The sequence below is a fragment of the Vreelandella sp. DA03-1M genome (genome assembly GCF_055725665.1).
On record NZ_CM146798.1, the window covers coordinates 2,458,346 to 2,919,718 of the forward strand.

The following is a 461,373-nucleotide window of genomic DNA, read 5'->3' on the forward strand; positions in this document are numbered from 1 at the left end:
CGCCCTACTTCCGCCCGCACGAAGTCACGTCTGGGGCTGGTGGCATCAGCGCCGAAAACCCGGTGCCCAGCGCTAGCTACCCATACCCCATTGTGGTAGCCAACCAAGACCTGGATGACAATGTCGCTTATGGCCTAATCAAAGCCATGCAGGAAAATTTCGACGACTACAAAGATAACGCCCCAGGGGCGCTTGGCTACGCCTTGGAACAGCAAGATCTTCAATGGGTAGTGCCGTTCCACGATGCGGTCGTGGAGTACTACAAAGAGATCGACGTATGGACTGATGAAATGCAGGCCCATCAGGATGAGCTGGTTGAACGTCAGGATGTACTGCTAAGCGCCTGGGAAAGCTTTATGCAAGACGCCCCCAGTGATGACGAGGCGTTTACTGCCGACTGGATGGAAGCCCGAGCCACCGCGCTTAGCGATGCCGGTTTCGAACCGATCTTCGAGTAATACGCCACGGGGCGGCACTTGCCGCCCCCTGCTGATTGACGGATGCCCTCATGACCACAGATACCTCACCTGCCAATAATCAGCAGGTTAAAGAAAAAATCAGCCAAATTCGTCAGCTTCCCCCTGCGCTGCGCTGGATCCCCGCCACGGTCACCGTCATCTTGATGGCGATGACGCTGGATTATCTTTTCAACGTTGGCTTACTGACGTTCGTAACCGGCTTGGAAACGCAGTTCTACTATGCCGTTGTGGCACTACTGCTACCGCTGGTTTTCTTGCTTTGGCCCATGCGCAGTCGCCAACAAGAACAGCCTATCCCTTGGTACGACTACCTATTGAGCGCTATAACGCTAATCGTTGGCGGCTATTTTGTTTATAACGCAGTCCCTATTTTAGAGCGCGGCTGGGCGTTTTCTGCGCCTGAGATCGCTATTTATGCCAGCTATGCCTACTGGCTGCTCATTATCGAAGCGGCCCGCCGGGCAGGCGGTTTACCGATTGCTATCATTGCGGGGGTCTTCTCTCTTTACCCGCTGGTGGCGGATATCGTCCCCGGCCCTATCCAGGCGTTTCCTTCGACGCTTGAACAGACCGCTATGTACCACACCATGAGTACCGAAAGCATCATGGGGGTGCCGCTGCAGGCGTTCGCGGGCCTGGTGATCGGCTTTTTGGTCTTTGGTGTCGTGCTGCAAAAAAGCGGCGGCGGTAAGTTTTTTATCAACCTGGCATTTGCGCTGCTGGGCCATGTGCGCGGCGGCCCCGCGAAGGTGTCGATTTTCTCCAGCGGCCTGATGGGCTCGATGAGCGGCAGCGTTATTAGTAACGTACTGACCACCGGTGTTTTGTCAATTCCCGCCATGCGTCGTATCGGTATGAGCCGCTCCTTTGCTGGCGGTGTGGAAGCCTGCGCCTCAACCGGCGGTGTATTGATGCCACCGGTGATGGGCGCAACCGCTTTCGTCATGGCCATGTTTCTCGACATTCCCTATTCCGCGGTAGCGCTGGCTGCCGTCATTCCTTCAATTCTGTATTTCTTGGGTCTGTTTATTCAGATTGATGCCTACGCGGCCCGCCACGACATTAAAGGCTTGCCCGCCGTTGAACTGCCTTCGCTATGGCAAACCCTCAAAGAGGGTTGGTACTTTATTTTTGTCTTTGCTTTATTAGTTTGGATGCTGCTGATTATGCAGCGCGAAGCCGTGGCACCTTTCTACGCCACCGCGCTGCTGTTGGTGCTCAACCAGCTTTCCAAACATAACCGCTGGGGCTGGAAGGATGTAGCCGATACGCTGTCGTCTGCGGCCAAGCTGTTTGCCGAGTTAATCGCTATTTTGGCTGGCGTGGGCATGCTGGTGGGCGCACTTTCGATGACCGGCCTTTCCGGCACCATCGCTAACGACTTTATCAATATTGCCGGTGGCAGCGTGCCGCTGCTGCTGATTATGGGCGCAGTTACCAGTTTTGTGCTGGGTATTGGCATGACCGTGACGGCTGCCTATATCTTCCTCGCCGTTGCTCTAGCCCCTGCACTGATTCAAGGCGGCGGACTGGATCCCATGGCCGTACATATGTTCATTCTCTATTGGGGCATGCTGAGCTTTATTACCCCGCCAGTGGCACTGGGTGCCTTTGCCGCGGCTACCGTGGCCGGAGCCCGGCCCATGGAAACGGGCCTGCAGGCGATGCGTCTGGGTAGCGTGATCTACTTTATTCCCTTCCTATTCGTACTCAACCCCGCGCTGATTATGCAGGGCGCGCCGCTGATGATCGTGGCTGTCTTTATCCAGGCGGTCATCGGCATCATCCTGTTTGCTTCTGCCATGCAGGGTTACCTGATGGGGGTTGGTCGACTGGGCTATGGCGCACTGCAAGAGATCGTGATTCGTGCCTTGATACTGATCGCTGGCCTACTACTGGCGCTACCGGGTGGTGGGATGGTGCCGCTTAGCCAGTGGGAATTGATCGGTCTGGCCACAGCCGCGCTGGTACCCGGTGTTTTGATGGCACGCTTAAGCCAGCGCCACCATCGGCGTTCGCAAAGCGCCTCTGTTGCGTAACAGATGGGGCACCAAGCGTACTCTTTTCAATTCACTATCATGCGAAATACGAGAGCCTAACTATGTCCGTTCATTATCAGCGTCACGGCGATGTAGGCGTTATTCAAATAGCCAATCCGCCGGTCAATGCCTTAAGTCACGCGGTACGCGGTGGCTTAGTCGATGCGCTTAAAGAGGGTGTTGCTGACACAGATGCTAAAGCGCTGGTCGTGCTCGCCGATGGCCGCACCTTTATTGCCGGGGCAGATATTCGTGAGTTTGGTCAGCCGCCTCAAGCCCCTCTGCTGCCCGATGTGATTAACCAACTGGAAGCCTGCCCAAAACCGCTGATTGCCGCCCTGCACGGCACAGCCCTGGGCGGTGGATTGGAAGTGGCTTTGGGCTGCCACTATCGAGTGGCACTGGCGGGAACCCGGGTGGGTCTTCCGGAGGTTAAGCTGGGTCTACTGCCCGGCGCTGGTGGCACCCAGCGTTTGCCGCGTTTAGTAGGCGTTGAGCGCGCCTTAGAGATGATCACCAGCGGGCGTTTTGTGGAAGCAGAAGAAGCACTTGAGGCAGGCATTATCGACGCCATTAGCAGTGCTGAAACACCGCTTGAAGCGGGTTTAGCTGCGGCCCAAGCAGTGCTTGCAGACAACCCAATGGCACGTGTTACGGGCCAACTGCCAGCGCCAACGGCTAATCCCCAGGCAATCTCCGCTATGTTGGAACGGCTGCATCAAGACGCTGCCGAGCTCTTCTCACCGTTTCGCATTGTGGAAGCTGTGGAGGCCTCTGTGACGGCTGAATCACTCCAAGACGGCCTGCGTCGTGAGCGGGAGCTGTTTTTGGCCTGTATGGACTCCCCTCAACGCGCCGGACTTATTCATCTCTTTTTCGCTGCGCGTAGCCCCCATATGGTGCCTGAGGTTGAGAAAGCCGACGCGTTTAAACACGTTGCGCTAATCGGCGAAGATCCACTGTTTGAGCGCCTGCAAAAAGCCGCACAAAAGGCGGGCATTACCCTAACCAGTGCACCAGACAACGCTACTGAACTTTGTCTGTTGGCGCCAAATGCAGCGAGGGAATCAGGCACAGCGCTCCCTACCATCGCACTAGAAAACATTGGCATCAGCCGCGGCAGCGATAGCGCGCTAAGCCTTATCGTTGCTGAAAACGGCAGCATGGTAGAGCTGGTCAACTTAAGCGCAGAGCCACTTACCCAACAGCGAGCGGCACTCACTCTTAAGGCATTGCGGTTAAACGTTGTGGTCAGCCGACAGCAAAGCCTTCTGAATACGCTGCAACTTGCTAGCCAGCAGGCTACAGCGAGCAACAGACAAACTGCCCTTGAACAGGCGAGCGTCGGCATCGCAAAGAACGGCTTCTGCTACCGCGAGAGCGATATCGATTTGTTGGCGGTGGAAGTACTGGGATACCCGCGTCACTTAGGTGGGCCTCACCGTCAATCAACCCTTAAGGACACCCCCCGATGAACCTCACCTTTAGCCCCGAAGAGCAGGCCTTTCGCGCAGAGGTTCGCCATTTTCTAGCCGATGCGCTGCCCAGCGACATTAGTGAACGCGTGCGCCTAGGGCGCCACCTGCGTGCCGATGATCACCTGCGCTGGCAGAACCTCCTCAGCGAACAGGGCTGGCTAGCCTCTAACTGGCCTAAACAGCATGGCGGCACAGGCTGGGGGCCCGTGCAGCGGCATATATTTGATGAAGAGTGCGCCGCGGCCCACGCGCCGACAGTCGTTCCCTTTGGCGTTAATATGGTGGCGCCGGTGATTATGAAATTCGGTAGCGCTGAGCAAAAGGAGCATTACCTGCCGCGTATTTTGAGCAACCAGGATTGGTGGTGCCAAGGCTACTCTGAGCCCGGCGCAGGGTCTGATTTGGCGGGACTGAATACACGCGCGGTGCGCGATGGCGACCACTATATCGTGAATGGCCAGAAGACGTGGACGACCCTAGGCCAGCACGCCAACATGCTGTTTTGCTTAGTACGTACCGACCCAGAGGCGAAAAAGCAGGCAGGCATTAGTTTTCTGCTGATTGATATGCAAACCCCTGGCATTACCGTGCGGCCCATTATTACCCTGGATGGCGCCCATGAGGTTAATGAAGTCTTTTTAGATAACGTTCGAGTGCCGGTTGAAAACCGTGTCGGTGAAGAGGGCCAGGGCTGGACCTGCGCCAAATTCCTGCTCACCCACGAACGCACCGGCATTGCAGGGCTTGGCCACGCCAAGCAGGCGCTGCGTCACTTAAAGTCACTGGCCAGCCGAATCGAGCATCGCGGCAAGCCGCTGCTGGAGCTGCCCAGCTTTCGCCACCGTGTCGTCAAAGCCGAGCTTGAATTGATGGCGCTGGAAGTCACCAACCTACGCGTGATTGCCGCGGCCCGGGATGGCGGCGTACCCGGTGCAGAAAGCTCGCTACTCAAAGTACGTGGCTCAGAGCTTCGCCAGGAGCTAAGCGAACTCACCCGCCGTGCCCTTGGCCCCGCCGCACTGCCATTCTTCCCCGACTTCCTGCATGGCGAAGGCAGCCTGGATGACGAGCGCGCCCAAAGCGCGGCCGCCAGCGCCCAGTACTTCAACCGTCGCAAGCTGTCGATTTATGGCGGTGCCAACGAGATACAGAAAAGTATCGTCGCCAAAACCATTTTAAACATGTGAGGTCACCATGGATTTTGCTTTAACCGACGAGCAGCGCATGCTCGAAGAGACGCTCACCCGTTTGGTGGCCGACCAGGTTTCGCCCGAACAGCGCCGTACTATGCTTGCCGCTACTCCCAATGGTGCTTCTGCGCTATGGCGCACTTTTGCCGAGCTGGGCCTGCTGCATATGCCCTTTAGTGAAGACGTCGGCGGATTAGGCGGCGACGGCACCGACCTGATGATTATCATGCAGGCGCTGGGACGCGGCTTGGTGCCAGAAGCCTATCTGGCCGGTCTGGTGCTGCCAGGTCAACTGCTGGCGTTAACTGCCAATAGCGATCAGCAAACCCAGTGGCTAACCCCGCTGCTTGAAGGCGAACACCAGCTAGCCTTTGCATGGCAAGAGCACAACGCCCGTTACGACGCCTTGGCGATCGCTACCCAAGCGACCCAGCAAGATGGGCAATGGCAGTTAAGCGGCAGAAAAGACGTCGTCCTGAACCTTGAAGCAGCAGCGGCTAGTCTGGTTACCGCTCGATTGGATAACGGCAAGCTAGGTCTATTTATCGTCCCTGCGAATGCACCGGGCACATCGTCGCACTTTTACCGCACTATCGACGATCAGCCCGCCGGTGATTTGACCCTGGACAGCGTCACGCTGCCGCCAGCCAACTGCCTGAATGACGATGTCGGCGATACGCTGGCAGAGGTTCTCGCCCTTGGTCGTGCCGCACTGTGTGCCCAAGCTATCGGTGCAATGGAAGAGGCCTGCGATCAGACCCTGGCCTACCTAAAAGAGCGCAAGCAGTTTGGCCTGCCGCTATCTACCTTCCAGGCGCTTCAGCACCGCATGGTGGATATGCATCTGCACCTGGAACAGTCGCGCTCAATGGCGATTTTAGCTGCCACTAGCCTGACTCTGCCAGCCAGTGAGCGGGATTATAAAATTGCCGCGGCCAAGGCGTACTGCGGCGAATCGGCGCGCTTTATTGCCGAACAGGCGATCCAACTCCACGGCGGTATGGGGATGTCCGAAGAGTGTTATGTCGCCAGCTACGCCAAGCATCTGGTAATGTTCGATCACCATTTAGGCGACAGCGACTACCATTTTGAAACGGTCAGCGAGCTATTAAAGGTTGCCTAACGATATTGCCTAACATGTTGCCTTGAAAAGTTAAAGTGGAGCGCTATATGCCAGACCCTCTCAGCGAGTTAGTCACTGTTAGCGCTATTGATGATGGCATCGTCGAAGTAGCGATTGCGCGCCCAGAGGTACGTAATGCCCTCAATGAAGCCACCGCCTTGGCACTCAATGAGGCGCTAGCGGCAGTGGCAATTGATGAACAGGTTCGCTGCGTGATTCTGCGTGGGGAAGGCAGCGCGTTTTGCGCTGGCGCTGATCTGGCGGAGTTTGAGAAAGCCACGGCTGAGCCCGCCAGCGAGCGGCTGGAAACGCTCTTTCTACCCGCCCTGCGCAGTTTAATGACGATGGATAAGCCGGTGATAGCGGCCGTTAACGGAGCTGCTGCAGGTATAGGCGTTTCTTATGTGCTCGCCAGCGATATGGTGGTGATGGGCAGCTCTGCTTATCTCAAGCTTGCCTTTATCAATATTGGTTTGATTCCCGACGGGGGCGCCTGCTGGCATCTGGTACGCAAGCTTGGCCATGCTCAGGCGTTTGAAATGGCCGCCTTGGTAACCCCCATTGCGGGTGAGCGCTGCGTCGCACTCGGCTTGGCTAACCGCGTCGTCGAAGATAACCAGGTGCTAGCGGAGGCGCGTTCGCTGGCCCAAGCGCTGGTCGCGCAGTCATCCCAGGCATTAAGCGCTACCAAACGCGCCCTGCGTGAAGCCGCACAACGCTCGCTGAATGACACGATGACGTTGGAGGGCAAGTTACAGGATCAGTGCAAAGCCTCTGAGGATTTTCAGATGCGCGTGATGGCATTTCGTCAAAGCCGGCGTAAGTGATCCAGCGCTTGCTGGTAGTCCTGTCGCAACGTGGCTATCTCGTCGGCCACGCTATTAAGTGTGGAAATACTGCCTACGCCCTGCCCCGCCCCCCAGATATCCCGCCACGCTTTGGCTTTGCTGCTACCCCCCGAGCCGTAGCGCATAGCACTTTTATCGCCTTCAGGTAGCGCATCCGGGTCCAATCCTGCCTGTTCAATACTCTGACGTAGATAGTTACCGTGCACCCCAGTAAACAGGTTGGTATAGACAATGTCCCCCGCGGCGGCGTCTAACACCATCTGCTTATAGGCGGCTTGAGCGTTTGCCTCTTGGGTGGCAATAAAGCGCGTGCCCATATACACCAAGTCAACGCCTAGCGCTTGAGCGGCAACGATCTGTTCGCCTTGGGTAATCGCCCCCGCCAGCACCAGCGGCCCGTCGTAGAAGCGACGCACCTCGGCCACAAACGCAAAAGGGTTTAAGCGTCCGGCATGGCCGCCCGCACCGTGGCACACCAATATTAAGCCATCGACACCAACATCAACGGCCTTCTTGGCATGGCGCAGCGTGGTGACATCATGAAAGACCAGCCCACCATAGGCATGCACTTGTTCCACCACTTGATTAGGCGCGTGCAGGCTGGTGATCACCAACGGCACCTTAAACTCGGCGCACAGTGCGACATCGTGCGCTAAACGGTCATTGGTAGGATGAACGATTTGATTAACCGCAAAGGGCGCCGAAGGCTGTTCTGGGTGATGCTGATCATACTCCGCCAGGGTTTGCGTGACCTGCTGCAGCCACTCGCGCAGGGCTTCCGCTGGGCGGGCATTGAGCGCTGGAAAAGCGCCAATAATGCCTGCCTGGCACTGGGCAATCACCAACTCAGGCCCTGAGACGATAAACATCGGAGAGCCGATCACCGGCAGAGTTAACGAAGCGGTTAGGCGCGTTAGCATAGGGCAACTCACTATTGTTATTGTAAGGTCGTTAAAAAGTCCCTTACGGGGCTTTTACGAGACTCTCTTAAGGGCGTTTACAGCTTGCTCTCAAGCTCCGGCAGTATCTCGAATAGATCGCCCACCAGCCCGTAGTCAGCAATCTGGAAGATCGGCGCTTCGTCGTCTTTGTTGATCGCGACGATGACCTTGGAGTCTTTCATACCCGCCAGGTGCTGGATGGCGCCGGAGATACCCACGGCAATATACAGATCCGGGGCAACGATCTTACCGGTCTGACCCACCTGCATATCGTTGGGCACAAAACCTGCGTCTACCGCGGCGCGAGAAGCGCCAATGGCCGCGCCTAGTTTGTCGGCAATGCCATCAAGCAGCTTGAAGTTTTCGCCGTTGCCCATGCCGCGACCACCGGAGATCACCACCTTGGCACCGCCCAGCTCAGGCCGATCAGATTTCGCCAGCTCCTCTTTGACAAAGCTGGACTGGGTGTTTTCCACCACGGTGTCGACCGCTTCAATCGGTGCACTGCCGCTAGCGCCTACCGCGTCAAAGCCGGTGGTGCGGATGGTGATGACCTTCAGCGCGTCATCGCTTTTAACCGTGGCGATGGCGTTACCGGCATAGATCGGGCGCAAGAAAGTGTCGGCACTCTCCACACCAAGCACATCCGACAGCTGGCTAACATCTTTCAGGGCCGCCAGGCGTGGCAGCACGTTTTTGCCGGTGGTGGAGGCGCTGGCCAGCACGTGGGTGTAATCACCAGCCAGCTCAACCAGTAGCGCACCCATGGGCTCGGCCAGTTGGTGGGCGTAAACGGCGTTATCGGCGACGCGCACTTTGCTCACGGCGTCAAGCTTGGCGGCAGACTCGGCCGCGGCTTGCACCTCTTCACCGGCAACGAGAACGTCGATATCGCCGCCGATGGCTTGGGCGGCCGCCACAACGTGTGCGGTGGTGCCAGCCAGTTGGCCTTCGTGTAGATCAGCAAGTACCAGAATGCTCATGGAATCAGCTCCTCTTTAAAGCACCTTGTTCAAAGTACTTTGGCTTCGTTTTTGAGTTTATCGATCAGTTCGTCTACCGAGGCGACTTTAACGCCACCCTTGCGCTCCGCTGGCGATTCGACTTTTAGCAGGCTCACCTTGGAGGCAACCTCGACACCGTAGTCGGCGGGGGTTTTGACATCCAGCGGCTTTTTCTTGGCCTTCATGATATCGGGGAGCTTGGCGTAGCGCGGCTCGTTGAGGCGCAGGTCGGTGGTCACAATCGCCGGCAGCGTCAGGGCAATGGTTTGCAGACCGCCGTCGATTTCACGGGTCACATGCACCTTGTCACCGTCCACCGCCACTTCTGACGCAAAGGTACCCTGGGGCAGCCCCGTCAACGCAGCAAGCATTTGGCCGGTCTGGTTGTTGTCGGTGTCGATGGCCTGTTTGCCGAGAATCACTAAGCCCGGCTGCTCTTCCTCGACCACTTTAGCCAGTAGCTTGGCCACGGCCAGGGATTCGGCGCGCTCATCGGTTTCGATATGAATAGCACGATCCGCACCCAGCGCCAGTGCCGTACGCAGCTGCTCTTGGGCGGTTTTGGGGCCAACGGTGACGGCAACCACTTCTGTGGCCACACCCTTCTCTTTCAGGCGTACCGCTTCTTCCACGGCAATTTCGCAGAACGGGTTCATGGCCATTTTGACGTTAGTGAGATCCACGTCCTAGTGATCCGCTTTAACGCGAATTTTGACGTTGTAGTCGATAACGCGTTTAACCGCGACGAGAATTTTCATAAGGCGTGCTCCAGGCGATTAATAAATACTTCATGCGATTAACAAATATACAGTTTCGCATAGCAGAATATTGTTTCACTTTATAACAAGAACAATAAAAAAACGCCGGACAAAGGTCAAGCGCTTCTCTATTGTGGCGCCCCTTAAAAAGGTGACCAGACAAACCACCCCGCTAACAGTGGAATCGAGGTTACCAGAAATCGGCCGTTCCAACGGTAGCCAATGCGCGTGGCGGGCACCCCGGTAAACCGCGATAAAATCAGCATGGATGCCGTCATCGGCGACGACATTAGCGCCAGCGCCCAACCTACCATGAGTGACGCGCCAATTAGCGGCGGCGTCAGGCCCTCAATAGCTAATTGTGGCAGTAAGCCCACCAATAGCGTCACCGTTACGATCGGATTAACGCCTATTTGGGCAAGCCCCACCACCATTAGCATAGCCAGCACGGCATTAAAGGCGCCCCACTGATTTAACACGGTTAATAGCGGTGCCAACTGTTGTGTATCCACTAGTCCAACGCATAAGTGGCCTAAATAGCCCGCTGCTCCCAACACCACGATTTCATTGGTACTGGGCGACAGCAACCAAGGTAGCTGACGATGCACCACCGTCATTGCCGCAGGTAGCCCGCCATAGCCGAGCCTGCGTCGCTGCCAGGCAAGCCATAGAAATGCACCGGTAGGTGCGCCCAACAGCGCGGCAATAGGCAGCCGTAAATCAAGCAGCCAGGCAATAGAGAACACCAGCGCGACAATACCGACAAGCAACACGCTAAACTGCGCCAGCGGGCGTAAAGAAGGGGAAGTTGCCTGTGCTTTATTGGCAGGTGGATGCGGACCGGTTAAGTAATCCACTGCCCAACCCGCTAAAAAAATCAGTATTGCGGCGCCCAAAATATACGGCGCAAGCTCAAGCCAGGTGACTTGAGGAAGGCTCGACAGTACGACGGCGACGCCGATACCCATGGGCGAAATAAGTGGCGCCAGGGAGAACCCACGCAGCAGCGCCAGCATCATGCGCCGCTGGCGAGCTTCGCGAACCCAGGCGCGCCCTTGGGCGGCGCCTAGCGTGTTGCTTTTTTCGATCATGGCGGCGAACAGATTAAGCACGCCAATATTAAGAATAATTCCAAACAGTGCCGAACCTAACGACAAAATGGGGTAGCGGCGGCTGGGGGGTTGATGCAACATACTCTGACCGCATCGGCGCACCAAACGGGAACGATAGGCAGGTAAGCGCAGCATACTCAGCGCCACCACAAAGGTGGCAAAAAAAGCAAAACGCCCGCTGGCCTCAAACAGCAGTTGAGCGGGGTTTGGCGATCGCCACAACGCGACTAGCGTCAACACGCCCGCCACCAGCAGCAACCCTTTGGCCATACGGGTAAGCTGACCCACCAGCGTTGCTAAATAGAGCAGCAATGCGCCAATGCCAACCGCCTGCCAAAATAGGTTGCCGACCACCAGATGGTATAGCGTTGCCAGAGTGACTAGCAGCAGTAGCGAGACCCGCAGACGGGCTGGGCTCACTCAGCAGGCTCCCCGGGGTTGTTATCCGCAAAGCCCTCAGGCGATTCGCTACCTCTGCGACGGCGAAATGAACCTTCACCCATGGCCACTAAAGTGCCCTGTTCATCGACGATCTTGCCGCTGCTCATATAAGTCTTCTGACCGCCACCGCGCACACTGCCTGTTGCCCTTAGCACGCCTTGCCGAGCGGGTCCAACAAAGGTGGTAGTCAGTGATAGCGTCATTCCCCGGCGAATATTACCGGGTACGTCACAGTGCAGACCTGCCAAGCTCAGCGCACTATCCAGCATCGAGGCCAATACGCCACCGTGCACATTACCACTACGGTTTAGATGTTTGGGCTCGATAGTGAGTTCTACCACGGCGCGGTCTGGCTGCCACTCAACCACCTGCATGCCCAGCAGTTCGTGATAGCCCATCAGCGCTTGTTGAGACGTATCTGACGTATGTATTTGCGAAGGGCTCATAACCCGCTCTCCTGCTGTGCTAAATCCCGCAACCGCCCTTTAAGAATTTTGCCGCTGGCGGTGGAAGGTAGCGTATCCATCAATACAATTTGAGTAGGCCGTTTGTAAGGCGCCAACCGCTCGGCGATAAACGCCTTGAGCTCCGCCATATCAACGTCAACGCCCGGCTCACACTGCACAAAGGCCACGACTTCTTCGTTACCGGCGATCTGGCGCCCTACCACGGCAGTTAGTGTTACTGCCGGGTGCTCGTTGATCACCGCTTCCACGTCCGGTGGGTAGATATTGAAGCCCGAGCGGATAATCAGCTCTTTGCTACGCCCCACGATATACAGCTGGTCATCATGATCGAGCTTGGCAATGTCGCCGGTGTTGAGCCAACCCTCTTCGGTCAGAGTAGCGCGGGTGGCTTCCGGTTGGCGAAAGTAGCCTTTCATAATATTGGGGCCGCGCACCCACAGTTCACCCACTTCATCACCGGGCTGCTCGGAAGTGCCGCTATCGCTTAGCGGTTCCAGACGATACTCCAACAGGGGCAATACACGACCAACAGTGCTGTTGGTATGGCGATCATCAATACGGGTTTGACTGATGGTGGGGCTGGCCTCGGTTAATCCGTAGCCATTATGTAGCGTTAGGCCAAAGGCTGCCTCCACCCGCACTTTGGTGTCGCTATCCAACGGCGAACCACCCGCAGACATGTAAATCAGCTCAGGCGCTTCAAGAGTGCGTTGCTCGCGTTTTAAAAACTCTAACGCCCGGGCATACATAGCGGGCACGCCCTGGAGCACGGTGATTCGCTCCTGCTTTAGTGTGTCCAGCATATGCGCTGCATCAAAACGCGGCACGGTATAGAGGCAGGCGCCGTTATACAGCGACCCCATACAGACCGATGAGAGACCGAACACGTGAGACATAGGCAGCACGCCATACACCCGTTGGCCTTCGCTTAAGTGACGCATGCCGCCTGAGATTGAGGCGATATAGAGAATGCCACGATGAGTCAGCATGACGCCTTTAGGGGTGCCGGTCGTGCCCGAGGTGTAGATCATGGCGGCCACCTGTTCGGCACCGCTCGCGCAGACCGGCTCGGGGTCGCTCTCGTATAGAGAAGAAATCGCCAGCCCACCCAACTGAGGGTGCTGATAGCGGTCGGCGGCGTGGCGCTCGGCGTGCTGGCACGCCTCTGGCGACGCATCGCAGGTATAGAACACGCGCCGGGGCAAGCAGTTGCCCTGGATCAGGTCAACTTCCTGAGCTGAGAGGCGCGAATTCACAATCGCTACCCACACATCCATCTCGCTGGCGGCCAGCAATAGCACGACCAGGGCGCGGCAGTTTTCGCTCACCGTCATAATCCGGTCGCCTGGGCGAATATCCAACGCGCTTAACCAGTCGCAGGCGGCGTGTATTTCTTCACCCAGCTCTGCATAACTCCAACACACACTGCCATCCACAATGGCGGGCTGATCACCCATACGTTTGGCATTTTCAAGCACGCGGGTGCTGAGCCGCTCGGGAAGCTCAGCCACTAGTTCGCTAGCGAGACGTCCAAAAATACTTTCATCCGGCGCTTGGTAAGGTACCGACAAAGCCATTAGGACGCCTCCCGCACCATATTCCGAGCAATCACGATCTGCTGAATTTGCGTAGTACCTTCGTAAATACGGAATAGCCGTACATCACGGTAGAAGCGCTCAACGGCGTACTCGGACATATAGCCCGCGCCGCCGTGCACCTGCACGGCGCGGTCGGCCACACGGCCTACCATTTCGGCGCAGAACAGTTTGCAGCAGGAGGCCAGCGTCGAAACATTTTCGCCGTCATCTTTGCGCCGCGCGGCATCCATTACCATGGTTTTGCCTGCGTAGGCTTCGGTTTTGCTATCTGCCAGCATGGCTTGAATCAACTGGTGCTCGGCAAGGACAGCACCAAACTGCTTACGCTCCATGGTGTAGCGTAAAGACTCTTCCACTAAGCGTTCAGCCACACCGACACAGACTGCAGAAATGTGCAGCCGTCCGCGGTCCAGCACCTTCATGGCCGTTTTAAAACCTTGCCCCTCTTTACCGCCAATAATGTTTTCGGCGGGGACCCGGCAGTTATCAAAAATAATATCGCAGGTGTGAGCCCCCTTTTGGCCCATCTTGCTATCCGCCGCGCCGCGCACTAAGCCAGGGGTGTCGCCTTCAACAATAAACGCAGAAATACCGCCCGCGCCTTTATTCTCCGGGTTGGTGCGTGCCATCACAGTGAACAGGTCAGCTTCGGGGCCATTGGTGATATAGCGCTTGGTGCCGTTCAAGATGTAGTGGTCGCCGTCGCGCACCGCGGTCGTCCGCAGGCTGGCCGCGTCGGAGCCTGAATCCGGCTCGGTCAAACAGAACGAGCTAAGAATCTCCCCCGTTGCCAAACGCGGCACATACTTGGCTTTCTGCTCGTCGGTGCCATCAATCAAAATGCCCTGGGCACCAATGCCGTTGTTAGTACCAAACACCGAGCGGAAGGCGGGCGACGTTTTACCTATCTCCATCGCCACCAACGCTTCTTCTTCCATGGTCAGCCCCAGGCCGCCGTACTCTTCTGGAATCGAAAGCCCAAACAGCCCCATCTCTTTCATTTCAGCAAGGATTTCCGGCGGTACCGCGTCCTCCTCTGCCAGTCTCGCCTCATTGGGAATTAGGCGTTCACGGACAAAACGGGCGATGGTATCGACAAGCTGGTTAATCAGTTCGGGATCGCGAATCATGACGGCTCCTGGTGGCAACGGGTTTTATAGTTAGCGTTATCATTAGAAGTAGCGCTGAGCATGGACAATGCGCATATTTTGCATAGCAAAACTATTGTTCACTATTCTTGTCAGGCACTTTTGCATAGCCTAGGATGGCAGTCAATAATTGAAACACAGTTCTGCAATGCAGAATCAAAATCTATAAAGCACTCACTTGCAGCGAGGATTTGGCGTATGGCTAGCGAATCAACACCTTCCCCCTTCACCACGCTTGGCATTGTCGGCACTGGCGCCATGGGCCGTGGCATCGCTCAACTGGCGGCCCAAGCAGGCCTAAAGGTCATACTGTTCGATGTTAAGGAGGGTGCTGTAAAAGAAGCCAAAACGTTTATTAACGGCCTATGGGAGAGAAGTGCTGATAAGCAGCGCATCACTAAAGAGCAGGCGCAGCATTATAGTGAGCAGTTAACAGAGGCAAGCGAACTCGCCGCGCTGGCCCCCTGCGATATCGTCGTAGAAGCCATTGTCGAGAAGCTTGAGGCCAAGCAGGGTCTGTTCAGTGATTTAGAAACGATTGTCAGCCAGCAGGCCGTGCTAGCGACCAATACCTCTTCACTATCCGTCACCGCCATTGCCGCTACCTGCCAACACCCTGAGCGAGTGATTGGTTTCCACTTCTTTAATCCCGTCCCACTGATGAAGATTGCCGAGGTCATTCCTGGTTTACGCACCGCCGATGAGGTCACCCAGCGGGTGAATGCTCTGGGCAAAGCCATGGGCCACTTTACTGCCCAGGCTACCGATACGCCTGGATTTCTAGTCAACCACGCCGGGCGCGCCTTCGGCACCGAAGCGCTGCGTATTCTAGGCGAAAGCGTTACCGACCCAGCCACCATTGATCGCATTATGGTTGATCAGGGTGGTTTTCGAATGGGGCCGTTTACGTTGCTGGACCTTACCGGACTGGATGTCTCCCACGCGGTGATGGAATCGGTGTATCACCAGTATTATGAGGAAGCGCGCTTCCGCCCTTCACCGCTAACGCGGCAGCGCTTGGCTGCAGGCTTGCTGGGGCGTAAAACCGGCGAAGGCTTTTACCGCTATGTGGAAGGCAAGCAACAAATGGCGGATGAGCCCGCTATCGCTGAGGTGTCTCCTTGCCCGGTGTGGATCAGTCAAGACGACCCCGAATCCGCCGCAGCGCTCGCTGAATTGGTCAACACGGCGGGCTGGCCATTAGAGACCGGCCCACAGCCCACTGAGCAAGCGCTCTGCCTGCTGACGCCTTTTGGTGAAGACGCTACTAGCTGTGCGCTGCGCCAAGGGCTGGACGCCAAACAGTGCGTGGCGGTGGATATGCTCGCGGGGCTAGATAAACGCCGCAGCATGATGACCACACCGATAACTCAGCACACCTTCATTCAAGCAGCGCAAAGCCTACTCAACCACGACGGCACCCCGGTGAGCACGCTTCAAGACAGTAACGGCTTTGTTCTTCAACGCGTTGTTGCCTGCATCGTTAACGTTGGTGCCGAGATTGCCCAGCAAAGCGTCGCGGAACCCGCCACTATCGACCGCGCAGTTGAGCTGGGTTTGGGCTACCCCTTCGGCCCGCTACTTATGGGTGACCATTACGGCGCCACGCGTATTATGACGATACTCAATAACCTGCTCGAGGCCACCGGTGACCCACGCTATCGCCCTAGCCCATGGCTGCGCCGTCGTGCCGCTCTGCAAATGTCGCTAACGACTGCTTAACAACAACTTAACAACAGGAAAACCATCATGCAAGACGCCTATATTTACGACGGTTTACGCACCCCTTTTGGCCGCCACGGTGGCAGCTTGGCGGCTATTCGCCCCGATGAACTGCTGGGGCTGACGCTGAAAGCGCTGGTCGCCCGCAACCCCTTTGCGCCGGAAAGCTATGAAGAGGTGTTGGCAGGCTGCACCAACCAGGCAGGTGAAGACTCCCGTAACGTGGCCCGCCACGGTGCATTGTTGGCAGGCCTGCCTATTGAAGTGGCGGGCCAAACCGTCAACCGGCTTTGTGGTAGTGGCTTGGCGGCGATGATGGATGCTGCCCGGGCAGCTCGACTGGGTGAAGGCGAGCTGTTTTTGGCCGGTGGCGTTGAGTCCATGTCCCGCGCACCTTATGTATTGGGTAAAGCAGACTCCCCTTTTGCCCGCAACCAGCCGATGTTCGACACGGTGATAGGTTCACGCTTCCCCAACCCCTGGATTGCCAAAGAGTACGGCAGCCACAGCATGCCGGAAACCGCCGATAACATTGCCCATGATCTCAACATTGGCCGCGATGCCAGCGATGCGTTTGCCGCCCGCTCCCAGGCGCGCTACGCCCAGTCACTGGCAGCCGGCTTCTACGACGGCGAAATGTTGGGTGTTGAGGTTCCTCAAGGGCGCAAACAGCCGCCCCTGCTGGTAGATAAAGACGAGCATCCACGTCCGCAAAGCACGGAAGATAAATTGGCCAAGTTAGCCGCACTGTTTGAGGGCGGCGTGGTGACCGCAGGCAACGCCTCAGGCCTTAACGACGGTGCCGCCGCCCTGATTGTGGGCACCCAGGCTGCCGGTGAGCGTGTAGGCTTAACCCCACGCGCGCGCATTGTCGCCAGCGCCGTTGCCGGTGTTGCACCGCGGGTTATGGGGTTGGGGCCAGTACCCGCTTCGCAAAAGGCGTTGGCGCGTGCCGGGCTTACCCTTGAGCAGATGGATGTAATTGAAATCAACGAGGCGTTTGCCGTTCAGGTGCTTGGCTGCGTGCAGCAGTTAGGGCTCTCCGTTGATGATCCACGCTTGAACGCCAACGGCGGCGCCATCGCCATTGGTCATCCTCTGGGGGCTTCAGGAGCACGCTTGGCGCTTACGGCTCTCCGACAGCTTGAGGCGACCGGTGGGCGCTACGCGTTGGTCACCATGTGCATCGGCGTCGGTCAGGGCATTGCCACAATTATCGAGCGTCTGGACGGCTGATTTAGTGTCAAACAGCCGCTATTTCGTTGATAGGCATGAACGCTGCGTCTAAGTAGATATGCGATACTGGGCGCCATAAGCCACCGAATGTTGGGATATTGAATGCACCCCACCGACACTGATGCTGACGACCCGCAGTTGCCCGGAAAAGATCGAAACTTTGTGACTGCGCTCGCGCGCGGTTTAGAGTTGCTGCGCGCCTTTGGCGCAGGTGAAGAGTATTTAGGCAATGCTGAGCTGTCCAACCGTACGAGTATCCCTCGACCGACGGTGTCACGGTTAACCTATACCCTGACCCAGTTGGGCTATCTCCAGCACAATACCCACCTGGAAAAGTACCGCCTTGGGCCAGGTGTCTTAGCCTTGGGGTATCGCTTTCTCGCTAATATGGGCATTCGCGAGATTGCTCGCCCGCATCTGCAGAAATTTGCTGATGCCACCGACTGTAATGTTAGCCTGGGCGGGGCCGACCGCAGTGATATGGTTTATTTGGAAACCTGCCACGGCCATGGCCCGCTAATCATTCGCCTGGACACGGGCTCCCGCCTGCCCATTGCTACTTCTGCGATTGGTCGTGCATGGCTATGCGGCTTGTCTGACGAACGACGCCAGCAGGTACTGCAAGAGTTGGCCAGCGAGTATGGCAGCGACTGGCCGCGTTATGAAGCGGGCATACAACAGAGCTTCAAAGACTATGCGCAGTACGGCTTTTGCCTCTCTGAGCAGGAGTGGCAGCGCGATATTAGCGCGGTGGCGATGCCGCTGATTTTGGAAGATGGCGCCGAGGTCATGGCGATTAACTGCGGCGGCTCCAGCCTGCGCTTGGATCACGATCGCTTGGTTAATAACTTAGGCCCCCGTCTCAAAGAAGTCGCTAATCAGATTAAGCAGGAACTAGCGCCAAGAAACCGCTCGGCAAGGTAAATTCAAGCTAGGGAGACTTTAACTAACGCTCGTTTGAATGCATCATAGACTTCTAAACAAGCGCATCGATACCAAGAGCGCCAAGGAGTGGGGATGCCAAGCGAGTGGATAGCGCGTGATGATCAAACAGTCACCCTTAAAGGCGAGTGGACGCTTGCCAATTATCGCCTTATCAAAGCGGCGCTTCAGCACAGTGAAACTCACACTGAGCTTGGCAAGCCAACAGATGCGACGGTTTCACTTGACGCAATAACTCGCCTTGATACCGCCGGTGCCATACTCATTGTGGAGCTGATTGGCGTTGAGAAAGCGCAATCGGTAGCAGATTGGGCAGCAGAACTGCCGAAAGAGCAGCAGGCGTTGCTGGTGCGTATTGCCGAAGCCATGGAAGCGCCACTGGACGTTGATCCTCCTTCCTATTCGCGCATTAGCCAAGCGCTTGCCAGCGTGGGTCAGCACATGGTGGGGCTATGGTCTCAGCAGCGCCAGCTGTTGGCCTTTATTGGTCTCGTCGTGGCCACCCTCTTCCAACTGATATTGCGGCCACGCCACTGGCGCTTAACGGCCACCGTGGCCCATATCCAGCAGAGCGGCCTTAATGCCGTCCCCATCGTCGCGCTACTCACCTTTATGGTGGGCGCCGTCGTGGCTTTCCTTGGCGCTACCGTTTTGCAGGATTTTGGCGCCACAATTTATACCATTGATCTTGTGGCGTTCTCATTCTTGCGAGAGTTCGGCGTTTTGCTTGCTGCGATCCTACTCGCGGGACGAACCGCCAGTGCCTTTACCGCCCAAATTGGCGCCATGAAATCCAATGAAGAGATAGATGCCCTGCAGGCCCAGGGGCTTGATCCTATCGAGCTTTTGGTGCTCCCACGGGTAATGGCAATGTTAATTAGCCTGCCCATGCTCGCCTTTGTAGGTATGCTCAGCGGCTTAGCGGGCGGCGCCATGGTCACCTCTCTGTCACTGGATATTTCACTTACCCAGTTTATGGCCACGCTGCAAAAAGACGTATCGGTGACACACTTTTTGGTAGGACTAAGCAAAGCCCCGGTGTTTGCCTTCGTGATCGCCGTAATCGGCTGCCTGGAAGGCTTTAAGGTCAGCGGTAGCGCGCAGTCGGTGGGAGAACACACCACTTCAAGTGTCGTTCAATCGATTTTTATGGTGATTCTAATTGATGCCGTCGCCGCGCTATTCTTTATGGAGATGGGCTGGTGATCAATTCAGATAAACCGACAGAGCAAAATGACTTACCGGTTATTAAGGTTCGAGGCTTGGTGAACCGCTTTGGCACTCATGTGGTTCACGAAAATTTAGATCTGACCCTTGAACGCGGGGAAATCCTCGGCGTTGTAGGCGGTTCTGGTACCGGCAAATCAGTGCTGTTACGCAGCATCGTCGGTTTGAAACGACCCAATGACGGCACGGTTGAAGTCCTAGGCACAACGCTTAACGAGCTTAACGAGGCACAGCGCAGTCAAATAGAGCGACGCTTTGGCGTGCTGTTTCAGCGCGGTGCACTGTTCAGCTCGTTGAACCTGCAAGAGAATATTGCCCTACCGCTCATTGAGCATGCCAGGCTACCCCGTGAAGACGCCGAGCATCTTGCCAGGGTCAAGCTATCGTTGGTCGGGCTTCCGCCACAGGCCGCGCTGCAGTTTCCTGAGTCGCTGTCTGGCGGCATGGTCAAGCGCGCCGCCCTCGCCCGTGCCTTAGCGCTTGATCCTGACATCCTGTTTCTTGATGAGCCCACGGCGGGGCTTGACCCTATCGGCGCGGCGGCCTTCGATCAGTTGCTAGTCACCCTTCGCAATGCGCTGGGATTCAGCGTATTTCTGGTTACCCATGACTTGGATACGCTATACGCCGCCTGCGACCGGGTAGCGGTACTCTCGCAAAAACGCGTATTAGTCGTAGATACCATTGATAAAGTGGCGGATACCGACGACGAGTGGGTTCAAGACTACTTTCACGGGCCGCGTGGTCGAGCCGCTCAGCGTGCTCATGCCGCCTTTTCAACGAATGCTTACACTCAGGAGTGAGGGTCGATGGAAACCCGCGCACATCACGTTTTGATAGGTCTGTTCACACTGGGAACCGCCGTCGCGGCGCTGCTGTTTGCACTATGGATGAGCTACGCAGCCGGTGAACGTAGCTACCAGCCTTACCGCATTCTATTTGAGCGCAGCGTTAGCGGCTTATCGGTCGGCAGCCGAGTGCAATATAACGGTATTGAGGTGGGGGACGTCACCGAGCTTAACCTTAATCCTGATGACCCTCGGCAGGTGATTGCCCATATCCGCGTTTACGATGACGCACCGATCAAGACGGACACGCGGGCAAAACTTGCCTTTGCCAGCATCACCGGCAGCATGTCTGTGCAACTCCACGGCGGCACCCCTGAAGCCCCGCTGCTGATTGACCAAACCGATATCGAAGCGCCGTTTATAAGCGCAGACCCTTCGCCCATCGCCACGCTGTTCGATGAAGGCGAAGATATGATCGAGAACATCAACTCAATCCTGAAAAACGTTAACGAGCTGTTTGACGATAATAACCGTGATCAGGCAGGCAATATTTTAACCAACATTGCTCAGATTACCGAGATGATTGCCGCCCAGCAGAACGCCTTGGATCAAAATATGGCGCTTTTCGGCGAAGCCACTCGCCAAGCAACTAACACGCTTAGCAGCATCGACGCACTTAGCCAGGAAGCGACACAGCTGCTGCGTCAAGAGGGCCGGCTGGTAATGCAGAGCGCCGCTGATGCGAGTAGCGATGTCGCCCGGGCGGCTCAACGCATTGAGCAGTTAGTGGAAACTAACGCTGGTGCCATCGAGGGCAGCCTGCAGGGCGCGCAAGATATTGCCCCAGCGCTCTCTTCGCTGCGCTCCACGCTCGATACATTGGATCGTATTACCCGCCAGCTAGAGGAGAGCCCAACAGACTTTTTTCTGGGCCGTGATCAGGTAGAGGAGTTCCGCCCATGAAGTTACGCCCCGCTGTTTTCGTTTCTGTTGTCTGCGTTACTGCCGTACTGCTGATGAGTAGTGGCTGTTCAATATTGCCCGAAATTGAGCCAGCGACGCTGTATCGTTTGCCCAGTAGCGATATACAGCCCGTCACATCAGATTCTATGACCACCCGCCAACGCCTTGCTGTGGCTGCTCCGCAGGCGGGGCATTTACTGAGTAGCAACCGTATTGTGGTTTACCCAGAGGGTAATATCGTTAATGTGTATGAAGGTGCCCGCTGGCAGGAGAATGCCCCTGCTTTACTCCAATCGCGCTTGATCACTGGGTTACAGCAGAGCCGCCTATTCGCCAGCGTGGGTAGCGATAGCCTGCCTTCCGAGCAACTGCTGCTCAGCGAACTACGTCACTTTCAGAGCGACTACGCTACCCGTCCGCCCACGGTGAGAGTTCAGCTCGATGTTCAGCTCGTCAGCACTCAAAACCGCGCTTCAATCGCGTCTCAAAGCTTCACCACCAGCGCGCAATCAATAAGCACCGATATACCTGATGTGGTTAATGCGTTTGGTATCGCTAGCGACGAGCTTGCTGAGGAACTGGTCAACTGGCTGGCCAATCAGGAGGAAGCTAATCCCCTTGATTAAGCTAGCAGTGACTAAGCCAGCGTGATTAGGACGTTGTTGCCCTTCGGACATACTCCCGCGGGTCGCGGGGGTAGTAGCGTTCGGGTTGGCTTTCAAGATGAGTAAAATAACGGGTGTCTTTGTAGGGCATCTTCATGTAGCCCGAGACGCCTAGACCCTCTATTTGGTCTACCGAGGCGAGAATGCGCGCCAGCAGCGTGCGGAACTCTCCCTCTCGAACCGGATCCAGCAGGCGGTAGTAGCTATGTATTTTGAGGTGCTGTGGCAGCGCTTCAAAAATGATCATGCCAGTATGGTGAATATCATTGAGCTGCTGCAGCACATGCATAATCGCCTCGGGCAGTACCAACAGCTCTTCTGGGTCGGGGCCATCCTCAAAGTAGCTGTGCTGACGGGTGCGATCCTCGAGCTCCGGTACTGCGCTCAACTCATAGCCTATCGCCATGCTGGGTTCGCTAACGAAAGCTTCATCCACGGAAGCTCGTTCTAAGTGCAGTGTTTGCCGCGCGTTAAACAAGCAGCTTTTAAACACGCCCTGGCGGTGAATTGCCCGCGCCAAGTGCACCATATTATTGACCGCTTCGATAAACGCAGGTTTCAGCGTCGGGTCGTGTAAATTTAACGACGAGTCGATATATACCCCTTCCCGCTCCCAGCGTACCGCCAAGCCCCCCACCACCGGATATTTGCCCAAGCGGCTCACCGACGCCAAAAAGGCCTTTTCGGTTTCACCCATACCCTGCATAAACTGTTTGTAATAGCGGTCGAGTTGTACGTCGTTGACATCATTCAGGGTTTGTTGAGCATGCTCTTCCTGTGAAAAGGCTTCGCGCAGGAAGGATTTGCGCGAGCTATAGACCACGGTATCGATCTCCTGATGCGCGGGGCGCGCCCATACCGGCACCAGCGGTACATTGTGCGATGCGGGCAGATCGATCATTACGACTCTGGCCATACGCGACATGTGGTTTAGAAAGTAGTCGCCTGCTTTGCGCCGCACCTGAGGGTCAGGGTCGAGCATTCCATCCAGGGTGCGGGCAAACTCCATCGGTAACCCCAGCGAACTGGCGGGAATGGCACGATGGCCAAATCGACACGACTGCGCCGACGCCAGCGCATACAGGGTTCCCGCTGCTCCCTGCTCATCGAACCGCGGCGATGACAGTGCGCCGTTTAACTGCTCTTCGCCAATAAAGTAAACATCGCCCAATCGGGCATTGGTCTGCTGCATATTATCCGACATCAGCTCCATGACGTTCGCGCCCACAAACTGCAGTTGAGCATCCAATTGGGCAAATACCGATGAGCCCCAGTCGATTAGCGCAATAGACTCCTGCTCGGCGTCATACACCAAGTTAGAAGGCTTGATATCGCCATGTACCACCGGCCGTGCCTGGGGGCCTGACTCCCGGCGCAGGGTAAGCAGGATGTCGGCCAACTGCGCCGCCATGCGAACAATCAAGCGGGGTGACAGGCGCCCCTGTTTAAGCGATACCTGCTCTAGATTCCAGCCGGGGGCACGCTCCATCACCAGAATGGACTGCCCCCGGGAACGCTGGTAGGCAATGAGACCTGGAATGCGAGGATGGGACACCTGCTCGAGCATAAACGCCTCCTCTTCGAGGCGTTCCTGCAAGTGCGTGGGTAGGGTAATGCGCGAGAATTTAAAGACATAGTGCGCTACAGCACCTTGGTGGACGGTGCTGCCAGCAAATACAAAACCGTAGGCGCCCTTGCCAATGAGCTCGATGCCCTGATAGCCCAACTGGGAGAGCTGCGCCTGGCACAGCGCCACCCAGTCTTTCAGCTTGCGGGCATCGTGATGACTCAGCAGATAAACCGACTGCTCTTCGGGTATGTAAAACTGCTGAAGCGGTGCCTGGGACATAAGTCGCCCTGCTAGCCCAAGTGAAGCAGCATGGTCTCTGGGGCTTCCAGAAAGCCCTTCCAGGCATTACAGAAACGCGCAATGGTACCACCGTCGATAAAGCGGTGATCGCCCGCCCAGGTGATGGTCATAATCGCGCGGCGCTGCACCTCACCCTGCTCATCAAAGCGCGGTAACCATTGGGTTTTACCAATCGCCACAATGGCGGCTTCTGGGGCGTTAATAATCGGCGCGGCGTAGGTGCCTCCCAGCGCTCCGATATTGGAAATACTAATAGTGCCGCCTTTTAGATCGGCTTGATCCACCCGCCCTTCTCGTGCCGCCGTGGTTAACCGGCCGACTTCCCGCGCAATCTCCAGCAGGGTTAGGCGCTCAACGTTTTTAACATTGGGCACCATAAGGCCCGCTTTGCTATCGACAGCCATACCGATATTACACTGGGGATAATAATGCAGTTCATCCCCCGCTGCGTTTAACTGGGCATTAACGATGGGTTCTTCGGCGACCGCCAGTGCCATGGCTTTCATAAAAAACGGCATTAGCGTCAGCCGTTCGCCCTGTGCCTCGGCTAGCGGCTTTAAGCGCTCCCGCAGCGCCAGCAGTGCGGTCACGTCAATCTCTTCGCCGTAGTGAAAATGGGGAATGGTGCTCGCCGCTTCCACCATACGCTTGGCCATCACCGCGCGCACGCCGCGCAGTGGCTCTACCCTGGGCGCGCTGCTTTCGGCTTGGGTTTTAACCGCTGCTTGGCTGGATGGGGTAGCGGCTTGCGATGCTTGGTCAAGATGCGTTAGCACATCCTCTTTTAGCACTCGGCCATCTTTACCGCTACCCGCGATCTCCGTGAGCTGTAAGGCGTGTTCACGCACTAGACGTCTAACGGCGGGGCTGGCTGGCACCTTGTTAGATAAGCGGCCAGCAGCCGGCGTAGCTGTAACGGTGGAGGGTTCTGCCGCCCGTTCGCTCGGCTTTTCACTGGCGGCCGATTGGGCCATTTCTGTCTCGGCCTCACTCTTATTGTTGCTAGTCAGGTCGCTGGTTTGATTCTCCCCCTCCACCTGATAAGCAAATAGCGGCGCATGCACTTTAGCAATTTGGCCCTGGGCCACATACAGTTTGGTCACGACGCCGGCTTCGGGGGCGGTAATCTCCACCAGGGCCTTGTCGGTCATGACCTCAACGATAGGCTGGTCTTCTTCAATTTGATCGCCTTCAGCGACGCGCCATTCGACGACTTCGCACTCGACAATACCTTCGCCAATATCCGGCAGTAAAAAATCGCTCATTGTTGTTCTCCCCATGCGTACTTAGGCATTAATAGCCACTAAAAGTTGACGCTTTCGCGAATCGCTTCAAAAATCTTCAGGTGATCAGGCAGATACTCTTTTTCCAGCACCAGCGGAAAAGGCGTATCCAGACCCGTCACCCGGGCAATGGGCGATTCCAGGTAGAGAAAACAACGCTCTTGAATAGTGGCAGCAATTTCACCGGCAAAGCCGCCGGTTAATGGAGCCTCGTGGCTGACGACCAGGCGACCAGTTTTTAACACCGATTCAGCTACCGTATCCGCATCCCAGGGTAGCAGTGAGCGTAGGTCGATCACTTCACAGGCGATGCCCTGCTCTTCGGCTAACTCGACCGCTTTGCCGATCACCTCCATCTGCGCGCCCCAGCCCACCACGGTAATATCCGTGCCCTCTTTGGTGATTTCGGCTTCGCCAATGGGAAGCTGGTAATCCTCTTCGGGCACGTCGCCTACCGAAGCGCGATAAAGACGCTTCGGCTCCAGAAAAAGCACCGGATCCGGATCGCGAATAGCGGCGAGCAGTAGCCCTTTGGCCTGATAAGGGTTGCGCGGCACCACCACTTTCAGGCCGGGCGTATGGGTGAAATAAGCTTCGGGTGATTGAGAGTGATAAAGGCCACCGGCGATACCGCCCCCGTACGGGGTACGAATGGTCAATCCGCCAACGTTGAATAGATCGCCGGAGCGGTAGCGGAACTTGGCGGTTTCGTTAACGATCTGGTCAAACGCCGGAAAGATATAGTCGGCAAACTGTATTTCTGCCACAGGCACCGAGCCTTGGGCTGCCAAGCCGTTGGCAAAGCCGATAATGCCCTGCTCGACAAGTGGCGTATTGAAACAGCGCGCTTTGCCGTACTTCTCCTGCAGGTGGCTGGTAGCTCGAAAGACACCGCCAAAGATACCCACGTCTTCACCAAAGCAGATGACTTTTTCATCCTCTGCCATGGCGATATCCAGTGCATTATTAATTGCCTGGAGCATGTTCATGGTAGCCATGTTACGCCTCTCCCTGAGTATCAGTCTCGGTGCCCACGTCTAAATCCAACGACTGCGCCCCGCGGGGATAAGCCTCGGGGTAGCGACGGATATGGCGTTTTAACTGATCGAATTGGCGCTGCAGCGCTGGGGTGATATCGGCATACACATCGCTGATCAGACTCTCTAGCGGCGGCGACGAGCGCTTCTCAGCCCGCTTCATGGTTTCCAGCACTTCACGGCGCAGGGTTTCCTGCTGAGAGGCCTCCTCCTCTTCACTCCACCACTGCTTTTTCAAGAGCCATTTTTGTAAACGCAGTACGGGATCCTTGGCGCGCCACACCTCCTCCTCATCTTTCGAGCGGTAGCCAGAAGGGTCATCGGAAGAGGAGTGCGCGGCAAGGCGATAGCTCATGGCCTCAATCAATACCGGCTGATTTTGCTCAACGGCGATCTTGCGTGCCTGCCGAGTTGCCTCATAAACAGCCAGCACGTCGTTCCCATCTACCCGGATCACATGCATATGGTAGCCAAAGGCACGCGGGGCGATACCGTCGGCGGCAAACTGCTCGACGGCAGGCGTGGAAATGGCATAGCCATTGTTACGGCAGAAGAAAATCACCGGCACCTGATGCACTGAGGCCATATTCAGCGCGGCGTGGAAATCACCCTCGGAGGCAGCGCCTTCCCCAAAAAAAGTTAACGTGCAGTGACCGTTACCAGCCAATTTTTGGCCGTAGGCATAGCCCGTGGCCTGAGGAATCTGAGTCGCTAAGGGAGACGAGATGGTCATGTAGTGCAGCTTGCGCGACCCATAGTGAATCGGCATTTGACGGCCTTTGCCGTAGTCCAGCTCGTTGCCGAACAGCTGATTCATAAATTCGTCGATCGAGAAGCCGCGATACATTAAAGCGCCCTGCTCGCGGTACTGCGCCATAATCATATCGGCGTCATTGAGCGCAGCGGTGGCGCCCACTACAGCGGCCTCTTCCCCGGTACACTGCATGTAGAAGCTCAACCGCCCCTGGCGCTGAGCCGCCATCATGCGTTCATCGAGAATACGCGTGGCCAGCATTGCCTGGTAAATGCGCCGGGCATGATCACGTTCAAGCGCCGGTTCAATGGCGCCGTCATGTAACTCGCCTTCCGGACAGAGCAGGCTAAAGGTGGGAATCGAAAATTCGTCGCCGGTCATGAAGTCCGGCTGGTGCACGTACTCAGTCATCATTATTGTCCTTGTTTTACCCCTTTTGAGGGCAGTGTTGTTGGTATTGGCCATTTTTGCCAGTGGATTTATCTGCCATGGGCCAATACAACTACTGCGACAGTAACGCAGCACAAGCACTTTAGGGATACAACTTAAGCCGCAGAGAGCCGAGAACGCAGTGGTTGTTGCAGCACTTCAAACAGGCTGTCGACCGTCAATGCCAATAACGCAATGGTCAACGCCCCCTGAACTACATAGGCCATATTGCCGTTAACGATGCCGGAGATAATCGGGTCGCCAAGGTTACTGGCTCCAACAGTCGCCCCCAGAGCAGCCGTGGCGATATTGATAGTGACAGAGGTGCGAATGCCCGCCAGGATGACCGGGGCCGCCAGCGGCAGCTCGACATAACGCAATGTCTGTGTCGGTGTCATGCCCATGGCGTGTGCGGCGGTCTTTATGTCGATATCAACCTCCTGCAGTCCGGCAAGCGTATTACGCACGATGGGCAACATGCCATACAGCATCAAGGCGACAATGATGGGCAAGGTACCAAATCCGAGTACAGGTACCGCCAGCGCCAGCACGGCCACCGGCGGAAAGGTTTGTCCCAGCGAAGCCAACTGCCCTACCAACGGTAAAAAATCACTGCCGCGATCGCGAGTCACCACAATGCCAGCTGAGACGCCTACGACAACGGTCACAATCGCCGCTATGCCCACCACAAGGAGGTGGCGGCCCAGCAGCACATAGAAATCAGCGCGGTCATAAATCACCTGCCTGGCATCGGGTTCTATCCAGCGAAACAGTGGCTCGGCAGCAGACATGGCCACAACGCTGAGCAACAGCAGTGCTCCCCAGACCAGTGGCCAAAGCCACAGCGGGGCTCTTTTGCGTGGCTGCGCGACACTCAGCGAATTACTCACGCGCACTTCCTTTATCCAGTTGTGCTTCCTTGATGATCCTGCGCAGCGATAGCTCGCCAATGGGGACATCGTGCTGATCGACAACTGTAAGCCTATCGCTGTGGTCGCGCAGCATCATGGAAAGCGCCTGACGCAGCGAAAAATCGGCCGGGATTCGTGATTGAGCGGGCAGAGTCGGCCCCATGGAGGTCATGTGATCTTTAACGCGGGTTAAAGCAGCCTGTTTGAGCCCCCGTTCAAGCCCTCCCAACAATGACTCGACAAACGAGTCGGCTGGCTGTTGCAACAGCGCGAGCGGAGAACCCTGCTGCACGATTCGCCCTTCGCGCATCACCACCAAATGATCCGCTAGCTTGAGGGCTTCATCCATGTCATGGGTAACGAAGACCACCGTTTTGTGCAGCCGCGCCTGTAGTTTGGCCAGCTCATCCTGAAGCTTTTCACGGGTAATCGGATCAAGGGCGCCGAAAGGTTCATCCATCAGCAAAATATCGGGGTCCGCGGCCAATGCCCTTGCCACACCGACTCGTTGCGCCTGCCCACCTGAAAGCTGGTGAGGATATTTATGCGCAAACTCCCCGACAGGCAAGCCTAGCAAGTCCATCAACTCTTCGACCCGCCCCTGGACATCGGCGGCTGACCACTTCAATAAACGCGGTACCAAACCAATATTGCGCGCCACGTTCCAGTGAGGGAACAAACCGGTGTGCTGAATGACATAACCAATCCGGCGGCGTAGTTTTACCGGGTCATACACCTCAATGGCCTGGCCATCCAGAATAATGTCACCCTCGCTATGCTCGATTAAGCGATTGATCATGCGCAGCGTGGTCGATTTACCACAGCCGGAGGTACCTACCAGCGCACAAAATTTGCCCTTAGGCACACGCAGCGAAATATCATCCACCGCGGTTTCTTCACCAAATCGCTTTGAGACATGGGAAAGCTCAATCATCGTGTTCCTCCGGGGCGCAGTGCTTCTGCCAGGGCGCCCAAGCCCGCATCCACGACCAGAGCCAGCATTAAAATGGGCAGTGCGCCGAGCAGAACCATGTCCATGGCTGCTTGACCCAAACCCTGAAAAATAAAGGTGCCGAGCCCACCCGCCCCGATCAAAGCGGCAACGGCGGTAAGACCAATGGCCTGAACCGTGGTAATACGCACCCCCTCAAGTAGCACCGGCAGCGCCAGCGGTAGCCGCACCTGCCAAAAACGCTGGCCAGCACGCATTCCCATCCCCTTGGCGGCTTCCAGGGTATCGGGGCTTACTTCTTCAAGAGCGATATAGGTGTTACGCACCATGGGGAGCAGGCTATAGGCAATCAGTGCGATCAAGGCAGGCGTCGTACCGATCCCGCTGACGCCAAGCCGGCCTAGCAATGGCACGTTGGCAGCAAGCCAAGCAAGCGGCGCCAGTAGCAGGCCAAACAAGGCAAGACTGGGAATGGTTTGTAGAAAATTGAGTACTGCGAAAGCGCTTTTCTGCAGCCGTGCATAGCGGCGCATCAGCATCGCTAGCACTAAGCCAACCACCACGCTAATACTGACGGCAGCCCCAACCAGCGTCACGTGCTGACCAATAGCTCTCAGAAACTGCCGATCACGCGCCTTAAACTCCTGCACCAGGGCAAGGCTATCCAGCCACAAAGTTGCACACAGCCACCACACCAATGCCACGCCACATAACAGCAGCGTGGGCCAGAGACGAGTGAGCTTTAAGCGTAAGCGTATTTCAATTAAGCACAGTAGTAATACAAACAGCACTACCCAATACGCTGCCCCCAGGCCTAAACGCGCCTGGGGCAGTTCAGGGTCAATCAGTAAGTAGCTGCTGGCAATTAACCCCACGGGCATGAGTGCCATCAAGGTCATTACTGCCGCTAACAGAGCGCGATAGTGCCGGTGACTCGGTTGCCACGCTAATATGCCAATGAAACTGAGCAGTAATGTGGCTAACAGCGCGCCGGGCCAGCCTAAGGCCTCAAGCGCGCCGTAGCTCGTTCCCTGAACAATCCGATTGGGAGCCATGCTAACCACGTCCCAACCCCAGAATGCGGCCAGCATGATAAGACTGAGGCTAACAAGCACAGTGTTAGGGTGCCGCCCATCCCAGCGAAGCCGAAGGGTGGGCAATGCATCCAGCAACGACATTAATTAGTTATCCCAGGCATAAACACATTAATCAGCTAGCGTATCCAGATAGTCGCTGGCCACTTGGGTCGGTGACAGCCCGTTAACGGCAACATCTGCATTTAGCGTTTGCAGAGTGACCAGATCAAGGGTGGCAAAGACCTCGTTGAGCAGCGCTTCCATTTCGGGATACGTTTCCAGCACGCTTTCACGCACCACAGGGGCAGGCTGGTATACGGGCTGCACGCCTTTAGTATCTTCCAGTACGACCAGACCCAGTGCACTTAAGCCACCGTCGGTGCCATAAGTCATGGCGGCGTTAACGCCACTGGTTTGCTGGGCGGCGGCACGCATGGTGGCAGCAGTATTGCCACCCGACAGCACCAGCAGTTGCTCATCGCTCAATTCAAAACCGTAGGCTTCCTGAAACGCAGGTAACGCCTGTGCGGATTCCACAAATTCAGCGCTGGCGGCGAATTTGAACTCCCCCCCTTCCGCCAGATAGGCCGCGAGGTCTTCTAAACTGACCAATTCATTTTCAGTGGCTACGTCTTCGCGGACGCTCATTGCCCAGGTGTTGTTAGCACTAGCTGGCTGCAGCCAGACCAAGCCTTGTTCCGCGCCACGCTCTTTAACGGTTTCGAACGCTTGATCCGCATCGTTCCACACTGGACTGTCGGCCATATCAAAAAAGAAGGCACCATTGCCCGTGTACTCAGGGTACACATCAATTTCGCCAGCTTCTAATGCCGACCGCACAACGCTAGTACCACCAAGCTGTAAGCGGTTTTCGGTAGCAATATCGTTGCGTTCCAAAGTCTGAATGATCAGCTCACCCAACACCGACCCTTCCGTGTCGATCTTGGAGGACACCACTACCGACTCATCAGCGCTGGCCTGGGAAAGGGAAATAACGGATACGGCGCAAGCAACGATTAGGGGCTTAGCAATGATAGGATTAGCTGAAAAGCGCATCTTGGAATTCCTTTTGAAGTGGGCTTTTTTTACTGAGGCTCTTATGAAGTATAAGAGCCATCAGCGTTTAAGTCAGAGCCTAAGATAAAGCCATCGGCGTTTAAGGTGCTTCTAACACCCAAGAAGTACCTTCGCGTGAGTCTTTAAGAATAATCCCTAGGGCTGAGAGCTCATCGCGAATCGCATCCGCCTGAGCGAAGTCCTTATTCGCTTTCGCCTCAATACGTTGAGCAATTTTCGCTTCAATCTCGCTTTCGCTAAGCGGCATACCCTGTTGCTGCGTGCCTTTCAGGAAAATTTGCGGCGCCTGCTGAAGCAGCCCCAAAATAGCCCCTAGCTGCTTGAGCTCGCCCCCAAGCCTAGCGGCCTCGTCGGGCTGCTCCTGCTTGGCGCGATTGACCTCACGCGCCAGCTCAAACATGACCGCCAGCGCTTCAGGCGTGTTGAAGTCATCGTCCATGACCTGAGTAAAACGCTCTCGGTAAGGGGATGCCTTACTGCTGGCAATAGCGTCAGTGTCGACGCCTTCTAGCGCTGTGTATAAACGTGTCAGCGATTTGCGTGCTTCGGTCAGTGAATCCACCGAATAGTTGATCGGGCTACGATAGTGACTGGCCACCAGCAGAAAGCGCACCACTTCAGGGTCGTGTTCGGCCAGTACATCGCGAATGGTGAAGAAGTTGCCCAGAGATTTGGACATCTTCTCCTTGTTCACCCGCACTGCCCCAGCGTGCATCCAGGTGTTGACGTAGGTCTTGCCAGTGGCCGCTTCGCTTTGCGCAATCTCATTTTCATGATGCGGAAAGGTTAGATCCGGCCCGCCACCGTGAATATCGAAGGTATCACCCAAGCAGCAGGTCGACATCGCCGAGCACTCGATGTGCCAGCCGGGACGCCCATTCCCCCACGGCGACGACCAGTGGGCCTCACCCGGTTTGGCAGCCTTCCAAAGTACAAAGTCGAGTGGGTCTTCTTTATGAACATCAACATCCACCCGAGCACCAGAGCGCATATCGTCTAGTTGGCGATTATTGAGCTTGCCGTAATTGGCAAATTTGCGTACACGGTAGTAAACATCGCCGTTATCGGCCGCATAGGCAAAGCCTTTTTCAATCAGCGTTTCAATCATTGCCACGATATCGTCGATATGACCGGTGGCGCGGGGCTCATGAGTCGGTGGCAAAACAAACAGACGCGCTTCATCTTCGTGCATGGCGGCAATCATGCGCTCGGTTAGCGCGGTGATGCTTTCACCATTTTCGTCAGCACGCTTCAGTATCTTGTCATCAATATCGGTAATGTTGCGCACATAGTTAACATCGTAGCCACGCTCACGCAGGTAGCGGGTGATGACGTCAAAGGCGACCATGACGCGGGCATGACCAAGATGGCAATAGTCATACACCGTCATGCCGCAGACATACATGCTGACTTTTCCCGCTACAAGCGGGGTGAAAGGTTCTTTGCGACGCGTCAGCGTATTGTAAATATGCATATGGCTATCCATGTTTTTCCTGGCCTTTAGCCCTTCTGCTTGATTTTTGCCCAGCTATCTTTTAATCCAACGGTGCGGTTAAACACTAAATGCTCTGGCGTGGAATCATGACGATCTGCACAGAAGTAACCGACGCGCTCGAACTGGAAGCGTGATTCGGGCGTGGCCTCCGCAAGGCTTGGCTCGCCAATTGCCTGACAAACGACCAGCGATTCCGGATTTAAGTGCTCTAGGAAGTCGACATCTTTGTCACGATCTGGTTGCTCAACGGTGAACAGGTTGTCATACAGGCGCACTTCCACTGGCAAACCGTGGTCAGCACTTACCCAATGAATAACCCCTTTCACCTTGCGGCCTTCCGGGTTTTTGCCCAGCGTATCGAAATCCACTGAACAATGCAGCTCGCTGATGTCACCGGCCGCGTCCTTAATTACCTCGTCACAGCGAATCACATAGCTATTGCGCAGACGCACTTCTTTACCTGGCGCGAGGCGGAAGAACTTCTTAGGCGCATCTTCCATAAAGTCGTCTTGATCGATGTAAAGCTCCCGAGTAAAGGGCACCTTGCGCATCGTCATATCTTCACGTGCAGGATGCCCTGGCACTTCATACATCTCTTTGTGATCTTCCGGCACATTGGTGAGCACGACTTTCAGCGGCTTTAACACACACATGGCGCGCGGGGCATTGTCTTCAAGATCCGAGCGAATGGCGTGGGTTAACATGGCGATATCCACCAGGCCACCGTCGGCACGGGTAACGCCAATCATCTCGCAGAATTTGCGGATAGAGGTCGGTGTATAACCGCGGCGACGCATGCCGGAGATCGTCGGCATCCGTGGGTCATCCCAGCCATCGACAATCTGTTCGTCCACCAACAGCTTCAACTTGCGCTTGGAGGTTAACGTGTAATCAAGATTGAGACGGGCAAATTCGATTTGGCGCGGCTTGGCGGGCACAGGAAGGTTATTTAAAAACCACTCATACAGCGGGCGGTGATCTTCAAACTCCAGAGTACAGATCGAGTGCGTAACACCTTCAATGGCATCCGACTGACCATGGGTGAAATCATAAGAAGGGTAGATTTTCCACTTATCGCCCGTTTGGTGATGGCTGGCGTGGCGGATGCGGTAAAGGATAGGGTCGCGCAAGTTGATATTAGGCGACGCCATGTCAATTTTAGCGCGCACGACCTTTTCACTTTCACCAAATTCGCCTTCGCGCATTCGCGCCAGCAGATCAAGGTTCTCTTCGGCGCTACGCTCACGGTAAGGGCTGGGGGTGCCCGGTGCCGTCAGCGTGCCGCGGTACTCGCGAATTTCATCCGGCGAAAGATCGTCCACGTAGGCTTTTCCTTCACGCATCAAGTGCTGCGCCCAGGTATAGAGCTGGTCGAAGTAGTCAGAAGCAAAACGCACAGGGCCTGCCCATTCAAAGCCTAGCCAGGTGACATCCTCTTTGATCGCATCGATGTACGCCTGTTCTTCTTTCGCCGGGTTGGTATCATCAAAACGCAGATGACATTCGCCACCCATTTGCTCCGCCAGCCCAAAATTGAGACAGATCGACTTTGCATGGCCGATGTGCAAAAAACCGTTGGGCTCGGGGGGGAAGCGTGTCACGATTTTAGTGACCTGGCCGCCCTCGATTTCGTCGCGTACTTGGTTGCGAATGAAGTTCGGCGCTGGGGTGGTCTCGTTGGTCATGGTGGTGTTGATAACCTCGTGGTGGATGGCGTACTGAGCCGTGAGAACATAGGATACTCCTATGGCCCTTCGCGGTGCAGGGCAAAACCGCTATTATAACGTGACGCCGATGCACAGCGCCAAGGCGAACGCCTTTATTGAACAGGAATTTATCCATGATCGTATTACAGACGAACCACGGTGACATCACCATCGCGCTTAACCATGAAAAAGCGCCGATTAGCGCGGCGAACTTTGAGCAGTACGTTCGCGACGGGTTTTATGACGGCACCCTGTTTCACCGGGTGATTGACGGATTCATGGTCCAAGGCGGCGGTTTTGATAAAGACTTCGAGCAGAAGCCGACCGGTGACCCGATCGAGAACGAAGCCGACAACGGCTTAAAAAACACTATCGGTACGCTAGCCATGGCTCGCACCCAGGACCCGCATTCTGCCACTGCGCAGTTTTTTATTAATGTAGGCGACAATAGCTTTCTTGATCACAGCGGTAAAAGTCTTCAAGGCTGGGGCTATGCGGTATTTGGCGAAGTCGTTGACGGTATGGAAGTGGTCAACGAGATTAAAAACGTGGCCACTACACGCCGCGGCATGCACGCCGATGTACCCGCTGAAGACGTGATCATCGAACGCGCTTACATGAAGGAAGCGGAATGACACTGGGAGCTTTATGCGCACATTGCTTGTTGCCGACCTGCATCTAAGTAGCGACACCCCTGAGATTAATCAGGGGTTTTACCGCTACTTAGAACATACTGCCCCAGGAGCCGATGCTCTTTATATTCTGGGCGACCTTTTTGATGCCTGGATGGGTGATGACCTTCTTGATGCCACTGACCATCCGCTCAGCATTGTGGCTCAAGAGGTTATTAAGCGGTTGCACAGGCTTAGCAGTGACGGCACCACTGTTTATTTGATGCATGGCAACCGTGATTTTTTACTCGGCGAGCGCTTTGTTAACGCTTGTCAGGCGATGCTGCTACCTGACATTGAGGAAGTCGAGATTCAGGGGGTACCCGTGGTACTCCTTCATGGCGATAGCTTATGCACCCAAGATGAAGCCTACATGGCTTTCCGTCAGCAGTCGCGCAACCCAGAGTGGCAAACTCAGATATTGGCTCTACCGCTGGAACAACGTCTAGAGCTGGCCAAAAGCCTACGCATGCAGTCGGGCGAGGCTAACGCCAATAAAGCTGAGGCAATCATGGATGTGACACAGCAGGAAGTAATTTTGCTGATGGAGCGGTTTGGTGTTGCCACTATGATTCATGGTCACACTCACCGCCCTCACGTACATGACCTGACGGTTGAAGAAGTACCCGCCAAACGTTATGTGTTAGGCGATTGGGATAGCCAACGTGGCTGGGATATCGTGGTTGAGCGCTCAGATCAAACGGCACCAAAGTTGCGTCAGTTCTCTTTCACCGAATTACCTGACGCCTGACCTGAGACCGCTATTTACGGATACAAAAAAGCCGATCGCGAGATCGGCTTTTTTGAACCTGCTTAAGCGATTCTATTGCTCTATGTCTGCATCGCTGCGCAAGTCATCAACCAAACCTTGGAGAACCGATTGAGCACGCAGTTGTTCCGCCATTTGTGAGACAAACGTTTCCATCTGCTCATCAATTTCACCGTCACTCACGCTATCCAATGCTACAACGGCAACGCCTTGGGGAAGTTCAACGGCACGATAAACGCTCTCACCCTCATCAGGCCGTGGCATGCGGAAAGCTTCCTGAACAATCGTTTGAGGTACGGTGGTATCTGCTTGGCGACTAACGTTATTAGCTTCGAGCCAATCGACATCCAACTCCTCACCTGCTTGCAGTTCTGAAATCAATGATTGCGCCTCTTCACGCAATGCTTGCTGCTGCTGCTCAGCGGCTACGGATATTTCGACCTCCTCGCGGACCTCATCCAGAGGCAGTAACGTTGCATCGCGCTGTTCAGCAATACGCAGCACCATCCGACGATCTTGGTCTAACTCGATAACTTCACTGTTATAACCCTCTTCCAGCACGTCGTTGCTGAACGCCGCTGACATCACACCAGGCTCGGATAAAACGCCTTCCGCTTCGTCATCACGGGCAAGCCAATCGCTCTCATTAAGGGTAAGACCAATGCTTTCAGCAACGCTTTGCAGATCATCCGCAGCGAAGCTTTCATCAATTAGCTGCTGAACTCGCTGATTAAATTCATCATCAACATCGCTCAGCGCCACTTCCCGCGCCAGCTCATCGCGCTGCTCTTCAAATGTTGGGCCTTGAATATCCGTCACCTGAATAATGTGAAAAGCATTATCCAATTCAACCGGCTGGGATACATCACCCTCTTCTAAAGAAAAAGCTGCTTCATCAAAGCTATCCCCAAAGAAGCCACGGCTGATTACCCCAAGATCCCCACCCTCTTCGGCACTGGCCGTATCATCAGAGTAGCGCAGAGCGGTATCGGCAAACGATTCACCGCTATCCAATGCTTGCCTGGCTGTTTCAGCCATTTCCTGAGCTTCGTCACGAGTACGTTCATCACCAAAGGTAATCATGATATGGGAGACTTGGCGGTCAGCGTCACGATTCTGCTCGCGCCATGCATCCCGTAGCGCCTCTTCATCAACATCGCGGCCTTCTGCCATTGCCTGACGATCAACTATCACATACTCAAGACGCACCTGTTCGGGACGTTCATAGCGCTCTTGGTGGGCATCATAATAGGCTTGCAGGTCGTCTTCACTGACATTGATATCAGCCTCGACGTCATCACCATCTAGCACCACATAGCGTAAGCTCCGCTCCTGGCGCTGCAACTCTGCCAGACGCTCTTGTTCATTGGGTAAGCTAAAATCGCTGAAAGCTAGACCCTGCTGTAAATGCTGTCGCTGGATATCGACGCGCAATTCTTGACGGAAAGATAATGGCGTATAGCCCGCGCCCGCTAAGCGGTTACGAAAAACTTCAGCAGAAAAACGACCATCCTGATCATGGAACTCAGGCAGACTGACAATCAGTTGATCAAGTTGCTCTTCTGAAACAGCAAAGCCACCCTCTTCGGCGTACTGGGATAACAGTTCCTGGGTGATGAGCTGGTCAAGCATGTCGCTGCGTAGGGCTCGCTCTTGCTCAGGCGGCACCTGCCCTGAGCGTAAAGCGCGCTGCACCCCGAGCTCAACCTGCTGACGCATGATGGGCTGCCCGTTGACACTCGCTACTTCGTCTGGATCGCTGCCAAAAAGCCCAAACAGTGATTCAATCCCGAAAAGCGCCATGGCCGCGACCATAACACCGATAATAATTTTGGCACCCCAGCTCCTGGAGCCATCTCGAATACTTTGCAGCATGCTAGCCTCAGATAGTCACAGCCAAACACATCGACCCGCTAAATCCTAACAAATAGGGGGCCAGAAAATAACATGGGCGCATCGCCAATGCGATGCGCCCATTAGGTTACAGCAAACGCGGTCAAATTAGTTGACGGCGTCTTTCAGCGCTTTACCTGCTTTGAAGCTGGGTACTTTGGCAGCACTGATCTGGATTGGCTGTCCCGTTTGCGGGTTGCGGCCAGTTCGTGCAGCACGTTCTTTGATCGCGAAGGTACCAAAGCCTACTAGTGATACGCTGTCGCCCTTCTTAAGGCTATCGGTGACAGACTCCACCATGGCATCCAATGCGCGGGTTGCCGCTGCTTTCGGGATATCTGCAGACGCGGCAATGGCTTCAATCAGCTCGGACTTATTCACTCTTCACCCCTTGACTGTTTCAAAAAATGGCTCTGAACGGCATGGTCACCGATAGGTACAACGATCAAAGCATAGCTGCGTTTTATAGCAACGCCTTGAAACACCTGTCAAGCAACCATGTCGTGAGATACCCGCCACACAAAGTAGCGGGCACAAATATTAAGTAAAATTAAAGACCAAAGAGGACTTTAACAGTTTAATGGGTACTAGCAACTACGGTATTACTATACGATGCGTCGGTGCTTTTCAACGGTGCACCCTCTTCTACCTTATCAGCTAGCGCTACGGCTAAGACATCATCTATCCAACGTACCGGACGAATATCAAGTGCGCCTTTGATATTGTCAGGTACTTCCTTGAGATCACGACGGTTTTCTTCAGGAATTAGCACTGTCTTTATACCACCGCGACGGGCTGCCAGCAATTTCTCCTTCAGACCGCCGATGGGCAACACTTCACCGCGCAGATTGACCTCACCGGTCATTGCCACATCACAACGTACCGCCCGCTGCGTGTAAGCAGAAACGATCGCGGTCACCATGGCAATACCCGCGCTTGGGCCATCCTTAGGCGTAGCTCCTTCGGGCACGTGGATATGCAGATCCTCTTTTTCGAACCGCTCAGGATCAATTCCATATGCTTGTGCTCTAGCTCTAACCACGGTATGTGCCGCGCTTACCGACTCTTTCATGACATCACCGAGTGAGCCAGTTTTGTTAATTCGCCCCTTACCCGGCGTAACCACTGACTCAATATTAAGCAATTCGCCACCGACCGATGTCCAGGCAAGCCCAGTGACTCGGCCAATTTGATCTTCTTGCTCAGCCAGACCGTAACTATAGCGACGCACCCCTGCATAGTGTTCAATCTGTTCGGCCGTTAAGCTCTGACCATCTTGATCAGAGGCAGGGTCACGCTCATTTTCAAGGCGTTCACGTAGCACTTTACGCGACACTTTGGCGATCTGACGCTCAAGCTCACGCACACCTGCTTCACGAGTGTAATAGCGAATAAGCTCTAAAAGCGCGCTATCTTCCAGCGTTAACTCCTCACCCTTCAAACCGTTTGCTGCTAACTGCTTAGGCAATAAGTAGCGCTTAGCGATGGCCAGTTTTTCATCTTCGGTGTAACCCGGCAGACGAATAATCTCCATACGATCTAGAAGCGCACTAGGAATATTCATCGAATTAGCCGTACAGATGAATAGTGTTTCTGAAAGATCGTAATCGAGCTCCAGATAGTGATCGCTAAAGCTGTTATTTTGCTCAGGATCAAGCACTTCAAGCAATGCAGAGGCTGGATCGCCGCGATGATCCATGCCAAGCTTGTCGACCTCATCCAGCAAGAACAGGGGATTTTTAACCCCAGCACGGCTCATCCGCTGCATCAATTTACCCGGCAGCGACCCGATATAGGTGCGGCGATGGCCGCGAATTTCTGACTCATCGCGAACGCCACCCAGCGCCAAACGCACATACTTACGATTGGTGGCACGGGCGATAGATTGGCCGAGAGAGGTTTTACCCACTCCAGGCGGGCCCACCAAACACAATACAGGTCCTTTCATCTTGCGCACCCGCTTCTGCACGGCAAGATACTCTAGGATGCGCGCTTTTACCTCTTCGAGGCCGTAATGGTCTTCATCCAACACTTGCTGAGCTTTGACGAGATCGTGCTTCACACGTGTGCGCTTCTTCCAAGGCACCGCGACTAGCCAATCCAGATAAGAGCGCACAACGGTCGCTTCAGCGGAATTTGAAGCCATCATTTTGAGCTTGTTAAGCTCTTGCGTCGCTTTCTCAGATGCCTCCTTGGGCATACCGGACTCTTTAATCGCGAGCTCGTACTTTTCAGCCTCATTGGGCACATTATCCAGCTCACCCATCTCTTTCTGGATGGCTTTCATCTGCTCATTGAGATAGTACTCGCGCTGCGTCTTCTCCATCTGCTCTTTAACCCGCGAGCGGATGCGCTTCTCCACTTGCAGCAGATCGATTTCAGACTCAATCAGCGCCATCAGGTGTTCAATACGATCGCGCACGCGATCCATCTCAAGCAATTCCTGCTTATCACCAATCTTCAGCGACAGATGAGCACAAATGGTGTCCACCAAGCGGCTTGGGTCTTCAATCCCTGATAACGAGTTAAGTACCTCGTTAGGGACTTTCTTAGACAGCTTGACGTACTGCTCAAACTGATTGAGTAATACGCGCACAAGCGCTTCTTGCTCACGACTAGTAAGCGGCTCACTCTCTCGTGGTGTTAAGTGCGCCTGCGTGTAGCCGGCTTCATTCTCTTCAACGCTTAGTACATCCGCTCGAAAATTACCCTCAATGAGTACTTTAACCGTGCCATCAGGAAGCTTGAGCAGCTGCATAATGTCAGCCACGGTACCCATAGCATAAAGATCAGCGTTATCCGGCTCATCCTGAGACGCTTCACGTTGAGCCACCAGCAATACACGCTTATCAGCCTCCATCGCTGCTTCAAGCGCCTGGATAGACTTTTCACGACCAACAAAAAGGGGTATTACCATTTGCGGATAAACGACCACATCGCGCAACGGTAAAAGGGGTAGACATTGTGTCTGTTCGGCGTTCTGCTGCATCGCAGACGTTCCTCGGCAAATCGGATGAGTACTTAAAAAAGAGTACTTGGAAAAGTACTGCGCAGTCGTCAGTAAGCGATGTTCAACCACATTAGCATTGAGCGGACTAGGCAGTAATACTTCACGACAAAGCTTTTCAACGGCAAGGCTCTTCAGCGACAGGGCTCTTCAACAACAAGGGGTCGCCTAAGCGACCCCTTGATTTTAGCGCAAGCGGTTAAAGCTGGGCCGACTGGTCAACTAGCCACTAACCATCAGTGCCGTCGACTAGCGCTTCTTCTTGCTGGGAATAGATCAAAAGAGGCTCGCTCTCACCGGCAATCACTGAACCGTCAATAACGACTTTACTGACACCTTCAAGTGATGGAATTTCGTACATGGTGTCAAGCAGCACTGACTCTAGAATAGAGCGCAGGCCACGCGCGCCAGTTTTACGCTCCATCGCTTTCTCAGCCACAGCACGTAACGCTTCATCTCTGAACTCAAGCGTCACATCTTCCATTTCAAACAGCTTAGCGTACTGCTTAACCAGCGAATTCTTGGGCTCGGTCAGAATCTGCACCAATGCATCTTCGGTGAGCTCCGTTAGTGTGGCGATGATCGGCAAACGCCCTACAAACTCAGGAATCAAGCCAAATTTCACTAGATCATCAGGCTCTACGTCAGCCAGCAGTTCACCCACCCCACGGGAGGACTCCTTGCTTTTCACCGCTGCATTGAAGCCGATACCGCCCTTCTCAGCACGGTCACGAATAACTTTCTCCAGCCCCGCAAACGCACCGCCTACGATAAACAGAATATTGCCCGTATTAACTTGGACAAATTCCTGCTGGGGATGTTTGCGTCCACCTTGAGGTGGCACAGAAGCCGTTGTACCTTCAATAAGCTTCAGCAATGCTTGCTGGACGCCTTCACCCGAGACATCACGCGTAATTGAAGGGTTATCCGATTTGCGTGAAATCTTGTCGATTTCATCAATATAAACAATCCCGCGCTCGGCTTTCTCAACGTCGTAATCGCACTTCTGCAACAACTTCTGGATGATGTTTTCGACATCTTCACCGACATAGCCGGCTTCCGTCAGCGTGGTTGCATCCGCAATGGTAAAAGGTACATTCAGTAACCGTGCCATCGTCTCCGCTAACAGCGTTTTACCGCTACCAGTGGGACCAATCAGCAGAATGTTTGATTTACCTAATTCTACATCGCCGTCGCGCACATCTGTTTTCAGACGCTTGTAGTGGTTATACACCGCTACGGAAAGCACCATTTTGGCGCGATCTTGTCCGATGACGTAGTCATCAAGCGTATGACGTATTTCGCGAGGCGTAGGTAAACGCTCCTCATCGCTCTCGGCATCGGCTTCGAGAACTTCCTCGCGAATAATGTCATTACATAAGTCGACACACTCATCGCAGATATAAACGGACGGGCCCGCAATCAGCTTACGTACTTCGTTTTGATTCTTTCCACAAAACGAGCAGTAGAGCAGTTTGCCACCTTCGTCCTTGCCTTTGCCGTCGGCCATTCGCATACCTCTATCACTGCGGCGGCTTACGCCGCCGGAAAAGCTCGTTAGAAAAGCAGAATCCTATTACGCTATCAGGATGTAGGCCGCTTATCCAGCACTGCGTCAATCAAGCCATACTCTGTGGCTTTACTGGCGCTCATGAAATTATCCCGATCTGTATCACGCGAGACAGTTTCGATATCTTGGCCCGTATGGTGGGCAAGGATTTGATTCAGCTTTTCGCGAATACCCAGAATTTCACGGGTATGAATTTCTATGTCAGAAGCCTGGCCTTGGTAACCACCCAGCGGCTGATGAATCATCACCCGTGAATTGGGCAAGCAGTAACGTTTACCAGCAGCACCTGCTGTCAATAACAGCGCACCCATGCTGGCCGCTTGGCCAATACATACCGTAGACACGTCCGGCTTCACAAACTGCATAGTGTCGTAAATCGACATCCCCGCGGTGACCGAACCACCAGGCGAGTTAATATACAGGTGGATATCTTTATCTGGATTTTCTGACTCCAGAAACAGTAACTGAGCGACGACCAGATTAGCCATGTAGTCTTCTACAGGGCCTACCAAAAAGATCACACGCTCTTTCAAAAGGCGTGAGTAGATGTCGTAGGCTCTTTCCCCTTTGGCGCTCTGCTCAACCACCATGGGCACTAAACCGCCAGCGTTTTGAATATCAAACTCACTCATTCAGGTGATTCCTTGCGTCCGGGAAGGGAAAGGCGCACCGACATAAAGGTGCGCCACGTTCCAGGGTGTTAGGCGCTAGCTTGCTCGCCTTCTTCAGCACCCTCATCTTGCTCAGCCTGCTGTTGCGCAGCGGCAAGGGCTTGCTGATAAGACATTTCAACGTCTTTAATGTTCGTTTGCTCAAGTAACTTAGCCACCGCCTTCTCTTCGAGAATGGCAGATTTCACCTGGGTTTTCAGCTGCTCGTTACCCATGTAGTAGCTAACCACTTCATCAGGATCTTGATACTGCTCAGCCAGCTCGGCTACTTTTGCCTTGATAGCATCATCGTCGGCATCAAGTTCGTTTGCCTTGATGACTTCTGCCAGCAACAAACCAACCTGAACTCGGCCTTTAGCCTGCTCTTCGAAAAGTTCATTGGGCAGCTGGCTAACATCAAAATCTTCGCCTAAACCAAACTGTTGAGCCGCCTGACGCTTCATGCCATCTGTTTCTTGCTGAACCAGTGCGCTCGGCACAGGAATTTCATTCACCTTTTTAAGTGCATCAAGTACTTGCTGCTTAACCCGGTTATCAACGGCTTGTGATGCTTCACGGGTCATGTTCTTCTTGATTTCGGCGCGGAATTTTTCCTGATCGCCGCCTTCAACGCCAAAACGCTCGATAAACTCAGCGTCAACTTCGGGCAGTTTCTGGCTGCTGACTTTGTGAATCGTTACCTTAAAAGTGGCTTCTTTGCCAGCCAAGTGCTCAGCCTGGTAATCATCAGGGAACGTGACGTTAAGGGTCTTCTCTTCGCCCGCTTTAGCACCAATTAACTGCTCTTCAAAACCTGGAATAAAGCTATTGGAGCCAATGACCAGTGTGTGACCTTCGGCACTACCGCCTTCGAACGGTTCATCACCAATATAGCCTTGGAAGTCGATAGTGACTTGATCACCGTCGGCGGCAGCAGCATCAACTTCTTCCCATGCGGCATTTTGCTTACGCAGTGTATCGATCATCTCCTCGACATCTGCATCGCTAACGGACACCACCGGGCGCTCTATATCAGTACCTTCAATTGAAGCCAGCTCTACCTGCGGGTAGATTTCCATTACTGCCACGAATTCAAGGTCTTTGCCTGATTCATTAACGGAAGGTTCAATTTGCGGGAAGCCCGCCGGGTTGAGGCCTTCATCAGTAATAGCGCGCACGTAACGCTCACGCATTACTTCGCTAACTACCTCGTTACGTACGTCTTGGCCGTAGCGCTGCTGGACTACTGCCATTGGCACCCGGCCCTGGCGAAAACCATTCAAGCGAACATTCTTCGCGGTGTCTTTCAAGCGAGCACTCACGGCCTCGTCAATTTCGGCAGCCGGCACTTGAATAGTAATGCGGCGTTCGATCTGGGAGGTCGTCTCGACAGAAACTTGCATGAATTGTCCTCTAACGGCTGGGCGTTGTGTTGATTGCATGTAATAAGTTCAAGGGGGTAATTTTAAGAACCCCAACGCATAGTGGCAAGCGCCATGCTCGCAACATGGGGGCAGTGATGTTAAAAACAAGGGAATAAGCGAGCAATTAACCGCTTTAAGGCGTGTTTAGCTTCATTATTAGCCCCATGCTGCGTAATTTACACCATTCTACTGCTTTGTACGTCTTGCAGCGACTTTTTCAATCGCCGTACCAAAAACACTAGCGAGCCTGGCCCTCGCCAGCCCACCATAGGCCTACTGCGTGCATCAGTACGCCAAGCGTTGCACCATGGGAAATGAACACCTGCCAACTAATCCACTCCGTAAACAGCGCGTGCCAGCCACCCATTACGACCATTCCTAGCAGTAACATAACGGCTAACCGTTTGCATAGCTGCGGCAAGCGGCGACGCGCCGCCACAGCCAATAAGCGCCACTGAATAATAGCCGCAAAAGCCACCAGTGCTAAGGCGAAGAAAATCAGCGTCTGGCGGGTTTCATGCCCGCCCGCCATGTAGCGAGGCAGGGTTGCCAGCATAACGACACATAAGCCCAGCGCAACACTGATGCGCTCAGGCGAGGTGGGCGTTCGCTGCATCGCTCAAGCCACCTTTAACTGCTGGTCAACGATCCACTCTTCCACCCAGGGCACAGCCGCATCGTCGGCCATAAAGGTCTCCATGGCGTCGATTTCTAGGCGCTCCCCTAAGCGAGTCGCGCCATAATCCGCCAGCAACTCATCTAGCGCGCGGCCTGCACCGCAAAAAGTATCGCCATAGGAGCTATCACCGAGGGCAATGAGCCCGTAGCGAAGCGTGGTAAGCGCGGGACTTTGTTCACGCAGCTGCCGGACAAAGGGCACAAAACTGCCGGGAAAATCTCCACTGCCAGTGGTCGAGACACAAAACAGCGCCAAATCGGCGCCACCACTGACAATATCATCGACAGATGGCTGCTCAACAATCTCCACAGCGTAACCGGCCTGTTCAAATAGGGGTTTCACTTGCTCTGCCACATCAAGGGCACCGCCGTACATGGTACCCACCAAAATATTTAGCTTCGGCATCGTCATTCCCCTGTCAAAGTGTCACAGTGCCAACCCGCAAGTCGACAAATACCCGATGAATTTGCTCAAATATTAACATGGCTGGTTAGAATGAAACACATTACCCGTAATGCTTGGCCCATATACAACCCCTAGGAGTAACTATGCAGCAAACCTTTGAGACGTGGATCACTCCGATAATGATCGGGGGATTAATTATATTTATGTGTTTTATTATCTGGGATTTGGCTAAAAAGTCCAACGCTGGCAAATTTGGCACCATCATGCTGTTTGTCGTGTTGGGAGCAGGTATGCTGGGTTACGTTATCAAGGTGGTGATTACGTGGTTAATAGAAGGTGGCGGCATGTAGTCGCAAGAAAACCCTCATGACTTGAGACTCGGCGCTATAACAAGAAAAGGAGCGCCCATAGGCACTCCTTGTAAAGAACATGAGATTATCTAGTGTTATGAACCTTAAGCTTATAAAACAGATGCTCATACGCCTATAGTTCAAAATGCTACTCACCGACCCCGTAATGCTCTACCTGCTGCTTAAGCTTTTGCCCTGGACGAAAAGTTACCACCCGCCGGGCAGAAATCGGAATTTCTTCACCGGTTTTAGGGTTTCGTCCCGGTCGCTCGCGCTTATCACGCAGGTCAAAGTTACCAAACCCCGATAACTTCACCTGTTCGTTCTCACGAAGACAGGCTCGAATCTCTTCAAAAAAAGCTTCGACCATGGCCTTCGCTTCTCGTTTGGACAGGGCTAGCTCAGCATGCAAATGCTCAGCCAGTTCTGCTTTGGTCAACGCACCCATAAGGTTTCTCCTTATCCTTGAAGCAGATACAGCGTCAAAGCACCGTATCAACCGTACAGTAGCAAACGCATTGCCAAGAACGTGATAAGCATCGTGGCGTAGCCTAAGCAATAACTTAAGTTACTTACTAGCCGCGCAGCTCCGCATCCAGCTTGACACGCACTTGTGTCACAATTGAATCGACCAACTGATTGATTTCTTCGTCGTTTAGCGTGCGCGATGGATGCTGCCAGGTCAAGCCCAACGCAATACTCTTATGCCCTTCGGCTACGCCTTTACCTGAATAGACATCGAATAGCTTGATATCCTGCAGATACTCCCCCGCTTGCTGCTTGGCGCAATCGAGTAATGCCTGCACAGGTGTCGACTCATTGAGTATAAATGCCAAATCACGCCGCACCTCTGGAAAGCGAGATAGCGGCTCAAAGGCTGGCACACTGCCTTGGCTTAGCATATCCAAGCGCACTTCAAACAACACAGCATCCATTTTCAGGCCTAGCGTTGCTCGCACTTGCGGGTGCAGCGTACCTATCCAGCCTGCTGGCTCACCGTTATGCAACAGCTGCGCACTTTGCCCAGGATGAAGCGCGGGGTGCTCTGCGGGCTCAAACCGCCAAGTATCGGCTTCGCCACCTAAAGCGATGACGCTTTCTAAATCACCTTTCAGATCATAAAAGTCGACACGGTCTTTTGCGCCACTCCACCCTTCTGCTTCACGCGGGCCACACACCAATGCACCCAGCATCGGCACCTGTGACAAAGCATCCAACTCGCCGTTAAATACTAGCCCGGTTTCAAATAAACGCACGCGAGCTTGCTGACGATTGAGGTTGTACTCCATGGCACGAACCAAGCCAGGAAACAAGCTGGCCCGCATCACCGACAAATCAGCCGAGATAGGGTTAGCAAGCACGGGGGATACGGCGTCTGGTAGCAGTGTCGCTTGCAGCTCGGGCGCCACAAAACTGTAGGTAATCGCCTCTTGAAAGCCACGTGCGACCATCTGACGACGCAGCCGCGCCTGCGTGAGCGTCGCTTCGTCTGCAGAACGAAGCGCCAAGCGTGCTGCAGGGCGACGTACCGGCAAATTATTATAGCCATGGATACGTGCCACCTCTTCGATAAGGTCTTCCTCAATGGCCAAATCAAAGCGCCAAGTAGGCGCGGTGACTGCCCAATCAGCACCCTGCATACTGACATCAAGCCCCAGACGCTGAAGAATATCGGTCACATCATCGCTATCGAGAGTCTTGGACAGCGCCTGCTCTAAACGGGCACTGCGCAATAAGATTGAGCGCTCTTCGGGCATATGCTTAACGCTTAGCGCTTCAACAACAGGCCCAGCTTGGCCACCGCAAATTTCAATGAGTAACTGTGTGGCCCGCTCGACCGCAATGGGCGTTAACTGTGGATCAACTCCACGTTCAAAACGATGAGATGCATCAGTATGCAGACCGTAAGAGCGCGCTTGGCCAGCAATAGCAAGCGGCGTAAAGAACGCAGATTCAAGGAAAATAGTCTGAGTGTTTTCGTTAACGCCTGAGTTTTCACCACCCATTACGCCTGCCATCGCTAGCGGGCCGGAATGATCGGCAATGACCAGCGTTCCAGGGCGTAGCGACACCTCATGACCATCAAGCAGCGTTAAACGCTCACCCGGCGTGGCCATGCGAATAACCATGCCACCTTGAAGATTATCGCGGTCAAAAGCATGTAGCGGCTGGCCCAACTCAAACATCACGTAGTTAGTGACATCTACGACAGGATCAATAGAGCGTACGCCGCTACGACGCAGCCGCTCAACCATCCACAGGGGCGTCTCAGCCTTAATATTGACACCTTTAATAATGCGGCCCATATAGCGAGGGCATTGCTCTGGCGCCTCGACACTAATCGCAAAACTATCGTCAATCTCAGTGGACACCGACGCTATTGCAGGACCACTCACCGCCAGCCTATTAAGCACTCCTACTTCACGCGACAATCCTTTAATGCTTAAGCAATCACCACGATTGGGCGTCAGGTCGACCTCAATGGTCATGTCATTCAGGTGCATGAATTCTCTAAAATCAGCACCCACTGGAGCGGTTGCTGACAATACCAGAATGCCTGGTGACGTCTCTTCTTCAAGCCCCAATTCAGATGCTGAACAAATCATACCCCGTGATTCAACGCCACGCAGTTTGGCTTTTTTTATTTTAAAATCGCCCGGCAAGACACCGCCCACCTGGGCAAAGGGCACTTTCTGCCCAACATCGACATTAGGCGCCCCGCAGACAACCTGGACAGGCTCACCACTGCCGTCATCAACGGTACACACATTGAGCTTATCTGCGTCAGGATGCTTCTCTTTACTCAGCACCTCTGCCACCACGACTTTACTGAATTCGGCTGCAACTGCTTCAACAGCGTCAACTTCCAAGCCCGCCATGGTGATTTGATCGGCCATTGCCTGCGTTTCAAGCTGCGGCGATACCCACTCACGCAGCCACTGTTCTGAAAATTTCATCGTTGATCCTGTATTCGGCGGCGGTCTTAAGCGAATTGACGTAAAAAACGCAGATCGTTTTCAAAGAACAGGCGTAAATCATTTACGCCGTAGCGCAGCATTGCCAAACGCTCAGCCCCCATTCCGAAGGCAAACCCCGTATAGCGTTCAGTATCGATACCTGAATGCCGGAATACTTCAGGATGAACCATGCCGCAACCCATTACCTCCAGCCAACCGCTATGGGAACAGACTCGACAGCCTGCCCCACTACACATCACGCACTGAATATCCACTTCCGCGGAAGGTTCAGTGAATGGAAAGTAGGAAGGACGGAAACGCACCGAAAGATCGTCGCGCTCGAAAAATGCCTGCAGAAAGTCTTCGATCGTACCTTTGAGATCAGCAAAGCTAACGCCCTCATCGACCAGCAGCCCCTCGACTTGATGGAACATGGGCGTGTGGGTCAGATCTGAGTCGCTGCGATACACGCGCCCCGGGCAAACAATACGGATGGGCGGTTCGCTGCTCTTCATCGTACGCACTTGCACCGGCGAGGTGTGAGTACGGAGAAGGCGCGTGGCATCAAAATAGAAGGTATCAGCCATGCCACGAGCGGGGTGGTGGGCTGGAATGTTAAGGGCTTCGAAATTGTGATAGTCATCCTCAATCTCAGGCCCTACCGCCACATCATAACCAATGCGAGTAAACAGTCCCTCTATACGCTCAAGCGTACGCGTCACCGGGTGCAGGCCGCCTTCGGCTTGGCCACGCCCTGGCAACGTGACATCGATACTCTCAGCAGCCAAACGGGCATTTAGCGCGGCACTTTCAAGCTGCTGACGCTTGGCATCGATTTCGTCGGCCAGCGTTTGTTTGGCCTGATTGATTCGCTCACCCGCTTCCGGGCGCTCATCGGCTGACAGTTTCCCCAGGCCTTTCAGCAAGGCAGTTACCTCACCTTTCTTACCTAAGTAGCGTACTCGTAACTCGTCTAGTGCGGCGACACTCTGCGCGGCCTGAATGGCGTCGCGAGCCTCAGATACCAGAGTAGGAAGGTGATCCATCCGTTTCACTCCGAATTAAGCGGTGTCCATCCCTAAAGATGGCGTGGCACGTTGTAGGTGACAAAAAAACAGGGGAAGAGCGGCTGCTCTTCCCCTGTATGGGTCACTCTTAAATGACCTCAGGCACGTTGTACGGACAAAAGCCCAGTACAAACTACCTTATTGGGCAGCCTTGGCTTTTTCCACGATGGCAGCAAATGCAGCCTTCTCGTGTACTGCCAAATCGGCCAATACTTTACGGTCGATTTCGATACCGGCTTTCTTAAGACCGCCTACAAAGCGGCTGTAAGACATACCGTTGATACGTGCACCGGCGTTGATACGCTGGATCCATAGCGCACGGAACTGGCGCTTACGGTTGCGACGGTCACGATAGGCATACTGACCAGCTTTAATAACGGCTTGCTTAGCAACGCGGAAAACGCGTGAACGGGCACCGTAGTAACCTTTAGCAAGCTTCAATACTTTTTTATGGCGACGACGCGCTACTACGCCACGTTTAACTCGAGTCATAACACACTCCTGACTTTAAGGCTGGGGCAAAAAATTATGCACCCAGAAAAACGAAAACCCGACTTATAGATTCGGCAGCATACGCTGGATAAGTGCTTTGTCAGACGCGTGGATTTGCTTCATTCCACGCAGTTGACGCTTACGCTTGGTCGTTTTCTTGGTCAAGATGTGGCTACGATGCGACTGCTTGTGCTTAAAGCCATTAGCAGTCTTCTTGAAGCGCTTGGCAGCGCCACTGTTGCTTTTAATTTTCGGCATGAGGACAACTCCGCTCGATATTTTTTAGAAAACCCAGGGCCGACCACCTGTTTAACGGTGGCCCGTTGACAAAGCCGTTGGATCACTTCTTTTTCGGGGCAATAATCATGATCATTTGGCGGCCTTCCATTTTAGGAAATGCCTCTACCGCTCCGATCTCTTCCAGGTCTGCCGCAATCCTTTCCATCAGCTTACGACCGATGTCCTGGTGCGCCATTTCACGACCACGGAAGCGCAGTGTGACTTTGCCCTTGTCACCACCTTCCAAAAAGCGCGTCAGGTTTTTAAGCTTGACCTGATAATCGCCTTCATCGGTGCCAGGACGGAATTTAACTTCCTTAACCTGGATTTGCTTCTGCTTCTTCTTTTGAGCCGCTTTCTGCTTCTTGGTCTCAAAAACGAACTTGCCGTAATCCATAATCTTGCAGACGATGGGATCGGCATTCGAAATTTGCACGAGGTCTAAGCTTTCGGATTCAGCACGCTCTAGCGCTTCGGTGGTGGGCACGACACCCAACTGCTCACCGTCGCTTCCAATAAGACGTACTTCTTCTTCGACAATTCGCTCGTTCATTGGTGGGCGTTTGTCTGCTGGACGCCCGCGCTGGTTGCTTCTCTTGATCGTTCCGTCTCCTTAGGCAATTGACGATGTCGCCAGGGCTGCTCTCTCGGCAGTATGGCGTTCAATAAATTCATCGACCGTCATTGTACCGAGGTTTTCGCCGCTGCGTGTTCGCACGGCCACTGAGTCAGCTTCGACTTCCTTATCTCCTACCACAAGGAGATAGGGAACTTTCTGTAACGTATGCTCACGGATTTTAAAGCCGATCTTCTCGTTCCTCAAGTCCGCTTTAACACGTAAGTCACTTTTTTGCAGACGGCTCTCCAAATCAAGCGCATATTCACGCTGTGAATCGGTGATAGTCATGACGACTGCCTGCTGTGGCGCAAGCCATAATGGCATAGCGCCTGCATAATGTTCAATCAAGATGCCAATGAAACGCTCCATAGAGCCAACGATAGCACGATGCAACATCACTGGCGGCTTCCGATGCCCCTCTTCAGTCACATATTGGGCACCAAGTCGCTCTGGCATCATAAAGTCGACCTGCATAGTACCCACTTGCCACTCGCGTCCCAGGCAATCTTTCATATGGTATTCAATCTTGGGGCCATAGAACGCGCCTTCGCCAGGAAGTTCCTGCCATTCGACATCACAAGTTTTTAACGCACTACGCAGCGCATCTTCTGCCCGGTCCCAAACCTCATCACTACCAATGCGTTTTTCGGGGCGAAGAGCAATTTTAATAGCAATATCTTCAAAGCCGAAGTCGCTATACACCTTCAACGCTTGACGATGAAAGTCAGTTACTTCTGGCTCAACTTGAGCTTCGGTACAAAAAACATGACCATCGTCTTGAGTAAATGCACGAACGCGCATGATACCGTGTAAAGCGCCTGAAGGCTCGTTCCGGTGGCAACCGCCAAACTCACCAAAACGAACGGGGAGCTCGCGATAGCTACGTAAGCCAGAATTAAATACCTGAACATGACCAGGGCAATTCATAGGCTTGAGGGCATACTCACGCTTTTCTGACTCGGTAAAAAACATTCCGTCTGCGTAGTTATCCCAGTGTCCTGACTTTTTCCAAAGCGATACATCCATTATCTGAGGGCAGCGAATTTCTTGGTAGCCACCCTCTTTATAAACGCCTCGCATATATTGTTCGATCTGCTGCCATAGCGCCCAGCCGTTAGGGTGCCAAAATATCATTCCCGGCGCCTCTTCCTGCATGTGGAAGAGATCCAGCCGACGCGCCAATTTACGGTGATCGCGCTTCTCCGCCTCTTCAAGACGTTTGACGTAAGCCTTAAGCTGTTTCTTGTCGCCCCATGCGGTGCCGTAGATACGCGTCAGCATGGTATTGGCAGCATCGCCACGCCAATAGGCCCCTGCCAGCTTAGTGAGCTTGAAGGCTTTTAAGTGGCGAGTATTAGGCACGTGCGGCCCGCGGCACATGTCGGTGTACTCTTCATGATGATAAAGCCGGATCGTCGCATCATCAGGGATATCGCGAACAATTTCCTGTTTGTAGGGCTCATCACGATGCAAAAAGGTCAGCATTGCCTGGTCACGATCAACATACTCGCGCACCACATCGTACTCACGCTCGATCAGTGACTGCATACGCGCTTCGATAGCTTCCAGGTCTTCCGGTGTAACGGATTGACCAAACTCAATATCGTAGTAGAAACCATCTTCAATAACAGGCCCAATGGCCATTTTGGCCTCGGGGTACATCTGCTTAACCGCATGACCAATGAGGTGAGCGCAGGAGTGGCGAATAATTTCCAGCCCTTCAGCGTCACGGGCAGTAATTATCGCCACCGCTGCGTCCCGCTCAATCAGGTCAGCGGCATCTACCAGCACACCATCGATCTTTCCAGCGATGCAGGCCTTAGCCAAACCAGGGCCAATGGATTCTGCAAGCTGCATAATGGTCAGCGGTGCTTCAAACGTTTTTTGGCTGCCGTCGGGCAGAGTAACAATAGGCATTCATGTTCCTTGAGCGCAGTGGTGATCCATACCAAGGATCACATTTCGCTATCAATGGTCTTGGAGGGTGCAAAAGTCCCACTAAAAACAGCGACAAGATTAGCAGAGTTACCTACCGCTTAAAATAAAAACGGGAGGCATATGCCTCCCGTTTCTGTACCTGTGGATTGCAGTTAACCATTTACAAGTCGTCTACAAACCTCAGAAGATAAGTGAACTTAGTTCCACTCATCCAATTCAACGCGACGGTTCTGGAAGCGACCTTCTTCAGTCTCGTTAGACGCGATCGGCTGCTCTTCACCGTAACCTACTGCACGCATACGGTTAGCTTCTACGCCACGGCTTACCAAGTAGTTAGCAACTGATTGAGCACGCTCTTGTGACAAGTTTTTGTTGTACTCGTCAGAACCGCGTGAATCAGTGTGGCCTTCGATGCTTACGCGAACATCAGGGTTACTGACCAAGCGCTCAGCAACACCGTTCAATACATTCTGAGCATTAGAGGTTAACTGAGCAGAATCAAACTCGAAGTTAACATCTTGCAGAACGACGCTATCCGGGCAACCCAATGCGTTAACTTCTACGCCAGCAGGGGTGTTCGGGCACTGATCACGGTAATCTGGAACACCGTCATTATCGGAATCAAGCGGGCAACCATTAGCGTTAACTTCCACGCCGGCAGGAGTGCCTGGGCACTGATCACGGTAGTCCGGCACGCCGTCACCGTCGGAGTCTAGCGGGCAACCTTCAGCGTCAACAGCAACGCCTGCAGGTACTTCACCATAGCTCGGGCACTGAGGAGCAACCGGTTCAGGAGTACGATCAGCACATAGCAGACCGCCGATAGCAGCACCGGCAACAGCACCGGTAGCAGCACCGCTTTCTTCATCAGAACTACTGCTGGTGGCGTAGCCAATGCTGCCACCGATAACACTGCCAGCTAGACCACAAACAAACGGATGCTGGTACCAGCTGCCGTCGCTGCTAGCGCTTGATTGGCTGGAGGACTGTGAGGCCGAGCTGGCACAGCCAGATAGACCTACTACCAGTGCGGAACCGATTAGCAAGCCAGTCGTTGATTTTTTCATGCAAGACTCCTTCTTGATCCAATGCTGAAATGGCCATAAGTGACCAAATCTATCCAATGCTTCTTATTGCGAGAGCATCCATTTTTCGCCTGTTCCAGATCGCTACGGTTGGTATCAAGCTACCAGTACGATTAGTGACGTACCAATCACTCAACACCCAAACGATACAGAACGGTGTGCCTATCATTAACGCTTAAGCGCAAGAAGGCAACAATGCCAAGATATCAACTTCTTGCCAATACCGACATCACTCAGCATAGCAAAATTGCCGCAATCGGCACTGAAAATTAGCTTGCTATGCAATTTTGGCGGTTAAAACCGCTCAAAATTAATAGTTAATGCAACGCACTTTTGCCTTTCGCACGCCATTTTAATACTGCTTGGGCAGCTTCCAATACGGATTCGCGTAAATCATTTTCTGCCATCACCCGTTCTTTGTCTTCCTGCATACGCTCTCGAGCAGTCAACTGTTGCCGGGCGGAATGCGTATTTAGATGTTGAGTGCGGCTATAGTGTTCAGCAAAAGCCTTAAATTCAGTTCGTTCCGTTAAGCTAGGATCAATGATTTCAAGTAGAACCTTACACCGCCAAGCCCCTTCAGTGATATCGACCTGCTCCTGAACCAAAGCACTCGCGACATAATCAAGATTTTCTAGACTGTTTTGTTGGGCGCGAGCGTCCTCATCGCGCCGATAAGCTTCTCGACGACTTACCTCTTTGCGCAACGACCATGCGTAGAAACACAGCCCTACAATGACTGCAATCGCTACGGCGAGTAATACCAGCGCTACCGTTGAGCTCATGAAACTCCTCATTAAGCGGATAAATTGCTTGACGAAAATTGTACACCTTTATACCACTATTTTACCAATAGCACCTAGGCTTGCTTCTCCTCTTACTGCATACCTGTCCAACTTGTCTTCGGATCACCAAGCAAGCGCCGCAGCGTAATGATCAAGTAATAGCGCACTGAAAACGCCTAATAAGTAGCGAATTGAGAACCAGAAAGCGCCGATAGGTGCAGTAGCATCGTGACCGCGCCAAACCCGCCAGTTCCAAAACATAAAGCGCGCATTCAGGCTTATCACAATGACTAAATAAAGCACCCCACTCATCCCGATCATTACCGGAAGTAGAGTGGTCAATACCGTTAACCAGCCATACAACCAAATTTGTAGCCGTGTAAACGGAAGACCATGGGTAACAGGCAACATTGGGATGCCTGCTCGTGCATAATCATCACATTTATGAATCGCCAGTGCCCAAAAGTGCGGCGGCGTCCAGGCAAAAATAATCAGCATTAGCAACAGCGGCTCAGAAGATACTTGACCAGTAATGGCAACCCAACCTAGCAATGGTGGTGCCGCGCCAGCCACACCTCCAATAACAATATTTTGGGGCGTAGCCCGCTTTAAAAAAGCAGTATAAATCAATGCATAACCAATCAAAGAAGCAGAGGTTAGCGCAGCTGTTAAAACATTAACCTGCCAAGCTAATAGCGTAACACCTGCAACAGAAAGCAAGCACGCCCAAGACAACGCGATTGTCACGGGTAGCCGTTTACTCGCCACTGGACGACAAGAAGTTCGTGTCATTACCGCATCCAAATGGCGGTCAATAACATGATTTAAAGCAGCTGCACCACAAGAGGCTAAACCGATACCGGCCAAACTAATAATTACTTTCGTCAGTGGTGGTAGGCCTTGGGTTGCCAATGCCATCCCCACGGCAGCACACACTAACATGACAACCACTACTTTAATTTTACAGAGCCCAAGCAATTCTCTCCACCCCCACACCATTGAAGGCAGAGCTGAAGGTAGTGTCATTGTTATATTTCGCATGCGCTCCCCTTCTTTAGTCAGCAATAACGTTGCGATAAAACAGATTAGAGCTCTTTGAAAAAGCGCCAGCTTCATTGTAACGCCAGCACCACCAAGCCCATACCAGACCAACAGAGAGTGCAATGGCCCCTGCCGTATGTAGCAACGCAAGCCATAAAGGCAGCCATAACAATACGTTAGCGACACCTAAAATAGCTTGCAGCATGTATAGAGAAACCACAATCGCTAGAGGTCTAGCGACATTCTGCCAATGCCGATATCGTAACCAAAGCGCAACCAACCCGGCTCCTAACATGAGTGCGCCTAAGCGATGAACAACGTGGATAGCAGTGCGTGCATCAGCATGTAGCTGCCCATGTAAATAATTAGGGCCAACAGTTTGGGTAACATGAAAACCCTCGCTTACATCTAATTCAGGCCACCACTGACCATTACAGGTAGGGAATCCTTGGCAAGCGATGCCTGCATAGTTGCTAGTCACCCACCCACCCAACGCTAACTGCACCACCAGCAAGCATGCCGCAATACCCCAACAGGCATTGGTTCGGCGCGGTTCAGTTATGGATTTTTTACGAGCACGACGTAAGTGTAGGTGTAACCAAAAGAACAGTAGTAATACACTCAGCCCACCCAAAAGGTGGAGAGTGACGACTTGCGGCCAGAGTTGTAGCGTAACCGTGAAAGCACCGAAGGCACCCTGCAATATAATAACAACTAAGAGCGTCAAACTTAGCCGCCATGGGTAACCTGACCGTTGACGCAATGGCCAACCCAGCGCGACAACACTTATTACCGCCAGCCCTAGCAAACTAGCGATGTAGCGATGGGCCATTTCCACCCACGCTTTAAACGGTTCTAACGGCACATCGGGATGGCGCAGGGTGGCATGATCGCTATCGGGGACCAGCAGCTTTCCATAGCAACCTGGCCAATCAGGACAGCCTAAACCAGCATCGACTAACCGTGTCCATGCACCAACCAGCATTACCACTGCGGTAAACAGGGTACCTATTAACGTTAATCGCACTAACCAGCGTAAGCGGCGCTCATAGGAATCGGGCATGATGCTTCCTTAACAACAAAGATTAGTGCGCTTCATAGAGGGTTTACTTTAAAAAGATGCTGTATATCGTCAAGCACGTATTTGCTCGCGACGTTTTCATCAAATGCTAACGCCGGTCGTCCTGTAGGATCGAGCAACCACACTGAGTTTTCTTTTCGCCATGAAGGAAAACGCTGCCACTCACTAGTCACTTCGCCCGGCAATGGTTCAAGCCCCCCGCCGATGCGCAAACGCGTTAATCTTGGCGCCTCGCGTCCTAAAGCACGATGTAGCCGCCACAATTCATCCTGGCGAGTTTCACACTGCAGGGTGCAGTCAAATGCCAGAATCCATTTGTCTTCTTCACTCACGGCAGACGTTGTTAATGGCCATTCATGAAGAGCGGGTAATGCCAGGTCTACATCACCATGTGCCGTATGGTGATCGGGGATGCCAATACGGAACTCGACCATTCCCCAGGCAGCAACCACGGGAGCCGCGAATATCGCAAAGATCAGCATTAATTTGAGCCGCTGGCGCCGGATATATTTAGCTTCCTGCATATTTATTCACCCTGCTTATTTTTACTCAGTAACGACTCTTCTTGAGTTGCATCGCAACGCAATTTTCGCCCCCCAAAAAACATTACCACCAGGGCCGCCAGGGCCAGCCCCCACCACTGAAACGCATACCCTATATGCCGGCTGGGCGGCATAACACTGGCTTCCCACCAAGGAATCAGAACGCCATCGCCCTCACTAGCATGCACCCAGCCCGCATAGCTAAACGACCCTAACGAAGCACGCCAAGGTTCAAGACTTAACTGCTGCAACCTGACACCTTCTCTATTTTCTCCATATAGTGGCCCGCCCTCTTGTACTTCCTGCCACTCACCGGTCAACTCAACACTGCCACTTGGAGTAGTGGCTTGGGGTGGGTCACGATGAGGCCCCGTTGCTAAAAAGCCTCGCTGCACCAACCAAAGCTGACCGAAGCTATCACGCAGTGGCGTTAGTACTGCTACCCCTAACCTTCCCTCTACAGTCCGATTATCTAAATAGAGGGTATGCTCTGCCAAGTACTCACCCCGTAGGGTTACCTCTGCTCCTTGGGCTGGCTGCACGGTAGGTTGTACCAATGCAGGTGCCGTTTCGCGAACGGCCAATGCTAATCGCTTGTCATCTGCCCGCTCCCACTGCCATAGTCCTAAATAGGCGCCTAATGCCACCACCAAACTCCAGAAAAAACACCAGCTATAAAAACGCCATTGTCGAGAGGTTTTCATCATGTGGTTACAACTACTCATTGCCGCTGTATTCGTAGCGATGGTTATCAGCCTCGCCATGGGAGCTGGCTTTTTGCTGCGTGATCACTCTTCGTCTCGCCGCTTGCTTGTGTCTCTTAAATGGCGTATCGGACTTGCTTGTTTATTAATGATTCTCATCATATTTGGCTTTTGGTCCGGCCAGCTAGGCTAGGCAATTTATAAAACGTAAACGAAAATAAAGAGTCCAACCCATACCACATCAACGAAATGCCAATACCAACATGAGGCTTCAAAACCAAAATGATTTTCATCGGCAAAATGGCCTTTCACTATTCGTACTAACATGGTGGCAAGAATGATTGTGCCGATAATCACATGCAACCCATGAAAGCCGGTCAATATAAAGAACGTTGCGCCAAAAATACCGGCTTCCAATGTAATACCGTAATGCGCGTAAGCCTCATAATATTCAATGCCTTGAATCATTATAAAGCAGCACCCTAATAGCACGGTACCGGTTAGCCAGTTACGACATGTCCGCCGGTAACCGACTTTTAAAGCCTCATGGGCAACTGTTAGCGTGATACTTGAAGTGATCAAAATTAGCGTATTAACGAGAGGAAGTTGCCAGGGGCTAAAAACTTGTTGAGGGCCAGCAATTGAAGCATCGGGTGGGTTCAGCAGGGGCCATGTAGCAACAAAATCTGGCCACAGTAACGCTGAAACCCCTTTAGCGCCCTCACCACCCAGCCAAGGAAGGGTGAACATCCTTACGTAAAACAACGCCCCAAAAAAAGCGGCGAAAAACATGACTTCTGAAAAAATAAACCAACCCATGCCCCAGCGAAACGAACGATCCATTTGAGCATCGTAAAGCCCACCACGAGACTCACTGATCACATCCCGAAACCATAGCCCCATCACAGCCACTATGCCCAACACGCCTATTAAAACCAGCGGCAGCCCAGTATCGTACACGAGCTTAATGCCGATTCCGGCCATCATTGCACCGAGTGCCACCGAACCGAGAACAGGCCACCGACTACTCGCTGGAACGTAATAGCTACCACTGCTCATATCGTTTCTCCCGCCGCGTTATTGTTCTTTGCTTCGTTTTTGGGATCGTTCTTAACACCGTGATTGATTATATTATTCAGTGAGGCGGTCTGTATCGCACGTTCAATGGGATACAGGGTATACACCAGCGTGATGGTATTAATATCTGCTGGAAGATCTCGCGCCAACTGAAACACTAACGGGATCGTCAAGCGCTCATTACCCTGCAACTGTTGCTCTTCAAAACAGAAACAGCTTACTTTGCGTAAATGGCGCGTTGCATTTGAAGGGGAAACGCTAGGTACTGCCTGCCCCCAACTTTCTTTATGACTATTATTAGTAAACGTAAAGTCGACTTCTGCCGTTTGCCCCGGATGCACGCTCATTTGATGCATTTCAACGCTCATCTGCCACGGTAAGCCTGGGCTGCCCCGCGTTATAAATTGCACATTAATGTAACGGGACTCATCTACCTCTTCGTGCACGATACTTTGTGCCGTAGCATCAACCTTGCCATTGATGCCGGTAATTTGACAAAACACGTCATACAACGGAACTAGCGCAAACGCAAAGGCGAACATACCCACTAGCACAGCCATTGTTCTAATAACTGTTCGACGCACGCCTACTTGGTTTTGCTCTCGACTTTCCATAACACCTCTGGGCCTACTGGCCTGTGTGGTTTATGTCATTTTTAATGGGAAGTACGATGAAAAACCGGCGGTGTTTCAAAGGTGTGCAAGGGTGCGGGACAAGGGACTGTCCACTCTAAATCTTCCGCGCCCTCCCAAGCTTTTGCTGGCGCTTTTTTACCTCCCCGAACGCACAGGATGATGCCTAAAACAAATAGCAACTGTGAGGCGCCAAAGAAGAAAGCACCAATACTGGAAAGTAAGTTAAAGTCGGCAAACTGAAGAGCATAATCGGGAATACGGCGCGGCATACCGGCTAACCCAGCGAAATGCATGGGGAAGAAGGTTAGGTTGACACCGATAATCGAAAACCAGAAATGCCACTGGGCAAGCCGTTCGTTAGGGTAATGCCCTGTCCATTTCGGCAACCAATAATAAACACCTGCCATGATGGCAAAGATGGCCCCAGGGACTAACACATAGTGAAAGTGGGCAACGACGAAGTAAGTATCATGATATTGAAAATCCGCAGGCGCGATCGCCAACATTAGCCCTGAAAAGCCACCAATAGTGAACAGCACGACAAAGGCAAGGGCAAATAGCATCGGCGATTCAAAACTGATTGAGCCACGAAACAGCGTAGTGACCCAATTAAACACTTTCACCCCAGTAGGTACGGCAATCAGCATCGTTGTATACATAAAAAACAGCTCTGCTACTAAAGGCATCCCTACCACAAACATATGATGAGCCCAGACCAAAAACGATAGAAACGCAATCGCCGCTGTGGCATAAACCATTGATGCATAACCAAACAACGGTTTTCGTGCAAAAGTTGGTATGATCGCAGAGACAATACCAAAGGCGGGCAGGATCATGATGTACACTTCAGGATGGCCAAACGTCCAGAAGAGATGCTGAAATAGAACTGGGTCGCCCCCACCCGCCGCGTTAAAGAAACTTGTGCCAAAATTAATATCCATAAGCATCATGGTGATAACTGCCGCTAAAACCGGCATTACCGCGATCAGCAGAAAGGCCGTAATTAACCAGGTCCAGACAAAAAGCGGCATATCCATTAAACGCATGCCCGGTGCACGCATGTTTAAAATAGTTGCGATGATATTAATTGCCCCTAATATCGAACTGATGCCCGCAAGGTGTAATGAAAGTATAAAAAAGGTCGTAGAGGGAGGCGCATAGTTGGTCGATAGCGGCGCATAAAAAGTCCAGCCGAAATTTGGACCGCCACCTGGCATCAAAAGAGTTGAAAGCAGTAGCGTAAAGGCAACCGGAAGCAGCCAGAAACTGAAGTTGTTCAATCGAGGTAGCGCCATGTCTGGCGCGCCGATCTGCAGCGGAATCATCCAGTTAGCTAACCCAGTGAATGCCGGCATTACGGCGGCAAACACCATGATCAAACCATGCATCGTGGTCATCTGGTTAAAAAATTCAGGCTGGACTAACTGGAGACCCGGTTGGAAAAGCTCGGCCCTCACCACCAAGGCAAAGATACCGCCAACAAAAAACATTGTTAGTGAGAAAATCAGGTAAAGAGAGCCAATCTCTTTATGATTTGTGGTCAATAACCAGCGTAATATACCTTTCGGCGGCGCAGGATGGGCATGGCTTTGCCCATCGGCGACGGCGGTAGTGCTATGTTGCACATGTGGCTGAGGGGGCAGTTTGGGCGACATGATACTCTCCGAAATATTGTAGTTGTCTAAATAAGTGGCGCATCAGCATTATTGGGCAATTAACTCAGCTACTTCTGAAGGCTGCACCACATCTCCCGTATCGTTACCCCAAGCATTTCGCGTATAAGTTACTACAGCAGCAATTTCCACTGGATTTAAGGTGCTACGAAAAGCTGGCATTGCAGCACCCGAAACACCGTTGATTACTTTATCGAGATGCCAATCTACATCTTCTATAAGCTGTTGGTTATTTGCCAGCGCCGGGAAAGCGGGGGGCGAACCCTGCCCTTCAGCTTGGTGACAAGAAGAACAGATTGCTTGGTAAACTGATTCACCACGTTCCGCTAGCTCTTCCATACCCCACTCACGATCGACTCCCATTGCCTCTTCTGCAGCCGCTTCTTTGCGCTTGGCAAGCCAACCCTCAAACTCCTCTTCTTCCATTGCATGGACCACAACGGGCATAAACCCATGATTGACACCACAAAGCTCCGTGCACTGCCCACGGTATATACCAGGCTCATTGATTTTTACCCAATTTTCATTGATAAAGCCTGGAATTGTGTCTTGTTTAACCGCCAAGTCAGGCACCCACCATGAGTGAATAACGTCATCTGATGTCATCAAAAAACGCACTTTACGATTGATAGGTAGCACGAGCGGCTCATCCACTTCTAATAAATAGTGCTCTCCTCGCGTCTCAGCGCCACTGATTTGAGTCCGAGGGGTACTCATATTCGAATTAAAAGCGACATCCTCCCCCAGATATTCATAACGCCAACGCCACTGCTGTCCCGTGATCATGACATCTAGCTCTGCATCTGAAGAGTCGTACATATTTTTTAGCGTTGCGGTAGCAGGGACAGCCATGCCAACCAGAATCAAGACAGGAATAGCCGTCCAAAGCACTTCTACACTGGTGTGCTCATGAAAGTTGGCGGCTTTGGCGCCTTTGGAGTGGCGGTAGCGAAACAGGGAGTAAAACATAGCACCAAACACTACGAGGCCGATGACAACACATATCCAAAAAATCGTCATGTGAAGGCCAAAGATATCGGCGCTAACATCGGTTACACCAACAGGCATATTCCAATCATTGGCATTAGCCTGCGACCCGCTCGCAGAAAGGGTAATGACTAACAGCCACCGCCACGCTGATCGCATAGAAACCTCCTGACTTATTGTTGTTATCTCCTGCCTTTAGATGAGGGCAGAACTAAATGAGATATTAGCAGTATAGAAAATATGTGCCATTCGTCACGCTTTGCTTACTTAACGCTATCAACGCTTTTCAGCGGGCAGCAAACGTTGCCAAAACGATAAGCACCAAAACGAACAGCAATGTAATGACTACCCCAGTAACAATGTACGCTGCAGGCTTGCCACTACTAAAGTCTTCCTGTCGCTTTTGGTTACTCTGGACCCCAAGCAAGGCCGCTAATACTGACTTCACCACTGACCACATAAAACCTCCGATTAGGGCTGGTGTAACAACGCACATTGAGGATTCATGGTTAACATTCATTATCATAGACAGACAAAGGTATTACGTTTGGATAAACGGAAAAAATCTAAGCATTTACAGGCAGGTAAATGGCAATCTATAGTTCTGATTATGCGATACTAATTTCCCCCAGGATCAAGCGCCACCCAATGGAGTGACTCATGTTCAAGCACCTTCCCAGCCTATCAGCTAAAAGCCTATTGGCTATTTTCCCATTACTGCTGCTAACAGGTTGTACGACGTATACCTGGCCCGACGGCTCACAGGAAACCGTAATCGGTGTGGTGCCAGAAGAAGAAAATAAACGCTACGAAGAAGAACAGGTAGAAAGGGTACGCTATCGTATTCCGAACGAGATCCCAGAAAAGCGCAGCGAATAAGCATGACGGCAAAACGGTCAGGCTATTTGTCCATCTTCCGTTTTGTATGCGCAGTCGCCGTTGCGGTCAAAGGATCTTCTGGCCAGGGATGCCGAGGATAGCGACCGCGCATTTCTTTGCGTACCTCTGGGTAGCCATTTTGCCAGAAACTCATTAAATCTTGGGTGACCTGTAGCGGCCTACGCGCGGGTGAAAGCAGATGAATCATTACGGCAACGCCGCCATTAACGACGGTAGGGGTTACCCGCCAACCAAAGGCCTCTTGCAGCTTCATAGCTAAAACTGGCGGGCATTGGCAAAGGCAAGGCACATAATCTAACATAATCACTTTCCCACTGGGCACTTCAAGCGTTTGAGGTGCCAATTGATCAAACTCACTTTTCTGTTCCCAGGAGAGTGAATCAAGCAAGTAACGCTCTACAGGCAATGCTTCAATTTCGCTCAGTCGATTTATACCAATCAAGTAGGGAGCTAACCAACTCTCTAATGTGGCTAACAGTACCTGCTCCGACCAATCGGGCCATTGCTCCCCCAGGTTGGCGCGTAACAGCGCCATACGCCCGAGCAACTGTTGATGCTTCTTGCCAAACAACCGCCTGGGCTGCTGACGTAAAGCATCCAATAGCGCCTCTTTTACGGTTTCTTCCGGCAAATTCGCCAATGGTCGTTTGGCAATAATAAGGTTAGCGTGCGCCTGCACCTCTTCACCGATTAAACGGCCCTGCTCTTGCGACCATGTTACGCGTGGCTGCCAGAGGCTAATCCCAGGATATAGAGAAAGCAGTGAGGCAAGGGGTAGTTGCTCGCCAGCAATAATGCGCACTTGGTCCCCTGCTGCGCTGTTTAACACGGCGGCCACTAAAAAAGATTGATGTGCCAATGGCTCATTTAACGGCAGCGTAGCGGTTTTGCCATTTGCTAGTCGAAACTTACCTGGCTCTATTAACTGGCCGATGCGCTCAGGGTATGCCAGTGCCAAGAGCGGCCCAAGCGGTTGCATTATGGCTTCATCAAGCACGGCCCCTGCTTTCCTAGCAAGCCTAAGGGCTTCGCGCTGCCATTGCGGGAAACGTTTAGGCTGACTGAGCCGGATTGCTAACGCATCATGCAGCGAGCGCTCTGAGCTGTCACTCTCCTCCAGTAGGGCTGCTAGCCCACAAGCCAGGGGAACAGCATTAAACTCTGCAGCACGCCCCAGCATCACGGCTATTCGTGGTTCGACTGGCCAGTGGGCACAGCGACTGCCCAAGGGGGTTAGCCTGTGTTGCTTGTCTAATATACCAAGCTGCACTAAAAGCGCTTGCCCACTGCGCCAGGCACTTTCTGGCGGCAGCGTCACCCAACTCAGCTCTTTGGGCGATGCAACCCCCCAACACGCCAGTTCAAGCACCAGCGATGAGAGTTCCGCTTGCTGAATTTCTGGCTCACCGTAAGCGGTTAACGGCTGCTCTTGAGCCCAGAGCCGAAAACAGACGCCCTCCCGTTGCCGACCTGCGCGACCCCGCCGCTGGTCGGCGCTAGCACGGTTGATTCGTCGTGTGGTTAACCACGTTAGGCCCGTGCGCGACTGAAAAAGCGGCACTCGCTCTAAGCCACCGTCAATCACTACATTGACGCCATCCACCGTAATGCTAGATTCGGTAATCGCAGTGGAGACAATAATACGCTGTTGTGAAGTGTTTGCTGCTAATGCCGCTTGTTGCTGCGCGATACTCATCCTACCGTGCAGCGGTCGTATCGCGAGGTCTGGTAGCGCCCTTTCCAACGCTTGTACTAGCCGATTTATCTCGGCCACGCCCGGCAAGATCACTAATACATCCTGCGTATCAGGCATTAAAAGCGCTTCATTGACTACGCGCAGAGCATGGCTAACACTCTCTTCGCTATTTAAAGAAGGACGATAAAGCGTTGTCACCGGATACTGACGACCATGACACTCGATGGTGGGCACCTTCTCCCCTAACACTCGCCTGAGCGCCTTGATATCCAGCGTTGCCGACATTACCAGCAGGCGTAAATCGTCACGAATACTGCTTTGCACATCCAGCGTAAGCGCCAACCCTACATCGGCGTCTAAACTTCGCTCATGGAATTCATCAAAGATGATCCCGGCCACGCCTTCCAGCAGCGGGTCATCCTGCAGCATGCGAGTAAGCACCCCTTGAGTAACGACCTCTAAGCGAGTTTGCGCGCTAACACAGCTATCGCCGCGCATGCGATAGCCCACTGTCTGACCGACCTTTTCGCCTAACTGCTGAGCCATATAGTTAGCCGCCAATCGCGCGGCGACTCGCCGTGGCTCTAGCAAAAGCAGCTTCTGCCCTTCTACCCAATCGGCCGTAAGCAGAGCAAGCGGGACACGGGTAGTTTTGCCAGCACCTGGCTGGGCAATCAGCATCAGACGATTGTTGGTAACCAGGACTTTTTTAACGTGATCAAGATGCTGATCAATCGGCAAATCGCTCATTTAACACTCACTTTTCCACCAAGTGAGCTTTAGTACTCGCCTGAGTGATTCCGCACCCTTTTAGGATAACGTGCTCAAGAAAGGCTGAAATTGATTCAACATCCTCTTCAGTTAATGCATCTCGGCCTAAAATACCGCTTACCTGAGCGCTATATTCAGTGTAGTGCTGGGTAGCAGACCAAATTAAGAAGATTAGCCACTTGGGGTCGACGGCGTCCATTTTACCTTGCGCAGACCACTGCCGAATGATCGCGGCACGAGAAGCCACCCACTCACGCAGTTCACCGGCCAGATAGTCACTCAAGAAGGGAGCGCCGGCTAAAATTTCCGCTGCAAACAGTTTTGAGCCTTCGGGGTAGCGCTGACCAAGCACCATTTTGGCGCGGATAAAATCACTCAGCACAGTTGCTGGATCACTCTCCGGGGTAATATCTTCAAGCACCTTGTTCCAGCGATGCATCATACGGTTAAGCAGTCGCACATAAAGCGCCTGCTTACTTCCCATGTAGTACAAAATATTAGCCTTAGGGAGACCAGCCCGATCAGCGATCACTTGCAAGCTCGCTCCACGGTAACCGTACTGAGAAAACACTTCTTCAGCGGCCATCAGAATATTTGTCTCAACTTTTTCACGGCTGGGGCTTTCATGAGTGACGGATACAGCGGTCATTTACAATGTCCCTTAATAAGCGTCGGCGGGTAGGCTTGTTGCCCCAAATAGAGGCATTTCGCATAAGCTTGCCCCACTCCCGTGCAGCGATCAAATACTTGCAAGGCAGATCATTTTGTCTCAAGCTCAACTTATATTGACCGATCGGTCAGCACAATCCCGGTCTATACAACAACAGTGGAGTTTGGCATGGCAACGATTGCGTTCCTGCTCAATGGTGCCCCCCACCAGTGTGAGGTTTCACCGAACACGAGCATTTTAACCTTATTACGCGAGCATTTGGCGTTAACAGGCACCAAAGAGGGCTGCGCATCGGGTGACTGCGGTGCTTGTACCGTAGCAATTGGCGAGCAAAACGCTGACACCCACACGTTTACCAGTGCCAACGCCTGTATCACACCAGCCCATCAACTTCAGGGTAGGCATTTAGTCACCGTTGAAGGGCTAGCTAAAGAGGGACGTCTGCACCCAGCCCAAGAAGCGATGATCGAATGCCATGGTAGCCAGTGTGGTTTTTGCACGCCGGGTATTGTTATGTCACTTTTCACACTGCATAACGACCTTACCCAGCGGCCTGCTCCGCTAACCCCAGAACGCCTTGAAGCAGCCCTGGGTGGCAACTTGTGCCGTTGCACGGGCTATCGCCCTATTCGGGATGCTGCGCTGCGCATGAATGATATGTCCTATGAGCGCCCCCAATGGCAAGACGCGGCGCTGCCAACGTCAGAAAATGATGCTGAAATAACAGACACTACAGCGAAAACGCTTTTTTTTGCCCAGCCTCTCTCCTTGACAGCCCTAACACGGCTGCGCCAAGAAGCCCCTCAGGCACGCTTGGTGGCAGGAGGCACGGACCTTTGGTTGGAAAGCACGCAGCGCTTGGCTTCGCTTGATCAGTTGATTGATGTTTCTCGCGTTGCCGAGCTGTTAACAGTAGAAGCGACAACGTTTGAAGGACAACCTGGCTGGTGGATTGGCGCCGGGGTCACCTATACTCAGCTTGAACCACTGTTTGAAGAGCACTTCCCCGCCTTTGCTCATCTGCTGCACCGATTAGGCTCTCAGCAGATCCGTAACCGGGGAACGCTGGGTGGCAATATCGCCAATGCCTCTCCTATTGGTGATACGCCACCCGTGCTACTTGCCTTGGGTGCTCAGGTAGAAATTGCCAGCACCAACGGCAAGCGGTGCTTAGCGCTGGAGGATTTCTTTCTCGATTACAAAAAGACCGCTTTGGCGGCTGATGAAGTCGTTTCGCGGATTTTCATTCCGCAGCCGGTTGAGGACAGTCACCTACGCGTCTGGAAGTTATCCAAGCGCCGTGAAGATGATATCTCTGCGCTACTCGGTGCCTTTAGCTACCGCATTGAACAAGGTACCTTGCACGATGTACGCATCGCTTTTGGGGGAATGGCCGCTACTCCCAAGCGCGCGAAAGCTGCTGAAGCAGCGCTCGAAGGGAGCACCTTAACTGCGGAAGCTTTTCGCGCCGCTCAGCAGGCACTCGATGACGACTTCCAGCCCATGAGTGATGTGCGGGGCAGTCAGCATTATCGCCAGCAAGCCGCCAAGAACCTGTTTGAACGTCTCTATCTTTCTCTCTCAGCGCCCGACCATGAGGTGATGCTCCATGCGTACGCTCACTAAACTGGACGGCGATAGCAGCCGTGCCCGCCGTGAACTACACGACCACATTCAAGGCTCTGGCCCCTTAGCGCGCCATACGGTAGACAGTAGTGGCCAGCGACAGGCGGGAAGCGCAAGTTTTCACGAGAGTGCTGAAAAGCACGTTACCGGCAAGGCCGCTTATATTGACGACTTGGTACTGCCCGCCGACGCCCTGCATGTGGCGCTTGGTCTATCTCCCGTCGCCCACGGCACCTTAACGCAGCTTGATCTCAGCAAGGTGAAAGAGGCACCGGGGGTAGTCGATGTGATTACCTTTCATGAAGTGCCAGGGCATACCGATATCGGGCCGGTTTTTCCGGGCGATCCCATTTTTGTCGATCAAGCGATCAGCTACGCAGGCCAATGCCTGTTCGCCGTTGCCGCAACGTCGTTGCAGGCGGCTCGCCGTGCCGTCAAGTTAGCCGCCATTAGCATCGATGAGCAGCCTGCCAGTTTAGACCCGGTGGCCGCGACGGAGCGTGAAGAGTTTGTGCGCCCTACCCATGTGCAGACCCGTGGCGATTGGCAGCAGGCGCTTGATCAAGCGGAACAGCTGATTGAGGGCGAGCTATTCGTCGGTGGTCAAGAACACTTCTATTTGGAAGGCCAGGCCTGCGTGGTTCATCCCACCGAGGATGAAGGCGTTGTCGTCCATACCTCCAACCAGCACCCCAGCGAAACCCAGAAGCTGGTGGCGGAGGTGCTCAATATTCCCTTTCATGCCGTAACCGTTGAAGTGCGTCGTATGGGCGGTGGCTTTGGAGGCAAAGAGACGCAGGCTTCTCCCTGGGCATGCATCGCTGCCATTATTGCCCGCCGCACGGGTAAAACGGTTCGACTCCGTTTACCTCGCAGCGAAGATATGCGCGCAACAGGCAAACGTCATCCTTTTCATAACCGCTATCGGTTAGCGATTGACTCTCAGGGTGTGCTTCAAGGTGGCGAGATCACCGTGATCGGTGATTGTGGGTACTCGCCTGACCTTTCCGACGCCATCGTTGATCGCGCTATGTTTCATGCCGACAATGCCTACTCGTTAGGTGAAGCACAGGTCACGGGTCATCGTGCAAAAACGCATACCGCGTCCAATACAGCTTTTCGGGGCTTCGGTGGCCCTCAGGGAATGATGATTATCGAAGCGGCCATGGACGATATTGCCCGCCAGATTGGTGAAGACCCGCTGACTATTCGTAAGCGCAATTTCTACCGCGATGGTCGCGAGGTTACCCACTATGGCCAGCAGGTCGACCAGCGGCAACTCCTCCATACACTCGTTGAAACCCTCGAAAGCGACAGCGATTACTGGACACGGCGCAAAGCGGTCAGTGACTTCAACGCCACCAGCCCTGTGATTAAAAAAGGACTGGCACTTACCCCGGTTAAATTTGGCATTTCGTTTACCGCCCAGCATCTTAATCAGGCGAGTGCTCTTCTGCATGTTTACACCGACGGCAGCGTGATGATCAATCACGGCGGTACCGAGATGGGCCAAGGTCTACATACTAAAATTTGTCAGGTGGTGGCTCGCGAGCTGGGCCTGGATCTGGAGAAGGTACGCATTACCGCTACGCGAACCGATAAAGTCCCCAATACCTCCCCTACCGCTGCCTCCAGCGGTGCTGACTTGAACGGTATGGCTGCACGGGATGCCTCCAGCAAGCTGCGAGAACGCCTGTTTGATTTTGCCGCCGCGCACTATTCAGAGGGCTTGGATCGCGAAGGAATGCGCCTGGAAGATGGCATGCTAGTGGCCGGGTTCGGCGAGAGCGAGCGCCGCATACCCTGGGGTGAGTTGGTGCAAACAGCCTACCTCAATCGCATATCGCTATCTGAAAAAGGTTTCTACGCCACACCGCTTATTCACTATGATCGTTCAGTGGGTCAAGGCCGACCCTTCTACTACTACGCGTTTGGGGCGGCAGTGGCAGAGGTGAGCGTGGATACCTTGAGCGGGGAGTATCAGGTAGACCGTGTCGATATTTTGCATGACGTGGGAGATTCACTAAATCCCGCCATTGATATTGGCCAGGTGGAGGGCGGCTTTATTCAAGGAATGGGCTGGTTGACCAGTGAAGAGCTTAAGTGGAACGACAAAGGCGTGCTGGTCAGCGATGGTCCAGCGACCTATAAAATCCCTACCTTTGGCGATTTACCGCCTATCTTCAATGTCGCGCTACTGGAGGGGCACCCTAACTCCATGGCCAGTCTCTACCGCTCAAAAGCCGTGGGTGAGCCCCCTTTTATGCTGGGTATTTGCGTCTGGTCGGCACTGCGTGATGCGCTATCGAGCCTGACTGATTACGCCATCTCTCCCCACTTAGATACACCGGCCACGCCGGAGCGGGTCATTCTGGCAGCCAACGCGATCAGGAAGAAAGTGCTGTGAGTTCTAGTCAACACCCAGAAAGCTGGCATGCGGCGCTACACCGCTTACAGCGCGATGGCATACCCCATGTACTAGCCACTCAAGTGACCAGCGCAGGCTCAACACCCCGCGAGCCTGGCGCACGCATGGTGATCACCGACGATGATATCTTCGATACGCTGGGTGGCGGTACCTTTGAGTGGCAAACCATTAGCGCTGCACGTGCGTGTTTGACAGAACAGCGCTACGGCATCAGCTTGGAAGCCTTTTCTCTGGGCGGACGAAGCGGTCAGTGCTGTGGTGGGTTCGTTAATATCCTTTTGGAAGCCTTTCCAGGCACTACAACGCACATTGCGATCTTTGGTGCAGGCCACGTAGGGCAGCAAATTGTAAAGCTAAGTGCGCCGCTGCCCTGGCAGTTGCACTGGTACGATAGCCGTAGCGATGCGTTTGCCGAACAGCAGCAGCCACGACTTAGCTGTTATTCACTCCAGGATGCGCAGCAAAGTGTCGCCGCCTTGCCTGCAGACACCCATTCGCTGGTATTGACGCATAACCATGACGAAGACTATGCGTTGATCAAAGCGCTGATCGCGCGCGATGATATCGCATCGATTGGGCTGATTGGTTCGGACAGCAAATGGGCAAGCTTTGAAGGACGCCTGAAGCGCGATGGTTACTCCGCCGATCAAATTGCGCGGGTGCGATGCCCCATCGGGCGCATCCACGCCACTAAGCTGAGTAATAAAACGCCCTATGCGATTGCTTTAACGGTGGTGGCTGAACTGCTTTGGCTAACGGACACGCCCTCCTCGCAAGAAAACCGCGGCCTTGACTCCCAGGCAGTGCGAACGCTAATGACCGACTCCCCGACGACCCCGAGTTAATATGAATTCTTCTACTGATACGTTTATTCGTGCCGAATTGATTAGCTTTGCCCGTGACCCTGGCGATGGCAATACACCTGAACCGGGCAGCTTAGAGCATTACGGCGACGGGCTGCTCTGGTTGAAAGGCCAGCATATTCATGCCGTTGGCCATTTCACCGAACTCTCACCTTTGCTACCCAAAGGGGCCGACGTTCTCGATTATCGTAACAAACTGATTATGCCGGGGTTTATCGATACCCACGTGCACTATGTGCAGCTGGATATCATGGCTTCTTATGGCCGTCAACTACTTGACTGGCTAAACGACTATACCTTTCCGGAAGAGTGTCGCTTTGCTAATCATGCCCATGCAGAAGCCCTGTCTAATGCTTTTTTGGATGAGATGCTACGTGCGGGCACTACCACTGCCCAGGTGTTTGGCTCTAGCCACCCTGGCTCCGTGGACGCCTTTTTCACTGCCTGTCAAAAGCGTGAGTTGCGTATGCTGGTGGGCAAGGTATTGATGGATCGTAATGCGCCAGAGGCGCTGATGGACGGTGCATCTGGCATTGCTGACAGCGAACGACTTATTGAAGATTGGCACGGCAATGGCCGACTGGGCTATAGCGTCACACCGCGCTTTGCGCCTACATCGACCAAAACGCAGATGGATGCTGCCGGTGCCCTCTTACGTAATGACCCAACCCTTTGGTTACAGACACACTTGGCTGAAAACAGCGGTGAGCTAGACTGGGTAGCCGAACTGTTTCCAGGCAGTCGCGACTATTTGGCCGTTTATGAAGAGGCAGGCTTAGTCGGCCCCCGTAGCACATTCGCCCATGGCATTCATCTTGATAACGGCATGCGCACGCGCTTGGCGGATCGCGGCGCCAATATTGCCTTTTGTCCCAGCTCCAATCTTTTCCTGGGTAGCGGGTTATTCGACCGGGAAGCAGCCAAACAGACGGGCATGGCATATACGTTTGCCAGCGACATCGGTGCAGGCACTGATTTATCGGGATTTGGAACGCTTAAAGCAGCCTATCAAGTGGGTCAACTTGGAGGGCAGCCTCTTACTGCATGGCAAGGTTTTTATGGGTTAACCATGGGGAATGCAAAAGCACTCTCGCTGGATAGCCACATCGGTCAGTTAGCTCCCTCACTTGAGGCTGACTTTGTGGTGATTGACACCCAGGCAACATCGCTACTCTCTCGACGTATCAGTCATTGCACCACGCTCGGCGAGCGGTTATTCGCGTTAATGATGCTGGCGGATGATCGCGCTATTTATGAAACATGGGCTGGTGGGCAGTGCCAGCATCGTAGAGATACCATCTAATCACAGTGCAACGGTGGCAGCTTCAGCTCGCGATGACCGTTGCCACCGAAAGTCGAAATGGCCACGTCGCTGCGCTCCTCGCCATGACAGAGGAAGGTGACACGGTAGTGCTTTTCTTCCAGGCAACAAAAAACCCAGCCGGATGGCTGGGTTTTCTGCGGTATAGGTGCCTGACGATGACCTACTCTCGCATGGGGAGACCCCACACTACCATCGGCGCTAAGCGGTTTCACTGCTGAGTTCGGCAAGGGATCAGGTGGTTCACGCGTGCTATGGTCGTCAGGCGTAACTGGCGGTATATCATGCTGACTCGTTAATAACGAGATCGTTATTCACTCATTTGTGAGCGTCTTACTGCCTGCCGCCCTGGCAGTCTATTGCCTGGGCCACACGCTGCGTATCCGGCTTTCTGTTGATCTCTCAACCTTAACGTCATCATCACGACCAGACCCCTTGGGTGTTATAGGGTCAAGCCTCACGGGCCATTAGTACACGTTAGCTCAACGCCTTGCAGCGCTTCCACACCGTGCCTATCAACCAGCTGGTCTCGCTGGGCCCTTCAGGAGGCTCGAGGCCTCGGGGATGTCTCATCTTGAAGGGGGCTTCCCGCTTAGATGCTTTCAGCGGTTATCCCGTCCGCACATAGCTACCCGGCAATGCCACTGGCGTGACAACCGGAACACCAGAGGTGCGTCCACTCCGGTCCTCTCGTACTAGGAGCAGCCCTTCTCAAACATCCAACGCCCACGGCAGATAGGGACCGAACTGTCTCACGACGTTCTAAACCCAGCTCGCGTACCACTTTAAATGGCGAACAGCCATACCCTTGGGACCGACTTCAGCCCCAGGATGTGATGAGCCGACATCGAGGTGCCAAACACCGCCGTCGATGTGAACTCTTGGGCGGTATCAGCCTGTTATCCCCGGAGTACCTTTTATCCGTTGAGCGATGGCCCTTCCATACAGAACCACCGGATCACTAGAACCTGCTTTCGCACCTGCTCGACGTGTCTGTCTCGCAGTCAAGCACCCTTATGCTCTTGCACTCATTGCACGATGTCCGACCGTGCTGAGGGTACCTTCGTGCTCCTCCGTTACGCTTTGGGAGGAGACCGCCCCAGTCAAACTACCCACCACACACTGTCCTCGATCCCGATCAGGGACCCAAGTGAGAACGCCAATGATGCCAGGCTGGTATTTCAAGGTCGGCTCCCTTTGAACTGGCGTCCAAAGTTCCAAGCCTCCCAGCTATCCTACACAGGCAACAACAGCGTCCAGTGTGAAGCTATAGTAAAGGTTCACGGGGTCTTTCCGTCTAGCCGCGGGTACACCGCATCTTCACGGCGATTTCAATTTCACTGAGTCTCGGGTGGAGACAGCGTGGCCATCATTACGCCATTCGTGCAGGTCGGAACTTACCCGACAAGGAATTTCGCTACCTTAGGACCGTTATAGTTACGGCCGCCGTTTACCGGGGCTTCGATCAAGAGCTTCGGACGAATCCTAACACCATCACTTAACCTTCCGGCACCGGGCAGGCGTCACACCCTATACGTCCGCTTGCGCGTTAGCAGAGTGCTGTGTTTTTACTAAACAGTTGCAGCCACCTGGTATCTTCGACCGGTTCTCGCTGAAGCCGCGAGGGCTCTCACGATACGCCGGCGTGCCTTCTCCCGAAGTTACGGCACCATTTTGCCTAGTTCCTTCACCCGAGTTCTCTCAAGCGCCTTGGGATTCTCACCCTGACCACCTGTGTCGGTTTGGGGTACGGTCGCACATGATCTGGTGCTTAGAGGCTTTTCCTGGAAGCGTGGCATCAGTGACTTCCAGCCCGTGGGCTGTTCGTCTCGTGTCTCGGCCTTGAGGAACCGGATTTGCCTGATTCCTCAGCCTACTCACTTTCACCAGGACTACCAACGCCTGGCTCACCTAGCCTTCTCCGTCCCCCCATCGCAATCATGTCCGGTACGGGAATATTGACCCGTTTCCCATCGACTACGCCTTTCGGCCTCGCCTTAGGGGCCGACTCACTCTGCTCTGATTAGCATCGAACAGAAACCCTTGGTCTTCCGGCGAGGGAGTTTTTCACTCCCTTTATCGTTACTCATGTCAGCATTCGCACTCGTGATACCTCCAGCAGACCTCTCGATCCACCTTCATCGGCTTACACGACGCTCCTCTACCGCTCATTCCTAAGAATGAACCCGTAGCTTCGGTACCTGGTTTAGCCCCGTTACATCTTCCGCGCAGGCCGACTCGACTAGTGAGCTATTACGCTTTCTTTAAAGGATGGCTGCTTCTAAGCCAACCTCCTAGCTGTCTGAGCCTTCCCACATCGTTTCCCACTTAACCAGGATTTGGGGACCTTAGCTGACGGTCTGGGTTGTTTCCCTTTTCACAACGGACGTTAGCACCCGCTGTGTGTCTCCCACGCTGGCACTCACCGGTATTCGGAGTTTGCCTCGGGTTGGTAAGTCGGGATGACCCCCTAGCCGAAACAGTGCTCTACCCCCGGTGGTGATACGTGAGGCGCTACCTAAATAGCTTTCGAGGAGAACCAGCTATCTCCGGGCTTGATTAGCCTTTCACTCCGATCCACAAGTCATCCAAATCTTTTTCAACAGATCCTGGTTCGGGCCTCCAATTGATGTTACTCAATCTTCACCCTGCTCATGGATAGATCGCCCGGTTTCGGGTCTATTTCCAGCGACTGGTGCGCCCAGTTAAGACTCGGTTTCCCTACGGCTCCCCTATACGGTTAACCTCGCCACTGAAAATAAGTCGCTGACCCATTATACAAAAGGTACGCGGTCACAGAACGAGTCTGCTCCCACTGCTTGTACGCACACGGTTTCAGGATCTATTTCACTCCCCTCTCCGGGGTTCTTTTCGCCTTTCCCTCACGGTACTGGTTCACTATCGGTCAGCCAGGAGTATTTAGCCTTGGAGGATGGTCCCCCCGTCTTCAGTCAAGGTTTCTCGTGCCCCGACCTACTCGATTTCACGTGATCAGATTTTCGACTACGGGGCTATCACCCGCTACGGCCGAGCTTCCCAGCTCGTTCGCCTAATCGGTCACACGCTTAAGGGCTGCTCCCCGGTCGCTCGCCGCTACTGGGGGAATCTCGGTTGATTTCTTTTCCTCAGGGTACTTAGATGTTTCAGTTCCCCTGGTTCGCCTCTCACGCCTATATATTCAGCGCAAGATACTCAGCTTGTGCTGAGTGGGTTTCCCCATTCAGAAATGCCCGGGTCACAGGTTGTTTGCCACCTCGCCGAGCCTTATCGCAGGCTTCCACGTCTTTCATCGCCTCTGGCTGCCTAGGCATCCACCGTGTGCGCTTCATTGCTTGACCCTATAACCCGAAGGAGTCTGGAATCTCGCAATGACAACGATTGCCGGATACGCTTGAGACGTATCACAAAACAATTACGTCGGAACGTGTCACCACGTTCCTGTCAGCATGATATACATTGTTAAAGAGCGACTGTTCAATGAACAGTGATAAGACGACGCCTGGCGTGCGGCTTATCAATGGTCACGAAACAATAACAAACGGTATCTAAGGTAAAGACAATAGTACGTAATGGTGGAGCCAAGCGGGATCGAACCGCTGACCTCCTGCGTGCAAGGCAGGCGCTCTCCCAGCTGAGCTATGGCCCCATCTAGTCACTCTTAGTCACACTCACCTCTGGCCAATTTTATTTATCGCAAGGCGTTTTATGGCGACGCATAGCCTGCTATGCGAGTCATAAAATAACGCAGCGATAGATAAAATTTGGTGGGTCTGGGCAGACTTGAACTGCCGACCTCACCCTTATCAGGGGTGCGCTCTAACCAACTGAGCTACAGACCCAAGAGGGGATCTTGCGTAAACCGTTTGCTCTATCACTTGATCAGGTAATTCATTGTGAGCGCTTGCCGCGAGGCGGATGCATCGATTAAGGAGGTGATCCAGCCGCAGGTTCCCCTACGGCTACCTTGTTACGACTTCACCCCAGTCATGAACCACACCGTGGTGATCGCCCTCCAAAGTTAGGCTAACCACTTCTGGTGCAGTCCACTCCCATGGTGTGACGGGCGGTGTGTACAAGGCCCGGGAACGTATTCACCGTGCCATTCTGATGCACGATTACTAGCGATTCCGACTTCACGGAGTCGAGTTGCAGACTCCGATCCGGACTGAGACCGGCTTTAAGGGATTCGCTGACTCTCGCGAGCTCGCCGCCCTTTGTACCGGCCATTGTAGCACGTGTGTAGCCCTACCCGTAAGGGCCATGATGACTTGACGTCGTCCCCACCTTCCTCCGGTTTGTCACCGGCAGTCTCCTTAGAGTTCCCGCCATTACGCGCTGGCAAATAAGGACAAGGGTTGCGCTCGTTACGGGACTTAACCCAACATTTCACAACACGAGCTGACGACAGCCATGCAGCACCTGTCTCTGCGTTCCCGAAGGCACCCCGGAATCTCTTCCGGGTTCGCAGGATGTCAAGGGTAGGTAAGGTTCTTCGCGTTGCATCGAATTAAACCACATGCTCCACCGCTTGTGCGGGCCCCCGTCAATTCATTTGAGTTTTAACCTTGCGGCCGTACTCCCCAGGCGGTCGACTTATCGCGTTAACTTCGCCACAAAGTGCTCAAGGCACCCAACGGCTGGTCGACATCGTTTACGGCGTGGACTACCAGGGTATCTAATCCTGTTTGCTACCCACGCTTTCGCACCTCAGCGTCAGTGTCAGTCCAGAAGGCCGCCTTCGCCACTGGTATTCCTCCCGATCTCTACGCATTTCACCGCTACACCGGGAATTCTACCTTCCTCTCCTGCACTCTAGCGTGACAGTTCCGGATGCCGTTCCCAGGTTGAGCCCGGGGCTTTCACAACCGGCTTATCACGCCGCCTACGCGCGCTTTACGCCCAGTAATTCCGATTAACGCTCGCACCCTCCGTATTACCGCGGCTGCTGGCACGGAGTTAGCCGGTGCTTCTTCTGCGAGTGATGTCTTTCCTACCGGGTATTAACCGATAGGCGTTCTTCCTCGCTGAAAGTGCTTTACAACCCGAGGGCCTTCTTCACACACGCGGCATGGCTGGATCAGGGTTGCCCCCATTGTCCAATATTCCCCACTGCTGCCTCCCGTAGGAGTTCGGGCCGTGTCTCAGTCCCGATGTGGCTGATCATCCTCTCAGACCAGCTACGGATCGTCGCCTTGGTGAGCCGTTACCTCACCAACCAGCTAATCCGGCATAGGCTCATCCGATAGCGGGAGCCGAAGCCCCCTTTCTCCCGTAGGACGTATGCGGTATTAGCCTGGATTTCCCCAGGTTATCCCCCACTACCGGGCAGATTCCTATGCATTACTCACCCGTCCGCCGCTCGTCAGCATCCAGCAAGCTGGATCTGTTACCGCTCGACTTGCATGTGTTAGGCCTGCCGCCAGCGTTCAATCTGAGCCATGATCAAACTCTTCAGTTTAAGATCTATGCGGTTCTTGCCTGTCACCGAAGCAACAGAAGCGAACCAAACTTGGCTCAAGGTTCAAACGAATTCATTCAAAACAGATCCCAAAGGACGAATCCTTTAAAACCTTATTGCTTGAGTCGCTTGCCTTGATATTCGGTGATTTGTCACCAACGTCAGCAAGCGCCCACATGAATTACCTGATCAAATTGTTAAAGAGCCAGTCGATGAGGCCGTGCCCCGTTGACGTGTGCGTATACTACCCGATTCACCGCTAGGGTCAACAGCGATTTGAACATTTATTACTAAAAGTCGTTAAAGATTAGGGCTCACAATGCACGCGCCATAAAGCAACGCAAGATATGATCTGGGTCAAAACGGCTACCCCCTTCTCCCATAAGCTTACAGACAGTGGACGTTGGGCTCTTCGCACGAAGCCCAAAATGCCGATTATAAAAGCGAGGGAGATTAAACATGACCGTAAAAGCCACCTTACTACCCGCACTGGCGGCCAGCAGCTTTCTTGCTGCAAGCGTAGCCATGGCTGACGATGGCTTGGAAAATTACCGCCAACGCTTCGAGGCACTGCCTTACCTGCCGCCAATCCCTGCGGACAACTCATTAACAGAAGAGAAGGTAGAACTCGGCAACATGCTGTTCTTTGAACCACGCATCTCGTCGAGTGGCGTTATCAGCTGTGCCACCTGCCACAATCCAGCGCTTGGTTGGGCTGACCGAATTCCTCGCGCTGTTGGTCACGATGGGCAGGTCGGTGAACGTAACACCCCCACCGTGTTGAACAGTGGCTTTTTAGGGGCACAGTTTTGGGATGGCCGTGAGCCTGATTTAGAAGGCCAAGCACTAGGCCCTATTGAAGCACCTGTAGAAATGGCGATGGATCTGGAAATGGCCCTGGAGCGGCTGGTGGGATTCGAGCTCTATCAGGAAAAATTCAACGCCGCCTATCCTGATCAAGAAGAACCTATCACCGATGATAATCTGGCCCACGCGTTGGCCGCTTTCCAGCGTACGCTCAATACACCCAACTCACCTTTTGATCGTTACCTACACGGTGATTTAGAGGCAATTAACCAGCAAGCCAAAGACGGCATGGTGGCTTTTGTTGATAATGGCTGTATCGCTTGCCATCGCGGCCCTGCCTTAACCGATAGCCAATTTCATGCGATTCAGGTTCCAGGCTCAACCGATTTAGGTCGTTACGTAGTCACCGAAGAAGAGAGCGATAAGTACCGTTTCAGGACGCCTACGCTGCGCAATGTGGCGGTGACCTATCCGTATATGAATAACGGTGCGACTGAAACACTGGAAGAAGCGGTCGCTATAATGGGCAAAGAAATGCTCGGGCGGGAATTTGATGATGACACCATTAGTGATATTACCGCGTTCCTTCATACACTAACCGGTGAAATGCCTGATTTTGACGTACCCGCTCTACCCTGAACTACTGTTCTAAACCGACACGCAAACTATCGCCCTAGCAAGAGCAACCGCCTGGTCATTCCACCAGGCGGTGAAACATTACACTACGGCTAAGCGAGCCAGCAGCTCTTCGCGACGCTTTGGAGTAGCAAAAGCTTCTTCGATAGCATTGCGGGTTAGCTGACGAAAAACCGCCTCATCCCAACCAAACGCCTCGGCGCAAGCAATGTGATTGGTCAGCATACCACCACCAAAATAGGCGGGGTCATCCGAGCTAATGGTCACTTTCAGCCCTTTTGCCAAAAGCCTGGGCAGGGGATGATCACGCAAATCCTCGACTACCTTTAAGCTGACGTTTGAGAGCGGGCAAACCGTTAGAACAACCTGCTGGCTGCGCAAACGCTCAACTACTTCATCACTTTCTAAACAGCGCACTCCATGATCAATGCGCTGCACATCAAGCACATCCAAAGCTTCTTTAATATACTCTGCGGGGCCTTCCTCCCCCGCATGAGCCACGCGCACAAGCCCAAGCTGCTTGGCACGCTTAAACACCTCAGCAAATTTTACCGGGGGATTATTCTGTTCAGCACTATCCAGACCGATAGCATCCAGCATTTTCCAATAGGGAGCGGCTTGTTCAAGTACATGCAATGCCTCATCTGCAGGACGATCGCGCAGAAAAGCCATAATCATGCCGATAGAGAGATCAAGTGTCTCCTCGGCTTCCTGCTTGGCTTTTAATAATCCCTCCATGACCACCTCAAGGGGAACTCCACGTTGCAGATGCGCCTGGGGGTCAAAATGCATGTCGATATGAACAACACCTTCCCCCCGCGCACGCTTAAAATAGTCCATCGCCAGGTCGTAAAAGTCTTCCTCGTTACGCAGCACGCTCATGCCCTGAAAATAGAGATTCAGGAACCCCTGCAGATCGTTGAAGTGATAAGCATCTTTGGCTTCTTGAACTGTCGTATAGGGCAACTCAATTCCATTGCGCTGCGCTAGCGCAAACATTAATTCTGGTTCCAATGAGCCTTCGATGTGCAAATGGAGCTCTACTTTGGGAAGGTCGCGTAAAAATTCGTGCATAGAGGGCTCCTAGCTGCCTTATCAATTACTTAATGTCATTCATTATCGATTATTTCAGCGGGCATTGGCTAAGTTTACCGGCATCTAGATGCCAATGGTATTTGATCCCCGGCAATAGATTTAGCGAACTCACTTGATGAACAAAGAAGATAGCCGTTCGGTTAATCAGCCATTTATCCAGAGAGGCCGCAATGTGCTTAGCTGTCGCTGAATCAACACCAGCAAACGGCTCGTCTAGAATAACGACTTGAGGGTTACCTAGCATCAGGCGCGCTAGAGCTAAACGCCTGCCTTGACCACCTGAGAGCTGATGACCTTTCTCCCCCACCGCTGTCGCCAAACCTTTTGGCAACTGCTCAACCCAACTGTCCATCGCTACCGCCCTCAAAACCTCCCAAAGCATGACATCGCTAGCGGTAGGGTTAGCAATGCGCAAATTTTCAACTATAGAAGCATCAAAAAGGTCTACTTGCTGGGTGAGCATGGCAAAGTGATGAGCGCGGCTTTCGGTCGAAAGTTGCAGCGATGGCACCTGGCCAACCATCACCTCTCCCTGAGTCGCTTTTAAGCGCCCCATCAACAGGCTGGCTAAAGACGATTTACCAGCTCCAGAGTTGCCGGTAATCACCGCTCGCTTTCCGGCGGGCAGGTGAAACTCAACCTTACTTAACGCGGGCTCTAATGTCTGGGCATAGCGCAGGGTGAGCTGATTCGCCTGAATATCTAGGCCGCGCCCTTCTGGCAGAGTAGCAGAGGTCTTACTTGCCGTTGGAACATCGGCTAATTCATTTAAACGCTGAACCGCAGCATAACTCGCGCCCAGCTTTTGAAAGCTGGCAGGTAACGTCATAAACGCCTCATTCGCCCCAAGAGCTATTAATGCAACCATCACCAAAATAGGTCCCGCCACCAATTGCTGGCTGAACACAAGGCTAGCAAACCACACGACTGCGACTACCAAGACGCCACTACCCACACTTACTAAGCAATTTAATAGCGCTGTCTTGCGCCCTAACTGGCGCAAGTTGCTAAACGCCCGCTGCTCTTGACTGGCGATAATTGTACGGTGCCAATCGGCCGTTTGGTAGCTCGTCAACTCAGCCGAGGCCTGCACTTGGTCAACCACTAAACGGCGTAGCGACTGCTGATCAACCACCTGCTGATAGCTTTGCGAAAATCCCCAAACAGCAGCCAAAAGTGTTGCCACTAGCCAAAGCACACCTAGTGTCAGCGCCATCAGAACAGCAACACCGGGCAACCAGATAGCCACAAAAAGCGAAACGGCCACCACACCCAAAAGCGCAACTGACGGTGGCACCAAGAGCCGGAGATAAAAGTTATCCAGTGTGTCGATATCCGCCGTTAACCGGCTTAGCCAGTCACTGGCACGCTCACCGTGCAAGCGGGCATCGTCGAAGTAGGTTAAATAGCCAAATACCCGATACCGCAAGTCAGCCAGTAGCGTTAACACCGTATTATGGTTGTACAGCCGCTCAACATAACGGGCGATGGTACGCGCCAAGGCGAAAAAACGAATGCCACCGCCGGGAACATAAACATCCAGTCGCGCTGGAAGGCCTAAGGATAGCGCGATCCCTGTCAACGCGCTGGCAGTAATAAACCAACCCGACAGACCCAGCAGCGCCAGTCCTGCCATCAGGGTGATCCATACTAGCAAAGCGCCTAACAAGAAGCGCTTTCGCCTCCGAACTAGAAGCAGCAACCAAGGGCGGAATTCACGGTAAATCCCCATCATGAGACCACCTCTACCAGCTCGCCCTGCTCAAAAGCAAAGTGACGATGGGCAACGGCGATGACGGAAGAGTGGTGAGTAGCGATCACCAGCGTGCGCCCCTCTTGCGTAAGCTCAAGTAAAGCAGCCATAACGAACTGCTCTGTCTCTTGATCTAAACTCGCCGTGGGTTCATCTAACAGCACTAGCGGAGCATTACTGAGATAAACGCGGGCAAGTGCCAAACGCTGAGCCTGACCACCCGACAGTCCAACTCCACGCTCACCAATTAATGTATCTAGGCCTTCGGGCAGTTGGATTAAAAGAGCCCCAAAACCTGCGCGCTGAAGCGCTGCAACCATTTCTTCACGAGAAGCATCAGGAGCCGCTAAGCGGAGATTATCAATCAAGCTTCCGTGCAGGAGACAAGGCTGCTGATCCAGCCAGGCATAATGGCTATTCACCTGTCGCCTGTACTCTCCCGCACTGGGGTCGATAAAGTCCGCCAGCAGCGCCAACAGTGTCGACTTTCCGCTACCGGAGATACCGCTAATCGCCACCACCTCACCCTTTTGTATAGTGAGATTGATCGGGCCTATTACTTGCCCTCGGCTGGGATAAGCAACGCAGGCAGCCGTTAATTCGATGGCTGATCTTTCCGACAGCGGAGGCAAATGACGATGACCGCTCACCAAGCTTGGCTGATTAAGTATATTCACGACACTTTCGGCAGCACCGAGTGCCGCCGCGCGATCATGGTAGTGCTGAGAAAGCGTACGAAGAGGCTGGAAAAACTCGGGAGCGAGCAGTAGCACCGCTAAGCCAGAAAAAAGCGTCAGTGACGGAGATGGCCCGTACTCGATATAGCCCAACAGGCCAAAACCGACATACATGGCCACCACTGCAATCGCGACTGAAGAAAAGAACTCGAGGACGGCAGAAGAGAGAAAAGCCAAACGCAAAGTACGCATACTCAGACGCCGATATTCGTCGGTGGCATACCAAACATCCTGATGCGCGGCGGAGGTACGTCCAAATAACTGCAACGTCGTCATACCACGCACCCGATCAATAAAATGCGCAGACAATCGCGATACCGCAACGAATTGATCACGGTTAAGGCGTTCCGCCCCCATCCCGACCAACGCCATAAAAAGCGGAATAAGCGGTGCAGAAAGTAGCAGGAAAAACGCCACCAAGTAATCGAGCCAGCCTGCCACCGCCAAGATCAACAGTGGCAAACAGAACGTGATACGCAGCTGAGGGTAAAAGCGCGCGAAATAGCCCTCTAGCGTATCGATGTGTTCAACCACTTGACTGGCTAATGAACCACTATGCTGACTGGTAAGCCAAACGGGACCTAATGCAGATAATTTATCGAGCAACTGGGCTCTGGCACGCTGACGTATTCGTAGGCTCGCTTCCAAGCTCAGTGTTTCATGCCCCCACTGAAAGGCCGCACGCAAAAGCACACAGCCCACCAGCAGGGAAAATATCGGCAGTAAAGACGTTGGCGACTGGTCGTGAATTACCAACTGATCAATAAGCCAGGCAAGACCCACTACTACCACAACCGTTTGACTACCGGCCAGCACACCGCAAAGAGCAGAGCCCAGCAGGCGTTTGCGCTCTCCCCTAGCCAGCGTTTTCAGCCAGCTACGCGGCGTAAGAGAGAACGCCTCATCAGTTGTTACCATGCGCTTAGTGGTATCCCTCGCCTACACGCACCTTGCCGCGGAACACCCAATATGTCCAAGAGGTGTACGCGAGGATGATGGGGATGACGAAGAGCATGCCAATCAATAAAAAAAGTTGCGATTCTGGGGCTGAAGCTGCATCCCACAATGTATAGTTCGGGGGCACAATGACCGGCCACTTACTGACAATCAAGCCTAAATAGGTAAACAAATAAATACCAATGGTAGCGATAAAAGGAATACCTTCATCCCGACGCTTAACCGAACGATAAACCATAAACGCCGATAGCAATGCCAGCGCAGGGAATATCCAGATCAATTGCAGATTGCCAAACCAGCGGTCCCACACCATCGGATTTACGAACGGCGTCCAAATACTGATAATCGCGAAAACCCCTAACACAAGCGCCAATAGCATAGGGGTAATTTTATAGGCCCAGTCTTGAATATGGCCTTCTGATTTAAGTATCAGCCAAGTAGCTCCAAGTAGCGCGTAGCCTGCCATTAAGCCAAGGCCGGTTAATACAGAAAAAGGTGTCAGCCAATCAAATGCCCCGCCCACATAGGCGAAATTCTCAACTGGGAAACCTTGAATATAAGCACCTACCACTGCACCTTGCGCAAAGGCAGCGATCGCCGACCCCCAGCAAAATGCGCGATTCCACCAGTGCCGATTACGCCGGGACTTAAAGCGAAGCTCGAAAGCAACACCTCGGAAGATCAACCCAGCCAACATCAAGAAAACACCAATGTATAAAGCTGGCAAAAACACCGAGTAAACCAGCGGAAATGCGCCTAACAACCCTGCACCACTGAGCACCAGCCACGTTTCATTACCGTCCCATATCGGCGCCACCGTATTCATCATTACATCCCGAGCATCTTCATCCGGTGCAAAGGGATAAAGAATCCCTAGACCCAAATCAAACCCATCCATGAGCACGTACATCATAATGCCGAAGCCGATGATAAAGGCCCAGATCAACGTCAAATCAAACATTTCCATGTTTAGCTCCTCACCGGTTCAACGTCGTCATCATAAGGGGTATGGGCAGCCGACATAGGCCGCATCGGACGCTTAAAATGATTATCAGTCGTAGCGTCCTGCTCCTCAGGTAACATGCCGTTGCGCACGACCCGAGTGAGGTAATACACCCCTGTATAAAACACTACGCCGTAGACTAAGACATAACCAATCAAAGTGAATAACGCCATTGGACCCGTCAATGAAGGTGTCAGCCCTTCTTCATGGGTCATCATGCCGTAAACCAACCACGGAGACCGACCTGATTCAGTGACAATCCAACCCGCCAATACAGCGACAAAAGGCATCGCAATCATGCCGGTGAGTGTCTTTAAAAACAGTGGCTGTTCATAAATACGCCCCTTGCGGCGCAGGATCAGTCCTGCGAACGCTACCGCTATCATCAACAGACCAATCCCCACCATTACACGGAATGCCCAAAACACAATAATGACAGGCGGCTGCTCTTCCGGTGGCGCTTCACTGATGCCAGGAATCTCACCGTCGGGTGAGTGAGTAAGAATAAGGCTTGCTAGATTAGGAATACCAAACGCAAAGTGATTGGTCTGGGCCTCCTGATCAGGAATGGCAAAAAGAAGCAATGGCACATTGGTAGCTGTCTCCCAATGGCCTTCCATCGCTGCAACCTTCGTGGGCTGGTGCTCCAAGGTATTCAAACCGTGAAAATCGCCAATAACCGCTTGTGTGGGGGCTAAAAAAAGCAACAACCAAAGGCACATCGAAAGTGCTCGGCGGTTTGCCTCTGGATCGCGATCACGTAACAAGAACCATGCGCTAACCCCCGCCACCACAAAGCCGCCGGTTAAGAAAGAGGCAACGGCCATATGCAAGAAACGGTAAGGGAATGACGGGTTAAAGATCGCCTCGCGCCAAGAAGTAACATGGAAGCGAAAGTCGATCAGCTCAACGCCTGCTGGTGTATGCAACCAACTGTTGGCAGATAAAATCCAAAAAGCGGAAATGAACGTCCCAATCGCCACCATAATAGAGGCAAAAAGATGCACCCCTTGAGGCACCTTACCTCGACCAAACAAGAGCACGCCTAAGAAAGCGGCTTCCAAGAAGAAAGCTGTCACCACCTCATAGCTCAACATGGGACCGAGGAAGTTAGAAGAAGCTAGGGAAAAATTGCTCCAGTTAGTCCCAAACTGAAACGACATCACTATACCTGAGACGACTCCCATCCCAAAGACAACGGCAAACACCTTTGTCCAGAAAAGCGAGAGCCGATCCCAAGCTGGATTGTTGGTCTTGAAGAATAGGCCATGAAGCAGCGCAATGTAGGAGGCCAGACCAATAGTAAACACCGGGAAGATCGCGTGAAACGACACAACGAATGCAAATTGCAATCGCGATAATACGAGCGGATCAAGTTCCATTTCACTCTCCTAAGGCCTGAATCGATATTCCATCAACGAGTTAACACAAGCTTAGTTGCGCCTTAATGACAGCGCACTTTTAGTTATAAGCACTAAGCTTATTTCTTAACTATGTTAATTTTTTAAACATATTATATATTAAGTCACCATCATACATTGACAACCTAACACCCAAGATGGGTCGCATTGACGCACCAAGCACCATAGCGCTGCGCTATTAGGAACATACGTCTAACGAGACATAATAACGACGCTTACCATATAGCCGGTGTACGCGACAAAAAGCGCCAGCAATATCCCACCTTCCAAACGATTAATGCGCCGTGGGCGACCACGCCAAGAAAACGCAAATAGAATCATCAGCAGTGTCATACCCGTCATCACGCTCCAGTCGCGCACCAATACTTCCCGACCTGCTTCAATGGGCGCGATAACCCCCGCTAGGCCAACGACCGCCAAGCTATTAAACAGGTTAGAACCGACCACGTTGCCCAATACCATGTCGTGTTCTTTCCGGCGCAGAGCGCTAATAGAAGAAGCGAGTTCCGGCAGCGAGGTACCAATAGCGACGACGGTTAGCCCAATAATCAAATCACTTACACCGAAGCGAACTGCAATTTCAACCGCCCCCCACACCAATAGACGTGAACTAGCGATCAAAAACAGCAGCCCTACCAGGGTCCACATAATGGATTTACCCCGGGACATCGGTTTGCTATCCAGGGTCTCAGCTACTTCAGATACGATTGCGTCGTCAGGCTGACTACGTGAGCGAATAATACTAACAACGATAAAAGCCACTAATGCCAGTAAAAGACAGACAGCTTCCCAGCGTGCTACAAAACCGTCCAGCAGCATCAAGCCAGTCACCAGCATGACTAGCATAAGTATTGGCATTTCTTTACGGATAACGCTGGAATGAACGGCTAATGGCGAAATAAGCGCTATTAGCCCCAGTATTAAGCCAATATTAGCAATATTAGAGCCGTATGCATTACCTACCGCCAGCCCTGGGTTACCATCTATTGCCGCCAGCACCGATACCATCATTTCTGGGGCCGAGGTACCAAAACCGATGACAAGCATCCCAATCAACAGCGGCGAAAGCCCAAGCCAACGCGATGTGGCTGCAGCGCCATCAATAAACTTTTCAGCACTCCAAACCAATAATATCAAACCAAACACAACCGCTAATGTGGGAAGCAGCATTTCATTTCCTTCATGGCATAATGAACGGCACTAATTTCAACGTTTTGTAGCTTAGCGCCCCCTCATAGCGAGGGCGCCAAGATGATTTTACTAGCAACGCTAACCATCACGTTGCGACCTCTTGCTGAGGAGCTATCCTGGCAGAGAAGCAACCGGCAGTGCTGTTCATCCGCCGCCACTCGCCATTGCGCCGCAGCATCGTTGTCTAAACTGATGCCATGGTCAAGCGGCTTGGCTATGTTTTTGAACATTATTTCAGTGACATAAACTTGCTAAAATGTGTAATTAACAGCTTAATTCGCCACATCCTAGTAGTTTAGCTAGGTATTCGCACTGAGAGTTTTGGTTTTTGCCTCCACAACGATTGATAAAGCGCCGCGCACTACCGGTTAACACCCCCCTTGTTGACCTCATGCCGCCTGAGACTCGAACTCAGCGAAGGCGTTTGCGCGCCTGTCATGAATGTGACTGGGTATCCGCACTACCACCACTCAGCTCTGGTGAAAGAGCAAGCTGCCCAAGGTGCTCGCATGTATTAGTCAAACGCCATCGCTACCCTGCTCAGCGCAGCATGGCGCTCGCCATCGCATCTCTCATTGCACTAATGGTGGCCGTCTCATTTCCTTTTATTAGTTTTACCGTTAGCGGGGTTAGCAACCGCATTGAGTTAACCCAAACCGCCACTGCCCTGATTGGCTTTCATCAACCGCTCGTCGCAATCGCCATCATCATGACCATAGTGGTATTGCCAGCGGTATACCTGCTTGGCGTGCTTTGGCTCCAGTTTGGCCTCTTGCGGGATCACCCTCTGCCTTTTAGCCGCGATATAGCCCGCTCATTAGCGCATTTAACGCCATGGATGATGGCCGACGTATTTATTATTGGCGCCCTGGTAAGCCTGATCAAAATAGCGGGCCTAGCCGATGTTGAGCTAGGTATATCCTTTTGGGGTTTTTGCGTGTTTGCACTGCTACTACTGATGACCACTCAATCTATCGACGCAGATTGGATGTGGTTCTCGCTAGAGGGAGAACCCCTGGCCCCCGACGGCACTCAAACTGGAATCCCTGCCGCTGGCCAAGGGCTAACTGGCTGCCCCACCTGCGGGCTTATTAATCGTCTATCGCCACAGGGCCGAGGACATTGTATTCGCTGCCATGAAAAGCTTCACCAGCGGTTACCGCATAGCTTACAGCGCACATGGGCACTGCTGGGCGCCTCCGCGATTATGTACATTCCTGCTAATGTTTACCCTATTATGACCACCACAAGCTTGGGCAACTCTTCACCATCAACCATCATAGGCGGTGTCGTTCAACTGATACAGATGGGCTCCTGGCCAATTGCAGCCGTCATTTTCATAGCCAGCGTTATCGTACCAGTCGGCAAATTAGTTGCCTTAACCTGGCTTTGCCTAGTCGTTAGACGCAGCAGCGTCTTGAATGCCCAAAGCCGTACTCGGCTTTATCGCTTAACGGAATTTATCGGCCGCTGGTCGATGGTCGATGTTTTTGTGGTCGCTATTTTGGTGGCGCTGATCCGCGCAGGATCATTAATGTCAATTACACCAGGTCCAGCTGCACTCGCCTTCGGCTCTGTGGTTGTGTTAACCATGTTGGCGGCGATGACATTTGATCCACGCTTAATATGGGATACATCACCTCCCCATAGAAACTCTCTTCGCCACTTTCTTCTTCGCCGTAAAGCGGCCACCAAGGAACCTGTTGATGGCTAATGAAACAACTCCGCCTACTTCCAACCAGGCTAATGCTGACTCCGCCAGCGAACAGGATTTAAATAAGGCCAAGACATCGCGTCAAACGCGCCTTTCTCCTATTTGGGTAGTGCCTATCGTCGCCATTGCGATTGGCTTATGGCTGGTATATGACAACTACTCCAGTCGGGGCACCCAAGTCACGCTTACCATGGATAATGCAGAGGGCATCGAAGCGGGCAATACACTGATCCGCAGTCGCAATGTTGAAATTGGTCGTGTACAGAGTGTGCGTCTATCCGATGATCTCTCTCATGCAGTATTAACCGCACGCATCCAGCCGGAAGTCGAGGATATGCTGCGCGAAGATAGTCGCTTCTGGGTGGTTAAACCGCGCATTGGGCGTGAAGGGATTAGTGGCTTGGGTACCGTACTATCCGGCGCTTACATTCAGCTTGAGCCCGGCACTGAAGAAGCACCTAGACGCGAGTTTCCTGTCAGCGATATCCCTCCCGTCGCCCCGGCCGGGCAGGCAGGCCTGCGACTAAGCCTAACCAGCCAACTGGGAAACTCCCTTCGCGTCGGCGACCCGGTTTCCTATCAGGGCTACACCGTGGGGCGCATTGAAGAAAATAGCTTTGAACCTGATTCACGCACTATGCAGCATCAGGTATTTATTGAAGAGCCGTATACCGACTTAGTGACCGACAGCACACGTTTTTGGACCTCTAGTGGTATTGATTTTCGTTTAGGTGCTGATGGTGTACGCGTTAACGTCGAATCCATTGAAGCCTTACTCGGCGGCGGCGTTACGTTTGGCGTACCTGAAGACCTACCTATGGGGCAGCCAGTCGAAGCCAATACGCGCTTCACCCTTTATGCTGATGAAGATGCGGCACGAGAAGGCACCTTTAATCGTTACTTAGAGTATGTACTGCTGGTAGATGAAACGGTTCGCGGTCTTTCAAAAGGAGCCCCTGTAGAGTTTCGCGGGGTGCGAATGGGCACTGTTGCCGCCGTGCCCTGGAACTTTACCGCTCCTCAGCCTGACTCGCGCGCGCGCTTTGCAATTCCTGTCTTGATACGGATTGAGCCGCAGCGCCTGGGTATTGAAAATAGCGATATTAATCTAGAAGAGTGGCAAGCTCGTTTCGAGCGCATGTTTGGTCTGGGGCTTCGCGCGTCACTCAAAAGTGGCAATCTGCTGACAGGCGCACTGTTTGTCGACTTAAACTTCCAACGAGACCCTGCCGACGAGTATGTCGCTGAACGATTCTCTGAGCGCGACGTATTCCCTACGGTGGCGGGCGGGTTTGCGCAGATTCAAGCACAAGTGACCGATTTGCTTGAGAAACTGAACAGCCTTGAGGTTGAGCCGTTACTTGCTGGCTTGGATCGTAATTTGCAGGCCTCTGAGGGTGTTCTTAATGAAGTACGTGAAGTAAGCGCTTCTCTCAATCAGCTGCTGAATGATCCGGAGACCCAGGCGATTGGTGGCAACCTAAACGGGACTCTTGAGGAACTACGTAGCACGCTGGAAGGGCTGTCTCCGTCATCGTCCGCTTACCAAGAGCTCACCACTGCCATCGAACGACTGGATCGCTTAATGCGTGACTTGCAGCCACTTACCCGCACGCTTAACGACAATCCCAGGGCTCTGCTGTTTGATAACCTGGATGCCCAAGACCCCATTCCGCGCGCGCCACGTGATTAAGGAGCCCTCCATGCTTATAGGGACGAGTATGACGAACTGGATCAAGTGTTTACTGCTACTAATGATCTGCGCACTGGTAACCGCTTGCGCCAGCAGTGTTACTCCCCCTGCGCGCTATATGCTACCGAGCGACACTGTGAGCAGTACCACTAACCAGCCAGAGGGTACACTCGTACTGAGTAGCCCTCGACTTGCGCATTATCTTGACGTTGACGGCATAGTGATGCAGTTAGACGATATTACGCTGAACGCGGCACGTGAGCATCAGTGGGCGGAAGGGTTGGATAGGCAGTTAGAACGCCGCATGCGCGCCAATTTATCGCAAGCGATGCCCACGCTCAGGGTGATGCGCGCAGAGGGCGAACCCGCTAACGCATTGACCCTGCGCCTTACTGTTGATCAATTCCAAGGCCGTTTTGATGGTGTCGCCGTCGCGAGTGGCCAATGGCAATTAGTCAACAGTGCTGGCGAACTGTTGGTAATGGAGAATTTCTACTCGGAGACACCGCTTGAAACAGATGGCTACCCAGCGCTCGTGCGCGCTCTGAGCGAAAGCTGGGATCAAGCCGCCGAGCTTATCGCCAATGAAATACGCCAAGGCAATTATTTTAATTAATTCAAGGCTTACTAACCACGGTTTGCTGAACTACGCTAAATATCAGCCTTCTCAGGAATGTTCTCATGATAGTTGAAACGAACAACACTGCTGAATTGCCCGCTGAACAACTGCGCGAGGCGGTCAATGCGTTAATGCAGACAGTGACCTCCCTGCTGGAGGGAGAGGCGACACTCGCAACCCTTGAAACAGCATTGCATAGTCACGACGCTCTACTCGATCAGTTAGCCATTCACTCGCTCGACGCGTCAACGCTAGCCGCTAGCCGCGCTTGAGCGTATTGAGCAATTTATTACGCTGCACGCGGGAAATTACTATCAAACCACCTGCGCCGAGCTCGATAACAAACAAAAAAATCGTTTTATTTCTCTTTTTGCACGACGACTACTCGCCCTTGATGGGTTGGGACCGGCGACGGCACAACAACTATTTCAGCTAGGCGTATTCACACCCGAGCAATTTTTTGGGTTAACACCTGGCGAGCTTGCCCAGCTGCAATTACCGCCCGCGACATTAGCTCGGTTGATCCCTCTTCATGCCCAGCATTCACCACTGACACAAGAGAGCTAAACAGGCTGGCATTGTATATTCGTGTTACACTGCTCGGCTAATTACTGATACGTAAGTTTTCTGATGTGCCCGTGCACATCAGTCTCAGCATTTCTTAGCGCTGTAATCTTCACGTCTCCTTTCACGGTCATCCACGGCTAACTAACGACCATCGCGGCATGTTGAGATATCTGGCACACTTCGCTGCCGCGAAGGTCAATCAACCTCGCTTTTTGAACATTACATCTAGTGACAATAACCACTTACCGGTATTAACTCACTAGGTGATTGCGGAGAACGCATGAGCTTTTCTGAACTTGGCCTGCACGCCGATTTATTACGCGCTGTCACAGCGCAAGGTTACACTGAGCCTACCCCGATACAACGACAGGCTATTCCCGTTGTACTTGAAGGCCGCGACATGCTGGCCAGCGCCCAAACCGGCACTGGTAAAACCGCTGGTTTTACGCTGCCAATGCTGCAACGCTTAAACACCGGCAAACGACCTGGGAAACGTCAGGTACGTGCACTGGTGCTAACCCCTACCCGTGAGCTTGCCGCTCAGGTAGGCGAAAGCGTGTCGACCTATGGCCAGCATCTGGCACTACGCTCCCACATTATTTTTGGTGGCGTCGGCCAACAGCCTCAAATCGATGCACTAAAAGCCGGTTTGGATGTACTGGTTGCCACCCCAGGCCGCTTGCTGGATCTTCACCAGCAAGGGCATGTGGATCTCTCCTGTGTAGAGATTTTAGTGCTTGATGAAGCCGACCGCATGCTGGATATGGGCTTCATTCATGACATTAAGCGCTTGCTGCGTCTGGTCCCCAAAAAGCGCCAAAATCTGCTGTTCTCGGCGACGTTCTCTAATGAGATCCAGACCCTGGCACAACAGCTGCTGGATAATCCGGCGATGATTGAAGTAGCGCCGCGTAATGCTACTGCCGATAAAATTGAGCAGGCGATTTACCGTGTTGATCGCGAGAAGAAACGTGAGTTGCTGGCCCACTTGATTCAGCAAAACGGCTGGTTCCAGGTGCTGGTATTTACGCGCACCAAACATGGCGCTAACCGCCTTGCAGAGCAGCTCTCCAAGCAGGACATCCCTTCCATGGCGATCCATGGCAATAAAAGCCAGGGAGCTCGCACTCGCGCGCTAACGGCATTTAAGAGCGGTGACCTGCAGGTACTCGTGGCCACCGATATCGCTGCTCGTGGACTGGATATCAATGAGTTGCCCCACGTCGTCAATTTTGACCTACCCAACGTGGCGGAAGATTATGTCCACCGCATTGGCCGCACCGGTCGTGCTGGCAGCAATGGCGAAGCCGTTTCATTGGTGTGTGTCGATGAAGATGCCTTGCTAGGCAATATTGAGCGGCTAATCAAGCAGAAGCTAACAAAGCACATTGAACCTGGCTTTGAGCCCGACCCCAGTATCAAACCTGAGCCCATCGAAAATGGCCGACGCAATCAACGTCAGCCTCGCGCTAAACGCAAACCCGAAGGCCAGAGTGCCAATACCGGTGGCGAGCGTAAACGTCGCGCGCGGCGCTAGCTCAGAGTGCAGGAATATGCGAAGGTGTCGTTTTTGCATATTCCAAGCCGCTGTTTCCAGCAGCTATTTTAGCCAATACTTTTCACGGAGTGATTATGGCGTCTTCTCAACTGATGGCCGAGTACCGCCAATGGCTGACGTTTCAACGTCAAGAGCAGCTCAGCCGCGAACATCAAGGGATCGTACAGCGCTTAGAGGACGCCCGGGCGTCGGCTAATCAGGTGGTACAGGCCTATCGCAGCATGGCTGAAAAAGCGTCGGTTGAAGGCGCCTGCTACCGCACGATTTTCTTACGCCAACGGGATGACAACCACGCACTTCCCTGCGAAGGCTGGCTATTTGTGCGCCGTGTGCTTAGCGAAGGCAATAGCACTCGTGTACGCGTTACCTTGCTTGAAACCTTTACCCTTGAAGATGGCATCTTGGCGCCAGGCGATAAACCTGCTCGCAAGCTTACTTTAGAAATATTTGACCAGTTGAATATGGATAAAGGCATGCGCACAAACGTCAGGGTCGACTGTCTGGACACTCCCCAGGACTACCACTTCATTACGCTACTCGATGCCGTTCGCGGAGACTTGCGTCCCCACCTTAAGTAAATACTCGTATGGCAACGCGTCGCTCGATTACGTTTATTTTGCTGATGGTTGTGGTGGGGCTTAATTTACGCCCCGCCATGTCTTCGGTTGCCCCATTGCTTACTCGCCTGCAAGAAAGCGCGGGGCTTTCCGCTACTGCTGCGGGGCTACTCACCACGCTCCCAGTACTGTTTTTAGGCCTCTCCGCCCCACTTGCCCCTGCCCTGGCTAAACGCATAGGCAGCGAACGGGCGCTGAGTGCGGCACTGACACTGCTGGCTGCTGGGTTGATTTTGCGTGGTTTACCCCTCCCCGGTGGGCTCTTTATCGGCTCAGCAATGGCAGGCTGTGCGATCGGCATTGGCGGCACCCTGCTACCGGCCCTGGTTAAGCGTGAACTCCCCGACAGCGCAGACCTGCTCACCGGCTTATACACCATGGCGCTCTGCTTAGGTGGCGCGTTAGGAGCCGGGTTTAGCGTCCCATTAACGCAACTGCTCGGCAGTTGGCAGGCGAGCTTGATGAGCTGGTCATTGCTGGCGCTATTCGCGCTGGTGCTGTGGCACTTCCAAATGCCCCGCACCACAATGACAAGCACGCCTACAGCGCGCAAAAGCGGTATTTTACGGCTTCTTAAACAACCGCTCACCTGGCACGTTATGCTGTTCATGGGCATTCAATCATCCATGGCGTACATCGTATTTGGCTGGCTGCCTACACTGCTGGTTGATCGCGGTTATAACGAGGCCGATGCGGGCTGGACCATGGCGATTTCTATTATGTGCCAGCTTGCCTCGGCACTGAGCGCCCCCTGGCTTGCACGTATGGGACGTGATCAGCGCCCCGCGCTATTGATTGTGCTGCTTAGCACCGCCCTTGGTCTGTGGATGCTGCTGATCGCGCCACTAATATGGAAATGGCCAGGCGCTGCACTACTGGGTATCGGCCAGGGCGGCAGCTTTAGCCTGGCGCTAAGCCTGTTAGTCTTACGCACAGCCAACTCGCGCCTTGCCGGTCAGCTTTCTGGGCTCGTTCAGGGCGGGGGTTATACATTGGCAGCACTAGGGCCTTTTGGTGTGGGGATTATGCTGCAATCGGGCGCCAACACATCACAGATAGCTTGGCTGTTAATCGCACTGATCACGGTTTGCTGTGGCTTCGCGCTACTGGCGGGCCGCAATCAGCGATTGGATGACCAGAGCGGCGAACTTTTGATACAGCGTGTAACGCCCACTTTCTGATTAACAGTTTTCGCATAAAGCCCCAGGAGATGGCGATGCCCCCCTACTCCCCTCTAGCCGACAGTGTTCCCACCCAAGAGCGCATTTTAGTTATTTACACGGGCGGCACCATCGGTATGCAACAGCATGCAGAAGGACTTGCGCCTGGCGGCGACTTTACAACTCGCATGGCGACGGCTCTTAACCAGTTACCACTTGCCCAACAGCAATTACTTCCACCTTACCAGGTCATCAGCTACGCCACGCTGATTGACTCAAGTGCGGCTACTCCGCTCACTTGGCAACAGCTCGCCCGTGATATTAACGACCAGTTAACGGCCTACGCCGGTTTCGTGATTATTCACGGCACCGATACACTCAGCTGGACCGCCGCTAGCCTTGCCTATCAACTTCAGGGCTTAGATCGACCAGTGGTCGTCACGGGCTCAATGTCGCCCTTGGAATCGCCCGGCAGCGATGCCTTGGACAATTTGCACGGCGCGCTGCAGTTTGCTGCTAAGCCTGAACTCCAAGAGGTGGCTATTTACTTTGCAGGGCAATTACTGCGGGGCGTCCGCGCCATCAAGCAGCATAGCGAAGCAGCCAACGCCTTTGCCAGCCCCAACTACCCACTGCTCGGCGAGCGCGTAGGCGACGATTTTGTTTATTACCCCAGCCGCGGGCTTGGCCTGCAACAGCGTGGCGCACCGCGTTTCGAGCTCCCCGACTACCGACTGGTCAATCAGGGAGAGATCGTTCGCATCGCTCTTTGGCCGGGCATATCAGCTTGGCAGTTGGACGCCTGGTTGAGCGATTCGCGGGTTAAAGGGGCGTTACTTCAGCTTTGGGGCGCTGGCAACCTCCCTGGCGACCCCAGTGTGCTGGACGTTCTCGCCAGGGTCAGGGGGGAAGGCAAGCTGCTCGCCGCCATTAGCCAGTGCCCACAGGGCAGTGTCCACCTGGGTGCTTACGCAGCTGGGCATGGGCTGAGCAATGCAGGTGTACTCGCAGGCGATGATATGACGCCAGAGGCGGCTTTCACCAAGCTGGCTCACTTACTGGCCCAGCCACTCGCGTTAGAAGACCGGCAACAGCTCTTTTTGACGTCGCTAGTCGGTGAACGCTAGCAAATCAAAGCGGTTGAATAGTGGCGTAGGCTGAGAATCCAGCTATGTTATAAGAAGACTTTTAACCGCTTGAAGGAGCAACAAATTATGGAAAAACCGGTACACCATTTCAGCGAGCTATTCGAGCAATTGGGACTGGCATCTGACGCAGATTCAATCGAGCGCTTTATCCAACGCAACGCCCCGCTCCCAGAAACGATGCCGTTGGCTGAAGCCCCCTGCTGGAACGAGGGTCAGGCAGAATTTCTAAAAGAAGCGGTAGAGGAAGATGCGGATTGGGCAGAGGTCGTCGACCACCTTGATGCCTCGATGCATAAAACTCAATAACTCATCGGTTTGATCAACACCACGCCGCCTAGTGCGGCGCTATCGATTTAACCGTGCCTCAACGCGTTCGAGAATCTGACGGCTGACTTTACTGACTAGCGGCTTGGCCGCTTTGTTAACGGCTTTCTCCATTAAGCGGTTGCGAATTTCATAGCTTAGCGTCAACGCCACTTCGGTACCTTCTGGCACTTCGCGAAGGCGATAGCGGCCCTGATTCTTGACGCCATTCAGCGACTCCCAGGCAAGCACATTGGGTGGCTGAATCTCAGTAACCATGACATCAAACGCCCAGTCCATACCCACAGCGCGTACGTGCCAGCGATAACGATTTTCGCCCAAGGTCTCTATTGACCGAATCAGATCCGAGTAATCGGCAAAATCCTCGACGCGGCGCAATAGATCAAAGACGCGTTCCGGCGGAGCGTTAATGATTTCACTATGTTCAATCGTTGCCATTGGTTCGCCTCTAACAACATGGATGGTTAGCGTAGCATGTTGATATTAATGCTGCCCACCTACGCATTTTTTACCTCAATCAGTTACATCGATAGACGCTAGAACTGGTCAGATTAACGGCTATTGCGTAAACTGCCGCCCTTCCGGACCGGACCCCGGAACGCCGCGCCAGCAAATTGCTGCTCGCGATCAATAAATTCTCCGACAACGAGTGTTTTCTCATGTCATCAATACCCCCTGTGGCCGCTGATAGCGCCACGACAGTCGTTATCTACTCCGGTGGAATGGACTCTTTTACCGTACTTCACCGCGCGCTGCGCGAAGGGCTTACCGTCCACGCCCTCTCGTTTGACTATGGCCAGCGGCATGCTCGTGAACTCGACACTGCTCGTCAGGTATGCACCACGCTTGGCGTGCCCCACCAGGTGGTCGATATTCGCGCTATCCACGGGCTGATTAACAATTCAGCGTTGACCAACCCAGACCAAGCGATGCCCCACGGCGACTACGCCGCGGACACTTTACGCGCTACGGTGGTGCCTAATCGCAATATGATTTTACTCTCTTTGGCGATTGCCAAAGCGGTCAATATTGGCGCAGAGCGAGTCGATTACGGTGCCCATGGCGGCGATCACATATTGTACCCAGACTGCCGTCCCGAGTTCGTTGAGGCAATGAACCATGTCGCAGGCATTGCCAACTTCGAGCCCGTCACGCTCCACGCGCCATACCTCTCCTCAAGCAAGGCCGAGATTTTGCGTGAGGGCTTGGCCATGGGCTTGAACTACCGCCACACCTGGACATGCTACGAAGGCCGTGAATTAGCCTGCGGCGTTTGCGGTAGCTGCCGCGAACGACTAGCCGCCTTTGCCGCTAACGGGGTGACAGACCCACTGCCATATACCTCAGACACCGCAGGACAACGCTGATGTATCAAGTTAAAGAAGCGTTTTATACCCTGCAGGGGGAAGGCGCCCAGGCTGGTAGAGCAAGTGTTTTTTGTCGTTTTAGCGGTTGCAACCTGTGGTCGGGCCGCGAAGTGGATCGTGCAACGGCTAAATGCACGTTTTGCGATACCGATTTTATTGGCACGAACGGTATCAACGGTGGCAAGTTTGCCACCGCCGAAGCCCTTGCCGAACACATCGCAGCCCTTTGGCCTACCCAAAGCGGTGGTGACAAGCCCAAAGCAACTCCCTATGTCGTGTTTACCGGTGGTGAGCCTTTGCTGCAGCTTGACGCGGCGTTGATTGCCACGCTACACCGCCATGGGTTTGAGGTGGCCGTCGAAACCAACGGCACGCTGGCGCCACCCCCTGGCATTGATTGGCTGTGCGTTAGCCCCAAGGGCAACAATCCCTTGGTCGTTACCCATGGCGACGAATTAAAGCTCGTTTACCCCCAGGCTGATGCGCCCCCGGAGCAGTTTTCAAGCTTGGATTTTCACCACTTTTTTTTACAGCCGATGGATCTTGCTCCCCTACACCAGGACAAGACGACCGTTGCTGAGACGACCGCTTACTGTATGGCTAATCCACAGTGGCGTCTTTCGCTGCAAATGCATAAATTAGCAGGTTTTGATTAATGGCTTTATTCGTTCAACAACTGACCCATATCGATGTCTCGCTTTGGTGCGCCAAGCGCGGCTTGGTCGGCTGTAGCTGGCAGGTAGACGCGGTGCTGGAAGGCGAGCTGGGTGAAGACGGCATGCTTTTCGATTTTGGTGAAGTGAAGCCGTGGATCAAACGCACTCTGGACAGCGGGCTAGACCATACCCTGCTGGTCCCCACCGAGGCACCAGGCATCAGTGTCTCCGAATGCCCTGAAGGATTATGCGTTCGCACCACGACGCCCTACCCGATGGAAGTACGCGGGCCGAAAGAGGCATTCACCCTGCTTCCCTGGCAAGCCATTACGCTTGAAATGGTCGCCGAGCATTTAAGTCACCAACTGACCGAGCAGCGTCCTGAAAATGTTGACCGGGTTTCCCTGACACTGAGCGATGAACCCAACGACGGTGCCGCATACGGCTACAGCCACGGCCTGAAACGACACGCAGGAAATTGCCAGCGCATTGCCCACGGCCACCGTTCACGACTGTATATCTGGCAGCAGGCGGCGCGCCAAACCCTGCTTGAGCAACAGTGGGCGGCACGGCTGGATAATCGTTACCTTCTTGAGGAGGCAGATATCGCGGCTCGCAATAGTGAAACGCTTACCTGCCGCTACCGAGCCGCCCAGGGAGATTTTTCCATTACCCTGCCACAGTCGCTGTGTACCGTGCTGCCCGGTCCGACCACGGTAGAAAATATTGCGGCCTGGCTGGCACAGGAAGTCGCCACACAGAGCGGTCAAGCCACACGCATTCAGGCATTCGAGGGTATCAACAAGGGCGCGATTGCTATGTTTTCACCAAGTGCTGCGCAATGAGCGAGGAATGTCGTGCGGGGTGTGGTGCCTGCTGCATTGCGCCTTCGATTAGCTCTGCTATTCCCGGCATGCCAGAAGGCAAGCCGGCAGGGGTACGTTGTGTTCAGCTAGATGAGCACAACCTGTGTCGTCTATTTGGTGACCCGAGCCGCCCAAAGGTTTGCGAACGTTTTAACTTTGATGCCAGCGTGTGTGGCGAGCACCGAGAAGAGGCGCTCGCCACGCTGACCTGGCTAGAAGAAGACACACGTTAGAAAGTGCAATTTCTGCCCCTCTGCCAAAGACAACTCCCTTAGGGCTAGCTTTCAATGCTCACGGGGAGCGGCAAACGGCGGTCCAGCAAGCTGATCCAGCGTGTCAACACCGGGGCATCACTGTGGCTGACTTCGCTCAACAAGCGCCTGAAACTCTCTTTGGCCTGCTGGTCATTAGGCTCAATGCGCGTCAACCATAGCTCAAGGGCCGCCAGCTCCTGGTGACGGTTGCCATGCTCGCGAGCTTGGTTAATCGCCATCTCAGCTAATGCTTTCACCTCATTGGCGGGATGCCCAAGCAGATCACGCACCTTGGCAAGCTGGGTGGCTAATTCCGGCAGGAATAGCGTTGTCCTTTCACGGGCGATCACTAAGCACTGATCCAGGTAATCCTCTGCAGCGTTTAGCTCGCCCAGCTCAATACACGCATCCGAATACCAGAGCACTGGCCGCTGGTAGCGGTTACGCCCTTTCAGCTCGGCCATCTGATCTAGACAGTCACGCAGTTGGGTAAGCCCCGCCGTATCCCCTGCCAACGCCCGCTGCCAGCCGAGAATAATTTGTGCGGAAATTTGCCATAGCTGCAAATCTGGTGTGCCGGTCATAGCGGCCGCTCGCTCGGCGTGCCGGGCAGCCAGATGAACGTGTCCCAATTGACGATAAAGCGCCGCGGCAAATAATAGCGCCATCGCCAAAGTCCCAGGGTGTGCAATCTTCTCCGCTAGGCGAATCGCCGACGAGACTTGACGTTCAGCGCGCTGATAATCGCCACGCAAACAGAGCGCCCAGCCTTGAAAGCAGGCAGCAGAAACCTGCGGGTGATCAGAGAATGGCAGCCACTCAATCATCATCTGCGCATTCAGCGGATCAATTTCATCCAAGTGATCGTGCGCCTGCTGAATGCGCCCAGCCCAATACTCGCAATTAGCCCGGGCATAATCGGCTAAACGGCGATAACGCGGGTCTTCGAGACGAGACGCGATATCGGCCAGAGTTGAAGCCAAAGCAAACGCATCCGCATGGGCATAGCGCTGACTACGACCGACCCAGAGCCCCCATTTCACCAGGAATATCTGTTCAAGATCTTCCGGGTCTTCAAGGCTATCGCTGCCCGATTCACGCAGCAGCTCTCGTGCACGCACAAAGCTTTCGTGGGCGGTCGGTGAACCATGCCCCTCTAACGAAAAGGCCGCCTGACCGCGAACGGTGAGCAGACTCACTTCACGCTCGATCTCGTGCTCAACATGGCGAAGGCTCGCTAAGCCGAAATCCGCCATACGCAGTGCGGTTCGGTTAGCACTGACCTTGAGCGCTTCCCGAGCGGCCAGCTCAAAGTAACGGGCGCCACGGGCATAGTGCCCACTACGACGTAGGTGGGTCGCGAAATCACCGGGGTGACGACTGATCCATACCGGAAAACGCTCTTCTATTAAAGTCACCACCTGCTGGTGCAGCTTGACCCGCACATCTCTCGGGCAAGAGAGATAAGCGGCTTCCTGCAGCAACTGGTGACTAAACTGGAATTCATGGTCACCACTCTCTTTATCAACCGGCTCAACAATTTCCAGTACCCGCATATGCTCAAGCGCTTGGTTAAGCCGACCTTTTTCCCAGCCACTGCACTCAAGTAGAAAATCCAACCGAAAGCGCTTACCCAGTACCGCTGCTACGTGGGCAATTTCACGGTCGCCCTCAAGTTGATCAATACGGCTTGCTAAAAGCCCTAATAACCCTTTGGGCAGTTCTTCAAACTGAACACTGCGCCCTTCTCGGCGATCCATATCCAAACGACGGCAAATCTCCTGCATATACAGAGGCACACCATCGCAGCGCTCAATAATTTGATTACGCAACCGCGGACTCAGGTGGATACGGTAACGGCGGGAAAGCTGCGACAATAGCCGTGAAGACTGCAGCGCATCCAGGTTGCCTAAGCTAATTTGCTGATCCCAGTGCAATTTCACCGGCAACGCTTCACGCCCATGATGACTAGCGACCAACATAAAAGCAGTATTGATGGGTAGTCTTGCCTGCAACCCTGCCAATACTTTAAAGGAGGGTTCATCCAGCCACTGTAAATCATCAATCATGAACACCAGCGTGTGGGTCGTTGCTTGCCGCTCAATTAAACGGTGCAAAAGCATCACGACCAGCTCAACGGCTTCGCCACTTTGGGCAAGCTGGGTGATCTCCTGTACTTCATGCACTCCAAGCGCTTGCTCCAACAGATGCTGCCGGTCAGCCGTCAGCTGATCAAACCCTAGCGTTGCCTGTAGTTCGTGAATGGCTTCAACGGTAAGCGCCTGCTTGAGATACCAGCCAACCAGCGTGCGGGCCACCCCATAAGGGTCTAGCACCGAAAGACGCGTGGTGGGCTGCCAGCATATCGCCGCGTCACGGCTAAGTTCTAATTGGCGAAAACCGACCATTAACGCCGATTTTCCCATACCCGAGGCACCACGCACCAATACACTTTGGCGCAAGCCAATACCCGCCCGCGCCAGCGCATCGCGCAGGGTACGCAGCGACGTCTCACGGCCCACCAAGCTGGGGGGAAGTGCATCGCGGCCGCCTTCGTTCTGGCCCAGCACCAGAGCACGCAGGCGCACACGACCATCGCTGGCGATCAAACGTGACACCAGGCGTGGCTGAAGATCAAGCGCGGGCGGCATATGCTGACTGGCTTCTTGGGAAATAACCAGTTCACTACCTTCTGCTGCGCTCATCAGCTCCAAAGACATTTGCGTGACTTGCCCTAACGGATCCGCTAACTGACGCTCGGGTAGGTACACCACACGACCGCTGTGCAAGCCAGCGGCCAACTCAAAGTGCGGTATATCACCCTCACCAGTCCAGTGGCGCCCGCTCTCTTGGGGAAGGGCCTGACGACAATGCTCATAAAGCGCTACTAGTTCCGCCAGCTGATGCGCGGGGCCATGAGTACCGAAACAGGCCAAGCCTAAGCCGCCCGTAGCGCCTGGTAGCCAAAAGCCGCCTAAGTGATGGCACTGCTGCTCTAACCAGCGTAGTAATTCCAACTGCAGCGTAAGGCAGTGGCGTGTCGCCGCGCGATCTTGCCACTCCCCTTTTAGATGCAAGCGTATAGCCATCACGGAGAGCTGACGCAGTTCGATTTCATCTTCACGGAGCGGCTTACTATCTGCTGCCAGCGCGCGCGAAAAGGCGCCTTGAGGGCTCATCATTCGCGGGTCGTGGTGGCCATCTGACCAGTAGCTGGCTAACTGCAGAAAGCTTGGCTCAGGCTGCTGACCCGACAGCGCTAACAGCTGTAAATAGCTGTTGTACTGCTCATGGGCAGCAGCCATTTGGTTTTGTTCGGCGAGTTGACGAACCAAACGCTCATGAAAGGGACCGTAGCCTGAAAAGCGGCTGACCAACGCTTCCAAAATTGAATCAGGTACATCGGCGTGAGCTTCGAGCACCTGCTCAGCAAAACGAATGACACGCTGACGCCACTCATTACGAACTTGGACTAACCAGCGCTGAAATTCGCTACAGTTGGTCAGTTGCAGCTCTTCAATCAAGTCGCCTTGGTAACAAGACATCAGCGCTTCAAGGGTATTTAAATCGCGGGGTCCTTCTAAGAGCTGCTGCAGCGTATGGAGGTCAACCTGCCAGTTATTAGGAAGTTGAAAAGCAATCGTTTGCCGGGAGACACTTAATACTTGGTCGGCGCTCTCACCTAACGATTGGCGCAAACAGTGCAGCGCATGGCGCAGGTTGGTTCTGCCTGATGACAACCCTTGGTCGGGCCACAACAGCTCTGCCAGAGCAGCCCGATTGACCGGCTGGCGGTGCAGCAAAAGATAAACAAGCAGCGCTTTCACTTTGTCGTAACTAAAGTGGGTCAATACATCTTCGCCCTGGGTAAGCGAAAAGTGGCCGAATAAGGTTAACTGGTCTGTCTCACGAGCATCGCGCATGATAAACATCCTGCCGGGCTAAGCGGCTTAAGCTGGCACACCACTATGAAAACGAAAAGCCGTATCGGGCGAAGTAATCAGCTCCGCTTCACGCGCTACAAAAAAAGCGATCCGCTCGTCAATAGAGCTTGCTGTTTGCTGGCGAGCCAGCAACAAATAGTCTTCAAAATGACGGCCTTCTGACTTCACAAGAGTGCGATAAAACTTGGCAAGCTCTTCGTCTAAATAAGGAATCAAACAAGCAAACCGTTCACAGCTACGTGCTTCAATAAGCGCACCGATGATTAACACATCAATTAGCCGTTCGGGATCATTACTACGCAAGTGTCGCCTAAGCCCTTCAGCGTAACGTGATGCCGTTAAATGTTGGTAGGCAACGCCGCGTGCTTCCATAAGCGCGACTACCTGCTCGAAATGGAGCAGCTCTTCACGGGCTAATTGCGACATTTTGCTGAGCAACAGCGGCTGATCAACATAGCGATAGAGCAGACTCATTGCCGTAGAAGCGGCTTTTTTTTCACATTGCGCGTGGTCAATTAATAGCGTTTCAGGATTTTCGAGCGCCCACTGCAGCCATGCGTCAGGGGTTGCACAGGCCAGAAACTGGCGCAGGCTTTCAGGCAACAGATCATCCGCTTTTAACGCATGGTCAGCCCTTTGCAAGGCATTCGTTTGTAATTTATCAGTTTGGAAAGTACTGATTTGTAAAGTACTGGGTTGTATCGACATAACACCATTACCAATCTTGTGTTTCACTATTGTACAACATATAAGCGCTCAAAACGCTCAGTCCCTGTTAGGTACAAATCTTTATACCTTGCATCGCCTATTACTAATGTAGTCATTCGCTCAAAAATGCTCCACACACTTTATACGGACACTATTAGTAGGATGCCTCTAAGGTTATAAATTGAGGTCTATGGTAACCCGCTGTAACCTCAATCACACCCGCACAAGCCTATGTTAAATTAGAAAATGGTAAAAACTTTCCTGAATTTGAGCCAAACGACTAATAAAAAGGTGCTTTTTGATTCATTTAGATCGTGACATCAACATAAAGTACAACAGAGGTCACGCCATGCCAGCTTAACATTGTCGACAGTTTGCCGTAGAATCTCGGCCATCCAACCATATGCTGTTTGTCAAGCGTATGTCCTATGTGATTGGTCCACTTTCCAACACTGCGCAGCCAATACGGTGCTACGTGTAGGCCGTCACCATAAAGTAAATCAGAACGTAGATGAGAGGGCCCCAACGTGCTTGAAGCTTACCGCCAACATGTCGAGGAACGTGCTGCTGAGGGCATCCCGCCCAAACCCTTAACCGCCGAACAAGTAGCGTCAGTAGTTGAGCTGCTTAAAACGCCACCGGCCGGTGAAGAGGAGTTTATTCTCGATTTAATCACCAATCGCGTACCGCCCGGTGTTGATGAAGCCGCGTATGTAAAAGCGGGTTTTCTAACTGCAGTCGCGAAAGGTGAAGCAAGCTCGCCGCTGATCGACAAGGTGCATGCTGTTAAACTGCTTGGCACCATGCAGGGCGGCTACAACATTGTTTCAATGGTTGAACTTCTCGATAACGAGGAGCTTGCCCGTGAAGCTGGTGAGCAGCTCAAGCACACACTGTTGATGTTCGATGCTTTCCATGATGTCGAAACACGCGCCAAGAACGGCAATAGCGTTGCTAAAGAAGTCATTCAATCTTGGGCAGATGCTGAGTGGTTCCTCTCTAAACCGGCCCTGGCTGAAAAAATTACACTCAGCGTGTTTAAAGTACCTGGCGAAACCAACACGGATGACTTGTCTCCGGCGCCAGATGCTTGGTCACGCCCTGATATACCGCTGCACGCCAATGCGATGCTTAAAAACGAGCGTGATGGCATTGAGCCTGTGGTGCAAGGCACCACAGGCCCGCTCAAGCAGATTGAAGACGTTAAAGCAAAAGGCTTTCCGGTTGTTTACGTTGGTGACGTTGTGGGCACTGGTTCATCACGTAAATCAGCGACTAACTCCGTACTCTGGTTCTTTGGCGACGACATTCCTTACGCCCCGAACAAGCGCGCTGGCGGTTTCTGCTTTGGTAGCAAAATCGCGCCTATCTTCTTCAACACCATGGAAGACTCAGGCGCCCTGCCGGTAGAGATGGACGTCACCAACCTGAACATGGGCGACATCATCGACGTTTATCCTTATGAAGGCAAAGTCTGCAAGCATGGCAGCGATGACGTCATCACTACGTTTGAACTTAAAACGCAGCTGATCCTGGATGAAGTTCGTGCTGGCGGCCGTATCCCTCTTATCATTGGTCGCGGACTAACCGGCAAGGCGCGTGAGTCGTTGGGAATACCGGCCTCTGACGTTTTCCGCTTACCCGATCAGCCCAAAGATACTGGCAAAGGCTTTACCTTAGCCCAGAAGATGGTTGGCAAAGCGTGTGGTTTGGACGGCGTTCGCCCAGGCATGTACTGCGAGCCTAAAATGACCACCGTTGGGTCTCAAGACACCACCGGCCCGATGACACGCGATGAGCTGAAAGACCTTGCTTGCCTAGGCTTCCAGGCCGATCTGGTCATGCAGTCTTTCTGCCATACCGCCGCTTATCCTAAGCCGGTCGACGTGGATACCCACCACACTCTGCCGGACTTCATCATGAACCGCGGCGGTGTTTCACTACGCCCCGGCGACGGTATCATTCACAGCTGGCTGAACCGCATGCTGCTGCCTGACACAGTAGGCACCGGCGGCGACTCGCACACCCGCTTCCCGCTGGGCATCTCGTTCCCAGCCGGTTCAGGCCTGGTAGCATTTGCTGCTGCTACCGGTGTAATGCCGCTGGATATGCCGGAATCGGTACTGGTTCGCTTTAAGGGCCAACGTCAGCCGGGCGTTACGCTGCGCGATCTGGTTCACGCCATTCCACTTTACGCCATCAAGCAGGGCTTGTTGACGGTCGATAAATCCAACAAGAAAAACGCCTTCTCAGGCCGCGTGTTGGAAATTGAAGGTTTGGAAGACCTAACCGTCGAGCAAGCCTTTGAGCTTTCCGATGCCTCTGCCGAGCGTTCTGCTGCTGGCTGTACGATTACGCTGTCAGAAGAGAGCGTGACCGAATACTTGAAGTCCAACATCACCCTATTGAAGTGGATGATGGGCAACGGTTACGGTGACGAACGTACCATTAGCCGCCGTATTGAAGGTATGGAAGCATGGTTGGCTAACCCGAGCTTGATGCGTGCCGACCAAGATGCCGAGTACACTGAAGTTATCGAAATTGACCTGGCTGAAATTAAAGAGCCGGTTCTGTGTGCCCCGAACGACCCCGACGATGCTCGCCTGCTATCAGAAGTAGCTGGCCAGAAAATCGACGAAGTCTTTATCGGTTCATGCATGACTAACATCGGCCACTTCCGGGCTGCGGGTAAGTTGCTTGAAAAGCAGCCTGCCGGTAGTTTAAAAACCCGGCTGTGGCTGGCACCACCGACGAAAATGGATCAGCACCAGCTGACCCAAGAAGGCTACTACGGTATTTACGGTCGTGCCGGTGCCCGCATGGAAATGCCGGGTTGTTCACTGTGTATGGGTAACCAGGCGCGCGTTGCTGCCAAGAGCACCGTCGTGTCTACGTCTACACGAAACTTCCCGAACCGCCTGGGCGATGGTGCCAACGTGTACCTTGCCTCTGCGGAACTGGCGGCTGTTGCCGCGGTAGAAGGACGCCTACCCAGCGTTGAAGAGTATCAACGTTACATGGGTGAGTTTGACGCCATGGCTGGCGAGATTTATCGTTATATGAATTTTCACGAAATCGAGGAGTATCAAAAGATCGCCTCTAACGTGATTCCGATCGCTCAAGAAGCTTAGTTTAACGCTTGAGTCTGATCACCCCATCGCCGATGCTCGCACCATCGCAGAGAATGTGACAGATTGCATTTTCTGAGTCGATGACCGAACGCCCCGCCACTGTTCTTCAGGGCGGGGCGTTTTTTTGCACTGCCTTTGGACACCGGTTTAATATCAACAGCCTCTACCATTAGGAGCGTGTGATGACGAATTCAACGCAAATTGTGACACCCGATCTTTGTGATGCGCACCCAGAAGTCGCCGTGCTAGACCCACTGTTTGTTAACTTTGGCGGTCTTGAAGCCTTTTATGGTCCTATTCGCACCATTAAATGTTTTGAAGATAACTCCATGGTTAAGCAGGCGGTCGCCGAGCCAGGTAATGGCGCGGTGCTGGTGGTCGACGCAGGCGGTTCGCATCGCTGCGCCATGCTGGGTGATATGCTGGCAGAGCAGGCCGTCGCCAACGGCTGGGCAGCTGTTGTTATGTACGGCTGCGTGCGCGATGTGGATATACTCGCCGCCCTGCCGATTGGCGTTCAGGCATTGGGAAGCCATCCGCGCAAGAGTGAAAAGCGCGGTGAAGGTCAGCGTGATATTGACGTCACCTTTGCAGGCGTCACCCTTCAGCCCGGCCAATGGTTATATGCAGATAACAACGGCATTATTGTTGCTGCGCATAAGCTACCCCTCCCCTGACTATTTCTTGACCACCCATAAGGATTGGTAACAGTCCACTTGCCAGGCGTGGTGCTTACTGCCACCCTGGTAATTCATTCTTACCGTTTAGTGACGATGCAGCCTTTGACCTACCTTGGCTCTGCCTTACTGCGCACGCTGCGCGATCATCTTCGCCCTCTGATCGCCTATCACCTGTTTTTCACGCTGCTTGCCTCAGCCTTACTGCTACCCGCCATTACCTGGGTGATACGCGGATTACTTGCCCAACTCAACCGGACCGTCGTTACCAACGATGAGCTGATCGCTCTGCTGTTTAGTCCACTCGGGTTAGTGGGTATGTTAGTAGGGCTTGGATTCACGTTTTTAATTATTTATTGGCAACAGGCGGGCATGCTGCAAGTTGCGATTAGACCCCGCGACAATCACTACCGCCTAGCGCTTGAAGCACTTTGGCTAAGCACTCAACGTTTGCCAGCACTCGCTGGGTTGGTGATTCTTCAGGTAGGCACACACTTACTGCTATTGGCCCCTTTTATGCTCGGGCTGGCTTGGTTATATAGCTTCTGGCTCAGCGGTATAGACCCTTACTATTTACAGAGAGTGCGCCCCCCCGCGCTGTGGTACTTCATTGGCTGCGCCCTCCCCCTGATCATTGCCTGGATATGGGCGGCCTCATGGCTCTATCTGCGCTGGCTGCTCGCACTACCCTTAGTGGCCCTGGAAAGGTGCAACCCCTGGCGAGCGCTGAAGCGTAGCGTTAGCTTAACGCGCGGCTGGCGACGCTCAATTGGTGCAGCGGTTCTGCTCTTGCTACTGATTATTATCAGCCTGCCGTTACTGGCCACTTTGCTATTCGACCGGCTATTTACGCCCTTGCTGTGGTGGCTGCCTGAGCATAACGCCGTACTCATACCGGCGATGTTGGCGTACCTGTTGGGCTATGTGCTGATTACGCTGACCATTACCTTTTTGGGTATTGCCACTAACGCCCTTCTTTCTGCCTGCTTGTACATGCAGCTGGCGCATCAAGAACCACGCCCGGCGGCCCCACCGGAAGATACGAACGCAGGGCGCCTTGCCTGGGCGGTTGAGCTCAGCGTGCTTGTTTTTGCCGGCCTTCAAGCATGGTGGATTCTGAATAGCTTCGAAATTCGTGACAACGTCGCAGTGATAGCCCACCGCGGAAGCTCCATGGTGGCTCCTGAAAACACCCTCTCTGCATTAGAGCAGTCACTGATTGATGGTGCTGATTATATCGAAATTGACGTACGCTTGAGCAGTGACCAGCAGGTAATGCTCTACCACGACCGCAGCATGGCACGGCTAACTGGTGACAGCCGTGAGTTTGGTGAGCTAACCAGAGACCAACTTAGCCAATTCGATGTGGGCAGTTGGTTTGGGGATGCGTTTCAAGGCGAGAACATTCCTGGCCTGGACGAAGCGCTCGAAAGAGTTCGTGGAAAAGCGGGGTTAATGATTGATATCAAGCCCCTGCCGGGTCAAGAGCAAGCGTTAGCCGATGCCGTTATTGATACCTTAAATGCCGAGAGCGACATTCGCTACCGCTGCTGGGCAACCCAACAAAACGCCTTTGATGGTTATACCGCCTGCGGTTTCCCCAATGCGCTGTTGGATATGCGGATGGCGACCATGTCGCCGTCACTACTTGAGTATATTAATGTCCGGGCGCCAGAACTGCGCGTTACTTTGTTGGCGCAGCTCATTCTGCCCGGCACACTCAATCGTCGTGGTTTTGACGCATTAGGCCTGCGCCATAACCGCATCACGGAAGGAGAAGTTCGCCTGGCACGGCTGTACGGCTACGAAATACACGCCTGGACGGTTAACGACCGCGCTAGAATGTCGACGCTGATTGACCTGGGCGTCGATGCCATTATCACTGACTACCCAGATCGTTTAACAGAGCTTATTCAGATTCGCCGTGAGTTAAGCGACGGGGCGCTAATGCTGGTGAAACTGCGCAACTGGCTTCGTCAGTAGCACTCCTAATCGCCCATCACCACACCCTCACGGCGTGGGTCAGCGCCGCCAAACAGTGTGCCATCGTTAAGCCGCCTGATGGCCTGTAGCCCGCTGGTCAACTCCCGTTCGCTGACCGTGTGGCCTCGCTCGCGTAGTGACGCAATAGTTTCCTCAGGAAAACGCCCCTCTTCGACGTAAACATCGCCACCCAACGTAATGGCATGGGGAAGATTGAGCGCTTCCTGGGCACTCAGCCCCCAGTCACGCAGCGCGACTAGAGTGCGGGCCGTATAGTGAATGATCGCCGCACCACCCGGCGAACCCAAGCTGGCCACTAGCTCACCGCTTTCTTGATCGAATACCAACGTAGGGCTCATGCTGGAACGCGGGCGCTTGCCTGGCTCGACTCGGTTCGCCACAGGGTCGCCATCCACTTCAGGGGAAAATGAAAAATCGGTGAGCTCATTATTGAGCAGGAAACCACCCGCTAGGCCCGTTCCGCCATCCGAGAGAATGCGCGAACCGAACGCCTGCTCAATGGTGGTCGTCATGGCCACCGCATTGCCCTCCTCATCCACAATACTGATATGGCTAGTGCCATACTCAGGCTGATCGGGCTGGCTGGCCCAACTAACGGCAAGCTCGCCGGGATTACCCGGTTCAGCGCTGTCGCCCATGCTCATCTCTTCAATGAGCTCACTGCGTTGCTCCAGGTAGTCAGGGGCCAGCATCAATGACCAATCCCCCCCCGGTGCTTCGACAAAGTCCGGGTCGGCGATATAACGACCGCGGTCGGCAAAAGCGAGCCGCGAGGCTTCCAGAAACTGGTGCAACCACCCGCTGCTTGGAGCGCCGTTATCGAACGGGGCTTCAAGCAACGGCTGTTGTTCGAGCATGCCCAAAATCTGCATCACGGTCAGATGACCCGACGAAGGGGGCGGGAAGCCGCACACTTCCCACTGCTGCCAAGGCGTACACAGCGGCTCGCGGTCAAGCGCCTCATAGCCACTCATGTCCTCCATCGACAAGCTGCCTGGGCGCTCAGGGTGGTTCTGAACGCGCTCAACGATGTCTTCGGCTACGGCCCCTTCATGCAGGGCGGCGCTGCCTTGCTCAGCGACTTGGCGTAAAACCGCAGCCAAGGCAGGGTTTTTGAGCGTTTCACCGACGGCAATGGGCTCGCCTTCAGCATCGTAATAAAATTGGCTCGCCAGAGGGTCTTGGCGCAGGAACTCATCGCTTTCAAGGCTGGTGTGCAGCCGGTTGCTAACGGCAAACCCCTCTTCCGCTAAGGTAATCGCCGGTTTAAACAGTTCCGCCCATGCCAGCTCACCATGCTCAGCGTGAGCCTTCTCAAGCATACGCAGCGTGCCCGGCACGCCTACTGATAGACCGCTAACCACCGCGTCATTAAACGCCATCGGCTCACCATCCTGTAAAAACAGCTCGCCATTAACGCCCTGGGGGGCCGTTTCACGCCCATCGTAGGCACGCACTTCGTCGCCATCGTAGAGCATCAAAAAAGCTCCGCCGCCGATACCGCTGGATTGCGGCTCCACCAAATTCAGCACCATTTGCACCGCAATGGTCGCATCAATGGCGTTACCACCGGCTTTAAGGACTTGATAACCAGCATCGGTGGCTAGCGGATTGGCCGCGGCCACCGCAAACGACTCCGCCGCCCAGCCCGGCTTCTCTTCGTAACCAGACTCGCTTTCGGGTGAAATTGAAGGAGTCTCATAGCTAAACCCCCAGCTATATAATGGCGCCACCAGCAAAACAGGTAGCGCGAACTTAATTGACTTTGGGGACATCTCAGCGCTCTCCGCGACAAATTTAAAAACCACTCCAGAAGAGTAGCCTATAAAAACAACGACGCCCGGCACAATGGCCGGGCGTAAATTAGTCAAAATAAATATAACTATTCGATTTTTTGCCCTGCGAGCATAAACCAGGTTTCCAATACCGCGTCGGGATTAAGTGATACAGAGTCAATACCCTGCTCCATCAACCATTTAGCCAGGTCAGGATGATCTGACGGCCCCTGGCCACAAATGCCGACGTATTTCCCCTTCGCTTTGCACGCCTGAATCGCCATCGCAAGCAGCTTTTTAACCGCCCCATTACGCTCATCGAACAGATGTGCAACGATGCCCGAATCACGATCTAACCCCAATGTTAACTGCGTTAAATCGTTAGAGCCGATAGAGAACCCATCAAAGTACTCAAGGAACTCATCGGCTAGCAGGGCGTTAGCTGGCAGTTCGCACATCATAATCACTTTCAAGCCTGTCGGACCGCCTCGCTCCAAACCATTGGCGGCCAACAGCTCTACCACCTCTCGCGCTTCGTCGGTGGTACGCACGAAGGGCACCATGATCTCCACATTCTCGAACCCCATCTCTTCACGCACCCGCTTCAGGGCACGGCATTCAAGTTCAAAGCAGGGCCGGAACGCTTCAGAAATGTAGCGCGACGCACCCCGAAAACCGAGCATCGGGTTCTCTTCCCCCGGCTCATAGAGCTTACCGCCAATCAGGTTTTCGTATTCGTTAGACTTGAAGTCTGACAGCCGCACGATCACACGCTGCGGATGGAACGCGGCTGCCAGCGTCGAGATCCCCTCAACCAGTTTATCGACGTAAAAACTGACGGGGTCGGCATAACCGGCCGTCCGTAAATCGATCACCTGCTGTAGATCCACTGGCAGCGTGTCGTACTCCAACAGCGCTTTAGGGTGAACGCCGATCATGCGGTTAATAATAAATTCGAGACGCGCCAAGCCTACACCCGCGTTTGGGAGGCTGGCGAAGCCGAAGGCGCGATCGGGATTGCCCACATTCATCATGATTTTGAAGGGGATTTCCGGCATGGCGTCAACACTGGAGACTTTGCAGTCAAACTCCAGCAGCCCTTCGTAGACATTGCCGGTGTCGCCTTCCGCACACGAAACCGTAACGTCGATGCCCTCTTTGAGCTGGGTCGTCGCGTCGCCGCACCCCACTACCGCTGGAATGCCCAATTCACGGGCAATAATGGCAGCATGGCAAGTGCGCCCGCCGCGATTGGTGACGATGGCGGAAGCGCGTTTCATAATTGGCTCCCAATCCGGGTCAGTCATATCGGTGACCAGAATATCGCCGTCATGGATCTTGTCCATATCGTCAGGGCTGAGCACCACTTTGACGGTACCGCGGCCAATGCGCTGTCCAATCGCTCGTCCGGTGATTAATGTGCGGCCTTTTTCGCGCAGCTGGAAACGCTCAAGCTTGCCGCCTTCCTGCTGGGAAACGACCGTTTCAGGACGCGCCTGAACGATATACAGCTCACCATCATCACCATCTAGTGCCCACTCAATATCCATGGGGCGTTGGTAGTGCTGCTCGATCGTCATGGCCTGACGAGCCAGCTCCATCACCTGTTGATCATTAATACAGAAGCGACTGCGATCCTGATGAGGCACATCCACGGTTTCAACGGATTTACCGGCGCTGGCATCCTGGCCGTAAATCATCTTGATCAGCTTGGAGCCCAAGTTACGGCGCAGCACTGCCGGGCGGCCCGCCGCTAGGGTCGGTTTATGCACGTAGAATTCATCGGGATTGACTGCGCCCTGCACCACGGTTTCGCCTAAGCCCCAGGAGCCAGTAACGAAAACCGCATCGCGGAAGCCAGACTCGGTATCCAAGGTAAACATAACGCCCGACGCACCGATCTCAGAGCGCACCATCTTTTGCACACCGGCCGACAAAGCAACATTTTCGTGGGCGTAGCCCCGATGGACGCGGTAGGAGATAGCGCGGTCGTTAAACAGCGAGGCAAATACTTCGTGCACGGCACGTTTAATATTGTCGAAACCTTCAATATTGAGAAAAGTTTCCTGCTGACCCGCGAAGGAAGCATCGGGTAAATCTTCAGCGGTAGCAGAGCTGCGCACGGCCACTTTCAGTTGCGGGTGCTGTTGCTGCAGTTGGCCATAGGCATCACGCAGGGCCGCTTCAAAAGTAGCAGGCAGCGGAGTATCGATGATCCATTGGCGTATATTACGACCCGCTTCGGCCAGCGCCTTAACATCGTCGACATCCAGGCGCGCCAGGGTGGCATTAATGCGATCGTTTAACCCTTCGTGGGAGAGAAATTCACGATAAGCGTGGGCGGTGGTGGCAAAACCGCCAGGAACCGTTACGCCAGCACCGGACAGGTTAGAAATCATTTCACCCAGCGAGGCGTTTTTACCACCTACGCGTTCGACATCCGCCATACCCAGCTGATCGAACCACAGAATGTACTCTTCCACGTAACCCCCTCGCTCTAGATATCGGCATGGTTTTGAAGACCATGGATAATTGACCAAGACACCCTAGCACCGCGTCAATATATTCGCCATTGGTCTAATAGCGAAGAGAGTGGAGGATTTTTACAACAGCAGAGCTTTTTGGGCTATTTATGTAGTCGGGCGCATTTTCCCCCAGGACAACCGATGATGGCCCGTTGTGCTGGCAAACGGCACGGCTCACAATAGCCGGATCACTCACCAGTGGATTTCGTTATGAAACGTACGGCTTTTTTTATTTCAGATGGCACCGGCATCACAGCTGAGAGCTTAGGGCGTAGCTTGCTGGCCCAGTTCAGCGATGTTGAAATCGATATGCAGACCAAGCCCTATATCGATACGTTGGAAAAAGCGCAGGCGTTAGCAGCGATTATTGAGTCGACGGCCAACCGCGACGGCCATCGCCCGATCATTATCGACACCATTGTGGATCAACAAATTCGTGACGTTATTCGTCAGGCATCGGGATTTAAGGTCGATATTTTTTCAACCTTTCTGGAGCCCTTGGAGCAGGAGCTTGAGACCCACTCCTCCTACAGCGTTGGGCGCACGCACTCGATTGGCAGCGATGACGTCTATATGGATCGCATTCACTCCGTCCATTTCGCGCTGGATAATGATGACGGTGCTCGAACCCACCAATACGATAAAGCGGATATCATTCTGGTCGGCGTTTCGCGCTGCGGCAAAACCCCTACTTCGCTCTACCTGGCTTTACAGTTCGGCATTCGAGCGGCCAACTATCCGCTGACGGAGGATGATTTAGACGAAGATGGCATGTTAAAACTGCCCAAGGCGCTCGCGCCCCATCGTCAAAAACTGTTTGGGTTAACCATTGATGCGCGGCGTTTATCAGCGATCCGTAATGAACGGCGGCCGAATAGCCGTTACAGCTCTATTGACCAGTGTCTTCAAGAAGTAGAGCAAGCGGAGTCGCTTTATCGCACCATGCACATTCCCTTTATTGATGCGACGCGCTTCTCGGTAGAAGAGATATCAACGCGGATGATTGCGGAAACGGGCTTAGCGAGGCGCTTTTCGCCCCGCTAACGATTCATACTGCGGCTAACTTACATTCCTTTTGGGGCAAAAATTCCCGGCGCGTTTCGCCAGTAGCCTTTGTAATCCATCCCAAAACCAAACACATAACGGTCGGCGACTTCCAAGCTGCAGTAGTCGGCCTTTAAACCGGGTACCGCTTTGCGGTTGTGCTGTTTATCCACCAATACAGCCGTCGTGACACTGGCTGCCTGAGCTTCTTCGCAGTAAGCCAAAATGGCGGCTAGCGTGGCGCCTTCGTCCAAGATATCGTCAACGATCACCACATGGCGCCCCGCCATCGGCACCTCAGGAGACACACGCCAAAACAGCTCACCGCCGCGCAGCTCATTGCGGTATCGAGTGGCATGTAAGTAATCCACTTCAAGCGGAAAGCCCAGCCGGGTTAGCAAATGCCCTGTAGTGATTAAGCCGCCATTCATAACGCAGTAAAAGACCGGCAGCTTGTCGCCTAAATCTCGCGTGATCGCTTCCGCCATACGATCAAGTGCCCGCTCTACCTCTTGCTGAGAAATAAGGCAGTCGGCGTTATCCATCAATTCACGCATTGAGTCCAATGACTCTAAGGCTTCTTTATCCAACTTTGACATCTAAACTCCAGGCGGGTTAAAAGCTTCAATTACATGAGTCGTGTGAATTTACACAGCATTGGGTTTCGGTTTATCAGCCAATGCTTCCAACTTAGCGTGGGTACGACGCCATCGGCCCAACGCACTTAGGGCATCAATATCAGGCCGTGCACGGCTGTAGCGCAGTTTGGCGGGACGCTTGGTTTCAATACCCCGGCAGTTTTCAATCACCTCAAGTGCCGCGGTGCGATCATTGCACACCAGCAACATATCGCAACCCGCCGCTAGCGCTGCCTGGGCTCGCTGTTTGGGCCCACCCGCCTCGTGGGCGCCCGCCATACTTAAATCATCAGAAAAGATGCAGCCTTTGAAGCCCAACGATTCACGCAGCATGCCCAACCAATGAGGGGAGAACCCGGCAGGACGCGGATCGAAAGCACTGTAAATCACATGCGCTGGCATCACGCCGTCTAACGGCGCGGCTAAATGGGCAAAGGGCACCAGGTCGCGTTGTTTAATCACCTCTAGCGGACGGTCATCCACCGGCAGCGCAACGTGAGAGTCTGCCGCGACGCCGCCGTGACCGGGGAAGTGTTTCCCGACAGCGGCCATACCAGCATCATGGAGCCCTTGAATAAAGGCGCTGCCAAGCTGAGCCACATGCTGCGGATCGCGGCTAAAACTTCGGTCACCAATAACACTTGAGACGCCGCTTTCGACATCCAGTACCGGAGCAAAGCTAAGATCCAAACCGCAGGCAGCCATTTCCATGCCCAATAGCCAGCCAGCATCTTTTGCGAGCGCAAGACCGTCATCGGGATTAGCGCTATAACACTCCCCAATGCGAGCCATGGCGGGAAGGCGCGTCATCCCCTCTTTAATGCGCTGAACGCGGCCACCCTCTTGATCAACAGCAAGCAATAAGTCCGCACGCACACGTCGAATATCGCTGCATAGTTGGCGTACTTGATAGCCGTTCTCGACATTGCGGGCAAACAGAATAACCCCCCCTACCGACGGTTCTAGCAGCAAGCGCTTTTCTGCGGCCGTTAATTTCGGGCCTTCAAGGTCGAGCATGACCGGGCCTAACGGTTGAGTCATCGTGATAGGTCCATTAAAAAAGAGGCGGTGATTCTAGACGATCGTCTAGCGGTGTCAAAACGGATTAGTCAAATGACTGACGACCGCCGTGCAACCAAACGGGGGTACCTGGTAACGCTAACGAAAAGATATAGAGCAAATCACTATTGCGTAAACGAATACAGCCGTGGGAGGCAGCAACGCCCATGGGCTGATCAGGTGGCGTACCATGAAGATAAATATAGCGACGCTGTGAATCGACCTGTCCACCACGGTTCACGCCTTTTTCTAATCCGCATAGCCACAGGATGCGGGTCAAAATCCAATCCCGCTTCGGATATGCTTCAGCTAGCGCAGGAGAAAATGCCTCTCCCGTCCAGCGACGACCACGAAATACCGCATTATCAGGCATCCCGCTGCCAATAGCGGCTCTTATATAGTGCCAACCCTGGGGTGTTTTGCCACTGCCATTGTACTCACCGACGCCCGCGAGGCCAGACGATACTTCACACTCATGCAGCACCTTCGGCCCTCGCCAACAGCGTAGCTGCTGCTGTGTGGTATCGATTTCCAACCAGATGTTCTCTACAGGGGGAAGCTCAGCGAGCTTGGGCGTTCGCATATTTTCCTTCTTCAAGTGCTGGGGGCAACGGTGCATTCATGGCAGCCACCACTACCGGGCGCAACCGCCTAACCAAATCCCGCACGGTGACCTGCTCGTGATAATCCTTTTCAGCGATGTCGCGCAGTGCATCAAGGCCTGAAAGCGTAAAAATCACCGTACCAAGCATAAAGTGTAGCCGCCAAAAGCGTTCCGCGTCAGGCAAGTCGGGCGTTGCTTGACGCACTAGCTCAGTGAAGCGGGTAAACACATCACCATACTCTTGCTGAATATGACGCCGAAGGTGCCCCTGCGCTTGGCTATAGGCAAGGCCCAGCAAGCGCATAAACACCTTTAAACTGTTGCGCTCGGCAGGCACTGCCAGCACGCTGGTCGCCATTGTTTCGAGTAGCGTTTCCAACGGAATAACGCGCCCTGCATGCTGGGCTTCAAGTTCATCAAGCGCGGTATGAAAACGCTGAGTGAACGGGTCCAGATAGCGTGAAAACACGGCCTGAATTAAGGCTTTTTTGGAACCAAAATGGTAATTCACCGCCGCTAAATTGACGCGCGCTTTGCTAGTGATGTTGCGCAGCGATGTTTCAGCAAAACCTCGCTCAGCAAACAGCACTTCCGCGGTGTCGAGTATTCGAGTTACCGTATCAGATTGAGCCATGCCGCTCTCCGGGGAAACGAGTGTTTAAAACATAGCAAAATTCTATGCCATTACGTTGGAGGGCTCAACGCTTGATTTTCTGATGGAATATGGCTGTCTATATCAGTAGAAGCTTAGTTTAAAACGATTAGGGAAGCTCTGAAAAAGTCACTGCCATCAGCGATAATACGGCTATCGTCAACTGCATAGGATTCAGTGCTGCCATGGATCAAATCACCTTCTCAGAAGCCGAGTACCAGAACAAGAAGCGAAAGACCCGCCGCGAACTCTTTCTGGAGCGGATGGACAAGCTGATCCCCTGGACGCAGTTGGAGAAGAAGGTAGCCCGTTATTACCCCAAGGGCGAGAGCGGGCGGCCTCCGTATCAACTGTCTGCCATGCTCCGCGTCCATTGCATGCAATTGTTTTACAACCTGAGCGATCCGGCCATGGAAGACGCCCTCTACGAGATCGAGTCCATGCGCCAATTCGCCGGTTTGAAACTGGACCGATTGCCGGACGAAACCACGATTCTCAAGTTTCGCCATTTTCTGGAACGCCACGGCCTTGGCAAGGTGCTGTTCCAGGAAGTGAACAACCACCTGGAGAAAAATGGCCTGATGCTGCGCGAAGGGAGCATTGTCGATGCCACTATCATTTCTGCGCCTAGTTCCACCAAAAACAAAAAAGGCGAGCGCGATCCGCAAATGCACCAAACTAAAAAAGGTAGCTCTTGGCACTTTGGCATGAAAATGCACATAGGTGTCGACGATAAGCTTGGGTTGATTCACAGCATTGAGACCACGGCTGCCAATGTCCATGACATTGTGCCTGCCGATAAGCTCCTTCACGGTGAAGAGCAACGCGTCTTCGGTGATGCCGGTTACCTTGGTATTCAAAAACGAGACGAGCACAAGCACCGCAACGATGTCTCTTGGTATATTGCCAAACGGCCTGGCACCCGCAAGCAGCTAGATGCCAGGCGACAGAAAGTCGAAAAAATCAAAGCCAGTATCCGTGCCAAGGTGGAGCACCCCTTTCGGTACATCAAACAAGTTTTTGGTTATGGCAAGGCTCGCTATCGTGGACTGGCCAAAAACACTCAGCGCCTGCACTTGCTGGCGGCGTTCAGCAACCTGCTGATCAGTGAGAAATACCTATGGGAATAGGGCGATTGCGCCCGTTTTCCGCTCAATGAGCGGGAAACGGGCAAAAATACACAAAGAACGGGAGAAGAATGTCTGAATTTTCGATTTTTTCTCGGCTCAAGTGAGCGGTGATGAATATCGGCAGTTATTCAGACCTTCCCTAGGAAAAATTCGGGGGCCTTTCTCGATAGGGGTTGACAAGACATATACTGGACAGAGGAACATACTGTATACTTAACCACTTATCGATTAAATCGACATTTAATTTGTTACTGTCTATTCACTATTATTGGAGTCTGGTATGTCGCGTCCGCTAACCGCTCGCCAACAGCACGTATTTGATTTTATTGTTAAGACCATGGGCGAATTTGGCTACCCTCCGACCCGTGCTGAAATTGCGAAAGCGCTGGGTTTCCGTTCACCTAACGCAGCGGAAGAGCACCTGCGCGCGCTAGAGCGTAAAGGCGCTATTCGCATTATTCGCAATACGTCACGCGGTATTCGCCTACCTAATCAAGAGCCCCAAGAGGTAGTAGACAGCACCTTAAGCGCGTTGCCCGCTGCCAATATTGAAGCCTCGCCTGCTGGCCTACCGGTGATTGGCGAAGTAGCCGCCGGGAGCCCTATCCTAGCTGCTGAGCATATTGACCGTTACTGCCCTCTGCCAGCCGAGTACTTCACTCCTAAAGCCGATTATTTGCTGCGTGTGCGAGGCCTTTCGATGAAGGATATTGGTATTTTAGAAGGTGATTTATTGGCAGTTCACCGTACCGAGCGGGTGCGCGATGGCCAGATTGTAGTGGCACGCCTAGAGGATGAGGTAACGGTTAAACGCTTCAAACGCCAGGGCCACCAAGTAACGCTATTTGCGGAAAATGCAGACTTTGCGCCCATTGAAATCGACCTGCGTTCACAGTCACTCGATATCGAAGGTGTCGGCGTTGGCGTTATTCGTGGCGGTAATGGCCAGGCATTGGGCTAACCACCGTCGCTACTGCATGTCGATATAGCGGTGGTCATTAAAGGTGGCCACCCAATTAGGATGATAGACCAGCAGAATACTCAGCAGCATCCCGGTAATAAACGCCTCTGAAGGCATTAGTAGAGGTAAGAAGCGAGCATACTCCTGGGCAAGATAGATAGCGTTAGGGTCTGTGCCTGCCACGATGATCAGCAGCACGGCAGCCAGCCCTGCCCCTAATGTTGCCAACGCCGCCCCAAAAAATCCGCAGGCAAATAGAAACACCATCAGGTTATCCGGCAGGCGGCGATCTACCAGCCGCCACACTGTGCCAATAATGGCAGCCGGAACAATGCCCGTTACCAGTACATTCGCCCCCAGCAACGTCCACTCATTGCGGCCGATAACTACCATTGCCACATGGATGAGTACATTGCTGAGCAGCGCTAGTGGCGCTTTAAACACGAGTGTCATCAATACCGTAAAAACGAGATGCAGCGTTAGCCAGTCGACCGCCTGAGCGCGCAGCTGCCACATCAGCACCACAGCTAGCGTTGCGCCTAACCAACGGTGCTGAAGGGCAGTGTCTTCCAGTAACGCTTTCCAGGGCCGCCGCCAAAGAGCCCACACCACTACGCCTAACGAGAGTAGCGAGGTGAATATCAGCGCCCAGGGCGCCAGTACACTTTGTGCGAACGACATAGCGGCTTCTCACTTTATCGAGCGTTAGCTAAATACCACGGTCTTGTTGCCATGCACTAAAACACGATCCTCAAGATGCCAGCGTAAACCGCGTGCGAGAACGGCTTTTTCAACATCACGCCCAAAGCGGACTAAATCGGTTGGGGTATGGCAGTGGCTAACGCGATGAATATCCTGTTCGATAATCGGGCCCGCGTCGAGTTCCTCGGTGACGTAGTGGCAGGTGGCGCCAATCAGCTTCACACCGCGCTGATATGCCTGGTGGTAGGGCTTCGCCCCAGCGAAAGAGGGTAAAAAACTGTGATGTATATTAATCACCCGCCCTGCATAGCGTGCGCACAGGTCAGGCGGCAGAATTTGCATATAACGCGCCAGCACGACGCAATCAGCGCGCGCACTATCGATTTCTGCTTGCACCTTGGCAAACGACACTTGCTTGTTATCGGGGTCGACTGGCACATAGTGATAAGGAATGCCATACCACTCGGTCAATGAACGCATATCATCATGGTTGGAAATGACGCCGACAATATCGCAATCCAACTCACCGGCCTGCCAGCGATAAAGTAAATCTACCAAGCAGTGTGACTCTCGAGAGACCATCAATACCACCCGACGGCGCTGCTGTGTATCCACCAATGACCACTGCATATCAAATTCGATCGCCACCGGCTCGAATGCTGCACGTAGCGCCTCCACCGACATCCCCACTGAATCCGCCAAGATTTCGTAACGCATAAAAAAACAGCCGGTTTCTAAATCGGAGTGCTGGCTGGCTTCGGTAATGGAGCCGCCCTGCTGGGCAATAAAGCTCGATACCCGTGCAACAATCCCCACCCGGTCAGGACAGGAAACCACTAAACGATAATAATGAGACATGTGAGCTACTCTTGACCTATTGCTAAGTTAATTATGACAAACCAGCGGCTTAGGTCGCATAGTGTATCGGAAGGGCATGGAAGATTGTTAGCCGCCCCTGCCTTCCCGTATAGTTAAGTCACTACTTTTTAGGTTTTTCATAACAGATGCATTCACCACGCGTTCAAATTCGTCCCCGTCGTCGTCCACCGCTGCGCATGTTGCCGCTGGGGGGATGCGGTGAGATTGGAATGAATCTAACGCTATACGGCTACGACGATCACTGGATAGCCGTCGATTGCGGCATGATGATCCGTCAGGATCTTCCCAACTCGCCACTGCAGGTACCCAATCTCGATACACCGAAAGCACTGGGGATCGTGCCCAAAGCGCTCTTTATCACCCACGGCCATGAAGACCACATTGGTGCAGCTGCCTGGCTTTGGCCGATGTGGAACTGCCCTATTTATGCCACACCGCTGGCGGCTGGGCTGTTGCGACTGAAGTTTGCCGAGCATCAGCTTAGCAGCGCGGCTATCCATGTTATTGAGCCTGGCGAGGCGCTGGAAAACGGGCCGTTCACGCTGCGCTATTTGCTGTTAACGCACTCTATACCCGAAAGCTGTGCGTTGATCATGAGCGTCGGTGGCTACCGCGTCTTACATACCGGCGACTGGAAACTCGACCCTGAACCGATCATCGGCACGCCGATAAGCGCGGCCCAATTCAAGGCGCTTGCCCCAGTGGATTTAGTGGTGGGCGACTCCACCAACGCTCCCATGCCCGGCCACTCAGGCAGCGAGGGTGATGTTGCCCGTGCGCTGGCAAAAACCCTCAGCAACTGCCAGGGCCGCGTGGTGATCTCCTGCTTTGCGAGCAATCTTGCCCGGGTGTTAGCGATAGGACGCGCAGCCCATCAATGTGGCCGTCGTATCAGCTTAATGGGGCGTTCCATGGAGCGCATGGTCAGCGTCGCGCGGGGGCTCGGCTATATGGATGATTTACCGCCGCTGGTGCCCAATCACGACCTTGGCTACCTGCCCCCGGATGAAGTAGTGATTATTGCCACCGGCAGTCAGGGAGAGCCCCGCGCCGCGTTACAGCGTCTAGCCCAGGGCCGTCATCCCTATGTGGATCTTCAGCCCGGCGATAATGTCATCTTCTCGGCTAAAGCCATTCCCGGCAATGAGCGACCCATTGAGCAGCTTAAAAAGCGTTTGGCGCACCTAGGTGTCAGCATCTATGACGAGTTCAATCACCCTGAACTGCACGCCACAGGGCATCCTGCTCAGGATGAGCTGATCAAGCTCTATCAGTGGGTCAGACCCAAGCATCTTATGCCGGTGCATGGCGAAGCACGCCATCAGCAGGCTCACCAGGCCATTGCCAAGCAGCTAGGTATTAGCGCCCCATTAACGCCGGTAAACGGCGATCTGATCAGTTTTGATAGCCACGGATTGCACTGTGAAGCACGCTATCCGCAGCCGCCCTGCATTGTCAGTCAAAACAGCGTCGTGCCCCACCCTGGCTTGGAGGTGAACGATGCCAATAAAGCCCGTCGCGGCAGCTTGTACCTAGCGCTACCAGTGACCGCGACTGACACTGGCTGGGCGCGCATTGGCCGCTTGATGCTGGATACCTCAGGGGCCAGCCCGCTGGATGAAGATAGCTTTAGCGATTGGCTGGACGATCAGCTTGAGGAGATTGCCGCCGACACACTGGCCGACCTTCGCCAGGCATTGCAGCCTCGCTTGATTCACTGGCTGGCGGAGCATATGCAGCACCTGCCCGATGTGCATCTTCAGATTATGGCTGCTGAAATGCCAGAAGCCCTTACCCTAGACAATGCTGCCAATCGTTAGTGGTGCATCATTGAGGAATAGCAAAACGTGGCAAACTCACTCCCAGCGTGCCGCGTCTTGTTGGTCAGAGTGGCGTTCTTTGACCCAATATTCTCCCTGAGTGGAGTGCTCTTTCTTCCAAAAAGGCGCCTGGGTTTTTAAAAAATCCATAATAAAATCGCAAGCTTCAAACGCCTCCCGGCGGTGGGCGCTAGCTACTAGCACCCGCACGATGGGGTCGCCAGGGCCCAGATAGCCAACGCGATGAATTATCCGTACCGCTTGTAGCGACCAACGCTGCCAAGCCTGCTCGCCAATCTCCGTTAGCGTGCGCTCGGTCATACCGGGGTAATGTTCCAGTGTTAACCCCGTAACATCGGGCGCTTCATTGAAATCACGCACCAGTCCGGTAAAGCTCACCACCGCGCCAATATCGCTACGCCCCGCCAAGGCATCGTCATAGCCGTAGGCCATCGAGAACGGGGCGGCTTGAATCGCCACCTTAATATCCACTTTAGCCCCCCGTGACCGGTGGGAAAAACGCCACTTCGTCATCATCGGTCACTAACGCATCGTCATTGGCCATGACTTGATTGATGGCACATAGCGTACGCTGGTCGGTGAGTTGCTTAAAGCGACTATCGCGCTCGGCCAGCGCTGCTTTCAATCCGCCAATATCACGGCTGGCCAATTGCTCGAGACTCACTACTGCCTCGCTCTCACCTACCCGCTCGCGCAGTTCGGCTAAAAACTTAACCCGCACGCAGGGCGATGGGCAGCGTTCACCCAGGCTGACCTCTCCGGCCATGCCATCGCCTGTCACTATCGGCGCCTGCGCGTTTATGCGCTGGTAATCACCGCGCTGGCCACCCTGCTTACTATCAAGCTGAATGGCCTCGATGCGCATATTTTTATCTACCGCTTTGCACATATCGTAAAGTGTTAAACAAGCCACCGAGACGGCGGTAAGCGCCTCCATTTCAACCCCGGTGCGGCCATTCAAGCGACACAGCGACGTCACGTGAACGCAGGATTCGGCTACATCAATATCAAACTCAACCGACACTTTTGATAGCGCCAGGGAGTGGCAGAGTGGAATCAGCTCATGGGTGCGTTTGGCCGCCTGAATACCGGCGATTCGCGCGGTAGCCAGCACATCGCCCTTGGGCAGTTCACCGTCGCTAAGTAATTTCAGCGTTTCCGGCTGCATCACAATACGCCCCGAGGCGACGGCTTCGCGGCGCGTTTCTTGTTTATCGCCGACATCCACCATATTGGCTTCGCCCCGGGTGTTGAGGTGGGTTAGATGCATGTTGGTCACCTTTCCTTTTTTGAAGCCACGGTTTGCTTTTTTGCGTTTATCCAGGTCACTATCCAGCGCGCGATTGCGTCGCTGTCATCAAGATTTAACTGCGCTACGCAAGAAGTTAAATCAATAGGCGATGGCGCGCTTAATGCAACCGCCTCGACCCATGGGTCAGTTAAAATGGCCGAGTCACCCACGCCATCGCGATAAATCACCAGCTTAGGGATCGGCCAGGCTTTAAAGCCTTCGACAATCACTAGGTCGGGATGGTGCGGCACCATCATGGTTATTAACTCGGCTAAATCGGGTTCTTCCTGGTCGGGCGTTTCCTGCATCAATGCAAATCGTTGCCGTGAAGCGACTAGTACAGGCGCCGCGCCCGCACTGCGCAGTTTATAGCTATCCTTTCCAGGCTGGTCTACTTCAAACGAGTGGTGAGCATGTTTAATCACGGCTACTTTCAAACCGTGCGCAGCTAATAGAGGCAGCAGCTTCTCTAACAGTGTCGTTTTGCCGGTACCGCTCCAGGCAGCAATCCCTAGAATGGGGAAGGATGCGGTTAGTTCGTTACTCATACAGCCTACCCTCCTACTTGCCACTCATACGATGCTCACAGCGTTAAAGAGGATGACTTTACTCGCCCTCTTGCGCCTTGGGTAATAGCCAGTTCAACGCAATACCTACCAGTGCAGCCAAGCTCACACCTTGCAGGGTAAATTGACCGCCCCCAAACTGCATACCACCTATTCCGAATACCAGGATGAGCGAGACCACCACTAAGTTGCGAGGTGCCGTCAGCGACTGCCCTGCTCGCACTAGCGTGTTCATACCAACGACCGCAATAGAACCAAACAGCAACGTCATAATCCCCCCCATGACCGGACCGGGTATGGTCTGCAGCAGCGCACCAAGCTTGGACACAAACGCCAGCACAATGGCAAAAATCGCAGCAACAATCATGTACTTGGGGTTAAACGCCCGCGTCAGCGTTACAGCCCCCGTGACTTCCGAGTAGGTTGTATTCGGGGGCCCGCCGAATAGCGCTGCCACACTGGTCGCCAACCCATCGCCTAACAGGGTGCGATGCAGGCCGGGTTTTTCCAAATAGTTTTTACGGGTCACCGAGCCAATAGCGACCATGTCACCAATGTGCTCAACCGCCGGGGCGATAGCGACCGGGATCATAAACAGAATAGCGGCCCAGTGAAAACTGGGGGCGGTAAAGCTGGGCACCGAGAGCCACGCCGCTTCGCGTACCGGGGTAAAATCTACCAACCCCATTAATAACGCCAAACAATAGCCCGTGACGATCCCCCCCATAATCGGCACTAGGCGGAGCAGACCGCGGCCAAAAACGGCCAGCAACAATGTCACCAATAAGCTGGTCATTGAGAGAAAAATGGCCGGACCATAGCCGATGTTGTCACTGGTTTCGCCGGTTGCCATGCTGACTGCCACAGGCGCCAGCGCCAAGCCAATGACCATGATTACCGGCCCGACCACCACGGCAGGGAGTAAACGGTGCAGCCAAACGGTACCTTTTAATCGTACCGCTTGGGAGATCGCGACATATACCAGCCCTGAGGCCATCAGACCGCCCATCGTGGCCGGCACACCGAAGCTTGCTACCGACCCTTGAATAGGCGCGATAAAAGCAAACGAAGAGGCCAAAAAAACGGGCACACTTTGTTTCGTCACTGCATGAAATATCAACGTGCCAGCCCCGGCAGTAAACAACGCGACACTCGGGTCAAGTCCGGTTAAAAGCGGTACTAATACCAAGGCACCAAAAGCCACAAATAGCATTTGTGCACCGGTTAAGACTACTTTTGGCCACGACTCTGCTTGGCTGGTAGCTTCACGCATTAGAGAATTCCTAGTGATTATTAGAGAGTAGATATGCAAAAAAATGCCCCTAACGCGAAGCGTGAGGGGCTAGTTTAAAAAAGGCGCTTAGCGCGTCCCGAAAATCTTATCGCCTGCGTCACCTAATCCAGGGACGATATAGCCATTTTCATCGAGCCGGTCATCGACCGAAGCAGTGTAAATTTCGATGTCGGGATACGCTTCCTGCACCCTTTTAATGCCTTCAGGGGCAGCGACGAGCACAATCACCTTCATATGCACACAGCCACGCTCACGCAGCATGTCCAACGTAGCCACCATTGAACCACCGGTGGCCAGCATGGGGTCAATCACTATCGCCATACGCTCTTCGATATCGTTAGCGAATTTGGCGAAATACGGAACCGGCTCAAGCGTCTCTTCATCGCGGTAAAGACCGACAACACTGACTCGCGCACTGGGGATTAAGTCCGTTACACCTTCTAACATACCCAAGCCTGCGCGCAGAATCGGTACCACGGTAACTTTTTTACCCTTAAGCCGGCGTGTTGCAATCGGCTCGCCGTTCCATCCTTGGATTTCGTGATCTTCCAGCTCAAGACCTTTGGTTGCTTCATAGGTCAATAGCTTAGCGACTTCACCTGCCAGCTCACGAAAGCTCTTAGTGCTCAGATCAACTTCGCGCATCAGTCCCAGCTTATGTTGAACAAGCGGATGGTTAATGGCGTAAACACTCATGGGACTTCCTCACAGCTGGGGATTCAAAATGACAATCTGGGTATGTCACTAGACGCAAAATTGCGCACATTCTACCCGCAACCTAATAGGAGGTTAAGGGGTTTCCGGCAATTGCCATTCGATAGGCGTGCGCCCCTGCGCTTGCAGGAAATGATTTGCTTGCGAAAAGTGCCGGGTGCCAAAAAATCCTCGGTGCGCGGAGAGCGGCGAAGGGTGCGGGGCTTCAAGTACCAAATGGCGACGCTGGTCAATTAACGCTTTCTTCTGGCGCGCATGACTTCCCCATAACAAAAACACACATGGCGACGCATGCTGGCTAACGGTTTCAATGGCGCGGTCAGTGAATACCTCCCATCCCTTCCCGCGATGAGAGGCCGCATTGCCCTGCTCTACGGTCAGCGATGTGTTGAGCAATAACACGCCCTGTTTAGCCCATGCTTCGAGATGTCCATGGCGAACAGGCGTAAACCCTACATCGCTAGCCAGCTCTTTATAGATATTGACCAGCGATGGCGGCACGGGAACACCCGCCTGCACGGAAAAGCAGAGACCATGAGCTTGGTTGGGGCCGTGGTAAGGATCTTGCCCTAAGATAACGACTTTCACTTCATGCAGAGGGGTTAACTCAAAGGCGCGAAACCATTGCGTTGAGTGGGGGTAAATGGTTTTTTTAGCCGCCTTCTGCTGCGCCAAAAACTCCTTTAGCGCGAGCATATAGTCATCCTTAAACTCATCACCCAGCCACTGACTCCAATCGTCAGGAAGTGGATTGGCCATCATTACCTCTTCATTTGATCGACGAGTGGCTCAACATAAGCAACACCCATATCCCAAGGAAACTGGATCCAGCACTGCTGCGCTACTTCCGTTAGGTATTGGTCCACCAATGGACGACCGTCCGGCTTGGCATAAATGGTCACAAAGTGTGCCTTAGGCAACATTTTGCGTACTGCGCGTGCGGTTTTGCCAGTATCCACTAAATCATCGACTAGCAGCCAGCCGTCACCGTCATGGTCGACACCCTTCATAATATCCAGGCCACCCTGATCCATATGGTCGTAGCTCTTAATACACACCGTATCGATCAGACGGATATTAAGCTCACGGGCGATTAGTGCGGCCGGAATTAAGCCCCCGCGGGTAATCGCCACAATGCCCTTAAAATCACGCTCGATCATCTGATGACAAAGCGTACGCACATCACGATGAAGCTGATCCCAGGAGACAGTGAAGTGTTGGTGATAACGATCGCTGCTCATGGGGGTTACTCGTCTTCGTTGAATGAACAAACTGCGAATACGCTGTAACCCGCATCGCGAATTTTCTGTGACCCACCCAGCTCGGGAAGATCAATAATCGTAGCCGTTTCCACTACGTGACCACCGCTGCGCTGGATAAGGTTAGCCGCTGCCAGCATAGTGCCCCCGGTGGCGATCAAATCATCCATCAACAGAATACGGTCATCTTGCTGGAAAGCATCGGAGTGCAGCTCAACTTCCGAATGACCGTACTCCAGCGTATAAGTCTCGCTGATGGTCTTAAACGGTAGCTTGCCCTTCTTACGCACCGGCACAAAGCTACACCCCAACTCATAAGCAAGCGGCGCGCCAATAATGAAACCGCGCGCATCAATTGCCGCGATAGCATCCAGGTTCATTTCCTGATAGCGATGTACGAAGCTGTCAATCAGCTTGCGAAAGGCCGCGCTATTTTGCAGCAAAGGAGTGATGTCGCGAAAATTCACCCCTTTCTCAGGCCAATCCGGAACCGTGCGAATAACGGACTTAATGTAGTCGCCGTAGATGCTCATCGCGTCTCTCATTGAGTAGTAAAATTAAGTAGTTAAAAAAGCGGAAAAGGGGGATCAAACCAAGAAGAGGTACCTTACCGCAAACAGCAGCGCCAAAATAATAACGGCTGGATTCAAGTCGCTAAATCGGCCTGATAGCGTTTTGATCGCTACATAGCTGATGAAACCGAGTGCAATCCCTTCGGCAATCGAGAACGTCAGCGGCATTGCCAAAGCAGCAATCAGTACCGGCGCGGCATCGGTTGGATCTTCCCAATTAGCATGCGCCAAGCTGCCCGCCATTAATACCGCCACATACAGCAGCGCGCCAGCGGTAGCGTAGGCCGGAATAGAGCCCGCCAACGGTGCGAAGAACAGGCTGATCAGGAATAGGCCACCCACGACCACCGCCGTCAAACCAGTCCGGCCACCGGATGCGATGCCCGCTGTTGATTCAATATAGCTAGTGGTAGTGGAAGTACCCAATGCGGCACCCGCCATAGACGCTGTACTGTCAGCCATCATGGCACGGCCAATGCGTGGTAACTTGCCATCCTTGTCCAGCAGCTTGCCGCGGTGAGCAACGCCAACCAGCGTGCCTGATGTGTCAAATAGATCAACAAACAGAAAGGCAAAGATCACGCTAAGCATTGCTACATCCAGCGCGCCTACCAAATCCATCGCCATAAAGGTAGGTGCAATAGAGGGTGGCATCGACATCAGACCACCGTATTCATTATGGCCAAGCACCATCGCCGCCACGGTCACCCCTAAGATGCCAATCATCACTGCGCCGGTAACTTTAAGGTACGCCAGCGCAGTGATCACAAAAAAGCCCAGCAGCGCGTAAATTGCCGGGGGCTGGGAAAGATCCCCCAGGGAAACGAAAGTAGCGGGGTTGGCAACCACAATACCGGCATTCTTAAGTGCAATCATCGCCAAAAACAAGCCAATACCGGCGGCGATACCCAGCCGTAACGTCATGGGAATGGAGTTAATGATCCACTCACGAATTTTAAAAATACTCAGTAAGAAGAAGGTTAAACCGGAGAAGAACACCGCCCCCAGCGCGGCCTCCCAGGTATAGCCCATCCCCAACACCACGCCGTAGGTGAAAAAGGCGTTCAAGCCCATACCGGGTGCCTGAGCAATCGGGTAATTGGCCCACAGCCCCATGACAAAACAGCCAATCGCTGCTGCCAGGCAAGTCGCCACGAACACCGCACCGTAATCCATCCCCGCTTCAGACAGGATGCTCGGGTTAACAAAAATGATATAGGCCATCGTCAGGAAGGTGGTGATCCCGGCGATAACTTCTGTCTTCACATTGGTTTTGTGCTCGGAGAGCTTGAAATAGTTATCCAGAAGTTTCATGAATTTTCTTATCCTTAGCGATAACGCAGCACGCGCACGCGTTGTTCTAGTGCTGAGAAAAGCCGCACATACTACCGAAACGCTCACCGTGATGCGAGCGCTTCAGCATGGCGACCAATGTAAGCGGGAGCAGCCCCGCCGCTGTATACCAAGCAATCTTCAGGCCACAACCTAACCGATCGGTCAATTCAATGACGGATTAAGTTACAGAGTGTTGCTGCGCCCGCTTTTTTGAGAGAGCACGCGCTCTACCGTTTCAACGATCACCTGGGTTTGCGGATCAATTTCAATATTGACTTGGTCCCCTGGTGCTCGATCCTGAAGCATAGTGCGCGACAAGGTTTCAGGGATTAAATTGACGCTAAACTCTACGCTTCCGCTATCGCTTTGACGTACATCACCGATAGTCAAACTGATACCATCCACCCCGATATAGCCTTTCTCGAACACAAATCGGCCAAGCCTTTCCGGCAGGGAAAACCATAATCGACGGTTATTGGGCGCTTCTTCAATGGCCACTACCTCTGCCATGGAAATGATGTGCCCCGACATAGAATGCCCACCAATCTCATCGCCAAAACGCGCTGCACGCTCTATATTGACGCATTGCCCTGGCACGATTGCACCAAGGTTAGTCAATCTCAGCGTTTCACGCATCAAATCAAAACTAATGCTATCGCCATCGATGGCCGTCACCGTTAAACAAACGCCGTTATGAGCAACAGATGCACCAATCTCAAGCCCCTCGCGCATGGCTGGCGGCATTTCCACCACATGTACGCGAAAATCATCCAGCTCACGCACCGCTACTACCTTGGCGACCCCTTGCACAATGCCCGTAAACATATGGCTCATTCTCCTAATGGGTAAAACTAAGTATTGTAAAAACTAAGTATTGTAAAAACTAAGTATTAAAAGCGGGGAGGTAAAAATAACTAAAATCATGGGCGCAAGCTTACTACTGGCGCCCCCTATGTGTGCACTCTTATGGTAATTTCCATAAGGGCATACACCTTGAGGCTCTCTATTCTACGTCACTCGTTTTTATATGGTCGCGCATCAGTGTGTTTTTCACTCGTCGAACACGCCCCAATAAGCCTGTCGACAGATCCAAAAACCTAAAATCCCCTTTCTAATAGAAAAAAAGACTATTTTAAGCCCCTAAAACATAAAATCAGACGGCTATAATTGACAAAACACCTACCTATCTCTAAGCTTTTGCCGCAAATGTAATGACGCCGATTTGTACCCAGATTGCGGGCGTCCACCAAGTTTCTAACTCGGTGAAGTGCAGCTAAAAGGGTGTGTCCAGCGTTGATGGCCGCCCATTAGGGTGGCCTTTTTTGTTTTTCATTCGCTGCTGGCCCGCCCTATACTGCCCCGCCCAATGCTTGCATCCCGCACTCCGTCTTCGGCCTACCGTTAAGGCAGACGCTATGATTGAACTTAGCAACGTCAGTAAAACCTATTTCAGCAACAACAAAGGCAACGGTTCCAATGCCATCCATGCGCTTAAAGAAGCCAACCTCATCGTTCCCAAAGGCACCATTCACGGCGTCATTGGCCTGTCTGGCGCGGGGAAATCGACGCTAATTCGCTGCGTTAATCTGCTAGAGCGCCCCACTAGTGGCACCGTGACAGTGGATGGCCAGGAAATGACAAGCCTGAGTAACGCAGCCCTTAACCGGGCGCGTCACCGCATCGGTATGATTTTTCAGCACTTCAATCTGCTAACCACGCGCTCGGTCTTCGATAACGTTGCCCTACCGCTTGAGCTGATGGGACAAAAACGCCATACCGTTCGCGAACGCGTTATTCCACTGCTGGAAATGGTTGGCCTGGCAGATAAAGCGGATCAGTACCCCGCCCAACTTTCGGGCGGCCAGAAACAGCGCGTCGCGATTGCTCGGGCACTGGCCAGCAAACCGCAGGTATTGTTGTGTGATGAAGCTACCTCAGCACTGGATCCACAGACCACCAGCTCTATATTAGAACTGCTGCGTGACATTAATCATCAATTGGGGATCACCATTCTACTGATCACCCACGAGATGGAAGTGGTGAAATCGATCTGCCACCGCGTCAGCCTGATCTCAGATGGCGAATTGGTGGAGGATTCTGAAGTCGGCGACTTCTTTACTGCCCCCCGCACCCAGCTTGGCCGTGAGTTTCTCAACGACTTTCTTCAGCTAACGCCACCTAAAGAACTGATAGAAAGGCTCGTTGATACCCCTGGCGACAATACACACCCGGTGGTACGCCTAACGTTTTCTGGCGACGCAGTTTCAACACCGCTGATCTCGCGCCTGGCTCGCGAGTGCGGGGTCGACGTTAGCATTTTGCAAGCCAAGGTAGAGTCGATCCAGGAACGCACTTTGGGCCTGATGATCGCTGAGCTACTGGGCACGCCGACGCAAACTCAGCAAGCCATGACCTATCTTGAATCTCATCAACTACAGGTAGAGGTACTCGGCCATGTCCAGCGCAATGATTGATCTTATTTTACAGGCCACGCTGGATACCCTTTATATGGTGGCCGTTTCAGGGCTTATTTCCACCTTAGTGGGCCTACCGCTTGGGGTGATGCTGTATGTCACCCGCCCACGCCAAATATTGGCGAAGCCGGTGCTCAATCAATTGCTGAGCATTATTACCAACATTGGCCGTTCTATTCCGTTCATTATTTTGATGGTGGCCATTATTCCTTTTACGCGCATGTTGGTGGGCACCTCAATTGGTATTAACGCCGCGTCAGTGCCGCTTACTATTGCTGCCATTCCGTTTGTTGCTCGACTGGTAGAAGCAGCGCTGAATGAAATTTCGCCAGGATTAATTGAAGCCGCCCAAGCCATGGGGGCAACGCCGTGGCAGATCATTTGCAAAGTGCTGATCCCAGAAGCCCGTGGCGGGATCATGACTGGCTTAACGATTACCGCCGTCACGCTGGTCAGTTACTCCGCCATGGCGGGTGCCGTCGGCGGCGGCGGCCTAGGTGACTTGGGGATTCGCTACGGCTATAACCGCTTCAACCCCACCATCATGCTGATTACGGTAGTGATTCTGGTTGTTATGGTGCAGGGCTTCCAAAGCCTGGGTGACTACTTGGTACGCAAGAGTGATCGTAAATAAAAGCGCCACAACGAAATAATTCAATATAACCAAAACGCATTAGACAACCGTTTCTTATTGCCGCATCATTACGTACAACGTTATTGGAGAGACCTCATGCAAAAACTCATTATTGGTAGTTTTACCGCCTTAGCCCTTGCGGTTAACGTCGCTAACGCTGAAACGCGCAGCATCAAGATGGGTACCGTTGCCGGCCCTGAAACCGAAGTAATGGAAGTGGCAGCGCGCATTGCCAAAGAAGAGTATGACTTGGATGTCGAAATCATTGAGTTCACTGATTACGTTACGCCCAATGCAGCCCTGGCCGACGGCAGCCTGGATGCCAACGCCTACCAACACGAGCCCTACTTGCAGTCGATGGTAGAAGATCGCGGCTATGACCTGGCAATTGCGGGTTATACCTTTGTTTACCCAATCGGCGCTTACTCAGAAAAATACGACAGCATCGACGATCTACCTGACGGTGCGCAAATCGCGCTGCCCAACGATCCTTCCAATGAAGGCCGCGCGTTGATCCTGATGCACAACGAAGGGCTGATCACCCTTAACGACCCAGAGTTTCTGGAATCAACACCTATTGATATCGCTGAAAACCCCCGCGACTTCCGTTTCCGCGAAATTGAGGCTGCCCAGCTTCCTCGCGTACTGCCTGATGTCGATATGGCGTTCATCAATAATACCTTCGCGCAGCCTGCAGGCTTGAGCCTGGACGACGCCTTGATTAAAGAAGGCCCTGATTCCCCGTACGTTAACTTGATCGCCGTACGTGGCGGTGACGAAGAGCGCGAAGAGATTCGCCAACTGGTCGACGCCTATCAGCGTGATGAAGTGATTGAAAAAGCGGAAGAGCTATTTAAAGGTGCTGCGGTACCTGGCTGGACCGAGTAAAACCGCAAATTAGCCATCAGGCCGGCACGCATAGGCACTTCTATGCAAAAGTGTCGGCCTGTTGCGTTAGTAGCAAGAGAGGCCTCATGCAAAACAGCGTTGACTACTCACTCCTTAATCGCCAGCTCGAAGCGCTGCTTGACACGCGTGACTGGCTCACCAACAGCGCCCAAACGTGTGCTTTTATTCAGCAGCAGCTCAGCGACCTTAACTGGGTCGGCTTTTATCTCCAGCGCCAGCCTGACGTCTTGGGCCTGGGCCCGTTCCAAGGGCAGCCTGCCTGCCACCCGATCCCATTCAGCAAAGGCGTATGCGGTGCCGCTGCACGCCAGCAAATCACCCAGCGAGTCGACGATGTGCATGCGGTGGCTGACCATATTGCCTGCGACGCCAACTCACTCTCCGAGCTGGTAGTACCCATCGTGGTCAACGGCACTCTTTGGGGGGTTCTTGATCTGGATAGCCCGCTCCATGCGCGCTTTACCTCACAAGACCAAGCAGGCATTGAAGCCCTAGTCGCCACCTTTATACGTCAGACAGAGCTGCCCGACTTAATTGAACGCTAGAGGCTTAATAAAACGCTAACAACGCCCATACGAAAACACCCCGAGCAATAAATGCCGGGGTGTTTTGATAACAGCTGGTAGGACCAGGCGGATTTGAACCGCCGACCTCCACGATGTCAACGTGGCGCTCTAACCAACTGAGCTATGGTCCTAGAAATTGGGGCTGGCTAGCAAATGGTAGGACCAGGCGGATTTGAACCGCCGACCTCCACGATGTCAACGTGGCGCTCTAACCAACTGAGCTATGGTCCTATTGCGCGCTGAAACAGATGGCGTTAGCTAAGCAACGGATGCGTATTTTACGCCTTCATCACTGAATTGCAAGCTATTTTACATCACGAACGAATGCGCCCTGAGCCGCGCAACGGCATACAGATCGTCATTTATAGCGCATTTCTATCTTTATAGCGCTAGGCTGGGTATTTTAATATTCTTGATATTCATTAAGGGTGATAGACCATGCTGGGTATTTTGCTAGGAAGCATAGCCATCGTGTTATTAATAGCGACACTGATTGCGCGCATAGAATTACACTGGTGGTGGATCCGCAGCTTTGAATTTCCACGCTTGCAGATTGCTTGTCTGGCGCTAATCACCTGGCTTTTAGCTGCTGTACTGCTGGAAGGGGGCTCATGGCAGTGGGTAACACTACTTGCGTCAGGCATCACTTTTCTGATTCAAGGCTATTACATTATGCCTTTTACTCGCCTATGGCCTATACAGGTTAAAACAGCAAAGAGTAACGACGGCGATAAAACCATTACCCTGCTGATTGCTAACGTGCTGACGCCTAATCGGCAAGCTCAACCGTTAATCGATATGATCAAACAGCACCAGCCTGACATCATATTAACGCTAGAGTCTGACCAGTGGTGGCAAAACCAATTGGATCCCGCGTTAGCTGAGCAATGGCCCAATAGCGTTAAAATCCCGCTAGACAACCTTTACGGCATGCACCTCTATTCTCATCTTGAGCTTACCGACACCTCCGTTGAATGGTTGATTCAAGATGACATCCCGTCTATTCATACCAGAGTAACACTGGCTAACGGCGACTCTATTCGCCTATTTGCCCTGCACCCTCGCCCGCCAGCACCCAGTGAGAGTGAAAAATCCCTTTGGCGCGATGCAGAACTGTTGTTGGTAGGCAAACGTATTCATGAAGACCCCCAACCGACGCTAGTCGCTGGCGACCTCAACGATGTGGCATGGTCACGCACAACACGCCTGTTTTGCCGTGTTGGCGGCATGCTCGACCCACGCCGAGGACGCGGGTTGTTCAGCACCTTCCACGCCAAACACCCGATATTGCGCTGGCCACTGGACCATATTTTTGTGACCGAACACTTCACGCTGGTGGGTATGCAGCGGCTGAAATACTTTGGTTCTGATCATTTTCCTATGCTGGCAACGTTTTGCTATCGCCCTTCGCGCAAAAATGAAGCAGAAACCCCAGAGGCCAGTACGGAAGAGCGAAGTGAGGCCAGCGAAACAATCCAAGAAGGTAAAATTGAAAAACAGGAGACCTAATCGCTGGCTACCTGCATTGCTTACTCAGGGATGCCTCCCTGGGTAAGCACGGTCGGGTCTAGCAACCGCTCTAACGTTTCGCGATCCAGGTCGGTCCTCTCCTCAGCGACATCAATAATCGCCCGCCCGGCTTGATAAGCCTCTTTAGCAATCGCCGCGGCAGCGTTATAACCAATCACGCCATTTAATGCCGTTACCAAAATAGGGTTCTTTGCTAACGGGCCTTTTACATTCTCTTCACGCACTTTAAAGGTCGCAATTGCTCTATCCGCTAGCAGCCGGGCAGTATTACTCATGAGGCTAATGGAGGTAAGTAAATTGGAAGCAACCAGCGGCAGCATCACATTCAATTGAAAGTTCCCGCTTTGTCCAGCAACCGTAATCGCGGTGTCTAAACCAATCACTTGCGCGGCAGCTTGAGCGGCTGATTCTGGAATCACCGGGTTAACTTTACCTGGCATAATGGAGCTACCGGGCTGCAGTGCCTCAAGTTCAATTTCCCCCAGCCCTGCCAGTGGGCCAGAGTTCATCCAGCGTAAATCATTGGCAATTTTCATGATTACACAGGCGAGCCCTTTCAGTTGCCCAGACAGCTCTACCGCCGCATCTTGTGACGAGAGGCTGGCAAAAAAGCTGTCATTGGGTGTGAACATTAACCCAGTCTGTTCACTAAGCTCTTGAGCAACCTGCTCAGCAAAACCGGCTGGCGCGTTAACACCGGTACCTACAGCGGTCCCGCCTTGCGCTAATCTGCAGAGCCTCTTCATCGCGCTGTCAAAACGCTCTATGGCCTGATTAATCTGGCTCGACCAGGCGCCTAGCTCTTGATCCATGCGCAGCGGCATAGCGTCCATAAGATGCGTACGGCCGGTTTTTACCACATGGCTTAGTTCGCTCGCGCGCTGATCAATAGTATCGCGCAGATGAACAAGGGCTGGGCGCAGCGATTCGTGAACGGCAATGGCCGCCGAAAGATGGATCGCCGTTGGGATTACATCATTACTCGACTGCCCCATATTAACGTGATCGTTCGGGGTTACCTCAACACCCTCACGGCTCGCTAAGGTCGCCAACACCTCGTTGACGTTCATATTGGTGGAAGTGCCTGAACCGGTTTGAAAAACATCGATGGGGAAATGCTGGTCATGCTTGCCGGTTAATACGTCACGAGCCGCTTTTTGGATAGCTTCGCCACGTGCGCTATCTAACCCTCCCAGGGTTTGGTTTGCGCGTGCTGCGGCTAGTTTGATGCGGGTGACCGCATGAATAAAAGCGGTCGGCATAGGCGTATGGGAAACAGGAAAGTTATTGATTGCCCGCTGTGTCTGCGCGCCGTAGAGGGCATCGAAAGGCACTTCCAGTTCGCCCATGCTGTCGCGTTCCATCCGTGTTGCCATTGCTCTTACTCCCATCAGTGAGATTAATAGTGCTGCTTATCTGAGCGCATACTCTCTCTTTCGTTCGCTAGCATAAAACTGCATCGGTCTTCTTTAAATTAGCTGGTTAGGCCATGGGGGTAAACATGACCTTACCCACATACGCTTACTTGCCCACCTATTCTAAAATGCCTAAAGCTAAATGTTGCACTGCACAAAAACAGTTGCTATGCTGCATCGCAAGATAGCTTAAAAGGCTACTCAATCAACAAGCAGCGCCAACCTCTGGATAGCTGCTTTTGGCAAGACTAGACCCTGGAGGGTATGACGATGCGTACTTTAAACACTAACGAAATGACTCAGCAATTTGACAACATGTTTATGGCGCCAGTACGCGCTTATATGGCGTTGAGCATCGATTACAGCGAAAAAATGGTCAATGCTCAAATGGATGCCAGCAAAGCCTATTTCGACACAGGCGTTGCGCAGATGCGCCAGATGATGGATGTCAAGGATGCAGAAGGTCTGCGTAGTTACATGGAAGGCCAGCAGAAAGTTGCTAAAGACTTAGCCGAGCGCGCTAAAGGCGACGCAGATAAAGTTGTATCGCTACAGCAGGACTTTATCCAGAAAAGCCAGAAAATCACTGAAGATAACGTCAAGCAGGCGCAAACTGCCGCTAGCAAAATGACGAAAACTGCCTAAACCAACAAGGTTTAAGTAATCCGTAACGCCACTGCTGGCCCTGCCAGCGGTGGCGTTTTAGTCTCTGCGCCATCAATTTTCATCTATGTTTGACCAACTACCTACGTTTCACTAACCATCTCATTTCACCAACCATATCACTTCACCAACTATCTCAGTTCACCAACTAAGTGCAGATTTCACAAACGGTATGGTTAGTTTACGCTTGGCCGATAAAGACGCTTTATCCAGTGTTTCCACCGCACGGCAAAGCTCGCCTAACTCGCGCGGTCCACGATGCAAAATATAGCGCCCGACGTCATCGGGTAGCTGCATTCCTCTTACGCTGGCACGCAGTTTTAAAGCTGCCAAACGCTCTTCATCGTTCTCTAAAGGGTGTACGTGGAAGGTTACTCCCCAAGTCAAACGTGAGGCCAAATCGGGCAGTACCACATTTAACTGGCGCGGGGAGGCGCTTGCCGTAATCACCAGCTTTTTACCGGCGTCACGCAGCCGATTAAAGGCGTGAAATAGCGCTTCTTCCCAACGTTTACGACCAATCACACACTCCAGGTCATCAATAGCGACAAGATCCAAGCGCTCAATATCTTCCAACATTAATGGCGGAAAGTGGCCTAAATCACTCAGCGGCAAATAAAGCGTGCGCTTGTCAGCGTCCGATGCAGCGTGGCAAGCGGCTTGAAGCAAATGACTACGGCCAACACCAGGTGCGCCCCAGAGATAAAGAAACTGTTCCCCCGTGGGGGTTAACTGCTGGGTAATATGCTCAACCAGCGGTGCGTTTGCCCGCGACGCATAATAGTTATCGAAAGTAGCGTCATCCCGCAGCCCGATCCCCAGTGGAAGCTGTGCCGGTATTCGGCTCATGGTGATTCCCCAAAATCTTTACGACCCTGCTTATCACGACCCAACTCATCATGATATGAAGAACTGGATTCAATTATCGTTGACTGGTTGTCGATGTTTTTATCGTCGTACAACTCACTATGTTGGTAACGAACCTTAACTTCTTTAAGTAGCACTAGGATGACCGCCGCGACGGGCAGTGCTAACAGCACCCCTGTCAGTCCAAATAGATTGCCCCCCGCCAGCACGGCAAATATGACGGCGACCGGATGCAGACCGATTTTATCACCTAGTAACTTAGGCTGTAGGATCACACTCTCAGCCATTTGGCCGACACTGAACACCAAAATGACGCCGACCACGGCCCACCAAGTAGCGTACTGGAAAAGCGCGACAACAAGAGCGATGACTAACCCAACGATAAAGCCCAAAAACGGTACGATGCTGACTAGTCCTGATACAAAGCCGATTAGTAGGCCAAAATTCAGGCCCATCAGCGTCAAACCTACCGAATAAATAATTCCTAAACACAGCATAACGAGCAACTGCCCGCGCAAAAATGAGGAAAGCACTTCATCGCAGCGGCGCGCTAAGCGAAAGGTATCATCTGCCCACTGACGCGGAATCAAATTGGCAACATTATCGAGCAGACGGTTCCAATCCAAAAGCAAATAGAAAGTCACGACGGGTATCAAGGCCACATAGGTAATCCAAGAAACGAATGCCATCCCCGAACGGCCAATTTGGCCTAAGGCCTGGGCTAAATAGCCACCGGCATCCTGCCAGTTTTCAGCAAGGGTTTCGCGGACATTAGTTAATTCCGCCGTCACATCGTAGCCAGTCCACTCCTGCACCTGTGGGGCAAGGATATTTTCCACCCAGTTGAAGATGCTCGGGATGGCTTCTCCCAATTGTTTAAGCTGCTGGACAATCAGCGGAATCAATATGAGCAAACTCACCACAAGAATAAGGAGTAACACCAAAAACACACTACTTACCGCTAATGGGCGGTTCATCCCCCAACGCTGGAACTGGTTTGCTAACGGATCGGCTAGATAAGCGAGAATCATCCCAGCAATAAAAGGCATCAGTACTGCATCTAACAAATAAATCAAACCGCCGATCACCACTAAAAACAGGACACCCCACCAAGAATTCCGCATAGTTCCCTCTCAAACGTGGCTTTAAACCAACATTTTCATTAAGCGCTACTATTTTTACTTACCACTACTATGCCGCATATGAACAAAAGCTGCTCGTATGCTTTTCATCATGTGTCACAGCGGTGCGACCTGAGCCGCTGAGTGTTACAATCCGCTCAAGTTAAGCCCAGCACTGGCTTTGTCGCCAGCACTACCAGCACCGCTAATTGCTTCACAGGATCTGTCATGACCGAGACCTCCTCTTCTTCGGCTACTCCTTCCCTCAGCTATAAGGACGCAGGCGTCGATATTGATGCCGGTAATGCCCTGGTTGACCGCATCAAACACGTTGCCAAACGCACCACACGCCCAGAAGTCATGGGCGGGCTGGGTGGTTTTGGCGCGCTATGTGAAATTCCGGCGGGCTATCGGCAACCCGTGCTTGTCTCGGGTACCGATGGCGTCGGCACCAAACTGCGCCTCGCGATGGATCTTGGCAAACACGACACGATTGGGATTGATTTAGTCGCGATGTGTGTCAACGATTTGATCGTGGCTGGCGCCGAGCCGCTACTATTTCTTGACTACTATGCCACGGGTAAGCTCGATGTGGATATTGCTGCTGACGTTGTCACCGGCATTGGTGCTGGCTGCGAGCTGGCCGGCTGTGCACTGGTCGGTGGTGAAACTGCCGAAATGCCGGGCATGTACGAAGGCAGCGATTACGATTTAGCTGGTTTTTGTGTCGGCGTAGTTGAGAAAGCAGACATTCTGGATGGCAGCAAAGTGGCCGAAGGTGATGTCATCCTGGGGCTTGCCTCCTCAGGACCACACTCCAACGGTTACTCGCTGATTCGCAAAATACTCGACGTCAGTAACGCTTCGTTGACCACCGACATCGACGGCAAGTCTTTGGGTGATGCATTGATGGCGCCCACCCGCATTTATGTGAAATCACTGCTCTCGTTAATGCGCGGTAGTGACATTCCTGTGCACGCACTGTCACACATTACCGGTGGCGGTCTGCTTGAAAATATTCCCCGCGTTCTACCGGATGATCTCGCTGCTCATATTGATATTAATAGCTGGCAGCGCCCTGCCGTATTTGACTGGCTGCAGGCACAGGGCAACGTCAACGAAACCGAAATGCACCGTGTGCTTAATTGCGGTATCGGCATGGTCGTTGTGGTGCCACAACAGCAAGCAGAGCGTGCAACGGCACATCTAGAAGCTGAAGGCGAAACTGTTTACCGCCTAGGTCAGATCACCAAACGTCAAGGGGAAGCCGTTATTCTGGAGAACCTCTCGGCATGACCAATACGGACTATCAAAGCGACACTATCAAAGACGTGACGCCAGACCCCCTCGGGGCCCGCCGTATCGTGGTGTTGGTTTCAGGTAACGGCAGCAATCTGCAGGCCTTGATTGATGCCCAGTCCCATGACCGTTTAGGCGGCGGAGAGATTGTCGCGGTTATTTCCAACGTCGCTGATGCCTACGGATTGAAGCGTGCCCACGAAGCGGGCATTGAAGCAGTCGCCCTGCCCCATCGCGAATACGATAGCCGTGAAGCTTATGACGGCGCGTTGATCAAAGTCATTGAACGCCATGAACCGGATCTTATCGTCCTGGCAGGCTTCATGCGTATTTTGACGCCTCGCTTTGTTCAGCGTTTCTTAGGTCGCATGCTGAATATTCATCCTTCACTGCTCCCCGAGTACCAAGGTCTTAATACTCACGCCCGTGCCCTGGCAGCCGGTGTTACCAGCCATGGGTGCAGCGTGCACTTTGTCACCGAAGAGCTGGATGGTGGGCCCGTCGTGCTGCAAGCTGAGCTCCAGATCAGCCCTGACGACACGGTGGAAACACTGCAGGAAAAAGTGCGTTCCCGTGAGCATCTACTCTATCCGATTGCGGTGCAGTGGTTTTTGGAAGGTCGACTGCAGTTCAGCGCCGAAGGCGCCAAAATGGACGGTCACCTGTTACCTGAGCATGGAATGCGGCTTTCTCACGCCGACGCGGCTGAAGAGCTGGATGAGGAGTTGGACGCAGAGCTGGATGATGAACAGCAGGACTAATTAATGCTTTCTCGCCGGAAATGACTGTTCACTCAGCATGAATCAGAAACGCCTGACGGCTTTATCACCGTCAGGCGTTTTTGTCAGCAAAGCAGTAAGGCTAGGTGCGCGGCAAAGTAACACCGCGCTGGCCCATGTACTTTCCTCCGCGGTCTTTATACGAGGTTTCGCACACCTCATCGGACTCTAAGAACAACATCTGCGCAACACCCTCATGGGCATAGATTTTCGCTGGCAGATTGGTGGTGTTAGAAAACTCTAGTGTCACGTGGCCTTCCCACTCGGGCTCCAGCGGGGTCACATTGACAATAATGCCACAGCGCGCGTAGGTGGATTTTCCCAAGCAAATAGTCAGCACATTACGTGGAATCCGGAAGTACTCGACCGTACGGGCCAGTGCAAAAGAGTTGGGCGGAATAACGCAAACATCGCCTTTAATATCGACGAAGCTTTTCGCATCAAACGCTTTAGGATCAACTATCGCTGAGTGAATATTAGTAAAGACTTTAAATTCATCTGAGCAGCGTACGTCATAGCCATAGCTTGACGTGCCGTAAGAAATCACGCGTTGGTCGTTCACATAACGCACTTGCTCGGCTTCAAACGGCTCAATCATCGCGTCGCTTTTGGCCATGCGGCGAATCCAATTATCAGATTTGATACTCATGTGTTACTTCTTCACTCGCTAAAGGAAATAGTGGGTCCATCGCCTTGATTGGCATTAACCGCTTCGGCTACTTTTTGGGCGATAGCAGCAAAGGTCTGGCTCACCGTCCCCTCAGGTTCAGATATGACACTCGGGCGTCCTGAATCCGTCAGTTCCCGGATGGAGAGCGTGAGTGGTAGCCGTCCAAGCACTTGAGTATCGTACTCTTGAGCGATGCTATCTCCGCCACCAGTACCAAAAATAGCCGCTTCATGGCCACAGTTTTCACAGTGGTAAAGGCTCATATTTTCCACTACGCCCAGTACCGGCACGTTAACCTTGCGGAACATCTCGATCCCTTTGCGGGCATCTAAAAGCGCAATATCCTGCGGGGTAGTGACAATCACCGCGCCTGCCACAGGTACTTTCTGGGCCAGGGTAAGCTGGATATCACCAGTGCCTGGGGGCATATCAATCAATAGGAAATCAAGATTATCCCATTGGGTTTGTGTCAGCATTTGCTGGAACGCGCCGACAACCATTGGCCCACGCCATACCATCGGCTCGCGGGTATTGACCATAAATGCCATCGACATCGCTTGAAGGCCATGCGCTTCAAGCGGAAGAAATTTATTATTGGCCCCCGCCTGTGGACGTACGCCCTCTTTTACACCCAACATCTGCGCCTGACTCGGGCCGTAAATATCTGCATCAAGTACACCCACGCGGTGACCCTGCGCCGCCAAGGCTAACGCCAAGTTGACGGTGACGGTGGATTTTCCCACGCCCCCTTTGCCTGATGCCACTGCAATAATATGCTTTACCCCATCCATCAATGGCACTCCTCGTTTAGGCTAGTAATTAACGTTGCAGGAATGATACTCCTCGGGGCTGCATTCATAAACCAACAAACAAAAAGCGGATGCCAGTCACCCGACATCCGCTCTTGTGTTGCTACTCTACAACGTTACCGATTTTCTCTATTAGCCAGCAGCGTTTTGCTGTGCTTCTTCACTGCCACCATCGCTATCGTTGGCGCTCTCATCGCCATTGCTAGACGCTTCTTCTGACGAATTCTCTTGTGCAGAACTGTCATTTGAAGAGCTGTTATTTGAAGAACCACCATTTGAAGAGCCGCCTTCTGACGAGTCACTTTCTGAACCACTGCCCTGGGAAGAGGAAGTGGCTTCACCAGCTGACTCCTCCGCATCGGCCAAACGGCCGTCGAGTGTGGAAAGCTCATCGCGCCATTCACCAAGCTGGCTCTCTAAACGCTCTAGTTGGCTTTCACGCTCTTCAATATCACTCTCAACGCTCGACACTTCCTCACGGCCCATCTCCAAAGCGACCATGACGTCATCGAGCTCGGTGCGCACGTCGCTCAAGCTCTGCTCTTCCTCTTCGCGAAGCGCCGTTAGCGAATCAACTTCGTTTTGCAGCTCATCGCGTTCGCTAGTGATGGAGTCACGCTCGCTTTTTAGGTCATCAAGCTCGCTTTGGGCGGTTGAGATTTCCTCTTCTAAACCACTTAGCTGTTCATTTGACTGGCTAATCTGCTCTTCCAGCCCGGACAGTTCCTCTTCCGTGTTGCCCAGCTCTTCAACCGCTTGTTGGCGCTGTTCCTCGGCTTCTTGACGGGCGGCTTCTGCTTTCTGACGAGCTTCTTCAGTACTAGAGCGCGCTTCTTCAACTTGCTGGAGAGTACTTTCCGCTTCATCGCGAGTGCTGATGATCTCGTCGCGTTCTTCACGCAGTCCGCTCATCTCACTTTCAGCGCTCTCTATCTGCTCATTAAGAGAGGCGATTTCTTCTTCCAGCGCATTTCGCTCGGATTCAAGTTCTTCTAACCGCGACTGCACATCGCTGACGTTGGTTTGAGCACTCTCAAGCGACGAGTTGGCCTCTTCCTGCTGAGCCTCAAGAGAAGCCATCTCCTCTTGCAGTGCAGCTAAATTGGTTTCAGCTTCCTCTATTTCGCTAATGCGCTGGCTCATTTGGCTATTTTCTTGCTCAACGCTAGCGAGCTGCTCTTCTAAGCTATCAACACGATCCTGGCGAGAACCTGCGTTAGACTGCGCCATGATCGCCCAGATAACCGCAATAGCAGCGATCCCTGCAATCGCTTTTACTCGGTTATCTTGAAAGAGAGTTTTCATATCCGTCTTTTTGGCCGGCTCTGTCTTTTTTGCTGGCTCCGGCTTGTTGGCCGGTGACGGGTGATCCGTATTATTTGTTTCCGACATTATGCGTTCCTCTTTGGTCTAAGCTAACGTTGGCTCAGCTAACGGTAATCAATTGCACTTGTAATGCACTAGCCGTGGATGATTCTCCCTTTCAGCATACACAGCTCACTGTATCTAGCCAGTTTGTTAGTAACAATCGTATATAAATGTTGCTCTAACGTTACCACTACCCTCTATGATGAACCACGTTAATTTGAAGGGGGGTGTTTCCCCTCATGGAAGCCTGATGCTTGGCCATTGTGCACATCAAACCAACTGAGCGTCGTATGCAGCGACACCACACTTCCCACTATTAGCAGCGTAGGCGGTTTAATGAGACCCGCCAAGAAAGTAGCTGGCAACGCTGACAAACATCCAATATGGGTTAGCTGTTGGCGCGTTGTCCCTTGCTCAATCAAGGCAAGCGGTGTTTCTGGCGCTAAGCCATGCTTTATCAACGCCTGACTAATGACGTTCACGCTACCCAATCCCATATAAAACACCAGCGTCTGCCCTGGCCGCGCAAGCGCATCCCAATCAAGATCACACTCACCTTGCTGTAAATGACCTGTCACGAAACGCACCGACTGAGCATGATCGCGATGGGTCAGCGGTATTCCCGCATACGCCGCACAGCCCGAAGCCGCGGTTACTCCCGGTATAACTTCCACACTAATGTGCGCCGCCACCAGAGCCTCAAGCTCTTCACCACCGCGCCCAAAAATAAACGGATCGCCACCTTTGAGGCGAACAACGCGCTTACCTTGCTGTGCCCATTTTACTAGCGCCTGATTAATGCCATTTTGAGGAACGCTATGCTGCGAGCGCGCTTTACCGACATAAAAGCGCTGCGCTTGCGGGGGTATAAACGCAACAACCTCATCGCTGACTAGGCGGTCATACAGCACGACTTCAGCGGTCTGCAGTCGCTTGTAAGCTTTCAGCGTTAATAACTCTGGATCGCCGGGCCCTGCCCCCACTAAACTGACAAAGCCATACGAGCGAGACATTTGCTCTCGTGCTACTTCCAAGAAACCACCTCAGGAATAAAAAAGTTTTTTAATATGCAAAAAAGTAATTAATTTTATCACTAAATGCCAATAACACATCGACTATTGCTTATAATTCAACCTTTCATATGTTATATGATAATATATATATTCTTAAAAAATATAAATTTTAACCATACTGTCTGCAATTACTTACATATTGATTACGTAAATAGCGCTAATCTTCACTTCCAAAATTAAATTGGCATATGCTTGGAGATTCACGCATGCCCGTGAATGATATAGACGCACCCCAGCGAATCAGTGCAGACCATTTGATACCCCTCATTCCTGGCGTCATCTTTCAATTACACCTCGCTCGTAACGGTCATATGCGCTTTCCCTATATAGAGGGTGGCGGTGAGGCTCTCAAACATATTGACCGAGATCTGCTCTCACAAAATGCTGGAGAGTTGGTTGAGCAATTAACCGGCAATGATCACCCCAAAATTATGTCAGCGATCGAACGTTCAGCACGCTGGATGCTGCCGCTGACGACCCGCTTTTTACTACCGTTCCCGAAAGAAAAACCTCACTGGATTGCGGTGAGCGCACGACCAAAGACGGTCGCGGACGGAGTGCAGTGGAACGGCATAATGATGGACATTAGCGACCAGGTCTCCGAGGAGCAGCGTCTTCGTAAACTATCCGATACAGACCCGCTCACAGAGTTACCCAATCGGCGCAAATTGATGGTGCACTTAACTAATATAGCCTCACTCAGCACCCGCCATGGCACACCGCTCTCCATCATGATGATCGATATCGATCATTTTAAACGCCTTAACGACCGCTGGGGCCATTTGCACGGTGATGACGTGCTCAAACAGTTGGCGACACAAGCGCAGTCACTACTGCGCTGTGAAGACATGATCGCCCGCCTGGGTGGAGAAGAGTTTATGGTCGTGCTGCCGCTCACATCGCTGCAGCATTGCCATACACTTGCCGACCGAATACGCCATGCCATCAGTGTGTACGACTTCGGCATGGGCGCTGGCCAGGTAACGCTAAGCATCGGGATTGCCGAATTTCGTTGTGGCGAGCCTCTTACGAGTTTGATCGAACGGGCCGACCAGGCGCTGTATACCGCCAAGGATATTGGTCGCGACTGCGTTTGCCTTCTACGCTAGTAAGAAATACCCCGCTAGAGGAGCAAAAAGATGGCAACGCTCGCTGAATCTACCTGCGAACCCTGCGGTAAAAATGCTCAGCCGCTAAGCTTAGGAGAAGCCCAAGAGCGGCTAAAAAGCCTCAGCCAGTGGCAGATTGTCGAGCACGATGGCATCATGAAGCTGTCACGGAGTTTTACATTTCGCGACTTCGCCAGCGCATTGGCATTCACCCAACGCGTTGGTGATATTGCAGAGCAGGCTGGCCACCACCCCGTTATTACCACAAAGTGGGGCAAAGCCACCGTCACGTGGTGGTCTCATGCTATTAAAGGCCTGCATCTAAATGACTTCATTCTTGCCGCCAGAACCGACGAGGTAGCCGAATAAATGTTTGAGCATATTGAGCGAGTCCCAGGAGACGCCATTCTCGGGCTGATCGAAGCTTTCAAAAAAGATACCAACCCGCAAAAAGTGGATTTAGGTGTCGGTGTTTACCGTGATACCCAAGGCAATACGCCGGTAATGCGCGCTGTTAAGGAAGCAGAAGCTCGCCTGCTCAAAAACGAAACGACAAAAACCTATATCGGTTCTCACGGCGCGCCTAGCTATGGCGAAGTCGTGCTGCCCATGGTTTTTGGCGCTGATTCATCCGTCTTAAAAGCCAATCGTGCCAGCGCCACCCAATCACCAGGCGGTACCGGCGCGCTGCGCTTGGCTGCAGATTTTATTGCCACACAGCTGCCGGGTAAGGGTATCTGGGTAAGTGACCCGACATGGCCGAACCACCACGGCATTTTTACGGCAGCTGGTATTGAGCTGCACAAGTACCCTTACGTTGACCCCGACAACCGTCTCGACTTTGACGGCATGCGGTCAGCGCTGAAAAGCATTCCTGAAGGTGATGTGGTGGTGCTACACGCCTGCTGCCATAACCCTACCGGTTTTGATCTTTCCCATGACCAGTGGCAGGAAGTGCTGGAAATCGTGCGTGAACGCAAGCTGCTTCCGCTGATCGATTTCGCCTATCAAGGCTTTGGCGAAGGTCTGGATGAAGATGCTTATGGCGTGCGCCTGCTGGCAGAGAACCTTGATGAAGCGATCATCACCAGCTCATGCTCTAAAAACTTTGGTATTTACTGCGAGCGTACCGGTTGCTTGATCATGGTGGCCAAAAATAACGAGCAGATGGACAACATCCGCTCTCAAGTCGCCATCGTTGCCCGTGAGAACTACTCGAACCCGCCCGCTCACGGCGGCTCTATCGTCAGCGAAATTCTCCACGACGCCGAACTGACCGAGATGTGGCGTGAAGAACTCACCGAAATGCGTGATCGCATCAATACCCTGCGCCGCGACTTTGTGGAAGCACTGAAGCCCTACGGACTGGACGAGAAGTACGCCTGCGTTGCTGAGCAGCGTGGCATGTTCTCCTACACCGGCTTAACGCCGGAACAGGTCGATCGCCTGCGTGACGAGTTTGGTATCTACATGGTGCGCTCGGGTCGCGCCAACGTAGCGGGCTTCTCACATGAGAACCTCCCCTACCTTGCCAAAGCGATTGCCGCTGTTAACGACTAATCGCCAAGCAGCAACGCAGTAACAAACGCCCAGGCAACGCCTGGGCGTTTTCATGTATTAGGCACTTGACCGATTAGTCAACACTTCGGCACACTCAGTATAGCCTTGTATACAACACACCATAATCAAGAGGCCTAACATGGCGGCTGCCAGCACTCACTATCCGTGGTACAAAAAAGAAGACACTGACGCATTCTTCGCGCTATTCCAAAACAACATCGCCAACTTTGTCATTATCGCCATCACTATGCTGGGCATGGGGTTTCCTGCCTCCATTGTCTACGGGCAAGTGCTGCCCGGTGCAGCGGTAGCGGTGATGGTTGGCAACTTCTACTATGCATGGAGCGCGGCAAGGCTGGCACGCAAAGAGAACCGGGCGGATGTGACAGCGCTCTCTTACGGTATCTCGACGCCGGTGATGTTCGTATTCCTGTTCGGCGTATTGCTACCCGCCAAACAGCTCACCGGCGATGCGGAAATGGCTTGGAAAGTGGCTGTTGCCGCCTGCTTTATAAGCGGTGCCATTGAAGCCGCGATCAGCGTGATTGGCCGCTGGGTGCAATACCACCTACCAAGAGCCGCCATGCTTGGCGCGGTGGCTGGCGTTGCACTGACGTTTATCGCCGGAGAAATGCTGTTTAAAACACTCGAAATGCCGATTATTGGCCTGCTGGTGTTAGCGATTATCATTGTTGGCTTAGTGGCCCGCGTCAGCATGCCCTTTAAGCTTCCAACCTCGCTATTTGCTATTATCGTCGGTACCGCTATGGCCTACTTGATTGGCGACGCTGGCACCGAACGGTTTAGCGATGCCTTTACCCACCTAGGCTTTTATCCGCTGCTTCCCAATCTGGCTTGGTTTGAAGGGCTGGGGCTACTGCTGACCAGCATGCTCGCAGTGCTGACCGTGGTGCTGCCCATTACGCTGTATAACGCTATTGAAACCATGAACAATGTGGAAGCAATGGAAGCGGCAGGCGATAAGTACGATGTGCGCGAATGCCAGGCAGTAGATGGCGCAGGCACTATGATTGGTGCGCTATTTGGCGGCGTCTTTCCCACTACGGTTTATATCGCCACGGTAGGCGCTAAATGGATGGGCGCGGGCCGGGGATACAGCCTGCTGAATGGCGCCGTATATGCCTTAGCCACCATGTTCGGTCTCATTGCTGCGCTGGCAGCAATTATTCCCGTTTCTGTAGTGGCGCCTATTCTAGTCTTTGTTGGCATGTCGATGATTGCGACCGCCTTTCAAGCCAACGACACGCGCTACTACCCGGCCGTGGCGCTGGCCATGCTGCCCTACTTTGCTAACTACGTGATGACGCGCTTTAATCGCGGGGCTGGCGAGGTGGTGACCGATATCTCAAGTGCCATCGTAGTAATGGGCCAAGGGGCCATGTTTATGGCGATCCTGCTGGGCGCTATGACGGTATCGGTGATTGATCATCAGTTTAGGCGTGCAGCCGCCTTCGCAGCGATTGCGGCGGGTTTTTCGTTTTTCGGACTAATGCACGCCCCTAAACTCGCTTTCAATGCAGCGCCTGAGTTTGTCATGGGCTACTTGGGTATGGCACTACTGTTTATGTATTTTTCCTATCAGGAAGCAGCACGCAAGCGTTAATTGATGAATCCCGCCTGACGATGCGGGCGGGATAAAATACGCCGCATAACGAGCCATGCCATAACGCCTGCCAGCAGATTCCCCACGGCCGCACCCGCCGCCAGTCCCCACCAACCGAAGAACTGCGAGCCTAACCATAGGCAAGGCAAATAACAAATAAACAGCCGCGCACTGGATAACAGCATGGCTCGTAATGGCCAACCTAACGCATTACCTGCCGAGACGACTAGCATGCAAATACCCAGTGCCGCATAGCTAGGCAGCAGAAAACGAATCAGCAGTGTCAGCTCGCTTTGCACATCCGGGTTGCCTGCCAATGCCATCGCTAGCCAGGGCGCTCCCAGTGCCAATACTATACCGAGACCCAGTTGCCAAAATAGCGCGACTTTTATAGCCAACGTCATAAGCTGCTGAATCTGCCCCCAATCACCGGCACCGTAGCAACGCCCTAACCACGGCGGTAGCGACATGGTCATGGCCAGAATGACCATCAGTGAGAGTGTTTCCAAACGGCTTGCCAAGCCCCAGGCGGCCACTTCGCTTTCACCCAGGCCCGCCACAACAGAGATTGCCAGCATCGCAGCCAAGGGCGGCATCAGCTGGCTGACCATGGCCGGTGCGGCAATACCCGTAAATGGCCGCCACGACTGTTTGGCCTCTTGCCACAGTCCCTGCTGAGCGGCCCACTGGCGTTTAAGTAATTTACGCGTGGTCACCAATAGACCTACTGAAAAAGCAATCGCGGTTGCCCAGGCTGCGCCAGGTAGCCCCCCGCCTTCCCAATCACCTATGCCAAAAATCAGCAGTGGATCGAGAACAAGGTTCACAAGGCTACTCAGCACCATCATTTTGCCTGGTAGGCGGGTGTCACCATGGGCACGAAAAACGCTGTAGCTGAAATAAAGCAGTGCCCCCAACCATGCGGATAGCAGCTGAGGTGCCCAATAAATGCGGATATAGGAAAGCGTCGTTTCATCCGCGCCCAGCAGTTGAAAGATAGGTACATAAAATATCCATAATGCGATCGCCAAGAGGCCGATGACGCCGCCACCCGCCATAAGCACCAAACTGCTTAAGCGTCTCGCCCGGGCTTCTTCACCCGCCCCCAATGCCCGCGAAATAAGCGCGGCAATCGCAATCCCCATCCCTACCTGAATGCCGATAATCAGAAACGACAAAGGAAAGGTAAATGATTGCGCGGCCAACGGCGCAGTACCCAAACGAGCAATAAATGCGCTATCAACAAGTTGAAAACCCAATAGCGCCAACACCCCAATGGCCATAGGCCACGTTTGACGCCATAGGGTTATCGCCAACTCTTTTTGTTGCATGACAGCAGCCAAGCACTCTCTCCTTAGGTGATGGTTAATTATTTATCGGTTGTAACGTAAAACGCCACCGCCCTTAAAGGACAGTGGCGTACTTAGCGCAGTAAGTTATTACTGACGAATACCTTCAAACGTCACATATAGCTCAAGTTCATGCATAGATTCAGGGAAGTCACTCATATTAATACCGTAATCGCCCAAGGTCAGCGTAGTGCTGCCTTCAAAACCAGCGCGGTAGTTGCCCCACGGGTCATCGCCTTTACCCATCAGGGTAACCGGCATTTCAATCTCTTGAGTTTCGCCGTGCAGGGTCAAATCACCGGTCAACACGCCTTCATTATCACCCGTTGACTCAAAGCCTGTGGAGGTAAAGGTAGCTGTCGGGAATTCACTGGCATTCAGGAAGTCGCCGCTCAGGATATGACGGTCACGCTCAGCATGGTTGCTGGTCAGGCTGTCAACTTGGACTTCGATTTCTGCCGAAGATGCATCAAGATTTTCAGGATCGTAAGCGAACTGGCCCTCAAACTTTTCAAAGCTACCTAGAATGTAAGAGAAGCCCAAGTGAGAAATTTTGAATTGAACAAAGGCGTGCTGGCCTTCGGTATCGATTTGGTAATCAGCTGCCTGTGCTTGGCTCAAAGGTACCAGTGCTACAGCGGCGATCGCGGATGCAAATGCTGTTTTCTTGAACATATTGAATTACTCCTTACTTTACTTAATAGGCACCGCGGGAAGTCAATTATCTTACGCGCGATGTTTAGAAAAAGTGTAAACGGCTAACGTGATGACTTTGTTGCACTATGATCGCCTGCTCGGCTATGCGCGGGGTTTAGCATACGTACCAATGTTGAATGCCGGTCTAGCCAGTGATGCTTAAACGCGGCAAGCGCGTGACCTGCCGATAAAATCATCAATGCCAGAGCGCTATACCAATGTACGTTACCCGCCAAACTTGCCTGGTTGGGGAAGTCATATACCAGTGCAGGCACCTCAAACCAACCAAATACACTGATCCCGCTCCCGTCAGCGGTAGAAATTAAGTAGCCGCTCGCCATGACCAGTAACACAAGCACATAAAGAGCGATATGCCCCACGTGGGCAGCAATAATCTCTAGGCGGCCGCCTTCTGCCTTAGGCGTTGGCTGAGCAAAACGCCATACTAATCGCGCCAGGGTGGCAAATAGTAGCAACATACCAATCGAGCGATGTACCCATGGGCCCTGATTGTACCAGGGGTCATAATAGCCAAGGTCCGTCATCCACCAGCCCAGCGCAAACAGACCGATAATAGCCAGCGCGCTTAGCCAGTGAAACAGAATACTGATCAACCCCCACCCGCTGCGACTATTTCGCCACATTAATCTCATCCTTATTAATCGCTAACCACTAGCGAACACGTCAATAGCAAAAGCATATCGTGTAACTACGCGAGGAACCGCTGAAAAAAGCAGAACACACCATTCGTAAAAACCACTGCTTACAGTCATCTATAAAAAAACCGGCCAACTGCGGGGCCGGTTTTAGTCAGCAGATGCTAGTTTAACGCGCCGCTAATGCATCCAGTCCGCGGGCTAAATCTCGCTGAATATCTTCCTGACTCTCTAACCCCACCGCGACTCGAATCAACCCAGGCGCGATGCCAGCAGCACTCTTTTGGGCATCAGAAAGTCGCCCATGAGTAGTGGTAGCGGGATGAGTGATAGTGGTTTTAACATCACCAAGATTGCCCGTGATAGAGAGCATACGGGTCGCATCAATTACCTGCCAGGCCCCCTCTTGACCACCTTTCACTTCAAAACCTAACACCGCACCAAACCCTTTTTGCTGCCGTTTGGCCAATTCATGCTGGGGATGATCTTCCAGGCCGCTATAGAACACGCGGTTCACCGCCGGATGTGCATCTAACCAGCGGGCAAGGATCAAGGCATTTTCACAATGCGCTTTCATACGCAGTGATAGTGTTTCCAACCCCTTAGTGAATATCCAGGCATTGAAAGGGCTCAAGCACGGGCCGCAGGTACGCACCACACCGAACACTTCTTCAAGCAGCGCATGGCTCCCCACTACTGCCCCCCCAATGGCACGGCCCTGTCCATCCAAATACTTAGTCGCCGAATGGATGACTAGGTCAGCACCTAACGCCAACGGCTGCTGAAGTGCCGGTGTGAGGAAGCAGTTATCAATTGCCAACAGCGCGTCGTGGCGTTTGGCCAGCGCGGCCAAGGCCGGAATATCGGCAATTTCAGACAGCGGGTTCGAGGGCGTTTCGGCAAACAATAGACGCGTTTTGGGCGTGATCGCCGCTTCCCATGCAGCGGCATTGGAAAGCTCGACATAACGCGTGGTAATACCAAACTTGCCTAAATACTTATCGAACAGACTAACCGTTGAGCCAAATAGCGACCGGGAGGCCACAATTTCATCCCCTGCGGAAAGCAATGCCAACGCGGTCGACAGAATGGCCGACATGCCCGAGCTGGTGGCAACACAGCGCTCGCCACCTTCAAGCGCCGCTAGGCGACGCTCAAAGGTATGCACTGTCGGGTTGGTAAAGCGCGAATAAACGTTACCCGGCTCTTGGCCACCGAACTTACGTGCCGCTTCTGCAGCGCTTTCATAGACAAAGCTCGAGGTCGGAAAAATAGGCTCCGAGTGCTCCTGCTCAAAGGTGCGCTGATGGCCTGCCCGGATCGCCAGTGTCTCTAATGACCATTCATCCTGGTGACCGTCTTCCTGATGATTGTCATCCTGCATAAGGCTTCACTCCTAATCGTCCAGGTCATCGTCTTGATTGTGCATATCGACAAGCGCGTGATCGCCAGCGCTCTGATCCTTGGCAGAATCATTACGGCTAGCCTCAAGCGCAGCCAAATAAGCGTCATCGATATCACCGGTGACGTAGTTGCCGTCAAACACCGAGCAATCGAACTCTTCCATTTCAGGATTCACTTCACGACACGCCGCTTTTAGATCTTCCAGGTTTTGATAGAAGATGCGGTCAGCCCCAATTAAATCACCGACCTCTTCTTCACTACGGCCATGGGCAATCAGCTCAGACGCAGCGGGCATATCGATGCCATATACATTGGGGAAGCGAACCGGCGGCGCCGCCGAGGCAAAATAGACCTTGCGGGCACCGGCATCACGAGCCATCTGGATGATCTGCTTACAGGTCGTGCCGCGCACGATGGAGTCATCCACCAGCAGCACGTTCTTGCCTTTAAACTCAACGTCGATGGCATTGAGCTTTTGACGTACCGATTTCTTCCGCTGGGTCTGCCCCGGCATAATAAAGGTACGGCCAATGTAGCGGTTCTTCATAAACCCTTCGCGATAGGTCACCCCAAGGTGCTGTGCCATTTCGAGGGCAGACGTGCGCGACGTGTCGGGAATAGGAATGACCACATCAATATCATGATCCGGCCATTCATTGAGGATTCGGTCACCCAGCTTACGGCCCATCTGCATCCGGGTACCGTAAACATAGGCACCGTCCAGCAACGAGTCTGGGCGCGCTAAATAAACATGTTCAAAAATGCACGAGCGAAGCAGCGGACGATCAGCACAGACTTGGGTATGAATATTGCCTTCGATATCGACAAAAATAGCTTCGCCAGGCGACAGATCGCGTTCAAGTTCAAAGCCGCCGACGTCCAACGCAACGGATTCAGAGGCGATCATGACCGCTTGACCGTTTTCCTCTTCGCGGGTACCGAAAACCACCGGGCGAATACCGAAGGGGTCGCGGAAGGCCACCATGCCAAAGCCATTAATAATCGCCACGGCGGCATAGCCACCTTTACAGCGACGGTGAACGCGACGCACGGCGTCAAAGATGTCTTCCGCTTCCAGATGTAAGCCTTGCTTGCCCAGCTCGTGAGCAAATACATTGAGCAGCACTTCAGAATCGGAGCTGGTATTGATGTGGCGTAAATCGGTCGAGAACAGCTCCTGCTTCAACTGCTCAGAGTTGGTCAGGTTGCCGTTATGCGCCAGCGCAATACCGTAAGGAGAGTTAACATAGAACGGCTGTGACTCGGCTTCACTTGAAGAGCCTGCCGTCGGGTAACGCACGTGACCAATGCCTAAGTTGCCTTTTAGGCGGGCCATATGGCGGGTATGAAAGACATCACGTACCAAGCCGTTACTCTTGCGCAGTAGGAAGCGTCCCTCGCTCCATGTCATCATGCCGGCAGCGTCCTGGCCACGATGCTGAAGTACGGTCAGGGCATCGTAGATTCCCTGATTTACCGCCTGCTTGCCCAGAAGGCCCACTATACCGCACATTCACGTTACCTCGCTTAATGCCATGGCTTGCCTAAGTCACTTACCTAAGTCACCTAACTACGCAAGCCCGAACGTTCATAGAATCGACTTCAGTAACAGGTCAATCACCTGTCGGGATAACCTCACGCTCCGTCGCACTAGGCAGACGCAGTTCAGGTAGAGAGATGTCACGCAGCGACGATGGCGCCTCAGGCAGCTCGCGATCCCACTGATCTAACTGGCTCACCGCCCAATCGCGTAGCTGAATAAAGGTCGGGCGCAGCTCGGCTTGTTGCCACGCCTGCAGTTCCGCCAGTGGTGTGAGGGTAATCAGCACAGTCGCAATAAGCAAAATAACCGCCCCGCGGGCAACGCCGAAAGCGGCCCCCGCCACGCGGTTCAAAAGACCCATGCCCACCCACTCAATCGCTGCATGCACCAAGCGAATCACTATGCCGCAAAGCAAAATAACGGCAAAGATCACCAGTATAAAAGCGAGCACTAGGCGGGCATCAAAGCTATCGATAAACCCGCTCATCAGTTCGGCCACCGGCTCGGCGAGTACTCGGGCTACCATTAAGGCAACGACCCAGGCGGCCAAACCCAATGCTTCACGAACAAATCCCCTGACGAATCCGGCTAGCATTGATAACGCCAGCACGGCCAAGAACACCGCATCAATCCATGTTAACGCCATGGCTTAGTCTCTTACTCGAACAAGAAGGCCCTGAACATTGGCGCGTTCTTTAATCGAGGACATGGCAGATTCACCGTCTTCGGAGGTGGCATATGGGCCAACAAATACAGTGGTCATATTGTTATCACGCTCACGTTGATAAACGCTAAACCCTTCTTCTGACAGTTGTGCACTGAGTCGCTGGGCATTCGCTGGCTCACCGAAACTGCCCACTTGCACCGCCCACTCACCTTGAGCGGTGGAAGAAGGACTAGAAACGCTTTGTGACGAACGTTGTGACTCGCTTCCAGCGCTGCTTTGACCGCTGCCACTATTGGTGGCAATTAAATCAGCGATGGGGTCGCTATCAGGAGTAGACGGCGCCTCGTCGGGCTCACTGGAGCCTGCCGCTTCTGCCCTAGAAGGTGACTGGTTTGAAGCAGCGATTTGATCGGTTTGCGGCGCTCGCGGATTGGCATCAATAGGGATAAAGCCGTCGTCACTGGGTGCTGAAGATAATGCGGGTTCATCAATGGTTGAGGGCCTTTCTGGCGCGGGTACATTACGACGCTCCACCTCAACCGGCTGCTCAATGACAAAGCTCGGCTGGGGGCGCTCTTCTCTGGGTGCCGGGTCACTCATTAGCCACGGCACAAAGATTGCCAGCAGCGCGAGCAAAATTACAATACCGCTAATGCGTTCAGTTTTACCGTATTTCATTTCCGTCTCCATCAAGCGACGCGGCGCCTGTTGGCAGTGGCCGAGCTAGCAGTGCCGCTACAGTAAAGAACGACCCGGTGGCCAAGACACGATCATTGGGCGTTAACACCTTAGCGAGCCAATCGGCGCCAGCGTGCGGCGACTCTGCGCAAAAGTGTACCCGCCCTCCCTGAGCTATAATACGTTGCGACAACTCACTTGCCAGACAACCTCGTTCGCCTGTCAGCGACACGCACACCCAGTCGCTGATGCGGGCAGATAATGCCTGTATGACACCGTCAATATCCTTATCATTCAACATGCCGATAAGGCCCCACTGCTGGCCCCCTTCGGGCGGTGACGGTAAGTGGCGAGCGACGTACTCGGCGGCATGAGGATTATGCCCAACATCCAGGCACCATGGCCCAATCCATTGTAGCCGCCCAGCCAGTTGCACCGTCGCGAGCCCAACTTTTACATCAGCGGGAACCAACGCCATTCCGGCAAGTACGAGCGCTTGTAATGCAGTAGCCGCATTATCGATAGGTAGCCCAGGGTCAGGAAGCGCGTCGACGACGATGCTTATGCCATCCGCTTGCTGCCCCTGCCAGCGCCAGTTGGAATACTCTTTACTCATGGTTTGATGGGTAAACTGCTGCCCTAATGCAAACTTAGGCGCTGCTAACGACTGCGCGCATTCGGAAACGCTTACAGGTAGCGCTTGGCTGCCTAAGACGGCTGGCTTGCCAGCACGGAAGATACCGGCTTTTTCGCGCCCAATCTGAGCCAGATCGGTGCCTAAAAAGTTAGCATGATCCTGAGCAATCGTGGTGACGATGGCCACATCTGCATCAATGATATTGACCGCATCCAGCCGACCGCCAAGACCTACTTCAAGTACCGCAAGATCAAGCTCTGCGTTGGCCAAGCACCATAGCCCGCACAGTGTGCCCGCCTCAAAATAGGTCAGGCTGATGTGATCATCCTGCAAGCGCGCTCTCTCAACGTGCTCAAAACCTTCTACGAGCAGTTTATCCTCAGCTTCCTGACCGTCGATTTTGACGCGTTCGTTGTAGCGCAATAAGTGGGGTGACGTATAGGTACCCACCTGCCAACCGTGGGCACGGGCAATGCTCTCGATCATGGCAAGGGTTGAGCCCTTGCCATTCGTTCCCGCCACGGTAATAACGCGGGGAGCAATCGGGCTTGAAAGCAGCCCCATACGCCTTGCCACTTTGGAAACCCGCTCCAGGCCCATATCAATTCCGACCGGATGCAACGTTTCCAAATGTTGAAGCCATTGGTTTAAAGACAAGGGCGACAAGGAGTCTGGCTGCAAAGAATCAGGCATTGCGTGTATGGTCGTCACTCTTAGCGGTAGAGGAAGTGTCCTTCTTAGCCGGCTCAATGCTTTCAAAAGTGACGTCAGCAGTGTCCGCTAACGTTGCCTCTTCGACGATAGGTTCTGAAACGTCCGCATCATCAGTCGACAACGAACTAACTGGCGTAACATCGTGATGAGTCAATTTACGCAGCACACTGCCCACGCGGGCACGCATTTCATGACGATGAACGATCATATCGACAGTGCCATGCTCAAGCAGAAACTCACTGCGCTGGAACCCTTCGGGTAGAGTTTCACGCACCGTTTGTTCGATGACCCGTGGGCCAGCAAAGCCAATCAACGCATTGGGTTCGGCAATGTTTAAATCACCGAGCATAGCCAACGAGGCTGAAACGCCACCAAAGACAGGATCAGTAAGCACTGAAATATACGGCACTCCCGCCTGTTTGAGCTTCTCAAGCGCCGCGGATGTTTTGGCCATCTGCATCAGCGAGAAGAGCGCTTCCTGCATGCGAGCACCACCCGAGGCCGCAAAGCATACCAGCGGGATATTCTCGTCCAGGGCCAGGGTAGCAGCGCGCACAAATTTCTCACCGACCACCGCCCCCATAGAGCCACCCATAAAGGTGAACTCAAAGGCAACGGCAATGACCGGCAAACCATCCAACTCACCGCGCATAGCGACCAGTGCATCTTTCTCACCGGTGTCTTTTTGCGCTGCAGTCAGGCGGTCTTTATATTTTTTAGAGTCGCGAAACTTCAATCGATCATTGGGTTCGATTTCCGCCGCGATCTCTTCGCGTTTTGCTTTATCCAAGAACCAGTCCAAGCGTTTACGCGCCGTCAAGCGCAGGTGGTGATCGCACTTGGGGCAGACGCTATTGTGTTTCTCTAACTCAGGAAGATAGAGAACCGCTTCGCACTTGGGACATTTACGCCAGAGGCCGTCGGGAACGCTAGCGCGACGGTCTTTACGCTGGATACGACCCATGGAGGGTACGATCTTGTCTAACCAGCTCATATCAAAAAGGCTTCCGTTATACGTCAACGCCTGGCCAAACCAGGCTTGATGAGTGTCGTCAAACTGTTAAGCATAGGCGATAAAGCATTTAGCTTTAGGCATCCATCGCCGTACGCATTTCTGCTAATACACTTTTCAACTGACCCGCAATGGTTTCCGGCGCATCTAAGCTTTCGGCGATACGGTTAACCAAGGCACTACCTACAATGACACCATCGGCGACTTTAGCCACTTCCGCGGCCGTTACGCCATCACGAATGCCAAAACCAACGCAAAGCGGCAAATCGGTCATCCCCCGCAGTGGTGCCAAGTGCTCGGCTACGTCTTCGGCATTCAGGGTGGCGGCACCTGTCACGCCTTTCAGCGAAACATAGTATAAGTAGCCCTCGCCATGGGCGCATATTGTAGCGGCACGCTCGTTAGAAGTGGTAGGCGCAACGAGAAAAATCGCCGCTAAATCACGAGATTTCAGCAATGGGCCAATTTCATCGGCTTCTTCCGGCGGCATATCGACAATCAATACGCCATCGACGCCGACACTGGCAGCTTGGTCGGCAAAGTTCTCATAACCAATACGCTCAATAGGATTTAAATATCCCATTAACACGACCGGCGTCGTGGTATCGGTTTGGCGAAACTCTTTGACCATTTGCATCAGGTCAACCAGCCGGGTGCCCTGCTTTAACGCACGTTCACAGGCTTTTTGAATCACTGGGCCATCGGCCATTGGGTCGGAAAAAGGCACGCCAAGTTCAATGACATCGGCACCGGCGTCTACCAGTGTGTGCATAAAGCCCACCGTATACTGCGGTGCTGGGTCCCCTGCGGTGATGTAAGGGATCAGAGCCTTGCGGCCCTGCTGTTTAAGTTCACTGAAACGCTGATCAATACGGTTCATGCTCGCCCTTAAAAAAGCTGACCTTAAAATTCGATGCCATCAATCTTAGCAACGGTCATGATGTCTTTGTCGCCACGCCCAGAAAGGTTGACCACGATATGTTGATCAGGTCGCATGGTCGGCGCCAATACCTTGGCATGGGCCAGCGCATGAGCCGACTCAAGAGCGGGCATAATGCCTTCCATATGCGTCAACTCACGAAACGCTTCCAGCACTTCGTTGTCGTTAGCCACCACATATTTAACACGGCCAACATCCTTCCACAGGGCGTGCTCCGGGCCTACGCCCGGGTAATCCAGGCCGGCTGAAATGGAGTGCGTATCCGACACCTGGCCAGCTTCATCGGACATTAAATAGGTGCGGTTACCGTGCAGCACACCGCGCGGGGCGTTGGACGCCAGCGGTGCCGCGTGGCGGCCCGTTTCAACCCCATCACCACCGGCTTCTACGCCGTACATAGCAACGTCATCATCTTCAACGAACGGATAGAACAGCCCCAGGGCATTCGAGCCGCCCCCAACACAGGCAATCAGCGCATCTGGCAAACGGCCGATCTGCTCCAACGACTGGCGACGCGCTTCACGGCCCACGACCGCGTTAAAATCACGTACGAGCAGCGGATAAGGGTGTGGGCCAGCCACGGTACCGATGATATAGAAAGTGTTATCAACGTTGGTGACCCAGTCACGCAGCGCTTCGTTCATGGCATCTTTAAGCGTACGCGTACCGGACTCTACCGGAATAACCCGTGCACCCAGTAAGCGCATACGATAGACGTTTAGTTTCTGGCGTTGGACGTCTTCCGCCCCCATATAAATATCGCACTCAAGCCCAAGGCGAGCAGCGACAGTGGCTGAGGCAACGCCATGCTGACCCGCCCCCGTTTCAGCAATAATGCGTGGCTTACCGGTTTTTTTTGCCAGTAGCGCTTGGCCGATGGTGTTATTGACCTTATGAGCGCCGGTGTGATTCAGGTCTTCCCGCTTCAACCAAATCTGTGCGCCACCAAGGCTTTCCGACCAGCGTTTAGCATGATAAAGCGGCGACGGGCGCCCCACATAGTGGGCAAGATCATAGTCAAACTCAGCTTGGAAGTCGGGGTCATCACGTAAGCTGAAATATGTTTTTTCCAGCTCTTCCAAAGCAAAGCTGAGGGTTTCTGACACAAACCGACCGCCGTAGGGGCCAAAATGACCACGGGCATCCGGCATTCGGGTCAGGTCACTGAACTTTGTTTTCAGTACAGTGTTAGAAACGGTTTCAGAAGCGGTCACAAAGACACCTCACAAGATCACCAGAACTGGCAACCAATAAATGAATCAACTTAACAACGTAGCTCGATAAAATACCCATAGGCAACATACATGAACTGCGTCTATCTAAACGTGTGCAAAGAGCGCTAACGGGCGTCGGCTAACGCCACATGACGAACGAAAGAGGCCATCTTCTCGGCATCTTTACAGCCGTGGGAGGCTTCAATACCGCCGGATACATCCACCGCATAAGGCGCTACCTGGCGCACAGCGTCAGCGATATTATCAGCACTCAACCCACCGGCGAGGATAACAGGTTTTGCTAGATTTGCGGGGATTCTCGACCAATCAAAGGTCTCCCCTGTGCCCCCCGGCACTCCCGGCCGGTAAGCATCTAACAACAGCGCCTGAGCTCCATGATAGCGTTCAGCTTCATGGGCTAAATCTATTTCATCGCGCATGCGTAGCGCTTTCATCCAGGGCAGCGAATAGCGCTGGCAGGCATCAGGTGTTTCGCTGCCATGAAACTGGATCATATCTAAATAGGGCAGACAGCGCTCAATCAGCTCATCATCCTGATCTACAAATAGCCCTACGCGGGTCACAAATGCTGGCACGCGCGCTGAAAGCGCCGCCAGTTGTTCGACACCCACACTACGGGCACTGTTCGGCCACATCACAAAGCCTAAGGCATCCACCCCTAGCGCCACGGCACGATCAATATCCTCGCCGCGGGTGAAACCACAGAACTTAATGCGCGTACGGAGTAACGGCAACGTACTCATAAAGACGCCTCCTGTTCAGGGTTAATTGCCGTATTGCTTAGTGAACGGCTGCGACGATAGGCGACCCGGGGCGTATCAGGGAGCTCGCGCTCGCCTGTCCACTCGCCGGTAAACGCGAGTAATTGCGGCCCTAACGGCTCTTTAGGCAAATCAAAGCGCTCATCGTAAACCGAATCGACAAAATGCAGCCCGCAGGCGGGCGCCGTTACATCCCCTTTACGACGGTTTTTCAGCGCTAAAAGTTCACCAATATAAGTTTCATCCTGCGCACCACGTCCGACGCTTACTAGCGCCCCGGCAATGTTGCGAATCATATGGTGTAAGAACGCGTTACCCTGAATATCGATCATCACCAGTTGGCCGTAGCGCTTTACGTCGACAAAGTGCATATGCCGCCAGGGGGTTTTTGATTGACAGCCAGCGGCACGGAAGCTCGAAAAATCGTGCTCCCCTACCAGCGCCTGAGCGGCTCGATGCATGGCATCGGCGTCTAACGGATCACGACACCAGGTGACATTAGCGCGCTCCAATACGGGGCGACTAATCTGGTTCAGCAGCACGTAGCGGTAGCGGCGCCCCAGGGCGCACAGGCGTGAATGAAAGTCGTCGCCCACTGGTTTCACCCAGCGCACGGCCACGTCGCGGGGCAAATGGGTATTGGCACCAAATATCCAGGCTTTTTCGGAGCGCCCTACTGGCGGATCAAAATGGACAATTTGCCGAGTGGCGTGCACCCCGGAATCGGTTCGCCCGCTGGCGTGCACCCTAATGGGTTCATTGGCCACCTTGGCCAGCGCAGCCTCTAGCGAAGCCTGAACAGATGCGGCGTGCTTAAGGCGCTGAAAGCCACAGTAATGGGTACCGTCGTACTCGATACCCATCGCCAAACGACCCGTAAGCGGAATTTTCTCATCGAAGTGATAGAACAGCGTCATCAAGCCACATCATTTTGAAGATTTTGAAGGTTCGCTATTATCCAGGCCTCGAGGCTTGAATGCTACCTCTTCAATTTCCCACTCCTCTTCAATCGGCCGACGCGGTTGTTTCGCAGGAGAAACAGGTTCGGCGGCAGGCTGATTGGCGAACTCTACTGTAGGCTGCATTGGGGTTTCTCTGCGCAGGCCTTCTTGGCTACCTAGCGTGTTCATTAAAGTGGGCGGGTGGTAATCGATAAAGCGATGCTCGGCATCCTCAGACCGTTTGGGGGCACGTTCGGTTGACTGTACATGATCAGCAGGTGCTGCTGGCTCAGCCGATTTTAAGTCAGCATTGAGAGAAGCCAGCAACAAACGCATGGGCACTGGGCTTAGTGGCGGCGCTAATGACAAGTGATCAGCACCGTTATCGGGGGCAACATGCAGACCTAAGCGACGCTGACGTCCCTGCTCAGCCAACCCAGATGCCTGGCTTTTTTCATAACTATTCTCATAGCTATTTTCATAGCTATTTTCATAGCGAAGCGTGTCATCTTGCTCGGGCGTTTGCGCTTGCTCATCAATTAACCACTGATCGGCGTTCGCCGTTGACGCTGAGCTGGCGTAAGAAATCTCGGGTTCGTCTTCGGTTGCTACCTGTGGCTCGCTTTGCTGATGTGGCTCTTCCACGTCATTATTATTCGCCTGGATTGGGTACGCAACAGGAACAGCGTCAGGTATCGACGCTGTCATCGGCGCTATCTTAGAGGTCGCTTCAGGCGTTGCCTTAGAGGCTGCTTTAGGTGCAGTACCAGGCGTAACTATTGGCTTTGTTACTGGCTCAGGCTCAGTAAGCGGGACATTTTCCCAGGCCTCTTCAAGTCGCTTACGCAGCCACACCAACACTCCCAGAAGCAGAGCGATGGCAGCTAACGCGAGCGGCCACTGATAACGCTCAACTAAGGCAGCCACTCCCGGGCTGCCCATCTCATCCATGCTGGCAATGTATGCTTCTGGTGACTGCTCTTGAGCAGCCAACGCATCGCTCAACGCCTGAGTTAGCGAGGCCACTTCGCTACGCAGCGCATTAAGCTCGGCGCGCATTAACACGCGCTCTTCCATTACCTGCTGAAGCGTCGCTTGGCTTAGGCGCAGCTGCTCGGTTAATTCTGCCCGGGTTAGCGCCTCGGGCTCGTTGGCAGCCTCTTCCAGCGCAGCTGGGCCGTTTACTGAGGGCTCGTTTGCTTCTTGCTCACCTGGTTCAGCGCCACCCGCAGCAAGCGCGCTGTCTGGCTCAGCTGCACCAGTAGCTTCAAGGATTTGGGCAGCGGCTATAGCGTTGTTTGAAACGGTATCGGCTTCAACGTCAGGTAACGACACTGCCTCCAATGAGCCGTTGCGGCGAGCGCGCCAGGCTTCATTCATCGCTTTCATAGCGGCATCAGCATCAAGATGGGAGCGCGCCAAAATGCGCTCAATATCAGGGACACTCAGCGTTTGGCCTGCACGCATATCATTTATATTGCCGCTAGGAAAGACGTCTGGATTGGCCTCCAGCAGCGCCACCATCATCTGCTGAACGCTGGCTTGCGAAGGCTTAAGCCGCTCTGCGACGCCCCATAACGTATCGCCACTGCCCACATACGCGCTGCTGCCATTGCCACGCTCGCTTACCACGGGCGACGCCGCTGATCTGGCTTCAACCACCGGAGGAGTGGCTGCGTTACTCGTTGTTGGCACAGCGTTGGGAGTAGCGCTTTGGGCCTGCTGGGAATAACCCTGGGGATCAAACAGCAAGATGATGTCACGAAATTGTTGACCGCCCGGAAACTCAACCGCCAGCAGCAGGTCAAGCCAAGGCTCTTGCATCGTTTGAACAGAGCTTAAGCGTACTTGTCGTAGCCCTTGCTGCTCTACAATCTGGGCACGAACACTTGCGGCTAGAGGCGTCCACTCAAGGCCCGCCGCGGCAAAATCTGCCGGTTCGGCAACGCTGACTTGGATATCGTCAAGGGCGTAGTCACTACTTTCCAGCAATGGTATTGAGGCATTTAGAGGCGCATTCAGATACGAGCCGACACTCGCCTGCCCCAGCCCGACGGCTAGCGCAAAGGGACTCACTGCACTCAACGAGAGCCATGTAATCCATGTCAGTGTTTTTTTCATGAATGTTCCCTGATCGCTTACTTACTTTTTAACTATTGATGCAAGCTTATTGTATTACGTCTTTTTTATCATAACTTAACGAAATAAAGCCGTATTTCCCACTACCGTGATTATTAGCAGCGTAAAAAAAAACGGGAAGCTGCAAACAGCTTCCCGTTTTCGACTAGCGTATAACAGCGAATAATTACTGTTCGCGCAGGATCTTCAGCATCCGCTTAAGGGGCTCCGCGGCACCCCACAGCAGTTGGTCACCGACGCTGAATGCGGAGAGGTATTCACCACCCATTTGCAGCTTACGCAGGCGGCCAACTGGCACCTGTAGCGTACCAGTGGCAACGGCAGGTGTTAGGCCAGCAATGGTCGCATCCTTATCGTTCGGGATCAGCTTGACCCATTCGTTGTGCTTGGCAATGCGATCTTCGATCTCATCCAGCGGCACATCGTGCTTCAGCTTGATGGTGAATGCCTGGCTGTGCGAGCGCATAGCACCGATTCGTACACACAGGCCATCAATGGGGATCGGATTGTTGTCGAGGCCCAGAATTTTATTGGTCTCAACACTGGCCTTCCACTCTTCACGACTCTGACCGTTTTCCAGCTTGCTATCGATCCACGGTAGCAGGCTACCTGCCAATGGTGCGGCGAAGTTATCGATCGGGAAATCGCCACCGCGCATTGCAGCGGTTACCTTGCGATCGATATCCAGAATCGCACTGGAGGTGTCCTTCAGCTCTTCACCAACACTGTCGTGTAACTGCCCCATTTGGTTGAGCAGCTCGCGCATGTGCTTAGCGCCTGAGCCAGAAGCCGCCTGATAGGTCATGGAGGTCATCCATTCAACCATATCGGCTTCAAACAAACCGCCCAAGCCCATCAACATCAGGCTTACAGTACAGTTCCCGCCAACAAATGTTTTGGCGCCCTTGGATAGCTGGTCATCGATAACCTTGCGGTTAACCGGATCCAGCACGATTGTCGCTTCATCTTCCATGCGCAGGGTGCTGGCGGCATCAACCCAGTAGCCTTTCCAGCCTGCGTTACGTAGATCTTTATAGACCGGCTTGGTGTAGTCACCGCCCTGGCAGGTCACGATGACATCCAACGCTTTGAGCGCTTCGATATCAAAGGCATCTTTCAGCGGAGGTACGTCGACACCGATGTCGGGGCCGGGCTGGCCAACCTGAGAAGTAGTGAAGAAGACCGGCTCAATGCCGTTAAAATCACCATCTTCCAGCATTCGCTGCATGAGTACAGAGCCCACCATGCCGCGCCATCCCACGAAACCGACTTTCAACATATGAAGTCCTCCTGCAAAGAATGAGTACTCACATTATACACACTTCTTTACGGTGATTTTAAAACTGCAGATCAGCTGTTTCTATTGCTTTGCAAACGCAGCAAGAACGGCATCGCCCATAGCATCGGTGCCGATGGTTTGCATACCTATAGATGCGATGTCAGCGGTACGCAGCCCATCATCCAGCACGCTGCCAACGGCGGCTTCAATACGCTCCGCCAGAGCATTTTCATTCAGCGAATAGCGCAGCATCATGGCCACAGACAGCATCATGGCCAGCGGGTTAGCCACGTTTTGACCAGCGATATCCGGCGCACTGCCGTGGCAAGGCTCGTACATACCCTGCCCGCTTTCGTTTAGCGACGCGGAAGGCAACATGCCGATGGAGCCAGTCAGCATGGCGGCAGCATCGGAAAGAATGTCGCCGAACATATTGCCCGTCACCACTACGTCAAACTGCTTGGGCGCGCGCACCAATTGCATGGCGGCGTTATCGACGTACATGTGGGAAAGCTCGACGTCTGGGTACTCTGGCGCCAAACGCTCCATCACTTCCCGCCACAAGATGGTGACTTCCAGCACGTTGGCTTTATCTACTGAGCAAAGTTTTTTGCCGCGCTTTTGGGCCATTTCAAACGCCACGCGGCCAATACGCTCAATCTCGCTTTCAGAATAGATATAGGTATTAAAGCCCACTCGCTCACCGTTGCGCACTTCAATGCCACGGGGCTGGCCGAAGTAGATCCCGCCGGTAAGCTCGCGGACGATCATGATATCCAGGCCGGCCACTAGCTCAGGCTTCAGGCTGGAAGCGCTGGCCAACTGCGGGTAGAGCATGGCCGGGCGAAGGTTGCCGAACAGCCCTAGGTTTTTGCGTAGACCCAGCAGGCCCTTTTCAGGACGTTTGGAGAGATCTTCAATTTTGTCCCACTTGGGACCACCCACCGCGCCCAGCAGAATAGCGCTGGCGGCTTTGGCTTTTTCAAGGGTCTCCGCGGGCAGCGGCTCGCCGTGCACATCATAGGCAGAGCCGCCCACCAGGCCTTCTTCAACTTCAATGTCCAAGCCTGCTTGCTGGCACGCCTTCAATAAACGTGCCGCCTGAGCAGCAATCTCGGGGCCGATACCATCACCCGGCAGCAATAAAACCTTATGCGTCATGCTGAATCCTTAACGTGTTATCGAGCGACTTTGGCCGCTTTGCGCGTTGCAATGGGATTGCAAAGCGCTATCAAACTTACTGTGAAAACTGGAAAGCGTTTAGGCAGACTGCCGGAACAACCAGGGACGCGCGGCTTTGTGCTTCTGCTCAAAAGCCCGAATGGCGTCTTCGTCTTTTAGCGTCAGGCCAATATCGTCCAATCCTTCCAGCAGGCAGTGCTTGCGGAACGCATCCACTGCAAACTCTAAAATTTCACCGCTGGGAGTAATGACCCGCTGGTTCTCCAAGTCCACGTCCAACTGGTAGCCTTCATTGGCTTCTACCTCAGCAAACAGGCGGTCGACCACATCTTCTGGGAAGGTAATCAGCAAAATGCCATTCTTGAACGAGTTGTTGTAGAAGATATCGGCAAAGCTAGGCGCAATCACTACCTTGAAACCGAAATCTTCCAGCGCCCAAGGTGCGTGTTCGCGGGAGCTACCGCAACCAAAGTTACGCCGCGCCAGCAGCACTTCAGAACCTTTGAAGCGCGGCTGGTTCAAGACGAAATCAGGATTGAGCGGGCGCTGCGAGCAATCCTGCCCCGGCTGGCCTTCATCCAAATAACGCAATTCATCAAACAGATTAACGCCAAAGCCGGTGCGCTTGATTGATTTCAAAAACTGCTTCGGGATAATCAGATCGGTATCGACGTTGGCGCGATCAAGGGGCGCAACCACACCTTCAAAACGTTCAAATTTTTTCATGGCTTAAGCCTCCTGAGCGTGAGTGGCGTCGTTAGCGGGCAAGCTGCGGACATCGACAAAGTGACCGGCGATTGCCGCTGCCGCTGCCATAGCGGGGCTGACCAAGTGGGTGCGGCCACCGTAGCCCTGCCGCCCTTCAAAGTTACGGTTAGAGGTCGAAGCGCAGTGTTCACCGGCACCCAACTTATCCGCGTTCATGGCCAAACACATGGAGCAGCCTGGCTCACGCCACTCAAAACCCGCTTCAATAAAGATTTTATCCAACCCTTCCGCTTCTGCCTGGCGCTTCACCAAGCCAGAGCCCGGCACCACCATAGCCAGTTTGATAGAGTCAGCGACTTTTTTGCCCTTGGCCACCTTGGCGGCTTCACGCAAGTCTTCAATACGCGAGTTGGTGCAGGAGCCGATAAAAATCTTATCCAGCTTAATGTCGGTAATTTTCTGGTTGGGCTGAAGGCCCATATACTCAAGCGCTCGCGTATGGCTGCGCTGTACGGTTTCATCCAGCGCGGCTAACGGGTCGGGCACTTGGCCAGAAATGCCGGTGACCATTTCCGGGCTGGTACCCCAGCTGACCTGTGGCTCGATCTCTTCAGCTTGCAAAGTAACCACTTTATCGAACTGCGCATCGTCATCAGAGACCAGATTGCGCCAGTCGGCTACTGCGGCTTCCCACTGTTCAGCGGTCGGCGCAAAGGGGCGCTTACCAAGATAATCGATGGTGGTGTCGTCTACGGCGATCAGACCGACCCGTGCGCCCGCTTCAATGGCCATATTGCACACAGTCATGCGGCCTTCCATAGAGAGCGAGGCAATGGCACTTCCGGCAAACTCAATAGCGTAGCCAGTGCCGCCTGCGGTGCCAATTTTGCCGATAATCGCCAGCACTACGTCTTTGGCAGTCACGCCCAGGCCTAATTCGCCCTCCACGCGCACCTGCATATTCTTCATTTTTTGCGCCAGCAGGCACTGGGTCGCCATCACGTGCTCGACTTCAGAAGTACCGATACCGTGGGCCAAGGCACCAAAAGCGCCGTGGGTGGCGGTGTGAGAGTCGCCACAAACCACGGTCATGCCCGGCAGGGTTGCGCCCTGCTCGGGGCCAACCACGTGCACGATCCCCTGGCGCGGGTCGTTGATTTTAAACTCTTCGATGCCGTACTCAAGGCAGTTGTCGTCCAGGGTTTGCACCTGAATCAGTGACACCGGGTCTTTAATCCCGCTGTTGCCCTCGGCCCGCTCTTTAATGGTCGTTGGCACGTTATGGTCAGGCGTGGCTAAATTGGCATCCAAACGCCACGGCTTGCGGTTGGCTAAACGCAGCCCTTCAAACGCCTGGGGCGAGGTCACTTCATGAAGCAACTGGCGGTCGATGTAGATCAACGCAGTGCCGTCATCGCGCTGCTTCACCAAGTGTTGATTCCAAAGCTTGTCGTAAAGGGTTTGGCCTGACATGTGACTCTCCTGGGCAGTGCCCTGCTAGTTCGGTATAGCCGCCTCTATGGGCTGCTTAAATTGCTTGTGGAGTCAGTGTCACGCGACTCGCGCATAAAAGCAATTCATGTTATTTATAGTTTAGATTCCAAACTGGAATAGCTAATTAGGGAGCAGCCCGTGGATACCCAAAGCTTACAAGCCTTTTTGGCCGTGGCAGATACGCAAAGTTTCTCACGGGCGGCTGAACAGCTGCACCTAACCCAGCCTGCGGTAAGCAAACGCATTGCCACGCTAGAGTCTCAGGTGGGTACACGGCTGTTTGATCGTATTGGTCGGCGTATTGCGTTAACCGAAGCCGGTAGCGTGCTGCTACCCCAAGCGCGGCGGATACTGTTTAGTGTAGAAGATAGCCGCCGCGCGTTGGCCAACCTTTCTGGCCAAGTAGGCGGCAAGCTGACCCTGGCCACCAGTCACCATATTGGTCTGCACCGCCTACCACCGCTATTAAAGCAGTACACCCAGCGCCACCCGGAGGTTACGCTAGACCTGCACTTTCTGGATTCCGAACAGGCTTACCAGGGAGTGCTGGACGGCACCCTGGAAATGGCCGTGGTAACGCTAGCGCCCCATCCTCATGAGCAACTGCAGGTGGTAGAGCTGTGGCGCGACCGGCTCTGTTTTGCCTGCGCTATCGATCACCCTCTTACCCACCAGGTCTCTCAACGCGTTCTGTCACTGACCGATCTATGCGAATACAACTGCGTGATGCCGGGGGCAAAGACCTTTACAGGATCCCTTATCGCGCAGCGTTTTAGCCAAGCGGGCCTGGAACTGCCAGTGAGCATGGCAACCAACTATTTAGAAACGCTAAAGATGATGTGCAGCGTGGGGTTAGGTTGGAGCCTGCTACCGGAAAAGATGATCGACAGCGAACTGGTAGAGCTAAAAGTAGACACCCCACCTATTTACCGCCCGCTGGGGTACTTGGTGCATACCAACCGAACGCTCTCGAATGCGGCACGAATGATGATTGAGGAGCTGGAAAATACGCGGGGTGAGAGTCCTATAAAATAAGCCTTATGTGTAGCGCTCGTAGATCTCGCTTTCTCATTGCCACACGCGACAGTTTGTGCACGAAGCTGGATAGAAGGGTTTTCGTAGCGCGTGGTAAGCGAAGCGCCCCGCGGGAGCAGCGCGAAGCGGCGCCGGGGGTTAGTTGAGGTGCCACCGGGCGTCGTTCCGCCGGCTCCTAAACTGCCTTCCTATTCACCAAACTGGGCGAACACTTCTTCGCCGGTCAACTGCTTGGTTTTTTCTGCTAGTGAATAGTAACGCGGCTTTTGATCGATAAATATTTGCTCGGTTATTTTCCAATCATCCGCGCCATCAAGAAGCCCAACGGGAAGCGCGTAATGCCCATCCTGCTTTAAGCGATAGAAAAGGTGGGTGCCACATTTCTGGCAGAAACCACGCTCAGCCCACTCAGAGGAACTGAAGGTGGATATATGCTCGGAGCCTTTAAAGTCCACATCACCAACAAACTCAACCGCAAACAACGGGCCACCACCCCACTTTCTACACATCGAGCAGTGACAAACGCCGACATGGTTGCTTTTGGTGGCAACAGTAACGCTGACAATCCCGCAAAGACAGGCCCCATGAAGCTGAGTGGTGAACCCCATGCTTGTCTCCTCCCGCTGCATCCCAGTTAGATAGTGCTTAGCCGTCAAAAGCCAAAATAGCCAAGAGATTTCTCAACAACATTCACCAAGATAGCTCAATATTGATCCTCCGTATTAAAGAATGGGCGTGGCAGCTAGCCTACTGCGTCGATGGTTAAGCGTTGAGCCAGGGCTTGATAAAGGGTGTGCCGCGCCACTTCGTTGAACAGCACAAAACGGACCAGGCGTACTTTGTACAGGGTGGGCAGTATTGCTTCGAGGATAGACGCGCACACCTGTGCGGCTTCTCCAGCGTATCGAAGACGTACTCCTTCTCCATCTTGACCCATGGCAACTCACGCCTTTCACGGACGACCAGGTCGCGCATACGCGTGAGCGCCTTCTCGTTCTTTAGATGGGCTTTGCGTGCCCGAAACCACTCCTTTTGGGATACAACTCTCGGTGATTCAATCTGGCTCATGACGGACTTCCTCGCGTAAATTCAGCCTTGCTCCGGCGTGCAGCACCGGAATAATGCGTTTTGCATGGAGTAGTCGCTCGCCACTGATCAAAATCGACAACACCGCCGCAATTAATGACGAGGGGCATCGGGGCTAACATATACATCCCCGGGAGAATGGGCGTCCATTCAACTACCGAGTATGCTCAACACAACCATGAAGATTATAATCACGGACTAAGCCATACCCTCTCGACAATTGAACGCCAAGCCTCGGGCCTATTACTGTGAACAACCGCCATGGAAGTGAAAAAAGCCCAGCCAAGCCTGTTCGTAAAGGCCTGCACCCGAAGAATCTACACAACCCAGGCTATGACTTCCCAGTGCTCGTAAAGAGCCACCCACCACTAGCCCCCTATGTGAAGCCGAACGCTTATGGCGAACTTTCCATCGATTTCGCAGACCCACTGGCAGTAAAAACGCTCAACGCCGCGTTATTAAACCGATACTACAACATCGTCGATTGGGATATTCCAGAGGGCGCGCTTTGCCCCCCCATCCCAGGCAGAGCCGACTATATCCATCACATGGCGGATTTATTGGAGTTTGAGCTTGGACATGAACAGCCCAGCATCAAGCTGCTCGATATAGGGACGGGAGCCAATGGCATCTACCCACTACTGGCCTGCCAAATTTACGGCTGGCAGTGCGTGGGTAGTGACATTAACCCTCAATCGCTTGAGAACGTCGCCACGATTATCGCCAATAACCCCACGCTCAAAGATCGCTTCACGCTACGCACGCAGCACGATAAAAACCATATTTTTGAAGGGATCATTCAAGCGGGGGAGTTTTTTGACGTCAGCGTATGCAACCCACCCTTCCATGCCTCGCTCGATGAAGCACTTAAAGGTAGCCAGCGTAAACGCAATAACCTTGCGCGTAGTCGCGGTGACCAAAAAGCAACAACCAAAACCCCCACGCTGAACTTTGGCGGGCTTGGTGCAGAGCTTTGGTGCAAGGGCGGCGAACAGCTGTTTCTTAAAAAGCTAATAAGAGAAAGCCAGGAGTATGCAACTCAATGCCGCTGGTTTAGCAGCCTGGTTTCAAAAGCTGACAATGTTAAACCTGCCAAGAAGTTAATTCGTAAGCTCGGTGCCGTTGATGTACGGGAAATAGAGATGAAGCAGGGAAATAAGATCACGAGGATATTGGCCTGGACATTCATGTGAGCCGTTTCCGAGATGGCGCATGATTATGCGAAGTCTACCGTGACATTATTCCGCTGTAAGCACATCGCTCAGGATGGAGAACTGTCAGTGCTCGATCAGATAGTGCGCTACGTGAAAGGTACCTGGCTAAAGCGGATCTCGATTGTTAATCATCACTATGGCGTCTTGATCGTGGTTATAGGGTGTGAAGCCGCCACGAAAGGCGCTGACCGCCCTATGCAAGGACGGTTTTGCTGACCAGCACGACACCGAAGGCAATCAGCATCAGCAACACCACTCTGCGGAAAGTGTCGGCATCCATCCGCTGACGCACGATACCGCCGATCTTGGTGCCGACATAGACGGGTATCAGCCCCAGCAGCGAGATCCAAATCGATTCGACCGTCATGAGCCCCAGCTTCGCCAGGCCCACGGCCATAATCAGGCTCGAAAGGGTAAAGGAGATATTGATCGCCTGGATAAACCGCTTGGGATCGAGTTGAAGCGCCAGCAGGAACGGCAAGACCGGCATGACTTGCGATCCGGTCATGCCATTCACCAGACCGGTGAGAAAGCCAGAAACCGGCGCAAGTTTGCGGCCCAGGCTCTCCGACATCGGTTGGCCAGGGCGAAACAGCGTGAAAGCGCCGTAGCCGATAAGCACCAGGCCCAGTATCGCGCCGGCGACTAGGCTATCGATCAGATCCAGTACGGCGAGGCCGATCAGCAGGCCGGGAATGGTGGCGAGAAACATCGGCCAGAAGCGCCGCACCGTCTCCCCAAAGTGCCCTGCCTGCATCATTACGATGGCGTTGCTCACCAGCGAGGGAATGATGACCAGCGGCATAGCGAATTTGAGGCCCAGCCCAAGCGCGAGAATGGGTAGCGCGGATGTTGAGAACCCCAGACCGGTCGCCCCTTTGACGAAGGCAGCCACAAGATAGGCACAGGCGATGATCAGAATCGTCTCGAAGTTCACGGTGCATCCATACGGTAACTCTCACAGATTGGTCTTAGGCCGGCTTCGCTTCCTACCGGCTGGTTTTACGGCGGCCCATCGCCGCGGCAATGTCCTCTTCGTGCTCTTCGCCCCAGCCGCAAAGCGGCTCCATGGCCTGCACCAGACTTGCCCCGAAGGGCGTCAGCGAGTAGTCGACGCGCAGCGGGATCTCGCCATAGTCGGTGCGCTGGACAATGCCGTCGGACTCCAGCTCCTTTAGCTGCTGGATCAACATTTTGTCGCTCACGCCTCGGACGCTTCGCTTGAGCTCGCCGTAACGCCTCGGGCCCTTGTTTAAAAAGAACAGAATCAACGGCTTCCACTTACCAGAGATCACGTGCAGCGTCGCATGCAGGCCACAAATGAAACGTGGGTTTTCTGAGTTTTCTTTCGCCATAAAGGGTACTTACCAAAAGGTGCATACTTGAATATTTGTAAGTGGTTTATATATTGTGAAAGCGCATCGAGTCAACACACACGGAGACCCAACCATGAGTCGGCTAAACGGTAAAATCGCACTAATCACAGGCGGAGCCAGCGGCATCGGCCTGGCCTCGGCCCAACGCCTCATCGACGAAGGCGCCTTCGTCTTCATTGTCGGACGGCGCCAGGACGTCCTCGACAACGCGGCTGAGGCACTGGGGTCCAACGCCCGGGGTCTCCAGGCGGATGTGACGAAGCCGGAGGATCTCGACCGCGTATTCGAGACAGTGCAGAAAGAGAAAGGCCGCCTGGACGTACTGGTGGCCAACGCGGGCGTAGGCGAATTCGCCAGCCTAGGACAGATCACCGAGGAACACTACGACTATATCTTTGACATCAACGTCAAAGGCACCCTCTTCACCGTCCAGAAGGCGCTCCCCCTGATGACGAACGGCGGCTCCATCATCCTCACCGGTTCCACGGTCGGCAGCATGGGCACCCCCGCGATGAGCATCTACAGCGCCTCCAAGGCGGCCGTCCGAAATCTGGTGCGCAGTTGGGCCTATGATCTCAGGGGCACCGGCATCCGCGTAAACGTCATGTCTCCTGGCCCAACCAAAACAGACAAGTTGATCGAATTGCTCCCATCCGACGCCCTGAGTGAGATGAAACGGAGCGTACCCCTTGAGCGTCTGGGCGATCCCCAAGAAACCGCAGGCGCGGTGGCATTCCTGGCGTCCGACGATAGCAGCTTTATGACAGGAAGCGAGGTATTCGTTGATGGGGGCTACGCGCAGGTTTAAGGGCTAGGCGGAGAACGGGAGGCAATGAACCAAAAGGGGTCAGATAGATTTTAGATCAGTCAGCTTGGTTAAAAACAAATCAACCTGCCTCATTTACATTGATCACAATAAAATCGACTTGACCCCTTTAATTTTGGCTTCCTTTACACATAACGAGGCTGTAGAAAAACCTAATTCCGAGCCGTCTCTACCGTCTAGCGCCCTAATTACTTACTCAGCCAGTCATCTAGCTGAGTAATCTTAATATCGGCATTCAGCTATTTGAGCGCCCATCTAAAGCTAATTGAAGACGGCTTTTTGCTCTTAAAAAGCAACTTATCCTGCTCTAAGCCCTTCATGACGCGGCCAAGTGACCATAATTCGCTAACTTCTCAATATTGTGTACCAGCAGTAGAGCTGCCACTGACCTTGCACCTTTTGCTTACCACAAAGGCTGAAGCGATTCAGTCTTTTCATCGTGCCAACGTTGCCAAAGGTAGCCGCTCTACGCAGCACTGAGAAAGTCTAGTACCTGTCAATGGCAAAGAGTTCGTTGCCCAGTAAGCCTTGTTCGTGGCACACCAGCAGCACTTGTTCGAACAGCGCTTCAATCTCATCGGTAGGGCGACTGACGAAGCTTACCAGTGTGGTGAAGTGGGGTACGGTATCGCAGGAAAGGGCTTTGCGGCGGCCCGACAGGGGCGTCCGGCGGCCAATGGCCGCGCACTGGTGCGTATGGTTACGTTTTGAGTTTGGCATGAAGCTCCTCAGCTGAGTAGGTAAGGGCTTCATGGCCATATTTGGGTGACGCTAGAACATCAGTAATTTGAGAGGCTGGCGAACCCAGCCAGGCTGTACCTAGAAAATTGCTGAGGGGGACAAACACCGGCGACCAGTTATTCTGGTGATTCAATTTTCGCGCGAAACCTTCAGCCTCATCTGATGATGCCCAAACAGGCAGAGCTCTGCCACATTCTGCCGGTAACGCATAAATCTCTTTTCCGGCTAGCAAGACCCACACCCCATCTTGATCTCGGATGGTATGAATAAACTTGCGATCACCAATCAATTCGACAGTCATTCAGCTACTCGATACCTTGGAACGATGAAACGTAACGCTTAGCAGACGGGCGACAAAAACGCGCCTGCGGGTTTGGCGTCCCAGCGACCGTAGGAAGCGAGTGATGCGTATTGTTAGCCATCGTTGCTGCCACGAGCATTACCACCAGAACTAACCCCGAACAAATAACCTGCAATAGCGCCAAGAATACCAAATGCAGAGCTGACTCCATTTGCTGTGATAAGCGCAAGTATTGTTGTGAAACAAGCTATTAAAACAATTCCAAAAACTCGAATATTATTTGGGCCAAAACCGCCTTTCATAACTCGTGCCACCACGAATACAGCAGCCAAGGTTACAATTAGAACACCAGCTATAGCGATCGTTTGATTATTGATTTCCACAACACCCTCCTGTTTTTACTGTCTACTGATCATGGGTAACTCGGACTGCTAACGTTCAAGGATCAGGCGCGAACCCGCCGCGCCACAACCCGCAGAGTGCCGAAAATATGGGCGCGGGTACGTCGCCTGCAACCGCTTGTCCGGGTGCGGAACTCTCGCTTATCGTCGAGGAACAGCGTGTACTCGCACTGCCGGATCACTGAGCCGGGAGACGTGGGAGGCGATACTCTATGGTTAAGCTCGCACCGTTGCCTTTCGGTGGCTGCTGAATGAACCGATCACCGGGTACCATAAGGGACCGCATAGCGGAGCAGCAAACCGGCATCCGATGATGGGGTCCTGGGTAACCGCCAACGAGCCGGTGCAATTGGCCTGCTTGAACTTGAACGGAGGGCGCACCACTCCTTTCCGCATCTGTGAGTAGCGCAGAAAGCGCATTTCGAAACTGCTCCGCCGCTCCCGGCCGCCGAGCTGACGCGGAACCTCGAGCGACGCGAGGCCGGTCGCGTTGCTCGGATGGGTGACGCGTCGAGACACCACGTCCATTCCACGGGGGCAGCAGCTCGCCTATCAAGCGCGACTCTGTGACCAACCGATCATCGGCCGGATGAAACCAAACGCGTGCTGCACTACCCCGCTTTGCTGCTTCCAGGACCCGGAAATTCAGCTTGCAATTTGTGCTCTGCCCATCGTGGTGACAGTTGCGTGGATGAATCTTCCCGTACCCCGATGGCCCAAACCGCTGCGCAAGATCGACCGCTTCGCCGATGTATTGAAGCTCATACCCAATGGTGATTGCGTACACACCGGCTGCATTCGGGGCACCGGGTAGTCCGAACCGGCAGAAGGGTCCGGCGGAGTACCGGTTAGAACGAACACCTTCCGGGAGCGTATGTGAGTACTCGGCCAAGGAGCCATCGGCGTTACGCTGAATCTCCAGACTTCCAACGCTCCAGAATTCGAATCCTGCGAAGTGTCGCGTTTCGATTTGCATGAATAAACTCTTCTAGGAAATAGCCGCCGAACGCCTTGAATAAGCAGCCAATTTGTAGCGAATCATTTACACCCTCTAGGTGTTAGGCATCATTTACAGAATATCCCATCCCAAGGCGGTATTTATCGCCCCGCGGAATACATCCGCGATAGCATTCCATATTCTTTCCGACAGCTGTAGTGTCATTATGGCAACGGAACGGAGGCGAATCCTCGCCAGCATTTTTTGATCGTCCATAAAAACCCTGGCATCGTCTTCATTAAATTCTCCTGACAGCTTCTTTTTGGCTAGAAAGGAAACGTCGTTCTCTATTCCTTTTCCAAGGTTCTCTACAATCTCTTTAACCTCCTCCCAATTTTCGCTTACTATGGCTTTCGCTGCCTCAATCGCATTATCAAGCACGTTGTCAAAGTCTACACCATTGATTGTAGCCATTATTCCGCCTCCTCAAACTCGGTTTCTTGTCTCTTAAATCCCTCTGTCTTTTGAATTGCCAGCACCACGTTAAAGACAAGCATCTTCCGCCCTTCCCAGTTTGCCTTCTTGAGTATTTTTGTGTTGTCGGTTAACTGCATATCTGCGTGCTGGTCCTTCCACTCTAAAATGATGCATTTTAGATCCACATAATTTTTTGTAGTTAAGCTTGCGTTAGCAAACTGGTTCGATAGCTCCTTGCAGTTTGACGGGATGGTAGTATTTATTAGTTCCGAAATTTCTGCTTGCAGATCCTGACCAGCCGAGTCAATCTTGTTGTCGCTGGCCATTGATCTAAGTATCAAGGCTTCGGCATCTATTATTAGGGAGTTATATTTGCCTTCAAATTGCGAAAAATGCCCGCCATGCATAGACGGATTCTCTATATTTTCTCTCTCTTGGTCATTCAATGGGCTTGCTATTCTTCCTTCTTCGATCACTTCTGCTGCCTTCTTGTAGAAGGCCTCTGTATCCGACACTAGTTTCTCGTCATAAGGTGACACTAGAATTGTCGTGCAGCCCGATATAAACACAAAGAACATAGTGATTATCGGAATACGGAGGATGCTATTAATATTTGTTCTAGCTCTCATTGCCTTCTCCTCTTCTGGCGGTTCATATAACTCTACAACTGCCTAACGCCCGCATTTGCGGCTGGTTTGGAGCGCAGCAGAAACCAGTCCGACAACATGCGCTTGTTATGGCTGGGCTTCTGCAAACTTTTCATAAGCTACGTGCTTCTCTTCTGGAAACGAGTGATTGTAGTAGTCAATAAGCCAAATTTGTTTGCTTCTAATAGACGAAGATTTGCTTAACTCAGAAGGAATTACGGTAGAAATTGCTTCCCAAGTTTCAGCGGAATCTCTCGCAGATAAATAATGAATAAACCACAAACCATCCTGCTCAAACAAAAGTGGAACACTTGTTTCTTGAGCTTCTAGATTCGGCTTAACCAATTCAAAAAGGTCACTACTGATAACCACTCTTGGTGACAAAGCAACTTGGGACTCTAATCTATAGGCTTCAATCATACCATTGCTGAACAAAAAGTCTTCAGTAAAGAAATGCTTTCCGTATGAGACACCACCGCGGCACAGTATGCCCTTTCTAAGCAGATTATATTGATAATCAGAAATTACCGATACAATGCTAATGTAGTTATCTATTGAATAAGGAAGCGCAAAAACAACTGAATCTGAGAATTGAATTAATTGTAATTCAGGGTGATCAACCTTAAGACCTCTTGTTTCCATATGGCAGTCATACAACGATTCAATATATTTTTGTTCGCCGTTAGGTGTCTCGCAATCATGTGCTACCATGGATGAAAATCCAAGTAGGTCAATAAATGCCACCAGATATTGTTTTAATTCAATTGCCATTACAAAAGCTGCTCCAAATTATCTGCCATATTAGCTATACAGCCTTTGTAATTCTCCATTCTTTCTTGCGCCTGCGTCCAAGCCACACCAGACCATGCCGTTCCTTTAGTATTCGTTGCTCTGGTGTCATCTATTGTGATGTCAAACATCGCCTTACCACATTCCTGCATAATTGGCGCAAGACCTTCAAAATCGCGTATTTGAGAAACAACGATGGCGTCACGATTTAGTCCAGAAGTTAAATCTCTATCGTCAGTATTGAATTCACTAATAGAAGGAAATAATGAAGTTTGTACTTTCAAAGGAATCCGATCCATCCACATTTGATATGTCGGCTTCGGTTTGCCGCCACGAATTTTAAAGTTTTGAAGGATAACTCCTAGAAATTTGGGCTTGCCATCCTTAATTGGCATACCTAGATCTTTGAACTCATCAAATACTTGGCTGTGCTCACGAATCCACTTTTTAATGATCGTAGATAGCGTACCAATTGCTTGAACATTAAATCTATCAGGAGCTGTGGGCACAAAGTAGCCATCACAAGCTAAGAAGCAAGCCCGCGTTAGAGCACCAGAACTTGGCCCAACGTCAATCAGTACATAATCGATTTGTTGGAGTTCGGCATACCTAGTTAAAATATCACCGATTGCTACATAAGTTCTTTTTTCGTGGGTTTTGTTGGAGAAGCGCTGAATGTGAGCCTCTGCTAATGAATCTTCGATAGAACTAAGATTTACATCACCACGCAATAACTCTAAATTATCAGATACTTGAATAGTCCTGACGCTAGTGACATCGATTTCTGAAATATCGCCGTCTATTCTTGGTTTTAACAGCTCCAAAAGGCTTGTCCCTTCTAACTCGTATTTTTCGCCGGTCTGCTGTTCTCTGCCATCCAGCTCAGCTATCAGTGGTGCCAGCATTAATTCAGTGAGATTTGCTTGAGGGTCAGCATCAACTGTTAGAACCTTTTTACCTGATTGCGATAAATAGTGAGCTAAATTAAAGGTGGTTGTAGTTTTAGATACACCACCTTTATGGTTATAGAGCGTGATAATTTTTGTCATAAAATTTCCTTCTTAAATCTTGGTAAGCTGCCGAATGAGCCATAATGCTTGCAGCAGGGGCGCGACGTCAGGAGCGTCCCTTGCCTGCATTTGTTAACCGTCTGGTCAAGGCAGGCAGCATTTCTTGAATTTCTTCCCACTGCCGCAAGGGCAAGGCTCGTTCCGGCCAACTTTAGATTGTTGTTTCTTCGGCTTCTCGGGACGTGTCGCAGCTTGACCTTCTGGAGCTTGTTGGTAAATATTGTTAATAACCGTATTCACCTCAACTTTCGACGGCTCCCCTGACTCACTCTGACTGATCATCAAACTCAGTGCCGAAAGCAACAACGCTATAAAGGCGTATAGCTCTGACCGGTTTTTTGGAAGCCAATCCTTTATCGATGATAGTTCGGGGATACTCTCATCAATCTCCTTCGCCACTGCCTGCGAAGTGGCATTGCTCGTTTTTGCGCGTTCCAACAACGCGGCCAACCGCTCTAGCTCAGCAATGCTTCTACTAGGACCGCTGAGAAACTCAATGGTGTTACCAAGGAAATTGTAGACACCATCGGGTATATGGCCCATGCCACCGCACACAGGACAGGGCCCGGCACCACAGCCACTAAAGGAGATATTGGTGGAGTTGCTCACCTCGAAACCGGAAGGAAAGATGGTTCGACAGTTATCGCAAACGGCTGGGACTCGCACGTAACTCTCCTAATTCCTGGGACGGCTAATGCCTTGCTCATTTGCGCGGCGGTTGTAGCGGATTTTGTGCAACAATGAGCGAAGCGAATACACAAAAAGTAGCGTAGACCGCTGCGTCAAATGAGCAATTTGTTAGCTGCATTTTGCTTTCGAATCATAGCTTTTTCACACCAGATGAAATTAAATGATTCATTGGAGATCCCTTCGAAAAGTAATCTAAAACGTAATTTCTTTCTCCTGCCGGCAGTGACCTAGAACCCATCGCTGCCGACCACGACAACCAGTCAGACTGCCCTGTTTTAAGAAGGTCATCTCGAATCTCTTTCAATCCAAACCCTTGCTCAGGAATCTCAAGTATTTTGGACCGGGCAATTTTGAATTCGCTGGTCAACTCATAGACTTTAATCAGTGATGCCCCATATAATTCTACTCCAGCTAAGTGATCCTCTAGTATTGCTCCAATCCAAAACAGTTGGTATTCGAGCAGCTTTGCCCCCGAACTTATAAAATGATTTATTACTTTGGAAAGGCTATTTTTATCTGTTATATCCCCGCATATCGAATATATATGCTTAATCATATTTGGAAACTTCTCAAGAAGCGTAGGTAACAATTCAAGAAGACTATCGCTATGTGACCTTAGAAAACTCAAGATCAAATCAGCATCAGATTCATCAAGATCATCTTCTTTTAACAAAGACATCAATCCATCCACCTGCTCCTGGCTGAGACTTTTTTCTACTTCTACCTCAGTCTCAACAACCTCCATTCCTGAAGCTGTAGGAAGCTCTTCATAGTCGATTACGATCTCTTGAAGAGATTGTTTGATATTCGATAAAGTTTCGGATATGTCGCCCACTTTGTTGTCGTAATAGGTTTTCGAGGGGTTTATATTTAATGCAAACTTTCCAAGTAGCTGTTGTATGTATATGAAATCTTGTTTAAGAATATTCGGGTCATTGTCAAAGAGAGTGAAGTCGTCCATAAATCGGACAATGTTTGATGACTTTAAAAGCCCTGAAAGATCTACAAATTTCAGGAATTCGTTACCGATCATCTTACAAGGGTAAATTCCATGTGGAAGGAAATCGATACTTCTTCCAGAATTAGTTTCTCGGAAAAACTTACTAAAGGCATTGCCGTCTATGCCCGATACGCCATCCTTACTCGCAAACCAATGGGATAAGTCATGGTGGTATAGACTATTGAAATATGAAGCAATATCAAATTGTATGTTGTGCTTGAATCTACCTGAACATTCGCTAAGGTGGGTTTTGTAACTGGCATATGCCTTATGGACTGATATATGGCTTCCCTCTTGAAATCTATAGCCAAAACAACGCCTTGTATCACTTACCTGAGGTCTGAATATTGCCCTATTTCTATAAATTAGATCATAAATAAAATATTCAGCGACAGGATCTAACTTTACAGTCCTTCGTAGGTGTCCTCTTGGCTTTGTTGCATAAACCTTGTGTTGTGAAAGGAAGTTATCCCCTTCGTGTAAGTCGCTCAGTATCCTTTCAGTAATGTACTTTGCGATTTCATCCCCATTAACTTCCGCCAAAATAAAATTCGCCTTCAGGGGGTACAAAGTTGAGCTAAAGTCTTTTTTAATGAAATCTATTGTACTTGTCATATATTTCGCCTATTCCGATGTAAGGCAGCTAACGAGGCTGTAGAAAAACCCGATTTCGAGCCATCTCCACCGCCTGTTGTCCTTATTCATTTACCCAGCAGGTCATCTGGCTGAGTAAGCTTAATATCGGCATTTAGCCACTTGAGCGCCCAGCTAAAGCTTGTTGAAGACGGCCTTTTGCTCTTAAAAAGCAACTTATCCCACTCTAAGCCCTTCATGACGCGGCTAAGTTACCGTAATTCGCTAACTTCTCAATATTGTGCACTAAGCAATAGAGCTGCCACTGACCTTGCACCTTTTTCTTACCCCGAAGGCTGAAGCGGTTCAGTCTTTTCGTCGTGCCAATATTGCCGAACACCGGCTCTACGATTGACATGCGATGGCTGTAAATTTCTTTGCCCTTCGGGCTATCAACTCGGTGCTTCATCCAGTCCGTGTAATTGGGTAAGCGTTTGTTCTCGATAATAAAAGATACTTGTCGCCCTGCGCCGTTGCGATGGTCGGCAGAGCTCGGGTTCTGCATGCATCGGTATTTCTTTGGGCAGTGCCGGCATTGCAGCAAACGCCCTTCAAAGTGTACCCGAATCTTGCCAGTGTCCGTTTCTCGTTGCCCGCGATAGGACAGCTTTTCGCCGGTGGGGCAGATACACGTTAGCGCTACTGGATCAAACTGGAACGCGCTGGCGGGCGTCGTCTCTCGCCAGCCTTTGTCCGGCAGGTTCTGATGGCGCTTGCCGTATTTGTCTTTCTGGTTAGCGAACTTCGGATCTCGGCTGCGGAACTGGTTATCGGGGATGTAGCCGTTGATCTGCTGTTCGTGCAGGTACTTCATATTGGGTTTACTCGTCTCATCCATGAGACTCGCCCTTCGGGCCAGCCTGCGGCTGGTCAACTTTATTCCCGATAAATTTGTCATTAGCAAAGCCAGTATCGGCGGTCACGACGGTGCCTTTCTGGTAGATGTTTTCCGCAATGCCCAGCTTCTTAAAACGGGTTTCGACCATTTCCAGTACGGGCTGAAAGGTGTGATGTTCCTGCCCTTCGCCGAAGGCCTGATCGTCAATGACGATCTGGTGCTTTTTATCCACCGTGGCTACGCCGTTATAGCCCTGGATCGTGCCCTTGCTTGTCGTCATTTTGGCACTTTCGTTATCGGTCAGATTGCTCTTCACTTCCTTGATTCGCTTCCCCCGGCCCATCCTTGGGCTGTGCGTCTTTAGGAAACGATCCACTTTACTCATGGCGGCATCTAGCGAGAGAATCGTCTTGGCCCGTCGGATATCCCTATCCAGATCGGCTTCCGTCTCCGCCTCATCACGCGCATAGTGCTCCAGTAGGTGATGCCGAATCAGGCCTCTCAGTTTCTCACGTTTCTCGTCCAATTCTTTGAACGTGCCAGACCACTCTTTGGAGGCATCGGAGGACATCTTGCAGCCGTCAATGGCAAAGAGTTCGTTGCCCAGTAAGCCTTGTTCGTGACATACCAGCAGCACTTGTTCGAATAGCGCTTCGATCTCATCAGCATGGCGACTAACGAAGCTTGCCAGTGTGGTGAAATGAGGCACGGTATCGCAGGAAAGGGCTTTGAAAATGATGTTGGTCTCGCAACACCATTGCATCTCTCGACTGGAGGTGATGCCTTTTGAGTAAGCAAACAGGATAATCTTAAGCAGGATAGCCGGATCATAGGCCAGCCGACCGGTCGCATCGTTGCGGTACTTGGGATGGAAAACGGATAAGTCGAGCTTGTGCTCGATCAGGTAGTGCACCGCGTGTTCAAAGGTGCCTGGCTGGAGCTGATCCTGGTAGTTGATCACCACCATGGCGTTCTGATCGTAGTTATAAGCCTTGAAGCGCGGCATGCTGACCACTCCTCGTCTGTTTCCTCGATCCTACCAAAACTTAGCCGTCAGCGGAGTTTTTCTACAGGCTCAACGCCTGCCGCAGCGGCGACGAAACCGCGCAGCGGTTTTGGCGTCCGGCCCCAAAAGGGGCGAACTGCCGGCACTTGTTATTCGTCCTGCACGATCTAGTAATAGCTCGATTATTCAACTACCAGCCCGCAGCAGAAAGAAGCCCGAACCCTAAACCTACAAGCAAAAGTCCAACCACAGCGACCTTATTATCCTTGTCGCCATCGCTGTGAAGCTTCCATCCATAGCCGTAAGTGACACCTCCGACTATGAGCAATAGAACCCCGAACGTTTGCATCTCTCATTGCTCCCTAGAAGAATATTGTTAAAGCTCTAAGGCTTTACTTTGAGTCAAATGCAGACTCGCGCTTGCCCCATAACGCGTAAAGCTGCGCCGGTGAAGCCGCGCAATAGTTTTGACGTCCGCGTGGATTGATTTGTATGCGGCCTACTAATCATCTGCTCTTGTAAACCGGATTGGAGGACTTTTGGGAAACTCAGGCGGGCATTCACCAGAGAGAATTTCAATTCGCCATTGCTTCGAATCAGCCCAAGCTAATAGAGCATTTCTATCAATGCGCTTGTAATCAAAGGAGTCCGGGTGAGCATCTTGAGAGGCAAACACCGCTGCTACCTGTGCGTATGGGACGAGAATATCTCTGCCTCCATGCTCCTTGATTGCGTCCTCGAACTCTTCAATTTTAATTTATGATCCCTCCAAATAGGTCCATGCGTCTATGGACGCATAACGTTTTTATTCAGCGGCGCTCTGACAAGGGCGTCCGGTGGAGGCCGAAGGCCGGAACGAACTGGAATGACTTGTTATGCTTTTCCACAGCTAGAGCTCAATTCAGGAAAATAGGTCGGCTAACAGAGTCCATCGATCCTCACTATCCGGTCTATTTTCCAGAAGTACTTTGAGAGGAATATTATCAACCCCTTTTCCCTTCTCCGTTTTGTTGCCTTTATTAACTATCAGTTGCAATTCGCCGACCTCTTCATGGGTCAGCAAGAAAAATCTATCACCATCTGACACCCCGCCTTTGTTGGGTAAATACAACACCCAAAGATCAGGCTCTGAATCACCCGGCTCAGAGTATTTTGGGAAGTAACCGGTCACGAAGTTACGGTTATTTTTGCTCGTTTTAACCTCAATACGGATGAATCGATTTCCGCTGTCAAAAACGATTATGTCCGTCGCCTTGGCGTTTCCGAAAGTGATATTTGCAAAATAACCTCGCCGCAGAATTTCAGATGCAACCCTGAACTCTCCAGCTAACCCGATCTGACCTTTATCTACTTTCATTCAAGGCTCCATGTACGTTGAGAGCATAACGAGCTGTAGAAAAACCCGATTTCGAGCCATCTCCACCGCCTGTTGTCCTTATTCATTTACCCAGCAGGTCATCTGGCTGAGTAAGCTTAATATCGGCATTTAGCCACTTGAGCGCCCAGCTAAAGCTTGTTGAAGACGGCCTTTTGCTCTTAAAAAGCAACTTACCCCGCTCTAAGCCCTTCATGACGCGGCTAAGTTACCGTAATTCGCTAACTTCTCAATATTGTGCACTAAGCAATAGAGCTGCCACTAACCTTGCACCTTTTTCTTACCCCGAAGGCTGAAGCGGTTCAGTCTTTTCGTCGTGCCAATATTGCCGAACACCGGCTCTACGACTGACATGCGATGGCTGTAAATTTCTTTGCCCTTGGGGCTATCGACTCGGTGCTTCATCCAGTCGGTATAATTGGGTAAACGTTTGTTCTCGATGATAAAAGATACTTGCCGCCCTGCGCCGTTGCGATGGTCGGCAGAGCTCGGGTTCTGCATGCATCGGTATTTCTTTGGGCAGTGCCGACATTGCAGCAAACGTCCTTCAAAGTGCACCCGGGTTTTGCCATTATCAGTTTCTCGTTGCCAGCGATAGGTCAGTTTTTCGCCGGTTGGGCAGATACACGTTAGCGCTACTGGATCAAACTGAAACGCGCTGGCTGGCGCCGTCTCTCGCCAGCCTTTGTCCGGCAGCTTCTGATGGCGCTTGCCGTATTTGTCTTTCTGGTTAGCGAACTTCGGATCTCGACTGCGGAACTGATTATCGGGGATGTAGCCGTTGATCTGCTTTTCGTACAGGTACTTCATATTGGGTTTACTCGTCTCATCCATGAGACTCGCCCTTCGGGCCAGTCTGCGGCTGGTCAACTTTATTCCCGATAAATTTGTCATTAGCAAAGCCAGTATCGGCGGTCACGACGGTGCCTTTCTGGTAGATGTTTTCCGCAATGCCCAGCTTCTTAAAACGGGTTTCGACCATTTCCAGTACGGGCTGAAAGGTGTGATGTTCCTGCCCTTCGCCGAAGGCCTGATCGTCAATGACGATCTGGTGCTTTTTATCCACCGTGGCTACGCCGTTATAGCCCTGGATCGTGCCCTTGCTTGTCGTCATTTTGGCACTTTCGTTATCGGTCAGATTGCTCTTCACTTCCTTGATTCGCTTCCCCCGGCCCATCCTTGGGCTGTGCGTCTTTAGGAAACGATCCACTTTACTCATGGCGGCATCTAGCGAGAGAATCGTCTTGGCCCGTCGGATATCCCTATCCAGATCGGCTTCCGTCTCCGCCTCATCACGCGCATAGTGCTCCAGTAGGTGATGCCGAATCAGGCCTCTCAGTTTCTCACGTTTCTCGTCCAATTCTTTGAACGTGCCAGACCACTCTTTGGAGGCATCGGAGGAGATCTTGCAGCCGTCAATGGCAAAGAGTTCGTTGCCCAGTAAGCCTTGTTCGTGACACACCAGCAGCACTTGTTCGAATAGCGCTTCAATCTCATCAGCATGGCGACTAACGAAGTTTGCCAGGGTGGTGAAGTGGGGCACGGTATCGCAGGAAAGGGCTTTGAAAATGATGTTGGTCTCACAGCACCACTGCATCTCGCGGCTGGAGGTGATGCCTTTGGAGTAGGCAAACAGGGTGATCTTCAGCAGGATAGCCGGATCGTAGGCCAGCCAACCTGTCGCGTCGTTGCGATACTTGGGATGGAAAACTGACAAGTCGAGTTTATGCTCAATCAGGTAATGCACTGCGTGCTCAAAGGTGCCGGGTTGGAGTTGATCTTGGTAGTTGATCACCACCATGGCATTTTGATCGTGGTTATAAGGCTTGAAGCGCGGCATGCTGACCACTCCTCGTCTGTTTCCTCGATCCTACCAAAACTTAGCCGTCAGCGGGGTTTTTCTACAGGCTCAACGCCTGTAGCACGCGCGCCCTTGGCATGGAGCCGAAGGCGCAATTGGAAAGGGCGTCGCCGTGCCTGCATTTGTTAGGCTCTGTATTCAGTCGATTCACCACTTTCTTTATTCTGGCTCTGCTCTGTCTTAAGCCATATTCGGAATGCCTGATCACCAGCTTCATTCCAATGGAGTCTTATGCTTCTAATGTCGTCGGTAGACCGTAGTGGATTGAGGCCACACGACATACCCGGGTAGTACTCTTTAAAACCCCGAGAAAAACAAACTTCAAGTATCCACTCGCCCTGCCCACCGCATTGATGGCTCAAGATGAAACGGCGCTGACCGCCACCAACGACCTTTGCGCCACAGATCTCATGTGTATGCTCGTCCAGAGATCGATTTGTATCCAACTCAATATCGTTCCACTTCTTTACATACCGACGATAAAGTCTGTAGACGGCTTCTATTTCTTCTTTCCCTTCCAGTATGGTCGCAGAGGTCATACCTGCCCAACGTTTGCTATCTGATGGACGCTTGCCGATCCAATATGGTGACTTTCTGGGCATGTTACCTCCTCTTAATGGTCGGCTGCCTAACGCCCGCAGCATGCGCGGTTTTGGAATGGAGGCGTAGCCGCAATGAAAAAGCCATCGCGGTGCCTGCGCTTGTTAGGCTTACATCTCATGAAGTTCCAGTCCTCGCGATGCACCAATAATATACCAAATGTTTTGCCACAGTACCCGAGCCAAATCTGTACCTGCAAAAGCAGTTTCCTCATTGCCCTTTCTTAATAGCTTACCATTGGCCAAATATTCGCTTTCAAATGACCCAAAACTTCTAGGCGCAAACTCTTTTGGTAGTACGGCTCTCATAGGCTCACGATACACAGGATCATCTGCCACCAGGAAGAACTCATCAAACAAGTGAGAAAAAGCAACCATATGATTACCAAGTTCGAGGCTGTACCACTCTTCCGAAATAGTATTTATACGAACCTCACCATTATCGTATTCTTTAACATATCCATCCAAATGAGCGATCTCATGACCATCATCCTCAGGATGAAAGACAAAAACAGCAATGAAAGATTTCTCATGGAGCCACTGAATTGCATGAGAAATAAAATCTTCTAACGCCACATCAGCAAAAATTCTATCAGGATGAAGTTTTTTGAAAAAACCAATTGCCCTTGCGGTCTCCTTGCAGATGAAGGGGTAGTCTATATACATAACTCGATATTTTGCTGGCGATCGCTGGATTCTTTCTTTATAGATTTGCCGAACTTCAGACACGCACTCTGCGGGGTTTCGATTGATCTCCCTTCCGGTAAATCTAATCACAGTATATCCCGCCCGGGACAAGTATCGCTGGCGAATAGCGTCCTTCTCCAGCTGCTCTCTTGTTGAATGGTAGGCGTGACCATCTAACTCGATAATCAAACGCGCATCTTTTAGAAGAAAATCAACCCGATACCTACTGTGTTTTTCGGGGTCACCAAACCAATGTTCATTTTCAATAGCATCTGCTAAGTCACCGAGCTCCTTACTGAACTCTTTCTCGATGTAAGATTGGCCTCGATCTCTGTACCAACTTGGAGGTGACTCAGGTTTTCCTGGATATTTCATCTTTTCCCCGAAGGCCTAACCCTCCCATCACGCGCTTGTCGCGTGCATGGGCTGGTTATGTGTATCAGACAATTTCATACCACGGGAAACCGGAGCTTCCTTCTGGGTGGCTTGAGTTGCAATAAATCCTATTTCCTTTTATCTGATAGTGCGGAAAGCCAGAGGAACCATCAGGATGACTCATTGCAGGATAGATCTTGTCCCCTTTGATTTGGTACCAAGGAAAACCACTCGAACCATTTGGATGAGACATCGTTGGATAAATCTTATCGTCCCGTATCTCAAACCATGGAAACCCAGACGATCCATCTGGATGGCTCATTATTTTTCGAATCTTTGCCATCTAACCACTCCTCAATTTGGAATTAATCTCGCCACATAACGCCTGAGCTAAGGGGCGGCCAGCAAAGCTGGGCGTCCCTGGCTTGAGCGAATTGTTATATGGCTAAAGTACACGTACATGCTTCGCTAGATTTACACCCTTACGGATTTCCGTGCCATACGACTCAGGAATGCCGGCAGCTTTAGCAATGGATTTTGATGACTCACCACAGGCCTTAATTTCTTCAGCGTACTTAATGCCGAATAGGTGAATCATTGCGGCCGTCTCTTTGTCTTTTGCACCGAAATACATTTTGTTTAGGGCTTGAGCTAGTTGGTTTAGATTCATATTTATTACCTATGGGATATAGCCATATAACGCCTCAAACACCGGCTTGGTGAAGCTGGCAGCTTTTTTTGGAACAAAAAAGGTGACAGCTTTGCCAAGTCCGAGTGCTTTGACTTGTTACACGCGCAGACACCATTACAATGGCTAATCTTATACTTTAGCCCAATCAATTTCGCCTGTTTGTGAGACGATACTGGCAGATTTATCCTTGGTTACATATTTGAAGAACTCATACCCATAACATTCTTCAACCACCACATCACAAGCAAATTGATGCTCTATTTTTGAATCAACTGCTGCGGAAGTTAAAGCGACTACTGGTTCCCGACTAGCTTGAACCGATGAGTAAAGCACCCCGTCACTTTTGCCATCCAAAAAGACAGGACTAAGAGCGGAAGTGACTTGATATAAACTCTCAGACCCTTTTCTAGCTAAAATATCGGCAAAAAAACGGTCTGTTAATTCGTAAGCTGAAAGCAATTTAGGTGTAAACATTTTGACCATATATGCTCTCACCTGTTTATAATATTCAAAGACCTCTTTGGCAATGTAATAAGGACGTTCATCGCGTTTCACATAGTCCCAAATGCCAATAATCCTCAAATATAAGTCTTTTCCAGATTTCTGGCGAGATCGGAGCACATTGAGATGATCGAGTTTTTTCGCATTAGCTTCGGATAGAACTACTCGCAATGCTGTATCATCTTTTTTCACAGCAATAGAGGCATAGAAAAGTGCATGCCCTGTTTGATTCAATCTACCAACCTCAGGAAATGTATCAGTGGTACGTTTGATGTATGATAAATCACTAACGTTAGTAAATTTTTTATCTTCACAAACTCTAACTCTTAATAGCTCTAAATCCTGCATGGGCATATCAAGGGTAATCGTTAAACAACCAGCCAGATAGTCAATTTTAGTTTCTATTTCTTTCTTTGAAAGCGTACTGATTTCATTTATATGGTCATTTAGTTGACGAATGTAAGTTGATGAATACAGTAATGCCAAGTCTTCGCACTCAGCTTTCGACTTAAGATCTATGAGTTCTTTTAATTTGGGATCAAAATTAACCCAACTTCCTTGACTAATTTCATTCATTTGCAATCAATAGACCTTTAGCCAGCCTAGCGGGCAAATCATGCCTTGAAAAGTCTTTATCTCGAAATTTAAAAACTCTCCCATTCTCTTGCATTGAACAGTATTATTTTGCTGGTAAGTAGAACTGCTTGAGTTCTCCTGAGCTGCAGCATTAGCTGCACGCTGGTTTGCCTGCATGTTTTTCACTTTTAAAGCAAATTCTGCGTCCTGAGAGTAACCACTAACGTTTGGTCTTGGCACCGTATTAATAACGCCATTAGGGAACTGTGAAAGGCTAAACTGCCTACCAGCCTCTGCGCTCGCACCACTAACCCATTTAACGCTACATGGTACAGTGTTCAAGTACCCTCGTTGTTTTGTGTCTTCATCAAGCGTGTAGTACAGAGTTACAGGTGTATATCCTTTCGCAACACCACCACAATATAACTGAGCTCCTTCAGGATCGGAATTATAAGTTACTGAATATTGATTGCTGGCACAGCCAGATATTGTCAAAAATGAAATTGCAATAAAAATAAAGGACAATCTATTCATATTTTTTCTCCGTGATAGCTAGTTGCTTCAGATGGCGTGTAACAGGTATTAGACGGCGCGTCCTATGATTGGATGAACCCGCCAGCATGTTTACTTAGTAAATGTAGTCTACCTTTTCGTGCATAACCACATGATTTTAAATTAAATTAATATTAATTAGGCTCTATTTGCAGAATTCGCATTCTTGCGCATTTGCAAATCCCAATAATACTGTATACATATCCACCATCAGGAGATAGAAACCAAATGGATATGCAAAGCAGGCCTCCTAAACTAATGGATCGTGTGAAAGCTGTTATGCGGGTAAAGCGCTATAGCCCACGTACTGAAACAACATACTGTTACTGGATACGTTACTTCATTCGTTATCATGGGGTGCGTCACCCTGCCAGTATGGGCCCTTCTGAAGTGCAGGCTTTTCTGGAGCACCTTGCCGTAGAGCGATATGTGGCTGCAGCTACACAAAACCAAGCGCTTAATGCTTTAGTATTTCTGTATCGCCATATCCTTGATATGCCATTAGGTGATATTGGTACCTTTTCACGAGCTAAACGCCCGCGTCGATTACCTGTCGTGCTTTCTCACGAAGAGGTTATGCGCGTGTTAAATCGAGTGTGTGGGACTATGAATTTGATAGCCATCCCCTGACCTGAGGAAGGAATTTGCCGGTGTGCGCAGCCCTTTAGGCTAGTCAAAAGAAAAACACGCTACCGCCCCGGTGCATCTGGGCTGCGTTAAAACGCTCCGTTTGTGACCGTGTTTGGCTAATTAATCATACTTTATTCACAAACCCACCTCAGGTCACGTGTCGAGGCGAGAAAGTGCGTTGTATTTAAGTTGAAAAAATTACTTGGTTTTTGTTCGGCTTCGTTTCGCGATGCTCCCGCGGGTGCCTCATTTGCTCGTTCCTCGCATATTCGTTACCACGCGCGACAAGGTTGCTTTCTTACATTTCAGCATCACCGCCAGCATTGCGGCTTAATCTTCGCGCGCTGAAGCTCCCTCCCACAATGTTGAGGGCTGAGACGCTGTTGCTGCTGGCCTTCCTCCGCAAATCCGATTAGCCTGCTAATTCACTATTAAGGGTTTGGCATGCAAGAGACGATTCCTCGGCAGCGCTTGGCGGGCGTGCTGATTCTGCTTGGTTTGATCGCGCAAATTATTGGGTTTACTGGCGGGTTGAGCACTGCGCATGCGGTGAGCTATTTGCTGTGGGCGGCGGTTGTGCTGCTTTGGCGGGATATTCCAAAGCGCTCGCGCATTCAGGCGGGCGTATTGATTGCGCTGGGCGCGGGCATGCTGCTGGTGGCGCGGTTTGCGTATAGTGCCGAAGTGGATTGGCCCGCCATGCTGCAGGGCAATTCGTTTGTAGCGGCGATGCTGGTGGGCGTTAGCTTTATCTCGCTGATTGGTAAGCAAGGCAACAAGGGCGCGACGGGAAGTCGAGTGACCGGGGCGGGTGGCGTGCTGCGTACCTGGCTGGGGGTGCACTTCCTGGGTACGATTTTAAATCTGTCTACCGTGTTTATGGTGGGCGATAAGCTGGCCCGGCGGGGGCCGTTGACGACACCGCAGCTGTTGGCGCTTAACCGGGGGCTCTCCAGCGCCGCACTCTGGTCACCGTTTTTTGCTTCGATGGGTGTGGTGATCGCGCTAGTGCCCGAGGTTGAGTATGCACAAATCGCTATAGTGGGCTTTCCTATAGCGATGCTCTCGGGGCTGTTAACCACGCTGGAGTTGCGGCGTCGGTTTGATCTTAGCGAGGTGGATGGCTACTCACTGGCGCCCCGTAGCTTGTTGATGCCGGTGGGCATGGCGGCGTTGGTGATGCTATTTCACTTTGTGCTCACCCCTGCCCTGACTATTGTCAGCATTATCACCTTTCTACTGCCTAGCGTTGCCGTACTGAGCAACTTGCACCACGGGCCACGCTTTACCCTACGGCGAATTCGTCAACACACCACCACGCGCTTACCCGCCATGCGTGGAGAAATTTCGCTGTTTTTAGCGGCGGGTCTTTTGACGATTGGCCTTTCAACGCTGGTCACGGCTGCCGCGGGCAGCGACTGGACGCTGTTCACTCGCTTTGGCACAACCCAGGCGATGATCAGTTTTGCGGCCATTACGCTAAGCGCGTTGGCGGGCCTACACCCGATTATTGGCGTGTCGGTGTTGGCGTCGATACTTAATCTGCAAAACGGGGAGCAGACGCTGTTTGCGTTTGTGGCATTAAGCTCGTGGGCGGTAGGCACCAGCGTGGGGCCGCTTTCCGGCATCAATCTTTCCCTGCAGGGGCGTTACGGGGTAAGCGGTTATCGCATGATGAAAAATAACCTGCTGTATGCGGCGGTGATGAGCCTGCTTTCGCTGGGGGCGATCGCAGGCGTCAGTTTACTGGTGGCCTAGGGAATCAGGTTTCAATGATTTTATTGGGGAACCGGTAGAAGTAACGATGGCCACACTGATGGCAAGGTTCCAGGCGTGCAACGGTGGGTAGCATTACCTGTGCATCGCAGTGGGTGCAGGCCATTAAACCCGGCGCGGCCATTTCGCCTTCGCAGTAGTCGGCGCGGGCGGCTTCCAGGTCTTCCTCAAAGCGTTCGCGGTCGACCACGCTGCGGTCGGCAATCGAAAGCAGCGACTCCGCCACGCGGCGGGAAAGCCCGTCAATATCGATGCCCAGCCAACTGGCTACCTGCTTGCCGGTATCCGCCATAAAGTAGCGCATATCTTTAAGATCGCGCTCTACCCAGGCGCGCAGCAGCGCTAGCTCGTCTTTGGTGTACTCTTCAAGCTCCGATTCAAACTCGACCGCGTCGTCCAGATCCTTCTGTAAGTTTTCCCAGGTTAGCTCGTTAGCGCCCCCCTGCATCCGCTCTAGCAAGCGTTCGTAGCCTTCGCGTAGGCGATTATCATTCTGTTGTTCACTCATGGTGCCTCTCCTTTTGTCGACACATGCGGTTTCCTATCATCGGCTTACCGTTCAAGGATACACCCGCATAGGATACAATCGACCTCACTTATCTGACAGATGTCATCTCACATTCACTTTGCGCCCCTTTTGGGCGAATACGCCAAGGCATTAATAAACCGATGGACGCACACTACAGCCCTCGTGATATCGAACGCGACGCCCAGCAGTACTGGGACAAACATCAGTGCTTTAAAGCCGTAGAGGACGCGAACCGCGAGAAGTACTACTGCCTCTCCATGTTCCCCTATCCCAGCGGCAAGCTGCATATGGGCCATGTGCGTAACTATACTATCGGCGACGTGGTGTCGCGTTACCAGCGTATGCAGGGCAAAAATGTCATGCAGCCCATGGGCTGGGATGCGTTTGGCATGCCCGCGGAAAACGCCGCCATTCAGAATCAGGTGCCGCCTGCCAAGTGGACTTACCAAAACATCGATTACATGCGCAATCAGTTGAAGGCACTGGGCTTTGCTTACGACTGGAGCCGTGAATTCGCCACCTGCGATACCAGCTACTACCGCTGGGAGCAGTGGTTCTTCACCAAGCTGGTCGAAAAAGGCTTGGTGTATAAGAAGATGTCGACGGTCAATTGGGACCCGGTGGATCAAACCGTCCTCGCTAATGAGCAGGTGATCGACGGCCGCGGCTGGCGCTCCGGCGCGCTGGTTGAGCGCAAAGAGATCCCGCTGTGGTTCTTGAAGATTACCGATTACGCCGATGAACTGCTGGCGGACCTGGATAAGGTGGAGTGGCCCGAGCAGGTCAAAACCATGCAGCGCAACTGGATTGGCAAATCCCGTGGCGTTGAGCTCACTTTTGATATCAAATCGAAAGACGGCAGTGACTGCGATCCGCTGGCGGTGTACACCACGCGCCCGGATACGCTGTTAGGCGCGACCTATGTCGCGGTTGCCGCAGGCCACCCGCTGGCCAAGCAGGCGGCTGAGCAGAACAGCGAGCTGGCAGCCTTCTGCGATGAGTGTGCCAAAGGCGGCACCTCTGAAGCCGAAATGGCCACCAAAGAGAAAAAAGGCATGCTCACTGGCCATAGGGCGGTTCACCCGCTGACCGGCGATGAAGTGCCGGTTTATGTGGCTAATTTCGTGTTGATGGAATTTGGCACCGGCGCGGTCATGGCGGTGCCCGGCCACGACCAGCGCGACTGGGAGTTTGCCACCAAGTACGGCATCGCCATCAAACCGGTTATCGCCGACGAAAGCGGCCAACCCGCCGATGTTTCGGAAGCAGCTTATGCCGAATACGGCACGGTAGTAAATTCGGGTGAGTTTGATGGGCTGGGCTTTGAACAGGCCTTTGATGCCATCGCCGCTAAATTGGCCGAACTTGGCCGTGGTGAAGTCAAAACCAACTACCGCCTGCGCGATTGGGGCGTTGCCCGTCAGCGCTACTGGGGCGCGCCGATTCCGGTTAAATACGGTCCGGAAGGTCAAACCGTACCACTGACCGATGACGAACTACCGGTCTCACTGCCGATGGAAGTCACCGTTGATGCCTCTGGCTCTCCGCTGAAGAAAATGCCTGCGTTCTCTGATCTGGGCGATGGCTGGACGCGCGAAACCGACACCTTCGACACTTTTATGGAGTCGTCCTGGTACTACGCGCGCTTCTGCTGTGCCGATAACACTGAAGCCATGCTGGACGAGCGCGCCAATTACTGGCTGCCGGTCGATCTCTATATCGGTGGTATTGAGCACGCTATTCTGCACCTGCTGTATGCCCGCTTCTTCCACAAACTGATGCGCGATTTCGGCTTGGTCGATTCCGATGAGCCGTTCCAGCAGCTGCTGACCCAAGGCATGGTGATCGCGGAAACCTTCTATCGCCCTACCGATAACGGCGGCAAGCAGTGGTTTAACCCCGCCGATGTGGAAGTGAAGCGCGACGAGAAAGGCCGCCCGCTCAGCGCTATTTTGATGAGCGACGGCGAGCCGGTAGAAATGGGCGGCATCGAGAAGATGTCCAAATCGAAAAACAACGGCGTTGATCCGCAGTCGATGATCGACAAGTTCGGTGCCGATACCGTGCGCCTGTTTATGATGTTTGCGGCACCGCCCGAGCAGTCGTTGGAGTGGTCAGATTCAGGCGTAGAGGGCGCCCACCGTTTCTTGAAGCGCTTGTGGCGTCAAGTCAATGAGCACTTGGCGGCTGGTGCGCCAGGGCCGCTCAACATTGACACGCTCAACGATGACCAGAAGGCCCTGCGGCGTAAAACCCACGAGACCATCAAGAAGGCCAGCGACGACATTGGTCGCCGCACTACCTTCAATACGGCGATCGCAGCGGTCATGGAGCTTTCCAACGCGATCGGCAAGTTCGACGACACCTCTGAACTTGGTTTAGCGGTTAGCCGTGAAGCGCTGGAAGCCGGTGTATTGCTGCTTTCGCCGATTACCCCGCACATGTGCCACAGCCTGTGGGAAGCACTCGGCCATACAGGCCCGGCCATTGAAGCGACTTGGCCTGCCGTGGATGAAACGGCCCTAACCCGCGATAGCATTGAGCTGGTGGTGCAAGTCAACGGTAAACTGCGCGCACGCCTTGACGTGCCCGCAAGCGCCGATAAGGCATCTATCGAAAAACTCGCCATGGAACACGAAAACGTGCAGCGCTATCTTGAAGGTAACACCGTGCGTAAAGTGATCGTGGTACCCGGCAAATTGGTCAACATCGTGGTGAGCGGATGAAGAGACGTACATTTCTAACCGCCAGCATCGCCGCCTCGGCGGCGGTGTTGCTCAGCGGCTGTGGGTTTCATCTACGTGGCCAAGCATCGCTGCCTACCCTGCCAACCCTGGCCTTAGAGGGCGACACCAATAGTGCCGTCGCTCAGCAGGTCGCCTCACGCCTTCAACAGCTAGGCACCCAGGTTGCCTCTGATGCACCCTGGCGGGTTACCCTTGGCACGCCTGCATTAACCGAACGTCGCTTGGGTGGCGATGGCCGGGCAAGCCGCGAACACGAGCTAACGCTCAGCATTCGCCTCTCGGTACAGGAGCGAGCGTCTAATGCCTATCACATCAACAATGAAACGCTATCGACGGATACCCGCATTCGAGTCAGCGATGACGACCTGCTCAACCGCGAAACGCTAATGATGGAAGCTGAACAAACGCTTGCGCGCCAGCTGTCTCAACGGATCATCGAGCGCCTTACTTACGTTGAGGGCATGCAGTGAAGGTATTTGCTGATCAGCTCCCCGCTGCGTTGGCAAAAAAGCTTCCCCGCGTGGTGATCGTAGCCGGTGATGAACCCTTACAGCATCGCGACGCCTGCGATGCGGTAAGAGCCGCAGCTCGCCAGGCGGGTGTTGAAGAGCGCGAAGTACTCGATGTAGAACCCAACTTTGCGTGGGGTCGATTGATGGAAATGTCCAGCAACCTCTCATTGTTTGCGACCAGCAAGCTAATGGAACTGCGCTTGGGCAACCACAAACTAGGACAAGAAGGTAGCAAAGCGCTAGCGCAGTACGCTGAAACACTGGATAACAGCGATGATATCTTGCTTATCAGTATGGGCAAATTAGACGCCAAGCAGCAGAAAAGTGCCTGGTTCAAAACGCTGGATAAGCAAGGTTTATTCGTGCCGGTCTGGCCTGTCGATGTTTCCCGGTTGGGTTACTGGCTGCGGGATCGCGCGTCACTCCACGGCTTACAAATTGACCTGGATGCAGCTCGCCTGCTGGGTGAGCGCACCGAGGGTAACCTGCTGGCCGCTGACCAGGAGCTACAGAAACTCGCGCTGATTCACCCGCAGGGCACGCGCTTGAACGTCGAGAGCATTGCCCAAGGCGTTGAAGACAGCACACGCTTTGATGTTTTCAATTTGGCCGATGCCTGCCTAAAAGGCGAACCTAGCCGCGCATCGCGTATCGTCAATGGATTGCGTAGTGAAGGGGTCGAGGCCCCCATCGTGCTTTGGGCACTTACCCGGGAGCTGCGCATTCTCCTCTCGCTACACCAGCATCTGGATCAAGGCCAAAGCTTTGAACATGCCTGTAAAAGCCAGAAGCCGATGATTTTTGATAAGCGTCGTCCGGCCTACCAAAAAGCGATTGGCCGCTTGCCAATGAAGCGCCTGCATAAATTACTGTTAATGGCCCAGCGGCTCGATTTAGCCGTTAAAGGTGCTGCAACAGTACCGCTGTGGCCAGGCCTACATGATCTGGCAATGACTATAGCCGGTGGTCGTGGGCTACTTTCTGAATCCGCCTGGACCTATCGCATTAGTGCAAATAATTAGCACTTTGCATATTAAGCTTAAAAATCAAACCATTTGTTTCTATACTCATTCCACACCCCCCGACTAGTCTATAAGGAAGAAGACGATGAAAACATTGCGTGCATACCTCTCCACCCTGCTAATTGCGGCGCTTGTTATTACCAGCCTGCCCGTTGCAGCGGCTCCTACTGAACCTCAATCCATTGATTTAGTCTCTACCCAATCTGTTTTGTCAGCTGATCATGCTGGCGCTGACCGTGAGCGCATTAACGAGATCCTGGCCCGCGCCGATGTGCAGGATCAACTGCTAAAACAGGGTGTTGACCTGGACGAAGTAGATGCCCGCGTTGCTGCCTTAAGCGATTCTGAAGTAAAGCAAATGGCTGACCAGCTCGAGATGATGCCTGCCGGTGCCGGTGGTGGCGTTATCGGTGCCCTCTTTGCCGTCTTTATCATTCTGTTGATTACCGATATCCTCGGCCTGACCGACGTTTATCCGTTTACGCGTTGATAGGCAGCTCATGACCACTAAGTTTTTGAATAGCATGTCTTTGAATGACACGTTTTTGAATAGCATGCTTTCTAACGCCCGCTTCGCGGGCGTTTTTATTATGCTGCTACTGCTGAGCGGCTGCGCACGAAACCCGGTACTGCTACAGAGTACCTACCAAGCGCTACCTCCCCATGCAGAAATCACCAGCGTACCGTTTTACGCCCAAACGGAGTTTCAGTGCGGCCCTGCCACCCTGGCGATGGTGCTCAACCATCAGGATGTCGAAACAGACGTTGAGCAGCTAATCCCCCAGGTGTTCTTGCCCGAACGCGATGGCAGCGTACAACCAGAAATGCTGGCGACTGTGCGACGTTATGATCAACTCGCTTATCCCATTCGAGGCACCCTGGATGCGCTGTTAGGCCATTTGGCAGCAGGCGACCCGGTGGTGGTGATGCAAAATTTATCGCTCCCTATCTACCCGATGTGGCACTACGCGGTGGCCATTGGCTACGACCTGCCTAGTGAAACGCTTATTCTGCGCAGTGGCGAAATTGAACGCCATACGATGTCGTTTAGCCGTTTCGACGCCACCTGGGCGCGCACTGAACGCTGGGGATTTGTCGTTGCCGAGCCCGGCACGCTACCTGCGGGTATAACCGCCCGTAACGCACTTGAAGCCATTAGTGCCTACGAAGAAACGAACGGCCCCCAGGCTGCATTATCAAGCTGGCAAACGTTTAACGAGCACCACCCTACCAATGCTATCGGACAATTTGCGCTAGGCAACGCGCTGTACGCTGACCAACAACCAGAGAAAGCTCGAAACGCCTTTGAACGAGCAACGAAGCTTGATGAAAAAATGGGTGCTGCCTGGCTAAATCTAGGCCTTTTACTGCTTCAGCAAGAAGAACCCGTCGCTGCTCGAAAAGCGTTGGAACAGGCCGCCTCGCTGAATGGTAGCTGGCAGGAAAAAGCCCGCTTAGCCATAGAAAGCATGAATACACAATAAATATCAAAGACCCTATAAAATTTACTAATAATAACGAGCACAAGTATGATCCTGCGATTAGTAAAGTTGTTGGATAGCATACCTTGCGAATGAGTGCTTAAGTTACATAAGGATAAGCCTTCAAGTTGTTCATTGGACTACCTAACCATTGACGGGAGAGGTGCCATGCAGAACTGTCCTTTGCAACGTAAGTGCTCTGTTAATGGTTGTGCATATGTGCCGTACGAGCTGGCTCATTTGCGGCATTTTGCAAAGAGGGACGTCATCACTAACAGCTCGTTGATTGCGTCATGACGATTCTTCATCATTTGCGCCAGCCTCGCGGATGTTTGGCATTCCTTTTCGCCGTCCTCCTCTTCACCTTGTCGGCAATCATGGGTAGCTATGTATACAGCGCTTGTCAAAAAGCCAGTGCCAACTACACCAAACTGGTGAGTGATATTATGCTGGCCCAGCAAGCGACACCTCAATTACGAGAAGCGTTGGAAGAGAGAAGTAGTCGTCAGCCTAACAACAAACATATTGAATACATTGATCACTTTATTTCAACTTCCAAGCAGCATTTAAATAGTATACAGACCAATATTGAGCGTGATCGCTTTCTCGCTTCTAACGTTAACTACCTTATTAATCATTTTAGCGAGCTTGATAACCGTCTTTCTGACCTGAACCAGAAGGCCCGTGAAGTCCATCAGCATCCAGAGCTTATTGAACCGTTGCAGCGTGGTGCAATGAAAGTCGGCGGCTCCCTGGCATGGCTTTATGACAAACTCTTGGAAGAAGTCTACACAATGTCCTCGCAACAAAGCCTGGTGATGCAGCGGCTCTCAATTGCTATCAATGTACTACTGGTAGTCATAATCGGCGCGGCAATTACGCTTTGCATGGCGGTTATCCATCTACACCGACAACGCAACGTAATGCATCAGTTAATGCTCACCGATGAATTAACTGGGCTGTATAACCGGCGCCATTTGGTCAATGTAGCCTTCGCAGTGCTGACTCAAGCGCAGCGTGATAAAACGCCGCTTAGCCTGCTGTTGTTAGATCTGGATCACTTCAAGCAAATAAACGACACCTATGGACATCCTACTGGCGATGAGGTGCTACGCCAGGTCAGCAAAAAACTGCGTCAACTAAGTCGCCCCTCCGATACATTAGCGAGAATTGGTGGCGAAGAATTTTGTTTGTTAATGCCCAACACATCCACCCATGATGCACTACAGGTGGCTGATCGGCTGCGCCGAGAAATTGAAGTTAGCGAGCTAGGTGACCTAAATTTACATGCCCACCCGACCATTAGCATTGGCGTAACGACGGGTTATGAAGGCTCACTTACGTTTGAGCAGCTGTATTCATTTGCTGATAAAGCGCTCTACCAAGCCAAGTCGCTGGGTCGCAACCGTGTTGAAAGCTTGTTACCACCCATCGTCAAGGCTTCAGAAAACGCTGAAAAAGCAAAAAACTATATCCATTCTCTCATCAGCTAACAGCGTATGACTAAACTAGAGGAATGAAAGCGGAGGTTAAAAAACACGATTCAAGCCATTTTGAGCGGCCACCCGATACGCTTCTGCCATGGTGGGATAATTGAAAGTAGTATTAACGAAATACTTTAGCGTATTGGCGTCGCCCTTCTGTTGCATAATCGCTTGGCCGATATGCAGAATCTCAGATGCCTGATCACCAAAACAGTGAATCCCGAGTATTTCCAGGGTGTCCTGGTGGAAAAGTATTTTAAGCATCCCCACGGTATCACCGGTGATCTGTGCTCGGGCAGTATCTTTGAAAAAAGCTTTGCCTACTTCGTAGGGTATTTTTGCTTCGGTTAACTCACGCTCATTCGGGCCAAACGAGCTAATTTCAGGGATGGTATAAATCCCGGTGGGTACATCACTGACAAAGCGATACTCTTTATCGAGCAGCTCGTTGCATGAATTAAGGCCTTGATCGTAGGCGGCACTCGCCAAACTTGGCCAACCGATAACATCGCCTGCTGCATAAATATGGGGCACCTCGGTACGGTAGTGCTCATCAACACTGAGCTGGCCCCGGCCATTGGCATTCAAGCCAATGTTCTCAAGCCCAAGGCTATCGGTATTACCCGTACGTCCGTTGGCCCATAAAAAAGCATCCGCGCGGATTTTCTTGCCTGACTTGAGGCGCACTATGACGCCCGATTCATCGCCCTCAACACTCTCATACTCTTCATTATGGCGGACCAATACACCGTGCTTACGCAGGTGATAGGAGAGCGCATCGCTGATTTCATCATCCAAAAACGATAGCAGGCTGTCTCGGTTATTGATGAGATCAACCTTGACGCCTAATCCCGAAAAAATCGACGCGTATTCACAGCCAATGACCCCTGCCCCGAAAATCACTAGTGTGCGTGGCGTATGCGAAAGGCTTAAAATGGTGTCGGAGCAGTAAATACGCGGATGGCGGAAATTAATATTCGCCGGGCGATAGGGACGCGAACCGGTGGCAATGACAATTTTCTTGGCCACCAACTCTTCCATGCCTTCCTGGCGGTCACGAACCACCAGCGTGTGCTCATCCTTAAAACGAGCGACGCCATGAAACAGGTCGATACGATTACGCGCATAAAACGTAGTGCGCATCTCGACCTGCTTGTCGATGGTGCCTCTTGAGCGCTCCATCACTTTCGGGAAAGAAAACCAGCGCGGCTCACCGATATCGCGGAACATACGGTTAGTGTTGAACGCCATGATCTGTTTGACCTGATGGCGCAACGCTTTGGAGGGAATAGTACCCCAGTGAGTACAGTTACCACCTACCTGCGCCTGCTTCTCAATAATCGCCACTCGCTTGCCATGCTTTGCAGCGTTGATGGCAGCACTTTCACCCGCAGGGCCCGTACCGATCACCACGACATCGTAATTATGAACCGCCATGCTCTCTGCGTCTCCTTGCTATATTTGATCAATCATCGTCCCGTTGCATACAGCGCAGTTTTGCTAGCGACGTGTAGCGTCATAGCCCAAATCGGCACCACGACTCTCGTCGCTCCGGCGGCGCGCGCCACCGCGCTTGCGGTTCTCTTCTTCACACACCTCATCTTTGCCGCCGCAGATATCGCAGCCATCCTTCATACCGATTTGATTCAAACCACCGCATGAACCAGCGATCGGTTTGCGGCCCATAATGACGCCAACGGCCATCGCACCCATAATCAGCGCCATAAAACCGAATACCAGTAGCCAAATCGTCATATCAACCTCCCAGCATTACATTGCCTTGCTTTTAAATTATTAGCCTTACCTGACGACAACAGTCGTCGTGATAAGTGCCTCACGGTCATCCATCGTTAAAGTGATTATACCTTAGCAAAGCCTCTCTTATCAGCGCGGTGATAAGTCATTCCTTTCACAAGGGTTTATAAACAAACGGGGCCAGCCAAAAGGCCAGCCCCGCTTACAGCAACTATCAGCTCTAGGCAGACAGTTTAGCCACCGAAATCATCCAACAGGATATTTTCCGGCTCAACGCCCATATCAAGCAGCAGCTTGATAACTGAGGCGTTCATCATCGGCGGTCCACACATGTAGTACTCGCAATCTTCAGGCGCTGGGTGATCCTTCAAATAGTTTTCGTACAGCACGTTATGGATAAAGCCTGTCGGCCCTTCCCAGTTATCTTCCGGCTGTGGATCAGAAAGCGCCAAGTGCCACTCAAAGTTCGGGAACTCTTCGGCTAACTGATCGTACTCTTCGTTGTAGAAGGTTTCACGCCAGGAGCGCGCACCGTACCAGAAGGTGATCTTGCGTTCAGACTTCAAGCGCTTCAGCTGATCAAAGATATGACTACGCATTGGCGCCATACCCGCACCACCACCGATAAAGATCATTTCGGCGTCAGTATCGCGAGCAAAGAACTCACCGAACGGCCCCATCACTGTCACCTTGTCGCCTTCTTTAAGATTGAAGACATAGGTCGACATCAGGCCGGGCGGATGATTAGTGCCGGGAGGCGGTGTGGCGATACGGATGTTGAACTTGAGGATACCCTTCTCATCCGGGTAGTTCGCCATGGAGTAGGCGCGAATCACTTCCTCGTTGTTCTTGTGGGAAATTTTGAACATGTCAAATTTTTCCCAGTCACCCCGGTACTCCTCTTCAATATCAAAATCAGAGAATTTGACATCATAAGGGGGAGCAACGAGCTGGACGTAGCCACCGGCGCGGAAGGCAACTTCTTCGCCTTCAGGCAGTTTCAGATTCAGCTCTTTGATAAAGGTAGCAACGTTGGGATTGGCAATAACTTCACATTCCCACTTCTTCACCCCAAACACTTCTTCAGGCACTTCGACTTTCATGTCCTGCTTCACAGGTACCTGACAAGAGAGGCGCCAGCCCTCTTTCTTCTCACGCATAGTGAAGTGCGACTCTTCAGTCGGCAGAATAGAGCCACCGCCCTCTTCTACACGGCACTTACACTGGGCACAAGAACCACCGCCACCACAGGCGGAAGAGAGGAAAATACCGTTAGCAGCAAGTGTATTAAGCAGCTTGCCACCGGCCTGGGTTTTCAAAGTGTGTTCGGGGTCGCCGTTGACCTCAATGGTCACGTCCCCGCTACTCACAAGCTTGCTGCGCGCTGCCAGAATGATCGCCGTCAAGCTAATAACGATGACCGTGAACATGACAACACCGAGCAAGATGACTGTTGTATCAACCATGTCGGTTTCCTATTGCTGGAGGTTTCTATTACCCAGCGGTGTTTGCCACCGCTGGGAAAAACCGGCTCCGATTAAAGCTGAATGCCCGAGAAGGACATAAAGCCCAACGACATTAGCCCCACGGTGATGAAAGTAATGCCCAGCCCTTGAAGGCCACTCGGCACATCGCTGTACTTCAGCCTTTCACGGATACCCGCCAGGGCGGCAATGGCCAACGCCCAGCCGGTGCCTGCACCGAAGCCATAGACCACGGCCTCACCAAAGTTATAGCTACGCTCTACCATGAACAGTACGCCACCCAGGATGGCGCAGTTAACGGTAATCAGCGGCAGGAATACCCCCAGCGCGTTGTAGAGCGACGGCACGTACTTATCAAGGAACATTTCCATGATTTGTACCAACGCCGCAATGACACCGATGTAGGAGAGCAACCCAAGGAAGGAGAGATCAATGTTTTCAGCACCACTGATACCAGTCCACGTTAGCGCACCTTCTTGTAGCAAGTAGGTGAATACTAAGTTGTTAACCGGCACCGTTACGGTTAATACAACGATTACCGCGATACCCAGGCCAATCGCTGAGGAGACTTTTTTGGACACTGCCAAGAAAGTACACATCCCCAGGAAGAACGCCAGTGCCATGTTTTCAACAAACACCGAAGCAACAAAAAGACTCAGATAATGTTCCATGTTACACGGCCTCCTTGGGCTTGGTGTTTTCCTTCATTTTGAACTCATTATCTTCTACCTGTTCCGGGTTAACGGAACGCATCACCCAGATTAGTAGACCAATAATAAAGAACGCTGAAGGCGGCAATAACAGCAAGCCATTAGGAACGTACCAACCACCGTTTTGAACGGTCTGAAGGATAGTGATCCCAAAAATGCTGCCTGAACCGAGTAGCTCACGGAAGAAGCCAACCACCATAAGTACGAAACCATACCCAAGGCCGTTGCCAATACCGTCTAAAAATGACATGCCCGGCGTGTTGGACATCGCAAATCCTTCTGCACGTCCCATGACGATACAGTTAGTAATGATCAAGCCAACGAATACGGAAAGCTGCTTAGACATCTCATAGGCATACGCTTTCAAAATCTGATCTACCACGATTACCAGCGAGGCAATAATGGTCATCTGCACGATGATACGAATCGAGGAAGGAATATGATTCCTAATCAACGATACGAACAGGTTAGAAAACGACGTTACAAAAATAACCGCCAATGCCATCACCAGCGACACACTCATGCTGGTCGTTACCGCTAGTGCCGAACAAATCCCCAGGATCTGCAGCGCAATAGGGTTGTTATGGAAAATCGGCGCTGTTAAAACACCTTTTGCATTTACGTCTGCCATGATCAGGCCCCCTCAACGTCTTCGAAGTCGGTATCGGTCTCTTCGGTGTCTTCCGGCTCAGTACCGCTGCGGAATTTAGCCAAATAGGGACCGAAAGCTTCTTCGCTTAACCAGAACTGCAGCATGTTAGTCACGCCGTTACTGGTTAGCGTAGCACCAGATAGTGCGTCTACTTCGTATTCGTCGCTAGCACCGCCCTTGGTCAGGTGAATTTCCGGTGAGAGGTCGCCCTCTTCATCGTAAATTTTCTTACCTTCCCACTGAGCCTGCCAGCGAGGATTGTTTACTTCAGCACCCAGGCCTGGCGTTTCACTGTGCTCATAGTAGGTGATACTGACAATCGTATTGCCATCACCCTCTACCGCCAGGAAGCCGCGCATTAAGCCCCACAGGCCTTGACCACGAATGGGGAGTACGATCTGTTCCGGATCATCTTCGCCACCAATCAAGTATACGGTGGCGTAGTTTTCGACCCGCGATAGACCTGCGATGTCCTGGTCACCGGATAGCGTGCGACCCGACGCAGGATCACGGGCAGCTTCAAAGCTATCGTAGGTATCAGGATCAAACTCATCAGAATACTCACCGGTATCCAGGTCAACGACCCGAGCGGTGATCTCTTCGCTAAACACCTCTTCAACGTCCATACCTGGCTCGTAAAGCTTGGCAACGTTTAAGATATTGGTTTTACGGTCGAGTTCCTGATTAAGCTGCTGCATGGGACGCAACGCGACCGCCGCTGTCGAGACAATGACGGAGCACACGATACAGAGTGCAAACGCCACAATCAGGACTTTTTTGATGGAGTTGTTACCTTGTGCCATTAGGCAGTCTCCTCGGCCGGTACGCCGGTTCGCTTAACGCGACGCTTGATGTTGGCCTGGACGAAGAAATGGTCAATCAGCGGTGCAAACAGGTTAGCAAATAAGATAGCCAACATGATGCCTTCCGGGAAAGCCGGGTTCACAACGCGAATCAATACGGTCATCACACCAATCAGCGCACCAAATATCAAACGGCCTTGGTTGGTCATCGATGCTGACACCGGGTCAGTAGCCATGAACACCATACCGAAAGCAAAACCACCGATTACCAGGTGCCAGTACCACGGCATGGCAAACATCGCATTGGAGTCGGAGCCGATGAAATTAAAGAGCGTGCTGGTCGCCACCATGCCCAAAAATACGCCAAGCATGATTCGCCACGAGGCAATCCGCGTCCACAGCAGCACTGCAGCACCAATAAAGATCGCCAGCGTCGATACCTCACCCACAGAACCGGGGATGAAGCCAATGAAGGCGTCCCACCAGCTGAAAGTATCCGTTAACGCGGTCATACCCTCTTGGAACGCCAGTGATAGCGCAGTAGCACCGGTGTAACCGTCAGCGGCAACCCATACAGCGTCACCGGAAATCTGCGCGGGGTAGGCAAAATAAAGAAATGCACGGCCAGTCAGCGCGGGGTTCAAGAAGTTCTTACCCGTACCACCGAAGATCTCTTTACCGATTACCACACCAAAGGTGATACCCAGCGCAACTTGCCACAACGGAATGGTCGCGGGCAGTATCAATGCGAATAGCACTGAGGTAACGAAGAACCCTTCGTTAACTTCGTGACCACGCTTGATGGCAAACAACACTTCCCAGAAACCACCCACCACAAAGGTGACTAAGTAGATTGGCAAGAAGTAAGTCGCGCCGAGGACAAAGTTAGCCCATAAGCTGCTGGCATCATGACCTGACGCCAATGTCATCATAATCGCTTCGCGCCAGCCACCCATTGATGCGTAGCCTGCATCGATAGCCGTGTTTGCTTGCCAGCCTGCGTTCCACATACCAAAGAACATTGCTGGGAAGGTACACAGCCACACGGTGATCATGATGCGCTTCAGGTCGATACCGTCACGCACGTGGGCGGTGGTTTTAGCAACGCTTGGCGGTGAGTAAAAAATGGTATCTACCGCTTCAAAGAGCGGATAGAACTTTTCGTACTTTCCGCCTTTGTGGAAATGCGGCTCGATATTTTGGAGTGTTTGTTGAATACCCATCATCAGGCCTCTTTCTCGATCATGGTGAGATTGTCACGCAGGATGGGGCCATATTCGTATTTGCCGGGGCAAACGTACGTACACAGCGCCAGATCCTCTTCGTCCAGCTCCAAACACCCAAGCTGCATGGCAACCTCAATGTCGCCCACGATCAGCGAACGCAGTAACTGAGTTGGCATAATATCCAGCGGCATCACCGTTTCATATGAGCCAACGGGCACCATCGCGCGCTCTGAACCATTGGTTGATGTGGTGGGTGCGTAGTTACGCAAGCCTTTAATTCTGGAAAGATAGATCCCCAGGACAGAATGTCGATCTACGCCCAGTGATAGCCACCCAAGTAAGATGCGCTTATTACCTTCTTCAATCAGACTAATTTGATTGCTAAAGCGTCCCAGATAGGTAAGTTTGCCTTCCGCGGTAAAGCCAGAAAATACAGAACCAGAAATAACACGGGTGTCATCAGGTTTGATGACTTCTTCTGTCAGGAGTTCATCCGTGCTAGCGCCGATGCGGGTACGTACCAAACGAGGGTTTTCAGCACGCGGGCCACCAATGGCAACCACGCGGCTCATATCCAACTTCCCTTCGACAAAGAACTTACCGAACGCGATAACGTCCTGATAGCCGATGTGCCACACCTGTTTATGCAGGGCGACGGGAGAAAGGTAATGAATATGAGTGCCCACTAGTCCGGCTGGGTGCGGCCCGGTAAAGCTTTCGGTTTTGACACCTTCCACCTCACCGCCAGGAATTGAGGCATTTTCCCCTGTACAAAGAAAGACGTTGCCCTCGGTCAGGCGCGCTAACACCTTGAGGCCATCTTCAAATGCTTGCGGCTGCTCATTAATGATCAGTGCAGGGTCAGGGCTTAAAGGATGGGTATCTACGGCTGTTACAAAAATATCGGCCGGGGTGCTATCGATTGCCGGTGTGCGCGAGAAAGGACGCGTGCGTAGCGCCGTCCAGAGTCCCGACTCCACCAGTTGGTCAACAACGACCTGGCGTTCAAGCTGCGTTAAGGCATTACGGTCATGAGCAGCGAATTCAACCGCTTCCTCAGTCTCGTCGACTTTGATCACAACAGATAGTAAACGACGTTTTTCGCCACGGTTTATTGCAAGCACTTCACCGGCAGCGGGCGCTGTATAGCGCACACCATCAATTTTCTTGTCGGTGAAGAGCAATTGGCCTAGTTTGACCTTATCCCCTTCCTGGACTTCCATCGTCGGCTTCATGCCAACGTAGTCGGTACCCAGGATTGCCACGTGGCGCACAGGCCGCGCATCTTCAATACGCTGCTCGGGCGCTCCCGCGATGGGGAGATCCAGGCCTTTTTTGACTTCGATCATAGTCTCGCCCAGTTGTTGGATCGGATATACGAAGGTATGGGGTTCGAATGCTTATTTTCTGCTCAGCGAATTGTTGTTTTCTGCTCAGATTGTTACCAGTCCGGCCCAAGCAGCACTTGAACCACCCCGAAAAATCCATCGTATTATAAAGATAAGCGCGTCCAATGACCACATCCCTGATGATCTCCAAAAGTGCTATATACATTGGCTGAAAGAAGACATAGCGACAAAAAAACGCCACCCGAAGGTGGCGCTGCATCATTATTTCGCCTGATAGCCCCGCGGAGAGGCTAATTTAGCAATATTATTGTTTAGCTATTTAGCGCGGCAGCTTTAAGAACCGCACATTAGACATCTGTTGTAGAATACGCACGACTTGACAGCTATAGCCAAATTCGTTGTCGTACCACAGATAGACAACCGCATGATGACCGTTGGCGATAGTCGCTTTGGCATCAACAATGCCAGCATGGCGATTGCCTACAAAGTCCGACGAGACCACTTCTGCTGAGTCAACGAAGTCAATTTGCTTTTGGTAAGCAGAATCAATCGACATGCGACGCAAGTAGTCGTTTAGCGCAGCCGCATCAGTCGTTTTGTCCAGTGTCAGGTTAAGAATGGCCATAGAGACATTGGGGATCGGCACGCGAATCGCGTTACCGGTTAGCTTACCCTCAAGCTCGGGCAATGCTTTGGAGACAGCTTTAGCCGCGCCCGTCTCGGTTAACACCATGTTCAACGCCGCGCTGCGGCCACGACGGTCGCCTTTGTGGTAGTTATCAATCAGGTTTTGATCATTCGTGTAAGCATGCACGGTCTCAACATGACCGTTTACCACACCATACTCATCGTTAAGCACCTTCAACACCGGCACGATCGCATTAGTGGTACACGACGCGGCAGAGACAATAAGATCATTGTCGCCAATCGACTCGTGATTAATACCGTAAACGATATTTTTGATATCGCCTTTACCCGGCGCGGTCAGCAGCGCTTTGGCAGCACCTTTGCATTTCAAGTGCTGGCCCAGGCCCTCTTCATCGCGCCAAATACCGGTATTATCAACAATCACGGCGTTGTTGATGTCGTAGGTGGTGTAGTCAATCTCACTCGGTGAATCGGCATAGATAACCTGAATGACATTGCCATTTACGGTTAGCGTGCGCGCCTCAGCATCGACCATGATGGTGCCGTCAAAAGGTCCATGAACGGAATCGCGGCGTAGCAAACTGGCGCGTTTTTCAAGGTCTTTAGCCACATCGCCACGGCCACGAACCACAATAGCGCGCAACCGCAGCAAGTTGCCGCCACCGGCTTTCTCAACCATCACCCGGGCTAGTAACCGACCAATACGACCAAAACCATAAAGCACTACATCTTGCGGCTCACCGGTGCTGGCGCCAGGCTGATAACCATCAATAATTTCATGCAGCTCTTTGCGCAGAAAGGCTTCAACATCGCCCCCGCCCTGGCGCTTAAACATTACCCCCAACTTGCCCACATCGACATGCGCAGGGCCAAGATTTAACTCAACCATGCTTTTAAGAATCGGATAGGTATTTTCAACAGAGAGTTCGGTCCCCTCCAGTTTGCGTACAAAGCGGTGGTCTTTGAGAATACGGATGACCGACCGTTTGATGAGCGAGCGCCCGAACATGGTGGCAACAACATTATTCTGACGATAGAGCTGCCCTACCAATGGGATCATCTGCTCCGCCAAGGCTTCGTTGCCTTGCCATTCTTGAAAAACGTTTTCGAGCGCTTGCTGACTCACGTGCGGCCTCATCAGGTAGTGGAAACAGAAAGTGGAAACGGGGTCGTAAACCAATAATTTAGTTTATTATCCGGGGCAAGCGCAGTCGTCGCAATGAAAGGATAGTCGCACAACATGTAGGGGTATTACAGAAACGCCAATCTCACTACAAAACTACTTTCATAACATATTAACCCACTACCTTAAGCCGCGGCACTCTAACTGAAACGGGTGATCGTGTATGATCTGTTTTCCGTTTCAGCGCAAAACGATATCTTGCTTATGACGACTTTCTCTCTGCTCACCCCCCCCCAGCCTCAAGGGACTCGCGATACGCTCTACTGGTCATCGCCACCGGGCAGCGCGACTGCCCTGGCTCTTTCACGCGTGGCCCAGCACGCCCCGCTATTGGTGATCACCCCCAATACGGCCAGTGCGCAGCGTCTGGAGCAAGACCTCTACTTTTATAGCGACGTTCCGGTACTTCCTTTCCCCGATTGGGAAACGCTGCCCTACGATAGCTTTTCACCCCATCAGGACATCGTCTCGGCGCGGCTACGCACTCTGCGCCAGCTTCAGGATGGGGTACGCGGCATTGTATTGGTGCCAATCAATACGCTGATGCAACGCTTACCACCGGTCGAATATATTGCCGGGCGGGTAATGACACTCAAAACTGGCGAGCGATTAAATCGCGAAGCGTTCCGAGAATCACTTTCGCGAGCGGGTTATCGCGCCGTGGAGACGGTGTATGAACCCGGCGAATACGCCATGCGTGGGGCATTGATCGACCTATTTGCAATGGGCATGGATGAACCGATTCGCATCGATCTGTTTGACGACGAGATTGACACGCTGCGTCACTTCGACCCCGGCAGCCAGCGCTCAACCGATAAACTTGAGTCGCTAGAGTTGCTGCCCGCCCACGAGTACTCATTGAGCCGAAGTGCCATCGCCTGCTTTCGTGAGCAGTTTGAAACCCTCTTTGATGTCGATCCGCGCCAGTGCCCCCTCTATAACGATGCATTAAAGGGCATTCCTTCACCGGGTCTGGAGCACTATCTACCGCTGTTTTTCGAGCAGACCGCTTCGCTGTTTGAACACCTGACCGACGATACCCGGGTAGCCCTACTGCCTGGCGTTTTTGATGCCGCCGAGCAGCACTGGCAATCCATTGACGCCCGCTACGTTAACCTGGGCGTCGACCCGACCAGACCACTGCTGCCTCCTCACCGAGCATTTTTCCCGGTCAGTGATGTTTTTGCGGCTATAAAAGCACGCCCGCGCATTGAGCTCACTGAGGATAGCGAACAGCGCCATGCGTATCTGCCAGAAGCAGCACCGCTGCCTACACTCTCTATCAATGCCCGCGCTAAGCAGTCGCTGGGCGAACTGACTACATTTTTGAAGTCGCATGCTAAAACCCGAGTGCTGTTTGTCGCGGAATCACGAGGCCGCCGCGAAGCGCTGGAAGAGATATTGGCGCCGCTTAAGCTCTCGCTCCCGCATACCGATAGCTTTCACGACTTTCTCGCCAGTGATCACACCTATGCCATTACCGAAGGCTTGGTGGACAGCGGCCTGTGGCTGAACAACCCAAGCGTTGCGGTGATCAGTGAAACAGAGCTGTTTGGCGATGTGGTACGTCAAAGCCGTCGGCGCGAAAAAGCCACCGATGATAACGAGCTAGCGGTTCGTCACTTGTCAGAGCTGCGCGAAGGCGCGCCGGTGGTTCACCAAGCCCATGGCGTTGGGCGCTATTTAGGTCTGGAAACGCTGGAGGCCGGCGGTCAGGCCAATGAGTTTTTAGCACTCTCCTACGCCGATGGCGCTAAACTTTATGTGCCCGTCGACAGCCTGCACATGATTTCACGCTACAGCGGTGCCGGTGACGAACTGGCGCCGCTGCATAAATTGGGTTCCGATCAGTGGGAAAAAGCCCGCCGCAAAGCCGCTGAGAAGATTCGTGACACTGCCGCCGAACTTTTGGATGTTTACGCTCGCAGGGAAGCTCAACAGGGCGTGGTCTACGAAGCGCCAGGCGAGGAGTATGTGCGTTTTGCGAGCAACTTCCCATTCGAAGAAACGCCCGACCAGCATGCGGCCATTGAAGCGGTAATCAGCGACATGACGTCGCCGCAGCCCATGGATCGCGTGGTATGTGGTGACGTAGGCTTCGGCAAAACTGAAGTGGCCATGCGCGCGGCATTTATCGCCGTGCAATCAGGTCGCCAAGTAGTGGTCCTGGTGCCTACCACGCTGCTGGCGCGCCAGCATTTCGAGAATTTCCGCGACCGTTTTGCCGACACCGCCGTCAATATTGGCTTGATCTCTCGCTTCACCAGCGGCAAAGAGGTTACCCAAACATTAGAGAGTGTTAAAAACGGCCAAACCGATATCGTGATTGGCACCCATAAACTGCTCTCTAAAAGCGTTGAGCTACCCAAAATGGGACTCCTTATCATTGATGAGGAGCACCGCTTTGGGGTAGCGCAAAAAGAGAAACTCAAAACGCTGCGCGCTGAAGTCGATATTTTGACCCTGACCGCGACGCCTATTCCGCGCACGCTAAATATGGCCATGAGCGGTATCCGCGATTTGTCGATTATCGCTACGCCGCCCGCACGGCGCCTGTCGGTCAAAACGTTTGTTCAGCAACATGATGCCAGTATCATTAAAGAAGCCCTACTGCGCGAGATACTGCGTGGCGGGCAGGTGTATGTGCTGCATAACGAAGTCAAAACCATCGAAAACAGTGCCGAAAAAATTCGTGAGCTGATTCCTGAAGCGCGGGTGGCAGTTGCCCACGGCCAGCTCCCCGAGCGTAGCCTGGAACGTATAATGTCGGACTTCTACCACCGGCGCTTTAACGTGCTGGTGTGTTCGACCATTATTGAAACCGGCATTGATGTGCCCAGCGCCAACACCATTATTATCGAACGTGCCGATAAATTTGGCTTGGCGCAGCTGCACCAACTGCGGGGTCGGGTCGGGCGCAGCCACCATCAGGCGTACGCTTACCTATTAACGCCACCGCCTAAAGCGATGACCCGTGATGCCATCAAGCGCCTGGAAGCGATTAGCGCTTCGGATGATCTAGGTGCAGGCTTTACCCTGGCCAGCCACGATATGGAAATCCGTGGCGCGGGTGAACTGCTGGGGGATGAACAGAGCGGACAGATGGAAACCATCGGCTACACGCTCTATATGGAAATGCTGGATCGAGCGGTCAAAGCCATTCGTGCAGGCAAAACACCCAATATCGACGCGCCCTTCAATACCGGCGTGGAAATCAACCTCAACCTGCCCGCGCTGATTCCAAGTGATTATATTCATGATGTTCAGCAGCGCTTGGTGATGTACAAGCGGATTGCCAACACCCAGAGCGATAGCGAACTTACAGAATTACAGGTTGAGCTAATTGACCGCTTTGGCTTGCTGCCCAATCCATTGAAAAACCTGATTCGCCAGACCAAGCTGCGCCACCGTGCCGAGCAATTAGGCATCAGCAAAATCGAGGCTGGCGAGAGCCGCGGTAGAGTACTGTTTGATAGCAGCACCCAGGTGGATCCCTTAACCCTGGTGACCCTCATTCAGACGTCACCAAAGCACTTCCGTTTAGATGGCTCTGACACCTTACGATTTGAATTATCAATGGAAAACGTCGACCAACGCTTTCAACAGCTTGAAAACCTACTTAGTACGCTTAATCAAAAAGTAGCGGCAGCGTGACGCTTGGGGCAAACTTGCCAGTAGCCATGCCCTAGTTAACCCACCTTGTGGATTAACATCAGTGACCCAACGACGCGCATCAGCAGTAAATTAACATATTAGGAATGACCATGAACATTCGCGACACCTTTACCCTCTGGGGCCCCACCAGCTTGGCAGTACTACTAGCCGCGAGCTTGGCGAGCCCTGCTTTTGCGCAATCGGCTGACGAGCAAACAGAAAACCCAGTACAAGAACAGTCAGAAGAGCCGACCCAAAAGCAAGCACAGGAAATCAGCATCGATGCTGTGGACAGCGCCGCTCAGGTTGCTGACCAGGACGAGCTGCCCCGTGGCCACTTCCGCCTACCTGAAAAAGGCGATGTCATCGGGGAGCGCTACACCGTCGTTGTCGAAGACCCCAAGCAGACGCTGATCGATATCGCCCGACGCCACAACATTGGCTATGAAGAGATGCGTATGGCCAACCCGGATGTCAGTCTCTGGGTACCCGGCGCAGGTACCGAGGTGGTGATCCCCGCTCAGTACATTCTGCCACCCGCGCCGCGGGAAGGCGTTGTCATTAACCTGTCAGAGCTTCGCCTCTACTACTACCCTGCAGACAAGCCCGGCATTGTCGAAACTTACCCGGTCAGCGTAGGGCGTGAAGAGTTCGCCACTCCCGTGGGCATTACTCGCACCACGGTTAAGGTTAAAGACCCCGCTTGGGCACCGCCATCGTCCATGCGTCGCGAAGCAGCTGAACGAGGTGAGCCGGCACCGTCGGTAGTTCCACCCGGCCCACAGAACCCGCTTGGCGAGCATGCGATTCTACTCGCCATGCCGAGCTACCTGATTCATGGCACCAACCGCCCTGATGGCGTCGGTATGCGCGTCAGCCGGGGCTGTATTCGCATGTACCCGGAAGATATCAAATCGCTCTATGAGCGCTTACCCAGCGGCACTCAGGTCAACCTAATGGATGCACCGTTTAAAGCGGGCTTTGCAGCCGATGGCACCTTGTTTGTCCAGTCTTTCCCGCAGCTGGAAGAGAACGTAGAAGGCTTTGAGCCACTGCTTAATGCCCTTGAACGCGTAACAGCGCTAACTACTGATAGGGACGTTGAAATAGACGCGGATCAGATTCAGCGCGCCGTAGAAGCTCCTGACGGCCAATTTATCGCCCTATATGGCCCTCAGGCTCCCGAGCCAGAACCGGAGCCTGTTGAGCTGATTGACGAGCTTAAGCTCAGCGCCGCCACTGACCCCGATAAAGACGCGTGACCAACCACCTGGCAACAAAAAACCCCGCCAAGGCGGGGTTTTTTGCGTAGCTAGTATCAAAAACTGCTGTTCTGACGCCTCTGCTTACGGCGCCTTGCTTACTACAGAATATTAATTAACTAACTACAGCTTTCATCCAGCAGCTGCTGAGAGAGCCTAGTGACACCCTCGGCAGCCCAAGCAGAATTACTTCTGCATGGAACGCTGGAACATGCGGTTCATTTCTTCACGGTTCTGCTCAGACATCTGCAGAGCAGCCTGCGCATCGCGCTGGGCTTGGTTTGCAGTGTTCATAGCCTGTGAAGCCATGCTGCGTGCTTCTGCAGCGTCAGCTTGTGCAGATTCTGCAGTCATGCGAACTTCTTCCAGCGCGCTGGTAGAAGCACAACCTGCAAGAATTGCCAGAGAAGCGGCAGCAGCAGTCATCTTCAGAGTAGTTTTCAAAGTCATAATGTTCTCCTTGAGTCGTCCTTGGGTACTACATTAAGGGTATGACAAAAATAAGGCTACGCATTTTACTAACGTACTTAGCTTAAATTTGTCTACCTGCGGTGCAGGTTCTTTACAGTGACTTGTTTTGCGATGCTCGCAAGTCAAACGCTGTTTTATAATAGACTACAGCGGTTGTCTATAGCCACTTGTTTAAAACCTCGAACTTCCTTCAACGGCATTAGCTTAACGGATCACTACACGGGTGCCAACACCCACTAGCGATGCCAAGCGATCAATTTGCTCGTTGGTAACGGCGACACACCCTTGAGTCCAATGATAGCGACCATGAATATCGGGGTCCGCGCTACCCAAGCCATGAATCCCAATCGCCCCACCCAGGGCAGTATTTTGCGGTGGATGACCGTTACGTCGGTAGTAGTCGAAGTAATCTTCATAATCGGTTTGGGAATAAATCCCTTTTTCAAGCGCCATGCGTGCATGGGCTGGCGTTGGGAAATCAATCCCCATAAAGGTACGCCACTGGCTTTCGTAATTAAAACGATTGATACGAAACTCACCCTTAGGAGTCACGTTATCGCCACGAACACGCTGAGTCTTCGCCCCTGCACGCCCTAGGGATATGGGTGCATAGCGCTCTACAAGCGCATTACCACGGAACACACTGAGTGTAGCCTCTTGATCATCAATCAGTACCCACAGCTCATTGCTATGGCGCGGCATATGGGCGCGCGTTAGCACTGTTTCGATAAGGTCAGAGGGAGCAGCCTGGCTAGGTGCAGTGACAGCAGCGCTAGCAACCGCTGGCAAGCTCAGCGCCATAGCTAAAAACCGACGGCGATTGATTAAAAACATGGCAGCTCTCGAAACATAGTAGCCTGTGGTTGACCAACTAAACGCATAGATTGGCTGTTATACCTTATTCCCGCATCCGCCGTTAGTAATTTCGTCATAGTACCGCTTTGGGTCGTCCCGACGCGATGATGCATTCGGCAGTGGCACATACTCATTAAACGCCCTGTAACTCTTCCATACTCGCCATCATGTGGCGTATTTCAGAATTATGCCCTTCCGCTAGCGAATCAAAGAACTCTGCTTCGGGTTCAATTCTCGAACGTGCGGCACGATGCTTATACAACGCCTGCAAACGCTCATGGGCAGTTGTGGCTGTTTTCATGGCATCTTCTATAGAGCCTGTAACGGTTTGCTCCGCAATTCGGTCCAGTTCTGGTGGCTCAGGGAATTCGCTCGACTCGTCGAACCACGTCTCCAGCACCTCAGAATGATCCATACCGTCATGGAACAAGTCTTCAAGACCCGTTTTCATCTTCAATTCACGGCTGGCGAGATAATCTAATCCCATTTTTAAGCGTTCATTGTCGGCTTTATCGGCGGCCTCGCTGTATTGACGCGCCATTCGCGCGTGAAAGCCTGCCGCCCATTCGACTAAATCTTTAACTTGGTTATAGCGCATCATGATCTCCTTTTCGTGGTGCTTACTTGACCAACGGGTAAAATCGAGCCTTTTACCACTCCAGGCTGGTTTCACGCAGAGCAGCTATTTCGCGCTTCGCCGCCTGAAGGTTATCCAGCAATTGCTGAGGCAAACTCGCTTGACTATCCACCTTAATCATAGCGGGATTATGACTAGTACGCCGCGCAACACCTTCATCGCTATGTAGGCGTTCAAGCTGGCCCGTCAGCCAATTCAACCAACTTTCCGGCTGAGCGTTTAAGTCGCGCAGGCGCTGTAGCTCTGCCAAAGCTGGGCCTTGCTGAGATAACAATACACGCCAGCGATGCTCTGGCAAGCGAGCGTGCTCAGTGACTTCACGTAAAAGCGACTCTAACGCCAGCTCAAAGAGCGCCAACGCACTCTCCTCCAGTGCCATCTGCCGCGAAGGGGCATGCTCATCCTCCCCTGCGGGTATAATGGCTAACAGCTCCGCTTGGTAGAGCAACTGATTGGTTCGCGAGCGTGCATTCACTTGCGCTTATCCTCCACGTGCCATTTACCAGCCTCAAACATGGCCTTCCAGCCAGTGGCTTTGCCCTCTTCGTCAGTCATCACAAACTGCTCTTTCGTCTTACGCGAATAACGGATTTGAGCGGGGCGACCATCGGGGTCTTCGCTAGGCGCTTTGAGAATAAAATGGTACTTCTCAGGCAGCTCTTCGGCATGCGCTTTCAGCTCTTTCACCAGCGGCGGCCGCGTTTCGCGATTTTTAGGAAATTTGCTCGCCGCCAAAAATAGGCCACTCGCGCCATCGCGCAGCACGTAATGGTCGTCCACTTTTTGACACGCCAGCTCCGGCATCGGGATTGGATCCATTTTTGGCGGTGCCACTTCGCCGCTCTTCAATAATTTGCGAGTGTTTTTACACTCGCTATTGGTGCAGCCAAAATACTTACCGAAGCGACCTGATTTCAACTGCATCTCAGCGCCACACTTATCGCACTCAATCACAGGCCCTTCATAGCCCTTAATCTTGAATTTTCCGCTCTCCACCTCATACCCATCACAATCAGGGCTGTTGCCACAAATGTGCAATTTACGCGTTTCATCAATCAGGTAGTTGTCCATCGCCGTGCCACACTTGGTGCAGCGACGCTTAGCACGCAGCGCATTAGTTTCAGCCTCTTCGCCCGCGTCTTCCGCTACCGCTTCTTCACCTGGGATCAGATCAATGGTGGTCTTGCAGCGCTCTTTTGGCGGCAAATTGTAGCCGCTACAGCCCAGGAACACGCCTGTTGAAGCGGTGCGAATTTGCATATGGCGGCCACATTTCGGGCAGTCAATATTGGTGGGCACCGGCTGATTGGGCCGCATACCATCTTCGCTCTCCGCCTTGGCTAGCTCTTCACGAAACTCGCCGTAGAAATCATCTAGCAAAGCCTGCCAGTTACGCTCGCCTTCGGCGACTTCATCAAGACTATCTTCCATGCGTGCAGTGAACGAGAAATCCATCAAATCAGGGAAGGACTCTTTCAGCCGCTCGGTCACGATATCGCCAAGCTTCTCGGCATAAAAGCGGCGGTTTTCAAGCTTCACATAGCCGCGATCCTGGATCGTAGAGATAATCGATGCATAGGTAGAAGGACGACCAATCCCCTGCTTCTCAAGCTCTTTCACCAGGCTTGCTTCGGTGTAACGCGGTGCAGGCTTGGTAAAGTGCTGCTGAGGATCGAGTGCCTCCAACCCCATCGGCGTGCCTTTAGGCAAGTCAGGCAGGCTCTGATCTTCATTTTTACCGCTGGGCTTCATCACCCGTGTATAACCATCAAATTTAAGCACGCGTCCTTTAGCACGCAGCTCATACCCATCAACCTCGACGCTAAGCGTGCTGGACAGGTACTCAGCAGGCGTCATTTGGCAAGCCACAAACTGGCGCCAGATCAGCTCGTAAAGGCGCTCTGCATCACGCTCCATGCCGGACAGGTCTGATGCTTTGCGTTCAACGCTGGAGGGACGAATCGCTTCGTGGGCTTCTTGAGCACTCTCTTTACTGCTGTAACGATTAGGCGCTTCAGGCAGATAGCGTTCGCCAAACTCTTCGCCGATATAACTGCGCACGCCTTCCACTGCATCTTTTGAAAGATTGGTGGAGTCAGTACGCATATAGGTAATATAGCCCGCTTCATACAGACGCTGGGCCATGGTCATGGTCTTCTTAACAGAAAATCCTAACCGGCCACTCGCGGCCTGCTGTAGCGTAGAGGTAATAAAGGGCGCTGTCGGCTTGGAACTGGTGGGCTTGTCTTCCCGCGAAGTAATCGCAAGTTTGGCTTTTCTAAGCTGCTCAATACGCGCCAGGGTGTCTCTTTCAGAGGTAGGCTTAAAGGCTTTGCCATCCTGACGAACCAGGGCAAAACGCACCAGCTCACCTTCGGGAGAAGCCAAATCCGCGTGCACATCCCAAAACTCTTCAGGAATAAAGGCACGAATTTCGCGCTCGCGCTCAACAATTAGACGCACCGCGACGGACTGTACACGGCCAGCCGAAAGCCCACGCGCCACTTTAGCCCACAGCAAAGGTGAAAGCATAAAGCCCACCACGCGATCCAGGAAACGCCTAGCTTGCTGTGCTTCCACCCGAGGGATATTTAGCGCGCCCGGCGCTTTGAACGCGTCCTGAATGGCATTTTTGGTGATTTCATTAAACACCACGCGCTTATAGCGGCTGTCGTCTCCACCGATAGTCTCACGCAGGTGCCAGGCAATGGCTTCCCCTTCGCGATCCAAATCCGTTGCGAGATAGACAGCGTCAGCTTTCTCAGCCAGCTTCTTTAGCTCGGCAACGACTTTCTCTTTTCCGGGCAGCACCTCATAGCGGGCTTCCCAGCCGTTGTTAGGGTCAATCCCCATCCGCCGAATTAGCTGATCTTGGCTCTTACGCTTCTTATATTCCACCTTCTCTTCCGCCGACATCTTGCGTGTCGCTGCGGCCTGGCGTGCGCGCTCCTTAGGGTCGGAGGCTGCCTTACCTGAGCCGCTGGTCGGCAGGTCACGAATGTGACCCACGCTCGACTTCACGATGAAATCGTTGCCGAGATATTTGTTAATCGTCTTCGCTTTAGCTGGCGACTCGACGATGACCAGTGACTTGCCCATAGTGCTCCACTTTCCTAATGCACGGGCTGTCTAGCACGTGCTCTAAATTCGGTGCCGTATCGCCGGGATGAAACAGCCCATTAACAAAGATACGGATGAAAAAATGCGCCTACCCTACCCCAGCCCTTGGCTAAGCGCCAGTAGCAACCAAGCCGTAGGAAGAATCCGTAGATTTCAGACAAAGAGTAGCTAGACACTAGACTGCCACTGGCATTACGGCAACCCAAAAGGCACACAGACAAACAAAGCGCCCCCACCATATAGGCGGGGGCGCTGTGAGCTAACATACTGTTTTAGCGTTTGTCAGATGGCTTATTACCTTCGTTAACGCTGTCAGATTTCACTGTTGACTTGGTGCTTTCCTCATCGGCTGCAGAGGGTTTAGTGGCTTTTCCCTCTGCTTTGTCAGGCGCAGCCGAGGGCTCAACAGAAGTTAGCTTAGCTGCTTTTGGCTTAGCTTCTTCTGCATTAGCTTTTGCCTGACTAGCTCCTTCCGATTTAACAGCTTTACCAACCACGCCAGTCGTAGCCGTTTGTGACTTTGTAGATGTTTTCGCCTTTGCCTTGGCAGCGTTAGGAGTAGCAGGTGCTTCCTTTTTGCTAGGCCGCGCCTGATCAAAAAGCGCCTTTATCTGAACAAAGCGATTTGCAGCATGCTCCGAAAGCTCGCCACTGGCGGCAAACACGTGCTCAAGATGGCTAATATAACCATCGATATCGTCGTTGCTATTACCCTTGAGCAAAATAGGCAGTGCATTCAGCGCTTGCTCACGATCCAGCTTCAAGATAAAGAACTGCTCGCGCACTAGGCGTTTAAATTCACTCAGCTCTATGCCTGGCTCAAGCTCGGCACGGGAGGCGCGTAACCGCTTAAAGTTACGCTCATCCGTGGCTGGAGCACCGCCGAGCACGTAGATCAGCGAGCGCATCACCGCTTCGTGCGCACCGCCGTGGGTAATCTTCTCGCGCAGCGCTTCCTGACGCTGCTCCATGAAGCGGTGGTGCTCGGGCTCAGCCCCAGGGCGGCGGCGATGCACATGGGCATCGCCATAAAGGCCTACGGCGGCCTGCAACAGCGGCTGGCCATAAATATCCATAAACATTTTTTCGGTGCTACTATCGCGTAAGTCGCGCACCGCATTGAGGCTTGCAACCAACTGGTCAGAGCCCATGGTTTCAAGTGCTTTAAACAGATTATCTTGAGACACAGGGTGACGATTTTTACGCACCGCTTCTGCCATTACCGGTAACGGCACGGAAAGCGGGTTACGGTCGGAAAGCAGTTTGTAGCCCAGCCGGATCGGGTGCATACGACGAATAAAGCGGGCAGCTTCCGGCGTCATAATAGCTTTTAGCCAGGGCTGCATAAAAATCCGATACAGCCCCAAATTAATTTCTGATATACGCGCCACGGTGGCAAAGCGACGATCATCCTCAGGCTTGTGCATCACTGCCTGATCTAACTCTTCAAAGTTACGCGGCATAAATTCGAGCAGATAATCACGCTCGAACAGCTCGGCATCTTCGCCCTTTTCCGCCGGGGATATGGAGGTTTCGTACAGCCCAGGCGGGAGTACGTCGATGTAATCCATATTGGCAGTGAATTCGGTATGCTCTTTGCGCGACACGCTACCCGAAACAAATATACCTAGGTGGCCGGTAGTATCATGCTGGCAATAGACGATAGTTTGCTCGTTGGCGATGATGTCATCTGTGTTTTCATATAAATCACGAATCCAGCCCAACGCTTGCGGCGGCGGGGTAATATCGTCCCCACGAGAACAGAACACCACGATCGGTGAGCGCACATTCCGTAGGTCGATTCGGCGCCCATCACGAGTCACCAACTGCGCGGTAGAAAGTCGATTGCCCACAAACAGATTATCGACAATATATTGAATTTCTTCACCGCCCAACAGGACGTGACCGCCCCACCAGCGTTCAAAGTCGAGGTATCGGCCCGCTTCTGTATCGATGTTATCGTAAAGGTGATACTGTTTTTTCCAGTACGTATTAGCCGGGTTGAGGCGCTCAAAATTCTGCACCAACCACGCCCCGTCAAACAGGCCATTGCCAATGTCGCTAGTGAGTGCCGTAATCCAACTACCCCCGGTCATACCGCCCGTATAACGCATTGGGGCTTTACCATGCTCGCCCGCCCAATAAGAAAGCGGCGCACCGGCAATAAGGATCGGCCCAAACACATCTGGCTCTAGTGCGGCCGCCATCATGATTTGCCAGCCTGCTTGGCAATTGCCCACCACCATTGGCTTTTCGGTGGTTTCGGGGTGAAGCTCAATTACATGGCGTAGAAATGCAATTTCTGAATCAACTACGTCCTCGACGGTTTGACCCGGCTCAGGAAATGGTAAAAAACCAATAAAGTAGCAGGGATGCCCCGCTTTTAGCGCCACCCCCAACTCGCTGTCTGGCTTAAAGCCACCTATCCCTGGCCCATGCCCCGCTCGCGGGTCGATCACTACAAAAGGACGTTTTTGTAGGTCAGTTTCAGTCCCTTCATGGGGCAGTACGCGCAACAGTTCATAGTTAGTTGGCCGCGGTAGCGTCCGCCCATCCAGCAGCACTTCGGTATCAAACCCCAACACACTGGGCTTGGTTTGCTCCATATGTTCAAGGTACTGATTACCACGCTCGCGCATAACGTCCAGGTACAAAACGCCACGCTCCATGCTATCGCGCCAGTAACCGAAGGCCGCCCGTCCAAACCCAAATGGGTCGAATAAGGAAGCGATCGGTTCACTACTTGGCAACGCTGTGGAACCATTTTGTTGCTTTAGCCAGGCGTCAGTAAAAGCGCTGGTGGTTAGCAAAGGATTGGCGAGAAAGTTCATAGGTTCTCCCATGGGGTTGATGCGCCGGCATCAAACCGGGCAGCAATGAGGATGCTGCAATGCAATATAGTTTAGGCCACTACATGCGCGACGTCGATCTTTACCCCTAATATTTACGACCAAGGGGCGACATAACGCTCTTTCAGCAGCGCCAAAGATTCAGTGTTAGCATGCGTTGCGCTGGCGATAAAGCCTGTATTGGGCATTAGTCCTAGCGACATTAAAGAGTGTTCACTACGAGGTTGCTATGTCATCCCCTACTCTGCTCAATCGCCTTACATTTCGGCAACTACAGGTCTTCCAGGCGGTGCACCGGCAACGCTCTTATTCTCGCGCAGCTGAGCAGCTAGGGCTTACCCAGCCCGCGGTGAGCGCACAAATACGCCAGCTTGAGCTGGCGTTGGGGCAGCCACTTTTTAACTACGCGGGCAAAACGCTCCACACGCTTCCCGCCGCAGATACGCTCGCCCATTCGACACGAGAAATTTTTGGTCAGCTTTCACGCCTGGAAATGAACCTATCGGACATTAACGGCAAAATAAGCGGTGAACTTAATATTGCGGCAGTCTCCTCGGCGCAATATGTCGTGCCTTACTTACTCGCTCGTTTCCGTGCTCATTACCCAGAGGTGCACGTTCGCTTGAAGGTATGCAACCGCAGCCAAGCCTTAGAGCGGTTGACTGAGCAGCAGGATGATCTCGTTATTATGGCGATGGTGCCTGAGGATGATCGCTTAGTAGTGATGCCGATTCTTGATAATGAATTAATCGCGGTGGTTTGGCCGGAACACCCCCTGCTCTCCATGCCGGAGCCCTCCCTGGCAGATTTTGCACGCCACTACGTGTTGATGCGCGAACCAGGCTCTGGCGTGCGCAACGCCTTTGAACAAATGGCCGCCAATCAGCAGGTTGCCCTTCCCCACTGTATTGAGCTGGGCACCAATGAAGCTATTAAAGGCGGTGTAATGGCCCACTTGGGTGTCGCCGTGCTGCCGCGTTTGGCGGTACAGCTTGAGCTTGAACAAGGGTTACTGTTTGAGCTGGGGCTGCCCGATTTTCCGATCCACCGCTCCTGGTGCACGGTGTATGCGCGGGAACGCTTTCCCACACCGGTGGCAGAGCTTTTCTTAAGCTTTATCCGTGAGCACTTACCCGATTACCGCCGCCACTTTCAAGCACCTTCAAGCCCGTTACCGAGCCACGGCGTCGCTTGCCTGCCAATGCTTGCGCCCTAGGGCCATGCGGTGTCCTGTTGACAGTGAGGTATGTTACATTAGTAGCTATTAGCACGATGAAATATCGGATGCACTTCGTATTAATTAATCAGGTATCAATTGGCAGGTCTTGTAAGGGCTTAACGCCTGCTAACGTACTCGGCCTACCGCACAAAAGAGAGGCTCTGTCCCTATGAGCAATATCCCTCCGCAACGCGTGTCTAGCGGTGAAAAATTCCGTAATGAACATGGCATGACGGTGATCAAGGATGGCATGAAGCAGCGCAAAGCGCAGGCAGAAGCCCCTTCTCTTGAACGCAAGCCCAAGTGGCTGCGCGCACAGATCCCTGGGGGGGAGCGTTTTGAAGCGGTCAAAAAGAACGTTGCTACCCATCGACTAAGCACCGTTTGTGCTGAATCTCATTGCCCCAATATGGGCGAGTGCTGGAGCAACGGCACGGCGACTATCATGCTTATGGGGTCAGTATGCACCCGCGCTTGTCGATTCTGCGCGGTAGATACCGGCAACCCACAAGGCTGGCTCGATCACGAAGAACCTGAAAACACCGCGAAGTCAGTGGAGTTAATGGGCCTTCGTTACATCGTGCTCACCTCGGTAGACCGTGACGATCTCAACGATGGCGGTGCATCGCACTATGCCAACTGTATTAGTGCCATTAAAGCGCGCACACCTGAAGTAGTCGTGGAAGCCTTAACGCCTGACTTCGATGGCGAGCTGAGTGCTATTGAGCGCGTTGTTGATTCTGGGTTACAAGTATTTGCCCAAAACGTGGAAACCGTTGAACGATTAACAGGCCGTGTACGTGATCGGCGAGCGGGTTATCGTAAAACGCTTGATGTGCTTGCCCATGCCAAGCGCTACCGTCCTGACATCATCACCAAAACCAGCTTAATGCTGGGATTGGGCGAAACTGACGAAGAGATCTTGCAGACTTTTGATGATCTGCGTGAAATCGGTGTCGATATCGTCACGCTTGGTCAATATTTGCGCCCAACCAAAAATCACTTGGCGGTTGAGCGCTGGGTAACGCCAGAAGAGTTTGACCGCTACCGTGTGATCGGTTTGGAGAAGGGCTTTATGGAAGTGCCTTCTGGCCCGCTGGTGCGTTCCAGCTATCGCGCCGATCGCGTGTTTGAAAAGAATAACCTTGGGCTCGCCTCACCCGCTGCAATTCCTGGTCAGGAACAAGAAGCGAATCCCAATATTATTCCAGCACTAAACGTAGGATAAGACTAACTCCAGCGCTATACAAAGCTTGTTGAAACAGGGAGCCAGAGGCTCCCTTTTTACAGTGGCGAGCTATCTACACGGACCAGCTCGCGATTTAGCCGTTTGGCTAGCGCTTTCGCCAACTGCTCCCCGACCTGATGGTCGCTTGGCAGCGATGCAACGTCGGCCAACCTCACCATAGGCATGCCTGCATAGCCGCAGGGGTTAATCCGCAAAAAAGGCGTTAAGTCACCATCGACATTTAGCGCTACGCCATGAAAGCTTGCCCCACGCCGGATACGCAAGCCCAACGAAGCAATTTTAGCTTCACCTGCGTCGGTCATTACATACACACCGGGCGCATCAGGCCGCGCACGCGCGCTTACCCCGTAACTGCTTAACACATCAATCACCGCATTCTCCAATGCAGTGACTAAATCGCGTACGCCAATTTTTCCACGCCGCACATCCAATAACGGATATAGCACCACCTGACCAGGCCCGTGATAGGTAACCTGTCCTCCCCTATCCGTATGCACTACCGGAATATCGCCGGGCAAAAGCAAATGCTCTGGCTTACCTGCCTGTCCTTGAGTAAACACAGGATCGTGCTCGACCAACCAGAACTGATCAGGGGTATTAGCATCGCGGGTATCAGTCAGTGAGCGCATCGCCTCCCAAACAGGAAAATAGGGTTGGCGCCCTAAGTGATGCAGCTTAATTGGCTCGGCGTCGCTCACGCTTACACCACCATATGGACACGGCCGGTGGCTTTGAGCGCTTCAAACAGCTCTTTAATGTGCTGCTCTCCGGTCGCTCTAATCACCACACGAACCGATTGGAAACGACCATTACGGCTATCAACTACCTGCATGGTCGTGGCGTCGAAATCAGGCGCATGGCGCACAATGACCTGGCACACACAGGCAGGAAAGTCTTCGGCGGCATCGCCGACGACTTTTAACGAGTAATCACAGGGAAAAGCGATTTTAGGCGGCTCTTGAACCGCCGGTTGGCGCAAATCACGCAGCCCGTGTGGCGTACCTTTTTTCATAGCAACCCCATCATTGCAAAAAACAAAACCAACGGCTCAAGCCTAATCAATATTTAGTCGGTAAAGTTGCTGATTAGGCCACTAAAGAAGCGCTGCACCTGATCAAACAAACGCTTGAAAAGACCGCCCTCTTCAATGTTTTCCAGGGCCACCAAGCGACGCTCACCGACCACCTCGTCGCCCAGATGAACTTCAAGGGTGCCGACCTCATCACCAATAGCAATCGGGGCCTGAAGATCCGGATTCAGATTAAGGCGCGCACGCAGCTCTTCATTACGGTTACGCGGCAAGGTCATAAAGACCTCTTCATCGACACCCACGCGTAATTCGTTAATATCACCGCCCCACACACGCGGCGTTGCCAGCACGGCACCACGTTCGTAAAGCTTCATGGTCTCAAAAAAGCGGAAACCATAGCTGAGCAGCTTTTGCGTTTCCTGAGCACGAGCTTCATCAGAGGTGGTGCCCATCACAACCGAAATCAAGCGCATATCGTCACGCTTAGCCGATGAAACTAGGCAGAAACCCGCCTCAGTGGTCCAACCGGTTTTTAAGCCGTCGACAGAAGGATCACGCCACAGCAAGCGGTTACGGTTGGGCTGGTCGATGCCGCCATAAGAGAAGGTACGCTGGGAGTAAATTTCATAATGATCGGGATAATCATTAATAATGTGCTGCGATAAGCGTGCCATATCATGGGCAGTTGAGTAGTGTTGCTCACCCGGCAAGCCCGTGGCATTTTGGAAGTTTGTATTATTCATTCCCAGCCGAGTGGCATGTTGGTTCATCAGATCCGCGAAGGGCGTTTCTCCACCCGCTAAATGCTCAGCCATGGCGACACTGGCATCGTTACCCGACACAATAATGATTCCATGAAGAAGGTCATCTACCGAAACTTGATCACCCACCTCGATAAACATTTTTGAGCCGCCGGTACGCCACGCATTCTCACTAATATTAATCATGTCAGTCAGATTAATAGTGCCGCGATCAAGCTCACGCTCAACTAAATAGGCCGTCATCAGCTTGGTCAAACTCGCTGGTGGGAGACGCTCATCAGAATTATGCTCCGCCAAGATGCGGCCACTGTTGGCATCCATGAGTATCCACGAACTTGCCGCTAATTGGGGAGCCGCAGGAATAATGGTTTGCGGCTGCGGTATTACCGGCTGAGGAACTTGCTGTGCACTGGCAGGCACAGCAACCGTCGCCATTGCAGCAAAAAGGCACAGGCGTGCAGAGCGACCAATGGATGTAAACACGTTCATACGTCAGTCTCACTTACTTGAAAGCTTACTTGTAAAGCTTTTTTTAAAAACAAGGCGGCGCGTAAAGCGCGCCACAAGAAATAAATAGGATGCTAATTATCGCACAACAAAGACCTGGGGGAACCCCGCTTGGCGCAGTGTTTCGCGCGCCTGTGTCTCTTGCCCCGGACTAATCGGACCTACTTGCACACGGTAGACGTCAGCATCACTCATAATACGCACGTTGTGAGGCTGCTCCCCCTGTAAACGCTGCTGTAACTGATGAGCACCTTCCGGGTTACCAAGTGCAGCAATCTGAAGGTAAACGGCGTCATCTGTCCCGCCTTGGCTTGGCGATTGCTGAGATACCGATTCTCGTGAGGGCGCAGCAGGTGCTGAAGCAGTAGGCACTGAGGAATTAGATACTGAAACATTAGACGCCATTTGCCGGGCAACAACCGACGGAACGTTTGAAGCAACTTGTCCCGGCTCCTGAGCGCTTGCTTGTTGGGAAGAACCACTCCCCCCTCGACCACGCTCGGCTAGCCACTGTTCGGGGTTGATCGCTTCAACCTTAACGGAGCCGGTGCCATGGTCGAGAAAACCCAATCGTGCCGCTGCCGCATACGAGAGATCTATTTCACGGTCACTATGAAACGGGCCGCGGTCATTTACCCTGACAATCACTGATTGCCCATTATCCAAGTTGGTTACCCGGGCAAACGTGGGTAAGGGCAGCGAGCGATGCGCTGCCGACATTTTATACATGTCGTAAATTTCGCCATTTGAGGTCGCATAGCCGTGGAATTTTTCACCATACCAAGAGGCCGTACCACGTTTTTCGTAACCTGTGGCATCGGACAGCACATGGTAGGTTTTTCCCCACACCTCATAGGTTGAGCGGTTGCCACCTTGAGAGGGCTGCTCAATGCGCGGCTCTGCATCGGGCACTTTGGTAACATCCGGCGGCTCAAGTGGGTAGGCATCTCCACTCATGGCGTAACGTCCGTCACTCGTAGCGGCCGACGAACCGGGGGCTGCTGCTTGATTGGCCGAGCTAGGCACATCAATACGCTGGGTATCATTGCTAGCACAGCCACTGACCAGCGCCAGCAAGGCGATTACCCCACCAGCACGCCTGGTTATCGTCAGTTTGCTATTCATGCCTCGTCCTCATGCAGCTTATCGTGCAATGCGGCGATCTCTTCTGCCAACTCGGCTACAGCCATGGCATACAGGTGACTATGGTTATAGCGAGTAATCACATAAAAATTATACTCGCCAAACCGATAGTGAATCTCGCCATCAGCGAACTCAAGTGCCAATGGCACGACCAACAATTCACTATCAAGAGACTCATTAGGCGTCAGCCCATGCGCAGCAAGTTGGGCAACACTCACTGCAGGCGTCGATGTTTGGTTAAACGAGAGCTCCTGTAATAGCTCCCTAGGCAATTCGTCTGGCCCAGTGGCCTGGTGATAAATATCAGCCCCTGGTTTCCAGTTATGCTCGGCAAAGTAATTAGCGACACTACCAATCGCATCGACTGGGTTTTCCCACAGATCGCGGCGGCCATCGTCATCAAAATCTACTGCATAGGCTTGGTAACTGGTGGGGATAAACTGCGGATAGCCCATGGCACCTGCATAAGAGCCACGTAGCCTAGCTGGGTCAACCTGCTGCTCGTACGCTATACGTAAAAATGCTGCCAGCTCACCGCGAAAAAAAGCGCCTCTCACTGGGTGATGAAACGCCAGCGTCGCCAGCGAATCCAATACACGGTGCTGGCCTTTATGACGGCCGTAGTATGTTTCAACGCCAATAATAGCGGTAATTATTTCAGCGGGAACACCATAGGTACTTTCGGCTCGCGCCAAGGCGTCAGCATGCTCATCAATAAATTCAACGCCCTCCTCAATGCGCTGCTGGGTCATGAAAATAGCGCGATACTCATGCCACTTTAAACGTCGCTCGGCGGCCCCTTTCATAGCGTCCAGTACACTTTGAGTATAATTAGCCTGTCCGAGCGCCTCTTCTAGCCACGCTTGCGGCACCCCTTGCTCAACTAACTCTTCCATCAGCGCTTGGCTGTCAGCATTTTGCCGAGGTGCAAAGTGCTGTGGTACAGCTTGCTGTTCCCCCTCAGAAGGCTCATCCGCAATTGTTATGGGCGTTACCCAGCACATCATGGCTGCCAAAAAATAGCGGCTCGTCTTCCCTTGAACCTTGTTCATTAACTCTCCACTCCTGAGCTCTTTATCCCAGAACGATTAATTCCAGAACCATCTATTCCTGAGTTCTCCATTGCCGAGTAACACAGGCGTCTGAACTATATGTTTGGGCTGGGCAACTTTGCTAGCGCGACAGCAGCCGACGATGAGCATGTATGGACATGAGAATACCGAAACCCGCCAACAAGGTCACGCTTGAGGTGCCGCCAAAGCTAACCAACGGTAGCGGCACACCAACGACAGGCAGAATGCCACTCACCATGCCCATATTGACAAATACATAGATAAAAAAGGTGAGGATGATACTGCCGGCGACTAAGCGGCCAAAGGTATCCTGAGCAGCGCTAGCCATCCATACACCACGACTCACGATTAATAGATACAGGCACAAAAGCACTAGCATACCCACTAAACCAAACTCTTCGCCTAAAACGGCAATAATAAAATCCGTATGTCGTTCGGGTAAAAACTCTAACTGGGACTGGGTACCCTGCAGCCACCCTTTCCCCCACAATCCACCGCTACCTATGGCGGTGGTTGACTGAATGATGTTCCAACCAGAGCCCAGCGGGTCGCTTTCAGGGTTCAAAAAAGTCAACACGCGCTGACGCTGGTAGTTATGCATATTCATCCATAACACCGGCACCCCGGCAGCCCCCAACGCCGTAATAAATCCGATCAAGCGCCACGACAAACCTGCCAGCAGAACCACGATAAGAGCAGCACTGGCTACCAGCAATGAGGTTCCCAAGTCAGGCTGAATAGCCGTCAGCACGACGGGTACGCCAATGATAACCCCACACACCAGTATATCGCGCAGACGCGGCGGCAATTCACAGCGATTAAGATAGGCCGCCACCATTAACGGGGCCGCCAGTTTCATCATTTCCGAGGGTTGAAAGCGTATGACGCCAGGAATGACCAACCAGCGTTTAGCGCCCATACCCACATCACCGAATACATCAACGGCAACCAGCATGGCAACCCCGATGCCATAGGCTAGCGGAGCGAAGCGCAAAAAAGTTGAAGGTGAAAACTGGGCAATGATCACCATTACCACCAGAGCGATGCAAAACCGTACGCTCTGAGCAATCACGGCATCAATGGATTGCCCAGAAGCGCTATAAAGAACGATTAAACCACTGCCCATCAATACCAGTAGCAAGCCAAGCAGCCAGGGATCTAGATGGATTCGCTCCCAAATACTTTTACGCCGGGCGATGCCGCTTTCGGGCGGGCGAACAGGGTAACCACGCATAGAGCGCGCTAGATAATGCCAAGGCATGGGTTAGTTACCCTCCACATTGGCGTTATCTTCCTCTAACACTTCGCGTACTTCTTCTACGTCCGGCGCTTCATCCTCAAGTAACCAGGCATCCGTCATAGCACGCGCCAAATGAGCCGCGTGTGTACTGCCACCGCCTGCATTTTCAACAATAACGGAGACCGCAATCTTGGGGTTTTCAATTGGCGCAAAAGCGATAAACAGCGCGTGATCACGCAGCCGCTCCGCTAATTCATCAGCGTTATAGCGTTGGTCCTGGCCCAGCGAAAACACCTGTGCCGTGCCTGACTTACCGCCCATGCGATACTCAAGGCCCACTCCAGTTCGACGCGCTGTCCCTTCGGTGCCACTAATCACCTTTTCCATACCGCTGAATACTCGATTCCACCAGTTATCATTGGCTAACTGAATGTCATCCAAGGTATCGGGCAGGTCGAGGGGGACGGGGGTATCGCCAATCCGACGTGCCAAACGCGGCTTCACCCAGTGGCCGCGATTGGCCAGTGTTGCAGTGGCACTGGCTAACTGCAAAGGCGTCACCTGCCAGTAGCCTTGCCCAATCCCCACGGAAAGGGTCTCACCGGGATACCAGGGCTGATTAAAGCGGCCTCGTTTCCAGTCACGCGAAGGCATTAAGGCGCCGCTTTCTCCTTGCACGTCATGGGCGACACGCTGACCAAAGCCAAAATTACTCATCTGCTTATGAAGATTATCGATACCCAAATCATGGGCTAGGGTGTAGTAGTAAGTATTATTGGAAACCGCCAGTGAGCGTTCCATATCCACTCGCCCATGTCCCCAGCGCAACCAGTTACGGTAACGACGAGAATCATTGGGTAACTGGTAATAGCCGGGGTCATTAATGGTGCTATCGGGGGTAATAACCCCCTCTACCAGACCGGCCAGTGCCAGAAAAGGCTTGATGGTCGAGCCGGGGGGATAGTGACCACGGGTAGCGCGATTAAAGAGCGGTAAATCGAGATCCTCCTGCAAACCGCGATAAGAAGCCACATCAATGCCAGTGACAAACTGATTACTGTCGAACCCCGGTGTCGACACCATAGCAAGAATCTCACCTGTGGCTGGCGCGATAGCCACGATAGAGCCGCGACGACCATCTAACAATTCATAAGCTAGCATCTGGAGTGACTTATCCAGCGTTAATGTTAAATTCTCGCCGGGTACCGGGTCAGTGCGCCCTAGCTCTCGTAATACTCTTCCGCGGGCGTTCGTTTCCACTTTGCGTAAACCCGCCTCACCATGAAGCTCTTCTTCGTAAAAACGTTCAATACCGGTTTTACCGATAAAGTGAGTACCCGCGTAACGTCCTGCATCCAGCGTTTCCATCTCTTCAACATTAATACGGCCAACGTAACCTAACGCATGGGCCATTATTTCGGCATCAGGATAAAACCGCAGCGGCTGTGCCTCTATCTCCACCCCTGGCAGTCGGTGGCGGTTAACTGCCAAACGGGCAATTTGGTCTTCGCTTAGATCACTGGTAAGCAACGCTGGCTGGAAAGGTCTTTGACGCTGGCGTGAACGCACGTTAAACGCCTCAATCTCTTCTTCAGGTAGCTCAAGAAGCTCTACCAGCAGCGCCAGCGTTTCATCCAGATTATCGACGCGCTCGCGGACGAGGGTCAGGTTATAGGTGGGACGGTTTTCGGCTAACAGTACGCCATTACGATCATAGATTAACCCCCGATTAGGCGGCAGCGGTTCGACGCGAACCCGGTTATTTTCAGAGCGCGTGCTATACATATCGTGCTGGACGATCTGTAAATAAATTAGCCGCCCCGTTAGCAAGCAGGCAAGGGTCAACACCACCAACACGGCGAGCAGCGCTCTAACACGAAAAATACGCAGTTCTTGCTCGGAGTTTTTTAGCGTGTTGGGGCGCTTGAGCATGGCAACGAAGACTCTCAAATCAAACAAAGGGCGCAACAGGACACAAACAGTAATGGCTTACCATTCAGCCGTTAACGGTGATAAGGGTGACCCACTAATAGTGTCCAGGCACGGTAGAGTTGCTCGGCCAACATAATTCGTACCAGTGGATGTGGCAGCGTCAGTGGAGAGATTGACCAGGTTTTGTCGGCCGCGGCTGAGAGCGAAGGCTCAAGCCCGTCTGGCCCACCTACAAGTAAAGCAATATCCCGCCCAGCCATGCGCCAAGCGTCAGCTTCTTGTGCCAGCTGCTCGGTGGTCCATGGTTTACCTTTCACTTCCAGTGCTACCACGTATTCGTCGCCACGCAACTTATCGCGAATACGCTGCGCCTCCTGGGCGCGCGCTTTTGCGATATCGGCGTTTTTGCCACGTTGGCCGAGGGTAATTTCTTCGATCTCGAGATTGAAATCTCTCGGCAGCCGCTTACGGTAAGTCTCCACGCCCTCTTCTACCCACCCAGGCATTTTGCTTCCCACCGCCAACAGCCGGATCTTCATGACATGCTGGCTCGCTCTTGGAAGCGCTCAAGCGATTCACCAATTGCACCTGAATCACTCGGTAGATCTGCCCACAGTCGCTCTAAGTCATAGAGAGTACGCGCTTCAGGCATCATGACGTGAACCACTACGTCGCCCAGATCAACCAGTACCCAATCAGCGTTATCGCCACCTTCGACGCCCAACGGCCCAAGCCCTGCAGCCTTGGCTTTTTCCACTACATTTTGTGCCAAAGCGGCGACATGACGGGTCGACGTACCGCTGGCTATCAACATGAGGTCGGTGACCTCGGTTAATTTGGCGACATCCAACTGCGTTATGTCGCGTGCTTTCAGTTCTTCTAACGCGTCAACCGCTAGATTTTTCAATGTATCGATGTGCATGACTCCTAAAGACAACCTCATGGGGTAATCGGTCAATAAAGCCGGCCATTGTAACGGCTTATTTGATGACTGCCAGCGCTATTCACACTGTTGGTAAAGTCCATGGTGTGCAATAGCCTGTTCAACGGCAGGTGGCACTAAATAGCGCACGCTTTTACCCGCTTCAAGGCGTTGGCGAATATAGGTCGCCGAAATGGCCATCAGCGACGGCAGCTCTAGGGATAAGTAGCCTCCACACGGCTGCTGCATCAGTGTATCTACGCTATCGACTGCGCGATGCTCTACCAGTTCCATTAATGACGGTGGCAACGAATCGCTATACCCAGGACGAGCAATGACGACGAGATGAGCAAAATCAAATATACGCGCCGGTTGATACCATTGGGCCAGTCGCAAAAAAGCATCGAAACCGATAGCCATTATCAACCGCGCCTGCTCGCCATACTCTGCGCGCAGTTCAGCAAGCGTATCAGCGCTATAGGAAGGCCCTGCGCGCTGAAGTTCGCGATCATCCGCTACCAAGCCTAGCGTATCGCCAATGCCCGCTTTTAATAGCGCCAACCGCTGGTGTGCGGGCACTTGAGGCTGACCACGTAATGGCGGCTGTTGAGCCGGGATCATGTGTAGTCGATCAAGTGAAAGCGCTTCATGCAGCTCAACGGCACTACGCAAATGGCCCAAATGAACGGGGTCAAAAGTGCCGCCTAACATACCGATACGTTGCACACACTGACTCATACCACCACCTTACTCACGCACCTGGCCATCACCGAATACCACATATTTCTGGGTCGTTAACCCCTCCAAACCGACCGGCCCTCGAGCGTGCAGTTTGTCAGTCGAAATCCCAATTTCAGCGCCCAGGCCATATTCAAAACCGTCGGCAAAGCGAGTAGAAGCGTTAACGATCACCGAGCTGGAATCGACTTCCGCCATAAAACGTCGGGCAAGTGAATAATCTTGGGTCACAATCGCATCGGTATGGTGGGAGCCGTACTGCTCAATATGCGCCATTGCTTTATCAATACCATCAACGACCTTAATGGCCAGCACCGGCGCCAAATACTCGGCATACCAATCCGCTTCCTCTGCCGCCACGGCCTGTGGCAGCAGCGCCCGGGTACGTTGGCAGCCACGCAGTTCGACCTGATGTTCGGCATAGGCACGGGCTAGCTCAGGCAATAGCAGGTCAGCAATCGGCGCATCGACCAGTAAGGTTTCCATCGTATTACAGGTACCGTAGCGGTGTGTTTTCGCATTGACGGCGATAGCTAACGCTTTGGCAGGGTCAGCGGTGGTATCGATATAAACATGACAAACACCGTCAAGATGCTTGATGACCGGTACGCGCGACTCACGGGTAATACGTTCAATCAACGACTTTCCACCGCGCGGGATAATGACATCAACATATTCTGGCATGCTAATCATAGTGCCCACGGCCGCACGATCCGTGGTCGCTACCACCTGAACGCTACCGGCTGGCAGACCTACATCAGCAAGCCCTGCTTGAATACAGGCACTGATAGCAGCATTAGACTCACTGGCTTCAGAACCGCCACGTAAAATACAGGCATTCCCCGACTTAAGACATAAGCTGGCAGCTTCCAGCGTCACATTAGGGCGCGACTCATAAATAATGCCGATAACGCCCAATGGCACGCGCATTTTTCCAACTTGTATACCACTGGGCCGATAGCGCATATCACTCATTTCGCCCACAGGATCCGGCAAGCTCGCCACTTGGTTTAACCCCTCGATCATGGCATCAACACGTGAATCGCTGAGGGCTAAGCGGTCCAACAGCGCGCTATCCAATCCGTTCTGACGGCCACGTTGTAAATCCTCAGCATTGGCTTCTAGAATACGACCACGCGCTTCTGCCATACGCTGCGCCATTGCCATCAGAGCACGATTTTTCAATCCCGTATCTGCCCGGCGAAGCTCGCCTGCTGCGCGGCGTGCTGCCTGACCTAAGGCTTTGACATAGGCGGGCACATCTCCGGCAGACAAGTGCTGATGGGCCTCTTCTTGGAACGGTGTTGAAACGCTCATACTGTCTCCCGCGTGCTAAGGTGAATAGTGCCCCAAACAGTACCAGGGTAACGTGTGCAATGGCTAAGAAACCAATCTACTCATACATTGGCTGACGTAAGCGCTCAGCCGCTTTCATGTTTGTGCTTATGTTACGCCATTTCGACGTTATACTGAGGATGATTAAGGCGCTAATATGTGTCGCGTACGCTGTTCATAAATACGCTCACCCACTTGCTCAGATATTTCTGGTTATTCAGGACGAATAATAAGTCACCATGCAAAGCAAGTACAAAATACGCCTACTACGTGCCAATCTTTTAGCGGCAGCCATTGTTTTGGCACTATGGACGCCCGCTACGCCGCCCGCTGCAGCACTCGTACTGTGGCTTTCAGTCGGCTGGCTATGTATTACCGCTTTAATGCTCGACTTCAGTCACCGACGTTCGCGAGGATTGCCGTGGCAGCTTGTACCGGGCGCGCTGCTGGTCGCGTTAATTGCGGCGGCTCCTGAACGGCACAGCATTTTGATTTGGGCCTGTGCCGCCATGCTGATGCTGCCACAAAATAATTGGGTGGCGGCATTTAATCTCAGCGCCGCATTGGTTAGCTCTGTCATGGTGGCTCCCCAGCTGGAAAAGCCTGAATTTATCCTGTTGCTCAGTTGCTTGCTGGTGCTTGGCTTGCTGGCCCTCTCCAGAGCACAGCAGCTTATTGATATGAACGGCTCTATTCGCCAACGCTTACGCTTGATTCCAGGGCTCAATTTATGGGCGGGTGAACAACTACTGCGCGACATTACCCGCGAACAAACGCGCTGTGAGCGTGAAGGGATTCATGCAGAAGTATTTATACTGCACGTCAAACGTCATCAACTTTGGCCAGCAGCACAAAAACTTTGTGAATTAACGCATGATTTCGAGAACGTATACCGTTTAAGCAGCACGGCGCTGGTCACTTTGATTTTGGCGCGCTCACCAAAAGAGGCCGCCCAACGACGCAGCTTGCTACTTGCAGACCTCCCCGACAACATCACCAGTGAATACCTTAAGTTAATTGATATCGAACCGAGCACGCTATCGGTGTTTGAGATGAGTAAGTTACCGGATGAGCGGGTGCGGGAGACGATATGATTGAACACCAAATTCCCAAGCGATTAATGACGCTTGCCTACGCCGCTAGTGTTGCGCTGATGGTCGGCTATGCCCTTTGGCTATATGCCATGGGCGACTACCGCGACCTGCTTATTCCTACCTTTATGATCCTGCTGCTCATGTCAGCGCTACTCATGCATATCGGGCAAGGACTGAAAAGCTATCTGCCACGCATCATATTGCTTTGTTGCACTTACTCGGTGGTACTTAGCGCTTTTTACTACCACCCTGGGGCATCGCCCATTTGGCTTGGCCTGCCCGTTACCGCCACTTTTTTATTGTTACCGTTGTGGGCTGCGTTACTGATCAATATCGCTATTGGCCCCTTATGGTGGCTGCTTCCCTCCGTCGCCGCTGCGCCACCCGCGATTATTGTCGGCTATGCCGCCTTAACGTTACTCCTTGCGCTACCTCGTTGGGAACACGCCCGTCGCCGTGCTTTGCTTCGGGCTACCGACCCAAACGATAGCGACTGCAACGCCTATCACATTGATACACTGAAAGAGCGCTTAAATAGCGAATTTCAGCGTGCGGCCATGCTCAATCAACAGCTAGCGGTGCTAGTAGTGCACTTGCCACAGCTGGATATGGCCGCAGAGCAATTTGGCCATCGCGCCCGGACGGCTCTATTAGGCGCACTATGTAGCGAAGTGAATAGCCACTGCCGTGACCATGATGTCCTGGGCCGCGCCGATAACGCTACGTTTTGGCTGGTTCTGCCAGACACCAGTGAAAGCGGCGCACTATTGGTTCGCGAGCGCTTACAGCGAGCTCTTTCTGAGCGCGTGCTGGTGGAAACTGGCCAGCTTGAAGCGCGTATTGCGGCCTGCTTACCCAGTCGGGCAGAAAGCTTCGAGCGCTATTTAAAGCGCCTGGAAGCACGCGGCACGTCACTCGCCAACGTTTAATTTATTGTTAGCCCCCTCATTTATCGCCGGAGAAGTATGTGCCGCTAGCCGATATGCTCCTCTCATTAACGCCATCGCCCCTACTACTACTTTGCTTGGTGCTGGTCATTTCATTAGTGGAATCGCTTGCGCTGGTGGGCTTGCTCGTACCGGGCGTGGTGTTAATTACCTCAGCGGCTTCTATGGCGGGACATCAGGATATTACCTTGGCATGGCTGATCGTTGCCGCCTTTATAGGAGCTGTTATAGGTGACGGCATCAGCTTTTTGCTCGGCTACAGGCATCGCGAGCAAGTTACCCAGCGTTGGCCACTGTCTCAGCATCCCGAGTGGCTGGGAAGAGGGTCACGCTTCTTTGAGCGCTACGGTATATGGTCGGTTTTTATCGGCCGCTTTGTAGGCCCGGTGAGACCCATTATTCCCCTGGTGGCAGGCATGATGCAGATGCCGCCGCGCACGTTTATTTGGGCCAACCTAACCTCGGCGGCGCTGTGGGCACCTGCTTATATTCTGCCCGGCTACTTACTTGGCCGCACTTGGCAGCACCATTTGAATCTACCCCCAGGCCTTGAAGCCGCGTTACTGGTGCTGGCCGTTATTATTGTCGCTCTCGCGGTTATTTTTTCATGGGGCCGCCATCAAGCCACACGGAATGGGCGACTTTACCGGATGATTGCCGGTACTGCTCGCCGGCTGCCACTGCTACGGCGTCCCTGGCTAGCAATGAGCCAATCTGGAGATGTCCCATTAGCCTCCCTGCTGCTGTTAGTCATAGCACTTGGTAGCCTCTCGGGCTGGACGCTAATGGTTATCGGTGAAAACGGCCCACTGGATATGGATATTTTTATTCATCGGCTGTTTACAGGGCTGCACGGCGATATTGCTTACAGCGTAGGGAATATTTTTGCGAAAATTGGCGACACCTTTGGCATTATCGCGTTCGCCCTGCCGTGGGCGGCGTGGTTACTGTTAGGCAAACGCTGGGACGCCCTACGGCACTGGGGCGGTGCCTTTGCAGGGGTCGCATTGCTTAACATTATTGGCAAAGGGTTGTTTGGACGCGCCCGCCCTGACACACCGGACTACCTGATGGGCTCTTTTTCCTACCCAAGCGCGCATACATCCACCGCTGTGGTGCTATTTGGTCTGACAGCAGCGTTTATAGCAGCCGAAATGCCTCGCCATAAGCGCTTTTTAGCCTATTGGTGTGCACTTGCGCTTGCACTGCCTATGGCATTATCGAGACTGGTGGTGGGTGTGCACTGGTTTAGCGACTTGGTGGGGGGCGCACTGTTAGGCTTAGTTGTCTGCGCACTGACCCTGCTGCATTGGCAGCAGCAGCCTCGGCCAAGCCTGCAGCCATGCCCCTGGCCTCTACTCAGCGTGGCATCGCTGGTACTTCTCAGCGCCCGCGTCGGTTTTTTGCCGCCGGTTTAAAGCACTAACACCGTTTTGATCAGCCAAGAGCAAGCCAGAGCCCAACCCCTATCATCAACGTGCCAGCGATACGGTTCAGTAAGCGCACATTGCCGCTCTTGCCGAGCACATTACGTAGCGTTTTACCCCCAGTGGCGTAGACCAGCATGCTAGCGAACTCGATGGTTAAAATAACCGCAATCAGCAAGCTGAGCTGGCCTGGCAATGGGCGGTTACTGTCTAAAAAAGGCGGCAGCAGCACCATAAAAAACGCCCACCCCTTGGGGTTTGCTACCGCGGTCACAAAGCCTTGCGTCGCTAGCTGTAGCCGACTGGCTGGTGGGCCAGCATCCAACTCGCTAGGTATTGCCATTCGTCCGCGGGAACGCCACATCATAATGCCCAAATAGCCTAAATAGGCGCCGCCCACCCATTTGAACAGCACAAACAGCTCTGGCTGGCGTAACATTAGCGCCGCCACCCCAGCACCCGCCGCTGCCGCTACCAAGCCGACGCCGAGCAGCTCGCCAATCATCATCCACAGCGTACGCTTAACGCCTTGGGTCATGCCCAGCACCATGGCGAGCGTCATACACATGCCGGGGGTAAGCGAGACAAACAAAAACGTTGGTACAAAAACCGAGAGCGTCGCCCACGACATCATAGATTAGTTATCCTTAGTTAATGAGGGGTTAGCAGTGCTTTCCACCTCACCCCAGCGAGGCACCAGCGAATGCTCGATTCCCAACTGGTTTAGGATACGCGCCACAATAAAATCGATTAGATCCTCAATACTTTGTGGGCGATGATAAAACCCTGGCGCCGCTGGCAAGATAACCACGCCCAAGCGGCTTAATGCCAACATGTGCTCAAGATGAATAGGGGAAAACGGGCTTTCACGAGGCACTAACACCAGCGTACGGCGCTCCTTAATCGCGACATCGGCCGCCCGCTCGATCAGATTATTGCTTGCTCCCGTCGCAACGGCCGAAAGTGTCCCCGTTGAGCACGGGCACACCACCATTGCCGATGGCGCACCGGAGCCTGAAGCCACTGGCGCCATCCAGTCTTCGCGGCCGAAGCAACGAATCTGCCCCGGCTGGGCACCACTGCGCTCACTTAACGCCTGAGCTAACCGCTGAGGCTGCGCGGGCAGTTCGATATCCGTTTCGGTGGCAATCACCATGTGTGCAGCTTTGGAAATCATCACCCACACTTCATGCCCCGCTGCGACCAGCACATCAATCAGACGTAATCCGTACTGCGCCCCAGAGGCACCGGTAAGTGCGACGGTAATGGGCTTTTTAAATAGCGATTCAGTTTGATTGGTCACACATGCCCCTCGCTGGCGGCGGCTTTTTGGGCAGTCGTCAAAGCGGCCAGCAAGCGCTCATGCACGCCCTCAAAACCACCATTAGACATCACTACAATACGGTCCAATGGTGACGCTTGCGTGACCACCGCTGTCACCAATTTATCAATGTCATTATGCAGTTGCGCACGCGCCCCCTGACTGGCTACCAGCTCCTCCATTGACCAATCCAGCCCAACGGGCTGAAACCAAAACACGCTATCAGCGTCAGCCACGCTCTCGATCAAACGTTCGCGCAGTGCGCCCAAGCGCATCGTGTTGGAGCGCGGCTCAATGACCGCCAGCAGTCGCCCCTTGGTGGTCGCCGCGCGTAACCCTTTAAGCGTGGCGGCAATCGCCGTGGGGTGGTGGGCAAAATCATCAATGACCTGAATACCATTGATTTCACCGCGCACTTCCTGCCGCCTTCTAGGGGTTTCAAAACGCGCCAGCGCCGCACAACCACGGACTAAATCAACCCCACACACGTTGGCTGCCGCCAACGCTGCCAACGCATTGCGGGCATTATGCTCACCGGTAAGCGCCCATTCAACGACACCATCTTCGTCTTGGCCGTTTTGATCCTGGCCAGGCTCGCCACCACAATGAAGCACCTGGAAACGGCTAGCATCGTCACGCTCAAGGGTAAGCTGCCACTCACTCGTGGCTTGGTCACCAAAATGGGCGACCGGGGTCCAAGCGCCCTGGGCAAGCACACGTTCAAGAGCAGGCTGCTCATCAGCCACTAAGAGTAGGCCTTGGCTGGGCACGGTACGCACTAAATGATGGAACTGGCGCTCAATCGCGGCCAGATCAGGGAATATATCCGCATGATCAAACTCAAGGTTATTGAGTATCGCGATATGCGGGCGGTAATGAACGAACTTGGACCGCTTATCGAAGAAGGCCGTGTCGTACTCGTCAGCTTCGACTACAAACGGTGCCCGCGGATCGCCTAAACGCGCCGAGACACCAAAATTACGCGGTACACCGCCGATCAAAAACCCTGGGGTTAATCCGCCGCTTTCCAATAACCACGCCAATATACTCGCAGTGGTCGTCTTTCCATGGGTGCCTGCTACCGCAATCACTCGTCGACCAGGCAATACGTGCTCTGCCAACCACTGCGCGCCGGAGGTATATGGCAGGCCACTATTAAGCAGTGCTTCCACCTCTTCATTACCGCGTGACATCGCGTTACCGACTATCACAAGGTCGGGCGCAATGCCCGGTGCTAGCGAGAGGTGATCCGCGTGGTAACCCTCTTTCAAAACAATACCCGCTTCAGCAAGTTGGGTACTCATGGGCGGGTATACATGCTGGTCAGAGCCACTTACCTGATGACCCAACTCACGCGCCAGCAGCGCCAGGCTTCCCATAAAGGTGCCGCAGATACCAATAATATGCAGATGCATGGCATTCGCCCCGTTATTCGCCAATAAACTATTCGCAAAGACGTTTAATTAAAAAGCCAAAATATGGCGTAAAAATAGCCAAATAGCCTAGCATGCTGACTCAATTTGCTCATCTACTCATCGCTATAAACTGTGATTAACGGGTTCAAAACACCCTTCAAGTGACAAATCCTTTCAGTTGTTGCAGGATGCGGCCACTGTTTATCAATGTTAACGATCACTCTCTTACCACTCGGCACGCTGATATAAGCCTAACCATCAGCAAAAGGAGCCATTAGATGCGCATTTTAATTCGCTATTTTTTTCGTGGCGTTCGCTTAGTGCTTGCCCCGTTTATGCTGATTTCTGAAAAGCTCTCTACGCCTAAGTCAGTTGAACGCTCGCCTGAAGAGCAAGCCACTATTGATCAGACATGCCAGCGGCTGGCCCTGTATCAATTCCGCACCTGCCCGTTTTGCATCAAGGTACGCAAAGAGATAGCGCGGCTGGGATTGAACATTGAACTGCGCGATGTCCAGCTTGACCCTGACCATAAGCAGGCGCTCTTGGAGGGCGGGGGGAAAGTTAAAGTGCCCTGCCTCAGAATTATCCATGACGATGGCCGGGAAGAGTGGATGTACGAATCTGACACAATCAATGCTTGGTTACATAAGCAGTTTGACTAACTAAAGACGCTATACCGTCATGTATTACCCGAAACAGGCAGATGTAGGTTTCGGGTATCAAAACTCGATTTTTTGCGCCTCCACATCAAACGCCACATCAATCTCAATGGTTTCTTCCTGACTCGGAGGCTCATCTAGCTGTATTTGTAGCGCCAGCACGCCCTGTATCTTGCCAGCCACGTGAACTCGTTGACTCGCCCACTCATAGTGCGTCAGCGTTACCTCTACATCGCCCCCTTCAGAAGTGTAGAGCGGCGGTGAGGTTGAGTCCCCCAGCGGGTGTAATACCACGGCACTGACCAGCTGCCCTTCGCCGCTTATCGTCAGGCTAATAGACAGCGCTTCTTGAGTCTCCCAGGCCTCATCATCAACAAACCCTGTGATATCGATAGTGATATGCTCACCTGACTCAATAAATGACGCATTTGAGTCATTGCCATGGCTCAAAATAAACCATTCGCGTAACTCACCATCTAACGAGCCTTTAATCTGAGCCGCCGTTTCCGAGCTGTGTGGTAAATCATGCTCAGAGCCCTGCTCTGCATTGGAGTCAGGCGTTGATTCAACGGCGACAGCGAAGGTGGGAAGGTACCAAGCCATGGCTGCCACGACGATTTTTTTCCACATACGGCTTCTCCGCCTATTCGGGCTTAACTTTTCTCTTACTACTTTCGTCTAATCACAGACACGCAATGTGCCGCTCCTAGCCACGTCATGTAGCAGATGAATGATGCCTGTCATTATTTCGATTGTATGACGCAACAGGCAGTCTCTATGTTGTTAGCCTATGTTCTTAAGATAGCTTACAAGCTGACCGTGTCTGTTTTACGGGTATTTCCGCTCTTTAGCGAGGGAAAGCATCTGTAAAACGAACAATAAACAATGACCCAAGGGAACAATTATGACGTTCAAGAAAACCCTACTGGCTTCTGTTATTGGTGCAGTGGTTGCAGGTACGACATTGCTGCCGATGACGGCAAGTGCTGAAACCCTTCGTATTGGTTACTCTGCCGACCCTGAAACGCTCGATTTACATGAACAACTCTCTGGCGGCGTGCTGCGTTTCTCTCACCTCGCGTTCGATCCGCTCGTACGCTGGACCAAAGACTTCCAGTTTGAGCCGCGCTTAGCCACCGAGTGGGAACAAGTAGACGAAACCACTATGCGCATGACACTGCGCGAAGGCGTTACCTTCCACTCTGGTAACGAATTCACCGCTAAAGATGTGGTATGGACTATTGAACGTCTGAAAGAGAGCCCTGATTACCGCGCTATTTTTGAACCGGTTGCCAGTGCCGAAGCGGTTGACGACTACACCGTTGAGATCGTTACCACTGAACCCTACCCACTGTTGCTCAACCTTGCTACGTACATCTTCCCGTTGGATAGCGAGTTCTATACGGGTGAAACCGACGACGGTAGCGACAAAGCTGAAATCGTCAAAGCGGGCAACTCCTTCGCTTCACGCAACGTTTCAGGCACTGGCCCGTTCATTGTGACTGACCGTCGCCAAGGCGTTCGGGTTGATTTCGAACGTTTCGAAGATTACTGGGACACTGAGAGCGAAGGCAACGTATCCAACATCGTCATGACGCCTATCGCTGAAAACGCCTCTCGCGTTGCGGCACTGCTTTCTGGCGGCGTTGACTTTATTGATGCCGTTCCGCCCAACGATTTAGACCGTGTTCGTGAAGCAGATGGCGTCAATCTGATTGAGATCGACGGTACCCGCATCATTGGCTTCCAAATGAACGAAGAGCGCGTAAAAGCCTTCCAAGACGCCCGCGTTCGCCAAGCGGTTGATCTGGCTATTAATCAGGAAGGCATTGCTGACCGTTTGATGCGTGGGTTTGCTAACCCAGCTGGGCAGTTCTCGCCAGAGGGTTACTCAGGCCACAACCCTGATTTAACGCCACGCTACGATATCGAACGCGCCAAAGAGCTAATGGCAGAAGCGGGATATGAAGAGGGCTTCAGCGTTGAAATGATCGCCCCCAACAACCGCTACGTGAACGATGCCCAGATCGCCCAGGCAGTGGCCAACATGCTGGCGCAAATCAACATTAAAGTTGATCTACGCACCATGCCGCTTGCCCAGTACTGGCCTGAGTACGATACCCGTGAATCCGATATGGCAATGATCGGCTGGCACGCCGATACGGAAGACAGCGCTAACTTCTTCCAGTACCTCACCTTCTGTATCGATGAAGAAACCGGCGCGGGTCAGTACAACTACGGCAGTTACTGCAACGAAGAGATTGATGCACTAGTAACCGAAGCGGATAGCGAAACGGATCTGGAAAAACGCAACGAAATGCTGCGTGAAGCCGAAGCCATGCTTTACGAAGACGTCGGTTTCATCATGCTGCACTGGCAGAACCTTGCCTACGCCGCGGCGGATGGTGTTGAGGTTGAGCCGGTGGTGAACGCTATCGACTTCCCTTACCTGGGTGACTTGGTCGTTAAAAGCAGCGACGACTAATCTTTTCCATCGCTTATTAATTGCATAGCGCCAAAAGAGTCACTGCAATATTAACTGCCTGTATGCTTCGCTCCCTAAGTGTTTTAGAGAGCGAAGCCTTTTGTTTGGCGGCTCGAACCTGCAAGCACTTTGAATAACCATGCCCCTACTTTCTTTGATGAACCCTTCACATAGGTGGCGTACGCCATGATTGCCTTTTTAATCAAGCGGCTGATGCACGCGATTTTGGTGATGTTTGTCATCAGCGTGCTGGCCTTCGCCATTCAGGACAACCTGGGTGACCCCGTACAGCAGATGGTCGGCCAGTCAGTGCCAGAAAGCGAACGCGAAGAAATTCGTGAGCGTTTAGGCCTGAATGACCCCTTCCTGGTGCAATACGCGCGCTTTGCTAAAAATGCCGTTCAAGGTGATTTTGGCTACTCGTATTTTTACCGCGAACCGGCGTTAGAAGTTATTGCCCGCCACTTACCCGCCACCCTGGAGCTGGTATTTGCGGCGACACTGATAATTGTATTGTTTTCAGTACCTATCGGGGTCTACAGCGCGATCAAACCGCGATCACCGATTTCGCGACTATTCATGGGTGTATCGATCATCGGTATTTCAATCCCCGTGTTTCTTACCGCGATCGTGCTTATTCAAATTTTCGCGATTGGCGTTACCGTGACGCTATTCCCAGAAAGCACCGGCTGGGGCGCTTGGTTAAACGCCTTCTTCTCCACCGAAGGCAATATGCCGTCCTTTGGTCGTGGTTATGATCTGGTGAATGTGGTGGGTAACTGGGATACCAATTTAGCCACCTGGAACGGCTTACAGCATCTAGTATTGCCGGCCGTCTCATTGGCCTCTATCATGCTGCCGCTGTTTATTCGCCTTATCCGCGCCGAAATGATGGAAGTCCTGCAGTCGGAGTACGTTAAATACGCCCGCGCCAAGGGTATCTCTATGCGCCGCGTGTATTTTGTTCACGCGCTTAAAAACACCATGCTCCCGGTGATTACCGTGGGCGGTGTGCAGATTGGCACCATGGTGGCGTACACCATTTTAACCGAGACCGTTTTTCAATGGCCGGGCATGGGCCTGATGTTTTTGGATGCGATCAACCGCGCTGATATTCCGCTAATCGTGACCTACCTGATGATTGTCGGCGTTATTTTTGTCGTCACCAATACGATTGTGGATCTGATCTACGGTCTGGTGAACCCCACCGTTAAACTGACTGGGAAGCCCGCATGAGCACCACAAGTAATTCTTCACAAGCGAGCGCTTCACCCGGCCGCTGGGAGCGCGTGCGCGACTCCTATATGTGGTACAGCTTCAAGCGTGACCGCACCGCACAGCTCTGTCTGGCCGTGTTTATTTGTATGGTTATCGCCGCCTTTGCCTCACCGCTAATAGCGCCAACCAATCCTTACGACCTTGCTCAGATTGACATCATGTCATCTGAACTGCCGCCCTTCTGGATTGACGGCGCCGATGATCGCTATGCCTTGGGCACCGATGCCCAAGGCCGTGATTTATGGTCAATTGTGCTGTACGGCACACGCGTCTCGCTACTGATCGGCTTTGGCGCGGTCATTTTGCAAGCGCTGCTAGGGGTCACTTTCGGCCTGATGGCGGGCTATCTTGGCGGGCGTGTCGACACCATTTTGATGCGGCTGGCGGATATTCAGCTCTCCTTCTCGACGCTAATGGTCGCTATCGTAGTAGGCGCTTTGGTCAAAGCGACCATGGGCAGCGCCTTCTATAGCCAATACGCAGTGATGATGCTGATCCTGATTATCGGACTGGCCGAATGGCCGCAGTATGCCCGCACTGTACGCGCCTCGGTGCTGGCAGAGAAAAACAAAGAGTACGTGGACGCCGCCCGTGTAATGGGCCTGCGCAGCAAGCGCATTATGTTCCGCCACGTGCTGCCCAACACCATGTCGCCGATCTTCGTTATCTCGACCGTACAGATTGCCAACGCGATTATTTCAGAAGCGGCACTGTCGTTTCTGGGCCTGGGGATGCCGGAAACACACCCCTCATTAGGCTCGTTGATTAAATCAGGCTTTGACTATATTCAGTCCGGCTCCTGGTGGATCACCTTAATTCCTGGTGCGGTACTTGTCGTGCTGGTGCTGTCGATCAATCTACTCGGTGACTGGCTGCGCGATGTCATGAACCCACGACTTTACAAAGGCTGAGGACACCATGGCACTACTTGAAGTCAATAATCTTGATGTCCGCTTTGCGCTGCGCCAGGGTGAAGTCCACGCCTTGCGGGACATTAGTTTCAGCCTTGAGCGCGGTGAGCGTTTGGGCATTGTCGGTGAATCTGGCGCAGGTAAATCTGTCGCGGCTTTTTCGTTGCTTAACTTAATTTCCAAGCCAGGCTTTATTGCGGGCGGCACCGTCAACTTTGACGGCCAAGTGCTCAACCATATGTCTGAGCGCGGCCTGCGCAAAGTGCGCGGCAATCGTGTTTCGATGATCTTCCAAGATCCGATGATGACGCTCAACCCAGTGCTCTCCATTGGCGAGCAAATGGTTGAGTGTTTGAAAGCGCATCGGCGTATTTCCTCCAAAGAAGCCCGCGCAATTGCCTTGGATAAGTTGCAACAGGTGCAAATTCCCTCACCGGAAACGCGTTTGGATCAGTATCCTCACGAGCTATCCGGCGGTATGCGCCAACGGATTATTATCGCCATTGCGCTGCTGCTTGACCCCGATATCATTATCGCCGACGAGCCCACTACGGCGCTTGATGTAACGATACAGGCCGAGATCATGGCCCTGCTGCTGGATCTTTGTGAGCAGCACAACGTAGGGCTTATTCTGATTACCCACGACCTGGGCGTGGTCAGCCAGGTCACCCAACGCATGCTGGTGATGTACGCGGGCCGGGTGATTGAGCAAGGGCCGACACGGGAAATCATTAATGATCCGCAACATCCCTATACCCAAGGGCTAATCAACGCCTTGCCGCAGATGGCAACGCCGGGTGAAAAGCTCAATCAGATTCGTGGCAGTATGCCATCGCTTTCTAACCTGCCAAGCGGCTGCGCGTTTCACCCGCGCTGCGATTTTATCAATCGCGCCGATGGCCAGCCCCGCCCCGCCTGCACCCAGCAAGTGCCCGAATTTGTCGAGTCCGGCAATTGCCGCGTGGCGTGCCATATGGTGGCTGAAATGCTTGAAGATCGCCGTTTGAAGGAGGAAACCTCATGAGTGCGCACGCTGAGGCCATGACGGAAAACCCTATGCCTACTCCTCGTCAGAACGAAGAGAGTGCTGATTCGTTGCTGCAGATCCGCGATTTGAAAAAGCGCTTCTCTCTCTCGGGTGATTTCCTTGATCAGTTGCGCTTTAAAGGCGGCAAGCTGGTGCGGCATCAAGAGTATGTCCATGCTATTAACGGTGTAAATCTGGACATCAAACGCGGAGAAGCACTGTGTGTGGTGGGCGAATCCGGCTGCGGTAAGTCCACCGTAGCGCGTACGGTGATGGGGCTTTTGACACCCTCTGAAGGCGAGATTCGCTACGATGGCCAACGTATCGATAATTTAAGCTCGCGTCAGTTACTGCCGTATCGCAAGCGGATGCAGATGATTTTCCAGAACCCTTATGCGTCGCTCAACCCACGCATGACCATTCAGCAAACCCTGGAAGAACCGCTGCGCCTGCACCACCCTGACTGGAAGCGGCCAAAAATCCTCGAAAAGGTTGAAGAAGTAATGCACTCAGTGGGTATCGATCCCGACTGGGGCAAGCGTTTTGGCCACGAGTTCTCGGGTGGTCAACGTCAGCGTATCGCGATTGCCCGTGCCCTGGCCGTGGACCCTGAATTCATCGTCGCCGATGAGCCTATTTCTGCCCTCGACGTCTCGATTCAAGCCCAGGTACTCAACCTGCTAATGGAAGCTCAGCAAGAGCGCAACCTGACCTATCTGTTCATCACTCACGATTTAGCCGTAGTCGAGCATTTTGGCACCCGTGTGGCGGTGATGTACTTGGGTACAGTGTGTGAAATTGCCACGACGGCCACGCTGTTTGAAAAGCCGCGCCATCCTTACACTCAGGCGCTGCTCTCGGCGATCCCACGCTTAAAGGATGACCGCCCTCAGCATATTCGCCTATCCGGTGAAGTGCCGACCCCGGTTAATTTGCCCAGCGGCTGCGTATTTCATGGCCGCTGCCCGCATGCCAATTCACGCTGTAAGCAAGAGATTCCCCTTTTGCAAACACAGGATGACGGAACCCGTGTCGCATGCCACGCTGTTGAAGAGGGACGCCTATGAGTAGGCTCCCCGTTAAAATACAGCGAGCCAAGGCGCTGAGAGGTAGAGCATGGAAATTCGCTGGCTAGAAGATTTTATTGCCCTGGCCAGAACGCGGCACTTCTCCCGCGCAGCAGATGATCAACACGTTACCCAGCCCACCTTCTCCCGGCGGATTAAGTTGCTTGAAGAGGAGATGGGCGTAACGCTGATTAATCGTCAAACACTACCCCTCTCGCTCACACCCGCTGGTGAGGAATTTTTAACCCTGTGTGAACAGGTGACCGAGCGAGTGCGGCTTACGCGAGACCGGGTGCGTGAAATCAATGCTGGCCAGCAGCGGCGTATTATGGTGGCGGCGCCGCAAAGCCTATTACCGCATTTTTTGCCTGAATGGCTTGCCTCTACAGGCTGGCAAGACCGCGTACAGCCCTATTTGCGGGCTACCGGCTGGGTAGCTAACGACTATTTTCAAGCGTTAGCGCGGGCCGAGTGCGACCTTGCCATCTGCTACTGGCCGATTGGGCGCTGCGATCTGGATATTGATACCAGTGCCTGCACCTACCGGGTAATCGGTCATGAAAGGCTGATTCCGGTGACTGGGTTAAATGCAGAGGGAGAACCCTGTGCGTTGCTACCAGGGTCTCGCCATCAACCTGCACCTTGGCTTGCTTACCCAAAGCGCGGCTTGCTTGGCTCAGCGGTTAAAGCCCATTTGGCTAGGTTGCCACAGAGCACTTACTTAACTGCGCAGAGTGAAAATCTCTACGCGGCGGGCATTAAAGAGCTGGTGCTGCTTGGCTACGGCATGAGCTGGTTGCCTGAGCGCAACGTGGCCGCAGAGCTTGCTCAAGGTACGCTGGTAAGAGCAGGCGATAGCCGTTGGGATGTGCCGATGGAACTACGGCTCTATCGCCATCAAAGCCACCACCACGCTGAACTCGACGGTTTCTGGAGTGAACTCGTCACTCCACGCACTTGAAGCCGTCTTTGAGAAAGCTTACTTGAGAAAGGACACGGTTTGCATGTCGAGCACTCTTTTTAACTTGCAACTCGATCACATAGCCCACCTTCAGCGCGCCTATGCGTCGATGTTGAGCGAACATGGATTTGATAGCCTAGTGATTTACAGTGGTCATGCCAGCGTGCATTTTGCTGATGATCATACGCCCCCCTTTCAGACTTACGGCCATTTCATGCACTGGGTGGGCTTAGCCGATGTACAGCATAGCTGGCTGATTATTCAGCCAGAAAAGCGCCCACAGCTCTACTTGTATGCGCCCGCCGATTTTTGGCATTTACCCACTCATCTTCCCGAAGAGCCTTGGGTGGCCGCCTTCGATGTTCACTTTTGCAGCGACAAAATCACGCCACCCTTGATCGGTAATGCTGCCATTATCGGTGATACTGACCAACTCGCAGCCAGTCATCAGCAGACGATGCAAGCCGAACGTCAGCCTGAGCAGCTGGTGAATTCACTGAATGAATTACGGCTATTTAAAACGCCCTATGAGATCGCCTGTATCCGTGAAGCCAACCGCCTAGCGATAGCGGGCCATCAAGCAGCGCAAGCAGCGTTTATTGGCGCCTCCGGTGAATTGGATATTCAATTGGCTTACTTAGGTGCCAGTCGTCAGCGCGAATCGAACGTACCTTACCAAAACATCATCGGCTTAAATGAGCACGCGGGTGTATTGCATTACCAGCATTACGACCTGAACGCGCCTAAACGGCGTTACAGCCTGCTAGTAGATGCTGGTCGTCGGTTTCGGGGTTACTGTGCTGATATTACTCGCGCCTACGCTGGCCCCGATGCACCCGTTGCGTTTGGCGAACTGGTCACAGCTATGCATGATTTAAAAGATGAGCTTGTGAAAGGCGTTGCACCAGGCGTTAACTTTATTGCCCTACATGAGCAAATGCATCAACAGCTAGCTGAGATATTGGTGGCCCACGGTCTATTCAAAGGCACCGCAGATCAAGCGGTTGCCGAGGGCGTTACGCGGCTATTCTGCCCTCATGGACTGGGCCACTCGCTGGGCCTTCAAGTGCATGATGTTGCCGGGTTACGTCACGCGGATGGGACACCCGCCCCTGCGCCAGAGCAGCACCCAGCGCTACGGCTTACGCGCACTCTGCGCCCTGGCATGGTCGTTACCATTGAACCCGGGCTCTATTTTATCGCCATGCTGCTCGACCCGCTGCGCAACACCTCACTGCCCATGAACTGGCGGCTGGTCGACCAACTCTCATCCTGTGGCGGTATTCGTATCGAAGATAACGTAGCAGTGACAGAGAGCGGTTTTGCTAACTTAACGCCATAAGCCCTCTATAACTTTTTTTGCATCGTCTTGCTAATCGCCTCTCTACAACGCACTACGCCCGGCTCAAAGCCGGGCGTAGTGCTATTTCAGAAGGCTTAGCAAAGCTAAAATCTATGCAAAGCTAAAATCTAGTAAAGCTAATGTCTAGTAAAACTTAGAAGCGGTAAGTAACACCACCGCCAATGGTGACGGGTTCAATGTCGACTTCACCGCCCACATTGATATCAGCGTTTACGTCAGCATAGCTGGCGTAGCCATTGAGCATGATATTGTCAGTCACGGCCAGATCAACGCCCACTTGGCCGATGGCGCCGTAGCTCTCATCAACGTTTACACCGCTAGGCTCGCCAGAGAAGCGTGTGTAGTTAAGGCCAGCACCCACGTAAGGCTGAACTTTGGAATCCAGACCCCCCATTGGATAATAGTTAACTAATAGGTTAACAGGCAGACGATCTACGCTACCCACATCGCCCAAAGCAGATGTATTCAGATCGTGCTCGAACTTCTCAGAGCTGTTGAGCTCAACGCCCACCTTATCGGTGAACAGGTAACCAGCACCAAAGGTGAAGCCGCGAGCACTCTGCACGTTCAGTGAATCACCATTCAGATTGCCATTACCTGACCCCGTATCCGTTTGGGCAACGCCGCCACGAACGAATACATCGCCAGCGTTATAAGCGAGAGCCGCCTGGCTTGCCAGTGCGAAACCGGCAGCGATTACAGCAGCAGAAATCAGTTTCATATTACTCATCAGGGTCATCCTCTTTGCAGCGCGCAGTTCCTTGCGCTTGCGGATTGCGGTAGTTGCTATCCAACTTTCCTATACAGAGTGTAGTATACGAACACTGTTTCCAAATGTCTTGTGAAATATTGTTATAAGAAAGTGCGCTCTGATAGTTTTTCTATTTATAAAACTCGGTCATAAAGCTCAAACATCAAACTAAGACATAAAATACAGGCATAAAAAAAGTCCCCCGAAGGGGACCCAGGTGGAGCACGCCAGCTCACTCGGTGTGTTGCTACCAGGTGGTAACAACGTGGATGAAGAAGGCAGAGAAGCTAGATAGTGAATGGTGCCTCTCTATTCAATCACCCTTTGCCATATATATTGCGATCTGCGTGCCAATTTTTGAAAAATAAATATAAAACAACAACTTAACATAATACCACTTGATTCGCATTGATCTTTCTCGTACTGCAACAAATAAAGTGCACCACCATTGCGCAATTTTCAGCCTTTGTGCATCACAAAGAATCATGTGAGTTCGTTAGCGCTTAAAAATCCTCAAGATAGTGGCTAGGGTGTCACGATAATTTTCACTTGGGCTTTGTCGTTTAGCAGCGCCTCAAAGCCCTCCTCCACGATATCCGCCAGTGGAATGCGCTGGGTCACCATGTCCTCGGCGCGGAAGTAACCCCGCTGCATCAGTGCCATTACCGCGGGGTAAACATGGCGATAGGCAATAATGCCCTTCATGGTGCGCTCTTGGATGACTAGGTCGTTAGGCTGAAAGCTGGCCTCTCCTTCCCAAATACTCACCACCACCACTTCACCCCCTTCGTGGGTGCTATGCAGCGCCTGATTCAGCACGGCAGGAATGCCGGTGACTTCAAACGCCACGTCTACCCCGCCACCACTCAAGACTTGTAGCTTCGCAACCGCATCCTCCTGTTGCGGGTCAACCACAATAGCCCCTAACGCTTCGGCTTTGGCTTTCCGTGAAGGCGCGACCTCAACGGCATATATTTGAGCAGCGCCTGCGGCCTTGAGAGCCTCAATCGTCATCAAGCCAATCGGCCCAGCGCCAAATACTACCGCGCTATCCCCCGCTTTCAGGCAGCTTTGGCGCACCGCATGCAGCGCTACCGCCGCGGGCTCTACCAGCGCGCCTTGCTCGTAGCTAAGATCATCCGGCAGCTTATGCACCATGTGTTCACCCATGACGGTGAACTCCGAAAAGCCACCGCCCCCGCCAGAGAGGCCATGAAAGCCCAATAGCGGTGTCAAGTTATAGCGCTCCATTGAGTAGGCGCCATCCTTATTGGGTGAGAGAATCGGCTCAATGGCCACGCGGTCGCCTACCTTCACCCGCGTGACTTTCTCGCCGACCTCAACCACTTCCCCAGCGAACTCATGGCCCATGATGATCGGCGCCTGCTCACCGCTAATGGGGTGCGGCTTGCCCACCGGGATAAAAATCGGCCCGGCGGCATACTCGTGTAAGTCACTGCCGCAAATACCACAGGCAGCCACTTTCACCTTCACTTCATGGGGGTCGCTGATAGTGGGCACCGGAACTTGCTCAACGCGTAAATCTTTTGCTGCGTACCAAACCGCTGCCTGCATAGCTTGCTGATTATTCGACTGACTCATGGCTTTGCCTTCCTGTTAAGACCTATCCTGTTAAGACGTATGATGAACCGGCTGCAGACCGTAGACAGGCGTTTCCATCCCCTCCATGCGTGCCTTTAACTGCAGCGCCAAATAGTGTGAGTAGTGCCGCGACTGGTGCAGGTTGCCACCATGGAACCATAGCGCCTCCTGCTGGGTGGGTTTCCACATATTGCGCAGCTCGCCCTCCCAAGGACCGGGATCTTTGGTAGTGTCAGAGCCCAGACCCCAGCACTTGCCGACCTTATCTGCCACCTCTTGGGAGATAAGCCGCGCCGCCCAGCCGTTCATGGAGCCATAGCCAGTGGCATAAACGATCAAATCTGCTTCTAGCTCGCTGCCATCGGTAAGTGTGATGGAGTTTGGGTTGATACGCTCGATCCCTACGCCGCTGCGCAGTTTGATATCGCCACTGGCGACCAGATCACAGGCGCCCACATCGATGTAATAACCTGAGCCCCGGCGTAGATACTTCAAAAACAGCCCCGAGTCATCGTCACCGAAATCGAGCAGAAAGCCCGCGTCTTCCAGCTTCTGATAAAACTCGGCGTCGCGCTGTTTGATTGCCTCGAACGCCGGGCGCTGAAAATCTGGCAGCACCTTGTAGGGAATCGAGGCAAAAATCAGATCAGCCTTGTCGTGGGTTAAGCCATTGGCCACCGCTTCTTCGGAGTAGAGCGGCCCCAGCACCTCTTCCATCAAAGAGTCCGACTTCACGATATGGGTGGATGAACGCTGCAGCATGGTCACATCGGCGTCGTGCTCCCAGAGTGCCGCGGCAATATCGTGGGCGGAATTATTGGAGCCCACGATCACGCACTTTTTGCCTTTATAGGCATCTGGCCCCGGGTGCTGGCTGGAGTGCTGCTGCTCACCTGCAAAGCTCTCTGCGCCGGGAAATGTCGGCACATTGGGCATACCCGACATCCCGGTGGCCATTACCAGCTGTTTCGGGCGTAGCGTGATCTCTTCGCCGTTGCGCTTAACGTTAACCACCCACTCGCCTGCGGCGTCGTCATAGCGTGCATTCTGACACTCAGTGGAGCTCCAATAATTGAGCTCCATCACCTTTGTGTACATTTCCAGCCAATCGCCCACCTTGTCTTTCGGTGCAAACACCGGCCAGTTCTCCGGGAAGGGAATATAGGGTAGGTGGTCGTACCACACCGGGTCGTGCAGGCAGAGAGATTTATAGCGCTTGCGCCAGGAGTCACCGGCTCGCTCGTTGCGCTCGATAATAATGGTCGGCACGCCCATCTGCTTCAGCCGCGCGCCCAAACCAATACCGCCCTGGCCTCCGCCAATAACAACGCAATACGGCTGCTGCGTGTAGCCAAGCTCTGCCTCTTCGCGCTCCCGTGACTCTAACCAGGTTTCACGCTGCTTATTGGCCCCGTGCTCGGCCCCTTTTGGGCGGTTGTGGTTACGCGGCTCGGGAAAGTCGTGCAGTGACTGCATGGTGGTTAACAGCGTCCAACATTTGCCGTCTTTAAGGCGCAAGTAGCCTTTGCCGCTGGCGACCGCTGTCTCAAAGGTAAACCACGCCTCACTGGTGTCGCCGTTCTGGGCAGCTTCGCCTTCTAGCTGCCAGTTCGAAGGACGCACGTTCTCCAGGGTGGCATTGAGCATGGCCTGAATAGCGTCTTTTCCCTCACAGGTTTTTAAATTCCAGGTAAAGGTTACAAAGTCGCGCCAGTAACACTCCTCATTAAATAGCGACAAAACACGCTGAATATCCTGGCCTTGCAGCGCGTTATCAAAATCACTCAGCCACCCTTGGACAATAGCCGTGGCGGTTTGCTGGGTTTGTGCCGGTATCTCGGACATAGCGAGTACTCCATCGTTTGTTATTGTTGAATTGCTGGTGAGACACTCAACTCTAAGCACCCGCCGTGCCAATCATTTCAGATAAACCACAAGCATATGAAAAATATGAATAAATTTAAAAAAACAGTTGTCGATTAGGCGTTGCCTAAGGCGTACACCTGTCACATCTAGTTGTAAACAACGTTACAGGTGTAACGCACGACTAACGGCGTAATAGCGCTGCGTTGACACCCACGCCAGAGCGCATAGGCTGGAAGGACAATAACAAGCCCCACGGTGAACCACGCCATGCCTACTCCATCGCCCCGGCCTGCACGGCTGCCATCCGTCCAGCGCCAACATATCGAGCATATTTTCCAGCTCGGCGAAGGCCTGGAAGTTCCGCAGCTACCGGCCCAGCAAACCATTCGACGCTCCTGGCTGCGCTGCCTAAACGAGTACCAGCTCGATCCCACCCAGCCACGCCCAGCCCGGGTGGTGCCTCAACAAATCCTGATCGAGCACCGGGAATCCGTGGATGAACTACTGCACGTGGCAAGAGCCGGGGTTGACCAGCTTTATCAGCAAATTGCGCAACTAGGCTACGTGCTACTGCTCACCGACCACCGCGGGATAACCGTCGAGTTTCGTGGCGACCCCAACCAAGACCAGCAATTGCGCAAAGCGGGCCTTTATCTCGGTGCCGACTGGGACGAACGCTTCGCGGGTACCTGTGCCGTGGGCACCTGCCTGCACGACCGCCAAGCGATTATTTGCCACCGCCAGGAGCACTTCGACGCCTCGCATATTTCGCTTACCTGTACTGCCGCGCCCATCGCCGACCCCCAGGGCAACGTCATGGCCGTGCTGGATATCTCCGCGCTGCAATCGCCTACCCAGCATGAGAGCCAAAATTTTAGCCTTTCGCTGGTGACGCTCTACGCACGAATGATCGAGGACGCCTATTTTCTCCAGCGCTACCGTGACTGCCTAATGGTGCGCCTGGATACCTCGCGAGAGTTTGTGCATGTAAATGGACGCGGACTCATCGCTATTGAAGAGAACGGGCAAGTGATTGCTGCCAACGCAGTGGGTCGTGATCTGATAAGTGAACACCAGCGCCGTTGGCCACCCTGGTCAGCCCATCACACCCCAATGCTGGGGGAGCTATTCGAGTGCGAGATCGCCGATGTGCTCAGCATTAATAGCGCCACCGACGATCAACTGCGTGCTTTTCGCGCCAGGGTCGACAACACGATTTACTTTATTAGCCTGCTGGAGCCGCGCCGTCCTCGACTTGCTCAGCAAGCGCAATCGCTCCCCTCCAGCCTGCCGGAAGCACTGGTACGCCTCGGTGCCGACGACCCAGCCATGCGCAAAGTGCAGAAGCTGGCTGAGCGGCTGCGCAACGAAGCCAGCGTCAATGTACTGATTAGCGGTGAAACCGGCACCGGCAAAGAGGTCGTTGCCCGTGCCCTGCATGACAGCGGCAACCGATCTAAAGGCCCCTTTATCGCGGTAAACTGTGCCGCCATTCCCGAAGCGCTGATCGAAAGCGAGCTGTTTGGTTACGAGCCCGGCGCCTTTACCGGCGGGCGCGCCAAAGGTATGCGCGGGCTGATCCCCCAGGCCCACGGCGGCACACTGTTTTTAGATGAAATCGGCGATATGCCGCTGGCCCTGCAAACCCGCTTGCTGCGCGTGCTGGCAGAACGGGAAGTCATGCCACTGGGTGCCAATACGCCCGAGAAGGTCGATATTCGGGTGATTACCGCCACTCATCGCAATATCGATGCGATGATCCAGCAAGGTGAGTTCCGCGAAGATCTCTATTACCGCCTTAACGGGGCCCAACTGCGCCTGCCCGCGCTACGCGACCGCGCCGATAAGCTCTACGTTATCCGCCGTGTATTTGACGACATCATCCAAGAGCGAGCCTCCAACCAATCACCGCGCCTGCGGGCCGATGCCATCAGCGCCCTGCTCGCCTATGCCTGGCCCGGTAATATCCGCCAGCTAAAGAATGCGCTGGCCTTTGCACTGGCCACCTCAGAAAGCGACGAAATCACCGTACATGACCTACCCGAGCAGTGCCTAAGCCAGCGCATCACGCAGCAGGCAACTTTCCAGCCTGCAGACGCTGGTCGCGACACTGATCACACATTGCTGGAAATGCTCAAGGAGCAGCACTGGAACATTAGCGCGGTAGCCCGCGCTCTCGGGGTTTCGCGGCCTACCGTGTACCGGCAAATGCAGCGCCAAGGCATAGTGCCGCCAAATTGGCAGGGCTAAGCGCAAATGTGTTAATCCGCTAGTTGGCCTTGGGGTTTACCCTCACGTACACTTGTTTGAACTCGTTTATCCATTTATAAACCCGCTTTCGACAAGCCGAGGCTCTCCCATGGCGTTTGACTCCACTTCTTCCTATATCGCAACCGATGCGCTTAAGCAGGCGGTGAATGCTGCCGTGGTGCTCGAACGACCGCTATTGATCAAAGGCGAGCCGGGCACCGGCAAAACCCTGCTGGCCGAAGAACTGGCCGAGTCTCTTGATACCCAGTTGATTACCTGGCATATCAAATCCAGCACCAAGGCGGCCCAGGGTTTATACGAGTACGATGCCGTCAGCCGCCTGCGTGACTCTCAGCTAGGCGTTGAAGGTGTAGAGAATGTCGCTAACTACATCAAGCCCGGCAAGCTGTGGGAAGCCTTTACCGCCAACGAGCGCGTGGTGTTATTGATCGACGAGATCGACAAGGCCGATATCGAATTTCCCAACGACCTGCTCCAAGAGCTGGATCGTATGGAGTTTCACGTTTACGAAACTGGCGAAACCATCCGCGCCGAGCAGCGCCCGATTATCATCATCACCTCGAATAATGAAAAAGAGCTGCCGGATGCGTTCCTGCGCCGCTGTTTTTTCCACTACATCGAGTTCCCCGACCGCGAGACCATGCAGGCGATTGTCGATGTGCACTTCCCGGATATCGCCTCCCGGCTTGTCAGCGAAGCCCTAGAGGTATTTTTCGAGCTGCGTAAAGCGCCAGGCCTTAAGAAAAAGCCGTCAACGTCTGAACTGGTCGATTGGCTCAAGCTACTGATGGCTGACGATATTGCTCAAGAAGCGCTCTACAACCGCGACCCGGCCAAAGCGCTGCCGCCGATGGCCGGCGCCCTGGTCAAAAACGAGCAGGACACCCAGTTGCTCGAGCGCTTGGCGTTTATGATCCGTCGTCAGAAAGGCACAGGCCGCTAAGCCATGTTTATCGGCCTGTTTGAGACGTTAAAGCGCGCGGGCGTTCCGGTATCGCTGCGCGAGCTGCTGGATCTTCACGCCGTGGTGGAACGCGGCGTGGTGTTCGCCGACATGGAGGCCTTCTATCAGGTGGCCCGCACGGTGATGGTCAAAGACGAGCGCCACTTTGACCGCTTTGATCGTGCCTTCGCCGCCTGGTTTAAAGGCCTCGAGGACATGGACGCCGCCATTGAGGCGCTAATCCCCGATGACTGGCTGCGACGGGAGTTTGAGAAGCAGCTGACCGACGAAGAGAAAGCCAAGATTGAATCTCTGGGTGGCCTTGAAGAACTCATCGAAACGTTTAAAAAACGCCTGGAGGAGCAAAAAGAGCGCCACGCGGGGGGCAATAAATGGATCGGCACCGGTGGCACTAGCCCTTTCGGGGCCTACGGCTACAACCCAGAGGGCATTCGTATTGGTCAGGATGGCTCGCGCCACCGCCGCGCCACCAAGGTCTGGGACGAGCGACGCTTTCGGGATTACGATGATTCGCTGGAGCTAGGCACCCGCAATATCAAGATGGCGCTGCGGCGGCTGCGCAAGTTTGCCCGCCAGGGCGCGCAGGACGAGTTCGATGTGGATAGTACCATCCGCGAAACCGCCAAAGATGCCGGGCTACTCAACGTGCAGATGCGCCCAGAGCGCCATAACGCGGTGAAGGTGCTGCTGTTTTTGGATGTGGGCGGCTCGATGGATGACCATATTCGCGTCTGCGAAGAACTGTTCTCTGCCGCCCGCTCAGAGTTCAAGCATCTGGAGCACTACTACTTCCATAACTGCCTTTACGAAGGGGTTTGGCGAAACAATATGCGTCGGGGTAACGAGCGGATCCCGACCATGGATGTATTGCACACCTACGGTGCGGATTACCAGGTAGTGATTGTCGGCGATGCGGCCATGTCGCCCTATGAGGTCACCCACCCAGGCGGCAGCGTAGAGCACTTTAACGACGAAGCGGGCGGCGTGTGGCTTAAGCGTTTATGCGAAACGTTTCCTCGCCTGGCGTGGCTTAACCCGATGCCGCCCCGGGCCTGGGAGTACACCTACTCGACTGCGCTCATTCGTGAGATTATCGAAGACCGTATGTACCCCATGACCATGGAGGGCCTGGAAACCGCCATGCGCGAGCTAGCAAAGAAGTAGTCTAATTATCCGGCCATGCGCGTTAGCACGTCGTGGTGAGTCAGCTTGCGATGCAAAATGGCCATCACGATGTGCCCTACGATCAGCGCCAGCAGTGTCCAGCCCAGCTCACCGTGGAGCAAACCGCCGAGATCCGTCATCCAGGTGATCTCCTCGCCCTCAAAACCTGACATCAGCGTAATGCCAAACACCTCAAGCGAACGGCCCGAACCGTACTGGCGAATAAGTGCAATCGTCGGAATCGCGATCATCAAGCCGTAGAGTGCAAGATGGCCAGCTTTGCCATAACGCTCACCGATGGCGGGCGACGCGACGCATTGGCTAACGCCCATATCGTTCTCAGTACGACTAAGGTCAGTAGCAATACACCCACTGGGTAATGGGTTCCCCAGAAGAACGCTTCAAAGGGTGTGTCCGGAAAAAGCCAGTGCGCCGTGGCACTCGTAAACTGCCAAGCAAACAGTAGCGCCATCCCCCAATGCAACAAGCGGCTAATCGCACCGTAACGTTGACTGTTATCCATTATCGGTGATGCCATGCAGCTTCTCCCTTCTTTTAATAAGCTAGTCGTGATGCTTATTTTATCGGGGCAACACGTAAATAACATGGCAACAACGTGCAACTTGGTTGCACAAACTGGAACGCAGCGTTCCCAAGGGCTGTTAAAGCGACTGCGGAAAATCGTTTAAACCCTTCAAAAAGGCCTGCTTGGCAGCCTCAAACGTCTTAGGGTCATGCTTAAAGCGACGCAGAATAAGCGCTTCATCCAACACCAGGGTAGGCGCCAATTCGCGAATACTCTTGGCAGGATGGCGAGCGCCCAAGCCAATACGCTTTCCATCCACCCCGCCGAACCAGCGCTTAATGCCACTTTTTTTATAGAACGCTTCTTGTTCGGCGTTATCCACTTCGACACGTAGCGGGGCTTTCAAAGTAAGTTCGCTGATCAAACGCTGCTTGGAATCTGCTTGGTCAAGCGCGCAGGCGTGAGTCACCGTCATGCCCTCGCCCTCCTCGTCCAGCACTAGCAGCGCCAGCGCTTGGGGTTTACCCTGGCCGTCAACGGCAGCAAACAGCCGCGCTGCTTCTTGCGGAAAAAACACACTGCAGGTGCCGGTGAACACGACCAGCGGCGTAAGACCCGCCTCTTGTCCGTAAACCTCAGCGCATAATCGCGCCAGACAGGCGTTGCGCTGGGCCTCTGCGTTAACGTGTACGACCTTCATTTGAATCATCCTCACCGACTAAAAACCCGCAAGCCTAGAGCAAACATCACCGTTTTGACAGCGCGACGTGCCTCACCACAACGTCCATTCATTTTTACTGATACTGAACACTACTGTTAACAATCTGTCGAAGAGAATTGTAAGCGTGAACATCACTTAGAAGGAGCTAGTATGCCCACCTTTATGAATGACCCTACCATGCCCACACCAAGCTTTCCCGGTAGCCACATGGTAGTCGATGATCACTATGTGTTTATTTCAGGACTGACCGTTGACGATTTCTCTAACGGCCACGCAGTCAAAGGCGACGTTAAAGAAGAGACCCGCCTTGTGATGCGCGCGCTATCGCGCATGCTTGAAATGGAAGGCGGCAGCTTAGCGGACATAGTGCGGGTGGATATCCACCTCACGGATCTACACGCTATCCAAGACATGGACAGTGTTTACGCGGAGTACTTTGAACCTGGACGCTACCCTGCCCGCACCTGCACCGAATCCCCTAACCTCTACGGTGGAAGCAGTATTGAAATCACTGTGATGGCGAAGCGCCAGCCTCAATCAGCGCAATAACCGCTTCAATATCGACGTGGGCTTCCAGCATATCGGCCAAGCGATCAAGCTCACGCTCTCGGTGAGCTTGATAGTCGCTCTGTTCACCGTTAACCAAACCTAACTGTTTCAGCAGTGCCTGGCAGCCATCGGGATGGTCAAACAAGCCATGCAGGTAGGTGCCCAGTATCTGGCCGTCATCGCTAATGGCACCTTCCGGGCGGCCATCCACAGTAAATAAGGGGGAATTCAAGGCAGCCCCTTCGCTCACACCATTATGGATTTCATAGCCGGTGACTGTCGCGCCTTCAGTAAACGTTACGCCGCTCACGTTTCGCAGCTGTTTGCCCGCCACCATACGCGTTTTGAGCGGCAGCAACCCCAATCCTGTCACCTTTCCCGGCTGGCCCTCCAGCCCATCAGGGTCATCCACCCACTCGCCCAGCATTTGAAAGCCACCGCAAATACCTAACACCTTACCGCCGTAGCGCAGGTGGCGCTGAATGGCTTTATCCCAGCCCTGGCCCCGTAACCAGGTAAGATCGCTGGCAGTGCTTTTACTACCAGGCAGAATAATCACATCAGCAGCAGGAATCGGCTGCTCGGGCCCCACAAAGGTTAGCGCCACCTGAGGGTGCAAGCGCAGCGGGTCGAAGTCGGTGTGGTTACTGATACGTGGCAGCGCTGGCACGACGATATTAAGCACTTTGCTCTGCTTCTCGGCCTGGATCACCCCAATGCTATCTTCAGAGTCGAGTACCAGCCCTTGCAGATAGGGCAGCGTGCCCAGTACCGGTTTACCAGTCCGCGCTTCCAACCACTCAAGTCCCGGTTCCAGCAGCGCAATATCACCTCGAAAGCGGTTGATAATAAAGCCTTTGGTACGCGCCTGTTCGCTCTCACTCAGTAGCGCCAGCGTACCCACCAATTGGGCGAATACCCCACCGCGATCAATATCACCGACGAGTAATACTGGGCAGTCAGCCGCTTCGGCAAAGCCCATATTGGCGATATCGCCCTCGCGTAGATTGATTTCAGCGGGGCTGCCAGCGCCTTCAGCAATAATCACGTCAAAACGACTTTCTAAAGCTTGCCACGCGGCCATTACGCTCTCTTGAGCGGTACGTTTGAAAGCGTGGTAATCCAGCGCGTCCATATGGCCATTTACCTTGCCACGTAAAATCACCTGGGCGCCGCGATCGGTTTCCGGCTTTAGCAGTACCGGATTCATATCGCTGTGGGGTGCTAAATAGCAGGCTTGTGCTTGTAAGGCCGTAGAGCGTCCAATCTCGCCGCCGTCCTCAGTCACGGCGCTATTCAGCGCCATATTCTGGGGTTTAAAGGGCGCCACTGATATCCCACGCCTTGCCAGCGCGCGGCAAAGGGCTGCCACAAAGGTGCTTTTACCCGCATCCGAGGTGGTGCCTTGAATCATCAGTGTGGCCATAAAGAGTCTCGCCCAGGTGAACAAGGTCGAGACTGTAGCGGGAGGTGATAAACGGCGCAATGTGTCTATCCGTTTCCAGACATATCGATCATCGTACGACCACTATCTAGCTCTACCCATGCCCTTTTCCGTTTTACGACACTAATCGGTTAATTGATTAAGACACGCGTTATAAACCGCCAAATCATCAGCCGAAAAACAGCAGAATGTCACCGACTCAACGCTTGGGTACTTCTTCAACACCGTTTTAACCGTTGAGACGGCTATCGCCGCGGCCTGCTGGATGGGAAAACGGTACACGCCGGTGCTGATACTTGGGAAAGCCACTGTGTCAGCATTCACGGTAGCCGCCAACGCTAAAGACTGCCGATAGCAGGAGGCAAGCAGTGCCTCCTCGCCTTGTTCTCCGCCCTTCCACACCGGGCCAACCGTATGGATGACATAGCGGGCCGGTAACTCAAAACCATCCGTCAGCTTGGCTTCTCCTGTCGCGCAGCCGCCTAGCTCCTTGCAGGCTGTCAGCAGTTCAGGCCCCGCAGCGCGATGGATAGCGCCGTCAACACCGCCACCCCCAAGTAGTGAGGTATTCGCGGCGTTCACAACTGCATCGACCTTCAGGCGTGTTATATCCGCTTGAATGGCGTTGATGTTCATAAAAATCTCCTTCTTTACTTCATCTTTACTTCGCGACTGCGTTAGAGAGACAGTTCTACTTCAGGGGTTGAAGCACTCAATTGCGCCAGCTCCCAGGCTTGCACCATCCGCTTTTTCTCAACACCCCACCGGTAGCCACCAAGCGCACCGCTTTGCTGAATCACCCGGTGGCAGGGAATCCACAGCGCGATCGGGTTAGCGCCTACGGCATTACCTACTGCACGGGAGGATTTTGGCGTGCCTAATGCCCTAGCGATATGCGAGTAACTGGCCAGCTGGCCTTCGGGAATAGTGAGTAGTGCCCGCCACACGGCAATTTGAAAATTGGTGCCCGTCACGTGCAATGACAAAGCAGCCGGCGCCTCTTCTGACTTGGCAAAAATCGCCTCCACCGCATAGCGCGTGGCAATTCGGTTAGGGTGGAAGGTGCTGCGCGGCCACTCCATGGCTAGCTTTGTCAGCAGTTCTTCTTCACTGGTGGTATCGATAAAGCCCATGCGACAAATACCACGGGGCGTCATTGCCACAAACATGCTGCCAAGAGGCGTGTCATGAACCCCATAAGTAATCTCAACGCCCTCACCCTGGCGCTTATACTCCCCAGGCGTAACGGCCTCTAGCTGAACAAAGTGATCATAAAGCCGTGATCCGCCGCTAAGCCCCAGGGTATGAGCAATATCCAGCAACGAAGTAGAGGAGTGCATCAACTGTTTACCCCGCTCCAGCGTTAGCGCCTGTAAAAATCGTTTAGGGCTAATCCCCACATAACGACAAAACAGCCGCTGGAAATGGAAGGCACTAATATGAACGTGAGCGGCCACTGTTTCCAAATCAGGCTGCTCAGTGGCATTGGCAACCATGTAGGTCATGGCCTTTTCGATACGCGCATAATCGTTCATGTTTATCTCTCTAGCCGTTTCGTTTCAGGCTAATTATGGGCTTATCATGGCAGCCTAAGCGCTCAAGGCCCCGTTGCCGACCCGTATCTTGCTCAATGCATAGTGGGCAAACACCTATTGTTTTAGCGTTATTATTTAGGTGATGCAAAAAAGACAATCTACTTGTTTTCCGCTAGGGTGAGGCCCCGCCTCCATTGACAGTGCACACTAAGCCCATGCAAGACTTAATTGATGACATTGCCGCAGCCATGGCGAAAGCAGAGGAACGTGGCAAGGTCGCAGACTATATTCCCGAACTTGGCCATGTTGACCCACAACAATTTGCCATTTCGCTCGCCACCGTCGATGGCCAAGTATATTCGGCGGGCTGCGCGACCACCCCCTTCTCAATCCAAAGCATTTCCAAAGTTTTTACGCTGACGATCGCGCTAGGCCAGATGGGCGACTCACTTTGGACAAAAGTGGGCCGTGAACCCTCGGGCGACCCCTTCAACTCTATCGTGCAGCTTGAACACGAAAGCGGCAAACCGCGTAACCCGTTTATCAATGCCGGTGCCATTGCGGTGGTTGATGCGATCATGATGGGCCATGAACCCAAAGAGACGCTGGGTGAAATTCTCAGCTTTGTGCGCTATATCGCCGATGACGACAGCATTTGCTTTGACCATGCGGTAGCCGCCTCAGAAATGGCACACCGCGACCGTAATGCTTCATTAGCGCATTTCATGAAAGCCTTTGGTCACCTTCGCCACGATGTCGATAAAGTACTGGGCACCTACTTTCATCAGTGTGCTATTGCGATGAGCTGTGAGCAGCTCGCTCATGCCGGCCTGTTCCTGGCTTCGGATGGCGTCAATAAACCCAGCAACATTCGGGTCGTCGCCCCTCAGCGGGCACGGCGTATCAATTCACTGATGATGATGTGTGGGCACTACGACGCCTCAGGGGAGTTCGCCTTTCGGGTGGGCCTGCCCGGCAAAAGTGGCGTGGGCGGCGGTATACTAGCCATCGCCCCAGGCCATGGCGCAATCGCCGTTTGGTCACCGGGGTTAGATGCCTACGGCAACAGCCTGTTAGGCACCCAAGCGCTCGAAATGTTTGTGCAGCGCACAGGCTGGTCGGTGTTTGGGCATTAAAGTACGCACCTCCGCCCCTTTTCCTACGCTAGACAATAGTAAGTCACTCCCACAGTATAGGCAGGCGGCCAAATACGGACATATCGCAACGCCATATCAAGTCAGGAGGACACCATGGCTAATAGTATGAAAAACCCCGATCACCGTGATGCGATTACGCTTTTCGCCCGCATGGGCTACGCCTCCCGCGGCATCGTGTATGTTTTAGTGGGTGGCCTTGCCGCGCTGGCAGCCTTTGGTCAAGGTGGCCAAACAGAAGGTAGCCGCGGTGCATTGGAAAGAGTCCTCATCGCCCCTTTTGGAAAAATACTATTAGGTGTCATCGCAGTGGGTTTGGTTGGCTACGCCATGTGGCGCACCATTCAAGCGGTCAAAGACGCCGACCATCACGGCAACGGTGCTAAAGGCTTAGCTATTCGTGCGGGCTTATTAGCGAGTGCGAGTACCCATACGTTATTGGCCTTTTTTGCCGCCACGCTCATCTTCCAGTTTACGGGCTCTTCCGGGGGTTCAGGCGGAGGTTCACAGGGCGTGACAGGCTGGTTGATGCAGCAGCCTTTTGGCCGCTGGCTGGTAGGGGCTGTTGGCTTGGTTATGATTGGCGTAGGCATCGCCCATGCGTTTAAAGGCTACAAGGCTAAGTTTCACAAACACTTCGCGATGCCACCTCAAACCCAAAAATGGGCTTATCCCATCTGCCGTTTTGGCTTAATCATTCGCGGGATTGTATTTGTCATCGTGGGTTGTTTCTTTCTGATTGCCGCTTATCAGTTTAACCCCGACCAGGCAGGCGGTACGGCTGAAGTATTTAGTACGCTGCGCAGCCAAGCATACGGTCAATGGTTGCTGGCCGTTGTCGCTATAGGACTCTTCGCGTTTGGCCTATACAGCCTATTAGCGGCTATTTATCGCCGCATTAATCCAGAGATGTAGCGACCCCTAATGGCCAATACAACAAAGCGAACCAAGCAGTGGTTTGAGCGTATTAACGGCTCGAAGAACATGCTGTGGTTACTCGGCACCCTCTCCTTTTTGGAAACCATTATCCTGCCCATTCCGCTTGAGCTGGTGCTGATCCCGCTGATGGCAGCTAATAAACACCGTATCTGGCTTTTAGCGACGGTCACTACTGCGGGTTGCTTAATTGCGTCGCTGGTCGGCTATGGCGTTGGCATGCTGCTTTTTCAGTCGATAGGTACTTGGTTTATTGAATTTATGGGCATGGAACAAAGCTATCAGTCGTTCCAAACCTTCTTCGACCAGTATGGTTTTGCCGCGATTTTAGCCATTGGCATTCTGCCCATTCCCTTTCAGGTCGCGATGATTACCGCAGGCCTTTCCGGCTACCCGGTTCTTCTCTTCGCGCTAGCGGCGTTAATTGCCCGAGGCCTGCGTTACTTCGGCCTCGCCTGGCTCGTCCACCGCTTTGGCAGCCGAGTACTGATGTTATGGAAGCAACAAGCCCTAGTAACCAGCTTGGTGGCGGGTGTAGTGGTGCTGGTGGTGGCGCTGGGAATGCAGGCTTTGGCGGGGCTGATTAGTTAACCGGCGCTGTTGAAACATCCAGCCCCACCTTGGCAATGCGCGTTTTGCATTGCCTTACGCATCATCCTGCGTCTTACCAGGCGTTGCTGCCGTATGCTTGGCTTTCATATCTTTAAAGGCCTCCATGATGTCCATGGGTAGCGGGAACACAATCGTCGAAGCGTTTTTGTTGCTCATGTCGCTCATGGTTTGCAGGTAGCGAAGCTGAAGCGCGGTCGAGTTTTCCTGCATCACGTTGGCGGCCTCCACCAGCTTTTTGGATGCTTGGAGCTCCCCTTCGGCGTGGATCACCTTGGCGCGACGCTCACGCTCCGCTTCGGCTTGGCGGGCAATGGCGCGAATCATGCTCTCATCCAGATCCACATGTTTGATTTCAACATTGGCCACTTTGATACCCCAGGCTTCGGTTTGGGTATCAATGATTTCCTGGATATCGTCGTTGAGTTTATCGCGCTCGGAGAGCATCTCATCCAGGTCATGCTTGCCCAGCACAGAACGCAGCGTGGTCTGCGCCAACTGACTGGTCGCCTGGGTGAAATTTTCGACTTGAATGATCGCCTTTTCAGGGTCGACAACGCGGAAGTAAAGCACCGCGTTGACCTTGACGGTGACGTTATCCCGGGAAATGACATCCTGCTCGGGTACGTCCATGGTGATCACACGTAAATCCACCACCTCCATCTTCTGAATGGCAGGAATCACAATGACCAACCCTGGCCCTTTCACTTTCTGGTAACGGCCCAGAAAGAACACCACGCCGCGCTTGTACTCCGGCAATATGCGAATGGAGGCAGCGATCAACATCACCACCAGCACCATAGGGACTAAATACGAAATAATCATTGGACACCTCGTTTTGCAGATGGCTCGTTTTGCAGATGGTTCGTTATGGGGGAAAGCACGTCACAATAGCGAGCATCACCGGGGCGTCACATAAACCGTCAAGCCTTCAAGACGCACCACTTCAAGCTCATCACCCTGTTTTACGGGCGCATCGCTCACCGCGTTCCAGCGCTCGCCATGCAGGCGCACATGGCCGTTGGTTTCAAAATCCTCCAGCGCCACTGCCGTTGCACCAATTAGTTGCTCCGCACCGCTGTGCACCGGACGCCGCCGCAGCGTTGCAAAGCGCGTTAACGTCCATAGCATCAAGGCGCCAAAAATCAGGGCCACCCCGCCAATCAGCGGTAACGAGATAGCCAAATGTTCGGCATCCATCAGCATCACCGACCCCAGCACAAAAGCGATAATGCCGCCCGCCCCCAACACGCCGAAACTGGGCATGAACGCCTCGCCTACCATCAGCGCCATTCCCACCACCATCAGTGCCAGGCCCGCATAGTTAATAGGCAGAACCTGAAAAGCGAACAGCGCTAGCAGCAGGGAGATAACCCCAATGGTGCCGGGAAAAAGGCTGCCGGGGCTGGAAAGCTCGAAAATCAGCCCGTAAAAGCCGATAATCATCAGTAAATAGGCAACGTTAGGATTGGTGATCAGCGAGAGTAGTCGAGTACGCCAGTCCGGGTCGTAACGTTCAATAACAAGATTCGCCGTCGCCAATAACTCCTCGCCGCGCTCCATCACCACGGTCATACCGTCAAGCTGAGCGAGCAGGTCATTAATGTCCCGCGCCACCACATCAATGACATTTTGCTTCAAGGCCTCACTTTCGGTGAGGTTGACTGCATCGCGCACCGCCTCTTCCGCCCAGTCGGCATTGCGGCCATGGCGCTCTGCTAAGCTGCGGATAAAACTTACCGCGTCTTCAACCACCTTGCGCTCCATGGCGCTGCCTTCTTGCTTGCCTTCAGACTCCTCGCCCGCCTCATCATCACCAGTCAGTCCGCCGCCGCCCATTTGCACGGGTGTCGCAGAGCCCAAGTGGGTAGAAGGCGCCATGGCCGCTACGTGGCTGCCGTAAAGCAGATAGGTGCCTGCGCTGGCTGCGCGCGCGCCACTGGGGGAAACGTACATCACTACCGGCAGGTCTGAATTGAGCATTTCCCGAATCATATCGCGGGTGGTATCAACCAATCCGCCGGGGGTATCAAGCTCAACAATCACTACTTCGCTGCCCTGCTCTCGGGCTTTACGAAGACCGCGCTCAAAATAATCCTTGGTCGCAGGGCCGATAGCGCCTTCAATATTGAGGATTAAAGCGCTGGGCGAGATTTGTGCCCTGGCCTGCCACGTGAGCGATAGCGCCGCCATCAGCAATCCCGCCACCAACAGCCACAGCCACAGCCAGTGCGATTTGTGAGAAAGGGAGTGCATATCCGCTCCAGCAGCTATCAATACGCTCAAGGGTATCTACTCAACGTAGCACCCGCAGTGAGCTTAGTCATGAACAATGTGATAGCGGGCGGTTAAGCGTGATAACGCCTAACCGCAGGAAGTTATTCTAAGCAATAGCGATGGCTGGAAGGACGTTCGAGGGAGTTGGTTGGGAGTTGGTTAGTTGACGTAATAGCCGCTTACCTTCCAATCGCCGCCTTCTAGGTGAGGCGTGATAGTTTCGGTAATCTGAGGCTTATTTTCAAAACGGGTCTGGAACGTAAACACTGCATAATCACCAACAGGCGCGCCAGGCATGGACGTTTCACGGATAACACGTATTCGCCGCCTGGACTCAACCGCCCCAAAATCACGCCGGGCAGCGTTGATGGTACGGGCCAGCATATTGGAAGAGAGTGGCACCTGCAGTAACGTTGAGGATGCCTCCCACGCTTGTTCATACTCACCGCTATCGATGGCTTCAAGCCACGCCAGCGCTGCCGCTTCAGCCGCATCGGTATGTGAATACGCGTTCGTGGTTAGCACGAGAAGCACGGTAGCAATGATAAAAGTCACTGTTTTGGACATAGCAAACTCTTGTGGCAGCCAGGGTTAATCGTGCGTCTTAAGTCATTATCGGAAGCTGGGAGGATTTCTTTAACGTTAATCCCGCCTAACGGCGACTAATGATAGAAAGGGATTCACCTGTCGTGGTCGGCGCTTCTCAAACCCCACCTGCTCGTTTACTATGCGCCACCCAACCTATCCAGCCCTCACCTTTAGGCGACCATGTCCGTCAACGCACTCTATACCGACCTTTCCGGCTACTACGATTTGATGTGCGTAGATATCGACTACCAAGCGCAAAGCAACGCCATTCGACGGCTGCATCAGCTTTTTGGTAACGAAGGTACCGCCCATCTGGATTTAGCCTGCGGCACCGGCCCCCACGTGCGCCATTTTATTGATTTTGGCTACGCCAGCGGCGGGCTGGATATCAATCAGCCGATGCTGGACATCGCCGCCAAGCGCTGCCCAGAAGCACACTTTTCGTTGCAGGATATGAGTCGCTTTGACGTCAGCGAGCCGCTGGATTTAATCACCTGTTTTTTATACTCGATTCATTATAACGATGGTATTGAGAAGCTAACCGCCTGCATCGCCAGCGCCCACCGCGCTTTAAAAGCGGGCGGTGTGTTCTACTTTAATGGGGTGGATAAACAGCGCATCAATAACGATCTATTCGTTAAGCACACCGCGAAACAGGGCGAGGATTCGTTCACCTTCCGCTCAGGGTGGCACTACAGCGGGCACGGTGAAAGGCAGTCGTTAAGGCTCAGCATTGAAAAAACCAGCGCCGGCAACACCCAAGTATGGAACGATGAACACCCCATGGTGGCGGTGAGCTTTATAGAACTAACCGCCCTACTAACGCCTTATTTTGAGGTGCATGTGTTTGAGCATAACTACGAGACCATCACCCCGTGGGATACTGTTTCGGGCAATGCGATTTTTGTGTGCGTGAAGAAATAGCGCCCACACAAGCTTATGGCGGGAAAAGTTCCTAAATGCTGCTTGGTTGAATCACCAGGCGTCTATAGTGAAGAGACCTATCACGGGCTGACGCCATGACCGACCTTATTTTGCCAAGCAACGCACACTTTCTAAATTTTCGGCATCGACCGCCTGACAAGCGCTTGGCCCCCTGGGTACAGTGCCTCTGGTCAATGGGTGGACCTGGGCAACTTAAGACCTCCCGAACCGAGAAGCTCTACCCAGATGCCGGTGCCAGCCTAAGCATCAAGCTCACCATCCCGCGCCCCATCATCACGCTCTGCTTAAACAGGCGCACGCTGGTCGAAACCTTCGACACGTCCACCCCAAGCCTAGGCATTCGCTTCAAGGCTGCCGGCGCCCACGGCCTGCTGGGCCTGCCACTCGAAGCTTTCACGGATGGCTTTCACCATCTAGAAGATGAACTTGAGCCACTAGGGCTGCAGGAACTGATGCCGATAGTAGAACGCCTTTACCAGCTCGACGAAAAGCAGGGTTTGCGACTTCTGGAAACATGGTTATTGCATCGACTGAGACGCATGCCGATTCTCAACAGCCGGATCGTCATGGTCATTCAGGCCATCAGAGAATTACAGCTTCCACCCCAACAGCTAGGCGCCACTATCGGTTTTACTAGGCGTACTCTGGAACGCAAATTAAAACGTGAAGTGGGCGTTACCCCTGGCCAATTAGTAGCTTATGCCCGTCTTAACCTTGCCCGCCATGAGTTGTTTGAGAGCAATCGTTCCCTAGCGGAAATAGCGTTGCAATGCGGCTACTATGATCAGGCTCACTTCACGCACGCTTTCCAAGCACTCGCCTATGAAACGCCCGCCGCCTACCGCAAACGCAAATTGTCGCAAATCTACAAGGCGTGACGAGCTTACGGTTTTAAGCTGAGGCCTCCACTAACCATCTAGGTCATCCTCATGTCTCAGCGTATCTCTCAGCAAGCCGTTTACCGCCTATGCCCTCGCTTGGCTGAACACTTGGTTCCCCTGGGCGCGGTCGCATCCGGCAGTACAGTCACCCCGACCATCACTCATTTGGTTAAATTGCGTGTTTCGCAAATCAATCACTGTGGCTTTTGTCAGCACATGCACTCGCAAGAGGCCAGAGATGATGGCGAACATCAGGTTCGCCTGGATGTGCTTCCCGCCTGGCGTGAAGTTGCCTGTTTCAGTGAGCAGGAACGCGCCGCTCTGGCATGGGCAGAAGCCCTTACGCTGCTAAGCCAACATCCAATCAGCGACGAAACCTACCAGAATGCCTTAGCCGCCTTTGGAGAGCAGGATTTACTGGAATTGACCACGGTGATTCTGGCCATCAACAGTTGGAATCGGGTCGCAGTCAGCATGCAGTTTATGCCTGCTATCAAACTATAAATCTCCAACTACAGGGTTGAGAAAGGCGGTTTCCTTCCAGGCTACCGCCTTTTATTCAGACCTCTTTGAGACCAAATGCACCATCAATATCTGATACTGATGAAAGGTCAGGCTTCTGAACCACTAGGGGAAGGACGCAGTTGCATCTGAACGCCGAGTAAAAAGTTACGCAGCACCTGATCTTTACACTCGCGATAATTCTTGTGGCTTGGCTTACGGAAAAAAGCGCTTAATTCATGATTGCTGATGCGGAAGCCTGCCAGCTCAAAAATAGCCAGAATATCGTCAGCCTTTAGATTTAAGGCAATGCGCAGCTTCTGGAACACCATGTTGTTGTTTAACTGCGTTTCTGGCGCTGGCTGCGGGCCTTCGCGCTTACCACGCTTGAAGCTGATAAAGCCGTTCAGAAACGCTGCCAGCTCTCTATTTTTCATCGTCACAAAGGCATCGTCTTCATCCTTTTTCAGCCAAGCAGTGACCTGTTCCTGAGTCACGCTGACTTCTGCCAAGGCGAAAATATCCACGATGGTGCTGTCTTTTAAATCAAAGGCATACCGTATGCGGCGGAAAATATCGTTATTAGTCAAAATCGTATCCCTAGTCTTAGGCAAACCCAGCACAATCAGGCGTTATGTGCATCTACGTTTATCGTGAATATCACTAACATCAGCAGCTTAACAACTAACCTGTTGTCAGCTTTCCAAGCAGCTCATCAATTTCGTCTTTAAGCTCGCCATCTTCAATCTTGTTGGCGGTGATTTGGGCCTTTTTAAGATTGTTGATCGCTGCGTCAGTCTGACCCAACTCCACCTGCAGCTTCGCCATGGAGAACGCGATGGATGACATATGGTCTTTCGAATTCACTGCAACGGCTTTCTCAAAGGCTTTTTCGTAGACAGACAACGCCTCATCCAGCTCTTCCGTGAAGTCAGCCAATGTTTCCCACTGCTCTGGATGGTCCTTGTCGGTATTTTCGTTCTCGGTGCAGATCGCTTCCAACTGTGCATAAAGCGCATCAAACGCCTCTCTATCCTCTTTATCAGCAGCCTTCATGAGTTTTTCAGCGAGTTCGTAAACCGCTTTGTATATTTTGGTGTTAATCATGAACGACTACCTTTTCTCTATTAAAAACAGTAACAAGTAAAAAATCTGCTAAAAACAACGTTGTGGAACCGCCAACTCACCTTGGCCGGTGACATTATACCCTTTGAGGATAGCGCTACGGGTGTTCATTTTTCGGTTTTTGGGGCAAGACCAGACCACTGACCGCTATTAACAGTAAAGCTCCATGATGAACTCAGGTTCACCCGTTTGTTCATCAATCTGTTCACCTAATGAAATGAAGCCATGCTGCTTATAAAAATTGATGCTGGGGGCATTCTGGCTGTAAACACTGAGCTGCAAACACGACCTTCTGCTCTTGGCATCATCAATTAATGCTGACCCTATCCCCTGGCCCTGAAGGCTGGGTGACACAAAAACCGCTGCCAACGTACTTCCATAGAGGCAGTAAAACCCTGCTATTTGCTCATCCGCTTCATAGACAAAGGTCTCCGATGCAGGGATGTATACATCACGCATTTCGCTAACTTTGGACTGCCAATATTCTGACCCAGCGAAGGAGTGAGCTTTAATCGATGCTGAAAGCCAGATATCCAAAATGTGCTCAATATCCGCCTCTCGGTATTCACGAATCATCTAGATGTTCCTAATGAGGGTCATCGGCGCCAAAGGCGTTACTGAAAAGCTGCCTAGCTCTGGATAGGTTTTGCACCGGCACCAGGGCTAGGCAGCTTCATAAAATAAGGCGGAAATGCGTTGCCTTCCGTAAGGTAAATCTGATTCTTCCAGAAGATGAAGTCGCTTCCTTCACTTCCTACCGAAAGCGAAAAGGGATTTTACCAGATTATTCAAATAATATTTTTAGGTGCGGAAAATCTAAATTGTTCATCGATCAGCACCCTCGGAGGGTGCTGACCTGCTTATTAATGGGTATCTCGATTTAAATTCAGCTCAGCCGGGATGCCGCTCAGATACTCGACAAACTCCACTTCAAACACCGACGATTCGAGCAACGAACGGCTGCTTTTACGTTATGATGTATCACTTTTTATTTTCGACAAACCTTACGACAATCTGTCAGAGCGCCTTATGCCCTTTTCAAAGCTAGGATTATCCAGTCCTCTCGTTCAAGCGATTACCGAACTAGGTTACCAAACGCCAACGCCCATCCAGGAACAAGCGATTCCTGCCATTCTTTCGGGTAATGACTTAATCGCCACCGCACAAACAGGCACAGGCAAAACCGCTGCCTTTGTTCTGCCTCTGCTAGAACGGTTCAGTAACGCGGGGACGTTACGCGGGAAACGCATACGTGCGCTAATTCTCGTGCCGACCCGTGAGTTAGCGGTTCAGGTCGAAGCCAGTGTGGCTCAATACGCTAAACACACGCACTTAACCTCTATGGCCGTGTATGGCGGTGTGGATACGGAAGCTCAAAAAGCGCGCCTAATCGAAGGCGTCGATATTCTGGTCGCCACGCCGGGCAGATTGCTTGATTTGGCGCATCAGCGTGCGCTGCATTTTGATGAACTTAAAGCTCTGGTATTGGACGAAGCGGACAGAATGGTCGACATGGGTTTTGCCGATGATATCCATAAAATCATAGAGCGCCTACCTGAAAACCGTCAGAACCTACTGTTTTCGGCCACCATCACAGACGATGTTCGCGCCCTCGCCTACGATTTTTCAGATAGCAAGATGACCGATCTCGCGGCTGAAATATCGATTACTCCCAACGTCCGCGCCGCCGCTAATGTCAAACAATGGCTAATCACCGTCGACAAAGACACTAAGTCCGCCTTGTTGAGCCACTTGATCAACGAGCAACAGTGGGATCAGGCGCTTATTTTTACCGAGAAAAAACACAATGCGGCCAAGCTTGTTGCTCAGCTGGAAAAACGCGGCATCACAGCGGATTCCATCCATGGCGATAGAAGCCAAGCAATGCGCGAAAAGATTTTGGCTCAGTTCAAATCTGGAGAACTAAAGTACTTAGTTGCTACGGGGGTTGCCGCGCGCGGTTTGGATATTGATGAACTGAGTCGTGTGGTGAATTACGATTTACCTTTTCAGCCAGAAGAGTACATCCACCGCATTGGTCGAACTGGCCGAGCGGGTGCCTCAGGCGAAGCCATCTCTTTAGTCGACATGAGTGACTTTAAAAATCTTTGCGCTATTGAAAGACGCTTAAAAAGCATTATTGAGCGCAAAGAGATTGCAGGTTTTCCAGTTCGTAAAGCAGTACCTGAATCAAACTTGAATTACAGCAAACAAAGCAATCGTTAACACTTACCCAAGAAGCTCACCTTTTAAAAAGGTGGGCTACTTTATTATTGATATTTCACGAATCCGGCAAAAACGCATCCAATAGCTCGGCATTCGTGGGATATTTATTCAACAACGCAAGCAACTTCTGCGCGCCTTCTACTGGCTTAAGCGTGGTCAAACCTCTACGCAGTGTCCTTACTTTTTCGATATCTTTTGCATCAATCAAAAGCTCTTCTCGACGGGTACTGCTTTTGGCAATATCTATCGCCGGAAAAATCCGTTGATTGGCCACATCCCGGGATAACACCAGTTCCATATTGCCCGTGCCCTTGAACTCCTCGAAAATCACCTGATCCATACGGCTTCCCGTATCCACCAGCACGGTGGCCAGAATGGTGAGCGAGCCGCCGTTTTCGATCTTTCTCGCAGCACCAAACAGTTTTCGGGGTATTTCCATTGCTCGGCTATCCAGCCCACCCGACATAGTGCGACCATTGCCGCGCTGCTCGGCATTATGAACGCGCGAGAGTCTAGTAAGCGAATCAATCACAATCATCACATTATGACCTTCGCCTGCTTGCTTACGCGCCGCCTCAAGCAGCTTATCGGCCATTTTTACATGGTGTGTGTAGCTTTCATCTGAAGAGGATGCATGGACTTCTGCCGACACACTGCGCTTAAAATCAGTCACTTCTTCCGGGCGCTCATCAATCAACAAGGCATACAGCTTAATGTCAGGATGCGCTTCAGCCACGGCCTGACAGATATGTTTTAACATCGTCGTTTTGCCAGAGCCTGGCGGCGCAACAATCAACCCACGTTGCCCCATACCAATGGGCGTAACCAAATCCATCGCCCGCACAGTACGCTGTTGAGAACCAGGCTCTAAAACAATGCGTGGGGAAGGATGAATAGCGACGCCATTTAAAAAACGTTTTTCGGGATCATTAGGAAATTGATCTTCAGCTTCGTCGGCGGGCTTGGCATCTGTCTCTCTCTTCGCCTTCAAGCCTAGTGTTTTTCTTGCCATAATATCGATGTACCCTTTTAAAAACTTGAATTTATAGAATAGCTTTATCGTAGGCCAGACGACCGATCGCACTGTTGCGGCATTCGGAATGGAAAAAGGATAAGTCTGCTTGTGCTTAAAGATATTGGATTGGAGCTGTTCTTAGTAGCTAGTCACCACCATGTCGTTTTGATCGTGATTGTAGAGCTTGAAGCGCGGTATGCTGGCCGCTTCTCGTCTGTTTTCTCGATCTTACCAAAGCTTAGGCGTCAGCGTTGTTATTCTAAAACCTCAACGCCGCGCTCTACGGCAACTTTGGAGGCATAACCAGAAAAATTGTCGGACAGCAGCACCTTGTTAGCATTTATCTTGTTCTCTGCCCTATAAAAAATAGGTTCTTTGTTCTCTTCGGAAACTCATTTTTTTTGTATAGTTTCATGATGTCTTTTGCTACAGCCTTATCGAGAGATGAAAAATGACGATACAAAGTCGCGCCATATGTTAGCACCTCAACTTTCTTTGAATACTTAAATCCTTCAACCGTTCTTATATTTGGATTGGTGGGTAGCTTGCATCTTAAAATAGACTCACTTCCATGAGGTATAACATCTGCATATACACGATTATCAGCTGGTGTGTAATGAACAAAACAATCTCTATAATCCTTGAATCGATTTACCCATCGTTCTTTTGCTTTTCGTAGCGTATCAACTGGGCCTTGAAGCTGCTTCTTTGCACAAAGCTTGTTGAATGACACTGGAGTTTGATCAGGGAACGATATGCCAACCACTCGAGCCATTAAATCAAGAGCCGAGCTAAGGGCCATGAGGTATGCTTCAAAATCCCAATAAATTTGGTGCGTTATTGGATTTGAAATACTCATACCTAAGCTGGGATGTCCATTTGCTCCAGCGCTTTTTGAAATCTCGTCCCGAATAATGGAATACTTTTCATGAATGCTCTTCAGTCTAAACTCAGCATGATCAATGTGATACCTATAGAAACGAGGGTACTCTCTTGCTAACCAGTAAAACTCGAACAACTCACCTTCGTTGTCACTCTCATCAATTTCATACCGTATTTTGTCCAGAGTCTTTACCAATGCCGGAGAAAACTTTGAGAACTCAGGTAAGTTGGGTATCGAGATTTCTATGACATACTCCTTATTATGCTAACGCCCACATTTGTGGCTAGTTTGGAGCGCAGCGGATAAACAGTCCAACAAAATGCGTTTGTTATATTTCATTGAGAAAATCTGGGACATTTGATGGTTCAATGTCAAAAATGTATTTGATAATGCCTGCTTTTAAGTTCTCCTCAATTCCACTCCTGAAATCTAATATACTTGAGATTGCAGAATCATGTTGCAAATGGCGTCTCCAATGAACCTCGTCTTCTCGACCGTGAAAAGAAAGCAATCTAGTTAAAGCCATATGCGCAAACATTCCCGATTCTTCATCAATTGTATTATGCATCACCACGTGCGAATCAGAGTGGGATTCTGTTGTGGTAAGGTCCCAAGAATGGAATAGCTGCTGAGCAATCGGCGACAGATCTCTTAACTGCTCACTCTCCCCGTTAGTGAAATACACGTCATCTATGACCATGTGCCAATTTTCTTGAAGCCCTTCATCTGTTTCGATAGTTTCAATGAGCTTTTCTTTTTTGAAACTAACATGAACACCAGAATTAACTTGCGGAGTGTATGAGAAGTCGCCAAGAAATTTACTCATTAAACTATTTCGCATTGCGTCATTGAAGTTGAGATTAAAGTTTTTATTGGCTTTTGAAAAAACGTCTAAATCTACCAGACTCCAGATCCCATACTTTCGCCAAGCAATTAGAACGGGAAGCCCTAACAATTGCCCATAAGCCCTTAATTTAGATACGTAGTCAGGCCTGAGAGACAAAACATTTTTCTTACAAGACTTAACTTCAATTAGAACAGAAATATTACCTGCGTCACGCACGTTAAAGTTTGCTAGTAAATCCGGAACCTGAAAAGCATCCTTAGAAGTAGTTGGATACTGCTGCTGATCTAACTTATGGACTAAATCACATTGGCCGAGCCAGCCGCAGATAATCGAAAATTCATCTTCTAATGGAAGACCTATATTAAGTCTATGAACTCTTTCAGCGATGCTTTTAGCATCAACTGACCAGCCTAGCTGCTCAAGAGATTCATGAATCAGTCTCTCTAAATCTGACGGTTTATCTTTCAAGCTGGCTCCCTATGCACAAGAAATATAACGTTTTGCTCACCGGTAAATTAGGAGCGCAGCGAGTACTTTTGCGCGTGCAGAAACTTGTTATACGAAACCTCAATACAAGACATCGAAGTCAGTTTCATACCTGTCGTCGATCTGATCTGTCACGAACTTGTTCTTCCAAATAATTCTTGTGCAGATATCATCTTCATGGCGCCATATCAATCCACGCACGACAAAGCCAATGCCGTGAATAAGGGTGCCCCGGACAGCGTAGCCGGTAAGCTGACTGTCTATATCCCGATCAACCTGGTTGTTGTCAATCTCGTCATCGAGTTGATAACCTTCGAACAGCCCATGCAGCGTCGTATCTTGGACAGCCGAATTAATGACTTCAAAGTCGTCACTACCACAGACGGTACAGAACTGCACCACATCTCCCCACAGTTCATATGTCATTGGCTGCGGCATAGATGAAAAGACCATAATATTGACTACCTTACCACTGCATTTGGGATGCCGGCACCGTTGTATGGCTTGTAACGAGCGGATTGCAGCCTGATCCAACGCTGATACTTTGTTGAATTCTGACAAGAATTGGGTAACTACTTGTGGTTCATCTTCAATTACCAGGAGATTCTCGAAGCTTCGAGAGGCGTTCTTTGACCAGTTGAACGAACCATTCAGCACTATCGATTGATCAATGATGCAAAACTTGTGATGCATGAAGTTTGAGGTGCGTGGCATCGTACAAAGCCGGATATCAACACCGCAATGCCTTAGCGCGTTGGTCGTCGCACTCTGCGAGCGATTTTGATGGGTATCAGAGCAAAGAATCTTTACTTTGACCCCTTTTGAGACCAAGTTACGAAAAATCGACTCGTACTGGTCGAATGATATCCAGGCTACGGCTATCCGCACTTCCCGGCTGGCGCGATTCAGATGCAGTTGGATCTGAGATTGCAGATCATCCATGTATACCGTGACGCTCACAGTGCCCCTTTCGTATAACAGTGATTATGTAACACTGATAAACGCGCTTGCGCGTTTGTTGGCGCTTCCTGGCGCACTAAAAAGCCATATCTAATTGATTTACATAAAATTATCTTGGCTACTTGGCAATATATCCAAAATTCGCGTGCCCGCTCGTTGTGCTCTTTTCAATCATACTCTATTCATAAATTTGGCTTAGGTCACGTGACTTTGCAGAAAAATTGAGCTGGAGCAAGCTTTGGGCAGCTGGCGCTGCCTTCGCGGGTGTCTTTTGGCTCGTTCCTCGCCAAGCGTTACTCCGCGCTACGAGATAGCGAGATTGATTATGTGGCTGAGTTTTCGCGAGCTAAATCTCCCTCCCCAGTGGCGGGGCTGTGAGAAGCGCTGTGGCTTAGGCTTTGAGAACGTAACAGAGGATTTCAACAACCTGATCGGTAGTGGTGCACCGTTTATTGCCACTCAAGCTTGAGGTCTTTATGTGACTGGGCGCAGTCGCGCAGATAGAGATTAATCAAGCTCTGATAGGGAAGGTCTTTTTCTTCCGCCAGATTCTTGAAATACGCAATGGTATCTTCATCCAGCCGGATCGTGACCTGCTTTTTAAGCTTCTTAGCGTATGGATTTTTGACTGATTCTGAAAAATCGTAATGGTCACGCATGTCTATACCCTTCGTAAGTTTTTCGCTCTCGTTTATCCGCCTTGCGCGCTGAGATAATTCGGATTGTTTCGCCGTCTCTCACGCAGTGGCACACCACCAATAAACGGGAATGAATGCTCGTTCCAAGGAGTATGAACCGATCCTCCTCTTCAGAATGATCGGGATCCGATATGAGGCGGCCGAACTCGTCCGTGAAGGCCGTTTTTGCCTCTTTAAAAGAAACGCCATGCTTCTTGCGATTAGCGGCGTCCTTATTGGAATCCCAATCAAAGGTAATATGGTTCATGAGTTACATTGTAGTTATATTGCACATACTATCAAGGTACAGGTGGTTTAGTGATTTTCGCGAAACCATCGCGCGCTGAAGCGCCCTCCCACAAAGGGCATCCTTACATCACCTTTCCACACCTCACTATTCATCCCCTCACCCCTTAAAGCTCAATCCCCTTCTGGGCCTTAATACCTTGGTCTTTAAAAGCATGCTTGACCACTTTCATTTCAGTGACGGTGTCGGCTAGGTCGATGAGTTGTTGTGGGGCGTAGCGGCCGGTGACGACGGCGTGTTGCATTGCTGGGCGGGCTTGTAGGTCGTCGAGTACTTGGTCTAGGTCCAGGTACTCGTAGCGCAGGGCGATGTTGAGTTCGTCGAGCAGTACCAGGTGGTAGCTTTCGTCTTGTAGCATGCGTTTGGCTTCTGCCCAGGCGGCGTTGGCAGCTTCAACATCGCGTTCGCGGTCTTGGGTGTCCCAGGTGTAGCCTTGCCCCATTACGTGGTAATCGACGTTGGGCAGGTTGCGGAAGAACGCCTCTTCGCCGGTGCTAAAGGCGCCTTTAATAAACTGCACCACACCGACTTTCATACCGTGCCCCAACGCACGGGCGAGCATGCCAAACCCGGAGCTGCTTTTGCCCTTGCCGGGGCCGGTAAGCACTAGCAGCACGCCCTGCTCTTTATCGGCGCGGGCGATGCGCTCGTTCATGATTTTCTGCTTGGCCGCCATGCGCTGGGCATGGCGTTCGGGGGTTTTGGCATTCTCGCGCATGGGGCGTCCTCTTTATTAAAGCGCTTTATTAAGCTCTCTATTCAGCTTTCTATTAAGCTCTTTATTTAAATTCAGGCTTTTAGTACGTAGCGCAACGTATCCACCACCTGATCGGTCGTGGTGCACCAGGCTTGGGCTTGCGCGTCGACTTCTTTAAGCGGGTGAACAATGTCTTCGCTGTGCAGCGTGATGTAGGGCTTGGCCAAGGCAGCGCAGTAGCCTGCATCGAAAGCAGCGTTCCACTGCTTGTACTGCTCGCCAAAACGAACGACAACGAGGTCGGCCTGCTCGATCATGGTGCGGGTGCGAATGGCGTTGACCTTGGATGACTGGTGATCACGCCAGAAGCCATTTTCCGGTTTGCCCAGGTGGTCACCGGCGGCATCAGAGGCTGCGTGGTCCGTTACCGGGGCGGTGAACACGATATCCAGACCCGCTGCGTCAGCGCCGCGCTGAATCTCTTCGCGCCAGTCAGTGTGAATCTCGCCGGAAAGGTAGACGTAAAAGCTCATGGTGTTCTCCTGCTGAGTTGAATATAGGTATGAAAGGCACACAGCATAGCGCAGATCAATTTTATGGAAAAATCTTCCACATATTTCGTTAACCGTTATTGATGCTAATCGGCTGCCCGGTAAAAATATCCGCGACCAGCTTGGGCGCAGAGGGAAAGTAGCCGTGGAAGTAGCTCGCGACCAACCCGCCTTCGCGGTAGATCGGCTCGGCTTCGCTACCGGCTAGTTTGCGAGTGCGCGCCAGTGGCGTCATCGCGGTTTCAAGCAGAGAGTGATGATAGGTATGGCCACGTAGCTCGCCTGCACCGGCATGTAGGCTTTGCAGCCCTAGCGCGGTGAGTTTACCAGCCATTTTCGCGGTGCCGTTGAGAAGGCCCAGCATGGCGTGGCTTTCACCCTCGCCGTCTACCAGTTGCTCAACGCAGGCCATCAAGCCGCCGCACTCTGCGAGTATCGGTTTGCCCGCGCGGTGATGGGCGCTAATCGCCTCGAACATGCTGTGGTTGGCGCTCAATCGAGCCGCGTTAAGCTCGGGATAACCGCCCGGTAACCAGAGCGCATCTCATTCGGGTAACTGACGATCATTAAGCGGTGAAAAGAAGCTGACTTCTGCGCCCATAGCGCGCAGCACGTCTACATTGGCGCGGTAGATAAACGCAAAGGCGTCGTCTCGGGCAATCGCAATGCGCACGCCATTAAGGTAATCCGGCACCGGCGTTGGCGATTCCGCGCTTAGCGTGACCAGCTTGGGCAAGCGGTCTAAACCCGCTTCTCTCAATACCTCGGCGGCAGCATCAAGCTGCGCATCCAGGCCGCTTAATTCACTGGCTTGGACTAGGCCTAGATGGCGGTCGGGGATTTTCATTGCCTCATTGCGTATAGGGACTCCTCCCCGGTTGCAAGCTCCGATGATGAACAACATAAGCCGATGCGTGCGTATAGTCGGTCTCTTAATGGGGACGCTATCCCCTGACCCTGATGAACGTCGCGCACCTTCTCTCCTCAACGAGGCGTAGGCTTTTTCAGCCATCGCAATGAGCAGGTTTTGAGAAGGTCGGTCTGACCTGTTTTTCATCGATCGTTGCCCGGCAACAAGGTAGCCGCCTGTCGGCGCTTAGCCGCTGATGATGTTACCGCTTAGCTCACCATCAGCGCGGAACCGTCGTTAAACTCTCTACAATAGGACTGTCCGCTGTGCAGAACCGCCCAGGCGGTTCGCACTGTCTTGTTCGCTAACGCGACAGCCGCTTTGTTCTTGCCAACGCGAGCGACCAGGGATCGTAGCCAACGACTTTTAGCATCCTGTTTGTCACCCACGGTGTTGATGACCGAGTGTGCGCCACGTATCAGGGCGGCTTTCAGCGAGATTTGCCCCGTTCGGCCAATGCCCTTGATCTTCGCGATGCCACCACTGCTGTGTTGTGTCGGCGTTAACCCCAGATAGGCTGACGCTTGGCGACCTTTCTTGAACGCGTCGCCGTTACCGAGGGCGCTATAGAGCTGGGTGGCGACCACCGGCCCCACTCCCTCAATCGCCAACAGTTGGCGACAAGGCATCACCGCACGGCTCATCTGCTCCACGCGCTTATCCAGTGACTGAATGCGCTCGTTGAGTCGATCCAGCTCCGCCATTTGCTCGGCAATCAAGTCACGCATCAGCATCGAAAGCTCGTTATCGGCATCTTCCAGGGCGAGCCAGACACGTTGCTTTAACGCTTTCTGTCCCCGACCGCTGATCACTCCATATTCCTGCAATAACCCATGAACCTGATTGATCAACTGGGTGCGTTGATGAATATACCTTTCCCGAATGCGGTGCAGGCTCTGAATATCCTGTTGCTCGACGCTTTTGAGCGGTACAAAGCGCATATCAGGGCGCAACCCGGCCTCTACAATGGCGAGCGCGTCATTGGCATCTGTCTTATGCCCCTTGCGAAAGGGCGTTACAAACTGGGGCGATATGAGGGCAACGGTATGGCCGAGGGCCTGCAGCTGTCGCGCCCAATAATGCGATCCACCGCACGCCTCCATGAACACCCGACAGGCCGGTTGGCGGCGCATAAAATCCAAGACCTGATGCCGTTTAAGCTCTTTGTTGACCTGAACACGCGGGCGGCGAGTGTCGACAACACACACTTGGAAAACACGCTTTGCCAGATCAATACCTATTGTCTTATGCTTGTTCATGGCTCTTCCCCTCCGCATTGATGTGGTTCAACTATCAATGTAGCTCGCTGAAGCTTCGAGAGGGGAGGAGTCCCTTTCATTGGGGAATGGCCCCAAGCAGCGCGATGCCTTCCGGCATGCTGTCGGCGAGCAGTTTGCCGTGGCCGGGGCTGCCGACGCGGTTGGCAATCACTTCATGAATGGCAAGATCGGGATGATAATTGGCCAAACCTTGCGCCACCGCGCCAAAGGTTTGCGCCATGCCCCAGGCATCAATCACCGGCAGCGCGGGGATGCCTGCCAAGATTGCCAAATCAGCGCTGGAAGGCGAGCCATCAAATAGCCCCATGGAGCCTTCGACCAGAATCACATCTGCTTCCTGGGCGGCTTCAGCTAAGCGCCAGCGGCACTCCTCTTCGCCGGTCATCCAGGGGTGAAGCTGATACACGGGCTGACCGGAGGCCACTTCCTGAATCATGGGATCAAGGTAATCGGGACCGTGCTTGAACACCCGCACGGTAAGCCCTGCATTGCGATGAAGCCGTGCCAGCGCCGCGGTGACCATTGATTTCCCCTGGCCTGAGCCAGGCGCACTGATCAATGCTGCGTGTGCTTTGCCTTGAAACATAACGATCCTTTTAACGGTTAATGGTTAGCCCATTTCCATGCGTTAACGGCTAAGTGTCGGCGGGTCGAACCTTTCTTTGCTAAGGTGAAGGTCTTCGTTTGATTCTATGTTCCGCTTCGTTTCACCAACCGGGGTTACCGCATGCGTATTCTGTTTACTGGCGGCAGTGGCAAGGCTGGCCGCCATGCCACTGCTTATCTTCGCGATCAAGGTCACCGCGTTACCAACCTGGATTGGGTGACGTCTGACGTGCCCGGCATCACCACCCTGAAAACCGACCTGACCGATGCTGGCCAGGTATTCAACGCCTGCCACGCCTACGCCGGGTTCGATGAGCTTGAGCCTGGCACCGGCGTGCCGCGTTACGATGCCATTGTTCATTTCGCCGCTATTCCTGCCATCCTGCACCGGCCAGATAATGAGACCTACCGCATCAATACGCTGAGCACCTACAACGTGCTGGATGCCGCCACCAAACTGGGCATTCCTAAGGTTATCTTCGCTTCCAGCGAGACCACCTACGGCGTCTGTTTCGCCGATGGCGAGAAGAAACCGGACTACCTTCCCATCGATGAAGAACACCCCACCGTGCCGGAAGATAGCTACGCGATGAGCAAAGTGGTCAACGAGGTGACCGCCCGCTCCTTCCAGGCGCGTTCAGGCATCGACATCTACGGCCTGCGCATCAACAACGTTATCGAGCCCCACGAGTACCGCCAGGATTTTCCGGCCTACCTGGAAGACCCCGCTCTGCGTCGCCGCAATATTTTCGCCTACATCGATGCCCGCGACCTGGGCCAGATGGTCGATTGCTGCCTGAAAACGGACGGCCTGGGCTACCAAGTGTTCAACGTCGCCAATGACGACCTATCGGTTAGCCTAACCAACGCTGAAGTGATCGAGCGCTTCTATGCTGGCGTCCCCATCAAGCGCGACATGGGCGAATTCGAGACGTTCTACAGCAACGAAAAGGCCCGCCGACTGGTCGGCTTCGCCCCCCGCCACGCCTGGCGGGATGAGCTCTCGCAGTAAGCATTAGCCCTTTATCGGCACAAACACCGGCGCGCCATCTACCTCTACCACCGCTAGCTTTTGGCGGTAGAGGCTTTCTAACGCACTGGGCACCAGCATGCTATCTCGCGGTCCCCAGCACACCTCGCCATTGGGATACATCAACAGCACGTGGTCGCACCAGCGGGCAGCCAGGTTCAGGTCGTGCAAGCACATCATAACGGCGTGCCCTTCAGCGGCCTGCTCCGCCATTAGTGCCATCACGGCACTCTGATGATGAAGATCCAAGTGGTTAGTCGGTTCATCCGCCAGCCACACATTGGGTGCCTGGGTGAGAACAGTGGCAATCGCCACCCGCTGGCGCTCGCCGCCGGAAAGTGTGCTTACCAAGCGGTCACGCAGGTGCGCTACATCCAGACGCTCCAGGGCGGCTTCCGCGCGGGCGTAGTCATCAGCACCCTCCATCTGCCACGGGGAGAGATAGGGATGACGACCGATCAGTGCGGTTTCCAGCACGGTCGCGGGAAAGCCATCCTGGCGGTCTTGAAACACTAACCCCAATCGCTGAGCAACATGACGGCGGCGCAGTTGATCAAGCGCCGAGTCATTGAGTTCTACGCTGCCTGAACGCGGCGCCTGAAGCCCAGCCAGTGTGTGTAATAGCGTCGTTTTACCCGCACCGTTAGGCCCTAATACGCCCCATACCTGCCCTGGCTCGATGGTTATATTTAGCGGCGTACCGCCTTCGCGGCCGGGCACATCGATGATGAGATCGCGGGTAGCTAGTACGCTCATCAGCGGCTCCGGTAGAGCAGAAACAGGAAGGTGGGCACGCCCAATAGCGCAGTAATGACCCCAACGGGCAACTGTTCCGGGGCGATCAGGGTACGCGCCAGGGTATCGGCCAGCACTAACAAAGTGCCACCTGCCAATGCACAGGCGGGCAGTATCAGCCGCTGGTCGTTGCCTAGCAGCAGGCGCAACATATGCGGCACCACTAAACCCACAAAACCAATGCTGCCAGCCGTAGTGACTGCAGCGGCGGTCAGTAAGCTAGCGGCAACGTAGATACACCACTCCAGCGGCCGAACCGCCACGCCCAGCGCGGCGGCTTGCTGTGGGCCACGGGCCAGCACATTCAAGCTACGCCCAAGCGGAATCACCACCACGCAGGTGGCCAGTAAAAGCAGTAGCGGCGGCCAAGGCGTGCGCGAATAGGAGAGATCGCCCATCAGCCAGTAGAGCATGCCCGGCAGGCGCTCGGCGGGGCTTAACGCCAGCATCAACGTAATCACTGCGCCCCACCCCGCGGCCACTACAACGCCGGTGAGTAGCAGCCGCGAAGGTGTCCACCCGCCGCTGCCGTGGGCCAAACCGAAGACTAAAAACGTCGAAAATAGCGCGCCGCCAAACGCCGAACTTGAAATCGCCAGCCCGCCTAACCCACCGAGCATGGCAGCTAGGGCGCCAATCGAGGCACCGCCGGAAAGTCCGAGTACATAAGGGTCCGCAAGAGGATTGCGCAATAGCACCTGCATCAAAGCACCCGCTACTGCCAACAAGCCGCCAACGGCAAACGCCGAGAGCGCCCTGGGCAAGCGCAGCTCCATCACCATGGTTCGCGCCAATGCATCGCCTTCGCCTTGCAACAAGTCCCAAATTTGCGCAGGAGAAATCTTAGCGCTGCCGACGCCAAGCGCTAAGAGTAGCGCTGCCAGCGCCGCTAGTAATAGCAGGCTAAGCGGGAGACCCAGGCGCGCTAGCATTAGTTGCGCTCACGTTTTTGGCGGGCGATATCGAGCTTTTCACAGAGGAGCTGTGTGCCCTCCATCAGGCGCGGCGTGGGCCGCTGAATCAGTGAAGGCGGCACAAAGAAAAGATTATCTTCCGCAACCGCCTTCAAGTTGGAATACTGCTCCCAATGGGTCAGCCAGTGGCGGTTCTCTTCACCCATGCCACCGGCAATAATCGCTTCAGGATTTGCCGCCAGTACCGCTTCATCATCGATACGCGGCACAAGGCGTGTTTGCTCACCAAACACATTTTGACCGCCACAAATCTCAACCACCTGACCGATAAGGTGCTGGTCGTTAACACTCATTAGCGGCTCGTCCCAGACTTGGTAGAACGTGGCGACCGGCTCGCGGTCTCGATAGCGCTCTTCCAGGTCATTCATGGTCGTACGAAAATTATCGGCCACCGCCTGCCCGGCCGTTTCCGTTCCTGCCAGCCTCGCCAAGCGTTCGATGGCGCTAGCCACGCCGTCCATATCGCGAGGCTCAATATAGAACACCGGCATGCCTAAGGCTTCGAGGGTTTCAAGCTGTTCAGCGGGGTTGCCGGTTACCCAGCCAATCACTAAATCCGGCGCTAGGCCCACCAGCTTTTCCAAATCAATCCGGGTATGGCTACCCACCGAGGCTACTTGTTTGGCTTCCGGGGGATAGTCGCTATACGAAACGACGGCGACTACCTGATTCCCCGCGCCGGCCGCATAGGTCAGCTCGGTGGCGCCAGGCGAGAGCGTGGCAATTCGCTGAGCAGCATTGTGAAGACAGACCTCGCGATCACGGTCATCCACTGCGCAGCGCGACTGATCGTTTGCCGGTGCAACCGTTGCCATCAATAGCAGCGCGAGGCCCAAAGCCCCGCGCGCTAAGCCACTCTTTTTATTGGCCAAAGTGAACACTCAAGAACCCTGCTCGGCCGGCGTTAATGTAGTCACTCGTCGTTTCATACTCTTTATCAAAGGCATTTTCTACCGTAACACGCGCCGTCCAGAGCGGCGCAAACTGCCAACCTGCACGCAGGTTAACCAGCCCATAGCCATTCAAACGCTCGGTATTAGCGGCATTATCGTAGCGGTGATTCTGCGCGACTAATGAACCACCCAGCGACCAATCACCAAGCTCGCGGTCGGCATCCAAACGTACACTTTGGGTGGCGCGGCGGGCTAACCGATTGCCGGTATCCTGGTCTTCTGGGTCCAGGTAGGTAAACGCAGCTTGCAGAGTCCAATCGCTGATTTCGACACCACTGGAAAGCTCAGCACCGCGAATACGCGCATGATTGACGTTTTGCGGCGCCCATAATCCGCTGGGCGTCGGTGCCCAGGCAATCAGATCATCGTAGTCGTTTTGGAAGGCGGCCAAGTCCCAGAACCACTGGCTGTATTGGCCGCGAACGCCTACCTCAACGGTTTCAGACGTTTCAGGATTGAGATCAGGATTGCCTGAATTCGGCCAATAAAGGTCATTAAAACTTGGCGCTTTAAAGGCGGTGCCTACGCTAGCGCGCAGCGTATGATAATTATCCAGGTCGTAACCCAACGCCAAACTGCCGGTGACTTCATCGCCATAAGCTTCGTTGTCGTCGTAACGCAGGCTTGCTTGAATGGCGAACGGCGAAAAGTCGAGTAGCCCTTGCGTAAACACAGCGGTGTTATCGCGACTGGTAACATCAAAATCGTTGGTGCTTGAAACACGGTCTTCGCTGATTTCAGCGCCAGCGATCAATTCATGAGCGCCAAACTGAAAATTGTTCTGCCAGCGGGCAGTTTGGGTGCGGGTGTCAATCACTGAGCCACCGAAATTATCGATGGTGTCCAGCTCATCACGAGCTTCGCTAAGCGTTAGGCGACTTTGCCAGGTATCGGTAACTGGCAGCTCGCCATAAATACCCGCTACCTGCTGGACGAAGTCATTCTCTCCGCCATCATATTCATTGTTACCGCGAGCGCGCAGCGCCAGCACACCAACCTCAGCGCCACTTTCAAAGGTATGCGCAACACGGGCCAGCGCAGAGGTGTTGTCGTAGCCTTTGTCTTCACCACCCCGACGAATAGGCTGACCGTCGGTATTGAAATGACTACCGGCAAAGCTGTAGCGCGTGCCCCCCTCGCGTCCCGAAATACCTGCGCTTAACCGCTGGGTATTAAATGAGCCACCGCCAACTGAAATTCGAGGTTTCGGGCCTTCCTCGTCACCATCAGGTGTAAAGAGCTGAATGACACCGCCGACCGCATCTGCGCCGTAAAGGCTTCCGCGCGGGCCGCGCACGATTTCAGCGCGGTCAAACATACGTGGGTCTAAATACTGAAACGCGGCACCGCCTGCCGTGGCAGAGCGCAGGCGAATGCCATCAATCATTAGCACGGAGGCATCGCTAGGCGCCCCACGCAGGTAAACGCTGCTGCTTTTGCCAAAGCTACCGTTGCTAGTGACATCAACGCCCGGCTGGCCGCGCAGAAGATCCGTCAGGCTGGTGGGGTCTTGATTTCGGAAAGTAGCTTCGTCCAGCACGCTAACAGATGAAAGGCTTTCGTTAGCCGTACGGGGCGCTAACGCAGCAGTCACAACGACAGGATCTAGCGCGGCTAATTCGGTCGTCGCTTCGGCATATTGGGCCTGGGCAGAAAAGGAGATGGCTAGCGGTAACGCAGCCATACAAAACGCCGCCCGTTTGGCGGTGGTGTGAAAACGGTGGTTCATGTGAGATCCCTTGCTCGTCGTGCTCACCCGCACAACGCAGTTTTTTTGACCGAGCGCGGGGCAAAAACAAGGGAGTAACGATAGCGTTGCGCTACCGTTCACTGCCCTAAGAACGCCCTCCGCGTCTCGGCATGGTGTGGTTCAGTTAGAACCATTACTCTCGGGCCGGTCTCCGGGCTGACGAGCGAAAGGTGTCTCTAGCAAACAGAGCCACTCTTTTCCGAACGACCACCTTCCCGTGCGTGAGCACAGTGGCGTATTGGCCGTTCTTATCTCGATCACCGTTGCGGGGGCAGCGTTGGAATCACGCGAGGCGTTCACCAACTTCCCGTTTCACTAGCGGCTTTATCCACCGCCAGCACCTAAGAGTGGGCGTAAGCTAGCAACTTGCCCAAGAGAGGTCAATTGAAAGGGCGGTCAATTTTGCTATTGCAGAAACTGTAATCTATAAACTACATTAAATGGATGGCTGACATAAAGCAGACAGACACTTTCCGGAAGTGGGAAAGCAAACTCAAAGATTCACGTGCTAAAGCTACTATCGCTGCGCGTATCTTTCGCCTAGCCAATGGCCTAGCTGGTGATGTACAGCCAGTCGGCCAAGGCGTAAGTGAGCTACGCATTCATTATGGGCCTGGCTATCGGGTCTACTTCTTTAAGCGCGGCGATGAATTTATTTTATTACTGTGTGGCGGTAACAAAAGCACGCAACAGAAAGATATAGACACAGCTCATCGCCTTGCGAAGGCATGGAGGTAAACATGAGCGAACAACTTTACGATTACGATCCCGCGGCAGCGCTGGATAACGAAGAAGCCATTGCGATATTTTTATCAGATGCTTTTGAAACCGGTGATGCCAGCTACATTGCAAAAGCTGTTGGTGTAGCCGCCAGAGCGAAAGGCATGTCTCAACTGGCAATTGAAACTGGCTTGTCACGCGAACAGCTTTACCGCTCTTTTGGCGAATCGGGTAACCCCACACTCAAGACAATGTTAGCGGTAACCCGTGCTCTAGGGGTGGATCTCACCACCCGACCCCACAAACCAGCGGCTTAGCCTGCTAGTCCCTAAATGCTATTTTCAGCGACTGACTCGTCAGCTACTTGAGCGCCATCACCAACCCATGGCGCACATACCATACCTCTTCAGCTTGGGCGGTGGCGTCTTGGGTGAACCAGCCATTGAGATCACGCAGGCGCCGCTGCTCTGGTTCCATGGGCACAACCCCACGGCCAACGTCGGTGGCGATAATGATTAACGCCGCGTTTAACTCGTCGGCGCGCTGGCAAAGCTGGATCATATCGCGCTGCCACTGCTGGCGCAGGGCATCGTTATCATCACGTTCAAGAGCAGCACCTAGCCACTCAAGCACGCCGGTGATAATCAGCGGCGTATTGGCTACTAGCGCTTGCTGGCTATCGATGAAAGGCTGCGCGGCATCAAGCCGCCACCACTGCGCTTCGGGAAAGCGAGCAATTACGGCGTCGCGTTTGCCAGCGCAGGCACCGCCGATGAAGAGCTGCATTGCCATTCCCCTTTGCCATGTTCGTCTTTTTGATAAATAAGCTGCCAACGCCTGCCTTGCGCTTGAAGCACGGTACCCTCCCAGAAGTGGATCGTCTCAAAACGGCGACGCAGCTCACGGATTACGCCGCCGTGGGTGACGGCCAGTATCTTTTTGTGACCATCGGCACGAGCATTGGTCGCCAAATCATAAAGCCAGGCATCAAGACGCGCGCGCAGTTGAGCCGCCGATTCGCCCCCAGGAATTTGCAGCTCGCCCACGCTATCAATCCAGGCACGGTAGTGAGGTAAGTCTTTTAGTTCGTTGTAAACCTTGCCTTCGTACTCGCCAAAATCAAGCTCGCGCAGGCGTGGCTCGAGGGTGAGCGGCACGCCGCCCTTGGTAACTTCTGCCCACGCCAGGGTTTGCTGGCAGCGGTTAAGGTCGCTGGAGTAGATGGCATCAAACCGCTCATCCACCAACGCGTCGCGCAGTGCTAGAAGCCCAGCTTCAGCCTCGGGAAACAGCAACGGAATATCGCGCTGTCCTTGATAACGACGTTCTAAATTCCAAGCGGTGATACCGTGGCGAACTGCCACCAGCTCCACAGTAAGATCAGTAGCCAAAGCTCTCCCCCTTCGATGGTGGCGCCTACCATATCGCCGTTAATTCCGTTAAACAGTCGCAGCATTAGCCAGCGGATTAGTAACACAAAAACAGTGACCAATAGCACCATCAACACTATCGCGGGCGCTAGTAGGGCGATCAACGCCAGCGGCACCAGCGCAAGCGCTACGTCTTGGCCGCTAAGCGACTGCTGCCAGCTCCAGGCCAAGCCCTTCTGTTGTGTGCAGGGAGTCAGCACCAGTAACGCCACACCTGCCCAGCGCCCTAGCGCGGGGACTGCTAATAGCCACCACCAGGGTGCATGATAAGCCAGCAGCGCCCACAGCAGCACGCCCTTCCAGGCAAGCAGAAACACCAGCGCCAACATACCAAAGCTGCCGATTTGCGGGTCTTTCATGATTTCCCAGCGGCGCGCCAGGGGCTGATTGCTGCCTAGCGCATCGGCGATATCCATTACGCCGTCTAAATGCAGCCCGCCCGAAATAGCCACCCAAATGCTTAGCAATGTCAGCGCGGTGATCGGCGCGGGAACGTTGTGCATCCCCAACGCTACCACTGCTAGCACGGTGCCAATCAACAGCCCCACTAACGGATAGGCGCGTACTGCCCAGCGTCGGGTATCAGGTATCCAGGGTACGGTTATTGGAATAGGGACGCGGGTAAGGAACTGCAGCGCAAGCAGAAGACCGAACAGGGCATTTCTCAAATCGACAGCTCCTCCATTAACAAAATGCCTTTGCGGACTTCCAATCAATGACGCACCCCGCCACCACTTCTATTACCGAGTCCGCCTCTGCTGCCAGCCGACAGTGAAGGTGTTGAAGAAACGCCAGATAACGCCAGGTTTCAGCATCCGAGGGAGGCAGCGCTTCGTTGATATCATTGGAGACAATCACGAGATAAAGGCTTCGCGCTCGGGCATCCACAAGTGCGCTTGCCAGCAGTGCCAAGCCCTCCTCTTCGCTTAGCTCACTGGCATACAGCACTTGGCCGGCCCAAAGCGTTAAGCAATCCAGCAGCACGGCGCTACCATTGGGCACTTTGGCGATTGCTTGATCAATGGCAAGTGGCTCTTCCAGTGTTTTCCACTGAGCGCCCTGCCATTCCTCTTGTCTGGATTGGCGATGACGGGCCACGCGCGCGGCCATTTCGGCGTCGTATACGTCTGCGGTGGCTAAGTAGTAACAGGGCGAACGGCCCGCAGCATTTACAACCTGCTGCTCGGCGACATCGCTTTTACCTGAACGCGCACCACCGCTAACGAAAACAATCATTCAGCACCTTTATCAAGCGTCGATTGGCGGGCTCGTCGCGTAGCGCCACTCGCAGCCATTCACCATTAAGCCTGGCAAAGTTATGCGTATGGCGCACCAGTACGCCTCGGCGCAACAGGCGCTCAAGCAGTATGTCACTAGTGATGCCGCTTGCACGCTGTTCGGCCCCAGGGCGGAGCAGGAAAAAGCACGCTTGGCTGGGCAACACTTCCAGCCCCAATTGAGCAAGCGCTTGTGCCATGCGTGGGTGCTCACTGGCCCACCACCGCTGAGTGCGTCGGGTAAACGCATCATCCGCCAGTAGTGGCGCTACCAGTTCCGCCGCTAAGTGATTGACACTCCACGGCGGTTGGTGGGCCCGTGCCGCTTGAACCGTGGCCGCATCCGCCAGCAGGTAGCCCAACCGGAGACCCGGCAGGGTATAAAACTTGGTCATGGAGTGCAGCAACACTAGATTTGGATAGCGTGCCAATAACGTTGTCAGTGATGCCTCGTCTTGGATGTTACCCACCATATCGATAAAGGCTTCATCGACCACCACCCGACAATTAAGAGCAGCGGTGTGCTCCAGCAAGACCACCATGGTCGAGAAGTCTATTAGCGTCGCGGTAGGATTATTGGGGCGGCATAGAAACAGCACATCGGTGTCGCTTAATGCTGCCAGCAGTGCATCAATATCCAGACTAAAATCCTGTGGGGACAGCGGAATCTCGTTGATTGAAAGCCGATGGGCGCGAGAGGCGCGGGCATATTCGCCAAAGCTCGGGGTAATAATCGCCGCCCGTTGGCCGGCATGCAGTGCAGCGGCTAGAAAAATTGCTTCAGCGCCGCCATTCGTCAGTAACACCTGTTCGGGCTGAAGCTGGTGATGGGTGGCGATGGCCTGACGCGCAGCTGAATAATCGGGCGCTGGATAGTGTCCAAGGCCCGATAGCTGTCGCGTTAGCCAATCGCGCACCCATGCGGGCGGCCCCAGCGGGTTGAGGTTGGCGCTAAAATCTTCCAGGCGATGATCGGCAGGCAGCTCAAAATGGGCAAGCAGTGCCTCGGCTTGGCCGCCATGGCTGGGCCATACGGGTGTGCTCATAAACGCCCCTGAAGAGTCAATATTAGCCCAGCGATCACGCCCACTGACAGCAAAAGAAATAGCACCCAAGCGCCGTGCATCAATCGAATTGTGGCACTGATATGCATAACCTCAAGTACTTCAAGCGGCTCGCCCAGAGTGGCACGATGGGAAGCCACGCTCTGATAGAAATTGGTGCCGCCCAGTTGCACACCTAGCAACCGGGCGACCATGGCCTCCGGCCAACCGGCGTTAGGGCTCGGGTGACGCGGCGCATCCTGGCAGGTACCGCGCAGTGCGCCTCGCCAGCGCAGTTTCAATACGCCTGACGCACTGAGTAACAAGCCTGCGAGCCATAAACACAGCGCCGTTAAGCGTGCCGGAATCCAGTTGGCTACATCGTCCAGCTTCGCGGAAGCAAAACCAAAGTCAGTGAAGCGCTCGTTTTTGTAGCCTACCATCGAATCCAGGGTATTCACCGCCTTATACGCCAGCGCTAGTGGCGCCCCGCCGATAAGCGCAAAAAAAAGCGGCGCGGTAATGCCGTCAACGGTATTCTCCGCCACGGTTTCCACCGTGCCCCGTGCAATCTCCGCTTCATCTAAGTTTTGCGTATCCCGGCCGACAATCATCCCTAGCGCCTGGCGTGCGGAAGGCAAATCACCTTTGGTCAGCGGCGCAACCACGGAACGGGCTGCATCGCCCAGTCCTTTAATAGCAAGCGTGGTGGAGAGCAGCCAAAGCTCAACGATCAGTGCCAAACCGGGATGCAACTGCGTTAGCACCAAGAGCAGCAGCCAGCTAACTCCCCATACGCCGCCAACGACAATAATGGTTAGCAGGAAGCCACTGAATCTGCGCTGTTGGGCCGTACCGCGATTCCAAAGCCGCTCAAAACTGCTGATAAACCGCCCGATGAGCACCACTGGATGCGGTATTGAGCGCGGATCGCCAACCACTAAATCAATCGCTATCGCAAGCATCACCATGACGATACTTGATAGCGCGAAAGGTATGTTCATAGGGGCATCTCGTTAGCACTGGCTAGCGAGTTCAGCGTTGCCTGATACACCGCCCTTCCAATTGCTCGACCCAGAACCGTTCCTGAACCTGCATAGGGAGACAATTCTCCGCGCTGGGTAGCTGCCATACAGACACAATCCGTCGACGTGCCGGTAGCCGCTGTACCGCTATGTGTATCGATAACGCCAGCCATATAGAGCGCCTGAACCTTGGCCTCCGTAATCGACAAGCACGCATTCACCAGCGCACCGTCGGTCAGGTGGGCATCGACAAATACAAAAACGTTGATAGTGCCTGCTACTAAGCGGGGATCCTGTGAGTGAAGTGCGGTGATATCCACCGCATTGCCCGCTCCCGCTGTCACCAGCGCCATAACGCCATGGTCTAGCTGCGCTAATGGCATGCTGACAATGGAGGCGTTGCTTAAACGCACTGCGGTCATCATCGCGACCGATGAAGCGGGCATACCCATGCCACCCAGCCAGGCGCTAAGATCCGCCTTGGGAGCGCGCCCATCGTAACGGTAATCAACATGAAAATTGGCGAAGTGCCGCCTGCTGCCAAAACCATCACCTATCAGGGCGCTGCTCAGCGTGCGCAAGGGTAACTGAGAGGTTATCGCCAAGCACTGCTCGCTTTGCGAGAGCGTTAATGGCTGATTAAAGGGAAGTCTCTCCAGCATGCTCATAGGGTGGCTTTATCACTTACACCGGCATCTGTGAAAGTAGCCATTTCTGCCATCATCGCTGCCGCTGCTTGCAGCAATGGATACGCCAGCGCCGCGCCGCTGCCTTCGCCAAGCCGCATGCCCATATCGAGCAGGGGCTTGGCCTCCAGCGCTTTTAACGCTACATCGTGGCCTGGCTCCTGGGAGCGATGGCCAAACATCAGGTAGCCACGCACTGCGGGGCAGAGTCGGCAGGCGGTGAGCGCGGCGACAGTGGCAATAAAGCCATCCACAATGGCGGGTAAGCGTTGGGCAGCTGCTGCCAAATAAGCGCCGGTCATAGCGGCAATTTCCAGGCCGCCTAGCTTTGCCAGCACCTCTAGAGGGGCTTGGGGATCAGCGTTACGCGCAGCGATAGCGCGTTCAATCACTGCCACTTTGTGCGCCTGCTGCTGGGGGGCAATTCCAGTCCCCGCGCCGACCACGCTTGCCACCGTCTCCCCCGTTAGTACCGCTAATATCGCGCTGCTAGCAGTCGTATTGGCAATGCCCATTTCACCCACAATAATGCATTTGGCACCCGCCCTTTTTGCTCGTTCCACGGCCGCCACACCCACATTAATAGCCTCAATGGCTTCAGCCGGATGCATCGCGTCTTCGTCCACCATATTGGCGGTGCCGTGGCGCACCTTGGCAGAGGTCACACCAGGCAGTGTTAACGTCGAAGCCACGCCAACATCGACTATCTCAACAAATGCATTGATCTGCCGCGCAAAGACATTAATCGCCGCCCCGCCATTGGCAAAATTGGCAACCATCTGCGCGGTCACTTCTTGCGGAAACGCGGAGACACCCTCAGCAGCCACCCCATGATCCGCAGCAAATACGATGACCGCAGGCGGCGTCACGTTGGGCTTGAGCTCGCCGGCGATGGCGCTGAGTTGGATGGCTAACTCTTCTAAACCACCCAAACTACCTGGCGGCTTGGTCAGCGTATCCAAGTAGCGACACGTCTCTTCACCGGCATTGAGATCAACTGACTGAATGTGGTCAACAATGGCGTGCATGCAAGCTCCGAGTCGGTAGGGGTAATCAAACGTTCAAAGGCAAAGCACAAAATGGTAGCAAAAGCCGGAGTGCTATACTTGCTATTTCATTGACCGATCTTCCACCCTTTCAGGGTCTTCTAGATATATCTATGCTTCTTGGTGTGCTGGTACCTGCACACCAAATTCGGGTAATAAAACTACAATTGCTGTTTTTATTGCCGTAAAGTCTCTTATATCGACGCCAAAAAATGTAAAATAACTACAAGCTTCACTCACCGTCTCTATCACGCAGAGGTCCCTATGCCGAGCTCAACACCTGCCACTTTAAACCCTACCGTTGCTGAGGTTACCCAGCGCATTCGTGAGCGCTCTGCTGAGCGGCGCGCCCTCTATGAGCGGCGCATGGCTGACCAGCACAAACGTGGTGTGCACCGTGCCGAACTAAGCTGTGGCAACCTGGCCCACGGTTTCGCGGCCTGTAACCCGCGTGATAAGAACGAACTCAAGCTGATGAACAGCGCCAACTTAGGGATTATATCGTCTTACAACGATATGCTCTCGGCGCACCAGCCGTTTGAGACGTTTCCTGAAACGATTAAAGCAGCCGCCAGTGCCATGGGCTCAACCGCTCAGTTTGCCGGTGGCGTGCCCGCCATGTGCGACGGTGTGACTCAAGGCCAGCCGGGGATGGAACTTTCCCTGTTTTCTCGCGATGTGATTGCCATGTCCGCTGCCGTTGGCCTCTCGCACAATATGTTTGATGCTGCCCTTTATCTGGGTGTATGCGACAAGATAATTCCAGGCCTTTTCATCGCTGCCGCACGCTTTGGGCATCTGCCCGCCATGTTTGTCCCCGCGGGCCCAATGCCCAGCGGCCTGCCTAACAAAGAGAAGGCGCGCGTCCGCCAACTCTACGCAGAAGGTAAAGTGGGCCGCGCCGAGCTGCTTGAAGCCGAGTCGGAGTCCTACCACAGCCCCGGCACCTGCACCTTCTACGGCACCGCCAACTCCAACCAGCTAATGATGGAGGTGATGGGCCTACACCTGCCCGGCACTTCTTTTGTAAACCCTGGCACCGAGATGCGCGAAGCACTGACCCGCTACGCCACAGAGCAGGCTATTCGTAACACCGAACCCGGCGGCGACTATCGCCCGTTCTTTAAACAGATTGATGAGCGCGCGATTGTTAACGCCGTGGTGGGTTTGCTGGCTTCCGGTGGTTCAACCAACCATACGATGCACCTGATCGCCATGGCCGCCGCTGCGGGCATTACCCTGAACTGGGATGACTTCACCGACCTTTCGGCAGTTACGCCCAGCCTGATGCAGGTTTACCCTAACGGCCAGGCGGATATTAACCACTTCCAGGCGGCGGGCGGCATGAGCTACCTGTTCCGCGAGCTGCTGGGCGCTGGCTTGTTACACGGCGATATCCCCACTGTTTTCGGCACCGACCTCACCGCTTACACCCAGGAACCGTTCCTGGAAGATGGCAAAGTCGTCTGGCATGAAGGCCCCGAAAAAAGCCTTGATGAAGACGTTCTGCGCCCTGTCGCTACGCCCTTCGCGGCAACGGGTGGTTTAACGGTGATGAAAGGCAACCTGGGACGCGGTGTGATTAAAATCTCCGCAGTCGCCGAAGAGCATCGCATTGTTGAAGCGCCGGTAAAAATCTTCGAAGATCAAAATGAAATGAAAGCGGCTTTTGAGTCTGGCGATTTAGACCGCGATGTCATCGTGGTTGTACGCTTCCAGGGGCCCAAAGCTAACGGCATGCCCGAGCTACACAAACTAACGCCGTTCCTGGGCGTGCTGCAGGACCGTGGCTATAAAGTGGCGCTGGTCACCGATGGCCGCATGTCGGGCGCATCGGGCAAGGTACCGGCTTCTATCCACATGAGTCCGGAAGCCCTGGATGGTGGCCCGCTGGCCAAACTGCGCGATGGCGATATTGTGCGCCTGGATGCCAATGCGGGCACGCTGGAAGCCAAAGTTGACCCCGCCAGCTGGGCTGATCGGCAACTGGCCATCGGTAACCTGGATCACTACCACGTGGGCTTGGGTCGCGAGCTGTTTGGCGGCTTCCGTCACCTTGCCATGCGCGGTGAAGAAGGCGCTGGTGTATTCGGTGGCTTTGAAGCCGATGATCTCGCCCGCCAGCAGGGGCAAATCTCACAAGAGGATGCCTGATGCGACCGGCGCTGATCGGCGATATCGGGGGAACCAACGCACGTTTGGCGTTGGTCTCTCCCGGTGAAATAACCCCACACGATATTTTGAACTTACCCTGCGCCGACTACCCTGGTGTTGTAGAAGCGGTTCAAGACTACTTGAACCGTGTGGGCGCCACCGGTGAAAACGCGCCTCAAGAGGCGTGCTTAGCCTTCGCCTGCCCCGTTCACTCTGAGCGGGTCAAGATGACCAATAACCACTGGGAATTTTTAAAAAGCGAGGTTCAGCAAGCGCTTAACCTCGCTGTTTTTAAAGTCATTAACGACTTCACCGCCCAGGCGCTGGGTGTGCCTCATGTCGCTGCCAGTGAATTGGTCGAAGTCCAGCCGGGCAAGTCTCAGGCGCACGCCACACGCCTTGTCATCGGGCCTGGCACGGGGCTAGGCGTTGCCGGGGTATTCCCCGGCCAGCGCGCCTGGATTCCACTGCCTACCGAAGGCGGCCATGTCACCTTCGCGCCGACGGATGATACCGAGCGAGCGATTGTGGATGTGTTTAAACAGCGTCGTACGCGAATCAGTGTAGAGCGAGTCTTATGCGGCCAGGGTTTGTTAGAACTTTATCAAGCCTACTGCACGTTTGAAGGTGTTGAGCCATGCTTAGCTAGCCCGGCGGATGTCACCAAAGCCGCCAATGAAGGCGATAGCCTCGCCACTGCTGCCCTACTTCGCTTTCTCAAAATTCTGGGTGATGTGTGCGGTGATACCACCTTGACCATGGGCGCAAGGGGCGGTGTTTATCTGTGTGGCGGTATTCTTCCGCGCTTGCTTGACTGGTTGCCCAAGAGCGACTTGCGCACGGCCTTTATCAATAAAGGCCGCATGGGTACCTATAATGCTGATATTCCAATATGGGTGGTTACCGCCCCTTGGACCGGCTTATTAGGTGCCGCCGAGGCGCTGCATAACGAAGAAGTTTTCTAATAATATTAATAAGGAGTCACTGATGACACCAGTCATCGCGTTTGGGGAAGCGCTGGTCGATATGCTCTCCAGCCGTTTAGGGGCAGCCACGGGCACCCAGGAAACCTTTACCCCCTATGCTGGCGGTGCACCCGCAAACGTGGCGGTCGCCTGCGCCCGCTTGGGCGTTCCTAGCCAATTTTTAGGCATGGTGGGCGACGATACGTTTGGGCACTTCATTGTGCGCGAACTCAACAGCCATGGCGTAGACACCAGCGGCGTTGAATTCACTAAACAGTCGCGCACGGCGCTGGCGTTTGTTTCCCGTGATGACGTGGGCGAACGGACTTTTGATTTCTATCGCCCGCCCGCTGCTGACCTGCTTTATCGCCTTGAGCATTTACCCCATAGCGTCTTCGAGAACCCCGCCATTCTGCACTTATGCAGTAACAGCCTAACCGACCCAGAGATCGCCGACGTTACCCTGGCGATGGCCACCATGGCCAAGCGCGCAGGTTGCCTGATCAGCGTCGATGCCAACCTGCGCCACAACCTGTGGCCCGGCGGCGAAGCCGATGCCAGCCTAGTTACGCAACTGCTAGACGGTGCTGAGCTGCTCAAGCTGTCACAGGAAGAGCTCGACTACTTGCGCGCCGATCATCCTGCAGAATCGTGGCTATCAGAGCGGCTGGCGGCAGGTGTGAAAGTCATCTTGATTACCGACGGTCCTAATGAGGTCATTCTCAAAGGCGTCGGCGTCGACCAGCGCATCGCGCCACCCAACGTTGAAGCGGTCGATACCACCGCTGGCGGCGATGCCTTTATTGGCGGGCTGTTAGCGGAGCTTTCGGCCCATGGCATCAATGAAAACTGGCACAATGATAGCGACTTCCTGCATCGGGCAGTGGATACTGCCTGCCGCTGCGGTGCGCACGCCGTCACTCGACCGGGCGCCTACGCCGCACTGCCGACCCGAGCCGATATTGATTAGTCAGTAAAAACACATAAGCATTAATTAAATGGCGCGCCTGCTTCAGACGCGCCATTTTTTTATGTCCGCACGTAGGGTTACTAGACAGCCTTTTAGCTCGTACTTATGTCTAAAGGAGCTTGCTTGTAGAAATGTCAGACATTTAATAGACTGAGGGCAATACGGCCATTGACGAGATCCGCCATGACGTTGGACGCCTTGCCTCCCCATCAGGGTGGTGCTGAACAGTTAGCGCGTTTACTCGCTCAGGCACTGCTGGCAGGTCACTGGCAACCGGGTGACATCTTTCCACGTGAGCTGGATATCGGCCAACACTTTGCGGTCAGCCGTAATCAGGTACGTAACGCGCTAACCAGCCTGACCGCAGCCGGGCTACTAGAGCGCACCGCGGGCCGTGGCACGCTAGTAAGAGAGCTGGGTGAGTGGCACTTGCTTGACCCACTGATGAGCGAATGGATGACCGGCCTGGTCAACCTTGACCCACAGCTGGTCAGGGCCATTTACGCCTTTCGTTATTCAGCCGAACCGGTGGTGGCAGGGCTCGCTGCCCAGGCAGCCAATACCGAGGATCTTGAACGTCTGGAGAGTGCCTTTGCGGGCATGGAGCGCACGGCAGGCAGTGTTGAAGCGCGTGCTGAGCATGCCGAATACGATGTTGCCTTTCACGATGCTACCTACCGGGCCAGCCATAATTTGGTCTGGCGGCAAATGGGCCATTTACTGCGCCCTTCTATCATGGCGCTGATACACCGCTCGCAGGATCGAACCGACACCTTAGATGACAGCCTAGCCCGCCACCGCCAGGTACTTGATGCCATCCGTCATCGCGACATCAGTAGCGCGGAAACTGCCGCCAGAGAAGTGCTGCGCCGCACGGCCATCGACCTTGGCATCGTCAGCTGACAATTACGCAATGAAGACTTCCTATTCAGAAGGATGACCGAACATGAAAATTACCAAACTCAAGACCTGGCAAGTTCCTCCGCGCTGGCTGTTCCTTAAAATTGAGACTGACGAAGGCTGCTACGGCTGGGGTGAACCGGTGATTGAAGGCCGCGCGGCAACCGTTGAAGCCGCTGTGCATGAGCTTTCTGACTACTTGATCGGCCAAGACCCGCACCGCATTGAGCATCTTTGGAACATCATGTATCGCGCCGGTTTTTATCGTGGTGGTCCTATTCTGATGAGCGCGATTGCCGGTATTGACCAGGCGCTATGGGATCTTAAAGGCCGCGATCTGGGTGTACCCGTTCACCAGCTGCTAGGCGGTGCCGTGCGCGACAAAATGCGCATGTACGCCTGGACCGGTGGCGACCGCCCGAGCGATGTGGGCGCTGGTGCTAAGGCCCTGGTCGAAAAAGGCTTTACCGCTTTCAAGATGAACGGGACGCCCGAACTGCAAATTGTCGATTCCCATCGCAAGATTGATGAAGCAGTAGCACGAGTCGCGGAAGCGCGAAACGCCGTGGGCCCGGATATCGGCATTGGGATCGACTTTCATGGCCGCGTACATCGGCCAATGGCCAAAGCACTGCTGCGCGAGCTGGAGCCTTTTCACCCGATGTTCGTGGAAGAGCCGGTCGCCCCGGAGCACTTGCCTTGCCTGAAGGATATTGCCGGTGGTCTGGGCTACCCGCTGGCCACCGGGGAACGGCTGCACACCCGCTTCCAGTTCCGCGACCTGCTGGCCGACGGCATGATCGACATTATTCAGCCCGACATTTCCCACTGCGGCGGGATCAGCGAGGGGCTAAAGATTAACGCCCTGGCCTCGGCCTACGATGTCGCCCTGGCGCCCCATTGCCCGCTCGGTCCGTTAACGCTGGCCGCATCGCTACAGCTGGATGCGGTCAGCCACAACGCCTTTATTCAAGAGCAGAGCATGGGTATTCACTACAACCAGGGCAACGATGTCCTCGACTACTTGGTCGATAAATCTGCCCTCGCCATTGAAGACGGTTTCTGCGCCATTCCCCAAGGCCCAGGGCTTGGCGTTGAGATCAACGAAGAGTTTGTTGAGGAGCGCGCTAAGGTCGGTCACCGCTGGCGTAACCCGGTTTGGACGCATGAAGACGGTTCAATTGCGGAGTGGTAAGCCATGGAATCAAGCGCGATGCGTGAAACGACTGAAATAGCATATCAGTTGGCCTGGATTGCTGTGGACTGGGGCTCTAGCAACCTACGCGCCTGGGGGCTGGATCAACACGACCAAGTGGTTGCCCAAGCCAACAGCGACAAGGGCATGCTGTCGCTAAAGGCCGACGAGTACGAAACCGAGCTGTTAAGGCTGGTGGGTGATTGGTTGCCCGCTTCCGGCCAGACGGATGTGATGGTTTGTGGGATGGCGGGCGCTCGTCAGGGTTGGCTGGAAGCCGCCTATTTGCCGGTACCCACGCGGCTTGACCAGCTTAGCCAAGGCGCTGTGACGCCAACGCTTAGGGGTGACCAGCTAGGTGTTTACCTGCTGCCTGGCTTAAGCCAAACACGAGGTACCGCAACTCACTTTGATGTGATGCGCGGTGAAGAGACCCAGTTAGCAGGGCTCGTCGCCAACACCCCCGATTTTTCTGGCCTTGCCTGTTTGCCCGGCACCCACGCTAAGTGGGCTACCCTTGAAGCGGGTTCCGTTACTCAGTTCACGACCTATCTAACCGGTGAGCTGTATCAGCTATTGGCCAACCAGTCGGTGCTAAAGCATTCCGTTTCAACACCTTCTGCGGCCAGGAACAACCTTAACGATCCGACTTGCCGTGAGGCCTTTACTTCAGCAGTCAGAGAAATAAACGAAGCACCCGAACTGTTTAGTAGCCGCCTGTTCGGCCTGCGCGCACAAGATTTACTTGATGGTCGGTTACCTGCAGGGGACACGCGTGGTGCGGTATTGGCGGCCAGGCTCTCTGGACTCGCCATCGGTCTTGAGCTCACTGGCGCCTGCCGAAAGTGCCCCACCGATAAGCCCATCATGCTGATTGGCAATCAAGCGCTTAGCCAGCGCTATACGCTGGCGCTCAATACGATCGGCTATCAAACGCAGCATATGGATGGCGACACTGCCGTGTTAGCTGGCCTTCGACTCGCCCATCACGCGTTAAAATAATTTAAGCATGGAGAAATTGCCTATGTCGCTGCCCCTGATTGGTATTTTACGCGGTATAACGCCTGATGAGGCCGTGGATATCGCGGAAGCAGTGCTCGCCGCAGGTATCACCCAGATCGAGGTGCCACTTAATTCACCCAACCCGCTGGAGAGCATTCGCCGTTTGGTAGACGCATTTGGCGAGCGCGCAGTGATTGGTGCAGGCACGGTGCTCACCCCTGCCCAGGTGCGCGATGTTCATGCTGCTGGGGGGCGCTTAATCGTCTCCCCTAACTGTCGGCCAGCGGTGATCGAAGAAACGTATAAGCTCGGCATGGCTAGCTGGCCGGGTATTGTGACACCTTCAGAAGCCTTCGATGCGCTGGATGCAGGCGCCACCGGGCTTAAACTTTTCCCCGCGGTGCAGGTAGGCTTAGAAGGTATGAAAGCGGTTCGTTCGGTGCTACCCGAAGGCACACTTTTATATGCCGTCGGCGGCGCGGGTGTCGATAACTTTGCCGAGTGGCGCGCCGCTGGCGTCGACGGCGCAGGCTTAGGCAGCGCGCTATACAAACCCGGCCAAAGCGCTGCTCAGGTACGTCAACAAGCGCAAGCCCTTGTTGATGCCTGGTTATTAGCGGGAGAATAATAAGGAGAGCCAACAACAATGAATACAGACATTAGCGTTTCAACGTGGCAGGCCGAGTTAGCGGTCGATTGCCGCTGCACCTTGGGTGAAGGCCCCCAGTGGGACGCCAAACATCGGCGCCTTTATTGGTGCGATATTCTTGAAAAGCAGCTGCACTGGCTATCCCCCGCCACCGGGGAAAGCGGATACTATCAGCTTGATCATAGGGTATCGCTAGCCACGCCACTTGAAGAAGACGGGCTGCTGCTAGTCGGTGAGGATCGCTTAAGCCGCTTCGACCCAACCAGCGGCAGTGTAGAAAAGTTTTGCGATTTCGAAGCTGACAATCCAATGACTCGCAGCAATGATGCTCGCGTGGATCGTTACGGCAGCCTATGGCTTTCCAGTATGGGGAAATTCGCCGAGCAAGGCGCTGGCAGCCTCTACCGCTTACACCGCGGCAAGCTTACCCAACTGCGCTCAGGCCTGACGATTCCTAATGCTATCTGCTTCTCTGCGGATGGCCAGTTTGCCTGGTTTACCGACACCGTAACCGGCGTGGTAATGCGCTGGGCACTGGATGACGACGGCTGGCCCACTGGTGAACCCCAGCCCTGGGCTGACTTCTCCTCTACCCTGGGTAATCCCGATGGCGCTGTAGTCGATAGCGAAGGCTGTCTTTGGCTAGCACTGTGGGGTGCGGGACAAGTTGTGCGTCTGAATAAGGACGGAAAAGTGATAGGCCGTGTTGAGCTGCCGGTCAGCCAACCCACTTGCTCAGCATTTTCAGGTTCTGGCATAAAAACGCTGTATATCACTACGGCGCAAGAGGGATTTAGCGCTGAGCAGCTAGCTCAAGAGCCAACGGCAGGTTCGCTTTATGTGGTCGAACTCGATATCGCTGGGCTAGCTGAGCCGCCACTGCGCCTAAAATAGGTTCGATGTCGTTGCCACCACCGCATACCCCCTGTCATTGCGAGCGAAGCGAAGCAATCTTGGGGTATGTGCCACCGAAAGTTGAGATTGCCGCGTCACTGCGCTCCTCGCAACGACACGGCCTCGTTCCGACAATCCCAGTTTAGCCAGCGAAGCTTATATACATAACGATAACCAGTACTACCAGCACGATACCGGCAGGCACGGCGCCTTTCCAAGGCGTTAGATCCACATCGCCGCTGTGCTGCTGAATCCAATCCGTTTCACGCGGGCGAAGCTTGCCGATAATCAGCATCACGACGACCAGCAACACAAAGACCAACGCCACGAAGTGGAACTCGTGCATGATCTGCGGCAGCAGCGTAAAGGGCGGCACAAAGTAACCGGCAGCAATCAATAAACAGCCACCCACCAGGGCAATTTTAGCCGCCATAGGTGGAACGCGTTTGGTCAATAGGCCAACCAGCACCACAGCCAGAATCGGAATGAAATAGATCGCGTTCATCTTCTGCAGGTAGCCAAACAGACTCTCCTGACCAGCCAGCAGCGGCGCGATAATCATCGTGATGATGGCCATAATCCAGCCAAACACCTTACCCGATTTGACCACCTGTGCTTCGGTAGCCTCTTTGTTGAGCACTCCTTTATAGATGCCCAGGCTGAAAATCGTGGTGGTGCTGTTAAGTGCCGAGTTAAACGACGATAGGATCGCGCCTACCATCACCGCGGCGAAAAACCCGGTTAGATAGGGCGGCAAAACGTTAAACACCAAATGGCCGTAGGCTTCATCGGCACGCACACCCTGATCGGCATAAAGGTGATAAGCAATAATACCGGGCAACACCAGATATAACGGTCCCAGCAGTTTAAAAAGACCGGTCAGTAGAACGCCCTTCTGGCCTTCGGCAAGGTTTTTGGCTGCAAAAGTACGCTGAATAATTTGCTGATTGGTGCTCCAGTAGAAAAGATTAATCAGGAATACGCCGGTAAACAGCGTAAAGAACGGCACCTGCTGCTCGGAGCCACCAATCGAATTAAGCTTATCCGGGTCGCTCTCTTTAAGGATATTCCAGCCTTCCATAATGCCCGTGCCACCACTGACGGCCTGCAGGCCGAAGTAGACAATCACAAAGCCACCGATCAGCAGCCCGATGCCGTTAAGCGTATCGGAAACCGCTACCGTACGTAGCCCGCCAAACAGCGCATACACCGAGCCGATAATGCCGACGATCCACACCGTTAACCAGAGCAGCGCCGTGGACGACTCAATGCCGGTTAATCCAGGAAGATCAAGCATTCCCTGCAACCCTATGGCGCCCGAATAGAGAATAATCGGCAGCAGAATCACCGCGTAGGCAATCAAGAAAATGATATTGGTGATTAGCTGAGTCGTTTTATCGAAACGTATTTCGAGTAACTGCGGCAATGTGGCTATGCCACTTTTCAAAAATCGTGGCAGGAAAAATAGTGCCAGCGCTACCAGCGCAATAACAGCCACCACTTCCCAGGCCATTACACTTAAACCATCAGCAAAGGCAGCCCCGTTCAACCCTACCATTTGCTCGGTAGAGAGGTTGGTCATCAGCAGTGAGCCAGCAATCAACGGGAAGGTTAGCGTGCGGCCAGCCAGAAAGTAGCCGCTAGTGCTTGAGTGGTCATCGCGGCGCGTAATGCGCCAAGTAATGAAGGCGACTAGCCCTGTAAAAAACAGGAAGGACGCCAGGGTCAACGCGTGCATATTGACTCACCTCATCATCATTATATGTGGCACGCACGTTACGGTATGCGCGGATTAAAATGTCAGACATATTAGTCAGTCATTTTAGATGAGCTGAATATAGCCCTGTTATACACCTTTAGTCTTAGGAGCTCCTTCAAGAGCCAAGAGGGTACAGTAAGCGCATAAAAAAGCCCCGGTTCTGTTCTTAAACATGACGTTTAAAAACATAAACCAGGGCGGTTGGCAGCACTGCTATCGATGAGCAGCGGCGGCTTACTTAATGATGAAAACGCTCGGCTGATTGGCGTGCGAGTTCACGGATACCATCCCAATCTTCCGCTTCCACCATTGCTTTAGGCGTTAGCCAGGAACCGCCGACACACATCACATTGGGCAACGATAAATAGTCATCGGCGTTATCAACAGTGATACCGCCGGTGGGACAGAAGCGTGCTTCAGGAATCGGCGCACCAAACGCTTTGATCGCTTTAGCGCCACCGCTGGATTCTGCAGGGAAGAACTTAAACCGACGATAGCCATACTGCCAGCCAGTCATCAACTCAGAAACGGTTGAGACGCCTGGCAGCATCGGTACCGAGCTTTCAACGCCATAGCGATAGAGGGCGTCGGTGGCACCTGGGGTTACCACAAAATCAGCGCCAACCTGCTCGGCCTGGCGGTACTGGGCTGGGGTTAATACCGTGCCCACGCCAATGCTGGCACCGGGCAGCGCTTCACGCATGCGTTTTACCGCTTCCAGGGCACAGTCGGTTCGCAGGGTGATTTCCAGTACGGTTAGCCCACCTTCCACCAGTGCGCGGCCCAACGGGACAGCGTCTTCCAAACGCTCAATAGTGATGACCGGAATTACTTCGGCTTTCGAGCAGATGCTATCCAGCTCGGCGGTACGGGTGGACGGTAACTGTTTATCGATAGTCATTAGTGAGTCTCCAAGCAAATTATTATTGACTAAGGCGGTTAACTCTCAAGGGCAGGCCTAAGGATTGGCCTTAGGGCGCCCAGTAAATCGCCAGTGGGCAGGTTAAAAAGACACGTATCGGCAGTTGACGTACGTCGTCGCCGTTCAATGCCTTGGCCAATACGGCGCGTTTATCATCACCGGTAATGTGTAGAAAGTGACGGCGCGCTTGATGCAAGCGATCCGCTGAAAAGGTAATGCGTGGCTGCGGCTGGCTAGGGGTGCGCACTGCCACCAGCAACTCATCCGTGGCGAGTGCCAGGTCAAGCTCCCGGCTGTCGGGGAACAGCGAAGCGGTGTGCCCATCGCCGCCCATGCCCAGAATGACCACACTGGCGGGCCATGCCAATGAATCCATTCGCTTAGTAATTTCCTCGACACCTTCTTCAGGTGTAGCGGTATCGCAAGTTAACGGTATAAATTGGGCAGCCTTCGCTTCACCCTGCAACAGGTGTTCGCGCACCAGCTTGGCGTTGCTATCGCTACTTTCCTCTTTGACCCAGCGCTCGTCGGCAAGGGTGATGTCAATACGATTCCACGGCAGTCGCTTGGCCGCCAGCGCCTTAAAAAAAGGTACCGGTGTCGAGCCACCTGAGACGACTAACAGAGCACGCTCTTGATGGTTTAAATCTTCTTGAAGGGCTTGAAATACCGCTTCGGCAAGCTGCTCAGCGAGCTGTTGGCGTACTTGGCTCATATTAATAATCCTCGTACCAGCTGCGGCCATCCTGGGTAATCATAGCGATGGAAGCGACCGGGCCCCAAGAGCCCGCCGGATAACGACGCGGCGGCGTGTCACGTTTTTTCCAACCATCAATGAGTTGGTCGCACCAGCGCCATGCGTGTTCGATTTCATCGCGGCGAACGAACAGATACTGCTGCCCTTTCATGACTTCCAACAACAGCCGTTCGTAGGCATCGGGAATGCGCGACTTTGGGAAGGCGCTGTTAAAGTCCAGATGTAGCGGGCCGGGGCGCAAGCGCATGCCCTTATCCAGGCCACTATCTTTGGTCAATACTTGCAGGGCAATGCCCTCTTCCGGCTGCAGGCGAATAATCAGCTTATTCGAAGCAATGCCGCGCTGATCGGGATCAAAGATGTAGTGCGGCTGCTGGCGGAAGTGGATCACAATCTGGGAAAGCTTTTCCGGCATACGCTTACCGGTGCGCAGATAGAACGGCACCCCTGCCCAGCGCCAGTTAGCCACTTCGGTTTTCATCGCCACGAAGGTTTCGGTCTGGCTTTGGATATTGGCATCCTCTTCTTCTAGATAGCCGGGTACCGCCTGACCATCGCTGTTGCCCGCGATGTACTGGCCGCGCACTACGTCTCGACCCAGTGCTTCGCCCACAAAGGGTTTGAGTGCTTTAAGCACCTTCACCTTCTCGTCACGGATGGCATCGGCATCCAGGTTCGAGGGGGGGTCCATAGCAATCAGGCAGAGAAGCTGCAGTAGATGGTTTTGCACCATGTCGCGCAACTGACCCGCCTCATCAAAGTAGCCCCAGCGCCCCTCAATGCCCACTTTTTCTGCGACGGTGATTTCCACATGGGAAATGTTGTTCTGATTCCATTGTGTACCGAATAGTGGGTTGGCAAAACGTAGTGCGATCAGGTTCTGGACGGTCTCTTTGCCCAAATAATGGTCGATACGGTAAATCCGCGACTCGGGAAACACCTCGCCAATGGCGTCGTTAATTTCAATTGAGGAGTGCAGGTCGGAACCAATCGGTTTTTCAACCACCACGCGAGACTCATTGTCCAGGCTTTTGCTGGCCTGAAGATGGTGGCAGATATCACCGTAAATGCGTGCACCAACGGAAAGATACACCACCATCGGCCGAGGAGAACCCTTTCGCCACTGGCGGATAGCGTCGTACCCGTCGACACTCGAAAAATCGAGTTTTAAGTAATCCAGGCGGGCGAGAAAGCGCTCAAGGCTCTGCTGATCCTGCTCGTTGCTTTTCAGTCGTTTTTGCAGCACTTCATTTACCATTTTGCGAAATGACGCCGCATCATGCTCTTGGCGAGCCAGTCCCATAATGCGCGTGCTCTCAGGCATCAAGCCTTCACGATCAAGATGGTATAGGGCAGGAAACAGCTTGCGCATGGCAAGATCACCCAGCGCCCCAAACAGTGCTAAATCGATAGCATGGTTGGGATCGCCCAGCGGTGCACTTTGGGAAGCATTGGACTGGCTCATCTTTGCTCCTATTTATAATTAGGCATCTAATGTAGTTAGATTACCTAAAATTTACCGTATTGAGGGCATTATACGCAACAATTCGTGTAATTTTACTACAAAATATGCGGCAAGTGACTATCATCCGCCTGAGATACCCACTCTACCCCTCTAAAGCATGAATTTAGCTAGTGGTAGCCATGTCTCCACACGAATAATTCTTTAAATGCCTGGCTTTTTACAGACTTTTTATGGAAGGGCATGTTCACTTAGCGCATGCTTAAGAATACTAAATGGCGAGCTAGGTATATGACACCTTTTACACCATGGTTTCATCGCAGCAGGGATGTGTATCGGCACTGGGCACCTGTTTTTAAAATCATTTCTGTCCTCTGGGTCGTGCTAGCGCTGTTCATGCTGGTACCGCTAATGGTACTGCTCATTGAGAATGACCCAGACGCGCCTGCTTTTGGCGTTTCTGTGCTGATTGTGCTTAGTGCTGCCGCCATAACATGGCTACTAACCTATCAAGCATCGCTGGAACTGAAACCGTGGCAGATGTTTATTCTTACCGCTGCCAGCTGGGTCACCATCAGCGGTTTTGCCAGCCTACCGCTCGTACTTGGCGCACCCCAGTTGACATTTACCAATGCCGTCTTTGAATCGGTTTCGGCGATTACCACCACGGGTTCGACCATCTTGGTGGGCATTGAGCACTTTTCCGACGGTTTAAAACTATGGCGGGGATTGATGCAGTGGATGGGCGGCATCGGCATTATCGTCATGGGTATTGCGATCCTGCCGTTCCTTAAAGTCGGCGGAATGCGGCTGTTTCATACGGAGTCTTCTGACTGGTCGGATAAAGTGATGCCCCGCACTGGTGGTATCGCAAAAGCAACGCTAACGATTTATGTCAGCCTAACCCTTGTTGCAATTGGTAGTTATTGGTTTGGCGGCATGACCCTGCTGGATGCCACGGTCCATGGCATGACCTCGCTCTCTACCGGCGGCTTTGCCAATTCCGATGCCTCCTTTGGCGCCTATAGCGAACAACCATGGTTACTTTGGATGGCCAGTTTTTTTATGCTGAGCGGCGCGCTGCCGTTTGTGCTTTATATCCGGTTTCTACGCACATCACGTGATGTGCTATGGAAAGACCAGCAGGTACGTGGGCTTTTAAAACTGCTGCTGGCTGCAATTTTGGTACTCAGCGCTTGGCGAGTCATTCAAGGGGATCACTGGCTTGAGTCGCTTACCCACGTCACTTTTAACGTCATTTCAGTGGTGACGACCACCGGCTACGCTTCTGATGATTACACTCAGTGGGGAGCACTGCCGGTAGTTGCCTTTTTCTATCTAACCTTTGTAGGCGGCTGCAGCGGTTCGACCAGCGGCGGAATGAAAATTTTCCGGTTTCAGATTGCGACCTTAATGCTGCTCAACCAGCTTCGCTATCTGATCCATGCCAATGGCGTATTCACCACTCGCTATAATGGACAGCCCGTCACTAGTGATATCTCACGCAGCGTAGTGGCGTTCTCATTCTTCTTCTTTATCACCATCGCCGCACTGGCACTGGGCCTTTCCGCGTTGGGACTTGATTTGGTAACCGCCCTTTCCGGTGCCGCCACGGCGGTTACCAATGTAGGTCCCGGTCTGGGTGACATCATCGGCCCTGCGGGCAACTTTGCCTCCCTGCCGGATGCTGCCAAGTGGCTACTATGTATCGGCATGCTGATGGGCCGTTTAGAAATACTCACCGTGGTGGTGCTGCTGACCCCGATGTTCTGGCGGCGCTAATGAAAGACCATGCAGGACAACATCATGCTGCTTAGTAAATCCATCACCAGAAATGCGACGCAATTTTTTCGTCAGTTACGCGCGCCCACGCGGTTTGAACTCATGCTCGCCCTGGTGAGCACCGGTGCTGCGCTGCTGATCGCCTGGGGTCTGTACGCCTGGCTGGCACTCGCCAATCTTTCGTTGATCTTTCTTACCGCGGTACTCACCAGCGCTGTTTTGGCTGGGAGCTATGCGGCTTTGCTCAGCGCCCTGCTGGGGTTTCTGACCTTCAACTTCTGCTTTACCGTCCCGCATTTTTCGCTTGAGGTCGAAGAGCAGGAGCAGCTACTGACGTTGCTATTCTTCCTACTGGTGGCACTCGTAGTGGGTAAGCTCGCCGGCGATAGCCGACAACGGCTGCTGGAGCTGAGCGAGGCGCGCCTTGCAGAAGAGCAGGAAAGGCTACGGTCCGCGCTACTCTCATCGGTATCCCACGACTTGCGTACCCCGCTGGCATCCATCATTGGCGCCGCCAGTTCGCTGCGCACCCTGGATGCTCAGCTGACCCAGCAGGATCGCTTCGAGCTGCTGGATGGCGTGTTGAGCGAAAGCGAACGGCTAAATCGCTATATACAGAACCTGCTGGACATGACCCGCCTAGGCCATGGCGATATGAAAATCGAGCGTGACTGGGTCGCGTTTGGCGACTTGGTCTCATCGTCTCGTAAGCGGCTGGGCAGTATCCTCGATGGCCTGCAGATAAAGCAGCACTGGTCTGACGACCTGCCGCTGCTCTACGTGCATCCGGCACTGATCGAACAGGCCCTGGTCAATGTGCTGGAGAATGCGGCTCGTTTCTCGCCCCCAAATGGCTGCATCACTATCGAAGCCTGCTGCTCCGGAAGTTACAGAGCTGAGAAAAGTGGCTCTGCTAAGCCCAATACTGATGCTACGCCTACCCTGCTATTTTCAGTCACCGACGAGGGCCCCGGCATTCCTCCAGCACTACGCGAACGGGTATTCGATATGTTCGTTACTGGCCATGAAGGTGATCGCAGCCGACACGGCAGTGGCCTGGGGCTGGCGATTTGCCGCGGGATGCTGGGCGCCCACGCAGGGCAGATCCACGCTAGTCAAGGGCCCGCAGGGATCGGCACTACAATTACCATGTCACTGCCGCTCCTCTCCACCCGCGAGGAGGCAGGCAATGAGCAGTGATCAAGCGCGGGTGTTGGTCATCGATGACGAACCGCATATTCGCCACTTCTTGCGCATCAGCCTTGCCTCCCAGGGGTTCCAGGTGATTGAGGCCGCCACTGGTCGTGAAGGGCTGGAAAAACTCAGCGCCGGTGCCTCTGCCCCCAACGCGGACATCGTTCTGTTGGATCTTGGCCTACCCGATATGGATGGTCAGCAGGTACTTGATGCCATCCGCCAGCATTATGAAGTGCCTGTTATCATCGTTTCGGTTCGCGGGCACGAGGCAGAAAAAGTTCGTGCACTGGATAACGGTGCAAGCGACTACGTTACCAAGCCATTTGGTATCCAAGAATTGCTGGCCCGTATTCGCGCTTTATTAAGACGGCGCGCCAGCAGAAGTGCTCAGCGATTCAAGCATGGCGGACTGGTGGTCGATATCGCCGCCCACCAAGTCAGTTTGAATAACATTGCGGTTCATTTAACGCCTAAAGAGTTTGCCGTTCTGGCCCATCTTATCGCTTGTGCTGGACGCGTCGTGACTCAGACCCAGCTACTTCGTCAGATCTGGGGCCCCACCCACCAGGACGACAGCCACTATTTGCGTATTGTGGTGAGCAAACTGCGCTACAAACTCGGCGACGATCCCCAGTCGCCTACCCTGTTGCAAACAGAACCCGGCATTGGTTACCGGCTCTCCCTTGAGCCTGACCGTGAGGACAATAGCCCATGAAGATCATTATTCTCGGCGCCGGCCAGGTCGGCGGCACCTTGGCAGAACACCTCGCTCGCGAGGAAAACGACATCACTGTCGTTGATACCGACGCCAAAAAACTGCGCGATCTGCACACCAAACTCGATATCCGCACCGTCACTGGGGCAGGCTCTTACCCCATTGTGCTGCGCCAGGCAGGCTGTGAAGACGCCGATATGTTGATCGCCGTCACCAACAGCGACGAGATCAATATGATCGCCTGCCAGGTCGCCCATACGCTGTTTCGCACCCCGACCAAAATTGCCCGGGTACGCGCCACGGCGTATTTAACCCGCAAGGGACTGTTTGCCCACGAAGCGATCCCCATCGATGTATTGATCAGCCCCGAGCAGGTGGTCACCGACCACGTACGCCGCTTGATCGAGCATCCTGGTGCCCTGCAGGTACTGGAGTTTGCCGGTGGCTTGGTACAACTGGTGGCGGTGAAAGCGTTTTACGGCGGCCCGCTGGTAGGTCAGGATTTGGCCTTTTTGCGCCGCCATATGCCCAATGTGGATACCCGCGTGGCGGCGATTTACCGTCGTAACCGACCGATTATCCCCCGTGGCGATACGGTCATCGAAGCCGATGACGAGGTGTTCTTCCTCGCCGCACGCCGGGATATTCGCGCAGTGATGAGTGAGCTGCGCCGGGTCGAGCGGGGTTTCCGCCGCGTGGTGATCGCCGGGGGTGGCAATATCGGCGAGCGGCTGGCGGAGCATTTGGAGCACAGCCACCAGGTCAAGATCATCGAGCACAACCTGGAGCGCTGCACCACCCTCTCTGAACGCCTGGATCGCACCGTGGTGCTCCATGGCAGCGCCACCAGCAAGCGCTTGCTGGAAGAGGAGAATATCGAAGAGTGCGATATCTTCTGCGCGCTGACCAACGACGACGAGGTCAATATCATGTCGTCGCTGCTCGCCAAGCGTTTAGGCGCCAAGAAGGTGCTGACGCTGATTAACAACGCCGCTTATGTGGATTTAGTGCAGGGTGGCGAGATCGATATCGCTATTTCCCCCCAGCAGGCGACCATTGGCAGCCTGCTCACACACGTGCGCCGGGGCGATATCGTCAACGTCCACTCGCTGCGCCGGGGCGCCGCCGAAGCCATTGAAGCCATCGCCCACGGTGATAAGCAGTCGTCTAAGGTGGTGGGCCGCACGATCCGTGAGATCGACCTACCGGAAGGCACCACCATCGGTGCGATTGTGCGCGGCAAGGAAGTTATCATCGCCCACGGCGATGTAATGGTAGAGAGCGGCGACCACGTGATCCTATTTGTGATCGACAAGCGCCGCATTCGCGATGTGGAGCGCCTGTTCCAAGTTGGCTTAACGTTCTTTTAAGGACTCTTCTAACAGGCGTTTTTGAGAGGCTAAATCTCGACCGCACGACCTATAAACTCAATTGGCCCGGTGGGCAGGCCGGTGGCCGAACCGGTTTCGTCTTCCAGCGTTAGCTCAAATAGCTGGTTATCTTCAAGCGGCGGCAACTGGTCTAAGCGCATCCGAATGGGCTGGCCAGGTTCGACTAAACCCAGCGATACTGGAGCCTGCCACTCATCCGCCTTGGTCCAGAACTCTAGCGCTTTACCTTCGGGTACTTCGAAGGTGCCCAGCGGGATCAGCTCGATTTCCTGGCGTGATGAGGCCTGTACGACCCAGCCTGCTGATTGGGTTTGCGGGGCAAGCAGAACCACCATGTACTCGGGGGTCGTTGAAATAGTCGGTTCATTTATTTCATTGGTCAGCATTACGCCCATTACTAACGCCGCCGCTAAGCCAAACCCGGCAGCGCCGCGCCAAAGTGGCAGGCTGTGCAGCATACGCCGAGGCCTTTGCGGCACAGTAGTGGCAGGTCGAGCACGCTTAGCAAGCGCTTCCCGTGACGTTAGGCTGCGCTCAATACGCGGCCATAAATAGTCAGAAGGCGTTACCGGATCGGTAATATCGGTATAGGGCAAGAAGCGCTCTTCCCAAGCCATCACGGCTTTTTGCAGTTCAGGCTCATTGGGTAACCGAGCTTCCAGCGCTTTGCGCTGCTCTAACGACAATGTACCCAGCACGTATTCACCCGCCAAGGCATGGTCATCTTCATGTTCGTGATCATTTGGGCGGGTCATGCCATACACTCCCGTAGGCGCAGCAAGCTGCGTTTGATCCAGGCTTTAACGGTTCCCAACGGCGCGCCAGTATGGACAGCGATTTCCGCGTGGCTAAGCCCATCGACATAGGCGTGGAGTACGCAATTACGCCGCTCGGGCTCAAGCGCTTCTAAGCAGCTATCCATCCGCTGGCCGGTCTGCCAATCGAAGGCTTCGTCGACAACGGAGGCGTGCTGAAATTGTTCGTCATGATCTAATTCGGTGGGGGCACTACTGTCAAACGTGATCTCGCGATCACGGTAACGAATGGCGTTTAAAGCCAAATGGCGCGCGATACTGAATATCCAAGCTCGGGCAGAGCCTTTATCGGGGTCAAAACTATCGGCCCGCTGCCAAATATTGAGGCACGCATCGTGGACAATATCTTCGGCCATACCACGATCTTTGACGATTCTTATGACCACGCCTAATAATCGAGCACTCTCATGGACATAGAGTTGGTGCAAGGCGTCATGTTCACCACGGGCACAGTTGGCTATTGCCGCGGCATGATCAAATTCTGAAGACACGTCAGTCAAACTTCAGCTCCCTGTTGACGGCACCGACGCCAGTCGTCGTTCTCGCAGACAGCATAGCCGCTGGGAACTCGCCAAACGAGTCCCCAGCACTAATTTAAGTTATTCAGCAGTCCAGAAGATATAGTCCGCCTGGTAAGTAACTACCGCGGTGGCACCGTCGTGATCCATATCACAGGCCACATCGGGCGCAACACCGCCGTGGGTGTTCAAGCGCTGAATGTAGCTAACGCCCATCATGGCGCCTTCGCCTTCAGCAGGGTTGGCTTCAACAAGCTGGAGCGGAATATTGCCATCGCCATTGGCGGCTGTGGCTAGCTGGGTGCCGGTGATTTTTGAACCGTCCAACGCTTCCCAGGTGGCTGGCGGGCCGTAGTAGCTACCAACCTGGCTGCCATCGCTAGCATTAAGCGCAGCGTGGGGGCCTTTAAATACCCAACCCATGTTGCCGTCGTCTTTGGTTTCGCACATGTAAGTAATCGCGCCAACGCCAACCGTTTCGAGGGCGATGGTGTTGCCGTCCGGTACTTGGACATCCGCAGGCGTTTCGGCCAGAGCGGCATGACTGAAGGATGCAATCAGTGTAGTGGCTAAGGTAGCGCGCGTTAGATGGTGAAGTGTCATTTTCAGTCTCCTAAAAGGGTTTTTATCAGCCGCTTTAAATAGCGCCTGTATAGGGATTACCCGCGAGGAGACGTATTGGATGCACTATTTTTAAAAAATAAAAAACCCTGAGCAAGGGCTCAGGGTAACGAGTAGGAATAGTTAGCAGTGTTCGCTATAGCTTAAGCGGTCTTCTGCATCGCAATGGCGGTGTCCAGCATGCGGTTGGAGAAGCCCCACTCGTTGTCGTACCACGCCATAATCTTAACCAAACGACCATTTACACGGGTGTGATTGGTATCGAAGGTGGATGAGTTGGCATCGTGGTTGAAATCGATGGAGACCAGCGGCTCGGCATTAACCGCCAGCACCGGCGAATTCGCTGCAGCCTTCTCGACGATGGCATTGATTTCTTCTTTGGTGGTATCGCGGCTGGCGGTGAAAGTGAGATCCACCAGCGACACGTTGATCACCGGCACGCGAACTGCCAAGCCATCGAACTTGCCAGCCAGTTCCGGCAATACTAAACCTACCGCCGCTGCTGCCCCGGTCTTAGTCGGGATCATGGAGTGGGTCGCACTACGAGCGCGGTAAGGGTCGGAGTGGTAAACATCCGACAAATTCTGGTCGTTGGTGTAAGCGTGCACCGTGGTCATCAGACCATTCTCGATACCTACCGCATCGTTCAGCGCTTTTGCTACCGGCGCCAGGCAGTTCGTAGTGCAGGAGGCGTTGGAAACCACCGTATGCTCGGCGGTTAGAATATCGTCATTCACGCCGTATACAATGGTGGCATCGGCGTCGGGGCTGGGTGCAGAAATAAGCACCCGCTTGGCGCCAGCAGTAATGTGCTTGGCAGCCGCCTCGCGCTTGGTAAACAGCCCTGTGCACTCCATCACCAGGTCGATATTCATCGACGACCACGGCAACTGTGCTGGGTCACGCTCGGAGGAGATCGCGATACGATCACCATCCACCGTGATGCTCTCGTTGTCATGCTCTACCTTGAAAGGGAAGTGGCCATGCACAGTGTCGTGACGCAACAGGTGGGAGTTCAGCGAAGGATCGCCCAAATCGTTGATAGCGACAACCTGTAAACGGTCGCGGTAGCTGTTCTCGTAAAGGGCGCGCAGTACGTTGCGGCCGATACGGCCAAACCCGTTAATCGCAACTCTTATTGTCATGATATAGCTCCTCATTAACCAATGGTAGCAAGTGTCGCATTTAGTAAAAAAATTACTAAAAATACGTATTTAAGCGTCATGAGGCTGAAAATTCGTATAACAACGGCCCCAAAAGGCTTATAAATATCCAATATGTAGTAAAATTACTATATAAACGCTACCGTAGTCCAACATTAAAAGCTGGTCTTAGAAAGCCAATACAAGTAAAGGATTCCGCCATGAGTGATGCACAACCGCCCCGCCAAGCTATCCGCACTCTACAAGCACGCAAACGCATTGCACTGATTGCCCACGACGGCAAGAAGGTCGAAATGCTGGAGTGGGCAACCCGCTGGCAAAACGTGCTCAGCCAGCATGAGCTGATCGGTACCGGCACCACCGCCGGGCGCTTGAAAACCGCGCTGGGACTCGACGTTGAAGGGTTGATGAGCGGGCCGTTGGGCGGCGACCAACAAATTGGCGCACGCATCGCCGAACAGCGCCTCGATGTACTGATTTTCTTTTGGGATCCCTTCTCGCCGCAGCCTCACGACCCCGACGTCAAGGCGCTGCTGCGCTTAGCCGCCCTGTGGAATGTGCCCGTTGCCTGCAATGCGGCCACCGCAGACTTCCTGCTTTCATCGCCCTATCTGGGTGAAAGCTACGATATGTTGATTCCGGATGCCAACGCTTGGGCCCAGGCCAGAACGGTCTAAGCAGCAAGCATTAAAACGCTGTACTCAGCGGGTGTGCAGGTGGCGGGCAACTACCTGCAGCCCACACTCGTAGTGGCCGTCCAAGGCGGCCAACGCGCAGTTCAGCGTCAACGCAGCAATCCGGTCATAATCCTGCAACACTGAATTGACCGGCTGGGGGAGAAAATCCAGTAGCCGGTGATCGCCAAAGGTGGCCAAACGGATATTTTCTGGCAAGCCACCACGCTCCAAGAACACATCAAACACCCCTTCCAGCAGCGTATAAGACGCCGTTACCAGCGCATCGGCGCCGCCTTCCTCATCCAACAGCCTGGCTGCAAGGCGCGCCCCTTCGCTACGCTCATAGCTCACTCCACTCAAGATCAGCGGCACAATCTCCGTGCCGCTCAATGCCGCCTGGAAACCGGCCCGCCGTTCGCGACTGATCGATAAATTCGGCATTGCCTCCAGCCACGCCACACGTTTGGTTGCCCCGCCGATTACCGAGCGTGTCAATGCCTCGGCCGCTTCGCAGTCATTGCTCACCACACTGGAAAACAGCTCGGGATTCAGGCCACGGTCCATGCCCACCACACACCAGCCCTCGTCTACCAGATCGGCGTAGAAGGTGTCGTCGCTGGGCAGACAACTGGCGGTGATCAACACCTCACAGCGCTGGGCACGCAGCGCCAGGGCGAGTGCTCGCTCGCTCTCTGCACAGTCATCCGAGCTGACGATCAGCAACTGATAGCCCTGCTCCCGCGCACCACGCTCCAGGCGTTTCGCCAGCCGGGCATAACTGATGTTCTCCAGATCCGGCACGATAAGGCCCAGCAGACGGCTCGCCCCACGGCGCAGTGCGGCCGCTTGCGGGTCTATGTGGTAACGGTGCTGACGTACTACTGCCATCACTTTCTCAATCGTTGCCACGCTAATACGACGCTGCTCGGCCTGGCCATTAATCACGTAGCTAGCGGTCGTGCGCGAGACGCCGGCTAGCCGGGCAATATCGGCGAGTGTCATTCGGGTTCCCCTTGGTGTGACCGGGCAGTTTATCAGCAAGTAAGCGCCTACCAGACCAAAGTCTAAAAGCACAAACCTTGTGTCATGCAGTGAATCGATTCAGCATAGCACTAACACTAGATTCATTGGCAAGGATGAATCACCGCTGAAGGGTCGATTCATCCCACTGGCATTAATGCCATTACCATGATCATTTAACGACGATCACTTATGTACACGCCCTGCACTCGGCCCACAGTACTCACCGAAAGTACTTTGCAGCAACAGAGCGCGTTTACAGGAGAATACTATGTTGACACTCGGCCCCGATGACATCCTGCTAGGCCGCCACGCGGATAGCTGGCAAACCGCTCTGGACAGTGCTGCTGAAGCGCTGGTAGACGCTGGATTAGTTGAGGCCGAGTACCGCGACGGCCTGCACGACCGCGAAGCCCAGTCATCGACGTTCCTGGGCAATGCCATTGCCATCCCCCATGGCACGCCAGAAAGCCGTCGGCACGTGAAGCAGACTGGCGTCCGCGTGCTGCAGTTTCCCCAAGGAATCGAGTGGCACGACGGTCAACAGGTGCATGTGCTGGTGACCATCGCGGCCCAGAACGATGAGCACTTGGATATTTTGCGCCAGCTCACTCACGTGCTGGATCGTGACGGCGTTGCCGAACAGTTAGCCAGCGCCAGTTCCGCTGCCGATGTGGCGCGCCTGCTGTCCAAACCAACGCTTGAGCCACGCTTGGATGCTGATACGCTCTGTGTCAACTTTCCCGCTCGCGACCCCCAAGAGCTCGCCTTGGCCTCCGCCGCCCGCCTGCGTCAAAGCGGCTGCGTCGATAACGCCTTCATTGCCGCTGTCGCCGCCGCTCAACCCACCTGGTTAGGCAAGGGGTTGTGGCTGGCCAGCAGCTCGCAAGGGGTTAATCAGCCCGCGCTTGGGGTCGCCACGCCAGCGTCGCATACCTTGGAAAGCGCTGGCCACCCGGTCCATGCGCTGTTCTGCTTAGCTGCCCACGGTGATGCCCACCGTCCGCTGTTAGAGCAATTAATGGCCTTGCTGGATAGCGGCGCCAGCGACACGCTGCTCACATGCAACAGTGCTCAACTGCTTTCCCTGCTGGCGGGCGAGACCGCCAGCACCCCCACCCGTCGCGTTCGAGTGCTTAATCCCCATGGCCTGCACGCCCGCCCCGCCAAGCAGTTGGTGCAAGTCGCCCGCGCCCAGGCCATGGCGATCAATGTGCGGTTGGAAGAAGGCAGCGCCACGCTGGTCTCGGCGGCCAGCTTGACCAAGGTGATCGGCCTGGGCGCTCGCCGCGGCCAATGGCTGGTGCTGTCCGCCGAAGGTGATAACGCACGTCAAGCGCTCGAGAGCGTGGCGGAAACGATTGAGGCTGGCTTGGGCGAGAAAATAACGCCCCTTGACGGCGGCTTTGACACCGCTCCCGAAGCCAGCACGACTCAACCGGCCGTCGAGCCACTGGCTGCCGACACGCCCCATACCGGCGTGGCCGCTTCGCCGGGCTTGGCCATTGCCCCGGTGTTTGTTATCCGCCCCATGCAGTTCGACTACCCCGAGCACGCCGATGACGCGGAGCAACAGCTCATCCGCCTGAATCACGCCATCAAGGAGGGCGCGGCTCAACTGGAGGCGCTGGTTCGCAATGCCCAGGGCGGCGAAGTCGCCGATATTCTCTCGATGCACGAAGAGATGCTCGTCGACCCGGAACTTCACCACGCGGCCTCGGATGCCATTCGCGAAGGACGCTCGGCGGAAGCGGGCTGGTGGGAAGCGATTGAAACCGCTGCCCACGCCCAGGAAATGCTGGCCGACCGCCTACTGGCCGAACGCGCCGCTGACCTGCGCGACGTAGGCCGCCGTGTGCTTGGCGTGCTCTGCGATGTGACGCTTCCAGAACCGCCTGACCACCCCTATATTCTGGTCATGGACGACATCGGCCCTTCCGATGTGGCGCGCCTGGATACCTCCCGTGTGCGTGGCCTGCTCACTGTACGCGGTGGTGCGACAGCCCACAGTGCCATTCTGGCCCGCGCACTGGGCATTCCTGCCGTCGTTGGCGCGGGGCAAGCGGTGATGGCGCTCAATAACGCCAGCATGATGATTTTGGATGGTGATCGTGGCCGGGTAACATCGCAACCTTCCGAAGAGCGGTTACAGCGTGCCGAGCAGCAGTTGCTCGACCACCAGCAGCGCGAAGCCGCTGCCTGGGAAACCCGCTTTGAGGTTGCTCAAACTCGCGATGGCCACCGTGTCGAAGTCGCCGCCAACCTGGGCAATACCGCCCACGCTGTCGATGCAGTAGAGCGCGGCGCCGAGGGTGTTGGCCTGCTACGTACTGAATTTCTGTTTATGGCCCACGCCAGCGCCCCGGATTTGACCACCCAGATCGGCGAGTACCGCCAAGCGGTGGAAGCGTTGGGCGGCCGCCCGCTGGTGGCACGGACCCTGGATGTGGGCGGTGACAAGCCGCTGCCTTACTGGCCGGTCCCCCAGGAAGATAACCCCTTCCTGGGACTGCGCGGCATTCGCCTGGCGCTGACCCAGCCCGATGTGCTCGAGACCCAACTGCGCGCGCTGCTGATGGCCAGCAAGGATCACCCTTTGCGCATCATGCTGCCGATGATCAAGGACATTGCCGAGTTTCGGGCGGTCAAGGTGATCTATGATCGCCTGCTGCAAGAGATCCCCGCCTCACAGCGCGCTACCGATGTGCAGCTCGGGGTGATGATTGAAGTACCTTCCAGCGCACTGCTGGCACCCAGCCTTGCCGCCGAGGTGGACTTCTTCTCGGTGGGCACCAATGATTTGACCCAGTACACCCTGGCGATTGACCGCGGCCATCCGGAGCTTTCTGCCCAGGCTGACGGTCTGCACCCGGCGGTGCTGCGTCTAATCCAGATGACCGTGGCCGCAGCGCATAGCCAAGGCAAGTGGGTCGGTGTGTGCGGTGAGCTGGCCTCGGATGCCGTGGCTATTCCCGTATTAGTTGGCCTGGGCGTGGATGAACTCTCGGTCAGCGCGCGGCAGATTCCTTTGGTGAAAGCTCGTCTGCGCGAGTTTGATTTTGCAGACGCCCAGGCCATCGCTCAGCTAGCGCTTTCACAAGCGACCAGTGATGAAGTGCGTGATGCACTGGAGGCGCGCTAATGGCCCGCGTGCTTTGTATTACGCTCAACCCAGCGCTGGATTTAGCGTTTAACCTTGACGCTTTGGTGCTGGGCAGCGTCAACCGCCCTAACAGCGCGCAGCTAGAAGCCGCTGGTAAAGGCGTTAATGTTGCCCGTGTATTGGCAGAGCTTGGTCATAGCGTCACGGTCAGCGGCTTTTTAGGCAGCGAGAACGACGCGCCCTTCGCCCTGGCTTTCAAACAGCTGGGCTTGGTCGATGCCTTCGTGCGGGTACCCGGCAGCACGCGTATCAATGCCAAACTGGCTGAACAGGGTGGCCGCGTTACCGATATCAACGGTCCCGGCATGCCGATTGACGCCACAAATTTACAAACGCTAATCGACACGCTGGACGCCGAACTGAGCAGTGCGACGCCCCCCCAGGCAGTGGTTGTCGCTGGCAGCCTGCCCCCAGGCCTGTCACTGGTGGGTTTCCGTCGGCTGCTGGAGCACTTGAACGCGAGCGGTGTGCCGCTATGGGTGGATACCAGCGGCCCGGCTCTTAACGCCGCCATCGACGCCCACCCAGCGGGCATCAAACCCAATGAAAATGAACTCGCCGACTGGGCAGGTGACACTCTCGACACGGCACCAGCACGCTTGGCGGCCGCCAAGCGGCTACATCAAAGCGGCATCGCCCAAGCGCTTGTGTCAGCGGGTGCCGAAGGCGTGCTGTGGGTGAACGCCCAAGGTGCCTGGCACGCCACGCCTCCCAAGGTGACGGCAACCAACACGGTGTGCGCTGGCGATACCTTTGTCGCGGGCATGCTCCACGGCTTACTTAATCAACACGACCCGGAACGAACGCTGCGCTTTGCTACCGCACTCTCTGCTGAAGCCGTACGCCATGTCGGTGTCGGCAACGCCAACGCTGCGGATTTCGACTCACTCCAACAACACACCCGGATACGGCGTCTTGATGACTCCATCACCGAGGGAGCTACGCTATGAACATAATTCTGATTACCGCCTGCCCCAGCGGCATGGCTACTACCTTCCTCGCTGCCAAACGCCTCGAGCAGGCTGCCCAACGCCAGGGCTGGTCGGTACACGTTGAAATGCATGGCGAAATCGCGCCGCTGCAGGCTGCTACTGCTGATCAGATTGCTAACGCCGATTTGATTGTGGTCGCCGCCGATCACGTGCCCGCGCCGGAACGCTTCGAAGGCAAGCGCCTCTTTCAGGCACCGATTGCCAGCGCGCTCCCCGACCCTAACGGTTTTCTGGCCCAGGCCAAGCGTGAAGCGCCGATTTACAGCTCGCCTGCCGCGCCTGCAGCCTCCGTTTCTACCGCTGCAAGCAGCGCGGGTGGCAAGAAAATTGTTGCGGTCACCGCCTGCCCTACCGGCGTCGCCCACACCTTTATGGCCGCCGAAGCGCTCTCGGAAGCAGGCAAAGCCATGGGCCACGCCATTCGCGTGGAAACCCAAGGCTCGGTGGGCGCACAAGATAAATTAACGGAAGAAGAGATCGCTCAGGCCGATGTAGTGCTACTAGCCTGCGATATCGACGTTGATCCGTCGCGGTTTGCAGGCAAGCGCATCTACCGCACGTCTACCGGCAACGCGCTGAAAAAGCCGCGCCCCACCATTGAAGCCGCGCTGGAAAACGCGGCACTGGAAAGTAGCGGTTCGGCCAATACCGCTAGTGACAATAAGAGCGTCAAAGAGAAAGGGGTTTATAAGCACCTGCTCACCGGCGTTTCCTTTATGTTGCCAATGGTCGTGGCGGGCGGTCTGCTGATTGCACTCTCGTTTGTATTTGGCATTGAAGCGTTTGAGCAGGAAGGCACCCTGGCCGCTGCGCTGATGCAAATCGGTGGTGGCACCGCCTTTGCGCTGATGATTCCGGTGCTGGCAGGTTATATCGCCTACTCCATCGCCGACCGCCCCGGCATCGCACCGGGTATGATTGGTGGCATGCTGGCGGCTAATATCGGCTCCGGCTTTATCGGCGGTATTTTGGCAGGTTTCCTGGCAGGCTACGTGGCGCTGGCGGTTACGCGCTACGTCAAACTGCCCTCCAGCGTTGAATCACTAAAGCCGATTCTGATCATTCCTCTGGTTGCCAGCCTAGTCACCGGCCTAACCATGATCTATGTGATTGGCGAACCGGTCGCGGCGCTGCTTAATGCGCTGACCAGTTTCCTGGAATCCATGGGCTCCACTAACGCGGTGCTGTTGGGTATTCTGCTCGGCGCAATGATGTGCTTCGATCTGGGTGGCCCGGTCAACAAAGCCGCTTACACCTTTGGTGTGGGCCTGCTCGCCTCAGAAACCTACGGCCCCATGGCGGCGATCATGGCGGCGGGAATGGTGCCTGCCATTGGTATGGGCATTGCCAGCTTTGTCGCGCGCAATAAGTTCTCGGCACCGGAGCGCGAAGCGGGCAAAGCCTCTTTTGTATTGGGTCTGTGCTTTATCAGTGAAGGCGCGATCCCCTTCGCGGCTAAAGACCCGCTGCGGGTCATTCCGGCCTGCATCGCGGGCGGGGCACTGACCGGTGCGCTCTCGATGCTGGTGGGTGCGAAGCTAATGGCTCCCCATGGCGGTATTTTCGTACTGCTGATCCCCAACGCCATTACCCCGGCGCTGCTCTACCTGGGTGCTATCATAGCGGGCTCACTGGTTACCGGGTTAGGCTATGCGTTTATCAAACGCGGGGCAGCTCAAGTGGCGGTGGCTACTTAACGGCTGACCCTACCCTGTGTGGGCAGGCAATCGTGCCTGCCCACACAAATACGTAGCTTTACGCAGTTAATGCAAGTCTAAGCCTAAATGCCCTCTACTCCTCGCCGTTTTTTATGTAGTATTTTTACATAACGCCACGTTTAGTTTGCCATTCGGTTCTGGTTACTACATTCACTTAATAACAAACGGATCACCCTATGTTTCAGCTCACTCGTAGTGTCACCTGGCAGGCGCTCGACCGCCTACGCGACAAAACCGCTAACGACCGCATTCGTGACTACTTCACCAATGATCCTCAGCGCTTTGAGAAAATGAGCCTTCGGGTGGGCGGTCTGTTTCTTGACTACTCCAAGCACCATGTCTCCGATGAAGTGCTCGCCAAGCTGATCGAACTGGCCGACCACTCCGCGCTGGTACAGCGTCGGGCGCAGATGTTCTCCGGCGACATCATCAACGTCACCGAAAACCGCCCAGTACTGCACACCGCCCTGCGTCACTTAGGCGATGAGCCGGTGTATGTGGACGGCGAAGACGTCATGCCCGAGATCACCCGTACCCGCGAGCAGATCAAGCTATTCTCGGAAGCGGTACGCAATGGCGAGTGGAAAGGCTATAGCGGCAAACGTATTAAAGATGTGGTCAATATCGGCATTGGCGGCTCGGATCTTGGCCCTAACATGGCGGTGCGCGCGCTGCTCAAATACCGCCACCCGGAGCTCCACTTCCACTTCGTCTCCAACGTGGACGGCACCCATATCCAGAAGGTGCTTTCGCGCCTCGACCCGGCCACCACGCTGTTTATTGTCTCCACCAAAACCTTTTCTACCCAGGAGACACTGCTAAACGCCAAAACCGCGCGTCGCTGGTTCCTGGAAAACGCTGGCGAAGACGCCGACGTGGGTGCGCACTTTATCGCTGCCTCCACCAACCGCAAAGCGGCCATGGAGTTCGGCATTCGCGAAGAGAACGTGTTCGAATTCTGGGCCTGGGTGGGTGGCCGTTACTCCATGTGGTCGTCCATTGGGCTGCCGATTGCGCTTTCGATCGGTTTCGAAGGCTTTATCGAGCTACTGGAAGGCGCTCATGAGATGGATAACCATTTCATCAACGCGCCCTTCTCGCAAAATATGCCGGTGCTGATGGCGCTGATTGGTATTTGGTACATCAATTTTATTGGCGCAGAAACCCAAGCCATCGTGCCCTACGACCAGGCGCTGAACCAACTGCCTTCTTTCCTGCAGCAGTTGGACATGGAGTCTAACGGCAAGTCGGTAGATATTTTCGGCCACCCGGTGAACTACAAAACCGGCCCCATTGTGTGGGGCCAAACCGGCTCCAACGGCCAGCATGCCTTCTTCCAGCTACTGCATCAGGGCACCCGCTACGTACCGATTGATTTTATTGCCTCGCTCAAGCCCGAGCCCGGCGTGGAAGACCACCACTTCGCCTTACTGACCAATATGCTCGCTCAGGCCAACGCCTTTATGGAGGGCAGCCAGGGGGACAGCAAAGAACTCAGCCAACACGACCCCTACAGTTGCCCCGGCAACCGCCCTTCCAGCACGCTACTGCTGGACGAGCTAACGCCGAAAAACCTAGGCGCACTGATTGCGCTCTACGAGCACAAGGTGTTTGTGCAAGGGGTGATCTGGAACATCAACTCGTTTGACCAGTGGGGCGTACAGCTTGGCAAACGCATCGCGGGTGAAATCAGCGAACGCATCGATGCCCACGCCGCCGACTTCGATGCCTCCACACAAGGCCTGCTGGAGTTGGTGCGGGCGCACTTCCCTAATGGCGGCAGTGACGAAAAGGAAAGCGCACCGGCCAGTGCCGACAAGAAGCCAACACGGAAAAAACATTGAACGAATAGGCTTATAAATCGATAGAAAACAACGCCTTGGTTTGAAAGAACCAAGGCGTTTTAATTTTTGCTGAGCCTTACTTTTAGCCGATTGGCAGGTCGAGCTTAAAGTTCTTAATGATTTTCTTGTCTAAACAGCTTCTTAGAAACGTATTCATCGGTGCCATATTGTTAGATGTATAAAAATCCAACATCAGGGTATTGAACTCTTGCTGTCGTTTGGCTGGAACATTAATAATCGGGAATCCATGCATCAGCAAAATGCCATTCATCATAAAGCGACCAGTACGCTTGTTAACATCCCAGAAAAATTGAGCCCTAGCCATCTGCAGAAACGCAGTGATGGCTTGGTCGTAACTGTCCTCTTCGCTCGCTACTAGCCGCTGGACTTCTTGCCATTTAGCTTCAAGCTCGTCAGGCATAGGCGGCTCATAGTCAGAACCTGCAACCGTTACATAACCCGAGCGAAACTTGCCCCACTCCAGCGCCTCTTCTTTACCGGCAATGGCATGGATGTCTAGAGCGGTTTGCTTATCAAAGCGGAACTGCCCCTTATCGACTAAATAAAATATATATTCCCAAGCTTTCGCCTGGTTAATCGCCATATTCTGATCGCTGATTTTATGGCCGCCCACGGTGATCCCATCCAAAATGGTCTGCACCTCGGGCAGCGTCATAGCGACCCCCTCAAGATTCACGGCATCGTATACCAAAGCAGGCACATCCCGTATCGCCAGTTGCCTAGCCAAGGGGGCGTTAGGCTTCATATTCCAAAGTTTATCTTGTGCTGGCTCCATGGGAGTGGGACTCGTGTTCGGCAAATGGGATAAGTATATCGCTACGGGATAGAGTATATGCGGTGAGGAAGCTATCTGTTACTAAACAGAGCTAATAGGCTCTGATGCTTCGCTCTTTTTAACGCCTCTATGCTCGCACATCTCTGCCAGTTTCGACTCCGATAAAAACGTGGCGGCGATGGTGGATTCTAACCAGATAGCCAGAACGGACTCACTATCGCTTAGCGTAAATAACCGATCATTCAATGTCCCTATACATAATATGTTGAGGCCCCGCAGCCCCGCCCAGGTAACGCTCACCAGTCTCATAAAAGCCCGCCTTTCGATAACAGTTGTATGCCGCTAGGTTCTTACAGTTCACCGTCAGGGAGTTAAGAGAGCAAATTAATTAACTATGACCAGCATGCTGGTCAATATTATTGGCTACCGGCCTCATCCGGTATCAGCGCCAGCAAGTCGGTGACCTCAATATCTAGACCGGCTTGCGAGAGCAGCGTTGTTATCTGCCCGCGGTGGTGGGTTTGGTGATTGAAGAAGTGCAAGATCAGGCTGGAGAAACTGCGGATGGCTGGAACTCCTTTCATATTTTGGTAACTCAAGATTGTCTCTAGATCCTCATCTGTCAGCGCTGCGATCCAATTGATAATCACGCTATCCAACCATTGACGATGTGCCTTGAGGCCATCCAAGTCATCAAACATCACTTGATCAAGCCGCGCAGGCGTTGGCAGCGCCACCATGACCGCAAGTGTTGTGGTAGAAGAGGGATGGCTTGCAAACCGCTTAAGCCAAAGCGTGTCGGCTACAACGATATGATTTAAAGTGCCAAAAATAGAGCCAAAGTAAGCGCCTCGCTCCTCTGCAAGTTCAGTTGTACTCAGCTTGCTAGCCGTGTCGTATACCTTGGCATTCATCCACTGATTGTAGGATGCCATTAATGCAAAATGTGGTTGAAGTTCCATAGGTCAAATCGCCTCTTTCCATGCTGGCAACAACGGGGTCTTTAAGCGTATGAAATAAAGACGCGTTTGTATCCCCGAATTTGCTATTTAAGCCGCTAAGCCTTTTCTTGCGCCTTTGCCCAAACGCCATATACTGTATAAATAGCCATATAGTTAGTTATACAGGTCAGAGGTGGCAAATGACGACTCCCGATCAAACATCGAGTGTTTCAGCTGTGCGCAAAGGCCGCGGAGCAACGTACGACCCGCACAATCGTTTTTCACCTACCCGTAGCGTGGTGGAAGACGATGGTTGGTGGCGGGAAGAAACATCTACAACCATCGCCACCGAAGTGCGAGAAGAGGTGAGCAAGAGCGCGCTATCGTGGAATAAATCGCCGGATTTGCCGTTTGATCGCTCGCTGAATCCTTACCGTGGCTGTGAACATGGCTGCGTTTACTGCTACGCACGCCCCTCACATGCTTACTGGGATCTATCGCCAGGGCTGGATTTTGAAACTAAACTCATTGCCCGCAGCGGTTTGGTGGAACGGTTAACGGAGGAGCTTTGCCATCCCAACTACATCTGCCGCCCCATCAATCTTTCTGGCAATACCGACTGCTACCAGCCGTTAGAGGCTACTTATAAAACCACACGTCGCTTGCTGGAGTTGCTGTTGGAGTGTCGCCATCCGGTAACGTTAGTGACTAAAAGCACGCTGGTGCTACGCGATCTAGAACTATTGGCAGAGATGGCAGAGCATCGGCTGGTGCGTGTGTTTGTTAGCTTGACCAGCCTGGACGCCAATTTAAAGCGCACGCTAGAACCACGGGCGGCCTCGCCTCAGGCGCGCTTGCGGGCCATTAGTGAACTCAATACGGCGGGAGTCCCAGTCGGCACATTGATTTCACCGCTTATCCCAGGGCTGACTGATCATGAAATTGAAAAGCTACTGGAAGCCGCCAGCCGAGCAGGCGCACGAACGGCGGCTTGGATGCTGCTGCGCTTACCTTACGAAGTAGCGCCGCTGTTTGAGGCGTGGCTGGAAGCTCACTACCCAGAACGCGCCGCCAAAGTGATGAGCCTTATGCGCCAGTGCAGAGGCGGTAAGGCCTATGATGCCAAGTTTGGTAAGCGCTTTCGTGGAGAAGGGGTATTCGCTGATTTAATTGCTCAGCGCTTTGCTCGCGCCAGCCGCCAGTGGAACATGCAGGATCGCACCGAGCAGGGCTTGAATACGCGGGATTTCCGCCCACCACGGGCGCAGGGCGACTTATTCCTTTAAGCTAAGTAGCGCGTTAATCAATTTGCTGTTAAGGAAGCCTAATGTCCGCGCTTAGCAAAACGAAATCGAGTTTTTACCGACGTTTATACGTAGCCCATCTTATCGAACATGGCGCTGCCAGCGTGCCTGCACTAATTGAAGCCACCGGCATGCCACGGCGTACCGCTCAGGATACGATCGCCTCCCTTGCCGAATTAGATATCGAGTGCGTATTTACAAGAGATGAAGGCGAGCGCCACAACATTGGCCGCTACCAAATACGCGATTGGGGGGCGATTGACCCACGTTGGGTGGCAACGAATGCCGAGCGGCTTAAACAGGCACTTGGCTATTCCGGAGCCCTCTGATCGTTTTCCTCCGGCTCGGCCCACGCTAACCGGGCGGCATTGAGCGTGACACTCAGCGAACTTGCCGCCATAGCGAATACCGCAACCAGAGGTGGAATGGCCATCACAGCTACCAGCCCTAGGGCCAGCGTATTATACAGTGCCGAAAAGAACAGATTCTGCACCATGATGCGCCGGGTGTATTTAGCAATGCTAAGCAGTTTTACTACCCCCCCCACTCCCGGCGTCATAAGCTGTGCGGAAGCCCCTTCACGGGCGGCCTCGCTGGCACTTAGCGGGGCAATACCCACATCAGCCGCGGCTAAGCTCAACGTATCATTCAAGCCATCACCCACATAGAGCGTTGGCGCTAGTAGCGCCTGCAACAACCGCGCTTTGGCTTCGGGCGAACGCTGGGCATAGCAAGCTTCTCGGGCAAGCCCTATCTGCTCACCCAGCCAGCTAACAGCCCCCTGCCGGTCGCCGCTAATCATCGCCACCACATAGCCTGATGCGAGCAGGCGCTTCACGCTTGGAGCGGCATCCTCCACCGGTTGATCGGCCAGATAGAACGTGGCCAGCCAGCCCGCTTCATCAGCCAACATCACTTGAGAAGCAAACACCAGCGCGGGGTCTTCAGCTTGAAATGGCAACGCAATCTGCTGACGAGTTAGCCAATTAGCGCTACCTAGCGTTAGCCACTCGCCGCTATTTAGCTGCACACGGCGCCCTTCCCCAGGCGATTCATTTACTTCTATATTCTGATCAGGGTTCTGCTCACGTTGATCATTCGACCAGTGCGCTAACGCGTGCGCTAGCGGATGTTCGCTTCCAGCGACGGCGGCGCTTAGTTTGCGCTGCACCGTGTGTTTATCAACGCCCTCCCGTGCCTGCCAATGCAGCACGGAATGATTGCCGGTCGTTAAGGTGCCGGTTTTATCCAGTGCTACCGAGCGAGTGCGCGCCAAAGTTTCAAGCGCGGCCGGGTCGCGTAGTGCAATACCTTGCTGCATGGCCTGACTGCTACCAGCAAGGCTTGCCAACGGCACGGCAAGCCCAACGGCACAGGGGCATGCCACCACCAGTACGGAAAGCGCCCGCACAAAGGCCTCTTCCCAGCCCGTTCCAAATAACAGCGCAGTAGGCAACGTCAGCAGCGCCAGTACAAGTGCTAAGGGGCTTATCCAAGCTGCAAAGCGATCAGCTAGCTTCTGCAGCTCGCCTTTTTTGGCCTGATAGCGGCGCATTTCGTCACACAGCCGATCTAGTCGCCGCTTGCCTACCCCGGCGCTTACCTGCATTACCAGCGGCGTTGCACCCAGGTAGCGGCAGCCTGCGTAGACCTTCTGACCTGTATGAAAGAGGCGCGGCAGGCTTTCACCGGTCAGCGAGGCGGTATCGACCCAACCAGGTGCTTCCAGGGTGCCATCAAGCGCTACCCGCTCACCTGGCGCTAACTCGACGCGCATTCCTGCAGCCACTTCATCGGCAGGAACCATTACCCAATGTTCATGTTGGTAAACGCTTATGTTCGCGTTCGGTAGTGTCAATGCGTCCAGCGCTTTTAACCCACGTTGACGGCACAGCGTTTCCACTAACCGCCCGACCAGCAACAGCACAATCAGCATCACCGCCGTATCGAAATACACTTCCGATGAACCGCGCCATAAAAGCCCGATCGAGACGAGCACAGCGCCAAATACACCAAGGCTAACGAGCACATCCATTCCAGGGCGTTTGGCGAGCAATGTACGCCATCCCGCACGGTAAAACGGCACGCCCGCAAACAGCACCACGGGAAGTGAAAAAGCACCCGACACCCATGCCACTACCTGCTCGACCTGTTCATTGGGCAAGGCGGATGCGTAGATCAAAATTGAGGCAAGCATGGTCCACATGCCAAATAGCGAACCCACCATCAGTCTAAGTGTGAGGTAGCGGCTCTCCTCTTCCAATCGTGCATGGGCATCGCCCACCGGCTCAAGTTCCGTCAGCCGGTAGCCTAGTCGCTTAACCTTTAAGGCAAGCACTGAGAGCTGAGTCGCGGCTGGCGTGCCGCTTATACAGAGCGTGGCGCTGGGATAATGCACGCTAACGTCGTGCACGCCATCACTCTGTTTGAGGGAGCCTTCCACGGCCAACGCGCAACTGGTGCACCACATGCCGTGAAGGGTATAGAGCTTGTCTGCGTTAGTGTCAGTCATACCACTCACAGGCAAGGCGGAATACCGATGATGGGCATCGCTGCAAACAATACGCCGAAGGTAGAAAAGAGATAGAGCCCGGCAGAAACCCGTGCATTAAAGCGCAGCCGCCCGGTATGATGTTTGCTCATGCGGTAACACCCCACCGTTAACGCAGCTAACAGCGCAACGGCAGCAAGACTGACCATAAGCAACAACGCATTAACGAGGGTAAATACACCCTGTTCTGGGTCAGGGGGCATGACTTCACAGGCCACAGCATGCCCACCGTAAACTGTTACAAACCAAGCACTCCAAAGCGTTAAGCCAATAACAAAGTGTAATGGGTGAGTGAGATGTAAGCGCTGCATCACGATGGTCATCCGCCTAACTCCCTATGACACGGGGCAGCACGGCAAGCGCGCCCACGATGATCCAGAACGTCGCCACGTTATAACGCCACAATTGAGCAACGACAGCGGGCTCAAAAGGTGCATGGGCGCCCACATAGCCATAACCCACCCGCAGGCCCTGAAGCAGTGTTAGCACAGCACCCAAACCTCCATGAAACAGTGCATACGCTAGTCCCACCATAATGATTGCATCATGAGAGTTCTCGGTAACCGCAAGGTCTGCGCTCAGCAGTACCCAAAGCGTGATGCTCACCTGCACAAACCCAAGCGCGCTAATACTGAACATGCCTAGTGACAGCCCAGCATCACGCTGCTGACGCAACCCACTTATCAGTTTTTCGAGGATGCCTGCACCTACCGTGAGTGCCCCACCAGCCAACAGCAGCCCCACCAGGGAGAGCGGTGATACCTCAGGCATTCGCCATTCAGGCGAGACCGTCCAAAGGTAGAACCAGCCAAACAAATAGGAAAGAAAGAAGGAGCCATTAGCGAGCATGGTTATCGACATTGCCCATAGCCCGGGGCCATCCATGGTACGCGAGTGCAGCGGAGGATCGCCGGGTGCCACCCGTGCATCAGGCGCAGCTTTAGGATGTGCACCGTTTTCCCATGACCAGCGCAATAGAAACAATCCAGCGACCACCACGGCGATAACGGCCAACGGGTAAAGGCGAGTCAGCAGACTTATACACACCACTGCCAACGCCATCGCAGCGAAAAGCGGCCACCACGAGTTACCCGGCAGGTGAATAATTTCGCGCACTTTGCCGGTTAACGGGTCGCTTCCCCACATTTCACGTCGCCCATGAGTCGCTACCGCCAAACTATGCTGGCCTTCCGCCATAGTGCGCGGCAAATCAGGGTCATCCCAAAGCGGGTGGCGTGTCTCGATTTTTGGCAAACTGACAAAATTATAGGCGCTTGGCGGCATGCTATTGGCCCACTCAAGGCCATCAGCATTCCATGGGTTAGGCTTAGCGGGCTTGCCAAAACGGAAGTGTAGGGCAAAATCCAGCAGCACCATGGCAATCCCCGCCGACATAATGAAGCCGCCTACTGAAGAAATTAGATTAAAAATATCCCAACCCATGCCCGCGTCATAAGAGTAAACACGGCGCGGCATACCCAGCAGCCCGGTCCAGTGCATAATCAGGAAGGTGGTATTAAAACCGATGAATGTCAGCCAGAAGCCCCATTTACCCAGCGTTTCAGAAGGCATACGGCCTGAAAAGAGGGGCAGCCAGTAGTAAAGCCCGGCGATCAGCGGGAAGAACATTCCGCCGACTAAAACGTAGTGCATATGTGCCACCACGAAGTGGGTATCGTGCACTTGCCAGTTAAACGGCACCAGCGCCAGCATTACCCCCGTTAAGCCGCCGCACACAAAAATGATCAAGAAGCCTAATATCCATAGCATCGGCAGCTTCATCTTCGGCTTACCCAGCCATAACGTCGCCAGCCAAACAAATACCTGAATCGCCGTGGGCACCGCGACCAGCATACTGGCGGCTGAAAAGAAGGCTTGAGCCAGCTGGGGAATCCCCACGGTAAACATATGGTGGACCCATAACCCAAAGCTGATAAAGCCGGTAGTGACAATGGCAAAAACCACCCACCCGTAACCCACAATCGGACGGCCAGCGAACACCGGTATCAGCGTAGACACAATCCCCGCCGCCGGTAAAAAAATGATGTAAACCTCAGGGTGACCGAACAGCCAGAAGAGATGCTGCCACAGGATGGGATCACCGCCCCCGGCCACATCAAAAAAGGGCATCCCCGCGGCACGCTCGAGCTCAAGCAAAATACTGCCCAGAATCAGCGGCGGAAAACCGACCACAATCATTAAAGCCATCGCGAGAATGTACCAGGCAAACAACGGCATTTTATGCAGCGCCATTCCTTGAGTACGCGTGCGCAGTATTGAAACCACCAGTTCTACACCCGCAGAGAGCGCGGAGATTTCAACAAAGGTGATCCCTAGTAGCCAAAAGTCCGAACCTAAACCCGGTGAATACTCGCTACTACTGAGCGGGGTATACATGAACCAGCCACTGTTCGGTGCCATCTCTAACACCAAACTAAACGTTAAAATAATGCCGCCGAACAGATAGCACCAGTAGCCAAGTGATGTTAGCCGTGGGCAGACCAGATCGCGGGCACCGATCATCTTGGGAATCATATAAATCGCCAGCCCTTCAAGCATCGGGATAGCGAACAGGAACATCATCACCGTGCCGTGCATGGTGGTGACTTGGTTATAGATATCCGGCGTCATGAAATCTTGATCAGAAAGCGCCAGCTGGGTGCGTACCAGCATGGCCAACAGACCGCCGATCAAGAAAAACACCATCCCCGTGACCATGAATCTCAGGCCAAGGGTGGTGTGGTTTACAATGGTCAGTGCTTTTAAGCCGCGCGGGTTTCCCCAGATCTCATGCAGATCGTTGTGCAACCGCTGAGGATTTTCGGGTAAATCGCCCGGTGGCGTCACTTCACGATTAATGGTCGTCATGGTGTCAAGCTCTCCAGCCAAGCACCCAGTGACGCCAAGGTAGCGGTGTCAATATCATCGTGGGGCGGCATTTTATTGCCTGGTTTTAAACGTTGATGGTGTTGCAGCCAGTGGGTCACCGCGCCCTCTTCCATGGCCATAATGCCCGCTCCTAAGCTGGTACGGCTGCCTAAATCAGAAAGGTCAGGCCCTTCTCCAGCCGTTGAGAGCCCGGCTATCCGGTGGCAGCTCGCGCAATGAGTCATAAATGCCTCCCTGGCAGGTTCATGCTGTTGGTCGTTTGTCGCTAGCGACGACAATTCATCCGTTTGACGGTCAGCCAACCAAGCGTCGTACTCGTCGCGCTCGACAGCTTCTACATAAAGCTGCATCTGGGCATGCTGGGCGCCGCAGAACTCGGCGCATTGAGCGCCAAATACCGCTGGCTCATCCGCTTCCAAGCGTATTTTATTGATGCGCCCTGGAACCATATCAATCTTGCCACCTAACCGCGGCACCCAAAAGGCATGGATCACATCGGCACCGGTAACATGAAAATCAATGGGCTCACCCGCCGGCATGATGAGTTGATTAGCAGTCACCACTTCGCCGCCTTCCGCTCCTGGGTAGCGCACTTCCCACCACCACTGATGGCCGATGACTTCAATCACTTCCGGTGGATCGCTTAAAGGCAGCGTTAACATACGTTGACCCGTCGGCACACCAAAAGTTAACAGCGCGATAATACTGGCGACTGGCAGTATTATCCCGCCGCCGACAATCCAACGCCGTGCCACCCGGCGCTCTTCTACCGGCGTGCGCGCCACCTCTTTACGCTTAAAGGTAGACAGCCAAAAAACAGTGACCATGACCAATACCACGGTGCCAAACCCTAGCATCACCCACCAAATCATCACCACATCTCGCGCAGCTTGGCCTGCCGGGTCTAGAATAGACTTATCGCCCGCGCAGCCGGTTAGCAGTAATCCAGCTAACAGTGCGAGCAGAATGCCCAGCCGGTTGACCCTCTGCTGGGTTAAGCGTTGAATACTTGTTAAGCGCTGGATACGTGTTAAACATTGAAGTCTAAGCCTCATCCCTGAATTCCTTTTTCTGCCCACAGGAAGTGACCATGGCAAAAACTCGCCAACTCTCGATCGTAAGCCGCGCCTCTATCGCCGGCCACCCACTGCATCCAGTGATGATTCATTTTCCGGTCGCCGCGCTGTTGGCGCTGGTGGCCAGCGATATCGGCTTCTTGCTGAGTGGTGATGAATTCTGGCTGCGCGCCAGCCTGTGGCTGGCTGGCGTCGGTGCGTTTGGGGGCTGGATTGCCAGTACGGCGGGGATTATCGACTTGGTCACCGTGCCGCGTATTCGCCGCCTGGTTACCGGCTGGAGTCATGCCATCGTAGCGGTCGTAATGCTCTCGCTGGCGTCGCTGAACTGGCTGCTGCGCTTTAACGACGCCAGTGCGATTTTGCCCTGGGGATTGGCCGTATCGCTGATCACCGCTGGTTTGATCGCCGTGGCGGGTCTGCTGGGCGGCCAGTTGGTGTATGAACATGCAGTAGGAGTCGACGTTGAGGACTAGAGCCACAGTGTTAGCTCCAATCCAGCGGTTTTGCTAATACAAAGCCTAGCACGCTGAGAATGGCCACTAACGCAACGCATAGCGCTGTCCAGTTGGCTGGCTTCACCCAACGGTAGTGGCCCTGCTCAAGGCGCAGTATTAACCAGCCAAAACAGCCATGAGCGGCCACCATCGCCACCACGGCCCCAAGCTTTAAGATTAACCAGCCGCCCAATATGCCATGAGTGAGAAACAGCAACGTACCCGACGCTATCGCCACCAGGGCGGCTGGAGTAGCAACAGAATTATAAAAAAAACGCGGCATCGGTGGCGTGCCCTGAGCAAAGCCCGAGTCTTTACGTAGCTGCAGCGTTTGGCTGAGCAAAGCGGGCAAATACAACAGCGAGCCGCACCAGATCACTAGCGCGGCAATGTGAAGCAGTTTAAGCCAGGGCATCGGGGCTTCCTTGCATTGCTTAAGGCGAGATAATGCGACCCCCTAACCTTAGCCAACTCACCGCACTCTGGCTAGCCGATTAACTCACCTGGATCTCGTAACCTGTGAATTTGCGGAGATTAATAACGCCGCTATCAAGTAGCAAATACTGGCCTTTGACGCCTTGCAGCACGCCTTCCACCACCGGTTGCTTATCAAAATTATGCGACACCACTTTTTTTGGGAAGACGCTGACCGGGTAGTGAAATTCTTGTGCGGGCTGCTCCAGGGTGCGAATGGCATCTGCCCCATGAGTCTCGCGGAGTTGATTCAGCCCGCCAGCTAAAAGGCTCAGCAGCCGGTCACGCTCAGCGGCTAAATCCATTGCTGTAACATCACCTTTAAGCATGGCCCGCCAGTTGGTGCGATCGGCCACCTGCTCTTTGAACAGCATTTCGACAAACCCGGACTGCTGCCGGGTATCGACTTCCAGAATCGGCAGCGCCTGTATCGCACCTTGATCCAACCAACGGGTCGGCATTTGGGTTTTACGCGTAATACCTACTTTCAAGCCAGAAGAGTTAGCCAAGTAAACGATGTGAGGCTGAAAACAGTGCTTCTCACCCCACTCCGGCTCACGGCAGGTGCCTTGGAAAAAGTGGCAGGTTTCCGGTTTCATAATGCAGGTATCGCATTGTGCTAACCGCTTAAAGCAAGGATAACAATGGCCTTGGGCAAAGCTCTTCTTGGTCGCCCGCCCACAGTGGGTACAGGCAATCGCGCCTGTCCAACGCAAACTAAGCGGCTCACCGATACGCTCATTAAGCGCGACACGGTGCTCCCCTGCACGCAAATGGTAGGCTACCTGCTCATGCTGACGATCAGGCAGCGCTGCCGCCATTTTGCTTAAACAACCTTGCACTACCGCTTCAATCACGCGCGGCATCCCGTGCCAAGCCGGCCATTTCTGGTGTTACACCAGCGCCGTTGGCAGTTGCCCCACAGGTACGCTGCTCTAAATAGCCTACGCGGCTCTCTTCCGGCACATTATTCTCAGCTTCATAACGCATCACGGCTTCCAAACAGAGCTCGGTCTGCTCGGGCGTTAAGCGACGACCATCAGGCCATTTGCGCAGCGATACTGCCTGTTTCAGGCTCTCATAGATCGCTGGGGTCATCTGGTTAATCATTTTCTCGAACGTCATTTCGCTCATTGCGGCCTCTTAATGTTTTTTCAAACGGCGGGATGAATAATACCAGCCTGTGATGAGCCCCACGAGTAGGCCACCCAAATGCGCTTCATTAGCGACATTGCCAAAACCAACGCTGCCCGCCATATCGGTCATGGTGAACACCATCCACCCCAGCATGAAGACCACCAGCATTTGCGGCACAAAGAAACCGCTTCGGGGCACACGCCTCGACATCAACCAAACGTGGGCCAGCAGTGCATAAACCACTCCGGACATACCGCCAAACAATACGGTACCGGTCAGGTACTGAGCGATGTTGGCCCCTATGCCCGCCACAACAAGCAGCAGTAGCATAGTGCGGCTGCCCTGCAGCGCTTCAATCTGACGGCCGAAGTACCACACCCACATTAGGTTAAATATCAAATGCATCCAGCCAAAGTGCAGAAATGCAGGCGATAGCAAGCGCCACACCTGCCCTGACGAGAGCGTTTGCGACAGCTGACCGAACACAAGCTCACCCCCTGAAATACCGATGGGCACGATGGTCAACGTCACGATCAGTTGGTCACCGAACACCCCTATCAGAGCAAACACCACCACGCTTATCGCAATCATCAAGGCCGTCACCGGCACTTGTTTGAGAGAAGTCAGGGAAGAAGTCATGTTGCGTGAACGCTTGGCTGAGTGCTGAAGCTCCAGGGGTTCCCCCTGTTTCCAGCGCTCTACCAGTGATTTTAATTCATCGTGCTGACGAGGGTCAGCAATCCATAGCAGCTGGCCGTCGGCCTCGTCGGTAATGCGGTGACCAATGCGGTGGCGCCAAAGTGCCTTGCGCAGTTCGCTTGTATCCGCGTGATCGGGCAAAAGCATCACTGGATGCATAACATCCCTCTAATCAATGCGCTAACGGCACGCTGACCGCAGCGAGTAGGTATTGGGCGAGCTATCGGCTGCCAACAGACAGGCAAAAAAAACCGGCGGTGGGGACCGCCGGAGAATAAAAGCAAGGGATCATTCAAGGGAACACTTACTCTGATAGCCGACAGCAGCGTTAGTTCAGCCGTTTTGCAAAAATTATGTAAAAAAACGTAACCAAAGAAATAATCACCTAATCAAAATCAATTTCCCAGGGTTTCGGCAATGCCCGCTCCTCTTTCGGCACCTTAATCCATACAAAGTGGTCGGCATTTAGCGTCGTCTCCCCGCTCCAGCGATAAGCGACTAACCGGCCATATTTGACCGCGCTGTAGTCTAAACAGGCGATATTGCGAGCGGGAAGCGACGGTATCCCTTCGCACCAGTAGTGACCAATAAATAACGGTGGCTCTTCTGGCCCATAATAACTCAATTGCTGCCGCTCTTCGGCCGTGAGTTCGCGGGTTTCAAGATCGCCGGGCAAGTTATCCGGCTGAAAGACTACATCACCCCACTGTTGTGGGTCTTGAGCCCAAAAGTGGGCGCGGAAACTTTTCCGCGTAAAGCCATCACCAGAGTGTATCGCAATCCCTTCTGGCAGCGAGACATGCGGGCCTCGAGTGAGGCGATCTAGTATTTGATACGCTTGGGTAGTGGGGTCGGTGGATTCAACCAAAAACTCAGTGTCCATGCATTGATCAGGACGTCGCTGTTTTAGCTCGTCAATCAGCTTCTGATCCCAGCAGGCATGTACCACCCGAATCCCGTCTATCTCAAGGCAGAGCGGGATAGTTTTAAACCACGCCAACGTATCTTCCCACTCATTGGTGTAGTCGCGATACTGCTCTAGAGTGTCTTGAATAATGCGATTATGCCGAGGAGTATGCTCACGCAGCCAGCGTTTGTGGCTACCTGCAGGCCCTGGATGAGTATACGCCAGGGCGTTGTACTCATGGTTACCCATCACAATGTAGGCCTCGCCCTGCTCTACCATTCGCCGGGCGATGGTCACTGCCAAGCGAATACGCGGCCCGCGATCAATCAGGTCGCCAAGGAAAATCACCTTGCGGCGTGGGTGGCGGTATACACCGCTGCGCTGATGATAACCCAGCTTTTCGAGTAATGTGGCTAACGTAGCGCCACAGCCGTGGACATCACCAATCAGGTCATATCCTTCCAGCTGAGGCCTGCCTTGCGTTTTACGCTGCATGCTTAATCCCCCAACCGATGGCTCCAGCCTAATTTGCTGCGCAGCACTTCGTAGAAATTATGTCCGATGGGGTGCACCAGTTGAACGCGTTCAGGCTTACGGGTAATCACCAACACATCGTTGGGCTTCGCTACCGCCCGCGTTTGCCCATCGCAGCTTATATGCGGATAGGTTTGGTTAGTTTCGCCAATATGAATACGGATTTCGCTGGCGGCATCAATCACGATTGGCCGACTCGACAGCGTATGGGGAAACATCGGCACCAGCGTTACTACATCAAGTTTGGGGTGCATGATCGGCCCACCACCCGAGAGTGCATAAGCCGTAGAGCCGGTAGGCGTGGCGACAATCAAGCCATCGCTGCGCTGGCTATAAACAAACTGACCATCAATAAACAGTTCAAACTCAATCATGCGCACCGCTTTGCCGGGGTGCAGAACGACTTCATTCAAGGCATCGCCGTTGCCCACCGCAACACCGTTACGGTAGAGCACGGCGTCTAACAGGAAACGCTGTTCAATCTCAAATTCGCCCGCGAGCACTTCACTAACACGGGTTTCCAGCTCATCTGGCGAAATGTCCGTGAGAAACCCTAAGCGGCCACGATTGACCCCTAAAATAAGCGTTCCGCTTCGGCAGAGCGTACGCGCCGCGCCAAGCAAACTGCCATCGCCACCCACCACGATCACCAGATCGCACAGCTCCCCCAACATGCGGCGGCTTGCTTCCGGTTGACCATGGTGCGGCAAGGCAGTAGCCGTGCGGTCTTCCACCAGCACCGAATACTCATGGGCGACGAGATAGGTCACCAGACGCTGCAGAGAATCGATTACTTTATCGCTACCCAACCGACCAATCAGCCCGATGGTTTTAAAGGGCCTGCCTGATTGATCGCTGGAGGGCGACCTAGTCTCTGAAGACATAGCCTCTGAAGATTTGGCATCTGGCGGTAAGGTGTTGCTCATGGGCCGACTCTCGCTAACAGAAGCCGCCATTATGGAGACACCTGAGGTATCGGGCAAATAGGCTTAGCTAACGGCCACTTGACGACGCTGGCACCACCAATGGTTGAGCCACAGCGAGGCCGCAATGATAAGCGCGCCCAGCAGCAAGCGCGGGATATCCGCATCGCGGTTCCAAATTACCAGGTTAACGATAAGCCCTGCTGGCACCAGCGCATTATTCATAATCGCTAGCGTGCCAGCATCCACTTTAGTGGCGCCCTGATTCCAGGCAAAGTAGCCAACGCCAGACGCCACTAACCCCAGCCAGGCCAGTACACCCCACTGCAGCGATGTGGTCGGTAATGCAGCGCTGTTGCCGAAGAGTAAATAAGCGGGTAGTGCCACTAACATTGCGCCAACGAAGAACCAGCCAAACACATTGTGCCACGCCAGCGTAGGAGGCAAATCAGCCGCTAATCGACGATAACCTACCTGACCAATAGCAAAGCAAAGGTTTGCCCCTTGCACCACTAAAAAGCCCATCCAGAAGCCGCTATCGACACCGTCATAGCGGATAACGCCTGCCCCGAGAACTGCAAGCAGTGCCGTCACGAGATAGATGGGGGTAAAGCGGCCAAACAGGAGGTCATCCAGCAGTGCGATATAGATAGGCGTAAAGATCGTGAACAGCAGTACTTCTGGCACCGACAACAGCAAAAAGGATTGGTAGAAGAAGGTGTACATCACTCCCAATTGGATGGCACCTAATCCCATGAGGGCGAGCCGCTGCTTACCGCGCAGCAGGCTGGGGCGTAAAAACGGCAGGAACACCAGCATGGCAAGCGTTACTCGTAGCAGCACCGCAAAGTAGCTGTCGACCTGCCCAGCCAGATAAACCCCTATCAACGAAAAGGAAAATGCCCACAGGGCGGTGACGCCCATTAGATAACCCATAGTAAACCCCGGCTTATAAATTAGTTTACGAGGATTATACGCACATGGATGAAGCTGCCAAGTCGTAAACGTAATAACAACCGTTGGTTAACGCCGCTGCAACCACCAAACCGTATACACCACACCCGGCAACCAACCCGCCAGTGTCAACACCAACGCGAGAATCACACGCTTTTGGCCGCCCTGTGTTAAGCCGACTGCGAGGGGTGGCAGACATATCGCCAGGGCATAATAGGCGAACTTCAACGCGGCGGGCTCGGGTGTCACTGGTTCTGCCTGGCTCACTGATGCCGTTTTGGATGATGCAGCCGGAGTCGCGTCTAGCGCCGCCTCGGGCGGTGGAGTGAAGTGTTCTACGGCGTCAGGAGCTGACTCTTTAGCGGCCTGAGCTGCCCGCTCCTGGGTAGGATGATGGGCTTCTTTATCGATTTTTTGCTCAAGGGTTTCAGCCCCTTCAGCCAAGTCATCGTGATGGCGCTCCCAGTCTTCCCAATCATGGGGTGTGCCCGATTTAGGCCGTTGATGACCAGAGCCCCTCGCCCGTTCCCAGGCTTTCTCTTCTAATGTATTGGGTCGATCCGGGTCACGTTCACTCCCCACGCCTTTGCGGTTTAAATATTCACGTGCATCCATGGAAGGCTCCTTGATGCCTTAATTAACGGTCAGGTGATGCCATTAGAAAATTAACAACACAGAAAATTCAGTACTTATAGCGTTGAATAAAGATAGCTTGCAGGACGCACGCCATGAACAAATCACCTACAGTGAAAGAGTTGATATTACCTTAGTGCCTACAACAACGAACAATCAGAACGCACTGCCTGCGACAGCTTTATTATTGTCACAGCGCTGAATACGATGATCGAGGAGTGTCCATGATGAGTAGAGCTGCACCCAACATCGTTCGCGACATCATGTCCCGCGATTGCTACCGTGTTTCACCCGACGCATCAATCACCACATTAGCCAAGGGCCTGGCACTGCACCGCTTGCCAGGCGCACCAGTGGTTGATGCCGCCGACCGCTTAATCGGCTTTATTTCGGAGCAGGATGTATTGGGCCGTGTGCTTGATAGTATCTATCACGATGATGAGGCGCCGCTCGTTAAAGAGTTGATGCGCCACGAAGTACTCAGCGTATCACCGAATAAGAGCATTACCGACTTGGCACAGGAAATGCGGTCAGCGAAACCCAAGGTATACCCGGTCGTGGAGCAACAGCGGTTGATAGGCATCGTGACACGACGTGATATCCTAATTGCGCTGCTAATGATTCGCCGCCATTAGCCGTTATGCTGGCTACGCTTTCTTTAAGCGGCGATATAACAGGCAAGCATCAGGCAAAAAAAAACCGCTACTCAAGGAGTAGCGGAAGCAAGGGATCAAAACAAAGAGCCAGAACAACAACTTTAGCGACTGCTATCGCGCTGTTGTCTGTACATACTCAGACACGCCGCGCTGGAAAAGTTCGCAAAATAGTAAAATTTTCGACCTTGGCGGCGTCAAGCGTATAATTAAATGACAATTTGTGAACTGATGACGCCTAGGAGCCCAGCGAATGGCGCTGTATTTATTGGTATTTGGAGTGTGCTTGCTGGTGATTGGCGCGGTAATGCTGGTGTTGATGACCTCAAGCACGCCGCGCTACCGCACTGAACCTAAGGATTTACTGGCGCTGTTTGATAAAGCGCTCAACAGCCAGGTAAGCGAAACCGAGTGGAACGCTATTATCGGCTACCCTATTCGGCATAATGAGTATTTGGATGGCATTCGTCGCCGTGCCGCGCATTTAATGGAGCAGCATGGCCGACGCTGGATGGTAGCCCAGGGTAAACCATTGCTCAATCAAGAGGGCCAGGCTGAACTTAAGGCCCTTCGCGATCATTTGTCCGCCCATACAGCCCTCCGCCAGCAGTAGCGGTTCAGCAGACCTATTGCGATTAAGGAGACCTGCATGCCCAGTACCATTCGACAAATTCCGCTAGCCAGCGCAACGCATCATCATACCCATGACTTTCATCAGATTGTGATTACGCTGTGTGGCTCATCAGAATTTGAAATTGAAGGCTTAGGTGGCAGAGTTAATGCCTTTTCGGGCTGTATCGTGCCCGCTAATCACGAGCACTACTACTCGGGTTACGGCCACAATCGGCAATTAATTTTTGACCTCCCCGAAGACGCCCCCGCGCTCACCGGTGAAAACCGCGAACTGGTAGCGCTGTTTGATGCACCGCGTTTTTTTGGCCTAGATAACGCGCTGCAACACTATTTAGCATTTATGCAAAGCGAACTTGCTCAAGGGTTTGACACCTCGACTAACTCCTTTCAGCAAGACCGCTTGGCTGCCACGCTGCTGGGCTCACTGAAAGCGCGATTAGGCACCACCGCCAACAGCAACCAGCAGCGCCTGGACTTGACGCGCATTAACCGCTTTATTCGTCAGCACCTCGCCGAAGACCTGCGCGTCGCCGATTTAGCCCGGCTAGCCTGTTTAAGCGAAGCGCATTTCTCCGACTGCTTCCGCGCCCAAACCGGGCTGTCGCCCTGGCAGTACGTTAAGCGCCAGCGTCTGCATGCGGCCCGCCAACTGGTCCTACAAAGCCGTCTTCCCCTCACCGATATTGCCATTCAAACCGGCTTTGCCAATCAAAGCGCGCTCTCCCATGCATTTCGCCGTAGCTACGGATTGTCGCCGCGCAAACTGCGCCAAGCGGATGTACCACCGATTGCCATGAGCCCGTCAAATGCTGCTTTAGGGCCGCTAGCAGGCCAGCAGAAACTCTACTAAAGTCGTATAATTGCTGCTCTTGCCGCGAAATTGACACGTTTTGCCGCGGAACCAACATACACTCGAGGTGGCGGCACTCTACATTCAGTTATTGGTTTGGGCGAAACGCCTTGTTACTCATTTGTTCTTTATCTGCAACGCTTTATGACTGAAAAAACGATTACTAATAACACCGCTGCGTTAGGCGGGAACGCGTCGCTGTTGGCGCTAGGCGATGAGTGAGTAGCTCATCAACGACAAACCAAAACTCCTGAACAGGGAACTACCTCATGGTCGAAAATAATAGTGGGATCATTGCTGATAAACGTGCCATCAACTTTTCTGACACTATCTCTAGTAGGCGCTCGTTAGGCCTCGTAACGTAATAGCAAACGAAGTTAAAAAAAATAATGCGGGCCACTACCGGATTCTACACGGTAACGGCGCTAACCGGTCGGAGCTAATTCCGTCCTGACGAACCGGAGATATTACATGGCTATTGGTGTTTGGATCAGTCTCATAGCGTATTTTGCGCTCATGGTCGCCATCGGTATTTATGCGATGCGCAAATCCACCTCTTCCTCCGAAGATTACATGCTGGGTGGTCGTACCCTCAGCCCAAAAGTAGCGGCCCTGTCGGCCGGTGCGTCGGATATGAGCGGCTGGTTGCTGCTGGGCTTGCCTGGGGCAATGTTCGTCTCTGGCTTGGGTTCCGCCTGGATCGGTATTGGTTTGCTCGTGGGGGCGTTATTCAACTGGATTCTGGTCGCCCCTCGTCTTCGTGAACAGACCGTTCACTACGGCAACGCGATCACCATCCCTGCTTTTCTGGCAAACCGCTTCCCCACCCGTTCCATGTCACTGCGCACAGTGTCTGCCATCGTTATCGTGATCTTTTTCGCAGTCTATACCGCCTCAGGCCTGGTGGCAGGCGGCAAGCTGTTTGAAAGCGCGTTTACTGGCATTTACAACTTCGGCGACATGAGCAACTACGCCATGGGTGTCATGATCACTCTGGGCGTGGTGCTTATTTATACGGTTGTCGGCGGCTTCCTGGCCGTGAGCATGACGGACTTCGTGCAAGGCTGCATCATGATGCTGGCACTGGTGATCATGCCAGCGGTGGTGCTGTTTGGCGAAGGTGGCGGCGGTTTATCGCAGGCCACGCAGACCCTGAATGAAGTCGATCCCACCCTGCTTTCCTGGACGTCGGGGCTGACCTTCATCGGGTGGCTGTCGGCTGTGACCTGGGGCCTGGGTTATTTCGGCCAGCCGCACATCATTGTGCGCTTCATGGCGATCCGTACACTCAAGGATGTGCCCATTGCCCGTAATATTGGCATGGGCTGGATGCTTATCTCGCTGATTGGTGCCGTTTCTTTGGGCATCTTCGGCCGGGCCTATGCGATCCGCAACGGTATTGATGTCCAAGATCCGGAAACGATCTTTATCATCCTGGCAGACCTACTGTTCCATCCGTTGATTACCGGCTTCCTCTATGCGGCGCTGCTCGCAGCGGTTATGAGCACCGTTTCAAGCCAGCTTCTGGTGGCGTCTTCGTCACTGACCGAAGACTTCTATCGCCTGTTCCTGCACAAGAATGCAACTGAAGCGCAGTGTGTCGCCGTAGGCCGCGTCTGTGTAGTACTTGTGGGCATTGTGGCAGCGATTATTGCCTCTGACGAAAACTCCCAGGTTCTGGGGCTGGTCAGTAACGCTTGGGCAGGCTTCGGCGCCGCGTTTGGTCCGTTGATTATCTTGTCGTTGATGTGGTCACGCACCAATGGCAATGGCGCCATCGCAGGCATGGTCGTGGGTGCTCTCACCGTCATGATCTGGATCTCACTGGGCTGGAACGGTGAATTCCTGGGTGGCCCTGGCGTGTACGAGATTATTCCTGGCTTCATCGCGTCCTTTATCGCCATCATCGTAGTCAGCAATGCGACTGACGATGCCGGTGAATATCAGCATATCGAACGCAAGTAAGCGCTCAACCACATTGAGCGTATCAAGAGGGCTCCCGCGGGAGCCCTCTTTAGGTTAGTTATTTTGTGTTAACTGCAAAAAGTATGACTACACCCTAACCGACGCGGGAATGCCTAAGTGTCGGCTAGCAAGGAGAGACCCTGTATGAACGACCATCTGCATAGCGACGTGAGTGATCTACGCTCACGCATTCGCACCAACTACGACGCCAACGAGGCAGATGTGCTGCACGGGCTGGTCGAGCGTATCAAGCTGTCGGAGGATGACCGCAAGAAGGTCGCCGCCGTTGGCGCCAACTACGTAGCGCGTGTGCGTAAGGAAAGATCGCCTTCAATGATGGAGGCATTCCTAGCCGAGTACGGGCTCTCGACCACCGAAGGCGTTGGCTTGATGTGTCTGGCAGAAGCGCTGCTCCGCGTGCCCGATGCGGAAACCATCGACGACCTGATCCACGACAAGATTGAGCCCTCCGACTGGGGCGCCCACCTGGGCAAGTCTTCGTCTTCAATGGTCAATGCCTCGACCTGGGCGCTGCTGCTGACCGGTAAGGTGCTGGAAGAAGACCCCAAGGGCCCCACGCGGGCGCTGCGCGGCCTGGTTCGCCGCATGGGCGAGCCGGTGGTACGCAAGGCGGTTGGCCAGTCGATGAAGATTCTCGGCCGCCAGTTCGTGCTTGGACAGACCATCGAAGAAGGCATGAAGAATGCCCGCGAACTTGAGAAACAGGGTTATACCTACTCCTACGATATGCTGGGTGAAGCGGCACGCACCGACGAAGATGCCGTCCGCTATCACCAAGCTTATTCAGAGGCGATCACCGCGATTGCCGAGCAGGCCAAGGGCGACGTGCGCGGAAGCCCCGGCATCTCAGTAAAGCTCTCGGCGCTGCACCCGCGCTATGAATACACCCACCGCGACACGGTGATGGCAGAACTGGTACCGCGCGCCAAGGAACTAGTGCAGCAGGCAGCCAAGGCCAATATCGGTTTCAATATCGATGCCGAAGAGCAGGATCGGTTGGATCTCTCCCTCGACGTGATTGAGGCCCTGATGGCCGACCCCAGCCTGGACGGATGGGATGGCTTTGGGGTCGTCGTGCAAGCCTACGGGCGCCGCGCCGCGCCGATGATAGAGACACTCTACGAGCTGGCCGAGCGGTTTAATCGCAAGATTATGGTGCGGCTGGTTAAGGGCGCCTACTGGGATACTGAGATCAAGCTCTCCCAGGAAATGGGGGTCAAGACCTTCCCGGTCTTCACTCGCAAGGTCAACACCGATGTCAGCTACATGGCCTGCGCGCAGATGCTGCTCGACCGGCGCGACCGCATCTACCCGCAGTTCGCGACCCACAACGCCCACACCTGCGCCGCCGTTGTAGAAATGGCGGGCAGCGACAAGGACAGTTACGAGTTCCAGCGCCTGCACGGTATGGGCGAATCGCTGCACCACATCGTTAAAGAGTCGGAAGGCACCCACTGCCGCATTTACGCCCCGGTCGGCGCGCATCGTGACCTGCTGGCCTATCTGGTACGCCGCCTGCTGGAGAACGGGGCCAACTCCTCGTTCGTCAACCAGGTAGTGGATAGCTCGATTCCGCCAAGCGACGTTTCAAAGGACCCCATTGAAGCGTTTAAGCAACTCGGCAACGACGTCTCAAGCCCGCTGATCCGCCAGCCCGGCGAGCTGTTTGAGCCTGAGCGTAAGAATTCCAAGGGCTACCGCATCAACGAACCCGCTTCGATTTTGCCGCTGCTCAATGCCCGCGAAGCATTTGCCGACGCCACCTGGACCGCAGGCCCCATGCTGGTGGGCAGCCCCGCTCCCCGGGGCCCAGCGCGCGATGCCGTCTCCCCCGCCGACGGCTCACGGGTGATCGGCAAGGTGCATGAGGCCACCCCGGAAGAGGTCGCCACTGCCCTCGACGCCGCCGAGCAAGGCTTCAAAGAGTGGTCGGCGCGCCCGGCCGCCGAACGCGCCGCGGTACTACGCCGCACCGCCGACCTCTACGAGGAACACATCGCCGAGCTGACCGTGATCGCCACCCGCGAAGCGGGCAAGATGATGTTCGATGGTATTGCCGAAGTTCGCGAAGCGGTGGATTTCCTGCGCTACTACGCCAACGAAGGCGAGCGGTTGGAAGCGGAAGAGCCCGGCAGCGCCCGCGGCATCTTCGTCTGCATCAGCCCGTGGAACTTCCCCCTGGCCATCACCACCGGCCAGATCGCTGCCGCCTTGGTTGCTGGCAATGCGGTACTCGCCAAGCCCGCTGAGCAGACACCTCTGATCGCCGCCCGCGCCGTCGAACTCATGCGCGAAGCCGGTTTGCCGGAAGCGGCCCTACAGCTGTTGCCTGGCGACGGTCCAACGGTAGGCGGCCCGCTGACCAGCGACCCACGCATCGCCGGTGTCTGTTTCACCGGTTCAACTCCGGTGGCCCAGATTATCCACAAAGCGCTGGCCGAGAACGCCGGGCCTGATGCCGTGCTGATCGCCGAGACCGGTGGTCTCAACTCCATGATCGTGGACTCCACGGCACTGACCGAGCAGGCAGTGCGCGATATTCTGATTTCCTCCTTCCAGTCGGCTGGCCAGCGCTGTTCCGCGCTGCGCATGCTGTATGTCCAGGAAGAGGCGCGGGATCGGTTGCTCAACATGCTCTACGGCGCCATGGAAGCGCTCACCATTGGCGACCCCTGGAACACCGATACCGACGTATCGCCGGTGATTGATGCCGATGCCCAGACCGAGATCAACGACTACGTGGCGGCACACGAGAAGAACGGCAAGGTACTGAAGAAATTGGCGGCGCCGGACACAGGCACTTTCGTTACCCCTGCGGTAGTCGACGTCAGCGGCATCGAGGATCTCGAACGGGAAATCTTTGGCCCGGTTCTCCACGTCGCCACCTTCAAGGCACGGGACATCGACAAGGTCGTCGATGACATCAATGGCAAGGGCTACGGGCTGACCTTCGGCCTGCATACCCGCATCGATGACCGCGTGCAGCAGATCGTTGAGCGCATCCATGTTGGCAACGTCTACGTCAACCGTAACCAGATCGGCGCTATCGTTGGCTCTCAGCCATTCGGCGGCGAGGGCCTCTCGGGCACCGGGCCCAAGGCCGGTGGCCCGCTCTACGTAACGCGTTTCCGCCGCACCGCGGAGGCTGAGCACGTTGAAGCGCCAGAAGGCAAAGCCGTATCACTTAGCGATCTCCAGTCGGCCCTTGATGGGCTGGACGCCCGTAACTGGGCGGTACGACCCAGTCGCATCGAGGTACTGCGCAAGGCACTCTCAGGCAAAAACGGCGTGATCCGCAAGGCGCTCGCCGAAACAGCAGCCTTGGATATGACGTCGCAGACGCTGCCAGGGCCAACGGGCGAAAGCAACCGCCTGGCAATGTATCCCAAGGGCGTGGTGCTGTGCCTTGGGCCAACCCTGGATATCGCCATTGCCCAGGCTGCGCAAGCCCTCGGCGCAGGCTGCGGGGCCGTCGTAGTCGCCCCAGGTGCCGAGCAGGCTGTGAAACCGCTGCTCGATGCCGGTGCGCCGATAGCCGGCCTTGATGGCAGCGTTTCAGCCGAGTCGTTGAGCGAGGTCAAAGGCATTGCAGCGGTTGCCGCCGCGGGTGACAGCGACTGGACACGTGAACTGCGCATTGCGCTGGCCAAGCGCGACGGCGCGATAATACCGCTCGAGACCCAGACAATCTCGCCGGATCGTTACGTGGTGGAACGCCATCTGTGCATCGACACCACCGCAGCGGGCGGCAACGCCAGCCTGCTGGCAACCGCCGAGTAGATCGGCGCTAAGTGTTGGCTTAGGAGGTGAGCGGGCGGATTAATGCCTCTCGCCCTCCTCCTGGGCTAAGCAAACGCTGATCAATGTCTCAGCGATCATTATTTAGCCGCTACTCGTTAGCGGCTTTTTTATTAGGCAGCCGGGTTCTCTGGCTGCCTTTTATTTTGCTAATCGCGTCGCGCCCGTCACTCTCTTGAACTAAGTTCCCTCGCGCATGAATAGGTTTAGAAAGACGCTAGCAGCGCCTTGTTAGGCACCTTGCCGACAGCCCAACCCTATACCATAATCAGGTATATTCTGGTATCACTGGAGACCTAGGACATGGCTAAAAATACAAGCATCACTCTTGGCGACCACTTTGAAAGCTTTGTTACCACTCAAGTACAAAGTGGCCGATACGGCTCTGCGAGCGAAGTTATTCGTTCAGCCCTACGACTACTCGAAAACCAGGAAGCCAAACTACATACACTTAGACAACTGCTTATCGAGGGTGAGCAAAGCGGTGACGCTGACTATGACCTCAGCAGCTTTATCAATGAGCTTGATAGTGAAAAAAGTAACTAATGTCGCTATTCACACTTACGCTAGCTGCCAAAATGGATTTAAGAGACATTGCTTTGTTTACTCAGCGCCGTTGGGGTAAGGAGCAGCGGGACGTCTACTTAAACCAGTTTGATGACTCATTCTGGTTACTGGCAGAAACCCCTGATATCGGAAAATCGTGTGACGAAATTCGCCAGCATTACCGCAAGTTTCCGCAGGGCAGCCATGTTATTTTTTACCAACAAACCGGAAGCCATAAAATAAGAATAATTCGCATATTACACAAGAGCATGGATGTGAACGCCGCCTTTGGTGCATAGCGCCTAAAGTACGCGCGGGATTGGATATTGAGCTTCCGCCTAGCGCCGCATCATACGCGTGTATTATGCAGGCAGTTAAGTGGTGCCCCAAATAAGGCCTCATAGACCTCATCAATGGAACTGATATTTTTGAACCAACCCTTTGGCAAAACCCTTATGTTAGGGCGCTCGGCTTTGAATCCGCCCTGGTCACCCTTGGTATGTTTTGCAACCTTAAGCTCGTCAAGGCTAGGCAATTTCTCGCCGGGAAGAGAGCCAAAAAAGAGAAATGGCCCCAGCTCCAAGGTATCTTCGTTGAAATAAATCCAAATAACACACCCAGAAGGCTTTCCAAAAAGCCTCGTATGAACTTTCTGGCTGGCTGTTTTGCCGCCAACGTATGAAGCTTTAAGCTGTATATGCCTCACGACCCCATTATCTTCCGCTATTAGATCGTAGCCAGCGTTATCAACTTCTGGACTCGCCACTTCTAGCGTGCAGTCGAATTCCTTCCAGGAAAGCTTTAGTAGTTCGCCAATGAAAAGATGCTCAACGAGCTTTTCTCGAAAAGACGAGTATTCACTATGGTTCAATGCCTTCTCTCTATGTAATGCAGAGCGCACCTGCGACCTTGACGCAGCGGAGACAAGGGCGTCCGAGTGCCGCGTTTGGTTAACTGGTTTGTTCGATATTGGCGCGGCGCTTCCGCTCCTGCTCAGTCATTTGCTCCTGGCGCTCCTCGATGGAGTTCAGCCCAAGACGCGCACGGCGTTCATTAACCGTAGCAGAATCCTCAATAGGAAAAGGTGCTGGCCAACCGTTTTCATCAACATCAAACTGGGTGCCATAGTATTGAGGCTTGCCAGAGAGCGTACGCACTCGATCTTGCAGGAATGCCAACTGCCAGCCCGCCACATCCTCTCTCGCAACGGCATCTTCTAGTAGGGAGACACACCCAGCCATGAACTCGGGATCTGAAACAGAATGCTGAACGACCAGCCATGCAGCTTTGGCACCCTCTACCCCAACTAACGAAATGCTGGGCCAACCGTATGCACCAATAATCTCTTTCAGGCGAGAAGCATTCTGCTCATGCAGGGCTTTCATCCGGGGATGATAAGACTCAGATGGAAGTTCTCCGGAATAGAAGAGTTGCTGCAATAACAGCTGGTCTTCTTTCATCATCGTGACCAGCTCATCCGCAAAATTCTGATTCATGGGCTCCTTTCCAGTTAACGCTCCGCTAATGTGTGCCGCCTGTGGCATCACCATTGAGCGGCTTGTTAGCAGATTCTGCCTGAAGACGCTCCACCAGCCACACCTTGATGATCGATTGGCGAGTAACGCCTATGCGCGCAGCCTCACGATCCAACGACTCGACAACCCAAGCCGGGAAATCGACGTTGATTCGCTTTTGTTCCTGATTAACGCGGCGAGCAGAGGACAGATCGAGGTCATCGACGATATCTTCCTGCCCTTCTTCAAATTTCTTGTCGAAGTCTTTAGCTTTCATAGAGCTCAACCTCCTTCTTACGGGAACGTCTGACTGAAATCAGACGAATACCAGCATCACTGTATGTGACGACAGCCGACCAGGGCTTTTCACCAATCTTGCCTATCAGCAAAAACCTCTGCTCATCCTCTGATTTAGCGCGGATCTCCAGCAGGTATGGATCTTTCCACAGCCCTTGGGCAGCAACGAAATCTATACCGTGCTTGTCCAGATTGGACTTACTTTTGGCTTCGTCGAATTCAAATTCATCCATGAGTACAAATTATTCCTTTTTTACTCAATGCGCAAGATTTGGCAGGAAGCTGTAGCTGCTAACGCGGAGCTTTGCGGCAATTTTGTAGCTGTGTAGCGGTGAAGAAATCGTCCGACAAAAGCGAATGGTTATACGGTTTAGCCATCAGTCAGCTTCCGTCACTTGATAGTGCCTTTCGACATTCGACGCGACTCTACCCCAGTCGGACAACCTTACGCGGCGCTGATGGGCTTCAAATGCGGCCTGGTCAATAAATACTTCAGAGACAAAAAAGACGTTTCCGGTGCCCGGGCTTTGGGTAACGTCGAAGCGCAAACACCCCTCTTCCTGGCGAGTCAGCTGGATATGGATGGGTAGCTCTGCCTTAACCGCTGGCAGGTCAGCGTCGGAGACCATGATATGGCCTTCCAGAATGATCTTAGACATAGCAGACACTCAATCCGTATAACAGTTTATTCATGCGCATGCGCGTTTTCCCAGGGAACCCCACATCACCAAAAGCAGCAATGCATTAATAGTAATGAAAAATCATCACCCTTAACTCACAAGCACGCTAGAAAAATGCGCATGCCCATTATCATTTCTGACTATCTTTTCGCAGTGCCTATAAACATGAACAGATTCTTCACAACTCACTGTTTTAAATTGCTTTTTATAATAAATTCCGGAAATTTTGAGCATGCCTATTGTTGAGCGTACCAGAAAAACACGCATCACAAACTAAAAATACTTAGTGAGACCGTGTGCACATCGACCCCAAGGGGTAGCCCAAATAGCCAGTAGCCCGCTCCTGAATTATGCCTCATCGGTCGGTTCTCCCAATAACATTTGTCTAATAACCTTTGCCCTGGATCAATAATCCACTCCCTGGGTCTCGTTACACTGGCTTCATCGTTAAGCAGCTATCAAAAGCCGTCTAATCTTACTATCTGCTTTAATCTCAGGAGTGATCCCATGCGTAAAGCCGCCCTGCCTACCCTACTTGTATCCACTGTTGCCGCTGCGGCGATGATGACCAGCAGCCAGGCATTTGCCTACGGCGCTGGTGATTTTTTTACCCGCGTGGGTGTTGCCAAAGTCGCCCCTAAAAGCGACAACGGCTCACTGGCCAACGGTGCGTTGTCCGTGGATGTACAGGATAAAACCGATTTCGCGTTCACCTTGGGCTATCGCTTCCACGACAAAGTCGGCGTAGAACTGCTGGCGGCGCTACCGTTTGAACACGACATTCATTTGAATGGCGATAACATCGCCTCAACCAAGCACCTGCCGCCGACCTTAACGCTGCAGTACTACCCGCTGGGTGGCACTCAGTCCCGCGTACAGCCCTATGTCGGTGCGGGCATTAACTACACCCACTTCTCCGATGAAGAGCTGACGATTGGTGATTTAGACCTGGATGATTCCTGGGGAGCGGCGGGCCAGGTAGGTGTTGATCTGCTTATTGATGATCACTGGGCGCTGAACGCCGCAGCTTGGTACATCGATATTGATACCGATGCCAGCGTTAACGGTGCGGGAGTAGGTACCGTTGAGATCGATCCTCTCGTGGTGATGGCAGGCCTCAGTTACCGTTTCTAAGCCGCCTGCAAAACCGTTAGCGGATGTTATATACAAAGCCTGCCTCACGGTGGGCTTTGTGCGTTTAGCCGCATTCCACTTTAAGTGCTTTCAGTGACGATCTGGTCGACCTTCTCTACCGCACGCACAATCAGCAGCTGGTGGTGAGCGGGTGTTTTTTCCTGCTGCAAGTAGGCTGCCACGGCGGGAGCTACCTCGCACTTTGCGGGCATGGCTGCACGCGCATCCATCAGGGCATTCAAGCGGGCAATAAACACAAAGCGTATCCATTGCGGCAGCGACATGGTGTCGATGCAAAACGGCTGCTGGCTGGCGAATGCTTCTGCATCGGGTGTTGGCATGCGCCATAAATCGGCGGCTTTCATCGACGCCTCAAGCTCTAGAAGCGCTGTCTGCAGCGGTTGATAAGTACTCATAAAGTCGCTTGTCACTACCTTGGAAAATGAATAAGTGTATCGTCTCCCCATTATCCCCACTCAGTGGGCGCCTTGCCACCTATCAACGCTTGCGGGAAGTTATCCATAGACTCACAGAAAACCTGCACGAGCCTGTGGATAAACTATGGAAAGGTGTCGCAGCGCTCGCTCTCATGGGCCTTTCACCCAGTTGTTTACTTTTTAACCACACTGTCATGTAAGGCATCCCCATTGGCCGGTATTTATCCGCCTTTGCGGCTGACAGTGACCCATCATCAAGGTAGAGTGCAGGCTTGCAACGCGGAAGGATGTCATGCAACCGATTCAAACCCTTGATGAGTTTTTTACCCGTAGCGGCGCAGAGGTTTCCCTTTACCATATGGGGCGCCATGTGGTCGCCTGCCCACGGGAGTCCCTCGCCGCCTTTGAGTGTGGCGAACTGGCGTGGCCAGAACCTTGGCAAGGCCAAGCACGTCTAGCCATTCTATTCCGTTTGGGTGATATGCCCGAACCCGCCATTTGGTTTTTAGCCCTGCCACTAGATGAACAGGGGATGCTTGCCCCAGCTCAGCGGGATGCGTTTTTAAATCGTTTGCTGGAAACATTAGGTCGGGCTGTTTCTCAAGTGGGGCGTCAAGAAACAGCGGACGTAGACCACTTAATGAAGGATAATCCCCTCGCCTTTACGCCCAGCGTTACCTTTCAAGCAATGTTCAATGCCCGTGCAACTTATGACGCAGGGCTACCTGCCAGCCAGCATTTTGAGCCGGTTGAGGATTACTTGAGCGGCCAGCAGGCGATTGATTGGCAGGCATTAGGGTTACAGGGAATTGCCGATTACGTCGTTCGTATGGAGTCGCCTGACGCTGACACGTTAGCGCTGAGACTGCCTGACCTACCTACCGCCGTTATTAACTCCGTGTGCTACTGTTTAGAGCACCAGCCATTGCCACAGGCATTAGTCGCCGCGCTGCAACGTCGTGGCGAAGCCGCCGCACAAGCGGGCGACATTGAAACCTTATGTGCTTGTCTGCGCGCTGTGGGTAATACGGATACAACAGCGGTGGGCAATTGGTACTCCACCTTACTTAAAGACACCACCTTTTGTGGGCCGGATGTGCTGGCTGCCATTGCCGGGCGTGGCTGGGTGTATCTTGAAGACGCTGAGCGCTTACCTCTTTTTCTACAGCGTTTGGCGGAAGATGAGCGTACTGATTTTGCCGCGGTAGTTCGTGATCTTGCACTCATCCCACGGCTACGCTTACCGGTCATGATGGCCATGCGTGATGCGCCCGAAGGCTCTTATATTCAACACCGTTTGAGCATGATGATGTCGCAGAGAAAGGCTTGATTTGGTGTTGTCATTTTTAATTGCAAGGAGTGAGCCGTGAAGGAATTACCCTATCAGGCCAAGGCGGTCATTGGACGCCGTGAAATGGTGACGTTACCTGAGCTAGGGCTTCACCTATGCTGTAAAGCGGACACTGGTGCGCGTACTTCTGCCCTGCATGCAGAAGAGATAGAGACACATGAAGATGAACATGGTCAACTATGGGTAAGTTTTATTACCCACAGCGCTGGGCCAACAACACCCGCCCACCGCTACAATCTACATTTGCATGATCGACGCCGAGTCACCAGCTCAAACGGGCATAGCGAGTGGCGCTATGTAATACGTACCCCAATGCAAATGGGTGATTTGAATTTTCCGGTTGAACTGACCCTGACTGACCGCAGCAATATGCGCCACCCAATGCTACTAGGACGCCGCGCCATGCGCCGCCTGCTAATTGCACCTGGTGCGGCATTTTTGCACGGTGAGCCTTAACCCCTTTTATTAACCGCCTTTATTTAGACTCGGAGTCCCCCTACATGCATATCGCTCTGCTATCGCGCAACCGTAATTTGTACTCTACACGCCGCCTGGTTGAAGCTGCAGAGCAGCGTGGGCATACCGCTCGTGTGGTGGACACGCTGCGCTGCTATATGAGCATTACCTCGCACCACCCTTCGATCCACTATAAAGGCCAAGAGATTGAGCCTTTCGATGCGGTTATCCCACGCATTGGTGCATCAGTCACCTTTTATGGCTGCGCGCTGTTACGTCAGTTTGAGATGATGGGCACCTACGTTATCAACGATAACGTCTCTATCACCCGCTCCAGGGACAAATTGCGTTCGCTGCAGTTACTATCACGCAAAGGGCTGGGACTGCCGATCACCGGCTTTGCCCACTCGCCGGACGACATTCCCGACCTGATCACCATGGTCAAAGGTGCTCCGCTCGTTATTAAGCTGTTGGAAGGTACCCAGGGGATTGGCGTGGTATTGGCGGAAACTAACCAAGCGGCAGAGTCTGTGATTCAGGCTTTCATGGGTATGAAAGCCAATATCATGGTGCAGGAGTATATAAAAGAAGCACGTGGCGCCGATATCCGCTGCTTTGTAATCGGCGATAAAGTAGTCGCCTCGATGAAGCGTCAGGCGGCGGATGGTGAGTTTCGCTCGAACCTACACCGCGGAGGCTCTGCCAGCGTGATCCGAATCACTCCTGAAGAGCGTTCAACGGCGATCCGTGCAGCCAAGGCCATGGGCCTGCGCGTTGCTGGTGTGGACTTGCTACGCTCGAATCACGGCCCGGTGATTATGGAGGTTAACTCTTCGCCTGGTTTGCAGGGCATTGAGAACGCCACTGGCAAAGATATTGCAGGAATGATCATTGAACACATTGAAAGAAACGCCACACCAGCCCGTAAAGCGCCGCCCAAGCCTAAAGGCTAAGGCAAAATATTAAAATAATCCGCTTCGGGGGTGGCAAATAGTCGCTGTCACCCCCACAATCTGCGTCACCGAAGGAGGTAGACGCTCATGTTTCTCGATAATCGCCAAGTGGCGATGGACAGCGTATTGGAAGCGCTGGCCGATAGCATTGATTATTTCCAAGACAATATCGAACGCCTGCGGCCCTCGCTGCGTGACGCTTTAAAGCCGCATTACACTGCGCGGCTCAAGCAGATGCGCAAGTTGCAGGAGCTTGCCCGTGCGCATTTGAAAATGCTGCCCCGGGATGCAGACGTTGAGCGCGATGATTTCTTATGGCTTTGGAGCCGTCTAAAAAGCTTCGTCGGCAACGATAGCCAAGTACTCATCAATGAGCTATTGGAGCAAGAGCGTGTATTAATGCAGGCGCTCTCCTCGCTGTATACCCACCCGCTACCCGACCCGATCGAACCGGTAGTAGAGGAGTGCATGCAAGGGTGCCGTAAACTAATCCGCGAGCTGTATGCGCTGCAAAAGCGCAAAACCCACCGCTAGGGATGGGTAAAACGATCGTTCAATGACGGCAGGATAAGGTCGATAGGGGCACGTCTCGGTATCTCTATGGGCTCGGGCGTACCCAGGAAGTAGGGCTCTCTCTTCCACACGTATAGATCGCCCAGGGTGGCCACCCGCGCTGCCCATTCGCGCAACTTTAAACGCCAACCCACTGCTACGGTAGGATCATCCGCCACACAGCCAGTAACGTCGATACCTAGCTCGCGCCCAATATATACCGCGCGGGGAAGATGCCAGCTCTGGGTGATCAGCAGGGCTTTATCAAGCTGAAAAACGTCCCGGGCACGCGCTAGTGTGTCGTAGGTGCTAAAGCCTGCGAAATCCATGGTCAACTGCTCAGGCGCGACGCCACGACGATACAGCTCGCGCCACATTGCGCGCGGCTCGTTATACGCCTGGGTACGATTATCCCCGGAGAGCAAAAGATGCTCGACCTGGGACTGTTCAATTAAAGTAGCAGCGGTTCGCATGCGTGCATGGAAGTGCGGGTTTCGCACCCCACTACGCGTCCAGTGAGACGTACCGAAGACAATCCCCACCTCTGCTGGACGACACTGCTGCGGCTGACGCTCAATGTAAGCGGCGGTCGTCGCGAGCACCCAAAAATTGCCGCCTATAAACAGCAATGTCGCCAGCAGCGACAGTGCTCCTAGCGACATTAATAAACGCTTCAGCCATTTCAACAAAAGGTTATGCATCCAGCTCCCCAGCCGGAGTTAGAACATGCCGAGTTCAAGCTTGGCCTCGTCACTCATCATGCCACGGCTCCAGGGCGGGCTGAAAACAATTTCCGTGTGAACCTTGCTGATCTGCGGCGCGCCGAGAATCTTATTGCGCGCATCTGCAGCGATCACATCACCCATCCCACAGCCGGGAGCGGTCAACGTCATACGGATAGTAGCGATGCGCTCACCACTGATAAGACGCTCAATTCGGCAACCGTAAACCAAACCCAGGTCAACGATATTGACCGGAATCTCCGGATCAAAGCAGGTACGTAGCTGGTCCCACACGAACTGCTCTATCTCCTCTTCGGTAGCCGTTTCAGGCAGCGTAGGACGCGGTAGCGGCTCAAGCCCCAAAGCATCTAAGTTACGCCCCTCTATCAAGTAGAGGCGCCCTTCAAAACCAACGCTTACCGTACTGCCTTTCGCCTGCATAACACTAACAACGCTATCTTCGGCCAATGTTTCCGTACTACCAAACGGAATGGCAATAGCCTCCACATCGCGCTGGAGCGGCAACTGTTGACCCCGTTCGAGACTGGCTACTTGCTCAAGATCCATATCTGTCCTTAAAAACGTTCTTCAAAGAGCTGGCCTTAAAGAACCGACCTTAACGCACCATACCAATGACACGGTTGAGTGCTTCAATAAAGCTATCCACTTCTTCAAGCGTATTATACGCAGCAAATGAAGCACGGCACGTCGCATCGACTCCGAAATGATGCAGCAAGGGCTGCGCGCAGTGGTGGCCGGTACGAATAGCCACGCCGAGTTGATCTATCAATAAGCCGATGTCTTGCGAATGCGCCCCTTCCACCACAAACGACAGCACGCCTGCTTTTTGCGGTGCGGTGCCTAAAATACGCAGCCCATCGATTCGTCCAGCTGCTTTCGTCGCGCGGTCAAGCAATTGCCCTTCCCACTCGCCGATGGCATCAACACCAACGCTTTCTACCCACTCAAGTGCACGCCCCAGAGCAATGACTTCCGCAATGGCGGGCGTTCCGGCTTCAAACTTGTGCGGAATATCGGCGAAGGTGGTGCCTGCACCGAAAGAGACAGTTTTAATCATCTCACCGCCGCCCTGCCAAGGCGGCATCGCTTCCAGCAAAGCCTGCTTGCCATACAGCACGCCTACGCCGGTTGGCCCATACACTTTGTGGCCAGAGAAGGCGTAAAAGTCAGCATCAATCGCCTGCACATCGACTACCTGATGAGGGGCAGCTTGGGCACCATCAATCAGAATCAAGGCACCGTGCTGGTGGGCAAGTGCCGCCATTTCCCGCACAGGGTTAATAGTCCCTAACGCATTAGAGACATGATTGACCGCTACCAGCTTTGTACGCTCACTCAGCAGTGCGCGATAAGCAGCCATATCCAATGCGCCATTGGCTTCAACGGGAATCACCTTAATGGTAAACCCGATCTCGGCGGCCAACAGTTGCCAGGGCACAATATTGGAGTGGTGCTCCAACATTGAGATCAGCACTTCATCGCCAGGTGCGAGGGTTTTACGCCCCCAGCTCTGCACGACTAGATTGATGGCTTCCGTGGTGCCACGGGTAAAAATGATCTGACGCGCATCTGCCGCGTTGAGAAACGCCCGAACCTTGTGACGCGTGCCTTCAAACGCCGCCGTTGCCTCATCGGCAAGGGTATGCAGACCACGGTGAATATTGGCGTTATAGCGTGAGTAGTAATCGCTGAAGACGTCAATCACCTGTTGAGGTGTCTGGCTAGTCGCCGCATTGTCTAAATAGATTAGCGGTTTGCCGTGCACTTCGCGGGCAAGCACCGGAAAATCCTGACGCAGACGAGCGACATCAAAGGGTGCTTGCACTTGCGCGGGCGCCTGCTCAATAACGGTATTTGGCATCAATCACTCCTCGTTGAGCCCTTGAAGCTGGTCTTTAAAAGCGGGTCTTAAAGAGCTAGTCGTTAATTGCGGCTGCCGCTTCAACAAGCCCAGCAAGATTAAAGCGCTCCGGCAACTTGCCCGCAACCGCGAGTTCAACGCGCTCGGCAATCGCATCCAGGCTAACTTTATCCAACACCTCTCCCGCAAAGGCGAGGGTTAGCAGGCCTCGTGCGGTCGCTTCATCAATACCGCGCGTGCGCAGGGCATAGATCGCCTCTTCGTCCAGCTGGCCGGTAGTGGTGCCGTGTGAACACTTAACATCATCGGCGTAGATTTCAAGCTCAGGCTTGGCATCGATGTGGGCACGATCCGACAGCAGTAGGTTTTGGTTGCTCTGAAACCCTTCAATTTTCTGGCTGTCGCGCTTGACGTAGACCTTGCCGTTAAACACGCCGTGAGCGCGGTCATCCAGAATGCCCTTGTAGTTCTCATTGGAGAACGTCAGCGGTGCATTGTGGTTGACCTTGGTGTGGTTATCGACGTGCTGACGACCCTGACCAAAGAACAGGCCCAGGAAGTTGGTTTCAGCGCCCTGCCCGTTCAAATCGCTGATCAAGTCGTTGCGCACCAGCGCGCCGCCCAGGCTCAGGTTGTAGGAGGTATAGCGCGTGTCGCGGCCCTGCTCCACGTGAATGCTCGCCACGTGCATATCACCCAACGGTGCTTCCTGCAGCTTGTAGTGAGCAAGAATCGCCCCACGGTCGAGCATCAGTTCGCCAACCACGTTAGTGAAGTTAGTCGCTTCGCTTTCACCGGTGTAGTGCTCAATCAGCGTGGCTTCGCTGCGGCTACCTGCTTCCACCAGTATGCGCGGGTGGCACATCACTGGCTGGCCAGCGCGGGACAGAAACTGCAGCAGGATAGGTTTTTCAACGACCGTGCCCGGTGCAATGCGAACCACGGCGCCCTCTTCCATAAATGCCGTATTCAGCGCCGCAAACGGTGAGAAATCCACCCCGGTTAAGCGACCCAGCGGGCCGCCAACCGCTTCGTGGTTCTCCGCCAGTGCCTTGGAAAGCGGTAACACCTGAACGCTTGGCGGCAGCGAGTCCACATCCGAGAGCGCTGGCGAGAAAACACCATCCACGAAGGTCAGGCGGTAAGCATCAATGGGCAGCGTCAGCGCCGCGGCACTGGCCTGAGAGAACTCGGCGTTGTCGGCGAGCGCAAAGTTGCCCTGAGCGATCGAGCGCACATCGGTGTACTTCCACTCTTCATCACGGCGAGTGGGAAAACCCAGCGCTTCAAAACGCGCGGCACCCGCTTGGCGCCGAGCGGCAATCCAGGTGGGCTCTGCCGTGTAGCTCGAGCTGCGCGCCTTCAGCGTGTCTAAAAAGGTTTGCGTATCGCTCATGCCACAGACTCCTCGATACCTTCGTACCCATTGGCTTCCAGTTGCTTGGCTAGTTCCGCGTCGCCGGTTTTCACGATACGGCCATCAACCAATACATGGACTTTGTCCGGAATAATGTAGTCGAGCAGACGCTGGTAGTGAGTCACCAGCAGGATGGCGCGGTCTTCAGCGCGCAGGCTGTTGACACCATCGGCGACCACTTTCATGGCGTCGATATCCAGGCCGGAGTCGATCTCATCGAGCATGGCAAGCTTCGGCTGGAGCACTAGCATTTGCAGGATCTCGTTACGCTTTTTCTCACCGCCAGAGAAGCCTTCGTTAACGGCGCGCTGTAGGAAACTGGCGTCCATTTTCATGTAACCAAGCTTCTCTTTCACCAACTTCATAAACTCCGGCGCTGGCATTTCGCCCTCGCCACGCGCTACGCGCTGGGCATTAAGCGCCGACTTCAGTAGGTAGATGTTTTTAACCCCAGGGATCTCAACCGGGTACTGGAAACCCAGCAGCAAACCAGCCTGGGCGCGCTCTTCAATTTCCATTTCGAGCACGTCTTTGCCTTCAAAGGTAATGGTGCCCTGAGTAACTTCATAGCCATCTTTACCAGCGATGACCGCCGATAGCGTCGATTTACCCGCGCCATTCGGCCCCATGATGGCGTGCACTTCACCCGCGTTAATAGTCAGGGTGAGGCCTTTCAGAATTTCATTGCCTTCGACGGTGACGTGTAAATCATTCACTTTCAACATATTGATTACCTTATAATTCTGGCGAGTCGCTACGGCGACACTAATAAAATGAGTGACTGAACGGCTAGGGATTAACCTACCGCACCTTCCAGGGTAACGTTGAGCAGCGCTTCCGCTTCTACGGCAAACTCCATCGGCAGCTCTTGGAAGACGTCTTTACAGAAGCCGTTCACAATCATGCTGACCGCGTCTTCTTCCGAGATACCGCGGCTCTGGCAGTAGAACAGCTGGTCTTCACCGATTTTAGAAGTGGTCGCTTCGTGCTCAATGGTCGCCGTACTGTTGCCAATTTCTTGATAAGGGAAGGTGTGCGCACCGCACTTATCGCCAATCAGCAAAGAGTCACACTGGGTAAAGTTACGTGCCCCTTTGGCGCGCGGGCCGATTTTCACCAAGCCGCGATACGACTGATTGCTGCGACCGGCAGAGATACCTTTAGCAACGATATACGAACGGGTACCTTCGCCAATGTGAATCATCTTGGTGCCGGTATCGGCCTGTTGGCGGCCATTCGTGACCGCAACAGAGTAGAACTCGCCGATACTGTCTTTACCCCGTAAAACGCAGGAAGGGTATTTCCAGGTAATGGCGGAGCCGGTCTCTACCTGCGTCCAACTGATGCGCGAGCGGTCGCCACGGCAGTCGCCACGCTTAGTAACGAAGTTGTAGATACCGCCCTTGCCATTCTCATCACCGGGATACCAGTTCTGTACCGTGGAGTATTTGATATAGGCATCGTCTAGGGCGACAAGCTCTACCACCGCGGCGTGCAGCTGGTTTTCATCGCGCATTGGCGCGGTACAGCCCTCCAGGTAGGAAACCTGGGCGCGGCTTTCGCAAATAATCAGCGTGCGCTCAAACTGGCCAGTGTTGGCCGCGTTAATGCGGAAGTATGTTGATAGTTCCATCGGGCAAGTTACGCCTTCTGGCACAAATACAAAGGAGCCGTCGGTGAACACCGCTGAGTTCAGCGCCGCAAAGTAGTTGTCTGCCACAGGCACTACGGTGCCCAGATACTGTTTAATCAGCTCTGGGTAGTCGCGGATAGCCTCGGAGATGGAGCAGAAAATCACGCCTGCCTCACCCAGCTGTTTTTTGAAAGTGGTCGCAACCGACACCGAGTCGAATACTGCGTCTACTGCCACGCCTGCCAGCGCCGCACGTTCGTGCAGCGGAATGCCCAACTTCTCATAGGTTTCCAGCAGTTTGGGGTCGACTTCATCCAGGCTCTGCGGGCCGTCTTCCGGGCGCTTCGGCGCACTGAAATAGGAAATCGATTGGTAATCGATCGGCGGATAGTCAAGATGCGCCCAAGATGGTGCCTCCATCTTCAACCACTGACGATAGGCATCCAGACGCCACTCCAGCATCCACTCGGGTTCGCCCTTCTTCTTGGAAATAAAGGCGATGGTGTTTTCATCCAGGCCAGGTGGCAGGGTGTCGCTCTCAATATCGGTTACGAAGCCGTCTTTGTATTCGCGACGAACCAACTGTTCCATTTCTTCGCTTGCCATGGTGATACCCTCCGGGCAGTTGGGTGGCGAGGTCATCGCCTTTAATAATAAAGTAGGCCTGCTGTACTTGCGCCGCTATTAGGCCGACACCGCCGACAGGCTGATCGTTTGAATTGGCAATTGCACCGGCAATTTAATCGGCGCTGTATCGGCTAAATGCGCTAAGGTCACGCTTTCAAGCAGCGTTCGCATCGCCAATGAAACCCGCTGCCAGTTGTCAGCTACACCGCAGGTAGCCACAAGCTCGCAATCGCCTTCCGCTTGGCTACACTCGGTCATGGCAACAGGGCCTTCAATCGCCGCAATAATGTCGGCTGCCGTAATCTGTGATGCTGGCCGCGCCAAGCGATAACCGCCTTGAGCACCACGTTGGGAAACCAGCAGCCCCGCACGTGCCAACATTTTAAGTGTTTTACTTACCGTGGGGTGTGGCAGCTGCACAGCCTCAGCCAAGTCGGCCGCTGCATGTGATGTTTGGGAGTGACGGGCAATTTGTGCCATCACTACAGCGGCATAGTCTGTCAGCCGAGAAAGCTTGAGCATGTCGACTCCCCTTTTATGTGCTTGGTACGCAGTCAATCAATTGGTTGGCTGCATCAATTGAGTACCATTTTAGTCCTGTATAAATTTGATGTGAAGCCCTTGAGCTAAATGGTTGGCAATTTGAGCAAAATAACAGCACGATCGACGCTAATCGCATCAAAAACAACAATCATTATCATTTAAAAAAGCTATTACGCGCATTTACCTATTACCTATCGCTTTAGACAGATTAGCGGCCTCTGGTAATTTCGACTGGTGTTGAGTGCCATCACTGCGGATGGCGGCTTGCTATTCGAGGATTAAAAGATGGATTCAGCAGTCAATAATATGGTCAGCGCATCAATGGCACTTCAACAAGCGCAAGTAGCCCAGCAGTCTCAACTGAGCGTTTTTAAAGAGGTGTTAGACAGGCAAGCAGCGCATATTACTGCGCTAATGGACAGCGTTGCGCAGGCGCCACAACTGGCCACAAGTGGAAGCGTCGGTACGCAAACCAATACCACTGCGTAAAAATAGACGACTGATAAATCAATAGCACCATGATATCAGAGGGCTATTTTTTTGGAGTGTCTGCTTTAACGCTAGGCTTTCTTAACAAATTCAGATTTAAGCTTCATCGGGCCGATGCCGTCTATTTTACAGTCGATATCGTGATCGCCCTCTACCAAGCGGATGCTTTTCACTTTGGTGCCCACTTTAACCACCAGTGAACTGCCTTTAACCTTTAAATCCTTGATCACCGTTACGCTATCGCCGTCGACCAACATGTTGCCGTTAGCATCGCGCACGCCTGAAGCTTCTTCAGCGCTCTCCTCGGCTACCTTTGACCACTCGTGGCCACACTCTGGGCAGACGTATTGAAGCCCATCATCGTAGCTAAATTCGGAAGCGCAGGCAGGACAGGTAGGCAGATCACTCATGGGGTGGCTCCATCGCTTGGCTAATAGAAAAGGCTGATTCAAGGCCTAAGAAAGCGATGGAGCCTACACGGATTATTCCGCTTGTCTACTTTTGCAGATGCGATCAATCACGCTGATACGTGCCTACCAAACGATTCATGCCTAGCAGATTAGGCTCTATTTCTTTGAGTAGCTCGGCAAGCGTCAGTCCTTCAGGCAGCGAGGTTTGATGGTCCAGCGCCAACACCCAGAAATAGTAAAGATGCTTACCATGCCCTTCAGGGGGCATAGGGCCAAAGTAACCCACTTCGCCTTTATCATTGGCGCCAGCAGTGCCCACAACACTCTTTTCAGTTAACTCATGGGTATCAGCAGGCAAGTTATAGAGCACCCAATGTACAAAGCCGTAGCTGCCATCCTTGACCAAAGGAGCATCTGGATCGTGACAGATGACAGCGAAACCTTGGGTTCCCTCGGGGGCATCTTTCCAAGCTAGGGCAGGCGAAACATTTTCCCCCTCCCCTGTGTGCTTGGAAGGAATGGCTTGATGATCAGCAAACGCTGGACTGATAACCTGCATGGATGAAAGTGCAAATGCCATGTTTCTCTCCTTGGTTTATCTGATGGACCTTGGTTTATCTAATGAGCCGTTGCTGAGCATGAAGACCATTCATCATCGGGCCACCTGCTCAGCGTGTTGTTGCCACCACTGCTGAGCAGACGCCACATTGTCAGCATTATACGCAGGGTCAAGCACTACGCCTAACTGAACGTAATCGCCACCTGTTCGAACCATTAGCTGAGGATCTTGAGTGGCTAGCTGTAGCGCGTAGAGCACCAACATTTGTTCATACGCATTGCTGGTGTTCAACCGAGCAAACAGCAGTGGAACAGCAGGAAGCCCTATTTCGCCTAATCGTTCAGCGGCAATGTACCAGGGACGACGGTTGTCACGATCACCGTAGCTGGTCACAAAACGACGATCGGCCAAACGGCTAACATAATAGGACGCCTCCTCTTCGGGACTGATAAACAGCGGCGGCACCCAGTCACTCGCCATAGCGGTCTCCGGCGCTGTCGTGGCGGCAGGGCCGAATTGCGGGCTGGGTAACGGTGCTTCAGCCGCTGCCTGGCTAGGGGTTGGCGAAGGACGCTGCCCACCGCCGGCACAGCCCGCTAGCAATAGGCTTACGCCTACTACTCCCCCTAGATATAGCGCACTTCGCTGCATTGTCAGGCTTCCTTTGCTAGACGTTAAAGAGGCCATCGGCCCTGTTTCTTTAGGCGACGCTTTACCCACACATCATAAAGGGTTCGCAGTGCTGGTTTAATCCCAGGCAAGCCAATCAGCCAAGCGACCGGGACCAATAACGGAATACGCTTCATCAACAAACGGTAGGCGTCGATACCTTCTATTAATTGACCTTGCTCGGTTTCGACATGCAGAGAGCGTAGCGCTACTGCAGGGTCAACACCCTTTGCACGTAGGGCTTGCTCATTTTCACTTACGTCAAGCCAACCGATATCTTTTGCATGGCGCCCCGACCAGCGCTCATAGCGCCGACGCTCTTGCCGACAAAGTGGGCACTGGGCATCGTAATAGACATTGATCAATGTCTTACTAGACATATTGCTTCTCAACTTTAAGACTCTTAAGCAGTGTGGCATTTTCATTATGTGGCGCAACCCCTTGCTGTCCCACGTTTCAATTAGGTCTTTGCTATGAATGCTGAGCTTAGTAATGAATTTAGTAAACAACTGTTAGTGATTGCTCATGCCTCGTCAGCGAATACCCGTCTTCTGCGCGAAGCGGCCGCGCGGGGCGCTAGCCATCCCGATCTTGAGCAGGTGCAGTGTGTGGTGAAAGCGCCTTTAGAGGCAGGCCCAGAGGATGTACTAGCCTGCGATGCCATCCTGCTCGGTACCACGGAGAATCTGGGCTATACGAGTGGCGCACTAAAAGCTTCTCGGAATATTACCGACAACATCTTTTGTCTCTTATATAGCTCTGCTTCTGCAAGGTTTTTGGGTCAAAAAGTGTACCTTTTGACCCGCTTCTATTATCTTTGAATTTTAATGGATCATAAGTGTCGTTTTTGTTATTGCCTAGGTTCAAAAGAAACACCCACCTTATGATCCAAAATTGAGGATATAGCTCAATGGCAAGAGCTATGGTGATTTCTGGTGTATGGAAGCAGGGTGAAGGGGTGGCGTATCCTGTTGGTTGATCACCGCCAAGATCACAACCAACAGAGGAATGATACGCCATGGCCAAGTCTAACCTGCACGCTCTTTCACAACCAGAGGTAGCCACCAATGACCCATTGCACGAGCTGATCCGTCAGGGGGCCCGTGACCTGATTGCCAAGGCGGTCGAGTCGGAGCTTCAGGGCTTGCTGAACCAGTATGCCGATGTTTCAACACCCGATGGGCGCCAGGCGGTGGTGCGCAACGGACACCTACCCAAGCGCACGATCCAGACAGGCGTTGGGGATGTTGACGTTCAGGTGCCCAAGGTCAGGGATCGCAGCGGCTCCGGCATTCGCTTCAACAGCCAGCTCCTGCCACCGTACTTGAAGCGGGCTCAGAGCCTGGATGAGCTCATTCCCTGGCTCTACCTGCGCGGTGTTTCCTCTGGCGACTTTCAGGAGGCTCTGGGCGCCTTGGTCGGTGAGCAGGCCAAGGGGTTGTCCGCTAACACGGTGACCCGGCTCAAGGCCCAGTGGCTGGAAGGACACCGGGACTGGCAACGGCGAGACCTGAGCCAGAAGCGTTACGTTTACTGGTGGGCTGACGGTGTCTACAGTAATGTCCGCCTGGATGACCGGCTCTGCCTGCTGGTGATGATCGGGGTCACCGAGCACGGCCACAAGGAGCTGGTGGCTGTCGAAGACGGCCACCGGGAGTCTGAAGCCAGCTGGCGGGAGCTGCTCACCGGTTTGCGGGAACATAGCCTGGATTATGCGCCCAAGCTGGCCGTCGGCGACGGGGCTCTGGGCTTCTGGAAAGCGCTGAGCAAGGTGTTTCCGGAAACCCGGCACCAGCGGTGCTGGGTGCACAAAACCGCTAACGTACTGGACAAGCTGCCCAAGTCAGTACAGCCGAAGGTGAAGTCAGCCTTGCACGAGGTCTATCTGGCGGAGACCCGTGACAGCGCTCACAAGGCATTCGACAGCACCTTGAAGCGGTTCCGAGACAAGTACCCGAAGGCCATGGAAAACCTTGAGAAGGATCGGGACGAGCTGCTGGCCTTCTACGATTTCCCGGCCATTCACTGGATTCACTTGCGAACCACCAATCCGATTGAATCCACCTTCGCCACCGTGCGGTTGAGAACCAAGCAGAGCCGCTCCTGCGGCTCTCGCGACACCACCTTATCGATGGTGTTCAAATTGCTCCAATCCGCCCAAAAACGCTGGAAGCGGATTAAGGGGTTCGACCAACTGAAGCTGGTCGTGGACAACGTTCAGTTTCGGGATGGAGAACAGGTGGATGATCAAACTGGCAGAGACGCCGCCTGACGGTCATGCACCAGATTTGACAATAACTCCAATGGCAACGATCGGCTATCTCGAGTCAGCTCTAGTGATCAAAGCACTCACTCTCAACGCAGAGAGAGTGCAAATCGTCATAATGTCGAACATTGGTGGAGTGACGAGGCAACTTCTGGGGTGTTACCTGCTCTGCAGCGTGCGGGCTTCTCGGCCTTGGCAGAATATGTACGTGACGGCGACGTGCTAGTGGTCTACGCCATTGATCTCCTGGGGCGAGATACTGTTGATGTACTTAACACAGTTCAATTTATGCAAAGCAAAGGAGTGTCGATTATCAGTTTGCGTGAAGGGTTTGATCTCAACACACCTACCGGAAAGGCAATGCTTACGATGCTAGCCGCAATGGCTGAGATTGAGTGCTCAAACATCCGCGAGAGGCAAATGGCTGGTATACGTCGTGCAAAAGCAGAAGGTCGACAACTAGGCCGCCCCAAGAAAGCAGATGCTGATGACATAAAGCGTTGGCGAGCAGAGAATGAAGCGAGTATCAGTAAAACTGCACTGCGATTCGGGATATCAGAATCGACGGTAAAGCGAGCATCAAGATGTAATGCGTCTTAACTGTAACTGTAAGGCGTCGGTATTTTTTCGTTAAATTCAGAAGCGCAATATCACGTAATTTATGTCATATCAGTTCGGAGGTCATCATGGATAAAAAAAAGAAACTACTCATCATTGCCCACGCGCCTTCCGACAACACACAAAAAATGTTTCAGGCGGTAATCAGTGGAGCTTCTAACCAAGAAATTGAAAATGTAGATGTTCAGGCACTTATTCCGCTCGGAACACAGCCCGAAGACATTAACTCAGCTGATGCCATCATTCTGGGTACGACTGAAAACTTGGGATACATGGCAGGTTTAGTTAAGGATTTATTTGATAGATGTTATTACAATTGTATCGATAAAACCGAAGGACTCCCATTTGCTTTTTACATTCGTGCTGGACACGATGGTACAGGTACCTGTCGAGCGATTAAGAGCATTAGCAAGGGTTTGAGTTGGAAGCTTGTACAAGACCCTCTAATCTGTAGAGGAAAATTTCAGGAAGAATTTATTGATCAATGTGAGGAGCTAGGGTTGGCGATGGCAGCTAGCCTTGAATCAGGCATTATCTAAAATAACCGAGACGCCACTTAACCACTATATTGTTTTAACAATTAAGTGCTTATACAAAAGTAATCCGGTATTCGTTGCCGTAGCCTGACAACACCTTATGGACATAGTCTTTCAAGGACGAGAAGCTTTCATAAGCCGTCAACGGCAGCCACTCATACTTGACCTTGCGCCAAAGAATCTCGATGAGATTTAGCTCCGGCGAATAAGCAGATAGATAGACGAGGTACACACGGTGCGACATCCATTCCAACTCCTTATGTCGGAAAGCCTTTGAGCGATGGACACTGGCATTATCCAGCACCACGATGGCAAAAGCGTCCGGCGACTTCTGGGCAATCAGGCGGTCAAAAGCCTCAATGACCACCTCGGTGGTGATGGTCGTCATGGTCGAGTGGTAAATCAGCGAGCCCTGACGACTCAAGAAGCCCAGTACGTTCAGGCGCTGACTATGCGAGTAGCCCGGCATTTCCTGAGGATGGCCGATAGGGCTCCAGGCGTAAGGCAAGACGGAGGACAGGGCAAAGCCTGACTCATCGAAATAGTACAGTTCCGTCTCGCCCCGATCCTCCCAACGCTGAAGCTCAGCCAGCAGGCCTTGTGTATGGCGGAAGTCAGTCTCGTTACGCTGGCTTTTCAGGGATCGCCGGGTGCGCTTAAAGCTATACCCCAGATTTTTTTAATGCTCGCTTGAGCGTCATGGTACAGGCACCTTTTCCGGTTTCCTGCTGGAGTCGTGCCTGGACGGCCTTCAGCTGATGAGGTTGCTCTTGTACGAGTTCAAGTAACCGCTCCCGCTCCGCATCACTATAGATGGCGGGTCGCCCGGCGCGAGGCTTGTCCCGGAGCCCATCGAGGCCCTGTGCCTCCCAAGCATCGAACCAGAGCGAAACCGTTTCGCGGGTAACGGACAGAATCTTGCAGATCTGATCGATGGTATGACCTTGGTGACTCAGCACGATGGCATGAGCCCGACGACGCAAGGCGGGTTTCACGCCATAGGTATAGGTTGCCATCAATGTCTGAAGGTCTGTGTCGGATAGGGAAGGCACAAAGCGGAATGTCATGCGCATCGTCCTGGATCAACGGGTCAGGTTTATAAGCATAGCGGAAAATATGTGTTTTGGTACTTACTCATAATGGCTTTTTTTGAAAAAGCCTGACAGTGATATTCATTATATTTTAGGACGTACTGAACGCTTCTCTGGGCAACATACTTTTGGCCTGGTTTGGCGAGGTTTTGGGCTTGGGGAGATGCGTCGTGATACCGGCCTCGTGACACAGAAGAATCTCCTCCTCATTAAAGTAAACGCGATCAGCCACGATGTGGATATCACTGACCCTATAACAAACATCAAAAAATTTAAAAGAAGTGGGCCAACCTAGGGGTGTTGGCCCACTTATAATTTTGGCTAAGTAATAGGCACCGTTCAGACAGGCTCTACCATGAAGCGAGCGAAGAACTGATTGAGCTCTTCGAAGCTATCCAGCGGCAGCACCAGAGAGACGTATTGGTCCGGGCGCACCACCACCAGGGCGCCTGCACCACGGTCGATCCCGCGCAGGTCGAAGATGTCGCAGTCTGAGTCCAGAACCGGCGCGTGAGACTTCTGGTAGTCCTGGAGCCCGTAGAGGCCCTTGTTCGGTTTGAGCAGCGAGTGCATGTCGGCCCAGTCCACCTCGAGATGAGACTGCTGGATGATACCGTGAACGTCGAAGATCGCGTCCAGATCGGCCCCTTTCGGCGTGAAGCGGCGGATCACCGAGGCATCGCTGGCCAGGTAGTCCATCAGCGTGTTGAACCGGGAGCCTGGGCTGCGCGGGTCAACCATGTCGGCGAAGGCGTAAAGGCGCCAGCGACCGTCAGCACGATGCACGTGGCCCAGGTGGACCTGCTTGGCATCGCCGAGCCGGATCACCTCGGCCGAGTGGAAGCGTCGTCCCGGTGGGAATCCGGTGGCCAAGTGCAGGTGGCTATCGCCACCAGTGAGCAGCCCCGGCGTGTAGTGAGTGGCAAAACCCGCGGTGAACTCGCTGTTAGTGACGAACTGGCGCTGTACCTCGGCCAGCCCCTTCATCGCAGCCTCGGGATCGTCAGAGTCCTGAGCGGCACCAATCGCACACGACCAGCGGGTATCCATCTCGATCAGGTTCTCGGCGATGACGTGGCGCTCGTCGTTGTAGGTGTGCAGTAGGCTCGCCGGGCTGCGCTCCTTGAGGACCGAAATCAGCTTCCAGCCGAGATTGAAGGTATCCTGCATCGACACGTTCATGCCTTGGCCGGCCTTGGCGCTGTGGGTGTGGCAAGCGTCACCGGCTATGAAAACCCGCGGTGTGCGGCTCCCCTTTTGATCGTCGTCGACATCGTCAAACTTATCGGTGACCCGGTGGCCTACGCGGTAGACGGAGAACCAGGCGGTCTCCTTCACCTCGAAGGTATAGGGCGACAGCACAGCTTGAGCTTTATCCAGCACCTCCTCCTCGGTCAACCAGACGTCCGGGGCAATGTTCCCCATGTCAACATAGAGCCGAACCATATAGCCGCCCTCTCGGGGGATCAGCAGGATGTTGCCCGACTCGGCGGACTGAATGGTGCACTTGAAGCGAATGTCCGGAAAGTCGGTTACCGCCAGGACGTCCATCACGCCCCAAGCTTTGTCCACACCGTGCCCCTGTGGAAAGCGTCCGATAGATTCACGCACCACGCTGTGAGCACCATCGCAGCCGACCACGTACTGGGCACGAACAGTCTTTGCACCCTTGGGGGTGCTTAGGGTCACCATGACTCGCTCATGGGGGTCCATAGGCACCTCCACGTTAAGCGTCTCATGGCTATAGTCGACCCGAAGGCGACTTGAGGAATTGTGCATGTACTCTAGAAGAAAATCGAGCAGGCGGGCCTGGTTGACGATTACATGGGGGAATTCGGAGAGACCATCGCGTACGTCTTGCACACGCCCAAGGCGGGTGATACGAGATTTGTTACCGAGAGCGGGACCCCAGAAGTGGGTCTCGTTGATCCAGTAGGCCTCGGTGGTCAGCTTCTCGGCCAGGCCGAAGGCCTCAAACATCTCCACGGTACGACAGGCAATGCCGTCGGCGCGCCCCACCTCCAGGGCCCCATCGGACTTCTCCACCACGCGGGTGACGATATCAGGAAAAGCCGAGAGCTGCGACGCCAGCAGAAGCCCCGCCGGACCGGTGCCGACGATGAGCACGTCCACCTCCTCCGGCAGCGGACCCTGCGGGTCACTTCGCCCTTCAGCCGCGGGCTGGATCCGCGGGTCGCCACTGCGGTAACCATCGAGGAAGTACTGCATCTATTAGCTCCATCCCGTTTGCCACGGGTTGTTGTGAGAGTTTATCGGTGGGTTAGAGAGCCGGTGCGGTATTTCACAACGGCAAGACTAGTAGGCAATATTGAAATTACTCAAAAATTGAGTCCATCACGACTCCGATACAAAGCAACATCTCCATAGACTAAGTAAAAATCATTTAGCCGAAAGCACCTAACACCTTAAAGATGAAAAAGCTTAAAATTAATAGCACACCACTCACTAACATTATTCAAAGTCTTTAGGATCAAACAAAAGAGGGGAGCGAGAATACTCGTTATTCAAATTAACAAGCTTTTTCAAAAGAGACATAAAAACATCTCTCTCCTGCTCAGTTAGCGGTGCCAATATTCTTTCTTGCACACGCATGATTGACGGAGCAGAATCCTCTAAAAGCTCATTCCCTTTTGGTGTTAGATTTATAAACTTTGACCGTCTGTCATGCGGGCTTGGCGACCTAGAAATAAGACCACGTGAAACCAGTCTTTCCAAAACAGCACCAAGCGTTGACTTATCATAAGCAACTAGACTAGAGAGCTTTGTGGCATCAATGTTCGGTACAGACCGTATAACAATTAAAACTGCATACTGAACAGATGTTAAATCAAACTGTCTGCATTCCTCATAGAGTAATGCATCGGTAATTTGCTGAGCTCTCCTAACAAGGTGCCCCGGAAGAGAATAAAGTCTCAGCATCTGTTCTAAGTCAACGTTATTTGCATTACTGCTCGAAGGGTCATCCATATGCCACTCTCATTGAAAATATAAATACATGTCAAGGCTGGCTCACTCTAGCAGGCCAGTCACAAAACGTCAGTTATGGGAAACAACAAATTTCCCAGCACGCCTGCCTGAAGTCATAGCCCATCCGATGTGATGGCCATGGCCAGCAAGTATCAATCCTCCTTGGCCAGATGAGCCGGCAGCATATAGCCCTTTGATCGGACATCCGCCCTTTTGAACCACCTGATGTTCAGAATTAACCTTTAGCCCACCTTCGGCGATCACGACCCAACTCATTACAGGCCCAAGAGCATAAAATGGAGGTTCTTTTATTTCAGGCAAACCATTTGTACCATCACGCCTTTCTTCATTAACTTTATCAACAGCCCCCTTAAGCGATCGATAGTTAACTCCTATTCTTTTAGATAGAACCTCCAAGTTATTACCTTCATGGAAAATATCAGATCTAGTCTTCTTGTAGTCAGACATATAAGCATAGGCTACGCCTGGCGCGGTAGAAACGAAGTTCGGCCACTCCTCAAACTTCTCCTTAAGGTTTTTATCCATAACAATAAATGCAAGTTTTCCTTTTTGCCTAGCAACTTCCGGCTCTGGCTTATTTCGTTCGTCGGAGAATCTATCTCCCTCCTCATTCACCAAAATTGCCCCGCGCTCGAAAAGAGAAGGTTCAGGTGATAACGATGACGTCATAAACTGCAAAATAAAGGGCCTGAAGAACTTCATAGGAAGTTTTTCCAGACCAAACTGCATTAATGCAGTTAGCCATGGATGAGGAGGTAGCCGCTTTATCAATGAGGGCTTTGGAGCTTCTTTGAAGCGTAAGCTAGGTCCCCAGATGAGATCTCCGTTAACAACTTCACTCCCAATTTCAATAGCCATTTTCTGGCCATCACCAGTGCTTGATGAATTATACCCATCAACATGGGCAACATCTGGCCTAAACTCAGCTTTGAGAGACTCACTATTGCTGAAATCACCCGAGGAAATCACGACACCATATTTAGAGTAGATATTAGACGCGCGGCCATCGACACAAGCCTGTACACCTACAACGCGATCTCCATTATAAAGCAACTCTGTAACTTTTGTGTTTAGCTTAACATCTACACCTTTACGGATACACTCTCTGCTCAAATAGTAACCATACGCTTTTGAGTTAGGAATAACATTATGCATCCTTTTTTTAGAATGTGGTGGTTCAGGAAATGGACCATGAAATCTAACACCAATTTTCTGTAGCCATTCAAACGTCTCTTTTACATTATCAACTAGTACTTTCCTCAGTTCATAATTCTCTTTATCTCTCATACTTTCGGGTATAAATAGAGACATGTCATTAAAATGCTCTTGCGGGCTATCCTTAATTCCAGCACGAGCTTGAAACTGAGTATCTGAAACTGTAATAGATCCAACAGATAAAATTGTTGTACCACCAAGATGGGAATTTTTTTCAAGTAGAACAGTGTTCGCTCCATTTTCTACAGAAGCTATTGCAGCCGACATCCCTGCACCACCTCCCCCAACTACAATTACATCAACATTAATATCCATAAAGACACCTAAAATTTTTGTTCGTGAGAAACCCAAGTACTTTTCTGAACCCATCCACAGTCAACAGGAATATTGGCTCCTGTAATAGCAGAGGACAAATCTGATATTAGAAACTGCACTACGTTAACAATTTCATCAATTTGGACTAAACGACCCATAGCTGAATGCTTTTCTAACAAAGAGAGGTCACGGTGACCATTTTCTACTTGGGCCTGCATGGCAGGAGTAAGAGTAAAACCTGGAGAAACTGAATTCACTCTCACATTTTCCATACCCCAAGCCGCAGCCAGGTTTCTAGTTAACATAATAACAGCAGACTTAGCTGTACTATAAGCATGTAAAGGCATAGAACTCATACCCGCAATAGAGGCAATATTAACTATGCATGAACTATCCGACGCCAACAAAGGCTTAAATGAATTACAAACATAGAAAACACTTGAAAGGTCAACCGATATAACCTTGTCCCAATCTGAAAATTCTATATCTTGCGGCTCCATCGGCACTTCAAGAATTCCTGCACAATTGACAATCGCACTAATAGTCTCATTTTGATAACGAATAGTTTCACAAACATTATTGAGGTCCTCCTTTTTAGTAACATTAGTTCTTATCTGAACCACTTTTCTTTCAACTGATAGCTCTTCTGAAACATGAAGATCTAATGAATAAACTTTGTAACCAAGATGCGCCAGCATAATGACAATACTTCTACCAATCCCGCTGGCACCACCTGTAACAACAGCAACATTTGAATTATCAAGTAATGTATTTTCTTTGGTCATATAAATACCACTATAAAATGAAGGTTAACAGTCTGAGAGTTACCCCTCAGACTGGTTATGCGGTTTTAAAGGTTACAGCCACCTACAATAGGTGTTGCAGTCTCCGAATCTAATGTCATATTAATGATCGGCTTCAACACATCATTATCATAGCCAACAACACCAAAGTAATTTGGCTTAACAAGTTGATGATCTTCACTTCGAATAAGTACATCACCAAAAATAGTGTTGAAATCGCCCCCGCTCATAGCAGCAGAGATATCACTAGGCTCTACACTTCCGCTATTCTCGACGGCTTGGAAAAGCACCTGCATTCCCGCGTATGTTTCCCCTTCAAAGTTTGTAGGCACAGAGTCTTGATATACCTCCGCCCACTCTTTAACAAAGTTATTATTTTCATCAGTATCAAGAGTTGAGCCGTAATTAATAATACCAAAAACACCTTCTGCGATATCACCAACCGCGTTGATTGTGCTGTCAGTTGCAAATGAAACACCAGCCAATGTTGAGTTCTCCTGCAACCCAAGAGAGGAAGCTTGGTTAATAAAGTTCACAGCATCTCGGCCTGCTAATACGACCCACACGCCTTCAGCTCCACTTTGAATTGCTTTCTGGATATATGGGGCCATATCATTAGTACCCAACCCAACATAATCTTCACTGACTACATCTTTTCCAAACTTAGGAAGGGCAGCTTTAAAGCTATCAGCATTATTCCTTCCCCAGGCAGTATCCGATGCAACCAAAGCCCAACTGCTTTCGTCTCTTTTTTCAATCCAGCGATTCACAACTACAATATCTGATGCCGTTGCATGATTGACCCGAAAAAGGCGACTATCACAGTTTTCTCCTGTAATTTGATCAGCTTTTTGAATTGTAGAGATGTACATGGCATCCCAGCGATTTAATAGTGGAGCAACTGCTAAGGCTTCTCCTGAGGCGATCCCCCCAAGGAGAATGTTATACCCTGAATTGATCAGCCTCTCAGACTGCCTCCTCGCTTCAGCAGCTTTACCTTGAGTATCCAAAAAGCTAACTTCGACTTTTCGACCATCAATACCTCCACTCTCATTTGCTTGCTCAACAGCAAAATTAACTGCTCGCTTAACCTGCTCACCTAGGTCAGCATATGCTCCAGACTCAGCCGTAGGGATGCCAATCTTTAGTGGATCAGCAGCTACAACATAGCCACTGAAGAGTAAAGAGCTCAAAGCCACACTAAAACCAATTTTTACTTTATTATTTTTAATCATAGCACTTCTCCAAATAGTTTAGATTTGTTATACAAGCCGCCAATATTATTTTCTTAAAACACCTCCTCAACTATATAGCAATATGGGATTTAAGTTCTTCTAAGTATTCATTATTGATTTTTCCAGAGTCTACAATTTTGCCTTTAGATAAAAGGTAATAAGAATCTACACAGCGAGCAAGTAAAGATATATTTTGCTCTACCAACATTATGCTAGTTCCTTGTTCCGAAAGTTTATCCAATGAATCAGCAAGCTGATCAACCATCACTGGAGACAGACCTTCACTAGGCTCATCTAATATTAATAGCTTAGGATTTGCCATGAGTGCTCTTCCAATTGCCAACATTTGCTGTTGGCCACCACTCATAGCCGTACCCATTGAGTTCTGTCGTTCTTCCAGTATCGGGAATAGCTTATATACTGAAGTAAGATCCCAATACCCGGACCTTCCAGAGGCTAACCCCATAATCAAATTTTCCTTTACTGTAAGATTAGAAAAAATATTCCTACCCTGTGGAACTATGGAAATACCTGACAAAGCAGCATTATGATACTTGATAGCTTTTTGTTTTTCTCCATTGAACAAGACTTCTCCTGTTTTAACGCTTGCGACTCCGATGCATGAGTTAACTACGGTAGTCTTACCTACACCATTCCTTCCGATAAAACCAACTTTATCACCCTCATTAACAGAAAAACTCACATCATGAAGAACCTGAGCTTTACCGTAAAATGAATTAACATTTCTAAAGGTTAATAAACTCATTACGCACTACTCCCAAGAAATGCACTAATAACCTCAGGATCACGCCGCACTTCGCTAGGATCTCCTTCGGCAAGTTTTTTTCCTAAATGCAGTACTGTAAGACTATCGCAAATTGAAAAAATTACTTCCATATCATGTTCCACTATCAGAACAGAAACACTCCAATCCTTAGCAAGATCTCTCAAGAGTCCAGCAAGTTTCAATGATTCAGAAACTGTTAATCCTGCTGCGGGTTCATCTAAGAGGAGAACTTCTGGCTTACCGACAAGTGCAAGCGCCAAATCCAGCCGTCGCTGTTCACCATGAGCAATTTCTGATGCCTGTAAGTTAACAATACTCCCAAGTTCTAGGGCATCTATAACCTCATGGTGGTTATCTTCTTCTGCAGCCATCCCTGCGAGACTTAGTTGCTCAAGCACTGTTAAGCCTTGAAATATATTAGTCTTTTGAAAAGATCTAGATATTCCTTGCTCCCTTTTTTTCCTAGATGAAAGATTTGCTATATCTTTTCCGTTGAGTAGTACTTCACCATGCGTTTTTCCTCCACCACGTCCACAAAGAACATCCATCAGAGTAGACTTACCAGCACCATTTGAGCCAATTAGTCCCTTTATCTCTGCTTTTTGTAAGGAGATGTTAATGTTATCCAATGCATAGAAGCCGCCATACACTCTACTTAGGGATCGCCCAGTCAAAACCGGATCTTGTTTATTGCTCATTGTTGCTCCACGTTTTTATAATTTTATAGCATTTAGAGTATAAGGCGTGCATAACACCGGCTACACCTCCAGGGAAAACAACAGTAACAAGTATCAAGAGTACCCCCATGAAAAATGCCCAATATGCTGTGTACCCCATCACCATTTCCTTTAAGAAATAGAAAGCCACTGCTCCCAGTGCGGGCCCCCATATAAACCCAACGCCGCCAATTATAGCCATGATCAAAGCTTCTCCTGAAAAGCTCCAATGGAGAATCTCTGGTGAGACGAATGTGTTATAGAGGGCAAAAAGTACACCGCCAAGTGAAGATATGGCTGCAGATATAACATAAATGAGGACACGAGGAAGGATAGCTGAATGTCCGATATACCTTACACGTTCTTCATTATCTCGAACGGCCATAGTAAGAAGCCCATACTTACTTCGTGAAAATAAAGTTAAAGTAACTATCACTGCCGCAAGCACGCTAGAAGTAATTAACAGCATCACAGTCGGGTTATATAGAAGACTGGAGTCCATACCGAATATGGATTCTGGGAGGTTAATAAACATTCCATCCTCACCATTTGCTAGCTCCCTCCAGCGCAGAGCCACTTCATGAAAGGCCTGTGCTGTCGCTAATGTAAGCATTGCAAAGGCAATACCTATACCCCTAATAAACACAAATCCACAAATAAGCCCAAGTAAAATAGATAATGCAATTGAAAGCACTATTGCTATCTCTATAGAAAACCCAAACCTTTGTGTGAGAATAGCTATTGCGTATGCAGAAAACCCAAAAAACAAAGCATGTCCAAAAGAAACTAAGCCGCTTTGTTTTACCAAGAAGCCGACAGAGGTTGCCATAAGTGCAATTATCAATGCCTGCACAAGTGATGAGTGGAAATGCTGAGATGTAAAATATACTACGGCTACAACAGATACGATATATACCCCGAGCAACACCCACAAGCTATTTACTCTCGGCTTCTTTATAGTTAGATCTGCTGTTTTAATTTTTGCTTTATAAGTCATTTTCCCACCTTAATCAAACCTTCAGGCCGCCAAATAAGTACCGCAACCATAGCGATGAATGGAATCATTGATGCGATCTCTGGTACATATACAATGCCAAAAGTCCGCAAAAGACCTATAAACATGGCAGCTACAAAAGCCCCCGAGAAACTTGCAAGCCCTCCTGTAGCAATGATTATAAAACTATCAATTAATACTGTACCTCCCATGTGTGGAGTTAAGGACATAAATGGTGCTGCTAGTACGCCAGCCAATCCAGCAATACCTACACCAACTGCGACGACAATCATAGACAGTCTATCAGGGTTAACCCCCTGCATGCCGGATGTAACTGGGTCAAGACTAGATGCACGGATATACAAACCAATTTTTGTGAATCTGATCCAAGCCACAAGCCCCAGAGCTACTAATAGGGAAGCTATAATAATAAAAACCCTATAGACTGGAAACTGAGAACCAAGTACTGATATTGATCCTTCTAATACTGAAGGAGTACGCATCTGTAATATTGAAGGCCCCCATATAAATTGCACCATATCTTGTAATACCAAAAGAATTCCAAACGTTACCAGAACAGTAACAATGGGATCTTCTTTTTGAAGTGGCTTAAAAACAAACCTATCTATAACTGCTCCAAGTAGTGCCATGACAAACGGAGTAGCAATCATTGCCCACCAGAAACCAAACTTTAAAGCACACATATAGCCTATATAGGCCCCCACCATAAATAAGGCACCATGTGAAAAATTCACTACCTGTCTGAGCCCAAAGAGTAAAACTAATCCAACAGCAATGATGAAATGCAAGCCGCCATATACAATGGCATTTAGTATGTAAATCTCCATTTATTGCTCCATTATTTTTGTTAATTTTGTCTTTCTTTAGCTACTGGCCCTACCGCCCGAAACGTCGAACACTGCTCCTGTGGAGAAAGAACACTCAACCGACGAAAGCCAGCAAATCATAGCAGCGATCTCATTAGGTTCGGCCAACCTATTCAGTGGGATTAACTTCTCACTTACCTCCATGGCACTACCTGTCATCCCCTTTAAAAGGCTGGTCTTCGTTAAAGCGGGAGTAATAGCGTTAACAAGAACACCACTATTCGCAAGTTCTTTAGCAACTGACTTCGTTAACCCAATCAAGCCTGCCTTTGAAGCGGAGTAAGCTGACATATTTATGTTGCCTTCTTTACCTGCCACTGATGCAACATTTACAATACGACCTGAAGTACTTTTTCTAATATAAGGGGAGCTTCTTTTTATTGTTAGATAAGCACTTTTTAAATTAATATTCAGCACTCTATCCCACTCATTCTCTTCGAGTATCTCTATAGAACCAACCTTACCGAGTATACCGGCATTATTAATCAGAACATCTATTTTTTCAAATCTATCAATTGTTTCACTGACAGCTGAACTAACTTGATCGGAATCTGTAACATCTGTTTTTATATAGAAAACCTCATCCATAACGCTAAGCTCATATACTGGCGGATTGAGGTCCCAAATACATACTGATTCACCTCTTTCCAATAGCATCTTAACTACTGCTTCACCAATCCCTGAGCTACCGCCAGTTACTACTGATACTCTTCTAGTTATCAAGTCCATTTCTTTACCTATTTTATAAATTTATTTTGTTAAAGATTATTCTAAGTTTCCGCTAGCGTGCTTAGAAGTTATATACCCAAAAACTAGAGCAGGCCCTAAGGTTGTTCCTGGTCCAGGATATTCCCCATTGAAAATCGATGCTGCATCATTACCGCATGTATATAGTCCACTAATTTTTTTTCCGTTTTTCCCAATAACCTGCCCCCATCTATCTGTTTTAATCCCAGCACTGCAACCTATCTCAGCAGGCCATATTTCGATAGCAATATAAGGAGGAGAATCTATACTTCCTATACATGGGTTAGGCTTATGGTTAGCATCACCATTAAACTTATTTAGCTCAGCATTGCCTTTCCCATAATCTAAATCTTTTCCTGATTTTGCAAATTCATTATTTTTATTAATTTCATTAATAAGGGATTTTTCGGGTACATTTATTGTGACAGCCAATTCCTTAATGCTTTTTGCCGACTTAATGTAACCAGATTCAACATATTTATTAATATCTTTTACACCGGGGGGGATATAACCAAGTCCATATTTATTAATGAAATTATCATCACACACTAAATAACAAGGCATATTTTTATCTGCGTCTAAATACATAGCCTCAACAAAATCATGATACGAACACCCTTCATTGACAAATCGTACCCCTTTTTTATTTACTGCAATCAGACCAGGCTTTGCGCGGTCTAAAGATAAATGCGGGAATAGCCCTTTTTTTCCTTTTTTATGATATGTAACAGACACCGGTGCCCAAAAGCCTCCTCCCCCTTGTGTGGTATATTCAATTTCAGCACCAATTCCATCTGCAATCGTCAGGCCATCTCCTTTATTTTCTTCGCAACCGAGCGAGAACTTTGGTGTTGGAGAATACATATATTTTTTTCTATAAGCTTCATTGTGCGAAAAGCCACCAGTAGCCAAAATTAAAGCATAATTTATATTTATAATTTCAGATTTATTACCTCTAGAAACTATTATTTTGCTAATTATTTCATTTCTGCTATCAACAGATTCAATTTTAGAATTGAACCAAACATCAACACCTAGTTTAATAAGTGAGTAATACATCCGTCCTACTAGTGCATTCCCCATAACTACACGTGTGCCGCGCGGATATTTCATTCTATCGACAAAATACCTACCAACTAGTCTAGATGTGTGCCAAAAACTTTTTAGACTTTTATACCTGTTGATAAGATGTGGTATGTCTGATTTACCAAACATCATGCCACCGAGAATCATGAATTCAGGAATCGGAGGCCTTAACCTAGAAAAATTACTTCCTAGTAGTCTTCCATTAAAGACTTCGGGGATAATAGCTCTTCCTGACACAGCATGTCCTGGTATATCAGAACGGTAGTCTGGATGCTTTCCACATGGAATAAATTTAACATCAGTATTATCATTAAAAAAGTCGATGACCGTTGGCGCCATCTTTAAATATAAATTTCTTTTGCTTGAGTTCTCTTCGCTTGAAATCAAAGATTTTAGATAATTACTAGCATCTTCAATTTTGTCACTATACCCTTCTTTTATACTTTGTGTATTACCCGGTATCCACAAGGATCCAGCGGAAGTCGCTGCCGTACCTCCAACTTGATCTGTCTTTTCAACAACTAACACTTTTAATCCATCTTTCGCAGCCACAATTGCAGCAGCCATCCCTGCTGGACCAGCACCAGCAACAACAATATCATAATTTTTTTCATTCAGATTATTGTTAATATTCATATATAATTTATCCGTTATATATTACAATTATCGATGGTTGCTAGCGATATAAGTTCCTGCTCTATACCCAAATACCAAGGCCTTAGATAAACCACCACTATAACCAGAGCTCCCCCCCCCCTCTAAACCGCCAGTGCAAGCACCAACTGCAAACAAGCCTTCAATCACATCATCATTTTTATTAATTACCTGACCATTTTCATTAGTTAATATTCCCCCCATTGTATAGGTAATACCTGCGCAAACAGGTATGGCATAAAACGGTGGGGTTTTAATTGGGTAGGATTTAACACTGCCCACAGTTCTTACAGGTTCATCTGCTTTAACAAATCCCTGCTCAACGAAATAGTTATGGGCGTCAATTGTACTTTTTAGATTTTCCTCGGGTATGTCCAACTGTTCTGAAAGTTTGGCAATGCTTTGTCCTTCTATTAGCTTACCCCCTGCTTTAATAAGGAAGGGGTTAGGCGGTATCAACCAATCTTTACCGGGACCATGCTCCCATGCAGTTGAGTCAAAAATGACTACAGATGACAAAGGGTGCCTGAGCCTGGCAACTTGATTTGTTATATAAACCCCACCCATGCCTTCATCACAAAACCTTCGACCATTTTCGTCGACAATCATACTACCGGTAGCAAGGCTGTCTATTACCGGGTAAGGCCAGAACCTATCATCATTTAGTGCCTCTTTGTAAAGCAGGTGCCCATAAAATGATTCTTCTCCAATAGTTTTAGCACCTATTTTTTCTGCCATCAGAATTCCATTTCCCAAACCACTTCCTGCGTTCCTTTGCATTAATGCACCAGGAACATTGGATATATATTTCTTAATCAGATCCTTGTTAGCCTGAAACCCTCCATCTGCAATAACAACATTATTCGCACATACGTTAGTTTTTTTTCCATCTTTTTCAACAATAACGCCTATGCATTTACTTTCACTAGCAACGATAAGATCTACAGCTGCTGCGTTGTAAACTATTTCACCACCAAGTTCATTTAATCTCTTTGAGAGCGTTTTTAGCATTACATCGCCGCTTCTACCTTGCCAATATGGCTTTCCGCCATTAAAGTACCCCGTACTCCTAACTCCGGGTGGTGCAAGGGCATTTTTTCTTAAACCATCAGGTCCCGCTTTGATAATCCTAACACCTTTTTTTTTCATCCACTCTAGGGATTCATGTGCCGTTTCTGACAAAGCTTTAACCTGCACATCATTTTCAAGGTCGCTTGTGATTTCTTTTAACCTTTTTTTAATAATATCTTCATCATCAGTCATGTCATCCATGGCAATATGAAATAACCCCCCTGTCAATCTGCTATTACAAAGATAATCACCTTCGGGACCTCTTTCGAAAACAGCAGTACGGCATCCTAACTCACTTGCTCTAACCGCAACACTCAGCCCAGCTAACCCACCACCAATTACAGCAAGTTCATAATCCAACTTTTCAGTCATGCTACCTCCTTACCTAATAACTATATTATTGAGGCATAAGCGTATCAGATATAATCTCAAGCACTTCTATATAACTTTTCAAAATCGCAGATACAATAGCCCCAGTTAATATCCCTATAGCCAAACCATATCCACCCAAAGTATTCCAGGCATATACAGTTACAATCAATAAAACCAAAAGGAATGCAATAGCGGTTATTGACGACTGATAAGCTAATATTACTTTAATTACTGGGTATGGCGACTCACTTTTTATTATACTCACAACCAACTCCTTCGAGCGTTTTCAACTATCAGCCCTGTAAAGTCCTCAAAAGAAACCTCATCCATGCAAAGTTCTTTAAGAAGGTCTCCTTATATAGGCAGTGCACATAATGTACGTTCACTTACTTTCCGTGTACTTACTATTTGTAGAATAATATTCTAGAGGTGTCAAGGGGTGTCAAGACCTTTTTTAAAAAAAATAAATAATTACAATAAAAAATCAGTTAGGGTTATAAATTGGCATGTGGACTACAGCTACCTCATTCGACGTCACCCCTTGATTGAGTAGCGCTACACTTTAGGGTCCGATCCTACGTAAGGAGATTGGACATGAAGAAGTGTTTCTGCGAAGAACAGATCATTGGCTTCCTGGGCGAAGCCGAAGCAGGACTGCCCATTAAGGAGCTATGCCGTCGGCACGGTTTCTCTGAAGCCAGTTACTACCTATGGCGCAGCAAGTTTGGTGGCATGAGCGTGCCCGATGCCAAGCGACTCAAAGAACTCAAAGCCGAAAATGGACGCTTGGAAAAGCTGCTCGCTGGAGATGGAGGTCACTCGCGAGGCGCTGGGAAAAAAGTGGTGAGTGCCCCTGCACGCCGAGAGGTGGGGCGCTTTATGGTGGCACGTGGCCTCAGTGAGCCGAGCGCTCCGTGTCATCCGTATGAGTGCCAGTGCATTGCGCTATCAATTGCCTCCTGACCGTAATGAGGCATTGCGTGAACGCATTGTTGCCTTGGCCCATCGGCATCGTCGCTATGGCGCTGGCATGATCTACCTGAAGCTGCGTCAAGCCGGTGAACAGGTCAATCATAAGCGCGTCGAGCGCTTCTACGCGGCGGCTCGGTTGCAGGTAAAACAACGAAAGCGCAAGAAGGTTCCCACATCTGAACGAAAGCCACTGGGTCGCCCTGGCGCTGCCAATCAGGTCTGGTCAATGGATTTTGTGTTTGACCGTATCGCAGGCGGGCGAGTGATAAAGAACCTCACCGTTGTCGACGACGCTACCCATGAAGCCGTGGCTATTGTGCCTGAACGTGCCACTGGCGGGCTGTCGTTAACACTGATTCTGGATCATCTGGCTTTACAATGTGGCCTAACTAGCGCCATTCGTACGTATAATGTAAAGAATGTTGTGGGCGCATCTACGTGGCGTTGCACTGTTTTAATCGGCCCTGGAAAACCCAATCAAAACGCCTACTTCGAATCGTTCAACGGGCGTTTTCGAGACGAAAGTCTGAATGATCATTGGTTCACCAGTCTCCATCACGCCAAAGTTGTCATCGAAGCATGGCGGCGGGAGTACAACGAAGAAAGACCGAAGAAGAGTCTTGGAGGGCTGACACTTTCAGCCTATGCCGGGCAACTGGTAGTAAAACTACGATAAAGTTACTTCTGACTCTAAACCCGGCTGCTACTGAAGATGGGGTGACGTCGGAAGCTTGTGCAAGACCCTCTAATCTGTAGAGGAGAATTTCAGGCAGAATTTATTGATCAATGTGAAGAGTTAGGATTGACGATGGAAGCGAGCATTGAGGCAGGTAAGTAGCCGAACATAAGTTTTCCGCTATGCTTATAACTCTGACTATTAAATCAGGACGATGAGCATGAAGTTTCGTTTTGTACTACCTCTGTCCGACACTGACCTTCAGGCGCTAATCGCTACCTACACACATGGTAAAAAGCCAGCCTTGCGTCGCCGTGCCCATGCCATTGTGCTGAGCCATCAAGGACACACCATTAACCAGATTTGCAAGATCCTGTCGGTCACACGAGAGACGGTCTCGCTCTGGTTTGATGCTTGGGAAGCAAAGGGGCTCGAAGGGCTCAATGATAAGCCTCGTGCCGGCCGTCCTTCTATCTACAGTGATGAGGAGCGGGAACGGTTACGGGCGCTTGCAGAAGAACAACCTCACCAGCTGAAAGCGGTCCAGGTACGACTACAGCAAGAAACGGGAAAGTGTTCGAGCACCATGACGATCAAGCGAGCATTAAAAAAAACTGGGGTATAGCTTCAAACGGGCTCGGCGATCTCTGAAAGATCGGCGTGACGAGAAAGACTTTCGTAATACTCAAGGCCTGCTGGCAGAGCTTCAGCGCTGGGAAGAGAGAGACGACGCTGAACTGTACTACTTCGATGAGTCTGGCTTTTCCCAGGCGTCTGCCTTGCCTTACGCCTGGAGCCCCGTCGGACATCCTCGAAGGATCCCCGCTTACTCACACAGTCAGCGTCTAAATGTGCTGGGCTTTCTGAGTCGACAAGGCAAGCTGATTTACCATTCGACAACTGAGACAGTCACCACCGAGGTCGTTATCGAAGCCTTTGATCGTTTTATTTCCCAAAAGTCGCCGGATACCTTTGCCATCGTGGTGGTGGACAATGCCAGTGTTCATCGCTCGGCCCTGTTTCAGCGCAAGCGACTGGAGTGGCAGAACCAGCGGGTTTACGTGATCTACCTTTCCTCCTATTCGCCAGAATTGAACCTAATCGAGATTCTCTGGCGCAAGGTGAAGTATGAGTGGTTGTCACTAGCCGCTTACGAAAGCTTTCAATCCCTGAGACAACATGTGCATGAGGTGCTGTCAGGCTACGGCAGGGAATATCGGATTTCTTTTGTATAGGTACTTATTATCTGAGGCTGGTGGGTCGAAAAAAAGTTGTTGTCTAGAAAAATCATATGAATCACGATTCATTTAAAACTGTTGCCAGAAAAATGTTGCCAGCATGGTAGCCCTAAGCCTCATCGTTACTGATTCACTCACTCGACAACAAAATTATCATTTTTCATATTCGTATAATTATGTTTTGACCGCACCTACTATTCTGTTCTAGAAAAAAAGCAAGGATTGCCCTGTGCGCTCTATATCCGCGCAGGACATGACGGCACGGGCACTCAGCGCGCAGTAGAGAGCATCGTGACCGGCTTACGCTGGCGCTGGGTGCAGGCACCCCTCATTTTACGCGGTGAATGGCAGCCAACGTTTGCAGATCAAGTAGAAGAACTTAGCATGACCTTAGCGTTTAGTGTTGAAAGCGGCATTGTATAACCACGCGCAGCCTGCCTTACTGTAGGTAAGCACTTCGTGCATTCAGTGCGATTGAGAGTCATCAACGCACATCTTTCAGGTAGCCATTATGCACAATGTCATTGCCTTCTATGATGATCGCGTACTCGCTCACGAACCCAATATCGACGCTGACTTTTTACCCCAGCGAATCGATAAGCGCATTCGCCATCTGCTTGCTGGCTTACCCGTGCCTTGGAAATATCCCGAGCACCCTGGGCGATTAACCGCTATTCAACAGCTGCTTGAGAGAGCACCCATTGAAGGCTTAAAAATTGAAGGGGGTAAAGCGGCTACCCATGAGCAGTTAGCGCGTGTGCATACCACTTCCTATCTAAGCGACATTTTTAGCCTGCGCGGCAAAAATGCCTGGCTGGATGTGGACACCACGGCGGTCTCACCGGGTAGCGTTGATGCCGCAGAAGTCGCCGCTGGAACGGCTATTGCCGCAGTGGAAGCGGTGATGGAAAAACGCACTAAAAGCGCCTTCGCTCTTGTGCGCCCTCCAGGCCACCACGCCGAACCTGTTCGCGCCCGCGGCTTTTGCTTGTTTAACAATGTCGCAGTGGCGGCAGCCCATGCCCGCAGCGCGTTAGGTTGCGAAAGAGTGCTCATTGTTGATTGGGACGCCCACCACGGCAACGGTACACAGGATATTTTCTGGGCAGAGCCCGATGTGATGTTTTTTGATATTCACCGCGCCGCCCCCTTTTACCCCGGCTCTGGCCACCTGGAAGAAGTAGGCGCCGGTTTGGCGGAAGGCACCACCATCAACGTACCGCTACCTGCTGGCGCCGGTGATGAAGCGTATTTGAAAGCCTTTCGCGACATCCTGGCGCCAGCAGCTGCCTGGTTTAAACCTGATATCATTTTAGTATCAGCAGGCTTTGACCCCCACTGGCATGACTTGGCGCTCAACGTCTCCTACGAAGGATTTGGCGCGCTAACCGGTTTTATGCAACAGCTGGCCGAACAGCACTGTGATGGCCGGTTGGTATTTGTATTAGAAGGCGGCTACAACCTTGAGTCACTGGCCAACGGTACAAGGGCGGTGCTGGCAGTCCTGGCGGGCAACACAGTACCGGTACCCGATACCTGCGGCATTGCGGAAGTACAAGCTGCAGCGGATTTTCACCGCACGGCTTTTCAATCTGAACCTGAATAGTGCTTTTCTGAACAAAAACCTGACAAATAAAAACGGCACCTCGAATGAACTGCACCCCAAAAGTTGGACACTCATCCAACGATTGGGGTGTTTTTCATGACGAAATACAATGAAGCGTTCAAGCTACTAGTAGTGCAAAGCTACGCAGAAGGACAACAAGGTTACAAGAGACTGGCCAGACAGTACGGTCCTGGCCCTACCACCATCAGGCGTTGGGTTAAACACTATGAAGAGCATGGTCTAACTGGCTTGCAGAAAAAGTTCAGCCACTACAGCGCTGAGTTCAAATTAGCGGTATTGCAACGGATGAGGCAAGAGGAGCTCTCAGCCTTACAAGCGACGACTCTGTTCGATATCCGAGGTGGAGCGGGCGTCGTACGGCGGTGGGAAAGTCAGTATCATGAAGGAGGCTTCCAGGCGTTGGAGCCTAAAGCCCGAGGTCGACCGACGAAGATGCCTACAACAGAGCCACCAAAGCCCCCACTTCCATTGCCTGAAATGAGCTCGCTGGAGCAGTTGCTCCAAGAAAATGAATACTTGCGTGCTGAGGTGGCCTACCTAAAAAAGTTGAGGGCCTTGCGTCAGGCCAAAGAGCAAGCCGCGCAGAAAAAGCGCGGGTAGTCCTTGAACTGAAGCAAGGCCACCCTTTGCCGATGCTGCTAAAAGTAGCCGAACTGTCGCGTAGCACCTTCTATTATCAGGTAAGGGTGCAGCAACTGGATGATCGGCATGCTGGTCTGAAGCGTCGAATTCACGCCCTCTACGAGCGTCACAAAGGGCGCTACGGCTATCGACGAATTACGGCAGCGTTGCGCCAAGCGGGAGAGCAGGTCAACCACAAAACAGTTCAACGTCTGATGCAGCATCTGGGGTTGAAGTCATTGGTACGCCCAAAGAAATACCGCTCCTATCGTGGACAGCAGGCCAGTGTTCCCAATCTTCTTGCCCGTCAGTTTCAGGCTGAACGCCCCAACCAACGGTGGGTCACCGACGTCACGGAGTTCAATGTCCGAGGCGAAAAGCTGTACTTATCGCCTGTGATGGACCTCTACAATGGGGAAATCGTGTCCTACTCAATACAGAAGCGGCCACAGTTCTCGCTGGTAGGGGGAATGCTCAAGAAAGCCTTGGCCAAGCTGGTCAACCAAGACGCACCGTTACTGCATTCCGACCAAGGTTGGCAATATCAGATGCCTGCTTACCGGCGCAAGCTTGCAGAGTATGGCGTAATCCAGAGCATGTCACGCAAGGGAAATTGTCTGGATAATGCCGCGATAGAGAGCTTCTTTGGAACGCTGAAGTCTGAATATTTCTACCTGAATCGGTTCGACGATATTGAACAGTTACAGGCGGGCATCCGCCAATATATCCATTACTACAACCACGAGCGTATCAAGACCAAGCTAAAAGGCCTGAGTCCGGTGCAGTACCGAAATCAGGCCTTAACCGCTTAGCTTTTCACTGTCCAAGTTTATGGGGTCAGTTCACGAAGGATGCCGTTTAAGTACCTAAGCGCTATGGTTATTTCAGTCGTTCAAACACCGTTGCAACGCCCTGCCCCATGCCGATACACATGGTCGCCAAGCCCAGGGTGGTATCGCGCTGCTGCATAACGTTCAACAGCGTGGTGCAGATACGCGAGCCCGAGCAGCCCAGCGGGTGCCCAAGGGCAATGGCACCACCGTTGAGGTTAACCTTATCGTCCAGCGCATCCAGGAAACCTAAGTCTTTTAGCACTGGAATACCCTGAGCGGCAAACGCTTCGTTGAGCTCAACCGTTTGGATATCAGCGGCAGAGAGACCAGCGGCTTTAAGCGCTTTCTTGGACGCTGGCACTGGGCCATACCCCATGATGGACGCATCGCAACCCGCCACACCGGTCGAAAGCACTCGCGCGATGGGCTCTAAGCCCAGTGCTTGAGCGCGCTCGTAGCTCATCACTGCCATTGCCGAGGCGCCGACAGAAAGCGCCGAGGACGTACCCGCGGTCACGGTACCGTTGCGCGGATCAAATACCGGCTTGAGGCTCGCCATAGATTCCAGGGTAGAGTCGGGGCGAATCACCTCATCGCGCTGAACCATCACCCTGAAGCCGCGCTGATCGTGGCCTTCAACACCGATAATTTCATTATCGAAGTAGCCCTTCTCCATCGCCGCTTGAGCGCGCTGGTGAGAACGCACGCCAAACTTGTCCTGCTCTTCTCGGGAAACGCCGTGCATCTTGCCCAGCAGCTCAGCGGTGAGCCCCATCATCATCGCCGCTTTGGCCGCGTATTTGCTGGCTGCAGGGTTGACGTCAACGCCGTGGGCCATGGGTACGTGCTCCATGTGCTCCACGCCACCGATGATAAAAAAATCACCCATGCCCGCTTTGATATTGGCCGCAGCGATATGCAACGCAGTCATCGAAGAGCCGCACAAACGGTTGACCGTTTGCGCAGGTACCGAACGGGGAATACCGGTCATAATCGCTGCGTTGCGAGCAATATTCATTGATTGCTCAAGTGTCTGATTCACACAGCCCCAGATCACATCATCAACTTCCGACGGGTCTAGGTTTGGGTTACGCGTAAATAGTGCCTGCATGGCCGCAGCGGAGAGGTTCTCAGCGCGAACGTTACGAAAAGCACCATTCTTGGCTTTCGCCATGGCGGTACGGACACCGTCAACCACCACAATATCTCTCGGACTCAAACTCATCTTTTATCTCCTATGCGTGGTGGTTAGGCTTGGTTGGCAGACTTATCGTTGGAATAGAATAATTCGCCATTTTGAGCCATCTGACGCAGCTTATCGGTCGGCGCGTATAGCGGCCCCAGCTCTTCGGCTAGCCCTTCTGCCAGTTTCACAAACTCAGCCACGCCCATCGCATCGATGTAGCGCAGAGCGCCACCGCGGAATGGCGGGAAGCCGATGCCATAGATCAATGCCATATCAGCTTCAGCCGGCGTCGCGACAATGCCATCTTCCAAACAGCGTACGGTTTCCAAGCAGAGCGGCACCATCATGCGAGCGATGATGTCTTCGTCGGAAAACTCTTTGTGCTCCTTCACCACCTCTTTGACCAAGGCGTAAGCCGCTTCGTCGGTCACTTTCTTCGGCTTACCCTTCTTGTCCTCTTCGTAGGCGTAAAAACCCTTGTCGTTCTTCTGGCCCAAGCGGTCATTGTCGTACATGACCTGGATAGCGGTTTTGCCCTCGCGCGCCATACGATCAGGGAAGCCTTCGGCCATGACTTCATTAGCGTGTACGGCGGTATCCAGGCCGACCACGTCAAGCAAGTAGGCAGGCCCCATCGGCCAGCCAAACTTCTCCATCACTTTATCAACGCGCTGGAAGTCAGCGCCCTGCTCAACCAGGAAGCTAAAGCCACCAAAGTAGGGGAACAGCACACGGTTGACCAAGAAGCCTGGGCAGTCGTTAACCACAATCGGCGTTTTACCCATGGCGCGAGCGTAGGCCACTGTAGCGCCCACGGCGGCATCCGAGGTTTTTTCGCCACGGATAACTTCCACCAACGGCATACGATGTACGGGGTTAAAGAAGTGCATGCCACAGAAGTTTTCAGGCCGCTTTAGGTTTTGCGCCAAGCGGTTGATCGAGATGGTTGAAGTATTGGAGGTGAGAATAGTGTTCTCGCCCACCATGCCTTCCACTTCGGTAAGTACAGCGTCTTTGACCTTCGGATTCTCAACAACAGCTTCGACAACGAGGTCGACGTTACCAAAATCACCGTAAGAGAGCGTCGGGCGGATGTTGGTGAGTTTTTCAGCCATTTGCTCGGTAGTCAGCTTCTTACGCTCTACCTGCTTTGCAAACAGTTTGCGGGCTTCTTTCAGACCTAACTCTATCGCGTCGTCCTTGATGTCTTTCATCAGGATCGGCGTGCCTTTAGAGGCACTCTGATACGCGATACCGCCACCCATAATGCCAGCACCGAGCACCGCCGTTTGCTTCACCGGCTGAGCTTGCTTCTCGTAATTGCTGGCTTTCTTTTTAACCACTTGGTCATTAAGAAATAGGCCAACAAGGTTAAATGCAACGCTGCTCAGCGCAAGCTTAGCGAAGGCTTTGGCTTCAATCGCCTGAGCACGGCCGCGCTCTTCACCAGCGCCTTTCTGAATCACTTTGATCGCTTCAACCGGCGCGGGATAGTGCGGCCCAGCCTTGCCAGCGACATAGCCTTTGGCGGTTTCAAACGCCATCATCTGCTCAATCGGGTTGAGCTTTAGTGGGCTGGTCTTTTCAGCGCGACGCGCCTGATAATCCAGCTCGCCGGCATTGGCACGATCAAGGATATCCAGCGCGGCATCTTCCAACTGCTCGGCGCTGACCACGGCATCCACTGCGCCCACCTTCAGGGCAGCATCAGCGCGGTTTTCAGTACCACCGGCAATCCACTCAATGGCATTATCGGCGCCGATAATACGTGGCAGGCGCACACAACCGCCCCAACCGGGCAGAATGCCGAGCTTGGTTTCCGGCAGACCAATCTTGGCTTTCTCGCTCATCACGCGAAAATCGGTGGTCAGCAATACTTCACAGCCGCCGCCAAGCGCCAGCCCATTAATGGCGGTAACCGTGGGAAATGGCAGGTCTTCAATGGCGTTAAAGATATCGTGTACCTTGAGATTCATCTCCACCAAGTACTCTTCGCCTTTATCGAACAGCGCGTGAAACTCAGTGATATCGGCGCCCACAATGAACACGTCTTTAGCGCTGGCAATGAGCAAGCCCTTCAAGCTACCTTCCGCTTGAAGGGCTTTCACTGCCTCACCCAGCTCTGCTACCACAGCGCTGGAGAGTTTGTTGACGGACTCACCTTTCAGATCGAAAGTGAGCATAGCGATGTCATTGCCACTCGGGGTGTCACGACGTGTCACCGTGATGGCGTTGCCTTGATAGATCATCCGCGCTCTCTCCACAATTCGGGTTGGCTCCATAAAGGAACCCGCCACACTTTTATTCGGCCAATACCATTATCCGGTCAATACAATCCAATCGATTTCATACGCTCGTTTGATCGCTTTAGCTTGGTTGAGTTGCCTGTGTACGTCAAGCCCTGACTTTTGGCTAATTTACCAATCTACTGAGACCAGTACTCCCCTGTGTGCGTTCATACTGCTAGGATCACGCTTCCTTTTATTTTGCAGGTTAACTTTATATGGGCGCACTGCTCACGCCATCGCGCATTGCCACCGTTCAGCGGCATATAGAAAGCATTGTCGAGCGACTAAAGCCATGGAGCTGGCTATGGCCGCCCATGGCATTTACTGCCGGGTTAGGCAGCTTCTTTCTGGTCGATCGTCAGCAGTGGCTGGGAGCTGCGCTGGCATTAGGGCTATTGTTCGCCTGGACGCTACTGCTTTCCGAAGGGTTAATCAGCCGCTGGTTAAAACGTCGTGGTCACCCTACTCCGCCAAGAGGCGTAACAACGTTTATTGCCCAGATGATTCATCAGGAAACGCTTTTTTTCACATTGCCGTTTATTTTAGTCACCACAGTATGGAATAGCGGCCAAACGCTGTTTGCGCTGCTAGTGGGCGTTATGGCGCTACTTTCTATCGTTGATCCCATCTATTTTAAAATTGCTGAACGGTGGCGCAGTCTTTACTTTTTATTTCACGCAATGTGCGTGTTTCTCGTATTGCTCGTGACGTTACCGATAATGGTACACCTCACCACAGGGCAAAGCTTACTCTTAGCCCTTGGGATCACGGTCGTTGTTGCCTTACCTAGCTTTTGGCACCTGTTAAAGCAAAGCTCGCTCAAACGCTGGTGTGCTTTTTTTGGATTAACGCTGATCTTAGCCTACGGCGCTTGGCTTGGACGTATTTGGGTGCCACCTGCCAGCCTATGGATGACCAGCAGTGCTCTTTCTCCTGGGTTTGACGTTGAGCGGCGCATTCCTCAAGGTTCTATGGCGCTAACGCCCCAAGCTATCAGCGCAAATGGCCTTTATGTGTACACCGCCATCCGGGCGCCGCGTGGGCTGAGTGAAACCATTACCCACGCTTGGCATCATAATGGTGAGCCAATGGACGTAGTGGAATTGAACATCAACGGCGGACGTGAGCAGGGATACCGCGCATGGAGTCACAAACAAAACTTTCCAGAAGATTCAACCGGGCAGTGGCGCATCGACATTATGACAAGTACTGGGCAGCGCTTAGGATTAATACGCTTTGAGGTAGCAGAGGATAGCCAGCAGGCTTCACTAGCCGATGGAGAAATATACGCCAGTGGCTTAAGCGGATTGAACTTACGGCGCTTTTTACCGGGCCGCACTAATGATGCAGAGGCGCAACCGGATGCCTGAATTGTTAATCGCCTTGCATTCAGTGGCGCAGCTTATGACAATTCGCCTACTCACACTTATTGGTAGCTAGTTACTTATGGCTTCAACGATTGGTTTTCGTATCGCACGCTTGCCGCATCTATGGCGTTCAATTCTAGATCGACGACTTGCCCCCTTAGGCTTAACGCAAACGCGTTGGGTCACGCTCTATCACTTGTGGCGTATGGGCGAGGGGCACCCACAGTGCGATCTTGCCCGCGCCATTGGTGTTGAGGCACCTTCCTTGGTGCGTACTCTCGGTCAGCTTGAAGAGCAAGGTTTGGTGGAACGCCGTGCCTGTGACAATGACCGCCGTAGCAAACGTATCTATCTGACGCCAGCTGCTATGCCGTTGTTGGAAAAAATCGACAGTGTTGCCCAGCAGGCGCGTAAAGAGATGTTTGCAGGCTTGAGCGAGGAGAACCTTGAACAGCTCAATGAATGGCTGGCGGTGATTGAAGCCAACGGGTTAGCAATTCAGGCACGCGATCAAGACGGTCCAGTCTCATGATCGTTCTTTGAGGTTGGCACAGTCTGCTCTGTCCCTTTGAGCGCTTGACCGTTGGGCCGATCGACATGGCCCTGAAGAGTATCAATCAGTTGCTTAAACTCTGGTAAATATGTCGTGAATCGTTCAGCGGTTTGCGACTCCCACCACCATAGGGTCAGCGCGTAGGGAGTCGACTGTATCACCAGCGCGTCTAGTGGCAAACGCTCAAGCAGTGCTTTTAACGGTATCTCGGCATTACCCGGAAGCGGCCGCAAAGGGGCTATTCGCCAACGCCAGCCCGCATAATACGGTGCTAAAGCTTCACTGGCATTGCTGTCTCTGACCAAAAGGAAATCCGGCCCAGGTGCTGACTGAGGATAGTGCCACCGGTAGGCAGGCATCGTCCCTTTAAAATGGTGAAGCGGTGGTTTTTCCAGTTTGATAATTACGCCTTGCTTGGCAATTTGCGTGCGCAGCGTCTGCTGGCGTCTCTGACGTGGACTGGGCTTTAGCCACATCACCGGTGCGATGACAAACATCGAAATTGCTATAATAATTAGCCATTCCATCTCTACATTTCCTTTAACGTGAGCCACACTGTATAAGCTATTCTAACCATCACGACTCAGGACGTTGTTTTGATACACGTCATGGTTAAAACACTGATCATTGTTAAAATAAGGCACGCCATCTAAAGTAACGGTCATTGAACAAAGAGCCTCCATTATTCTTTGTGAACTAGTGTTATCCACGCTAAGGAGATATGCCATGAGCTATCACCACATTTTAGTTGCCGTTGACTTAACCAAAGACTCCCACAAGATCCTGGAACGTGCCGTGGCAATCGCAGCACGCAACGATCAAGCCAAAATTTCCATTATGCATACCCTGGAACCGCTTGGGTTTGCCTATGGTGGCGATATACCGATGGACTTGACCAGCATCCAAGACCAGTTGGATGAACATGCCAAAAAACGTTTAGCCGAAATTGCCGCACCGCATATTGCCGAGGCTGACCAGCATGTTGTCGTGGGTATGCCCGATACCGAAATCCACCGGTTTGCCGAAGAGCATGATGTGGACTTGATCGTAGTGGGCTCCCACGGTCGTCATGGTTTTGCGTTACTGCTAGGCTCAACCTCTACCGGCGTGCTGCACGGCGCCCAGTGTGATGTTCTTGCGGTACGCGTGGGCAAAAAAGGCGAGAAAAGCGACGAGTAAACCCTTTCTTTATATCGCTACGAAAAAGGCGCCCATTCGGCGCCTTTTATCGTTGCTACGTCTATTCCCCAGCGGCCATCGCCTCTAGCTCCATCCAACGCTCCATGGCCACTTCTAGCGCTTTCTGCACTTTCTCAAGGGATTGCAGTTTAGCCGTAACGGCTTCTGCTTCTTGCTGATAAAACGCTGGGTCACCAATCTCGCTCTCTAGCGCCTCTACTTCACTCTCAAGGCGTTCTATTTCAGCGGGCAGCGCATCTAACTCACGCTGCAAGTTGTAGGAAAGCTTAACGCTTTTCTTAGCCGGGGCAGCCGGAGCTTCGACCACCTTTTTAGGCGTTTCTGAGGTGGGTTCAGTACGCTGACGCGCCGCCCCTTCCCAAGGCGCTGGAGGCAATTTTCCGCCCTGGCGAATCCAATCGGTATAGCCACCCACGTATTCACGCACCACGCCATCGCCTTCAAAGGCGAGCATGCTGGTGACCACGTTATCCATAAAGGTACGGTCGTGGGAAACCAGCAGCAGCGTGCCATCGAAATCGAGAAGCAGCTCTTCAAGCAACTCCAGGGTTTCCATGTCGAGGTCGTTGGTTGGCTCATCGAGTACCAGCACGTTAGCTGGCTGAGTGAACAACTTGGCAAGCAGCAGGCGGTTGGACTCACCACCAGAGAGAGCTTTCACCGGTTGGCGTACCCGCTCAGGTGTGAACAGAAAGTCCTGCAGGTAACTCATCACATGGCGATCTTTACCCCCCACGCTGACGCGATCACTGCCCTGAGCAACATTGTCATACACGGTTTTATCCAGCTCCAGCCCGGCACGCAGCTGATCGAAATAGGCCACTTTTAGATTGGTGCCCATCTGCACCTTGCCTTCAGTGGGTTCCAGCTCGCCCAGCAGGATTTTCAATAGGGTTGTCTTGCCCGCGCCGTTGCGCCCCAGGAAACCGATACGGTCGCCGCGCAGTACTTCAAGGTTAATATCACGCAGTATTACGTCATCGCCAAAGCGCTGGGTGACGCCTTGCAGCTCCACCACGCGCTTACCGGTGCGCTCGCCGCGATCTACCGTCAAGTTGGCATTACCCTGGCGCTCACGGCGCTGGCTACGCTCGTTACGCATCGCTTCCAGCGCACGAACCCGGCCTTCGTTGCGGGTACGCCGTGCTTTAACGCCCTGACGAATCCAGGCTTCCTCTTGGGCGAGTTTTTTATCGAACTCGGCGTTCTCCCGTGCTTCCACTTCAAGCTCATGCTGCTTACGGGCCTGATACTCTTCGTACTTGCCGGGGTAGCGCCCTAGCTGGCCACGGTCCAGCTCCAGAATATTGGTCGCTAGCTTGGAAAGAAACGCCCTATCGTGGGTAATCAGCAGTACTGCGCCATTAAAGGCCAGCAGTTGTTCTTCCAACCAGGCAATGGTGTCTAAATCCAAATGGTTGGTAGGCTCATCAAGCAGCAGCAGATCGGGCTCAGCAACCAGGGCGCGCGCCAGCGCTACTCGGCGGCGCCAGCCACCGGAGAGCGAGCTCATCTCAGCCTCAGGGGGCAAGCCTAAGCGCGTGAGCACCGTATCGATACGCTGGTGATACGACCAGCCATCAATGGCTTCCAGGCGCGTTTGCAGGGTCGCCATGCGATCCATATCGGGGTCGGGATCATTGATAAGATGATCGTACTCGGAGAGCAGCTCCCCGGCTTCTGGCAGGCCTTGGGCGACCATGTCGAAAATGGTCAAGCCAGATGACTCGGGTAACTCCTGAGCCAACACGCCAATCTTGAGACCAGGTGCGCGCCAGATGGAGCCATCGTCGGGCAGGATATCCCCCGCTACCAGCTTCAGCAGAGTGGACTTGCCGGTGCCGTTGCGCCCGACCAGCGCCAGCCGCTCGCCTTTTTCAACCGTCAGGTCGGCGCGATTGAGTAGTACATGGGTGCCGTAGGCGAGTTGCAGCTGTTCGAGTCGTAACAGGGTCACGCGGTGTCCTCCTTAATCGTGAGGCGCACAGTGTAACGCATGAGCGCGCTGGTAGGGGGAACGTTGATGCATTAGTCGATGCTCGCGCATACCGTTACAATGATGTCTTTGCATATTGAATGGGAGACACCTTTGACCACTGCGTATGCCGATGATTTTTTGCCCGAAGCACTACAGTTTCGGCCTAGTACCCCATTGGTGGACATCGGCGCTAACTTAACCCACGAAAGCTTTGGGCGTGATCTTGAGGCGGTTATACAACGTGCCCAGGCGGCGCAGGTAACTACCATGATCGTTACCGGCACCGACCTTGCCCATGCTGAGCAAGCCGTCGAGTTGGCCAAACAGTATCCTGGCTTGTACGCCACGGCGGGTGTACACCCTCATGACGCAAGCCATTGGGACGCAGGTCTGGAGCGCGCCATGGCGGCTCTGCATGCCATGCCCGAAGTGGTGGCCGTAGGCGAGTGTGGCTTGGATTTTAATCGCAACTTCTCGACGCCCAAGGAACAGGAGCATGCCTTTGAAGCGCAGCTAACCCTCGCAGTAGAAAGCGGTTTGCCGCTGTTTTTACACGAGCGCGATGCAGGCCAGCGGATGCGAGAAATCCTGCATGCATGGCGAGACGACATCAGCCACGCGGTGGTGCACTGTTTCACTGCTGACCGCGATACGCTATTTGGTTATCTCGACCTAGACTTGCATATAGGGTTAACGGGCTGGATTTGCGATGAGCGGCGCGGTCATCACCTGCGATCATTGGTGAGTGATATTCCTCTTGAACGTTTAATGGTTGAAACCGACTGCCCTTATTTGTTACCTCGTAACTTGCCGACAAAACTCAAAGGGCGCCGCCATGAACCCGCTTTGTTGCCTTGGATAGTGCGCGAGATTGCTCAGTGGCACGGCATCAACGAAACTGAACTAGGCAACGCCACCACACAAACTGCCAAGCGTTTTTTCCGTCTTCCCGCAGAATCATAATAGGAGTACTAGCGTGGCCGATTATCCAGGATTTATAGCCATTGAAACGGGCGAAGACGATGGTTTACCGCTCGCCATTGCCTGGTCGCTGCCCGATGGCCGAGTAAAGCAAACATTGATTCAGCCGGATGATAGCTGGATCAAGGAAGACACCAATGCCTTGGGCGCCTACAGCATGGAAGAGCTAGAGAGCCTGGGGGTTAGTCCCTTGGAAGTGATTCGCGAACTTGAGAACGACCACTTCTCCGCCACGCTGTATACCAGCGACAACGGCGACGACGAAGCGGCGCTGGCGCGGCTGTTTGACACCTATGGGTTAGACCCTTTCGTAGAGTTAGCCCCGGCCTCGGTGCTTTACCCTTCAATCACTCCTGGCGAATGGCATCGCCAGCGGCGTGAAACGTTCAGCGAGCTGGGCTTGGAGCCGATGCGTCCAGAACACGAGCTTGAGGTTATGCTGTCGATGCACCAGCGCCTAACCGAAGAGGACTAGGCATTAGCTACCAATAGCCTAGGATACGTTTGCACGAAGGAAAATCCTCTGCTAACCCATAATGAGGCTTTGTTTAGAAAGGTAGCTGTAGGACACGCTTTTAAGGACTCCATCTTAACGACATAGCCATTTCTACACAGGAGGTGACAGATGAAGGATTATGTTGAAAAGGGAGATATCTATTTTTTCTATCGGCCCAAGGTCAATACACCGCGGGTCGAAAACATTGAAGACGTTCAGCGCCTTTACTTAGTGCTAGCGCCAGACGATAAAGACACCGCTCGATTATTTCTGGTGGGCAAAAAGCGCATGCCTGAAATTCTCCATGGCAAGCCGTCGTCTACCGCGCGCGAGTGGATGATGAACGACATGACAGGCAAGCCAACAAACATTGGCGAGGCGCTGGCGCCGCTCGAATACGCTACCAAGACCCGTGGCGAGCAGGAACAGGGCGAGGCCATTCCCGTTGGAGAGGGGCGCTACGCTATCTTTGAGCGTCACAACAGTTCGCGTTTGGCTTATCGGCTCACCAACCCCACGAAATCCGGCAAAGCACAGGCGGAACTGGGGATTCTTGCCGAGGCAAGTTATATTATCTCGGTGCGCAACCCCTCCCTTGATGTACCCGGTTTTCCAGACGCTAAACCGAACTACCCCAAGCGCTTAATAGAGAAATTCGCCGACAAACGCTGGCTGGATATTGACGATAGCAAGCTGCTTGACTACAAAGATGCTCAACTTCTGCTCATCGGAGCGCATGACAACCTCGCCGAAGAACAAATTTCCATCACCGGCAAGGCATCCCTATTCAAGAAGCTAGGGCTGAAAAAGCGCGAGTGGCCCAATGAAGCGCTGGAAGGTGGCGAGCTCACCGAGCCGCACATGCAACCAGAAGCCAAGGAACCCGAAGGCGATCGCAGCAAAGGCGGTGAGCGCGGTGGCAAGGCAGCCACTGATTCGGCATCGGCGGCTGGCATTACCAAGGCACTCAAGGGCATCGATTTACCGAGCAGCAAGGCGGACCTGATTAAACAGGCCAAAACCAACCATGCCACGGATGACGTTATTAACGTATTAAAGGAATTTCCCAGCCGAAAGTACGAAACGATGGCAGATATCCAAAAAGCGCTGGGGGAGATACGCTGATGGCTCAGTTTACTTGCGAAATATGCGGGGCTGAGTTCGAGCAAAAATCCCTTTACGAGCGGCATATGCTCACTTCTCACCCAAAACAGGCGGTCTCTGCGGCTGAGATTGAAAAAGCGCTGAAAGGGATTGAATTCCCGAAAACACGCAGCGAACTCGTCGATGCACTGAGTGACGATGAGCAAGAGGTGCATGACATCGTTCGGCAATTACCCGACCAGGAGTATCGCGATGCTGCCGAGGTCGCGCGTGCCTTCGGAGAATTGCGTACTCATGAAGACGCGCCCCACAACCAGCCCAGCAAGACCGGTGGCCAGCGTTCCATACAAGCCCCGTCCGCAGCACGCTTTGCTAGCCTGTTCGATGGGATAAGCTTTCCAGCCACGCGTGAGCAGCTAATCAATCATGCACATCGGAATGCGAGTGAGCAGGAAATGCAAAAGCTGAAACAATTCGGAGATTCTCATTACCACAGCATGTCTGACGTTACCCAGGAGTTGAAGCAGGTAAATTAAAGCGCCACTTAGACTTGAACAATTTCGTCGTGCTCTTGTTTGTCGTGCTCAACCTCTTCGGTTCCATTCGGTATGTATTTTTCTATTGCCGGATAAGAGTACATTTCCTCGGCAACGGCATGGCGCATTACCTCAGCGATCAGGGTATCCGTCGTATCTCTACGCCATTGTGGGTCATTTGAGCCTTTAATTTGGCCTGCCAGCGCCATCATTTCCTGATGATCTGTGGTTAGAATATCAACCACATCCTTGGCTGAGCCGTTTGTATTGTGCTGAGTCATGAGATTCCCTCCTTATGATTCGTAACACCTACATAGTAGACAACTTCAACATAGTCGTGTGCATAGCAACCTATCAAGTCCTTGAGCAATGGCTGTTTCAAGCTTCAGCCCTTGTTGATAGTAAGCGTTCAATGCATGGCAAAAGGCTTTGGCACGTAGGGGTAAGCCTTCATCTTGGTAGCGCGCTGCCCGAACCATAACGCGCTGCTGGAAAGCGTCCCGATCCACGTTTGTATCGCCCCCCAGATTGTCCACGCTGACATGGAAATGACGGCCACACGCCTGGGTAAATAGATACTCTAACGCTTGGGGAGCAACCTCTGCGCTCTCAAAAGCAGCTTGTTGCTCAGCATTACGCCCATCCGGCGAATACCAATAGCCGTAATCTTCTAATTGACGACGCTTTTCACCCGCAATACACCAGTGGCTAATTTCGTGTAACGCACTGGCATAATAGCCCCGCGCAAAAATAATTTGATGATACGGTGTTTTGCTATCAGCAGGCCGATAGAGGGGTTCATTGTCCCCCCGAATTAGGCGTGTTTGATAATGCTCTGCAAAAATGCCATCGAAGAGCGCGGTAATATCGGCCAGCGTCCATCGATCCTGCAAGTGATTCAAATTGACCTCGTTTATCATTGCCGTTTGAGAAAGTATAACTGCCTCACAGAGGCAAACTAAATACAGGGCAGCAAGGCATAGGCTTCCCTGCTAACCTATCGCTTTTTTATAGCTTAATTCGTCGATCAGGAGCCTTCTCATTGGGCGATTTCACTCAACAAGTTAAATCGGTGTATTGGCCAGAAACTCGCGCTCTGGTCTACTTGGCATTACCCATTTGCGGAGCTCAGCTGGCTCAAGCAGGGATGAGTGTTGTTGATGTCATGATGACAGGCCGACATGATGCAACGTCACTCGCAGCCGTCTCGGTAGGCTCCAGCCTCTGGATGCCATTGATGCTATTTATGACGGGCACCCTGATGGGGCTCACACCAATTGTGGCACATTTGCTGGGTGGACAGCGCCAAACCGCTATTCGCCCAGCAGTGCACCAGGCGCTCTGGGTTGCCCTGCTGCTAGGTGTTGTCGCGGCCTTACTGCTCTGGTCGGCCGTCATGCCGATATTTGAATTAATGAATGTGCCCTCTGCCGTTGCCAGCCAGTCTTCCGCCTATCTGTCAGCTGTCGCCTTTGGTATGCCGGGGATCGCCCTTTTTCAGGCGCTTAGAGCGTTTTCCGATGGCATGAATCATACCCGCCCGGCACTATGGATCAGCTTGGTCGGTTTAAGCGTGAATATTCCTGCCAACTACCTCTTGATCTACGGCGGTGATGGCTTGGTTGATCTATTTGGCCCCTGGGTTCCCACTAGTTTGCAACAGCTGCCTGCCTTGGGCGCTTTTGGCTGTGGCCTTGCGACGGCACTCTCCATGTGGACGATGGCGCTGGCGATGGCCTACTACACGCGCAGAGGAAGTACTTATAAAAGCGTTGCGATTTGGCACAAACTGACACCGCCCCAATGGCTAGGTATACGTGAATTAGTGGTGGTGGGCGTTCCCATTGGCGTGGCCATTTTTGTTGAAGTAACCCTGTTCACGCTGATTGCACTCTTCATTGCCAGCTTTGGTGAAGTCACGGTGGGTGCCCACCAAATAGCGCTAAGTTTCACCTCCATTCTGTTTATGCTGCCCCTGTCCCTGAGTATGGCGCTGACCGTACGAGTCGGTAACACCCTGGGTCAGCAACGCTTGGCACACGCCCGTAAAGTTGCCTGGAATGGCATTGTGATTAGCGTCATCATTGCCGCTATTAACAGCCTCGTACTGTGGGTTAGCGCCGAGCCAGTAATCGCACTTTATACTTCCAATAGTGAGATACAGTCGCTGGCACTTTCCATCATTGCCTTGGCCGTTATCTTCCAACTTTCTGACTCGCTACAGGTCAATTTGGCAGGCGCTTTACGCGGCTATAAAGATACCCGCATCGTGATGGTGATAACGGTACTCTCCTACTGGATTGTAGGCTTGGGCGGCGGCCACTGGCTGGGCTCCTATGGAGTGGGCGATAAGATCGCCCCGCTAGGGGTTCATGGCTACTGGATTGGCTTGATTGCGGGCTTAAGCACTGCGGCATTGCTACTTGGCTGGCGTTTACAGCGTATTAGCATTAAGGGATAAACATGGCTTGGCGGGGCAATCTTTTTATAACACTAACCCTAAGTACCTTACTAGCTGGCTGTGGTGATCACCCTGCTGAGCAGCAGTGGCAGTCCTACCATCAACAACTTGCGAATGACCTCGACCAGACAGGCATTGAGCGGGCTGCCCCCATGAATATTGGCGATTTCCCTGAGCGCTCTGCTCGGCTTATTGATATCCCCGAAACAAGGGATAGCATGCTGAATATTTATGCACTACGCGAATGCCAAATTACTTCTCTTATAGCGGCACGTAACAATCAACTCGGCCGAGTAGCACCTCCTAGCCAGCAGTGGTTATATGAGCGAACACTATGGCAACGGCTAAACACCTGCTGGAACAGCGATGTTCCCGAAAAGTTAAGCGATGAAGACCGAATGCGCCTGCAACAGCTGACGGCCACTAAAACAGCTCAGTTACCCGCCGTCAGTTGGAACGCTATTTTTGATTCCAGCGAATGGGTGAAAAGCTTTGCGCGCGCAAGCCAGCCTTTAGCTAACGTCGATGAAAACGCTATTGCAAACCAGCTTGAAGCCATTAATTATCTTCAGCAAATGACGGATCACCAGTTTGACCTCGATTGGCAGCAAGACTCCTCAGCCCTCGAAAATCATTTAAAAACCCTACAAGAGCAGCCATTGACCGCCGAAGTGTTGCGCGCCCTGCTACTAGCCACTCAACGCTTAACCGAAGCGAATGCATTATTAGCTCAGCAGAAAGATGCCACACACTGCTTGAGGCGCGGGGAACCACAGTCGCTTGAACCCTTGGCAAACACTGCCCAGCAGTGGCTAACAGCGATCAACCGCTTAATTGACGCGCAGCCGGTAGACAAGCCAATAGCGATTCAGCGCTATCAGGCACGTTGGCTTTCGCTGGAAAACGCCCAAGCGCCCTGGGGCCAGTTCCAGCAAGCGCTCACCGATCATCATGCGCTACGAGCTCGCTTTCCAACTTGTTCAGATAATTAAAAAGCGCAGAACCCTTAACCTTATGAGCAACTTGTGCTATTGGTTGATAGGTAAGGTGGATAAGCAAGGATAACAATGAAGCAAGCCAAACTTGCTTCGCCAATGTCATGACCACGCAGCATAAGGAGGGACATAATGGGCGCATCCCTGTCACCCCGCTCTGCCCAGGTCATCGACCTGGAAACTGTGCGTCAGCGTCAGCAGGCGCAAAAGTGCCTAGTTCGTTTAGCTCCGGAGCTAGATGGACTAGAGATGGTGTACCAACTCGCTGCGAGTCCCGACACTTACTACGGCATGCCTATCTTAGCTTGGGGGCTAAGAGAAGATGGTAGCGTCTTTGGCATGGTGCCGTGGATGGAAACGTTGGCGGCCTGCCATGATCTGAACAGCCAGGAGAACGGCTACTTCGTGGGTTACCGCGACCCTGAAACGGAGGAAATTTTCGATTCACCACCGGACCATAAGTACCATGAGCTAGTCGCCGCAGCTGAATATTTTGATTATGAGGCTTCCGGAGAAATCACTCTCATTCAGCAAATACCCGACACTCTGGGCACCCACGCGCTGTGCATGAATCACCCCAACACTCCTTGGCATATGAAGCCTGTTTACGGCTGGCGTCTCTACAGCGACGGTAGCCTTGACGCGCTCCTTGCCGACGAGAACAAAGCGGCGATGACACCGATTTTGTTAGGGGACAAGTGCCTTTACGGCGCTCACGCTCGCCATCAAACCGTTTACTTTTTCCAGCGCCATATCGCCAATCGTATATTGGAAGAAGATCCGGCAACGCTTGAGGCGCTAGCCATGATGGTCGTGGCAAGCGATTAGCCGAGTGCCTTAGTGCTGCCTTGTGAGCGAGGCCAACATCAATGATGTTGATTTAAGCCTCGCTTGGGTTCCCGCGCTATTTCTAAGGGTTATGCTAAGCGAATAAAGTAGAGGTAGTTACTCTCAGAGGCGGTGTCCTGCTCAAGCAGTTCGTGCCCTAAAAACTGACAAAACTTGGGCACATCTCGTGTAGTGGCGGGATCGGTGGCAATCACTTTGAGCACTTGGCCTGATGTCATGTCGCGCACTTTGTTATGCATTAGCATAATCGGCTCTGGGCAGTAGAGTCCTGAGGTATCCAATACCACGTCAAAGCTGGGTAACGTACCCGTATTATCAGCCATTAATATCCTCGATGTAGGAAACAGAAAGTATGATTAAAGTTATCATCGAACGGCGAATTATGCCTGGTCTTGAAGAAGAATTTGAGCAAGCAGCGCGGGAGGCAATGCGCGTTTCCCTAGGCGTAAGGGGCTTCATCGGTGGTGAAACACTGGTAGAACTGGGTCATACCGATCGGCGACTGATGATTACTAAATGGCGTGACATCCGCGCTTGGAAGGAGTGGCATTCAAGCGAAGCGCGGGCAATGGCCATGCAGCGTATTTTACCGCTATTAACCGAAGATGAAACTATCCGGATTTACGAGCCTGGCTATTAAGCCTGAGGTTTCACTCGCGCTAATCCCTAAGCCTTACATGCACCGTTACCTCTTCCCTATCGTGATAGAGGTGACGGCATGATACGTTGGCATGCACACCCGCTTTTTCCAGCGACTCTTCCAGCGCCGTTAGACAACGTGTCACCTCATCCCAGCGCTTTTTCATGGGCAACTTGAGGTTGAAGATCGCCTCTTTGCACCATTTACGAATCAGCCAGCGCTCCACCATGGCTAGCACTCTCACTGGTTTATCAACGATATCGCAGACTAGCCAATCCAAACGCTGTGGTGGCTCCCAGGTAAAACCATCTTCTTTGAGATGATCAATCTGCCCAGTCTTCATCAACTGCGATTCCATGGGGCCATTATCGATGGCATACACGTACATGCCGCGCTGAACCAACTGCCATGTCCAGCCACCTGGGGCGGCACCTAAGTCAGCTGCCTGCATATGCGGTGCTAACCGCACATCCCACTCATCCCTAGGAATAAACTCGTGCCACGCCTCTTCCAACTTCAGCGTTGAGCGGCTAGGCGCACGGGAGGGAAAGCGCAGCCGACGAATACCATTAATCAAATCGCTACGATTGCCTGGGAAGCTCATCGCCAGCTGCACTTGATCACCGTCAGTCCAGAAAATATGTAAACGTCGTGCGCCCGCGCTGCGCCTTAACGCACCACGTTTTTTCAACATACTTTCCAGCGGCTTGGTAAGCGCCTTAATCAGCCCGGCCAGCGCTTTGCCATCGTTAGTATCCGGCGTTTCATGCCAAATCTCTTCAAAACTCCAACGGCTGGCTTTGACCTGTTCCAAGATAGCGGTAAGACGGTCGTCACGTGAAAGAGTGAGCGCAGGCAAGGCCGCTAAGCTCTGGCGCGCGAAAATCAGCTTTTTAAACGCTGCCTGGCGGTGTAAATCATTCACCGCTTCGCCATCGACACGCGTTAAGCTTACCCACCCTTCCCCATGAGATGATTCACAGGGGATGCCCTGTAATGCTGCGTGATGCTGCAGTTCCGCCAGCGCATCGCTTTCAAACCCAGGACGGCAGTAAACTAACCATGATGTAGGTACCGTTTCACTCACCACTTCACCTCGATTCCGCCCATCACAAACGGTGAGGGCTGCCTAATTAATTGGGCCGCATCATAGCATTTATCCAGCACTATTTATTTTCTTCCAGGCAACAAAAAACCCAGCCGGGTGGCTGGGTCTTCTGCGGTATAGGTGCCTGACGATGACCTACTCTCGCATGGGGAGACCCCACACTACCATCGGCGCTAAGCGGTTTCACTGCTGAGTTCGGCAAGGGATCAGGTGGTTCACGCGTGCTATGGTCGTCAGGCGTAACTGGCGGTATATCATGCTGACTCGTTAATAACGAGATCGTTATTCACTCATTTGTGAGCGTCTTACTGCCTGCCGCCCTGGCATTCTGTTGCTTGGGCCACACGCTGCATATCCGGCTTTCTGTTGATCTCTCAACCTTAACGTCATCATCACGACCAGACCCCTTGGGTGTTATAGGGTCAAGCCTCACGGGCCATTAGTACACGTTAGCTCAACACCTTGCAGTGCTTCCACACCGTGCCTATCAACCAGCTGGTCTCGCTGGGCCCTTCAGGAGGCTCTAGGCCTCAGGGATGTCTCATCTTGAAGGGGGCTTCCCGCTTAGATGCTTTCAGCGGTTATCCCGTCCGACCATAGCTACCCGGCAATGCCACTGGCGTGACAACCGGAACACCAGAGGGTCGTCCACTCCGGTCCTCTCGTACTAGGAGCAGCCCTTCTCAAACATCCAACGCCCACGGCAGATAGGGACCGAACTGTCTCACGACGTTCTAAACCCAGCTCGCGTACCACTTTAAATGGCGAACAGCCATACCCTTGGGACCGACTTCAGCCCCAGGATGTGATGAGCCGACATCGAGGTGCCAAACACCGCCGTCGATGTGAACTCTTGGGCGGTATCAGCCTGTTATCCCCGGAGTACCTTTTATCCGTTGAGCGATGGCCCTTCCATACAGAACCACCGGATCACTAGAACCTGCTTTCGCACCTGCTCGACGTGTCTGTCTCGCAGTCAAGCACCCTTATGCTCTTGCACTCAATGCACGATGTCCGACCGTGCTGAGGGTACCTTCGTGCTCCTCCGTTACTCTTTAGGAGGAGACCGCCCCAGTCAAACTACCCACCACACACTGTCCTCGATCCGGATAACGGACCTGAGTGAGAACGCCAATGATGCCAGGCTGGTATTTCAAGGTTGGCTCCCTCCGAACTGGCGTCCAGAGTTCAAAGCCTCCCAGCTATCCTACACAGGCAACATCAGCGTCCAGTGTGAAGCTATAGTAAAGGTTCACGGGGTCTTTCCGTCTAGCCGCGGGTACACCGCATCTTCACGGCGATTTCAATTTCACTGAGTCTCGGGTGGAGACAGCGTGGCCATCATTACGCCATTCGTGCAGGTCGGAACTTACCCGACAAGGAATTTCGCTACCTTAGGACCGTTATAGTTACGGCCGCCGTTTACCGGGGCTTCAATCAAGAGCTTCGCGCCCTCTACAAGAGAGGGGCTAACACCATCATTTAACCTTCCGGCACCGGGCAGGCGTCACACCCTATACGTCCGCTTGCGCGTTAGCAGAGTGCTGTGTTTTTAATAAACAGTTGCAGCCACCTGGTATCTTCGACCGGTTCGGGCTTAGAGAGCAAGTCTCATCACCCTACGCCGGCGTGCCTTCTCCCGAAGTTACGGCACCATTTTGCCTAGTTCCTTCACCCGAGTTCTCTCAAGCGCCTTGGGATTCTCTCCCTGACCACCTGTGTCGGTTTGGGGTACGGTCGCACATGATCTGAAGCTTAGAGGCTTTTCCTGGAAGCGTGGCATCAGTGACTTCCTGACCGTGGTCAGTTCATCTCGTGTCTCGGCCTTAAGGGTCCGGATTTACCTAAACCCTCAGCCTACTCACTTTCACCAGGACAACCAACGCCTGGCTCACCTAGCCTTCTTCGTCCCCCCATCGCAACCATGTCCGGTACGGGAATATTGACCCGTTTCCCATCGACTACGCCTTTCGGCCTCGCCTTAGGGGCCGACTCACTCTGCTCCGATTAGCGTCGAACAGAAACCCTTGGTCTTCCGGCGAGGGTGTTTTTCACACCCTTTATCGTTACTCATGTCAGCATTCGCACTCGTGATACCTCCAGCAGACTTCTCAATCCACCTTCATTGGCGTACACGACGCTCCTCTACCGCGAATTCCTATCGAAATAGAAACTCACCCGTAGCTTCGGTACCTGGTTTAGCCCCGTTACATCTTCCGCGCAGGCCGACTCGACTAGTGAGCTATTACGCTTTCTTTAAAGGATGGCTGCTTCTAAGCCAACCTCCTAGCTGTCTGAGCCTTCCCACATCGTTTCCCACTTAACCAGGATTTCGGGACCTTAGCTGACGGTCTGGGTTGTTTCCCTTTTCACGACGGACGTTAGCACCCGCCGTGTGTCTCCCACGCGTTACTCACCGGTATTCGGAGTTTGCCTCGGGTTGGTAAGTCGGGATGACCCCCTAGCCGAAACAGTGCTCTACCCCCGGCGGTACTACGTGAGGCGCTACCTAAATAGCTTTCGAGGAGAACCAGCTATCTCCGAGCTTGATTAGCCTTTCACTCCGATCCACAAGTCATCCAAATCTTTTTCAACAGATCCTGGTTCGGGCCTCCAGTTGATGTTACTCAACCTTCACCCTGCTCATGGATAGATCGCTCGGTTTCGGGTCTATATCCAGCGACTGTGTCGCCCAGTTAAGACTCGGTTTCCCTACGGCTCCCCTATACGGTTAACCTCGCCACTGAATATAAGTCGCTGACCCATTATACAAAAGGTACGCCGTCACCCAACAAGTGGGCTCCGACTGCTTGTACGCACACGGTTTCAGGATCTATTTCACTCCCCTCTCCGGGGTTCTTTTCGCCTTTCCCTCACGGTACTGGTTCACTATCGGTCAGCCAGGAGTATTTAGCCTTGGAGGATGGTCCCCCCGTCTTCAGTCAAGGTTTCTCGTGCCCCGACCTACTCGATTTCACATGATCAGATTTTCGACTACGGGGCTATCACCCGCTACGGCCACGCTTCCCAGCGTGTTCGCCTAATCAGTCACATGCTTAAGGGCTGGTCCCCGTTCGCTCGCCGCTACTAGGGGAATCTCGGTTGATTTCTTTTCCTCAGGGTACTTAGATGTTTCAGTTCCCCTGGTTCGCCTCGTACACCTATGTATTCAGTGCACGATACTCATCTTATGATGAGTGGGTTTCCCCATTCAGAAATGCCCGGGTCACAGGTTGTTGCCACCTCACCGAGCCTTATCGCAGGCTACCACGTCTTTCATCGCCTCTGGCTGCCTAGGCATCCACCGTGTGCGCTTCATTGCTTGACCCTATAACCCGAAGGAGTCTGGATGTCGCAATGATCACGTTTCATTTTGCCGGATACGCTGACGCGTATCACAATTTAAGAAGCACTTCTTGCGAAGTGTTCTTGTCAGCATGATATACATTGTTAAAGAGCGACTGCTATACGCAGTGATAAGACACCGCCGGAGGCGGTTGGCTTATCACTGCGCATCAACAGCATTCTGATCAGGTAATTCATTGTGGACGCTTACCAACTGTGACGCATCGTTTAAGGAGGTGATCCAGCCGCAGGTTCCCCTACGGCTACCTTGTTACGACTTCACCCCAGTCATGAACCACACCGTGGTGATCGCCCTCTTGCGTTAGGCTAACCACTTCTGGTGCAGTCCACTCCCATGGTGTGACGGGCGGTGTGTACAAGGCCCGGGAACGTATTCACCGTGACATTCTGATTCACGATTACTAGCGATTCCGACTTCACGGAGTCGAGTTGCAGACTCCGATCCGGACTGAGACCGGCTTTAAGGGATTCGCTGACTCTCGCGAGCTCGCAGCCCTTTGTACCGGCCATTGTAGCACGTGTGTAGCCCTACCCGTAAGGGCCATGATGACTTGACGTCGTCCCCACCTTCCTCCGGTTTGTCACCGGCAGTCTCCTTAGAGTTCCCACCATTACGTGCTGGCAAATAAGGACAAGGGTTGCGCTCGTTACGGGACTTAACCCAACATTTCACAACACGAGCTGACGACAGCCATGCAGCACCTGTCTTACAGTTCCCGAAGGCACACCAGAATCTCTTCCGGCTTCTGTAGATGTCAAGGGTAGGTAAGGTTCTTCGCGTTGCATCGAATTAAACCACATGCTCCACCGCTTGTGCGGGCCCCCGTCAATTCATTTGAGTTTTAACCTTGCGGCCGTACTCCCCAGGCGGTCGACTTATCGCGTTAACTTCGCCACAAAGTGCTCTAGGCACCCAACGGCTGGTCGACATCGTTTACGGCGTGGACTACCAGGGTATCTAATCCTGTTTGCTACCCACGCTTTCGCACCTCAGTGTCAGTGTCAGTCCAGAAGGCCGCCTTCGCCACTGGTATTCCTCCCGATCTCTACGCATTTCACCGCTACACCGGGAATTCTACCTTCCTCTCCTGCACTCTAGCCTGACAGTTCCGGATGCCGTTCCCAGGTTGAGCCCGGGGCTTTCACAACCGGCTTATCAAGCCACCTACGCGCGCTTTACGCCCAGTAATTCCGATTAACGCTTGCACCCTCCGTATTACCGCGGCTGCTGGCACGGAGTTAGCCGGTGCTTCTTCTGCGAGTGATGTCTTTCCTACCGGGTATTAACCGATAGGCGTTCTTCCTCGCTGAAAGTGCTTTACAACCCGAGGGCCTTCTTCACACACGCGGCATGGCTGGATCAGGGTTGCCCCCATTGTCCAATATTCCCCACTGCTGCCTCCCGTAGGAGTTCGGGCCGTGTCTCAGTCCCGATGTGGCTGATCATCCTCTCAGACCAGCTACGGATCGTTGCCTTGGTAAGCCATTACCTTACCAACTAGCTAATCCGACATAGGCTCATCCAATAGCGGGAGCCGAAGCCCCCTTTCTCCCGTAGGACGTATGCGGTATTAGCCTGGGTTTCCCCAGGTTATCCCCCACTATCGGGCAGATTCCTATGCATTACTCACCCGTCCGCCGCTCGTCAGCATCTAGCAAGCTAGATCTGTTACCGCTCGACTTGCATGTGTTAGGCCTGCCGCCAGCGTTCAATCTGAGCCATGATCAAACTCTTCAGTTTAAGATCTATGCGGTTCTTGCCTGTCACCGAAGCAACAGAAGCGAACCAAACTTGGCTCAAGGTTCAAACGAATTCATTCAAAACAGATCCCAAAGGACGAATCCTTTAAAACCTTATTGCTTGAGTCGCTTGCCTTGATATTCGGTGATTTGTCACCAACATCAGCAAGCGCCCACATGAATTACCTGATCAAATTGTTAAAGAGCGATTTCGCTGTGTTTGACTGGCGAACCGTTGAACTGGCTTGCCGCAGCGAGGAAGGCGTATTCTACGCAGTTCCTGGTGTTTGTCAATCGCTGTTTTTTTAGCGAGTGAGGCGAACACTACAACCTGCTCTAACCTCCTGACAAACCGAAGGTTTTCACCTTCATTCACCGCTGGAAACGCTTGGCGTCCCCGGCAGCGGATGCGTACTTTAAGGCCTCACTATCAAGATAGCAAGTAAAAGACGTATTGCGTATAAAAAAGCGGCAAAAGATTGCCCTTTTGCCGCAAACCACCGATCAGAACACCTGACCAGAGAGTGCCTGTTGGCGTGCTTTAGCTCACGCCTTCAGTAATCGACGTTTCAAATTTCAAAACCCAAACCAAAATCTTCGCTGGAGATAGCCATTAGGCTGGAAGCGCCTGACTGGATCATCTGCGCATGAGCCTTGGTGCGCGGCAATAGCCGCTGGTAATAGAAACGGGCAGTATTCAACTTAGCGGCATAGAAAGCTTTATCGTCGCCCTCTAGCGATGTAGATGCCTGCTTGGCCGCGCGGGCAAATAGATAGGCCAGCGTGACGTAGCCTGAATACATAAGGTAATCAACACTCGCCGCGCCGACTTCTTCACGGTCTTGCATCGCCTTCATACCCACGCCCATGGTTAGCTCGCCCCACTCTGCATTGAGCTTCGCCAGTGGTTCGACAAATTCCTTAAGGGCTGGATTGTCAGCTTCGGTTTTGCAGAATTTATGGATCTCTTTGGTGAAAACCTTTAGCGACTCACCTTGACTCATGAGCACTTTACGGCCCAGCAGATCAAGCGCCTGAATGCCTGTGGTGCCTTCATAGAGTCGAGTAATACGCGCATCACGCACCAACTGCTCCATGCCCCACTCTTTAATAAAGCCATGGCCGCCGTAGATCTGCACACCTTCGTTAGTGCTTTCAAAACCAACTTCGGTCAGGAAGGCTTTAACAATAGGCGTTAGCAAGCCAAGCAGGGTTTCAGCGTGATCTCGCTCTCCACCCGGCTCACCGTGCTCCACCACGTCGAGCATTTGCGCAGCATAAAGCACCAGCATACGCCCGCCTTCGGCGAAGGCTTTCTGGGTCAGCAGCATACGGCGAACATCGGGGTGAACGATAATCGGATCAGCGGGCTTTTCAGGTGCCTGCTTGCCCGACAAGCCGCGCATCTGTAGCCGATCGCGAGCATAGCTCAATGAATTCTGGAAACTGGCTTCAATTAAACCCAACCCTTGAATACCCACCCCGAGACGCGCTGCGTTCATCATTGTGAACATGCACGCCAGCCCTTTATTGGGCGGCCCTACCAGGTAGCCGGTTGCGCCATCGAAGTTCATCACGCAGGTGGCATTACCATGAATGCCCATTTTGTGCTCGAGCGAACCGCAGGTGACGCCATTACGCTCACCAACATTACCTTGGGCATCAGGCAAAAACTTGGGCACTACAAATAGCGAGATACCTTTAGAGCCTTCTGGAGCGCCGGGCAGTTTTGCCAATACTAAATGGACTATATTTTCAGCCAGATTATGCTCACCGGCTGAGATAAAAATCTTGGTGCCGGTAATCGCATAGGCATCGCCATCAGCGGGCACCGCCCGCGTTTTGATCAAGCCGAGGTCAGTACCGCAGTGGGACTCGGTTAAACACATCGTGCCGGTCCATACGCCTTCAACCAGCTTGGTGAGATAAGTTGCCTTCTGCTCATCGGTGCCATGATGGCGCAGTGCGTCTGCCGCACCATGGGAGAGCCCTGGGTACATGCCCCATGCCAAGTTAGTCGCGCAGATCATTTCCGACAGCAGCATTGCCAATGAAGGCGGCAAGCCCTGGCCGCCATGGGCAGGATCGGCGGCCAGACTCGGCCAGCCGCCTTCTACGTACTGTTGGTAGGCTTCTTTAAAGCCGCTAGGCGCTTTGACCTCGCTCCCTTCCAGCAAACAACCCTCTTCATCGCCACTCTGATTGATCGGCAGCAGTACGTCGCGAGCGAAGCGTGCTCCCTCTTCCAAAATAGCGCTGACAACGTCTGGCGATGCATCGTCACCGCTTGGCAGGCGCGCGTAGTGAGCGGGGTAGTCAAGCATCTCGTCCATAACGAAACGCATATCACGAATAGGGGCCTGATAGCTGGGCATCGCACTTCTCCTAAGAAAGGGGGATTGAAAGCCAAGCAACTCTTAATGGCAGAGAGCTTTCAAACACATGTTTGAAAATTAGCGCGGGCGCCCCTCAGAGTCAAGCGAGCGTTTGAATTTAGCCTAAAAACACTTTAGAACTTTGGTCGCCCAACTAATAACTCCTTGGGGCTAATAATAAAAAAACTCGCCAGCCAAAAGCCGACGAGTTGTTTTATTGCTCTCTTACCTACTTACCACCTACTTATTGCCTACTTACTGCATGCGAATGCCACCGTCTAAGCGGATCAGTTCGCCATTGAGCATGGGGTTGGTAATAATCTGCTCGGCTAGTTGAGCAAACTCATCTGGCTTACCTAAACGCTTAGGAAAAGGCACCGCCGCCGCTAGTGCCTGGGCCGCCTCGTCAGGAATTTCACTCATCATCGGCGTTTCAAATACGCCAGGGGCGATGGCCATCACCCGAATAGCATGACGCGACAATTCCCGCGCTGCTGGCAAGCTCATACCCACAACGCCAGCTTTAGAGGCACTATATGCACACTGCCCCACCTGCCCATCAAAAGCGGCAATGGACGCAGTATTAATAATCACCCCGCGCTCACCACTCTCATTAGGCGCGTTTTTTGACATTGCGGCAGCCGCAAGACGCATGACGTTAAAAGTGCCGACCAAATTGATATTGATCGTTTTCATATAGCTTTCTAAATCAGCGGGGTTGCCTTCGCGATCAACCAGTTTGGCCACGCTAACCACACCCGCGCAATGAACCACGCCTGAAAGCCCCCGCTCGCCACCCAACGCTACCGCCGCTTCTACGGCCTGCTGCATCTGTTCGCCTGACGTAATATCCGCCAGAATGGCGCGTGCGCTTGCCCCCAGCTGCTGGGCATGGGCATGGACACTGTCGTTTAAGTCGCATAATACGACGCGAGCGCCCGCAGCGACTAAGCGCTCAGCGGTAGCCGCCCCAAGACCAGAGGCAGCCCCAGTAATTAAAAACGTACTCTCCTTAACCTGCATTTCCGTATTCCCTAAGCCCGTTATGAATAGTTGCTATATATAGTGGTGGGTTTATTCGCTCGTCTTTCCACTCATCTGATTTGGTTATTCGCTTGCTTTGGATTCTTCAACTGCCTGGGCACGTAATTTAAAGCGCTGAATCTTGCCACTGGGGGTTTTAGGCAACTCATCGACAAACTCAATAATGCGCGGAAATGCATGGGTCGAAAGCCGCTCGCGCACTCGCTGCTTGATTTCATCAGCAAGCTCGTCACTGGCCTCGTAGCCTTCGCGGAGCACGATATACGACTTGATCACCTCGCCGCGGATCTCATCAGGCTGCCCCACTGCCGCTGACTCGGCGACCGCGGGATGCGTCATCACACTATTCTCTACGTCCGTTGGCCCCACTCGGTAACCCGCGGTGGTAATAATGTCGTCGTCACGCCCGGCAAATTGAAAGGTACCGTCTTCATTACGAATAACCACGTCGCCAGTGAGGTAATAGCCTTCCACAAAGGGGTTCTTCTCTTGCCAGGTGTAGCCCTGGAAAAAGTGCGCAGGGGAATTCTTGATATCGACGGCAAGGACACCAGGTTCACCGGCAGGCAGCTCTTTATACTCCGCGTCCAAAATCGCTAGGCGATAACCCGGCATCGGCACGCCCATTGCGCCCACATGCTTGAGATGATCAAGGGCGTGGTGGTTGTTGCACGTCATGCCGGTTTCGGTCTGGCCGTAATGATCCATCACCGGGCAGCCCAGCGACTTTTCAACCCAGGTCACTACTTCCGTGTTGAGAGGCTCGCCCGCCGAGCTCGCCGCACGCAGCTCAAGCGTTTCATGGGCGTCATCAAACAGACCTGACGCCTTCATCAGCCGATAAGCCGTCGGCGCAGCAGCAAAATTGGTAATATGATGGCGCTTCATAAACGCCAGCGCCCCTTCGGCGCTGAATCCTGCCTCACAAAAATGCGTCGTCACACCAAGCAATAAAGGCCCGGCAATCGCATAGTAAAGACCATAGGCCCAACCGGGGTCAGCCATGTTCCAAAAACGGTCATCGTCACGCAGATCAATGGCCAGCTCCATATAGATGGCAAACGCGATCATCCCTGCCAATGGAACGGCAACGCCTTTCGGCTTGCCCACGGTGCCAGAGGTAAACATTTGCAGAAATGGCGCTTCAGGCGCGAGCCTCGGCGGCTTATCGCTCATTGACGTATGCGTCAATGCCGCCTGCCAGTCGTGATCATCGGCATGCTCACTGGTCGCCCCACCCACAGCCAGTACCGGTGGGCATTGGCTAAGACCATCGAATTTATAGCGATTAGCATGATCGGTGATCACCAGCTTGGTGCCTGCACGGCCTAGCCGATAGTCCACCGCATCGGGGCCAAAGGCGGTAAACAGCGGCTGATAAACCGCGCCAATACGCCAAGTGGCGAGCACTGCAATCAATAGTTGTGGTGACCGCGGCAGCATGCAAGCAATGCGGTCGCCTATACCCAACCCCTGAGACTGAAACCACCCCGCCAACTTTGCACTCTGCTCATCTAGCTCGGCGTAACTCAGGGTATGGATATGGCCTTGAGAGTCTTCTTGAACCAATGCCAGCACATCGCCGCGGCCAGCGCGCACATGACGCCCACAGCAGGCCTCAAAGGCATTTAGCAGGCCGTCTTGGTGGTCATCCAGGCGGGCAATAACGCTACCGACAGAAAAATTATCGAGGTAGTGGTGATAGTCGGGGAGTGATTGTGATGTCGCTGTCATGATGGCTCTCTTGTGTTATTGGAAATGAGCTCGTAGTGAGAATAAGCGCAAGCAAAGTTGTTATATTTATCCGTTGACGTTAACGTAAGCTTAAAGATAATAGCAACGCTAAAAGTAAACGGCGCAGAGAGCAAGCACTGTTCTAAGTTGTAGCGTTAGACGATGGTCGAGACCGAGCTCAGCGGAGCATCAAGCCGAGGTAGGCATAATCATGGCAACCAGCTCGTCAGCGAGGTCATCAGGCGAGCGTGGCCCGTTAGGGTCGTACCAGCGCACTGTCCAGTTAAGCGCTCCCAACACAAAGCGCGAGACAAGAAAGCGGTCGCCATGGATCAAGCCAGCCTCCAAAGCATCGTCAATAACAGCGACCCACAGCGCCTCATAAGCATCGCGTAAGTGGCTCAAATGTGCACTGGCCGCCGGGTCGAGTCGGCGCCACTCAAAGAGTGCCACCACATGGGCATTGCGGTCAGTAAAGAGGGTTTCGAGATGGGCGCGCGCCATGGTGCGTAGGCGTACTTCAGGCTCGGCGGCACACTCATTAAGCGCTTTTCGCGCAATGATCAAGGCATTTTGCGTACCTTCTTCAATGACCGCAGCGAGGATTTCCTGCTTATCTTTAAAATGATGAAACAAGCTACCGGACTTAATACCCATTTCCTGCGCCAGCATACGCACCGTTGTGCGATCAAAGCCCTCTTGGACAAATAGCTGAGCAGCGAGGCGCGTCAATTCCTTGCGGCGAGGGGATGCATTAATTACATTCATGTCATTTACACTAGCGCTTGCTTGGTTACTCTGGAGAGAACCACAGCACCGCCTACGGGTCAATGTATCAACCACCACTTGGCATGATAATCACAATAATCCTGAAGGAGATTGGCCATGAGTAACCCCACCGATGTTGTATTTCTCGCTGCCAAACGCACGCCGATGGGCGGCATGATGGGCAGCTTGGCTAGCATGACAGCGCCACAGCTTGGCGCAATCGCTATCAAAGCGGCCATTGAAGAGGCCGGAATCGATCCTTCGGCTATCAGCGAAGGCATTATGGGCTGTGTACTGCCCGCCGGTGTGAAGCAGGGCCCAGCGCGGCAAGCGATGCGCCAAGCCGGCATTCCAGATGCCAATGGCGCCACCACTATTAACAAGCTGTGCGGCTCGGGCATGAAAGCAGCGATGCTTGCCCACGATTTAATCAAAGCGGGCAGTGGTGATATTTTGCTGGCTGGTGGCATGGAGTCCATGTCTAACGCCCCACACGTGCTGACTAAGGCACGCGGCGGCTACCGATTGGGACACGGCGAGCTAAAAGACCATATGTTTTTGGATGGGTTGGAAGACGCTGAAACGGGCAAGTTAATGGGCGTGTTTGCACAGGATGTGGCTACTGAGCGCGGTTACACACGCGAGCGCCTGGATGATTTTGCCATTGCCTCCCTTGAGCGCGCTATGGCCGCCACCAACTCTGGCCATCTAAGTGCAGAGATGGCACCGGTGATGGTCACCTCTCGTCAGGGAGAAACCCTTGTCGAACACGATGAGCAGCCCTTCCAAGCTAAGCTCGACAAAATCCGCCAGCTGCGACCCGCCTTTGCCAAAGACGGTACGATTACTGCCGCCAACGCCAGCTCAATTTCCGACGGCGCTTCGGCACTTATCTTGGCGAGTCAGGAAGCTGCAGATCAGCAAGGTATTAAGCCGCTCGCGCGAATGCTAGGCCACACGACGCACTCGCGACACCCTAGCGAGTTCACCATCGCGCCGGTGGGTGCAATTGAAAAGCTGTTGAAAAAGCTCGATTGGGGCGTGAATGACATAGACCTATTCGAGATTAACGAAGCCTTTGCGGTGGTTACACTGATGGCCATGGACGACTTGGGACTGCCCCACGACAAAGTCAATGTGTTTGGCGGCGCCTGCGCCCAAGGCCATCCGATTGGCTCTACCGGCTCACGCATCATCGCCACGCTAATTCATGCACTGCGTACTAAAGGCGGAAAACGCGGCATTGCCAGCTTATGCATTGGCGGCGGCGAAGCAACGGCGGTCGCCGTCGAGCTCATCGACTAACCACTCCTCGTGAGGATCTACTCTCGAGAGGGTAACGCCCTGGCGCTATAGCGACAGGGCATTTTTCCATAGCGCAGCAAACAGCCAAGCAAGCCCTAACATAGGCAGAGACCAACGATGAAATTCTGTCCAAATGCCCGGCTGGCGAGCTAAACGCAGGGCAATTAAATTAGCCATTGAACCGATCGCCAAACCAAAGCCGCCAACACTGACGCCCCAAGCAAGCGGCTGCCACTCACTCTGCTCCGCAAGTAACAGCGTTGCCGGTACGTTGGAAACAGCCTGTGAAAGCAGCACACCTACGCTGATATCGCCACCAGGCCACTGGCGCATCATGTTAATTGCCTGCTGAACGACACTTAGCTCACCGATAACACTTAAATTGATGAACATTAGTACGAACACTACCAGTAGCAGCCAATCAATACTGAACACCGCTCGCCGGGCCACCAATAACATCACTAGTATTACGCCTACCATCGCTGGCAACACCCAGCCCATGTCCACCGCAATCAAAAAAAGCGGATAGCCGATCAGCGCGGCCCATAGCGGCTTTTGTTGCCGCACCGCTATTCCAAGAGAAGCTGACTTCAAATGAATCGGCGCTTTTGGAAACGCCACAGGAACAAGCAGCAAGAGCAATAGCATTAGGCCAATACTAAGCGGTAGCATTACCCATAGAAATTCGCCAAAGCGTAGGCCTGAAAGCTGCCATAGATAAAGGTTTTGTGGATTTCCAATCGGGCTCAGCGATGACCCTGCATTTACCGCCAGCGCTTCAAACACAATTAAACGCGCAATAGGCAGCGTCGTCATTCTGGCGAGGCCAAGGGTTAGTGGCACTACAATAAACAGAGCTACGTCATTGGTGACGACGGCAGAAAGCAGGCCTGAAAACAGCACCAAACTAACCGCTAGGCGCCTTTCCTCACTAAGATGAGCCAATAACTGGCGCCCCCAGAGAGTTAAATAACCGCTGAGCTCCAACGACCGGCTGAGCAGCATAAGTCCGGTCAACACAGCAAGCGTGCTCCAATGCACCCGCTCAGCCATATCAGACAATGGCTGAGGTTGCAGCCACCACAAAACGACCCAAAGGCCGCTCATCGAGAGCAGCATAGGATCGTAAAGTAAACGCTGAGAGATAAAGACGACGGGCGAGATGAGCCGTTGGATCAATTGCAAAAGATAAGTCGCTCAGAGAAAAACGCATGATAGCGCTGACTACACAGGTGCTGATAGATCCCCTTTAGCAATACGCTGAAAATGACGAGTAATCGAGGTTAAGGGACGCAGCACATTGTTACGCACACCCCAAGCGACCACAGCTACCACTAGCAGCGCTGTCCCCAGCACGGCTATCACCCCCACAACAGTAACGATGACACTTGCTCAAAACGCACAAGCGGTGGTTACCTCGCTGGCTTGAGGCATCTAAAAGGTCTCGGCACACGATACAAATCGTTGGCTGCTTTCATCCACACGCGATTCCCCTGACAGAAATCCAGGAACATCGCGCTCCTCAAGCATCATCATCTGTAAACTGAGATTATTAAAGAAAGACCGATAGGGGGCAGCTAATTGATCAACCAGAGCCAGTTGATCTGCATCAAAGTCACTCGCTGCAAATTGAGTAAAGTGCCATGTCACTCAAGGATTTGCGCCATGTCCCGCTCATGGAGCGATGTAAACGCCTCTCGGCCAAAATGGTTAGCGGACAGCACCAATGACGCCGCCCAGACCACTGAACGCTAACAGCACAAGCGTCCAGCTCACTTTGACGCTAAGTTATTGATCTATTTCATCTCGACCTGCCCCTTTTAGTAGAATTATGCAGACTTATGCAGGGGTAGCCAAAGATGCAGACGTCGACGAATTTCTAGTAATGCTTGCTCATAAGCATCAGGCTTGCCAATCAGACGGGGGTCGCGAATATCCCAGAACAGCACTTCGCCCGCCTGCCCTTGCCAATCCCGGCAGGCTTGCTGGGCCTTATCACACAGAACAATGACGTAATCGAAAGTCTCGCTCTCGAACTCATCCAGAGACTTACTGCGTAAACCTTCTGTGGGTAGACCCTGCTTGCGGAGCGCCTCCAGCGTTAATGCATGGGGCTCATCCGGTTCAGAACCAGCACTAAACGACTCAAAACGATCATCTGCCAAATGGCGAAGCAGCGCCTCCCCCATCAGCGAGCGTGCAGAATTAGCATTGCAGAGGAATAACACGCGGCGCTTCGTCATAAATAAACAGCCTCTTATGTAGTTAATGCCTGCCACTTTACGCCGTATTCATGACGGCAATATTGCAAACATACACCAATGCTAGAAATATACGAAAAAACATATATGATGGCACTATGAACTTAACATGCAGTGAAACAGGCAGAACGCAATGACCTCACTCAATGATTTGCCCAATATCGATTCTGGACTCTTTAAAGCGCCTAGCAACGAACAGCTGCGACTACCTCAAGGCACTGAATACAAAACGAAAATATTGCTCCTGTACGGCTCCCTTCGCGAGCGCTCTTTCAGTCGGCTAGCGGTTGAGGAAGCTGCCCGCCTGCTAAACGCCATGGGCGCAGAAACAAGAATCTTTGACCCTAGGGGGCTACCGCTACCGGATACTGAAGATACCAGCCACCCCAAAGTCGATGAGCTACGCCAATTGGCTCAATGGTCAGAGGGGATGGTGTGGTGCTCCCCTGAACGTCACGGCGCAATGACCGGCATTATGAAAGCGCAAATAGATTGGATTCCGCTTTCGCTAGGTGGCGTACGCCCGACACAAGGCAAAACATTGGCAGTGATGCAGGTTTGCGGCGGTTCCCAGTCCTTCAATACGGTCAATCAACTGCGCATTTTAGGCCGTTGGATGCGCATGCTGACAATTCCCAATCAATCATCAGTGCCGAAAGCCTTTATGGAATTTGATGAAAACGACCGAATGAAACCCTCCCCTTTCTACGACCGTATCGTCGATGTGATGGAAGAGCTGGTGAAATTTACGCTGCTGGTGCGTGACCGCAGCGAACTGCTCACGGATCGTTACTCGGAGCGTAAAGAGAGCGCGGAAGAAGTCTCCAAACGGGTTAATCAACGCGCCATTTAATCAGGAGCTTCACATGTCAGCACTGCAAGATAACGCATCGCCCTCCACTGCCGAAGGCATGGGAGTCTTTGAACGCTACCTCTCACTATGGGTAGCACTTGCCATTGTGATGGGCATTTTAGTCGGGCAATTTATCCCAGCGGTACCGGAAACGTTGTCACGCTTTGAAGTGGCGCAGGTATCGATACCCGTGGCAATACTCATCTGGGCGATGATATTCCCCATGATGGCACAAATTGACTTTACCTCCTTATTAGGTGTCCGGCGCCAGCCAAAAGGGTTAATCATCACGACCTCTGTTAACTGGTTGATCAAACCCTTCACCATGTTCGCCATCTCCTGGCTATTTCTGATGGTGATCTTTCGACCGTTTATTCCCGCCGAGCTAGCCAGTCAGTATCTAGCCGGTGCCATTCTACTCGGCGCTGCGCCGTGTACCGCCATGGTGTTTGTGTGGAGCTACCTCACCCGCGGCGATGCCGCCTACACCCTGGTGCAAGTGGCGCTTAATGACCTGATTATGCTGTTCGCGTTTGCTCCTATCGTGGTCTTCTTGCTGGGCATCTCCAATATTCAGGTGCCCTGGGACACAGTCGCCCTGTCAGTGGTGCTGTATATTGTGATTCCTCTGGCAGCGGGCTATATCACCCGGCAAAGCTTGATTAAAAAACGCGGCGCCGAGTGGTACGACAATGTGTTTATGAAGCGCGTTGGCCCCATCACACCGATTGGCTTGATCATTACCCTAGTGCTGCTGTTCGCCTTCCAGGGTGAGGTTATTCTCAATAATCCACTGCATATCGTATTGATCGCAATACCGCTGATTATTCAAACGTTTTTAATCTTTTTTATTGCCTATGGTTGGGCTAAAGCCTGGCGATTGCCGCATAACATTGCCGCACCGGGGGCAATGATCGGCGCCAGCAACTTCTTTGAACTGGCCGTGGCAGCGGCTATCGCGCTGTTTGGCTTACAGTCGGGCGCTGCGCTGGCGACCGTTGTTGGCGTATTGGTCGAAGTACCGCTGATGCTCGCGCTGGTAAGAATCGCCAATAAAACCCGCCATCATTTTCCGGCAGACGCTCATTAATTGGGAGTAAGCGCTATGGCCCACTATTTGATATTTCTAGGCTCAACTCGTACCAGCACACCACCCTCCCCGGCTCGCCTTGGCGAGCGGGTGGCAAAGGCCTTCGAGCGCTTGCTTTCATCGTTACCGCATACCACGGCTGAAATTATTGATCCGCTAGCGCTAAACTTAAGCGACCCGTTTAAGCCACATTTTGCTTACGCAAAAGCCGACGTACCGGAAGACTTAGCAGAGCTTGCTGATAAAATCGCCGCTGCCGATGGCTACGTGATGGTCAGCCCGGAATATAACCACTCCATGAGCCCAGCACTTAGCCATTTGCTAAACCACTTCGGCGCATCGCTGTTTGCGTTTAAACCCAGCGCCATCGTGACCTACTCAATGGGCCAGTGGGGTGGCGTGCGTGCTGCAGTCGCCATGCGTGCGTTTCTCTCGGAGCTTGGCTGCCTGCCGGTATCGGCCATGGTACACGTACCCAAAGCCCAGGAAGCACTAAACGAAGACGGGCACTTTGAGCAAGAACAGGCGCGCTGGAAAAGCTACTTTGGCCGTACATTAGGCCAATTAATGTGGTGGGCTGAAGCCGCGGCTAGCTATAAACAGCAGGTAGACCCAACGCGGGTATCGCCCGCCTTTAAAACCGCGCCCTCTCAACGTAATGCGCCCGGTAGTGAAAGCAACTAATCGATCGTGAGGTCACCATGCCCGTCACTATTTACCACAACCCCAACTGCGGTACGTCGCGCAATACGCTGGCAATGATAGAAGCCTCTGGAGAAACGCCAGAGGTGATCTATTATCTGGAAACACCGCCAAGCCGCGAAAAGCTGGTCGAGTTACTCGCGATGATGCAGTTATCACCTCGGGAATTGCTACGTCAAAAAAACACCCCCTATGATGCGCTAAAGCTGGATGATCCTTCCCTTAGCGATGGCCAGCTTATCGACGCCATGATGGCCCACCCGATTCTGATTAATCGCCCTATTGTGGTGACCAATAAGGGCACACGTCTGTGCCGCCCTTCCGAGCAGGTATTAGCGCTTTTAGAACAACCGATCAAACACTTCACCAAAGAAGACGGTGACGTAGTGACCTATCCATGAGGAAAAAAGCTGCCTCATCCCAAACCTCATCCTGTATTGAGGAGGCTTGGAACAGCCACCACCAGGCACTGCGCTATTACCTCTTAGCGCTATGCAACAATCGGGACGCCGCCGACGAAATCTTTGCAGCGTGTCTATGTAAAAGCACTGACGCATCGCGCCCAGTTTTGCCAACTGGCAGAGCCCAAAGCGTGGCTTTATACGGTTGCCAAACATGAGTGGATTGATGAGTTGCGCCGTTCAACGCCTGATTCACAATCGCTAGATACCGCGACAGCAGCGCCATTACCTTGTCATATTGATACCAACCTCCCCTTAGAGAGTTTGGCTGCCTGTATCACGAAGGCACTGGCTCATTGTACTGACGAAGACGCTGATATTGTTGGGGCCTGCGACCTTAACGGCGTTAAGCAAAGTGACTATGCCCAGCGTCATGGCTTAACGCTCCCTGCGACCAAAGCGCGGCTACTGCGCGCCCGAAAACGTCTTCGCGAAACGTTGGTTGCCCAGTGCGAGATTGTCTTTGATGAACAAGGCCATGTCTGCTGCCACTGGGCAATACCCTTTACCGAATAATTATTTGGCTTTTCCCTGCATCCTTTTCCACATTGCTTCGTCTTCTTTATAGAACCGTTCATATATAAGGAAGGCAGCGATGTTGGAGATCTTTACCTGGCTAGCCAGTTGGCTGGTATACGACCTGGGCGGTTTTGACCCTAACAGCAAGTTAGGCAGCTCACTGCATTTTTTCGTCGAGGACACGAGCAAGATTTTTGCGTTGCTGGTGGTGATGATTTACGCCATTGCCTTGTTACGCGCGTCGCTCAATCTGGAGCGTGTGCGTTATTACATTCAGCAAAAGAACCGTTTCGCAGGCTACGGTTTAGGTGCTGGTTTTGGGGCAATCACACCGTTTTGCTCATGTTCAAGCATTCCGCTGTTTCTCGGGTTCACCAGTGCAGGCATTCCCCTGGGCATTACGATGGCGTTTCTGTTTACCTCGCCGATTATTAATGAAGTTGCCGTGATTATGCTATGGAGCCTGCTAGGCTGGGAATTCACCCTGGTGTACATCGCCATCGGGATGACCGTGGGCATAGGCGGCGGCATACTGCTCGATAGCTTAGGCGCTGAACGCTGGTTAAAAGCGTTTGCAGCTAAAGCCTACCAAAACGCCGCCGAAAGCCCGCAAGCGGATCAGCTCGCTCCTGTACGTCCTTCACTGACGTTAAAAGAGCGCCACGAATTTGCACGCAATGAGCTTTACGAGATTGTCGCGCGGATCTGGAAGTGGATCATTATCGGCGTGGCGCTGGGCGCCGCGCTGCATGGCTTTGTCCCGGATGACTGGTTCAGTGACAACCTGGGCAGCGGCCAATGGTGGAATGTCCCAGTAGCCGTATTAGCGGGCCTACCGCTTTACTCCAACGCAACCGGCGTTATTCCCATCATGGAAAGCTTGATTACCAAAGGGCTACCTGTCGGCACAACGTTAGCTTTCTGCATGAGCACCGTCGCGGCGAGCTTTCCTGAATTTATCATGCTTAAACAGGTCATGCTGTGGCGCTTATTAGCCACGATATTCATCATTCTCCTCATCAACTTTATGTTGGTGGGCTGGCTAATTAACCTGTTATCGCCCTGGTTATTCAGCAGTTTGTAAACCCAAGAGGACACAACATGAAAAAGATCGAAGTATTAGGCACAGGCTGCAAAAAGTGCACCGTCACCGCGGAGCAAATTACGGCTATTGCCAAAGAGTTGGGTACCGATGTTGAGGTGACTAAAGTCACTGACCCACAAATCATCATGCACTATCAGGTCATGTCGACCCCAGCAGTCGCGGTCAATGGCCAGCTTGCTCACAGCGGAGGTGTTCCAGATCGCAAAAAAATTGAAGCTATATTGAAAGCCTAAAAACCTCAAGTTCACCTACTGCGCTCAGGCTCCCCGATTACTTCCTGGTAAGCTGGGAGCTCTCTTTTAACAGGCGTCTCAATGCTGGAAATTATCGATGTGTCTGACGCTGCAAAAGCGTTTATCAAGCAACAGGGAGGCGTGGTGACCGTGCGTTTATCACCCCGCCACGGCTGCTGTGGGGGGCTCGCCAACGTTGCCGTCGCCGAGGCGAGTGCCCCCAAAAACCCTTCGCTTTACCAGCGCCATAGTGATGAAGATATAACTCTCTTCATTGCGACAGAGCTTGCCTACCAAGGACTGCGTGTTGACGTTGAAGGGGTCTGGAAGTTGCGCCATCTGTATGTGGATGGCTCATACCCCCGCTCTGGGCACACGAATAAACACTAGCGCTAGACACGCCGCCAGCATCAACCCCGTAGTCAACCATAACGCTCCAGCACCATTTTGCTCTATTAATAGGCCAAACAGCAGCGGCGCAAAGGCTTGCGCGGCCCTGGCCGGGGCGATAATCAAACCTTGGCGCTGGCCAAAGCCTTTTGGGCCAAACAGCGCCAGCGGCAGCGTGCCGGAAGCAATCGTCATCATGCCATTGCCCGCGCCATGGAGTAGCGCAAACCCTGCGGCGGGCATACCCACGGTTGCTAAAAGTGCCGCACCTAAGGGGTGGAGCGTTGTGGCCACGCGCGCGGCTACAAGCGGATGCAAGCGACGCAGCAGCGCAAATTCACCTAACCTAGCCGCCACTTGCGCGGGACCAACCAACGCGGCGGCGGCAACGGCGACTGAAAGCGATACGCCGGTTTCCTGCAAAAGCCTGGGCAGATGTGCTGCCATCGCCGTCGACACAAACCAGCCCGCGGCAAACACATAGGCTAATAGCACCATAGCCAAGCGAGGCCGCTCAGGCGATGGGGCAGATTTTTCGTCATTTGAGTGGTTTACGCTATCACCGGCTTTAGGCAAACGAGCATTAAGCGGCAGGCCTATCACTATATGCAGAATGGCCCAGGCACCACAGGCGACCCGCCACCCAAATTCATTTTCCAACAAAGCTGTTAGCGGCCAACCAATGGTGCTGGCAAAACCCGCCAGTAGCGTCACACCAGTAATCGAGGAACGAGCGCTGCGACCTAATAGCCGCCCGAGGGTAGCAAAGGCGGCGTCGTATAGCCCCATCGCCATGCCCACACCGGTAATCAGCCAGGCAAGCATTAGGCTTAACACACCTTGGGACAGCGCCATGATCACTAGGCCAAACGCCAGAACAGCGTTGGATGCCATCAGCACGCCTCGCCCACCTTGCTGGTCAATCAAGCGCCCTACGCTGGGGCCAAGTCATAGCGGTTAACAGCAAGGCGACAGAGAACGCCGCAAACACCCAGCTTGACGATATTTCCAGCTCGCGGGCCATGGGCACCGCCAGAATAGCGGGCAAGTAGTAACTGGATGCCCAGGCGAGCGTTTGCGCACTGCCTAAGGTGAGCGTTAACCCCAGCCTGGGCGAAGAGCGGATCATGCGACTTGTTTAGGCAACGCGAGCGCCATCAAAGCACTTAAAGCCACTAAGGCAGCCGACACCCACAGGCAGGCGCTCAACCCATAGGCCATATACAGCCAGCCCGACAGTAGCGTGCCTACTAAGCGCCCCATGGCATTGGCCATATAGTAAAAGCCAACATCCATTGAGACGCCGTCGGCGCGAGCGTAATGCACGATCAAATAGCTGTGCCAGCTGGAGTTAATCGCAAACAGCACCCCAAAGGCGAGCAGCCCGACGACCAGCCAGCCCACTTGCGCCAAGGGCAGCATCGCCAACACAATCGCCAGCACCGCCAGCGCCGCGGCCCAACCGGCAGTAAGCGCACGCGCATCGCCTTTGATCAGCCGGGTTAATTTAGGCGCCTGGGTTTGCACGCCGCCGTAGCCAATCACCCACACCGCCAGCAGCCCACCCACTGTCCAGTGTGTCCAGCCGTGCTGGTCGTATAAGAACACCGGCAGTGCTACGACAAACCACACATCCCGCGCCGAAAATAGGCAAAAACGCGCCGCGGAGAGCACGTTAATCGCACGTGATTTTGAGAAAATTTCGGAGAACTTAGGCTTTATTTTTTGGCGTCCTAAATCCGCCTTTAGCCGGAATAGCGAAAGCAGCAACACACCGCCAAGCATCACTGCCATCACCAACACAGCGGCCTGAAAGCCAATCAATGTTAACAGCAGGCCACCGACAAAAAAGCCCAAACCTTTTAGCGCGTTTTTAGAGCCGGTCAGCATCGCCACCCAACGGTAGAGCGAGCTATTGGCGTTGGCACTCTCTTTGGGCACCAGCACCTTAACGGCGCTTTTAGCGCTCATTTTGTTGAGGTCTTTGGCAATCCCCGATAGCGCCTGAGCGGCCATGACCCAGGCCACTGTTAGCAGGCTCGCGGGCACCATTAACATGACCAGCGCCACAATCTGCAAACCCAAGCCCACGTTCATGGTGCGGTTGAGCCCCAGCCTTGCGCCCAGCCAACCACCCACCAAATTGGTCACCACGCCAAAAGCTTCGTAAAACAAAAACAGCATCGCGATGGCTAACGGCGAATAACCCAACTGGTGGAAGTGCATCACCACCAGCATACGAAGCGCGCCGTCGGTGATCGTAAACGCCCAGTAGTTGCCGGTAATCAGCATGTACTGACGCACCTCGAAAGGTAGCGCCCTTACCCGCGTAAGCATTGAATCAGCCACAAACCACCCGCTTACGCCCTACCATCAGGGATAGCTCAGCGGTTCTATTCGCGTAACCCCACTCGTTATCGTACCAAGCGTAGAGTTTTAGCTGCGTGCCATTGACCACCATGGTAGACAGCGCATCAATAATGGAGCTGCGGGGGTCAGTGCGGTAGTCGATCGACACCAACGGGCGCTCTTCATAGCCCAGAATGCCTGCCAGCGGGCCATCTGCTGCGGCTTTCAATGCAGCGTTCACCTCGTCGACGGTAACATCACGCTCAAGTTCAAACACCATATCGGTAAGCGATGCGTTAGCCAACGGGACACGAATCGCGTGGCCATTTAACTTGCCTTCTAGCTCAGGGAATATGGCAGTGATGGCTTTCGCCGATCCCGTTGTGGTGGGAATCAGACTCATGCCACAAGCGCGGGCGCGACGCAGATCTTTATGCGGGGCATCCAGAATCGTTTGAGTATTGGTGATGTCATGCACCGTGGTCATTGCCCCATGACGTATACCGAAGGCTTCCTGAATGACTTTGACCACCGGTGCCAAGCAGTTAGTGGTACAGCTGGCAGCGGTAACGATCGTATGCTGCGATGAGTCAAAGAGATGATCGTTTACTCCCATGACCACATTGAGCACGCTCGCCTCTTTCATAGGCGCACTCACCACTACACGACCAACGCCCTGGTCGAGGTACGCTTGAAGCTTTTCAGTGGTTTTCATTTTACCTGAGCATTCGATGACTACATCGCAGTCAGACCAGTCACTATCGGCAATTGCTTTATTGGCGCTAAAGGCAACGGATTTTCCATCAAAAATAATAGCGTCATCAGTGGCTGTCATGCCCTTCCCTGGAGCCCAATGACCATGTACCGAATCAAATTCCAATAAGTGAGCAAAGGTTGCCGCATCGCCGCCCGGGTCATTAATGCGCACAAGCTCAACGTCACCCGCCGACACGTTTTGCCACAAAATTCTCAGCGTTAAGCGACCAATACGTCCCAATCCATTGATACCAATTCGAAGTGCCATGGTGCCTCCTAGACTCTCTGTTCTATGGGGTCTATTTCCAGGTTTGTGTTTTTAAAGTTGTTCGTTTCTAAAAAGGATATCGCTTATATGCGCATAAACATATATTAATGCATAAAAAAACACACATTAAAAACAGGCCCATCGATTGACGATGGGCCTGCTTGAAAGGCGTTAATTAACCGTAACGACCCGAAATATAGTCTTCGGTTTTTTTCTTAGCGGGGGTTGAGAACATCACTTTGGTGTCGTTGTACTCAATAATTTCACCCAGGTGGAAAAACGCCGTGTAGTCCGCCACCCGCGCGGCCTGCTGCATGTTATGGGTTACGGTGATGATGGTGAACTCTTCCTTTAGCTTATCCATCAAATCTTCGATGGTCGCGGTCGAGATCGGGTCAAGCGCCGACGTTGGTTCGTCCATCAAGATTACATCAGGCTGCACGGCAATAGCGCGGGCGATACATAAGCGCTGCTGTTGACCACCCGATAGTGAGGTACCGGGTTCTTGTAACTTGTCTTTCACTTCGTTCCAAAGGCCAGCACTACGCAACGCTTTTTCAACCAGCTCATCCTGCTCGGCTTTGCGGCTAACCAAATCGTGCATGCGCGGGGCGTAAGCCACATTTTCATAAATCGATTTAGGAAATGGGTTGGGCTTTTGGAAGACCATTCCCACCCGGCGGCGTAGCGCGACTTCATCCATTTTGGCGGCATTGACGTCACGCCCATCCATTTCGACCAATCCTTCGGTGCGCACGCTAGGAATCAGATCGTTCATGCGATTCAGGCAGCGTAAGAAGGTCGATTTACCACACCCAGAAGGGCCAATTAGCGCCGTCACATTTTTCTGAAACAGATCAATATTAAGGTTATTCAACGCTTGGTTTTTGCCATACCACAGATTCAAATCACGAACTCGGATGCTCAAATCGTGGCAGGCCTGATTATTACGCGTGTAAGGCTGCCCAACCGCAGGTGCATGCTGGTCGTTCATTACAGGTGCTTGGCTATTCATAGCAATGTCCTCTATAACGCACTGGCCTACCAGCGGCGCTCAAATTTCTTACGTAGCACAACGGCAAAAGCGTTGAGTGAGATGAGTATGGTGAGTAGCACCAAAATACCACCGGCTGTTTTTTCTACAAACGCCTGTTCAGGCTCGCCTGACCAAGTAAATATTTGCGCGGGCATAACGGTGGCCGCGTTGGTAAACGAAGCGCCAACATCGGGGATAAACGCCACCATGCCGACAATAATCAGCGGTGCTGTTTCACCCATCGCCTGAGCAAGGCCGATAATGGAGCCTGTCATAATGCCCGGCATTGCCAACGGCAGAACGTGGTCGCGTACCACTTGCCAGCGCGAACAGCCCACCCCAAAGGCGGCATGGCGTATGGAGTCCGGCACGCTACGTAATGCGGTTCGCGTTGAGATAATGATCACCGGCAACGTCATCAGCGCTAGCGTCATACCACCGGCCAACGGCGATGAACGTGGCACACCGAAGAAGTTGATAAAGATCGCCAAACCTAACAAGCCGAACAAGATCGAAGGGATGGCGGCCAGGTTATTGATATTAATTTCAATCGCCTGGGTAAAACGGTTATCCGGCGCAAACTCTTCCAAATAAACCGCTGTCATTACCCCGATAGGAAATGAGATCGCCAGCGTTACGATCATGGTCATCACGGTGCCGACCACTGCCGATAAAATACCGGCATTCTCGGCGATTTTGGAATCCCCAGAGCCAAAAAAGGTGCTATTGAAGCGAAGATCCACCTGGCCTGCTTCAACACGCTCATCAAGAGCAGCTTGCTCTTCTTCACTCAGGCGATTTCGGTGCCCCTTCAGGTACTGGTCAACTTCACTGTTTGCCAACACCCACTGCGCTTCGCTGGTACCAATCATCCCAGGGTTATTGCGCAACTCCATGGGAATCACTCGCACCGCCGTGCGACTGATTAACGGTAGCAGCTCTTGGTCAAACGCCTGCCGTCCATCGGTTTGCGCTTCTTCGGTGTAACTAATCTCGGTCTGGATATACGCCTGCTGAAAGGCTGGCAACCCCTTGCTCAGCATATCGGCAAAAAACAGCACCAGAAACAGGCCTGCCAAGCCCAACGATCCCATTGATATCCATTTAAGGCGGGCAGACTTACGGTGACGCCGCTTAAGCTGCTGGCTGATTTCGTCAAAAGTATGGCTCATCGAAACAGTTCCTCAGCGTTACAGGTTATTCACGCGGTATTTTTCGCGGAAACGACGGATCATCAGTACAGATACCAGGTTCAGCGTGAGCGTCACCGCAAACAGCACCAGCCCCAGGGCAAAAGCTGACAGCGTTTCAGCACTTGCAAACTCTTGGTCCCCGGTTAAAGCCGCCACAATACGCACGGTCACCGTGGTCATATCTTCCAGCGGATTAGCGGTAAGATTGGGCCGCATGCCTGCCGCCATCACCACAATCATGGTTTCACCTAGCGCGCGCGACATACCCAACAGAGTGGCTGAAATAATACCCGGCAGAGCAGCAGGAATGACCACATCTCGTATGGTTTCCCCTTTGGTCATGCCTAATGCCAGCGACCCTTGGCGCATACTATCGGGCACAGAGTTGATCACATCGTCCGACAGCGAAGAGATAAACGGGATGATCATGATGCCCATCACGACACCAGGGGCGACGGCGTTATTATAAGAAGCGTCGAGCCCAAAAAAACCGGCGATATTGACGATAATCGGCGCTACCGTAATCGCGGCAAAAAAGCCGTAAACCACGGTAGGAATACCTGCCAGAACCTCAAGGACGGGCTTGGCAATGGTGCGCACGTTACGTGGTGCATACTCGGACATATAAATCGCGGAGAGCAGGCCGATAGGAACAGCGACCAGCATAGCGATAGCGGTAATCATAAAGGTACCGGCAAACAGCGGTACCGAACCAAATTCAGCCCCACTACCGTCTCCACGACCCGCTGACGCTAAAAAGCTCGCGCCTGGATTCCACGTGGTGCCGGTAATGAACTCCCAGAAGCTGTGCATTTGGAAAAAGCGCAGCGCCTCGGAAATAATCGAGAACAAAATGCCGAACGTAGTGAAAATCGAGATTAACGCTGCCCCGGCCAAGACCATGCGGATAACCCGCTCAATGGCCTGACGGGCGTGAAAATCAGGTTTAACTTGGTTAAGACTTACCATCAGCCCTATTGCTGCAATCACTAAACTCGCGGACAGCAAATAGAGCGTGGGGATATCGGCGCCCATTAGAAGCAGCACAAAAGCCCCCAGCGCACTCACTACCACGGCTGGACCAGCGGTCGAAAGCACGGTGAACCAGGCGTATTGATCTGGCTGAGCAAACATAGCCGTGCCCGCACTGCGTAAACGGGTGGCTTTTGAACGGCCAGCAAAAAACGCCAGCAACCCCAGCAGTAGTAACGCACCGCAAAAAATCAGAAGAAGCTGGTTAGTCTGCATCGAATTTCTCTCGCATTACTTAATGAAATCGTATTGGCGACTACTTTGGGGCACAAACATTACAGCAATGTGACAAACGCCAATTTATCGCTGTCATAAAATGAAAGGCCGACAGCTTACGCTGCCGGCCACTTTCATTTCTAACTTAACGACTTACTTAAGAACGTCTACTGACATTGTAGTGCGATCTGCTACAGCCTGACGCCACTCTTCGCGCTCTTCTTCAGGCAGAACGATCAAGCCGATATCTTTCAAGTAACCATCTGCGCCAATCATCATCTCGCTCATGAACATATCGACGTAGTCAGCCATCGGCGGTACTTCTTCAGCGTGCTGGTTCTTCACGTAGAACCACAGTGAACGCGCAACGGGGTAGTCACCTGAGCTGATTGCTTCGGGCTCTGGCGCAACACCGTTGATGGTAGCACCGTTCAGGGAATCGGTATTCTCTTCAAGGAATGAGTAGCCAAAGATACCCATTGCCCCGGTATCTTCACTCAAGCGCTGAACGATCAGGTTGTCGTTTTCGCCAGCGTCGATGTAAACACCGTCAGAGCGAATATCGGTGTAGCCTTCTTCGCCGTAAACATCCATTTCAAGCGATGCAGTTTCCAGTACTAGCTCTTCAAAAGCGTCACGGGTACCAGAAGTCGTTGGCGGACCATAGATGGAGATTTCACGGTCTGGCAGCGAAGAATCAATTTCGCTCCAGTTAGTGTAGGGGTTATCAACTAACTCACCATCAACCGGCACCTGGGCGGCTACTGCCATGAAAATCTGCTCAAGCGTCAGGTCAACAACGTCATTTTCGTTGGATTGGCCTAAAACGATACCGTCAGAGCCGATTTTAGCTTCGGTGATATCGGTAACGCCGTTCTCTTCACAACGCTCAAACTCAGCGACTTTCATGCGGCGTGAAGCGTTAGTAATGTCTGGCGTGCCTTCGCCAACACCGTTACAGAACAGACGCAAACCACCGCCCGAACCAGTTGATTCAATAACAGGCGTCGGGTTGCCGGTAGTGGCACCGAACTCTTCAGTTACGTAGCTGGCAAACGGGTAAACGGTACTGGAGCCTACGATACGGATTTGATCACGGGCTTGGGCAACACCGGCAACGCTCATTACAGCAGCCGCGATAACGGTGGTTTTTAGAATACGGTTCATGCGAAAAACTCCTGTTCATGTAGGGATCTAACCTTCGCAAGGCATACCTTGCACTGGTTCCATGACAACTTCATGACAGTGAGTAATACATGAAAGAATTTTTGCTACATGAGGAATTCGCTTTCGTTTACAGCAGTAAACCCAGTGCCGCCAAGGTACACAATGCTAGCGAAGCGCCTTGCAGTAAACGTCTATCCAAGCGATGAGCAATGGCGTCCGCCACTGCATTACCTACGAGTACCGCAGGGAGAAAGGTAAGGGCAACCTGAAAATGCCAGAGCTGAATCTGATTAGCGAAGGCGAGAGTCATAATGGTCAGCATTGAGGTCAAAATGAAAAAGGCCGCCAGATTTCCCCGCACCCGATCAGCAGGCAAGCCGTGCATCAATATCACCATGGGCGGGCCCCCGATGGCAGCAACGGTGCCAAAGATACCTGACAACACACCGGCGCCGAATAGCGTTACTCGATTAACCGGCAGTTTAAAGCGGCACAACGTCACCAGCACAGCAAACAGTACGATGATGGCAATTAGCTTTTCTAACAAAAACATCGGCGCGGCGAGCAGCAGCCAAATACCCAGCGCATTGCCAGGCAGGCGCCCCACTAACGCCATGCCAATGGAATCCAGACGCACCTCATGCCAATAGTGACGCACCATCATTAACGAAACGGTAAAGCCAAACAGCACTAAAATGACCGGCACCAATCGTGGCTCAAGCATCAGCAGCAATGGTGCTCCGATCACGGCCAAACCGAAACCGGTTGCCCGCTGAACAAAGGCACCCAGTAGCAGCACGGCTGCGCAGGCTAACCAAGTACTCATCGGCATATTGACCCAAGCCAACATGCTATCCATCACTGCTGCTCATTCTTATTGCTCATGCCTACGACTCATCCCTGTGAATCACTTATGACGGGCGCCTTGGTTAATTTGCGTACGCCGATATTTCCCAACAAAGCGGCGCCCAACATGGTCAGCACCATTGGCCATAGGTGCTCAACTTCAAACAATCCGACCATCACCCCCGCGAGAGCACCACAGGTAAACTGGATGCCGCCTAACAGCGCCGTTGCAGTAGCGCTAATATGACCAAAATGATCCAACAATGAAGAGATTGCGTTCGGGGTAATCAGCCCAATCATGCCGGTGAACAGCATAATCAGTGGCACAACAACCATGAGTGACGCGATATTTAACGCCGTCACTACTACTAACCCTAGCGCTGCCGCTAACTGTATAAGCAGCCCCAAGCGTAGATTTTGCTGTGGCGTGCGTTTACGCAGCAGGTGAATATTGACGCGGTTGGAGAGCGCAATGACCAGTACGTTGACACCAAACACGAGCGGATAGGTACCTGGCGATAGACCAAAATAGTCGAGATAGAGAAACGGCGAAGCGGTTACAAAGGCAAAAAGGCCGGCAAAGGAAGCGGCTACTGCGCAGATATAGCCCATCCCTTCACGATGTTTGAGCACGCTGGCGTAATTGCGAATAACCTGCCGCGGTGACGCCGCAGGAAGCGACATATCGCGAGTTTCAGGCAGTCGCGTTCCTAACAGCCAGAGTAAAAAGCCTGCATAAACAGCCAAGAAAACAAAAATTAACCACCAACCGGCCACATGCAACAATAGGCTTCCCACGGCGGGCGCCACCAACGGTGCCAGCATCATAATCATCGCCATGGTGGACATTACTTTAGCGGCCTCGCGCCCACTAAAGCAGTCGCGCACAATTGCCGCCGAGTTGACCACGCAGGCCCCGCCCCCCAGCGCTTGAATAAACCGCCAGGCCAGCAGTGTAGGCAAGCTGTCGACCATCGTAATAGCCAGGCTTGCCAGCATAAACACCACTAGTCCGCCCAGGAGTACAGGCTTTCTGCCCATGCGATCCGAAAGCGGCCCAAAGCAGAGCTGGCCCAGCGCAAAACCAAACAAGAACACGCTAATGGAAAGTTCAGTGCGATGAATACTTGCGCCGATACTTTCGGCGATTATTCCCATCGCAGGTAGGTAGGCGTCGATCGCAAAGGGGGCAAGCGCCGTGTTGGCGGCAACTAGCAACGCTACGCGGCGGGGATTAAGATGCATGGGTCTCCTTACGGCGATAACGAACGCGCGGGAATAGATAGGCCGCTAATCATAGCCGATTTTAAGACCCTTGTCGGGGCTAAACGCTATAGGCACAGCGCTATCGCAGTAGATGAAAACGATGAATCACTCACTGCGATAGCGTGAGGAAAGTCAAACCAGATTAAAGATGAATGCTTATTGATGTGTGGCGGCGTCTTGCGACTCAAGCATATCAACCAGCGGCTGAAACTGCTCGCGGTTATGCTCGTTCATATGCATCAAAATACGATGCGCTTCGAGGATGCGGTCACGGAGCCCCTCTTCATCGGCAGGCTCTTCAGGTAACTCTTCGAGAGCATCGTTAAGCGTTGTGGCTTGCTGAATAGGTGCTTCCATCAGAGTGAAAAAGCGCGCAAAACCCATCACGTCAAGCATTTTTCGAACGTCATCATTATCGACAATAATGGTCGGTGGCTGCTCTAAGCGCCCTTTTACTGCCATTGCCACCTTAGCCAAGAAACCCAGCGCAGTTGAATCCACGTTGGTGGCTTCGCGCAGGTCAATCAGTACGGCACGCAACCCCGGTGTCTCAGCGAGACGTTGGGCTTGGGTATCGAGTGTCGCGCAAAGCGTTAAACGCACATCGCCACACAGCTTTAAAACAAAAACACCAGAATCGAACGCCGCTTTAATGCGGCCTTCTTCAATCAGCATGACCAAATCCGCTCACCATCATGATTGTTAGATCATCGGGTAAAGCATCGCGTTCCTGGTTAGCATCGAACTCTGCGTCCCCTTCTGCAAGGAGAGCATTGGTCTCTGCTAGCCGGTCGCGCAACTGCTCAAGCGTGACACTCTCGCTTACTAATTGCTCAAGCTCCTTGAGCCGCGTGTCGAGCGTTTTACCCGGCAAGCATTCCAATACACCATCTGAGCAAAGCCATAAACAAAAGTCGTTCGGCAACGCACAGCTAAGCGAAGGATACTCCACATCGGGGAAAAGGCCTACCGGCATTCCTTCGCCTTCAAGACGTCTTAGCTCTCCTCCTGCTGCTAAAAGTGGCATGGGAAGCTGAGCGCCGAGCGAATAGTGCAGAGTATGCGCCTCATGGTCAATAACCCCGACAAATAAGGTGGCATGTTTCCCTATATCCGTACCCTGCAACTCCCGGTTCATCGCCTTTAGCCAATCCGGCGGCAGCTTTTCCGGCTGCTGACCATCCCACTCACTCAGCCAACGATTACATAAATATTTGAGCAGTACGGTGACAAAGGCCGACGACGCGCCATGGCCCGACACATCGGCAAAATAGAAGGCGCTATAACGCTCGTTATAGCGTTGATAGTCTAAAAAATCACCGGACAGATAGAGCGAAGGCGCAAATACGTAGTCGTAATAGACCCCGTTGATGATTTTGGGTCGCAGCGGCAGTAAACGCCGTTGGATATGGCCGCCACTTTGCTGATCCATACGCAGTAGCGCTAAATGCGTCTCAAGGCTCTCATTTAACTCAGCGAGACGCTCGTGATCACGCTCACGCTCTAGGGCCAAATCATTTAGCTCGACGGCTTTACGGATCATTCGCCGCAGCAGTTCGGCATGGCGTAGAGGGTGGACGATATAATCCACCAGCCCAACGTCAATGGCTTTGATAAGGTCAGCATCCTGGCGCGAGTCACTCACAACCAGCGTTGGTAAGCGTCGCGTAAGCTGCGACCACTGCTGGCGCGGCACGGCTCTGGCATGCGCCACAATCAGCGCCGTATCTGCAGGCAAGTGGTCGATATCTTCAGCAGCAAATACCGACATACCGTCGCAGGTAATCGCTTCGGCCAGCGCATCGCGCTCTCGACCCGGCTCGTCGATCACCGCGATCAACTGCTTAGAATGCTCCATCATAAGCCTCAATCGGCGCTATTTTCGCCACCAATGCCGTCGTCACCAGCGCCGCTGTCTTCAAAGTCACTGTCATCAAAATCGCTATCATCAAAGTCGAAGGTATCGCTGGCAAAGGGGTCATCGCCCAACTCTCCATCGCTCACCTCGAACTGGCGGCTCTGTAAGTAAGCGTCACGAATAAAGCGGTAGCGATCACCGCGAATCAACTCCTCCTGGTCGAGCAACCCCGCTCGGGTGTCAATCAAGCTGAGCGCTGTCAGGCTTATGCGAACAGTGTCGTCCTCTACGTAGGTAACCGGATACGCGGCTATGTCAGCAGGTAAGCCCGTGGTATCACGTAGCGTACTGGGGCCTAAGAAAGGCAGCACCAAGTAGCGTGAATCATCCCAGCCCCATACCGCCAACGTTTGGCCAAAATCCTCTTTATCCGCGGTAACTTCCATCAGCGTTGCGTAATCTAACAACCCGCCAATGCCCACGGTGGAATTAATCAAAAAGCGCGAGGTAGCAAGGCCCGCATTAGCAGGCTTACCCTGGAGCACGCTATTAAGCGCGGTACGTACTTCGCCTAAATTGGAGAAAAAATTACCTACCCCTGTTTCCACCGGATCAGGGGTAAGCGTGCGGTAGCCTCTTGCCACCGGCTTAAGCGCGTAACGATCCAGTACGTCGTTGAACGCAAACACTTTACGGTTAAAGCCTTCCCATGGGTCGTCAGGGTTGGTGTTTTCTGCCGTTTGGGTACTGGCACAACCGCCGTTTGCTAATAACGCCACCAGCAGTAGCGGCAACCCTTTTGAGCGCCACGAAAGCGTTGTCTTGTCGTTACTTAACCACTGCCACATGACAATTTCCTTTTTACAATTCTGCAGCACGTTGACAGAAACCTACACCCGACGGATGACGACACTGCCCGCGCTATAGCCAGCTCCAAATGAACAAATCACGCCAATATCGCCCTGATTGAACTGCTCGCGATGGAGGTGAAAGGCAATAATGGAGCCTGCTGAGCTGGTGTTTGCATAACGATCTAAAATGATCGGTGCCTGGATTTCACTTGGGTCATACCCCAACACTTTACGAGCTATTAAATCGTTCATATGCCGGTTAGCTTGGTGCAGCCACATGCGTTTAAGGTCGCTTCCGTTTAGCTCCAAAGACGCCAGATGATCAGTGATCAATTTGGCCACCATTGGGCAAACTTCTTTAAATACCCGCCGCCCTTCCTGCACAAATAGCTTATCCAAAGCCAGCGGATCACTATCCGTCACGCGATTTAAAAAACCCGCATTGTTACGAATCGCGTTGGAAAATTTAGTGACCAAACGCGTACCGAGGATTTCAAACTGCTCATCAGCAACGGCAACAGCGCTATTTTCTAGTACCACAGCGGTACAAGCATCGCCGAAAATGAAGTGGCTGTCACGGTCTCGAAAATTAAGATGCGCTGAGCAGATCTCAGGGTTGACCACCAGTGCGCGCTTAACGCTACCGGAGGCTATCGCATTTGCCGCGATTTCCAAAGCAAACGTGGCTGAACTGCAGGCCACGTTCATATCAAACCCATAGCCACTTGTTCCCAGTGTTTGCTGCACTTCAACGGCCACGGCAGGATAGGCACGCTCTAGATTTGAGCAGGCAACAATCACTAGCTCGATATCAGCGGCATCCACTTTAGCGGCGGCCAGTGCCTGACGTGCAGCCTCGGTCGCCATCTCACACTGAAGCGAGGGCTCGTCATTGCCCCGCCGCGGCAGTTTAGGCCGCATACGCTGTGGGTCAAGGATGCCAGATGCATCGAGCACGTAGCGGCTCTTAATACCGGAGGCTTTTTCGATGAATTCGCTACTCGAGTGTGCCAGCGGCTCGCGTTCTCCTCGCGCAATGGCCTCGGCGTGCTGCTCATTCTCACCATCTACCCAAGCATTAAATGCCGCCACCAGGGCCGCATTATCAATGGCGTGTTCCGGTGTATAGAGTCCTGTACCGGTAATCACCACATGTGTCATGCCAATCTCCTTTAAGCGGCTTGCCGACGTGGCTGGCCATTGTTGGCTAGCGCATAACCTGCGACGAACCCATCACGTTACTGTGTGCGTAAAATAGCGCTTTTTCCAGCACCTTTTTCAACCACTTGCTAAACGCTGATAATCTCTTGCCAACGCTTTTCTAGGCGTTTCACCGATACGGGCATACGGGTACCCAACTGCTGTGCAAAGAGCGACACCCTGAGTTCTTGCAACCACCAGCCAAAGCTCACTAACGTCGGGTCTTCGACACTCCCTCGCCGCTCACTTTTTCGACGGGCGTCAAAACGGGCCTCTAATGCCTGAACATCCTGCATCATCATTTGATCGCGACCACGTTCACGAGCGGCTTTTTCGAGCCGAAGCAGCGCCGCCTCGGTGTAGCGTGGATATTCATCCAGCCACTCGCCCGCATCGCGTATAAACCCTGGATAAACCAAACGCTGCATTTGCGCACTAACATCGCTGTACACCAGCGCCAAGGCAAAATTGAGCTTACCTTTTAGCACCTTACTGACTGCCAAGTGCCCTTGCAGTGCGGCTTCCACCTTAACCAGCAATGCTTTGGCTTCTTCAACGAGCTGACTCTGAGTAGCGGTCAGTCGCTCACTGAACTCGCCTTCTGAGCGCGGCAGCGGGTGCTGAGCGACGACCTGGGTAAACACCGCTAGCAGCAGATCGTCAATCAGAGCTTGCTTGCTGCCTACTTTGGCAAATAGCAGCGCGCACTTCTCAACACCGGGCAGTTGCTTAATCGCTTTCACTTGCTCGGGTAGCTTGGCAATGCCCAGCCGGGCGATACCTTCCTGGTGGGCGGCATCCGCCTTCGCCGGGTGATCAAACAGCGCCACCTTAAATTCGCTGGCTTCGCCCCCCCTGGTTTCAGCGACCAGCGCAGGATACGCCTCAACACGAATGCCTGCTTGGGTGGTCACGCGAGAGGCAGGCAATGGCGCTTTAGGCAAGCCAGCAACAGCAGGTTCAGAACTCACCTGTTCGGCCAGCGCCTGGGCACCAGCGCTGGCGGCTGCTTCAAAACGCTGCTCTAAAGCGCGCAGATCACGCCCCTGGCCTAAGGTTTCGCCCGCATGATCCACCACGCGAATATTCATGATCAAATGCGGTTCGAGCAAATCCAAGCGCCAGTCGTCCGGATGCACCCGCGTTGATGTGCGGCGGCGAATAAATTCTCCTAACGCCTCGGTTAACGGGCGTTGATCAGGCACCAGGGTTTCCAGCGCGGCATCCACCCAATCGGGGATCGGCACTACCTGGCGACGAATGCTTTTTGGCAGCGACTTCAGCAACGCAATACACTTTTCGCGTAACAGCCCAGGTACCAGCCACTCCATTGCATGCACCGGCACCTGGGGCAGCATGGCGGCGGGAACGGTCAGGGTAATACCGTCATCCTCGGCTTCAGGGTCAAAGTGGTAGCTTACCGGGTACGCAACGCCCGCCAGAACTAAATGATCAGGATACTGAGCCTGGGTAACGTCATCAGCATCCCGTGCCTTAAGCGAATCAATATCGAAATGCAGTAATTGCGGCTCTTGCTGTTCGACCTGTTTGCGCCAGTGCTCAAAGCCCTTGCCGTTAACGATCTCCGCCGGGATCCGCTGGTCGTAAAAATCAAAAAGCGTATCTTCATCGACCAGAATATCCCGCCGCCGAGCACGGTCTTCCAGCGCTTCGACTTCATCAATCAGCGCGCGGTTATGGGCAAAAAAGACCCCTTTGGTGTGAAACTCCCCCTCCACCAGCGCCCGGCGTATAAACAGCTCCCGGGACTCTTGGGGTGCGATTGACCCGTAGTGCACCCGGCGCCGCGCCACGATCGGCAGTCCAAACAATGTGACCTGCTCAAAGGCCACCACCTGGGCGCGTTTCATCTCCCAATGCGGTTCGCTGTAGCTGCGCTTAACCAAATGCTGCGCCTGGGGTTCGATCCACTGGGGGTCGATCTTGGCCACGGTGCGGGCAAACAGTTTGGAGGTTTCTACCATCTCGAACGCCATGATCCACTTGGGCGACTTCTTGGCTAACCCTGAACCAGGATGGATCATAAACTTGCGGTTGCGGGCACCAAGGTACTCGCGGTTCTCCACCAGCGTACCCAAATTGGAGAGTAGCCCTGAAAGCAGCGCCTGGTGGACTTTACCGGAGGTTTTACGTCGTGCCTGCTTAGCCTGCTCTTCGCTCTCTTCTTCATCACGTACAGGCGGCGCGGGTACGTCGATATCCATATCTCGCAGCAGTTGACGCAGCTGGCGGAAGGTATCGTGCCACTCGCGCATGCGCAGGTAGTTGATGTAGTGATCGCGGCACCAGCGGCGCAGTTGATTGCCCGACAGCGCCTCCCGGGCGTTCTCGATGCCGTGCCAGAGGTTCAGCAAGGCGACAAAATCTGAATCCGGATCGTGCCAGCGTTGGTGGGCTTGATCGGCGGCTTGTCGTTTGTCCGCAGGCCGGTCACGCGGGTCTTGAATAGCCAGCGCCGACACCACGATCAGTACATCGCGCAGGCTGCCGAATTCGGCGCCCGCCAACACCATACGTGCCAGGCGTGGGTCAATCGGTAGCCGTGCCAGCTTGCGGCCAAGTGGCGAGAGATGCTGTCGCTCATCGACGGCACCCAGCTCGAACAGCAGCCGAAAACCATCTTTAACAAAGCGGCTATCGGGGGGATCTACAAACGGAAACGCCTCAATATCACCCAGTTTAAGCCCCAGCATCGAGAGAATCACCGACGCTAAGTTGGTGCGCTGAATTTCGGGGTCGGTAAAACCAGGCCGGGATAGAAAATCCTCTTCACTGTAGAGGCGAATACACACCCCTTCGGCTATCCGGCCGCAGCGCCCCTTACGCTGATTGGCACTGGCTTGGCTCACCGCTTCCACCGGTAGACGCTGTATTTTGGAGCGGTAGCTATAGCGACTGATACGCACCAGTCCTGGGTCGATCACATAGCGAATGCCGGGCACCGTTAGCGAAGTTTCCGCGACGTTGGTGGCCAGCACGATACGCCGCCCTCGGTGTGGCGCAAACACACGATTCTGCTCTTCATTGGAGAGCCGAGCGTAAAGCGGCAGAATCTCGGTACCCTTTAGATCGGCACGGCGCAGAATATCGGCGGCTTCACGAATTTCACGCTCGCCGGGTAAGAATACCAGCACATCCCGGGGGCCATGCAGCCAGCCTTTCTCACGCTCAATAGCTTCGATCTCACCCACCGCGTGCAGGATTCCCTCTTGCAGCGTGCGGTCTTCCTCATCCTCGTCGTCACGTGTTAGCGGACGATAGTGCACTTCAACAGGATAAGTGCGGCCGGTGACTTCCACGACCGGGGCAGGCGTTGTCGCAGTGCCAAAGTGTTTAGCAAAGCGATCGACGTCAATCGTCGCTGAGGTAATGATGATCTTCAAGTCGGGGCGCTTAGGTAATAAACGCTTTAAATAGCCGAGCAGAAAATCGATATTCAGGCTACGTTCGTGGGCTTCATCGATAATGATGGTGTCGTAGCGTAGCAGTAGCGGATCGTGCTGGGTCTCGGCAAGCAAAATCCCGTCGGTCATCAATTTAACCAACGTACTCGGGCTGCTCTGGTCGGTGAAGCGCACCTGATAACCCACTTGATCGCCGAGAGAGACCTGCAGCTCTTCAGCCAAACGCCCTGCAACGCTGCGGGCTGCCAAGCGACGCGGCTGGGTGTGACCAATCAAACCACAGCGACCACGTCCAAGCTCCAGACACATTTTAGGTAGCTGGGTGGTTTTGCCTGAACCGGTCTCCCCTGCCACCACCACCACTTGGTGATCGCGTATTGCGTTAACGATGTCTTCTTTGCGTTCAACTACCGGTAGTTCGGGCGGATAATTAAGCGCGACTTGCTGGGCTTCACGCAGGCTAAGCTGTTGCTGAGAGCGATCGAGCTCACGCTGCACTTCATCCAAACCACGGCTGATGGACTTGTTGTCGCGCTGACGGCGGTATAAACCCGCCAAGCGACGCTCCAGCCGCTCTGCATCGCGCAGCATCACACTCCCAGCCGCCTGTTGCAGCGACGCGAGACGTTGGCTATCGGTGGGGGCTGGGGATGTGTCGGTGGTCACGATTGAGTCGGCTTCCATTCACTTGGGCATTTAACAAGAGACATTTAATTTTGAGCTATAAAAAATCAACCCGCTCAATTGAGCGGGTCTTATACAAAGTTTCTTAGTACAGTTCTATAGTGTAACGCTTTCAGCAGCTCGACGCCTAACCACAGCGCCGAGCCGTCATTTAACGGTCAGGTTTTTGAGGGTTCCTCATCACGCAGCTGGCGGCGGAGCACTTTGCCCACGTTGGTTTTGGGCAGCTCATCTCGAAACTCGATGATTTTAGGCACTTTATAGCCGGTTAGCTCTTTTTTGCACCAGTCACGCAGTGTTTTCTCATCAAGCTGGCTATTTTTGCTCACCACAAACAGCTTAATCGCTTCGCCAGCATTTTCGTCCGGCACACCCACCGCTGCCGATTCAAGAACGTCCGGGTGGGCAGCTACCACATCCTCGACTTCGTTAGGATAAACATTGAAGCCGGAGACCAGGATCATGTCTTTTTTACGATCCACGATGCGAATATAGCCATCATCCTGCAGCACGGCGATATCACCGGTGTGGAACCAGCCATCTTCATCAATAGAAACCCGCGTTTCATCTTCACGCTGCCAGTAACCCTTCATCACCTGTGGCCCTTGAACGCACAGCTCCCCAGGCTCGCCCATTGGCACATTATTGTCATCCGCGTCGACTACTTTGACTGCGGTACCCGCAACCGGCTTACCAATGGTGCCCAACTGAATCGCATCGGTGGGATTGAAGCTTACAATAGGTGATGTTTCCGTTAGGCCGTAACCTTCGGCAATCGGGCAACCGGTGGTTTGTTCCCAGCGCTGCGCCGCTGCTTTGGTGAGCGCCATACCGCCTGAGATAGTTAGCTTTAGTTTAGAGAAATCGAGCTGTTTGAAATCGTCCCGATTACATAGCGCATTAAACAGGGTATTGAGGCCGATGAAAGCGGTGAATGGCAACCCTTTGAGCTCTTTGACAAAACTATCCAAATCGCGAGGATTGGTGATCAACAAAGAGTGGTTGCCCGTTTCCATCAAAAATAAGCAGTTAACGGTAAACGTGTAGATGTGATAGACCGGCAGCGGTGCAATGATCAGCTCTTCACCATCGTTTAGATGAGGCCCAATGGCTTCGCGTGCCTGCAGCATATTAGCGATCAAGTTGCGATGTGTAAGCATCGCCCCTTTCGGCATTCCCGTAGTGCCGCCGGTGTATTGAAGCGCAGCTAAATCGTCGGGACTTCTCTTAACCTCAGTGTGATTTAGCGAGGCACCTTTTTTCAATGCATCGCGAAAACCCACCGCACTGGGCAGTGAATAAGCAGGCACCATTTTCTTAACGTGCTTGACCACTGCATTGATTAACCAGCGCTTGGGAACATCGTGTAAGTCGGCTAGCTGGGTGACTAAAACGTGTTTGATATCTGTTTTATCGAGCACTTTCTCCAGCTTGTCGGCCATATTGGCCAAAATCAAAATGGCTTTAGCGTTGGAGTCCTTGAACTGGTTGGCCATTTCCCGCTCGGTATATAGCGGGTTGGTATTCACCACCACCAGCCCCGCCCGAAGCGCGCCAAATACCGCCACCGGAAACTGCAGTACGTTAGGTAGCTGGATCGCAATCCTATCTCCGGGGACAAGGTCGGTTTCGTGTTGAAGCCATGCGGCGAAGTCTGCTGACAGGCGGTCAAGGTCGGCGAAGGTTAGCGTTTTCCCCATGCAGGAAAATGCAGGTTTGTCCTTAAAACGTTCTACTGCGGTATGAAAAACATCCGTGACTGAATCATATTGATCCAACCCTTCAAGCGCTGGGCCACGTAAAACGGCGGCGTTGGCGTGTTCGCTCATGGGCAATCTCCGCTATCAATGTCGGCGTGCTCACCGACCTTGTTGTTGTCGCTAGGCTAATGTCGCAAAGTACAGGTGTCACAAAGTACAGACGCCCAACAATATACGACCCACGACAGGCTGTAAAACGATCGATTGAAACTTACGTTTCAACTTTAGCCCTAGTACTGGGTAGGTAAAATCATGGTTCCTACCATTAACGTAAGTCACTAAGTCTATTATGGACACCCTTTATGGACAGTATCGCGCCTGGATTTCTCCATCCCGCCAAACCAATAGCTCTCCTGGCACCATACGTTGCCACGCTTCATTATGGGTAAGCGGCTCAGTGGCAATGACCGAAACGATATCGTCTGGGGTGGTGTGTTCGGCAAAATTTACCGTCATTTCTGCATCGGAGAGTTCCGCATCGCCAAAAGGCGCGCAGCGGGTGATGTGAGCCAGCTTGGTGGCGCAAAACGTATATAAATAGCGGCCATCAGAGAGCAGCATATTGAATACGCCCAATGCCCTGAGTCGCTCACATAGCTGATGCAACCGTTCCCACAACGTTGTGGGGTCTGCTGGCGGGGCAGGAAACTCGCGGCGAAGCTCACCCATTAACCAGCAGTAGGCGTGCTCGCTATCGGTGCTGCCAACCGGGGTGTAGTTTCCTAATGCTAGGCTTTCCCAGCCACTTAATTGGCCATTGTGGGCATAGCACCAAGGTCGCCCCCACATTTCACGGGTGAAAGGGTGGGTGTTGGCAAGCTTTACGCCGCCCACATTCGCTTGACGAATGTGGCTAATCACCACATTAGACTTAATGGGATAGTCGCAAATTAGCCGCGCGATGGGGGAATCGACGGAGGGGTGGGGATCGCGAAAATCGCGGTAACCACCCTCTTCGTAGAAGGCAATTCCCCAACCATCGCGGTGGGGGCCGGTGCCTCCACCGCGGTGCAAAAAACCCGAAAAGCTAAAACAGATATCGGTGGGCACATTGGCGCTCATACCCAGCAGTTCACACATACGCTTTACACATGTTTTAACGCCGAACAGTTGGTTAAGGGGCTCATTAACCAATCACCGGTTCACGACGACGAGAAGGCGGCTGGTCATCATTAGGCTCCTCTTCTTGTGTCACGTACTCAGCATTGCTCGAACGACGCCACCACCAAAGGGCGACACCAATAAGCGCGCCTAGCGCCATACCCAACACCAGCCACATCAGCCCGCCACGCAGCGCTGATCCGTTATTTTCTAAAAAGCCAACCGCCGCCACCATCGCCGAAGGTGCCCAACCGGTATAGAATTCACCCTCTTCTATTAGCGGCAATCGGAAACTAGCGGGTGCCCATATCGCCCCAGCGACTGCCCAGGTCAGCACTAAGCGTGGTAAACGAGGCAAAAAAGTGAGCGCAAAGTAGACCGCGACAATCACTAACAGCGACAGACCGTAATAACTCAACCACAGCAGTGACGTTGAATTTGCAAACAGCATAATACCCCTCATGTGGGTGAACTCACCCGACGTTGATTTCCCGTTATGGTACCTATCAATTTATGAAAGCACAGCTAGGCATACAATCAGGCTTACCCGCTGCGCGCTATTATCGCGCTAATGACCCGCAATGGCACTGGTTAGAAGAGCGCGAAAACACTGAAGTGAGCGACTTTTTAGAAGCCGCCAACCAGCAACAAGCCGATTGGTTTATCCCGCTAGCCCCGCTAGAAGAAGCGTTATACCAGAGCCATCTAGCGCGGCGCGAATTGGCCATTACCAGCCTTAAGACACCACTGGACCACTTTACGTTCTGGAGTAAGACCGGTGCCAAAGACGACTACCCAAGCTGGTGGCGTCACCCCAATAACCAACCTGAACAATATGAATGCTTCTTCGATGTTAGCGCCCGCGCTGCCGAGCACGATTTTTACGACATGGGTGACATGGCGCTTTCACCCGACGAGCAGTGGCTAGCATGGACAGAAGATACCCAAGGGGATGAACGGTTTACGCTCTGGCTGAAAGCCTTGCCTAACGGATCACCCGTTCAACTGCTCAGCGATATTGGCGCTGGCCTATGCTGGGCAGAAGATCAAACGGCCACCACAGCCACCCTACTCTTTACCCGCTTTGATGACACCCAGCGCCCCGATAGCGTATGGCGCATACTGCTAAACCTGGACACTCCCAGCGCCTCACTAGCGCCTGAGCTGGTGCTGCGTGAGGATGATCCGGAGTTCTGGATTGGCATTGGCAAAACGCGTTCAAGATCTTGGCTGCTGCTCGAAAGCGGCTCAAAGGACACCAGCGAAATTCATTTGCTGCCTGCACAAACCCCTGCCGAGACGCCGCGGTGCATTCAGCAGCGCCAAGCGGGGGTGGAGTACAGCATTGACCACCGCCCGGGCAACTTTTACCGACTGCATAATCAAGCAGGTGCTCACTTCCAGCTTGATTATCTACCGGAAAGCCAGCTTGGCCAGCGCCAATTAGGTTGGCTAACTTTAATCGCTCACCGTGAAGAGGCTACGCTTGAAGGCGTTGATGCGTTCTCCTGGGGGCTGATGCTGGGTGAGCGCGATCATGACCTAGCGCAGGTGCGTTTAAGGCGATTAGTGTTTGACGCGCAGCATGCCTGCACGCTGGATGAGTACCTGACCCTGCCCGAACAGCCATGTTCGCAACTACTGGAAGATGCACCACACTTTGATAGCCAGGTACTGCACTTGCGCGAAGAGTCGTTTACCCAGCCGCCCAGCTGGTTCGCACTTGATCTCACCAGCGGCGAACGCACGCTGCTCAAACGTGTGCCCGTTTACGGCAATCTTCAGCCTGAGCAATTAATCAGTAAGCGCCTATGGACCACCAGCCATGACGGTGAGCAGGTGCCGGTGTCAGTCGTCATGCGTGCCGATCTAGCGGATCAGCCTTTACCCACGCTGCTGTATGGCTACGGCGCTTATGGCGAGGCGTTAGACCCTTGGTTCTCTATCGCCCGGTTAGAGTTACTAGAGCGCGGCGCAGCTTTTGCTGTTGCTCACGTGCGAGGTGGCGGTGAACGCGGTGAACCTTGGTATTTAAACGGCAAGATGGCCCATAAGGAAAACAGCTTTCATGATTTCCTGGCAGCTCGCGAGGCACTGGTTGAGCAAAGCGTTAGTGATCCGCGGCATGTCGTGGCCTATGGCGCCAGCGCCGGCGGGCTACTGGTTGGAACTTGCATCAACCGTGCGCCTGACGCGTTCTGCGCCGCGCTGCTAGATGTGCCCTTCTTAGACGTACTGCGCACGATGCAGAACCCGGAGCTGCCTCTAACCACTGCGGAGTACAGCGAGTGGGGCAACCCTGAAGAACCAGAGGTCGCC

427 protein-coding genes, 4 tRNA genes, 6 rRNA genes, 10 pseudogenes and 1 riboswitch (2 of these 448 only partly in view) are annotated in these 461,373 nt (G+C 53.1%); of the genes and pseudogenes, 160 read left to right on the plus strand and 287 right to left on the minus strand.

The features are described from left to right. The 6 genes from ACXUPB_RS11480 to ACXUPB_RS11505 form a co-directional block, all read left to right on the plus strand. Positions 1-458, plus strand: partial view of a TAXI family TRAP transporter solute-binding subunit gene (locus ACXUPB_RS11480; protein WP_035579457.1) — the 3' end only. 703 nt of this gene lie to the left of the window's left edge; only the last 458 of its 1,161 coding nucleotides appear in the window; the start codon falls outside the window, past its left edge; it ends in the stop codon at positions 456-458. Between the two features lie 50 nt (positions 459-508). Continuing rightward, positions 509-2,518 (plus strand): TRAP transporter permease, encoded by a 2,010-nt coding sequence (locus ACXUPB_RS11485; protein WP_472952495.1) that lies wholly within the window; start codon positions 509-511, stop codon positions 2,516-2,518. A 62-nt stretch (positions 2,519-2,580) separates the two neighbouring features. Continuing rightward, positions 2,581-3,993 carry an enoyl-CoA hydratase/isomerase family protein gene (locus ACXUPB_RS11490; protein ID WP_472952497.1) on the plus strand — a complete coding sequence of 471 codons (1,413 nt, stop codon included), beginning with the start codon at positions 2,581-2,583 and terminating at the stop codon, positions 3,991-3,993. Then, positions 3,990-5,183 (plus strand): acyl-CoA dehydrogenase family protein, encoded by a 1,194-nt coding sequence (locus ACXUPB_RS11495; protein ID WP_472952499.1) that lies wholly within the window; start codon positions 3,990-3,992, stop codon positions 5,181-5,183. Before ACXUPB_RS11490 ends, ACXUPB_RS11495 begins: the two co-directional genes overlap by 4 nt. Positions 5,184-5,190: 7 nt before the next feature. Beyond that, complete coding sequence (locus ACXUPB_RS11500) at positions 5,191-6,309, plus strand: acyl-CoA dehydrogenase family protein (protein ID WP_472952502.1); 1,119 nt, start codon at positions 5,191-5,193, stop codon at positions 6,307-6,309. 47 nt (positions 6,310-6,356) lie between these two features. Further along, positions 6,357-7,136 carry an enoyl-CoA hydratase/isomerase family protein gene (locus ACXUPB_RS11505; RefSeq protein WP_472952505.1) on the plus strand — a complete coding sequence of 260 codons (780 nt, stop codon included), beginning with the start codon at positions 6,357-6,359 and terminating at the stop codon, positions 7,134-7,136. Here the strand turns inward: ACXUPB_RS11505 and ACXUPB_RS11510 are convergent. From ACXUPB_RS11510 to ACXUPB_RS11540, 7 genes and pseudogenes are all read right to left on the minus strand, one after another. After that, positions 7,118-8,077 (minus strand): NAD(P)H-dependent flavin oxidoreductase, encoded by a 960-nt coding sequence (locus ACXUPB_RS11510; RefSeq protein ID WP_472952507.1) that lies wholly within the window; start codon positions 8,075-8,077, stop codon positions 7,118-7,120. The genes ACXUPB_RS11505 and ACXUPB_RS11510 overlap by 19 nt on opposite strands. Positions 8,078-8,154: 77 nt before the next feature. After that, the gene (locus tag ACXUPB_RS11515) at positions 8,155-9,081 is read right to left on the minus strand and encodes an electron transfer flavoprotein subunit alpha/FixB family protein (protein WP_035555649.1); all 927 of its coding nucleotides are present in this window, start codon (positions 9,079-9,081) and stop codon (positions 8,155-8,157) included. A gap of 29 nt (positions 9,082-9,110) precedes the next feature. Then, positions 9,111-9,860: pseudogene (locus tag ACXUPB_RS11520) on the minus strand (electron transfer flavoprotein subunit beta/FixA family protein). 143 nt (positions 9,861-10,003) lie between these two features. Beyond that, positions 10,004-11,392: a hypothetical protein gene (locus tag ACXUPB_RS11525; RefSeq protein WP_472952509.1), complete on the minus strand. Its 1,389-nt coding sequence runs from the start codon at positions 11,390-11,392 to the stop codon at positions 10,004-10,006. After that, entirely contained in the window at positions 11,389-11,859 is a 471-nt protein-coding gene (locus ACXUPB_RS11530; RefSeq protein WP_335597614.1) for a PaaI family thioesterase, read from the minus strand. The genes ACXUPB_RS11525 and ACXUPB_RS11530 overlap by 4 nt, the downstream gene beginning before the upstream one ends. Further along, positions 11,856-13,457 (minus strand): class I adenylate-forming enzyme family protein, encoded by a 1,602-nt coding sequence (locus tag ACXUPB_RS11535; protein ID WP_472952512.1) that lies wholly within the window; start codon positions 13,455-13,457, stop codon positions 11,856-11,858. Before ACXUPB_RS11535 ends, ACXUPB_RS11530 begins: the two co-directional genes overlap by 4 nt. Next, the gene (locus ACXUPB_RS11540; RefSeq protein WP_472952514.1) at positions 13,457-14,608 is read right to left on the minus strand and encodes an acyl-CoA dehydrogenase family protein; all 1,152 of its coding nucleotides are present in this window, start codon (positions 14,606-14,608) and stop codon (positions 13,457-13,459) included. The genes ACXUPB_RS11535 and ACXUPB_RS11540 overlap by 1 nt, the downstream gene beginning before the upstream one ends. A 216-nt stretch (positions 14,609-14,824) precedes the next feature. On the opposite strand from ACXUPB_RS11540, the gene ACXUPB_RS11545 reads away from it, so the two are divergent. From ACXUPB_RS11545 to ACXUPB_RS11575, 7 genes are all read left to right on the plus strand, one after another. Then, positions 14,825-16,348, plus strand: coding sequence for a 3-hydroxyacyl-CoA dehydrogenase (locus ACXUPB_RS11545; RefSeq protein WP_035555630.1), 1,524 nt, complete (start codon positions 14,825-14,827; stop codon positions 16,346-16,348). Between the two features lie 27 nt (positions 16,349-16,375). Beyond that, positions 16,376-17,584 (plus strand): 3-oxoadipyl-CoA thiolase, encoded by a 1,209-nt coding sequence (locus ACXUPB_RS11550; protein WP_472952516.1) that lies wholly within the window; start codon positions 16,376-16,378, stop codon positions 17,582-17,584. 102 nt (positions 17,585-17,686) lie between these two features. Further along, the gene (locus ACXUPB_RS11555) at positions 17,687-18,508 is read left to right on the plus strand and encodes an IclR family transcriptional regulator (protein WP_472952518.1); all 822 of its coding nucleotides are present in this window, start codon (positions 17,687-17,689) and stop codon (positions 18,506-18,508) included. 93 nt (positions 18,509-18,601) lie between these two features. Further along, a complete protein-coding gene (locus ACXUPB_RS11560) occupies positions 18,602-19,732 on the plus strand; it encodes an MlaE family ABC transporter permease (RefSeq protein ID WP_472952520.1) in 1,131 nt (376 codons plus the stop codon). Next, positions 19,732-20,556, plus strand: a complete 825-nt coding sequence (locus ACXUPB_RS11565) for an ABC transporter ATP-binding protein (RefSeq protein ID WP_472956744.1) — start codon at positions 19,732-19,734, stop codon at positions 20,554-20,556. Before ACXUPB_RS11560 ends, ACXUPB_RS11565 begins: the two co-directional genes overlap by 1 nt. Before the next feature lie 6 nt (positions 20,557-20,562). Next, the gene (locus ACXUPB_RS11570; protein WP_179916387.1) at positions 20,563-21,504 is read left to right on the plus strand and encodes an MlaD family protein; all 942 of its coding nucleotides are present in this window, start codon (positions 20,563-20,565) and stop codon (positions 21,502-21,504) included. Then, positions 21,501-22,130, plus strand: coding sequence for an ABC-type transport auxiliary lipoprotein family protein (locus ACXUPB_RS11575; RefSeq protein ID WP_472952522.1), 630 nt, complete (start codon positions 21,501-21,503; stop codon positions 22,128-22,130). Before ACXUPB_RS11570 ends, ACXUPB_RS11575 begins: the two co-directional genes overlap by 4 nt. Positions 22,131-22,155: 25 nt before the next feature. Here ACXUPB_RS11575 and ACXUPB_RS11580 read toward each other — a convergent pair whose 3' ends face one another. The 10 genes from ACXUPB_RS11580 to ACXUPB_RS11625 all read right to left on the minus strand — a co-directional run bounded on the left by ACXUPB_RS11580 (position 22,156) and on the right by ACXUPB_RS11625 (position 34,738). Then, complete coding sequence (locus ACXUPB_RS11580; RefSeq protein ID WP_472952524.1) at positions 22,156-24,018, minus strand: protein kinase domain-containing protein; 1,863 nt, start codon at positions 24,016-24,018, stop codon at positions 22,156-22,158. 11 nt (positions 24,019-24,029) lie between these two features. Continuing rightward, positions 24,030-25,304: a 2-oxo acid dehydrogenase subunit E2 gene (locus ACXUPB_RS11585; RefSeq protein ID WP_035555606.1), complete on the minus strand. Its 1,275-nt coding sequence runs from the start codon at positions 25,302-25,304 to the stop codon at positions 24,030-24,032. A gap of 38 nt (positions 25,305-25,342) precedes the next feature. After that, positions 25,343-26,320 carry an alpha-ketoacid dehydrogenase subunit beta gene (locus tag ACXUPB_RS11590; protein WP_179916390.1) on the minus strand — a complete coding sequence of 326 codons (978 nt, stop codon included), beginning with the start codon at positions 26,318-26,320 and terminating at the stop codon, positions 25,343-25,345. A 1-nt stretch (position 26,321) separates the two neighbouring features. Then, positions 26,322-27,524, minus strand: coding sequence for a thiamine pyrophosphate-dependent dehydrogenase E1 component subunit alpha (locus ACXUPB_RS11595; RefSeq protein ID WP_035555600.1), 1,203 nt, complete (start codon positions 27,522-27,524; stop codon positions 26,322-26,324). 134 nt (positions 27,525-27,658) lie between these two features. Then, on the minus strand, positions 27,659-28,432 hold the full coding sequence (locus tag ACXUPB_RS11600; protein ID WP_339935572.1) for an ABC transporter permease: 774 nt from the start codon (positions 28,430-28,432) through the stop codon (positions 27,659-27,661). Next, the gene (locus tag ACXUPB_RS11605) at positions 28,425-29,387 is read right to left on the minus strand and encodes an ABC transporter ATP-binding protein (RefSeq protein WP_035555597.1); all 963 of its coding nucleotides are present in this window, start codon (positions 29,385-29,387) and stop codon (positions 28,425-28,427) included. Before ACXUPB_RS11605 ends, ACXUPB_RS11600 begins: the two co-directional genes overlap by 8 nt. Then, positions 29,384-30,583, minus strand: coding sequence for an ABC transporter permease (locus ACXUPB_RS11610; RefSeq protein ID WP_339935571.1), 1,200 nt, complete (start codon positions 30,581-30,583; stop codon positions 29,384-29,386). The genes ACXUPB_RS11605 and ACXUPB_RS11610 overlap by 4 nt, the downstream gene beginning before the upstream one ends. A gap of 27 nt (positions 30,584-30,610) precedes the next feature. After that, a complete protein-coding gene (osmF, locus tag ACXUPB_RS11615) occupies positions 30,611-31,537 on the minus strand; it encodes a glycine betaine ABC transporter substrate-binding protein OsmF (protein ID WP_339935570.1) in 927 nt (308 codons plus the stop codon). Positions 31,538-31,637: 100 nt separating this feature from the next. Then, a complete protein-coding gene (gene cysS / locus ACXUPB_RS11620) occupies positions 31,638-33,032 on the minus strand; it encodes a cysteine--tRNA ligase (protein ID WP_339935569.1) in 1,395 nt (464 codons plus the stop codon). A 26-nt stretch (positions 33,033-33,058) separates the two neighbouring features. Further along, positions 33,059-34,738 (minus strand): glutamine--tRNA ligase/YqeY domain fusion protein, encoded by a 1,680-nt coding sequence (locus ACXUPB_RS11625; protein WP_035555584.1) that lies wholly within the window; start codon positions 34,736-34,738, stop codon positions 33,059-33,061. Between the two features lie 61 nt (positions 34,739-34,799). On the opposite strand from ACXUPB_RS11625, the gene ACXUPB_RS11630 reads away from it, so the two are divergent. The 3 genes from ACXUPB_RS11630 to ACXUPB_RS11640 are packed head-to-tail and all read left to right on the plus strand — an operon-like array spanning position 34,800 to position 36,181. Continuing rightward, positions 34,800-34,922: a hypothetical protein gene (locus ACXUPB_RS11630; protein WP_472952528.1), complete on the plus strand. Its 123-nt coding sequence runs from the start codon at positions 34,800-34,802 to the stop codon at positions 34,920-34,922. Next, positions 34,894-35,394: a peptidylprolyl isomerase gene (locus ACXUPB_RS11635; RefSeq protein ID WP_179916395.1), complete on the plus strand. Its 501-nt coding sequence runs from the start codon at positions 34,894-34,896 to the stop codon at positions 35,392-35,394. The genes ACXUPB_RS11630 and ACXUPB_RS11635 overlap by 29 nt, the downstream gene beginning before the upstream one ends. 13 nt (positions 35,395-35,407) lie before the next feature. Beyond that, positions 35,408-36,181: a UDP-2,3-diacylglucosamine diphosphatase gene (locus ACXUPB_RS11640; RefSeq protein WP_179916396.1), complete on the plus strand. Its 774-nt coding sequence runs from the start codon at positions 35,408-35,410 to the stop codon at positions 36,179-36,181. 72 nt (positions 36,182-36,253) lie between these two features. Here the strand turns inward: ACXUPB_RS11640 and ACXUPB_RS11645 are convergent, their stop codons facing one another. From ACXUPB_RS11645 to ACXUPB_RS11680, 8 genes are all read right to left on the minus strand, one after another. Then, positions 36,254-38,074 (minus strand): SurA N-terminal domain-containing protein, encoded by a 1,821-nt coding sequence (locus ACXUPB_RS11645; protein WP_179916397.1) that lies wholly within the window; start codon positions 38,072-38,074, stop codon positions 36,254-36,256. A gap of 126 nt (positions 38,075-38,200) precedes the next feature. Next, a complete protein-coding gene (gene hupB, locus ACXUPB_RS11650; RefSeq protein WP_027335814.1) occupies positions 38,201-38,473 on the minus strand; it encodes a nucleoid-associated protein HU-beta in 273 nt (90 codons plus the stop codon). Positions 38,474-38,669: 196 nt separating this feature from the next. Then, the gene (gene lon / locus ACXUPB_RS11655) at positions 38,670-41,081 is read right to left on the minus strand and encodes an endopeptidase La (protein WP_035555568.1); all 2,412 of its coding nucleotides are present in this window, start codon (positions 41,079-41,081) and stop codon (positions 38,670-38,672) included. A 247-nt stretch (positions 41,082-41,328) separates the two neighbouring features. Next, on the minus strand, positions 41,329-42,609 hold the full coding sequence (gene clpX / locus ACXUPB_RS11660) for an ATP-dependent Clp protease ATP-binding subunit ClpX (RefSeq protein ID WP_008956869.1): 1,281 nt from the start codon (positions 42,607-42,609) through the stop codon (positions 41,329-41,331). A gap of 74 nt (positions 42,610-42,683) precedes the next feature. Further along, complete coding sequence (gene clpP / locus ACXUPB_RS11665) at positions 42,684-43,301, minus strand: ATP-dependent Clp endopeptidase proteolytic subunit ClpP (RefSeq protein WP_035555564.1); 618 nt, start codon at positions 43,299-43,301, stop codon at positions 42,684-42,686. Between the two features lie 68 nt (positions 43,302-43,369). Then, the gene (tig, locus tag ACXUPB_RS11670) at positions 43,370-44,722 is read right to left on the minus strand and encodes a trigger factor (RefSeq protein ID WP_035555561.1); all 1,353 of its coding nucleotides are present in this window, start codon (positions 44,720-44,722) and stop codon (positions 43,370-43,372) included. 259 nt (positions 44,723-44,981) lie between these two features. Then, on the minus strand, positions 44,982-45,359 hold the full coding sequence (locus ACXUPB_RS11675) for a hypothetical protein (RefSeq protein ID WP_035555557.1): 378 nt from the start codon (positions 45,357-45,359) through the stop codon (positions 44,982-44,984). A gap of 3 nt (positions 45,360-45,362) precedes the next feature. Next, on the minus strand, positions 45,363-45,827 hold the full coding sequence (locus ACXUPB_RS11680) for a flavodoxin (RefSeq protein WP_035555554.1): 465 nt from the start codon (positions 45,825-45,827) through the stop codon (positions 45,363-45,365). Positions 45,828-45,970: 143 nt separating this feature from the next. Between ACXUPB_RS11680 and ACXUPB_RS11685 the strand changes: the two genes are divergently transcribed. Next, complete coding sequence (locus tag ACXUPB_RS11685) at positions 45,971-46,177, plus strand: DUF2788 domain-containing protein (protein WP_008956864.1); 207 nt, start codon at positions 45,971-45,973, stop codon at positions 46,175-46,177. A 148-nt stretch (positions 46,178-46,325) separates the two neighbouring features. On the opposite strand, the gene ACXUPB_RS11690 is transcribed toward ACXUPB_RS11685, so the two are convergent. The 13 genes from ACXUPB_RS11690 to ACXUPB_RS11750 all read right to left on the minus strand — a co-directional run bounded on the left by ACXUPB_RS11690 (position 46,326) and on the right by ACXUPB_RS11750 (position 58,770). After that, positions 46,326-46,625, minus strand: coding sequence for an integration host factor subunit alpha (locus tag ACXUPB_RS11690; protein WP_035555549.1), 300 nt, complete (start codon positions 46,623-46,625; stop codon positions 46,326-46,328). A gap of 127 nt (positions 46,626-46,752) precedes the next feature. Next, a complete protein-coding gene (pheT, locus tag ACXUPB_RS11695) occupies positions 46,753-49,134 on the minus strand; it encodes a phenylalanine--tRNA ligase subunit beta (RefSeq protein WP_179916398.1) in 2,382 nt (793 codons plus the stop codon). A gap of 26 nt (positions 49,135-49,160) precedes the next feature. After that, a complete protein-coding gene (gene pheS / locus ACXUPB_RS11700) occupies positions 49,161-50,180 on the minus strand; it encodes a phenylalanine--tRNA ligase subunit alpha (RefSeq protein WP_179916399.1) in 1,020 nt (339 codons plus the stop codon). A gap of 159 nt (positions 50,181-50,339) precedes the next feature. Then, complete coding sequence (rplT, locus tag ACXUPB_RS11705) at positions 50,340-50,693, minus strand: 50S ribosomal protein L20 (protein ID WP_078087679.1); 354 nt, start codon at positions 50,691-50,693, stop codon at positions 50,340-50,342. 63 nt (positions 50,694-50,756) lie between these two features. Continuing rightward, positions 50,757-50,951, minus strand: coding sequence for a 50S ribosomal protein L35 (rpmI, locus tag ACXUPB_RS11710; RefSeq protein WP_007114345.1), 195 nt, complete (start codon positions 50,949-50,951; stop codon positions 50,757-50,759). Between the two features lie 82 nt (positions 50,952-51,033). Next, on the minus strand, positions 51,034-51,525 hold the full coding sequence (infC, locus tag ACXUPB_RS11715; protein ID WP_007114346.1) for a translation initiation factor IF-3: 492 nt from the start codon (positions 51,523-51,525) through the stop codon (positions 51,034-51,036). Positions 51,526-51,585: 60 nt separating this feature from the next. Beyond that, positions 51,586-53,508 (minus strand): threonine--tRNA ligase, encoded by a 1,923-nt coding sequence (thrS, locus tag ACXUPB_RS11720; RefSeq protein ID WP_035555538.1) that lies wholly within the window; start codon positions 53,506-53,508, stop codon positions 51,586-51,588. A 218-nt stretch (positions 53,509-53,726) separates the two neighbouring features. Then, on the minus strand, positions 53,727-54,596 hold the full coding sequence (locus ACXUPB_RS11725) for an OmpA family protein (RefSeq protein ID WP_179916400.1): 870 nt from the start codon (positions 54,594-54,596) through the stop codon (positions 53,727-53,729). A gap of 335 nt (positions 54,597-54,931) precedes the next feature. Beyond that, entirely contained in the window at positions 54,932-55,399 is a 468-nt protein-coding gene (locus tag ACXUPB_RS11730) for a DUF2489 domain-containing protein (RefSeq protein ID WP_035555533.1), read from the minus strand. Positions 55,400-55,522: 123 nt separating this feature from the next. After that, positions 55,523-56,440, minus strand: a complete 918-nt coding sequence (gene cyoE / locus ACXUPB_RS11735; protein WP_179916413.1) for a heme o synthase — start codon at positions 56,438-56,440, stop codon at positions 55,523-55,525. Between the two features lie 13 nt (positions 56,441-56,453). Beyond that, the gene (locus ACXUPB_RS11740) at positions 56,454-57,503 is read right to left on the minus strand and encodes a COX15/CtaA family protein (protein WP_179916401.1); all 1,050 of its coding nucleotides are present in this window, start codon (positions 57,501-57,503) and stop codon (positions 56,454-56,456) included. Between the two features lie 32 nt (positions 57,504-57,535). Beyond that, entirely contained in the window at positions 57,536-58,045 is a 510-nt protein-coding gene (locus tag ACXUPB_RS11745) for a hypothetical protein (protein WP_179916402.1), read from the minus strand. Positions 58,046-58,047: 2 nt separating this feature from the next. After that, entirely contained in the window at positions 58,048-58,770 is a 723-nt protein-coding gene (locus ACXUPB_RS11750) for an SURF1 family protein (protein ID WP_179916403.1), read from the minus strand. Between ACXUPB_RS11750 and ACXUPB_RS11755 the strand changes: the two genes are divergently transcribed. Next, positions 58,769-58,960 (plus strand): DUF2909 domain-containing protein, encoded by a 192-nt coding sequence (locus tag ACXUPB_RS11755; protein ID WP_035555517.1) that lies wholly within the window; start codon positions 58,769-58,771, stop codon positions 58,958-58,960. The two genes, ACXUPB_RS11750 and ACXUPB_RS11755, sit on opposite strands and share 2 nt — an antisense overlap. Before the next feature lie 5 nt (positions 58,961-58,965). Here ACXUPB_RS11755 and ACXUPB_RS11760 read toward each other — a convergent pair whose 3' ends face one another. From ACXUPB_RS11760 to ACXUPB_RS11780, 5 genes are all read right to left on the minus strand, one after another. Then, positions 58,966-59,826, minus strand: a complete 861-nt coding sequence (locus ACXUPB_RS11760) for a cytochrome c oxidase subunit 3 (RefSeq protein WP_035555514.1) — start codon at positions 59,824-59,826, stop codon at positions 58,966-58,968. After that, positions 59,823-60,458: a cytochrome c oxidase assembly protein gene (locus ACXUPB_RS11765; protein WP_035555511.1), complete on the minus strand. Its 636-nt coding sequence runs from the start codon at positions 60,456-60,458 to the stop codon at positions 59,823-59,825. Before ACXUPB_RS11765 ends, ACXUPB_RS11760 begins: the two co-directional genes overlap by 4 nt. Positions 60,459-60,499: 41 nt before the next feature. Beyond that, a complete protein-coding gene (gene ctaD, locus ACXUPB_RS11770; protein ID WP_035555494.1) occupies positions 60,500-62,134 on the minus strand; it encodes a cytochrome c oxidase subunit I in 1,635 nt (544 codons plus the stop codon). A 48-nt stretch (positions 62,135-62,182) separates the two neighbouring features. Beyond that, positions 62,183-63,298, minus strand: a complete 1,116-nt coding sequence (coxB, locus tag ACXUPB_RS11775; RefSeq protein ID WP_472952537.1) for a cytochrome c oxidase subunit II — start codon at positions 63,296-63,298, stop codon at positions 62,183-62,185. A gap of 127 nt (positions 63,299-63,425) precedes the next feature. Further along, on the minus strand, positions 63,426-63,665 hold the full coding sequence (locus tag ACXUPB_RS11780) for a DUF2970 domain-containing protein (protein ID WP_472952539.1): 240 nt from the start codon (positions 63,663-63,665) through the stop codon (positions 63,426-63,428). A 134-nt stretch (positions 63,666-63,799) separates the two neighbouring features. Between ACXUPB_RS11780 and ACXUPB_RS11785 the strand changes: the two genes are divergently transcribed. Then, the gene (locus ACXUPB_RS11785) at positions 63,800-64,018 is read left to right on the plus strand and encodes a hypothetical protein (protein ID WP_472952541.1); all 219 of its coding nucleotides are present in this window, start codon (positions 63,800-63,802) and stop codon (positions 64,016-64,018) included. 22 nt (positions 64,019-64,040) lie between these two features. Here the strand turns inward: ACXUPB_RS11785 and hrpB are convergent, their stop codons facing one another. Both hrpB and ACXUPB_RS11795 read right to left on the minus strand, forming a co-directional pair. Then, entirely contained in the window at positions 64,041-66,485 is a 2,445-nt protein-coding gene (gene hrpB, locus ACXUPB_RS11790; RefSeq protein ID WP_472952544.1) for an ATP-dependent helicase HrpB, read from the minus strand. 7 nt (positions 66,486-66,492) lie between these two features. After that, positions 66,493-67,155: a TetR family transcriptional regulator C-terminal domain-containing protein gene (locus ACXUPB_RS11795; RefSeq protein WP_472952547.1), complete on the minus strand. Its 663-nt coding sequence runs from the start codon at positions 67,153-67,155 to the stop codon at positions 66,493-66,495. Positions 67,156-67,344: 189 nt separating this feature from the next. Between ACXUPB_RS11795 and xdhA the strand changes: the two genes are divergently transcribed. The 4 genes from xdhA to guaD are packed head-to-tail and all read left to right on the plus strand — an operon-like array spanning position 67,345 to position 73,396. Then, positions 67,345-68,802 (plus strand): xanthine dehydrogenase small subunit, encoded by a 1,458-nt coding sequence (gene xdhA / locus ACXUPB_RS11800; protein WP_472952548.1) that lies wholly within the window; start codon positions 67,345-67,347, stop codon positions 68,800-68,802. Then, positions 68,786-71,209, plus strand: a complete 2,424-nt coding sequence (gene xdhB, locus ACXUPB_RS11805) for a xanthine dehydrogenase molybdopterin binding subunit (RefSeq protein ID WP_472952550.1) — start codon at positions 68,786-68,788, stop codon at positions 71,207-71,209. Before xdhA ends, xdhB begins: the two co-directional genes overlap by 17 nt. Continuing rightward, entirely contained in the window at positions 71,206-72,075 is an 870-nt protein-coding gene (xdhC, locus tag ACXUPB_RS11810) for a xanthine dehydrogenase accessory protein XdhC (RefSeq protein WP_472952552.1), read from the plus strand. The genes xdhB and xdhC overlap by 4 nt, the downstream gene beginning before the upstream one ends. Before the next feature lies 1 nt (position 72,076). Next, the gene (gene guaD / locus ACXUPB_RS11815) at positions 72,077-73,396 is read left to right on the plus strand and encodes a guanine deaminase (RefSeq protein ID WP_472952555.1); all 1,320 of its coding nucleotides are present in this window, start codon (positions 72,077-72,079) and stop codon (positions 73,394-73,396) included. A 168-nt stretch (positions 73,397-73,564) separates the two neighbouring features. Here guaD and rrf (ACXUPB_RS11820) read toward each other — a convergent pair. From rrf (ACXUPB_RS11820) to ACXUPB_RS11840, 5 genes are all read right to left on the minus strand, one after another. Then, positions 73,565-73,680, minus strand: a 5S ribosomal RNA gene (gene rrf, locus ACXUPB_RS11820). A 180-nt stretch (positions 73,681-73,860) separates the two neighbouring features. Then, a 23S ribosomal RNA gene (locus ACXUPB_RS11825) occupies positions 73,861-76,752 on the minus strand. 232 nt (positions 76,753-76,984) lie between these two features. Continuing rightward, positions 76,985-77,060: transfer RNA gene (locus ACXUPB_RS11830), tRNA-Ala, on the minus strand. 116 nt (positions 77,061-77,176) lie between these two features. After that, positions 77,177-77,253: transfer RNA gene (locus ACXUPB_RS11835), tRNA-Ile, on the minus strand. A gap of 86 nt (positions 77,254-77,339) precedes the next feature. Then, a 16S ribosomal RNA gene (locus ACXUPB_RS11840) occupies positions 77,340-78,872 on the minus strand. Together the 16S, 23S and 5S rRNA genes with 2 tRNA genes alongside form the textbook arrangement of a ribosomal RNA operon. Before the next feature lie 459 nt (positions 78,873-79,331). On the opposite strand from ACXUPB_RS11840, the gene ACXUPB_RS11845 reads away from it, so the two are divergent. Beyond that, positions 79,332-80,318, plus strand: a complete 987-nt coding sequence (locus tag ACXUPB_RS11845) for a cytochrome-c peroxidase (protein ID WP_472952556.1) — start codon at positions 79,332-79,334, stop codon at positions 80,316-80,318. A 78-nt stretch (positions 80,319-80,396) separates the two neighbouring features. Here the strand turns inward: ACXUPB_RS11845 and ACXUPB_RS11850 are convergent, their stop codons facing one another. The 6 genes from ACXUPB_RS11850 to ACXUPB_RS11875 all read right to left on the minus strand — a co-directional run bounded on the left by ACXUPB_RS11850 (position 80,397) and on the right by ACXUPB_RS11875 (position 88,451). Continuing rightward, on the minus strand, positions 80,397-81,389 hold the full coding sequence (locus tag ACXUPB_RS11850; protein ID WP_472952558.1) for an adenosine deaminase: 993 nt from the start codon (positions 81,387-81,389) through the stop codon (positions 80,397-80,399). 49 nt (positions 81,390-81,438) lie between these two features. Next, positions 81,439-83,145, minus strand: coding sequence for a thiol reductant ABC exporter subunit CydC (cydC, locus tag ACXUPB_RS11855; RefSeq protein ID WP_472952560.1), 1,707 nt, complete (start codon positions 83,143-83,145; stop codon positions 81,439-81,441). Further along, complete coding sequence (gene cydD / locus ACXUPB_RS11860; protein ID WP_472952562.1) at positions 83,142-84,818, minus strand: thiol reductant ABC exporter subunit CydD; 1,677 nt, start codon at positions 84,816-84,818, stop codon at positions 83,142-83,144. Before cydD ends, cydC begins: the two co-directional genes overlap by 4 nt. A 4-nt stretch (positions 84,819-84,822) precedes the next feature. Continuing rightward, complete coding sequence (gene cydB / locus ACXUPB_RS11865) at positions 84,823-85,824, minus strand: cytochrome d ubiquinol oxidase subunit II (RefSeq protein WP_335596321.1); 1,002 nt, start codon at positions 85,822-85,824, stop codon at positions 84,823-84,825. 2 nt (positions 85,825-85,826) lie between these two features. Then, positions 85,827-87,242: a cytochrome ubiquinol oxidase subunit I gene (locus tag ACXUPB_RS11870; RefSeq protein ID WP_472952564.1), complete on the minus strand. Its 1,416-nt coding sequence runs from the start codon at positions 87,240-87,242 to the stop codon at positions 85,827-85,829. A gap of 231 nt (positions 87,243-87,473) precedes the next feature. Next, a complete protein-coding gene (locus ACXUPB_RS11875; protein ID WP_035557573.1) occupies positions 87,474-88,451 on the minus strand; it encodes a calcium/sodium antiporter in 978 nt (325 codons plus the stop codon). Between the two features lie 412 nt (positions 88,452-88,863). Here ACXUPB_RS11875 and ACXUPB_RS11880 point away from each other — a divergent pair, with 412 nt between their 5' ends. From ACXUPB_RS11880 to ACXUPB_RS11920, 9 genes are all read left to right on the plus strand, one after another. After that, a complete protein-coding gene (locus tag ACXUPB_RS11880; protein ID WP_082072575.1) occupies positions 88,864-90,186 on the plus strand; it encodes a paraquat-inducible protein A in 1,323 nt (440 codons plus the stop codon). Beyond that, positions 90,179-91,879, plus strand: coding sequence for an intermembrane transport protein PqiB (gene pqiB, locus ACXUPB_RS11885; protein ID WP_035557567.1), 1,701 nt, complete (start codon positions 90,179-90,181; stop codon positions 91,877-91,879). Before ACXUPB_RS11880 ends, pqiB begins: the two co-directional genes overlap by 8 nt. A gap of 10 nt (positions 91,880-91,889) precedes the next feature. Then, positions 91,890-92,495, plus strand: coding sequence for a PqiC family protein (locus tag ACXUPB_RS11890; protein ID WP_235272544.1), 606 nt, complete (start codon positions 91,890-91,892; stop codon positions 92,493-92,495). Positions 92,496-92,560: 65 nt separating this feature from the next. Further along, a complete protein-coding gene (locus ACXUPB_RS11895) occupies positions 92,561-92,770 on the plus strand; it encodes a hypothetical protein (RefSeq protein ID WP_472952566.1) in 210 nt (69 codons plus the stop codon). A 575-nt stretch (positions 92,771-93,345) separates the two neighbouring features. Then, a complete protein-coding gene (locus tag ACXUPB_RS11900) occupies positions 93,346-94,602 on the plus strand; it encodes a DEAD/DEAH box helicase (RefSeq protein ID WP_035557561.1) in 1,257 nt (418 codons plus the stop codon). A 95-nt stretch (positions 94,603-94,697) separates the two neighbouring features. Then, complete coding sequence (locus tag ACXUPB_RS11905; RefSeq protein WP_035557558.1) at positions 94,698-95,201, plus strand: hypothetical protein; 504 nt, start codon at positions 94,698-94,700, stop codon at positions 95,199-95,201. An 8-nt stretch (positions 95,202-95,209) separates the two neighbouring features. Continuing rightward, the gene (locus tag ACXUPB_RS11910; protein ID WP_035557555.1) at positions 95,210-96,421 is read left to right on the plus strand and encodes an MFS transporter; all 1,212 of its coding nucleotides are present in this window, start codon (positions 95,210-95,212) and stop codon (positions 96,419-96,421) included. A gap of 29 nt (positions 96,422-96,450) precedes the next feature. Continuing rightward, positions 96,451-97,527, plus strand: a complete 1,077-nt coding sequence (locus tag ACXUPB_RS11915; RefSeq protein WP_035557552.1) for an asparaginase — start codon at positions 96,451-96,453, stop codon at positions 97,525-97,527. 87 nt (positions 97,528-97,614) lie between these two features. After that, the gene (locus ACXUPB_RS11920) at positions 97,615-97,854 is read left to right on the plus strand and encodes a DUF2789 domain-containing protein (RefSeq protein ID WP_035557549.1); all 240 of its coding nucleotides are present in this window, start codon (positions 97,615-97,617) and stop codon (positions 97,852-97,854) included. A gap of 39 nt (positions 97,855-97,893) precedes the next feature. Here ACXUPB_RS11920 and ACXUPB_RS11925 read toward each other — a convergent pair whose 3' ends face one another. Next, complete coding sequence (locus tag ACXUPB_RS11925; protein ID WP_035557546.1) at positions 97,894-98,310, minus strand: SRPBCC family protein; 417 nt, start codon at positions 98,308-98,310, stop codon at positions 97,894-97,896. A gap of 221 nt (positions 98,311-98,531) precedes the next feature. Here ACXUPB_RS11925 and queC point away from each other — a divergent pair, with 221 nt between their 5' ends. From queC to ACXUPB_RS11945, 4 genes are read left to right on the plus strand one after another with little or no spacing between them, the layout of a single operon-like run. After that, the gene (gene queC / locus ACXUPB_RS11930) at positions 98,532-99,239 is read left to right on the plus strand and encodes a 7-cyano-7-deazaguanine synthase QueC (protein ID WP_035557543.1); all 708 of its coding nucleotides are present in this window, start codon (positions 98,532-98,534) and stop codon (positions 99,237-99,239) included. Beyond that, a complete protein-coding gene (queE, locus tag ACXUPB_RS11935; protein WP_035557540.1) occupies positions 99,239-99,895 on the plus strand; it encodes a 7-carboxy-7-deazaguanine synthase in 657 nt (218 codons plus the stop codon). The genes queC and queE overlap by 1 nt, the downstream gene beginning before the upstream one ends. Next, complete coding sequence (locus ACXUPB_RS11940; RefSeq protein ID WP_335596315.1) at positions 99,895-100,740, plus strand: 6-carboxytetrahydropterin synthase; 846 nt, start codon at positions 99,895-99,897, stop codon at positions 100,738-100,740. Before queE ends, ACXUPB_RS11940 begins: the two co-directional genes overlap by 1 nt. After that, positions 100,737-100,994 (plus strand): YkgJ family cysteine cluster protein, encoded by a 258-nt coding sequence (locus ACXUPB_RS11945; RefSeq protein ID WP_035557534.1) that lies wholly within the window; start codon positions 100,737-100,739, stop codon positions 100,992-100,994. The genes ACXUPB_RS11940 and ACXUPB_RS11945 overlap by 4 nt, the downstream gene beginning before the upstream one ends. 44 nt (positions 100,995-101,038) lie before the next feature. On the opposite strand, the gene ACXUPB_RS11950 is transcribed toward ACXUPB_RS11945, so the two are convergent. After that, a complete protein-coding gene (locus ACXUPB_RS11950; protein WP_335596314.1) occupies positions 101,039-104,938 on the minus strand; it encodes an AAA family ATPase in 3,900 nt (1,299 codons plus the stop codon). 27 nt (positions 104,939-104,965) lie between these two features. Next, positions 104,966-105,667 (minus strand): MiaE family protein, encoded by a 702-nt coding sequence (locus tag ACXUPB_RS11955; RefSeq protein WP_335596313.1) that lies wholly within the window; start codon positions 105,665-105,667, stop codon positions 104,966-104,968. Positions 105,668-106,194: 527 nt separating this feature from the next. On the opposite strand from ACXUPB_RS11955, the gene acnB reads away from it, so the two are divergent. The 3 genes from acnB (at position 106,195) to ACXUPB_RS11970 (ending at position 111,458) form a co-directional block, all read left to right on the plus strand. Beyond that, entirely contained in the window at positions 106,195-108,798 is a 2,604-nt protein-coding gene (gene acnB / locus ACXUPB_RS11960; protein WP_035557525.1) for a bifunctional aconitate hydratase 2/2-methylisocitrate dehydratase, read from the plus strand. 182 nt (positions 108,799-108,980) lie between these two features. Next, positions 108,981-109,475 carry a ribonuclease E activity regulator RraA gene (rraA, locus tag ACXUPB_RS11965; RefSeq protein ID WP_179917116.1) on the plus strand — a complete coding sequence of 165 codons (495 nt, stop codon included), beginning with the start codon at positions 108,981-108,983 and terminating at the stop codon, positions 109,473-109,475. Positions 109,476-109,571: 96 nt separating this feature from the next. Further along, positions 109,572-111,458 carry a glycerophosphodiester phosphodiesterase family protein gene (locus ACXUPB_RS11970; RefSeq protein ID WP_472952572.1) on the plus strand — a complete coding sequence of 629 codons (1,887 nt, stop codon included), beginning with the start codon at positions 109,572-109,574 and terminating at the stop codon, positions 111,456-111,458. A 5-nt stretch (positions 111,459-111,463) separates the two neighbouring features. Here the strand turns inward: ACXUPB_RS11970 and ggt are convergent, their stop codons facing one another. Beyond that, positions 111,464-113,254: a gamma-glutamyltransferase gene (gene ggt, locus ACXUPB_RS11975; RefSeq protein ID WP_472952575.1), complete on the minus strand. Its 1,791-nt coding sequence runs from the start codon at positions 113,252-113,254 to the stop codon at positions 111,464-111,466. 107 nt (positions 113,255-113,361) lie between these two features. Further along, a complete protein-coding gene (ppsA, locus tag ACXUPB_RS11980; protein ID WP_472952577.1) occupies positions 113,362-115,737 on the minus strand; it encodes a phosphoenolpyruvate synthase in 2,376 nt (791 codons plus the stop codon). 252 nt (positions 115,738-115,989) lie between these two features. Between ppsA and ppsR the strand changes: the two genes are divergently transcribed. Further along, on the plus strand, positions 115,990-116,823 hold the full coding sequence (gene ppsR / locus ACXUPB_RS11985; protein ID WP_472952579.1) for a posphoenolpyruvate synthetase regulatory kinase/phosphorylase PpsR: 834 nt from the start codon (positions 115,990-115,992) through the stop codon (positions 116,821-116,823). Positions 116,824-116,843: 20 nt separating this feature from the next. On the opposite strand, the gene ACXUPB_RS11990 is transcribed toward ppsR, so the two are convergent. The 4 genes from ACXUPB_RS11990 to ACXUPB_RS12005 form a co-directional block, all read right to left on the minus strand. After that, on the minus strand, positions 116,844-117,422 hold the full coding sequence (locus ACXUPB_RS11990) for a hypoxanthine-guanine phosphoribosyltransferase (protein ID WP_007114399.1): 579 nt from the start codon (positions 117,420-117,422) through the stop codon (positions 116,844-116,846). Between the two features lie 48 nt (positions 117,423-117,470). Continuing rightward, positions 117,471-118,502: a beta-N-acetylhexosaminidase gene (gene nagZ / locus ACXUPB_RS11995; RefSeq protein ID WP_472952583.1), complete on the minus strand. Its 1,032-nt coding sequence runs from the start codon at positions 118,500-118,502 to the stop codon at positions 117,471-117,473. A gap of 64 nt (positions 118,503-118,566) precedes the next feature. Continuing rightward, positions 118,567-119,103 carry a L,D-transpeptidase gene (locus tag ACXUPB_RS12000; protein WP_179917112.1) on the minus strand — a complete coding sequence of 179 codons (537 nt, stop codon included), beginning with the start codon at positions 119,101-119,103 and terminating at the stop codon, positions 118,567-118,569. After that, positions 119,081-119,758 carry a TetR/AcrR family transcriptional regulator gene (locus ACXUPB_RS12005; protein ID WP_335596310.1) on the minus strand — a complete coding sequence of 226 codons (678 nt, stop codon included), beginning with the start codon at positions 119,756-119,758 and terminating at the stop codon, positions 119,081-119,083. The genes ACXUPB_RS12000 and ACXUPB_RS12005 overlap by 23 nt, the downstream gene beginning before the upstream one ends. A gap of 203 nt (positions 119,759-119,961) precedes the next feature. On the opposite strand from ACXUPB_RS12005, the gene ACXUPB_RS12010 reads away from it, so the two are divergent. Next, positions 119,962-120,906, plus strand: a complete 945-nt coding sequence (locus ACXUPB_RS12010) for an IS5 family transposase (protein WP_101147219.1) — start codon at positions 119,962-119,964, stop codon at positions 120,904-120,906. A 280-nt stretch (positions 120,907-121,186) separates the two neighbouring features. After that, positions 121,187-121,867 carry a transcriptional repressor LexA gene (gene lexA, locus ACXUPB_RS12015; RefSeq protein ID WP_472952586.1) on the plus strand — a complete coding sequence of 227 codons (681 nt, stop codon included), beginning with the start codon at positions 121,187-121,189 and terminating at the stop codon, positions 121,865-121,867. A 9-nt stretch (positions 121,868-121,876) separates the two neighbouring features. On the opposite strand, the gene ACXUPB_RS12020 is transcribed toward lexA, so the two are convergent. Further along, positions 121,877-122,548: an energy-coupling factor ABC transporter permease gene (locus tag ACXUPB_RS12020; protein ID WP_472952588.1), complete on the minus strand. Its 672-nt coding sequence runs from the start codon at positions 122,546-122,548 to the stop codon at positions 121,877-121,879. Positions 122,549-122,572: 24 nt separating this feature from the next. Beyond that, positions 122,573-123,427: a formyltetrahydrofolate deformylase gene (purU, locus tag ACXUPB_RS12025; RefSeq protein ID WP_472952590.1), complete on the minus strand. Its 855-nt coding sequence runs from the start codon at positions 123,425-123,427 to the stop codon at positions 122,573-122,575. A 230-nt stretch (positions 123,428-123,657) separates the two neighbouring features. On the opposite strand from purU, the gene ACXUPB_RS12030 reads away from it, so the two are divergent. Beyond that, on the plus strand, positions 123,658-125,268 hold the full coding sequence (locus ACXUPB_RS12030) for a ribonuclease J (protein WP_472956745.1): 1,611 nt from the start codon (positions 123,658-123,660) through the stop codon (positions 125,266-125,268). 36 nt (positions 125,269-125,304) lie between these two features. On the opposite strand, the gene moaE is transcribed toward ACXUPB_RS12030, so the two are convergent. From moaE to ACXUPB_RS12080, 10 genes are all read right to left on the minus strand, one after another. Next, on the minus strand, positions 125,305-125,802 hold the full coding sequence (gene moaE / locus ACXUPB_RS12035) for a molybdopterin synthase catalytic subunit MoaE (protein ID WP_472956746.1): 498 nt from the start codon (positions 125,800-125,802) through the stop codon (positions 125,305-125,307). Then, entirely contained in the window at positions 125,762-126,559 is a 798-nt protein-coding gene (moaC, locus tag ACXUPB_RS12040) for a cyclic pyranopterin monophosphate synthase MoaC (protein WP_472952591.1), read from the minus strand. The genes moaE and moaC overlap by 41 nt, the downstream gene beginning before the upstream one ends. 5 nt (positions 126,560-126,564) lie before the next feature. Continuing rightward, complete coding sequence (mobB, locus tag ACXUPB_RS12045; protein WP_335596307.1) at positions 126,565-127,128, minus strand: molybdopterin-guanine dinucleotide biosynthesis protein B; 564 nt, start codon at positions 127,126-127,128, stop codon at positions 126,565-126,567. A gap of 58 nt (positions 127,129-127,186) precedes the next feature. Then, complete coding sequence (locus ACXUPB_RS12050) at positions 127,187-128,419, minus strand: uracil-xanthine permease family protein (protein ID WP_179917152.1); 1,233 nt, start codon at positions 128,417-128,419, stop codon at positions 127,187-127,189. 87 nt (positions 128,420-128,506) lie between these two features. Beyond that, positions 128,507-129,136 (minus strand): uracil phosphoribosyltransferase, encoded by a 630-nt coding sequence (upp, locus tag ACXUPB_RS12055; protein ID WP_008956231.1) that lies wholly within the window; start codon positions 129,134-129,136, stop codon positions 128,507-128,509. Positions 129,137-129,229: 93 nt separating this feature from the next. Beyond that, complete coding sequence (gene ung, locus ACXUPB_RS12060; RefSeq protein ID WP_472956747.1) at positions 129,230-129,913, minus strand: uracil-DNA glycosylase; 684 nt, start codon at positions 129,911-129,913, stop codon at positions 129,230-129,232. A gap of 2 nt (positions 129,914-129,915) precedes the next feature. Further along, the gene (gene gpt, locus ACXUPB_RS12065; protein WP_008956229.1) at positions 129,916-130,395 is read right to left on the minus strand and encodes a xanthine phosphoribosyltransferase; all 480 of its coding nucleotides are present in this window, start codon (positions 130,393-130,395) and stop codon (positions 129,916-129,918) included. A gap of 5 nt (positions 130,396-130,400) precedes the next feature. Then, complete coding sequence (locus ACXUPB_RS12070) at positions 130,401-130,946, minus strand: adenine phosphoribosyltransferase (RefSeq protein WP_179917151.1); 546 nt, start codon at positions 130,944-130,946, stop codon at positions 130,401-130,403. A gap of 54 nt (positions 130,947-131,000) precedes the next feature. Beyond that, entirely contained in the window at positions 131,001-132,299 is a 1,299-nt protein-coding gene (locus ACXUPB_RS12075; RefSeq protein WP_472952595.1) for an NCS2 family permease, read from the minus strand. Between the two features lie 204 nt (positions 132,300-132,503). Next, complete coding sequence (locus tag ACXUPB_RS12080; RefSeq protein WP_472956748.1) at positions 132,504-133,145, minus strand: riboflavin synthase subunit alpha; 642 nt, start codon at positions 133,143-133,145, stop codon at positions 132,504-132,506. Between the two features lie 590 nt (positions 133,146-133,735). Here ACXUPB_RS12080 and ACXUPB_RS12085 point away from each other — a divergent pair. The 4 genes from ACXUPB_RS12085 to ACXUPB_RS12100 all read left to right on the plus strand — a co-directional run bounded on the left by ACXUPB_RS12085 (position 133,736) and on the right by ACXUPB_RS12100 (position 136,882). Beyond that, complete coding sequence (locus tag ACXUPB_RS12085) at positions 133,736-134,794, plus strand: methionine ABC transporter ATP-binding protein (protein ID WP_472952597.1); 1,059 nt, start codon at positions 133,736-133,738, stop codon at positions 134,792-134,794. Next, positions 134,775-135,428 carry a methionine ABC transporter permease gene (locus ACXUPB_RS12090; RefSeq protein WP_008956224.1) on the plus strand — a complete coding sequence of 218 codons (654 nt, stop codon included), beginning with the start codon at positions 134,775-134,777 and terminating at the stop codon, positions 135,426-135,428. Before ACXUPB_RS12085 ends, ACXUPB_RS12090 begins: the two co-directional genes overlap by 20 nt. Positions 135,429-135,524: 96 nt before the next feature. After that, complete coding sequence (locus ACXUPB_RS12095; RefSeq protein WP_472952599.1) at positions 135,525-136,316, plus strand: MetQ/NlpA family ABC transporter substrate-binding protein; 792 nt, start codon at positions 135,525-135,527, stop codon at positions 136,314-136,316. 86 nt (positions 136,317-136,402) lie between these two features. Further along, positions 136,403-136,882 carry a GAF domain-containing protein gene (locus tag ACXUPB_RS12100; RefSeq protein ID WP_472952601.1) on the plus strand — a complete coding sequence of 160 codons (480 nt, stop codon included), beginning with the start codon at positions 136,403-136,405 and terminating at the stop codon, positions 136,880-136,882. Positions 136,883-136,957: 75 nt separating this feature from the next. Here ACXUPB_RS12100 and ACXUPB_RS12105 read toward each other — a convergent pair. Continuing rightward, positions 136,958-137,034 (minus strand) — tRNA-Val (locus ACXUPB_RS12105). A 23-nt stretch (positions 137,035-137,057) separates the two neighbouring features. Continuing rightward, positions 137,058-137,134 (minus strand) — tRNA-Val (locus ACXUPB_RS12110). Positions 137,135-137,341: 207 nt separating this feature from the next. Here ACXUPB_RS12110 and ACXUPB_RS12115 point away from each other — a divergent pair. Beyond that, positions 137,342-138,412: an endonuclease/exonuclease/phosphatase family protein gene (locus tag ACXUPB_RS12115; RefSeq protein ID WP_472952603.1), complete on the plus strand. Its 1,071-nt coding sequence runs from the start codon at positions 137,342-137,344 to the stop codon at positions 138,410-138,412. A gap of 20 nt (positions 138,413-138,432) precedes the next feature. On the opposite strand, the gene ACXUPB_RS12120 is transcribed toward ACXUPB_RS12115, so the two are convergent. Further along, positions 138,433-139,809, minus strand: a complete 1,377-nt coding sequence (locus ACXUPB_RS12120; protein ID WP_472952605.1) for a class II fumarate hydratase — start codon at positions 139,807-139,809, stop codon at positions 138,433-138,435. 309 nt (positions 139,810-140,118) lie between these two features. Between ACXUPB_RS12120 and ACXUPB_RS12125 the strand changes: the two genes are divergently transcribed. After that, positions 140,119-140,493, plus strand: coding sequence for a phasin family protein (locus ACXUPB_RS12125; protein WP_008956219.1), 375 nt, complete (start codon positions 140,119-140,121; stop codon positions 140,491-140,493). A gap of 159 nt (positions 140,494-140,652) precedes the next feature. Here ACXUPB_RS12125 and hda read toward each other — a convergent pair whose 3' ends face one another. Continuing rightward, on the minus strand, positions 140,653-141,360 hold the full coding sequence (gene hda, locus ACXUPB_RS12130; RefSeq protein ID WP_179917145.1) for a DnaA regulatory inactivator Hda: 708 nt from the start codon (positions 141,358-141,360) through the stop codon (positions 140,653-140,655). Further along, positions 141,357-142,502, minus strand: coding sequence for an AI-2E family transporter (locus ACXUPB_RS12135; protein ID WP_335596303.1), 1,146 nt, complete (start codon positions 142,500-142,502; stop codon positions 141,357-141,359). The genes hda and ACXUPB_RS12135 overlap by 4 nt, the downstream gene beginning before the upstream one ends. Positions 142,503-142,727: 225 nt before the next feature. On the opposite strand from ACXUPB_RS12135, the gene purM reads away from it, so the two are divergent. Then, positions 142,728-143,795 carry a phosphoribosylformylglycinamidine cyclo-ligase gene (gene purM, locus ACXUPB_RS12140; protein ID WP_335596302.1) on the plus strand — a complete coding sequence of 356 codons (1,068 nt, stop codon included), beginning with the start codon at positions 142,728-142,730 and terminating at the stop codon, positions 143,793-143,795. Next, the gene (purN, locus tag ACXUPB_RS12145) at positions 143,792-144,559 is read left to right on the plus strand and encodes a phosphoribosylglycinamide formyltransferase (protein ID WP_335596301.1); all 768 of its coding nucleotides are present in this window, start codon (positions 143,792-143,794) and stop codon (positions 144,557-144,559) included. The genes purM and purN overlap by 4 nt, the downstream gene beginning before the upstream one ends. A gap of 100 nt (positions 144,560-144,659) precedes the next feature. Here purN and dcd read toward each other — a convergent pair whose 3' ends face one another. The 4 genes from dcd to cobA form a co-directional block, all read right to left on the minus strand. After that, positions 144,660-145,226 (minus strand): dCTP deaminase, encoded by a 567-nt coding sequence (dcd, locus tag ACXUPB_RS12150; protein WP_008956214.1) that lies wholly within the window; start codon positions 145,224-145,226, stop codon positions 144,660-144,662. A gap of 11 nt (positions 145,227-145,237) precedes the next feature. Next, a complete protein-coding gene (gene apbC, locus ACXUPB_RS12155) occupies positions 145,238-146,038 on the minus strand; it encodes an iron-sulfur cluster carrier protein ApbC (protein ID WP_335596300.1) in 801 nt (266 codons plus the stop codon). Between the two features lie 150 nt (positions 146,039-146,188). After that, on the minus strand, positions 146,189-147,448 hold the full coding sequence (locus ACXUPB_RS12160) for a coiled-coil domain-containing protein (protein ID WP_335596299.1): 1,260 nt from the start codon (positions 147,446-147,448) through the stop codon (positions 146,189-146,191). 188 nt (positions 147,449-147,636) lie between these two features. Beyond that, positions 147,637-148,437 carry a uroporphyrinogen-III C-methyltransferase gene (cobA, locus tag ACXUPB_RS12165; RefSeq protein WP_179917139.1) on the minus strand — a complete coding sequence of 267 codons (801 nt, stop codon included), beginning with the start codon at positions 148,435-148,437 and terminating at the stop codon, positions 147,637-147,639. A gap of 266 nt (positions 148,438-148,703) precedes the next feature. On the opposite strand from cobA, the gene ACXUPB_RS12170 reads away from it, so the two are divergent. The 4 genes from ACXUPB_RS12170 to ACXUPB_RS12185 all read left to right on the plus strand — a co-directional run bounded on the left by ACXUPB_RS12170 (position 148,704) and on the right by ACXUPB_RS12185 (position 152,790). Further along, positions 148,704-149,606, plus strand: a complete 903-nt coding sequence (locus tag ACXUPB_RS12170; RefSeq protein ID WP_179917138.1) for a GGDEF domain-containing protein — start codon at positions 148,704-148,706, stop codon at positions 149,604-149,606. Positions 149,607-149,636: 30 nt separating this feature from the next. Continuing rightward, the gene (locus tag ACXUPB_RS12175) at positions 149,637-149,975 is read left to right on the plus strand and encodes a 4a-hydroxytetrahydrobiopterin dehydratase (RefSeq protein ID WP_472952608.1); all 339 of its coding nucleotides are present in this window, start codon (positions 149,637-149,639) and stop codon (positions 149,973-149,975) included. Then, positions 149,976-151,166, plus strand: coding sequence for an amino acid aminotransferase (locus ACXUPB_RS12180; RefSeq protein WP_008956208.1), 1,191 nt, complete (start codon positions 149,976-149,978; stop codon positions 151,164-151,166). Between the two features lie 139 nt (positions 151,167-151,305). After that, positions 151,306-152,790: an NCS2 family permease gene (locus tag ACXUPB_RS12185; protein WP_179917135.1), complete on the plus strand. Its 1,485-nt coding sequence runs from the start codon at positions 151,306-151,308 to the stop codon at positions 152,788-152,790. Here the strand turns inward: ACXUPB_RS12185 and ACXUPB_RS12190 are convergent. The 18 genes from ACXUPB_RS12190 to leuC all read right to left on the minus strand — a co-directional run bounded on the left by ACXUPB_RS12190 (position 152,787) and on the right by leuC (position 172,804). Then, positions 152,787-154,121, minus strand: a complete 1,335-nt coding sequence (locus ACXUPB_RS12190; protein WP_472956749.1) for an MATE family efflux transporter — start codon at positions 154,119-154,121, stop codon at positions 152,787-152,789. The two genes, ACXUPB_RS12185 and ACXUPB_RS12190, sit on opposite strands and share 4 nt — an antisense overlap. 108 nt (positions 154,122-154,229) lie before the next feature. Further along, complete coding sequence (locus tag ACXUPB_RS12195) at positions 154,230-154,814, minus strand: YceI family protein (RefSeq protein WP_472952612.1); 585 nt, start codon at positions 154,812-154,814, stop codon at positions 154,230-154,232. Between the two features lie 83 nt (positions 154,815-154,897). Further along, entirely contained in the window at positions 154,898-155,479 is a 582-nt protein-coding gene (locus ACXUPB_RS12200) for a cytochrome b (RefSeq protein ID WP_179917133.1), read from the minus strand. 181 nt (positions 155,480-155,660) lie between these two features. Further along, positions 155,661-156,875 carry an O-succinylhomoserine sulfhydrylase gene (locus ACXUPB_RS12205; RefSeq protein ID WP_179917132.1) on the minus strand — a complete coding sequence of 405 codons (1,215 nt, stop codon included), beginning with the start codon at positions 156,873-156,875 and terminating at the stop codon, positions 155,661-155,663. A gap of 12 nt (positions 156,876-156,887) precedes the next feature. Next, entirely contained in the window at positions 156,888-158,408 is a 1,521-nt protein-coding gene (gene purF / locus ACXUPB_RS12210) for an amidophosphoribosyltransferase (RefSeq protein ID WP_008956202.1), read from the minus strand. A 100-nt stretch (positions 158,409-158,508) separates the two neighbouring features. Next, the gene (locus tag ACXUPB_RS12215) at positions 158,509-159,084 is read right to left on the minus strand and encodes a CvpA family protein (protein ID WP_179917131.1); all 576 of its coding nucleotides are present in this window, start codon (positions 159,082-159,084) and stop codon (positions 158,509-158,511) included. 3 nt (positions 159,085-159,087) lie between these two features. Next, positions 159,088-159,783: an SPOR domain-containing protein gene (locus ACXUPB_RS12220; RefSeq protein WP_335596296.1), complete on the minus strand. Its 696-nt coding sequence runs from the start codon at positions 159,781-159,783 to the stop codon at positions 159,088-159,090. Continuing rightward, entirely contained in the window at positions 159,770-161,113 is a 1,344-nt protein-coding gene (folC, locus tag ACXUPB_RS12225; protein WP_035557407.1) for a bifunctional tetrahydrofolate synthase/dihydrofolate synthase, read from the minus strand. The genes ACXUPB_RS12220 and folC overlap by 14 nt, the downstream gene beginning before the upstream one ends. Continuing rightward, positions 161,106-162,128 carry an acetyl-CoA carboxylase, carboxyltransferase subunit beta gene (accD, locus tag ACXUPB_RS12230; RefSeq protein ID WP_035557402.1) on the minus strand — a complete coding sequence of 341 codons (1,023 nt, stop codon included), beginning with the start codon at positions 162,126-162,128 and terminating at the stop codon, positions 161,106-161,108. Before accD ends, folC begins: the two co-directional genes overlap by 8 nt. A 94-nt stretch (positions 162,129-162,222) precedes the next feature. Continuing rightward, the gene (gene trpA, locus ACXUPB_RS12235; protein WP_472952617.1) at positions 162,223-163,026 is read right to left on the minus strand and encodes a tryptophan synthase subunit alpha; all 804 of its coding nucleotides are present in this window, start codon (positions 163,024-163,026) and stop codon (positions 162,223-162,225) included. Between the two features lie 23 nt (positions 163,027-163,049). Then, complete coding sequence (trpB, locus tag ACXUPB_RS12240) at positions 163,050-164,237, minus strand: tryptophan synthase subunit beta (protein ID WP_045812255.1); 1,188 nt, start codon at positions 164,235-164,237, stop codon at positions 163,050-163,052. A gap of 188 nt (positions 164,238-164,425) precedes the next feature. After that, positions 164,426-165,064 carry a phosphoribosylanthranilate isomerase gene (locus ACXUPB_RS12245; protein ID WP_335596295.1) on the minus strand — a complete coding sequence of 213 codons (639 nt, stop codon included), beginning with the start codon at positions 165,062-165,064 and terminating at the stop codon, positions 164,426-164,428. After that, positions 165,061-165,999, minus strand: a complete 939-nt coding sequence (gene truA, locus ACXUPB_RS12250; protein WP_335596294.1) for a tRNA pseudouridine(38-40) synthase TruA — start codon at positions 165,997-165,999, stop codon at positions 165,061-165,063. Before truA ends, ACXUPB_RS12245 begins: the two co-directional genes overlap by 4 nt. A 9-nt stretch (positions 166,000-166,008) precedes the next feature. Next, positions 166,009-168,144 (minus strand): type IV pilus assembly protein FimV, encoded by a 2,136-nt coding sequence (locus ACXUPB_RS12255; protein WP_472952620.1) that lies wholly within the window; start codon positions 168,142-168,144, stop codon positions 166,009-166,011. Between the two features lie 184 nt (positions 168,145-168,328). Further along, positions 168,329-169,441 carry an aspartate-semialdehyde dehydrogenase gene (gene asd, locus ACXUPB_RS12260; protein WP_472952622.1) on the minus strand — a complete coding sequence of 371 codons (1,113 nt, stop codon included), beginning with the start codon at positions 169,439-169,441 and terminating at the stop codon, positions 168,329-168,331. An 81-nt stretch (positions 169,442-169,522) separates the two neighbouring features. After that, positions 169,523-170,602 (minus strand): 3-isopropylmalate dehydrogenase, encoded by a 1,080-nt coding sequence (gene leuB, locus ACXUPB_RS12265; RefSeq protein ID WP_472952624.1) that lies wholly within the window; start codon positions 170,600-170,602, stop codon positions 169,523-169,525. Between the two features lie 99 nt (positions 170,603-170,701). Then, a complete protein-coding gene (leuD, locus tag ACXUPB_RS12270) occupies positions 170,702-171,349 on the minus strand; it encodes a 3-isopropylmalate dehydratase small subunit (RefSeq protein ID WP_035557382.1) in 648 nt (215 codons plus the stop codon). 3 nt (positions 171,350-171,352) lie between these two features. Further along, a complete protein-coding gene (gene leuC, locus ACXUPB_RS12275; protein WP_035557379.1) occupies positions 171,353-172,804 on the minus strand; it encodes a 3-isopropylmalate dehydratase large subunit in 1,452 nt (483 codons plus the stop codon). Positions 172,805-172,963: 159 nt separating this feature from the next. Here leuC and ACXUPB_RS12280 point away from each other — a divergent pair, with 159 nt between their 5' ends. Beyond that, positions 172,964-173,860, plus strand: coding sequence for a LysR family transcriptional regulator (locus ACXUPB_RS12280; RefSeq protein ID WP_035557376.1), 897 nt, complete (start codon positions 172,964-172,966; stop codon positions 173,858-173,860). 188 nt (positions 173,861-174,048) lie between these two features. On the opposite strand, the gene ACXUPB_RS12285 is transcribed toward ACXUPB_RS12280, so the two are convergent. From ACXUPB_RS12285 to ACXUPB_RS12295, 3 genes and pseudogenes are all read right to left on the minus strand, one after another. Continuing rightward, a complete protein-coding gene (locus tag ACXUPB_RS12285; RefSeq protein ID WP_335596291.1) occupies positions 174,049-174,468 on the minus strand; it encodes a GFA family protein in 420 nt (139 codons plus the stop codon). A gap of 134 nt (positions 174,469-174,602) precedes the next feature. Continuing rightward, positions 174,603-174,797: a hypothetical protein gene (locus ACXUPB_RS12290; protein ID WP_235272543.1), complete on the minus strand. Its 195-nt coding sequence runs from the start codon at positions 174,795-174,797 to the stop codon at positions 174,603-174,605. Positions 174,798-174,814: 17 nt separating this feature from the next. After that, positions 174,815-174,928 (minus strand): annotated as a pseudogene (locus ACXUPB_RS12295) (DUF899 family protein); the annotation flags it as partial. Between the two features lie 266 nt (positions 174,929-175,194). On the opposite strand from ACXUPB_RS12295, the gene rlmF reads away from it, so the two are divergent. Continuing rightward, positions 175,195-176,139, plus strand: a complete 945-nt coding sequence (gene rlmF, locus ACXUPB_RS12300; protein WP_472952626.1) for a 23S rRNA (adenine(1618)-N(6))-methyltransferase RlmF — start codon at positions 175,195-175,197, stop codon at positions 176,137-176,139. Between the two features lie 214 nt (positions 176,140-176,353). On the opposite strand, the gene ACXUPB_RS12305 is transcribed toward rlmF, so the two are convergent. After that, the gene (locus ACXUPB_RS12305; RefSeq protein ID WP_472952628.1) at positions 176,354-177,097 is read right to left on the minus strand and encodes a sulfite exporter TauE/SafE family protein; all 744 of its coding nucleotides are present in this window, start codon (positions 177,095-177,097) and stop codon (positions 176,354-176,356) included. Positions 177,098-177,149: 52 nt separating this feature from the next. Then, positions 177,150-177,515 carry a winged helix-turn-helix transcriptional regulator gene (locus ACXUPB_RS12310; RefSeq protein WP_472952631.1) on the minus strand — a complete coding sequence of 122 codons (366 nt, stop codon included), beginning with the start codon at positions 177,513-177,515 and terminating at the stop codon, positions 177,150-177,152. A gap of 94 nt (positions 177,516-177,609) precedes the next feature. On the opposite strand from ACXUPB_RS12310, the gene ACXUPB_RS12315 reads away from it, so the two are divergent. After that, positions 177,610-178,344 (plus strand): SDR family NAD(P)-dependent oxidoreductase, encoded by a 735-nt coding sequence (locus ACXUPB_RS12315; protein WP_472952632.1) that lies wholly within the window; start codon positions 177,610-177,612, stop codon positions 178,342-178,344. 513 nt (positions 178,345-178,857) lie between these two features. On the opposite strand, the pseudogene ACXUPB_RS12320 reads toward ACXUPB_RS12315, so the two are convergent. The 19 genes and pseudogenes from ACXUPB_RS12320 to ACXUPB_RS12410 all read right to left on the minus strand — a co-directional run. After that, positions 178,858-179,007: pseudogene (locus tag ACXUPB_RS12320) on the minus strand (transposase); the annotation flags it as partial. A gap of 55 nt (positions 179,008-179,062) precedes the next feature. Then, on the minus strand, positions 179,063-179,404 hold the full coding sequence (locus ACXUPB_RS12325) for a hypothetical protein (protein ID WP_335596286.1): 342 nt from the start codon (positions 179,402-179,404) through the stop codon (positions 179,063-179,065). 113 nt (positions 179,405-179,517) lie between these two features. Continuing rightward, the gene (locus ACXUPB_RS12330) at positions 179,518-179,787 is read right to left on the minus strand and encodes a hypothetical protein (RefSeq protein ID WP_035557352.1); all 270 of its coding nucleotides are present in this window, start codon (positions 179,785-179,787) and stop codon (positions 179,518-179,520) included. Between the two features lie 1,087 nt (positions 179,788-180,874). Next, on the minus strand, positions 180,875-181,216 hold the full coding sequence (locus tag ACXUPB_RS12335) for a hypothetical protein (protein WP_472952635.1): 342 nt from the start codon (positions 181,214-181,216) through the stop codon (positions 180,875-180,877). Next, entirely contained in the window at positions 181,216-181,734 is a 519-nt protein-coding gene (locus tag ACXUPB_RS12340; protein ID WP_472952637.1) for a hypothetical protein, read from the minus strand. Before ACXUPB_RS12340 ends, ACXUPB_RS12335 begins: the two co-directional genes overlap by 1 nt. A gap of 219 nt (positions 181,735-181,953) precedes the next feature. Continuing rightward, the gene (locus tag ACXUPB_RS12345) at positions 181,954-182,637 is read right to left on the minus strand and encodes a hypothetical protein (protein ID WP_472952639.1); all 684 of its coding nucleotides are present in this window, start codon (positions 182,635-182,637) and stop codon (positions 181,954-181,956) included. Further along, positions 182,637-183,704, minus strand: a complete 1,068-nt coding sequence (locus ACXUPB_RS12350) for a ParA family protein (RefSeq protein WP_472952640.1) — start codon at positions 183,702-183,704, stop codon at positions 182,637-182,639. The genes ACXUPB_RS12345 and ACXUPB_RS12350 overlap by 1 nt, the downstream gene beginning before the upstream one ends. Before the next feature lie 105 nt (positions 183,705-183,809). Next, positions 183,810-184,268, minus strand: a complete 459-nt coding sequence (locus ACXUPB_RS12355) for an SEC-C metal-binding domain-containing protein (protein WP_472952643.1) — start codon at positions 184,266-184,268, stop codon at positions 183,810-183,812. Between the two features lie 277 nt (positions 184,269-184,545). Continuing rightward, entirely contained in the window at positions 184,546-186,030 is a 1,485-nt protein-coding gene (drt5, locus tag ACXUPB_RS12360) for an antiviral reverse transcriptase Drt5 (RefSeq protein WP_472952644.1), read from the minus strand. Between the two features lie 214 nt (positions 186,031-186,244). Then, positions 186,245-187,892, minus strand: a pseudogene (locus tag ACXUPB_RS12365) (transposase). A 901-nt stretch (positions 187,893-188,793) separates the two neighbouring features. After that, on the minus strand, positions 188,794-189,249 hold the full coding sequence (locus ACXUPB_RS12370) for a PDDEXK-like family protein (protein WP_472952647.1): 456 nt from the start codon (positions 189,247-189,249) through the stop codon (positions 188,794-188,796). Between the two features lie 279 nt (positions 189,250-189,528). Further along, a complete protein-coding gene (locus ACXUPB_RS12375; protein ID WP_472952650.1) occupies positions 189,529-190,101 on the minus strand; it encodes a transposase in 573 nt (190 codons plus the stop codon). Then, positions 190,094-191,107 (minus strand): transposase, encoded by a 1,014-nt coding sequence (locus ACXUPB_RS12380; protein WP_472952651.1) that lies wholly within the window; start codon positions 191,105-191,107, stop codon positions 190,094-190,096. Before ACXUPB_RS12380 ends, ACXUPB_RS12375 begins: the two co-directional genes overlap by 8 nt. A 146-nt stretch (positions 191,108-191,253) precedes the next feature. Further along, positions 191,254-191,730 carry a hypothetical protein gene (locus tag ACXUPB_RS12385; protein WP_472952653.1) on the minus strand — a complete coding sequence of 159 codons (477 nt, stop codon included), beginning with the start codon at positions 191,728-191,730 and terminating at the stop codon, positions 191,254-191,256. Between the two features lie 108 nt (positions 191,731-191,838). After that, the gene (locus ACXUPB_RS12390) at positions 191,839-192,789 is read right to left on the minus strand and encodes an endonuclease domain-containing protein (RefSeq protein ID WP_472952654.1); all 951 of its coding nucleotides are present in this window, start codon (positions 192,787-192,789) and stop codon (positions 191,839-191,841) included. Positions 192,790-192,853: 64 nt separating this feature from the next. Next, positions 192,854-193,132, minus strand: a complete 279-nt coding sequence (locus tag ACXUPB_RS12395; protein WP_472952656.1) for a hypothetical protein — start codon at positions 193,130-193,132, stop codon at positions 192,854-192,856. Positions 193,133-193,234: 102 nt separating this feature from the next. Beyond that, positions 193,235-193,459, minus strand: a complete 225-nt coding sequence (locus ACXUPB_RS12400; RefSeq protein WP_472952658.1) for an HTH-like domain-containing protein — start codon at positions 193,457-193,459, stop codon at positions 193,235-193,237. Between the two features lie 150 nt (positions 193,460-193,609). Further along, on the minus strand, positions 193,610-194,557 hold the full coding sequence (locus ACXUPB_RS12405) for a hypothetical protein (RefSeq protein WP_472952660.1): 948 nt from the start codon (positions 194,555-194,557) through the stop codon (positions 193,610-193,612). 6 nt (positions 194,558-194,563) lie between these two features. Then, positions 194,564-195,091 carry a hypothetical protein gene (locus ACXUPB_RS12410; RefSeq protein WP_472952662.1) on the minus strand — a complete coding sequence of 176 codons (528 nt, stop codon included), beginning with the start codon at positions 195,089-195,091 and terminating at the stop codon, positions 194,564-194,566. 246 nt (positions 195,092-195,337) lie between these two features. On the opposite strand from ACXUPB_RS12410, the gene ACXUPB_RS12415 reads away from it, so the two are divergent. Both ACXUPB_RS12415 and ACXUPB_RS12420 read left to right on the plus strand, forming a co-directional pair. Then, entirely contained in the window at positions 195,338-195,739 is a 402-nt protein-coding gene (locus tag ACXUPB_RS12415; protein ID WP_335596277.1) for a phage integrase N-terminal SAM-like domain-containing protein, read from the plus strand. Between the two features lie 444 nt (positions 195,740-196,183). Further along, entirely contained in the window at positions 196,184-197,497 is a 1,314-nt protein-coding gene (locus ACXUPB_RS12420; protein WP_472952664.1) for a hypothetical protein, read from the plus strand. A 4-nt stretch (positions 197,498-197,501) separates the two neighbouring features. Here ACXUPB_RS12420 and ACXUPB_RS12425 read toward each other — a convergent pair whose 3' ends face one another. Beyond that, positions 197,502-198,023, minus strand: coding sequence for a zinc ribbon-containing protein (locus ACXUPB_RS12425; protein WP_472952666.1), 522 nt, complete (start codon positions 198,021-198,023; stop codon positions 197,502-197,504). Between the two features lie 161 nt (positions 198,024-198,184). On the opposite strand from ACXUPB_RS12425, the gene leuS reads away from it, so the two are divergent. From leuS to ACXUPB_RS12455, 6 genes are all read left to right on the plus strand, one after another. After that, positions 198,185-200,770 (plus strand): leucine--tRNA ligase, encoded by a 2,586-nt coding sequence (gene leuS, locus ACXUPB_RS12430; RefSeq protein WP_472952668.1) that lies wholly within the window; start codon positions 198,185-198,187, stop codon positions 200,768-200,770. Next, positions 200,767-201,261, plus strand: coding sequence for an LPS-assembly lipoprotein LptE (locus tag ACXUPB_RS12435; RefSeq protein WP_179915917.1), 495 nt, complete (start codon positions 200,767-200,769; stop codon positions 201,259-201,261). Before leuS ends, ACXUPB_RS12435 begins: the two co-directional genes overlap by 4 nt. Continuing rightward, complete coding sequence (holA, locus tag ACXUPB_RS12440) at positions 201,258-202,325, plus strand: DNA polymerase III subunit delta (protein WP_472952671.1); 1,068 nt, start codon at positions 201,258-201,260, stop codon at positions 202,323-202,325. The genes ACXUPB_RS12435 and holA overlap by 4 nt, the downstream gene beginning before the upstream one ends. An 85-nt stretch (positions 202,326-202,410) precedes the next feature. After that, on the plus strand, positions 202,411-202,815 hold the full coding sequence (locus ACXUPB_RS12445; RefSeq protein ID WP_035557295.1) for a PA2779 family protein: 405 nt from the start codon (positions 202,411-202,413) through the stop codon (positions 202,813-202,815). Between the two features lie 100 nt (positions 202,816-202,915). Beyond that, complete coding sequence (locus ACXUPB_RS12450) at positions 202,916-203,809, plus strand: PA2778 family cysteine peptidase (RefSeq protein ID WP_472952675.1); 894 nt, start codon at positions 202,916-202,918, stop codon at positions 203,807-203,809. A 290-nt stretch (positions 203,810-204,099) separates the two neighbouring features. Further along, a complete protein-coding gene (locus ACXUPB_RS12455; protein WP_472952678.1) occupies positions 204,100-205,299 on the plus strand; it encodes a GGDEF domain-containing protein in 1,200 nt (399 codons plus the stop codon). Between the two features lie 36 nt (positions 205,300-205,335). Here the strand turns inward: ACXUPB_RS12455 and sthA are convergent, their stop codons facing one another. The 9 genes from sthA to ACXUPB_RS12500 all read right to left on the minus strand — a co-directional run bounded on the left by sthA (position 205,336) and on the right by ACXUPB_RS12500 (position 215,043). Further along, positions 205,336-206,727 carry a Si-specific NAD(P)(+) transhydrogenase gene (sthA, locus tag ACXUPB_RS12460; RefSeq protein ID WP_472952680.1) on the minus strand — a complete coding sequence of 464 codons (1,392 nt, stop codon included), beginning with the start codon at positions 206,725-206,727 and terminating at the stop codon, positions 205,336-205,338. 63 nt (positions 206,728-206,790) lie between these two features. Further along, a complete protein-coding gene (nqrM, locus tag ACXUPB_RS12465) occupies positions 206,791-207,045 on the minus strand; it encodes a (Na+)-NQR maturation NqrM (RefSeq protein WP_179915915.1) in 255 nt (84 codons plus the stop codon). A gap of 233 nt (positions 207,046-207,278) precedes the next feature. Continuing rightward, positions 207,279-208,511 carry an NADH:ubiquinone reductase (Na(+)-transporting) subunit F gene (nqrF, locus tag ACXUPB_RS12470; RefSeq protein WP_035557287.1) on the minus strand — a complete coding sequence of 411 codons (1,233 nt, stop codon included), beginning with the start codon at positions 208,509-208,511 and terminating at the stop codon, positions 207,279-207,281. Positions 208,512-208,582: 71 nt separating this feature from the next. Then, positions 208,583-209,200 carry an NADH:ubiquinone reductase (Na(+)-transporting) subunit E gene (gene nqrE / locus ACXUPB_RS12475; protein WP_008956590.1) on the minus strand — a complete coding sequence of 206 codons (618 nt, stop codon included), beginning with the start codon at positions 209,198-209,200 and terminating at the stop codon, positions 208,583-208,585. 1 nt (position 209,201) lies between these two features. After that, on the minus strand, positions 209,202-209,870 hold the full coding sequence (locus ACXUPB_RS12480) for an NADH:ubiquinone reductase (Na(+)-transporting) subunit D (RefSeq protein ID WP_472952683.1): 669 nt from the start codon (positions 209,868-209,870) through the stop codon (positions 209,202-209,204). A gap of 2 nt (positions 209,871-209,872) precedes the next feature. After that, positions 209,873-210,694 (minus strand): Na(+)-translocating NADH-quinone reductase subunit C, encoded by an 822-nt coding sequence (locus tag ACXUPB_RS12485; protein ID WP_472952685.1) that lies wholly within the window; start codon positions 210,692-210,694, stop codon positions 209,873-209,875. Continuing rightward, complete coding sequence (locus ACXUPB_RS12490) at positions 210,694-211,920, minus strand: NADH:ubiquinone reductase (Na(+)-transporting) subunit B (protein WP_179915914.1); 1,227 nt, start codon at positions 211,918-211,920, stop codon at positions 210,694-210,696. Before ACXUPB_RS12490 ends, ACXUPB_RS12485 begins: the two co-directional genes overlap by 1 nt. Beyond that, on the minus strand, positions 211,920-213,269 hold the full coding sequence (locus ACXUPB_RS12495) for a Na(+)-translocating NADH-quinone reductase subunit A (protein ID WP_179915913.1): 1,350 nt from the start codon (positions 213,267-213,269) through the stop codon (positions 211,920-211,922). Before ACXUPB_RS12495 ends, ACXUPB_RS12490 begins: the two co-directional genes overlap by 1 nt. A gap of 319 nt (positions 213,270-213,588) precedes the next feature. Further along, positions 213,589-215,043, minus strand: coding sequence for a glyceraldehyde-3-phosphate dehydrogenase (locus tag ACXUPB_RS12500; protein ID WP_179915912.1), 1,455 nt, complete (start codon positions 215,041-215,043; stop codon positions 213,589-213,591). A gap of 261 nt (positions 215,044-215,304) precedes the next feature. On the opposite strand from ACXUPB_RS12500, the gene mfd reads away from it, so the two are divergent. Together mfd and ACXUPB_RS12510 are read left to right on the plus strand one after the other, a co-directional pair. After that, entirely contained in the window at positions 215,305-218,754 is a 3,450-nt protein-coding gene (gene mfd, locus ACXUPB_RS12505) for a transcription-repair coupling factor (RefSeq protein ID WP_472952687.1), read from the plus strand. A 110-nt stretch (positions 218,755-218,864) separates the two neighbouring features. After that, positions 218,865-220,016, plus strand: a complete 1,152-nt coding sequence (locus tag ACXUPB_RS12510) for a L,D-transpeptidase family protein (protein ID WP_472952689.1) — start codon at positions 218,865-218,867, stop codon at positions 220,014-220,016. Between the two features lie 186 nt (positions 220,017-220,202). Here the strand turns inward: ACXUPB_RS12510 and ACXUPB_RS12515 are convergent, their stop codons facing one another. The 6 genes from ACXUPB_RS12515 to ACXUPB_RS12540 form a co-directional block, all read right to left on the minus strand. After that, a complete protein-coding gene (locus ACXUPB_RS12515; protein WP_022523170.1) occupies positions 220,203-220,466 on the minus strand; it encodes an Lpp/OprI family alanine-zipper lipoprotein in 264 nt (87 codons plus the stop codon). 225 nt (positions 220,467-220,691) lie between these two features. Further along, the gene (locus tag ACXUPB_RS12520; RefSeq protein WP_035557261.1) at positions 220,692-221,321 is read right to left on the minus strand and encodes a L,D-transpeptidase family protein; all 630 of its coding nucleotides are present in this window, start codon (positions 221,319-221,321) and stop codon (positions 220,692-220,694) included. A gap of 154 nt (positions 221,322-221,475) precedes the next feature. Further along, positions 221,476-221,940 (minus strand): ferritin family protein, encoded by a 465-nt coding sequence (locus ACXUPB_RS12525; protein ID WP_472956750.1) that lies wholly within the window; start codon positions 221,938-221,940, stop codon positions 221,476-221,478. A 52-nt stretch (positions 221,941-221,992) separates the two neighbouring features. Further along, positions 221,993-222,454, minus strand: a complete 462-nt coding sequence (locus tag ACXUPB_RS12530; protein ID WP_472952691.1) for a DUF6586 family protein — start codon at positions 222,452-222,454, stop codon at positions 221,993-221,995. Further along, positions 222,451-225,078, minus strand: a complete 2,628-nt coding sequence (topA, locus tag ACXUPB_RS12535) for a type I DNA topoisomerase (protein WP_035557252.1) — start codon at positions 225,076-225,078, stop codon at positions 222,451-222,453. Before topA ends, ACXUPB_RS12530 begins: the two co-directional genes overlap by 4 nt. Before the next feature lie 293 nt (positions 225,079-225,371). Then, on the minus strand, positions 225,372-227,930 hold the full coding sequence (locus ACXUPB_RS12540; protein WP_472952693.1) for a DUF3141 domain-containing protein: 2,559 nt from the start codon (positions 227,928-227,930) through the stop codon (positions 225,372-225,374). 247 nt (positions 227,931-228,177) lie between these two features. Here ACXUPB_RS12540 and ACXUPB_RS12545 point away from each other — a divergent pair, with 247 nt between their 5' ends. Next, entirely contained in the window at positions 228,178-229,164 is a 987-nt protein-coding gene (locus ACXUPB_RS12545) for a LysR family transcriptional regulator (RefSeq protein ID WP_035557245.1), read from the plus strand. Between the two features lie 172 nt (positions 229,165-229,336). After that, positions 229,337-230,395, plus strand: coding sequence for a lipoyl synthase (gene lipA / locus ACXUPB_RS12550; RefSeq protein WP_472952696.1), 1,059 nt, complete (start codon positions 229,337-229,339; stop codon positions 230,393-230,395). Positions 230,396-230,451: 56 nt separating this feature from the next. Here lipA and lipB read toward each other — a convergent pair whose 3' ends face one another. From lipB to ACXUPB_RS12605, 11 genes are all read right to left on the minus strand, one after another. Then, on the minus strand, positions 230,452-231,114 hold the full coding sequence (lipB, locus tag ACXUPB_RS12555; protein ID WP_179915907.1) for a lipoyl(octanoyl) transferase LipB: 663 nt from the start codon (positions 231,112-231,114) through the stop codon (positions 230,452-230,454). A 2-nt stretch (positions 231,115-231,116) separates the two neighbouring features. Further along, the gene (locus tag ACXUPB_RS12560) at positions 231,117-231,428 is read right to left on the minus strand and encodes an HP0495 family protein (protein WP_472952698.1); all 312 of its coding nucleotides are present in this window, start codon (positions 231,426-231,428) and stop codon (positions 231,117-231,119) included. Positions 231,429-231,481: 53 nt separating this feature from the next. Then, positions 231,482-232,696, minus strand: a complete 1,215-nt coding sequence (locus tag ACXUPB_RS12565) for a D-alanyl-D-alanine carboxypeptidase family protein (RefSeq protein WP_339934675.1) — start codon at positions 232,694-232,696, stop codon at positions 231,482-231,484. 96 nt (positions 232,697-232,792) lie between these two features. After that, the gene (locus tag ACXUPB_RS12570; protein WP_472952701.1) at positions 232,793-233,839 is read right to left on the minus strand and encodes a septal ring lytic transglycosylase RlpA family protein; all 1,047 of its coding nucleotides are present in this window, start codon (positions 233,837-233,839) and stop codon (positions 232,793-232,795) included. Next, the gene (gene mltB, locus ACXUPB_RS12575) at positions 233,836-234,909 is read right to left on the minus strand and encodes a lytic murein transglycosylase B (RefSeq protein ID WP_472952703.1); all 1,074 of its coding nucleotides are present in this window, start codon (positions 234,907-234,909) and stop codon (positions 233,836-233,838) included. The genes ACXUPB_RS12570 and mltB overlap by 4 nt, the downstream gene beginning before the upstream one ends. A 121-nt stretch (positions 234,910-235,030) precedes the next feature. Then, a complete protein-coding gene (rodA, locus tag ACXUPB_RS12580) occupies positions 235,031-236,191 on the minus strand; it encodes a rod shape-determining protein RodA (RefSeq protein WP_179915903.1) in 1,161 nt (386 codons plus the stop codon). A 3-nt stretch (positions 236,192-236,194) separates the two neighbouring features. Further along, positions 236,195-238,102, minus strand: a complete 1,908-nt coding sequence (gene mrdA, locus ACXUPB_RS12585) for a penicillin-binding protein 2 (RefSeq protein WP_179915902.1) — start codon at positions 238,100-238,102, stop codon at positions 236,195-236,197. 71 nt (positions 238,103-238,173) lie between these two features. Then, a complete protein-coding gene (gene rlmH / locus ACXUPB_RS12590; protein ID WP_008956613.1) occupies positions 238,174-238,641 on the minus strand; it encodes a 23S rRNA (pseudouridine(1915)-N(3))-methyltransferase RlmH in 468 nt (155 codons plus the stop codon). Further along, positions 238,638-239,024: a ribosome silencing factor gene (gene rsfS / locus ACXUPB_RS12595; RefSeq protein ID WP_179915901.1), complete on the minus strand. Its 387-nt coding sequence runs from the start codon at positions 239,022-239,024 to the stop codon at positions 238,638-238,640. Before rsfS ends, rlmH begins: the two co-directional genes overlap by 4 nt. 78 nt (positions 239,025-239,102) lie before the next feature. Further along, a complete protein-coding gene (nadD, locus tag ACXUPB_RS12600; protein ID WP_179915900.1) occupies positions 239,103-239,762 on the minus strand; it encodes a nicotinate-nucleotide adenylyltransferase in 660 nt (219 codons plus the stop codon). 9 nt (positions 239,763-239,771) lie between these two features. Next, positions 239,772-241,079 (minus strand): glutamate-5-semialdehyde dehydrogenase, encoded by a 1,308-nt coding sequence (locus ACXUPB_RS12605; RefSeq protein WP_472952704.1) that lies wholly within the window; start codon positions 241,077-241,079, stop codon positions 239,772-239,774. Positions 241,080-241,336: 257 nt separating this feature from the next. Between ACXUPB_RS12605 and ACXUPB_RS12610 the strand changes: the two genes are divergently transcribed. From ACXUPB_RS12610 to ACXUPB_RS12620, 3 genes are read left to right on the plus strand one after another with little or no spacing between them, the layout of a single operon-like run. After that, positions 241,337-242,191, plus strand: coding sequence for a hypothetical protein (locus ACXUPB_RS12610; protein ID WP_339934678.1), 855 nt, complete (start codon positions 241,337-241,339; stop codon positions 242,189-242,191). Beyond that, the gene (locus tag ACXUPB_RS12615) at positions 242,188-243,120 is read left to right on the plus strand and encodes a diguanylate cyclase domain-containing protein (RefSeq protein ID WP_179915897.1); all 933 of its coding nucleotides are present in this window, start codon (positions 242,188-242,190) and stop codon (positions 243,118-243,120) included. Before ACXUPB_RS12610 ends, ACXUPB_RS12615 begins: the two co-directional genes overlap by 4 nt. Before the next feature lie 38 nt (positions 243,121-243,158). After that, positions 243,159-244,556 carry a bifunctional DedA family/phosphatase PAP2 family protein gene (locus ACXUPB_RS12620; RefSeq protein WP_472952707.1) on the plus strand — a complete coding sequence of 466 codons (1,398 nt, stop codon included), beginning with the start codon at positions 243,159-243,161 and terminating at the stop codon, positions 244,554-244,556. Between the two features lie 19 nt (positions 244,557-244,575). On the opposite strand, the gene ACXUPB_RS12625 is transcribed toward ACXUPB_RS12620, so the two are convergent. From ACXUPB_RS12625 to mpl, 3 genes are read right to left on the minus strand one after another with little or no spacing between them, the layout of a single operon-like run. Then, positions 244,576-245,199 carry a LysE family translocator gene (locus tag ACXUPB_RS12625; RefSeq protein ID WP_179915895.1) on the minus strand — a complete coding sequence of 208 codons (624 nt, stop codon included), beginning with the start codon at positions 245,197-245,199 and terminating at the stop codon, positions 244,576-244,578. Positions 245,200-245,202: 3 nt separating this feature from the next. Continuing rightward, the gene (locus ACXUPB_RS12630) at positions 245,203-245,868 is read right to left on the minus strand and encodes a flavin prenyltransferase UbiX (RefSeq protein WP_179915894.1); all 666 of its coding nucleotides are present in this window, start codon (positions 245,866-245,868) and stop codon (positions 245,203-245,205) included. Beyond that, positions 245,865-247,301: a UDP-N-acetylmuramate:L-alanyl-gamma-D-glutamyl-meso-diaminopimelate ligase gene (gene mpl / locus ACXUPB_RS12635; protein WP_179915893.1), complete on the minus strand. Its 1,437-nt coding sequence runs from the start codon at positions 247,299-247,301 to the stop codon at positions 245,865-245,867. Before mpl ends, ACXUPB_RS12630 begins: the two co-directional genes overlap by 4 nt. Positions 247,302-247,579: 278 nt before the next feature. Here mpl and ACXUPB_RS12640 point away from each other — a divergent pair, with 278 nt between their 5' ends. Further along, positions 247,580-247,966, plus strand: a complete 387-nt coding sequence (locus tag ACXUPB_RS12640; RefSeq protein ID WP_179915892.1) for a glutaredoxin family protein — start codon at positions 247,580-247,582, stop codon at positions 247,964-247,966. A 57-nt stretch (positions 247,967-248,023) separates the two neighbouring features. Here ACXUPB_RS12640 and ACXUPB_RS12645 read toward each other — a convergent pair whose 3' ends face one another. Continuing rightward, complete coding sequence (locus ACXUPB_RS12645; RefSeq protein ID WP_335596251.1) at positions 248,024-248,593, minus strand: hypothetical protein; 570 nt, start codon at positions 248,591-248,593, stop codon at positions 248,024-248,026. Between the two features lie 274 nt (positions 248,594-248,867). Here ACXUPB_RS12645 and ACXUPB_RS12650 point away from each other — a divergent pair, with 274 nt between their 5' ends. From ACXUPB_RS12650 to pepQ, 7 genes are all read left to right on the plus strand, one after another. Beyond that, complete coding sequence (locus ACXUPB_RS12650) at positions 248,868-250,448, plus strand: ABC transporter substrate-binding protein (RefSeq protein ID WP_350359354.1); 1,581 nt, start codon at positions 248,868-248,870, stop codon at positions 250,446-250,448. A gap of 186 nt (positions 250,449-250,634) precedes the next feature. Next, positions 250,635-251,684, plus strand: a complete 1,050-nt coding sequence (locus ACXUPB_RS12655; protein WP_335596250.1) for an ABC transporter permease — start codon at positions 250,635-250,637, stop codon at positions 251,682-251,684. After that, positions 251,681-252,637, plus strand: a complete 957-nt coding sequence (locus tag ACXUPB_RS12660) for an ABC transporter permease (protein WP_179915888.1) — start codon at positions 251,681-251,683, stop codon at positions 252,635-252,637. Before ACXUPB_RS12655 ends, ACXUPB_RS12660 begins: the two co-directional genes overlap by 4 nt. Before the next feature lie 7 nt (positions 252,638-252,644). Further along, the gene (locus tag ACXUPB_RS12665) at positions 252,645-253,661 is read left to right on the plus strand and encodes an ABC transporter ATP-binding protein (RefSeq protein ID WP_339886136.1); all 1,017 of its coding nucleotides are present in this window, start codon (positions 252,645-252,647) and stop codon (positions 253,659-253,661) included. Next, entirely contained in the window at positions 253,658-254,731 is a 1,074-nt protein-coding gene (locus ACXUPB_RS12670; RefSeq protein ID WP_374730571.1) for an ABC transporter ATP-binding protein, read from the plus strand. The genes ACXUPB_RS12665 and ACXUPB_RS12670 overlap by 4 nt, the downstream gene beginning before the upstream one ends. Positions 254,732-254,780: 49 nt before the next feature. Then, positions 254,781-255,692 (plus strand): LysR family transcriptional regulator, encoded by a 912-nt coding sequence (locus ACXUPB_RS12675; RefSeq protein ID WP_035557189.1) that lies wholly within the window; start codon positions 254,781-254,783, stop codon positions 255,690-255,692. 43 nt (positions 255,693-255,735) lie between these two features. Beyond that, complete coding sequence (gene pepQ / locus ACXUPB_RS12680) at positions 255,736-257,034, plus strand: Xaa-Pro dipeptidase (protein WP_350359355.1); 1,299 nt, start codon at positions 255,736-255,738, stop codon at positions 257,032-257,034. Positions 257,035-257,188: 154 nt separating this feature from the next. Here pepQ and ACXUPB_RS12685 read toward each other — a convergent pair whose 3' ends face one another. From ACXUPB_RS12685 to ACXUPB_RS12695, 3 genes are all read right to left on the minus strand, one after another. Further along, the gene (locus ACXUPB_RS12685) at positions 257,189-257,785 is read right to left on the minus strand and encodes an OmpW/AlkL family protein (RefSeq protein WP_339934689.1); all 597 of its coding nucleotides are present in this window, start codon (positions 257,783-257,785) and stop codon (positions 257,189-257,191) included. Positions 257,786-258,331: 546 nt separating this feature from the next. Further along, the gene (locus ACXUPB_RS12690; RefSeq protein WP_350359356.1) at positions 258,332-259,408 is read right to left on the minus strand and encodes a 2,3-butanediol dehydrogenase; all 1,077 of its coding nucleotides are present in this window, start codon (positions 259,406-259,408) and stop codon (positions 258,332-258,334) included. 30 nt (positions 259,409-259,438) lie between these two features. Then, positions 259,439-261,253, minus strand: coding sequence for an NAD(P)/FAD-dependent oxidoreductase (locus tag ACXUPB_RS12695; protein WP_472952712.1), 1,815 nt, complete (start codon positions 261,251-261,253; stop codon positions 259,439-259,441). A 288-nt stretch (positions 261,254-261,541) separates the two neighbouring features. Between ACXUPB_RS12695 and ACXUPB_RS12700 the strand changes: the two genes are divergently transcribed. From ACXUPB_RS12700 to ACXUPB_RS12710, 3 genes are all read left to right on the plus strand, one after another. After that, positions 261,542-263,524: a sigma-54-dependent Fis family transcriptional regulator gene (locus ACXUPB_RS12700; protein ID WP_179915883.1), complete on the plus strand. Its 1,983-nt coding sequence runs from the start codon at positions 261,542-261,544 to the stop codon at positions 263,522-263,524. Between the two features lie 109 nt (positions 263,525-263,633). Beyond that, positions 263,634-264,488 carry an AAA family ATPase gene (locus ACXUPB_RS12705; protein ID WP_035557178.1) on the plus strand — a complete coding sequence of 285 codons (855 nt, stop codon included), beginning with the start codon at positions 263,634-263,636 and terminating at the stop codon, positions 264,486-264,488. A 3-nt stretch (positions 264,489-264,491) separates the two neighbouring features. Further along, a complete protein-coding gene (locus tag ACXUPB_RS12710; RefSeq protein ID WP_179915881.1) occupies positions 264,492-265,673 on the plus strand; it encodes a vWA domain-containing protein in 1,182 nt (393 codons plus the stop codon). A gap of 5 nt (positions 265,674-265,678) precedes the next feature. Here ACXUPB_RS12710 and ACXUPB_RS12715 read toward each other — a convergent pair. Continuing rightward, positions 265,679-266,211 (minus strand): annotated as a pseudogene (locus ACXUPB_RS12715) (cytochrome b). A 124-nt stretch (positions 266,212-266,335) separates the two neighbouring features. After that, positions 266,336-266,899 carry a hypothetical protein gene (locus ACXUPB_RS12720; RefSeq protein ID WP_008956401.1) on the minus strand — a complete coding sequence of 188 codons (564 nt, stop codon included), beginning with the start codon at positions 266,897-266,899 and terminating at the stop codon, positions 266,336-266,338. 171 nt (positions 266,900-267,070) lie between these two features. Between ACXUPB_RS12720 and ACXUPB_RS12725 the strand changes: the two genes are divergently transcribed. After that, on the plus strand, positions 267,071-267,469 hold the full coding sequence (locus tag ACXUPB_RS12725) for a RidA family protein (RefSeq protein ID WP_179915880.1): 399 nt from the start codon (positions 267,071-267,073) through the stop codon (positions 267,467-267,469). On the opposite strand, the gene ACXUPB_RS12730 is transcribed toward ACXUPB_RS12725, so the two are convergent. From ACXUPB_RS12730 to ACXUPB_RS12740, 3 genes are all read right to left on the minus strand, one after another. Then, the gene (locus ACXUPB_RS12730; RefSeq protein WP_472952716.1) at positions 267,429-268,895 is read right to left on the minus strand and encodes a cobyric acid synthase; all 1,467 of its coding nucleotides are present in this window, start codon (positions 268,893-268,895) and stop codon (positions 267,429-267,431) included. The two genes, ACXUPB_RS12725 and ACXUPB_RS12730, sit on opposite strands and share 41 nt — an antisense overlap. Positions 268,896-269,036: 141 nt before the next feature. Further along, a complete protein-coding gene (locus tag ACXUPB_RS12735; RefSeq protein WP_472952718.1) occupies positions 269,037-269,549 on the minus strand; it encodes an O-acetyl-ADP-ribose deacetylase in 513 nt (170 codons plus the stop codon). Positions 269,550-269,590: 41 nt separating this feature from the next. After that, a complete protein-coding gene (locus ACXUPB_RS12740) occupies positions 269,591-270,448 on the minus strand; it encodes a bifunctional transcriptional activator/DNA repair enzyme AdaA (RefSeq protein WP_472952721.1) in 858 nt (285 codons plus the stop codon). Positions 270,449-270,663: 215 nt separating this feature from the next. Here ACXUPB_RS12740 and ACXUPB_RS12745 point away from each other — a divergent pair, with 215 nt between their 5' ends. From ACXUPB_RS12745 to ACXUPB_RS12755, 3 genes are all read left to right on the plus strand, one after another. Continuing rightward, the gene (locus ACXUPB_RS12745) at positions 270,664-271,584 is read left to right on the plus strand and encodes a glutaminase (protein ID WP_179915876.1); all 921 of its coding nucleotides are present in this window, start codon (positions 270,664-270,666) and stop codon (positions 271,582-271,584) included. A 114-nt stretch (positions 271,585-271,698) separates the two neighbouring features. Beyond that, the gene (locus tag ACXUPB_RS12750) at positions 271,699-272,517 is read left to right on the plus strand and encodes a DUF1206 domain-containing protein (protein WP_472952722.1); all 819 of its coding nucleotides are present in this window, start codon (positions 271,699-271,701) and stop codon (positions 272,515-272,517) included. Positions 272,518-272,526: 9 nt separating this feature from the next. After that, positions 272,527-273,129 (plus strand): YqaA family protein, encoded by a 603-nt coding sequence (locus ACXUPB_RS12755; protein WP_472952723.1) that lies wholly within the window; start codon positions 272,527-272,529, stop codon positions 273,127-273,129. A gap of 54 nt (positions 273,130-273,183) precedes the next feature. Here ACXUPB_RS12755 and ACXUPB_RS12760 read toward each other — a convergent pair whose 3' ends face one another. From ACXUPB_RS12760 to ACXUPB_RS12770, 3 genes are all read right to left on the minus strand, one after another. Then, the gene (locus ACXUPB_RS12760; protein WP_472952724.1) at positions 273,184-273,972 is read right to left on the minus strand and encodes a slipin family protein; all 789 of its coding nucleotides are present in this window, start codon (positions 273,970-273,972) and stop codon (positions 273,184-273,186) included. A 75-nt stretch (positions 273,973-274,047) separates the two neighbouring features. Further along, positions 274,048-275,403, minus strand: coding sequence for an NfeD family protein (locus ACXUPB_RS12765; protein ID WP_472952726.1), 1,356 nt, complete (start codon positions 275,401-275,403; stop codon positions 274,048-274,050). A gap of 180 nt (positions 275,404-275,583) precedes the next feature. Next, positions 275,584-275,991 carry a DUF4019 domain-containing protein gene (locus ACXUPB_RS12770; protein WP_176303627.1) on the minus strand — a complete coding sequence of 136 codons (408 nt, stop codon included), beginning with the start codon at positions 275,989-275,991 and terminating at the stop codon, positions 275,584-275,586. Positions 275,992-276,192: 201 nt separating this feature from the next. Between ACXUPB_RS12770 and ACXUPB_RS12775 the strand changes: the two genes are divergently transcribed. The 3 genes from ACXUPB_RS12775 (at position 276,193) to ACXUPB_RS12785 (ending at position 278,342) form a co-directional block, all read left to right on the plus strand. After that, on the plus strand, positions 276,193-276,936 hold the full coding sequence (locus tag ACXUPB_RS12775) for a class I SAM-dependent DNA methyltransferase (protein ID WP_472952727.1): 744 nt from the start codon (positions 276,193-276,195) through the stop codon (positions 276,934-276,936). A 95-nt stretch (positions 276,937-277,031) separates the two neighbouring features. Next, positions 277,032-277,835 carry a helix-turn-helix transcriptional regulator gene (locus tag ACXUPB_RS12780; RefSeq protein ID WP_336274500.1) on the plus strand — a complete coding sequence of 268 codons (804 nt, stop codon included), beginning with the start codon at positions 277,032-277,034 and terminating at the stop codon, positions 277,833-277,835. 51 nt (positions 277,836-277,886) lie between these two features. Further along, positions 277,887-278,342, plus strand: a complete 456-nt coding sequence (locus ACXUPB_RS12785) for a carboxymuconolactone decarboxylase family protein (RefSeq protein ID WP_336274499.1) — start codon at positions 277,887-277,889, stop codon at positions 278,340-278,342. A 107-nt stretch (positions 278,343-278,449) separates the two neighbouring features. Here ACXUPB_RS12785 and ACXUPB_RS12790 read toward each other — a convergent pair whose 3' ends face one another. From ACXUPB_RS12790 to ACXUPB_RS12800, 3 genes are all read right to left on the minus strand, one after another. Then, a complete protein-coding gene (locus tag ACXUPB_RS12790; RefSeq protein WP_336274498.1) occupies positions 278,450-278,929 on the minus strand; it encodes a YehS family protein in 480 nt (159 codons plus the stop codon). A 94-nt stretch (positions 278,930-279,023) separates the two neighbouring features. Then, a complete protein-coding gene (locus tag ACXUPB_RS12795; RefSeq protein WP_472952729.1) occupies positions 279,024-279,446 on the minus strand; it encodes a tetratricopeptide repeat protein in 423 nt (140 codons plus the stop codon). 168 nt (positions 279,447-279,614) lie between these two features. Further along, positions 279,615-280,040 (minus strand): N-acetyltransferase, encoded by a 426-nt coding sequence (locus ACXUPB_RS12800; protein WP_472952731.1) that lies wholly within the window; start codon positions 280,038-280,040, stop codon positions 279,615-279,617. A gap of 453 nt (positions 280,041-280,493) precedes the next feature. Here ACXUPB_RS12800 and ACXUPB_RS12805 point away from each other — a divergent pair, with 453 nt between their 5' ends. Further along, on the plus strand, positions 280,494-281,690 hold the full coding sequence (locus tag ACXUPB_RS12805) for a DEAD/DEAH box helicase (protein WP_472956751.1): 1,197 nt from the start codon (positions 280,494-280,496) through the stop codon (positions 281,688-281,690). Between the two features lie 55 nt (positions 281,691-281,745). On the opposite strand, the gene rho is transcribed toward ACXUPB_RS12805, so the two are convergent. From rho to ACXUPB_RS12865, 12 genes and pseudogenes are all read right to left on the minus strand, one after another. Next, positions 281,746-282,702 carry a transcription termination factor Rho gene (gene rho, locus ACXUPB_RS12810; RefSeq protein WP_472952733.1) on the minus strand — a complete coding sequence of 319 codons (957 nt, stop codon included), beginning with the start codon at positions 282,700-282,702 and terminating at the stop codon, positions 281,746-281,748. 343 nt (positions 282,703-283,045) lie between these two features. After that, positions 283,046-283,783 (minus strand): hypothetical protein, encoded by a 738-nt coding sequence (locus ACXUPB_RS12815; protein ID WP_472952734.1) that lies wholly within the window; start codon positions 283,781-283,783, stop codon positions 283,046-283,048. 133 nt (positions 283,784-283,916) lie between these two features. Further along, positions 283,917-284,903, minus strand: coding sequence for a hypothetical protein (locus ACXUPB_RS12820; protein WP_472952735.1), 987 nt, complete (start codon positions 284,901-284,903; stop codon positions 283,917-283,919). A gap of 99 nt (positions 284,904-285,002) precedes the next feature. Then, positions 285,003-285,863 carry a phospholipase D-like domain-containing protein gene (locus ACXUPB_RS12825; protein ID WP_472952736.1) on the minus strand — a complete coding sequence of 287 codons (861 nt, stop codon included), beginning with the start codon at positions 285,861-285,863 and terminating at the stop codon, positions 285,003-285,005. Positions 285,864-286,330: 467 nt separating this feature from the next. Continuing rightward, positions 286,331-286,540 (minus strand): BrnA antitoxin family protein, encoded by a 210-nt coding sequence (locus ACXUPB_RS12830; protein WP_030069104.1) that lies wholly within the window; start codon positions 286,538-286,540, stop codon positions 286,331-286,333. Further along, entirely contained in the window at positions 286,533-286,826 is a 294-nt protein-coding gene (locus tag ACXUPB_RS12835) for a BrnT family toxin (protein ID WP_472952738.1), read from the minus strand. The genes ACXUPB_RS12830 and ACXUPB_RS12835 overlap by 8 nt, the downstream gene beginning before the upstream one ends. Positions 286,827-286,971: 145 nt before the next feature. Further along, positions 286,972-287,583 carry a cob(I)yrinic acid a,c-diamide adenosyltransferase gene (gene cobO / locus ACXUPB_RS12840; protein WP_295709559.1) on the minus strand — a complete coding sequence of 204 codons (612 nt, stop codon included), beginning with the start codon at positions 287,581-287,583 and terminating at the stop codon, positions 286,972-286,974. Between the two features lie 71 nt (positions 287,584-287,654). Further along, entirely contained in the window at positions 287,655-288,095 is a 441-nt protein-coding gene (locus tag ACXUPB_RS12845) for a YtoQ family protein (RefSeq protein ID WP_472952740.1), read from the minus strand. A gap of 88 nt (positions 288,096-288,183) precedes the next feature. Further along, positions 288,184-288,645, minus strand: a pseudogene (locus tag ACXUPB_RS12850) (cobyrinate a,c-diamide synthase); the annotation flags it as partial. 12 nt (positions 288,646-288,657) lie between these two features. After that, a complete protein-coding gene (locus ACXUPB_RS12855) occupies positions 288,658-288,960 on the minus strand; it encodes a hypothetical protein (protein WP_472952741.1) in 303 nt (100 codons plus the stop codon). A gap of 272 nt (positions 288,961-289,232) precedes the next feature. Next, a complete protein-coding gene (locus ACXUPB_RS12860) occupies positions 289,233-290,282 on the minus strand; it encodes an IS110 family RNA-guided transposase (RefSeq protein WP_472952743.1) in 1,050 nt (349 codons plus the stop codon). Positions 290,283-290,358: 76 nt separating this feature from the next. Then, positions 290,359-290,889 (minus strand): nucleotide-binding protein, encoded by a 531-nt coding sequence (locus ACXUPB_RS12865; RefSeq protein ID WP_472952744.1) that lies wholly within the window; start codon positions 290,887-290,889, stop codon positions 290,359-290,361. Positions 290,890-291,030: 141 nt separating this feature from the next. Here ACXUPB_RS12865 and ACXUPB_RS12870 point away from each other — a divergent pair, with 141 nt between their 5' ends. Further along, the gene (locus ACXUPB_RS12870; protein ID WP_472952745.1) at positions 291,031-291,921 is read left to right on the plus strand and encodes an NAD-dependent epimerase/dehydratase family protein; all 891 of its coding nucleotides are present in this window, start codon (positions 291,031-291,033) and stop codon (positions 291,919-291,921) included. A 3-nt stretch (positions 291,922-291,924) separates the two neighbouring features. Here the strand turns inward: ACXUPB_RS12870 and ACXUPB_RS12875 are convergent, their stop codons facing one another. From ACXUPB_RS12875 to ACXUPB_RS12890, 4 genes are read right to left on the minus strand one after another with little or no spacing between them, the layout of a single operon-like run. After that, positions 291,925-292,695: an ABC transporter ATP-binding protein gene (locus ACXUPB_RS12875; protein WP_472952746.1), complete on the minus strand. Its 771-nt coding sequence runs from the start codon at positions 292,693-292,695 to the stop codon at positions 291,925-291,927. Continuing rightward, the gene (locus tag ACXUPB_RS12880) at positions 292,695-293,666 is read right to left on the minus strand and encodes a FecCD family ABC transporter permease (RefSeq protein WP_472952748.1); all 972 of its coding nucleotides are present in this window, start codon (positions 293,664-293,666) and stop codon (positions 292,695-292,697) included. Before ACXUPB_RS12880 ends, ACXUPB_RS12875 begins: the two co-directional genes overlap by 1 nt. Beyond that, positions 293,666-294,589, minus strand: coding sequence for a cobalamin-binding protein (locus ACXUPB_RS12885; protein ID WP_472952749.1), 924 nt, complete (start codon positions 294,587-294,589; stop codon positions 293,666-293,668). Before ACXUPB_RS12885 ends, ACXUPB_RS12880 begins: the two co-directional genes overlap by 1 nt. Continuing rightward, the gene (locus ACXUPB_RS12890; RefSeq protein ID WP_472952750.1) at positions 294,570-296,390 is read right to left on the minus strand and encodes a TonB-dependent receptor domain-containing protein; all 1,821 of its coding nucleotides are present in this window, start codon (positions 296,388-296,390) and stop codon (positions 294,570-294,572) included. Before ACXUPB_RS12890 ends, ACXUPB_RS12885 begins: the two co-directional genes overlap by 20 nt. Before the next feature lie 146 nt (positions 296,391-296,536). After that, a riboswitch (cobalamin riboswitch) is annotated at positions 296,537-296,771 on the minus strand. Between the two features lie 84 nt (positions 296,772-296,855). Between ACXUPB_RS12890 and ACXUPB_RS12895 the strand changes: the two genes are divergently transcribed. Beyond that, positions 296,856-297,149 carry a type II toxin-antitoxin system RelE/ParE family toxin gene (locus tag ACXUPB_RS12895; RefSeq protein WP_339934717.1) on the plus strand — a complete coding sequence of 98 codons (294 nt, stop codon included), beginning with the start codon at positions 296,856-296,858 and terminating at the stop codon, positions 297,147-297,149. Positions 297,150-297,151: 2 nt separating this feature from the next. Further along, the gene (locus tag ACXUPB_RS12900) at positions 297,152-297,448 is read left to right on the plus strand and encodes an addiction module antidote protein (protein WP_339934718.1); all 297 of its coding nucleotides are present in this window, start codon (positions 297,152-297,154) and stop codon (positions 297,446-297,448) included. Between the two features lie 43 nt (positions 297,449-297,491). Here ACXUPB_RS12900 and ACXUPB_RS12905 read toward each other — a convergent pair whose 3' ends face one another. From ACXUPB_RS12905 to cobT, 8 genes are read right to left on the minus strand one after another with little or no spacing between them, the layout of a single operon-like run. Further along, positions 297,492-297,917, minus strand: coding sequence for a bifunctional adenosylcobinamide kinase/adenosylcobinamide-phosphate guanylyltransferase (locus ACXUPB_RS12905; protein ID WP_176304735.1), 426 nt, complete (start codon positions 297,915-297,917; stop codon positions 297,492-297,494). Further along, the gene (locus tag ACXUPB_RS12910) at positions 297,869-298,522 is read right to left on the minus strand and encodes a histidine phosphatase family protein (protein WP_472952752.1); all 654 of its coding nucleotides are present in this window, start codon (positions 298,520-298,522) and stop codon (positions 297,869-297,871) included. Before ACXUPB_RS12910 ends, ACXUPB_RS12905 begins: the two co-directional genes overlap by 49 nt. Continuing rightward, positions 298,459-299,229, minus strand: a complete 771-nt coding sequence (gene cobS / locus ACXUPB_RS12915) for an adenosylcobinamide-GDP ribazoletransferase (protein ID WP_472952754.1) — start codon at positions 299,227-299,229, stop codon at positions 298,459-298,461. The genes ACXUPB_RS12910 and cobS overlap by 64 nt, the downstream gene beginning before the upstream one ends. A 16-nt stretch (positions 299,230-299,245) precedes the next feature. Next, a complete protein-coding gene (locus ACXUPB_RS12920; RefSeq protein WP_472952756.1) occupies positions 299,246-299,797 on the minus strand; it encodes a bifunctional adenosylcobinamide kinase/adenosylcobinamide-phosphate guanylyltransferase in 552 nt (183 codons plus the stop codon). Then, entirely contained in the window at positions 299,781-300,884 is a 1,104-nt protein-coding gene (gene cobD, locus ACXUPB_RS12925) for a threonine-phosphate decarboxylase CobD (RefSeq protein ID WP_472952758.1), read from the minus strand. The genes ACXUPB_RS12920 and cobD overlap by 17 nt, the downstream gene beginning before the upstream one ends. Next, positions 300,881-301,885, minus strand: a complete 1,005-nt coding sequence (cbiB, locus tag ACXUPB_RS12930) for an adenosylcobinamide-phosphate synthase CbiB (RefSeq protein ID WP_472952759.1) — start codon at positions 301,883-301,885, stop codon at positions 300,881-300,883. Before cbiB ends, cobD begins: the two co-directional genes overlap by 4 nt. Further along, positions 301,882-302,568, minus strand: a complete 687-nt coding sequence (locus ACXUPB_RS12935; protein ID WP_472952760.1) for an adenosylcobinamide amidohydrolase — start codon at positions 302,566-302,568, stop codon at positions 301,882-301,884. Before ACXUPB_RS12935 ends, cbiB begins: the two co-directional genes overlap by 4 nt. Positions 302,569-302,570: 2 nt before the next feature. Continuing rightward, positions 302,571-303,620 carry a nicotinate-nucleotide--dimethylbenzimidazole phosphoribosyltransferase gene (gene cobT, locus ACXUPB_RS12940; RefSeq protein ID WP_472952762.1) on the minus strand — a complete coding sequence of 350 codons (1,050 nt, stop codon included), beginning with the start codon at positions 303,618-303,620 and terminating at the stop codon, positions 302,571-302,573. Between the two features lie 282 nt (positions 303,621-303,902). On the opposite strand from cobT, the gene edd reads away from it, so the two are divergent. From edd to ACXUPB_RS12980, 8 genes are all read left to right on the plus strand, one after another. Next, positions 303,903-305,792 (plus strand): phosphogluconate dehydratase, encoded by a 1,890-nt coding sequence (edd, locus tag ACXUPB_RS12945; RefSeq protein WP_179915849.1) that lies wholly within the window; start codon positions 303,903-303,905, stop codon positions 305,790-305,792. Continuing rightward, positions 305,792-306,757, plus strand: a complete 966-nt coding sequence (gene glk / locus ACXUPB_RS12950; RefSeq protein WP_179915848.1) for a glucokinase — start codon at positions 305,792-305,794, stop codon at positions 306,755-306,757. The genes edd and glk overlap by 1 nt, the downstream gene beginning before the upstream one ends. Positions 306,758-306,779: 22 nt before the next feature. Then, positions 306,780-307,727, plus strand: coding sequence for a carbohydrate kinase family protein (locus ACXUPB_RS12955; protein WP_179915847.1), 948 nt, complete (start codon positions 306,780-306,782; stop codon positions 307,725-307,727). A gap of 183 nt (positions 307,728-307,910) precedes the next feature. After that, positions 307,911-308,630, plus strand: coding sequence for a FadR/GntR family transcriptional regulator (locus ACXUPB_RS12960; protein WP_179915846.1), 720 nt, complete (start codon positions 307,911-307,913; stop codon positions 308,628-308,630). A 43-nt stretch (positions 308,631-308,673) separates the two neighbouring features. After that, positions 308,674-309,822: a galactonate dehydratase gene (dgoD, locus tag ACXUPB_RS12965; protein ID WP_035557077.1), complete on the plus strand. Its 1,149-nt coding sequence runs from the start codon at positions 308,674-308,676 to the stop codon at positions 309,820-309,822. Positions 309,823-309,825: 3 nt separating this feature from the next. Next, positions 309,826-310,824: a 2-dehydro-3-deoxygalactonokinase gene (locus ACXUPB_RS12970; protein WP_179915845.1), complete on the plus strand. Its 999-nt coding sequence runs from the start codon at positions 309,826-309,828 to the stop codon at positions 310,822-310,824. A 22-nt stretch (positions 310,825-310,846) separates the two neighbouring features. Continuing rightward, a complete protein-coding gene (locus tag ACXUPB_RS12975) occupies positions 310,847-311,452 on the plus strand; it encodes a 2-dehydro-3-deoxy-6-phosphogalactonate aldolase (RefSeq protein WP_035557075.1) in 606 nt (201 codons plus the stop codon). Between the two features lie 18 nt (positions 311,453-311,470). Then, positions 311,471-312,367: an SMP-30/gluconolactonase/LRE family protein gene (locus ACXUPB_RS12980; RefSeq protein ID WP_035557074.1), complete on the plus strand. Its 897-nt coding sequence runs from the start codon at positions 311,471-311,473 to the stop codon at positions 312,365-312,367. Between the two features lie 142 nt (positions 312,368-312,509). Here the strand turns inward: ACXUPB_RS12980 and ACXUPB_RS12985 are convergent, their stop codons facing one another. The 4 genes from ACXUPB_RS12985 to zwf form a co-directional block, all read right to left on the minus strand. After that, complete coding sequence (locus tag ACXUPB_RS12985) at positions 312,510-314,105, minus strand: solute:sodium symporter family transporter (RefSeq protein WP_179917443.1); 1,596 nt, start codon at positions 314,103-314,105, stop codon at positions 312,510-312,512. Between the two features lie 259 nt (positions 314,106-314,364). Beyond that, entirely contained in the window at positions 314,365-315,027 is a 663-nt protein-coding gene (locus tag ACXUPB_RS12990) for a bifunctional 4-hydroxy-2-oxoglutarate aldolase/2-dehydro-3-deoxy-phosphogluconate aldolase (RefSeq protein ID WP_035557071.1), read from the minus strand. A 70-nt stretch (positions 315,028-315,097) separates the two neighbouring features. Beyond that, on the minus strand, positions 315,098-315,763 hold the full coding sequence (gene pgl / locus ACXUPB_RS12995) for a 6-phosphogluconolactonase (protein ID WP_035557069.1): 666 nt from the start codon (positions 315,761-315,763) through the stop codon (positions 315,098-315,100). A gap of 1 nt (position 315,764) precedes the next feature. Continuing rightward, positions 315,765-317,270, minus strand: coding sequence for a glucose-6-phosphate dehydrogenase (zwf, locus tag ACXUPB_RS13000; protein WP_179917442.1), 1,506 nt, complete (start codon positions 317,268-317,270; stop codon positions 315,765-315,767). A 288-nt stretch (positions 317,271-317,558) separates the two neighbouring features. Here zwf and ACXUPB_RS13005 point away from each other — a divergent pair, with 288 nt between their 5' ends. From ACXUPB_RS13005 to trkA, 4 genes are read left to right on the plus strand one after another with little or no spacing between them, the layout of a single operon-like run. Then, positions 317,559-319,049: a TrkH family potassium uptake protein gene (locus tag ACXUPB_RS13005; RefSeq protein ID WP_472952765.1), complete on the plus strand. Its 1,491-nt coding sequence runs from the start codon at positions 317,559-317,561 to the stop codon at positions 319,047-319,049. A 9-nt stretch (positions 319,050-319,058) separates the two neighbouring features. Further along, complete coding sequence (locus ACXUPB_RS13010) at positions 319,059-320,249, plus strand: sensor histidine kinase (protein WP_472952766.1); 1,191 nt, start codon at positions 319,059-319,061, stop codon at positions 320,247-320,249. Continuing rightward, positions 320,239-320,961 (plus strand): response regulator, encoded by a 723-nt coding sequence (locus ACXUPB_RS13015; protein ID WP_472952767.1) that lies wholly within the window; start codon positions 320,239-320,241, stop codon positions 320,959-320,961. The genes ACXUPB_RS13010 and ACXUPB_RS13015 overlap by 11 nt, the downstream gene beginning before the upstream one ends. Beyond that, positions 320,958-322,331 carry a Trk system potassium transporter TrkA gene (gene trkA / locus ACXUPB_RS13020; RefSeq protein WP_472952769.1) on the plus strand — a complete coding sequence of 458 codons (1,374 nt, stop codon included), beginning with the start codon at positions 320,958-320,960 and terminating at the stop codon, positions 322,329-322,331. Before ACXUPB_RS13015 ends, trkA begins: the two co-directional genes overlap by 4 nt. Before the next feature lie 29 nt (positions 322,332-322,360). Here the strand turns inward: trkA and ACXUPB_RS13025 are convergent, their stop codons facing one another. From ACXUPB_RS13025 to gap, 4 genes are all read right to left on the minus strand, one after another. Next, positions 322,361-323,107 (minus strand): anti-sigma factor, encoded by a 747-nt coding sequence (locus tag ACXUPB_RS13025; RefSeq protein WP_472952772.1) that lies wholly within the window; start codon positions 323,105-323,107, stop codon positions 322,361-322,363. Then, positions 323,104-323,658: a sigma-70 family RNA polymerase sigma factor gene (locus ACXUPB_RS13030; protein ID WP_472956752.1), complete on the minus strand. Its 555-nt coding sequence runs from the start codon at positions 323,656-323,658 to the stop codon at positions 323,104-323,106. Before ACXUPB_RS13030 ends, ACXUPB_RS13025 begins: the two co-directional genes overlap by 4 nt. A gap of 108 nt (positions 323,659-323,766) precedes the next feature. Further along, the gene (locus ACXUPB_RS13035; protein WP_472952774.1) at positions 323,767-324,288 is read right to left on the minus strand and encodes a DUF3455 domain-containing protein; all 522 of its coding nucleotides are present in this window, start codon (positions 324,286-324,288) and stop codon (positions 323,767-323,769) included. A 161-nt stretch (positions 324,289-324,449) separates the two neighbouring features. Further along, on the minus strand, positions 324,450-325,451 hold the full coding sequence (gene gap, locus ACXUPB_RS13040) for a type I glyceraldehyde-3-phosphate dehydrogenase (protein ID WP_035557046.1): 1,002 nt from the start codon (positions 325,449-325,451) through the stop codon (positions 324,450-324,452). A gap of 218 nt (positions 325,452-325,669) precedes the next feature. On the opposite strand from gap, the gene ACXUPB_RS13045 reads away from it, so the two are divergent. Beyond that, on the plus strand, positions 325,670-326,146 hold the full coding sequence (locus tag ACXUPB_RS13045; RefSeq protein ID WP_472952778.1) for a methylglyoxal synthase: 477 nt from the start codon (positions 325,670-325,672) through the stop codon (positions 326,144-326,146). Positions 326,147-326,170: 24 nt separating this feature from the next. Here the strand turns inward: ACXUPB_RS13045 and cra are convergent, their stop codons facing one another. After that, complete coding sequence (gene cra / locus ACXUPB_RS13050; protein WP_035557045.1) at positions 326,171-327,148, minus strand: catabolite repressor/activator; 978 nt, start codon at positions 327,146-327,148, stop codon at positions 326,171-326,173. A 289-nt stretch (positions 327,149-327,437) separates the two neighbouring features. Between cra and ptsP the strand changes: the two genes are divergently transcribed. The 4 genes from ptsP to pgi all read left to right on the plus strand — a co-directional run bounded on the left by ptsP (position 327,438) and on the right by pgi (position 334,883). Beyond that, a complete protein-coding gene (gene ptsP, locus ACXUPB_RS13055; RefSeq protein ID WP_472952781.1) occupies positions 327,438-330,308 on the plus strand; it encodes a phosphoenolpyruvate--protein phosphotransferase in 2,871 nt (956 codons plus the stop codon). Further along, the gene (gene pfkB / locus ACXUPB_RS13060; RefSeq protein ID WP_472952783.1) at positions 330,308-331,279 is read left to right on the plus strand and encodes a 1-phosphofructokinase; all 972 of its coding nucleotides are present in this window, start codon (positions 330,308-330,310) and stop codon (positions 331,277-331,279) included. Before ptsP ends, pfkB begins: the two co-directional genes overlap by 1 nt. Beyond that, positions 331,276-333,018, plus strand: a complete 1,743-nt coding sequence (locus ACXUPB_RS13065; protein ID WP_472952786.1) for a PTS fructose-like transporter subunit IIB — start codon at positions 331,276-331,278, stop codon at positions 333,016-333,018. The genes pfkB and ACXUPB_RS13065 overlap by 4 nt, the downstream gene beginning before the upstream one ends. A 197-nt stretch (positions 333,019-333,215) precedes the next feature. After that, a complete protein-coding gene (gene pgi, locus ACXUPB_RS13070) occupies positions 333,216-334,883 on the plus strand; it encodes a glucose-6-phosphate isomerase (RefSeq protein WP_035557034.1) in 1,668 nt (555 codons plus the stop codon). An 82-nt stretch (positions 334,884-334,965) separates the two neighbouring features. Here the strand turns inward: pgi and ACXUPB_RS13075 are convergent, their stop codons facing one another. Both ACXUPB_RS13075 and ACXUPB_RS13080 read right to left on the minus strand, forming a co-directional pair. Further along, positions 334,966-335,679 (minus strand): Fic family protein, encoded by a 714-nt coding sequence (locus ACXUPB_RS13075; protein ID WP_200897140.1) that lies wholly within the window; start codon positions 335,677-335,679, stop codon positions 334,966-334,968. 416 nt (positions 335,680-336,095) lie between these two features. Continuing rightward, on the minus strand, positions 336,096-336,641 hold the full coding sequence (locus ACXUPB_RS13080) for a DinB family protein (protein WP_035557029.1): 546 nt from the start codon (positions 336,639-336,641) through the stop codon (positions 336,096-336,098). Between the two features lie 179 nt (positions 336,642-336,820). On the opposite strand from ACXUPB_RS13080, the gene ACXUPB_RS13085 reads away from it, so the two are divergent. Together ACXUPB_RS13085 and ACXUPB_RS13090 are read left to right on the plus strand one after the other, a co-directional pair. After that, positions 336,821-337,906 (plus strand): PA0069 family radical SAM protein, encoded by a 1,086-nt coding sequence (locus tag ACXUPB_RS13085; RefSeq protein WP_472952789.1) that lies wholly within the window; start codon positions 336,821-336,823, stop codon positions 337,904-337,906. A gap of 41 nt (positions 337,907-337,947) precedes the next feature. Continuing rightward, positions 337,948-338,253 carry a winged helix-turn-helix domain-containing protein gene (locus ACXUPB_RS13090; RefSeq protein ID WP_035557026.1) on the plus strand — a complete coding sequence of 102 codons (306 nt, stop codon included), beginning with the start codon at positions 337,948-337,950 and terminating at the stop codon, positions 338,251-338,253. Here the strand turns inward: ACXUPB_RS13090 and ACXUPB_RS13095 are convergent. From ACXUPB_RS13095 to coxB (ACXUPB_RS13110), 4 genes are read right to left on the minus strand one after another with little or no spacing between them, the layout of a single operon-like run. Further along, positions 338,235-340,436 carry a heavy metal translocating P-type ATPase gene (locus ACXUPB_RS13095; protein WP_472952791.1) on the minus strand — a complete coding sequence of 734 codons (2,202 nt, stop codon included), beginning with the start codon at positions 340,434-340,436 and terminating at the stop codon, positions 338,235-338,237. The genes ACXUPB_RS13090 and ACXUPB_RS13095 overlap by 19 nt on opposite strands. A 5-nt stretch (positions 340,437-340,441) precedes the next feature. Continuing rightward, positions 340,442-340,798: a hypothetical protein gene (locus ACXUPB_RS13100; RefSeq protein ID WP_472952794.1), complete on the minus strand. Its 357-nt coding sequence runs from the start codon at positions 340,796-340,798 to the stop codon at positions 340,442-340,444. 4 nt (positions 340,799-340,802) lie between these two features. Continuing rightward, positions 340,803-343,343, minus strand: a complete 2,541-nt coding sequence (gene ctaD / locus ACXUPB_RS13105) for a cytochrome c oxidase subunit I (protein ID WP_472952796.1) — start codon at positions 343,341-343,343, stop codon at positions 340,803-340,805. After that, positions 343,340-344,419: a cytochrome c oxidase subunit II gene (gene coxB / locus ACXUPB_RS13110; protein WP_472952798.1), complete on the minus strand. Its 1,080-nt coding sequence runs from the start codon at positions 344,417-344,419 to the stop codon at positions 343,340-343,342. Before coxB (ACXUPB_RS13110) ends, ctaD (ACXUPB_RS13105) begins: the two co-directional genes overlap by 4 nt. Before the next feature lie 35 nt (positions 344,420-344,454). On the opposite strand from coxB (ACXUPB_RS13110), the gene ACXUPB_RS13115 reads away from it, so the two are divergent. Further along, on the plus strand, positions 344,455-344,916 hold the full coding sequence (locus ACXUPB_RS13115) for a DUF2231 domain-containing protein (RefSeq protein ID WP_179916656.1): 462 nt from the start codon (positions 344,455-344,457) through the stop codon (positions 344,914-344,916). Between the two features lie 10 nt (positions 344,917-344,926). Here the strand turns inward: ACXUPB_RS13115 and ACXUPB_RS13120 are convergent, their stop codons facing one another. From ACXUPB_RS13120 to ACXUPB_RS13155, 8 genes are all read right to left on the minus strand, one after another. Beyond that, complete coding sequence (locus ACXUPB_RS13120; RefSeq protein ID WP_035557020.1) at positions 344,927-345,352, minus strand: CopD family protein; 426 nt, start codon at positions 345,350-345,352, stop codon at positions 344,927-344,929. Between the two features lie 79 nt (positions 345,353-345,431). Next, positions 345,432-346,232, minus strand: coding sequence for a DUF2797 domain-containing protein (locus ACXUPB_RS13125; protein WP_281662323.1), 801 nt, complete (start codon positions 346,230-346,232; stop codon positions 345,432-345,434). Between the two features lie 28 nt (positions 346,233-346,260). Further along, a complete protein-coding gene (locus tag ACXUPB_RS13130; protein ID WP_472952802.1) occupies positions 346,261-346,545 on the minus strand; it encodes a YeaC family protein in 285 nt (94 codons plus the stop codon). Between the two features lie 9 nt (positions 346,546-346,554). Further along, on the minus strand, positions 346,555-347,406 hold the full coding sequence (locus tag ACXUPB_RS13135) for a rhomboid family intramembrane serine protease (RefSeq protein ID WP_472952804.1): 852 nt from the start codon (positions 347,404-347,406) through the stop codon (positions 346,555-346,557). 226 nt (positions 347,407-347,632) lie between these two features. After that, positions 347,633-348,649 (minus strand): metallophosphoesterase, encoded by a 1,017-nt coding sequence (locus ACXUPB_RS13140; protein WP_246286765.1) that lies wholly within the window; start codon positions 348,647-348,649, stop codon positions 347,633-347,635. A gap of 2 nt (positions 348,650-348,651) precedes the next feature. Continuing rightward, on the minus strand, positions 348,652-349,572 hold the full coding sequence (locus ACXUPB_RS13145) for an NAD(+) kinase (RefSeq protein ID WP_144408628.1): 921 nt from the start codon (positions 349,570-349,572) through the stop codon (positions 348,652-348,654). Between the two features lie 105 nt (positions 349,573-349,677). Next, positions 349,678-350,547, minus strand: coding sequence for a carboxylate/amino acid/amine transporter (locus ACXUPB_RS13150; protein WP_035556992.1), 870 nt, complete (start codon positions 350,545-350,547; stop codon positions 349,678-349,680). An 87-nt stretch (positions 350,548-350,634) separates the two neighbouring features. Further along, positions 350,635-351,180 carry a YqaE/Pmp3 family membrane protein gene (locus tag ACXUPB_RS13155; RefSeq protein WP_472952809.1) on the minus strand — a complete coding sequence of 182 codons (546 nt, stop codon included), beginning with the start codon at positions 351,178-351,180 and terminating at the stop codon, positions 350,635-350,637. A 245-nt stretch (positions 351,181-351,425) separates the two neighbouring features. Here ACXUPB_RS13155 and ACXUPB_RS13160 point away from each other — a divergent pair, with 245 nt between their 5' ends. From ACXUPB_RS13160 to ACXUPB_RS13195, 8 genes and pseudogenes are all read left to right on the plus strand, one after another. After that, entirely contained in the window at positions 351,426-351,833 is a 408-nt protein-coding gene (locus ACXUPB_RS13160) for a CBS domain-containing protein (RefSeq protein WP_035557597.1), read from the plus strand. A gap of 271 nt (positions 351,834-352,104) precedes the next feature. Next, positions 352,105-352,464, plus strand: coding sequence for a hypothetical protein (locus ACXUPB_RS13165; protein ID WP_008957014.1), 360 nt, complete (start codon positions 352,105-352,107; stop codon positions 352,462-352,464). A gap of 36 nt (positions 352,465-352,500) precedes the next feature. Further along, positions 352,501-353,334 carry an AraC family transcriptional regulator gene (locus ACXUPB_RS13170; protein ID WP_179916653.1) on the plus strand — a complete coding sequence of 278 codons (834 nt, stop codon included), beginning with the start codon at positions 352,501-352,503 and terminating at the stop codon, positions 353,332-353,334. Between the two features lie 129 nt (positions 353,335-353,463). Then, positions 353,464-353,556: pseudogene (locus ACXUPB_RS13175) on the plus strand (1-pyrroline-5-carboxylate dehydrogenase); the annotation flags it as partial. A gap of 249 nt (positions 353,557-353,805) precedes the next feature. Then, on the plus strand, positions 353,806-355,299 hold the full coding sequence (gene putP, locus ACXUPB_RS13180; RefSeq protein WP_035580246.1) for a sodium/proline symporter PutP: 1,494 nt from the start codon (positions 353,806-353,808) through the stop codon (positions 355,297-355,299). 144 nt (positions 355,300-355,443) lie between these two features. Beyond that, the gene (gene putA, locus ACXUPB_RS13185) at positions 355,444-359,100 is read left to right on the plus strand and encodes a bifunctional proline dehydrogenase/L-glutamate gamma-semialdehyde dehydrogenase PutA (protein ID WP_472952812.1); all 3,657 of its coding nucleotides are present in this window, start codon (positions 355,444-355,446) and stop codon (positions 359,098-359,100) included. 321 nt (positions 359,101-359,421) lie between these two features. Continuing rightward, on the plus strand, positions 359,422-359,664 hold the full coding sequence (locus ACXUPB_RS13190; RefSeq protein ID WP_472952814.1) for a type II toxin-antitoxin system ParD family antitoxin: 243 nt from the start codon (positions 359,422-359,424) through the stop codon (positions 359,662-359,664). Beyond that, positions 359,664-359,963: a type II toxin-antitoxin system RelE/ParE family toxin gene (locus ACXUPB_RS13195; RefSeq protein WP_472952816.1), complete on the plus strand. Its 300-nt coding sequence runs from the start codon at positions 359,664-359,666 to the stop codon at positions 359,961-359,963. The genes ACXUPB_RS13190 and ACXUPB_RS13195 overlap by 1 nt, the downstream gene beginning before the upstream one ends. Before the next feature lie 50 nt (positions 359,964-360,013). On the opposite strand, the gene ACXUPB_RS13200 is transcribed toward ACXUPB_RS13195, so the two are convergent. The 5 genes from ACXUPB_RS13200 to ACXUPB_RS13220 form a co-directional block, all read right to left on the minus strand. After that, positions 360,014-360,535: a PDDEXK-like family protein gene (locus tag ACXUPB_RS13200; protein ID WP_472952819.1), complete on the minus strand. Its 522-nt coding sequence runs from the start codon at positions 360,533-360,535 to the stop codon at positions 360,014-360,016. A 79-nt stretch (positions 360,536-360,614) separates the two neighbouring features. Continuing rightward, positions 360,615-361,160 (minus strand): DUF6624 domain-containing protein, encoded by a 546-nt coding sequence (locus tag ACXUPB_RS13205; protein ID WP_179916650.1) that lies wholly within the window; start codon positions 361,158-361,160, stop codon positions 360,615-360,617. Positions 361,161-361,185: 25 nt separating this feature from the next. After that, a complete protein-coding gene (gene brnA, locus ACXUPB_RS13210) occupies positions 361,186-361,455 on the minus strand; it encodes a type II toxin-antitoxin system BrnA family antitoxin (protein ID WP_179916649.1) in 270 nt (89 codons plus the stop codon). Next, positions 361,445-361,708: a BrnT family toxin gene (locus ACXUPB_RS13215; protein ID WP_472952822.1), complete on the minus strand. Its 264-nt coding sequence runs from the start codon at positions 361,706-361,708 to the stop codon at positions 361,445-361,447. The genes brnA and ACXUPB_RS13215 overlap by 11 nt, the downstream gene beginning before the upstream one ends. A 144-nt stretch (positions 361,709-361,852) precedes the next feature. Then, positions 361,853-362,134, minus strand: coding sequence for a putative quinol monooxygenase (locus tag ACXUPB_RS13220; RefSeq protein ID WP_179916647.1), 282 nt, complete (start codon positions 362,132-362,134; stop codon positions 361,853-361,855). 528 nt (positions 362,135-362,662) lie between these two features. Here ACXUPB_RS13220 and ACXUPB_RS13225 point away from each other — a divergent pair. Then, positions 362,663-363,289, plus strand: coding sequence for an OmpW/AlkL family protein (locus ACXUPB_RS13225; protein ID WP_179916645.1), 627 nt, complete (start codon positions 362,663-362,665; stop codon positions 363,287-363,289). 80 nt (positions 363,290-363,369) lie between these two features. Here ACXUPB_RS13225 and ACXUPB_RS13230 read toward each other — a convergent pair whose 3' ends face one another. Continuing rightward, complete coding sequence (locus ACXUPB_RS13230) at positions 363,370-363,705, minus strand: YqcC family protein (RefSeq protein WP_022522982.1); 336 nt, start codon at positions 363,703-363,705, stop codon at positions 363,370-363,372. 313 nt (positions 363,706-364,018) lie between these two features. Here ACXUPB_RS13230 and ACXUPB_RS13235 point away from each other — a divergent pair, with 313 nt between their 5' ends. The 4 genes from ACXUPB_RS13235 (at position 364,019) to ACXUPB_RS13250 (ending at position 367,020) form a co-directional block, all read left to right on the plus strand. Continuing rightward, the gene (locus ACXUPB_RS13235; RefSeq protein WP_472952826.1) at positions 364,019-365,056 is read left to right on the plus strand and encodes a DUF3549 family protein; all 1,038 of its coding nucleotides are present in this window, start codon (positions 364,019-364,021) and stop codon (positions 365,054-365,056) included. Between the two features lie 36 nt (positions 365,057-365,092). Then, complete coding sequence (locus ACXUPB_RS13240; RefSeq protein ID WP_008957021.1) at positions 365,093-365,533, plus strand: ATP-dependent zinc protease family protein; 441 nt, start codon at positions 365,093-365,095, stop codon at positions 365,531-365,533. 44 nt (positions 365,534-365,577) lie between these two features. Beyond that, positions 365,578-366,486 (plus strand): 30S ribosomal protein S6--L-glutamate ligase, encoded by a 909-nt coding sequence (gene rimK / locus ACXUPB_RS13245; RefSeq protein ID WP_035556974.1) that lies wholly within the window; start codon positions 365,578-365,580, stop codon positions 366,484-366,486. Between the two features lie 87 nt (positions 366,487-366,573). Continuing rightward, entirely contained in the window at positions 366,574-367,020 is a 447-nt protein-coding gene (locus ACXUPB_RS13250; RefSeq protein ID WP_035556972.1) for a hypothetical protein, read from the plus strand. Here the strand turns inward: ACXUPB_RS13250 and ACXUPB_RS13255 are convergent. The 7 genes from ACXUPB_RS13255 to ACXUPB_RS13285 all read right to left on the minus strand — a co-directional run bounded on the left by ACXUPB_RS13255 (position 367,017) and on the right by ACXUPB_RS13285 (position 373,841). Further along, a complete protein-coding gene (locus ACXUPB_RS13255) occupies positions 367,017-367,739 on the minus strand; it encodes a SanA/YdcF family protein (protein ID WP_472952829.1) in 723 nt (240 codons plus the stop codon). The two genes, ACXUPB_RS13250 and ACXUPB_RS13255, sit on opposite strands and share 4 nt — an antisense overlap. An 18-nt stretch (positions 367,740-367,757) precedes the next feature. Then, the gene (sufT, locus tag ACXUPB_RS13260) at positions 367,758-368,327 is read right to left on the minus strand and encodes a putative Fe-S cluster assembly protein SufT (protein WP_035556968.1); all 570 of its coding nucleotides are present in this window, start codon (positions 368,325-368,327) and stop codon (positions 367,758-367,760) included. Between the two features lie 49 nt (positions 368,328-368,376). Then, positions 368,377-369,642, minus strand: coding sequence for an aminotransferase class V-fold PLP-dependent enzyme (locus tag ACXUPB_RS13265; RefSeq protein ID WP_472952832.1), 1,266 nt, complete (start codon positions 369,640-369,642; stop codon positions 368,377-368,379). Positions 369,643-369,697: 55 nt separating this feature from the next. Beyond that, a complete protein-coding gene (gene sufD / locus ACXUPB_RS13270) occupies positions 369,698-371,038 on the minus strand; it encodes a Fe-S cluster assembly protein SufD (RefSeq protein WP_472952834.1) in 1,341 nt (446 codons plus the stop codon). Then, a complete protein-coding gene (gene sufC / locus ACXUPB_RS13275) occupies positions 371,035-371,784 on the minus strand; it encodes a Fe-S cluster assembly ATPase SufC (RefSeq protein WP_335597799.1) in 750 nt (249 codons plus the stop codon). The genes sufD and sufC overlap by 4 nt, the downstream gene beginning before the upstream one ends. A 71-nt stretch (positions 371,785-371,855) precedes the next feature. Then, positions 371,856-373,298 (minus strand): Fe-S cluster assembly protein SufB, encoded by a 1,443-nt coding sequence (gene sufB / locus ACXUPB_RS13280; protein WP_008957029.1) that lies wholly within the window; start codon positions 373,296-373,298, stop codon positions 371,856-371,858. A 78-nt stretch (positions 373,299-373,376) separates the two neighbouring features. Further along, entirely contained in the window at positions 373,377-373,841 is a 465-nt protein-coding gene (locus ACXUPB_RS13285) for an SUF system Fe-S cluster assembly regulator (RefSeq protein ID WP_035556952.1), read from the minus strand. A 306-nt stretch (positions 373,842-374,147) separates the two neighbouring features. Between ACXUPB_RS13285 and ACXUPB_RS13290 the strand changes: the two genes are divergently transcribed. After that, entirely contained in the window at positions 374,148-374,351 is a 204-nt protein-coding gene (locus ACXUPB_RS13290) for a hypothetical protein (RefSeq protein ID WP_472952840.1), read from the plus strand. A gap of 71 nt (positions 374,352-374,422) precedes the next feature. On the opposite strand, the gene ACXUPB_RS13295 is transcribed toward ACXUPB_RS13290, so the two are convergent. The 4 genes from ACXUPB_RS13295 to ACXUPB_RS13310 all read right to left on the minus strand — a co-directional run bounded on the left by ACXUPB_RS13295 (position 374,423) and on the right by ACXUPB_RS13310 (position 376,369). Further along, complete coding sequence (locus ACXUPB_RS13295; RefSeq protein WP_335597801.1) at positions 374,423-374,761, minus strand: zinc ribbon domain-containing protein YjdM; 339 nt, start codon at positions 374,759-374,761, stop codon at positions 374,423-374,425. 103 nt (positions 374,762-374,864) lie between these two features. Then, complete coding sequence (locus tag ACXUPB_RS13300; RefSeq protein WP_335597802.1) at positions 374,865-375,341, minus strand: YbhB/YbcL family Raf kinase inhibitor-like protein; 477 nt, start codon at positions 375,339-375,341, stop codon at positions 374,865-374,867. A 72-nt stretch (positions 375,342-375,413) separates the two neighbouring features. Then, positions 375,414-375,971, minus strand: a complete 558-nt coding sequence (locus ACXUPB_RS13305; protein ID WP_335597803.1) for a hypothetical protein — start codon at positions 375,969-375,971, stop codon at positions 375,414-375,416. Positions 375,972-375,994: 23 nt separating this feature from the next. After that, positions 375,995-376,369: a thiol-disulfide oxidoreductase DCC family protein gene (locus tag ACXUPB_RS13310; RefSeq protein ID WP_335597804.1), complete on the minus strand. Its 375-nt coding sequence runs from the start codon at positions 376,367-376,369 to the stop codon at positions 375,995-375,997. A 93-nt stretch (positions 376,370-376,462) separates the two neighbouring features. On the opposite strand from ACXUPB_RS13310, the pseudogene ACXUPB_RS13315 reads away from it, so the two are divergent. The 4 genes and pseudogenes from ACXUPB_RS13315 to ACXUPB_RS13330 form a co-directional block, all read left to right on the plus strand. After that, positions 376,463-376,702 (plus strand): annotated as a pseudogene (locus tag ACXUPB_RS13315) (flavodoxin family protein); the annotation flags it as partial. Positions 376,703-377,007: 305 nt separating this feature from the next. Further along, a complete protein-coding gene (locus ACXUPB_RS13320) occupies positions 377,008-378,261 on the plus strand; it encodes an IS256 family transposase (RefSeq protein WP_008957037.1) in 1,254 nt (417 codons plus the stop codon). A gap of 63 nt (positions 378,262-378,324) precedes the next feature. Continuing rightward, positions 378,325-378,855: pseudogene (locus ACXUPB_RS13325) on the plus strand (recombinase family protein); the annotation flags it as partial. Positions 378,856-378,941: 86 nt separating this feature from the next. Beyond that, the gene (locus tag ACXUPB_RS13330) at positions 378,942-379,412 is read left to right on the plus strand and encodes a flavodoxin family protein (RefSeq protein ID WP_472952845.1); all 471 of its coding nucleotides are present in this window, start codon (positions 378,942-378,944) and stop codon (positions 379,410-379,412) included. A 49-nt stretch (positions 379,413-379,461) separates the two neighbouring features. Here ACXUPB_RS13330 and ACXUPB_RS13335 read toward each other — a convergent pair. The 14 genes from ACXUPB_RS13335 to ACXUPB_RS13400 all read right to left on the minus strand — a co-directional run bounded on the left by ACXUPB_RS13335 (position 379,462) and on the right by ACXUPB_RS13400 (position 394,656). Beyond that, positions 379,462-380,476, minus strand: a protein-coding gene (locus ACXUPB_RS13335) for an IS630 family transposase (protein ID WP_303319487.1) whose coding sequence is annotated in 2 segments (ribosomal slippage) — positions 379,462-380,079 and positions 380,081-380,476 — 1,014 coding nt in all. Because the reading frame shifts where the segments join, the coding sequence is not laid out codon by codon here. A 363-nt stretch (positions 380,477-380,839) separates the two neighbouring features. Further along, positions 380,840-382,729, minus strand: coding sequence for an FAD-dependent monooxygenase (locus ACXUPB_RS13340; protein WP_472952847.1), 1,890 nt, complete (start codon positions 382,727-382,729; stop codon positions 380,840-380,842). A gap of 243 nt (positions 382,730-382,972) precedes the next feature. Further along, positions 382,973-383,488: a MarR family winged helix-turn-helix transcriptional regulator gene (locus ACXUPB_RS13345; RefSeq protein WP_008959916.1), complete on the minus strand. Its 516-nt coding sequence runs from the start codon at positions 383,486-383,488 to the stop codon at positions 382,973-382,975. 69 nt (positions 383,489-383,557) lie between these two features. Beyond that, positions 383,558-385,039 (minus strand): FAD-dependent oxidoreductase, encoded by a 1,482-nt coding sequence (locus ACXUPB_RS13350; RefSeq protein WP_008959917.1) that lies wholly within the window; start codon positions 385,037-385,039, stop codon positions 383,558-383,560. 8 nt (positions 385,040-385,047) lie between these two features. After that, positions 385,048-385,824: an SDR family NAD(P)-dependent oxidoreductase gene (locus ACXUPB_RS13355; protein WP_008959918.1), complete on the minus strand. Its 777-nt coding sequence runs from the start codon at positions 385,822-385,824 to the stop codon at positions 385,048-385,050. Positions 385,825-385,889: 65 nt separating this feature from the next. Then, positions 385,890-387,077, minus strand: a complete 1,188-nt coding sequence (locus tag ACXUPB_RS13360) for an ABC transporter substrate-binding protein (protein WP_008959919.1) — start codon at positions 387,075-387,077, stop codon at positions 385,890-385,892. Between the two features lie 70 nt (positions 387,078-387,147). Next, the gene (locus ACXUPB_RS13365) at positions 387,148-387,843 is read right to left on the minus strand and encodes an ABC transporter ATP-binding protein (protein ID WP_008959920.1); all 696 of its coding nucleotides are present in this window, start codon (positions 387,841-387,843) and stop codon (positions 387,148-387,150) included. Continuing rightward, positions 387,843-388,562 (minus strand): ABC transporter ATP-binding protein, encoded by a 720-nt coding sequence (locus tag ACXUPB_RS13370; RefSeq protein ID WP_008959921.1) that lies wholly within the window; start codon positions 388,560-388,562, stop codon positions 387,843-387,845. The genes ACXUPB_RS13365 and ACXUPB_RS13370 overlap by 1 nt, the downstream gene beginning before the upstream one ends. After that, positions 388,552-389,577: a branched-chain amino acid ABC transporter permease gene (locus ACXUPB_RS13375; protein WP_008959922.1), complete on the minus strand. Its 1,026-nt coding sequence runs from the start codon at positions 389,575-389,577 to the stop codon at positions 388,552-388,554. The genes ACXUPB_RS13370 and ACXUPB_RS13375 overlap by 11 nt, the downstream gene beginning before the upstream one ends. Then, positions 389,574-390,422, minus strand: coding sequence for a branched-chain amino acid ABC transporter permease (locus ACXUPB_RS13380; RefSeq protein ID WP_008959923.1), 849 nt, complete (start codon positions 390,420-390,422; stop codon positions 389,574-389,576). Before ACXUPB_RS13380 ends, ACXUPB_RS13375 begins: the two co-directional genes overlap by 4 nt. A gap of 36 nt (positions 390,423-390,458) precedes the next feature. Beyond that, complete coding sequence (locus ACXUPB_RS13385; RefSeq protein WP_035587491.1) at positions 390,459-391,190, minus strand: SDR family NAD(P)-dependent oxidoreductase; 732 nt, start codon at positions 391,188-391,190, stop codon at positions 390,459-390,461. A gap of 36 nt (positions 391,191-391,226) precedes the next feature. Next, positions 391,227-392,930, minus strand: a complete 1,704-nt coding sequence (locus tag ACXUPB_RS13390) for an FAD-dependent oxidoreductase (protein WP_472952853.1) — start codon at positions 392,928-392,930, stop codon at positions 391,227-391,229. Between the two features lie 27 nt (positions 392,931-392,957). Further along, complete coding sequence (locus tag ACXUPB_RS13395) at positions 392,958-394,391, minus strand: FAD-dependent oxidoreductase (RefSeq protein ID WP_008959926.1); 1,434 nt, start codon at positions 394,389-394,391, stop codon at positions 392,958-392,960. A gap of 25 nt (positions 394,392-394,416) precedes the next feature. Next, positions 394,417-394,656, minus strand: a complete 240-nt coding sequence (locus ACXUPB_RS13400; protein WP_008959927.1) for a hypothetical protein — start codon at positions 394,654-394,656, stop codon at positions 394,417-394,419. A 329-nt stretch (positions 394,657-394,985) separates the two neighbouring features. Here ACXUPB_RS13400 and ACXUPB_RS13405 point away from each other — a divergent pair. From ACXUPB_RS13405 to ACXUPB_RS13425, 5 genes and pseudogenes are all read left to right on the plus strand, one after another. After that, a protein-coding gene (locus tag ACXUPB_RS13405) for an integrase core domain-containing protein (RefSeq protein ID WP_472952856.1) occupies positions 394,986-396,039 on the plus strand; the annotation gives its coding sequence in 2 pieces (positions 394,986-395,296 and positions 395,295-396,039; 1,056 coding nt in all). Positions 396,040-396,259: 220 nt separating this feature from the next. Next, a protein-coding gene (locus ACXUPB_RS13410; RefSeq protein ID WP_472952858.1) for an IS630 family transposase occupies positions 396,260-397,274 on the plus strand; the annotation gives its coding sequence in 2 pieces (ribosomal slippage) (positions 396,260-396,655 and positions 396,657-397,274; 1,014 coding nt in all). A 183-nt stretch (positions 397,275-397,457) separates the two neighbouring features. Next, positions 397,458-397,700 (plus strand): annotated as a pseudogene (locus tag ACXUPB_RS13415) (flavodoxin family protein); the annotation flags it as partial. An 88-nt stretch (positions 397,701-397,788) separates the two neighbouring features. Beyond that, the gene (locus ACXUPB_RS13420) at positions 397,789-398,883 is read left to right on the plus strand and encodes a histone deacetylase family protein (protein WP_008959930.1); all 1,095 of its coding nucleotides are present in this window, start codon (positions 397,789-397,791) and stop codon (positions 398,881-398,883) included. A gap of 96 nt (positions 398,884-398,979) precedes the next feature. Then, positions 398,980-400,337 (plus strand): IS3 family transposase gene (locus ACXUPB_RS13425; protein ID WP_472952860.1). Its coding sequence is split into 2 segments (ribosomal slippage): positions 398,980-399,460 and positions 399,460-400,337, totalling 1,359 coding nucleotides; the frame shifts between segments, so codons are not numbered across the junction. Positions 400,338-400,404: 67 nt separating this feature from the next. Here the strand turns inward: ACXUPB_RS13425 and fadA are convergent. Both fadA and fadB read right to left on the minus strand, forming a co-directional pair. Next, positions 400,405-401,583 (minus strand): acetyl-CoA C-acyltransferase FadA, encoded by a 1,179-nt coding sequence (fadA, locus tag ACXUPB_RS13430; protein WP_008959931.1) that lies wholly within the window; start codon positions 401,581-401,583, stop codon positions 400,405-400,407. A 23-nt stretch (positions 401,584-401,606) separates the two neighbouring features. Then, positions 401,607-403,793 carry a fatty acid oxidation complex subunit alpha FadB gene (gene fadB / locus ACXUPB_RS13435; RefSeq protein ID WP_472956753.1) on the minus strand — a complete coding sequence of 729 codons (2,187 nt, stop codon included), beginning with the start codon at positions 403,791-403,793 and terminating at the stop codon, positions 401,607-401,609. Between the two features lie 254 nt (positions 403,794-404,047). Here fadB and ACXUPB_RS13440 point away from each other — a divergent pair, with 254 nt between their 5' ends. Together ACXUPB_RS13440 and slyA are read left to right on the plus strand one after the other, a co-directional pair. Further along, complete coding sequence (locus tag ACXUPB_RS13440) at positions 404,048-405,202, plus strand: DUF5924 family protein (protein WP_472952863.1); 1,155 nt, start codon at positions 404,048-404,050, stop codon at positions 405,200-405,202. Between the two features lie 76 nt (positions 405,203-405,278). Next, entirely contained in the window at positions 405,279-405,731 is a 453-nt protein-coding gene (gene slyA, locus ACXUPB_RS13445) for a transcriptional regulator SlyA (RefSeq protein WP_335597810.1), read from the plus strand. Here the strand turns inward: slyA and ACXUPB_RS13450 are convergent. Next, positions 405,710-406,279: a preprotein translocase subunit YajC gene (locus ACXUPB_RS13450; RefSeq protein WP_335597812.1), complete on the minus strand. Its 570-nt coding sequence runs from the start codon at positions 406,277-406,279 to the stop codon at positions 405,710-405,712. The two genes, slyA and ACXUPB_RS13450, sit on opposite strands and share 22 nt — an antisense overlap. A 199-nt stretch (positions 406,280-406,478) precedes the next feature. On the opposite strand from ACXUPB_RS13450, the gene ACXUPB_RS13455 reads away from it, so the two are divergent. Beyond that, the gene (locus ACXUPB_RS13455) at positions 406,479-406,931 is read left to right on the plus strand and encodes a universal stress protein (protein ID WP_008959936.1); all 453 of its coding nucleotides are present in this window, start codon (positions 406,479-406,481) and stop codon (positions 406,929-406,931) included. Positions 406,932-406,992: 61 nt separating this feature from the next. Here the strand turns inward: ACXUPB_RS13455 and ACXUPB_RS13460 are convergent, their stop codons facing one another. Further along, positions 406,993-408,909, minus strand: a complete 1,917-nt coding sequence (locus tag ACXUPB_RS13460; RefSeq protein WP_472952867.1) for an ATP-binding cassette domain-containing protein — start codon at positions 408,907-408,909, stop codon at positions 406,993-406,995. A 102-nt stretch (positions 408,910-409,011) separates the two neighbouring features. On the opposite strand from ACXUPB_RS13460, the gene ACXUPB_RS13465 reads away from it, so the two are divergent. The 4 genes from ACXUPB_RS13465 to ACXUPB_RS13480 all read left to right on the plus strand — a co-directional run bounded on the left by ACXUPB_RS13465 (position 409,012) and on the right by ACXUPB_RS13480 (position 412,047). After that, on the plus strand, positions 409,012-409,893 hold the full coding sequence (locus ACXUPB_RS13465) for a TatD family hydrolase (RefSeq protein WP_472952869.1): 882 nt from the start codon (positions 409,012-409,014) through the stop codon (positions 409,891-409,893). A gap of 13 nt (positions 409,894-409,906) precedes the next feature. Further along, complete coding sequence (locus ACXUPB_RS13470; protein WP_008959945.1) at positions 409,907-410,386, plus strand: hypothetical protein; 480 nt, start codon at positions 409,907-409,909, stop codon at positions 410,384-410,386. Between the two features lie 150 nt (positions 410,387-410,536). Further along, positions 410,537-411,532, plus strand: a complete 996-nt coding sequence (locus ACXUPB_RS13475) for a DUF2795 domain-containing protein (RefSeq protein WP_472952871.1) — start codon at positions 410,537-410,539, stop codon at positions 411,530-411,532. After that, positions 411,532-412,047 carry a DUF2795 domain-containing protein gene (locus ACXUPB_RS13480; protein WP_472952873.1) on the plus strand — a complete coding sequence of 172 codons (516 nt, stop codon included), beginning with the start codon at positions 411,532-411,534 and terminating at the stop codon, positions 412,045-412,047. The genes ACXUPB_RS13475 and ACXUPB_RS13480 overlap by 1 nt, the downstream gene beginning before the upstream one ends. An 8-nt stretch (positions 412,048-412,055) precedes the next feature. On the opposite strand, the gene ACXUPB_RS13485 is transcribed toward ACXUPB_RS13480, so the two are convergent. Continuing rightward, complete coding sequence (locus ACXUPB_RS13485) at positions 412,056-412,328, minus strand: hemerythrin domain-containing protein (protein WP_472952876.1); 273 nt, start codon at positions 412,326-412,328, stop codon at positions 412,056-412,058. 45 nt (positions 412,329-412,373) lie between these two features. Beyond that, on the minus strand, positions 412,374-412,967 hold the full coding sequence (locus ACXUPB_RS13490) for an elongation factor P hydroxylase (protein WP_472952878.1): 594 nt from the start codon (positions 412,965-412,967) through the stop codon (positions 412,374-412,376). A gap of 122 nt (positions 412,968-413,089) precedes the next feature. Here ACXUPB_RS13490 and ACXUPB_RS13495 point away from each other — a divergent pair, with 122 nt between their 5' ends. From ACXUPB_RS13495 to ACXUPB_RS13505, 3 genes are all read left to right on the plus strand, one after another. Further along, positions 413,090-414,508, plus strand: coding sequence for an MATE family efflux transporter (locus tag ACXUPB_RS13495; RefSeq protein WP_472952880.1), 1,419 nt, complete (start codon positions 413,090-413,092; stop codon positions 414,506-414,508). A 2-nt stretch (positions 414,509-414,510) separates the two neighbouring features. After that, positions 414,511-415,500 (plus strand): DUF3080 family protein, encoded by a 990-nt coding sequence (locus ACXUPB_RS13500; protein ID WP_472952882.1) that lies wholly within the window; start codon positions 414,511-414,513, stop codon positions 415,498-415,500. Positions 415,501-415,635: 135 nt separating this feature from the next. After that, positions 415,636-416,331: a hypothetical protein gene (locus ACXUPB_RS13505; RefSeq protein WP_035556895.1), complete on the plus strand. Its 696-nt coding sequence runs from the start codon at positions 415,636-415,638 to the stop codon at positions 416,329-416,331. An 89-nt stretch (positions 416,332-416,420) separates the two neighbouring features. Here ACXUPB_RS13505 and tusA read toward each other — a convergent pair whose 3' ends face one another. Next, on the minus strand, positions 416,421-416,675 hold the full coding sequence (tusA, locus tag ACXUPB_RS13510) for a sulfurtransferase TusA (RefSeq protein WP_035556892.1): 255 nt from the start codon (positions 416,673-416,675) through the stop codon (positions 416,421-416,423). Positions 416,676-416,704: 29 nt separating this feature from the next. Here tusA and ACXUPB_RS13515 point away from each other — a divergent pair, with 29 nt between their 5' ends. Next, on the plus strand, positions 416,705-416,992 hold the full coding sequence (locus ACXUPB_RS13515; protein ID WP_007113141.1) for an antibiotic biosynthesis monooxygenase family protein: 288 nt from the start codon (positions 416,705-416,707) through the stop codon (positions 416,990-416,992). Positions 416,993-417,011: 19 nt separating this feature from the next. On the opposite strand, the gene rlmM is transcribed toward ACXUPB_RS13515, so the two are convergent. The 8 genes from rlmM to ACXUPB_RS13555 all read right to left on the minus strand — a co-directional run bounded on the left by rlmM (position 417,012) and on the right by ACXUPB_RS13555 (position 429,127). Next, positions 417,012-418,082: a 23S rRNA (cytidine(2498)-2'-O)-methyltransferase RlmM gene (gene rlmM / locus ACXUPB_RS13520; protein ID WP_223288165.1), complete on the minus strand. Its 1,071-nt coding sequence runs from the start codon at positions 418,080-418,082 to the stop codon at positions 417,012-417,014. Between the two features lie 140 nt (positions 418,083-418,222). Further along, positions 418,223-418,338: ribosomal RNA gene (gene rrf / locus ACXUPB_RS13525) — 5S ribosomal RNA — on the minus strand. A 180-nt stretch (positions 418,339-418,518) separates the two neighbouring features. Beyond that, a 23S ribosomal RNA gene (locus tag ACXUPB_RS13530) occupies positions 418,519-421,428 on the minus strand. A gap of 246 nt (positions 421,429-421,674) precedes the next feature. Then, positions 421,675-423,207 (minus strand): 16S ribosomal RNA (locus tag ACXUPB_RS13535). 568 nt (positions 423,208-423,775) lie between these two features. Then, entirely contained in the window at positions 423,776-425,581 is a 1,806-nt protein-coding gene (locus ACXUPB_RS13540) for an acyl-CoA dehydrogenase C-terminal domain-containing protein (protein WP_472952887.1), read from the minus strand. Positions 425,582-425,836: 255 nt separating this feature from the next. Next, a complete protein-coding gene (locus ACXUPB_RS13545) occupies positions 425,837-426,604 on the minus strand; it encodes an SDR family NAD(P)-dependent oxidoreductase (protein ID WP_472952889.1) in 768 nt (255 codons plus the stop codon). Positions 426,605-426,688: 84 nt separating this feature from the next. Next, complete coding sequence (locus tag ACXUPB_RS13550) at positions 426,689-428,359, minus strand: AMP-binding protein (RefSeq protein ID WP_472952892.1); 1,671 nt, start codon at positions 428,357-428,359, stop codon at positions 426,689-426,691. 189 nt (positions 428,360-428,548) lie between these two features. Then, positions 428,549-429,127 (minus strand): TetR/AcrR family transcriptional regulator, encoded by a 579-nt coding sequence (locus ACXUPB_RS13555; RefSeq protein ID WP_472952895.1) that lies wholly within the window; start codon positions 429,125-429,127, stop codon positions 428,549-428,551. 117 nt (positions 429,128-429,244) lie between these two features. On the opposite strand from ACXUPB_RS13555, the gene ACXUPB_RS13560 reads away from it, so the two are divergent. Continuing rightward, positions 429,245-430,432 (plus strand): acetyl-CoA C-acyltransferase, encoded by a 1,188-nt coding sequence (locus ACXUPB_RS13560; RefSeq protein ID WP_472952897.1) that lies wholly within the window; start codon positions 429,245-429,247, stop codon positions 430,430-430,432. A gap of 45 nt (positions 430,433-430,477) precedes the next feature. On the opposite strand, the gene ACXUPB_RS13565 is transcribed toward ACXUPB_RS13560, so the two are convergent. From ACXUPB_RS13565 to ACXUPB_RS13575, 3 genes are all read right to left on the minus strand, one after another. Beyond that, the gene (locus ACXUPB_RS13565; RefSeq protein WP_472952899.1) at positions 430,478-431,617 is read right to left on the minus strand and encodes an SLC13 family permease; all 1,140 of its coding nucleotides are present in this window, start codon (positions 431,615-431,617) and stop codon (positions 430,478-430,480) included. A gap of 39 nt (positions 431,618-431,656) precedes the next feature. Further along, positions 431,657-431,788: a HAMP domain-containing protein gene (locus ACXUPB_RS13570; protein WP_281662360.1), complete on the minus strand. Its 132-nt coding sequence runs from the start codon at positions 431,786-431,788 to the stop codon at positions 431,657-431,659. Between the two features lie 473 nt (positions 431,789-432,261). Then, positions 432,262-432,675, minus strand: a complete 414-nt coding sequence (locus tag ACXUPB_RS13575; protein ID WP_035563354.1) for an arsenate reductase ArsC — start codon at positions 432,673-432,675, stop codon at positions 432,262-432,264. Positions 432,676-432,826: 151 nt separating this feature from the next. Between ACXUPB_RS13575 and arsH the strand changes: the two genes are divergently transcribed. From arsH to ACXUPB_RS13615, 8 genes are all read left to right on the plus strand, one after another. Further along, the gene (arsH, locus tag ACXUPB_RS13580; protein WP_472952901.1) at positions 432,827-433,546 is read left to right on the plus strand and encodes an arsenical resistance protein ArsH; all 720 of its coding nucleotides are present in this window, start codon (positions 432,827-432,829) and stop codon (positions 433,544-433,546) included. 13 nt (positions 433,547-433,559) lie between these two features. Beyond that, complete coding sequence (arsB, locus tag ACXUPB_RS13585) at positions 433,560-434,636, plus strand: ACR3 family arsenite efflux transporter (RefSeq protein WP_472952903.1); 1,077 nt, start codon at positions 433,560-433,562, stop codon at positions 434,634-434,636. Between the two features lie 15 nt (positions 434,637-434,651). Then, entirely contained in the window at positions 434,652-435,320 is a 669-nt protein-coding gene (locus tag ACXUPB_RS13590) for an NADPH-dependent FMN reductase (protein WP_472952904.1), read from the plus strand. Positions 435,321-435,337: 17 nt separating this feature from the next. Further along, positions 435,338-435,739, plus strand: a complete 402-nt coding sequence (arsC, locus tag ACXUPB_RS13595) for an arsenate reductase (glutaredoxin) (protein ID WP_472952906.1) — start codon at positions 435,338-435,340, stop codon at positions 435,737-435,739. 123 nt (positions 435,740-435,862) lie between these two features. Beyond that, positions 435,863-436,315, plus strand: coding sequence for an RNA polymerase sigma factor (locus ACXUPB_RS13600; RefSeq protein ID WP_472952908.1), 453 nt, complete (start codon positions 435,863-435,865; stop codon positions 436,313-436,315). Between the two features lie 79 nt (positions 436,316-436,394). Next, positions 436,395-437,402 (plus strand): permease, encoded by a 1,008-nt coding sequence (locus ACXUPB_RS13605; RefSeq protein WP_472952909.1) that lies wholly within the window; start codon positions 436,395-436,397, stop codon positions 437,400-437,402. A 17-nt stretch (positions 437,403-437,419) separates the two neighbouring features. Beyond that, positions 437,420-437,656 (plus strand): thioredoxin family protein, encoded by a 237-nt coding sequence (locus ACXUPB_RS13610; RefSeq protein WP_335598205.1) that lies wholly within the window; start codon positions 437,420-437,422, stop codon positions 437,654-437,656. An 81-nt stretch (positions 437,657-437,737) separates the two neighbouring features. After that, the gene (locus ACXUPB_RS13615; protein ID WP_179916996.1) at positions 437,738-438,046 is read left to right on the plus strand and encodes a CC/Se motif family (seleno)protein; all 309 of its coding nucleotides are present in this window, start codon (positions 437,738-437,740) and stop codon (positions 438,044-438,046) included. Here the strand turns inward: ACXUPB_RS13615 and ACXUPB_RS13620 are convergent. The 18 genes from ACXUPB_RS13620 to ACXUPB_RS13705 form a co-directional block, all read right to left on the minus strand. After that, entirely contained in the window at positions 438,011-438,940 is a 930-nt protein-coding gene (locus tag ACXUPB_RS13620; RefSeq protein ID WP_472952911.1) for an MFS transporter, read from the minus strand. The two genes, ACXUPB_RS13615 and ACXUPB_RS13620, sit on opposite strands and share 36 nt — an antisense overlap. Before the next feature lie 25 nt (positions 438,941-438,965). Then, positions 438,966-439,175, minus strand: a complete 210-nt coding sequence (locus ACXUPB_RS13625) for a hypothetical protein (RefSeq protein WP_472952912.1) — start codon at positions 439,173-439,175, stop codon at positions 438,966-438,968. Further along, the gene (arsJ, locus tag ACXUPB_RS13630; RefSeq protein WP_035563399.1) at positions 439,172-440,383 is read right to left on the minus strand and encodes an organoarsenical effux MFS transporter ArsJ; all 1,212 of its coding nucleotides are present in this window, start codon (positions 440,381-440,383) and stop codon (positions 439,172-439,174) included. Before arsJ ends, ACXUPB_RS13625 begins: the two co-directional genes overlap by 4 nt. 4 nt (positions 440,384-440,387) lie before the next feature. Then, positions 440,388-441,419 (minus strand): ArsJ-associated glyceraldehyde-3-phosphate dehydrogenase, encoded by a 1,032-nt coding sequence (locus ACXUPB_RS13635; RefSeq protein ID WP_035563335.1) that lies wholly within the window; start codon positions 441,417-441,419, stop codon positions 440,388-440,390. Positions 441,420-441,594: 175 nt separating this feature from the next. Next, on the minus strand, positions 441,595-442,434 hold the full coding sequence (pstB, locus tag ACXUPB_RS13640; RefSeq protein ID WP_179916999.1) for a phosphate ABC transporter ATP-binding protein PstB: 840 nt from the start codon (positions 442,432-442,434) through the stop codon (positions 441,595-441,597). Between the two features lie 26 nt (positions 442,435-442,460). After that, positions 442,461-443,627 (minus strand): phosphate ABC transporter permease PstA, encoded by a 1,167-nt coding sequence (gene pstA / locus ACXUPB_RS13645; RefSeq protein ID WP_035563331.1) that lies wholly within the window; start codon positions 443,625-443,627, stop codon positions 442,461-442,463. Positions 443,628-443,645: 18 nt separating this feature from the next. Further along, the gene (gene pstC, locus ACXUPB_RS13650; protein WP_008959511.1) at positions 443,646-444,896 is read right to left on the minus strand and encodes a phosphate ABC transporter permease subunit PstC; all 1,251 of its coding nucleotides are present in this window, start codon (positions 444,894-444,896) and stop codon (positions 443,646-443,648) included. A 153-nt stretch (positions 444,897-445,049) separates the two neighbouring features. Further along, positions 445,050-446,063 (minus strand): PstS family phosphate ABC transporter substrate-binding protein, encoded by a 1,014-nt coding sequence (locus ACXUPB_RS13655; protein ID WP_472952915.1) that lies wholly within the window; start codon positions 446,061-446,063, stop codon positions 445,050-445,052. A gap of 127 nt (positions 446,064-446,190) precedes the next feature. Continuing rightward, positions 446,191-446,922: a sulfite exporter TauE/SafE family protein gene (locus tag ACXUPB_RS13660; RefSeq protein ID WP_008959513.1), complete on the minus strand. Its 732-nt coding sequence runs from the start codon at positions 446,920-446,922 to the stop codon at positions 446,191-446,193. A gap of 35 nt (positions 446,923-446,957) precedes the next feature. After that, positions 446,958-448,154 (minus strand): multidrug effflux MFS transporter, encoded by a 1,197-nt coding sequence (locus tag ACXUPB_RS13665; protein ID WP_008959514.1) that lies wholly within the window; start codon positions 448,152-448,154, stop codon positions 446,958-446,960. Positions 448,155-448,331: 177 nt separating this feature from the next. Further along, positions 448,332-448,850 (minus strand): STAS domain-containing protein, encoded by a 519-nt coding sequence (locus ACXUPB_RS13670; protein WP_008959515.1) that lies wholly within the window; start codon positions 448,848-448,850, stop codon positions 448,332-448,334. Next, a complete protein-coding gene (locus tag ACXUPB_RS13675; protein ID WP_179917017.1) occupies positions 448,840-450,033 on the minus strand; it encodes a PP2C family protein-serine/threonine phosphatase in 1,194 nt (397 codons plus the stop codon). The genes ACXUPB_RS13670 and ACXUPB_RS13675 overlap by 11 nt, the downstream gene beginning before the upstream one ends. Positions 450,034-450,041: 8 nt before the next feature. Continuing rightward, complete coding sequence (locus ACXUPB_RS13680) at positions 450,042-450,881, minus strand: MlaA family lipoprotein (RefSeq protein WP_472952917.1); 840 nt, start codon at positions 450,879-450,881, stop codon at positions 450,042-450,044. Between the two features lie 42 nt (positions 450,882-450,923). Beyond that, complete coding sequence (locus tag ACXUPB_RS13685) at positions 450,924-452,045, minus strand: beta-ketoacyl-ACP synthase III (RefSeq protein ID WP_035563317.1); 1,122 nt, start codon at positions 452,043-452,045, stop codon at positions 450,924-450,926. 128 nt (positions 452,046-452,173) lie between these two features. Next, positions 452,174-456,193: an ATP-dependent RNA helicase HrpA gene (hrpA, locus tag ACXUPB_RS13690; protein ID WP_472952920.1), complete on the minus strand. Its 4,020-nt coding sequence runs from the start codon at positions 456,191-456,193 to the stop codon at positions 452,174-452,176. A gap of 158 nt (positions 456,194-456,351) precedes the next feature. Beyond that, positions 456,352-458,022 carry an AMP-binding protein gene (locus ACXUPB_RS13695; protein ID WP_035563314.1) on the minus strand — a complete coding sequence of 557 codons (1,671 nt, stop codon included), beginning with the start codon at positions 458,020-458,022 and terminating at the stop codon, positions 456,352-456,354. A gap of 231 nt (positions 458,023-458,253) precedes the next feature. Continuing rightward, complete coding sequence (locus ACXUPB_RS13700; RefSeq protein WP_179917004.1) at positions 458,254-459,033, minus strand: class II glutamine amidotransferase; 780 nt, start codon at positions 459,031-459,033, stop codon at positions 458,254-458,256. A 46-nt stretch (positions 459,034-459,079) separates the two neighbouring features. Then, the gene (locus tag ACXUPB_RS13705; protein WP_035563309.1) at positions 459,080-459,505 is read right to left on the minus strand and encodes a hypothetical protein; all 426 of its coding nucleotides are present in this window, start codon (positions 459,503-459,505) and stop codon (positions 459,080-459,082) included. Between the two features lie 62 nt (positions 459,506-459,567). Here ACXUPB_RS13705 and ACXUPB_RS13710 point away from each other — a divergent pair, with 62 nt between their 5' ends. Beyond that, a protein-coding gene (locus tag ACXUPB_RS13710; protein WP_472952923.1) for a S9 family peptidase crosses the window boundary here: on the plus strand, positions 459,568-461,373 show its 5' portion. 297 nt of this gene lie beyond the right edge of the window; 1,806 of the gene's 2,103 nt are visible here — the first part of the coding sequence; its start codon is at positions 459,568-459,570; its stop codon lies off the right edge, out of view.

Coding starts and splice junctions, on each gene's coding strand:
- ACXUPB_RS11485 (WP_472952495.1), top strand. CDS start 509: ATGACCACAGATACCTCACCTGCCAATAATCAGCAGGTTAAAGAAAAA.
- ACXUPB_RS11490 (WP_472952497.1), top strand. CDS start 2,581: ATGTCCGTTCATTATCAGCGTCACGGCGATGTAGGCGTTATTCAAATA.
- ACXUPB_RS11495 (WP_472952499.1), top strand. CDS start 3,990: ATGAACCTCACCTTTAGCCCCGAAGAGCAGGCCTTTCGCGCAGAGGTT.
- ACXUPB_RS11500 (WP_472952502.1), top strand. CDS start 5,191: ATGGATTTTGCTTTAACCGACGAGCAGCGCATGCTCGAAGAGACGCTC.
- ACXUPB_RS11505 (WP_472952505.1), top strand. CDS start 6,357: ATGCCAGACCCTCTCAGCGAGTTAGTCACTGTTAGCGCTATTGATGAT.
- ACXUPB_RS11510 (WP_472952507.1), bottom strand. CDS start 8,077: ATGCTAACGCGCCTAACCGCTTCGTTAACTCTGCCGGTGATCGGCTCT.
- ACXUPB_RS11515 (WP_035555649.1), bottom strand. CDS start 9,081: ATGAGCATTCTGGTACTTGCTGATCTACACGAAGGCCAACTGGCTGGC.
- ACXUPB_RS11530 (WP_335597614.1), bottom strand. CDS start 11,859: ATGAGCCCTTCGCAAATACATACGTCAGATACGTCTCAACAAGCGCTG.
- ACXUPB_RS11535 (WP_472952512.1), bottom strand. CDS start 13,457: ATGGCTTTGTCGGTACCTTACCAAGCGCCGGATGAAAGTATTTTTGGA.
- ACXUPB_RS11540 (WP_472952514.1), bottom strand. CDS start 14,608: ATGATTCGCGATCCCGAACTGATTAACCAGCTTGTCGATACCATCGCC.
- ACXUPB_RS11545 (WP_035555630.1), top strand. CDS start 14,825: ATGGCTAGCGAATCAACACCTTCCCCCTTCACCACGCTTGGCATTGTC.
- ACXUPB_RS11550 (WP_472952516.1), top strand. CDS start 16,376: ATGCAAGACGCCTATATTTACGACGGTTTACGCACCCCTTTTGGCCGC.
- ACXUPB_RS11555 (WP_472952518.1), top strand. CDS start 17,687: ATGCACCCCACCGACACTGATGCTGACGACCCGCAGTTGCCCGGAAAA.
- ACXUPB_RS11560 (WP_472952520.1), top strand. CDS start 18,602: ATGCCAAGCGAGTGGATAGCGCGTGATGATCAAACAGTCACCCTTAAA.
- ACXUPB_RS11570 (WP_179916387.1), top strand. CDS start 20,563: ATGGAAACCCGCGCACATCACGTTTTGATAGGTCTGTTCACACTGGGA.
- ACXUPB_RS11575 (WP_472952522.1), top strand. CDS start 21,501: ATGAAGTTACGCCCCGCTGTTTTCGTTTCTGTTGTCTGCGTTACTGCC.
- ACXUPB_RS11580 (WP_472952524.1), bottom strand. CDS start 24,018: ATGTCCCAGGCACCGCTTCAGCAGTTTTACATACCCGAAGAGCAGTCG.
- ACXUPB_RS11585 (WP_035555606.1), bottom strand. CDS start 25,304: ATGAGCGATTTTTTACTGCCGGATATTGGCGAAGGTATTGTCGAGTGC.
- ACXUPB_RS11590 (WP_179916390.1), bottom strand. CDS start 26,320: ATGGCTACCATGAACATGCTCCAGGCAATTAATAATGCACTGGATATC.
- ACXUPB_RS11595 (WP_035555600.1), bottom strand. CDS start 27,524: ATGACTGAGTACGTGCACCAGCCGGACTTCATGACCGGCGACGAATTT.
- ACXUPB_RS11605 (WP_035555597.1), bottom strand. CDS start 29,387: ATGATTGAGCTTTCCCATGTCTCAAAGCGATTTGGTGAAGAAACCGCG.
- ACXUPB_RS11610 (WP_339935571.1), bottom strand. CDS start 30,583: ATGTCGTTGCTGGATGCATTGCCCACCCTTCGGCTTCGCTGGGATGGG.
- osmF (WP_339935570.1), bottom strand. CDS start 31,537: ATGCGCTTTTCAGCTAATCCTATCATTGCTAAGCCCCTAATCGTTGCT.
- cysS (WP_339935569.1), bottom strand. CDS start 33,032: ATGCATATTTACAATACGCTGACGCGTCGCAAAGAACCTTTCACCCCG.
- ACXUPB_RS11625 (WP_035555584.1), bottom strand. CDS start 34,738: ATGACCAACGAGACCACCCCAGCGCCGAACTTCATTCGCAACCAAGTA.
- ACXUPB_RS11630 (WP_472952528.1), top strand. CDS start 34,800: ATGGCCCTTCGCGGTGCAGGGCAAAACCGCTATTATAACGTGACGCCG.
- ACXUPB_RS11635 (WP_179916395.1), top strand. CDS start 34,894: ATGATCGTATTACAGACGAACCACGGTGACATCACCATCGCGCTTAAC.
- ACXUPB_RS11640 (WP_179916396.1), top strand. CDS start 35,408: ATGCGCACATTGCTTGTTGCCGACCTGCATCTAAGTAGCGACACCCCT.
- ACXUPB_RS11645 (WP_179916397.1), bottom strand. CDS start 38,074: ATGCTGCAAAGTATTCGAGATGGCTCCAGGAGCTGGGGTGCCAAAATT.
- lon (WP_035555568.1), bottom strand. CDS start 41,081: ATGCAGCAGAACGCCGAACAGACACAATGTCTACCCCTTTTACCGTTG.
- clpX (WP_008956869.1), bottom strand. CDS start 42,609: ATGGCCGACGGCAAAGGCAAGGACGAAGGTGGCAAACTGCTCTACTGC.
- clpP (WP_035555564.1), bottom strand. CDS start 43,301: ATGAGTGAGTTTGATATTCAAAACGCTGGCGGTTTAGTGCCCATGGTG.
- tig (WP_035555561.1), bottom strand. CDS start 44,722: ATGCAAGTTTCTGTCGAGACGACCTCCCAGATCGAACGCCGCATTACT.
- ACXUPB_RS11675 (WP_035555557.1), bottom strand. CDS start 45,359: ATGCAGCGAACGCCCACCTCGCCTGAGCGCATCAGTGTTGCGCTGGGC.
- ACXUPB_RS11680 (WP_035555554.1), bottom strand. CDS start 45,827: ATGCCGAAGCTAAATATTTTGGTGGGTACCATGTACGGCGGTGCCCTT.
- ACXUPB_RS11685 (WP_008956864.1), top strand. CDS start 45,971: ATGCAGCAAACCTTTGAGACGTGGATCACTCCGATAATGATCGGGGGA.
- ACXUPB_RS11690 (WP_035555549.1), bottom strand. CDS start 46,625: ATGGGTGCGTTGACCAAAGCAGAACTGGCTGAGCATTTGCATGCTGAG.
- pheT (WP_179916398.1), bottom strand. CDS start 49,134: ATGAAATTTTCAGAACAGTGGCTGCGTGAGTGGGTATCGCCGCAGCTT.
- pheS (WP_179916399.1), bottom strand. CDS start 50,180: ATGGATCACCTTCCTACTCTGGTATCTGAGGCTCGCGACGCCATTCAG.
- rplT (WP_078087679.1), bottom strand. CDS start 50,693: ATGACTCGAGTTAAACGTGGCGTAGTAGCGCGTCGTCGCCATAAAAAA.
- rpmI (WP_007114345.1), bottom strand. CDS start 50,951: ATGCCGAAAATTAAAAGCAACAGTGGCGCTGCCAAGCGCTTCAAGAAG.
- infC (WP_007114346.1), bottom strand. CDS start 51,525: ATGAACGAGCGAATTGTCGAAGAAGAAGTACGTCTTATTGGAAGCGAC.
- thrS (WP_035555538.1), bottom strand. CDS start 53,508: ATGCCTATTGTTACTCTGCCCGACGGCAGCCAAAAAACGTTTGAAGCA.
- ACXUPB_RS11725 (WP_179916400.1), bottom strand. CDS start 54,596: ATGAAAAAATCAACGACTGGCTTGCTAATCGGTTCCGCACTGGTAGTA.
- ACXUPB_RS11730 (WP_035555533.1), bottom strand. CDS start 55,399: ATGAGCTCAACGGTAGCGCTGGTATTACTCGCCGTAGCGATTGCAGTC.
- cyoE (WP_179916413.1), bottom strand. CDS start 56,440: ATGCGAAATATAACAATGACACTACCTTCAGCTCTGCCTTCAATGGTG.
- ACXUPB_RS11740 (WP_179916401.1), bottom strand. CDS start 57,503: ATGCCCGATTCCTATGAGCGCCGCTTACGCTGGTTAGTGCGATTAACG.
- ACXUPB_RS11745 (WP_179916402.1), bottom strand. CDS start 58,045: ATGCAGGAAGCTAAATATATCCGGCGCCAGCGGCTCAAATTAATGCTG.
- ACXUPB_RS11755 (WP_035555517.1), top strand. CDS start 58,769: ATGTGGTTACAACTACTCATTGCCGCTGTATTCGTAGCGATGGTTATC.
- ACXUPB_RS11750 (WP_179916403.1), bottom strand. CDS start 58,770: ATGATGAAAACCTCTCGACAATGGCGTTTTTATAGCTGGTGTTTTTTC.
- ACXUPB_RS11760 (WP_035555514.1), bottom strand. CDS start 59,826: ATGAGCAGTGGTAGCTATTACGTTCCAGCGAGTAGTCGGTGGCCTGTT.
- ACXUPB_RS11765 (WP_035555511.1), bottom strand. CDS start 60,458: ATGGAAAGTCGAGAGCAAAACCAAGTAGGCGTGCGTCGAACAGTTATT.
- ctaD (WP_035555494.1), bottom strand. CDS start 62,134: ATGTCGCCCAAACTGCCCCCTCAGCCACATGTGCAACATAGCACTACC.
- coxB (WP_472952537.1), bottom strand. CDS start 63,298: ATGCGATCAGCGTGGCGGTGGCTGTTAGTCATTACCCTTTCTGCGAGC.
- ACXUPB_RS11780 (WP_472952539.1), bottom strand. CDS start 63,665: ATGATAATGAATGTTAACCATGAATCCTCAATGTGCGTTGTTACACCA.
- ACXUPB_RS11785 (WP_472952541.1), top strand. CDS start 63,800: ATGTTCAAGCACCTTCCCAGCCTATCAGCTAAAAGCCTATTGGCTATT.
- hrpB (WP_472952544.1), bottom strand. CDS start 66,485: ATGAGCGATTTGCCGATTGATCAGCATCTTGATCACGTTAAAAAAGTC.
- ACXUPB_RS11795 (WP_472952547.1), bottom strand. CDS start 67,155: ATGACCGCTGTATCCGTCACTCATGAAAGCCCCAGCCGTGAAAAAGTT.
- xdhA (WP_472952548.1), top strand. CDS start 67,345: ATGGCAACGATTGCGTTCCTGCTCAATGGTGCCCCCCACCAGTGTGAG.
- xdhB (WP_472952550.1), top strand. CDS start 68,786: ATGCGTACGCTCACTAAACTGGACGGCGATAGCAGCCGTGCCCGCCGT.
- guaD (WP_472952555.1), top strand. CDS start 72,077: ATGAATTCTTCTACTGATACGTTTATTCGTGCCGAATTGATTAGCTTT.
- ACXUPB_RS11845 (WP_472952556.1), top strand. CDS start 79,332: ATGACCGTAAAAGCCACCTTACTACCCGCACTGGCGGCCAGCAGCTTT.
- ACXUPB_RS11850 (WP_472952558.1), bottom strand. CDS start 81,389: ATGCACGAATTTTTACGCGACCTTCCCAAAGTAGAGCTCCATTTGCAC.
- cydC (WP_472952560.1), bottom strand. CDS start 83,145: ATGATGGGGATTTACCGTGAATTCCGCCCTTGGTTGCTGCTTCTAGTT.
- cydD (WP_472952562.1), bottom strand. CDS start 84,818: ATGGTAACAACTGATGAGGCGTTCTCTCTTACGCCGCGTAGCTGGCTG.
- cydB (WP_335596321.1), bottom strand. CDS start 85,824: ATGGAAATGTTTGATTTGACGTTGATCTGGGCCTTTATCATCGGCTTC.
- ACXUPB_RS11870 (WP_472952564.1), bottom strand. CDS start 87,242: ATGGAACTTGATCCGCTCGTATTATCGCGATTGCAATTTGCATTCGTT.
- ACXUPB_RS11875 (WP_035557573.1), bottom strand. CDS start 88,451: ATGCTGCTTCCCACATTAGCGGTTGTGTTTGGTTTGATATTATTGGTT.
- ACXUPB_RS11880 (WP_082072575.1), top strand. CDS start 88,864: ATGCCGCCTGAGACTCGAACTCAGCGAAGGCGTTTGCGCGCCTGTCAT.
- pqiB (WP_035557567.1), top strand. CDS start 90,179: ATGGCTAATGAAACAACTCCGCCTACTTCCAACCAGGCTAATGCTGAC.
- ACXUPB_RS11890 (WP_235272544.1), top strand. CDS start 91,890: ATGCTTATAGGGACGAGTATGACGAACTGGATCAAGTGTTTACTGCTA.
- ACXUPB_RS11895 (WP_472952566.1), top strand. CDS start 92,561: ATGATAGTTGAAACGAACAACACTGCTGAATTGCCCGCTGAACAACTG.
- ACXUPB_RS11900 (WP_035557561.1), top strand. CDS start 93,346: ATGAGCTTTTCTGAACTTGGCCTGCACGCCGATTTATTACGCGCTGTC.
- ACXUPB_RS11905 (WP_035557558.1), top strand. CDS start 94,698: ATGGCGTCTTCTCAACTGATGGCCGAGTACCGCCAATGGCTGACGTTT.
- ACXUPB_RS11910 (WP_035557555.1), top strand. CDS start 95,210: ATGGCAACGCGTCGCTCGATTACGTTTATTTTGCTGATGGTTGTGGTG.
- ACXUPB_RS11915 (WP_035557552.1), top strand. CDS start 96,451: ATGGCGATGCCCCCCTACTCCCCTCTAGCCGACAGTGTTCCCACCCAA.
- ACXUPB_RS11920 (WP_035557549.1), top strand. CDS start 97,615: ATGGAAAAACCGGTACACCATTTCAGCGAGCTATTCGAGCAATTGGGA.
- ACXUPB_RS11925 (WP_035557546.1), bottom strand. CDS start 98,310: ATGGCAACGATTGAACATAGTGAAATCATTAACGCTCCGCCGGAACGC.
- queC (WP_035557543.1), top strand. CDS start 98,532: ATGTCATCAATACCCCCTGTGGCCGCTGATAGCGCCACGACAGTCGTT.
- queE (WP_035557540.1), top strand. CDS start 99,239: ATGTATCAAGTTAAAGAAGCGTTTTATACCCTGCAGGGGGAAGGCGCC.
- ACXUPB_RS11940 (WP_335596315.1), top strand. CDS start 99,895: ATGGCTTTATTCGTTCAACAACTGACCCATATCGATGTCTCGCTTTGG.
- ACXUPB_RS11945 (WP_035557534.1), top strand. CDS start 100,737: ATGAGCGAGGAATGTCGTGCGGGGTGTGGTGCCTGCTGCATTGCGCCT.
- ACXUPB_RS11950 (WP_335596314.1), bottom strand. CDS start 104,938: ATGCGCGATGCTCGTGAGACAGACCAGTTAACCTTATTCGGCCACTTT.
- ACXUPB_RS11955 (WP_335596313.1), bottom strand. CDS start 105,667: ATGTCGATACAACCCAGTACTTTACAAATCAGTACTTTCCAAACTGAT.
- rraA (WP_179917116.1), top strand. CDS start 108,981: ATGACGAATTCAACGCAAATTGTGACACCCGATCTTTGTGATGCGCAC.
- ACXUPB_RS11970 (WP_472952572.1), top strand. CDS start 109,572: ATGCAGCCTTTGACCTACCTTGGCTCTGCCTTACTGCGCACGCTGCGC.
- ggt (WP_472952575.1), bottom strand. CDS start 113,254: ATGTCCCCAAAGTCAATTAAGTTCGCGCTACCTGTTTTGCTGGTGGCG.
- ppsR (WP_472952579.1), top strand. CDS start 115,990: ATGAAACGTACGGCTTTTTTTATTTCAGATGGCACCGGCATCACAGCT.
- ACXUPB_RS11990 (WP_007114399.1), bottom strand. CDS start 117,422: ATGTCAAAGTTGGATAAAGAAGCCTTAGAGTCATTGGACTCAATGCGT.
- nagZ (WP_472952583.1), bottom strand. CDS start 118,502: ATGACTCAACCGTTAGGCCCGGTCATGCTCGACCTTGAAGGCCCGAAA.
- ACXUPB_RS12000 (WP_179917112.1), bottom strand. CDS start 119,103: ATGCGAACGCCCAAGCTCGCTGAGCTTCCCCCTGTAGAGAACATCTGG.
- ACXUPB_RS12005 (WP_335596310.1), bottom strand. CDS start 119,758: ATGGCTCAATCTGATACGGTAACTCGAATACTCGACACCGCGGAAGTG.
- ACXUPB_RS12010 (WP_101147219.1), top strand. CDS start 119,962: ATGGATCAAATCACCTTCTCAGAAGCCGAGTACCAGAACAAGAAGCGA.
- lexA (WP_472952586.1), top strand. CDS start 121,187: ATGTCGCGTCCGCTAACCGCTCGCCAACAGCACGTATTTGATTTTATT.
- ACXUPB_RS12020 (WP_472952588.1), bottom strand. CDS start 122,548: ATGTCGTTCGCACAAAGTGTACTGGCGCCCTGGGCGCTGATATTCACC.
- purU (WP_472952590.1), bottom strand. CDS start 123,427: ATGTCTCATTATTATCGTTTAGTGGTTTCCTGTCCTGACCGGGTGGGG.
- ACXUPB_RS12030 (WP_472956745.1), top strand. CDS start 123,658: ATGAATCTAACGCTATACGGCTACGACGATCACTGGATAGCCGTCGAT.
- moaE (WP_472956746.1), bottom strand. CDS start 125,802: ATGACGAAGTGGCGTTTTTCCCACCGGTCACGGGGGGCTAAAGTGGAT.
- moaC (WP_472952591.1), bottom strand. CDS start 126,559: ATGCATCTAACCCACCTCAACACCCGGGGCGAAGCCAATATGGTGGAT.
- mobB (WP_335596307.1), bottom strand. CDS start 127,128: ATGAGTAACGAACTAACCGCATCCTTCCCCATTCTAGGGATTGCTGCC.
- ACXUPB_RS12050 (WP_179917152.1), bottom strand. CDS start 128,419: ATGCGTGAAGCTACCAGCCAAGCAGAGTCGTGGCCAAAAGTAGTCTTA.
- upp (WP_008956231.1), bottom strand. CDS start 129,136: ATGAGTGTTTACGCCATTAACCATCCGCTTGTTCAACATAAGCTGGGA.
- ung (WP_472956747.1), bottom strand. CDS start 129,913: ATGGCCAATCCACTTCCTGACGATTGGAGTCAGTGGCTGGGTGATGAG.
- gpt (WP_008956229.1), bottom strand. CDS start 130,395: ATGAGCAGCGATCGTTATCACCAACACTTCACTGTCTCCTGGGATCAG.
- ACXUPB_RS12070 (WP_179917151.1), bottom strand. CDS start 130,946: ATGAGCATCTACGGCGACTACATTAAGTCCGTTATTCGCACGGTTCCG.
- ACXUPB_RS12075 (WP_472952595.1), bottom strand. CDS start 132,299: ATGAAACTTCTGGATAACTATTTCAAGCTCTCCGAGCACAAAACCAAT.
- ACXUPB_RS12080 (WP_472956748.1), bottom strand. CDS start 133,145: ATGTTTACGGGCATTGTGCAAGGGGTCGCCAAGGTAGTAGCGGTGCGT.
- ACXUPB_RS12085 (WP_472952597.1), top strand. CDS start 133,736: ATGATTGAACTTAGCAACGTCAGTAAAACCTATTTCAGCAACAACAAA.
- ACXUPB_RS12090 (WP_008956224.1), top strand. CDS start 134,775: ATGTCCAGCGCAATGATTGATCTTATTTTACAGGCCACGCTGGATACC.
- ACXUPB_RS12095 (WP_472952599.1), top strand. CDS start 135,525: ATGCAAAAACTCATTATTGGTAGTTTTACCGCCTTAGCCCTTGCGGTT.
- ACXUPB_RS12100 (WP_472952601.1), top strand. CDS start 136,403: ATGCAAAACAGCGTTGACTACTCACTCCTTAATCGCCAGCTCGAAGCG.
- ACXUPB_RS12115 (WP_472952603.1), top strand. CDS start 137,342: ATGCTGGGTATTTTGCTAGGAAGCATAGCCATCGTGTTATTAATAGCG.
- ACXUPB_RS12120 (WP_472952605.1), bottom strand. CDS start 139,809: ATGGCAACACGGATGGAACGCGACAGCATGGGCGAACTGGAAGTGCCT.
- ACXUPB_RS12125 (WP_008956219.1), top strand. CDS start 140,119: ATGCGTACTTTAAACACTAACGAAATGACTCAGCAATTTGACAACATG.
- hda (WP_179917145.1), bottom strand. CDS start 141,360: ATGAGCCGAATACCGGCACAGCTTCCACTGGGGATCGGGCTGCGGGAT.
- ACXUPB_RS12135 (WP_335596303.1), bottom strand. CDS start 142,502: ATGCGGAATTCTTGGTGGGGTGTCCTGTTTTTAGTGGTGATCGGCGGT.
- purM (WP_335596302.1), top strand. CDS start 142,728: ATGACCGAGACCTCCTCTTCTTCGGCTACTCCTTCCCTCAGCTATAAG.
- purN (WP_335596301.1), top strand. CDS start 143,792: ATGACCAATACGGACTATCAAAGCGACACTATCAAAGACGTGACGCCA.
- dcd (WP_008956214.1), bottom strand. CDS start 145,226: ATGAGTATCAAATCTGATAATTGGATTCGCCGCATGGCCAAAAGCGAC.
- apbC (WP_335596300.1), bottom strand. CDS start 146,038: ATGGATGGGGTAAAGCATATTATTGCAGTGGCATCAGGCAAAGGGGGC.
- ACXUPB_RS12160 (WP_335596299.1), bottom strand. CDS start 147,448: ATGTCGGAAACAAATAATACGGATCACCCGTCACCGGCCAACAAGCCG.
- cobA (WP_179917139.1), bottom strand. CDS start 148,437: ATGTCTCGCTCGTATGGCTTTGTCAGTTTAGTGGGGGCAGGGCCCGGC.
- ACXUPB_RS12170 (WP_179917138.1), top strand. CDS start 148,704: ATGCCCGTGAATGATATAGACGCACCCCAGCGAATCAGTGCAGACCAT.
- ACXUPB_RS12175 (WP_472952608.1), top strand. CDS start 149,637: ATGGCAACGCTCGCTGAATCTACCTGCGAACCCTGCGGTAAAAATGCT.
- ACXUPB_RS12180 (WP_008956208.1), top strand. CDS start 149,976: ATGTTTGAGCATATTGAGCGAGTCCCAGGAGACGCCATTCTCGGGCTG.
- ACXUPB_RS12185 (WP_179917135.1), top strand. CDS start 151,306: ATGGCGGCTGCCAGCACTCACTATCCGTGGTACAAAAAAGAAGACACT.
- ACXUPB_RS12190 (WP_472956749.1), bottom strand. CDS start 154,121: ATGCAACAAAAAGAGTTGGCGATAACCCTATGGCGTCAAACGTGGCCT.
- ACXUPB_RS12195 (WP_472952612.1), bottom strand. CDS start 154,814: ATGTTCAAGAAAACAGCATTTGCATCCGCGATCGCCGCTGTAGCACTG.
- ACXUPB_RS12200 (WP_179917133.1), bottom strand. CDS start 155,479: ATGTGGCGAAATAGTCGCAGCGGGTGGGGGTTGATCAGTATTCTGTTT.
- ACXUPB_RS12205 (WP_179917132.1), bottom strand. CDS start 156,875: ATGCAGGATGACAATCATCAGGAAGACGGTCACCAGGATGAATGGTCA.
- purF (WP_008956202.1), bottom strand. CDS start 158,408: ATGTGCGGTATAGTGGGCCTTCTGGGCAAGCAGGCGGTAAATCAGGGA.
- ACXUPB_RS12215 (WP_179917131.1), bottom strand. CDS start 159,084: ATGGCGTTAACATGGATTGATGCGGTGTTCTTGGCCGTGCTGGCGTTA.
- ACXUPB_RS12220 (WP_335596296.1), bottom strand. CDS start 159,783: ATGAAATACGGTAAAACTGAACGCATTAGCGGTATTGTAATTTTGCTC.
- folC (WP_035557407.1), bottom strand. CDS start 161,113: ATGCCTGATTCTTTGCAGCCAGACTCCTTGTCGCCCTTGTCTTTAAAC.
- accD (WP_035557402.1), bottom strand. CDS start 162,128: ATGAGCTGGTTAGACAAGATCGTACCCTCCATGGGTCGTATCCAGCGT.
- trpA (WP_472952617.1), bottom strand. CDS start 163,026: ATGAACCGTATTGATCAGCGTTTCAGTGAACTTAAACAGCAGGGCCGC.
- trpB (WP_045812255.1), bottom strand. CDS start 164,237: ATGCCGGATGCCCGTGGTCATTTTGGCCCCTACGGCGGTCGGTTTGTG.
- ACXUPB_RS12245 (WP_335596295.1), bottom strand. CDS start 165,064: ATGAGTACGTTGCCGTTACTCCGTACGCGCATTAAGTTCTGTGGTTTC.
- truA (WP_335596294.1), bottom strand. CDS start 165,999: ATGACGCTGTTCTATCACTTCGATGAGAAAATTCCGCTTACGGGTCGT.
- ACXUPB_RS12255 (WP_472952620.1), bottom strand. CDS start 168,144: ATGAAAAAAACACTGACATGGATTACATGGCTCTCGTTGAGTGCAGTG.
- asd (WP_472952622.1), bottom strand. CDS start 169,441: ATGTTGAAAGTCGGTTTCGTGGGATGGCGCGGCATGGTGGGCTCTGTA.
- leuB (WP_472952624.1), bottom strand. CDS start 170,602: ATGACGCATAAGGTTTTATTGCTGCCGGGTGATGGTATCGGCCCCGAG.
- leuD (WP_035557382.1), bottom strand. CDS start 171,349: ATGAAAAAATTTGAACGTTTTGAAGGTGTGGTTGCGCCCCTTGATCGC.
- leuC (WP_035557379.1), bottom strand. CDS start 172,804: ATGTCAGGCCAAACCCTTTACGACAAGCTTTGGAATCAACACTTGGTG.
- ACXUPB_RS12285 (WP_335596291.1), bottom strand. CDS start 174,468: ATGGGGTTCACCACTCAGCTTCATGGGGCCTGTCTTTGCGGGATTGTC.
- ACXUPB_RS12290 (WP_235272543.1), bottom strand. CDS start 174,797: ATGGGTCAAGATGGAGAAGGAGTACGTCTTCGATACGCTGGAGAAGCC.
- ACXUPB_RS12310 (WP_472952631.1), bottom strand. CDS start 177,515: ATGGCGAAAGAAAACTCAGAAAACCCACGTTTCATTTGTGGCCTGCAT.
- ACXUPB_RS12315 (WP_472952632.1), top strand. CDS start 177,610: ATGAGTCGGCTAAACGGTAAAATCGCACTAATCACAGGCGGAGCCAGC.
- ACXUPB_RS12325 (WP_335596286.1), bottom strand. CDS start 179,404: ATGACTGTCGAATTGATTGGTGATCGCAAGTTTATTCATACCATCCGA.
- ACXUPB_RS12335 (WP_472952635.1), bottom strand. CDS start 181,216: ATGGCTACAATCAATGGTGTAGACTTTGACAACGTGCTTGATAATGCG.
- ACXUPB_RS12345 (WP_472952639.1), bottom strand. CDS start 182,637: ATGGCAATTGAATTAAAACAATATCTGGTGGCATTTATTGACCTACTT.
- ACXUPB_RS12350 (WP_472952640.1), bottom strand. CDS start 183,704: ATGACAAAAATTATCACGCTCTATAACCATAAAGGTGGTGTATCTAAA.
- ACXUPB_RS12355 (WP_472952643.1), bottom strand. CDS start 184,268: ATGGGCCATATACCCGATGGTGTCTACAATTTCCTTGGTAACACCATT.
- drt5 (WP_472952644.1), bottom strand. CDS start 186,030: ATGACAAGTACAATAGATTTCATTAAAAAAGACTTTAGCTCAACTTTG.
- ACXUPB_RS12370 (WP_472952647.1), bottom strand. CDS start 189,249: ATGAAAGTAGATAAAGGTCAGATCGGGTTAGCTGGAGAGTTCAGGGTT.
- ACXUPB_RS12375 (WP_472952650.1), bottom strand. CDS start 190,101: ATGGATGAGACGAGTAAACCCAATATGAAGTACCTGTACGAAAAGCAG.
- ACXUPB_RS12380 (WP_472952651.1), bottom strand. CDS start 191,107: ATGCCGCGCTTCAAGCCTTATAACCACGATCAAAATGCCATGGTGGTG.
- ACXUPB_RS12385 (WP_472952653.1), bottom strand. CDS start 191,730: ATGCCCAGAAAGTCACCATATTGGATCGGCAAGCGTCCATCAGATAGC.
- ACXUPB_RS12390 (WP_472952654.1), bottom strand. CDS start 192,789: ATGAAATATCCAGGAAAACCTGAGTCACCTCCAAGTTGGTACAGAGAT.
- ACXUPB_RS12395 (WP_472952656.1), bottom strand. CDS start 193,132: ATGGCAAAGATTCGAAAAATAATGAGCCATCCAGATGGATCGTCTGGG.
- ACXUPB_RS12400 (WP_472952658.1), bottom strand. CDS start 193,459: ATGAATCTAAACCAACTAGCTCAAGCCCTAAACAAAATGTATTTCGGT.
- ACXUPB_RS12405 (WP_472952660.1), bottom strand. CDS start 194,557: ATGAATGAAATTAGTCAAGGAAGTTGGGTTAATTTTGATCCCAAATTA.
- ACXUPB_RS12410 (WP_472952662.1), bottom strand. CDS start 195,091: ATGAATAGATTGTCCTTTATTTTTATTGCAATTTCATTTTTGACAATA.
- ACXUPB_RS12415 (WP_335596277.1), top strand. CDS start 195,338: ATGGATATGCAAAGCAGGCCTCCTAAACTAATGGATCGTGTGAAAGCT.
- ACXUPB_RS12420 (WP_472952664.1), top strand. CDS start 196,184: ATGCAAGAGACGATTCCTCGGCAGCGCTTGGCGGGCGTGCTGATTCTG.
- ACXUPB_RS12425 (WP_472952666.1), bottom strand. CDS start 198,023: ATGAGTGAACAACAGAATGATAATCGCCTACGCGAAGGCTACGAACGC.
- leuS (WP_472952668.1), top strand. CDS start 198,185: ATGGACGCACACTACAGCCCTCGTGATATCGAACGCGACGCCCAGCAG.
- ACXUPB_RS12435 (WP_179915917.1), top strand. CDS start 200,767: ATGAAGAGACGTACATTTCTAACCGCCAGCATCGCCGCCTCGGCGGCG.
- ACXUPB_RS12445 (WP_035557295.1), top strand. CDS start 202,411: ATGAAAACATTGCGTGCATACCTCTCCACCCTGCTAATTGCGGCGCTT.
- ACXUPB_RS12450 (WP_472952675.1), top strand. CDS start 202,916: ATGCTGCTACTGCTGAGCGGCTGCGCACGAAACCCGGTACTGCTACAG.
- ACXUPB_RS12455 (WP_472952678.1), top strand. CDS start 204,100: ATGACGATTCTTCATCATTTGCGCCAGCCTCGCGGATGTTTGGCATTC.
- sthA (WP_472952680.1), bottom strand. CDS start 206,727: ATGGCGGTTCATAATTACGATGTCGTGGTGATCGGTACGGGCCCTGCG.
- nqrM (WP_179915915.1), bottom strand. CDS start 207,045: ATGACGATTTGGCTACTGGTATTCGGTTTTATGGCGCTGATTATGGGT.
- nqrF (WP_035557287.1), bottom strand. CDS start 208,511: ATGGTTGATACAACAGTCATCTTGCTCGGTGTTGTCATGTTCACGGTC.
- nqrE (WP_008956590.1), bottom strand. CDS start 209,200: ATGGAACATTATCTGAGTCTTTTTGTTGCTTCGGTGTTTGTTGAAAAC.
- ACXUPB_RS12480 (WP_472952683.1), bottom strand. CDS start 209,870: ATGGCAGACGTAAATGCAAAAGGTGTTTTAACAGCGCCGATTTTCCAT.
- ACXUPB_RS12485 (WP_472952685.1), bottom strand. CDS start 210,694: ATGGCACAAGGTAACAACTCCATCAAAAAAGTCCTGATTGTGGCGTTT.
- ACXUPB_RS12490 (WP_179915914.1), bottom strand. CDS start 211,920: ATGATGGGTATTCAACAAACACTCCAAAATATCGAGCCGCATTTCCAC.
- ACXUPB_RS12495 (WP_179915913.1), bottom strand. CDS start 213,269: ATGATCGAAGTCAAAAAAGGCCTGGATCTCCCCATCGCGGGAGCGCCC.
- mfd (WP_472952687.1), top strand. CDS start 215,305: ATGACGACTTTCTCTCTGCTCACCCCCCCCCAGCCTCAAGGGACTCGC.
- ACXUPB_RS12510 (WP_472952689.1), top strand. CDS start 218,865: ATGAACATTCGCGACACCTTTACCCTCTGGGGCCCCACCAGCTTGGCA.
- ACXUPB_RS12515 (WP_022523170.1), bottom strand. CDS start 220,466: ATGACTTTGAAAACTACTCTGAAGATGACTGCTGCTGCCGCTTCTCTG.
- ACXUPB_RS12520 (WP_035557261.1), bottom strand. CDS start 221,321: ATGTTTTTAATCAATCGCCGTCGGTTTTTAGCTATGGCGCTGAGCTTG.
- ACXUPB_RS12525 (WP_472956750.1), bottom strand. CDS start 221,940: ATGCGCTATAACCAAGTTAAAGATTTAGTCGAATGGGCGGCAGGCTTT.
- topA (WP_035557252.1), bottom strand. CDS start 225,078: ATGGGCAAGTCACTGGTCATCGTCGAGTCGCCAGCTAAAGCGAAGACG.
- ACXUPB_RS12540 (WP_472952693.1), bottom strand. CDS start 227,930: ATGAACTTTCTCGCCAATCCTTTGCTAACCACCAGCGCTTTTACTGAC.
- ACXUPB_RS12545 (WP_035557245.1), top strand. CDS start 228,178: ATGTCATCCCCTACTCTGCTCAATCGCCTTACATTTCGGCAACTACAG.
- lipA (WP_472952696.1), top strand. CDS start 229,337: ATGAGCAATATCCCTCCGCAACGCGTGTCTAGCGGTGAAAAATTCCGT.
- ACXUPB_RS12560 (WP_472952698.1), bottom strand. CDS start 231,428: ATGAAAAAAGGTACGCCACACGGGCTGCGTGATTTGCGCCAACCGGCG.
- ACXUPB_RS12565 (WP_339934675.1), bottom strand. CDS start 232,696: ATGAACGTGTTTACATCCATTGGTCGCTCTGCACGCCTGTGCCTTTTT.
- ACXUPB_RS12570 (WP_472952701.1), bottom strand. CDS start 233,839: ATGAATAGCAAACTGACGATAACCAGGCGTGCTGGTGGGGTAATCGCC.
- mltB (WP_472952703.1), bottom strand. CDS start 234,909: ATGAACAAGGTTCAAGGGAAGACGAGCCGCTATTTTTTGGCAGCCATG.
- rodA (WP_179915903.1), bottom strand. CDS start 236,191: ATGCCTTGGCATTATCTAGCGCGCTCTATGCGTGGTTACCCTGTTCGC.
- mrdA (WP_179915902.1), bottom strand. CDS start 238,102: ATGCTCAAGCGCCCCAACACGCTAAAAAACTCCGAGCAAGAACTGCGT.
- rlmH (WP_008956613.1), bottom strand. CDS start 238,641: ATGAAGATCCGGCTGTTGGCGGTGGGAAGCAAAATGCCTGGGTGGGTA.
- rsfS (WP_179915901.1), bottom strand. CDS start 239,024: ATGCACATCGATACATTGAAAAATCTAGCGGTTGACGCGTTAGAAGAA.
- nadD (WP_179915900.1), bottom strand. CDS start 239,762: ATGAGTCAGTGTGTGCAACGTATCGGTATGTTAGGCGGCACTTTTGAC.
- ACXUPB_RS12605 (WP_472952704.1), bottom strand. CDS start 241,079: ATGAGCGTTTCAACACCGTTCCAAGAAGAGGCCCATCAGCACTTGTCT.
- ACXUPB_RS12610 (WP_339934678.1), top strand. CDS start 241,337: ATGCAAAGCAAGTACAAAATACGCCTACTACGTGCCAATCTTTTAGCG.
- ACXUPB_RS12615 (WP_179915897.1), top strand. CDS start 242,188: ATGATTGAACACCAAATTCCCAAGCGATTAATGACGCTTGCCTACGCC.
- ACXUPB_RS12625 (WP_179915895.1), bottom strand. CDS start 245,199: ATGATGTCGTGGGCGACGCTCTCGGTTTTTGTACCAACGTTTTTGTTT.
- mpl (WP_179915893.1), bottom strand. CDS start 247,301: ATGCATCTGCATATTATTGGTATCTGCGGCACCTTTATGGGAAGCCTG.
- ACXUPB_RS12640 (WP_179915892.1), top strand. CDS start 247,580: ATGCGCATTTTAATTCGCTATTTTTTTCGTGGCGTTCGCTTAGTGCTT.
- ACXUPB_RS12645 (WP_335596251.1), bottom strand. CDS start 248,593: ATGTGGAAAAAAATCGTCGTGGCAGCCATGGCTTGGTACCTTCCCACC.
- ACXUPB_RS12650 (WP_350359354.1), top strand. CDS start 248,868: ATGACGTTCAAGAAAACCCTACTGGCTTCTGTTATTGGTGCAGTGGTT.
- ACXUPB_RS12655 (WP_335596250.1), top strand. CDS start 250,635: ATGATTGCCTTTTTAATCAAGCGGCTGATGCACGCGATTTTGGTGATG.
- ACXUPB_RS12660 (WP_179915888.1), top strand. CDS start 251,681: ATGAGCACCACAAGTAATTCTTCACAAGCGAGCGCTTCACCCGGCCGC.
- ACXUPB_RS12665 (WP_339886136.1), top strand. CDS start 252,645: ATGGCACTACTTGAAGTCAATAATCTTGATGTCCGCTTTGCGCTGCGC.
- ACXUPB_RS12670 (WP_374730571.1), top strand. CDS start 253,658: ATGAGTGCGCACGCTGAGGCCATGACGGAAAACCCTATGCCTACTCCT.
- ACXUPB_RS12675 (WP_035557189.1), top strand. CDS start 254,781: ATGGAAATTCGCTGGCTAGAAGATTTTATTGCCCTGGCCAGAACGCGG.
- pepQ (WP_350359355.1), top strand. CDS start 255,736: ATGTCGAGCACTCTTTTTAACTTGCAACTCGATCACATAGCCCACCTT.
- ACXUPB_RS12685 (WP_339934689.1), bottom strand. CDS start 257,785: ATGAGTAATATGAAACTGATTTCTGCTGCTGTAATCGCTGCCGGTTTC.
- ACXUPB_RS12690 (WP_350359356.1), bottom strand. CDS start 259,408: ATGAGTCAGTCGAATAATCAGCAAGCTATGCAGGCAGCGGTTTGGTAC.
- ACXUPB_RS12695 (WP_472952712.1), bottom strand. CDS start 261,253: ATGTCCGAGATACCGGCACAAACCCAGCAAACCGCCACGGCTATTGTC.
- ACXUPB_RS12700 (WP_179915883.1), top strand. CDS start 261,542: ATGCCTACTCCATCGCCCCGGCCTGCACGGCTGCCATCCGTCCAGCGC.
- ACXUPB_RS12705 (WP_035557178.1), top strand. CDS start 263,634: ATGGCGTTTGACTCCACTTCTTCCTATATCGCAACCGATGCGCTTAAG.
- ACXUPB_RS12710 (WP_179915881.1), top strand. CDS start 264,492: ATGTTTATCGGCCTGTTTGAGACGTTAAAGCGCGCGGGCGTTCCGGTA.
- ACXUPB_RS12720 (WP_008956401.1), bottom strand. CDS start 266,899: ATGAAGGTCGTACACGTTAACGCAGAGGCCCAGCGCAACGCCTGTCTG.
- ACXUPB_RS12725 (WP_179915880.1), top strand. CDS start 267,071: ATGCCCACCTTTATGAATGACCCTACCATGCCCACACCAAGCTTTCCC.
- ACXUPB_RS12730 (WP_472952716.1), bottom strand. CDS start 268,895: ATGGCCACACTGATGATTCAAGGCACCACCTCGGATGCGGGTAAAAGC.
- ACXUPB_RS12735 (WP_472952718.1), bottom strand. CDS start 269,549: ATGAACATCAACGCCATTCAAGCGGATATAACACGCCTGAAGGTCGAT.
- ACXUPB_RS12740 (WP_472952721.1), bottom strand. CDS start 270,448: ATGAACGATTATGCGCGTATCGAAAAGGCCATGACCTACATGGTTGCC.
- ACXUPB_RS12745 (WP_179915876.1), top strand. CDS start 270,664: ATGCAAGACTTAATTGATGACATTGCCGCAGCCATGGCGAAAGCAGAG.
- ACXUPB_RS12750 (WP_472952722.1), top strand. CDS start 271,699: ATGGCTAATAGTATGAAAAACCCCGATCACCGTGATGCGATTACGCTT.
- ACXUPB_RS12755 (WP_472952723.1), top strand. CDS start 272,527: ATGGCCAATACAACAAAGCGAACCAAGCAGTGGTTTGAGCGTATTAAC.
- ACXUPB_RS12760 (WP_472952724.1), bottom strand. CDS start 273,972: ATGATTATTTCGTATTTAGTCCCTATGGTGCTGGTGGTGATGTTGATC.
- ACXUPB_RS12765 (WP_472952726.1), bottom strand. CDS start 275,403: ATGCACTCCCTTTCTCACAAATCGCACTGGCTGTGGCTGTGGCTGTTG.
- ACXUPB_RS12770 (WP_176303627.1), bottom strand. CDS start 275,991: ATGTCCAAAACAGTGACTTTTATCATTGCTACCGTGCTTCTCGTGCTA.
- ACXUPB_RS12775 (WP_472952727.1), top strand. CDS start 276,193: ATGTCCGTCAACGCACTCTATACCGACCTTTCCGGCTACTACGATTTG.
- ACXUPB_RS12780 (WP_336274500.1), top strand. CDS start 277,032: ATGACCGACCTTATTTTGCCAAGCAACGCACACTTTCTAAATTTTCGG.
- ACXUPB_RS12785 (WP_336274499.1), top strand. CDS start 277,887: ATGTCTCAGCGTATCTCTCAGCAAGCCGTTTACCGCCTATGCCCTCGC.
- ACXUPB_RS12795 (WP_472952729.1), bottom strand. CDS start 279,446: ATGATTAACACCAAAATATACAAAGCGGTTTACGAACTCGCTGAAAAA.
- ACXUPB_RS12800 (WP_472952731.1), bottom strand. CDS start 280,040: ATGATTCGTGAATACCGAGAGGCGGATATTGAGCACATTTTGGATATC.
- ACXUPB_RS12805 (WP_472956751.1), top strand. CDS start 280,494: ATGCCCTTTTCAAAGCTAGGATTATCCAGTCCTCTCGTTCAAGCGATT.
- rho (WP_472952733.1), bottom strand. CDS start 282,702: ATGGCAAGAAAAACACTAGGCTTGAAGGCGAAGAGAGAGACAGATGCC.
- ACXUPB_RS12825 (WP_472952736.1), bottom strand. CDS start 285,863: ATGGATGATCTGCAATCTCAGATCCAACTGCATCTGAATCGCGCCAGC.
- ACXUPB_RS12830 (WP_030069104.1), bottom strand. CDS start 286,540: ATGCGTGACCATTACGATTTTTCAGAATCAGTCAAAAATCCATACGCT.
- ACXUPB_RS12835 (WP_472952738.1), bottom strand. CDS start 286,826: ATGAACCATATTACCTTTGATTGGGATTCCAATAAGGACGCCGCTAAT.
- cobO (WP_295709559.1), bottom strand. CDS start 287,583: ATGCGCGAGAATGCCAAAACCCCCGAACGCCATGCCCAGCGCATGGCG.
- ACXUPB_RS12845 (WP_472952740.1), bottom strand. CDS start 288,095: ATGAGCTTTTACGTCTACCTTTCCGGCGAGATTCACACTGACTGGCGC.
- ACXUPB_RS12855 (WP_472952741.1), bottom strand. CDS start 288,960: ATGAAAATCCCCGACCGCCATCTAGGCCTAGTCCAAGCCAGTGAATTA.
- ACXUPB_RS12860 (WP_472952743.1), bottom strand. CDS start 290,282: ATGAACAAGCATAAGACAATAGGTATTGATCTGGCAAAGCGTGTTTTC.
- ACXUPB_RS12865 (WP_472952744.1), bottom strand. CDS start 290,889: ATGTTTCAAGGCAAAGCACACGCAGCATTGATCAGTGCGCCTGGCTCA.
- ACXUPB_RS12870 (WP_472952745.1), top strand. CDS start 291,031: ATGCGTATTCTGTTTACTGGCGGCAGTGGCAAGGCTGGCCGCCATGCC.
- ACXUPB_RS12875 (WP_472952746.1), bottom strand. CDS start 292,695: ATGAGCGTACTAGCTACCCGCGATCTCATCATCGATGTGCCCGGCCGC.
- ACXUPB_RS12880 (WP_472952748.1), bottom strand. CDS start 293,666: ATGCTAGCGCGCCTGGGTCTCCCGCTTAGCCTGCTATTACTAGCGGCG.
- ACXUPB_RS12890 (WP_472952750.1), bottom strand. CDS start 296,390: ATGAACCACCGTTTTCACACCACCGCCAAACGGGCGGCGTTTTGTATG.
- ACXUPB_RS12895 (WP_339934717.1), top strand. CDS start 296,856: ATGGCTGACATAAAGCAGACAGACACTTTCCGGAAGTGGGAAAGCAAA.
- ACXUPB_RS12900 (WP_339934718.1), top strand. CDS start 297,152: ATGAGCGAACAACTTTACGATTACGATCCCGCGGCAGCGCTGGATAAC.
- ACXUPB_RS12905 (WP_176304735.1), bottom strand. CDS start 297,917: ATGCAGCTCTTCATCGGCGGTGCCTGCGCTGGCAAACGCGACGCCGTA.
- ACXUPB_RS12920 (WP_472952756.1), bottom strand. CDS start 299,797: ATGATTGTTTTCGTTAGCGGTGGTGCGCGTTCAGGTAAAAGCGATGTC.
- cobD (WP_472952758.1), bottom strand. CDS start 300,884: ATGAGCACACCCGTATGGCCCAGCCATGGCGGCCAAGCCGAGGCACTG.
- cbiB (WP_472952759.1), bottom strand. CDS start 301,885: ATGAACATACCTTTCGCGCTATCAAGTATCGTCATGGTGATGCTTGCG.
- ACXUPB_RS12935 (WP_472952760.1), bottom strand. CDS start 302,568: ATGCTGGAGAGACTTCCCTTTAATCAGCCATTAACGCTCTCGCAAAGC.
- cobT (WP_472952762.1), bottom strand. CDS start 303,620: ATGCACGCCATTGTTGACCACATTCAGTCAGTTGATCTCAATGCCGGT.
- edd (WP_179915849.1), top strand. CDS start 303,903: ATGCCGAGCTCAACACCTGCCACTTTAAACCCTACCGTTGCTGAGGTT.
- glk (WP_179915848.1), top strand. CDS start 305,792: ATGCGACCGGCGCTGATCGGCGATATCGGGGGAACCAACGCACGTTTG.
- ACXUPB_RS12955 (WP_179915847.1), top strand. CDS start 306,780: ATGACACCAGTCATCGCGTTTGGGGAAGCGCTGGTCGATATGCTCTCC.
- ACXUPB_RS12960 (WP_179915846.1), top strand. CDS start 307,911: ATGACGTTGGACGCCTTGCCTCCCCATCAGGGTGGTGCTGAACAGTTA.
- dgoD (WP_035557077.1), top strand. CDS start 308,674: ATGAAAATTACCAAACTCAAGACCTGGCAAGTTCCTCCGCGCTGGCTG.
- ACXUPB_RS12970 (WP_179915845.1), top strand. CDS start 309,826: ATGGAATCAAGCGCGATGCGTGAAACGACTGAAATAGCATATCAGTTG.
- ACXUPB_RS12975 (WP_035557075.1), top strand. CDS start 310,847: ATGTCGCTGCCCCTGATTGGTATTTTACGCGGTATAACGCCTGATGAG.
- ACXUPB_RS12980 (WP_035557074.1), top strand. CDS start 311,471: ATGAATACAGACATTAGCGTTTCAACGTGGCAGGCCGAGTTAGCGGTC.
- ACXUPB_RS12985 (WP_179917443.1), bottom strand. CDS start 314,105: ATGCACGCGTTGACCCTGGCGTCCTTCCTGTTTTTTACAGGGCTAGTC.
- ACXUPB_RS12990 (WP_035557071.1), bottom strand. CDS start 315,027: ATGACTATCGATAAACAGTTACCGTCCACCCGTACCGCCGAGCTGGAT.
- pgl (WP_035557069.1), bottom strand. CDS start 315,763: ATGAGCCAAGTACGCCAACAGCTCGCTGAGCAGCTTGCCGAAGCGGTA.
- zwf (WP_179917442.1), bottom strand. CDS start 317,270: ATGAGCCAGTCCAATGCTTCCCAAAGTGCACCGCTGGGCGATCCCAAC.
- ACXUPB_RS13005 (WP_472952765.1), top strand. CDS start 317,559: ATGACACCTTTTACACCATGGTTTCATCGCAGCAGGGATGTGTATCGG.
- ACXUPB_RS13010 (WP_472952766.1), top strand. CDS start 319,059: ATGCAGGACAACATCATGCTGCTTAGTAAATCCATCACCAGAAATGCG.
- ACXUPB_RS13015 (WP_472952767.1), top strand. CDS start 320,239: ATGAGCAGTGATCAAGCGCGGGTGTTGGTCATCGATGACGAACCGCAT.
- trkA (WP_472952769.1), top strand. CDS start 320,958: ATGAAGATCATTATTCTCGGCGCCGGCCAGGTCGGCGGCACCTTGGCA.
- ACXUPB_RS13025 (WP_472952772.1), bottom strand. CDS start 323,107: ATGACCCGCCCAAATGATCACGAACATGAAGATGACCATGCCTTGGCG.
- ACXUPB_RS13035 (WP_472952774.1), bottom strand. CDS start 324,288: ATGACACTTCACCATCTAACGCGCGCTACCTTAGCCACTACACTGATT.
- gap (WP_035557046.1), bottom strand. CDS start 325,451: ATGACAATAAGAGTTGCGATTAACGGGTTTGGCCGTATCGGCCGCAAC.
- ACXUPB_RS13045 (WP_472952778.1), top strand. CDS start 325,670: ATGAGTGATGCACAACCGCCCCGCCAAGCTATCCGCACTCTACAAGCA.
- cra (WP_035557045.1), bottom strand. CDS start 327,148: ATGACACTCGCCGATATTGCCCGGCTAGCCGGCGTCTCGCGCACGACC.
- ptsP (WP_472952781.1), top strand. CDS start 327,438: ATGTTGACACTCGGCCCCGATGACATCCTGCTAGGCCGCCACGCGGAT.
- pfkB (WP_472952783.1), top strand. CDS start 330,308: ATGGCCCGCGTGCTTTGTATTACGCTCAACCCAGCGCTGGATTTAGCG.
- ACXUPB_RS13065 (WP_472952786.1), top strand. CDS start 331,276: ATGAACATAATTCTGATTACCGCCTGCCCCAGCGGCATGGCTACTACC.
- pgi (WP_035557034.1), top strand. CDS start 333,216: ATGTTTCAGCTCACTCGTAGTGTCACCTGGCAGGCGCTCGACCGCCTA.
- ACXUPB_RS13075 (WP_200897140.1), bottom strand. CDS start 335,679: ATGGAGCCAGCACAAGATAAACTTTGGAATATGAAGCCTAACGCCCCC.
- ACXUPB_RS13080 (WP_035557029.1), bottom strand. CDS start 336,641: ATGGAACTTCAACCACATTTTGCATTAATGGCATCCTACAATCAGTGG.
- ACXUPB_RS13085 (WP_472952789.1), top strand. CDS start 336,821: ATGACGACTCCCGATCAAACATCGAGTGTTTCAGCTGTGCGCAAAGGC.
- ACXUPB_RS13090 (WP_035557026.1), top strand. CDS start 337,948: ATGTCCGCGCTTAGCAAAACGAAATCGAGTTTTTACCGACGTTTATAC.
- ACXUPB_RS13095 (WP_472952791.1), bottom strand. CDS start 340,436: ATGACTGACACTAACGCAGACAAGCTCTATACCCTTCACGGCATGTGG.
- ACXUPB_RS13100 (WP_472952794.1), bottom strand. CDS start 340,798: ATGACCATCGTGATGCAGCGCTTACATCTCACTCACCCATTACACTTT.
- ctaD (WP_472952796.1), bottom strand. CDS start 343,343: ATGACGACCATTAATCGTGAAGTGACGCCACCGGGCGATTTACCCGAA.
- coxB (WP_472952798.1), bottom strand. CDS start 344,419: ATGAGGCTTAGACTTCAATGTTTAACACGTATCCAGCGCTTAACAAGT.
- ACXUPB_RS13115 (WP_179916656.1), top strand. CDS start 344,455: ATGGCAAAAACTCGCCAACTCTCGATCGTAAGCCGCGCCTCTATCGCC.
- ACXUPB_RS13120 (WP_035557020.1), bottom strand. CDS start 345,352: ATGCCCTGGCTTAAACTGCTTCACATTGCCGCGCTAGTGATCTGGTGC.
- ACXUPB_RS13125 (WP_281662323.1), bottom strand. CDS start 346,232: ATGGCGGCAGCGCTGCCTGATCGTCAGCATGAGCAGGTAGCCTACCAT.
- ACXUPB_RS13130 (WP_472952802.1), bottom strand. CDS start 346,545: ATGAGCGAAATGACGTTCGAGAAAATGATTAACCAGATGACCCCAGCG.
- ACXUPB_RS13135 (WP_472952804.1), bottom strand. CDS start 347,406: ATGCATCCAGTGATGCTTTTGCCCGATCACGCGGATACAAGCGAACTG.
- ACXUPB_RS13140 (WP_246286765.1), bottom strand. CDS start 348,649: ATGCAGCGTAAAACGCAAGGCAGGCCTCAGCTGGAAGGATATGACCTG.
- ACXUPB_RS13145 (WP_144408628.1), bottom strand. CDS start 349,572: ATGTCTTCAGAGACTAGGTCGCCCTCCAGCGATCAATCAGGCAGGCCC.
- ACXUPB_RS13150 (WP_035556992.1), bottom strand. CDS start 350,547: ATGGGTTATCTAATGGGCGTCACCGCCCTGTGGGCATTTTCCTTTTCG.
- ACXUPB_RS13155 (WP_472952809.1), bottom strand. CDS start 351,180: ATGGATGCACGTGAATATTTAAACCGCAAAGGCGTGGGGAGTGAACGT.
- ACXUPB_RS13160 (WP_035557597.1), top strand. CDS start 351,426: ATGAGTAGAGCTGCACCCAACATCGTTCGCGACATCATGTCCCGCGAT.
- ACXUPB_RS13165 (WP_008957014.1), top strand. CDS start 352,105: ATGGCGCTGTATTTATTGGTATTTGGAGTGTGCTTGCTGGTGATTGGC.
- ACXUPB_RS13170 (WP_179916653.1), top strand. CDS start 352,501: ATGCCCAGTACCATTCGACAAATTCCGCTAGCCAGCGCAACGCATCAT.
- putP (WP_035580246.1), top strand. CDS start 353,806: ATGGCTATTGGTGTTTGGATCAGTCTCATAGCGTATTTTGCGCTCATG.
- putA (WP_472952812.1), top strand. CDS start 355,444: ATGAACGACCATCTGCATAGCGACGTGAGTGATCTACGCTCACGCATT.
- ACXUPB_RS13190 (WP_472952814.1), top strand. CDS start 359,422: ATGGCTAAAAATACAAGCATCACTCTTGGCGACCACTTTGAAAGCTTT.
- ACXUPB_RS13195 (WP_472952816.1), top strand. CDS start 359,664: ATGTCGCTATTCACACTTACGCTAGCTGCCAAAATGGATTTAAGAGAC.
- ACXUPB_RS13205 (WP_179916650.1), bottom strand. CDS start 361,160: ATGAATCAGAATTTTGCGGATGAGCTGGTCACGATGATGAAAGAAGAC.
- brnA (WP_179916649.1), bottom strand. CDS start 361,455: ATGAAAGCTAAAGACTTCGACAAGAAATTTGAAGAAGGGCAGGAAGAT.
- ACXUPB_RS13215 (WP_472952822.1), bottom strand. CDS start 361,708: ATGGATGAATTTGAATTCGACGAAGCCAAAAGTAAGTCCAATCTGGAC.
- ACXUPB_RS13220 (WP_179916647.1), bottom strand. CDS start 362,134: ATGTCTAAGATCATTCTGGAAGGCCATATCATGGTCTCCGACGCTGAC.
- ACXUPB_RS13225 (WP_179916645.1), top strand. CDS start 362,663: ATGCGTAAAGCCGCCCTGCCTACCCTACTTGTATCCACTGTTGCCGCT.
- ACXUPB_RS13230 (WP_022522982.1), bottom strand. CDS start 363,705: ATGAGTACTTATCAACCGCTGCAGACAGCGCTTCTAGAGCTTGAGGCG.
- ACXUPB_RS13235 (WP_472952826.1), top strand. CDS start 364,019: ATGCAACCGATTCAAACCCTTGATGAGTTTTTTACCCGTAGCGGCGCA.
- rimK (WP_035556974.1), top strand. CDS start 365,578: ATGCATATCGCTCTGCTATCGCGCAACCGTAATTTGTACTCTACACGC.
- ACXUPB_RS13250 (WP_035556972.1), top strand. CDS start 366,574: ATGTTTCTCGATAATCGCCAAGTGGCGATGGACAGCGTATTGGAAGCG.
- ACXUPB_RS13255 (WP_472952829.1), bottom strand. CDS start 367,739: ATGCATAACCTTTTGTTGAAATGGCTGAAGCGTTTATTAATGTCGCTA.
- sufT (WP_035556968.1), bottom strand. CDS start 368,327: ATGGATCTTGAGCAAGTAGCCAGTCTCGAACGGGGTCAACAGTTGCCG.
- ACXUPB_RS13265 (WP_472952832.1), bottom strand. CDS start 369,642: ATGCCAAATACCGTTATTGAGCAGGCGCCCGCGCAAGTGCAAGCACCC.
- sufD (WP_472952834.1), bottom strand. CDS start 371,038: ATGAGCGATACGCAAACCTTTTTAGACACGCTGAAGGCGCGCAGCTCG.
- sufC (WP_335597799.1), bottom strand. CDS start 371,784: ATGTTGAAAGTGAATGATTTACACGTCACCGTCGAAGGCAATGAAATT.
- sufB (WP_008957029.1), bottom strand. CDS start 373,298: ATGGCAAGCGAAGAAATGGAACAGTTGGTTCGTCGCGAATACAAAGAC.
- ACXUPB_RS13285 (WP_035556952.1), bottom strand. CDS start 373,841: ATGCTCAAGCTTTCTCGGCTGACAGACTATGCCGCTGTAGTGATGGCA.
- ACXUPB_RS13290 (WP_472952840.1), top strand. CDS start 374,148: ATGGATTCAGCAGTCAATAATATGGTCAGCGCATCAATGGCACTTCAA.
- ACXUPB_RS13295 (WP_335597801.1), bottom strand. CDS start 374,761: ATGAGTGATCTGCCTACCTGTCCTGCCTGCGCTTCCGAATTTAGCTAC.
- ACXUPB_RS13300 (WP_335597802.1), bottom strand. CDS start 375,341: ATGGCATTTGCACTTTCATCCATGCAGGTTATCAGTCCAGCGTTTGCT.
- ACXUPB_RS13305 (WP_335597803.1), bottom strand. CDS start 375,971: ATGCAGCGAAGTGCGCTATATCTAGGGGGAGTAGTAGGCGTAAGCCTA.
- ACXUPB_RS13310 (WP_335597804.1), bottom strand. CDS start 376,369: ATGTCTAGTAAGACATTGATCAATGTCTATTACGATGCCCAGTGCCCA.
- ACXUPB_RS13320 (WP_008957037.1), top strand. CDS start 377,008: ATGGCCAAGTCTAACCTGCACGCTCTTTCACAACCAGAGGTAGCCACC.
- ACXUPB_RS13330 (WP_472952845.1), top strand. CDS start 378,942: ATGGATAAAAAAAAGAAACTACTCATCATTGCCCACGCGCCTTCCGAC.
- ACXUPB_RS13340 (WP_472952847.1), bottom strand. CDS start 382,729: ATGCAGTACTTCCTCGATGGTTACCGCAGTGGCGACCCGCGGATCCAG.
- ACXUPB_RS13345 (WP_008959916.1), bottom strand. CDS start 383,488: ATGGATGACCCTTCGAGCAGTAATGCAAATAACGTTGACTTAGAACAG.
- ACXUPB_RS13350 (WP_008959917.1), bottom strand. CDS start 385,039: ATGGATATTAATGTTGATGTAATTGTAGTTGGGGGAGGTGGTGCAGGG.
- ACXUPB_RS13355 (WP_008959918.1), bottom strand. CDS start 385,824: ATGACCAAAGAAAATACATTACTTGATAATTCAAATGTTGCTGTTGTT.
- ACXUPB_RS13360 (WP_008959919.1), bottom strand. CDS start 387,077: ATGATTAAAAATAATAAAGTAAAAATTGGTTTTAGTGTGGCTTTGAGC.
- ACXUPB_RS13365 (WP_008959920.1), bottom strand. CDS start 387,843: ATGAGTTTATTAACCTTTAGAAATGTTAATTCATTTTACGGTAAAGCT.
- ACXUPB_RS13370 (WP_008959921.1), bottom strand. CDS start 388,562: ATGAGCAATAAACAAGATCCGGTTTTGACTGGGCGATCCCTAAGTAGA.
- ACXUPB_RS13375 (WP_008959922.1), bottom strand. CDS start 389,577: ATGACTTATAAAGCAAAAATTAAAACAGCAGATCTAACTATAAAGAAG.
- ACXUPB_RS13380 (WP_008959923.1), bottom strand. CDS start 390,422: ATGGAGATTTACATACTAAATGCCATTGTATATGGCGGCTTGCATTTC.
- ACXUPB_RS13385 (WP_035587491.1), bottom strand. CDS start 391,190: ATGGACTTGATAACTAGAAGAGTATCAGTAGTAACTGGCGGTAGCTCA.
- ACXUPB_RS13390 (WP_472952853.1), bottom strand. CDS start 392,930: ATGAATATTAACAATAATCTGAATGAAAAAAATTATGATATTGTTGTT.
- ACXUPB_RS13395 (WP_008959926.1), bottom strand. CDS start 394,391: ATGACTGAAAAGTTGGATTATGAACTTGCTGTAATTGGTGGTGGGTTA.
- ACXUPB_RS13420 (WP_008959930.1), top strand. CDS start 397,789: ATGCACAATGTCATTGCCTTCTATGATGATCGCGTACTCGCTCACGAA.
- fadA (WP_008959931.1), bottom strand. CDS start 401,583: ATGAGTTTGAGTCCGAGAGATATTGTGGTGGTTGACGGTGTCCGTACC.
- fadB (WP_472956753.1), bottom strand. CDS start 403,793: ATGATCTATCAAGGCAACGCCATCACGGTGACACGTCGTGACACCCCG.
- ACXUPB_RS13440 (WP_472952863.1), top strand. CDS start 404,048: ATGGGCGCACTGCTCACGCCATCGCGCATTGCCACCGTTCAGCGGCAT.
- slyA (WP_335597810.1), top strand. CDS start 405,279: ATGGCTTCAACGATTGGTTTTCGTATCGCACGCTTGCCGCATCTATGG.
- ACXUPB_RS13450 (WP_335597812.1), bottom strand. CDS start 406,279: ATGGAATGGCTAATTATTATAGCAATTTCGATGTTTGTCATCGCACCG.
- ACXUPB_RS13455 (WP_008959936.1), top strand. CDS start 406,479: ATGAGCTATCACCACATTTTAGTTGCCGTTGACTTAACCAAAGACTCC.
- ACXUPB_RS13465 (WP_472952869.1), top strand. CDS start 409,012: ATGTCTTTGCATATTGAATGGGAGACACCTTTGACCACTGCGTATGCC.
- ACXUPB_RS13475 (WP_472952871.1), top strand. CDS start 410,537: ATGAAGGATTATGTTGAAAAGGGAGATATCTATTTTTTCTATCGGCCC.
- ACXUPB_RS13480 (WP_472952873.1), top strand. CDS start 411,532: ATGGCTCAGTTTACTTGCGAAATATGCGGGGCTGAGTTCGAGCAAAAA.
- ACXUPB_RS13485 (WP_472952876.1), bottom strand. CDS start 412,328: ATGACTCAGCACAATACAAACGGCTCAGCCAAGGATGTGGTTGATATT.
- ACXUPB_RS13490 (WP_472952878.1), bottom strand. CDS start 412,967: ATGATAAACGAGGTCAATTTGAATCACTTGCAGGATCGATGGACGCTG.
- ACXUPB_RS13500 (WP_472952882.1), top strand. CDS start 414,511: ATGGCTTGGCGGGGCAATCTTTTTATAACACTAACCCTAAGTACCTTA.
- ACXUPB_RS13505 (WP_035556895.1), top strand. CDS start 415,636: ATGGGCGCATCCCTGTCACCCCGCTCTGCCCAGGTCATCGACCTGGAA.
- tusA (WP_035556892.1), bottom strand. CDS start 416,675: ATGGCTGATAATACGGGTACGTTACCCAGCTTTGACGTGGTATTGGAT.
- ACXUPB_RS13515 (WP_007113141.1), top strand. CDS start 416,705: ATGATTAAAGTTATCATCGAACGGCGAATTATGCCTGGTCTTGAAGAA.
- ACXUPB_RS13540 (WP_472952887.1), bottom strand. CDS start 425,581: ATGCCCAGCTATCAGGCCCCTATTCGTGATATGCGTTTCGTTATGGAC.
- ACXUPB_RS13545 (WP_472952889.1), bottom strand. CDS start 426,604: ATGCAGGTTAAGGAGAGTACGTTTTTAATTACTGGGGCTGCCTCTGGT.
- ACXUPB_RS13550 (WP_472952892.1), bottom strand. CDS start 428,359: ATGACAGCGACATCACAATCACTCCCCGACTATCACCACTACCTCGAT.
- ACXUPB_RS13555 (WP_472952895.1), bottom strand. CDS start 429,127: ATGAATGTAATTAATGCATCCCCTCGCCGCAAGGAATTGACGCGCCTC.
- ACXUPB_RS13560 (WP_472952897.1), top strand. CDS start 429,245: ATGAGTAACCCCACCGATGTTGTATTTCTCGCTGCCAAACGCACGCCG.
- ACXUPB_RS13575 (WP_035563354.1), bottom strand. CDS start 432,675: ATGACGAAGCGCCGCGTGTTATTCCTCTGCAATGCTAATTCTGCACGC.
- arsH (WP_472952901.1), top strand. CDS start 432,827: ATGACCTCACTCAATGATTTGCCCAATATCGATTCTGGACTCTTTAAA.
- arsB (WP_472952903.1), top strand. CDS start 433,560: ATGTCAGCACTGCAAGATAACGCATCGCCCTCCACTGCCGAAGGCATG.
- ACXUPB_RS13590 (WP_472952904.1), top strand. CDS start 434,652: ATGGCCCACTATTTGATATTTCTAGGCTCAACTCGTACCAGCACACCA.
- arsC (WP_472952906.1), top strand. CDS start 435,338: ATGCCCGTCACTATTTACCACAACCCCAACTGCGGTACGTCGCGCAAT.
- ACXUPB_RS13605 (WP_472952909.1), top strand. CDS start 436,395: ATGTTGGAGATCTTTACCTGGCTAGCCAGTTGGCTGGTATACGACCTG.
- ACXUPB_RS13610 (WP_335598205.1), top strand. CDS start 437,420: ATGAAAAAGATCGAAGTATTAGGCACAGGCTGCAAAAAGTGCACCGTC.
- ACXUPB_RS13615 (WP_179916996.1), top strand. CDS start 437,738: ATGCTGGAAATTATCGATGTGTCTGACGCTGCAAAAGCGTTTATCAAG.
- ACXUPB_RS13620 (WP_472952911.1), bottom strand. CDS start 438,940: ATGGCATCCAACGCTGTTCTGGCGTTTGGCCTAGTGATCATGGCGCTG.
- ACXUPB_RS13625 (WP_472952912.1), bottom strand. CDS start 439,175: ATGATCCGCTCTTCGCCCAGGCTGGGGTTAACGCTCACCTTAGGCAGT.
- arsJ (WP_035563399.1), bottom strand. CDS start 440,383: ATGCTTACGCGGGTAAGGGCGCTACCTTTCGAGGTGCGTCAGTACATG.
- ACXUPB_RS13635 (WP_035563335.1), bottom strand. CDS start 441,419: ATGGCACTTCGAATTGGTATCAATGGATTGGGACGTATTGGTCGCTTA.
- pstB (WP_179916999.1), bottom strand. CDS start 442,434: ATGAATAGCCAAGCACCTGTAATGAACGACCAGCATGCACCTGCGGTT.
- pstA (WP_035563331.1), bottom strand. CDS start 443,627: ATGAGCCATACTTTTGACGAAATCAGCCAGCAGCTTAAGCGGCGTCAC.
- pstC (WP_008959511.1), bottom strand. CDS start 444,896: ATGCAGACTAACCAGCTTCTTCTGATTTTTTGCGGTGCGTTACTACTG.
- ACXUPB_RS13655 (WP_472952915.1), bottom strand. CDS start 446,063: ATGAACCGTATTCTAAAAACCACCGTTATCGCGGCTGCTGTAATGAGC.
- ACXUPB_RS13660 (WP_008959513.1), bottom strand. CDS start 446,922: ATGGATAGCATGTTGGCTTGGGTCAATATGCCGATGAGTACTTGGTTA.
- ACXUPB_RS13665 (WP_008959514.1), bottom strand. CDS start 448,154: ATGCATCTTAATCCCCGCCGCGTAGCGTTGCTAGTTGCCGCCAACACG.
- ACXUPB_RS13670 (WP_008959515.1), bottom strand. CDS start 448,850: ATGCTGATTGAAGAAGGCCGCATTAAAGCGGCGTTCGATTCTGGTGTT.
- ACXUPB_RS13675 (WP_179917017.1), bottom strand. CDS start 450,033: ATGGAGCATTCTAAGCAGTTGATCGCGGTGATCGACGAGCCGGGTCGA.
- ACXUPB_RS13680 (WP_472952917.1), bottom strand. CDS start 450,881: ATGTGGCAGTGGTTAAGTAACGACAAGACAACGCTTTCGTGGCGCTCA.
- ACXUPB_RS13685 (WP_035563317.1), bottom strand. CDS start 452,045: ATGACACATGTGGTGATTACCGGTACAGGACTCTATACACCGGAACAC.
- hrpA (WP_472952920.1), bottom strand. CDS start 456,193: ATGGAAGCCGACTCAATCGTGACCACCGACACATCCCCAGCCCCCACC.
- ACXUPB_RS13695 (WP_035563314.1), bottom strand. CDS start 458,022: ATGAGCGAACACGCCAACGCCGCCGTTTTACGTGGCCCAGCGCTTGAA.
- ACXUPB_RS13700 (WP_179917004.1), bottom strand. CDS start 459,033: ATGTGTGAACTGCTGGGTATGAGCGCCAATGTGCCCACCGATATCTGT.
- ACXUPB_RS13705 (WP_035563309.1), bottom strand. CDS start 459,505: ATGCTGTTTGCAAATTCAACGTCACTGCTGTGGTTGAGTTATTACGGT.